Raw genomic sequence first — 382313 nt, forward strand, 5'->3', positions numbered from 1 at the left:
GCCCGGCTCCTGCCGTTCGCGCCGGGCTCTGACGGCGGGGGGTCCATCCGCATTCCCGCGGCCGCCTGCGGGCTCGTCGGGCTCAAGCCCAGCCGCGGGCGCGTGCCGGCCGCCTCCGGCATCGACAAGCTCGGCGGCCTCGCCGTCGGCGGGCCGCTCGCCCGCACGGTAGCGGATGCCGCCCTCCTGCTCGACGCAATGATCGCGCCGCGAGACGGTCACCCCGACCACCACTACGCCCTGCGCGCCCCCGGCGATGAGACACCGCTACTCGCGGCGGCGGTGCGCGGCGAGGGCCGGTTCCAGCTCGGAGTGATGACGACCTCGGCCTGGGACGACGACTACGACATCGCGATCGCCCCCGAAGCTCAGGCCGCCCTCGACCTGGCCGTCGCCGGATTCGCCGCCCTGCACCACGGGCTCGAAGAGACTGCTCTCCTGCCCGATGCGAGCTACGTGCCGGCCTTCCGCGCGATTTGGCAGGCCGGAGCTGCGACCATCCCAGCCGACACCGACGACGAGATCGCTTTGCTCGAGCCGCTGACCCAGTGGCTGCTCGCCCGCGGCCGAGCGCTCAGTGCCAGGGACCTGGCCGAGGCGCTCGCCGCGTTGACCGCGTTCGAGCGGTCGTTCATTCGTCAGCTCTCGAAATTCGATGCCGTGCTGACCCCTGCCATGGCTCTCACCCCGCGCCCGGTCGGCTGGTACGACGCGCACGACGCCGAAGCGAACTTCGCGCAGCAGGTGCAGTACACGCCATTCACGTCGATGATCAACGTGAGCGGGCTGCCGGCCATCGTGCTGCCGGTGCACCAGACAGAGAACGGCCTGCCGATGGGCGTGCAGCTCATCGGCCGGCCGGGCGGTGAGGCCACCCTGCTCGCGCTCGGTGCGCAACTGGAGCGGAGCATCCGCTGGCAGGATCGGGTGCCGCCCGAGCCGGCCTAGACCCGTTCGGCCGTTGTTGGCACGGTCTCCGACACGATCGGAAACTCTCGGGTAGTGACCGGCTTTGACGGCCACCAGAACCGGTCGTCGACCAGAAAAACCAGGGCTGGCACGAGCACGGTGCGAACGACGAGGGTGTCGAGCAGCACCCCGATGCAGACGATCACGCCGATCTGGGTGAGTGCCACGACGGGCAGCACCCCGAGCACGGCGAATACGGCCGCGATCAGGATTCCGGCGCTCGTGATCACCGCACCGGTTGACGACAGGGCCCGCACCATGCCTTCCCGGGTACCGTAGCGCCGCGCCTCTTCGCGGGCCCGGGTGGTCAGGAAGATGTTGTAGTCCACGCCGAGGGCCACGAGGAATAGAAAAGCGAACAGCACGACGTTGGTGTCGAAGGCCTTGAAGCCGAGCAGGTTCTGAAAGATCAGGTTCGAGGCGCCAAGGCTGGCGAAAAAGGTGCCGAGCACGGTGGCAATGAGCAGCACCGGCGCAACGAGCGAGCGCAGCAGCAGCGCGAGAATCAGAAAGACGACGCCCAAAATGAGCGGCAGAATGAGGGCCTGGTCGCGCTCGGCGCTGGACTTGGTGTCGAGGGCCGTGGCATCAATGCCACCGACGATCGACTGTGAAACCGCGCCAGAGGTATCCGCTAAATCGGTGCGCAATTCGGCGATCGTCGCAAAGGTGTCGTCGCTGCCCGGTTCGCTGTCGAGCGTGACGTCGATGCGGGTGAGCCCGCCGGCGTTCTCCCCAGCAACCGCCGAGGACACCCCGGTGGTCTGGAGGGCGACGGCCACGGCGTCAGCGGATGCCGCATCCGGCGCCAGCACGACCGTCTGGCTGGTCAGCCCCGCCGAGAACGACGCATCCACGATCCCCTGCGCCACGACCGACTCCGGTTTGCCGAGCAGCTGGTCGGCCTGGGACAGCCCGACCGCGGCGCCGTTCAGCCCGAAGGCGAGCGAGCCGATCGCCAGAACGGACACGATCGTGACGATTGCCGGGTGCCGCGACACGCCGCGACCGAGCCGGGTCCAGAAGCCGGTGCGCACCGGCGCTGACTCGGCCGCTGCCCGCGGAATGAACGGCCAGAACAGGCCGCGCCCGCACACCACGAGAGCGGCTGGCAGCACGAGCAGGGCGAACCCGATGGCGATGAGCACGCCGATGGCGCAGGCGATGCCGAGCGCCCGGTTGCCGGCCAGTTCGGCGAAGACCAGGGTGGCGAGACTCAGCGCGACCGTGCCGCCGCTCGCCGCGATGGCGGGACCGGCGCTCGTCACGGCGGTACGCATCGCGACATTGCGATTCTCGGTGTGCAGCAGCTCTTCACGGTAACGGGCCACAAGCAGCAGCGCATAGTTGGTGCCGGCACCGAACACGAGCACTGACAGTATGCCCGAAATGGACGCGTCGAGGACGAAACCGAGCGGTTCGGCCAGCGCGCCGGCCACCTTGCCGGCGAGGCCGTCGGCGAGCCCGACCACGGCGAGCGGCACGATCCAGAGCACGGGACTGCGGTAGGTCACGATGAGCAGCACCGCGACCACGACCACGGTCACGAGCAGCAGTCGAAAGTCGGCCCCGGCAAAGGCGTTGGTGATGTCGGCCTGAAAACCTACCGGCCCGGTGACGTAGGCGGTCAGCCCGCCCGGCAGCCCGGCCGACGCCGTCGAACGGATGTCGGTGGCCGTTTTCTCGATATCAGTCGTCGCCCCGAGGGCTTCCAGCGGCATCACACTCAGTGCCGCCCGCCCGTCGTCGCTGAACTGGGGTGTTGCAGCTCGAGGGGCGATCGACGCGGCGCCGAGGTTCTCGGCCGCGGCGGTGATCGCAGTGCGGTCAGCCATGGTCAGGTCGTCCCCGTCCCGGCTCCAGACCACGATCGCGGCGGTCTGGTCGGCGGAGGGAAACTTTGATAGCAGTTCGGTGACCTGGGCGGCCTGGCTGGTCTCGGGCAGCCCGGCGGCCGGAAAATCCTCGGATTCATTGGCTGGCAGCAGGGCGAACAACAGGCCGACGGCGATGACGGTGCCGAGTAGTACCGCCCACGCGGTGCGTTTGCCGGTGATGAGGCGGATGATCGCGAGCACAGTTCCTCCAGATCCTTAATATTCGCTATCCTAACCAGCTAAACCGGCGAGAATTGTCTTGAATTACTCAAAACAAATGCTAGGGTCGAAGCATGACGATGACCGATTCGAGCAACGACCACGCGGGCCTCCGCCAAGCCGAGGCCGAGTCATTCGAAGGCAGCATTCGCTCGGCCGGTCTCAAGGTGACCGCGCCCCGTCTAGCCGTTCTGCGAGCCCTCACCGATATGCCGCACTCCAACGCCGACGCCCTGTTCGGCGCGGTGCGCGCAGGCCTGCCAGGCACGTCGCTGCAGGCCGTCTACGGTGTGCTCGGCTCATTCACGACGGCCGGGCTCGTGCGCAGGATCGAACCGGCCGGCTCGCCCGCGCTGTTCGAACGCCGGGTCGGCGACAACCACCATCACATCGTGTGTACCCGCTGCAACGTCGTGCACGATGTGGACTGCGCCGTCGGCCACGCCCCTTGCCTCACCCCATCGGATGCGCTCGGTTTCGACGTGCGCGCCGCCGAGGTTATCTACTGGGGTCTCTGCGCACAGTGCCAGCTCGACACCGCCAGCCAGCTCGACACCGCCAGCCAGCTCGACACCGCCACACCCTAAACTTTCTCCGTCAACCTCGCGTTGCTGATCCACCCTCAAGGAGCACCATGACTATCAAGCCCACTACCGACCAGACGGGAACGCCCGTCGCCAGCGACGCGCACTCCCTCACCGCCGGCGCCGACGGCGTCACCGCATTGCACGACCGCTACCTGGTCGAGAAGCTCGCCCAGTTCAACCGCGAGCGCATTCCGGAGCGCATCGTGCACGCCAAGGGCGGCGGAGCGCACGGCGAGTTCGTCGTCACCGGCGATGTCTCAAAGTACACCCGCGCGGCCGTGTTCCAGCCGGGCACCGTTACCCCCACCCTGCAGCGTTTCTCCAGCGTCGCCGGCGAGCAGGGCAGCCCCGACACCTGGCGTGACGTGCGCGGCTTCTCAGTGAAGTTCTACACGACCGAGGGCAACTACGACATCGTCGGCAACAACACCCCGGTGTTCTTCATCCGTGATGGCATTAAGTTTCCCGACTTCATCCACTCGCAGAAGCGTCTGCCGGGCACCGGCCTGCGTGACGCGACCATGCAGTGGGACTTCTGGACCCTCTCCCCGGAGTCGGCCCACCAGGTCACCTACCTCATGGGCGACCGCGGCCTGCCGCGCTCTTGGCGTGAAATGCCCGGTTTCGGCTCGCACACCTACCAGTGGATCAACGCTGCTGGCGAGCGTTTCTGGGTGAAGTATCACTTCGAATCCAATCAGGGAAACGTCGAGATGGAAGGGGCTGAGGCCGAGCTCATCGCCGGAGCTGACGCCGACTACTACCGTCGCGACCTCTCCGACGCCATTGCCGCCGGCAACTTTCCGTCCTGGAACGTCTCCGTGCAGGTCATGCCCTACGAGCAGGGCAACACCTACCGGTTCAACCCGTTCGACGTGACCAAGGTCTGGCCGCACGCCGACTTCCCGCTCATCCCGGTCGGCACGCACACCCTCAACCGCAACCCCGAGAACTTCTTCGCCGAGATCGAGCAGTCGGCGTTCTCGCCGGCCAACTTGGTGCCCGGCATTGCGGCGAGCCCCGACAAGATGCTTATGGCGCGCATCTTCTCCTACCCCGACGCACAGCGCTACCGCGTGGGTACCAACTTCGCCCAGCTGCCGGTCAACGCGCCGCTGAGCCCGGTGAACAACTACTCGCAGGATGGCGCGCAGCGTCACCACTACAACGCGCCGAGCGAACCGAACTACGCGCCGAACTCCCTCGGCGGCCCCGTTGCCGACCCCGCAGCCGCGGGCGAGGGCTCGTGGGAGAACGACGGTTCGCTGCTGCGTGCCGCCGCGACCCTGCGCAGTGAAGACGACGACTTCGGCCAGGCCGGAACGCTGTACCGCGAGGTCTATGACGACGCGCAGAAGGCGCGTTTCCTGGACACCATCACCGGTGCCATCAGCGGAGTGACCCGGCCCGAGGTCACCGAGCGTGCCATCGGCTACTGGACCAGCGTGGACGCCGACCTCGGCGCCAAGCTGCGCGCGAACCTCGCCGTCTTCGCCGAGGCTGCAGCGCTCGACGCGGAGTACGTCGCCGCGCAGTAGCACGTCCCGCTAAAGTACCACCGCCCGGCCTGTTATCAGGCCGGGCGGTCGTGCATACAGGGGGGCCATGCCGAACTGCGGAGCAGCTCGACCACGGATGTGTATTTTCAACCGACCGGTGCGCTGGCACCATATCTACCGCTGTTCTGCACGCATCCGCTGGGGCTAGCGAATATAGCCGCCTTTTTTCAAGCCGGCCTCGATCTCATAGCGGTTTTTGAGCGGGTTGCGCCCGGCGAGCGCGTAGAGGAGCGGAAAGATCATGCCGTAGCGCTGCCACTGGCGTTTGTGCACGGCCTCGTGCTCGAGCACGTTGGCGCCGACGTTCTGGCTGGTGAGGTAGCAGCCGCCCACGCAGGAGCCGCCGCGCCCGAACGTGAACGAGGGCATGCCGCGAAAGACATACAGACCGGCTCTCTTCTCGACGCGTCCGGTGCTCCAGACCGACCCCCAGACCAGCCCGAACGCTGTCGCATAGAGATAGCCGGCCCGGCTGATCGGTGAATCAAAAAGGATGCGACGCATCCGCTATTTTTCCTCATCCGTGTCGCTGTCGGTGAACCCGGGGCGCCCGTATGCTTCGAGCAGTCGCAGCCACACTTCGCTGAGCGTCGGGTAGCTCGGCACCGCGTGCCAGAGCCGGTGGATCGGCACCTCGCCCACGATGGCGACGGTGGCCGAGTGCAGCAGTTCGGCCACGTCCTGCCCGACGAAGGTGACGCCGAGCAGCACCTCCCGGTCGAGGTCGACGATCGCCCGCGCCTTGCCCACGTAGCCGACGGCGAGCACCGACGCACCGCCCAGGTTGGCGAGGTCGTAATCGAGAATGCGGATGCGAAACCCCGCCTTCACCGCGTGCGCTGCGTTCAGCCCCACCGAGGCGACCTCCGGGTCGGTGAAGGCCACCTGCGGAACAGCAGCGTGGTCGGCGGTCGCGACGTGGGCGCCCCACGGGGCGTCATCGACCTGCACGCCGGCCGCGCGGGTCACGATCGCGTCGCCTGCTGCCCGTGCCTGGTACTTGCCCTGGTGGGTGAGGAGAGCCCGGTGATTGACGTCTCCGGTGGCGTAGAGCCAATCGCCGGCCAGTGCGGGGGAGTCGCCCTGCACGAGGAGGGTGTCGTCGACGGCGAGCCAGTCACCACCGTCGAGACCGACCACGTCGAGCCCGAGGTCATGCGTGCGCGGGGTGCGACCGATGGCCACGAGCACCTGGTCGGCCGCGACGGTGCTGCCGTCATCGAGGGTGAGGGTGACCGTGCCGTTATCGCGGCGCGCTTTCGTGGTGGACGGGCCGACGAGCACGGTCACCCCGTTTTCCTCGAGAGCTGCGGTCACGAGTTCTCCGGCGAAGGGTTCCTGCCCGCCGAGCAGGGGGCTGCGGGCGATGACGGTTACCGCAGACCCGAGCGAGGCGTAGGCGGTGGCCATTTCGGCGGCGACGACTCCGCCGCCGATCACCGCGAGGCGCTGCGGGATCTGCTGGGCACTCGTGGCGTCACGGCTGGTCCAGGGGTCGACCTCTTTCAGGCCGTCGACGTCGGGGAGCAGCGCCGCCGACCCGGTGCTGACGACGACGGCATGGGCGGCGGTGAGCACGGTCACGGTGCCGTCGGCGGCGGTCACGGTGACCTCTCTGGTGCCGGTGAGGCGGGCATGGCCGCGCACCAGGCCAATTCCGGCCGAGTCGAGCCATTTAGCCTGACCATCGTCTTTCCAGTGGCTGACGATGGAGTCGCGCTGTTTGAGCGCGGCGCGCACGTCGACGGTTCCGGTGACGGCCTCGGCGGCGCCCGGTACCCGCCGCGCCGCGGCGAGGGCTCCGCCGCTGCGCAGCAGGGCCTTCGACGGCATGCAGGCCCAGTACGAACATTCGCCGCCGACGAGGTCACTTTCGACGACGACGGTGCGCAGTCCGCCCTGCGCGGTGCGGTCGGCGACGTTCTCCCCGACAGCGCCGCCGCCGATCACGATGACGTCGTAGTTCTGACTCGACATTGAATCTCCTTGCCTCGCTGTGGTGGCGCGTTTGGAGCATCTTAGCCGGGGTCGCTGCTGTGTGGCAGAGCGGATTGCAGTGGGTCGCACCGGGAACGGGTCGTCCACTCCTCCCTTAGACATTCGGGTGTTTCGGGGTTCGGCGCAAAAGGCGTGCGCAGAACCCCGAAACACGCGAAAACTCGCAACCCGCTGACGATCAAGACCACGCGGGCCGGTCGCGCCCAGATGACCAGGGAGGTCAATGCGCTGCGTCATGTTCGGGCCGAAGAACTGACTATTCGGCTGGAACGCGCGGAACAGATCGAACTCGACGGGACGGTTTCGGGAAGCACCACGATTCGACGTCCGGGTGAATCCCGGTGGCCTGACCCTCAGATTTCCCCGAACTCATGACCACTCCGGCATCCCGCAGTCGTTGGGCACCGGGGCGGATCGATTTGGAGGGGCGCCGAAGATCCAGCGCATACGAATTGACGGTTTCGAGTTCGGCGTGCAGTATTCACCGTTCCCCTGCACCCCGCTCTCGCAGCACGGCACAACCCCTACTCGGTCGATTTGCCAGGATTTTGGCGGGATGAGCACGCCGAAACACCGATTGTGGGTCGGGTCGAAGGGCGCGGACCCGTTCGACGAAGAAGTCAGCGGCCCACGAAGACGGCGGGGGTTCGAGTGAGGAAGGACTGCATGCCGATGCGGCAGTCCTCGGTTTGCACCAGGCGGGCGAGGGCCGGCTGCAGCTCCTTTTCAGCGAATGCTGCCCCATCGCGCTGCGCCAGCCGCGCGTTGGCGAGTGTGGCCACGATGGCGAGGGGGGCCTGGGCCGCGATCCTCTCGGCGAGCTCAAGCGCGCGGTCGAATTGGGCGCCGTCAGGCACGATCTCCTGCACGAGGCCCAGGCGGTGCGCTTCGATGGCATCGAACAGGTCGCCGGTCAGGAGCCAGCGCATGGCGTTGCCCCAGCCGGCCGCACGCGGAAACCGGATCGTCGCCCCGCCGAACGGCAGAATGCCGCGGGAAACCTCGATCTGCCCGAACCGGGTCGATTCGGCGGCGACGACGATATCGCTCGCAAGCATCAGTTCGATGCCGAGGGTGAGGCAGGTGCCCTGCACGGCGATGACGACCGGTTTGCTCAGGGATACCCCATCCACTTGCCACGGGTTGATGCCGCCCTCCGGCACCATCTCGAGCCCGTTCGGGCCGAGCCGCGGACCGATGTCGGCGAGGTCGAGTCCGGCGGTGAAGTGGTCCCCGACCGCGTACACCAGGCCGACGCGCAGCTCGGGATCCCGGTCGAGCTCACCGTAAGCGAGCGCGAGCTGCTGCAGCAGCGAGAAATCGGCGGCATTGCGTTTCTCGGGCCGGTTGAACCCGATCAGCAGAATGTGTCCGCGGCGCTCGGTGAGAATGCGGGGCTGGTCGGTCATGGGGCCTCCATTGGCTGTGGTGACGGTGTGTGGAACGGTAAGCGGATGCCGCGGGGCTGGCTCAGAACTAATCATCGGCTGCGACGGGATGGCTGCGACCGCGGCTGGGTTCGTGGCGCATCCAGCCGTCAGGCCGAATGAGCGCCGCGGTGTACCCCGGGCGCCCCGTTAGCGGGTGAGCGCCCCGATGATGCGCAGGATGCTCGGCAGGTCGTCGGTCGCTGCCTCGGGCGAAGCGGGTGCGAACCCGGTGATGGTCGCGCCGGCCACGGTGAATTCGGCGCGCAGCGCGGTGATCGCGCCGCCGAGATCGGCCACGCTCAGTCCGAACGGTATCAGGTCGCTGAGGCCCTCCAGCGCCGCGGGGTCGAGCACGTCGAGGTCGATGTGCACGAACACATGACGCGCACCGGTCGCAGCAATGGCCGCGACGAGGGAGGTCGGGTCGGCCAGCTCGGAACACGACACCCTCATCAGTTTGCGGTCGTGCAACAGCACGTCCTCGGCATCGTCGACGTCGCGAATGCCGGCGAGAACGACGTTCTGCAGTGGCACGCTGCTTGCGGCGGCCAGCTCGAATTCAGCGGGCCCCTCGCCGCTGATCGCGCGGAGCACCATGCCGCAGAATCCGCCCGACGGGGAGGATTCAGGGGTGTGCAGGTCGGGGTGGGCGTCGAACCAGACGACGGCCAAATCGCCGGGATGCGTGCGTGCCGCGTGTTCGACCGCAGCGAGGGCAATGCCGCAGTCGCCGCCGATCGAGAGCGCCCAGTCGGTGGTGTCTTTTAATACCCTCGCGTGGCGCTCGCGCACCACCTGAATCGCCGAGAAGCGGTGCACCCCGGTATCGAGCGCGTCACCGGCCTCGACCGGCACGTCGACCAGGCGGGTGGCCGAGAAGGGCAGATCGCCCTGGATGGCCGCCGCCCCGTCGACGAGGCGCATCGCGCGCGGAGAAATAGAACCCTGCCACTGCGGCACTACAACGAAGGTGGGAGCCATACCTCAGTATGGCGCAGCGGCCCGGCAGGTCGGCATCCGCTTCGCCATCAGCGAATTTCCCGCGAAGCGGATACTGGGTCCCCTCACCCAATCAATTTGGTAGGCGTCATGGGTTCACAACCCTCATAGTTGTCAATCCAGTTCGACTACCCCTCGATGGCGGCGGTGTTGCTGGCTTTCAGGGCCGCGAGGCGGGCATCCACTTCGGTGAGTTCGCCGAGGTCATCGAGGCTTTCGAACTGGGCGTCGAGGCTTGACGCGGCGAGCTCCTGCGCGCCGCGCACCCGGGCTTCCTCGCGACGGATCTTGTCTTCGAAGCGGTTGACCTCGCTGGTCGGGTCCATCATGTCGATGCTCTTGACGGCGTCCATCACCTGCGCCTGCGCCTGCGCGGTCTTCGAGCGCGCGACGAGCTCGGCGCGCTTGTTGGTGAGCTGCACCAGCTTCTCTTTCATGGCGTTCAGGCCGTTCTTGAGCTGGTTGACCACAGCGGTCTGCGCCTGTATCTGCGGTTCGGCGGTCTTGGCCTCCTTCTCGGAGGTGAGCTGCCGGCCGAGTGCGACCTTGGCGAGGTTGTCGAACTTGTCGGCGTCAGCGGCGTTGCCGACCATTCGCAGTTCGTCTGCCTTGCGGCTCGCGGCGAGGGCCTTGTCGCCCCACTCCACGGCGGCTTCCTGGTCTTCGCGATAGTCGTCTTCGAGCAGGCGCAGGTTGCCGATGGTCTCGGCGATCGCGCTCTCGGCGTCGGAGATGCTGCTCGAGAAGTCCCGCACCATCTGGTCGAGCATTTTCGCGGGATCTTCCGCCGAGTCGAGGATTGCGTTGATGTTCGCTTTCGCGAGCTGGGAAATACGGCCGAAGATGGACTGCTTGGTCATTCGGATGTCCCTTCCATGAGAGTCGACCTGGCCCAGAAAATTCGCCAGGAAAGTGCGTGCATGCTCAAAGCTTAGGGTGACCGGCAGTCCCGAGTCTGGGAACCTCATAAAATCCGCGACAAGGGGACATTGCCCAGTGTTACAGGGCGGTTCGCGTGCTACACCCGCGCCGCGCACAATTGAAACAGCGCAGCAGGATCGATACCGACGGGAGCCCGGCATGAACGAAGAATTCACGAACCGCATGCTCGCCGTCGTCGAGGTCACCACGGCGCGTCCCGACCGTCCCGCCTATCACGCCAAGGTGCAGGTGCTCAATTCTCGCGTGGTCGCCGACGCCGAAACGGCCGGCTGGGTCGTCACGCGGGTCGCCGCTGCCGACGTCACGGCCGACGAATTATTGCGCATCACAGCGGATGCCGACGCCGTCGTCATCGTCGGCGGCGAAGACGTCACACCCCACTTCTACGGCGGCAGCTCAGGCTACGAGGGCGAAACGGCGCACTTTGCCACCGCCGACGAGGGCCAGATCGCCCTCGTGCAGCGAGCCTTCGCGCTCGGCACCCCGCTGCTGGGTATCTGTCGTGGCCTGCAGATCATCAATGTCGCCCTGGGCGGCACCCTCGTGCAGCACATCGACGACGGCATCCACAAGAACATCGACGTGCCGATCGACCAGATCCTCTCCACCCATGACGTCACGCTCGCTGCCGACAGCACCCTCGCGTCGAGCCTGGGTCGGGTCGACATCACGGTGCAGAGTGCCCACCACCAGATCGTCGATCGCCTCGGTGTCGGGCTCGTGCCCGCCGCCCACGCCCCCGACGGCTTGATCGAAGCCCTCGAACACGTGACCGCGCCGATCACGGGGGTGCAGTGGCACCCCGAAGCGCCCGATTCCCCCGCCGATCAGCTCGCCCTGCTCCTAGCCGGCCTGGCTGACCAGCACGCCATCCGCGCGCTCGCCGAGTCCCTCGCCGCCGCCTGACCTTCAACGCCCCTCTCGCTACCCGTCCTTTGAACAGGTCCCGGAACGCGGGTCCATGATGGAAACTGGTCCCCGGTTCATAGGGTGGGCCCGGTCGCGCAAGTGTCCCGGCCAGAACAGAAGCGGCAAGAACGGGTGACCCGTTCCCGCCGCGAATCCCGATCCGCGAATCCCGATCCTTAGAGCCGAAAAAGCCCCGGCACTTCTCGCCTGGGGGGAGGTGAGAAATATGCCGGGGCCAATCGTTGGAGTGGGGGAACTCCGTGATTAAACGTACGGGGGATGGCCTGAGAAGAGGCTGGCAAAAACCATCTGAGCCCACCCCGCTGAGCGACCAGGCTCTCCCGGTCGGTCGGTTTGTTATGAATCCGTTGCAACCTGCAACTTGCAGGCCAAGGTCGGTGCCGAGGTCGAAGACTTTCTCGTGCACCGGGACAAAGCCGACGTCGACGGGCTCGATCAGGCACGCGACGCGGGGACCCGTGCGGTCCGCGGGAGTCTCGTGAGGCCTCCGCCGTACTTCCGCAGACCCGGCTGCACGCCGTCGAAGCCCTGCGCGCTGACCGGGCTGCTCGAGGCGTTCGGCATCGAGCATCCGGTCGGGGCGTATCTCGCCTTGGCCAAGGAAGACGAGTTTCTGACCTGGCACAGCACGGTCACCGACCGGGAGTTCAACTCCTGCCGCATCGCCTGTTACCTCGAAGAGACAGGATTAACTATGTGGCTCGGTACCTGCCAGGTCTCGACCCCACGCCGTACGCTGAGTTCACCTGCCTGTTCACGAACACGCCGACGGAGGACTTCATCATCGACCGCGTTGACAACATCACCCTGGTCCCGCCGTGCTCCGGGCACGGCGCCAAGTTCGCGCTGGTGATCGGCCAGCTCGCCGCGGACCTCGCCGCCGACCTCGCAACCGGCGTCGGGTCGGAGCCGCCCCAGTCTCGGATCAAGCCGTGACGGTTCCCGCTCCGGCCACAACGCCCCGCTGTGCCGTACCCGCCGACACCGTCGCCGGGCTGCTGGCCGAGATCAGCCGGATCGGTGCCGATGCGCACCGCGGCGGCTACTCCCGGCCGGTGTTCTCGATCGCCGAATTCGATCTTCGCGCCTGGTTTCGCGCCCACGCGGCCAAACGCGGGCTCGACGTCACGACCGACCGCAATGGGGTCATTTGGGCCTGGTGGCACACGCCAAACGGTGACGCCGCGAATGCCGTCGTCACCGGCAGTCACCTCGACTCGGTCCCCGGCGGCGGAGCCTTCGACGGCCCGCTGGGAGTCGCCTCCGCGCTCGTCGCCCTGGATATTCTGCAGGCCGGCGGCTTGCGCCCAAAACGCCCGCTCGCCATCGCGGTGTTCCCAGAGGAGGAAGGGTCGCGGTTCGGTGTGGCCTGTCTCGGCACCCGGGTGCTCACCGGCGCGATCGACGTGAACCTGGCCCGCGGACTGCGCGACCAGAACGGTGACACTTTCGCCGAGGTGGCTGCGAAAAGCGGCTTCGACCCGGCCTTTCTCGGACCCGACCCGGAGGCGCTCGCCCGCATCGGCACCTTCATCGAACTGCACGTCGAGCAGGGTCGTGAGCTCATCGATCGCCACCAGCCGGTCGGCATCGGCTCGTCGGTCCTCGGCCATGGTCGCTGGCGGTTGAGTGTCACCGGCCAGGGCAACCATGCCGGCACCACCCTCATGACCGACCGGCACGACCCGATGATCGCGGCGGCGGGAATCGTTGTGGCCATCCGCGACACGGCCCGCGCCCAGCCGGGTGCCCGTGCTACCGTCGGCCGGCTCGAACCCGTGCCGGGAGGCACGAATGTGATTGCCTCGCGGGTCGACCTGTGGCTCGACGCGCGGCATCCCGATGACGCGGTGACGGCATCCGTTGTAGCGACGATTCTCGGGCAGGCACGCCTGATCGCGGCGTCCGAGGGCTGCACGGTGCAGCTCACCGAAGAGTCGGTCAGCCGCACGGTCAGCTTCGACCCGGCGCTGCGCGATCACTTGAGCCTGCTACTGCCGGATGCCCCGGTGCAAGACACCGGAGCCGGTCACGACGCGGGAATCCTCACCCAGTTCGTGCCGACCGCGATGCTGTTCGTGCGCAATCCCACCGGGGTGTCGCACTCCCCCGAGGAACACGTGGAGGACGACGACGCCGAGGCCGGGGCTCGCGCTCTCGCCCTGGTCCTGGCCGACCTGCTGGTGCCCGCCCCTGCCTGACTTCACGCGAAAGCGGGTAAACGGCTACTTCAGCGGGGCTGAAGCAATCGTTTACCCGCTCTCGACGAGTAGACAGCTGGCATCGATCGCTCGGGTTGATCGATGACATCGTGCGGTGGGGTCAGGCGGCCTTGTGTTTAACAGCGACACCGGCCGGGCTCGTGGAGTGGGCCCACGCGAGCAGATCGGCCTGCGCACGCCGCCGGCTCGCGGCAGTCTGCTTGGGGGGTACCGGAACGGTCATTCGGGAGCCGGGGCAATCCTCGGTGGAGCTGGCCAGGGAGTGATAGGTCGCGAAGCGGGTATCCGACGTGATCCACACCATTTGCTGGCATTCTGGGCACTCTGTCTGCAACATTTTCACGATTGTCCGTTCCATCGCCGACTCGGGTAATCGGTTCGATAGCTCCAATGTAGTGGGGATAGACAGGTTGATGTCCTCCCCCTTCGTGGGGACAGCAGAAAAGCCGAAACGGTGGTATTTTGCTGCGGGGTTAGCGACCCGCGGCGTACCCCTGGGCCCCGCGCGGATTGGCCGCCGCCTGCAGCAGCCCGGACTGCGGGTCGCGGGTGACCGCCGAGATGCGACCGAGCGCCCAGTCGCCGGCCCGGTTGATTCGGTGGCCGCGCCGTTCGAGTTCGGCGATGACCGCCTCGCCCAGTCGGTCTTCCACGACGGCGCCGCCGGGTTCCCAGGTGCGCGGCCAGAACGAGCCCGCAAACGAGGTGCTGTGAAAGGCCGGCGCATCGATTGCCTGCTGCGGGGTGTACCCGCCGACGATCGTTCGCAGCAGGTAGAGCAGCTGCCATTGGTCCTGCTGGTCGCCGCCGGGGGAGCCGAGCGCCGTCACCGCTTGCCCGTCCTTCAATACCAGCGTCGGGGTGAGGGTCGTGCGCGGGCGCTTGCCGCCGGTCAGGGCGGAGGGTGCGCCAGGCTCGAGCCAGGTCATCTGCAGGCGCGAACCGAGGCAGAACCCAAGCTCGGCAATGGTCGGCGATGACTGCAGCCAGCCGCCCGACGGCGTCGCCGAGACCATGTTGCCCCACCGGTCGACGACGTCGATGTGGCAGGTGTCGCCGCGCAGCTCACCGGTCGACAAGGTTTCAGGCTCCGCGTCGGCGCGAGCGGGCAGCATGACCGTCGGTTCACCGACAGCAGCGGATGCTGCCGCGCCTTGCGCGGACAGCGCCTGCGTCGTGTAGTCGGTGCGCAGCACCGGGTAATACGGGGCACGCCCGGGCACGACGCCCGGACGATATTCGTGTGAGGCCTGCTCGGTGATGAGCGCCCGCCGGATGGCCGCGTAGTCGGCCGACAATAGGTAATCCAGTGGAACGTCGGCGTCTCCGTAGTAGGCATCGCGGTCGGCAAAACTCAGCTTCTGGGCCTCGAGAATGGTGTGCGCGCCGAGCGCGGTCGACGGGTCGAGGTGTTCGTCGCTGAAACCCTCCAAAATCATCAGGGTCTGCAGCAGCGCCGGTCCCTGGCCCCAGGCGCCGGTTTTGGCGATGGCGTGGCCGCGAAAGACGACGGTCGTGGCCTCCTCGATGCTCGCTTCGAAACCGGCGAGATCGGCCAGCGTCATAACGCTGGCATGGTCGGTGCCGGAGGAATGCCGGTGCGCCGTGAGCCCGAAGTCGACGATGGCGCGGGCCACGAACCCCTCCCGCCATTCCCTTCGGACCGCGTCGATGCGCCCCTCACGGGTGGTGACGGCCGAGTCCGCGCTCGCGGCGAGCAGTCGGTCGAGGCTCCTGGCCCAGGCTGAATTGGTCACGAGGTCGCCCGCCTCGGGAAGGTGGCCGTTCGGCATCCACTGAGCCGCCGAGGTCGGCCAGTGCTCGGTAAACAACGCCGCGACCGAGCCGATCGTGGCGACGACCCGGCCCAGAACCGGATGCCCGTCGCGCGCGTACCCCAGGGCGAAGGCGAGCACCGCGGCAAGCTCCCAAGTGCCGTGATCGCGCAGCAGTACCAGCCAGGCGTCGACCGCGCCCGGTACGGCCGCGGCGAGCACGCCCGACCCGGGCACCAGGTCGAGGCCCTCTGACCGGTAGTGCTCGATGGTGGCAGCCTGCGGGGCCGGACCCTGCCCCATCAAGACGCGCGGGGCATCCGGTTCGGTCGCCGTAACGAAGACGCCGGTCATGTCGCCACCTGGCCCATTCAGGTGCGGTTCCACCACGTGCAGCACGAAGGCGCCGGCGACCGCTGCGTCGAAGGCGTTGCCGCCGCGCTCGAGTACGGCCTGGGCGCAGGCCGTTGCGAGCCAGTGCGTCGAGGCGGTCATGCCGAAGGTTCCCTGCAGGGTCGGACGGGTGGTGAAGGCGTTCGGAGCGGTATAAGTCACTCGTCCACCCTTGCACGCGACCGGCAGAAAGGTGTGGGTTGGTCGGGTCGAATCGTGCAATGATCAGGCCAAGCGACCCGCCCGCCCAGCGGGGGGCCCAAAAGCACAGCTTTGAACCGGAGACGCATCGTGAACATTGATTGGGAATTCAACGGACTGCCGTTGCACGTGCTGATCGTGCACGCGGTCGTGATTGTGGTGCCGCTCGCCGCACTGTGTACGCTGCTGACCGCATTCTGGCCGGCCGCTCGGCGGCGACTGGGTATCGTGACGCCGCTCGTAGCCCTCGCCGCGGTGGTGCTGGTGCCGCTCGCGGTGCAGGCGGGGGAGTGGCTCCAATCAAGGCTCGTCAACGTGACCCCGCTGCTCGGCGCGCACACGTCCCTCGGCACGACTCTGCTGCCGTGGGTGATCGGCCTATTCCTCCTGGCCGTGCTGCAATGGGTGTGGTACCGCTACGTTGTCGCTGAGGGCGCCCGTTTCTCCTCCGCGGTGCCGAGCCGATCAGCCCGCCTCGCGGTTCGGATCGTTCTCAATGCGATCGCTGTCGTGAGCGCGATCGGAGCGGTGGTGACGGTGGCCCTGATCGGCGAGTCGGGTTCGCGAGCGGTCTGGACCGACCTCTTCACCTCGTGAGGGTGTCGCACGGCGGGTGCGGCACCCTCACGAGATAACAACCCGGGTCAGGTGCGCGGCCTTGGCGGCTGCGGCTTCTGCACGGACAGTTCGCCGCCCACGCGTCCGCCGAACGGACGGCCGTGGTCGGCGAATTCCTCCCGAAAATAGCCCATGCGCCATGGGCCCATCTCGAGCCGCGAACCGGTGCGCAGAATCTGGCCGTTGCCGATGCTGCGGCCGTCTTCGGCAGGGCGGGAGCTGCCCGCAACCTCACCGATTGCGAACAGACGATACTCGTCGTTGTTGTCGTGGCGAATTTCGGCGTGCAGCGGCTTCAAACCGGCCAACTGCAGGTCGGCCTCGGGCGACGACCCAATCGTGGTCGTGCCCGGCAACAGGTTGAATTCCCGGGGCATCTGCCCGTTCCAGTTCTGCGACCCCACGACGAAAATGAGGCGCGGACGCCCGCTTCCCGGCGTGTAATGCGTGGTCGTGACTTTTCGGCGGTTGCGCCGGTCGAAGGTCGGTGCAATCGGGAACACGGTTGACGGCGGCAGCGGAATGACCACCGGCATGCGTGCCTGCCCGCGCAGGCGAGCCTGCACGAGCGGGCCCAGCGCGTTTCGCGACCCGAGAACAATGTGCGGCGACCGCGTCACAAGCCGTTGCGTGACGGATGCCTGCACGTCGCCCAGGCGGGCGATCAGGCCGACCGGCCCGGTGATCGACACGGTCAGTTTTCGAGCCGCAAGCTCGGCGGCCAGCGCACGCAGCGGTTCCAGGTTGAGGGCACGGCCCTGCACGAACATTTCCGGGTTACTCGTGAAGATGGTGATCTCCGTGCCCTCCGCGGTCACCGTACCCTGCATGGTGTCCCGTGCCCCGAAGGTGTCGCCGGTGGAGCCGTCAGAGGAACCGTCCGGCCGGACCGACGGTTCCTCCAACGAGAACGCCAGATCGATGTGTAGGCGAACCGGCGAGGTTGTCGTCACGCTCGCCGAAGGGCTCACTTCAACCCCTGAAGGGATCAGAGCCGAGGGACTTCTCGTCGCTCGTGGTGACCCGTAGGGTTCCGTTGAGCTTCCACACGGCGCGCGGTGCGTCTGGGCCGATGTCGCGCGGAACTTCGACGACCATGTCGATGAAGCTGTAGTTGATGGCCGCGCCCTTGCCGGTCAGGTAGGACCACATTTCCTGGCCGAGATCGGCCCAGTCCTTGATGGTGTGCTCTTCTTCGGTGGCGCCAGCTTCGACGTTTCCCAGGTAAGTCTGTCGTTCGGTCACAGTAGATTCCTCACTCGTCGCACGCAGGGGTGTTCGCGGGGTGTTCAGGACGATTCTCCCGATCGGATCGTCATCTGAGTGGATGCCGGCCGATTTACCTAGCTTAGGTACCCAGTTGCGAGCGGTAAAGGTTTTTACGTAACTGGCCCGACTGACTATTCGGCGTCGAGCTATTCGGCGTCGAGGTCGGTCTCGAGAATCTTGACGAGCGAGTCGAGAGCTTCATCGGCACCCTCGCCTTCGGCGCGCAGCACGACGGTGTCGCCGTTGGAAGCGCCGAGGCTCATGATCGAGAGGATGCTCGAGGCGTCCATGGCATCGTCGGCCGGTTCGCCGGCCATCGCAATGGTGACTTCGAGGGGCAGCTCGCCCACGGCGGCGACGAAGATTCCCGCTGGGCGGGCGTGCAGGCCGACGCGGCTGGCAATGACGGCGGTACGTTCGGGCATGGGGTCCTCCAGGGTAGACAGAGTGGGAAGTGAGTGTGGTGGTTACAAACCCAGCGTGCTGAGTATGGGCAGTTTCTCGCGAACGATGCGACGGGCATCCGTTGCTGAGTGCGCCGTCAGGGCCAGCGCAGCGAGCTGCTGCGCCTCGGCGAGCGTCACGCTGGCGAGCACCGCGGCGACGGGGGAGAGGGCCCGCGCAGTCATCGACAGCGTCGACACGCCCAGTCCGACCAGAACGACCGCGAGGGCGGGATCGGCCGCGGCCTCGCCGCAAACACCGACCGGCTTGTCGTGGCCCTCGTCACGCGACCCGGCCACGGTCAACCGAATCAACTGCAGCACGGCGGGCTGCCACGGAGTGTTGAGGGCCGCGAGTGGGCCGAGCTGGCGGTCGGCCGCCATAGCGTACTGGGTGAGATCGTTGGTGCCGAGACTCACGAAGTGCACGTGCCCAAGAATGCTCGCCGCGGTCAGCGCGGCCGAGGGAACCTCGACCATGACACCGGGCGTCTGCAGCCCGGCGGCCTGGCAGAGGCCAGCGAAGTGCTCGGCCTCCTCGGCGGTGGAGATCATCGGGGCCATCACCCAGACCTCGGCTTCGGTTCCCTCAGCCGCCAGCGCGATGGCTGCAAGCTGACGCTCGAGCACCCCAGGAGACGTTAAATCGGTGCGGTAACCGCGCACACCGAGCGCCGGGTTCGGCTCGGAGGCATCGGTCAGAAACGGCAACGGCTTGTCGGCGCCGGCGTCGAGGGTGCGCACGACGACCTTCTTGCCGGGGAAAGCGTCGAACACGCCGCGGTAGGCCTCGACCTGTTCGGCGATGGTCGGCTCGGTGTCGCGTTCCAGAAAACAGAACTCGGTTCGCAGCAAGCCGACGCCCTGCGCGCCGGCCGCGGCGGCCTTGACCGCATCCGTGGTGCCGCCGACATTGGAGAGCAGCGGAACGAGGTGGCCGTCTTTCAGTCGTCCGGTGCCATCGAACACGGCAAGCGCGGCCGTAGTGGTCTCCCAGGCCTTGGCGAGGGCGACCTCGTCGGCGCCGGGGTCGACCAGAACGGTGCCGACGGCCCCATCGACGAAGACAACGGTGCCGTCGGTGAGGCTGTCGACACCCACGGCGGCGACCACGGCCGGCAGCCCGAGGGCCCGGGCGATGATAGCCGTGTGCGATTGCGGTCCACCGCTCGAGGTGACCAGCGCGAGCACCTTCGCCGGGTCGAGGGTGGCGGTGTCGGCCGGCGCAAGGTCCTCGCCGACCAGAATGAACGGGGTGTCCGAATACGGAATTCCAGGGGCCGGAACGCCGCGCAGCTCGGCGACGATGCGCCCGCGCACATCAAGAACGTCGGTTGCTCGCTCGGCCATATAGCCGCCGAGGTTGTGCAGCATCTCGGCGACCGAGGCGGCGGCGTCCCAGATTGCTCGTTCCGCAGAGGCGCCGGTGGTGATGAGCTTGACGGCCGCTTTGATCAGCATCGGGTCGTTCGCCATCAGAGCCGTGGCCTCGAGTACCTCCCGGCCGGCGCCGGAGGCGCCGACCGAGCGAGTGGTGAGGTTGATCTGCACGGCTTTCGCAGCGGCACGCAAGGCAGTGGATGCTTCCTCCGGCGACGTTCCCTCGGCCAGACGCTCGCCCATGGCGGGTTCGCGCACGGCCTGGGGCATCAACAAAATGGGGCCGATGATGCGTCCGGGGCTGACTCCGACTCCAGCGAAGGTGCGGCCGGTTTCGGACTTGTCTGTACTGGCCTTGCCTGGGAGCGTCTGCACGATCGTCCTCATTCCTTTGATCCCCAGCGGGCGGCTGGCGTCACTGTACTGCGTGTCGTTCCGCGCGGGTATCTAGTGCTTGTCGGGTCACGCGTTCACGAGAACGGCTTCCGGGGCATCAACCGGGCGCTTCCGCACCGCGTAACGCTTGAGCCCGACGACCGCGAACGCCGATACAACAGTACCGATCACGATCGCGAGCAGGAACAGCAGGAAGTTGTCGATGGCGAAGAACACGAATACTCCACCGTGCGGCGCCTTGCTCGTGACATTCCAGGCCATCGACAGCCCGCCGGTGACGGCGGCGCCGAGCATGGCAGCCGGGATCACCCGGAAGACGTCGGCGGCGGCGAACGGAATGGCGCCTTCGGAGATGAACGAGGCACCAAGCAGCCAGGCCGCCTTGCCGTTTTCACGCTCGACCAGGCTGAACAGCTTCTTGTCGAGCACGGTGGCGAGGGCCATTGCGAGCGGCGGCACCATGCCGGCGGCCATGACCGCGGCCATGATCTGCCACGGCGCCTGGTTGGCCAGGCTTGCCGCGCCGAGGCCGGCGACGGCGAAGGCATAGGCGACCTTGTTCACCGGGCCACCGAGGTCGAAGGCCATCATGAGGCCCAGGATGACACCGAGAATCACAGCGGATGCTCCGGTCATGCCGTTCAGCCAGTCACCGAGACCCACGGTCAGCAGCGCGATGGGCCCGCCGAGAACGATGAACATCAAACCGGAGGCGACGATCGACGCGATAAGAGGAATGATTACGACGGGCATCAGGCTGCGCAGCCAACGCGGAACGTTGAGCTTGGCGAAGCTCGCGGCCACGACACCGGCGAGCAGGCCGCCGACGATACCGCCGAGGAATCCAGCACCCATGAAACCGGCGACGGAGCCGGCGACGAAGCCCGGTGCGATACCGGGACGGTCGGCGATGGCGAAGGAGATGTAGCCGGCCAGCGCAGGAACCAGGAAGCCCATCGACAGGGCACCGATCTTGAAGAAGACCGCCCCGAGATAGACACCCAACCCGCCGAGAACGTTCGCCCCACCGTCCGGCAGATTGAAGAGGCTGTTGTTCAGCACCACCTTGTCGGCTACATCCGTGATCGCGTAGCCGCCGAGCAAAAAGCCGAGGGCGATGAGCAGGCCTCCGCCGGCGACGAAGGGAATCATGTAGCTGACACCGGTGAGCAGCGCGCGCTTGAGCTTCTGGCCCAGGTGCTCGCTCTTCTCCGTAGCGTCATTCTGGTCAACGGTTCCGCTGACCCGACGGGCATTCGGGTTGAGGGCAGCCGCGAGGGCCTCCTCGATCAACCGGCCGGGTTCGTCGATGCCGCGCTTGACCGGGGCGTTGATGACGGGCTTGCCAGCGAAGCGTTCCCGGCCGCGCACGTCAACATCGACGGCGAAGATCACAGCGTCGGCCGCAGCGATGACCGCGGGGTCGAGCGGGGTGAGGCCGGCCGACCCCTGCGTCTCCACCTGGAGGTCGACTCCAACCGCTTTAGCCGCGGCAATCAGGGAGTCGGCGGCCATGTAGGTGTGCGCGATGCCGGTCGGGCAGGCGGTGACGGCGACGATTCGCTTCATGCCGGTCCGTGCTGGACCGGTGCCGGTATTGGCACTGTCACCGGCAGCGTGGGCGCGAGCGGCAACCGGTACGGGGGCAACGACGTTGTTGACGAGTTCGACGATCTGCTGCGTGTTCGATGCATCGCGCAGCGCAGCGGTGAAGTCCTTCTTCATGAGCGACCGGGCCAGCTTGGCCAAAATCTTCAGGTGCTCCTGGTCGGCACCGTCCGGTGCTGCAATGAGAAAGACCAGGTCGGCCGGGCCGTCTTTCGAGCCGAAATCGACCGGGGTCGACAGGCGCGCGAGCGCGAGCGTGGGCTCCAGCACCGCGGTGGAACGGCAATGCGGGATAGCCAGGCCACCGGGGATGCCGGTGGCGGTCTTCGCCTCACGGGCGAGGGCATCCGCGTACAGAGCCTCGATCTCGGTGGCACGACCCGACGCGACGACGAGCTCGGCCAGGTGCCGAATGACGTCCTTCGGCTCGGTACCTACATGGGTCTCCAGAGCAACGAGCTCCGGGGTAATCAGTGCACTCACTGGATATCCTCCTGTGGATATGAGACCAGGACTGGCCGGGGGACCGGTGCTGGGGCAAGGTCCGTCACGGTGACGGCGCTGGGGTTGGTTTGGTGAAGAGCGGGAACGGTGGAACCGGGCAGGGCGGCGGCGGCGGCGCCGTGGGCGGTGGCTTGGCGCAGGCAGTCTGGGGCGCTCGCTCCGGCATTGCTCTGCAGCAGGTAGCCGGCTAGGGCGGAATCGCCGGCGCCGACGGTGCTCACGGCGATCATCGGGGGAGTGGTGGCGATCCAGCTGCCTTCGGCGGTGACGAGCACGGCACCCTTCGCACCGAGGGTCGCCAGCACGGCACCGACGCCGCCCGCGATCAGAACGCGAGCCGCGTCGACGACTCGCGCGGGGTTCGCTTCGAGTGTGTCACCGTCGAAGAGTCCGCTGAGCTCGGCGAGTTCCTCACCGTTGGGCTTGAGCAGGTCGGGGCGGGCGAGCGCCGCGGCAGCGAGCGGGCCACCGGAGGAATCAACGGCGACCTTCGGTGCGTCACTGCCGAATCGGGCGCGCAACTCGCGGATGATCCGGGCATAGAAATCATCCGGCACGCCGGGTGGAACCGAGCCGGCCAGCACGAGCCAGCTCGCTCCGACCGACTGGTCCAGCACGAGGTCGACGAGGGCGTCCTGCTGAGCGAGGGTCAGTACCGGACCGGGTTCGTTAAGCTTGGTCGTGGTGCCGTCGGGTTCGGTGATCGCCACGTTGCTGCGGAGCGGCGCTGCAATCGGCAGGCCGAGATGCGGAATTCCTTGGCTGGTCAGGGCGAGAAGTACTGGATCGTCGGCGTCGCCGGGCAGGATGGCGAGGCTCGAAATGCCGCTGGCTTCGAGGGCGCGGCAGATGTTGACGCCCTTACCGCCGGGCTCGCTGTGGGCAGCCACGGCCCGCTGTACCTCTCCGCGCTCGAGCGGGCCGGCCAACTCGATGGTGCGGTCGAGGCTCGGGTTCGGGGTCAGCGTGACGATCATGCGATCACTACGTCGACGTCGGCCGCAGCGAGGGCAGCGGCGAGATGAGCGGATGGCGCAGCATCCGTTATTAAAGTATCGATCGCCGCGAGGGTGGCGAAGCAGACCAGCGTTTCCTGGTCGAGCTTGCTGGAATCGGCGAGCACGACGACGCGTCGGGCCGAGGTGACGATCGCCGATTTGACAGCCGCTTCGACCGAGTCCGGGGTGCTGAGACCGAAAGCGGTGCTGATGCCATTCGTACCGATGAAGGCGATGTCGGGGCGGAGGACCCCGAGCTGCGCGACGGTGCCGGCGCCGACGATGGCGCTGGTCAGGCCGCGTACGCGGCCACCGAGAATGTGCAGCTGGATGGTCTCGTTGCGGGAGAGTTTGCCGGCGATCGGTACCGCATTGGTGATCACGAGCAGCTGGTCACCGGTGACGGCGGGCGTCCATCCGGCCAGCCGGTCGGCGAGGCGCTCGGTGGTGCTTCCGGCGTCGAGCACGATCGAACCGGTGCGGCTCGCGGGGATCATGCGCATCGCCGCGTCGGCAATGCGTGATTTCTCGTCGAGATGCTGGGTCTGGCGTTCGTCGAGGCTCGGTTCCGACAGGCTCAGGCGGTCGATAGCTACGGCGCCGCCGTGCACGCGACGCAACTGGCGAGCGGCTTCAAGGGTGTCGAGGTCACGGCGCACGGTCTCGGCGGTGATGGCGAATCGCGTGGCGAGCTCGCTCACGGTGACCCGACCCTGGGTTGCCACGAGTGCGGCGATCAAAAGTTGACGTTCTTCGGCGAACACGAATGCCTCCTCGACGGTGAGTGATTTTGACTATTAAGTGGTTTTTATTGACTTTAGCTGTGTTTATTTTTGTTTGTCAAAATTTATGAAGATAAACAAAGAAATGCGATGAGTGGTACCCGCGAGCCCTGCCGAGCGGATGCCGCCGGTCGGCACTGTCGGTGCGCCCCGGTACCGTGAATAGCATGAAGATTCTGCACACCTCGGACTGGCACATCGGGCGCACCTTCCACACCCATTCCACGCTCGCGCACCTCGGCATCGTGCTGGATGCGCTCGTTGAACTGGTACGCGAACGCGGCGTCGACGCGGTGGTCGTGGCGGGAGACGTCTTCGACTCGGCGATGCCCTCGAAAGAGAGCTACGCGCTGCTCACCGGCACGCTGCGGCGGCTCAAAGAAGCCGGGGCAGCCGTCGTCATGACGAGCGGCAACCACGACTCGGCGACCCGTCTCGGCTTTCAGTCGGAGTGGGCGGCCCTGGCCGGCATCCACGTCGTGACCCGGCCGGAGCAATATCTCGAGCCGATTACCATCACCGACGAGTACGGTCCGGTGCATTTCTACGGCATTCCCTACCTCGAACCCGTTCTCATTCGCCACCTGCACCCTGGCGTGTCGCTCAAAACCCACGAGCAGGTGCTGAATTTCGCCATGATGCGCATTCGTGACGACCTGGCGGGCCGCGGGGGGCGCAGCGTCGTGCTCGCGCACTGCTTCGCGGCCGGAGTCGCTCCGGCCGCCGAGTCGAGTGATGTGGAGCGCGACATCACCGCTGGTGGGCTCGACGTCGTGCCGCTCGGTGTCTTCGACGGCTGCGACTACGTCGCGCTCGGCCACATTCACGGGCGGGCCACCCTCACCGAGCGGGTGCGCTACTCGGGAGCCCCCCTGCACTATTCCTTCTCCGAGGTTGGCAAGCCGCGCGGGGCCTGGCTGGTCGAACTTGATGCAGAGGGTCTCGGTGGGACTGAACACAGTAGGGCTGAGCACGGTGCGGCTGAGCACGGTGCGGCTGAACACGGTGCGGCTGAGCACGGTGCGGCTGAAGAGAGTGCCGCCGGACACCCCGCCGTCGAGTGGGTCGACCTTCCCATTCCGCGCCGTCTCACGGTGCTCACCGGCGAACTCGCCACGCTGCTCACTGATGAGACCCTCGCTCACAACGAGGGCGACTGGGTGAAGGTCGTCCTCACCGACCGGGTGCGCCCGCTCGATGCCATGCGCTCGCTGCAGACCAGATTCGCGCACTGCGTCGCGCTCGAGCATCGGCCAGCGATCACGCTCGAAGCGGGTGGCTCCACCTACGCCGAGCGCATTCGCGCGGCCACGAGTGATGCAGAGATCGTGGCGGGCTTCCTGTCGTTCGTGCGGAACGGAGTTGGGCCCAGCGAGTTTGAAAGCGCGTTGATTGCCGAGCTTCAGACCGAACAGGGTGCGCAGGAGGCGAACGCATGAAGATCAAACGACTGCGCCTGGCCGGGTTCGGACCATTCAAGAACGAACAGATTGTCGATTTCGAGCGTTTTGACGCCGACGGAATCTTTCTCATCACCGGCAAGACCGGTGCTGGTAAGTCCAGCATCCTCGATGCAATATGTTTTGCTCTCTATGACCAGGTGCCGCGTTTCAGCGACGCGGAGAAGCGTTTGCGCAGCGACTACTGCGAGCCCGATGATCCCACCTTTGTCGAACTCGACTTCAGCCTGCGCGGGCGCGACTACCGTCTGTTGCGCAGCCCGGAGTATGAGCGAGCGAAGAAGAACGGTGCCGGAACGACCACCGCAGCGCATACCGCTGCACTGTATGTGCTGCACGGCACGCACTGGCGTGGCGTCGCGGCCAAGCCCAAAGCCGTCGGCCTTGAACTGAGCGCGATTCTGCCCTTGAAGGCAGACCAGTTCCTGCAGGTGATCCTTCTCGCCCAGAACCGGTTCCAGTTCTTCTTGCTGGCCAGGACCGACGAACGACGTGCCGTGCTGCGCAGCCTGTTCGGAACCACCCGGTTCGAACAGCTGGAAACCGCGCTCGTTCAGCGCCGCAAGTCTCTCGATGAGAGCCGTGCTGCCGTGCAGCGCGATGTCGCTGAATATGCCACGGCGGCCATGCACCAGCTGCGACTTTCCGTGCCGCCGGTCGCGCCCGACCTGGGCTGGTTCCTCGATGCCTTGGCCGGCCTGAAGCGCGAGGTCGACGTCGCCGCGCGAGGCGTGGAGACCGCAGCGGCGACCCTGGCAACCGCGACCATACAACACCGAGCGGCAACCGAGACTCAGCGGCGTCAGGCCCGGCGCGCTTTTGCCGAGGCCACCCTGGCGACCCTCGACGCAGGCTCTGCCGAGGTCGAGGGAGAGCGAATTGTGCTCGGCCACGCCGTGCGGGCAGCACGGGTGTGGCCGCACATTCGCAGCAGCCGGGCCGCGACTCTCGCGTGGCAGGCGGCACTGGCCGATGAAACCTCGGCCCGGGCCGCGTGGCTGCCATTCGACGCGGCGTTCAGCGAGAAAGACGTGGGCACGGGCGGCGTCGACACGCAAGACGATGCCGAGCCGGCACTGCGTCCGATCATGGATTCCCTAGTGGGGCGGCTCGGAGCGCTCGCCGAGGTGCTCGCGGAGGAAGAGCGGCTCCCCGCCCTTGACCTCGAAATCACGGCCTTGTTCGACCTGCTCGCTGTTCAGACCGAAGACCTGACGCGTGCCGAGCAGCGACTCGACGAACTGCCCCAGCAGATCGATTTCGTTGGCGTGCAACTCGCGGCAGCGACACTCGCCGCCGCCGGTGAGAGCGACGCCGACGCGGCCGTGCGCCGGGTCGAAGCCAGGCTCGGGGCGGCTGAAGACGTGGTGTCCTCACTGGCCGAGTTGGTCGGTGCCGACCAGCAGCTGCTGGTCCGCAGTCGTGACAACGCGGCAGCCGCCGTCGACTACGAGGCGCTCGTGGCCCGGCGGATCGCCGGGCAGGCGTCTGAACTGGCCAGTTACCTCGTCGACGGTGCAGCCTGTGCGGTCTGCGGGTCCGTCGAACACCCCGACCCGGCGGCAACCCGGGGCGGGGTGATCACCGCGGCCGACCTCACCAAGGCGCGCGAGCATATGCAGGGTCGGCAGCAGCACTTGTCTGACGCCCAGCAGGCCGCGACCGCCCTGACGAACCGGCTCGCGCAGGCGCAGGCGCTGGCCGGGGAACGAAGTGTCGATGAGCTCCGCGCCGAATGCGCTGCCGCCGGTGCCCGCTTGTCGACCGCGCGCTTGGCTGCCGATCTGGTCGATGGGCTTCGGCAGGAACAAGCCAATCTCCGACAGGGCTTGTGTCTCGCTCAGGCCGCAATGGTGGCCGTGCGGGCGACACGCGATGCGGCGGCGGACACCCACAGCGTGCGGTCCGGGCAGCGCGACCTGCTCGTGGCACGCGTGGGCGCGCAGCGCGGAGCGAGCGACAGCGTCACCGACCAGGTGCGTGCCCTGCAGTACGAACTGGACTGCGCGCGGGCTTTGGACGGCGCGCTCGCCCTCAGTCGACGACGCGCCACCGCCAACGATGACGCCACCAGCCGGGTTATGGGACAAATGAGGGAAGAAGGCTTCGGCGACGAGGAGACGGCCGTCGCGGCACGCATCGACGAACGCGAGAGCATACGGTTGGAGACCGTGGTGCGGTCCTATGACGACGAATGTGCAGCAGCGCGCGCGGCAGCGGCAGATCCAGAGCTGATCGGTCTAGCGTCAGCACCGGTCGATCTTGAGCCGTCCCAGCGAAAGGTCGACGCTGCGAGCAGCGCGCGCGATGCCGCCGTGAGCGAGCACAGCTCGCTGGCCGAGCGGGCCGGCCAGCTGGCCGAACTCGTGCGCGGAGTCACGACGAGATTTGCGGCATCCGCTGACTTGCTTAGCGTGCACTCCCAGGTGCGCGAGCTGGCTGACGTCATGCAGGGCGACGAACCGAACACGAAACGGATGCGGCTGGAGACCTATGTCCTGGCCGCCCAATTAGAGGAGATCGTCGCGGCGGCCAACCTGCGCCTGCGCACGATGACGAGCGGACGGTATGCGCTCGAACACGACGACTCTCGCGTGAAGGGCGGTGCGCGCTCTGGACTGGGCCTGATGATCCGAGACGGGTTCACCGGCCGTGCGCGGGCGACGCAGTCCTTATCGGGGGGCGAGACATTCCTCGCCTCCCTGGCCCTCGCGCTCGGGCTGGCCGAAGTGGTGACCGGGCAGGCGGGCGGCATCACGCTCGATACCCTGTTCGTCGATGAGGGCTTCGGCTCGCTCGACAGCGAAACCCTCGAGACCGCCATGAGCACCCTGGACACGCTGCGTGCCGGAGGCCGCACGATCGGCCTGATCAGCCACGTCGATTCCATGAAAGAGCAGATTCCGGCCACGCTGCGTGTCTGGGTTACCGACCAGGGGTACAGCCGAATCGAGGCTGACACGGCCACTGTATGACCCCGGGCAACGGCCTCCAGCCCTGATGGAGTTGACCGCAGGCATTGCCGATCCGGGGCGACCCTGTCACCATCGGAGCGTTGCCGCAACGAAGCGAGCCGCGTCAGGGAGCCCCAATTGAAGAAGATCCTCTATATCGACCTCGACAACACCCTCGTCAATGTGCAGTCGGGAATCGACCGACTCACCAACGCCGAGTACATCCGCTACGAGAAGCGGCTCGACGAAGTACCCGGCATTTTCGCCCGGATGGAACCGATCAGTGGTGCCATCGACGCCTTTCACACCCTGGCCCAATCGTTCGATACCTACATTCTGTCGATGGCCCCGTGGGCCAACGCGAGCGCCTGGCAGCACAAGCTCGAGTGGGTGCAGGAACATCTCGGAGCGGATGTCGGCGGGCCGGCCTACAAGCGGTTGATCCTCTCGCACCACAAGCACCTCAACCGGGGTGACTTTCTCGTCGATGACGGGTCGGCTATCGGCGCTGACCGGTTCGAAGGGGAGCTGATCAAGTTTCTGACACCGTTGTTTCCAGACTGGAATACCGTGACGCGCTACCTGCTCGAGCGCGCCCAGACTGCTCCGCACCCGGAGCAAAGGCCCCGATCGCTGCACCGCCCGGCACTGCGGGGTGGGGCCGCACTGTCCCACTGACCTGTTCGTGAATTATGCAAGACAAGGTGCGAGTTTGGTGCTTGAGCGCGTGCGAGAGGGGCTGTATATTAGTAATGCCTAGACCAGTCCGATTGCCCTGCCGACCGGACTGGTCTTTCCTTGTGAGCGTGCCTATCGCACGCGCGCGCGGAATACCATAAACCATCCAAAGTTTTTGTCTAGGGGTTTACCCACATGTAAATCTGGGGTAATCTCATTTTCAGACAGGCTCGAATCGGTCCCGGTGAATCCCCCCGGACGGGTGCGCGCCGCCAGATGATTGGGCGAAGACGATGGTGGAACTGAAGAAGATGACGGAACTTAAATCGGACTTCGTTCCGATGGGTGAAGTCAGCGCCGATGAGCGCTCCCGCATGGCGTTCGGTAAAGCTGGTGTGCACCGCGACGATCGTTACGCCGTCGCCGTGAACGCCGACGGAGAGATTCTGCTGACTCCGCTCGTCTCGATCCCGCGCCGCGAGCTTCTGGTCTGGGATGATGAGGGCATCCGTGCCGCCCTGGTGCGAGGCCTCGAGCACAGCAGCAAGGAAGAAACGAGCGAGGGCGGCGACTTCACCCGGTACGCCGATGAGGAGCATGCGGCCGATGATTCGACCGCACCGGCCGAGACCCAGTCATGAGTTTTACGCTCCTCCTGACGAGAGAAGCGGCTTCGGGGCTGTCGCTCCTCGAAACGAAGCCACAGCTGGTCGGCCGTCTTAAACGAGTGCGGACCGCTCTCGGTCGCCTGCAGTTGAACCCCGATGACCCCGCGTTGCGCTCGCACAAGTACGTGTCGCTCGCCGGCAAGAAGGGTGAGGCGGTCTGGGACTCCTATATCGAGCACCGCACGCCGACAGCCGGTCGCATCTACTGGCACTACGGTCCTGGCCTCGACCGGATTACCGTCGTGATCATCACGCCGCATCCGTAGTTCTTCCCGTGCCGGCTGCTGTGCCCTAGAACGGGTGGAGCAGCCGGTGCAGAAATTGGCGGGTGCGCTCCTGCTGCGGGTTCCGTAGCAGCTGTTTCGACTCGCCGTGCTCGACGATGGTACCGCCGTCGACGAAGGCAATTTCGTGCGCGACCTCGCGGGCGAATTCCAGTTCGTGGGTGACGATGACCATACTCCAGCCCTCATCGGCGAGCTCCTTGATCAGGCGCAGTACGTCGCCCACGAGCTCCGGATCGAGAGCCGAGGTCGGCTCGTCGAACAGAAGCAACTGCGGTCGCAGCGCGAGGGCTCGCACGATGCCGACCCGCTGCTGCTGGCCGCCGGAAAGCTCGAACGGATAACTGTCCCGTTTGTCGGTCAGGCCGACCCGCTCGAGCAGGGCAAGCGCCTCGGCCGTAACCTCGGCGACCGGGCGATGCTGAACGACGACCGGTCCTTCGATCACGTTTTGCAGCACGGTCTTGTGGGGAAACAGGTTGTAATGCTGGAACACCATGGCAGACCGGTCACGCAGGGCGGCAAGCTGTTTCGCTGTGGTCTTGGCGGCAAAATCTATGGTGACCAAAACGGCCGAGTTGGGACCGCGGCCGGGCGTGTGGCCGACACTGGCGCCGCGAACAGTGGTCGACGCGGCGACCTCGATGGTGCCGCCATCAGGCAGCTCCAGCCCGTTCAGGCAGCGCAGAATAGTGGTCTTACCCGAGCCGGATGGCCCGATCAGAGCGAGCACGCGGCCGCGGCCCACGGTGAGGTCAACCGATTCCAGCACCCGGTTGCTGCCGAAACTCTTCTGCAGACCGCGCACGCGCAACAGGCCAGCGAGTGCCGCGGCATCCGCTTGGCCGGTCGTCTTGGGGGGATCAGCGGGCGACATAGCGGTCCAATCGCTTTTCAAGAAAACCCTGCCCGGTGGACAGCACCAGGCAGATGACCCAGTAGATGAGGGCTGCTTCGAGGTAGATCAGCATGAATTCCGTGCTGAATGCCGCGATCTGCTGCGCCTCACGGAACAGTTCGGTGACCAGAATCAGCGAGGCGAGGGAGGTGTCTTTGACCAGGCTGATGAACGTGTTCGACAGCGGAGGCACCGAGACCCGGGCTGCCTGCGGCAGGATGATGCGGGTGAGGGCCCGACGGTGGGACATTCCGATCATGTAGGCGGCTTCCCATTGGCCCTTGGGCACCGAGAGAATAGCGGCCCGGATGACCTCGGCCGCGTAACCGCCGACGTTGATCGAGAACGCCACGACGGCGCTCGGCCACGGCTCGATGGTCACGCCGATCGACGGCAGCCCGTAGAAGATCACGAACAGCTGCACGAGCAGTGGAGTTCCGCGCACGATCGAGATGTAACCGCGGGCGATTCCCGACAACCATCGCTTCGCTGACAACCGCATCAGGGCGAGGGCGAGAGCAAGCACGAGGCCGATCGCAAACGACGTCAGGGCAAGGGGAATCGTGCCTCGCACCGCGCCATCGAGCAACGGCCAGAGCGAGCTGAAGAACAACTCCCAATCAGGCTGGATCATCGAATCAGTGGGTTACTGGCTGACGTCTGCGCCGAAGTACTTGTCGGAGAGCTCGGCGAGCGTTCCATCTTTTCTGAGAGTCGCGAGCGCTTCGCTAACGGCGTCGGCCAGCGCGGTGCGGTCCTTCGCGAAAGCGAAGGCGCTCTCCGAGCGATCCTCGGTCTCCGCGGCAATCTTGAGACCTTCGGCACCGGTGGATTTCTGGTAATCGAGAAAGGTCAACTTGTCGTTGACCGTGGCATCCACTCGACCCTGCTCCACAAGGGTGACCGACTGGGCCCAGCCCTCCACGGCTTCGACGGTTGCGCCGCTCTCGGTGGCCAGGGTGTTCCAGTTGCTGGTGAGCGATTGCGCCGTGGTCAGGCCGTCGAGGCTCTCGAATGAAGTGATCGAGGTGTTGTCGGTCGGAACGACAATGACACCGGTGGAGTAGGTGTACGGCGTGGAGAACTCATACGCCTCGAGGCGTTTCGGAGTGATCGATACCTGGTTGGCAATGGTGTCCCAGCGGCCGGCGGTGAGGCCGGCGAAGATGGCGTCCCACTGGGTCTCTTCGAACGCGGCGTCGACGCCGAGCTCGGCGGCGACGGCGCGAGCCACCTCGACGTCGTAGCCAGTGAGTTCGCCCGAGCCGTCCTCGTGGAACGAGAACGGGCGGTAGGTGCCCTCGGTGCCGATCGTGAGGGTGCCCGAATCGAGGACGCTGCTCAGCGAGTCGTCAGTGCCGGTTACGTTATCGCCATTCGAGGCGGAGCAGCCGGTGAGGGTGAGTGCGACGACGCTGAGCAGGGCAGCCGGAATGAGTCTGAACTTCATGACAAGAATCGCCTAACGTACTAGTTGGGGCGAGCGGGTCGTGCGGGTGTTGCCCCAGAAATGTGCGGAGGCCGCAGGTAGCGACATTCCCTCCGTAACAAGGCGTTGCAACCGCATATTATTCCGGTCGCAACCGACAACGCGCTGCATGCGGGCTACGAGCGCAGGGCCAGGGTGAATGGCAACACCGCTGAGGCGCCGTGCTGGCGCAGCACCCGTGCCGCTACCGTCACGGTCCACCGGCTGTCGGCCAGATCGTCAATAAGCAGAATCGGGCGGCCAGCGAACGGGGCGAGCGTGGCGGCCAGTTGGGGGGCCACGGTGAAGCGGTCCCAGACGCTCGACAGTCGGTAGGCGCTGTTGCCGCCCGGCTCGCCGGTCGGGCCGCCGTTGGCCCAGTCCACGGCGCCGAGCCACGGCAGCCGGCCAACTTCTGACAGGGAGCTGGCCACCGAATCGATGAGAAGCGGATGCCGCCGCGACGGCATCGATATGATGGCCGCCGGTCGCTCGGCCCACCCCCACTCGGCGAGCACACGCACACAGGCGGCGAGCATTGCCGGCGGGGCGGGGGCATCCGCTGCCTGGGTGTCGAACAGGTCCCGCAGAGGGCCGCCCCAGCCGAGATCGGTCAGCCGGGCTAGCGCGCGGCCGGGTTCGGCGCGTTCGGTGAGCGGGATCTTGCCCGTGGCCGCGACGCTAAGGTTGCTCATGCCGGTGGGCCACTGAGCGCGCACGTCGATGGCGACACCGACCCGGTCGAGCGATTGCGCGGCCGTGGCCGCCGCTCCCTCGGCCACATCACTCGGGTACCAGGCGCCCCGACAGTTGTCGCAGCGGCCGCAGGCCACGGCGGTGTCGTCGTCGAGGGCGCGCTGCAGAAATTCCATGCGGCAGCCTGTGGTGCTTTCAAATTCGAGCATCGCCCGCTGCTCGCCGCGCCGGGCGGCTGCGATGCGCTCGTAACGCTCCCCGTCGTAGACCCAGGGCTGCCCGGTGGACTGCCAGCCGCCCTTGACCCGGTGCACGGCGCCGTCGACGTCGAGCACCTTGAGCAGCAACTCGAGCGGCGTGCGCCGCAGGTCCACCCTGGCCTCGAGGGCCGGGGTCGACAGGGGAGCGCCGGCTGCTTCGAGCGCGCCGATAACGGCGAGGGCCTTGGCCTGGTTGGGCATCGAGGCTGTCGCGAAATAGTGCCAGATGGCTTCGTCTTCGGCGCCGGGCAGGAGAAGCACATCGGCCGAGGCGGTGGCGCGGCCGGCTCGCCCGACCTGCTGGTAGTACGCCACTGGGGAGGACGGCGCGCCCAGGTGCAGCACGAAGCCGAGATCGGGTTTGTCGAATCCCATGCCGAGGGCGCTCGTGGCGATGAGTGCCTTGACCTGGTTGTTCTTGAGCAGCCCCTCGGATTCTTCGCGCTCGCCCGTGTCGGTCTGCCCGGTGTAGGCGCGCACCGCGTGGCCGGCCTCCCGCAGCAGCCGGGCGGTGTCTTCCGCGGCCGCCACGGTGAGGGTGTAGATGATGCCGCTGCCCGGCAGGTCGCCGAGGTGGCTGAGCAGCCAGGCCAGGCGGGCGCGCGAATCGGGCAGGCGCAGAACGCCCAGCCGCAGCGAGGATCGGGCGAGCGGGCCGCGGATAGTGACGACCTCGGCAATGCCCGGGGTGGCGGTGGCGCCCGGGAAACCGGCGGCGACCATGCCCACCTGCTCGGCGACATCCTGCACGACGCGACTGTTGGCGGTCGCCGTCGTGGCGAGCACGGGCACGCCGGCCGGCATCTGCGCGATCAGGTCGCGCAGCCGGCGATAGTCCGGGCGAAAGTCGTGGCCCCAGTCGGAGATGCAGTGGGCTTCGTCGACCACGAGAAGGCCGACCCGGGCGATCAGGGCAGGTAGCTGTTCATCGCGAAAAGATGGGTTGTTCAGTCGTTCGGGCGAGACCAGCAGCACATCGACCTCGTCGGCGTCGAGCAGGAGCCGCACGTCGGTCCACTCGTGTGCGTTCGACGAGTTGATCGATACCGCCCGCACCCCGGCGCGCGCGGCGGCCGCGACCTGGTCGCGCATCAGGGCCAGCAGCGGCGAGACCAGAATGGTCGGGCCGGCACCCTGGCGTCGCAGCAACAGGGTCGCCACAAAATACACGGCCGATTTGCCCCACCCGGTGCGCTGTACCACGAGCGCTCGGCGGCGCTGGTCGACGAGGGTTTCGATGGCCTCGTATTGTCCGTCGTGAAAGTCGGCGTCCTCCCGACCCACGAGGGTGCGCAGAATGGCCAGAGCGGATGCGCGGGTGTCGGTCATCCTTCAAGGGTGCCAGATACCGCCGACACTGCCCGCCCTTCGTTCTTCGCATGCGCGCAAAATCGCTGGGGACTCTGCATCGAGTTGCGAAGCTAGGCGGCGACCATCGTGTCGCCGAGGAGATCGGCGACGTCGTGAGGCCCCACTCGCCGTTGCCGCCAACGAGCTCCGCCTTGCAGACCACGTACCCATGCAGAAACTACGCCACCGAGAGATGCAACACCTCACAAAAATCGAGTGCTGCGACGACCGGTTGAATTCGCCGTTCCCATCAGGGCACTTCGTGGTGTCCTGATGCTGTTGTGTGCGCGGACAAGCTGTTGGGCAGCTCCGCAGTGCGTGTCGCGGGTCATCCGTCGCCCGCGAGCGGGATCGCTCAGTAGGCTCGGTGGGTGAATGTGATTCGGGAGATCGAAACGCGACTGCCGGAGCAGGCCGTTGTCGGTTTTCGCCGACTCATCGGGCAGGCTCGGGTGAATGATTCGATCCTGCTGCAGGAACGCGCAATGGCGCGCATGGTCGCTCCGGCGCAGTGGATCCTGACCCGGGTCGGGGCCGACGGCATCCGCTTAACCAAGGCCGGGCACCTGCCGCCGAGTGTCGTCATCGAGGCCTCTGCCGAGCTCGACTGGGGCTGGCCGATCAGCGTCAACCGCGAAGTGCACCTGCGTCCGCTGCAGGAACTGCGCGGGCACCTGCGCGACGTGGGACTGTTGCGGGTCAGCAAGGGGATGCTGGTGCTCACCAAAAAGGGCAGCGCACTCTCCGGGACACCCCGCAAGCTCTGGTGGCACCTGGCCCGCACCATCCACCACAGTCGTACCCCCGCCGTGAGCGACGCCACCCGCCTGCTGTTGCTGCTCGTCGCGACTCGCGGCCTGGCCCGCCGCGAGGACTATCTCACGACCCTGACGCGCGCGCTCGGTTCGCTCGGCTGGGTGCAGTCCGACGGCCAGGAGCCCACGATGGAGTCGGTCTGGCACCTCGTCGATACGAAATGGCACCTGCTCGACCGGCTCGGCGCATTCGAGCAGACCGAGGCCTGGCACGGCGACCGCGGCACGGTCACCGTCGGCGGCGCAGCCTTCGCGCGAGCCGCGCTGCAGTCCGACGCACCGAACGACGCCCCCGCCGATTCGTAGCCGCACGGCGGCATCTGCTGGCCCCGTGCGGGTGGTTGGATGGGTGAATGGATGCCTACACCGCCGATTTCTCTGCCTTTCTACAAGCGTCACCGTCGTCGTACCACGCGGCGGCGGAAGTCGCCCGGCGGCTCGACGCGGCCGGCTTCACCCGGCTGAGCGAATCGGAGAGCTGGACCGAGGCTGCCTCCAACTACGTCGTCCGCGACGGCGCCGTCATCGCGTGGTCGCAGCCGGCCGGCGCCGGGCCAACGACGCCGTTTCGAATCCTCGGCGCCCACACCGACTCCCCGGGTTTCAAACTCAAGCCGAAACCGACCATCGGTTCGCACGGCTGGCTGCAGGCCGGTGTCGAAGTGTACGGCGGCCCGCTGCTGAACTCGTGGCTCGACCGCGAGCTGGAACTGGCCGGCCGTCTGGTCACCCGGAACGGAACCGAGCACCTCGTGCGCACCGGGCCGTTCCTGCGCATTCCGCAGCTGGCCGTGCACCTCGACCGCGAGGCGAACAACGGCCTGACGCTCGACCGGCAACGTCATCTCACTCCCGTCTTCGGTGTTGGCAACGCGTCCAAGGCCGACCTGGTGGCCCACCTGGCCGGTCTGGCCGGCCTGCGGGCAGCGGATGTCGCCGGATACGACATCCTCACGGCCGACACCCAGCCGCCCACCACCTTCGGTCTCGGCCACGAGCTGTTCGCGGCCGGCCGGCTCGACAATCTCTCCTCGGTCTATGCTGGCCTGTGCGCCCTGATCCAGGTGAGCGGGCGGCCCACCGAGATCGGCCCGATCAGCGTGCTCGCCGCCTTCGATCATGAAGAACTCGGTTCGCAGTCCCGCTCCGGTGCGAGCGGCCCGCTGCTCGACGATATTCTCACCCGCATCGGCCACGGCGCGACCGGGCCCCAGCGCATGCAGGCTTACGCCGAATCCTGGTGCCTGTCCGCTGACGCCGGTCATGCCGTGCACCCGAACTATCCCGAACGCCACGATCCGGCCAACACCCCCATTCTCGGTGGCGGCCCGCTGCTCAAGATCAACGCCAACCAGCGCTACGCGACGGATGCCCACGGTGCCGCCCTTTGGGCTCGCACCTGCGCGCAGGCGAACGTCGAGTACCAGGAATTCGTTTCGAACAATACCGTTCCCTGCGGTTCGACCATCGGGCCGCTGACCGCGACCCGGCTCGGCATTCGCGTCGTCGACGTCGGCGTGCCGCTGCTGTCGATGCACTCCGCGCGGGAGCTGTGCCACGTAAACGATCCCCAGGCGCTGAGCGCGGCCGCGGCCGCCTTCTTCGCGCCGGAGGCGTAGCGGTCAGACGTGCCGTCTGAGAGCCATCGGCTCAGGTAGCCGCGTCGGCGGTGCGGGTGATGCGCGCGAGCCGCGCACGGGCGGCATCCTCTGAGGTCGAAGACGGGCCGAGCAAGGTGCGAACGATGGCGAGAACGAGCCGGGTACCCCAGATGACGGGCAGACGGGACCGTTTGAGTCCGAGCATGTCGCGATATTCGCGCGGAATCGATGCCACGGCGCCGGCGAACATTATGCGGTAGAACGGCAGCATGCCGCGACTGAGTGGCGGGTAGCGGATGAACCGCACCGCGTCGGCCACGCGGGCGTCACTTTTGAGCGTTCCGGCCCGGCGAAAAGCCTCGAGCTGAGCGGCGAGCTCCGCCGAGGAATGTGGGGCATTCTGCACCCCGATGAGTTCGCCGGCGATCGCCCATTCGCTCACGTAGCGGTCGGCGCCGCCGGGAATGGCGTCGCCCCAGAGCAGGTGGGATTGCAGAAATGCGTCGGTGAAGACAACGTGCACCCACGACAGCAGTTCGGGATCACCCGCGGCGTAGGCGCGGGCCTCGCCGCGCGCATCGAGGTAGGTTCCGGCAACGCGTTCGTGAAAGTGCGCGACCCGGCCCGACTCGCGCTCGGCCACCACCGTGTCGGCAAAGGTCACCGTGACGAGCCACTGAATCGTTCCCGACAGGCGGCCGAGGGGGTCTTCGTGATAGCGGGACCAGTCGTGCACGCCGGCCATGGCGCCCGGGTGCAGGGTCTGCATGAGCAAGGCGCGAATACCGGCGACCATGGTCGCCATGCCGCCGTGAACCGTCCAGGCAGCACTCCCCGGACCGAAGAATCCGGCATTGTCGCCGGTCTCGATCTGCTCGACCCAGTTGGGCCGTCCATCGTTTTTCCCCGAGAGCGTCACCAGGAGGTGCGAACGCCAGCTGTTCGTGAATCTGCCCATCCAAGATGGTAGCCCGACCTCGCTGAACGCCGGCCGCGAACGGCCCGGTCACGTCGACGATGACGCCGCAGCGGCGAGTTCAACTGCGACCAACTTTCGCATCGGATGACACCCGAAGTAGGCTAGTCCGGTACACAAATCCGATCCAGGGGGCGGCACTTGACCGACACAGCATTATGAGCCCGTCCACGACGGCAACCGATTCCGGCGCACCGAGCACCAACAGAAAAGTCATCGCGCTCGCCGTCGCAGGTGCTCTGGGCGGCTTTCTGTTCGGATTCGACTCCTCGGTTATTAACGGAGCCGTCAATGCGGTGCAGCAGGAATTCGGGCTGAACGCTACCCTTACCGGGTTTGCCGTGGCCTGTGCACTCCTCGGCGCCGCGGCGGGCGCCTTCTTCGGCGGCCGGTTCGCAGACCGCTACGGACGCATCCCCATGATGGTGCTCGGCGGCGTGGTGTTCCTGATCAGCTCGATCGGTTCCGGCTTCGCGTTCAGCGTCGTCGACCTGATCATCTGGCGGGTGGTCGGCGGACTCGGTATCGGTCTCGCATCCGTTGTCGCTCCGGCCTATATCGCCGAAATTTCACCGCGCCAGATGCGTGGCCGCCTCGGCTCGCTGCAGCAGCTCGCGATCACCCTCGGCATCTTCACCGCCCTGCTCTCCGACGCCGTGTTCGCTGCAAGCGCGGGCGGAGCCGGCAGCGACTTCTGGTTCGGCCTGGAGGCCTGGCGCTGGATGTTCCTGGCCGGCGCTGTGCCGGCCATCGTCTACGGCGGCATCGCATTCATCCTGCCGGAATCCCCCCGGTTCTTGATTTTGAAAGACAAGGAAGCGGATGCCCGCGCCGTCTTCACTCGGCTCTGGCCGAGCGGCGACGTCGACCGGGAGATTCGCGACATGCGTCGTTCAATTGAGGTCGACGCGCGCTCGCAGAGGTCCGGATCCTTACGCGGCAGCGCCCTCGGACTCAAGCCGATCGTCTGGGTCGGCATTATTCTGTCGGTATTCCAACAATTCGTCGGCATCAACGTGATCTTCTACTATTCGACGACCCTGTGGGAGGCGGTTGGTTTCGAGGAATCCAATTCGCTGACGATCTCGGTGATCACCTCGGTGACCAACATCTTGGTCACGCTCGTCGCGATCGCTCTGGTAGACCGCATCGGTCGACGACCTATCCTGCTGAGCGGATCTATCGGAATGACGGTGTCGCTCGCGACGATGGCGGTGGCGTTCAGCCAGTCGGTGACGGTCGGCGGGGAGCTGAGCCTGCCCGGAGCGTGGGCGCCGATCGCCCTGGTCGCGGCGAATTTATTCGTGATCTCGTTCGGTGCGTCCTGGGGACCCGTGGTCTGGGTGTTGCTTGGCGAGATGTTCCCCAACTCGATTCGAGCCAAGGCCCTCGGTCTCGCCGCAGCCGCCCAGTGGATCGCCAATTTTCTCATCACCGTCAGCTTTCCGCCGATGGCCGATGCCTCCCTGCCCATCACCTATGGCCTATACGCCGTTTTCGCCGGACTCTCCTTCTGGTTTGTGCTGCGCAAGGTGCCCGAAACGAACGGTATGTCGCTCGAGGAAGCCGACACCTTGTTGCCGCCAAAAAATTCAGCCAAAAAGGCTTCCGCAGCCGGGGCGCACATATAAGCAGGATCAGGCGATACCCACAAGCCCCCGAACGGGTTGTCGCAACGTGACGGGTTTGCGGATAACTTCACAGGACAAGATTGTGGAGTGTGACCATGCCCGAACGTGGATACGCCGTTATATGTTTGAAAACCACCGGACTGTTCCCGTATCAGCGGGACCGGGTCGTCGAGGTCGCCGTGGTGCACCTCGACGAGGGTGGTCAGATCACTGCGCGCTGGCAGACCGTTGTCAACCCGGGCAGCAACGCCGGTGACGTCGCCGACCATGGCGTCAGCACGGTCGAGCTGCTACGAGCGCCGACCTTCGAGCAGATCGCACCGCGACTGGTCGACCTGCTTCGCGGCCGAGTGTTGGTAACCCACAACGCCCAATTCGTCACCGGATTCCTGATGCGCGAGTTCGAGCTGATCGGTTACGCCCCCGGGCGTGGACTCGAGGCGGTCTGCACCATGCATCTGGCCCGCAGCTACCTGCCGGGGGCCGGCCGGCTGCTCGTCGACTGCTGCGCGGCCTACGACATCGAGATCGAGCCCGGGCCCGGTGCGCTGGTGCAGGCCGTGGCGTGTGCCAGTCTGTTGGCGGCCTATGTGCACGGTTCGCCCAGCGCTGCACCGTGGATCAGCGCTCTCGATCGCGCCGAGCGGTGCGACTGGCCGAGAATCGTGGGCGACGGCATGGCGCCGTGGGTGCAGCGTGACCCGGAGACGATAAACGACGTCCTGCCGGCGCCGAGCTTCCTGTCCAAAGCGGCCGTGAAACTTCCCGACTACACGGGCCCGGAGGAACACCTCGACTATCTCGCCCTGCTCGACCTGTGCCTGCTCGATCGTGTGCTTTCGCCTCACCAAACGCGTGAACTGCGAATTCTTGCCGAATTGAGCGGCATCTATGCGGCCGATCGTGCCGCCCTGCACCAGCGGTACTTTTACGACCTGGCGCGAATAGCCCGGTGCGACGGTTTCCTCAGCGTCTCGGATTGCGCCGACCTGATCAAGGTCGCGCAGATGCTCGACGTCGCTCCCGAGGCCATCGCCGCAGCGCTGGTTGCGCCCGCATCGGCGGTGCTCCCGCCGATCGCCTCGATCGACACGGTGCTGCTGGAACAGGGCGACATCGTCGTACTAACCGGTGACATGGCCCGAGCCCGCTCCGACTGGGGCCGGGAACTGGTCGCCCGCGGGCTCTCACTCGGCACGGCGGTCACCCTGCGCACCCGCCTGCTCGTTGCCGCCGACCCGGAGTCGTTCACCGGAAAGACCGGCAAAGCCCGCGACTACGGCATTCCCATCGTCTCCGAATTCGGCCTGCGGTCTCTCATCGGGGTGCGCTGACGTCAGATCAGGCCGCGCAGGTACTCCTCGACGGTCACACCGCGGGCCGCGGCCCGCTGGTGCACCCGCCGATGTTCGTCGGTGCTCAGCGATAGCGTCACCCGGTGCAACTCGTCTTCGCTGCGCATCACGTCAGGACCGTGCGGGTCGGTCAGGTCGTGGCGATCCTCGCCGATGTCGTCACCGAGGTCGTCGAATGAGAACAGTTCGTTGTGGGCGTAGGCACCGGCCCGCTCAGTGACCCGGTCCGTCGTTAAGGTCGGCAAGCTGTGCCCAACGGATGCGGACCCGCGAGGGGGAACCACCGGTTCCACTGCGGCTGGGCCGCCCTGAAAACCCGGTCCGGCCGGCGCGGACCGCCCGCGCTGGAACGCCTCGGCCGCACCGCGCGCGCGCGCGTCGGCGGCCTCGTTGAGCGGATGCCCGACGTGACCCTTCACCCACTCGAACCGGTACCGACGCCCGGCGATGGCCTCGTCGATCTCCTTGAGCAAGTCCAGATTCATGACAGGCTTGCCGTCGCCCTTGCGCCAGCCCTTCGCCTTCCAGCCCTTCATCCACTTGGTCACCGAATTGATCACGTACTGGCTGTCGCACAGCACGAGCAGGTCGTCGTCGAGGTGCGCGGTGGCACGGAACAGCTCCAGTACGGCCTTCAGCTCGCCCTGGTTGTTGGTCGCGTGTTTCCAGCCGCCGGCCGCCCAGCAGGAGTCGTCGACGTACCAGGCCCAGCCGGCCGGTCCGGGGTTTCCGAGGGCAGATCCGTCAGCGGCGGCGGTGATCGTCATGTGCGGGCCTTCCAAACAGCGTCCGTTCGGGCGCAGGTCGTTCCAGTCTGCCACCCCCGGCACCCGCTCACCGAACTGTCGGGCGTGAGCGCGGATTGTGTCCGTCATGTAACAGCGCCCCAACAACCCCCGAACAGCCTGTGATCATCTGGTGATCGAAAGGTAACGGCTGCCACGGTTGTCGGAAACATGCGCTGGCTAACGTCGAAGGCAGGCCAGTCGCCCTGGCTGCCTGCCGTTTCATCCCGAGGGGGACTTCGATGACAGCCGTCACCGTCGCCGCCTTCGGTGTGATGGCCGTTGGAGCGCTCCTGGTCGTGGCGGTGCTGCCGCTCGGCTACTCCAAGACCACCACCGGCGACTATTCCAGTGCCATCTACGCCTTCGCGATCGCCCACGTCGTCATGATGTGCGTCACCGCCTTCGTCTACCTGCGCCGCGGTTCGTCGGTTGCCGGCCGGGCCTTCCCGACCAACCGGGGCGGCCTGTGCAAGAAGGGCTGGACCGCCGCCGAACTGATCGTCTCGCCGGATCGCATCCTCGAACCGCTGGTGAGGCAGCCCGACGGTACCTTCGAGCCGGCCTCGTGGAGCGACGCGCTCGACCTCGTCGCTGCGAAGCTGCGCGTCACTCGCGCTGAGTTTGGCGCCGACGCGGTCGGCGTGTTCGCCGGCGTGGGACTGACCAACGAGAAGGCCTACCAGCTCGGCAAGTTCACCCGGGTGGCGCTCGGCTCGAGCCGCATCGACTACAACGGCCGGTTCTGCATGTCGAGCGCGGCGGCGGCGGGCAACCGGGCCTTCGGCCGCGACCGGCAACGGGACCTACATCCTCACCGGCCGCGGCCTCGAGCAGCACGCCGACGTCGTGCTGCCCGTCACCCAGTGGGCAGAGGAGGAAGGCACGATGACCTCGCTCGAGGGGCGGGTCCTCCGTCGCAAGCTCGCCGTCGATGCGTCAAACGACGTGCGCAGCGAGCTGTGGATCTGGCAGCAACTGGCCAGCCGGCTCGACTCGCCGTCAACGTTCAGCGCTCAGACCAGCGAGGTCGACGAACTCTGCCGGGCGTCGGAGGGCGGCCTGGCTCGGCTCGTGCCGGTCACGGCGCGGCACCGCGGCGCGCCCGCCCAGGTCGGTGGCACGCTGACCCTGATCACCGGCCGCCTGCTCGAGCACTACCAGAGCGGCACCCAGACCCGGCGGGTGTGGGAACTCTATGACGCCCAGCCAGAGGCCCGCCTGCAGCTGCACCCGGCTACCGCCGAACAGCTCGGCATCGGCGACGAAGCCTGGGTCGAAGTCAGCAACGACCGCGGCACCGTGCGGTGCCGCGCCCAGGTGAGCACCGACATCCGCTTTGACACGGTCTTTCTGCCGTTTCACTTTAGTGGCGACCAGCGCTCCAACGTGCTGACCAACGATGAGACCGATCCGATCAGCGGCATGCCCGAGTTCAAGAAGACGACCGTTCGAGTGCGTGCACTCGTGAAAGCAGGCGCCCTTGTCTGATGACAGCACCTCTGGTGCGCGTTGGCCTGAGCGTATCGTGCTGGTTGGCTACGGCCCGGTCGGTTCCCGCTTCGTCGAAGAACTGCTGCCGCTCGTGCGGCAGGGTGTAGCCACCCTCACCGTTGTCGGGGCCGAAAGCGCCGACGCCTACAACCGGGTGCTGATCGCCGAATACGCCGTCGGCAACGCCGACCGGGCCAGCCTCGAGATCACCGACACCGTCACGGCCCGTGAAGCCGGGGCACCTGTGACTCGGCGTGAGCGTCATGGCCATTCTGCGCAGCCGCCGCGCGGTGTCCCTCAGCGACGGCACCCTGCTGCCCTACGACCGGCTGGTGCTCGCCACCGGTGCCCGCGCCAACATTCCCACCCTCGATGGCGTTACCCGGGTGCGTCGCGACCGAATGATGCCCGCAGTGGATGCCGCCACCCTCGACACGAGCCGCGCCCCGCTTCCGCGCGGGGTCACCGTGCTGCGTGACCTCGACGACGCGGAACGGGTACTCGCGGCCTTAACGGCGGGCCAGAGCATCGTCGTGCTCGGCGCTTCGACCGCGCTTCGACCGCGCTGCCGACCGCGCTGCCGACCGGCGGGCCGAGCGGCCTGATCGGGCCGGGCTGGCGTCAGGCAGATTGGCTCGCCGCGCGCTTCACGGTCGACGTGCTCGGCCGAGACGCCGGCGCTGGTTTGGCCAGTACCGGTGCGGCCGTGGTCATGCTCAAGGCCGAGGGCATCGACGTGGTGTCGGTTGGTAATACCTCGGCCGATCCGTGGGATCCGGGTTCGGATGATCACGCCGCGGGCTGCGCTGTCGCTTTGCTGCGCGTGTCGCAGTGGGCCGATCCGGAACACGGCCGCTACGTGAAGATGGTCACCCGAGACGGCATCCTCGAGGGCTTCGTCTGCGTCGGCATGCTGCGCACGGCCGCCGAACTGACCCTGCTGTTCGAGCGCGGCAGTGAACTGCCCGCCGATCGCTCGGTGCTGTTGCGCTATGACGGGCCGGACTATGAGCCCTCGGCCGGCAGCGCCTTCGCCCTCGATGCCACCGTGTGCTTGTGCAACGGTGTCACCGTTGGCGCCATTGCCGATGCGACTGCGGCCGGTAGTGCCAGCGTCGCCTGTGTCGGCGCGGCGACCCGTGCGGGAACCGGATGAGGCGGCTGCAAAACGCGCATCTCGGAGGTTCTCGAGCGCTTCGCGTCGGTCGAGCCCGCCCCCCGGCTAGGCATCCGTTTCACTGGTTTTGACGAGGATGTTACAGCCCCGGTATAAGTTGAGTTTAACCCGGTTATGTCGGGCTGCGGCGGTTACAATTCTGCTCGACCGATACAATTCGAGGGAGAGTTCGTATGCTTCAAAACCTTACCGGCTGGCATTTTCTAATCATTCTCGTCGTAATTCTGCTGTTGTTCGGCGCCCCGAAGCTGCCGGGACTCGCCCGCAGTCTCGGCCAGTCCATGAAGATCTTCAAGAGTGAGATCACGCCGAACCGCACCGATGACGCAAAGTCAGGCGAAACCTGGTCGGGGGAGCCGCCGGCTGACCGGTCCGACCGCGCCGGCACCGACCCGAGCAGCGCACCACAACACCCGAGGGCCTAGGCCTTTGGTGGTCCAGGGTGTGCGAAGCGCGCCCGACAAGGGCAAGATGTCGCTGCGAGAGCACCTTCTGGAGTTGCGCAAGCGTCTCTTCCTGGCAGCGGCAGGTCTTCTGATCGGTGCGATTGCTGGCTGGCTACTGTCGAGCTACGTGTGGGACGGCCTGCGCGAGCCGATCTATGCCATTGTCCGGGCTCAAAACCGCAACGCACAGATCAACTATCCCGATATCACGAGCGCTTTCGACCTGAAACTGCGCATCTCGTTCTATGTGGGACTGATCGTCTCGAGTCCCGTGTGGCTGTACCAGATATTCGCGTTTCTGGTGCCCGGATTGTCTCGCCGAGAGAAGCAGTACACCTTCGGATTCTTCTTCTCCGCCGTGCCGTTGTTTCTGGCCGGGTGTGCGGCAGGCTGGTATGTGCTGCCCCACGTGGTCGAGCTCATGACGAGCTTCGCTCCGCAACAGGATGCTGCGCTCATCAATGCGCAGAACTATTTCGACTTCGTACTCAAACTCATGATCGCCATCGGAATCGCCTTCGTGCTTCCGGTGTTCGTCGTGCTACTGAACTTTGCCGGGGTGATCAGTGCCCGCTCCATCATCAAATCCTGGCGGGTGGCCATTTTGACCATCATCCTGTTCACGGCGATCGCCACACCGGCGGCCGATGTCGTATCGATGTTCCTGCTCGCCGTTCCCATGGTGGTGCTCTACTTCGCCGCCTACGGCATCGCCGTGCTGCACGATCGTCGGGTCGCCCGTCGGGTACCGCCGGTCGGTGTCGACGGGCTCCTGCTCTGATTTATCGCCGTGAGCGCGACCCCATCCCGGAGGGGGGGCTCAGGCTGCAGCCGCTTGACGAGCACACGATCCTTATCGTTTGCTTACGTGCTTTGTCCAGCCCTTCGAACGATTGCTTTGTGCGGGTACGTTGACGACGTCTTTTCAGACATACCCGGCACATTCATACAACGTCAGGAGAACAAGAATGTTCGATCAGGGTTTCATTACCAACGCCATCAACCGCAGCGCCGAGAATTCCTCGGACCGCCGAAACTTTCTGCGCGCCGCCGGTGTGGCCGGTTTCGGAGTGGGAGCGGCGATGCTCGCCACCGGCGGCCCCGCGCTAGCCGCGGAAGCGGCAGAGGCGCCGGCGGGCGCGCCGAGTGACGCGTCCATCTTGAACTTCGCCCTCAACCTCGAATACCTCGAGGCCGAGTTCTACCTGCGCGCGACCACCGGCAGCGGGCTGCCCGACAGCCTGACTACGGGAACGGGCACCCGCGGCGGCGTGACGGGCGGTCGCATGGTGCACTTCAAGACCGGGATCATCAAGAAGTACGCCGATGAGATCGCCGCCGACGAGAAGGCCCACGTGGCTTTTCTGCGGTCCGCACTTGGCAGCGTGGCGGTCTCTCGCCCGAAAATCAATCTCGACGCGAGTTTCACCGCTGCCGCCCAGGCGGCCGGGCTGGTCAAGCCGGGGCAGAAGTTCGACGTGTACGCCAACGAGGCGAACTTTCTGTTCGGCGCGTTCATCTTCGAAGACGTCGGTGTAACCGCATACAAGGGTGCGGCTCCGCTGATCTCGAACAAGACGTTTCTGGAGGCGGCCGCCGGGCTGCTCGCGGTCGAGGCCTACCACGCCGGGGTCATCCGCAGCACGCTCTACGCGCTCGGAATTGCACTGCCCTCGGTGTACACGACCGCGCAGGCCATATCCGACGTACGCGACTCCGTTGACGGCCGGACCGACCTCGACCAGGGCATCGGCAACGCGTCGAAGGCGAACCTGGTTCCCACCGACGCCAATGGCCTGGTCTTCAGCCGCAGTGCCGCCCAAGTGCTCAACATCACCTATCTCAATGCGGCGCCGGTACGCTCGGGCGGATTCTTCCCGGCCGGAGTGAATGGTGTCATCAACATGAGCGGCGCCAACGGCTAGCTGCACTGAGCCGACGGGATCCGGGCGCGGGTTCGGTGGCTGAGCGCATGATCCTTCATGCGCGCGGCCACCGAACCCGCTCCCAACCGGGCCGCCACCGTAGTGGCCAAACACACCGGATCGATGAACCACCTCAAGACCGAGCAGGGCGGTGCCACGGCTTCGCAAACGGCGCTGCAGTCTCGGGCGCAAGGTGTCTCGCAAACCGACGAAGCGCTCGTCGATGCACACTATGGCGGCCCGAAAGCCGGCCAGTGCCAAGTGCTGGCAGCTGAGCATCAATCTGACGGATGCTGCGCCAACCGACCGCCTGCTGCTGGCTGGCGGAATGCGAACCCACGAAATGTCGGTGACCAGGCTGATCGAGGTTTATTACGACCTTCCCGGCTGGCTGCGCGCCGCGTACCAGGGTAACTGACCTGGGTCACCCCGAGACGGACACCGAGATTTCGTGCAGCCCGGTGGCGCCGTTGGGGGCGACGTCGGCGGTGGCAGACGTCTGCACGAGACCCGCGGCATCCGTTGCCCGCACCCTGACGGTGTGCGCGCCGCGGCTCGCGTCGTCCCAGGTGTAGGCCCACTGACGCCAGGTGTCGACCGAAATGGCGTCGGCGAGGGTGGCGTCTCGCCAGGGGCCGTCGTCGACCTGCACGGCGACGGCGCTGATCCCCACCTGCTGCGACCAGGCCACGCCGGCAATGACGATCGAGCCGGCGGGCACCGAGGTTCCCTCGCGGGGCACGTCGATGCGGGAGGACAGCTTGACCGGCCCCAGCTCGGACCAGCCGCGGGGAGTCCAATAACCCTGCTCCCGGTCGAACCGGGTGAGCCTGAGTTCGACCAGCCATTTCGTGGCCGAGACATAGCCATACAGCCCGGGCACGACCATGCGCACCGGGTAGCCGTGCTCGAGCGGCAGCGGTTCACCGTTCATACCGACGGCGAGAATGGCGTTGCGGCCGTCGGTGAGCGCCTCGATCGGGGTGCCAGCAGTGAAGCCGTCCTGGCTGGTCGAGAGCACCATATCGGCGCCGCTCGTGGGCTTGGCGCGGGCCAGCAGCTCGCGAATCGGGTAGCCGAGCCAGGTGGCGTTGCCGATCAGGTCGCCGCCGACGTAATTAGAGACGCAGGCCAGGGTGGTCACGCTCTCCTCGAGCGGCAGGGCGAGCAGTTCGGCGAAGTCGATCTCGACCTCGTTCTCGACCATACCGGTGACGCGCAGCCGCCAGGTAGTCGGGTCGATGCGCGGCACGCTCAGGGCTGTGTCGATGCGGTAGAAGTCCGCGTTCGGGGTGATGAGGGGAGTCATTCCTGCCACGTCAAGGCTGGCCCCTACGGGAATGGCGGCCGCACGAACAAATGCCGCTGGCAGCGTGAACAGGGCGCGAGCGGCATCCGCTGCCCGGGTGGCTGCGGCGCTGAGCTGGCCGCCGGCAAGGGCGAGTAGGCCGATACCCGCGGCGATGCCGGTGTAAACGAGAAAGCGGCGACGGTCGGGACCAGGCGCATGTGCTGCTGGTGCTGGTGCTGGTGCTGCTGCGGGGCCGGTCGCAGGCAGCCGGGTGGTGAGAAAGGTCAGTGTGATGGCCGCGACGCCCATGGCGACGACGGCAGGCACAGCGTCGAGGGTCGAGGCGCTGGAACGGAAGAGCGCGGCGAACAGGGCGATCGCGCCGATGAGCACGACCAGCAGTCGACCGAACGGCGGACGTCGGCTTTCGAGGATGCCGGCGCCGGCGGCGGCCACGAGCAGTACGAGCACGATGGTCGCGATCAGGACGATCTTGTCCGCAGTGCCGAACAGGCTGATGACGAGGTCTTTGACGGGGGCCGGAACAATGTCGATGACGAGGGCGCCGACCGTGAGTACCGGGCTCGCGCCGGGAGCGAGCCACGCCGCGGTCGACTCGGCCAGGCCGAGGCCGGCGAGGGCGGCGGCGAGACCAGCGGCCACCGGGCGCCAGAGTGCCCGGGCAGGGCTGGGCGTGGCGACTGCAGCGGTGTCGGGAGTGACGTAGACCATTCCACCAGAGTAAATCCGACACCTGTGATTGGCACCCAGTCTTAGCCCCCGGCCGGTTTCGTCAGACATCCGTCACATCTTGCTGCTTCGGTAGTGCAGTCTTGAGTGACTATGTCTGTGCTTGAACGCCTCGAAAACGAAACCGACCCCGACGTTCTCTTCGAGGCGTTCGAAAGCTGGGCGACTGAACAGGGGCTGGCGCTTTACCCCGCCCAGGAAGAGGCGGTCATCGAGATCGTCTCGGGTGCCAACCTCATCCTCAGCACCCCGACCGGAACCGGTAAGTCCCTCGTGGCAGTCGGTGCTCACTTCGCGGCGCTCTCGGCCGGCAGACGCAGCTTCTACACCGCGCCGATCAAGGCCCTCGTGAGCGAGAAGTTCTTCTCCCTCGTCGAAACCTTCGGCGCCGAGAACGTCGGCATGATGACCGGCGACTCGAGCGTCAACGCCGACGCCCCGATCATCTGCTGCACCGCCGAGATTCTCGCCAACCTTGCGTTGCGGAACGGCGAAGACACCGAGGTCGACCTTGTCGTGATGGACGAGTTCCACTTCTACGGCGACCCGGAACGCGGCTGGGCCTGGCAGGTGCCGCTGTTGCTGCTGCCGCGGGTGCAGTTCATTCTCATGTCGGCCACGCTCGGCGACGTGAAATTCATCAGCGACGACCTCACCCGGCGAACCGGGCGGCCTACGGCGGTCGTCACCGGTGTGGAGCGCCCGGTTCCGCTCAGCTATTACTACGAGCAGACTCCGGTGCACGAAACCGTCGAAGAACTTCTGCACACCGACAAAGCGCCGGTCTATATCGTGCACTTCTCCCAGGCCGCCGCCCTCGAGCGCGCTCAGGCCCTCGCGAGCGCCAAGGTCGCCACGCGCGAACAGCGTGACGTCATCGCCGAGCTGATCGGCGAGTTTCGGTTCACGACAAGTTTCGGTAAGACGCTGTCGCGGCTCATCCGCATGGGAATCGGCGTGCACCACGCCGGCATGCTGCCGAAGTATCGCCGACTGGTCGAGCAACTCGCCCAACGCGGCTACCTGCGGGTGATCTGCGGCACCGACACCCTCGGCGTCGGTATCAATGTGCCCATTCGCACCGTGCTGTTCACCGCCCTCACCAAGTACGACGGCGTGAAAATGCGCCAGGTGAACGTGCGCGAGTTCCACCAGATCGCCGGACGGGCCGGCCGGGCCGGTTACGACACAGCGGGCACCGTGGTCATCCAGGCCCCTGAACACGAAACCGACAACCTCAAGGCCATTGAAAAGGCCGGCGACGACCCGAAGAAGAAGCGCAAAATCGTGCGCAAGAAAGCGCCGGACGGTTTCGTGTCCTGGGGCGAGCCGAGCTTTCGTCGCCTGGTCGACGCCGAGCCCGAAACCTTGTCATCGAGCATGCAGATGACCGCAGCGATGCTCATCAACGTGATCGGACGCGGCGGCGACGCCTTCGCCCACGTATACTCGCTCGTCTTCGACAACCACGAACCGTGGCGGCGCCAGCTGGTGCTGGCCCGACGTGCCCTGGGCATCTACAAGACCCTGCGCGAAGCGGGTATCGTGGAGCAGCGTTTCGACGAACTCAACGACCGAATGATCATCCGCCTGACCGTTGATCTGCAGGCGAACTTCGCGTTGAATCAGCCGCTCTCACCGTTTGCCCTGGCTGCTTTCGAACTGCTCGACCCGGAATCGCCCACCTACTCGCTCGACATGATCTCGATCCTGGAATCGACCCTCGACGACCCGCGGCCGGTGCTCATGGGGCAGCAATTCGCCGCCCGGGGTGAGGCCGTGAATGCGATGAAGCGTGAGGGCATCGAATACGACGAGCGGATGGCGCTGCTCGAGCAGATCACGCATCCCAAGCCCCTCGAAGAACTGTTGAGCTACACCTTCGATACCTACAAGGCCTCCCAGCCGTGGATCGCCGACTTCGAGCTGAGACCCAAGGCCGTCGTGCGGGACATGTACGAGCGTGCCATGTCGTTCGGCGAGTTCATCGCGTTTTACAAGCTCGCCCGCAGCGAAGGCGTGGTGCTGCGCTATCTCTCTGACGCCTATCGGGCGGCCAGGCAGACTATCCCCGACGAGGCCAAGAACGAAGACTTGCTCGACCTCATCGAGTGGCTCGGCGAACTTGTGCGCCAGGTGGACTCGAGCCTGCTCGATGAGTGGGAAGAACTGCTGCACCCCGACCTTGCCGTGCACGAGGCCGAAGCGCACGCCATTCTGCCGCCGCCCCCGCGTCGACTCAGCACAAATGTGCGCGCCTTTCGCATTCTGGTGCGCAACGAGCTGTTCCGGCGGGTGCAGCTGGCCGCGCTCGAACACTACGACGAGCTCGGCGAACTCGACCGGGAGCACGGCTATTCAGCGGATGTCTGGGCCGACGCGATGGACGGTTACTTCGCCGAGCACGATGAGCTGCTCACCGGCGGCAACGCGCGCAGTGCCGACCTGCTCATGATCGAGGAGGGTGCCGGGGAGTGGACGGTGCGCCAGATTCTCGACGACCCGGCCGGCGACCATGACTGGGGAATCAGCGCGACCGTGAACCTCGCCGACTCAGACGAGCTCGGCGCGGCGGTCGTTCGCGTCACTGGCGTCAACCGGTTGTAGCGCGCCCTTGCACGATTTCGGCAGCCACTCCGGAAACCGGCGGAGCGGCTGCCCATCGGGCGTGCTCGTTTACTGTCTATTGTCGGCTACACGCCGGGCGCGCTCAGCGGAGCCGAGGCGTCGGCGGCCCACTCGTTGAGCGAGCCGTCGTAGATTGAGACGTGCTCGTTGCCGGCGCGGACGAGCGCGAGGGCGCTCGCGGCCGCGGCGATACCACCGCCGCAGTACGTCACGAGGTGGCCCGATGATGCGACTGCCGCGACGGCTGGAGCGATTGTTGCGGTGAGCCGGTCTCCGCGTAGGAACGCATTCGTGGCCGGGTCCACGAGCGTGCCCGCCGGCAGGCTGATACTGCCGGGAATGTGCCCGGCGCGCGGCCGTGAACCGGCCGTCCCGGAGAATTCCGCTGGCGGCAGCGAGCAGACGAGGGCGGCATTTGCTTTGCCGGCAACGATCGACTCGACGAAACTCTTGTCGACCCACAGCTCGGGACGCGGCGTTGCCGTGAAGCCGCCGACGACCCGCGGGCGCACCCTGCCGGTCGCGAACGGACGTGTCTCGGCGTGCCACTTGGTGAGACCGCCGTCGAGCACGGCGACATCGTCGTAGCCGAACGCTCGGAACAGCCACCAGATGCGCGCCGCCCACTGGCCGACCACGGCGTCATAGACGACGATGGTGGTTTCGTTGTCGATACCGACGGATGCCGCAGCCGCCTCGAACAGGTCGGTGCCCGGGCGGGAGAAGTCGAATTCGCCAGCCGGGTCGGAGAAGACGTCGAAAAGGTCGGCGAACACGGCACCGGGAATGTGTCCTTTGGTGAGGTAGTCGTCATGCCCGCTCAGATAGCGCGGCCCGGCTGCGCCGGTTTCGGTCGTGGCCGGTGCCAGGGCGAACACGGTGGCGTCAAGAATAACCAGGTTGTCGGTACCGAGGTGATCGGCCAGCCATTGGGTTGAGACAACATGGCTGGAGAGAACGGGGGTGGAGACGACGGGGGTGGAGACGACGGGCGAAGACGGAACGGATGAACTCATAATTCAAGGCTAGCCGGGGCCGCCGACTGCGGGCGGAATCTGGGGTCGGTGCGAGTCATCCGGAGACACACACAGGCAGTCCAGGCAGCGCAACGCGGACAGCCCGCGTTGAAGGCTAGCGGGTGGTGGTCCAGTCCAGGTTGATGATCTGCTTGATATAGATGTTCTCGCCGAGCCCGGGCACCGAAGGATTCATTGTCAGCATCAGCTGTACCGGAACATTGAATCGTTGCGCGATGTCGAAGAAGGCGTCGCCTTCGACGACCGTGTACGTGAGCAGGGCTCCAGCACCGTCAGAGGTCGTGGTGCCCCGGGCCCCCGGGGTACTGCCGAGGTCGGCGGCCGGTCCCTGCGGCAGCGGTACCGGTTCCGCGTTGGGAACGAGGTCGGGCACCTGTGGATTTGGAATCAGCGCTGCCCCTTCGGTGGGCGACGGCGTCGGTGTGGGGGTTGGCGTAGGTGTCGGGGTGGGGGTGACTGTCGGCGTGATGGTCACGGTGACCGCCGGTGCCGGTTCGCCGGCACAGCTGGTCACCGTCACGAGGAGGAGAGCGGCAACGATGATGCCTTTCGGTCGACTTGCGAGTGTGCTGCGAATGGTTCAACCCTTCTCTGAGAGGCGCGCTGCGACCTCGTCGATGCACGCATTCAGCCAGCCTAGACCGACAGGGTGGCGCAACAACCATACGGACTACCCCCGTTCAGGGGTCTCCGGTCAGCACTCGATGACGTTCACCGCGAGCCCACCCTTGCTGGTCTCCTTATACTTCGTCATCATGTCGAGCCCGGTCTGGCGCATGGTTTCGATCACGGTGTCGAGCGAGACCAGGTGCGTTCCGTCGCCGTGCAGCGCCAGCCGGGCCGCGGACACTGCGGTCGACGAGGCGATCGCGTTGCGCTCGATGCACGGCACCTGCACGAGGCCGCCGACCGGGTCGCAGGTGAGTCCGAGATGGTGCTCCATGGCGATCTCGGCCGCATTCTCGACCTGGCGCGGAGTGCCGCCGAGCACGGCGCAAAGCGCGCCGGAGGCCATGGCGCAGGCGGCGCCCACCTCGGCCTGGCAGCCGCCCTCGGCCCCGGAGATCGACGCATTGGCCTTGACCAGGGAGCCGATCGCGACGGCCGTGAGCAGGTAGCGGCGGATGCCCGCCGCATCAGCTCCAGGGACAAAGCGCAGGTAGTAGTGGCCGACGGCGGGAATTATGCCGGCTGCCCCGTTGGTCGGGGCGGTGACGACGCGCCCGCCCGCCGCATTCTCTTCGTTCACGGCAAGCGCGAAGGCGTGCAGCCATTCGGTGGAGGTGTCGCGGTCGTGCAGGGGTAGGCCGTCATATTCCTCCAGGCGCAGGCGTACTGCAGCCGCCCGACGCTTGACCTTGAGGCCGCCCGGCAGCACGCCGGTTGTGGTGAGTCCGGCCTCCACGCAGGTGTGCATGGCGTCCCAGATAGCATCGAGTCCCGCGTCGAGCGCTGCGGCGCCGTTGATCGCCTCCTCGTTGCGTCGGGCGACCTCGCAGATCGACAGGTCGTGGGCGTCGCATAGGGCGAGCAACTGCGCGCTGGAATCGTAGGGGAGTGGCTGGGTGACGCGGGTCTGGGCGCTCGAGCGTTCGGTGCCCCGGCGGATGAACCCGCCACCGATCGAATAGAAGGTCTCCTCGAGGAGGGGGACGGCATCTGCTTCGCTGTCGGTCGCCCAAGCGGTGAGCGTGAGCGCGTTGGGGTGGCCGGGAAGCCGAATGCGAGGCTCGAAGCGCACGTCGTTCACGCTGATCGGAATGGTTTGCCCGCCGAGCAGGGTGAGGGTGTCGCCATCCGAAAGCCCAGACCAGGCGGCACGTACCTCGTCGGGGTCGCAGGTTTCCGGGCGCAGGCCGGTCAGGCCGGCAAGCACGGCATCGGGGGTACCGTGGCCGAGACCGGTCGACCCCAGAGACCCAAACAGCGAACAGCGGATGCGCGCCACCTGATTCAGACGGCCGGTCGCGGCGAGGTTTTCGGCGAACACGCGGGCAGCACGCATCGGACCCACCGTGTGGGAACTGGACGGGCCGATTCCAATGGAAAACAGGTCCAGGGCTGAGACGTACGCTGTCACGGTCTTCATCGTACGGCACCCAGACGTTGCGAGCTGTGGATCGATACGGGTTGTCAACACGGCACTTAACCCAACAACGCCCCGCACCGTAAAGTGCGAGGCATTACCCGAGCGGTTCAACCGGAGGACCCGGCGAGAACGGTGGCTAGGCGATGGTGAACGTGATGGTCGACACGTACGGGTTGATGGCGGTTGTGCCGATCGCTTTCGAGAAGTTGGAGCGGTAGGTGTTGGCCGGGACGCTCAGGTCGAAGGTCGGGGCGAGTGTGAAGGTGCCCTTGCCGAGGGTCGTCGTGTAGACGAGCGACTGGGCGACGTTGCTGATCGTGATGGCTTTGGTGCTGGGTGCCGCGTCGGAACCGACGCCGGCAATGACGGCGCCCGGGGTGATGACGAGGTTGGAGGCCGGCAGGGTGCGGGCGGTCGTGTCGATGGTGCCGGCAGCGCTGACGAAGTCGGTGGCGCTGGCCGAGAGCGACCAGGCCGTGTTGGTGCCGCGGGCGTTGGTGATCGTCCAGGTGGGCGCGGTTCCGGTGGATGCCTGGGCGTTGACGCCGTCGAGCACAACCTCGGTCATGGCGTCGGGCGCGGTCGGGTTGGCGGTGAGGTTGCCGCCGCTGATGGTTGCGTTGACGGAGTCCGTGCTGTCGGCAGCCTGGGCCGGGGATAGGGCCACACCGAGCAGGATGCCGGTGGCGACGATGATTCCGGCGGTTTTCGTGAAAGCGCGCATGATGTGTCCTCTGGGTTGGTGCTGGTGGGGCGGGCGCGCGAATAGCGTGTGCACGCAAAGTGTGGGAGAAGCGGATGTCGCAGGCTGTGAACCGAACTCGTTATCCGCTGTAAACGAGTTCCGGTGGCGATGAATCAATCCTCACACGGGGGCCGCGCGAATTGGTGGTTCGTCGCGCAGGGTTGAATCAGCGTTGGCTCAAGGTTGGCGCAATGCCCGGGATGGGGTTAATACAGGCCGCAACGAACTAAGAAATGGTGAAAGTCAGAACGGTGATGTAGGGGTTCATCGGCGAGTTTTCGATGACTCCCGAATAGTTCGACCGGAAGGCGTTTGCAGGAATCATCAGGCTGAACGTCGGGGTCAGCAGGTAGGTGCCCCGCTGCGGGCCCACGGCGGCGATCAGGGTCTGCGGGGCGTTCGACAGCGCGAGTTGGGGCGGGGTGATACCGGTTCTGGCATCAGTGTTCGGGCCCATCGTGATGGTGCCTGGCGTGATGCTCAGGTTCGCCGCTGGCAACACGCGTGCCTCGCTTTCGACCGTGCCGGCCGCGCTCGTCGGCGCGGTCGCGCTCACCGAGAGGGTCCAGGCTGCACCGGTGCCGCGCGCATCGACGATCGACCATTGACTGGACACACCGGTGGCGAACTGGGGCTCCGTGCCGAGCAGGGTCACCCTCGACAACGTCGCGCCCGCAGTCGTCGCGGTGAGGTTACCCCCCGGGGGTGCCGGACCGGTGGAATGAGCCGCGTGCGTCGTGACGGCGCCGTTGGCGGTCAGTGCGCGTCCGAGGTAGTCCACGTCGGCACCGAGAGTGATCGCGGCCAGACCCAGGATCGTGCCGGTGAAAGTGGATCCCGCCCCCAGCATGACTTCTCCGGCGACCTGCCAGTAGACCCGCGCGGCCTGCGCCCCGTTGATGAGGATGATCCGGCTGACCGCGGCGGTATTGAGGGCGGCATCCACCTGAAAGATGAAGATGGCGTTCGGGTTGCCTTGGCCGTCGAGGGTAAGCGTGGTGCTGATGTCAATCGCTGCGGCGGCTCGGTACACCCCGGAGGTGAGGGTTCGACCGGCAAGGTCGCCGTCGATCACGGTGTTCGCTGGTCGCGCCGCGGCATCCTTATACGCTGCGGCGAGGTCGGCCTGCGCGGCCGCCGCGACGGCGTCGCCGCCGTGAATGACGCCGGTGAGCACTCCCGGCGGAAACCCGGCGACCGCCGTGCCGGGGCTCACACCGATGTCCCCGTCGAAGGAGGAATATCCGGTGTTGGTGATCGACGTTGTCGCGAGGATGGCATAGCCGCTCGCGCTGCCAAGGTGCACCGCAGGTTCGGTCGTGAAGGTGTTGCCGGCGAGGGTGATGGACCCGCTGCTAGTGAGGGCGCGGCCCGTGAAGGTAGCATTGGCGCCCACGAAGATCGCAGCCTGGCCGAGGACGATGCCTGAAAACGATGATGATGCGCCGAGCTGCACCACACCGTCGACCTGCCAGAACACCCGCGACGGCTGCGCACCGTTGATGAGGCGCACACTGCTGGCGGTGCTCGTGGTGAGGGCGCCGTCGAGCTGAAAGATGAAGACGGCGTTCGGGTTGCCCTGGCCGTCGAGGGTGACCGTGGAACCAAGGGTCAGCGCGCCCGGCGCGGAATAGACACCGGCGTTGAAGATCTGGCCGGCCAGGTTGCCACTCACTGTTGCAGTGGGCGTGCGCGCGACCGCCTCGTCACTGGCGGTCTGCAGGTCGATCTGGGCCTTGGCGCTCTCCGCCGTGCCGAGGTGGGTGCTGCCGGTGACCAGGCTGGGGAGAAAACCCGACAGGCTCGTGCCGGGACTCACTCCGAGGCCGCCGCTCAGCGTGGTTCCGCCCGAATTCACAACGGATGCCCCGGCCAGCACCGAATAGCTGCCGGCGGTTCCCAGCGCCACGGGTGGTTCCGTCATGAAAATGGTGCTCGCCATGGCGATGGTGCCGTTGGACGTCAGGGCTCGGCCGATAAAGTTCGTGCCGGCTCCAATGGAGATGGCGGCGAAGCCGAGAACGGTTCCGCTGAACGCGGAGGCAGCGCCGAGCGAGACCCCGCCGACCACCTGCCAGAACACGTTTGAAGCCTGGGCGCCATTGGCGAGCACGATGCTGCTGGCCGCCGCCGTATTGAGCGCCGCGTCGATCTGAAAGATGAACACCGAGGTGGGGTCGTTCTGTGCGTCGAGGGTGAGGGTCGTGCTCACAGCAAGGGCCGCGGAGGCTTTGTAGACGCCCGCGGTGAGGGTGCGCCCGGCGAGATCGCCGGCCAGCAAACCGGTCGGCACGCGGCCGGCGGCGTCGGCGTAGGCCAGGGCGAGGTCGGCCTGGGCGGTCAGGGCGTGGTCGTCGCCCGCGTGGATACTGCCGCTGAGAATGCCGGGCGGAAATCCGGTGATCGCCGTGCCAGGGCTGGTGCCGGCGTTGCCGCTCAGGGCGCTGTTACCGGTGCCAGCAATGGCGTCGGTGGCGAGCACGGAGTAGCTGCCGGCCGTTTTGAGGTCAACCGACGCTGTGGAGGCCTGCGCCGGAGGCAGTGGTACGAGCAGGCCGGAGAGCAGCAGCAGAATCGTGAGCGCCGGGAGGGCGATGAGGTGTGTTCGGCGCCCCCCTGCGTGCAGTGGGCGACGTCGCGGTGGGTGCGTGCCGTTCATCGCCGTGGTCGACGCAGGGGAGCGTCGGCGTCTGAATCTGCGGAATCAGCAGTGGTGTTCCCGGCCTGGTCGGTCAGGTCGTCCGAAGCGGCGGGCACGGCCCTGGCGACCTGGGCGAGCGCGCGGCGGGCGCGTCCCACGAACAGGGCCGCGCGCCAGACGGCGAACGCGATCGCCAGCACGAGCAGCAGAATGATCACGATGATCCACCACGGCACGTAAATGAAGGAGGCGCTGACCTGCTGGGTACCGGCGTCGGAGACCAGCTCTGCGTCGGCGCTGCCGAGTTGGATGAACGCAGCCTGGGGCAGCGTCGCCTCGAGGTTGAGGGTGGCACCGGGGAGAATGCTCTCCGGCGCCCCGAATTGCAGCTCGGTCGTCGCGCCGATGATGCTGGTTACGCTCAGTGCCGCGGTGGGATACAGGATGGTGTTGCCGGTGTTCTGGAGGGGAAGGGTGAACGTTACCTCGTCGCCTGAGCGCTCCCAGCTCAGGGCACCGTGGCTCAGCTGGGTCGTCGCGGTACCGGCCACGGTGAGGTAGATCCGCACGCCCTGACGCTGGATTACATCCAATCGCAGTGCCGCATCGCCGCCGGACGTCGTCGTTTCACCCTGGACGGGCGGGCTCTGGATGATGATCCCGCCGGCATAGTCACCCGGCGTGGCGGTCAGGGGAACGCTCAGCCGAAACGGCACGGTGAGGTCGGAGTTGGCCGGGATGGTGATCGATTCGGCACCGAGGGTGACCCAACTGCCCACCGCCGTCTGCGCGTCGGCCTGGGCGGCAAGGGCGAAGGCACCCTGCTCGGTGCTCTGCCCGTCGACCGCGTAGTTCAGAAGCGTGACCGGGGCATCCGTGTGGTTGCTGACGATCGCGTTGGCCTCGGTTGCGGCACCGGGCGCGAGATTGATGTGAAAGAAGTCCGACTCCAATTCCGGGCGGATGCCAAGGGTTCCGTCGTCGATAGCGACCGCCGGCGCGGCAACGACGAGGGTTGCCAGCACCGGAGCCAGCACCGCGACGGCCACGAGGAGCGCGAGGCGGAGCAGCACGCGGGTGCGCGCCGGCCGAAGGTTCCACGAAGATTCGGCCGGAGCGGCGTGCGCTGGGCGACGTGCGGTGGTGGAGCGGTGTGGCATGGGGGTGGACCTTTTTGGTATCCGGTACGACCCCCGAATGAGGCGATAGCGCTATTCTCACACGGGGCTGGCGATAGTGGCGAGTGAGGGAGTCAGTATTGCCTCAAGGTTGGCGCAGGACTGCGTCAGGCGATCGTGAACGTCAGAATCGAGACGAAGGGATTCACCACGGATCCGTCGATGGCGCCTGAGAAATTGGACCGGTAGGCGTTGAGCGGAACGTTGAGGCTGAACCCGGGCGTCAGGGTGAAGGTGCCCTTGCCGAGACTGCTGGTCCAGACCAGTGCTTGCGGCAGGCCGGAGACGGTGACCGGCTCGGTCGTGGGTGCGGCATCGGCTCCCTCACTCGTGCGGGCGGTGACGATTCCGGGCGTGATGGTCAGGTTTTCGACGGCGACAGTGCGCTCGAGGGTATCGAGTGTTCCCGGTGCGCTGACGAAGTCCGTAGCGCTCACGGACAGGCTCCAGGCGGCACTGGAACCGCGAGCGTTCGTGATCGTCCACACGGCCGGGCGGCCGACCGAGGCATGGCTGGAGCGGCCGTCGAGAATGACGGGGGACATCCGAGTCGGCGCGGAGACGACCGCAGTGAGCGCTCCGCCGAGAATCGCCGAGCTCATCGTGTCGGAGGAGGTATCGGCGCTCGCCGACGGCGAGAGAACGACGCCCAGCCCGACGGCCAGTGCGATACTCGTTAATCCGATCAGACCGGGCTTAGTGCTACCTGCCACGAATATCCCCAAAGAAATGCCGACGGTTTCGGCGCGGACTGACACCTATCGGTATCGACGACCCGAATGGAAGGAGTTTTATCCTAACAACTTCACCCCGCTGTGGGCACCAATACCCGAATACCCACGAAGCAAAAAACAGGCCGCCTCCCGAGGGGAGACGGCCTGACGACTGGTGCGGGGGCCTAGTGTGTGCGGAAGCGCTGCGCCATGGGGCAGTCGAACGGGTCGCGTGCTGCCAGGCCGACCCTGTTCAGGTAGGCGATGACGATGCCGTAGCTCTCGAAGACGCCGGTCTCGGTGTACTTCACATCGTGCGACAGGCAGTACTCCTTCGCGATTTCCTGCGCCTTGCGCAGGTGCGGGCGGGCCATGTTCGGAAACAGGTGGTGCTCAATCTGGTAGTTGAGACCGCCCATGTAGGTGTCGATGAATGTGCCACCGCGAATGTTGCGGCTGGTGAGCACCTGGCGACGCAGGAAGTCGACCTTGCTTTCGGCCGGAAGCTGCGGCATCCCCTTGTGATTGGGAGCAAACGATGCGCCCATATAGACGCCGAACACGGCCATCTGCACGCCGATGAAGGCGAATGCCATGCCGAGCGGCAGAAAGTAGAAGATGACGGCGAAGTAGGCAGTGAGGCGGGTGACGAGCATGGTGATCTCGACCCAACGCTCATTGACCTTGTTCTTGCCGAACACGGTCTTGAAACCCTGGATGTGCAGGTTGATGCCTTCGAACATTAAGAGTGGAAAGAAGAAGTATCCCTGCTTGCGGGTGACGATGGCGCCCAGCCGGCTAACTTTTTTTGCGTCTTCCTCGCGGAACACGATGAAGTCGGGCTCGATGTCCGGGTCTTTTCCGATGACGTTCGGCTGGGCGTGGTGACGGCTGTGCTTGGTCATCCACCAGGCGTAGCTGATGCCGACGAAAAGGTTGGCGAGAACGCGGCCCGCGCGGTCATTGGCCTTGCCGGAGGTGAACACGGCGCGGTGTGAGGCCTCGTGGGCCAGAAAGGCGAACTGGGTGAAGATGAGTCCGAGGGCGCCGGCGATGATCAGCTGGTACCAGGTGTCACCGAGCAAAACGAAACCGGCGGCAGCTCCGAGGGTGGCGGCCACAAGAATGGAGAAGACCATCCAGTAGAAGCCGGTGCGCCGGCCGAGAAGGCCGAGATTGCGCACGGTGTGCAGGAGTGCCGAATATTCGGTTGTGGGATTCTTCGTGTCTCCACCCGGCCGGGTCCTGATGATGCGAACCGAGGGTGCGGCTAGTGCTTCCGACATGAGGCCTTAGTGGATCGGGACTTCTCAGTCCGGACATGAGCAATTACTCGTGGAGCAGATAGCCGTCAGTCTACGTTCGGGAACCCCTCCATCGTGCCCAATTCACACGCGTTTCCCAGTGATTATATGCCAAAAATGGAATGTATCTGACCGATCTATCGCCAACTTGGCATCCATATGTGGAGCTGCCAAAACGCGAACGGAGTCTGCATTCCGGTCCATACCGGGAAGAAGAATGCAGTGAGTACCAGCGCGACCCCCAGGCCGACGGCCACGCCGGCCAGGGCTCCGGAACGTGGTTGCACGTCATATTCGTGCGCCTGCGAATGTGCTGAATGCCGTCCTTCCGGCCGTGCCGGAGCGGCAATTCGCCCGAGTAGCAGCCCGATGACGAAGGTGAGGCCCAGCAGCAGGTAGGGCTCGAACGCGATCGTGTAAAACTGAAAAACCGTGCGGTTCAAATACATCAGCCACGGCAGGTAACCGGCAACCATTCCCATCAATATCAGGCCGACCCGCCACTCCCGGTATCGAGCCAGGCGATAGACGAGGTAAAACAGTGCGGCCGTCGCCGCCCACCAGATCAGAGGATTGCCGACCGAGGTGATCGCCGCGGAGCAGCTCTGAAACTGGCAGCCGAACTCGCCCCCGTTCGAACCTTGGTAGTACATGCTGGTCGGGCGGGTCATGAACAGCCAGGTCAGCGGGTTGGCCTGGTACGGATGCGGGGTGGCCAGCCCCACATGGTACGTGTACGCCGCCGCCTGGTAGTGCCAGAAACTTTGCAGGGTGTGCGGAACCCAGGCAAGCGGCCCGGTCCAGGCTGCGCCCGACCCATCGGCCCAGTCCCGGTAATATCCGCCGCGGGTGACGAACCAGCCCGTCCACGACACCAGGAAGGTCGTGACGGCCACGGGAACCAGGAGCAGGAATGTGGCCGGGGCCTGCTTGAGAATGGCGGCGCTCAGCCAGAAGGAAACGCCGTTCCGCCGCCGCGCGAGCGCGTCGACCACGACGAGGTAGAGGCCGAAGGCCGCCAGAAAATACAGGCCAGACCATTTCACGGAGCTGGTCAAGCCGAAGGCGAGGCCGGCACAGAGCAGCCAGGGGCGCCACCACAGGGTAGGGCCCCAGCCAGGATCGGTGAGGCCGACCAACCGGGTGGCGAGTCGCGCGGCGTGCCATGGCCGGTCCATCAGAACGGCGCCGAACCCGAGCAACGCGAAGAACATGACGAAGTTGTCGAGCAGGGCCACGCGGCTCATCACGATCGCGTGGCCGTCGATCGCGAGGAGAAAGCCCGCGATCAAGGCCAGCAGGCGGGACTGGAACAACCGTCGGGCCACGAGCATGATGAGCAAGACCGCGAGCACCCCGACCACGACGGTCGCCAAGCGCCAGCCCCACGGACTGCCGGGGCCGAGCAGGTTCATGCCGAGGGCGATGAGCCACTTGCCGAGCGGCGGATGCACCACGAACGAGGGTTCCATCGTGAAGATCTCGGTCTGCCCGGCCTCGAACAGTGGGTTGGCGTCGGCCGGCCAGGTGGACTCGTAGCCGTTGTTGAACAGGCTCCAGGCATCCTTCACATAGAAGGTCTCGTCGAACACGAGCGCGTGCGGCACGCCGAGGTTCCACAGACGAAGCACGGCGGCCAGCAGGACCACGGCGAGGGGGGCGCCCCAGCGAACCCATCGACAAGTTGCGAGCACTTGACCATCGTACTGAGCGTCGCGCGACCGCACTCTCCGCCCGGGCTGCGAGAATTGCAGCATGATCATCCTTGCTGCCACCCCGATCGGAAACCTGGGCGACGCCTCCCGGCGTCTGATCGAGACCCTAACGACCATCACCATCGTGGCCGCCGAGGACACCCGCGTCACCGTGCACCTGCTCAAAGCCCTCGGCATCGAGAATCGGCCCAGGCTCATCGCCCTGCATGACCACAACGAACGCGGCAAGGCTGCCGAACTGGTCGAACTGGCCCGCGAGGTGGACATCCTGGTGCTGAGCGACGCCGGTATGCCCACCGTGTCCGACCCCGGCTTTCATCTAGTGGATGCCGCGGTGGCGGCTGGCGTGCAGGTCACTGCTCTGCCCGGCCCGTCCGCCGTGCTCACCGCCCTTGCGGTCTCTGGGCTGCCGACCGACCGGTTCACCTTCGAGGGGTTCCTGCCGCGCAAGCACGGTGAGCGGGTCAAACTGCTGCGTGACCTCGCCGCCGAACGCCGCACTATGGTGTTCTTCGAATCGCCCAACCGGCTGGCTGATTCGCTCGTTGACCTGGCCGCCACACTCGGCGCTGACCGCCGCGTCGTGGTTTGCCGGGAACTGACCAAATTCTTTGAGGAGGTCAAGCGCGGCACGGCGAGCGAGCTGGCCGTGTGGGCGGCGGCCGGCGTGCGCGGCGAAATCTGCGTCGTCGTCGCCGGCGCCGAAGTGCGCGTGCTGGACCTGGCCATGGGTGTGGCGGAGGTGCTCGAGCTGGTGGCCGGCGGCATCCGCTTGAAGGAGGCTGCGGCGGACGTGTCGGCGGCCAGCGGACTGGGCAAACGCGAACTATACGAGCACGCGCTGCAGGCCAGGACCGGCGCACGGGCGCCGAAACCCGACCGTTCGGCCTTTCCCCTGGGTTGATCCTCCGACTTGATCGGCGCCACGTCGAACGTAACCGGGCCAGACCGGAAGCGCTCGCCGCATAAGATGAACGCATGTCCGCAGGCTCTTTCTACATCACCACGCCCATTTTCTACGTGAATGATGTGCCGCACATCGGTCACGCCTACACGGAGGTGGCCGCCGACGTGCTCGCACGCTGGCACCGGCAGTCGGGTGACGACGCCTGGCTGCTCACCGGCACCGATGAACACGGCCAGAAGATTCTGCGCACCGCCATCGCCAACGGCGTCACGCCGAAGGAATGGGCTGACCGCTTGGTCGAGACCGCATGGAAGCCGCTGTTGCAGACCGTCAACATCGCCAACGACGACTTCATTCGCACTACCGATGAACGCCACGAGGTCAACGCGCAGAAGTTTTTGCAGCACCTGCACGACGAGGGCCACATCTACACCGGTGAGTACGAGGGCTATTACTGCGTCGGCTGTGAGGAATACAAGCAGACCGGTGACCTCGTCGACGGCACCGGCGATTACGCCGGCCAGCTGGTTTGCGCGATCCACTCCAAACCGGTCGAGCTGCTGCACGAGAAGAACTACTTCTTCAAGATGAGCGCCTTCGCCGACCGTCTGTTGGCACTCTATGAGGAAAACCCCGATTTCGTGCAGCCGGAAGCGGCGCGCAATGAGGTCATGTCCTTCGTCAAGCGCGGCCTCAGCGACTTGTCGATCTCCCGGTCGAGCTTCGACTGGGGCATCAAGGTGCCGTGGGACGAATCGCACGTCGTCTACGTCTGGTTCGACGCGCTGCTCAACTACATCACCGCGGCCGGGTACGGCCAGAACGACGAGGAATTCGCGAGCCGCTGGCCGGCCACGCACATCGTCGGCAAGGACATTCTGCGCTTCCACGCCGTGATCTGGCCAGCCATGCTCATGGCCGCCGGCATCGAGGTGCCCAAGCAGGTCTTCGGCCACGGCTGGCTGCTGGTCGGCGGAGAGAAGATGAGCAAGTCCAAGCTCACCGGCATCGCTCCGAGCCAGATCACCGACACCTTCGGCTCCGACGCCTTTCGCTACTACTTCATGCGCGCCATCAGCTTCGGCCAGGACGGCTCGTTCAGCTGGGAAGACCTCTCGGCCCGCTATCAGTCCGAACTCGCCAACGGCTTCGGCAACCTCGCCTCCCGAGTGATCGCCATGGTCGTGCGCTACTGCGACGGCACGGTGCCGGCTGCCGGCGCGTTCACGGCCGACGACCTGGCCATCCAGGCCACCGAACGGCGGGTGACGGATGCGGCCACATCGTTCATCGCGACCCTCGCCATTCACGACGCCCTCGCGAGCGTGTGGCAGCTCGTCGACGAGCTCAACGGCTACATCACCCTGCAGGAGCCGTGGGCGCTCGCCAAGAACCCGGACAGCCGCGAACGCCTCGATACCGTGCTGCACACTGCGGTGCACGGGCTCGGCACCCTCGCCGTGCTGTTATCCCCGGTCATTCCGGTCGCGACCGGCAAGCTGTGGACCGCCCTCGGCGGTGACGGCGCCCTCGCCGACCAGCGCGTCGACCGGGCGTGGGAGTGGACCGGCGGCGCCCGGGTGAGCGCGCTCGAACCGTTGTTCCCGCGCATCGAATCGATCGTCGAGCCTTCCGATGGCTAATGACCTGTCCGGACTCGACGGCGTCGACGGCTACGGCAGCGCCATTCGCAAGCGTGAGAACACCAATGGCCGCGACCTGAGCTACCCGCCTCTGCCGGAACCGCTCACGGTGCCCGTCTACGACAACCACACCCACCTTGAAATAGCCGATGGGGAGCATCCGCTCAGCTATCGGGAACAGCTCGACCGCGCCTCGAGCGTGGGCGTGCGCGGTGTGATCCAGGTCGGCGGGGACGTCGAAACGTCACGCTGGTCGGCCGCCGCCGCGCTGATCGAGCCTCGCATGCTCGCCGCCGTCGCGATTCATCCCAACGAAGCGCCCGCGCTCGAGTCAGCCGGAACCCTCGATGACGCCCTCGCCGTGATCAACGAACTCGCCGGGCAGCCGCGCGTGGTTGCGGTCGGCGAGACCGGCCTCGATTTCTTTCGTACTCCCGAAGAAGGCCGCGCCGCCCAGTTTCGCTCCTTCGAAGCGCACATCCGCATCGCCAAGGAGCACAACCTCGCGCTGCAGATCCACGATCGCGACGCCCACGAGGCCGTCATCGAAACTCTTCTCCGGGTCGGCGCCCCGGAACGCACGGTCTTTCACTGCTTTTCCGGTGACGCTGACATGGCCAGGCTCTGCGCGGGTCGCGGCTGGTATATGTCCTTCGCCGGCAACGTCACGTTCAAGAACGCCGACAACCTGCGCGCCGCCCTGTACGCCGCCCCCCGTAATCTGCTGCTGGTCGAAACGGATGCCCCCTTCCTTACCCCGCTGCCCTACCGCGGCCGGCCCAATGCGCCGTACCTACTGCCCAACACGCTGCGCGGTATGGCCGCCCACCTCGAAACGGATGTCTCCCTGCTCTCCGCTCAAATCACCGCCAACACCGAGCTGGTCTACGGCCGCTGGGACGCCGAGCCGGTCACCGCCGCCTTCGCTGGCGCGGGCGACGACCCCCGCCCGGAGCAGACCCCCCGCGGAGGCCTGGCATGACCGACGATGCAGTTGACGCGGCCAAACCCGTCAAGACGCTCCTCGGCCCGGCCGAGATTCGCGACCTGGCCGAGATGCTCGGCGTCAACCCCACCAAGAAGCTCGGCCAGAACTTCGTCATCGATGGCAATACCGTGCGGCGCATCGTCAAGGTCGCCCGGGTCGCACCCGACGACACCGTCGTCGAGGTCGGCCCCGGCCTCGGCTCGCTCACCCTCGGCATGCTCGAAGTCGGCGCGAGCGTCGTTGCCGTCGAGATCGACGACCGCCTCGCCGAGCAGCTGCCTCTCACCGTCGAACTGATGCAGCCCGGCGCCCGGCTCACGGTCATCCGCGCCGACGCCCTGAAAATCACGGAGCTGCCCGGCGATCCCACCCGGCTCGTCGCCAACCTGCCCTATAACGTCTCGGTGCCGGTGCTGCTCTACCTGCTCGAACACTTCGCGTCGATTCGCGCCGGTGTCGTCATGGTGCAGGCCGAGGTCGGCGAACGCCTCGCCGCCCCGCCCGGAAACAAGATTTATGGCAGCCCGAGCGTGAAAGCCGCCTGGTACGGTGATTTTCGCACCGCTGGCAAGGTGAGCCGCCAGGTGTTCTGGCCGGTTCCGAACGTCGACTCGATCCTCATCGCCTTCGACCGGCGGCCCCGGCCGCTGGAATCCGACGAGCTGCGCCTCAAGACCTTCGCGCTCATCGATGCCGCTTTTCAACAGCGCCGCAAAATGCTCCGCCAGTCTTTGTCGGTCGTGCTGGGGGACTCGGCGGCGGCATCCACTGTCATGGGCGCGGCCGGCATCGACCCGACAACGCGGGGCGAACAGCTGACCGTGCACGACTTTCTCGCCATCGCGCGCGTCTGGGCGCCCGCCTAGCAGCTGCACGCTGTCCATGCGGGCCGACGGGCTGGGCTAAGTTAAAAGCATGATGATGACCGCCGGCACCACCGTCCAGCACGCGCGGGCACCCGGCAAAATCAACGTCTTTCTCAAGGTCGGTGCCGTCATGGAAGACGGCTACCACGACCTCGCGACCGCCTACCAGGCAGTCTCACTGTTCGAAGAGGTGCGGGCGACGACGGCCAGTGACTTCTCGGTCGAGTTCAGCGGCAGCATCGATACCTCCGGCCTGGCGACCGGCGGCAGTAACCTCGCCATCAAGGCGGCGCGGGCTCTCGCTCGCACGGCCGGCTATCGCGGCGGCGTACACCTCGAGATCGAGAAGAACGTGCCGATCGCCGGCGGAATGGGCGGCGGCTCCGCCGATGCGGCAGCAACTCTGCTCGCCTGCGACGCACTCTGGGGCACGAGCGCCACCAAGGACGAGCTGCTCGCCATCGCCGCCACCCTCGGCGCCGACGTGCCCTTCTCCTTCACCGGCGGCACCGCCATCGGCACCGGCCGAGGCGACCAGCTCAGCCCCGCCCTGGCCAAGGGTAAGTTCCAATGGGTGCTCGCCCTCGCCGACTTCGGCATGTCGACGCCCGGCGTGTACCAGGAACTCGACCGGCACCGCGACCGCCACGCCCAGGACATTTTTCCGGCCGAGCACCAGCCTTCCGTCGACGCTAACGTGCTGCAGGCGTTGCGGGCGGGTGACCCGCACATGCTCGCCGATGTGCTGCACAACGACCTGCAGGCCCCAGCGCTGCACCTCGCGCCCGGTCTCGGCAAAGTACTGCAACTCGGCGAACAGAACGGCGCCCTCGCCGGCATCCTCTCCGGCTCCGGCCCGACCGTGGCTTTCCTTGTAGCGGATGCCGACAGCGCGCTCGAATTGCAGGTCGCGCTCTCTGCCAGTCGCCTGAAGGTCGTGCGTGCCACCGGTCCCGTGCACGGTGCCCGAATCATCTGACCCGACCCGGCTGGTTCGTCTCCTCTGGTCAGAAATCGATCGCTCGGGCGTGCCGTAAACTTGGAGGCTATGGCACATCTTCTCGGGGCTGAGTCCCTGCACCTCGAATTTCCTACCCGCGTCATCTTTGACAGCGTCACCGCCGGCCTCAACGAAGGCGACCGCATCGGCGTCGTCGGCAAGAACGGTGACGGCAAGTCGACTCTTATGCGCCTGCTGGCCGGCCGGATGGAGCCCGACGAGGGCCGCGTCACCCGTCGGCGCGGTGTGACCATCGGTATGCTCGACCAGTCTGACGACCTGGCTTCTGGCCAGACCGTCGGTCACACCATCGTCGGGGGCATCGAAGAACACGTCTGGGCTGGCGATGCCAAGGTGCGCGACGTCATCGGCGGCCTCGTGCGTGATATTCCATGGGACGCCCTCGTCGACGACCTTTCCGGAGGCCAGCGCCGCCGGGTGGCCCTCGCCGCCGTGCTCATCGGCGACTACGACGTCATCTTTCTCGACGAGCCCACCAACCACCTTGACGTGGAGGGCATCTCCTGGCTGGCCGGTCACCTCAAAACCCGCTGGGCTGCCCAGAGCGGTGGCCTCGTGGTCGTCACCCACGACCGGTGGTTCCTCGACGAGGTCTGCAACATCACCTGGGAGGTGCACGACCGCCTGATTGAACCATTCGAGGGTGGCTACGCCGCCTATATCCTGCAGCGCGTCGAACGCGACCGCATGAGCTCCGTCGTCGAGTCCAAGCGGCAGAACTTAATGAAGAAAGAGCTGGCCTGGCTGCGCCGTGGCGCCCCGGCCCGCACTGCGAAGCCCAAGTTCCGCATCGACGCCGCCAACGTGCTCATCGAAAATGAGCCGCCGCCCCGGGATACCGTCTCGATGCAGTCGATGGCCATGCAGCGCCTCGGTAAAGACGTCGTCGATCTCATCGACATCGGCGTGAAGTTCGGCGACAAGACCGTGCTGAACGACGTGACCTGGCGCATCGCGCCGGGGGAGCGCACCGGCATCATGGGCGTCAACGGTGCCGGCAAGTCCACCCTGCTCAACCTCGTCGCTGGCACCCTGCAGCCGACGACCGGGCACGTCAAACGCGGCAAGACCATCAAGGTGGCCGTGCTCACACAGCAGCTGTTCGAACTCGACGAGATTCGCAACGACCGCGTGAGCGACGTCATCGGCCGTCAGAAGACCAGCTACATGGCCGGCGGCAAGGAAATCACGCCCGGCCAGATGCTCGAACGCATGGGTTTTCTGAGTGCCCAGCTCACCACGCAGGTCAAGGACCTCTCCGGCGGGCAGAAGCGGCGCCTGCAACTGCTGCTGATCGTGCTTGACGAACCCAACGTGCTAATCCTCGACGAGCCCACCAACGACCTCGACACCGACATGCTCGCCGCCATGGAAGATCTGCTCGACTCGTTCCCCGGCACCCTGCTCGTCGTCTCGCACGACCGGTACCTCATCGAGCGCGTCACCGACAACCAGTACGCAGTCATGGACGGCGGCTTTCGCCACCTGCCTGGCGGTGTCGACCAGTACCTCGAGGTGCGCCGCAAGGCAGTTGCTGGCCCTGCCTCCGGCTCCCCGACGGATGCCGCCGCCGCGAACAAAAAGATCCCCACCCTCGGCGGCGCTGAACTGCGCAACGCCCAGAAGGAGCTCGGTTCGATCGACCGCAAGGTGGTCAAGCTGCAGGAGCGCATTGCTCAAAAGCATGAGAAGCTCGCCGCCCACGATCAGTCCGATTTTGCCGGTCTCGGCGAACTCGGCGTGAAGCTGACCGAACTTGAAGAGACCATCGCCACGCTCGAAACGCGCTGGGTCGAACTTACTGAGCTGATCGAGGGCTAGCGTCGCAGAAGCTGTGACGTTGTGTGTCGGAGTCGGCCGCGCGTCGCAGCTTCGGCGCGTATCGTTAAGGGGTACCTGCGCAGCCGCGGTACCCAGCTCTTCGAGAGCGCAGCCCTCTGGCAAGACCGGTCGTTGTTGTGTGCCCGGGAGCGACCACACCCCAGATCGTTCGAAGGAATTATTGTGAAGAAGAAACTGCTAGCCGCCCTCGCCGTGGCACCCCTCGTCGCCCTGTTGGCTGGCTGCGCCGGAGCCGCATCCGAGGGGCCCGCCGCCGGCACCGACGGCGATGCCATCAAGATCGGCGTCGTCGGCGCCAGCGATCCGTACTGGGCCGTCTACACCGAGGCCGCCGCGGCCGAGGGCATCGAGGTCGAGATCGTCGACTTCGCGCAGTACCCGCAGGTGAACCCGGCCCTCGCCGCCGGAGAAGTCGACCTCAACCAGTTCCAGCACATCGTCTACCTGGCCGAGTACAACGAGGCGAGCGCTGAGAACCTCGCTCCGATCGGCGCCACGGCCATCTACCCAATTGCGCTGTACTCCTCTGAGTACAGCGACGTCGACGACATCGTGGCGGGCGACACCGTTGCCGTGCCCGACGACGACAGTAACCAGGCCCGCGCGCTCGTGCTGCTGCAGTCCAACGGACTCATCGAGCTGACCGACGGCGGCACGATCTATTCCAGCATCGCTGACGTCGACGAGAAGACCTCGAAGGTCAAGGTCACGGCCCTCGAGGCCTCGCTTACCGCGAGCTCGCTGCCAGACGTCGCCGCCGCGGTCATCAACAACGACTTCGCCGAGAAGGCGGGACTCAAGTTCGAGGACGCCATCGCCACTGATGATGCGACCGACCCGAAGGCCCTGCCCTACGCGAACATCTTCGTCGCACGCGACGAAGACAAGAACAACGAGACCTTTCTAAAGCTCGTCGAGATCTACCAGACCACCCAGAAAGTACAGGACGGCGTCCTCGCCGTGTCCGGCGACACCGCCGTCATGCTAACGACCCCGGTAGCTGACCTCGTTGAATCCGTGGCCGGAATCCAGGCCGAGATCCAGGCCGCAGAGTAAGCACCCACTGTAGGAATATACGCAGTACGAACAGCGCAGTCCGGGGGAGTACAAGCCCCGGACTGCGCTGTTGTGTCCGGCGGTACCCGAACGAAACGAGCGAGGCAAACGGATGGCTGTAGTCAGTCTGCGCAATGTGGGCAAGGTATACCCGCCCACGACCAAAGACGGTGCCGGCGTCACTGCCATTGACGACGTGAGTCTCGACGTCGAGGCCGGCGACATCTACGGAATCATCGGCTATTCCGGTGCCGGCAAGAGCACTCTGGTGCGGCTCGTCAACGCGCTGGAACGGTCCACCTCGGGCGAGATCTGGGTGAACGGGCAGAACATCGCCGCCCTGCGCGAGCGCGAGCTGCGCCGGGTACGCCTCGGCATCGGCATGATTTTTCAGCAGTTCAACCTGCTCGGCTCTCGCACCGTGTCCCGTAACGTGGCCTACCCGCTCGAAGTGGCCGGGTATCCCAAGGAGCAGCGCGCCGCCCGGGTGGCCGAACTGCTCGACTTCGTCGGCCTCGCCGACAAAGCCGGGTCCTTTCCCGACCAGCTCTCGGGCGGCCAGAAGCAGCGCGTGGGCATCGCCCGTGCCCTCGCCACCCAGCCGAGCATCCTGCTCGCCGACGAGGCCACGAGCGCGCTCGACCCGGAGACCACGCACGAGGTCCTCGCGTTGCTGAAACGGGTGAACGCGGAATTCGGGGTCACCATCATCGTGATCACCCACGAGATGGATGTCATCCAGACCATCGCGACCAAGGTCGCCGTCATGGACCACGGTCGGGTCATCGAGCGCGGACCAGTCTTTGACGTGTTCTCGAACCCGCAAGCCGCGGCATCCGCTCGATTCGTCGCGACCGTGGTCAAGGGGGTGCCGTCTGTGGCCGAACTCGCCGTTCTGCGCGAACGGCACGCCGGCCGCATCGTCACGCTCGCGTTTCGCGACAGCGCGGTCGACCAGGGTGCCGTCTTCGGCGAACTGGCCCGGGCAGGCATCGCCTTCGAGGTTGTCTACGGCGGCATCAACGAGATCCAGGGGCGCCCGTTCGGGCATCTCACCCTCGCCCTCACGGCCGCCGATCGGGTGATCGACACGGTGCTCGCCCACATTCGCACGCTCACGACCGTCACGGAGGTGCGCTGACATGGATGCACTCATCGACCTGCTGCCCGAATTGTGGACGGCCACCTACGAGACCCTCTACATCGTCGCGATGACCCTGTTCTTCGGCGGCCTCGGTGGCCTGCTGGTCGGCCTCGGACTCTACCTCACCCGCGCCGGTAGCATCCTTGAGAACAAGCCGCTGTTTTTCGTGCTCAACCTGCTGGTCAACTTCATTCGCCCGATTCCGTTCATCATCTTTCTCGCGGCGGCGCAACCCCTCGCTCGAATCGTCACCGGCAGCGGCATTGGCAACAACGCGATCATCTTCACGATCGCCCTCGCGGCGTCCTTCGCGATGGCCCGCATCGTGGAGCAGAACCTGCTCACCGTGACCCCCGGGGTGATCGACGCCGCGCGCAGCGTCGGCGCCGGGCCGATCCGCATCATTTTCACTGTGCTGCTGCCCGAAGCGCTCGGTCCCCTCATTTTGGGGTATACCTTCATCTTCGTGGCGCTCGTGGATATGTCGGCCGTCGCCGGGTACGTCGGCGGCGGCGGCCTGGGAAACTTCGCCCTGCTCTACGGCTACCGCCAGTTCAACCCGGTCGTCACCTGGGCGGCCGTGCTGCTGATCATCGTCTTCGTTCAGTTCGTGCAGTTCTTTGGCAACTACCTGGCTCGCAAGGCCCTGCGTCGCTAGGGCCTCAACACACACGACAGCCCCGAATGGACGTGCCTTGTTCACGCGTCGTTAATCCGCACCACACCTGCAGGTAACCCCTACCGCTCAATGTTCTGGTCTAGCCACGTGCACGCCACTTGCCACTTCGACGCGACAAGTAGGGGTTCACCCTTTTCTCCAGGAGCGCACGTGCCCGGCACCAGTCAAGTCGTGTTCTCCGCCTTTCACTCCCTGGCTGATCCCAAGCTGCACGGCTGGGCGTCCCTGCGCGGTCAGATCAAATCCGTGTCGGATTTCGCAGAGCGGGCGGCGCAACCCCGCACGAGCCCACTAGCGGCAGGGATTCGTCCCGATCTGGCGACAGTGCAGGCCGGCGTCTGGCGCCTCCTCGCGCCCAACAAACGCGAGCTCGGACGCAGCGCATCTGTGTATAGCTCCTTCAACGTCGCTCGAGGGCACGTGGTGCGCTTGCAGAGCCTGGCGGCGGAGCTGGATTCTACCCCTGTCATCGGACCAGCCCCGGGAACTCATGGTTTTTACATCACCCTCGGGGACCTGATCGTCATGACCAACGGTCGATGGTACGGCGCCGCCTCCGCGAGCAGTGAGGCGGCGGCGGCAGCAATTCTCGCGCTCGGTGCAGCCACCGTCGCCACCGGCGTGCGTTCGCCGCTGCCGGTGCGCAAGGGCGCTCACGGCGCACTGCCCGGAACCACGAAAGCTCTGTCGTGGTGACCATTCGACGTTTGGGACGGTAGACGCCGGTGACGGATGCCTCTGTCGACGGGTTGGTGTCGGGCCGATACCGCCTCGGCGACCTGCTGGGCACGGGCGGGTCGGCGTCGGTCTTCGCCGCGATCGAGATCAGTACCGGGCTGCCGGTAGCGCTGAAGATTCTGCATCCTCACCTGTCCGGGTCCACGGAGGCCAGAACGGCTTTCTTTGCCGAGGCGCGCACCGCCGCTGAACTGAAGCACCCCAATGTGATCCGCGTCCTGGACCAGGGCGAACACGCGCCCGCCGGGGGAAGCGACGAGTCGCAGGCGTGGATTGCGCTGGCGCTGGTTCCCGGCATGAGCCTGGCCGACTGGATTGAGGAGCGCGGGCCATTGGCGGTCAGCGATGCGCTGGCCGTCGCCAGGGGCGTTTTACAGGCTCTGATAGCAGCCCATGCCGTCGGGCTCATCCACCGGGACGTGTCGCCCGCCAATATAATGGTGGCGTTCCGTGCCGACGGTTCGCTGTCCGAGGATGCCGTCGTGCTGCTCGACTTCGGCCTGGCGGATGCCGCCGGGCGAACCACCGTATCGGCTAGCGTGCTGCTCGATGTCGAATCAAGCAGGGGCGGTGACCCGGAGGCGCTCGGAGTTCTCGGAACGGTGGATTACCTGTCCCCGGAACAGGCCCGAGGCGTGGCTGTCGACGCCCGCGGAGACGTCTATCAAGTCGGCGGGGTGCTCTACTTTGCGTTGACCGCACAGCCGCCGTTCGTACGGCAATCGGAGGCGGCGGTCCTGCGCGCCCACGCACAGGCCCCGCCGCCCGTACCGTCGGTGCTTCGGGCGGGCATTTGCCGCCGGCTCGACGGGATCGTGGTGAAGGCTCTGCTCAAGGACCCGGGCAGTCGTTTTCCAAGCGCTGCCAGCATGCTTTCTGCCATTGAGGCTGTCACAGCAACAGCCGGCACGTCGACAGCGACAGCCGGATCGGCGACATCGGTTATCGATGGGCCAGATTCCCGCGCCAACGCGAAAACCAGAATTTTGGCACCACAAGCTTTTCTTCAGGCTTGCGCCGACACGACCGTACCCTTGCGGCCAACCCGGCCGATGCACGCGACCGATGTGTCCCAAAGCGCCCATCCACCCCAGTCAGGGGGGCGCCGACGGCCCGTTGGCGCCGGGTTGCTCGCTGGAGTGCTGGTCACCGTGGCCATCGGTGGAGGCTGGGTTCTGGCCGCCCAGGGAGCAGCGGACTCGTCGAGAAGTATTGGCACGGCGCCTGCTGCCGTTGCCGCGGCAAGCCCAGAGCAGCAGTCCGCGACACCGATCGATGCAGCGGCATCCGTGCCGGTGCTCGTGCCTGAACTGCTGAACCTGAATTTGATGGCGGCAACTGCTGCCCTGCAGGCGGCCGGTCTGCCGTTGGGAACGCTCACCATTGAGAATTCGCCAAGCCCGGGCGATACCGTCCTGCACATCTCGCCGGCGGCAGGCACTCGCCTGCCCACAGGCCAGGTCGTCAACCTGACGGTAGCTTCGGGATTCAATGTGATCCCGGTGGTGCGGGAGCTGACCCAGGTCGACGCGACCCGAACACTTCGAGCGGCCGGATTCGCCGCCCAGGTCGCCCTGCGCACGAGCGAAACCCAGACAGCCGGATCGGTGATGGGAAGTGATCCGGGGGATGGGGTCGTGCACCGGGTTGCCGACGTGGTCACCCTGCTGCTGTCGACCGGTCCGGCGGCACCGACTCCAACCGGCACCCCGGCACCCACCATGACATCGTCGGCCACGCCGCGCCCGACAGCTACCCCCACGCCCACCGGCTCGCCCACAGCGCCGCCCGCCGCACCGCCCACAGCGCCGCCCGCCGTGGCGACTGCCGTGACCCGGCCCGCTGCCTGACGAAAACGCCTGCGCTTAGTGCCTGGTCGGCACGCAGCGGCCTGCCGGTCCGAGCAACGACGCGGCCCGCTGGCCCGAGCAACCACGCGGCCTGCCGGCCTGAGCAACGACGCGGCCTGCCCGAACAACGACAGAGTCGATGAGCGCGGGAGCGCAGCCCCAATTGGACACACTGCCGTTGCCTGTAGTTCACCTAATTGGCGCCTGCCGTATTCCCTCCCCGCAAAATATCAGCTTGGGCCACACCGGTCCAGCTGTTTCCGCCACCACTTGTCTGAGGACTCCTTGACCACGATCTACCCACCTGAGCCATCGGGCCAGGCCCCGACGTCGGCGGGCTGGACGCCGGGATTCGATGACGGCCCCCGCCGTTCCCTGACCCCCCGGCCCTCATCGTCTGACACGATTTTCAAATCCGTGGCTGTCTCAGCCGGCGCCACCACGGTGGGAATCATGCTCGCGGTGGGACTTTTCCTCGCTGTCAGGGCCAGCAGCGCTCTGCAGGTATCCGGCTTCTCGTTCCTGGTCGAGCAGCAGTGGTCACCCGAATCGCAGGTGTTCGGAATCGCCTCGATCCTGTTCGGCACGATCACCATCGCCCTCATCGCCATGTGCGTCGCCGTTCCGCTGGCCCTCGGCACGGCCCTGCTGATCTCCGAGATTGCGCAGGGGCAACTTCGCAAAACCCTCATCACGCTGGTCGACCTGATGGCCGCCGTTCCGAGCGTGGTCTTCGGCCTCTGGGGCGTCTTTTTTCTGCAGGCGAACGTGATCCCCGTGGCGTCGTGGATCTCCACCTACTTCGGCTGGATCCCCTTCTTTCAAGTAACGGATGCGTCGGGGCAAGCCCTTACCGAAGCCAGCGCGTTCACATCGTCGGCCTTCATCGCCGGAATCGTCGTGGGCCTCATGGTCGTGCCGACCCAGACGTCCGTCATGCGTGAGGCGTTTTCCCAAGCTCCGAACGGTGAGCGCGAGGCGGCTTTTGCCCTCGGTTCCACGCGCTGGGGCATGATTCAGTCCGTGGTTCTGCCCTTTGGCCGCGGCGGTATCATCGGCGGAATCATGCTCGGTCTCGGCCGTGCCCTCGGCGAGACCATCGCCGTCTACATGATTATCTCGCCCATCTTCACCATCAACTGGCAGGTGTTGAAAACAGGGAGCAACTCCGTCTCCGCGCTGATTGCCTTGCGCTACGGAGAATCCAGCGAGTTTGGATTGTCTGCACTCATGGCGGCTGGCCTCGTGCTGTTCCTGATCACCCTGATCGTCAATTTCACCGCCTCGTCCATCGTGGCCCGTTCGCGTTCCGGCGCTGACAGCGAGGGGTGACATGTCCACCGATTTGCTCAACGCGCCGGAATCGACCACAACGATTCCCTCCTCGGAGGGCATCGAGGTGGGGCCGCGTCGTCGCGTTCGCTCCGTTCGCGTCGACGACCGGTTCAATCTGCTCGGTGCCGCCGCTGCTGGCGTCGCCGTGGCCACTCTGCTGTTTGGGTGGTTCACACCGCTGTCCGGTCTTGTCGGGTGGGTCGTAGTCGCCTTCCTGACCTTTCTCATTTTCTACGCGGTGCTCGTGGCGATGAAGTCCGATCGCCAGGAAGTCAAGGACCGGGTGATGTCGGTTCTGCTTTCCAGCGCCGGTGTCATCCTCTTCGGCGCCCTGGTCTTCGTCGTCGCCTACACCCTGGTGCGCGGCCAGGAAGCGCTTCCGCACCTGAACTTCTTCACCGAGAGCATGGAACTGGCTGGCCCCCTTGACCCGCTCTCGGCCGGCGGTATTTTGCACGCCATCCTTGGCACGCTGATCCAGATCAGCATCGCTCTCACGGTCACAATCCCGCTCGGCATCGTCACAGCTCTGTTCCTGAACGAGATCGGGGGGCGCTTTGCCAAATTCGTTCGCACCATCGCCGACGCCATGACCGCGCTGCCATCGATTGTGGCCGGGCTGTTCGTCTACTCGGCCATCATCGTGCTGATCACTCACCAGCGTTCGGGATTTGCCGCGGCCATGGCCATCACTGTCATGATGCTGCCCATCGTCATTCGAGCCTCGGACATCGTCCTGCGGTTAGTCGCGGGTAACCTGCGCGAGGCGGCTTATGCACTGGGCTCCACCCGATGGCGCACTGTGTGGCATGTGGTTCTACCCACGGCCCGACCGGGGCTCGCCACGGCCGTGATTTTGGGTACAGCCCGCGGCATCGGCGAGACGTCACCGGTGCTTCTGACCTCCGGAGTCACCGCGGTGACAAATCTCAATCCGTTCTCCGGCCCGATGATTTCGTTGCCTCTGCAGGTCTTTGACTTCGTCAAGTCGCCGGAGCCGAACATGATTGCGCGCGGTTTCGGTACCGCGGCCGTTCTGATCCTTCTGGTGCTCACCCTGTTCGCGGTAGCACGGCTGATTGGTGGCCGTGGCCCGGGGGAGCTTTCCTCCGGCCAGCAGCGTCGCGTGCTGGAGGCATCCGTCCGAGATGTGCGGCGTATCACGATTGCGGCGGACCGTCGTCGCTCTCCGGTCGGAGCGCCAACTTCCGCAACGGATTCGGGTCCAGACCGTCCCGCGACACCAGAACGTCCCGCACTACCGAAAGAGGAGTCGTCATCGTGACGCGGAAAAATTTCTGGGCGCGCGCAGCCCACACGCTGACTGCGGCGTTCGTCGTGGCATTGAGTGTGGCGACCGTGGTTCCGGCCCACGCAGTCACCTATGACCCGATCACCGGATCAGGTTCGACGTGGTCGCAGAACGCCCTCGACCAGTGGCGCAAGAACGTTGCCGCCAACTACGGAATGACCGTGAACTACTCGGGAGTGGGGTCCTCGGCCGGACGTCGCGACTTCGCCGCCGGCAGTGTGGACTACGCCGTCAGTGAGATCCCCTTTCAGTCGAAGCCCGAAGACGGTTCGGCCCCTGAGGTGCCAGCCCGCGGCTTTGCGTACATGCCCATTGTTGCCGGTGGTTCGTCCTTCATGTACAACCTGAAGGTCGGTGGGGTGCGGGTATCGAACCTGCGATTGAGCGGTGAAACGATCACCAAGATCTTTACCGGGGTCATCACCAAATGGAACGACCCGATCATCGCCACCGACAATCCGGGACTAACCATGCCCGACAAGGGCATTGTGCCGGTCGTGCGCTCAGACGGCTCCGGCTCGACGGCGCAGTTCACCCTATGGATGTCGAAGCAGCACCCGAACCTGTGGAACTCTTACTGCGCATCCGTAGGGAAGGCGACCCCGTGCGGGCTCACCTCCCAGTATCCGCTCAGCGGCAATATGAAAGGTCAGAGCGGTTCCTCCGGCGTGGCCGGTTATGTCAGTCAGGACTACGGCGAAGGCGCTATCACCTACGTCGAGTATTCCTACGCCCTGGAATCGGGTTATCCGGTGGCCAAGGTCCTGAACGCCTCCGGTTATTATGTCGAACCGACCGCGCCGAGCGTAGCCGTCGCCCTGATGCAGGCTCAGATCAACACCACCCCCGGCCCCGACTACCTCACCCAGATTCTGGAGGGCGTGTATAACAACACGGACCCGCGCACCTATCCACTGTCGAGCTACTCCTACATGATCGTGCCGACCGAGGTTGTCGCCGGGGGAGTCTTCACCGCGAAGAAGGGCGCCACGCTCGGTGCCTTCGCGAGCTACATGCTGTGTGAAGGCCAGCAGCAGGCCGAAGCCCTCGGCTATTCGCCATTGCCCATGAACCTGGTATTGGCAGGATTTGACCAGATCGGCCGGATTCCGGGCGCAGCGCCCGCACCGGATCCCAACGCCTGCAACAACCCGACTTTCAAACCGGGCGATTCCCCGTCGAACAACCAGCTCGCACTGACAGCGCCACAGCCGGCTGCATGCGACAAAATTGGCGCAAACCAGTGCACCACAGGCACGGGCGGATCCCTGGCTGAGACCCCCATTTCTGGTGCGGGCACCGGTGGAACCGCGTCCAATGCCGTAGCCGGATCAGCGGATTCAGCAACCGCTGCGGCCACCGGCGCAACCGCTGGCGTGATGGCAAGCTACGACGAAAACGGAGCCCTGATCAGCGGAACCGGTGTCACAGGGTCTGCGGTGGCCTCCCCATTCACCCTGGCATCCTCCGCGTGGGGAACCGGCCAATCGACGATGCTCTTCGCCGCAGTCCTTCTCCTCGCTGCGGCACTGCTTCCACCACTGATCTGGCCTCGACTGAAGCGCACTCCGGCGGAGGTCGTAACCAAATGAGCGCGAGGGGGTACCGCCAACGCCGCCTGTTTTTGGGTAGGTCGACGGTGACTCGCGCCGGTGCTACCGGAGTGGTTGTGGGATTGATCGTCGGAATGGGGGTGTCATTGGTGTCAACGCTGCTCCCCACACCGGCCGAGGCTTCGACCTCGAGTGCGGTGACCGTTGCCGCCCGGGGTTACGACCTCGACTACGGTAATGCGCCCTTTCCCGACCTCGCGGTGACGGTGTCGAAGACCAGCGAGCTGGTCTCCCAGGGAATTTTGGTGAGTTGGACCGGAGGCAAGAAATCCGTGCGACCGCAGGGGAGCGTTGGCGGCGAGAACTTTATGCAGATCGCCCAGTGCTGGGGCGAGGACCCGCTGAATCCGGGACATCCGGACCGTACGACGTGCCAGTACGGCGCCTTCCCCAATGTCGGCCGTGACTCCAATGTCCTCGACAACGTCACGGACCCCAACGACGAGGCGTTCAACCTCAAGAGCATCGCGCCCGAGGACGAGCAGTACACGGCGAAGGGCACCGGCGGGTTAGTGCCAACGTACACTTCCATTCCGTTCCGGGCCGTGAGCGGTGAAACGGTCGCGTCCGTGGGGCCAAATGCCGCAGGCGTGCTCAAACACGATACGTCGATTGACGTGAACACGAACGAGTTCTTCACCCAGTTCACCTCCAACGAAATCAAATGGGCCGGCGCCGATGACACCGGCGCTGGTTCCGTAAAGTTCGAGGTTCAAACGTCCATGCAGTCGCCGGGTTTAGGCTGTGGCCAGCCGATTATCGTAAGCGGTCGTCCAATTGTCGGGCAGACCTGCTGGCTCGTGGTGATACCGCGCGGTACGGGCGACTCCGGAGTGAAGAGCATCACCAGGCCGGGACTTTTCTGGGATGCCTGGCAGCATCATGTCGCCGTCAAGCTGGATTTCAAACCGGTAGGCATCCGCTGTGAAATCGGTGGGGCTGAGGCCGCACTTTCTGGCAGCGAACTGATCGGCGGCGCGATCGCATCGTGGCAGCCCAACCTCTGCGCGGGTACCACGAACTCGGCCTTCGTCTTGAGCACGGGCAATGAAGCGGATGCTGCGGTCAAGGCAAGCAAAACCGTGCCCAGTCCGCTGGCGCTCACGTCCCGGCCCCTGGACGCCGACTCTTTGAACGGAGCGGCTGACCCCCTGCAGTACGCTCCCGTCGGAATTTCAGGGCTGTCCATATCGGTTGCCGTCGACCGCCGTGTCACACCCGTAGACGGCATCAAACAAGAATATAAAGACCGGGAAACGCAGGCTTTTTCCAGCCTCAAGCTCACCCCACGCCTCGTGGCGAAGCTCTTGACATCGTCCTATATTTCGTCTCTGCCACCGGGGGCTGACCTAACCCACGTGAACTACCGCAGCTTTGCCGATCAGGGGAAGAATCCGGCCAACCTCTCGCGAGATCGTGACTTCCTCGCGATAAACGATGAGGAATGGGCTTCCCAGGACCTAAATAGTACGTCGTTGGCTGACCTCCTGGTTCCCTCCGGCCGGTCAGACCTGGCCGTGGCCCTGTGGCGCTACGTTCTGAGCGATCCAGACGCCGTCGCTTTCCTGTCCGGAACACCGGATCCCTGGGGCATGATCGTGAACCCGTGGTATTCCACGAGTACAACGGTCAACCCAAGCACGGTCGGCCTGAGTCTGCCGCGAGAAAATTTTCCCAAGGCGGACCCCGTCGAGAAGGCCGGAACTACCGGGTCCAATGGGGAGGGTCCGGTGAATCTTGTGACCTGGCGTCCTTATACTTCGGACTTTGAGAATGGCGCCTACCTGACCCTCCGTGGTGACGGCCAGCTGCTCGGCGGTTGGGATACTTCCTACACCCCGCCCAAGTATGCCAAGACCGCTCGCAGCCTGGTCGGTGAACAGGGCGTTCTCGGGTTGACGACGACGGCTTCCGCCGCCCGGTATCAAAATGTCACCGCATCGCTGTTGAACCCAGCCGGCGAGTACGTCACACCGACGCAGGCGTCTCTGACCGCCGCCGCCGCGGCGATGACCCCTTCTAAGGCCCAGCCGAAGGTCTTGGAATTTGATCCGGATTCATCCGCTTCGATCGCGGCATCGAATGCGTATCCTCTGGCCATGCCGGTCTATGCAGCTCTTAACCCGTTGCAGACCGATGCCGTCCTCCGTGCCAAGTACGCCAATATGATTCGCTACGCTGTTGGTGCCGGTCAGGTTTCCGGCCCGGAGATAGGGCAACTACCCGAGGGATATGCGCCGCTGCCGGCCAGCTGGGTATCCCAGGCCCAGACCGCGGCCACCGCCATCGAGAAGGGCATCAGCCCGCTCGTGGCGCCCGTCGCGAACATCACTCCGGCAGTGATAGCGGCAGCCAGCCCGGTTCGATCAGGCTCGGTCCGAGCCGCTGAAGGAGCGTCGCCTGTGGCAGCGCCGGTTACGACGACTCCGGTGGTCACCGGGGATACCGCCGGACCTTTGCTCGGATTTGCCACTCCCCAGGATCCTCCGGCAGGACCGGCGGGTTTGGCCGTTCCCGCTGGCCTGCTTTCCGGCTTCGCGGCTGCCGGTGCCGTCCCCATGATTTCGCGCTTCCGAAGAAGACTCTGAGGCGTTGAGGCTTGACCGTTCGACCTCCACAATTTAGGTCGGATCGGTTAGGAAAAACAGACTCGATCGAGTCCGTTCCAATGTAAGAGACCGAAAGGCATCACAGTGATTTCGAAGAAGACTATTGCATTTTGCGCAACAGTCGGCGTTGTCGTTTCCGGCATCGTCATCTCCGCTCCGGCCCACGCCGAGCCCGTTTCCAACAGCTACTCGGTTGTCGGTTCCGACACCCTCGAAGACGTCGTCAACGCGCTCGCCAATGGGACGGCCATCACCGGCTCGAGCGTTCGTTCCACGGTGAATAACACCACTATTGGTTCGTTTGACGCCACTGGTTCTCCTTACATCACCACAAAATCTTCCGGAACCCGCTTTGGCCGACCCAACGGTTCCGGCGATGGCGTGAAGGCACTCAGCCGCTCGATCGACGGTGCCGCGTACACGTCCGCCACGGCCGGGAGCCCGGCCAGCGTGGTTATCACCGGCCAGGTTGACATTGCTCGCTCGTCCAGCGGTGGCACGGCCAACGCGTCTGGAGAGCTCCTTTACGTTCCGTTCGGGCGCGATGCTATCGCTTACGCCTACAAGGGTTCGGCAACCGGCATCGACACTCTGACCGCATCACAAATGAAAAGCCTCTACGAGTGCTCTGCTGGCTTCCAGATCGGTGGTGTGTCCGTCACTCCGATCATCCCGCAGGCGGGCTCGGGCACGCGCAAGGACTTCCTGAACAAGATCGGCTCCACGGAAACCCTGATGAAGACGATCAGCGAAAGCGGTTGCGTCGTCGAAGGCCAGGAGCATGACGCGACGACTCTAACGGCCGAGTCGGTCATGCCGATGGCCGTCTCCCGCTGGATTGCCATGAACACTGGTGCCAGCTACGACAAGCGAGGCGCCGGCACGCTCGGCTCTCTCGTGGCCGGCGTTGTGCCGGTTTCTGGAACCGGATCGTTGATGGTGCCCAATGCTGATTATTATGCCGACACTACCTGGGGTCGCGACACCTTTCTCGTCGTGGAAAATGCTCGGGTTGACCCGGCAAACCCCAAGTTTGACGCCGGCTTGGCCACGTTGATGGACTCCAGCGTGTCGAATGCCCTGACCAATACCAATACCTTTGCGTCGCGTGCCGGAGCGGTGAAGAAGAAGTACGGCTTCCTCGCGCCCACCGCCGGGGTAGTTGCGTACCGCGTTGCCAAGACCGCTTAATCCAGTCCCACTGAGCATCGGAAGGATAAGAAATGAAAATGAATAAGAAAATGCAAATCGCAGCAGTCGGCGTCATCTCTCTGGCCCTCGTGGCAGGCGCGACCGCGGTCGCCTCGGCCGTGGTCCAGCCGAATGGTTCTGACGCAGCGCTTTACAGTTATGACTCAAACATTGCACTCGTTACCGATCCGTCCACGGTCTTCACCTGGACCTCCGACAACTTCGGTTCCGGTAGCAAGACGAACGCCGTGGGGCCATCAACGTGCCCGACCGCAGCCGATGACGCCTACATCTTCGTAGCAACGGCCGGAAACGAACGGACGAAGGCTGCGTGGAGCGCCTACGGTGATAGCGCATTTGCACCTGGAACCAAAGACGTGATCGCCGCAACACTGACCCCCGGTGTTGCACTGACGTCGGGTAACTATGGCACGGTCAAGTCCAACGGTGGAACGTACAGCCTCGGCATCGCGTGCACGAACAACAACGGCAACACCATCGTCGGAGCCTTCTACCGCACGGCATCCATCACCGCCGGCACCGGCTCGTACACGATGAGCGCAGTGACGGAAGGCACGCCGCCGCCGCCGCCCGCCAACACCGACACGACCGGTAGCGTCGCGCTGTCGCCGCAAACCGTCGGCGCCAACGACGGAGTGCTCAGCCTGAGCGTTCCCGTTGGAGCCGCGGCTGTGTTCGCCGCGCCAACCCTGGTCAACAACAAGTCCACCACCACGGGTACTTTGGGCAACGTGACCGTCGCCGACGGTCGCAGCGTCACCCGCAAGGGGTGGGACCTGAATGCCAGCGTCACGGACTTTGTCAACGCCAGCGACAACACCAACACGATCAGCAAGGCTCAGCTCGGTCTGATCCCGAAGGTCGTGTCCTCCGAGGCGACGGGCGTTACCGTCGGTCCTGTCCAGGTCGCCGGCTCGGCAACGTACTCCTCGCTCTTCGCGTCGGGAGCAGCGGCAAACACGGTCGGCAACACGGTGCTCAACGCAGACCTCACGTTTGTGGCGCCCGCTAACAAGGCTGCGGGCACCTACGTCTCGACCCTGACCCTCACGGTCGTCTCGAAGTAACGTTTTCTCGCTAAAAGTGAGTTCCCGATACCAGGGGGAGAGGTGGCAGGGACGCCTCTTCCCTTGCTTTCACTCCTCGAAATCTGTGCAGAAAAGAGAAAGTTCCGCGTGATGATCCATCGCTATATCCGCCCTCTCGGTCTGGTTGCCACCGGCGCACTTCTCACCATCGGATTGACCGTAGGAACGGGAGCGGTGCAAGCCATGAGCGCCTCGGCAGCCGAATCCGACGGTATTGCAGGTGCCCCATCAGCCGATGGTGGGGTCGACCAATCCCGCTCGCGATACAGCTATCAAATGGATCCAGGGCAGGCGGTTTCCGATGAGTATTTAGTGCAGAACACCGGAACGACCACCCAGTCCGTCACCGTCTACGCCACCGACGCCTTCAACACTGACGACGGTGTTTTCTCCCTTTTGGACGGAGGCGTATCCCCAGTAGACGTCGGTCGCTGGGTAACGTTTGCCAGCGGCGCGGACCAGATCACCGCGACGTTGGAGCCTGGAGCGTCCAAGGTAATCCCCTTCACCGTGACGACGCCCGCTGACGCCCGTCCCGGGGACCACGCGGGCGGCATAATCGCTTCGGCATTGTCCCCATCCGGACAAATTTCGCTGGACCGACGGGTGGCCATTCGACTTTATGTTCGCGTCAAGGGTGAACTCCAGGCTGGTCTGACCATAAGTAGCATTGCTTCGTCGTACCAAGCCGAATTGAACCCGTTTTCCGGCAAGACCGAGCTCCACGTGACGCTCAATAACACCGGCAATGTGGCGCTCGGCGCTACGACCGTGTCTCGAGTGCGGGGCATCTTCGGTATCCCGGTATCCGGAACCAGCCGAGAAGAAATTCCCGAGATGTTGCCCGGCAGCACGCGCACCCTGACCATGACCGTGCGAGGTGTTGGCTCGTGGGTTTACCTCAACCCACAGGTCAACCTCGCCGCAACGATCGACACGGAAGCCATCAACCCCGGGGTTCTACCCACCGCGAGTCGAGAGACTGACCTGATCGTCGTTCCTTGGGGCGCTGTCATCATCCTGTCGCTCGCAGTCCTGATCTATTTCATCGTGCGGTTCACCCGCTCGAGAAGCGCACAACGTGCTGCTGCCTGGAACGAATACACCGAGGCCGAGGCGCGACGCCAGGCTCGGGAGGAGTGAGATGACTGTGCCCAACCAACGCTTAGCCCGTCGAGTTCGCGTCGTCGGCGCTCTCGCCCTTGTCGTTTTCTTCGGCTCGAGTACCGGAGAATCTGGCGCCTACGCATCGAACGATGACAGCGGTATCGGCATCAGCGTTCCCGTCGTCGATTCGTCGGCGGCGACAGAGCCGCAGTCCACCGTCGCCCTGCCGTTTGGGTCGTCCGCGACGAACGCGCCGGTGGTCATCACCCTCTCGGGCCTCAAGCCGTTCTCTTTCATAGAAATTTTCGTCAACTCCACACCGGTCCTGCTCGCCAGCGGTCACGCTGACGCTGCCGGATCCTTTACGGTTTCGGTGGCTCTGCCGGCCGGGCTGGAAGGTGGCAGTCATACCATTTCGGCGACCGGAATGAAGGCCGACGGAACGGCCTTTAACTCGACCATCGCGCGCTTTTCGATCACTGCCGGCGGGCTCCTCGCGCAGCCGGAAGCCACCTCTATCCCCTCCGCGACGTCCAAGGCGCCGCCAGCCAGAAGCAACACCAGTCCGACAACTGTCGTGAGCGAGGTTGCTCTGACTACTCCGGCGGCGGTCGCCGATGCGCTGGGTGAAGACCCCTTCGACTTGGGCGGTGTTTTTTACCTCAGTGGCTTGGTTGCTAGCGCAGCGCCGGTCATTGGCCCAGAGGGGGGAAATGTGACTCTCGCGTTCACGGTCAAGAATGCTACCTCCGGGCCCCTCAGCGCTGACCTTCGATACTGGCTGGAGAACGCTGCCGGAATGGGAGTCGCCCAATCCGATGACATCAGCGTGATCGAGCTGGAGGCTGGGCAAACGAAGACCCTCAGCGTTACCCTGCCCGACGTCGGTCAGTGGGGAATTCTCAACGCCCAGATGACCTTCACTCCGCCGGATACCGTGCGCGGAACCGTTCTCACGCCGGTCACCCGCGACACCCTCATCATCCTGCCTCCCTACTTTGTCATGCTTGTTGTGGGCAGCCTTGGCGCACTTTTCTTTGCTGCACGCTATGTGCTGGCATGGCAGCGGGCTCGGCGTCAGAACGCGCCAGCCTTCAGTGCGTCCAAGGTACCCGTCGAGGTCACAGCATGATGAGTGCCAAGCGCAGTCTGCCGTCGACCCGACACCTGCTACGGGCGATTCGCCCAGCGCAGGCGCGCCCGCGGATCGCGCCTCCTCGCGGCTGGAAGCCCGGTCAGGCCCTTCCACCCAAGCCGCCCCGCTGGGCAGGGCCGGCGCCGAGCCCACGGGTCGTGCTGACCGTGCGGGAACGTCGCATTCGAGGCTCCTTGACGATGATCGCCGCCCTCATCTTCGGCTTTCTGCTGCAGGTGACCGTCGTCGGACAGCTTCAGCACATGGTCGCGCAACAACAGCTCACCGACACATTTCGCCTACAGCTGGCCGAGGGAACCGCCCCGGTGAGCGAGGGCACGGTGGATAAGGTCCTGCTCGCCGATGGCGCACCGGTTGCGCTGATCGACATTCCCGCTCTGGGCGTTCGCGAGGTCATCGTGGAAGGAACAGGCTCTGCCACGACTCAGAGCGGCCCAGGTCACCGCCGCGACACGGTGCTGCCTGGTCAGGCGGGAGTGAGCGTGGTCATGGGGCGTGCGGCGGCCTACGGTGCACCCTTCGCGCGCATCCAGGAGTTGCGCCCCGGACAAAAGTTCACCGTGCTCACCGGTCAGGGAACGTCGACCTTCTCCGTCATCGGGGTGCGGTATGCCGGCGATCCGGCTCCGGCCTCGCCGCGTGCCGACCAGGGCCGTCTCATTTTGGAGACAGCTCGCGGACCGGCGTTTGTCCCGAGCGGCATTGCCAGAGTGGATGCCGAACTGGTGAGCGAAACTTATCCAGCGGGTCAGCGCCAGACCTCGTTTGCCACTCTCCGACCGGCGGAACGGGAACTAGCCGGTGATACATCCACGGTGTGGGCGCTGGTCTTTGCCCTGCAATTCTTCCTGCTGGTCGAGTTGGCTGCGGTCTGGTGCATTCCGCGGGTCGGCGCGCAGAAGACGTGGATTGTTTTCATCCCGGTGGGCGTGCTGAGTGGTCTCGTCGTCGCTGATCAGGTTGTTCGACTGCTGCCCAACCTGCTCTAATTCGCTCGGCCGCATTTGTCTTTCTTATTGTGTTATCCAATTCGTCCCGAGTCACGGGGCATTACAGAAAAGATGTGGGCATGACTCCAATGAATCGCGACGATGACCGGACCGCCATATTGCCCATACAAGAAGATACCCGTCCACGCTTGACCGGGCGGTTACACGCACCGCTGTCTCGACTGCGCGCTCGCGTACCCGGGAGTCGGCGTTCGGTGGATTCCTCAGGATCAGCAACGGGAGCCCCGGCAGCTGCGGAAGTATTTGCTTCGGAAGCGATAAGCACCCTGCCGCTGGCCACCCTCGAGGGTCGCAATGTATCGGCGTGGTTCGGCGAACGCCAGGTGCTTGACCGGGTCTCGCTCACCATGCCGGCCGGCATCATCACCTCGTTGATCGGCCCGTCAGGCTGCGGGAAATCCACTTTTCTGCGCATCCTGAACCGCATGCACGAGCTCGTGCCCTCGGCAAGCCTCGCCGGACAGGTACTCCTCGACGGTGAGGATATCTATGACGCCGAACGCAAGCTCGTTGATGCCAGGAAGAGCATCGGCATGGTGTTTCAGAAACCGAACCCGTTCCCTTCGATGTCTATCTACGACAACGTCATCGCCGGCCTGACCCTCACCGGCACGCGGGCGTCGAATGCCGAAAAAGACTTCCTCGTCGAAAGCTGCCTCACCAAGGCCGGGTTATGGAGGGAGGTGCGAGACCGACTGCGCTCACCGGGCAGTGGACTCTCGGGGGGACAGCAGCAGCGCCTGTGCATCGCTCGCTCACTCGCGGTCACCCCGCGCATTCTGCTCATGGATGAGCCGTGCTCCGCACTCGACCCCACCTCGACCCGAGTGATCGAAGAGACCATGCTCGAGCTCGCCCACGAGGTCACAATCGTCATCGTGACGCACAACATGCAGCAGGCCCAGCGGGTCTCCCAAAACTGTGCGTTCTTTCTGGCTGCCCAGGGCACGCCCGGCGGTATCGTGGAGCATGGTGCGACCGAGGCTATGTTCAATGACCCGATCGATTCCCGCACCGCCGACTATGTCAACGGTCGGTTCGGGTAGCGGCCAGCCACGCACCCGGAGTCGACGCTGAAGTCAGTCGAAGTCGAGGCTGAGCTTGCGCAGCAGGCCGGCCAGCCGTTCCTGATCGGTCACCGAAAGGGTGTCGAGCAGGTCGGCTTCGGCGTCAACCAGTCGAGTGATGGCGGCATCCACTCGGGCGAGGCCGGAAGGCGTCATGCCCACCAGGATGCCGCGACCATCGTTGGGTGCGGAGCGGCGCGTGACCAACCCGCGGTCGACGAGCCCGTCGATGCGGTTCGTCATGGTGCCACTTGAGACGAGGGTCTGCTGCAGCAGGGCTTTCGGGCTCAACTCGTAGGGGGTGCCGGCCCGGCGCAGGGCCGAGAGCACATCGAACTCCCACGACGCGAGCTCGGAGCGGGAGAACGCGGTGCGGCGGGCACGGTCGAGGTGCTTTGATAACCGGGCGACCCGGCTGAGTACCTGCAGCGGCGCAAAATCAAGATCGGGCCGTTCGCGCAGCCAGGAATCGACGATTCGGTCGACTTCATCATGGCCAGGCATTGCTCCATTATCCCGCTTACCGGGGGGTTTCTTTGCCCCGGGGCCGTCTGACCGCTGGAGCGGTGCATGCTGGCCGCCGGAATCTGGCAGACTTGACAAGTTGCTGGCCCCGGTCAGCATGGTCCGCCATAGTGTAACGGCAGCACGGCAACCTTTGGAGTTGTTCGGTCCAGGTTCGAATCCTGGTGGCGGAGCACTACTTTCTTCACCAATGCGTTAGGAATCTTGTGACAGACGCCCGCCTCGCCATCATCGTGTTGGCCGCCGGCCAGGGCACCCGCATGAAGTCCAGCCTGCCGAAACTGCTGCATCCGCTCGCCGGAATGCCGATCGTCAGCCACGTGTTGGCCACAGCGCGCGCCCTCGACGCCGCCCACGTCGTGACCGTCGTGCGGCACGAACGCGACTTGCTCGCCGCCGTCGTGGCCGACGACCTGCCGGAGAGCACGATCGTCGACCAGGACGAGATTCCCGGCACAGGGCGCGCCGTCGAACAGGCCGTCGCCGCCCTGCCCGCCGATTTCGACGGTGACGTGCTCGTCATCAACGGCGACGTGCCGCTGCTGAACGCCGCCACGCTCGCCTCCTTCATCGCCTCGCACCGCAAGGGCGCTGCGGCGGGCACCGTGCTGTCTGCCTACCCGGACGATGCGACCGGCTACGGCCGCATCATCCGCTCGGTCGAGGGCGCGTTCGACCGCATCGTGGAACAGAAAGACGCGACGGATGCGGAATTGGCCGTCACCGAGATCAACGCCGGCGTCTACCTGTTCGGGCTGGCCGCGCTGCGTGAGCAGCTCGCCGAGCTCACCACCGCCAACGCGCAGGGCGAGAAATACCTCACCGATGTGATCGAACTGTTGCGCCGAGCTGGCTCCGAGGTGAGCGCCGTTCCCGTCGCCGACGCCTGGATCGTCGCCGGCATCAACGACCGGGCCCAGCTCGGCGACACCGCCCAGAAACTCAACGCCCTGATCGTGCGCGGCTGGCAGCTGGCCGGCGTGACCGTGCAGGACCCCGCCACCACCTGGATCGACCTGAAAGCAGTGCTCGCGCCCGACGTCACTCTGTTGCCCGGCACCCAGATCGTCGGTGCCACCGTGGTGGCGACCGGCGCCATCATCGGCCCGGACACCACCCTGCGCGACTGCGAGATCGGCGAGAACGCCCGCGTCAATCGCACCGATGCGACCCTCGCGGTGATCGAGGCCGGAGCATCCGTCGGCCCGTTCTCGTACCTGCGTCCGAACACCGTGCTGGGTGCCGACGGCAAGATCGGCGCCTTCGTGGAGACTAAGAACGCTCAGATCGGAGCCGGCAGCAAGGTGCCGCACCTGAGCTATGTGGGGGACGCCACGGTCGGTATCGGGTCGAATATCGGCGCCGGAACGATCTTCGCCAACTATGACGGCGTGGCCAAACACCACTCGGCGATCGGGTCGCATGTGCGCACGGGGTCGCACAACGTGTTCGTCGCGCCGATTACAATTGGGGACGGAGCGTACACGGGGGCAGGCACGGTCGTTCGCAAAAGCGTTCCGGCCGGCGCACTGGCCATCAACGTGGCGCCACAGCGCAACATGGACGGCTGGGTCGAGACCAACCGTGCAGGCACGGCTGCTGCCACAGCAGCGTCAGCGAGCAGCAGCATCACAAAGACTGGAGAATAAGTGTCGGAAATCAAGAGCAGCGGCGACAAACGACTCGTACTGGTTTCGGGGCGCGCGCACCCGCAGCTCGCACTCGATATCGCCACGGAGCTTGGTTCAGAGCTGCTCCACACCGACGCACGTACCTTCGCCAACGGTGAACTGTATGCCCGGTTTGACGAGAGCGTGCGCGGCTCGGATGCCTTCGTCATCCAGTCGCACACCGCGCCGATCAACGAGTGGCTGATGGAACAGCTCATCATGGTGGACGCGCTCAAGCGGGCCTCGGCTAAGCGCGTCACGGTGGTCGCGCCCTTTTATCCCTATGCCCGGCAAGACAAGAAGGGTCGGGGTCGCGAGCCGATTTCAGCCCGCCTCGTCGCCGACCTGTTCAAGGTCGCCGGAGCCGATCGCATTATGTCGATCGACCTGCACGCCGCGCAGATTCAGGGCTTCTTCGACGGTCCGGTCGACCACCTGTTCGCGATGCCAGTGCTTCTGGAGCACTTCCGCGAGAAGCTCGACCCGGCCACCCTCACCGTGGTCTCACCCGACATGGGCCGCGTGCGAGTCGCCGACATCTGGAGCGACCGCCTCGGCGTGCCGCTCGCCATCATCCACAAGCGTCGCGACCCGTTGGTGCCCAACCGGGTCTCCGTGCACGAGATCGTCGGCCAGGTGAGCGGCCGTGTCTGCCTGCTCGTCGACGACATGATCGACACCGGACGCACCATCGCGCTTGCCGCCGAGGCTCTGCGCGAAGCCGGCGCCATCGGCGTCGTCGTCGCGGCCACCCACGCCGTGTTCAGCGACCCGGCGGTGGACATGTTGCAGAACCCAGCCATCAGCGCCGTCGTGGTGACCGACACGCTGCCGATCCCGCCGGAAAAGCGCTTTCCGACCCTCACCGTGCTGCCGATCGCCCCGTTGCTCGCCCGCGCCATCCACGAGGTCTTCGACGAGGGTTCGGTCACCTCCATGTTCGACGGCGCCGCGTAGCCATTGAGGTGATCAGCCCCGCGAGTGGCTGGTTAGGGAGGCGGCGGCTGCGGCCGCTGTCTCCACTCCTTCAACTGCGCCAAGAGTGGATGCTTCACTTTCGTCTCGCGATCTTCCCGCCGCCGCCTCAGCGAGCCGTGAGTTTTGATCGTTGAGCGTGAGTTTGTGGGCGATTTCGGGTTGAAACTCACGGCTCGGCGATGCGAGGTCGTCGAAACTCACGGCTTGGCGGCCATGAGAGGTTCGAGAACTCGCTAGGTGGGCGTTCCGGGGGCCAGCTGGCGCGGCGCGGAGGGAATGAGCCCGAGGGGCGTCACGAAGGTGTCGCGCTCGTTCACGTCGATGGCGTAACACTGCCATCCGAACCCGCCCGGTCCGGCGAAGTCGAACCGGGCGTCGAAGTCAGCGGCCACGGGGTAATACTGGGCTACCGCGGTTGCGCAGGCGTTCGCGGCGGTGTCGGAGGCGACGCGCATGGTCGTGAGCACGCCCGGCACGACGAGGGCGATCAGCCCGAGCACCACGACGACCCGCAGAATCGACGAAAAGTGTTTGCCGCGCAGCGGGCGATAGTTGTCGTTCGGCTCGTAGCCGGAAAGCTCGGGGTGATTGTCAGTCATGGGTGCGTACAGTCTTCCAGACCCGGGTGTGAAATGACCGGTTAACCGAAGCCGGCCGACGGCATCCGTTCTGCCCGACGTGGGTGAGCGGATGCTGCCGGCCGGCAGACGAGTGCGTTAGTGCGTGGATGCCTCGGTGGCGATTTCACTGCGGTCGCCGGACCACAGGGTGTGGAAGGTGCCGGGCATGTCGACGCGGTGGTAGGTGTGGGCTCCGAAGAAGTCGCGCTGGCCCTGCACCAGGGCAGCGGGCAGGCGCTCGCTTGCGAGCGAGTCGAAGTAGCTCAGGCTCGAACCGAAGCCGGGAACCGGGATGCCCGACAGTGCGGCGGTCGAGACCACGCGGCGCCAGGCGGCCTCACCCGAGGCGACGGCTTCGGCGAAGTACGGGTCCACGAGCAGGCTTGGGATGGACGGGTCGTTGTTGTAGGCGTCGACGATGCGGTTGAGGAACTGCGCGCGAATGATGCAGCCGCCACGCCAGATCGTGGCGATAGCGCCCTTGTCGATGTTCCAGTTGTACTTAACCGCACCAGCGATGATCGCGTCGAACCCCTGTGCGTAGGCGACGATCTTCGAGGCGTAGAGCGCCTGGCGCACGTCTTCCTGAAAGGTGTGGCCGACAACGGCGATCTCGGGGCGCGCCGTAATGGTGGCGCGTACCGGTCCACGCTGCTCTGGGTGGCTCGAGACGGCGCGAGCGAAGACAGCCTCGGCGATGCCGCCGACAGGAATACCGAGGTCGAGGGCGTTCTGCACGGTCCAGACGCCGGTTCCCTTGGAGCCGGCCTCGTCGAGCACGACGTCGATGAACGGCTCGCCGGTCTTTGCATCGACTTGGCGCAGAATTTCTGCGGTGATCTCGATCAGGTAGCTGTTGAGCTCCCCGCCGTTCCAATCGGTGAAGACGTCGGCGATGGCTTCGGGGGAGTGCCCACCGACCTTGCGCAGCAGGTCGTAGGCCTCGGCGATGAGCTGCATGTCGGCGTATTCGATGCCGTTGTGGATCATCTTGACGAAGTGGCCAGCACCGTCGGTGCCGATGTGGGTGACGCAGGGCACACCGTCGACGACGGCGGCGATGGATTCGAGAATGGGGCCGAGCGTCTTATATGCCTCGACCGAGCCGCCGGGCATGATGCTCGGGCCGTTGAGTGCGCCCTCTTCGCCGCCCGAAATACCGGCGCCTACGAAGTTGAGGCCCTTAGCGCTCTGCTCCTTCTCGCGACGGATGGTGTCGGTGAATTCGGCGTTGCCGCCGTCGACGATGATGTCACCGGGCTCGAACAGTTCCGAAAGTTGTGAGATGACGGCGTCGGTTCCGCGGCCAGCCTGCACCATGATGATGGCGGTACGCGGCTTCGTGAGCGAGGCGACGAAGTCGGCGATGTTCTCCGAGGCGACAAAACTGGCCTCGGGGTGCTCGGTCGTGAGCAGGCGGGTGCGCTCGGGGGAGCGGTTGTAGACCGCGACGGTGTTCCCCTCCCGACCGGCGAGGTTGCGGGCGAGGTTCGAGCCCATCACCGCCAGACCGACGACACCAATGTTTGCCTGTGCTGAACCGGACTCTGACACGTGTTCTCCTTCGGGGCTGTGATCAACAGACCACTGTCAAGGGTAGTCCACGAGACTGTTCGGTCCCACATTGAGGGTCAGCTGGAGCGCCACACGACGCTCAGATGGCAGATTTGCCGTACCAGACGGCGTATCTGTCCTTCAACCGACTGGCCGACGGTGCCGTCCACGACTGGTGAGCACGGCCGAACGACACGCCCGGGCTGCACGTGCGGCTCGAACTGTGTAAGCTTGCCAACGTACTTCGGCGAGGGATAGTGCCGGGCCAGACTATCGGACCGGCGGTATCCGTTATCGACGCGGCGGACGAGGCCTTGGGCTTTTCCTCACGCTGACATGCGTTCGAGTTGAATCAGTACCCCTCTTTCTCGGGCTTCGGCCCGCGAACCACGACCCGGGCCCACGCCCCGCAAGGAGAAATACCATGGCTAAAGAAGTTACCGCCGTCGACGCTGAATTGCGCGAAAGCTTTGGCAAGGGCGCGGCCCGCAAGCTGCGCGTGCTCGGCAAGATCCCCGCCGTCATCTACGGCCACGGCACCGAGCCGGTGCACGTATCGCTGCCCGCCCACCGCATCGCGCTGTTGCTGCGTCGCGCCAACATGCTCCTCGAGCTCGACATCGAGGGCACCAAGCAGCTCGTGCTGGTCAAGGACGTGCAGAAGGACCCGGTGAAGGCCATCATCGAGCACATCGACCTCGTCGTCGTGCGTAAGGGCGAAAAAGTTCAGGTTGAAGTTCAGGTGCACATGTCGGGCGAGTCCTTCGCCGGCACGATCGCCGACTTCGACACCAAGACCCTGCTGCTCGAGGTCGAAGCGACCGACATCCCCGAGAACGTCACCGTGTCGATCGAAGGCCTCGAAGATGGCGCCCAGGTTCACGCCAAAGATGTTCCGCTGCCCTCCGGCGCCGTGCTCATCTCCGACGAAGACGCCCTCGTCGTCTACATCCACACCCCGCGCGGCGAAGATGAAGAAGAGGCCGAGACCGAGGTCATCACGGCTGGAACCCCGGCCGCCACGCCCGCCGCTTAGTAGCAGCACTCATCAACTGGTTCCGTCTGGGCTTTCACCCCCGCAAACGGAGAACTCCCCTGGATACGAACCTGTGGCTCGTAGTCGGGCTCGGCAACCCCGGGCCCGACTACGCCGGCAACCGGCACAACGTCGGTCAGATGGTCGCGGCGCAGCTCGCGGACCGTCTGGCCGCAAACTTCAAGCGTCACAAAACCGCAGCCCTGGTCGCCGAAGGGCGGCTGGCGCCCGGGCAACCCAAACTGGTGCTGGCCAAGCCCACCACGTTCATGAACGTCTCCGGCGGCCCGGTCGCCGCACTGCTGCGCTTCTACTCGCTGCCCGTGTCACGGCTCATCGTTGTGCACGATGACCTGGACCTGCCCTTCGATACCCTCAAGATCAAGGTCGCCGGCGGTCACGGCGGGCACAACGGTCTGCGCGACATTATCGCCGCCACCGGCAGCAATGACTTCATCCGCATTCGCCTGGGCATCGGTCGCCCGCCCGGCCGCCAGAATGCGGCCGACTTCGTGCTGCACGACTTTGCGGCCGCGGAGCGCAACGTTCTGCCCAACCTGATAGCGGATGCCTCCGATGCGATCGAGCTGATCGCCACCGACGGCGTTGTGGCGGCCCAGCAGAAGTTTCACTCACCGTCCTGACGCCAGTTCGGCGCTGTCAGTGCCAGTGCGTAGACTCATTGAGTGATCCTTCAGGGCTTAATCGCAGCGCTCGCGCGCGCCTCCACGTTCGACAATGCCCTCGCCTATGCCAGCCGGGATGCTGATTTCTCGCTGACAGAGGGCCTGCGTGCCCCGCTTCTCGCCGCGCTGCTCGACCTGCGCCGGGACGATGCCCAGGCGCTGTTCGTCATCACCGCGACCGGGCGGGAGTCGGAGGCGCTGCGCGAGAATCTCGGCTGCTTCGCCACGAACGCCGAAATCATCGACTTTCCGGCTTGGGAAACCCTGCCGCACGAACGCCTCAGTCCGAGTGCTGAGATCGTCGGTAACCGCCTGCACGCCCTGCGCCGCATGCGTGAATGGCAGGAGGCGGACCCGGCCACGCGGCATCCGCTTATCGTCGTCGCCTCGGTGCGCGCCGCGCTGCAGCCGGTCGCCGACAACCTCACCGACTACGAACCGATCGAACTCACCGTCGGCGCGCGCGGCCACGACCTCGCGGCGATCGTGCTGCAGCTCGTCAACGTTGCCTACAACCGCGTGGACATGGTCACCCGGCGCGGCGAGTTCGCCGTGCGCGGCGGAATCCTCGACGTGTTTCCGCCGGTCGCCTCGCATCCGTTCCGGGTGGAGTTCTTCGGTGACGAGGTCGAGCAGATTCGCCTTTTCAGCGTCGCCGACCAGCGTTCCCTCCCCGAACCGATTACCTCGGTAAGCCTGCCGCCGAGCCGCGAATTGCTGCTGAGTCCTGCAGTGCGGCAGCGCGCCCGGGAGATGCAGCACGAATTTCCGACCCTGGCCGGCCTGCTCGCCAAGATCGCCGAGGGCATCCCGGTGGAGGGCATGGAGAGCCTCGCGCCGGCCTTGGTCGACCGGCTCGTGCCGGTCACCCACTACCTGCCGAGCAACGCCGCCGTCGCTGTGATCTCCCCGGAGCGGGTCGCGAGCCGCGCGATCAGCCTCGCCGAAACCAACCGGGAGTTTCTCGGCGCAGCCTGGAGCGCCGCCACCTCCGGCGCCGACGCGCCGATCGACCTTGAATCCGGCGATTTTCTCACGCTGGGGCGCCTCCGCGACAGCGTGAAGTACTCGGCACCCGGAGCGCCGGCCTCCGGCCACAGCTGGTGGACCCTGAGCACGTTCCAGGCAGCACCGACCGATGCGCCGGTACTGCCCGAACACCGTGAGATGGACGAACTTCTGACCATTCGCATCGAAGCGGATGCCGTTCCCACTTTCGCCGGCAGCGTCGACGGCGCTGTGGGTCACGTCGCCTCCCGGCTGCATGACGGCTGGGTCGTCGGCATCGTCGCCCAGGGCGCCGGCCTGGTCGAGCGGGCCGCGCAGGTGCTCGCCGAGCGCGAGCTGCCGGCGCGGGTGGTAGACGTCTGGCCGCTCAAGCCGGAACCGGGTATCGCCTACCTGCTGAAGGCATCCGTCGATCACGGTTTCGAGCTGCCGCAGAGCAAACTCGCCCTGATCAGCGAGAGCGAGTTCTACGGCCGAACAGTTGGGTACTCCGCACGCCAGATCAAGAAACTCGCGAGCCGCCGCAAGAACGTCGTCGACCCGTTGCAGCTCGTCGCCGGCGACCATGTCGTGCACCAGACGCACGGCATCGGCCGTTTTCTCGAACTCACCCAGCGGGAGGTGTCGAGCGGGGGCCGTAACCCGGTCAAGACCACCCGCGAATACCTCGTGCTGGAATACGCACCGCTGAAGCGCGGGCACGCCGGCGACCGGCTTTATGTGCCAACCGACCAGCTCGACCTTGTCACCCGGTATGTCGGTGGTGAAGCGCCGGCCCTGAGCAAAATGGGAGGTAGTGACTGGTCGAGCGCTAAGACCAAGGCGCGCAAGGCGGTACGCGACATCGCCGTGGAACTGGTCAAACTGTATTCGGCGCGCATGGCCAGCAAGGGGCACGCCTTCGGGCCGGACACCCCCTGGCAGCGCGAGCTCGAAGAGGCCTTCCCGTTTGTCGAGACGCCCGACCAGCTCACGACGATCGACGAGGTCAAGGCCGACATGGAACGGCCCATTCCGATGGACCGGCTGCTCAGTGGCGACGTCGGCTTCGGCAAGACCGAGGTCGCCATTCGCGCCGCGTTCAAGGCGGTGCAGGACGGCAAACAGGTGGCCATGCTTGTGCCGACCACGCTGCTGGTCAGCCAGCACATGGAAACGTTCAAGGAACGCTTCGCAGGGTTTCCCATTCACTTGCGCGCCCTGTCGCGGTTCCAGACCGACAAGGAGTCGCGGGAGACTATCGCCGGTATGCTCGACGGCACCGTCGACGTCGTCATCGGCACGCACCGGCTGTTGTCGACGTCAATTATCTTCAAAGACCTCGGCCTTGTCATTATCGATGAGGAGCAGCGCTTCGGCGTCGAGCACAAAGACGCCCTGAAGAAGCTCAAGACCAACGTGGACATTCTCGCAATGAGCGCGACACCCATCCCACGGTCGCTCGAGATGGCTGTCACCGGCATCCGCGAGATGTCGACCCTGGCCACCCCGCCGGAAGACCGGCACCCTATCTTGACTTTTGTGGGACCGTACTCGCAGCGGCAGGTGGCTGCGGCCATCCGTCGGGAGCTGCTGCGTGAGGGCCAGATCTTCTTCGTGCACAACCGGGTCACGAGCATCAACCGCATCGCGTCGCAGCTCGCCGAACTCGTGCCGGAAGCGCGCATCGCGATCGCGCATGGGCAGCTGCCCGAGGCGCAGCTCGAGCAGGTGGTCGGTGATTTCTGGGAGCGCAAGTTCGACATCCTGGTCTGCACGACGATCATCGAAACCGGCCTCGACATCAACAACGCCAATACCATCATCATCGACCGTGCCGACAAGTTCGGCCTGAGCCAGCTGCACCAGTTGCGCGGCCGGGTTGGGCGCGGGCGCGAGCGCGCCTACGCCTACTTTTTGTACGACGAAAACAAGCCGCTGTCGGAGACCGCGCACGACCGGCTTGCCACGATCGCGGCGAACAACGAGCTCGGTGCCGGCATGCAGGTCGCGCTCAAAGACCTGGAGATTCGTGGCGCCGGCAACCTGCTCGGCGGCGAGCAGGCCGGCCACATCGCGGGGGTCGGCTTCGATCTGTACCTGCGCATGATCGGCGAGGCCGTGAGTACCTTCCGCGGCGATGTCGCCGAGGGGCAGACCGAACTGCGGCTCGAATTGCCCGTCGACGCGCACATTCCGCACGATTTCGTCGACAGTGAACGGCTGCGCCTCGAGGCGTACCAGAAGCTTTCCAGCGCGAGCTCGCCCACCGCGACCGACGACCAAATCGACCTCGTACTCGAGGAGCTCACCGACCGCTACGGCGAACCGCCCGTGCCGGTGCAGAACCTCGTGGCCGTATCGCGGCTGCGCTGGCAGGCCCAACAGGCGAACCTCAGCGAGGTCGTCGCCATGGGGTCGAACTTGCGTGTCGCGCCGGCCGACCTGGCCGACTCGATCCAGGTGCGGCTGCAGCGGATGTATCCCGGCTCGCGTTACGTGTCCTCGACCGGGGCGCTCAGCGTGCCGATGCCTCGGCCGAACGGCGAGCCGCTCGACGACAACGCCCTGATCGAGTGGACCAAGACCCTACTGGGCGCGATCTTCCCTCCCGCCGTGCCGAGCGTGCTCCCGGCTGGCAGCTAGAACGCACGTCGCCCTCTGCTCATCTAGCGGATGCTTAGCCTTTCGATGCTTCCGGCCGGTAGACATCCGGGATGCCGTCGTTGTCGCTGTCGATGGCTTCCGCCTCGGCAATGCGACCGTAGTGGCGATTGCGGGCCCGCAGGATCACCGTGGCCAAAAGGGCGGCGAGGAGCGAACCGACCAGGATGGCTACCTTGGCATGGTCGTCGTGCGCGCTGCCCTGGCCGAAGGCAAGTTCGCTGATCAGCAGTGACACGGTGAAACCGACGCCAGCCAGCAGCGCGACACCAAACACGTCGATCCAGGCCAGGTCGGGGTCGAGCGCTGCCTTGGTGGTTTTGGTCACGACGAAGGTTGCGAGCAATACTCCGATCGGCTTGCCGATGACGAGGGCGACGACAATGCCGATCGCGACCGGGTCGGTAAGTGCCCGATGCAGTCCCTCTGCGCCGCCGAGGGTGACGCCGGCCGAGAAGAAGGCGAACACCGGAATCGCGAATCCGCTGGAGAGTGGGCGAATGCGATGTTCCAGGGTTTCGGCCAGGCCGGGCCCGGCGTCGGGCCCGCCGCCGCGCTTGCTGCGGAGCACCGGCACGGCAAAGCCGAGGAGCACGCCGGCTACGGTCGCATGAACTCCGGAACCGTGCACGAGCGCCCAGACAACGAAGCCGAGAGGCAGCAGCACCGTCCACGCTGCCCAAGCCCGCGTACCGAAGAAGTAGGAGAATTTGTGGGTCAACAGCCAGAACATCGCGAGCAGGACGAGGGCCAACAAAAGCGGCAGCACGGCGATATTGGTCGTATAGAAGAAGGCGATGATCGTGATGGCGAGCAAATCATCGACTACCGCGAGGGTGAGCAGAAAAATGCGCAGCGCCGACGGAAGTTTTGACCCGATGACGGCGAGAACGGCGACGGCGAACGCGATGTCGGTCGCTGTGGGAATTGCCCAGCCGCGCAGAGTGTCGGCGCCGGAGTCGAAGTTGATCAGTACGTAGATGAGGGCGGGGACGATCACGCCCCCGATCGCGGCGGCGACGGGCACGATGGCACGGTTCAGGCTGCGAAGGTCGCCAGCAACGAACTCGCGTTTTAGCTCGAGACCAGCCAGAAAGAAGAAAATCGCCAGGAGGCCGTCAGCCGCCCACGCGCCGAGGCTCAGTTCGAGGTGCCACGGCTCGTAGCCGATCGTGAAGTCACGCAGTGCATAATATGCCTCCGAAAATCCCGAGTTGGCCATGATCAGTGCGGCCACGGTCGCAGCGAGCAAAATCGCGCCGCCGACGGTCTCCTTGCGGAGAATGGCAGATATGCGCACAAATTCGTTGTGGCTGCCACGACGCAGAATGGTGGCGGTCGGGGGGTTGGGCAGGCGGGATGGTTCGGTCATAGAGTTCCTCTGGTCTTTCGGGCGCGCATAAGTCGTTGCCGACCAGACTTCCCGGCTCACCCCCGGCCACAATACACGACGCACGTGAGCGACCCGTGGACGGTGCGCCACCCTACGATGGAAACGACCACGGAACCGATCGAGGAGTGCCGACCATGACGAATCCACTGTTTTCCTCTGCCCCCGCGCCGGAGCCCGACCGTTCCCTCGCGGCTTCGGAGGCCCCGGCGGTCGCCACGGAGCGGGCATCCGATCGCGCCCCGGCAGCGGAAGTCCCGGCGGTCGCCACGGAGCGGCCATCCGATCGCGCCCCGGCAGCGGGGCGGTCGGCAAGCTCCCTCGACACCCTCATCGCAACGGTTGCGCGGCTGCGCGCGCCCGGCGGATGCCCGTGGGACGCCGACCAGAACCACGCCTCACTTGTGCGCCACCTGGTCGAGGAAACCCACGAACTGATCGAGGCGATCGAAGAGGGCAGCCGCGATGACCTGCTCGAGGAACTCGGCGATGTGCTCTACCAGGTGCTGTTCCACGCGGATCTGGCCGCGCACACGCCCGAGGAGAACTTCGACATCCAGGATGTCGCCGCTCGCCTCACCGAGAAAATGGTCGGTCGACACCCGCACGTGTTCGGCGACGTCACCCTCGACACGGCGGAGGAGGTCTCGGCCGCCTGGGATGGTTTCAAGGCCGAGGAGAAGCCGGGGCGCACGAGTGTTCTCGACGGCATTCCAGCTGGTATGCCGGCCCTCGCCCTCGCCGATAAGGTGTTGGGTCGGGCCGAGAAGATCGGCTTGATCGAAACGGATGCCGGCTTCCCTCTTCCGATCGAATCCGAAGCCGACCTCGGACCGTTGCTGCTGGCCATCGTGGCATCGGCCCGAGCGCAGGGCCTCGATGCCGAGCGTGCCCTGCGCGGCGCCGTGCGCGACCTGCAGGGGGAGATTCGCGGAGCCGAGTCCCGTGAGGCCCCCGATGACGATGCCTTCGACGCCGGAGTGATCGCCCTCCCCGCCTGACCTCTTTGAACCACCGCCAACTGGTGGCGCTTTAGGCTATTCGACTTCCGGCGGCGAGGTGTCGGGCGGGGGTTCGGGTGCGGCGCCAGGCCCAAGTCAGGGCTCCAGTGCCGAGCAGCAAGTGAATGACCAGGCCGATGAACCAGCTCGGTACCGCGCCGTCGTAGGTTTCCTGGGGTGTCGGGCCGTCCGCGAATTCCTGGTCGCGGTACCCCTTCGCGGCCTCATCGCATTCGTTGTATTCGGTGTACAACTCCGGGGCTGCCTGGGCGCTGCGCACGCCGACGGCGATTTGCCCGAACAGGTCGGTCGGGTAGCCGCCGTCGTCGAAGCTGCCGGGTGCGGCATCCGCTACGACCACGTAGGGATTCGCGGCGAGGACCCACCAGAAATAGTCGAATCGCGGCACGTCGTGGGTCGAGGTCTGTGCCGTGGAGCAGACGATGTCCGACTGTTTACCGGTCTGCTCATCGTAGGCCGATGACACGACCTGGTAGTTCACGCTCGTCGCCTCCTGCTGGGTCGCCGTGCCGAGCAGCGCGAACGCGATGAGCGTGCCGAGGCTGAGGGCCGCGACCACGAGGTAGGTCAGCACGATCGAGAACAGTGGCCGGGTCAGGATGCCCGACAGCCCGACCCCGACCGCCGCGATGACACCGAGTTCGGCCGCGAGTACGAGCACCGACACCGCGATGGTGCCGAGCGAGACCTGGCCGAGCACGACCGCGAAAATGAGGAACGGCAACGCCGCCGCGAGAAAGGCGAGCGCCGTGATCCAGGCTGCCAGAAACTTTCCGAGTACGAGCTGCCCGGTGCTGATGAGCGTGACCTGCGTGGTGGCGAGGGTACCGGCATCGCGGTCGCCGTTGATGGCGTTCCCCGACAGGGCCGGCGACACCAGGGTGCCGAGCAACAGTACGAAAAAAATGATCGTCGAGAACACGCCGCCGCCGCCCGACAGCCAGGCCGCGGTGGCCAGCCACAGGAGGAACGTGACGATACCCACGAGCAGCATGAATACGCCGAGCAGCACGTACCAGGACACGCCGCGTACCCGCTGGCGCAGTTCGAGGGTGACGATCAACCAGAGTCCGCTGAGGAACACGCGTGAGTCGGTCATTTCGTTGCCTCCGCATCGGGGCCGGTCGACCGGGTGAGGTCGAGAAAAGTGTGTTCGAGCTTGCCGACGGCCGGGCCGAAGTCGCACACCGGAACCCCGCTCAGCACGAGATTGTGCAGCAGGGCAGCGGCGGAGGCTTCGTTCTCGACCTGCACGAGGGTTCCGAGCTGGTCGACTCCGAGAACCTGCACGAGCGCGCCGACGACACCGGGCGCCGCCAGCGCACGCTGCAGTGCTGCCGTATCAAGAGAGCGGATGCGCCACGCCCGGGCACTCGCGCCCGCCGCGGCCACCTGCTCCGGGCTGGCCGTGCGGCCGGCTGCGAGGTACACCGCGGCATCTGCCATTTCGTCAAGCTCGGCCAGCACGTGACTGGATACCAGGATGGCGGCGCCGTCGCCGGCCAGGCGGCGCAGCAAGTGACGAAGCGAGGCGCGAGCTGCGGGGTCGAGGCCGGAAGCCGGTTCGTCGAGCAACAGCACCCCGGGGGAGTGCACGAGCGCGCGGGCGAGGCTCAAACGTTGTTTCTGACCGCGCGACAACACTCTCGACGGCCGGTCGGCGAAGTCTCCGAGGTCGGTCAGCGCGATGAGTTCGTCGGCGCGCACGGCGGCCTGCTCGCGGGTCATGCGGTACATGCGTCCGGTGGTCTGCAGGGCCGCGCGGGCGCTCAGGCTCGGCCAGGAGCCGAGGGTGTCGGGCATCCAGCCCATGACGGCGCGCACCCGTTCCGGCTCGGTGACCGGGTCATGACCATTGATGCGGATGGTACCCGTGACGGGGGTGAGCAGCGTCGCGAGCATGAGCAGCAGCGTCGTCTTACCCGAGCCGTTCGGCCCGATCAGGGCCGTGACCGACCCGGCCGGAACGGTCAGTGTCGCGTCGATCAGCGCGACGACACTGCCGAACGATCGGCTGACCCCGGTCACCGCGATGCCGCTCGGCCCGATTCCCGGCCCCACGGCCGCGTCGAATTCTGTCGTCACCGACATACTCATACCCCCAACGTGTTTCCCCGAGTCTAGGGCGCACCCTCCTCGGGGAGCTGTCGGTGCGCCGCCCCCACCGCACCTGAGAGACCACGGCACCTGAGAGACCACCGCACCTGCGAGACTGGCCCCATGGCTATTGCAGTGACCCCGCCGCGCGGCATGCGCGATTTCCTCCCCGCCGACAAGGCCATACGCGAACGTTCCCTCGGTATCATTCGCGAGAGTTTTCGGGCGCACGGCTTCGACGAGATCGAAACCCCGGTCATGGAAGATTCGGCCCGCCTGCACTCCGGACTCGGCGGCGACAACGAGAAACTTGCCTTCGCGGTACTCAAGCGAGGACTCAGTGCAGCGGATATCGCGGTGGCGGCCGCGCACGACGACCTGCTGTCCCTGGCCGACCTCGGCCTGCGGTTCGACCTGACAGTTCCGCTCGCCCGGTTCTACGCCACGCACCGCGCCGCGCTGCCGACCGTGTTCCGATCCATTCAAATTGCGCCGGTCTGGCGAGCCGAACGCCCGCAGAAGGGGCGGTACCGCCAGTTCATGCAGTGCGACATCGACATCATCGGCGAGGCCGGCGCGCTCGCCGAGATCGAACTGATCACCGCAACGGCCGCGACCCTCGATCAGCTCGGCCTCACGGGCTGCTCCATCCGCATCAACGACCGCCGTATCCTCTCCGCTTTGCTCGCCCACTGGGGCGTCACGTCAGAACTGACCGAGCGGGCGCTGATCGTGATCGACAAGCTCGACAAGATCGGTGTTGACGGCGTCGCCACCGAACTCGGCACTCTCGGCATCGATGCCCCCGACCTGGCCGCCCTGCTCACCGAGCTCGGGACCGGCGGCTGGGCCCTCGGCGACAGCGCGCCGGCCTGGCTCGACCCGGCGGCCTTCGCCGACCTGACCGCATTGCGCGCCGCCCTGCCCGGCGTCGACCTGGTCTTCGACCCCACCCTGGTGCGCGGCATGGGCTACTACACCGGCACCATCTTCGAGATCTCGCACCCCGATCTGGCTTATTCCCTCGGCGGCGGCGGGCGTTACGACGGAATGATCGGCCGGTTCCTTGGCACCGACGTACCTGCTTGCGGATTCTCGATCGGGTTTGAACGCATCGTCGACTTGCTCGAAGCGGATGCCGCATCCGCTCTAAACGCGGTCGTGCTGGTGCACGAGAAGGACGCCGATCTGGCCGGCCTGGTCGCCCTCAAGCGCGATCTCGTCGCGGGAGGCCTGCGCGTGCGCCTGGAACGCCGCACCAAGAACCTGAAGGCCCTGCTCGATCGGGCCGGCGAAGCCGGCTACGGCCGCTTCGCGTTCGTGACGGCCGACACGCAGGCGGCCGCCGATCTCGACTTCAAACCGCTCGGAGCGTGAGGCGGCCCGGCCGATTCAACGAACGGCCGACGGCTTTGGTTAGACTGAATTCGCCCTGATTACCGGGTACACCCCTACTCTTACCCCGACGTCTGCAGAGACGTTCACCCCGACAAAACAGGAGACACTTGTGGCCCTAATTGAGGCAGTAGACGCACGCGAAATTCTCGACTCCCGAGGCAACCCGACCATTGAGGTCGAAGTTCTACTCGGCGACGGAACCGTCAGCCGTGCCGCTGTGCCGTCCGGCGCGTCTACCGGTGTGTTCGAGGCCTACGAGCTGCGCGACGGCGACAAGGCGCGCTACCAGGGCAAGGGTGTTCTGAAGGCTGTCGAAGCCGTCATCGACGACCTCGGCCCGGCGGTCGAGGACATCGACGCGACCGATCAGCGCATCGTCGACCTCGTGCTCATCGAAGCCGACGGCACAGACAACAAGGAGCGCCTCGGCGCCAACGCCATCCTCGGCGTGAGCCTGGCCGTGGCCAAGGCCGCCGCGAGCTCGGCCGGCCTGCCGCTGTTCCGCTACCTCGGCGGCCCGAATGCGCACACCCTGCCGGTGCCCCTGATGAACATCATCAACGGCGGCTCGCACGCTGACAACGATGTCGACATCCAGGAATTCATGATCGTTCCGCTCGGTGCCGAATCGTTCAGCGAGGCCCTGCGCTGGGGCGTTGAGACCTACCACTCCCTCAAGGCCCTGCTGCAGTCCAAGGGACTGTCCACCGGCCTCGGTGACGAGGGCGGCTTCGCCCCCAACCTGCCCAGCAACCGGGCCGCGCTCGACCTCATCGTCGAAGCCATCAAAAACGCCGGCTACGTTCCCGGCAAGGACATCGCTCTCGCCCTCGACGTCGCCGCGAGCGAATTCTTCAAGGACGGCAGCTACAACTTCGAGGGCAAGAAGCTCTCGGCCGCCGAGATGAGCGCCTACTACGCCGAACTCGTGACCGACTACCCGCTCGTCTCGCTTGAAGACCCGCTCGAGGAAGACGACTGGGACGGTTACGTGCACCTCACCGCCGAGCTCGGCGATAAAGTACAGATCGTCGGAGACGACCTGTTCGTCACCAACCCCGTTCGACTGGCCAAGGGCCTCGAGCTCAAGGCCGCGAATTCCATCCTGGTCAAGGTCAACCAAATCGGCACCCTGACCGAGACAATGGATGCCGTCTCCCTCGCCCAGCGCGCCGGCTATACCGCTATTATCTCGCACCGATCAGGCGAAACCGAAGACACCTTCATCGCCGACCTCGCCGTCGCGACGGATGCCGGCCAGATCAAGACCGGCGCCCCGGCACGCAGTGAGCGCGTCGCCAAATACAACCAGCTGCTGCGCATCGAAGAAGAACTCGGCGAGGCCGCGGTCTACGCCGGCCGTACCGCGTTCCCCCGCTTCAGCGCGTAACCCTCGCACCACCAGCACGAACGGGCTCCCGACCAGCGATCTTTCGGTTTTCGGGGGCCCACAGCTACACTGCGTACCATTTTTGAATGGTGAAAGGAGTTGCCATGGACCACAAACGACCCGGTTCCGCCCCACGGAAATCCCCCCCGCCATCGTCGGCCCAGCGGCAGCCGGCCGTCTCACAAGCCGAGACGCCCACCGGCGGGTGGCTGCGCAGCATCCGCTTCTCAGGATTTTCCCTCGTGATGATGGTCGTTCTCGTACTTGCCGTCGTGGTACTCGCGCCCAGCCTGCGCACGTACGCCGAGCAGCGGCAGCAGATCAGCCAGCTCAGCACCACCGTCGCCGACCAGAAGGCGGAGGTCGACCAGCTCACGAGCCAGCGCGAACGCTGGAATGACCGCACCTACGTCACGACGCAGGCACGCGAACGACTCTCGTACGTGCTGCCGGGCGATATCAGTTTTCTCGTCATCAACGACCTGCCCGTCGTCGCACCGCTCGAAGCGGACGCGAGCCCGGTCAGCACCAATATTCAAAGCACCACAATTGATTGGCTGGGTTCCTTGTTCGCCTCCACCATGACCGCCGGCCTGGCTCCGCAAGCCGCAGCACCCGCGAACCCGAAAACCGTGGCCCCGTGACCCGGCCGCCGTTCGACCCGTTCACACCGGCCGACATCGAACTTGTCTCGGCTCAGCTCGGGCGCCCGGCCCGCAACGTCGTCGGCATCGCCGCCCGCTGCGTCTGCGGCGCGCCGACCGTGGTCGCCACCGCGCCTCGCCTTGCCGACGGCACCCCGTTTCCCACGCTGTACTACCTCTGCCACCCGGCGGCGACCGCAGCCATCTCCTCGCTCGAGGCCACGCAGGTCATGAACGAGTACAACGATCTGCTCGCCGCCGATGACGACGTTCGCGCTGCCTATGAGCGCGCGCACAAGAGTTTTCTGCTCGATCGCGCCCAGTTCGGCAGCGTGCCGGAGATCGCCGGCATCTCCTCCGGCGGTATGCCCGGCCGCGTGAAATGCCTGCACGCACTTGCAGCCCACTCCCTGGCCGCAGGTTCCGGCGTGAACCCGATCGGCGACTTGGCGCTCGAGCGCGCGACCTGGTCGCCCACGGTCTGCGTCTGCCTGGATTATTCCGGTGAGGCGTCCACGGACGAACCCGGGTCGGCTCCGGCGTGACTCTGACCACCCGTCGGCTCCGCACGAGCGTTGGGCTCGTGCTCGCCACCGTGCTGTTCGGCGGTACCGTCGCCGGCTCCGTCGTTCTCGACGCACCCGCCGCCCACGCTGACCAGATTCGGGACCTGCAATACTGGCTCACCGACTACGGGTTCCTCGAGGCTTGGAATACGACCAAGGGTGCCGGCGTCACCGTCGCCGTCATCGACTCGGGCGTCGACGGCACCGTTGCCGAGCTGAACGGTGCGGTGATCGGCGGAACGGATGTTTCCGGCCTCGGTTCCGCCGATGGCCAGACTCCGGTCGCCGGCGACGACGATGATGGCGAACATGGCACTCTCGTGGCGTCACTGTTGGCGGGTCGGGGCACCGGCGACGGCACGGGCCTCATCGGCGTGGCCCCTGAGGCGTCCATACTGGCCGTCTCGGTTGGGTTCGGCAGTACCCGATCCACAGTGAGCAACGATGACCAGATCGCGCAGGGCATCCGCTGGGCTGTCGACAACGGCGCCGACGTCATCAACATGTCGCTGACTCGCAACACGCTGTACTGGCCGGAGAGCTGGGACGACGCCTTTCTCTACGCCTTCGAGAACGATGTCGTCGTCGTGGCCGCGGCCGGCAACCGGGGGAGCGGCACCACCGAGGTCGGCGCGCCAGCGACGATCCCCGGCGTGCTGGCGGTCGGTGGGGTGGATCGCAATAAGACGGCGAGTTTCGACGCCTCGTCACAGGGCATCACGATTGCCGTGTCGGCGCCGAGCGAGAAACTGGTCGGCGTCATGCCCGATTCGACCTATGTGCAGTGGGACGGCACCAGTGCTGCCGCGCCGATCGTGTCCGGGCTCGTAGCCCTGGTGCGGGCCGCGTACCCCGATCTGGACGCGGCGGGCGTCATGAACCGGGTCATCGCCACCGCGAACGCGAACGGTCAGGCGGTGCCGAGCCCGATCTACGGCAATGGCTTGATCGATGCCGCCGCCGCAGTGACGCGCTATGTTGCTCCGGCGACGGATGCCACCCCCACCGAACTGCTGACGGAGTGGATCACGCTGCATCGTCGCGCCGAGATCGAGGTCGTACCCACCGAGGTGCCCGTCGCCGAAGCCCCGGCTGCCGCCCACGAAGATCCGGCGCTGCCAGCGCAGAACGCGCTCACCGCGTGGCTTCCCAACCAGCTGACCTTGACTTATATCAGCCTTCCGCTCGCCGTTCTCGTGGGGTTTGGTATCCTAGTAACGCTGTTCGGCATTGGGGCCACTCGGCACATCAAGCGAATTCGGCGCAACCCCAAAGATTTCGCACAATCATAATCCTGTAGGAGGCTTTCTCATCGTGCCCAAAATTCTCATTGTTGGTGGCGGCTACGCCGGTTTTTACACGGCGTGGAAGCTCGAGAAATGGCTGCGATCCGGCGAAGCCGAGGTCACCATTGTTGACCCGCTGCCGTACATGACGTACCAGCCCTTTCTGCCGGAGGTAGCTGCCGGGTCAATCGAACCGCGTCACGCGGTCGTGTCGCACCGTCGCCACCTCAAGAAGACCAACGTCGTCTCGGCCAAGGTCTCGTACGTAAACCACGCCGAGAAGACCGCAACCATCACCCCGCCGACCGGTGAGCCGTACGAGTTCAAGTACGACATCGTCGTGGTCACCGCCGGCGCAGTGTCGCGCACCTTCCCGATTCCGGGCGTCGCCGACCAGGCCATCGGCCTCAAGACCATCGAAGAGGCCGTCGCCATTCGCGACCGCGTGCTCACCAACTTCGACAAGGCTGCGGCCCTGCCCGCCGGCCCTGAGCGCGAGCGCCTGCTCACCTTCGTCGTGGTCGGCGGCGGCTTCGCCGGCATCGAGGTGTTCGCCGAGCTGCGCTCCTTCGCGACCTCGCTGCTCACCCTGTACCCAGAGATCAGCTTCGAAGAGACCAGCTTTCACCTGATCGAAGCCATGGGTCGCATTATGCCCGAGGTATCGCTCAAGACGAGCCTGTGGGTCATCGACAACCTGGCCGGTCGCGGTGCCCAGATTCACCTCGACACCCAGCTGACCAGCGCCGTCGACGGCAAGATCGAACTCTCCACCGGCGAGACCTTCGAGACCGACCTCATCGTCTGGACCGCCGGTGTCATGGCGAACCCGACGATCGTGCGCCACACCGACCTTCCCATCGAAGAGCGTGGTCGCCTGCAGGTTCGCGCCGACCTGCGCGTCGGAACCGAAGACGACATCATCACTGACGCCTGGAGCGCCGGTGACGTGAGCTGCGTCCCCGACCTCAGCGGCGGCGGCGTCGGCGGCAACTGCGTACCCAACGCCCAGCACGCTGTGCGCCAGGGCAAGCTGCTCGCCAAGAACCTGGTCGCGGTGCTGCGCGGCGAAGAACCCGTGCAGTACCTGCACAAGAATCTGGGCGCTGTCGCTGGACTCGGTATCGGAGTCGGCGTGTTCCAGAGCGGCAACCTCGCCATCACCGGTCTGCCGGCCTGGTTCGCCCACCGCGGTTACCACGGCCTTGCCATGCCGAGCTGGGAGCGCAAGCTGCGCGTCGTCTGGGGCTGGGTCAACAACGTGTTCCTCGGCCGCGATATCGTCTCGCTGAGCGCCACCGAGAGCCCGCGTGCCGTGTTCGAAGAGTTCGCGTCGCGTCCGAAGCCGCCGGCACCGGCCGCAGTCCCCGCGGCTCCCGCAACCAAGGCACCGTCTGCTCCGCGCGCGCCCCGTGCGCCGCGAAAGCCCGCGGTCAAGGCCGCCGCGAATGCCGCCGCTTCCGTCACTAAGGCCCCCACGGCCAAGGCCTCGGTCGCCGAAAAGGCGGCCGCTGAGGCATCCGCTTCGAAGTGAGTTCTTGGTAGGCGCTGCCGGGCGACCGTGTCGCCCGGCAGCGCGTACGCTGTAGCTGCCCGTCTTCGGGCACGCCCCCATAGCCCAATTGGCAGAGGCAGACGACTTAAAATCGTCACAGTCTGGGTTCAAGTCCCAGTGGGGGCACGACGAATATTTTCACGCTGATCTGGGTTTTAACTCGGCAACGGGTGCCTCAGGTACCCTCCATATCTACATTTTGCCCACATTTGAAATCATTCGGGCATGATCGAGGGCCACTGCAACGCTGTCCAGGTCGTCCTAGCAGAGGTCTGCATACACGTCGAGGGTCATCGCGGCCGAGGCGTGACTCGCGGGAAAGTCGGATCGACTTCCCGGACACACTTGAGGGCGACCAGCCAGCCGTCTCGAGTCGACGGCGTGCGTTGGTGGGACAGCCCGTTGCCGAACAGGATCAGGTCGGGTGTCTTATCGGCGCAGAGCGCTGCCCATCGTTCCGACAGGAACGGTGGGAACGGAACCGTGCGTGCCTCGTGCGACTTGGGTGTGCCGATGAGAATCTTGCCGCCAACCCGCATGGCGTTTTTGCGAACTGCCAGACGCCTCCGAACGAAGTTGACGTCTCGCACCCGCAATCCGGCCACCTCACCCCAGCGCAGGCCGGTGTAAGCGAGGGTCAGCACCACCGTTCCATGCGTGGCGTTACGAACACCGAGCGTGGGATGCAGGGTTATTGCTGTGCCGGCACGGAGTTGTGACATCGTTCCCATGACCTCACCTCGTGGAGTTCGCCGTGATCGGTGTCGACGAGTCGGGATTGCTGCTGACTGACATCACCCTGCACCCTGCCGCCGATAGTCAGGGTTGACCAGCGTGCCGAACGCTGGATGGCGGAAATGTCGCGAGGGGGACGGCCGTTGATCTGTGGTTAAGTCGAGTGGCTGCGTGGTCGCAGGGGGGTGCCCCTATGTTTTTGTCAAGCGGCGAGTTGGTGTTTAGTTTCGTAGAGGGTGTCGTCTCGGAGCATGGCGAAGAGAACATCACGGCGGCGTCGGGCGAGTGCGATGAGGGCTTGGTTGTGGCGTTTGCCTTGGGCGATTTTTCGGTCGTAGTAGGTGCGGGGGACGGGGTCTCGGAGTGCTGCGAAGGCGGGCAAGAACAGGGCGCGTTTGAGGATCTTGTTTCCTCGGCGGGAGGGATGTTCGCGGCGGATTGAGCTGCCGGAGCGTCGGGTCACGGGTGCGAGGCCGGCGTAGGAGGCGAGGTGGCCGGCGGTTTCGAAGTGCTTGCCGGTGACCTCGGTGAGGAGCCGGGCTGCGGTCCTGACGCCGACTCCGGGCATGCTCGTCAGGACGGGCGAAAGAGGGTGGTCGTTCACCAGCTTCTCGACCTCGACGGCGATGTCGGACCGCTGTTGGCGTAGGGCGGCGAGTTGTTCAGCCAAGCGCGGGAGGACCGTCGCTGCGGCATGGGTGCCGACGACCACGACAGTTTGTTCGCCTAGTGCCTGGGTGATTTCTTCTGCCAGGCGGCGGCCCATCCGTGGGGCCAGCTTTAGCAGCCGGGTGGCCATCCGCGTGGTGCCGGCTGTTTTCATCGCCGCGGGTGACGGGTAATGCTGGAGCAGATCTAGCATCGCTGGGTGGTCCAGGTGCGGGCCCACGACCCGCTCCGACCGTCGACGCGGCCCGGGCGGCGTTGGATGATCTGACCGAGATCTGGGGCAAGAAACACGGTGCGATCATCCGGTTATGGGAGTCGGCGTGGGAAGAGTTCACCCCGTTCCTGTCCTACGATCCCGAGATCCGCCAAGTGATCTGCTCCACAAATGCCATCGAGTCACTCAATGTCCGGTACCGGCGGGCGGTGCGTGCTCGAGGACATTTCCCCACCGAGCAAGCCGCTCTAAAATGCTTGTATCTGGTCACTCGAAGTCTCGACCCCACCGGTGAGGGCCGAGCTCGTTGGACGATGCGCTGGAAACCAGCTCTCAACGCCTTCGCCATCACCTTCCACGACCGCTGGCCGAACGCAAAATCATACTAATGAAAAACGCCGGAAACACCGTTACCGAGACACACCCGGGTGATACACATCGGAGCCAGGGATTCGTACCCAGATTCTCGTTTGCGGTCAGGATCCGATTCGATCGTGCGGGGAGGGTGAGACTTTGCTAGCCGCGGGGTTCAAGACCGAGGTGGGGTCCGCAAATAGGGCTGCGATGGAGTCCAACGGACCGTCATAATCGTCTCGGGACCGGTGGTTCTCTGCAATATTTTTTAGGGACCTACTCAAGGACACTCGCCGGGATCTGACAATTAGACGGGAACAGGAGACAAGGAATGAAAAGCTCCATAACGCGGCGGGTCCACGCGGTCGCGGGTGCACTTGTCGTACTCGGCGTGGTGTTCGCTTTCACCGCTCTTTTTTCTTATTTCATTCGCTACTCACAAGTCGATTCGCTCATCGGCAGCATTGAAAGCGACCTGTACCTCAGACTGAGTCAGATGTTCGCTGCCGAGAAGGCGCTACTGACTTTGAGTGGGATCACTTTAAGTGCGGGCATCGTGTTAGGTATCATCGGCGCTGTCACATCCCCGAGACATACCGCCGGGGTCTGAGCAATTCGATCATCACGGCACGTGTCAACTTGTCCGTCATGTCTGTCATGTCCGTCAACACTGCCCGTAGGGGGTTCCTCATACGGAAACGCGGTGAAGGCATATTTGAGTGGAGTGACTGTTTCCATCGAGCGGCGCACCACAACCGTCGAATGGGGTCACAGAAACTCGTCGACTTCTGGCGCTGCTAGCCTCGCCGTATGGAAAGTGCGGTGGCAGTCCCTGGGAATCGAGAACGTCCGCGCGCACTGTCAGCTGTTGGTCTCGGGCGCCTGCCGGGACTAATCAGTGCAAGTGTGGTCTGGGGTCTTCTCACGTCCCTCGGGCAGACCTACCTTCCAGAGCCCCTCGTTCAGTTGACAAACTGCTACTCGGGCTGGCTTATCATCGCCTATTTCGTCGGCTACCTGTCGGTCACGGGCGGCTTAGCGGCAGTCACTGGGCTTCTCTCGGTTCTCGCCGCTGATGTCGGCTTCTACACAGGAATGTGGGTGCAATTCGGGATCATCGGAAGCTGGACCGGTGACACGTACTACATGATTGGCGCTCTCATGTTCGGCCCCCTCCTCGGGCTGGCTGGGTACCTTTTCAAAACACGGTCTCGTTGGGCGACGTACGGCGTCGCTCTCATGGCTTCGCTCTTCTTCTCGGAAGCGCTCTACCGGCTCAGCAAGACTGACGTAGTGACGTCAGGATTCTCGGACGGTTGGTACGTTTTCGCAATCCTCGGCGTTGGGTTTCTACTCGCTACCCTTCCTCGTACGCGACACCAACCGCTGCCCCTACTCAGCATCATCCCGCTTACTGCATTCGCATTTGTAGGCGTTGCCTTAGTTCTACCCGTCGTTCTGTCGCTGTTTTAGACACAACCAAGGCTCAGAACGCATCCAGATTCCGGATCAAGGTTCGGCCGTCCACGGGGACCAGCCCCTACTCGATCGACCCGAGCTTCGTCGTCGAGGCGGTGCGGGCAGGCGCTCTGACACGCAATCAAGCGTCCCGTATGGGGTTCTGCGAACAGGACAAGGACGCTACCTTCCCATTTGATCCGCGTCCACAGTGCGACCATCGCAGATCTTTTGGGAATCGTGGGGGTCGAAGCGGACGCCGCAACAAACCGTCGCAGCCGGGCCATTGCGACCTGTCATAATCTGTCATGCTTCAAATACGCCCTAACTGCGAATGTTGTGATCGAGAACTCGCCGTCGACGCGGAAGACGTATGGATCTGCACCTTTGAATGCACCTGGTGTGCCGATTGCGTGAATACGTTTCCTGACCGGGCTTGCCCTAATTGTGGTGGAAACCTTGAACGTCGACCCGTGCGTCCGCCACAAGCTCTCATTAAGAATCCTGCTTCGACGACCAAGGTCACAGCAACAAACTGCGTGGAACGTATGACAGCCCACGCCTCTGTCTGAGTCGCCCGCTCACCGCGAACGTACTAGATGGTGTTTGGGCCAGCCGTGTCCCATTCAGGGTCCGGCTTAAGGGACCACGGGGCTGGACGTTTGTGAGGGTGGGCGAACCCTTCAGCAAGACTGCGGTCAGTAGGATTTATCCATGCAGCTGGGTGTGGGTACGAGAGCGTCTGTGACGTTAAAGCCTGTTCGCTATGAGTTCGCGAACCCTGCGCGCGATGAGTGGGATGACAACTGGCTGGTCATCAGTGGGGACGTATCGGCGGCTGACACGAAGTGGCATTTTGCCGTCCCGTGCCTGATGACGTTCGAAGCGAAACAAATTTCGACCTGGCTGCGCAGCGTGGCCGATGGTGGCATCCCCGTAAGCGTCATTGGAGACGCCGGGGTTGTGGCGTCGCTCGAATTTACCGAACCAAATCTTGCGTTCAGCGTTGGCAGCTATCAGGACGGGTCGATATCGGTCAGGGTGCACTTTGCGCTTGAAAGCAGGCCCGTCGGCCAGAGCTGCGATGGCCGTGATCAGTTTTGGGTCGAGGTCGCAGCGACGGCTGCAGATCTTGACTTGTCGGCGGCCGAGTGGGACAAGGCGCTCTTAGCCTTTCCGGACCGCTAAGCGTTCCCGTCGGCGGGGCCCTCGCATTCCGCCATAAGCTGTGGGAATGCGAGAAAGCACAAAGCAGCGCACGGCGCTGCGCATTCTCATTGCCGGCGTTGTCGTCCTGATCCTCGCGGGAGTTCTCGTTACCACGAGCGGCGTTCTAGCGACGTGGTTGGATCCTGAACGCGAGACGAATACTCATCTCACGCAGTGAAGAGGCCGGCTCGGCCCGAGATCGCACCCTGTTACGCTTCGACTCACGATCAACCCGCAAAACCGGGAACAAGTCGTGATATCGGTAGCCGACGAAGCCTGTCGGCGAGTTGAACGCAAAGTGTCTGGTCGAGCTCTCGCTGACCACTGGAATTTGCGCGATGCTTCAATTCAGAGACCACATGAACCGGAAGAGAAGGCATGACCGAGGAACGTGTCGTTTCCCTGCTCACCGCGGCCAGAGCACATTACGCGGTGCCTGCGGCCACGACTCTGACGGAGGTGGCGGCGTTATTAGACACATGGGGCGGTATCGAGCTGCCTTTCGAACGCTTTGCGGCGAATCTTTTCGACGAGTTCGTTGACGCGTCGCTGGCTATCTCCATGTTCACCATCCTGGATGCACCACTGCTCAAAGCCCGTGCAACTGCCGAAGAACGGCACATCTTCAGTGCAGATCCTGACGAACCCTTTGACCCGAACGAGTACGGTGCGGATCAGGCCGACTGGACGACCTACTCGCATCAGATGGAAGCCCTCCAAAGAGCCGTCATTATTCTTGAAGCTGCCCCGGCAGACCCTGCCCGTGTCGGCAATTTTCGGGTCTACGGTGCTGCGCAGTGGTTGCGAGAGAGCCTCTGGGCCGCGACAGGAATTGTGCCCCGCGATTCAGGATCGCCCGACGCGAATTCTTCCCTTTTTGGCGAAGCATTCACCTTGGCTGGACGAGACCCATTCGCTGCGGCGCCAATATAAACGCGGACAATGAGTAAGACGAGGTAGCCAGTCTGCTCGAGTGCTCACAGTGCCAGCATCCTGTTGGGAATCGTCGAGGCTCTCACATCCCCAAGGCATACCGCCGGGCACTAAGCAATTCGATCATCACAACACGTGTCAGCTCGTCCGGCATGTCCGTCCACACTGTCCGTTCGAGATTCCCCATACGGGGCCACACAATCCAACGGATCTCCGACTCACACCACTACGGTGATGGGCATGCGCCCAATGGAAACAGTTCATGCGGAACCACGGATTTCAGTCGAGTTTCCTACTTATCGCGTGAACTTCTGGCAGCGGCAGTCACCGAGGATGGGGTGGAACCTGGACGCCTATGTCCTCACTGACGTCGAAGACGTCGAGGAGGTGCTCCGATGGGTCGAGGAGCAATCGCGTGGGCGTCGTTTCGAACTGTTTGCTGAGACGGACGACGAACCGATAACTTCCTTCGAATCGCCGCGAACAACCGGGCTCATCCGCTTGCTTGGAAGTAACCCGAATGTCGGCGTGCCCGCCGAAATCGGACGGTTCGACCAGATCTAGCTCGTGGGACCAGAGGGTGCTTGACAGCATTCCTGGCTCGTAAATCCGGGGCCGTATCGATTCGGCGGCCACGATCCAAAAGCGTCCCGTGGCGGGTTCCCCAAACGGGAACGGATGAAAGTCGCCGATCGGCCGTTTGCGTGTCCCAGTCGCCGTCCGGCTTGCGGGACGCCCAAAACGGATCACCTGACAGCACCACGCCTAGGCATCTGTGTCGTCAAACGCTCATTCATTTCGGGCGAAGGTCCCAGACCGAGGCTGACGCATAATTTTCCACGTTTGTGGGGTAAATCGGATGCTGAGGAGCCTCGGCGCACGTTCGCTGAAAGTGCTGATCTTGGGTTGCAGGCTGGTAACGCTGATTTATCCACGGTGGAGAAATGCGAGGAGGACATTTCGCTCGATCTCGGGCGGTCTCGGTTAGGGCTTGGACATCGGTCAACAGCCTGTCACCGCGCACAGTGGCCTCAAGGTTCGGATTCGCTGCCGAAGGGATCGAACGGCAACAGCTTCGCTACGGAGGCGTGCGCTTACGCGCGCCGGTCAGCGTGGCTTTTCGTCGGTAGTGGGAATGACGACTACGCCAACGCCTAGGATCGTGTGGCAGTCGAATCCGGCGTTGTTCTCTTCCCGGTCGAGCTGCCAGTAGGCTCGGCCGAACCGGTCGCAAATGAGGCCGCCCACGTCGCCTGCGACCGTCGTATAGCGGATAGTGCCCTCGGCATCCGTCTCGGTTTCCCCCATCGCTCCCTTTGCCGGCCCGGTGTCGATGATCGGGTCGGGCGTTGGCGTGGGGATCGGGACTGTCGTTGGGCTCGCTGGCGGCATGGCCGGCGGAGCAGTGGTGGGGAAGGTGCAGCCTGCCAAGAGAAGGGCGCCAATCAGTGCGACCCCCGCGACGCTCAGCTGACGGAGCGACATCGTGCAGGATGAGAGGCGAGGCATAGCACTTTCGTGTCTTGAGTAGTCATCAGAATGAGCCGTGACCGCTTCGCGACCACGTACTCTCAGCTTGCCTAAGGACGCCGAGCAGCGCGAGTCGGCTGTTCGGAGGACACGGCCTCGTCGTTGCCTGAAACCGCGATGGCCTGAGCCAGTTGAACGCGCTTCAAGTGCAGGTGGGTACGTGGGGCGTTCCCCTTGTGGCACCGGCGATCCGCCTATCGAGCCGTGCTGGCGTCTGCATAACGAAGTGGCCAGACTGTTCTCATGCTCATTGATAATTGGCCGTTCGTTAAGTCCTGACTACGCAGTACGGAGCGAACCAGCCTCGGCCCTGTTCAGCTGGAGGTTCGGCTTGTGGGACGCCAAAGTTCAGGACCGAGAGCACTCTTGAGGTGCAGGCCAGTCGTTGCTCAGAATTCGTAGTTCGTGGCGAGCTCATCCGACAGCAGCACTGTGTGCGGAAGATCCCGCAGTGCCTCGGCGTCAACCGAGATTCCCCTCAGCTGTGCGGCCTCCGCATATGCTTCCCACGGAAAGGAATCGGGTTTCGCAGCGTCATCCCCCGCATCAGGTTAAGAACTTCTGCGATCACGTCGGCTGCGGAGCGTTTCCAAGAGACAGCCCCGACGTGCCCATACTTGGACGAGGCCACTCCACGATCCATGTCGAGACGAATCATCGATTCGTCAGATAGGCGCAAATACTGGGTCATCGTCATGGTCATAGTTGGCCTGACGTTTTCTGGAACCGGATCACCGAGTTCGCAAATGATGACCAGACCGGTCACCGACAGCCGGGAAATGTCGAACGGCAGGCGCTGAGCGCGCTCAATACCGACCGATCCTCGTTGCATCGGTACGTATCGACCCCGCTCATCGCTATCCGTCATGCTGGCAGCTCAGGTTCTTCGCTGTTCCCCTGAGACGCGGTTGGCGAGCCACCCTGTGACCCGTCAAGGCGACGTTAACCTGTTCCGCTCATCGTTCCCCGTTCGGGCAGCGTTGGGAGCTCATGGGATCGGCCTGAATGAGTACCGACTGCAGCGCTCGTGCTTTCGCCCCGGTCGCTACCGGTTCAGTCACCGCTCTTCTTTTTGTTTTGCACTTGCAGTCCGCCGGCAGACCAAGTCTCGATGAGGAAGAGTTCCGTCGCTCGAACCAGGTCGGAAAGTTTTGTGTAGCCCCAGTTTCGTGAGTCGAAGTCGGGCTGTTGCTTCCGCATTAGTTGGCCCACCGTGGCAAGGTTCGCCCATCCGTCCTCTCCCGATGCGGTGGTGACGCTTATCCGTAGCCCGGAGATAAGCTTCGTGTCGCCGCGCAGTTTTGGGGGCGGAACGCGCGTGATCGCCGCAGCGGCGCTCTCCGCTGCGGCCTCGTCGAGCACTTCGAGCACATCGAGGTATGTGAATCGGTCGCACGCGTTGCGGAACGCTTCGGGCGTCTTCCGCTCTCGGAACCCATAGACGATGACGCCTTCTTCGCGGATACGGGACGCGAGACGGGTGAAGTCGCTGTTGGATGACACGATGCAAAACCCGCGGAATCGACGCATGTATAGCAGGTCCATGGCGTCGATGATCAGTGCACTATCGGTCGCATTCTTGCCGACCGTGTTGGCAAATTGCTGCATCGGCTGAATCACGTGCTCGCTCGCGACGGGCTTCCAACTGCTCAAGTTCGGCTTGGTCCAATCGCCGTAAACCCGCTTGACCGACGCAGTGCCGAACCGTGCGACCTCGGCGAGGACGGCACCGATCTTTGCAGGCGGCACGTTGTCAGCGTCGACAAGGACGGCGAGGAGATCGTTCGGCTGCACCATGTGACAAGCATGGCAGTCCGCGCCCAACAATTGGTCCTGCCCGCTTGGGGTTCCCCTTGCCGCGCCGAATGGGTGGGAGGACTGCGTCTACTGGCAGACTCAGGACCGTAAAACTCTCAAGCGAATCAACCAGCTATTTACCGACGCACTGCGCGATCCGTTCGCGGGTACAGGCAAACCCGAGGCCCTCAAGCACATCCTCTCCGGCGTGTGGTCCCGTCGCATCGACGACACGAACCGCCTGGTCTATTACGTCACGGACGACCACATCATCATCCTGCAAGCCCGCGAACACTATTGACCCGAGGTCCACGCGTCCCGTAGGGAGTTCTCCATACGGGGACGGTCCAGGCGAGCCGTCTGTTAGCAGCCTTCACGCGTTCCAGATAGAAATGTGAACCGTTCGATGCGTGCGCAGGAGCAGTTTTTTGCCGGGATCGTCGCCGAACAAGAGGTAAGTGTTCGCGTGATCCTTCAGTCGTCTTGCCATCCATCTAGCCCCGAACTTCGGCCCAGACCTCGCCCACAGTTCGGCTTGAGTCCAGCCGGAGAGCGATGTCGAGACGCTTTGCTTCGAAGCGTTCTCTCTCAAGTTCAGTCGCGCCCACCGCGTCGAGGAACCGATTTCGTGGTGCCGGCTCTTCAAAATAGGCGGCGGGCCTGTCCACGAGCAGATGGACGGGGGCGTTGTCGTGGAGGGCAATCTGAGACGCCCACTCAGGGTGGACGGCAGCTGCCGCGGTCAGCACCTCTACCGACGCGAGGTGTTGCATCAGCGCCGCTTTTGCGACCGCAGGCGCAATATCCATTGCCAAGACGGATACTAGATCCGCCGGGAGATCGTACATCGCTGCGGCGAGCTGGCGTTCGTCGGGATCGGCTGATCTCGCAAGGGCAAGCAGCTCATCGGCCGTTCGCGTGGTGCTTGAGTTCCAATATGGGTCCACGGTCCCTCCAAACAGGTTAGAAGTGACGAGTGCCAAGTGCGCGCTCAGTACTCGGGAAAGTTTTACCTACGTGGGGCAGTACTTCTTCAAGCCTCGAAACAGATGGAGTTGAGTGTCCGTTATTTCCCGATCTGCTCATTTCTGACGGTATCGGCGAACTGCTCAATTTCGAGGATCATTATTATTCCATCGCAGACTAGTGTGTGCCGCAAGGGGTTCCCGTTGCCGGACCAGCTAATCCGGCAACGAGATTTCAATTGAGGGCTCCTCTCAACGGCTTGAGTCGAACTGACGTTGAATGGTGCGATAGACGGTCGACCGAGCGACGTTGAAAAGCTCCGCTAATTCCGCGCTGGAGTGTCGGCCGGCGTTGTGTACTTCGATCAAGTGTTTCTGCTGCGCCATCGACAGTTTGGGCTGCTTACCGCGAAGACGCCCTTTCGCCTTGGCCACCTGCATTCCTTCGCGCGTTCTGGCGCGGATCAGATCTGACTCGAATTCGGCGACCATCGCTAGGACGTTGAAGAGGAGACGCCCGACCGGGTCGTTCGGATCGTGCACCGCTCCGCCGATACTCAGGTTGACGTCTTTGGCCGCCAGCTTGTCAATGATGTCTTTCGCATCCCTGAGTGACCGTGCGAGTCTGTCGAGTTTGGCAACGACGAGGGTGTCTCCAGCACGGCAGGCGGCCAGCGCTTCCCGAAGCCCCGGCCTGGCCCGGTTCGTTCCGGTCAGACCATGATCGGTGTAGATGAGTGACGATCTAACGCCCAGTCGTTCCAGGGCATTTTGTTGGGCGGTGAGATCTTGTTCATCTGTGGAAACGCGTGCGTATCCAATCAATAATCCATCCATGGCGAAACCATCTCGCTCGGCTGTGAGTGAGTAAATAATCGTCGCAGTCGGGGTCCCCCTGTGAGCCGGCCGGCTGACCTCAGAACGGAGAACACGGGAACCGCGATCTGCGTCGCACATCATCTCCACCACGAACGCCTTGATCGAAAACCCCTACGGGGTGAGTATTTCGCCCAACAGAATCTTTTCACCGAAAAAAGCGATGAAATGTCCTATCACTTCACTGCTGTTCTATCTGCCGAGGAGAACCCCGTGCACGAAGATGATCGCCGGAAATGTCGCGGTGAAGGCCCAAAAGAAAGTGTCGAGGCCAATCAGCACGGCTGTTCCGAGATGGAGCATGGCCCCGGCAAAAAGCAGCGCTACCAGTACGCCAGGGGGAGCCACAAGGGCTACGGGAAAAATGATCTCCACGACGATAACTGACCATCCGACGAAGCCTCCAAGCCAAGGTCGTCTACGAAGTACGGCTGCGGCCGTGGAGTGTCCATAAGTAGCGGTGTTGAGAATGCTTTGCAGCGCTGTTCCTTGACGCCACTGTGCGTTGGATATCTTCGATATTCCCGCAGCGAAATATGCCAACAAAGCCTGCGCCGCGATGAAATACAAACCCACGGCTTGAAAAGGACTCGACGTCGGGAGCAGGAAGGTGAATGCCAAGCCCGCAAGGATGATGAACGATATTTGATTGGAGCCATCTTTGCCATAGCGAATTTGATAGGCCAAGAAAAGGCTTGATAGCAAAATGATCGTTGCGTAACTGGCGTAGAACAGGTTGCTTTGAAACGGAGTGATTAGCGCTATGGAACAGACGATTCGAGCAATCACGACAATACGTAGCCACACTGAGCCGCTGTGCCCGACCATCCATCCACGTGACGCACGCTGTGACCTAGCGAGGATCTGTCTGCTATTCCAGTCAAACAGCCCGCTCGAGCCGAATTCCTTCAAACTCAAAAGCAATTGCAAAGAACCTTGAAGAATGCCTATGCCCACGATGACGGCGGTAATTCGTGCGGCGCTTTCGATTGTCAACATGGCTTATGACACCGGGTGAGTCAGCGAATAAAAACGAACGCGTGGCACAGAAGCTCCGCTTGGACCGCGTGTTTCAACCAAAGCAAACTGGTAGAACGCCTGCGACGATAATGAACCTCCGAGTCGCTTGCGCGCAGCATCAAGCAAGATTATGTATGGCGCGGTGAACTGAAGCCGCTCTGCAGAGCAGTTGATACTGGAAAGCGCCAGCAGCTGAAACAATTCGATCATGCCCTCTCGATAGCGTTTTCGAGGGTTCCAAAGGGGAAATAGAATTCCTCTCGGGGATAAATTCAACTCCAACCATGGACTGACGCTCGTTTCATCGTCGCGACTGCGATAAACAAAGTGATAGTTACTCGCACCGGGATCTGGCGTAAAAAATGACCATTTTGGTATGAGTGTGAACCGGTCAAACCGTGTAGTTAGCCGGCTGAGCTGATTATTTTTCTGAAAAGCGATCGTCAGTAAAAACCAGACAGAGAAAACAACGATTCCAATAACGCCGAATACGGAGCTTGCAATATCAATCATCATGTGATCTTCCTCAGATCGAATCGGTCGGCGAACAGTTTGTAACGGAAGCGACTTGACGAACGAACTCGTGGCGGGATCGTTTACCGATTCTGGTAGCAGGCAGCTGTTGATGATTTGAGAATACGAAGCAGAGTTCGGGTCATTTCGATCGGGCGGCACTTGCGTCCGCTTGGTACGCCCGAAGGACCTCCAGTGTCTGTGCCGATCGGTGCTCTACAGGAACTTCTGCAAGCTCTTCGCTCATACCTTCTATGTCGCAACGGATAGCCGAACCGCCGTCCGTGACGATCCAGTCGTCATTGGGGTCGACAGGGGTGATGAGGCTGTCGAGGGTCGAGAGTTCGAGATCGGTGAGGCTGATAGCCATGTGCGTTCCGTCTTTCGGGCTCGGAGAAATCGTGTCGACGCTCTCTCACTATGAATCCAGGATGACTTGCGGCCGCTCATTATCAAGCGGGCCGGCCCACAGAAAGGCGAGCCGTATCGGTTGAACTACCTAATGTCTATTCTGAAAATCATCTTTCGTCAACTATGAAAACAAAGAGTATTACAGACATATCAGCCTGTTATGGGAAGGCCCTGCAGCGATGTGTTCTGGGGTAGCGGAGCATCAACCCGCCATCCCTGCTTGGTGCGATTGCCTCCTGACGGCCGGGAACCTTTGGCATGCCGTTCAAGGTTCCGCTTACGGACGCTTGGTGTGAGTGACTTACCGTGAGCTGCTTCAGCCGTTCTGGCGCGCGCATTGTCCGTCAGGCGGTGAGCAAGGCGAGCGGGATGACCGCCACGCCATCCTGTCGACGATACGCATGGGTACCCGTGTTGATGACGACGAGGTCGACGATGTGGTCGGGGAGCGACTTCTTCAGCCAGAGCAGGTGGCGAACGTCGCGGTCGGTGATCGCGGATTTGAGCTTGACTTCAATGCCGACAGCTTCCGCGTCTCCTCGGTGGATGATGAAATCAATCTCGTGCCGCCCGTCATGGTCGCGGAAGTGTGACACCTTCGCGTCGTTCGCTGCCGCATAGGTCTGGAGGCTGAGGGCCACGAGTGCCTCGAAGAAAGCGCCGAGGCGAGCCCGGTCGCCGGTGTTGGTCGCGGGCGCAGCGGCTGACATCAGTTTGGCCTCGTTGAGACCCAGCAGGCGTGCGGAGAGTGCCGGATCCGCGAGAAAATGCTTCGGCGCGAGGGCAGTTCGTGACAGGATTTTCTGATTGGGCGACCAGGCGTCAACTTGGTCGAGCAGGTAGAGGCTGCTCAGGACGTTCCGGTAGGTGATCGACGTCTTCTTTGTCGGTCCTGTTGGTTCACCTGGGTCGAGACTAGCGCCGATCTTCGCGAACGTGGTCGCGGAGGCAGTGGCCGAGGCATAACCCCGCAACCAGCCGCGCAGTAATTTAGGCTGGCGGATGCGGTGTCCCTGTTCGGTGAAGTCGTGCGAGATGACTCGCTCGATGTAGTCATCGAGCCACACTGAGCGGGCACGATCGGTCATCTGCCGGGGCTGTGGGAATCCCGAGGCGGTGATTTCGCGGACGTAGTCACGCAGCTCGACGTCACTGGAACCGTGGATGTCCGGGGTGTCTGCGCTGAGCAGATCGCGGACGCGGACCGTGGGCGTCGCCAGGCTACGTTCCGCGATGGAGAGGGGTCGCATCCGGAATCTGATGATGCGACCAGCTCCGGAGTGGAGGTGGGTGCCAACGGGTGCGGCACTGCCGGCCAAGATGAACCGTTCGCCGGTCGAGTCACTGTCGACGAGGCGACGAACACGGTCCCAGACCTCGGGGACATGTTGCCATTCATCGATGAGGACGGGGGTGTCTACTCGGCTCAAGTATTTCGGATCCGCACTAATCAACTCCCGCATTTCGGGGAGGTCCAAGTCGAGAATTGTCTTCGCTCGCTGCCGCCCGGTGGAGGTCTTGCCGATCGCGCGAGCCCCGTCGATAGAGATCGCCGCGAAGGAAGGGAACAACTCGTCGAGCGTCTCGTCGATGATCCGTCTCTGATACCCGTTCATTGTGATGACCTTTCCACGCACCTCGACTAGTACACCATTCTGAGCGTTTTAAAGCTACCATTTTGAGCAATATGAGTCCACCGTATTGAGCGCTCGATGAGCGCGATCGCTCCACCGTTTTCAGTGTGCCGCAAGGGGTTCCCGTTGCCGGACCAGCTAATCCGGCAACGAGATTTCAATTGAGGGCTCCTCTCAATGGCCTGAGTCGAACTGACGTTGAATGGTGCGATAGACGGTCGACCGAGCGACGTTGAAAAGCTCCGCTAATTCCGCGCTGGAGTGTCGGCCGGCGTTGTGTACTTCGATCAAGTGTTTCTGCTGCGTCATCGACAGTTTGGGCTGCTTACCGCGAAGGCGCCCTTTCGCTTTTCAATAATCCATCCATGGCGAAACCATCTCGCTCGGCTGTGAGTGAGTCAATAATCGTCGCAGTCGGGGTCCGACTTGCGGTCTGGGTCAAGCCCGTCGGATTGGTGCGAACCCGTTGGTTCTGTCGGCGTGGTGAAAGTCGCGGATCAGCTGCGCGAACAAGGCCGGTTTCTCGACCGCGAGTCCGTGGGTAGCACGGGGCAAGACCGCAAGCTCACCGTCCGGAAGCGCGCGGTACATAGCGACCGCATGCTCGAACTGTACCTCGTCATCGTCTCCGAGTATCACGAGCGTCGGCATGGTGAGGTTCGCGAGGTCGTCCACAGTCAGCACCGGTGAAACCGCGTGAAGAGCGTCGAGCTTCTCGACGACCACGGACCAATGCTCCCGCCCGTCGGGTGAGACTTCTCCATAGGAATCGCCCATGAAGTTTGGCGCCTCGCTGTCGAGCACGCCCGGCAACCATCCCTCGTGATGAAACACTGCGGCAGTGAACACCAAACTCCGAACCAGGTCCGGTCGCGCCAGCGCAACGTGAAGCGCGACGATCGCGCCGTCGCTGTAGCCAAGAAGATGCACTGGCGTGTCGACGGAGTGCTCTAGGAAGGCGACCGTATCGCCCGCCATGGCCTCAAAGGTCAACGGTCCAGGGACATCCCGAGTGCGCCCATGAGCGCGCTGATCCGGCGTGAAGCAAACGTATGTGCCGTCGAGCTCGGCGATCAGTGGGTCCAGAGCGCGCGAATCAGAACCTCCCGGATGCAGCAGCACAAACGGTTCGCCATGTCCTCGCTTATTGAACCAAAGATCAGAAGGTTGCTGCTCGTCTGTCACCATGAGGACACCGTATTCAAAACCCCGCCGCATTTCTAAGCGATTGCCGAAGTTGCGTTCCAGACCGGGTTGGTTAAGTTGTCCTCCATGACTCAAGCATCGGCATCGGCATCGGCAGCCGGCACCGGCACCGTCACAGCCGCTTCGTCCGAAGAAGGTTCCCCGTGCAAGCACGGTGCTTGCCTCCGGCCGAGAGCTTGTGGAGGCGCCTGATGGACAGCCGGGCGCACGATCGTGAAACCTCCGAACAGCAGCACCGCTTCAACGCCGACGATGATCCAGTAGCGGCCGGTGACGCCGCGGATTGCCCAACGCAGAAATAGCCATTCACCTGTTCATGAGCGTCGCGACCGTGAAAGCAACGATCACACACATTTTTCAGAAGATCGACACCACCAACCGAGTGCAGCTGGCGATAATGGTGCGCAACGCAGGACTGCTCTGATCCCCCTCAAATTCATCCTGTTCGTTGGAGGTGGTTCCCCTCCCGGGCAGCCTTTGTCCAGCGGATCTGTTGGTCGGGGTGGGTCAGGGCCAACTGCTGCTCTGCAGCGCCAACGCTCATGCCCTGCGGATGTGATTCGAGATCCGCGAGCACTTACCGTATCGGGCGCAAACAGGGATCGTGAACCCGCAAAGCACCTCCGTCTGGGAAGTGACGCTCATGAAAGCACCTTTTCCTGGGGGCCGCACGTCGAAACCCAGGTGATTGCTGTGGGAACTCGATATGTCACCTCGGCCGCTCCAGTGGAGTCGTTAGTTATCGTGCTCGGCGTTCGGTATGAGCAAAGGCATGTCGGCTGGGGGCGGCACGACCACGACCGGGCACGGCATACTGATCAGCAGGTCGTGAGCTACCGAGCCGAGTAACAGCCCAGCCATCATCCCCCGTCCGTGGGTGCCGACCACGACCATTTCAGCATGCTCAGCCGCGTCGGTTAGGACCAAAGCAGCAGATCCGTGTTCGAGGGTGTCTCGAACCATCACGGTCGGATGCTCGGCGCGGACCCGTGCGACCACTCCTGCCAGAATTTCGGCGTGTGCCATTCGTATCTCGTCATAAGGACTAGCACCGGCGCTCAACCATCCGAGAGCGAGCAGGGTGGGGATGCGCCACGCATGCACGACCGACAGTTCACGGCCGAGCCGCTCGGCTTCCCGAGCAGCGAAGTCCACCGCAAGGTGAGAGGTTTCGTCGTCATCCACGCCGACGACGACGGAACCGTTATACGGCACCCAGTCTGTGGGCACGATAACGAGGGGGCAGCTCACCCCCGCTGCGATCTGGTGGCGCAATGTTCCATAAAGGGAGCCCGCGGCCTCACGCGTACCGATAACCAGCAGATCGGCATCCGCGGCGGAAATCAACAGCTCCTGGCGCGGCGCGCCTCGTCGTACCGACGTCATCACCTGCACGGCGGGCGCGTCGCGTCTCACCCGACTCGCGGCATCCATCAACATCTGTTCGTAAGCCGGAAGAACCCGGTCCTTCGTGAGCGTCGTCGGCAATCTGGCTAGATCGATGACAGTGGTGAGTTCGAGGGATACGTGAATCGTGCGGGCACGCTCGATCACCCAGTCGAGCGCAGCGCGGCTTCCCGTGCCGCCGTTCAGCGCAAGAACAATTCTCTCGGCCATGCCGTCTCCTCTCTCCGCGATCTCATAGAGAATCAGCGTTTGGGCTATCACCGCACGTTCTTAGTGAAATGTAATTACCGAAAGAATCGAACAATTCGCGTAACCGATCTGCGGCGTCGCAAGCCGATCCGATGACAGTATCGTCACTGCGTGAACATGCGATCTCGAGGTCTGTCGCCGACGGGCTGACAAACGACCTGCCTGAACAGGCCTCCAGTGTAACGGACACGGCTCGCCAGAAGTGCGGTCGGGCCCCAGAGTCGTCGGTGGTGATTGCAGAGGATTTCCGAAAGTGATTCGGGCCCTGAGAATGACTGTGGCTCAAACGCTTTCGAGTAGCCAACGTCGCTCTGCTCAAGAATTAGCGCGCCTGCGCTGAGTGAAATTGACATCGTCGCTCCAGGATTCGCCGTTTTCCCTGGATCGGTTCTCCCAATATTCGGCGGGGCACGGTGCCGACTGATTCGCTGGGCGACCTTCGTTCTGGATAGGGGTGCGGGTAGGTTTCAGCGCAGTCGGTCGAGGTAGCGCAGAATGACGCCCTCGCGGAGCGCCCACGGCGACACCTCGAGTTCTGCAGCCCCGAACGCGGCCATCGCCGCGCCGAGCACGATGCCGCCGGCGACGATCTGGAAGGTGCGGTCGGCGGTGATGCCAGGAAGGGCCGGGCGGGCTTCTGCCGGAATGCGAGCGAGGCGGGGCACCCAGTCATCTAACTCCGTGCGGCCCAGTCGCAGCCGATTCGCGGCGCCGACGCCGTCCGACGTAGTGCCGGCCAGGCGCGCCAGCGAACGTATCGCCTTCGACGACCCGACGATGTGGTGCGGAGCCGGCAACTGCGCGAACGCGCCGACCGCATCGCGCAGAACGGATGCCGCATGCTTGCGCAGCGCAGACACCTCCTCCGGCAGCGGAGGATCGTGGTGCAAAAACCCGATCGTGCTGCGCCCGGCACCGAGCGGGAGCGACAGAGCGACGTCGGGAAACTCGCTGCCGCCGGCCGCGATCTCCAACGACCCGCCGCCGATGTCGAACAGCAGGATATTGCCGGCCGACCAGCCGTACCAACGCCGCACCGCCAGAAAAGTCAGCCGGGCCTCGTCTTCACCCGACAACACCTGCAGGGCGACACCGGTCTCTCGTGCGACCCGGTCCAGCAACTCCGGGCCGTTGGTCGCGTCGCGCAGTGCCGAGGTGGCGAACGGCAGCAGTTCATCGATATCGTGCCGCTGAGCGACATCCGCTGCGTGTTGCACGGCGGACAGGACCGCCGCGACACCCTCGTCATTGATGGCGCCCTCGGGCGTAATATAGCGCATGAGGCGCAGCACGCTCTTGTCGGCGGCCATCGGCACGGGCGGGGCGCCTTCGTGCGCGTCGACAACCAGCAGATGGACGGTATTCGAACCGACGTCAAGAACTCCTAGGCGCACATGTGAACGATACAGCCTGCAGCGAGCTACCGTTGGCTCGGTGCCACAAACCGCTGCCAGACCCACGCGCTCGCACACAGTGCGGCGAAGGTTGCGGCGGCGATCCAGAGCGCCATCCCGATGCCCTCGCTCTGCCATTGTTCGACCATCGGGGCGAGCGCCGCGAACAGAATGCCGCAGGAGACAACGGTGAGGCCGGTCCACAGCACTGGCGACCAGGCCAGAATGCGCCGCCCGCTGGTATGCCCGATGGGCACCAGAATCAGCACCGCCGAGCCGATGGCGGCGAGAACGATCGTGTTGCCCGTCTCCGCGGCAAGTGAGGTGGCGAAATCGGTCGCGGCGGGCAGCAGCGATCCGAGCGACCAGGCGAGGGCGGCGACCGCTGCGAGGGCGCTCACCCGCACGGCGGCGAGTTGGCCGCGCTGCGCGGCCGAAGGCCGCTGGGGCTGGGCACCGCCCGGGCCCGGAGTATTCGCTCTGGTGGTGAGGGTGACGCTGCCGAGCAGCCCGAACAGCAGGGCGGGGTGCACGTCGAACAGTCGGGACGCGATCGCGGCGGCCGCGATGAGCAGCAGATAGCGCGGCAGAAAAGTGACCGTTCCGCGCAGTCGCAGCACGCGTGAGCTCCACCACAGCGGCACCAGAATGCCCACAGCGTTGACCAGAACGAGCCCGATAGTCACGGCCACGAGTAGGCGCAGGTAAGCCGGCTGGTCTACGACCGGACCGGACAGCATGACGAACGTCGCGGCGGCCAACAGCGCTGCGCCACCGCGCAACCAGCGGTTGAGGCGTACCGTCGGGGCGACCTCGAATTCTTCGCGTACCCGATTTCGTCCCGCCAGCGACGGAAGCGCCCGCAGCGGTCGGCCGCCGCGCGAGCGGGAAATTGTGCCCGCGAGCAAGCGCAGGGGCACCGCAATCAAGAGCAGAGCCCCGAGGGCCAGCAGGCCGGCCTGCAACAACGGAAACGGCGAGCCATTGCCAGTCGGGCCGATGGCTGCGGCGAACCGGGTCGGGTCGTTCCACTGGCCAGGAAAAGCGGATGCCCCGGCCGCCGCTTCCGGCTCCGCCGCTTCCGCGTCGGGCGCGCTGGTACCCGGTCGCCGCGTCGGCGAAGGCTCCGCCGTCGGGGCGGGAAAGGCTGCTGCACCACGCGGCGACGACGAGGCCGCGGGGCTCGGGGTCGGCGTGACCGATGGTGTTGCCGAGGCGGACTCGGTAGGCGTCGGCGTGGTCTCCGCGACGTAGCTGACCGACAGGGGAGTGCTGCCCGGGCCGACGTTGCCGGCGATGTCCTTCTGCACGGCGATGACGGAGTATGACCCGGCGGCCACACCGCCGGCCGTGCAGCTCCAGGATCCGGCGGTCACTGAGGCCGAACAAACCGAATAAGCACCGGCGAACACCGTCACGGTGGCTCCCGTTTCCCCGGTGCCGGTGTACTGCGTACCGACGACCGGAACCTGCGCGCCGGCGCTCGGAGCCGTTAGGACCGGAGCATCCGGTTCGGTGACGTCGAACACGATGGTGACCGGCTTGCTCGAGTTCGACGATGACGGGCGGCTGAACGATGCAAGCTGGTTCGCGGTGACCTCGCGGCTGCCATTCGTGAGGGTGCCCGAGAACAGGCAGGCCCAGGCGCCGGATCCATCGACCTGACTGGTGCAGGTGTCATTGTTCGGCAGTGACGCGGTCACGGTGGCCTGGGGGTGCCCGGTTCCGCGCACCCAGCCATTGGATTCCGACGCGGTCAGGCCGCCGAGCACCGTGGGGGCACCGAGGACGGCAACGCCAATCTCATCGCTCAGCCCTGGAGTGCCGGTCACGACCACGCGCAACGTGATAGTGGGACCGTTCTGCAGGTAGACGTTGTTGCAGCTCCACGAGGTCGATGAATCGTCGACGATGCACAGTGGGTCTCCGCCGCGCGGCGACAGCAACTGGATCTCCTGGCCGGCGGCCTTCGACCCCGAAACGGTAGTGCGGTTGCTGCCGATGAATTGCCCGTTGCCGGGGGTTTCAATCTGCGGACTCGACGCGGGCGCGGTGTTCGTGTTCGGAACGGGTTCCTCGGTCGCCGAAGGAATCGATTTCGTTGCGGCAGTCGCCGAGGTCTCTTCGGCCCGGACCGTCGACAACGCGGGAGCGGTGAGGGCGATGGTGCAACCGAGCAGCAGTGCCGCGATCGCCGCCACGGTGCGGGAGCGTCGCGGGCGCGCCGATAAGCCCACTACCGCGATACGAGCCGATCCGGACACCCAACTCACCCCCTGCCCCAATTTGAGGGGCAGACAGGGGGAAAGTCAACCTCCCGCGCCCGGAATTTTGTAACAAACCGGGGGAATTCTTCACGGCGCCACCACACGTCCGTAAACGTGACACCCTTGACGCGAAGCGGATGCCCCGCGTCGCCGCCGAAAAGAGTCGCACCCTGATGAATCCCACGCCCAGATCACCCTCGGCTCGCGCCGTTGCCGCCCGCGATTGGGAACACCGTGCCGGTGAGTTCGGCGATCGCCTGCCGACCGGGTTCGAGGTGGCCGTGGCTACCTCTGCCTTTCAAATCGAAGGGGCCGCTCGTGACGGTGGCCGGGGCGACAGCGTCTGGGATGATTTCAGTCAACTATCCGGGCGCATCCGCGACGGGTCGAACGCCTCGGTCTCGGCCGATCACCTGAAAAATTATGCCGCCGACGCTGCCCTGTTGCGCGACCTCGGCGTCGACTCCTATCGGTTCTCTTTCGGCTGGACCAGGCTGCAGCCAAACGGTCGCGGGTCCCTCAACCGTAATGGACTTGCTTTCTACGATCGCTTGCTCGACGCGTTGCTGGCCGACGGCATCCGTTCGACGGCCGCGCTCTCGCACTGGGACACGCCGGCTGCCCTGCGCGGCGGCTGGCTGAACCGTGACACTGCCGGTCGCTTTGCCGACTACGCCCATGCGGTGGGGGAGGCGTTCGGTGACCGCATCGACGCCTGGGTCACCCTCAGTGAGCCGGCCACGGTCACCACGAAGGGGTACGCGCTCGGCACCCACGCGCCCGGGCGTACCCTGCTGTTCGACGCTTTGCCGACCGCGCACCATCAGCTGCTCGCGCACGGACTCGCCGTACAGGCGCTGCGCGCCGCCGACGTGCGCGGACGCATCGGCCTCGTCAACTCCCATGCCCCGGTGGAGTCCTTGACCGACCGAGACCAGGACCGCTCCTATGCCGCGCTCTACGACCTGCTGCAGAACCGCCTGTTTGCCGACCCGGTGTTGCTCGGCCACTACCCCGACCCGCTCGAACCCTTCGCCGTGGAGCTGCGCAGTCTGCTCGAGGCCGACCCCGAGGACCTCCGCACGATCAACCAGCCGCTCGACTTCTACGGTGTGGGCTACACCGAGCCCGCCCGCATCGCCGCCGGCCCGACGGTACTGAAAACCCCCGATGGCCAGCCGATCCCGGTCACGTCGTGGCCGTTCCATTTCGAGCCGTTTCGCGAACACCCGACCACCTCGACCGGCGCCGTCAACGCCCCCGAATACGTCGCCGTGGCGCTCGCCGAATTGGCCGAGCGCTACCCCGCCCTGCCGACGGTCCACTTGTCGCTGGCCGGCGGTGCCTTCTTCGACCAAGCGGATACCCGCCACTTTGTGCACGACCCCGTGCGCATCGACTACCTTGCCGAACACCTCGTCGCCGCCCTCGACGCCACCGCGCCCGGAGGCCCGGCCGCCACCGTCGATCTCGCCGGCATCACCGTCTGGTCCCTACTCGACGCGTTCGAGTGGAACGATGGCTACTCCCAGCCGACCGGCCTCGTGCACGTCGACTTCGCCGACGACCGTCGCACCCGCACTCCCAAGCAGAGCTACCGCTGGCTCCAGCACGCCCTGGCCAACCGCTAATTCGATTCCTCGGTACCTAACGCCGATAAAGTTCGCTATGCGCCGTCACCACAGCACGATTTGCGCGGCATGTCGCACACGTACCGGTGTTACGTACACGCTCGTAGACAAAAGTCTGGGAGCGCGCACACAGCCACCTGCAGTAACTTCAGAGCGTGACCGAGCAGCAGCCCTATGATGTCGTGCTGAGCTACGACCAATTCGAACTACGCAGGTACCCCGCACACCTCCTGGCCGAGGTCACCACCGATGGCCCTTTCAAGGACGCCGGCAACCGGGCCTTCCGGTACCTGTTCGCTTACATCGGCGGGGCGAATCAATCCCGCCGGGAGGTCGCGATCACGGCGCCGGTTGTGCAAACGGATGCCGCACAAAAGATCGCGATGACCGCGCCGGTGCTGCAGCAGGGCCTGGCGGATCCCTCCGGCCCGGATGCCGGTGGACGGTTCCGGGTGTCGTTCGTTCTGCCAGAGGGCTTCACTGCCGAAACCGCGCCGCAACCCACTGACCCCAACGTCCAACTGCGAACGGTGCCCGCGAGCCTGACCGGCGCACTGCGCTTCAGCGGAGGCTGGAGTCAGGCCCGGTTTGAACAGCATCTCGACGAGTTGCGCGGGGCCCTCTCCGTGGCCGGATTCCGCGTCGTGGGGGCGCCGAGATTCGCGCGATTCGATCCACCGTTCAAGCCCTGGTTTCTGCGCCGCAACGAGGTACTGCTCGACGTCCAAGAGGCCGTCTGACCATCGCTCGTCGCTCCGATGCGGCGCTTTCCACCCGCCCAGAGCTTGCTTGGAGTGTCATGAGAAGCGGGTGGGAGCCTCCGGGGTCGCGGTTAGTATGGGCAGGTACACACGGGGGGTCGTTTTGGCCAGTTCACGTCTCCGTGCCAATGTACACATCGTGCCAATTTGCAAGGAGACGCTGCCATGGAATGGCTCATCCCGGTTTTGATCGTCGTCGTACTCGTCGCCATAGTGGGTATCTACCTTTGGTCGACGTACAACTCCCTCGTGACGCTCAACGTGCGCGTCGACGAAGCGTGGAGCGACATCACGGTGATGCTGAAGCGTCGTGCCGACCTGCTGCCCAACCTGATCGAAACGGTCAAGGGCTACGCGGCACACGAGAAGAGCGTGTTTGAGAACGTGACCAAGGCGCGAGCGGAAACGCTGTCTGCGCAAGGCCCTGCCGACGCATCCGCTGCCGAGAATCACATGCAGACCGCACTCAAGAGCATCTTCGCTGTCGCCGAAGCATACCCGCAGTTGCAAGCCAGCCAGAACTACCTGCAGCTGCAGGGCGCGATTGTCGACACCGAGGACAAGATCCAGGCCGCGCGCCGGTTCTACAACGGTGGAGTACGTGAGATGAACACCAAGATCAAGGTGTTCCCGAACCACCTGTTTGCCGTCAACCTCGGTTTCACCGAACGCGAATTCTTCGAGGTGGCCGACTCCGCAGCGATTGCTGAGCCGCCCCGCGTGCAGTTCTAACGGAGCACTAGATGTACAGCGCGATCGCCAAGAACAAACGCAACACCGTCTTCATCATTATTTTCTTTCTCGCCCTGATCACCGGCCTTGGCTGGCTTGCGGGGGTGGCCTACGGCATGAACGGGTACACCGCACTTATCCTGACACTCGTCATCGCCTCGGCTTACGCGTTGTTCCAGTACTTCGCGGCGGGTCGCCAGGCCATCTCAATGAGCGGTGGAATCCGGGTCAACAGCCAGTCCGACCACCCCCGGCTGTGGCGCACGGTCGAGAATCTTTCCATCACGACCGGCACTCCGATGCCCGAGGTCTACATCATCAACGACCCGGCGCCGAACGCTTTCGCCACCGGCCGTGACCCTAAGCACGCGATCGTCGCCGCCACCACAGGCCTGCTCGACATCATGGACGACGCGGAACTCGAGGGCGTGATGGCCCACGAGATGGGCCACGTGCGCAACTACGACATTCGGCTGTCGATGATCGTGTTCGGACTGGTCGTCGCGATCGGATTCGTGTCCGACATCTTTCTGCGCATGGCGTTCTTCGGCCGCAGCAACAACAGCAACGGTAACCCCGTCGTCATGGTCTTCGGCCTCGTCGCTATGATCGTGGCTCCGCTGATCGCGACGGTCGTGCAGCTCGCGGTCTCCCGGCAGCGTGAATATCTGGCGGATGCGACGGGTGCGTTGACTACGCGCCACCCAGACGCCCTCGCATCGGCGCTGGCCAAGCTTGGCGAGTATGGCCGCCCGATGAAGAAGCAGAACACCTCGATGGCGCACCTGTGGATCGCCGACCCGCTCAAGAAGGGCGCCATGGCAAAGCTGTTCGCCACGCACCCGCCCCTTGAAGACCGCATCGAGCGTCTCACCGCGATGGGCAGCAAGTTCTGACCTGACTGACAGAGCTCGAGTCGAGGCGGCGTGGGTGACCCTTCGACGCGACGACCCACCTCAAGCAGTTCGGTGGGTGCGAGGAGCGGGTGACCCTTGGTCGTGACGCCCCCGCTTAGAGCAGTTCCGCAGCGAGTCCTGCCGCCAGGTTACCGCGGGGCGCGACGACGATTTCTGAGAGCCCCTGCCACCCAGCAGCCTCCCGCAGCACCTGTGCGAGCCGACCCGCCGCATCCGCTGGCGCGGCCGGTTCGGCCCAGGCCGCCTGCACCCGCAGCACGCCGGCCTGGCGATCGTTCTTCAGGTCGATCCGGCCGACGACCGTGTCGCCGAGCAGAATCGGCAGCGAATAATACCCGAACACCCGCTTCGGCTCCGGCGTGTAGATCTCGATGCGATAATGAAAGTCGAATAGGCGCAAGGCCCGGGCGCGTTCCCAGACCACCGGGTCGAACGGCGACAGCACCGCCTGCGCGTCCATCGTCCGGGGCAGCCGGGCATCTCGGTGCAGCCACGCGGCACCTGCCCCGCCTCGCGGCCCCCAGCCCGGTACCTCGACCGGGATGAGTTCGCCGGCCTCGACTAGCTCGCGCATCGCCACCAGGGTCGGCGCCGATTTCAGCCGAAAGTAGTCGGCGAAATCCTTCACGGTTCCGATGCCGTGTGCGCGGGCGGAGCGGCTGACCAGCTCGCGGTGGGCGGCTACTGTCGAAATCTTACGTCCGAGTAACTCGGGAGGAAATACCTGCTCGGGCAAGGCGTACACCCGTTCGAATCGATTGCGCCCAGCGCTCACCACATCGCCCCAGCGGAACAGGATTTCGAGCCCGATCTTCACGTCCGACCAGCCCCACCAGGGTCCGCTGCGCTTGTTGGCGTCGTGTTCGATCGCGCTCGCCCGCATCGGCCCATTCGCGGCGAGTTCGGCCATGAGCCAGTCGAGCATCGGCCTGTTCGCGTGAGACCAGTCGCCCGGGGTTTCGGCCGAGCGGTCACGATAGTGCTGCATGCGCCAGTAGAACAGCGGCCACACGTCGATCGGCAGAAAGGATGCCTCGTGCGCCCAGTATTCGGTGAAGCGGGCCTCCCGCCCGGTTGTGAGGCGGTCGAGCTGCGTCTTGTCGTAGGGGCCGAGCCGGCTGAAGGCTGGCATGTAGTGGCTGCGTTCGAACACATTGACCGAGTCGATCTGCAGGAGTTCGAGCCGGTGCACGAGGGCGGTCAGCTGGCGGATGCCGACGGGACTCGCCGAGCGAGCACCGAAACCCTGCGCGGCGAGCGCAATTCGTCGCGCCAATGCCGCAGAGACCGTGTCGACCATTCGACTCACTCTAGTTGGGCCGCGTTCACGTGTCGTTCAGGGACTCATGGTCTGACGGCCATGTGGCCTTTGTACTGTCGGGCGACCGGCAAGCTCCGCCCACATTCTGTTCATCCGGAACGGCTGCCATAGGAATCAGACATTCCGGGACCAACCATGAGGGAGAAATAATGTCTATTAGACGCACCCTGACGATGTCTTTGGCAGCAGCAGCGGCCCTAGCGCTCACTCTCACGGCGTGTTCCACCGCCGCTGAGGCACCCGCGTCGGGCGTGGACGCCGCGACCGCCACGAGCCTGAGCGCCTTCGGCGACCTGGCCGGTCTTGAGGAAGCAGCCATCGCGGAAGGCGCCCTCAATGTGATCGCGCTGCCGCGCGACTGGGCCAATTACGGCGCCATCCTCGATCTGTTCGCCGAGAAGTACCCCGAAATCACGATCACCGAGGCATCCCCGGATGGGTCGAGCGCCGAGGAAATTCAGGCCGCTGACAACCTCAAGGGCCAGGACACGGCGCCGGATGTCTTCGACCTCGGCCTGGCTGTTGCCCTTGCCAGTACGGACCGGTTTGCCCCGTACCAGGTCTCGACCTGGTCTGACATTCCGGACGCGCTCAAGGAAGCGTCCGGACTCTACGTCGGCGACTACGGCGGATACCTGTCGGTGGGCTACGACCCTGATGCTGTGCCGGAGCCGAAAGAACTCTCCGACCTGCTCGGCGCTGACTACAAGGGAAAAGTCGCCGTTAACGGTGACCCGACCCAAGCCGGTGCGGCGTTTGCCGCTGTCGGCCTAGCTGCCGTGCAGAGCGGCGGTACCGCCGACGATTTTCAACCTGGCATCGACTTCTTCTCCAAACTGAATGCGGCCGGCAACTTCTTGAAGGTCGACCCGACGACTGCAACGGTCGCCTCCGGTGAGACTCCGGTGGTATTCGACTGGGACTACCTGAACGTCGGGTATGGCGCTCAGCTTGAAGGCCAGCGCAACTGGAAGGTCGTGGTATTCGACGGCACCGGTTATGCGGGCTACTATAACCAGGCCATTAGCAAGGATGCGCCGCACCCGGCGGCCGCGCGGCTCTGGCAGGAATTTCTGTATGGTGATGAGGCACAGAACCTGTGGCTCGCTGGCGGCGCCCGTCCGGCGCGGGCCGAGGCTATGGCCGCGGCCGGTACCATCGAGACCGAGCTGTTCGACGCGCTGCCGCAGGCGCCGAGCGACACTGTCGTTCCGACCGAAGATCAGAGTACGGCGGCCGCCACGCTTCTCGGCGAGAAGTGGGCTGCGGCTGTCCAGTAGCATCCGTGGTCGGGCAGCAGCCTTCGGGCTGCTGCCCTTCGCGGTGTACGTGGTGTTGTTCCTGGCCGTGCCGACCCTGATAGCCATCGGAACGGGCTTTTTCGACACCACCGGCGCCTTCACTCTGGCCACGGTCGCCGCCCTCGGCGACCCGGTGGTGCTGACCACCTTCTTCAACTCCTTCTGGTTGTCGGCGTTGACGGCAGTTGTCGGCGCTGTCGTGGGAGCTCTGGTCTGCTACGCCATGCTCGGTACCCGCCCAGACGGTGCATTGCGCAGCACCATTGATTCCCTCAGCGGTGTGCTGGCCCAGTTCGGCGGGGTCATGCTCGCCTTCGCCTTCGTCGCGACCATCGGCATCCAGGGCATGGTCACCCTGTACCTGCGCGATATGTTCGGTCTGGACATTTTTGAGAACGGCGTCTGGCTGTACTCCACGACCGGCCTCATCCTGCCCTACATCTACTTTCAGGTGCCGCTCATGATCATCACCTTCATGCCCGCACTGCAAGCACTAAAGCCTCAGTGGGCCGAGGCGAACGCCACCCTCGGCGGCACCACGGCAAGTTATTGGCTGCGCATCGCCTTTCCCGTGCTTGCCCCATCCTTCCTCGGCAGCCTGCTGCTGCTCTTCGCCAACGCGTTTTCCTCCTACGCCACGGCAGCCGCGCTGGTCAGCCAGGGATCACAGATCGTGCCCCTGCAGATTCGCGCAGCTCTGACGAGCGAAACCCTTCTGGGCCGGGAAAACCTCGCCGGTGCGCTGGCCCTCGGCATGATCGTGGTGATGGCCGTCGTCATGATCGGCTATTCAGCGTTGCAATCACGGGCGGCACGGTGGCAGCAGTGACCGGCAGCTTCACGGCCAACGGAGTCGCGCACGCGCCGTCGCGTACGGTTCGCGTTACTGTTCTCAGTCTCATCGGGCTGATCTTCGCCCTGCCGATCGCGGCAATGATCGAATTCACCCTGCGCGCCGGGCTGGTCGGGGGCTACAACGTCGACCGCTGGGTGGCGCTGTTCCAGAGCGGTTTCACCGGGGTGTACCGGCCGGTTCTCGTCGCGCTCGGCAACTCCGTGGCGCTGGCCATCGGCACCGTCATCATCGTGATGCTGTTGCTCGTCCCCACGATGCTGCTCGTCCACATCCGTTTTCCCTACCTGCGCCGGGTGCTGGAATTCATCTGCATCCTGCCCATCACCATTCCGGCCATCGTGCTCGTCGTGGGGCTCGCGCCGATCTACACCGTTGTGGCCCGAATGCTGGGCAGCGGCGTCTGGACGCTTGCCTTTGCCTACGGCATCACCGTTTTGCCGTTCGCCTACCGGGCCATTCAGTCCAACCTCGACGGAGTCGACGTGAGGACTCTCACCGAGGCGGCGCGAACCCTGGGGGCGGGCTGGGGGAGCGTGCTGGTGCGGGTTCTCGTACCCAACCTGCGCCGGGGCATCCTCGCTGGAGCCTTCATCGCTGTGGCCGTCGTGCTCGGCGAATTCACCATCGCGTCCCTGCTCAACCGGGTCAACTTGCAGACCGCGCTCGTTGTGGTCAGCAAAGTCGATCCGTATACGGCTGTCATCCTGTCGCTGCTGGCCCTCGCCTTCGCTTCTATGCTGCTCCTCATCATCGGACGGCTGGGTGCACCGCGTAACCAGACGCTCCGCCGTCGCACCACCGTGAAAGGCCCCGCATGATGTCGCAGTCGCCCGTACTCCAGACCCGATCGGGAACCGTCGTTGAATTCACCGGAGTGGTGAAGGAGTTCTCCGGTCTGCGAGCCCTGGACGGCTTCAGCCTCACCCTGCACGCCGGCGAGTGCGTTGCTCTGCTCGGCCCGAGCGGAAGCGGCAAGACCACCGCATTGCGTGTCCTGGCCGGGTTGGAATCGACCGATGCCGGCAGCATAACCATCGACGGCATCGACGTGTCAGCCCTGTCGACGAGCAAACGCGACATGGGCATGGTGTTTCAGTCCTACTCGCTGTTTCCGCACCTCAGTGTCGGCGAGAACGTGGAATTCGGATTACGTATGCGAAAGATCAAGCCGGCCGAACGGCGGAGTCGGGCTTCCGCGGCCCTGGCCCTGGTCGGTCTCGGGCACCATTTCGATCGTTTTGCCCACCAGCTTTCGGGTGGCCAGCAACAGCGTGTTGCGCTCGCCCGCGCGCTCGTCACCGAACCGCGTGTGCTGCTGCTTGACGAACCACTCTCCGCGCTCGACGCAAAGGTGCGGGTGCAGTTGCGGGACGAGATTCGCCGTATTCAGACCGAGCTGGGTATCACGACGCTGTTCGTGACCCACGATCAGGATGAGGCTCTCGCAATAGCCGACCGGGTGGCGGTCATGCGTTCCGGAAACATCGAACAGGTCGGAACGCCGGAGGAACTGTATTCTCGGCCGGCCACACCCTTCATTGCCGACTTCGTCGGACTCAGTAACGGCATTGTCGGAATCGTTCGTGACGGCCACGCCGAGGTGCACGGAACACGCCTGCCCCTCATCGACCCGGCAGTGGCGGAGGGCCCGGTGCGCGTCTCGGTGCGTCCGGAGGACATCGAGTTCGCGCCCGAAGGCCTGGCGACAACCGTCGTTTCGTCGAGCTTTCTCGGCTCGCTTCGCCGCACGACGGTGCGCCTTCCCGACGGCAGTATCGTGTTCCTGCAACACGGCGTGCGCATGCACCCGAAAACGGGCGAGAGCGTGTTTCTTAAATTTACCGGGGTCCCGGTATCGACCGAGCCGCTGGAGGCAGCGAGGGTGGCGCTGCACCAGTCCTGATAGCAGTCCTAGACTGGTCCGGTGAGCGAATCAACCGGTAATCCTGGCGCGCGCGCGCGGCTACGGCTGCAGCGTCGACGTTCCGCCGCGCAAACGCGTGACGGAGTTATCGAGAGTGCTGATCAGACCGGTACCGAGCTCGTCGTGACGCCGGTCGATGTGCTGGCACCGGCGTCGAATGGCGTCGACGAGAACCTGCCGTCGGGCATCCGTTTGGCCGGTGCGTGGTCCTGGCGGTTGATTGTGATCGCCGCGGCCATTGCCATCCTAATTTTCCTGGTCATTCAGTTGCGGCTCATCGTCATTCCGCTGCTCGTCGCGGTGCTGGTGTCAGCCCTGCTCGTTCCCTTCGTCGCCTTTCTGGTGCGGCACCGCTGGCCCAAAGGCCTCGCCGTTGCCGTGGCCATGGTGGGCACGCTCGTGCTCGTCGCCGGGCTCGTCACCCTGGCGTCCACGCAAATCGCCGAAGGAACGGTTGGGCTCAGCGATCGGCTCACGACATCTTTCGATGCCTTCAAGGCATTCCTGGCCGGCTCGCCGCTGCAATTGTCCGAAAGCGAGATCAACACCTACGTGAAGCAGGCCTGGGAGGCCATCCAGAACGATAGCGCTGTGTTCATCAGCGGCGCCCTGTCGGTGGGTACCACGCTCGGACACCTGCTCACCGGGTTGTTGCTCGCCCTGTTCAGCCTGCTGTTCATTCTGATTGACGGCAAAGCGATCTGGGGCTGGATCGTGCGATTCTTTCCCCTGCGTGCCCGTGCAGCCGTCGACGGCGCCGGTATCGCCGGCTGGACCACCCTGGGCAACTTCGCCCGAGTGCAGATTCTGGTCGCGTCGATTGACGCGGTCGGCATCGGAGTTGGCGCCGCTTTGCTCGGGGTGCCGATGGCCATCCCGATTGGCATCCTGGTCTTCCTCGGCTCCTTTGTTCCCATCGTCGGGGCGGTAGCCACCGGGTCTGTTGCCATCGTCATCGCCCTGATCTTCAACAACTGGGCCGTCGCAGTCGCCATGCTCGGCGTCGTGCTGCTCGTGCAGCAGGTTGAAGGGCACGTTCTGCAGCCGCTCATCATGGGAACCGCCGTCAAGGTGCATCCGCTTGCCGTCGTGCTCGTGGTCGCCGCCGGCGCGCTGCTCGCCGGAATTCCGGGGGCACTGTTCGCCGTGCCGATCGCGGCGGTGTTGAACGCCATGACGACCTACATCGCCGGCGGCGGCTGGCGGTCGAGTCCGCCGGCGGCGGTGTCGACAATCGGATCAGCGCTGTGGCAGACCGTGCCGCAGAGCCGACCGGGTTACCGACCGACCGGAGCACCGGCCCGCACCGCACGAATGCGGCCGCAGAGCATCCGAACGACCCGGAGCGGGCCCGCTCGCAGCACACCCTCAGATTTGAGCGCACCTCGCGCCTCGCACGATGGTTCGGAGAACTAAGACATGCCAGAGACCACCCTCGCCGCACCCACCCTCGCCGAATTCGAGGCCGCGCGGGCGGTTGTCGCCCAGGTCGCCGATGTCACCCCAATGGAGAGCTCGCGGTACCTTGCTGATGTACTGGGCGCGCCGGTCTATCTCAAGTGTGAGAACCTGCAGCGCACCGGTTCGTACAAGATTCGGGGCGCCTACAACCGACTGTCCAAACTCACCGACGAGGAGAAGGCCCGCGGCGTCGTTGCGGCCTCGGCCGGCAACCACGCCCAGGGTGTGGCCTTCGCCGCCCGCGAGCTGGGCATCAAAGCCACCATCTTCATGCCGGTCGGCGTAGCCCTGCCCAAGCTGTCGGCCACGCGTGACTACGGTGCCGAGGTGATTCTGCGCGGCACGACCGTCACCGAACCGCTCCTCGCCGCGGCCGAATACGCCCGAGAGACCGGCGCGATTCTCATTCCGCCGTTTGATCACGCGGATGTTGTTACTGGGCAAGGCACCCTAGGACTGGAGATCCTCGACCAGGTTCCCGATCTAGAAACCGTCATCGTGCCCATCGGGGGCGGGGGGCTGATCTCCGGTGTCGCCAGTGCGCTCAAGCAGCGGGCCGCCCGGGACGGGCGTCACATCCGGGTTATCGGGGTGCAGGCCGAGAACGCCGCCGCCTACCCGCCGTCCCTCGAGGCCGGTGAGGCCGTGATGATCAGCATCCTGCCGACCATCGCAGACGGCATCGCCGTAGCCAAGCCCGGTCTCCTCAACTTCGAGATCGTGCGTGACACCGTCGATGAGATCGTCACCGTCACCGAAGACGACACCGCTCGTGCGCTGCTCGTGCTGCTCGAACGTGCCAAGCTCGTCGTCGAACCGGCTGGAGCCGTGGCGGTCGCCGCCATCCTGGCTGGCAAGGTCACTCCGACCGGGCCGACCGTGGCCATCCTCTCCGGTGGCAACATCGATCCGCTGCTGATGCAGCGTGTGATCAGCCACGGCCTCGCCGCGTCGGGTCGGTACCTAACCCTGCGCATCATGCTGCCGGACCGCCCCGGCCAACTGGCCCGCATCTCGGAACTGCTCGCCGAGGCCACCGCGAACGTGATCGAAGTGCTGCACACCCGGCACGGTGTCGGTTTGCGGATCAGCGAGGTCGAACTCGATGTCAGCGTTGAGACGCGGGGGCCCGAGCACCGCCAGCACGTCGTTGACACGCTGCGCGCGGCCGGCTACGACCCGCAGATTGACTAGCCGCCCGCTTTCGGGCGCCCGTGACAGGTCGGGGCGCAACTCTCGCACTTCGTGACGGTTGCCGAGCAGATGCCCGGAATTTCGGGGAACTTTTCTGCCGCGGCTGCAAAATGCAGCAGCTGTCGTGCGGGGACCTGCTGTATTGGTGGGTCAGGCGCCGGTGAACGTCTCCACGTTGGAGATGTGCACGGTGATCTCCTTGCCGTTCGGCGTGGTGTAGCTCGTCTTCGCGCCGACCTTCAGACCGATGATGGCGGCGCCGAGCGGGCTCTGCTCGCTGAACACGTCGAGGTCACTGTTTGCGCCGATCTCCCGGCTGCCGATCAGAAAACGGCTCTCGTCGCCGGCGATGGTCGCGGTGATGACGGTGCCCGGAACGACGATGCCGTTGCTCTCGGGGGCGTGGCCGACCTCGGCGGTGCGCAGCAGCACGGTGAGGGTGCGAATGCGCGCCTCCATCTTGCCCTGTTCCTCCTTCGCCGCGTGGTAGCCGGCGTTCTCCTTGAGGTCGCCCTCTTCCCGGGCCGATTCGATTTTCTTCGCGATGTCGCCCCGGCCGAAGTTGCTCAGGGACGCCAGTTCTGCTGCAAGGCGGTCGTGCGCCTCCTGAGTCAGCCAGGTGACGGTTGTGTCCGTTGTCACGAGTGATCTCCCTTATTACGCTCGAGCGCAGAAGGCCCTGAGGCCGCGCGGGTATAGTCGATGGCCCGGTGATCTGCCGAGGCGAATACGTCAGTTTAGGTCAGCCAGCACTCGTAAATCAAACCCGTGTTGCTCAGGTCGGTGGTGCGCAGAATCTCGGTGAAAGACCGGTTGTACAGCGTCGATGGCGGCAGATCGACGATCTTCCAACCGACCACGGAATAGCTCTCGTTGAGGGCCTGCACCGCGCAACTCGCCGTGCGATTCACCGGAAGTGCCACCTCGAACGTAACGCTCACCGTGTGCGCATCGATGATGGTGTGACCGATATTGCGCGCCTCGATTTGAGTGGATGCCCCGTCTAGCCCTGTCCACAGCACCCACGCTCCCAGCACCAGCACAAAAATGCCGCCAAGCCCCCACAAGATGCGACGATCCTGCACGCGGCGAGCCGGCGTGCGACCGTAGCGCGATTGGATCACGGCGCTCTCGATCGGTGCCGGGGCCGTTGAGCCGTCGGATTCGTCGAGACGGTAAGGCTCAAGGCTAGGCGGAGCGTTGGCAGGCGTGCTGTTGAAGGGCACTGGTGATTCACACTTTCACGAGAGCGATTAGGCTGGTATCTAGGTTATCTGGCCTAAGGTTATCCGGCATTCCTGAGGAGTATGGTGACGCTGCGATTGATGGCTGTGCATGCCCATCCCGACGACGAGTCGAGCAAGGGTGCCGCGACGTACGCCTTCTACCGCAGCCGCGGCGTTGAGGTGCTCATCGTGAGCTGCACCGGTGGCGAACGTGGCAGCATCCTGAACCCGGCGCTGGACGGTCACGCGATGGCCGAACGCGACATTGCCGGCCTGCGTCGCTTGGAGATGCAGGCCGCGCAGACGGCCCTCGGCGTGCAGCACCGCTGGCTCGGCTTCGAAGATTCCGGCATGAACGACGACAACACGGTGCCGCCGAACTCGTTCGCCGACATTCCGCTGGAGTATTCGGCCGAACCGCTCGTTACCCTAATTCGGGAGTTTCGCCCGCAGGTTCTGATCACCTACGACGAAAACGGCGGCTACCCGCACCCTGACCACATTCGCTGCCACGAGGTTTCCCTCGAAGCGTTTCGCGGGGCCGCTGAAGCCGATCGGTACCCGGATTCGGGCAAGCCGTGGCAAATCGACAAGCTCTACTACGACCGTGTCTTCAACCTCGAACGCATCGATGCCATGTACCTCGCGCTCAGCGTGGCGGAGCCCGATTCTCCGCTGCTCGAACCGCTTGAGGCGGCGCGGGAGCGCATGGAGAATTACCCGAAGCTGGCCACCACCCATGTGCCAGCCGGTGAATTTCTCGAGGTGCGCGACGCTGCCCTGCGCTCGCATGCGAGCCAGGTCTCACCCGACAGCGGCTTATTCTTCTGGCCCAATGACCTAGTACGTGAGGCCTGGCCCTATGAAGACTTCCAACTCGTCGAATCGAAAGTAGACACCGCAATGCCCGAATCCGATCTCTTCGCCGGAATCGAGGACGCCGAATGATCTCCTTGATCTCCGTCGTGCTCGCCGCCACCCCGACCCCGGACCCCGACTTCGACCCGAACACCGTCACCCCGGGTGTCGTCGGGTTCGTGGTCTTCTTCCTGATCGCGGTCGCCACGCTCTTGCTCTGTCTCGACGTGGTGCGGCGCATTCGTCGTACGACCTACCGTGCAGAGATCAAGGAACGACTCGACGCCGAACTGGCGGCGCGCGACGCCGACCCGAAGGCACCGCGAGACGACAAGCCGGAGTAGTCGCGCCTGGCCCGTCACGGGTAGAGCGGATGCGTCGCGATCAGCAGGATCGCCGCAAAGTGACATAGAAATGCCACAACCGTAAGGGTGTGGAAAATCTCATGGAAGCCGAACACGCCCGGAACCGGATTGGGCTTCTTCAGCCCGTAGATGATCGCGCCGACCGTGTAGCAAAGCCCGCCGACCAGAATCAGCGTCATCATGGTGGCATTCGCCTGAAAGAAGTCCACGATGAACAGCAACGCACCGTAGCCGAGCAGCAGGTACAGCGGCACGTACAACCAGCGCGGGGCGTGGATCCAGAACACCCGAAAGAGGATGCCCAGCCCGGCTCCACCCCACACCAGCCAGAGCAGGAGCGTTGCTTTCTCCGGCGGCAGTGCGAGCACCGTAATCGGCGTGTACGAACCGGCGATCAGCAGAAAGATGTTGGCGTGGTCGATGCGCTTGAGAATGATGCGGGTGCGCGGCTGCCAGTTGAAGCGGTGGTATAGCGCCGAATTGCCGAACAGCAGCACCGAGCTGAGCACGAACACGGCCGAGCTGATCGTGGCTGCCGACCCTTCGGCGAGGAGGAGCAGCACGATGCCGGCCACTATTGTCACGGGAAAAGTTCCGGCGTGAATCCAGCCGCGCCACGTCGGTTTGACGTCCTGCGGATGGGTGTCAGCCGCCTCGATCAGTGGCAGATTGGGGATATCGTGCTCGGTGGCCATGCTGCAAGGATACGACAGGGCAGCCCGCGTGCCCCGAAGCTTCAGGGAGTGGACTAGCGTAATTGTGTGCATAAACCCCAAGTCCCCCTAGCGCGCGGCCTCCTCTACAGGCTGTATCAGCGCCGATTGAGGCGCGGACTGACTCCGGAGCATTTGCCCCGCCACGTTGCCATGATCATCGACGGAAACCGGCGTTGGGCCCGGCAATTGGGCTTTCAGACGGCCGCACACGGGCACCGCGCCGGCGCGGCCAAGATGCGCGAATTTCTGGAATGGTGTGACGACCTCGGAATTTCGGTGGTCACCCTGTACCTGCTCTCCTCCGACAACCTCACCCAACGCCCCAGCGGGGAACTCGCCGATCTGATCGAGATTATCGCCGACCTCGCCGAAGAACTCTCGCACTATCGAGATTGGCGGGTGCAACAGATGGGGTCGAAGGCCGGACTGCCTCTGCCGCTCGTCGCAGCGCTCGATGCAGCGGATACCCGCACGAGCGACCGTAAAGGCCTGCACGTGAACCTCGCGGTCGGCTACGGCGGGCGTACCGAGATCACCGACGCGATGCGCAGCATCGTCGCCACCCACCACGCGCACGGCGGCTCGCTCGAAGACCTCGCGGAAACCCTTACGCCCGAACTGATCGGCCAGCACCTGTATACCGGCGGTCAGCCCGACCCCGACCTGGTTATTCGCACCTCGGGCGAGCAGCGGCTGAGCGACTTCATGCTGTGGCAGAGCGCGCACAGCGAGTTCTACTTCGTCGAAGCGCTCGGCCCCGACCTGCGGCAGATCGACTTTCTGCGTGCCCTTCGCGACTTCTCCCGTCGCCAGCGTCGGTTCGGCGGCTAGACCGCTCTCCTGGGGAGATCAGCTGGGGGGAGTATTTCCGATAACCGATTGGACCCGCTTTATGAATTCGCTCCTGAGCTTCACCGACGGTTTTCGTGACGAGCCGGGGTACCTCGACTTCGGCCGGGTGGGCCCGCTCTCGGAGGCCGTCGTGGCGGAGACCCTCGGCCAGACCGAGGTGCTCTCTCGGGCCCGGTATGGCAGTCTCGACCACCTCGACGAACAGGATGCGCGGGCCCGCACCGCGGTATCCGCTCTCACCGGTTTCACGCCGGACCAGATCGTGCTGCAGCCCAATACCAGCTCGGGCCTGATGCAGGCACTGTTCGGGTTGACCGGTGGCGTGCTGCTGTCTGCCGGGGACTTTCCGAGCGTGCCGTTCGCGGCCGTGCGGGCCGCTGAGGCCCTGCACGTGGTCACGCCGCTTTGGCTGGAGACCGTGCGAGGCCGGGTTACCCCTGGCCAGATCCGTGGTCAGCTCACCCCGGCCGTCGCTGCGGTTGCGGTGTGCCTCGTCGATTCCCGCACGGGCTACCTAACCGATCTCGACGGCATTCGCCAGGTCATTGGCGACCGGCTGCTGATCGTCGACGCTATTCAGGGCTTCGGCGTCATCGACGCCGCTTACGGGGCGGCGGATGTCGTCGCCTCCGGTGGTCAGAAATGGACGAGGGCCGGCTGGGGCACCGGCTTTCTCGCCCTGAGCGAGCGGGCGATCGACCGCCTCGTGCCGGTATATTCCGGCTACGTCGGAACCGACACCGACGACCCGTGGGACGATGTTCCCCCGCCCAGCCAGGGCGCTCGAGCCTTCCGGGTGACCAACGGGGACGCCATCGCCCAGGCCCGGTTCGCCGCAGCCCTCGAGCAGACCGCCGACGTCGGGGTGAATGTCATCCAGACCGCCATGAACGACAACGTCTCCCAAATCATCGAACTCGTCGATGAATTTGCGATCAATATCGTTTCGCCCCGCGATGCCGGGGAACGTGGTGGCATAGTGGTGCTCGAGCCGCCGGCGGAACTGCTGACCACCCTCGTCGCAAGCCTCCACAACCACGGCATCACCACGACCGCCCGCGGCACCACGGTGCGATTGAGTGTGCACGCGGCGCTCGACCCTGACACAGTCACCATGTTGAGGGGTGCCCTCGCCGCCTACGCGCTCGCCGCCGCCTACTAGCATCCCCGCGAGTGCAGACGTCGCGTCGGCCCCAACGTCAGGTGAACGACAGATTTCAGTGGGCGTGTCGGGTTTCTTTTTGCAGCCGTACGTCGTAGCGTCACATGCATCAGGTACGGCACCTGATCGAGACGGCCATATAAGTACGGCTCGAGAATTGCTTGATGGCCAGCTCGCCAATGAGATCCGCGTCTTTTGGACGCAGGGTGGGAGTGGCTGTGACCGCTAATCGAACCGACGCCAACGCGACTGACCAGGTGGAGACATCCGCTGTGCAAAGCGAGCGCACCTATGTGTTGGACACCTCGGTGCTTCTGTCAGATCCGAAAGCGATTTTCCGCTTTGCCGAGCACGCCGTTGTGTTGCCCGTGGTGGTGATCAGTGAGCTGGAGTCAAAGCGCAATGACCCAGAGATCGGCTATTTCGCCCGGCAGGCCCTGCGCAACCTTGACGAACTGAGGCTCAAGCATGAACGCCTCGACTTTCCGATCCCGGTCGGTGAGGGCGGCAGCCTGCGGGTGGAACTGAACCACTCCAACATGTCGGTGTTGCCGTCCGGCCTGCAGTTGGGCGACAACGACTCGCGCATCCTCGCCGTTGCACTCAACCTGGCCAACGACGGAATGACCGTGACCGTGGTCTCGAAAGACCTGCCGCTGCGCGTGAAGGCCGCGTCACTCGGCCTCGCTGCCGATGAATACCGGCACGAACTCGCCGTCGATTCCGGCTGGACCGGCATGGACGAAATTACCCTCAGTGCCGAGCAGATGAGCGTGCTCTATGACAAGGAGACGCTTGACTCGCGCACGGTGCAGGACATGCCGATCAACACCGGCCTGGTCATCCACTCCGATCGCGGATCAGCCCTCGGTCGGGTGACCAGCCGGGGCACGCTCAAGCTCGTGCGCGGCGACCGGGACGTCTTCGGACTGCACGGCCGGTCGGCGGAGCAACGCCTGGCGATCGACCTGCTGCTCGACCCGGAGATCGGCATCCTGTCGCTCGGCGGTCGGGCCGGAACCGGCAAGTCGGCCCTGGCCCTCTGCGCCGGCCTCGAAGCGGTGCTGGAACGTCAGCAGTATCGCAAGATCATGGTATTCCGGCCCCTGTACGCGGTCGGCGGCCAGGACCTCGGCTTTCTGCCCGGCGACCAAGGTGAGAAGATGGGGCCATGGGCGCAGGCGGTCTTCGACACCCTCGGTGCGATCGTGTCGGAGAATGTGGTTGAGGAAGTGATGGAGCGCGGCATCCTCGAGGTGCTCCCGCTCACCCATATTCGTGGTCGGTCCCTGCACGACGCCTTCGTGATCGTGGACGAAGCCCAGTCGCTCGAGCGCAACGTGCTATTGACCGTGCTGAGCCGCATCGGTCAGAACTCGCGCGTGGTGCTCACCCACGACGTCGCCCAGCGTGACAATCTGCGCGTCGGCCGCTTCGATGGCGTGGCCAGCGTGATCGAAACGTTGAAGGGGCATCCGCTGTTCGCGCACATGACCCTGACCCGTTCGGAGCGCAGCGCGATCGCGGCGCTCGTGACGGAGATGTTGGAGGGCAACGAGGTTATGTAGCTGTGCGAGGGGGGAGCGGATGTGTGCGGTCGCGCTGGTGGCGGCCTAGCAGCAGGTCATTCGCTCCTCAGCTCAACACTGGCTGGTGGGGACCGGCTCTGCGGTGCGGCATCGCGATTTGGTCACGATAGTCGCCTGCCGCCTCGGCTCGTTTCCGAGGCCGAGGCGGCAAATGCGGTTTGTGGTGCTAACTACTTCTTCTGCGGGGGACGCGTCATGCTCAGCACGTCGAGGGCAGTGTCGAGCTCGATGAGCGTGAGGTCACCGCGCTCGATGTGGCCGAGCGCGATGACGGCCTCCCGCACGGTGAGGCCCTCGGCGACGGCCTTCTTGGCCACCTTGGCGGCGGCTTCGTAACCAATGACACGGTTGAGCGGGGTGACGATGGACGGCGACATCTCGGCCAGCGCCCGAGCGTGCTCGAGGTTGGCGACGAGGCCGTCGACGGTCTTGTCGGCGAGTACACGGGTCGCGTTGGTCAGCAGGCGGATCGACTCGAGCAGGGCAGTTCCCATGACGGGGATGCCGACGTTGAGCTCGAACGAGCCAGAGGCACCTGACCAGGCGATCGTGGCATCGTTGCCGATGACACGCGAGCACACCATGAGCACGGCCTCCGGAATGACCGGGTTGACTTTGCCGGGCATGATCGACGAGCCGGGCTGCAGGTCGGGAATGTTGAGTTCACCGAACCCGGTGTTGGGGCCAGAGCCCATCCAGCGCAGGTCGTTGCAGATCTTGGTCAGGGAGACGGCGATGGTACGTAGGGCACCGGACGCGTCGACGAGACCGTCGCGATTGGCCTGAGCCTCGAAGTGATCGCGCGCTTCGGTGATCGGCAGTTCGGTTTCGGCCACGAGCAGTTCGATGACGAGCTGCGGAAAGCCGTACGGGGTGTTGATGCCGGTGCCGACCGCGGTGCCGCCGAGCGGAACCTCAGCGACGCGGGGGAGTGCCGTGCGGATGCGCTCGATGCCGAGGCGCATCTGACGCGCGTAGCCGCCGAATTCCTGGCCCAGGGTGACCGGGGTGGCGTCCATGAGATGGGTGCGACCGGCTTTGACGGCGTCTTTCCAGAGTTCTGCCTTGGCCTCGAAGGAAACGGCCAGGTGGTCGAGCGAAGGGATGAGCTCGTCGATCAGGGCGCTCGTGACGGCGATGTGCACGGAGGTGGGGAACACGTCGTTCGAGGACTGGCTTGCGTTGACGTGGTCGTTCGGGTGTACCGAGCGGCCAAGGGCGCGGGTTGCGAGGGTCGCGATGACCTCGTTCATATTCATGTTCGACGATGTTCCGCTGCCGGTCTGGTAGACGTCGATGGGGAATTGGTCGTCGAACTGGCCGGTGATGACCTCGTCGGCGGCCGCGGCGATCGCGTTGGCTACATCCTGGTCGAGCATGCCGAGCTGAGCGTTGGCAAGGGCAGCGGACTTCTTGATGCGGGCCAGCGCCGCGATCTGCGCGGACTCAAGCACGGATCCCGAGATCGGGAAATTCTCCACTGCTCGCTGCGTCTGGGCACCGTAGAGTGCGTCCGTCGGAACGCGGACCTCACCCATCGTGTCGTGTTCGATTCGGTAGCCGGCATTTGCGGAGGTATCCACCACTGTGTGCGTTCCCTTTCGGTGCTGTTTGAGAGTCGTGCTGTGCGCAACGGGTGCGCAATCACTGCCTGGCGGGTCTAAATGACACCCACCACGATGCTGAGGTCGGCGTGCCCTTCGCGAAGAACGTAGTTCGCGCCGACGATAGCCAATGTACCTTCTGCGATGGCCGCGCTGATCAACTCGGACTGCTCGAGCAGCTCGGTGACCGTGTCCTTGAGATGTTCCCGGCCGACGTCGCCGGCATCGACCTGCGTCGGATTCACGAAAGCGGATGACGCCTGCCCGCTCGCTCGACGCACCGCCGGTACGATCTTCTCGATTAGGTGCGCGATGTGGGCCGGCAGAGCCGGGGCATCCTCTGATTGAGAATCGATGGCGGCGCGCACCGCACCACACTCGTCGTGTCCGAGCACGAGGATCAGCGGAACGTGCAGTACGGCGACCGCATATTCGAGCGAGCCGAGCACGGATTCCGAGATGACCTGGCCGGCATTGCGCACGACGAACAGATCGCCGAGGCCCTGGTCGAAGATGATCTCGGCGGCGAGACGGGAGTCGCTGCAGCCGAACAGCGCGGCGTGCGGGAACTGCTGGCTGACGAGCTCGGCCCGTCGATCGACGTCCTGCCGATGCCTTGGAGTGCCGGCGACGAACCGCACGTTTCCCTCGCGCAGTTCGTTCCAGGCCTTGGCCGGAGACGGGAGAGCCGTCGACGTCCGGTTCATGCGGCTGCGTTCTGCGCCACGTTGGCGGCCAACGCGGTGGCGAGGGTCTCGAAATCGCCGGTGGGTGCCGTGCCGATCAGCACGTAGGTGCTGGGACCGGCGGTAGTCACGAGGGCATAGTCGAAATTGCCGCGATCGGCGGCTGGTGCACTGTTGCGGTACACGTCCCAGGTCACGCCGGCGATGCTGACGGTGTCGACGACGGGCGAGTCGGGCAGTTTCTGGGCGAGCCAGGTGGGGTTGGCATCGAAGGCCTGGTTGAAGCCGATGTACTGGTTGTCGGGCGTGAGCAGCCCGATGTACCAGGACGGTACCTGGCCGTTGGTGCCGGCCTGCCACTCGGCGTCGTTGGCGCTCCAGCCGCTGGGCAGCTCGGGGCTGGCGAGGGGGTGATCAACGACCGGCTGCAGCTGGGCGGCAATGCTCGCGTAGTCGACGTCGCGATTGATCGGGTTGTCGTTGCGCGGCACCAGCAGCACGAGCACGAGCACGGCGCCCACCGTCACGAGCAGCGAGAGCACGAGGTTGTTCACGGTCTTGTGCGACCGGTATTTGCGCGAATTCTCGGCGAGGCGATCGGCGGTTTCCTGCGGAGTCTCCGGCCGACCCAGCTCGGCGACGACGCGCGGGGGCCTGGGTACGCGACTCATTTGGCGGACGTACCGTCTGCGCCGTCTGCAGCAGCGGGAGCCGTTGCGGCCAGACGAGCGGCATCGAGTCGGGCCTTGGCGCCGATCAGCCATTCTTCGCAGCGCCGGGCGAGGGCTTCGCCGCGTTCCCACAGCGAGAGCGATTGCTCCAGGGTGCTCGAACCCTGCTCGAGCTCGTTCACCACGCGAATGAGCTCATCACGGGCCTGTTCGTAACTGAGTTCACTGATAGCGGTTGCAGGCGAGGTCATGGTATCCAGTCTAATTATTTCGACACGCTCGTGGGCGCGGCGGCGATCGCGGCCACGGGCACCGTTCCGCTGGCCAGGGTGAGCAGCAGTTCGGTGCCGGCCGGAGCGTCGCCCGCGCGGCGCAGCACGTGCCCGTCGGACAGTTGAGCGATCGCATAACCACGATCGAGGGTGCCCTGGGGCGACAGGGCGCGCAGCTGGGAGCGCAGTTCCAGCACGGCGGCCCCGGCGCGCTCCACGATGCGCCCGGTCAGTTCGACACCCCGCGCAACGTAACGAGTGAGGTCTTCGCTGCGGGAATCGATGATCCACCGCGGGTCGACGAGCACGGGTCGGCTGCGGAGCTGCGAGATGCGGTCGATTTCCGACGAGAGGATGCCGGTGAGTCGGCTGCTGAGACGCGCTCGGGCCTGCTGCACCCGGTTCAGTTCGTCGCTGACGTCGGGGACGACGCGCTTGGCCGCATCGGTCGGGGTGGACGCCCGCAGGTCGGCCACTTCGTCGAGCAACGGGCGGTCGGCCTCGTGCCCGATCGCGCTGACCAGCGGCGTCAGGCAGGCGGCAGCGGCGCGCACGAGGCCCTCATCGCTGAAAGTGAGTAGGTTTTGAAAGTCGCCGCCGCCACGCGCGACGATGATGACGTCGACTTCCGGGTCGGCATCGAGCCTTTGGATCGCGCTCGTGACCTCGCGGACGGCGCGATCACCCTGCACGGCGGCGTGCGCGATGCGAAAGTTCACGGCGGGCCAACGCAGTTGCGCGTTGCGAATGACGTCTTTCTCGGCGTCGGAATCTTTTCCGGTCACGAGACCGATGCAGTGCGGCAGAAACGGCAAGCGCTTCTTGCGGGAAACGTCGAACAGGCCCTCACTCGCGAGCTGTTTGCGTAGTCGTTCGAGCCGTTCGAGCAGGTCTCCGAGCCCGACGTGGCGCATTTCGAAGGCCTGCATGGTGAGGGTGCCGCCCTTGACCCAGAAATTGGGTTTGACCAGGGCGACGACGCGGTCGCCCGCCTTGAAATCGGCGGTGAGCTTGGCGCGCACCGACGACCAGATCGTGAAGCTCACGGTGGCGTCTTCGGAGAGGTCTTTGAGCTTGCCGTAGACGTTGCCGCCGCTCGCGCCCCACTGGGTGATCTCGCCTTCGACCCAGACCATGCCGAGTCGTTCGATATAGCCGCGTATCTTATTGGAGAGCAGGGCGACCGGCCATGGTGTTTCGACGGTGGCGGGGGCATCCGTCATGCAGTGGTCCTTGGCGGTGCGCTGGCGTGGGGCACAGGCGGGTCCTCCCAGAGTTCTTCGGTCGTGCGTGCGTAGACTGAGGCGGTGAACACCAGCATGCACGCCCAAAGTAAGCCGACCGCTATCGGCCTGGGTATGCCGCGCATTCCCAGTGCTCGCAACAGGCTCAAGGATACCCCGGTCGTCGGACATAAGCGGGTGCTACTCGCCGCCCCGCGCGGTTACTGTGCCGGAGTCGACCGGGCGGTCATCGCCGTCGAGAAGGCCTTGGAGCACTACGGTGCGCCGGTCTATGTGCGTAAGCAGATCGTGCACAACATCCACGTGGTGTCCGAACTTGAGAATCTCGGCGCCGTCTTCGTCGATGAGGTCGACGAGGTGCCGCACGGCGCGCACATCGTCTTCAGCGCCCACGGCGTCTCCCCGGCCGTCGTGAACGCTGCCGCCGAACGCGGTTTGCAGGCTATCGACGCGACCTGCCCGCTCGTGACTAAGGTCCACCGCGAAGCCGTACGATTCGCCCGCGACGATTTTCAGATTCTGCTGATCGGCCACGAAGGCCACGAAGAAGTAGAGGGTACCGCCGGTGAGGCCCCCGAGCACACCACACTCGTCGGCAGTCCCGACGAAGCCGACACGGTCGTCGTGCGCGACCCCGACCGTGTGGTCTGGCTCTCCCAGACCACGTTGAGCGTCGACGAGACCATGGAGACCGTGCGTCGGCTGCGGGCGCGTTTCCCGAACCTGCAGGATCCGCCGAGTGATGACATCTGCTACGCCACCCAGAACCGTCAGGTGGCCATCAAGAAGGTAGCCCGCGATTCCGACCTGGTGATCGTGGTCGGTTCTGCCAACTCGTCCAACTCGGTGCGCCTGGTGGAGGTCGCGCTGGAATACGGCGCGAAGGCGGCCTACCGCGTTGACTTCGCGAGCGAGGTCAAACAGGAGTGGCTCGACAACGCGACGACCGTCGGGGTCACGAGCGGGGCATCCGTTCCCGAAGAACTCGTCGACGAACTGCTCGAGGCACTCGCCGACGCCGGATACAGCGACGTGGAGCAGGTCAAGACCGCAGAAGAAGACCTCATCTTCTCGTTGCCCAAGGAGCTGCGCAAGGACCTCGCCGGCGAAACGGATGCCCGTGCTTTCGGTGGCCGCGCAGCCCCGGCCGAGTAACCAACTCGGCCGCAGCGGCTACTGGCGGCTGAGGAACTCGATCAGTGTCGGGTCGCCGAGCATGGCCGCCAGCATGAAAGCGAACAGCGCTACCGTCGACACGGCGCCGCCGATCAGCGGCACGTAGAACGCGCGGCGGCGCCGCAGCAGCAGTCGCACGGACACCGCGGTGGTGGCCAGCCAGACGAAGACCACAGCGATAGCCCCGACCGAGGTCAGCGGGGCTATACCGGCTGTCGGCGTATAGGTTCCCAGCCCCTGCTGGGTGTAGATCAGCTGCATGGCGTCGGGAAGTGCGCCGAGTGAAAACGCGCCGTACAGGGTCGCCAGAAGTCCAAAAGCCAGCAGTCCGATGGTCAACGGCCGGTCCCAGCGTGGCGCGGTGCGCCTGGCCGGCTGGGAGGCTTCCCCCTGCTGGTAAGGCTGACCCGGCTGGTACGGTACCGGCGGAACGAGCGGTTCGTTCGCTCGTGGCGGCGCCCCCGCCCCGACGGTGGGGGAGGGAGCCGGGTCGACCCGGTCTTCGTCCTGCTGCGGTTGCCAAGTCCAGCCCTCAGGGGCGAGTTCGCCGTACTGCGGGCGTGGGCGTGGGTCTTTCGCGGGGAATGGAACGGAGTCCGGGTTCTCTGACATTGCTCTAACTGTTTGAGTGCCCGGCGGAGCCGAGCTGGCGGGTGGAATCGACGACGCGCGCGGCCATGGCCGTCTCGGCCACTTTGCCCCAGGCGCGCGGGTCATAGACCTTCTTATTGCCGACTTCGCCGTCGACCTTGATCACGCTGTCGTAGTTCTTCAGCATGTAGTCGGCGATGGAGCGGGTGAAGGCGTACTGGGTGTCGGTGTCGATGTTCATCTTGACGACGCCATTGGCGACGGCTTCAGCGATTTCGGCATCCGTTGAGCCGGAACCACCGTGGAAGACCAGGTCGAGGGGCAGCGCGGCGAGCCCGAACTTGGCGGAGAGGCCGGTCTGGATGTCCTTGAGCAGTTCCGGGCGCAGCTTCACGTTGCCGGGCTTGTACACGCCGTGCACGTTGCCGAAGGTGAGCGCGGCCATGTAGCGGCCCTGCTCGCCGAGGCCGAGGGCTTCGACCATTCTGATCGCGTCATCGAGGGTCGTGTACAGGTTCTCGTTCACGTCGGCCTGAACCCCGTCTTCCTCGCCACCGACGGCACCGATCTCAACTTCGAGAATGGCGTTGATCGCGCCGGTTCGCTTCAGGATGTCGGTGGCAATCTCGAGGTTCTTGTCGAGCGCGATGGCCGAACCGTCCCACATGTGCGACTGGAAGATGGGGTGGCCGCCATCGGCCACCGCCGACTCCGAGGCTTCGATGAGCGGAATGACGAAATCACCCAGTGCGCCCTCTGGACAGTGATCGGTGTGCAGCGCCACGGTGATCGGATAGTTGTCGGCGACCGAATGCGCGAAGCGAGCGAAGGCGAGTGCACCGGAGGCCCGGTTCTTCACGGTGTGGCCGGCGAAGTAGTCGGCACCACCGGTGGTGACCTGGATGATGCCGTCGGATCCGGCTTCGGTGAGGCCCTGGAGAACGGCGTTGATGCTCTGCGACGATGACACGTTGAACGCCGGGTAGGCGAACCCGCCTGTCTTAGCTTTGTCGAGCATGGCGGCGTACTGGTCGGGGGTTGCGATGGGCATTGCTTCTCCTCGAAAGTTTGCGGGGGTTTGTCCCGAGTCTAGCCAAGCCGGCCTCGGTGCGGTCGGTCGCGATAAGGTGACTCGGGCGGACAATCCGCGCGACCCGCCGCGCATCCGTCGTATTCGAAGTCGAACTTATGTCCGGGAGGACCTTTTGAACAGCACCGAGACCGCCACTCTGTTTCAACACCCCGACCGTAACCTCGCCATGGAGCTCGTGCGTGCCACCGAGGCCGCCGCGATCCGCGCCGTGCCCTTCATCGGCCGCGGCGACAAGAACGCCGCCGACAAGGCAGCTGTTGACGCCATGCGCGCCTTCCTCGGCACCGTCAACTTCGACGGGCTCATCGTCATCGGCGAGGGCGAAAAAGACGAAGCGCCCATGCTGTTCAACGGCGAGCACGTCGGCAACGGGCGCGGCCCCGCCTGCGACATCGCCGTCGACCCCATCGACGGAACGAGCCTCACTGCTGCCGGCCGCCAAAACGCCGTTTCCGTCATCGCGGTCTCGGACCGCGGCACTATGCTCGACGCCTCGTCGATCTTCTACATGGACAAGATCGTCACGGGTGCGGCCGGTCGCGGTGTCGTCAGCCTCGACCAGTCCATTGCCGACAACATCCGTGAACTGGCGCAGGCTATGAAGAAGCCGGTCGGGGAGATGACCATCGCCGTCCTCGACCGCCCCCGACATGCCGGCCTGATCGACGCTATTCGCGGCGCCGGCGCCGGAACCCGCCTCATGCTTGACGGCGACGTGGCCGGCGGAATCAACGCCGCCCGTTACGAGACCCGCATCGATATGTGCGTCGGCATCGGCGGCAGCCCGGAAGGCATCACCACGGCCTGCGCCCTCAAAGCGCTCGGCGGCTACATGCAGGGACGGCTCGCCCCGAAGGACGACGCCGAACGTGCCCGTGGCGTCGCGGCCGGCCTCGACATCGACAAGCTGCTCGAGATCGATGACATGGTCAGCGGTGACAACACCTTCTTCGTAGCCACCGGAGTCACCGACGGCGGGCTCGTCGACGGCGTGCGTCGCAGGGGCCCGATGATCCGGACGGAGAGTATCGTCCTGCGCTCGCGTTCGGGCACGGCCCGTCGCGTCATCGCCGAACACCTTGCCGAAAAGTGGCTGTAAGCGCTCAGTCAGACTTACAGCCTGACCGGAAACTGCACGCCCGGGTCTGTTCCTTCAGGCTCGTGGTGTGCCGTTTCTGTCTTCGGGGGCCGTGCGTCACACGCGAAGCTCGGAATCAGAATCGTCGAGATCAGCGAGACGCAGTTTGACGGTACTGTGCTTCGCCTCGTTCAATTTGGCACCATCCAGTTCTACGGGTAGGTCGAGCGTGTCGACTTGCGCTGCCGGTGCCTCCAGCTCGGGCGCGGTCAGCTTGCGTGGGGAATCGTGGATGATGGCCGGTTCGGTGAGCAGCCCGATCTTGGTCTGGTCGATCCCCGGAAACTGCCGAGCGGTCACCAGCACCCGCGACTCCAGCGAGTTGGCGAACTTGTTGTAGCTGTCCACCGTGCGCTCGAGTGCCTTGCGCAGCGACTCGGCATGGCCGCTCAAAGCACCAAGCCGCTGGTATAGGGAATTGCCCAGGTCGAACAGTTTTTGCGCCTCGTCGGTGACCGCCTGCTGCTGCCAGGTGAAGGCAACCGTTTTCAGCACCGCCCACAGGTTTACCGGTGATGCCAGGGCCACCCGTTTGCTGAACGAGTAGTCGAGAATCGACGGGTCTGCTTCGAGCGCTGCCGACAACAGCGACTCGCTCGGAATGAACGCGATCACGAATTCCGGGCTGGCATCGAAGCCTTCCCAGTAGGTCTTCTTGGCCAGGGAGTCGATGTGGGCGCGCACGGCCTTCACATGCTTGTCGATCAGTATCTTGCGCCGGGCACCCTCCTCGCCGGTGGCCGTGAAGGCGATGGTGCTTGCCTCGATGTAGTGCTCGAGCGGAACCTTGGCGTCGATCGCGATCGACTTGTTGCCGGGCAGGCGCACGACCATGTCCGGCCGGCCGAGGCCGGCATCTGTCGAGATGTTGGTCTGGGTGTTGAAGTCCACGTACTGGGCGAGGCCGGCCGCTTCGACCACGCGCCGCAGCTGCGTTTCACCCCAAACTCCTCGGGTGCTGTTGGAGCGCAGTGCGCTCGCGAGGGACTCGGTGGTCACCCGCAGCTGCTGGTCCGAAATCTGCGCCTGCTTGAGTTGCTCCGAGAGCGAACCGTACTGTGCGCTGCGCTGTAATTCAAGCTCGGTGACCTTCTCCTGCATAGTGCGCAGGGTCTCCCGCACCGGGCTGAGAGCCTCCAGTACGAGGTGTTCGCGCTTCTCCCGCTCGGACTGCAGCTGCTGGTCGGAACGTTGCCGCTCGACGGTCTCACGTGCCGTGGCACGGTCGTGGTCGATCTGAGCGCTGAGGCCGTCGACGGTGGCCAGCGCGGCAGAGAGCTCACTTTGCAGGGCTGCGCGAACGCTCGCCTCGCTCGCCCGGACCTCGACGAGAGTCACCTGGTGGCGTGCCTCGACCACAGCGGGGTCGGTGGCCCCGGCGGCCGGGGTTCCGGCGCGGCGACGTTGCAGCAACACGATAGTCACCAGGGCGCCCAGGGCGGCACCGATGACGAGACCAACGATCAAACTCAGTAGTGGATCCATGGTTTGAGTCTGCCAGAGCCCACCGACATTGGCTAAATGACACTCGGACCGGCCTAAATGCTGCGATGCGTCACACTAGGTGAGCGCCATCGGCCCGTGCGTCGACGCGTGCTCCTGGGTGGCGACCGGTCCGATTACTCCGACCTTGACCCGGGTCACGTGGGCGAGCTGCTCGAGCGTGTCGACCTCGTGGCGTTTGGCCGCGTGAATCATTATGGCCGCGCACGCCTCGGCGTCGGCGAGCGCATTGTGGTGCGAGAAGTCCTCAAAACCGGCCGCCATGGCAGCGACCGGCAGCCGATACGACTCCAGGTGGTAGGTGCGGCGGGCAACCTGCAGGCTGCAGACATAGCGAAAATCTGGAACCGGCTGACCGGTCACGAGCGACGCCGTCTTGACCACGCCGAGATCGAAACCGGCATTGTGGGCGACCAGATAGTCGTCACCGACGAAGGCGACCAGCTGTGGAAGCTGCCTGGCCCAGGTGGCGGCACCCACGACATCCGCTGCGGTGATGCCGTGAATGCGGGTGTTCCATTCGGAGAACGCATCGTGGCCGGGCGGCGGCTGGATAAGCCAATAGGCCGAATCGACGACCACGCCGTCATGCACTTTCACCATCCCGACCGAGCACGCCGAGGCGCCCGAGGAGTTGGCGGTTTCGAAGTCGATCGCGGTGAAATTCAGCACGCCTTATAGTCTCACGGGCCGCTGACACGGGCCGACGACACGGCCCGCAGCGGCGTGGCCGGTAGAATGGACTCTCGTGGCTCTTACAATCGCAATCGTCGGACTCCCCAACGTGGGCAAGTCCACCCTGTTCAACGCCCTGACCAAGAACAACGTGCTCGCGGCGAACTACCCGTTCGCGACGATCGAACCCAATGTCGGAATCGTGAACCTTCCCGATTCGCGCCTGGCCGACCTGGCAACCATCTACGGCAGCAAGGCCCTGCTGCCGGCGCCGGTGTCGTTCGTCGACATCGCCGGCATCGTCAAGGGCGCGAGTGAGGGGGAGGGGCTCGGCAACAAGTTCCTCGCCAACATCCGCGAAGCGGATGCCATCGCTCAGGTCATTCGCGGATTCGCCGACCCCGACGTGGTGCACGTCGACGGTAAGGTCAACCCGGCCGGCGACATGGAGACGATCAATACCGAGCTGATCCTCGCCGACCTGCAGACCCTCGAGAAGGCCGTGCTGCGCTTCGAGAAAGAGGTCAAGGGGCGCAAGCTGCCCGCCATCGTTCTGGAGACCGCTCTCAAGGCGCAGGCTGTCCTCGACGGTGGCCAGCCGCTTTCCTCCGCCACGCTCGATATCGAGCCGATCCGTGAGCTCGGCCTGCTGACCGCGAAGCCGTTCATCTACGTCTTCAACGTCGACGAGGCCGTGCTGCAGGATCAGGCGAGGCTCGACACCCTCGCCGCGCTCGTCGCTCCGGCGAACGCCGTTTTCCTTGACGCCAAGCTCGAGAGCGAACTGAGCGAACTCGACGCCGAGGACGCCGCCGAGATGCTCGCCTCGACCGGCCAAGCCGAGAGCGGCCTCGACCAGCTCGCCCGCATCGGCTTCGACACCCTGGGGCTGCAGACCTATCTCACGGCCGGTCCGAAAGAGTGCCGCGCCTGGACTATCCACAAGGGCTGGACCGCCCCGCAGGCCGCCGGAGTCATTCATACCGACTTCCAGAAGGGGTTCATCAAGGCCGAGATCTTCTCCTTCGAAGACCTCATGGCCGCCGGTTCGATCGCCGAGGCCCGCTCCAAGGGCAAAGCCCGCATCGAGGGCAAGGAATACGTCATGCAGGACGGCGACGTGGTCGAATTTAGGTTTAACGTCTAATCAGGCCGGCCAAGGCCGCTTCTTGCAGGTCGAGGAGGTCCGCCAGAGCCTTTTCTGATGGTCGAGGAGGCCCGCGAGGGCCGTCTCGAGCGCGGTGTCCGTCGGTGTGCCGCCTCGCCGCATCAACGAGGTCGTGCACGGCCAGCGTCGAATCACCGCGAACACGGCTCTCCGCCTGGCCAGGTACTTCGGCACCTCGGCGCAATTCTGGTTGACGTTGCAGGACCGGCATGACCGCGATATTGCCGAGGATCGCATGGCTGAGCAGATTGCGGCAATCACTCCGCGCCGCCCGCGGGACAAAGACCCTTCTTTCGAGGCACGGCGAACCTGGTGGGCGGAGAGCGGACTAGCATTCGGTTATGCTCACGGTCGACTCGCTCAGGAACCTCCTCGCAACGGGCCGTTCGGGTGACCTTGCGGCCCGACTCGCTTCCGTTGAGCCGTACGAGCGCCGCGCGGCGTGCAAGCCCCTGGTTGGTCAGGCCAAGGCCATCCTGTGCGCGAGTTCAGCATCGACGGTGACTTCGTGGCTTCGCGATCTGCGAGCAGACTATTCCGGGGGGTACGCGCAATTCGTTGACGCCTGGACAGGGCCATTGGAACTAGGGCACTGGGATGCGGCGACCACCGTCCTGCTGGCCTCCAAAGTGCCCGCTCAGGCCGCGAAAGTCTGGCCGATACCAGAGGACCGTTCGTTTGCGCAGTGGGTGTACCCGGCCTTGTTCCCCAACGACCTCATCGCGTTCGTCGATCAATGGTCTTCGGATTTCGCAGCGAATCCCAAGAACTGGGACCGTAACCGGGGTCGGGCCGTGATGTATGAGTGGATTGAAGAAGGTCTCGTCGAGGCACCACATCATGATGGAGCTGTCTTGATGCTGATCAGCGGTTGGGCTGACAGGCCGGGGAAGCCGCTTTTGTACTGGCTGCTTGCGAGACCGAAAGTCACCAGGGTGCTCTTCGCTCGTCTCTTCACGACGCGTGGCATCAAAGGTGCTTCTTTGAGGCAGAGCGACCGGAGTGATGTCACCGATCCACTTCGAACAGTGGTCGTGCCCGGGCTCGTGGAGGCTGGAGTGTGGAGTCGGAGCTTCGTCGTTCAAGGCGTCGAGTCAGCCTTGAGAAGTGATCTGCCCGCCTACCAGCGCCGCTGGTTCGTTCAGCTCGGTGCAGACCTGGGTCTGCCGGCGGCGGGGACGACCGCACTCGCTCGCTCACCCGGTTCAGGGGTTGTTCTGTAACGTAACGTGGTGGAGTTCCGCTTCAACGTGTAGAGGGCATGCCTTTGGCGGCAAGAACGATACGGTCGGGGTGCCGATTCTGATCGGTGGTGCCGCATCCCCTCTAAACGACGTGGTACGTGTCAGAGTGAAGACGGGTCGGCGTGGTCGGGCCGGGATCGAGTCGGTTCAAACGCAGAGCGGAGTTCCCGTCGGGTAGCGGCGTTCATCGGCCGCGGCCGTGACCGCGCCAAGGTGGCGGACCTGCTCGCGGAAATCCGCGTGGTGACGTTGACCGGTTCGGGTGGTTACGGAAAGACGCGGCTGGCAATGGTGGTCAGCGGGGGATGTAGCGGCACGCTTTACCGCCGGGTCCGTTGGGTCGATCGGCAGACGGTGAGCGAACCCAACCGGGTGGCGCCGGCCGTCGCTGAGGCCGTGGGCGTTCGCTCCGGCTCGCTGGTTGCTTCAGCGGAGGCGGCGCGGCTGTTCGAGATGCAGTCCCCGCCCCCGGCGACCCTGCTGCACCGCTCGGCGCGATCTCGGTGCCGGTAATGGTGCTTCGGGGATCGGAGTCCAAACCTATCTTCCCCATCAGCGCACAGCACGTGGTTGACCACGTTCCGAACGCACTACTCTAGGAGATTCCCGGCGCCGGGCACGCGGCCCCGCTCACGCACCCCGAGGCACTTACAGAGGCGCTCCTCGGGTTCTTCGCGCGAACCCGGACGGACGCGTAATTCAGGGAGCCCAAAACTTGGCCCTGCCGGGCCGGGTGCGGGTGAGCGTAGGTAATAAGTCGAGTGAACACCGATCCCAGCAAGGTCCAGCCCCAGACATGGATGCTGATCAAGCCACCGGCGGTTCAGATCCGGGTCGCGGGGCCAGCCTCACCCCCTGACTTACACGGTTCAGGCGGCCAAACGCGGGGAGGTGCGACTTGCGGCGTCTCAGGTTGATTGACCCTGATGCCACATGGTTCTCTGGCGCCACCTCTGGGTTCGTGACCTAAACGCTGTGGATGTGCGTCTGCAGGCGGTGTCACCGATCGATGCGCACCACCGAGTAGGGAGTGTCGGGCGCCGGGGGAGTGCCGAAGCGGGCGTTCGGCAGGTAGAGCCCGTCACCAAACCTCGCGATCGTCGTGGGCACCTGGAAGTCGGGGTCCGTGTACCGGTCGATGAGTTCGCCGCTGATCCCGGCTGCATCGAGGCGGATAACGGCGACGGTGTTCAACTGATTCTGCACGACATACAGGATGCGCCCGGCGACGAGCAGCCCGTCACCGTTGGGGAGCAGGACCCCACCCAGATCAACGACCGATGCGACGCCGGTCTCGGGGTCGACGTGGAACAGAATGCCCGTGGAGGACTGGATGACCAAGAGCGCTTGATGGTTGGGGGTCTCCGCGATGCCGTTCGCGTTGAAGCCCGGCTGCTGCATCCAGCTGCCCGACAGGGGGACGACTTTGATCGCATCCGTCCTAGGGAGCGCGCCGCCCGGTCCGAGGGGGAGCTTATAGAGCTGCGCTTGCTGGCTGTCGGTGAACCATGCGGCGTCGCGAGTCATAACGACGTCGTTCACGAACGTTGGCGTATCGGTGAGGGCGTAGCTCTGCAGGAGGTCGCCCGTGGCGGCATCAACGACCCGCGCCTCGCCGGTGGGCCCGCCCGCAATGAAAAGCCGACCGCGGTTGTCGATCTTCAAGCCGACCGACGGAGTGCCCGGGCCCTCGAGGGTCCTGATCTCCTCGCCGGTGCGCACGTCGAAGACGTAGACGTCGCCGTCGGCGAGTGAGCCGACGTAGGCAGTGCCGCGCGGGCCGATCGCGATTCCCTCGGGCTGGAATCCGTCGGGAAGCGCGATAACATCCTCGAAATGACCGGGCCGTGGCTGCGGTGCGGCGTGGACTGCGGGTATCCCTGAAACAAGGAAGAGAGCACCCAATGCGGCGGCGGACAGTTTACGTGCGACGATGCGACTGATCATGGCGGTTACAATAGTCCGGCTCGGGCGCTGCCAATAGGCCTGATTGGCCTCGGGCGAAAATCACCGGGCCGGTCGCGGTTGTGGCGTCGTGAGCGTGTGCCATCGCTGGATCCACGGTCGACTTGCGCGTGCCGGGCAACCGGCTTGAGCGGCTCAAAGGTGAGCGAGCCGGCCAACACAGCATCAGGGTCAACGACCAGTCGCGGATCTGCTCCGTGTGGACCGACGCTGGCCCAGAGAAGGTAAAGGTCATTGACTATCACTGACAAGAGAGACAAGCTCGCGCCGATTCACCCAGGCGAGGTCCTCAACGAGCACTTCATTGAGGCGCTCGGCATCACCCAGAACAAGCTTTCTGTATCGATTCGTGTTCCGCCGCGACGGATCAACGAGATCGTCCTTGGAAAGCGCGGTATCTCGGCCGATACCGCCCTGCGCTTGGCCAAGTACTTCGGAACATCAGCGCAGTTCTGGCTCAATCTGCAGTCGCAGTTCGACCTCGATGTCGCTGAAGGACCGTGCGGCAGAAGAAATCAACGCCACCACCCCGCTCCGCGTCGCCTGACCCTCCTGTCGCATTACCCTGCAGCAGCACAATCCCTCGCGCACGCCATAAATTTGGGGGTGACATGCTTTAGGCACCGGCGAGATTTCGATGTCTGTAAACGACTGAATCCCGTGGAGTTCAGATTCAACGATTAGAGTGAACCCTTTCGAGTTGATCATCACAGCAGCATCAATTGAAGGAGACCATCGTGCCTGTCATCGCCATCATCGGAGCCGGACCGGGACTCGGAGCAGCAGTTGCGCGAAGGTTCGGGAGCGAAGGCTATTCAATTGCTCTGATCGCCAGGAACCAGTCGAAACTAGACGCGCTGGCTGCCGAGCTCACCGCTGCCGGCTTCACCGCGAGTGCTTACGCTGCGGATGTCCGCACGCCGGCGTCGCTCGAAGCTGCCCTTGCGAACGCCGCGGCAGAGCTCGGGCCCATTACCGCGCTGCAATATAGCCCGCTTCCGTCACGCGACTACCTGAAGCCGGTGCTTGAGATGACGCCCGAGCTGGCGTTAGAGGCACTGCAGTTCTCGGCCCTCGGGCTCATCCACGCGGTGCGAGCAGTGCTTCCGGCGATGCGGCAGGCAGGTAGCGGCAGCATCATCATGATCAACGGCGGAACCTCGGTCAAGGCCCGCGCCGGCTACGCCGGCACATCGGTCGCTTTCCCGGCTGAGAGCGCCTACGGCGAGATGCTCCACGAGGCCCTCGGGGATGAGGGTATCCGTGTCAACCAACTGGTGATTCCCGGCGGCATCCCGCAGCTTCAGCTTGCCAACGGCATCGACGGGGTCGCCGATCGCATCTGGGACCTCCACACCGTGGCCGGTCCGTTCCGCACCATGCTCATCCCGCTTGAGGACGGTCGGGAGTAGGGCGGAGGCTGCCCTCGTTCTCAATTGGACTGTAGGGCGAGAGCACAGTCATATATTTGACGTTGATCGGTGGGGAAACATGGTGGAGTTCCGCTTCAACGTTTAGGCGTAGGATTCGCCCGCACGTCGTGACGACGATACGCCGTCACGACAACACGTGTCACGACAACATCATCAATTGGAGGAACCCACTGTGGCTGTTATCGCCATTATCGGAGCCGGACCGGGTCTCGGAGCGGCAGTTGCGCGAAAGTTTGGGCGCGAAGGCTTTTCGATCGCCCTGATTTCGAGGAATAAGTCGAAGCTTGACGCACTGGCCGCGGAGCTCCAGACTGCCGGCCTGACCGCGATTGGTTACGCGGCCGACGTGCTCGTGCCGGCGTCCCTTCAGGACGCTCTTGCACGTGCCGCCGCCGAGCTGGGACCCATCACTGCGCTGCAGTACAGCCCGCTTCCGTCGCGTGATTACCTGAAGCCGGTGCTCGACCTGACCCCGAAGTTGGCGCTGGAGGCATTGCAGTTCTCGGCTCTCGGACTCATTCACGCGGTGCGCACGGTGCTGCCGGGAATGCGTCAGGCAGGGCGCGGCAGCATCATCCTGATCAACGGCGGCACCTCCGTGAAGGCACGCGCCGGCTTCGCCGGCACCTCGATCGCGTTCCCCGCCGAGAGCGCCTACGGCGAGATGCTCCACGATGCACTCGAAGATGAGGGAATCCGTGTCAGTCAACTCGTGATCCCCGGCGGCATCCCCCAACTTCAGCTGCCCAATGGCATCGACGATGTCGCCGCTCGAGTGTGGGACCTTCACGCCGGTACGGGGCCGTTTCGCACGATGCTCATCCCGCTCGAGGACGGCAAGGAAGCCTCTGACTAGGACGCCTCGGGGGACTGATGTAGACCAACGAGCTACCCGGCTCGGTCTGTGCTTGACACCGATGCTCAGTAGACGGGCAAGGTGCACGAGATGTCGATGAGTGACGAAATCCGGTGGAGTTCCGCTTCAGCGCTTAGCCACTGCATCGAAGAGGGTTCTGTGGCTTTCGTGAATGAACAGCCCCTTCACCTTCAACGGACTGTCGTCACGGTGCCAGTGCCACAATGAGCCAATGACAACCTTGCACCTCACCGGCGATGCCGCCGCCGACACACTCCTCAGCGAGAACCCGTTCGCCCTGCTCGTTGGCATGCTGCTCGACCAGCAGATCGCCATGGAAATAGCTTTCGCCGGCCCGGCCAAGATTCGTGACCGCATCGGGGTGCTTGACCCGGCAACGATCGCCGCCTACGAGGCCGACGCCTTCGCCCTGGTGTTCCGCCAGTCGCCGGCCGTGCACCGGTTTCCGGGTTCGATGGCCAAACGCGTGCAGGAGATTGCCGCGGTCATCGTCAATAACTGGAACGGCGACACGGCCTCGATCTGGACTGCCGACAACCCCGACGGCGCCGACATCATAGGTCGGCTCAAGGCCCTGCCCGGGTTCGGCGAGCAGAAAGCGAAGATCTTCCTTGCGCTCCTCGGCAAGCGGCTCGGGGTTGACGCGGCCGGCTGGCGCGAAGCATCCGCTCCCTACGGCGAAGAAGGCGCGTACCGTTCGGTAGCCGACATCGTCGACCCCGAGTCGTTGACCCGGGTGCGCGCGACCAAGCGGGCCGCAAAGGCGGCAGCGAAGTCGTAGTCTCGCGTGATGGTGTCTTCGAGTCGAAAGAAAAGCTGCGACCTGCCGCGCGGTTTGACACGGGGTTCTCTGAATGAACGTTGCGCATGGGGAATTAGTTCCGGTGCACCCAAAAGAGTTGACCACCTGTTGAGCTTCGTTGGCCCGCGGAAGGAAGCCTGCAGCGACTGGCCGACGGGAGCGTCATAACCGGCATCCGCCCAACTGTGTTCCTCGGTGATCACCTCGATCGGGGAATGGAGCGGATGCCGGCCGTCGACGAGAGCGCCTGCTCGGCCTCGGTGTCCACCTTCGGAAGATGATCTGCGGAGACTTCTCGGACGCCGCGGTGAACGTCGGGGCGAACATGCGGCACGGTCCGCACCAGCCGGCCCAGAAGTCGACGAGCACGATGGCATTGTCGCTGATGGTCGCGTCGAAGGTTTTCTCGATGATATCGATGGTGGCCGTGCAATGACTTTATACCCATGGGGGTGTATTGCGCAGGCGGTCAGGAGTGCGTGGCACGCAGCCGCAACACCGACCACACGACCACAACCGCGACAAGCGCCATGGCCGCGAGGCCGAGCCCGGAGTATCCGGCCCAGGCCAGAATCGGCCCGGCGATCGCTCCGCCGAGCGCTCCGGCCGCGTTCATCGACAGGTCGGAGAAGCCCTGCAACGAGGAGCGATCCTCAATGTCAACGGCCTCAGACACCAGTGCCGAACCCGCCACAACGGATGCCGACCAGCCCAGTCCGAGAAAGATCAGGCTCACCGTCATCGTGCCCTGCGACCCATCGCTGAGCCAGGCGACAGTGAGCGCGACCAGCAGCATCGCCTGCCCGCCGAGAATGACCGGCAGGCGGCCGAGGCGGTCGGAGAGAGCGCCGAACATGGGGGAGAGGGCGTACATGCCGGCCACGTGCAGGCTGATGGTTAGCCCCACGATCGTGAGGGTCGCGCCGTGGTCGCGCAGGTGCACGGGTGCCATGGACATCAGGGCGACCATGGTCATGTGGCTGAGCGCGATGGCGACCACGGCATGCCGGGCCGCCGCGTTGCCGCGCAGAATAGCCAAGCCCCCGGTGGCCCGGCGGATGCCCGTGCTCACCGTGCGTGCCGCCAACGCGGTCAGCAGGGGGTCGGGTCTCAGCCCGAGCGCGTAGACGAACGCGGCAGCGACCGTGGCGGCAAGCGAGAACGCGAACGCCCCGGTCATCGGCGGCAATCCGAGGGCGGCGCCGAGCGCTTCGCCCGGTCCGAACAGGTTGGGGCCGAGCACGGCGCCGATCGTCGTGGACCAGACCACGATAGACAGGTCCCGGGCGCGAAAGCGCGAGGTGGCGAGATCGGTTGCAGCGAAGCGGGCCTGCAGGTTGGTCGCCGAGCCGGCACCGAGCAGCATCAGCGCGATCAGCAGCAGGGCGAAATTATCGATCGATACCGAGACGATAGCCAGCACGGCGCCCGCGCCGGCCGCGAGCGAACCGGTCGCGAGCGACACGCGACGCCCGCGCGCCTGCGCCAGGCGTGCGAGCGGAACGGCCACGACTGCGGCCCCGAGGGTGCTCATTGTCGCGGCCATGCCCGACCAGGCGCTCGACCCCGACAGCTCGGCGGCGAGCAGTGCGCCGAGGGACAGGGTCGCTCCCATGCCGATGCCACCCAGAATCTGGCCGGTGATGAGTACCCGCACGACGCGCTTCTGCAAATCGGAGTGCGCACTGGGTGGTGCTGCGGCTTCGACGCGTGTCGTGTCCTTGTTCACAATCATCCCCCTTGGTTGCAGCCCTGATGGGCCAGCGCCTCGACCGGTGGCGAGCGCCTGAAAACACTCTAGCGAGCCGTGTACGCTCACGAACTTGCCTCTCTGTTGACATACCCCATAGGGTATTAAGGATTGAGGCACCAAACCGTACCAGCCACCGAAGGCAGCTCATGAAGAAGACCCTCGCCGCCTTGACCGACGCCCACGGAATATCGGACGCCGCGGCATCCACTGGCCTGGCCATCGTCGTCGCCCCGTAACCACACCCAGAAGTCGCCCCGTCAATGAGACTATGGAGTAATGACCGGAACACTCGTGGCCAGGGGCCTGGCCGGCGGCTACGCACACCGCACCCTCTTTGAATCGCTCGACCTCACGGTCGCCCCCGGCGACGTCATCGGCGTGGTCGGTGCCAACGGCGCGGGCAAATCCACCCTGTTGAACCTGCTGGCCGGACTGGGCGAACCGCAGGCCGGCACGATCACGCTCAACCCAGCGGATACCTTCGTCGGCGCGCTCCCGCAGGAGCACGAACGCGTTCCGGGGGAAACCATCGCCGGCTACATCGCCCGCCGCACCGGCTGTGCCGAAGCGACCCGCGAAATGGATGCCGCGGCATCCGCTCTCGGAGACACCCAGCCACGTGTCGATAAAATCGACCCGGCCGACACCTACTCGACCGCGCTCGAGCGCTGGCTGGCCAGCGGAGCCGCCGACCTCGATGAACGGCTGCCGATGGTTCTCGCCGACCTCGGTCTAGCCCTCGGCGAGAATCTCACCGCCGACAGCCTCATGACGGCGCTCTCCGGCGGGCAGGCCGCCCGCGTCGGGCTCGCCGCCCTGATGCTCTCCCGCTTCGATATCGTGCTGCTCGATGAACCCACGAACGACCTCGACCTCGACGGACTCGAACGCCTCGAAGCCTTCGTCACTGGCTTGCGCGGCGGCGTTGTGCTGGTCAGCCACGACCGCGAATTCCTCGCCCACTGCGTCACCCGGGTGCTCGAACTCGACCTCGCGCAGGGCGCAAACCGGGTGTTCGGCGGCGGCTACGACTCCTACCTTGAGGAACGTGAAACGGCCCGGAGGCACAACCGGGAGAACTACGACGAATTCGCCGCGAAGAAGGCCGATCTTGTCGGACGGGCCAGAACCCAGCGCGAGTGGTCGAGCCAGGGTGTGCGCAACGCCATCAAGAAGGCGCCGGACAACGACAAGATCCGGCGCAAGGCCTCGGTCGAGTCGAGCGAGAAGCAGGCGCAGAAGGTGCGCCAGATGGAGAGTCGCATTGCCCGTCTCGACGAAGTCGAGGAACCCCGCAAGGAGTGGCAGCTCGAGTTCACCATCGGTTCAGCCCCGCGCTCGAGCGCGGTCGTGGCCACCCTGAACAACGCCGAGTTTTGGCAGGGCGACTTCGTGCTCGGCCCCGTCTCGCTGCAGGTCAACGGCGGTGAACGCATCGGCATTACCGGCCCTAATGGTGCCGGTAAATCCACCCTGCTGCGCGCCCTGCTCGGCCACCAACAAGCGGATGCCGGCAGCGCCCACCTCGGCCCCAGCGTCGCGATCGGCGAAATCGACCAGGCCCGGGCGCTTCTGGTCGGGGCGCGGCCCCTCGCCGCGAGTTTTGATGTTCTCGTGCCCGAACTCTCGCCCGCAGAGGTGCGCACGCTGCTGGCCAAGTTCGGGCTGAAAGCCGACCATGTGAACCGCCCGGCCGACGAGCTGTCGCCGGGGGAGCGCACGCGGGCCGGACTGGCCCTGCTGCAAGCGCGTGGTGTGAACCTTCTGGTGCTCGACGAACCCACCAACCACCTCGACCTCGCCGCCATCGAACAGCTCGAACAGGCGCTCGACAGCTATGAAGGCACGCTACTGCTGGTCACCCACGACCGGCGCATGCTCACCAACGTGCGCACCGACCGGCATTGGAACGTCGATGCGGGCCGGGTTTTCGAGATCTGACGGTCACGCAGCAAGACCCAGCGGGGTACGCCAAACGCCGGCCCGACGCGTGAGCAGCGGATCGAGGGCATCGGCAGGCCGAGCGCGAGCAAGGCCAGCAAGGTGAGAGCCAGACCAGAAAACACCATTGTTTCGATGGGAACGTGGCGGAGCCGGGCCGTTGCTCGGGGTACGAGCCGGCTGCGACAGATAAATAAATCAGCAGGTGAATAACTGCTCATAATCGCGACCCTTCGCCATGGATTTGGAGTAAGTTTCCTCATGTACCGAGCCGAGTTACCCAGTTATTCGTTCTAACTCCTGTACCGTCAGCGATTCTCTCGAGCATCAGAGGCTATTTTGATACCTGATTCCCTAACCCAAGTGCAGTACGACACCATCTATAACGTTTTCTCCCTCGTGATTGCTTCGCAGCTTTTCACCTCTATCTTTCTGGTCATCAGCCTGCCACGCGTGATGCCGCGATATCGTCAGGCATTGACTGTCGCGGCGATCGTTTGTGGTATCGCGGCATATCACTACTTCCGCATTTTCAATTCCTTCACCGAAGCATTCGTGACCGAAGCTGTCGGCGGCCGCGGTGATTATGTTCAGATCGCGGGAGCGTCGTTCAACGAGGGATACCGCTACGTCGACTGGCTGCTCACGGTTCCGCTGCTCCTCCTTGAACTCGTGGCCGTTCTGGCCCTGGCCCGCAAGGTGCAGAGCAGCCTGCTCAAGCGACTCATTCCTGCCGCTGCCCTCATGATCGCTCTGGGCTACCCCGGCGAAATGGCGTCGGACAACCTCACCCGCGGTATCTTCGGTCTGCTCTCCTCGATTCCCTTCGCGTACATCCTCTACGTGCTCTTCGTTGAACTGACCAGGTCGCTCGACCGCCAACCCGCCACCGTGCGCAAGACCATCAGCTTGTTGCGACTGCTCCTGTTGGCAACGTGGGGCGTCTACCCGATTGCCTACCTGCTGCCCGGACTGGGTATCGACGGATCCGACGCATGGGTCGGCCTCCAAATCGGCTACTCTGTGGCAGACATCCTGGCCAAGTGCCTGTATGGCTTGATCATCTTCCGGATCGGGCGGATGAAGTCCTTCTCGGATGATCAGGCCTTTGCCGATGTCGAACTTTCTCTGGAGGAGGCGACAAGCCTCAAGCAGCCTATCGTTCAGAATCGGCATAAATAGTCGGCGAAACCTTCGCTATGAACGGGGCCTGCCAGACCGATATTCGGTCGTGCAGTCCCCGTTTTGTTTGATCAACCAGCGAGTTGGGAAGGCGACGCCACATCGATCGTTCCAGATCAGCGCGATTGGCGCTTCTTGCCGAGCTTCGGCTGGCCTTTCACCGCGGGGGCGCGGCCCTTCCCCTTGTTGGCTTTGGCTTTGCCGCCGCCGGAACCGCCGCCAGTCTGTGCACCGTGCCCGGTTGCCTGAGCCAGCTCTCGGCGTGCGTCATCGAGGAAGGCGACCCCGATCTCAGTGAGGGTCGTGCTCTCGGCGGCCCGGTCGAACAGGGCGTAGCCGAGTTCGGCCTCGACTCGCTTCACCGATGTGCTGATGGTGTCGCGGGAGACACCGACTACCCCGGCAGCGCGGGCGAAATCGGGTGCCTCAGCGGCGGCGACAAAGTGTGTCAGCAAGGTGATGTCCACGAACGGCCTCTCGTTTGTTGCGCGGGTTGCAAGCCGCCTGTCTAGGCTACGCGTCGAAAACATCCGAGACCTCCGCTGTACCCGCCGAATTTCCCGCCGCGAACACGCGCCGGGGCTTGGCCGGACGCCATCGACGTGGTTCGCTGGGGGTATGACGACCCTGCCGATGTTCCCCCTGGGATCCGTGCTCTTTCCCTACATGCCGCTGCAACTGCGTGTGTTCGAGGAACGCTATCTGATCATGCTGGCCCGGGTACTCGATTCCGAGCCCGCCGAATTCGGCGTCGTCCTCATCGAACGCGGCCAGGAGGTCGGCGGCGGCGAACGTCGTTTCAGCATCGGCACCGTCGCGCGGGTCACCCAGCTCGACGCCCCGGAGGGCTACCTCGGCTTGGTCGTTCAGGGCGAGCGCAGAATCGAGGTGACCGAGTGGATGCCGGAGGACCCGCACCCGCTCGCCACCGTTCGGGAGCTGCCCGACCTGGAGTGGGACGATGCGCTGCTGCCGAGACGAGAACAGGCCGAACACCTCGTGCGCCGCACCCTCTCGCTCGCGAGCGAGTTCGCCGATCAAGAGTGGTCGCCCGATGTGGAACTCTCCCACGACCCGACCGCCGCCGCCTGGCAGCTCGCCGCGATCGCCCCGGTCGGCCCGCTCGATCAGATCGCGCTCCTGCGCTCCGACACCATGGCAGCACTACTCGACAACATCATCGAGCTCACCGAGGCGGCGGCCGAATCCCTGTCCTGGTGACCGCTGCCCGCGGAAGCGGTATTTAATGGTTTGTGTGGAACACTTGCCAGTCTCCGACGCGATCGTCGGGCCCGACGGCCTCGCCCGCCCGCGCTGGGCCTCGGTCGATCCGATGTTGCGCGACTATTACGACACCGAATGGGGCGTTCCGGTTCGGGACGAACACGCCCTATTCGAGCGCATCAGCCTCGAAGCCTTCCAGTCCGGACTGTCCTGGGCCATCATCCTGCGCAAGCGTCCAGGGTTTCGCGCGGCGTTCGCCGACTTCGACCCCGACCGGGTCGCCGCCTTCGCCGAGGACGACGTGGCCCGCCTGCTGAACGACGAGAAGATCGTGCGCAACCGTCTCAAGGTGCGCGCCACGATCACCAACGCGCAGGCGACCGTTGCGCTGCGTGAGCGCGGCGGACTGGTCGACTTCGTCTGGTCGTTCCAGCCCGACGACACTCCCCGGCCGCGAACGCAGGCCGACGTGCCGACGAGCTCCGCGGCATCCGTTGCCCTGTCGAAAGCGCTGAAGCAGGTCGGCTTCGTCTTCGTCGGTCCGACCACTATGTTCGCGCTGATGGAGGCGATCGGCATGATCGATACGCACTTGCTTGACAGTCATCGTCGCGGCAGCAGCGGGGTGTGGGGCTAGGCTGGCACCACGTCATAACTGAATATTGGGCCATATGGACGATGCGGGAGAGTTCGGCGCGAAAGCGTGCGAACACCGAAGGAGCAATCCTCCCCGACAATCTCTCAGGTACTCGTACCGCATCGAACTGGCCACTCTGAAAAGTAGATTGGACGCGCTTTGCGTGTTTCACGGTCTCGCCCACGGTGAAAATCAGCGCACGCGCTGGTGAAGCTCTCAGGCACGAGCGACAGAGGGGGAGTTCCCACGAGGCTCAACCGAGCCCCGCATACACGCGGCCGTCCTGTTCGGCCCTGTCACCCGGAGAACTCATGACCTCGGCCGACTCCAACACCCCCGCAGCCGCGCCCGCCGCCGGCATCGAGCGTTTCTCGCCCCTGCACCAGGCCCACGTCGACGCCGGTGCAAGTTTCACCGACTTCGCGGGTTGGCAGATGCCGGTGCGCTACTCGAGCGATCTGGCCGAGCACCACGCCGTGCGCAACCAGGCCGGCCTGTTCGATCTGTCGCACATGGCCGAGATCCTGGTCGACGGCCCGGATGCTGCCACCTACCTCGACTACGCGCTCGCCGGCAAACTCTCGGTCATCGAGCTCTGGCAGGCTAAGTACAGCCTGTTGCTCGCCGAGAACGGCGGCATCATCGATGACCTTGTCGTCTACCGCCTCGATGAAACCAGGTTCCTGGTCGTCGCCAACGCCGGCAACCGATTCGCCGCTTTCGACGCGCTGCTCGCGCGTGCTGTCGACTTCGACGTAGCCGTTCTCGACCAGAGCGACGACTACGCGCTCATCGCCGTGCAAGGCCCGAACGCCCTCGCCATCCTCGACGCCACCGCGGGCGTCACCGACCTGGGCGCCGACCTGCACTTCATGAAGTATTACCGAATCACGGATGGCTCCTTCCGCGGCCACCCCCTGCTCGTCGCCCGCACAGGGTACACCGGCGAAGACGGCTTCGAGCTCTACCTTGCGGCCGACCAGGCCCGCGAACTCTGGCACGCCCTGTTGAGCGCCGGCGCCGACCAAGGTCTGGTTCTGGCCGGGCTGGCCAGTCGCGACACCCTCCGCCTCGAAGCCGGCATGCCGCTCTACGGTCACGAGCTCACCCTCACGACCTTCCCGGCTCAGGCCGGACTCGGCAAGGTGGTCAACCTCAAGAAGGAGAACGACTTCGTCGGCCGGGCCGCGAGCGAAGCCGGGCCGGAGGCGGGGGCATCCGTCTTGGTGGGCCTGATCGCCGCCGGCAAACGGGCCGGGCGGGCCGAGTATGCGATCTTCCGCAGCCTCGATGCCGAGGCGCCCGACGGCGTGATCACGAGCGGCGCCCTTTCGCCGACCCTCGGCTACCCGATCGCCATGGCCTATGTCACCCCCGACCTCGCCCGCCTCGGCACCGAGGTGTACGTCGACGTGCGCGGCACCCGCCTTCCGGCGACCGTCACGTCACTCCCCTTCTATAAGCGCGTCGAATAGCCCCTCTAGAATCCGTGCAACCTGCGAAAGGCAACACCATGACAGACACATCAACACTCCACTACACCGCCGAGCATGAGTGGGTTTTGGTCGAGGGTTCTATCGCGACCGTCGGAATCACCGCCTACGCCGCTGAAAAGCTCGGCGACGTCGTCTTCGTCGAACTGCCCGAGGTCGGCAGCACCATCGCCGGTGGCACGGTCGTCGGCGAAATCGAGTCGACCAAGTCGGTCGGGGAACTATTCGCGCCGGTCAACGGCACCGTCACGGCCACAAACGACCAGGTGGTCGAGAGCCCGGAACTCGTCAACAGCGACCCGTTCGGCGCGGGCTGGCTGATCAAGGTCGAGTTCGAGACCCTTCCCACCCTGCTGACGTTTACTGAGTATTCCGCCCTGATCGGGGAGTAACGTACAACATGACGCAGGCCTTTTCCCAGCGCCACATCGGTACCGATGTCGACGCCCAGTCCCACATGCTCGAGACGCTCGGCTACGACTCGGTGGACGACCTCGTCTCCGCCGCTATGCCGGCGTCGATCCACGCCGACCTGTTTCGGCAGGACGCAGGCAGTGCCCTACCGCCCGCCGCGACCGAGAACGAGGCCGTCGCCGAACTGCGCGCCCTCGCCGGGCGCAACACTGTCAAACGATCGATGATCGGCCTCGGCTACTACGACACGTTCACGCCCGCCGTGATCAAGCGCAACGTGTTCGAGAACCCCAGCTGGTACACCGCTTACACCCCTTACCAGCCCGAGATCTCCCAGGGCCGGCTCGAAGCGCTCATAAATTTTCAGACCATGATCGCCGACCTCACCGGGCTGACGACGGCCAACGCGTCGATGCTCGACGAATCCACCGCGGTGGTCGAGGGTATGCTGCTTGCCCTGCGCGCCTCCAAATCCGGCTCGCGACGGTTCATCGTCGACACGGATGCCTTCCCCCAGACCCACGCGCTGCTCACCAATCGCGCCGCCGCGCTCGGCATCGAACTGGCGCAGGTGGCTTTGACCGAGCAGAGCACGGCCGAAGACCTCGGCGACTATTTCGGTGTCTTCGTGCAGTACCCCGCTGCCTCCGGACGCATCTGGAACCCGCAGGTCGTCATCGACCTCGCGCACGAGAACAAGGCCCTCGTTATCGTGGCCGCCGACCTGCTCGCCCTCACCCTGCTGAAGTCGCCCGGCGACCTCGGCGCCGATGTCGCCGTCGGCACCACCCAGCGCTTCGGCGTGCCGATGGGCTTCGGCGGACCGCACGCCGGCTACATGGCCGTGCGTAAGGGCCTCGAACGCCAGCTGCCCGGCCGCCTGGTCGGCGTGAGCGTCGACGCCACCGGTCACCCGGCCTACCGCCTCGCCCTGCAGGTGCGTGAGCAGCACATTCGCCGCGACAAGGCCACTTCGAACATCTGTACCGCCCAGGTGCTGCTCGCCGTGATGGCCGGTATGTACGCGGTCTACCACGGGCCGCAAGGCCTGAAGGCGATCGCCGAACGGGTGCACGAGCGGGCCGGGGCCCTGGTCGCTGCGCTGCGCGCCATTGACGTCGGCGTGCTCACCGACACCTTCTTCGACACGTTCCAGATCAATGTGCCGGCGGGCGCCGCCGAGGTCGTGGCGAAGGCAGCCGAAAGCGGCTACAACCTGCACCAGGTCGATGCGAACACCATCAGCGTTTCGGTCGACGAGACCACAACGCTCGCCGACCTTTCATACGTTGTCGGAGCGTTCGGCGGCCGCGACGCCTTCGGCCACGTCGACTTCGATGCCGTGCAGCACGGGCTGCCGGGCGATCTCGATCGCACGAGCGAGTACCTCACCCACCCGGTGTTCAACACGCACCGCTCTGAGACCAGCATGATGCGCTACCTCAAGCGCCTCGCCGATTACGACTACGCGCTCGACCGCGGCATGATCCCGCTCGGCTCCTGCACCATGAAGCTCAACGCCGCGAGCGAGATGGAGGCCGTCAGCTGGCCCGAATTCGCCGGGATCCACCCCTTCGCGCCCACAGCGGATGTCGAGGGTTACCTGCACCTGGTGCGCCAGCTCGAAACCTGGCTATCCGACGTCACCGGATACGACTCCGTGTCGCTGCAGCCCAACGCCGGCAGCCAGGGCGAACTTGCCGGCCTGCTCGCCATCCGCGGGTACCACCAGTCCAACGGTGCGATCGACCGCACGGTCTGCCTGATCCCGTCGAGCGCGCACGGCACCAACGCGGCATCCGCTGTCCTTGCCGGTATGCGCGTTGTCGTCGTGGCCTGCGATGACCTCGGAAACGTCGACCTCGCCGACCTGCACGCCAAGATCGCCGAGCACGCCCACACCCTCGCCGCGCTCATGATCACCTACCCGTCCACCCACGGTGTCTACGAGCACGAGGTCGCCACCATCTGTGCGGACGTGCACGCGGCCGGGGGCCAGGTGTACGTCGACGGCGCCAATCTCAACGCGCTGCTCGGATTCGCCCGCTATGGTGACTTCGGCGGCGACGTCTCGCACCTGAACCTGCACAAGACCTTCTGCATCCCGCACGGCGGGGGAGGCCCGGGCGTTGGCCCGGTCGCGGCCAAAGCTCACCTCGCACCGTTCCTGCCTGGGCATCCTCTCGCCCAGAGCGACGAGCACTACCTGCTGGGCAGTGGGGGAGCCACCGCGAACGTCGTGCACGCCGGCGGGCCGGTCTCGGCGGCGCCGTACGGCAGCCCGAGCATCCTGCCCATCTCGTGGGCCTACGTGCGCATGATGGGAATCGACGGCCTCAAGCAGGCCACCGGCGCCGCCGTGCTCGCCGCTAACTACGTGGCCAAACGCCTCGAGAACAGCTATCCGCTGCTCTACTCGGGCGAAAACGGCCTGGTCGCGCACGAGTGCATCCTTGACCTGCGCCCGCTCACTGCGGCCACCGGTGTGAGCGTCGATGACGTGGCCAAACGCCTTGTCGACTACGGCTTCCATTCACCGACCATGAGCTTTCCGGTGGCCGGCACGCTCATGGTCGAGCCCACAGAGAGCGAAGACCTCGGCGAAATCGACCGTTTCGTCGACGCCATGATCGCGATCAAGGCCGAAGCGGATGCCGTCGCCGCCGGCCGCTGGCCCGCCGACGACAATCCGCTGCACAACGCCCCGCACACGGCGCAATCGGTGATCGAGGGGGAGTGGGAGCATCCATACGATCGGACGACCGCCGTGTATCCGGTCCCTACGCTCGTGCGAAACAAATACTGGCCGCCGGTGCGGCGCATCGACAACGCTTACGGTGACCGCAATCTGGTCTGCGCCTGCCCGCCGCCCGAGGCGTTCGAGTAGGAGCTAGCTAGCCGGGGCGAGCAGCCCCGGCCACCAGGCCAGCGCGAGTGGGTAGCCGACGAACGAGAGAATATCGAGCAGCCAGTGGGTCACCACGAGCGGCATGGTGCGCCCCCAGCGGGAATAGCACCAGCCGAACACGACGCCCATGGCCACGTTGCCGAAGAACGGCCCGACGCCCTGATACAGGTGATAGCTGCCGCGCAGCGCGGCCGAGCTCAGAATGATCGTCCAGGTCGACCAACCCAGTTCCCGTAGCCGCGTGAACAGATAGCCGACCACGATGAGCTCCTCGACCAGCGCCGCCTTGAGAGCCGCGAACACGAGGATCGGAATTGTCCACGAGAAGCTGTCGAGCGGCGACGGTACGACGGCCACGGTGAAGCCGAATGCCCGCCCGGCCAGGTATAGCGCAAGCCCCGGAACACCGATCACAAGCAGCAGTCCGAATCCGCCGAGCAGGTCTCGCCCGGGGCAGGTCAGGTCGAAGCCGAGACGGGTGAACGGGCTCTGCCCGGGCCGCCACAGTAGAAACAGCACCAGCGCCACCGCTGCGAGCCCGAACGCGATCCCGAGGAACTGATAGGTGAAGTCGAGCCACTCCCGCGGCGACTGCGACCCGTTGAGGGTCGCTGACTGGTCGGCGAGGGGGGTCTTATCGGTCAACCTGGCCACGATCGACACGATGGAATACACCGCCGACGCCCCGAGTGACAGCGCGAGCACGATACCGATCTCCCAGTACAGCCGCGTGCGGTGCAGCCCCGAAAGACGCGAAACGGATGCTGTGGCCATGGTTCTATCCTGCCACCCCATCACAGGGAGGCCCCCGTGACCCGGTTTGACGGGGCATCACCCCCTCGAGATTGTCTCGCAACAATCGTGCGCGCTTTGGTACCGTGACGTTCAGGAGTTGCCGACTGTATTGCGCCTTTGTAACCATTTGTGTCGCAATACCCAATTTGGGGCGACTCAAACTAGGGTCGCAACAACCCTCTGATCGTGAGTGGTGATTTCTGCGGCCTCGATCGACGGCGAGCTCACGCAGGAGTTGCTCGCGGCGTTCCCCGGAGGAAATTTCGAGTTCGGACGGTAGGCGGCGGTCTGCGCGATGACGACCCGACCGGATCGATCCCGGGCGGACCTGCATCTTTTTGGGCGCCGTATCGGCCTGATCGTTGCCCTGCCGTCCCGCTTAATCGACGAAATCTCTCTCGTAAACCTATGAATCTTGGCGTGACACTCATATACGCGCAGGTTTCGTGCAAAAAGTCTAACTTTGACGAAGATGAATGGTTCCTTTTCATAACAGTTCACGTATTTGCTTGTCACCGCTGTTGATTTCTCTCTAGGGTCGTAGCTAACCACGATCGACCCGCGGCCTCGAGCCGTGCGCCGGCGCTCACTTCGCCCAGGAGGAATCTTGTCTATCAGAGGAAAACTGTTTAGGAAAAGCCTGAGTGGGGTCGCCGTTCTCGGCGTCGCCGCCCTCGCCTTGACCGCTTGCACCACGACCGGAAGCACCGATACCAACACGGATACTGCCGGTGGCGGCGGCACGGTGACAGTCGCAATCGTCAACGACTTCACGTCGTTCAATAACCAGACCCCCCAGTCAAACCTCGACACCAACGGCATCATCGGTTACCTCATGGGCAACTACGGTTCCGCTTTCTCATACGTCGACAACGAATTCAACCTCGTGCACGAGGAGGAGTTCGGCACCTTCGAGAAAACCAGCGATGATCCACAGACCGTCACCTACACGCTCAACCCCGACAACAAGTGGTCTGACGGAGAGCCAGTGACGGCCGATGACATGCTGCTGTCCTGGGCTACGCAATCCGGCTTCTTCAACAGCTCGACCACTGACCCGGACAGCGGTGAGGTGGTGACCGGTACGCAGTACTTCGACCTCGCTGCGAGCACCGCCGGACTCGACACGACGGCGCTGCCGACGATCAGCGACGATAACCTATCGATGACCCTGGTCTATGGAACGCCCTACGTGGACTGGGAGATCATCAACCCAATCGGGCAGCCGGCGCACATCGTCGCCAAAAAAGCCGGACTCGGCTCGGCAGCCGACCTGACCGAACTGATCATGGGCCTGCCCAAGGGAGACCCGGCCAGCCCGGCCGAAGCGGACCCCACATTCAAGGCGGCCGCCGACTTCGTGAACACGGGCTATGACGTGACCGCGTTCCCGACCGACCCCGACCTGCTCGTCTCGAGTGGACCTATGGTTCCGACCGGGTGGACGCCCGGACAGTCCTTCACCATGGAGCCTAATAAGTTCTATGTCGCTGGGATGAAGCCCAAAATCGACAAGCTGATCCTGCGCGTCATCCCCGACGCGAACGCCGAGGTCACCGCGCTGCAGAACGGCGAGGTTGACATCATGTATCCGCAGGCATCGGCTGACACTCTTACAGCGCTCGAGAACACCGGCGCCGACGTACTGACCGGCGACCAGCTCTCTTACGACCATGTCGACCTCAACTTCGGCTCCGAGGTCTTCGCCGATCTGAGCGTTCGTCAGGCCTTCCTGAAGACCATCCCGCGCCAGCAAATCCTTGACTCCCTCATCACGCCCATCAACCCCGACGCCGAGGTGCTGAACTCGCAGATCTGGGTTCCGGCCAACGAGCCGTACAGCGATTCCGTCTCCAATAACGGCTCGAGCGACTACGCCGAGGTAGACATCGAGGGTGCCAAGACGCTTCTCGCCGGCGCGACGCCGACGGTGAGCATTCTGTACAACTCCAACAACCCGAACAGGGTCGATACCTTCCAGGCCATTCAGGAGTCGGCCAGCCAGGCCGGGTTCAATATCGTCGACAAGGGGTCACCCGACTGGAGTTCGCTGCTGTCCGGTGGCGACTATGAAGCGTCGATCTTCGGTTGGATCAGCCCCGGCGTTGGTTCGGCCGGCATCTCGCAGATCTTCTCGACCGATGGCGGCGGTAACTACAGCCGCTACACAGGAACGAACGATGATGCGCTCCTGACCCAGATAACGCTCGATCCGGATGAACTCATCGCGATTGAGAAGCGGATGGACAAGCAGATGTTCGCGGATGCCTATGGCCTGCCGCTGTTCCAGCTGCCCGGCGTGTTCGGCGTCTCCAAGCGCGTCAGCGGTGTGGAGTACATGGGTAACCAGACCGGTCCGTTCTGGAACTTCTGGGAATGGTCTGTCAACGAGTAGATAGCTCGATCGCGCCGTTGGGCTTCTGAGTTCGCTCAGGAGCCCAACTCTCGGATCTGGCGGCATCCGTTCCAGGGCGCGTTCGCGCCAGTCCAGAAGTACGAACAACCCCCATAGTGAGGTAGCCCCGGCATGGTGAGCTTTATCCTGAGACGCATTCTCGTCTCCATCCTCATCCTGATCGCCGCATCGTTTCTGATGTACGTCATGGTCGGCTACTCCGCGCAGCCGCTCCAGGACCTCGAGAGCAGCAACTCGCCCAACAAACAGCAGCTCATCGACGCGCGAGTGGCACGACTCGACCTCGACGTGCCTCCGCCCTTGCGCTGGGTACTGTGGCTTGGCGGCGTCGCCAAGTGTGCGATTCCCTTTGCCAACGCTTGCGATCTTGGGTCGACCATTTCGAATGCCCAGGTCGTCGATATTCTCCCCAACGCTCTCGCCGCGACAGTGCAGCTGGTCACCTTCGCGCTCGTTCTCGCCATTCTTCTTGGTGTCACGATCGGTATCATCACTGCATTGCGCCAGTACAGCGGCCTCGACAACACGGTCACTTTCGTGAGCTTCTTTCTCTTCTCGTTGCCCGCGTTTCTCGTGGCGGTGCTCCTCAAAGAATTCATCGCCATCGGGTTCAACGATTTTCTCCGCGATCCCGTCATCGGCGGCACCGCCTTGGTCGTCATTGGTGTCATCATCGGGGCTATCTGGCAGTCTTTGCTCGGTGGGGACCGTCGTCGCCGACTCGTCGTTTTTCTCGTGTCGGGGCTCGCTACATCCGGGGTACTGCTCCTAATGAGCGCGACCGGATGGTTTGAGAATCCTGGTTTGGGTCCGATCCCCGTCATCCTGCTGGTCGCGGCAATCGCCGCCGGTGCGGCGACCCTGCTGGCCGGACTGCGCAACCGCCGGGCACTGATCACCGCCGGTATAAACGCTGCGCTAGCCATCGCAGCATATTTTTCCTTGCAGCCGCTATTCGACGTTTCAAGTGCAGGAACGCTTTTCATTCTGGCGCTCGCCACGATCGGGGTTGGACTGGTTAGTGGTTTTCTGGCTGGCGGCTACGATCGCGGCCAGAACATGCGGGTCGGTCTCGTCACCGCCCTGTTCTCCGGCGCGGTCGTGCTTCTTGACCGGTTCATGCAATCCTGGGGTGACCTCCTGACCGCGACCAACGGGCGCCCGATCGCCACAGTGGGATCCAAGACCCCGGGAGTGTCCGGCGACGTGTGGCTCACCGGACTCGATACGTTCGCGCACCTCACGCTGCCAATCGTTGCCTTGCTGCTGATCTCTTTCGCCGGGTACACCCGGTACTCCCGCGCCGGAATGCTCGAAGTGCTCAGCCTCGACTTCATTCGCACTGCCCGCGCCAAGGGGCTTCCGGAACGCACGGTGATCGTGCGGCACGCGTTCCGCAACATGCTGATTCCGCTGACGACCCTCGTCGCCTTCGATGTCGGCGCGCTGCTCGGTGGCGCAATCATCACAGAAAAGATCTTCGCCATTCCCGGAATGGGGAGCCTGTTCAATTCGGGACTAGAGCGGGGTGACCTGAACCCGGTCATGGGCTATTTTCTTATCGTCGCCGCTATGGCCATCACCTTCAATTTTCTGGCCGACATGGCCTACGCCGGGCTAGACCCCAGAGTGAGGATTCGCTAAATGTCCACACCAATTGGTCTAGGACCGACGCCACCCGAAGTCCCCGCTGACGAACTCGCTGCGGCAAATTCGTTACCCGAGAGTCAGGGTCGCCTGATCTGGCGCCGCTTCGTCGGCAATAGGGTGGCCGTGGCGTCGATTATCGTGCTTTTGGCCATCATCCTGTTCTCCTTCTCCGCCATCGGCATCGGCCCTATTCCAGGCTGGTGGAGGTTCGGGTTCAAGGAACTCAACCCGCAAGTCAACGGTGGCGACCCGACCCTGTCCCTGCTGCCGCAGTTTCTCGGCGGCGACGGTGTTTCGCTGGGCGAGCATCCGTTCGGCCAGGACCGCATCGGCAAGGACTACTTCGCCATGACCATGCGGGGCATCCAGAATTCCGCGCTCGTCATGGTTGTGCTCGGCCTCATTGCAACGGTAGTGGGTGTGGTGGTCGGGGCGATCGCCGGCTACTACCGCGGCACCGTCGACGCCATTCTCATGCGCGTCACCGACGTCTTCATCGTGATTCCCGCCCTTGTCATCGGCTCCGTCGTCGGCCACTGGTTCGGCAGCCTCGGCGCACCGGTGCTCGCGATCATGCTCGGCTTCTTCTCCTGGATGGGCATCGCCCGGCTGGTGCGCGGCGAATTCCTCTCCCTGCGCGAACGGGAGTTCGTCGAAGCTGCCCGCGTTGCCGGCGCCTCCGACATGCGCATCATCTTCAAGCACATCCTGCCCAACGCCATGGGTGTCGTCATCGTGTCGGCGACGCTCATCATGGCCTCGGCCATCCTGCTCGAGACGGCGCTGAGCTATCTCGGCTACGGCATCCGCTCTCCCGACGTGTCGCTCGGGCTGCTGATCAGCTCGAACCAGTCGGCCTTCCAGACCCGACCGTGGCTGTTCTGGTGGCCCGGCGCGTTCATCGTGTCGCTCGCGCTGTTGGTGAACTTCGTCGGTGACGGCCTGCGCGACGCTTTTGACCCGCGGCACCGCCGGTTCAAGCTCAGTAAAATGCGCGAAACCCCGCCCGAACCGGAGCTGGAGCCGAAGCCGTGACGCCGTGCAGCCTAAGAGAGCAGAATGGTCACAACGGATGCCGCAGCGCCCGCCGCCAGCGCCCCCGCGCGACCCCAGGCCCACACGATCGATACCGGAGTCTGGGCGGCGAGGCCGCCGTTTACCCGGCCGCTGCGCTGCAGGGCGTCCCAGCGTGCGCGCACCAGTTGCGCCGCCTCTCCGGACTCACTTCCCGGCAGGTCTCCGGGTCGGGGTGCTCCGGTGAGGTAGGGCACCGGGTCGGTGGTCTTGCGACGTCCGGCGCTGGTCAGGCTGCGGCCGGGTGCAGGGGCGCAGTACACCGCGAACTTGCGTCCGGGCGTATAGAGGGTGAGCGCGAACTTGGTGTCAACGTGCACGAGCGCCGCCCACGGCACCACGATGGTGCGCAGCGGATTGCGAATGGTCACGGCCGTATCGCTCACGCGCAAGTCGGGCCGCCAGAGCATTTCCCAGACGAACAGTATGACGAACAGGGCCGGAACGACCAACCAGCGATTGGATGCGGTCGGCAGCAGGAACAGGCTCAGCGCGCTGAGCGCAGCCACCGTGGCGAACAGGGCGGCGATAATGCGGTTGAACCGCGAGTAGAAGACATTCGGGTCGGCAGCGACGGGCATTCAGCCATCGTGCCAGACTCCGGCCTCAGAAACCGCACGATCGAGGGAAGCAGGATTTCATGACCGACCAGGTGACGAACACATTCTCCGGCCCCGTGCTTCAGGTGACCGACCTGACCGTGCACTTCGGCGTGGACAACGTCTGGGTGCCAGCCGCGCTCAATCTGGGCTACTCGATCGAGCGTGGCAAGGTGCTCGCCATCGTCGGCGAGTCCGGCTCGGGCAAGAGCGCCAGTTCGATGGCCATTCTCGACCTGCTCCCCGAGAACAGTCGCGTCTCCGGCAGCGTCAAGCTCAGCGGTCGGGAACTCATGGGACTGAAGCCCGCGCAGATGCACAGAGTGCGCGGCGGCCAGGTCGCCATGATCTTTCAGGAGCCGATGACTGCCCTCAACCCGGTGTACACGATCGGATTCCAGATCATTGAAACCCTGCGCGCTCACTTCGGTATGTCGCCGTCGCAGGCGAGGGCACGTGCCCTGGAACTGCTCGATATGGTCGAACTCCCAGATCCCCTGAAAGCATTCAACTCCTATCCGCACCAACTGTCTGGAGGACAACGCCAGCGCGCCATGATCGCCCAGTCCATCTCCTGCGACCCGCAACTGCTCATCGCCGACGAACCCACAACCGCCCTCGATGTGACGGTGCAGGCCGAGATCCTTGACCTGCTGCGCAGCCTGCGCGACCGACTCGATAGTGCCATTTTGCTGATCACGCACGACATGGGTGTCGTTGCCGACCTCGCCGATGACATCGCCGTCATGCGACGGGGCGTCATCGTGGAACGCGGCACGGTCGATCAGATTTTCAACAAACCCAGTCACCCGTACACCATCGCCCTGCTCCAGGCGGTCCCGCACCTCGGCCAGCGCGGCGATGAAGCGATCGATATGACCGCGGCGCTGGCCATCGGTACCGACATCGTGGTCGACGCCGTACTTGCCGCTCGCATCGAGGTCAACGAGCGGCTGGCGAATGAGGCGGCTACTGCAGCCCGGCGTGACAGCCGCGAGGTGGTCGTCAAGTTCGACGATGTCGTCATCGAATACCCTAAACACGGTCGAGTCGCGGCTTTTCGCGCCGTCGATCAGGTCAACCTGTTCGTACGCCAAGGCGAGGTGCTCGGGCTTGTGGGAGAGTCGGGTTCCGGCAAAACCACCCTCGGTCGCGCCGCCATCGCCCTGCTGCCGATCACCGAGGGCACGCTGCACGTGGCCGGTCATGACATTTCGAAAGCCAGCCGTGACGAGATTCACCGGCTCCACAAGAGTGTCGGCATCGTCTTTCAAGATCCATCGTCTTCGCTCAACCCCCGGATGCCCATCGGCGACAGCATCGGCGAACCGCTCAAGCTCGCCAAGGGCTTGAAGGGGGCGGGGCTTAGCGCCGAGGTGGAGCGGCTGCTCGACAGCGTCGAGCTGCCGCGCGCCTACCGCAGCCGCTTTCCACACGAACTGTCCGGCGGGCAGAAGCAGCGCGTCGGCATCGCCCGCGCGCTCTCGCTCGAGCCGAAAGTGCTCATCGCCGATGAACCGACCAGCGCGCTCGACGTGTCGGTGCAGGCTCGGGTGCTTCAGCTGATCCAGTCGCTGCAGAGGCAGATGAACTTCGCCTGCCTGTTCATCACTCACGACCTCGCCGTCATCGACGTGCTCGCCGATCGTATTGCCGTGATGCACCACGGCCGCATAGTCGAAACCGGCACGCGGGATGAGATATTGCGCTACCCGAAAGACCCATACACCCAACGTCTGCTCGCAGCCGTGCCGATCCCCGACCCGACCGAACAGCGGGCACGCCGCGAACTGCGCCGCGAGTTGCTGGCCGCCGGAAACGATGTTTAGCCGAGTACGGCCCACCGGACCGGTCGAAATCATACGGTAGGATAGTACTTTGGGTCACATTATGACCCCCGGTATCCATTCTTCGTCGCGCGCGAGACTCTGCGGCACTCATTCTTCGTAAGGATCTATTTTTATGGCGATTGCTACACGCAATAACCTCCGAAATGTTGCAATCGTTGCTCACGTTGACCACGGTAAGACGACGCTGGTCGACGCGATGCTCAAGCAGACCGACTCCTTCGCGGACCACTCCCACGTTGAAGAGCGTGCGATGGACTCGAACGAACTCGAGCGCGAAAAGGGCATCACGATTCTCGCCAAGAACACGGCGGTCTCGTACAAGGGCGTCCACGCGACTGAGGGTCCCATCACCATCAACGTGATCGACACCCCGGGCCACGCTGACTTCGGCGGCGAGGTCGAACGCGGATTGTCCATGGTCGACGGCGTCGTCCTCCTCGTCGACGCATCCGAGGGCCCGCTGCCGCAGACCCGTTTCGTGCTCCGTAAGGCGCTCGAAGCCAAACTGCCCGTCATCCTCCTCGTCAACAAGACCGACCGTCCCGACGCGCGCATCGATGAGGTCGTGGCCGAAAGCCAGGACCTCCTCATCGGCCTCGCGAGCGACATGGCCGACGACTTCCCCGACCTCGACCTCGACGCCGTCCTCGACGTGCCCGTCGTCTATGCGTCGGGCCGCAACGGCGCCGCCAGCTGGAACAAGCCCGAAGATGGCACCCTGCCCGACAACGACGACCTCGAGCCGCTGTTCGATGCGATCCTCAAGCACATTCCGGCACCGACCTACGATGACACGCACCCGCTTCAGGCCCACGTCACAAACCTCGATGCCTCGCCGTTCCTTGGCCGCCTCGCACTGCTGCGAATCTTCCAGGGCACCATCAAGAAGGGCCAGACCGTGGCCTGGGTGCAGCAGGACGGCACCGTCAGCAACGTGAAGATCACCGAGCTGCTCATCACCAAGGCGCTGGACCGCTACCCCACTGAAAGCGCCGGCCCCGGCGACATCGTGGCAGTGGCCGGTATCGAGAACATCACCATCGGTGAGACCCTCGCCGACCCCGACGACGTACGCCCGTTGCCGACCATCACGGTCGACGATCCGGCCATTTCGATGACCATCGGCACGAACACCTCACCGCTCATGGGTAAGGTCAAAGGCCACAAGCTCACCGCCCGCATGGTCAAGGACCGGCTCGACCGCGAACTCGTCGGTAACGTCTCGCTCAAGGTCGTCGACATCGGACGCCCGGACGCCTGGGAGGTGCAGGGCCGTGGAGAACTGGCCCTCGCCATCCTGGTCGAGCAGATGCGTCGCGAAGGATTCGAACTTACCGTCGGCAAGCCGCAGGTAGTGGTGAAGCGCGTCGACGGCAAGGTCCACGAGCCGTTCGAACACCTCACCATCGATGCACCCGAAGAATACCTCGGCGCCATCACACAGCTGCTCGCCGCCCGCAAGGGTCGCATGGAGAACATGGCCAACCACGGCACCGGCTGGGTTCGCATGGAATTCATCGTCCCGTCGCGCGGCCTGATCGGCTTCCGCACGCAGTTCCTCACGGACACGCGCGGTACCGGTATCGCCAACGCAATTTTGCACGGTTACGAGCCCTGGGCCGGAACGATCAACACCCGCACGAACGGTTCCATTGTGGCCGACCGTTCCGGCGCGGTTACTCCGTTCGCGATCATCAACCTGCAGGAGCGCATGTCGTTCTTCGTGCAGCCGACCTCCGAGGTCTACGAAGGCATGGTCATCGGCGAGAACTCGCGCGCCGACGACATGGACGTGAACATCACCAAGGAAAAGAAACTGACCAACATGCGTCAGTCCAGCTCCGACACGTTCGAGTCGATGACGCCGCCCAAGCAGCTCTCGCTCGAGCAGTGCCTTGAATTCGCTCGTGAAGATGAGTGCGTCGAGGTCACCCCGGCCGCCGTGCGTATTCGCAAGGTGGAGCTCACCGCCGCCGCTCGCTCGCGCCAGGTTTCGCGCGTGAAGAAGATGGACGCAAACTAACCCGCACCTGCTTCCCTGGAACCCTCGCAGCATCTGCTGCGGGGGTTTCCCGCGTTAAGCATCGAAGACCCGTGAGTTTGTACCATCCAGCCGTGAGTATGCGTTCGACATAAACCTATCAACGCCTTGAAGCTCACGGCCCGGCGAACGGATATGTCCCACCGTGTGTCACGCGAAGAGGGGCGCGCCCACGTAGCTTCCTTCAGCAGTGCCGGCCGGAACGGCGAACAGGGCGCTTCCGACGTGCCGAATGTACTCGTTGAGGGCATCGTGCCTGGCCAGGTTCAGCTGCACCGCGGTGAACTGGGCCGGCGACCGCTGAAAGCTGATGAAGAACAGCCCGGCCTCGAGCCGCCCCAGGTCGTCATTACCATCGACGAAGTTGTAGCCGCGACGCAGCAGCTTCATGCCCTGGTTCTGGCTCGGATGCGCGAGCCGCACATGCGCGGCGGCACCGATGAGCGGCTGGTCCTCCCGCCCGGCGAGCGTGAAGTCGGGCTCGCTGAACTCGGTGCCGCCGGAGAGCGGCGCGCCAGCGCCCTTGGTGCGGCCGAACACCGCCTCCTGCTCGCGCAGGATCGTGCGATCCCAGGTCTCAATGGTCATGCGGATGCGCCGCGCCACCAGGTAGGATCCACCGGCCAGCCAGGCCGGCCCGTCGGCCGCAGCCACCCAGACCTGGTCGGTTACCACCCCGGGCTCCTCCGCCTTGATGTTGGACGTGCCGTCCTTGAACCCGAACAGGTTGCGCGGAGTGGACTGAGTCGTTGACGTCGATGAGGTGCGCCCGAACCCGAGCTGGGACCAGCGCAGGGCGGCTCGACCGAACGCGATGCGGGACAGGTTGCGAATCGCGTGCACGGCCACTTGGGGGTCGTTCGAGCAGGCTTGGATGCACAGGTCACCGTCGCTGCGCCCGTCATCGAGGTCGTCGCCGGGAAAATGCGGGAGCGGCGTCAGATCGGCCGGTCGGCGGCCGATGATGCCGAAGCGATCGACACCATCCGCTGTCTCAAACAGGGTCGGGCCGAACCCGAACGTGATCGTGAGACCCGCCGTGGGTAGCCCCTGGGCCTCACCGGTGTCCTCGGGCGGCGCGTCGTAGGGCCCGTTGACGGCGCCATACTCGCCGATATCCTGCCCGGCGGCCATCGCGGCGGCCGCGACCGTCCAGTCCTGCAGCAGCTCGATCAGCTGGGCGCGCGTGGTGCCGGCGGAGACGTCGAAGGCGGCAAAGTGCAAGCGATCCTGTGCTGGCGTGACGATGCCGGCCTGGTGGCTGCCATAGAACGGGTAGACCGCCGAAGCGGATGCCTCTTCCGATCCCGCCGCCAGCGCAGTTCTGTCCCCGGCTACACCGAGCCCGATCCCGGCGACGCTGGCCCCGGCGAGTCCGAGTAGCCCGCGCCGCGACAGTCTGTGTGCTGGCGCTGCCGGAGCTGCGGAGGCGGGGTTGGAGGGCCCCGCGCTCGACGCGGCGCCGGATTCGGCCTTCTTACCGCGCGTGCTGGTGTTTTTTAGGCTGCGCCTCACAGTACGAGCGCGGCGGTGAGCCCATTCAGCGGCTCGCCGACGGCGTTGACCTGATCCGCGAGGGCGCGTATCTCAGCGGGAGTGAGGTCGGTGTAGAGCTTGAACCCGTCGCCGACGCGCTGGGCGTCGAGCAGCGTTTGCAGGGAGGCGAATTCGGTGTCGAGTGAAGTGGCCAGCTCGGCATGCGTTTTCAGTAGGATCGGACGAACCCCGTCGTAGAGCACCTTGGCTCCGTCGACGTTGGCCTGAAAGTCCCAGAGGTCGGTGTGCGACCAGGTCTCTTCCTCCCCGGTGACCTTGCCCGTGGCGACTTCGTCGAGCAGGCCGATCGCGCCATTGGTGCGCTGCGACAGGGTGAACGTCAGTCCCTCCACCTTGTCTTGCAGGGTCGCGGTGTCGGCGACCAGCTGCCGGGTGAGCGCCGCTCGCTTCTCCGCGCTGTAGGCCTCGAAGCCGGATTCAGCGTCCTGTGGCCAGAGGTCCTTCTCGATCGCGTGCCAGCCGGTCCAGTTCTGGCCCTCTTCGAGGTCGGCCTCGCGCAGGTCGAGCTTCGGGTCGAGGTCTCCGAAGGATTCCGCGATGGTCTCCACCCGCTCCCAGTGCACCCGAGTCGAGGCGTACAGGCTGCGGGCCGTGTCGTCGTCCCTACTTTCATAGGCGGCGGCGAAAGAGTCGGTGCCGGTGACGAGCTGGTCGATCTGATCACTGACGTACGAGGAGTAGCTGGTGTTGGCGGTGTCGATCTGGGCTGCAAGGTCGACGTCCATGGTGGCGGCGGCATCCGTTTTGGTGGCGGTGAATTCGGCCTTGCCGACGCCGTCACCGGTCATGCCCGGTTTGCAGGCGGTGAAGTAGCTGCCGGCGTCGAGCTGCACCACGAGGTCGCGGCTGAGCCCCGGACCGATGTTCTCCGCCTCCCCGACGATGCGCAGGCCGTCGTCGGCGAGCAGGTAGAACTCGGTCACCTGATCACCGGAATTGGTGACCGTGAAACGGATGCTGCCGGCCGGCGCTTCATTCGCAGATATCGCGCAATCCGCCGCGCTGCTGTCTACGGTGATCGCCGTGTGCGAGGCAGCTTGGTTGTTTGCGACGCAGCCGCTGAGCAGGCTAACGCCGAGAACACCGACGCCGAGCAGGCGGGCATAACGCAACACACGAGGCATGAAGATCCTTTTTCAGAGAAACGAGAAATTAGTGCGCGGCAACCGGCACGGACATCGGCGTCCGGGGTGCGGCCTCAACCGGGCGGGAGCTGGTGCGACCGCGGCGGCTCTTGCTGATGAAGAGGGTCAGGGTGGGCACGGCATAGGCCAGCCAGACGAACATCTCCAGCCAGGTGGTGGCGGGGGAGAAATTCAGGGTGCCCTTGAGCAGCGTGCCGTACCAGCTGTCCGGCGGCACGGCAGCGCTCACGTTGAAGGCGAGAGCGTGCAGGCCCGGCAGGAAGCCGGCTTCCTGCAGGTCGTGCACGCCGTAGGAGAGTACGCCCGCAGCGACGATGATGAGAATCGCGCCGGTATAGGTGAAGAACTTCGACAGGTTGATCTTGAGCATGCCCGCGTAAATCAGTGCGCCGAGGCCGATCGCCGTCGCGATGCCGAGGGCCGCACCGATCAGCGGCATGGTCGTTGCACCGGTGGCCTGCACGGCGGCCCAGATGAACAGGGCGGTCTCGATGCCCTCACGGCCGACCGCGAGAAAGGCGACGAGAACGAGGCCGAGGCCGGTGCCGACGAGGTGCTTGTCGATGTTGCCCTGCAGGTGACCCTTGAGGTCGCGTGCGGTGCGCAGCATCCAGAACACCATCCAGGTCACCAGGCCGGTCGCGACAATTGAGAGTACGCCTCCGATGGTCTCCTGTGCGGTGAACGACAGCCCGTAGGTACCGTAGGTGAGCAAAGCGCCGATGCCGAGAGCGAGAAGCACGGCCAGGCCCACGCCGATCCAGATGCGCGGCAGCACGTCACGACGGTTGATTTTAACGAGGTAAGCGATGAGGATCGTCACGATCAACGCGGCCTCAAGGCCTTCGCGCAGGCCGATCAGGTAGTTTGCGAGCACAGGTTTCCTTGAATGGTTCGGGCGATAGTTTCGGGTGAAAAAATTTGGTAAGGCTATCCTTACCGAAATCGACTCTAGTCGGAACGACGCGAGCGTGTCTAGTTATGGTTTGATTCGGGCACAGGTATTACCCAGCAAGATGAATTGCCAGCAGAGCAGAAACGGTGCGTACGCCCATGGTCATGTCCGGCAGCGGTGAGCGAATCCTGTTTCTGCACGCCCGTCCCGGCGACGAATCCGCACTGACCGGCGGCACCATTGCCCGGTTGCGCGCCGACGGGTCGCGAGTCGTCGTGCTCTATGCCGAGGTCGTCAGCGAAGCGGATGCCGCGGCCACGTCCGCGGCCCTGGCCCTACTCGGGGCGCGCAGCTGGCAGCTCCTGCCGCAAGGCTCCCGGCCGGAACTCGCCACGGCCCTTATCGCGGCCATCGAAGAATTGGACGCAACCGCCGTCGTCGTCGGCGCCGTCGATGAGGGTGTGCGGGGCGCCGTGACAGCTGCCGCGCACGAGGCCGGCCTGCCCGTTTTTCTGGCCCGCACGGTGCGTCAAGCTCCCGGACAGCGCCTCGTGGCAATCGATATCGGCGATCACCTCGCCCAGAAGCTGCGCGCGCTTGGGCGTTTTCCCGAGCGCTGGCGCCTCACGGAGCGCACTCGCACCCTCGCCGACGGCACCACTGACCTGATCACCGACACCGAAACGTTCCTGCGAGCGGATGCGCCGCGCCCGGCGCCGCTAGCCTCCGCGCCCGCCCGCCCAACGCTGGCGAATCGGTCGCTGGCCGGCTTGGGGGGCCTGCTGCTGGGCATCCTCTTTGGTGTGTTGGGAACCATTGCGCACCAGGTCACCCTGACGCTGTTCGGCGTGGCGCTGCCGATCGGCCTGACGATCGCGTTCGTTGGCATCGGTGCCCTGCTACTCGGACTGCGCCTCGTCGTCGGGGACCGGTACGTCGTCGGCCTGGCCGCCGCTGGGCTGCTCCTGACCATTTTCGTATTGTCGCTCCGTGGCTCCGGGGGGTCGGTGCTCGTGCCGGCCGGCTTGCCCGGAACCCTGTGGACCGTGGTTCCGGCTCTCATCGCGGCGTTCGTGCTGGCGTGGCCGAAACTGCCGCCGCCCCGACGCTCCGGCTTAAGGACTGATGGGGCGTAGAATCAGGAGTCAGCTCTTGAAGGGAATCCCCACCTGTGACGTATGTGATTGCTCTGCCGTGCGTCGATGTGAAAGATCGTGCTTGCATCGACGAATGCCCGGTGGACTGCATTTATGAGGGCGAACGCTCCCTCTATATCCACCCGGACGAGTGCGTCGACTGTGGAGCCTGCGAACCGGTCTGCCCGGTCGAGGCCATCTACTACGAAGACGACCTGCCCGAACAGTGGGCCGACTACTACAAAGCCAACGTCGAATTCTTCGACGACCTCGGCTCACCCGGCGGCGCAGCCAAGGTCGGCGTCCTCGCTAAGGACCACCCCGTCATCTCGGCACTGCCACCGCAGGCTGCGCACTAAGCGGCTTTGGTGCTGAAGCCGCTCCCGGACTACCCCTGGGACCAGATGGTCCCTTTTGCCACGCAGGCCCGGCAGCACGAAGGTGGAATCATCGACCTGTCGATCGGTTCACCGGTCGATGCCACGCCCGACATAGTCCAGCAGGCGCTGCGCGCGGCAGCGGATGCCCACGCCTACCCGCAAACCGTCGGTACGCCAGCCCTGCAGCAGGCGATCATCGACTGGTATGACCGGCGCCGCCGCGTCACGGGCCTAGAGCCGAAGAATGTGCTGCCCACGATCGGCTCCAAGGAACTGGTCGCGTTCATGCCGTTCATGCTTGGCCTCGGTGCGGGCGACACGATCGTGCACCCGCGAGCTGCGTACCCGACCTACGCGATCGGGGCCGCAATTGCCGGTGCCACGCCCCTGGCGTCTGATGATCCGGCCGAGTGGCCCCAATCGACCAGGCTGATCTGGCTCAACAGTCCCGGCAACCCGGATGGTCGGGTGCTGTCGGTTGAAGAGTTACGCGCGGCTGTGGCCCGCGCCCGGGAACTCGACGCCGTCATCGTCAGCGACGAATGCTACGCCGAACTCGGCTGGGACGCCCCGTGGAACGCCGACCCGATCCCGAGCATTCTCGACCCTCGCGTCATCGAGGGAGACCGGCGCAACATCGTGGCGATCTACTCGCTCAGCAAGCAGTCCAGTATGGCTGGTTATCGTGCGGCCTTCGCTGCTGGCTGCAGCGGCGTGCTCGGGCGTCTGCTGACCGTGCGCAAGCACGCCGGGCTCATGCTTCCGGCTCCGCTGCAGGCGGCGATGATCGCCGCTCTCGGAGACGATGAGCACGTCTCCGTGCAGAAAGAGCGCTACCGCGCCCGCCGTGCCGTGCTGCGGACAGCGCTAGAGCACGCCGGTTTTCGCATCGATCGGAGCGAGGCCGGGCTGTATCTCTGGGCAACGGAGGGACGGCCGGCGTGGGAATCCATCGAACGGCTCGCCGCCGTCGGGATCCTGGCCGGTCCCGGCCCGTTCTACGGCGATGGCTACCCGCAGCACGTGCGCTTTTCTCTCACCGCGACCGACGAGCGCATTGCTGCCGCCGCGATGCGATTGCGTCTCTTTCCCGAGTAGGAGACACTAGCTGTGGACTACCGCCAACGAACCGCCCGAAGTCTTAGCTGATGCAACAGTAGGCGGTCTGGCCGATTAGGCTGTAGTCGCGACAGAGTCAACCGCGGCAGTTACAGAGCTGGTCAACTCAGCGACGCGTCACCACATTTCATCCGGCAGTGATACCCGAGGAGGCTCCGTGACCGACGTCGCGCAGCACACAGCATCCGGCGAACCGATGAGTGCTGACCCCAACAAGGTCACCCTCACTTTTCCCGGCGGGAGCGCAGAGTTCCCGATCTTGACCAGTGTGGACGGCGTGTCGAGCATCGACATCTCCACCCTGGCCAAGAAGACCGGCCTCACCACGCTGGACTACGGTTTCGTGAACACGGCGGCGACCCGCTCCGCGATCACCTACATTGACGGCGACGCCGGCATCCTGCGCTATCGCGGGTATCCGATTGAGCAGATCGCCCAGAACTCGAACTTTCTCGAGACAGCCTGGCTACTTATCTACGGTGAGTTGCCCAGCGCAAACGAACTCGCAAACTTTGACGATCGCATCCGTCACCACACTCTGTTGCACGAAGACATGCGCCGGTTCTTCGATTCACTGCCGCACAAGGCACACCCGATGAGCGTGCTAGCCTCGGGCGTTTCGGCCCTGTCGACGTTCTACCAGGACTCGCTCGACCCGAAGGACCCGGAGCAGGTCGAGATTTCGACCATTCGGTTGCTGGCCAAGCTGCCGGTCATGGCCGCCTACGCGCACAAGAAGAGCGTCGGCCAGGCTTTTCTCTACCCCGACAACTCCCTGAGTTTCGTGGACAACTTTCTCAAGCTCAACTTCGGCAACATGGCCGAGCCGTACGAGGTCAATCCGGTCGTTAGCAAGGCGCTCGAACGCCTACTCATGCTGCACGAGGACCACGAGCAGAACGCCTCCACCTCTACCGTGCGCCTGGTCGGCTCGACCGAGGCCAACCTGTTCGCATCGGTATCGTCCGGCATCAATGCGCTGTTCGGCCCGCTGCACGGCGGTGCCAACGAGGCCGTGCTGTCGATGCTCGGCGAGATCCAGGCCTCCGGTCAGGGCGTCGAAAAGTACGTCGAACGCGTGAAGAACAAAGAGCAGGGCGTGAAGCTTATGGGCTTCGGCCACCGGGTCTACAAGAACTACGACCCGCGTGCCACCCTGGTCAAGGAGAGCGCCCACGAGGTGCTCGCCGCTCTCGGCGTGCAGGACGACCTGCTCGACATCGCGCAGGAACTCGAGCACATCGCGCTCAACGACGACTACTTCAAGGAGCGTCGCCTGTACCCCAACGTCGACTTTTACACCGGCGTCATCTACAAGGCAATGGGCTTCCCGACTCGCATGTTCACCGTGCTGTTCGCGATCGGCCGCCTGCCCGGCTGGGTCGCGCACTGGCGTGAGATGAACGAGGATCCGGCCACCAAGATCGGCCGTCCGCAGCAGCTGTACGTGGGGTCCCCCGCCCGCGACTACCCGCTCCGCTAGTTGGCTTCCAATCTCGGCGCGCCGTCGGGAATGCAACGGGATCGGCGCATCGTTGTGGGGTAGGAGCGTCCCGCCCAACAATCGTCAGCCTTGACCTTCTTAGTCCGGCGCCGTCACAGTCAGCAGCCGGGGCCGCGCGGGTTTGCGTTGCAGTCTTCGGCGACGAGGACGGTGGATTCTCGTGCTGTGACGACGGTGATTGGGGTGGAGGGTACTGTGACGGTTCCTTCGACGGGTCGCCAGCCTTGATCGCCGAAGCTGTAGTCGGCGTGGTAGTCGACGGTGAGAACGACCGTGAAGGTGCCTTTCTCGACGTAGGTGTGGCTGGTGGGGGTGGTGGTGAATTCGGCGAGGCTGAGGTTGTCCCAGCTGGCTCCGCCGGCTGTGGTTGTGGTTGTGGTGCCGTCGCCGTAGTTCCAGTGGTAGCCGATGGGGGTGAACATGACTTGTGCGGGTTGGCCGAGCAGTAGTCCTTCGCCGAGTTGTGCGGAGGGTCCCGCCCAGAAATTTGCAGCGAGTCCGACGATGGCCCAGCCGCCTGGTTCCATGCTGGTGGGGGCAGGGTGGGCGGGGAAGTCCTGCAGGTCGGAGACGCGCACGATGGTGTCGGGGGAGCAAACGGTGCAGGGAACTGCTGCTGTGGGGTTGCGGGAGAAGGGCAGGAAGGAGCCGTTGCCGCAGGGGATTGTCTCGATGCCGGGTTTCGCCGGGTCACCGTTGGCGCATACTCGCGGTGGTGCCGCGGCGACCGTCCCACCGCGTCCTCGCCGTGGGTGACTCGAGGTCCCCGTGCCGCTGGAGCCCGAAGTGCTATCCGCTGTCAGCTCGACGCTTCCACCGTTTGCAATACCGCCAGTTTTGGGACCATCCGGGCAAACTCCCACCTTCTTCTGGGAAAAGGTGCAGTCCTTAAGATCCGCGTGGGAGGGCGTTGAAGGCGCAAGGGTGAGCGCCATCGCTGCCAGGGCTGAGATTACGAGCAGAAGTTTGAACCTGACCATATTGGGGACTCCGAAATCAGCAGTTGTCGGGAATTCTTGTCGGGCGTAACGAAGACAACGATCATCGGCGAGCGGGGCTCGTCGTTTTTGATCACAGAGTCACCAGCGTCGTTGACCGTGTCGGAGGAGCTGAGGTCTAGGCAGAGATAGGTGCGTATCTCCCAGGTGGAATCTGGTAAAGCTCGTGATGACTGAATGGTCATCGAATCAAACAGGGTGACCCCGGTAAAGGACCAGCCCTTCTCCTCCATCAGCTTGCCCACTTGTGCTGCGCCGTCGTGTTCCGTTCCTGTCGTGAGGGATAAGTATTCCTCCCAAGAATCAGAATCCGTTGCACCGGCAGAATCGCCGAGGGAGAGGTATTTCGTATAGGCGGCCTTGGCGGCGGCCAGGGCCTCGTCGTTCGAGGCGAAGACCGGGGGAGTCTCGGTCGGCGCGGCCGTTGCCGTGGGGACCGGCACTGCCGTGTTGCTGGGCGTGGGAGCGGGAGCGGCGGAGCAGCCGCTCAGTGTGCCGACTGCGAGCAATAGCAAAAAAGCAGTGAGCACAACTCTGTACTCGCGACGGCGACGCGGCGGAATTCGCATGCGGTCACCATAGACCGAATGGACACAATCGCATTTAATCTTTCCACAGGCTGGTGTTCCGGCCGGGATCAGGCTAGGCCCTCACTCCGATTCAGCCTACGAGGTGGGCTCGAGGGTCAGCGTGTTGCTCGCGTCATCGTTGATAGCGGCCGGGGTGAACAGCCACGGGCGCGTCTCGTGGTCTCGCCATAGCGGTGCCTGGTCGGTGTAGTTGGTGTGGAAAGCGTGACCGGATGCCCCGGAGAGATTGATCCAGGTGGAGTCATCAAAGTTGTCCAGGCTGATGACCTGCCGCATCGACGGCACCCAATCCACCTGATAGCCCTGGGTGGCGTCCCAGCCGACAGCGTTCACAACGGCTGAACCTCCGGCGAGCTCGTAGGGGCCGCGGTTAAAAAGCCACTCCAATGGGGCGATCCCCGATTCGCCGAACGTCGCGTTCGTGAGCTCGAGCGTATGGATGCGGCCCCACTCCCAGTCCGTTGGGTTCGAGCCCATCAGGTCGGCGGCCTCAGCCGAGGCGTCCGTCATGACCCGGCGCAGCATGCTCTCCTGCCCGACGGTGCCGTAGATCGGATTCGTCCACCACGGAGAGTCAGGCTGATCGAGCAGGCTCGTGACCACGAAGAACGCCCGGTCGCCGCCAGTGAGGTGGGCACCTTTATCAACCTTGCCGGTAAACATATCCTGCAATAGCGTGCGCCAGATCACGTTGAAGTAGGCGGCCGCCGCGCTGTCGGCTTCGACCTGGTAGTCCCAGCCGTCGAACAGCTTCTGCGCCTCGGCAGCGTCACCGGTGAGTCGAACCTGCTGTAGCCGGGGTATCAGTGCCGCAGCGATGGCACTGTAATTGTCGCCCTGGATGTCGCCCATGAGCTCTGCGGTGAGCGGAGTGCCGGCTGCGATCAGCTCTTGCAGGCGTACCGTGATCTGGTTGGCCCGGTAGCCGAGATCCCAGTCTGCGGTCAGGAGGTAGGGGTAACTCGGGTCGGCGGCCGCGTTGTTCGCCGTGACGATGTATCCGCTCGGTGGATTGAAGGTGCTTGGTAGCGCGTCAAAGGGAATGTACCCGGTCCACCCGTATTGGCTGGTCCAGCCCGGCGCTGGCAGGGTACCGTTGCCGCTGGCCCGGATGGGGATGCGACCCGGTGCCTGGTAGCCGATATTGCCGTCGACGTCGGCGTAACTCAGGTTCTGTGCCGGCACCTCGAACAGGGCAGCGGCCGCCCGAAAGCTGGTCCAATCTGTCGCCTGATTGAGTGCAAAGATAGCGGATGCCGTTTGCCCCGGCGTCAGCGCGGTCCACTGCAACGACAGCTCGTAGGTTGTCTTGTCGGCGCCCGCTTCGGCGAGCGGGGCCGGAGGCAGCCCGGCATCCTCCGGATAGTCGCTCGCGATTTGCGAATAGGTGGTGCCCTCGAAACCGCTCAGCAGCGGGCCGTGTTCGGTCGCGCGGATCTCGATCTTTACGTCGTCGCCACCGGCCACCGAGATCTTCTCGTCGCGCAGCATCAACGGTTTTGCTACGCCGTCAAATTCGTAGTTGTCTCCGGTTACCTTCTCAACAAAGAGGTCGGCAACGTCGGGGCCGAGGTTGGTGAACCCCCAGGCGATGCGCTCGGTGTGCCCGATGATGATGCCGGGCATGCCCGAGAAACTGTACCCGGCGACATCGAACGGGCAGTCGGCGCTGATCGACTGGCAGCGCAGCCCCACTTGATACCAGACCGAGGGCAGCACTGGTCCGAGGTGCGGGTCGTTGGCCAGCAGCGGCATTCCGGTGTCGGTGAGGGAGCCGGAGACCACCCAGGAGTTCGAGCCGATTTCCCCGCCGGCCGGCCCGAGCAGCTCCGGAATCGAGGTGAGCGCGGCGCGCAACTCGGTGAGGGCGCCCGCGTACGCGTCGATGGAAACGGAATCAGCCCAGGCCGCGCCGCCCGGGGGGTCGGTGCTGGAGCTGATTCCAGCGCCGGCGGACGGTCCAACGGTCGGCTCGTCGGCGGGCGCCCCGGCCGACGGCACGGTCACGGCCTGGTTGCCGGTGATGGTGGGGTGCCCGCCGGACGGATAGTCCGGGTGCAGTTGGTTCACCTCCACGGGCGTGAGCGTCGTTGCCAGCAGGGCCCGGTCGATCTCATCGTCGAGGTTGGAACGCAGGTCCCAGGCCATCGCCTTGAGCCAGGCCACTGAGTCGGCCGGGGTCCACGGTTCCACCTCGTACCCGGGGTTCTGCAGGCCCAACACGGCATACTCGAGCGACAGATCCGCCCCGTCATGCGTGTCGAGGTAAGCGTTCACTCCGGTGGCATAGGACTGGTAGTAGCCGAGCGTCACCGGGTCGAGCAGCGCCACCTCCTGTTCAGCGACGGCTCGCCAGCCGAGCGTGCGCACGAAGGTGTCGGTTCCGACCTGGCTTTCTCCGAACAGCTCCGACAATCGGCCGCTCGTGACGTGGCGGCGAAAGTCCATCTCCCAGAACCGGTCCTGGGCATGCACGTAGCCCTCGGCCAGAAACAGGTCGGCCGCGGTCTTCGCCGTGATCTCCGGAATTCCGGCGTCGTCACGAACGACCGTGACCTGGTCGGTCAGTCCCGCGATTTCGACTGTGCCCGCGAGCGTCGGGAACGACCGCGTGACCGTGTAGACCCCAAGTCCGGCCGTGACCACGACCAGGCTGACCACGACCCCAAGCGCAATGAGCACACGTCGAACGCGGCGGTGCCTCTCGCTGCGCGGTGCGTCGGTGCCCACATCACTCCCTCGTGAATCGTGCGATCCCCAGCAAGCGGATGCCGTTACCCGGATGCTAGCGGAACCCTCCGACATCCGCTGTGCCGGTGTTACGCGTGCAGCGCCGCGTTCAGCGTGATTCCGGTGCCGCTGCGGGCGAGTACCTCCACGGCTCCCGAGATGGAATTGCGGCGAAACAGCAGGTTCGGCACGCCGGAGAGCTCGACCGCTTTCACCGTGGGCCGGGCACCGTTCGCGGCGACCGGTTCACCGACGAGAACAACCTTGGTACCGGCGGTGACGTAGAGCCCGGCCTCGACGACGCTGTCGTCGCCGATCGCGATGCCGACACCGGAGTTGGCGCCGAGCAGGGCCCGGACTCCGATCGAAATGCGCTGCGTCCCACCACCAGACAGGGTGCCCATAATGGAGGCCCCGCCACCGATATCGGCCCCGTCACCGACCACGACACCCTGAGAGATACGGCCCTCGACCATGGAGGATCCGAGGGTTCCGGCGTTGTAGTTAACGAAACCCTCGTGCATCACGGTGGTGCCGGGGGCGAGGTGGGCGCCGAGCCGCACGCGGGAGGCATCCGCTATTCGCACGCCGGCCGGCACGACGTAGTCGAGCAACGGCGGGAACTTGTCGACGCCGCTGGCCTGGATGCCGGCGCGCTGCAGGGCCGGGCGTAGCCGGGCGAAGTCGGCTGGCAGCATCGGACCGGCATTGGTCCAGACCACGGTCGGGAGGTGAGCGAAGATGCCGTCGAGGTTGATGCTGTTCGGCAGAACGAGCAGGTGGGAGAGCAGGTGTAGCCGCAGGTAGGCGTCCGAGGTGCTCGCCGGCGCCGCGTCGAGCGTGATCTCGACCGTGACCGCTTCGAGGCGCACCGCGCGGCGGGCATCGTCGCCGGCCGCTTCGCTCAGTTCGGCCGGAACGATCCAGCGATCGCGGCCGGTCGGCAGGGAACCGAGTGCCGGAGTCGGAAACCAGGTGTCGAGCACGGTACCGTCGGCGGCGATGGTCGCGAGACCGTACCCCCAGGCCCGGGTCGGTGTGGCAGCAGCAGGAGTGTTTTCGAAAACAACGGAGGGCATACCTCTAGATTAGTAGTGTGACTTCTTCGATTCCGGCCTTCTCACCCTCACGAAACTCACCGTGCTCGACCTGACGGCGACGTCGATCGCACTGACCAGGCAGATCTGCGACCTGGAGTCGGTCTCGGGCGATGAGACCGCCCTCGCCGACGCGATCGTCGCAGCCCTCGACGGTTTCGACCACCTCGAGATCATTCGTGACGGTGACACCGTCGTCGCCCGCACCAACCTCGGCCGCGCCCAGCGGGTCGTCATCGCCGGCCACATCGACACCGTGCCGCTCAACGACAACCTGCCGACCCGTTACGAGACGATCGACGGCATCGAGTATCTCTGGGGCCGCGGCACCGTCGATATGAAGGCTGGGGTGGCCGTGCAGCTCAAGCTCGCCGCCGAACTGAGCGACCCCGGGGTCGACGTCACCTGGATGTGGTACGACCACGAAGAGGTATCCGACGACCTCAACGGCCTCGGCCGCCTCGCCCGCAATCGTCCCGACCTGTTCGCGGGTGACTTCGCCATTCTCGGCGAACCGACCAGGAGCCAGATCGAGGGCGGCTGCAACGGCAACCTGCGCGTGGAAATCCGCACGTTCGGCCTGCGCTCGCACTCAGCCCGCAGCTGGGTCGGCGAGAACGCCATCCATAAGGCTGCGCCGATCCTGAATATTCTGGCCGCATATCAGGCCCGAGAGGTTGAGGTCGAGGGCCTCGTCTACCGCGAAGGCCTCAACGCGGTCGGAATCACCGGCGGCGTCGCCGGCAACATCATTCCCGACGAGTGCATGGTGCACGTCAACTACCGCTTTGCCCCGAGCCGCAGCGGCGATGAAGCCGTCGCCCACCTGCGCGAACTGTTCGCCGGCTACGACCTCACCGTCGTCGATCGGGCCGAGGGCGCCCGGCCGGGCCTCGACGCCCCACTCGCCCGCGAATTCCTGAACGCCGTCGGCGGCGTTGCCACCCCCAAGTACGGCTGGACCGACGTCGCCCGGTTCTCGGCCCTCGGCGTTCCGGCCGTCAATTACGGCCCCGGCGACCCGCTCAAGGCGCACGCCGACGACGAACGCGTGGCCGTGGCCGAGATCACGGCTTGCGAGAACGGCCTGCGCGCCTGGCTGAGCGCATCCGTTCGCTGACGCAGCCCGGAATGGCCGCACAGCATGATTGAGCGGATGCTCCGCCCACCCCGGTCGCCCGCGCGGCGGCTGCCGGCCGCATGGCACGCCCGCTATCGGATGACCCCGTGGTGGGGCAGGGTGTTCGTGGTCTGGGGGCTGTCGCGCCTGGTCACAACGAGTCTCGTGCTCGTGCTCGCGAGCGTGCAGGGGCCGAACGCGTGGACCGGCGCGAGCCCGAAATACACCGATTTCGCGACCATGTGGGATGGCCGGTGGTACAACATCGTCGCGATGGGCGGCTACCCGAGCGTGCTTCCGATCACGGACACCGGGCAGGTGGGCGAGAGCGCCTGGGCGTTCATGCCGGGGTTCCCGGCGGTGGCGCGTTTGCTGATGGAACTGACGAATTTTCCGTGGGCCCCGGTGGCTGTGTTCGTGTCGGTCAGCTTCAGCCTCGGCACCGCGCTGTTGTTCTACCGCCTAATGGCACGGGTGCAATCCCCAGCCACGGCATTGTTTGCGGTCGTGCTGTTCTGTGTCGCCCCGCTGTCGCCGATTCTGCAATTTGCCTACGCCGAATCGATGTACCTGTTCTTTCTGACCCTCGCGCTCTACCTGCTGCTCGAACGCCGCTATTGGCTGCTGTTCCCGGTGATTGCGGTGATGGCGCTGACCCGGCCGAGCGGGCTCGCCTTCGCCCTCGCGCTCGGCCTGCACGTGATCTACCGTTTCGTCACGCGTTCCCGCGACCCGTTTGCGCATCGCGAGCGGATGCTGGCGGCATCCGTTGCCGTATTCAGCGCGCTGATGGGGCTGGCCTGGCCGATTACCGCCGGGGTGGTCACCGGCGACCTGATGGCGTACACCGACACAGAGCTGGCCTGGCGGGCGCCGTACATCGGTTACGTGGAGCTGGTTCCGTTCACCGCCTGGTTTCAGAGTGGCGTCTGGTGGCTGGGCAGCCCGTGGGGCATTATCGTGGTCATCGCCCTCATCCTGGCCTTCGTCGTGCTGCTGTTCACGCCGGTCGTGCGGGGGATCGGTGTGGACCTGCGACTGTGGGTGGCCAGTTACGGCCTCTACCTGCTTGCCGTGTTCTTTCCGCAGTCGAGCACGTTTCGCCTGCTCATGCCCATGTTTCCCCTATTGGGCGCTGCCGCGCTGCCGCGCGGCCGGGTCTACCGGGTGTCCATCGTGCTGCTCTTCGTGGCCGGCCAGTGGGGCTGGTTGCTGGTCTGCTGGGGCGTGGACGGGTACGATTGGACTCCGCCGTAACGGGTGCTTTCCGACCCCGAACCCGACCCGAGTTTACGTCTAGGGCCGAGATAGTCGATAATGGTGATACAAAGACGAATGGAAGGGGAGTTCATGGCGGCCATGAAACCACGTACCGGAGACGGTCCAATGGAGGCTGTAAAAGAGGGGCGCCTGATCATCGTGCGTGTACCGCTCGAAGGTGGGGGTCGGCTCGTTGTCTCAGTCAACGATGCCGAGGCCAAAGAACTTCACGATGCACTTGCCGGGGTTGTCGCTGCGGCGAAGTAATCCCGTGCTGGCGTAGCCGCAAGTTACAAAGAATAACGGCCGTGCAGGTGACTGCGCGGCCGTTCTTCATATGTCGAGCGTTTTAGGCGCGCAGCTTGGTGATCTGCAGCAGCCCGTCGCCGACGGGGGACAGAGCGCTGATCACGGCGCTCGACGCGGCGATCTCGGTTAGCAGCGTGCGGAACCCGGTCGCGACATCGTCACGCTGGGCGGGGTCGGCGACCCGGCCGCGCCAGAGGGCATGCGCGACGAGCACGGTTCCACCCGGGCGAGCCAGGCGCAGCCCGTGTTCGACATATTCGATGACCGACTGCGGGTCGGCATCGATGAACACGATGTCGTACGAATTCTCATTCATGCGCGGCAGCACCTCTCCGGCCTTGCCGGTGATCAGGCGCACCCGGTTGGCCGGAATTTTCGCTTCGGTGAAGTTCGCCTTCGCGTGCTGCAGATGATCGACCTCGGAGTCGATCGAGGTGAGCGTTGCGCCGGGCGCCCCGGTCAGTAGCCAGATGCCCGACACTCCGGCCCCGGTGCCGACCTCGAGGATGCTGCGTGCCCCCGTGGCCGCGGCCAGTACGGCCGATTGCGCCCCGACGGATGGGGCAATCGCGTCGATCCCCAGCTCGAGGGATTGCTGGCGCGCTCGCGCGATCGCTTCGGACTCGACGACACAGTCGTCGGAGAATTTCCAGTTCAGTTCAATGTCAGACACAAATAACTCCAGTAGATGATTAGGTCAAGACTAGGGCCGTGGCGAGTGTGGTCTGTGGATGCCTCGCCGGGCAGTTACTCTAAGGACATGTTTGGGCTGACTTTCGAGAAGATTCTCCTGATCGGGATCATCGCTGTCTTCTTGCTCGGCCCCGACAAGTTACCGCACTATGCCGCCCAACTCGCTCGCCTGGTGCGCCAGTTACGCGACATGGCCAACGGTGCCAAAGATCGCATGCGCGACGAAATGGGCCCGGAGTTCGACGATCTGGACTGGAAAAAACTGGACCCGCGCCAGTATGACCCGCGTCGCATCATCCGGGAAGCCCTCGCTGACGAGGACCCGTTCAAGGACCAGTCTGCGGCGATCTCTCGGGCCGAACCCAACCCCGACGGTGCCTACTTGAAACGCAAACGTGCCCGGGAGGCGGCCCTGGCCGCGCTCGAGCCGGCCCCGTTCGATTCTGAGGCCACCTAAAGCCCGTTCGCAAAGGAGTCTCGATGTCCAAAAGCCCGCCGCGGGTTGTGCGCGTCAAAAAAAAGGTTTACGAGGCTGAACTGGCCCGCCTGCAGGCCGAACTGGTCACCATGCAGCAGTGGGTGAAGGCATCCGGTGCCCGCGTCGTGGTGATCTTCGAGGGCCGCGATGCCGCCGGCAAAGGATCGGCGATAAAACGCATCACCGAGTACCTCAACCCGCGGGTCGCCCGCATCGTGGCCCTGCCGACGCCGACCGAGCGCCAGCGCGGCCAGTGGTATTTTCAGCGCTACATCGAGCACCTGCCGTCGACCGGTGAGATGGTAGTGATGGATCGATCTTGGTACAACCGGGCCGGCGTTGAACGGGTCATGGGGTACTGCACGTCCGACGAGTACCGCCGGTTTCTGCATCAGGCGCCTCTTTTCGAGCGGATGCTGGTCGAAGACGGAATCCTGCTGGTCAAGTACTGGTTCTCGGTGTCCGACCTGGAGCAGGAACGCCGGTTTCGTTCACGGTTGAACGACCCGATGCGACGGTGGAAGCTCTCCGAAACGGACGTGCTGTCGATCACCAAGTGGGTCGACTATTCCAAGGCGAAAGACGAAATGTTCGTGCACACCGACATCGCCGAAGCCCCCTGGTGGGTGGTGGAGAGCGAAGACAAGCGGGCGAGCAGACTGAACGTGATCAGTCATCTGCTCTCGCTCGTGCCCTATGAGAAGACCGACCCGCCCAAGGTGCACATTCCACCGCGCCCGCCGGCCTCCGACTATGAGCGGCCCCCGCGTGAGGAGAACCACCAGGTTCCCGACCACGCGGCGACGCTGGCCAAACCCATGGAATAGGCCTGCGCACCGGCTTCAGCGGGGCGTGAGACCGAGGCTGAGGCCGGCGAGGCCCCGTGCGCGCGTTTTCATGCTGCGGGCGAGCGCCAGGATGGCGCGGGCGGCCGGGTCATCCGGCGCGCCGAGCACGACCGGCAATCCCGCATCCCCGCCGGTGCGCAACAACAGGCTCAACGGAACCTGCGCGAGGACCGGTACCGCCGTGGTCTGCCCGACGGAGAGACGCCGGGCGACCTCGGCGCCGCCGCCCGATCCGAACAGCTCGAGCAGGCTGCCGTCGGCCTGCACCATCGCCGACATGTTCTCGATAACGCCGAACACGCTCTGCCCGGTCTGGCGTGCGACGATTCCGCTGCGCTCGGCCACATCGGCCGCCGCCGCCTGCGGGGTAGTCACGACGATGACCTCGGCGTGCGGCAGCAGCTGGCCGACCGTGATGGCCACGTCGCCGGTTCCCGGCGGCAGGTCGAGCAGCAGCACGTCCAGGTCGCCGAAATAGACGTCGGTGAGGAACTGTTTGATGGTGCGGTGCAACATCGGGCCGCGCCAGGCGACGGCGGCCGACGCATCGTCGATGAACATGCCGATGGAGATGACCTTCACGTCGTGCGCGATCGGCGGCAGGATCATGTCGCCGACCTGGGTCGGTTTGACTGCGAGCCCGTCGTGCACGAGGCCGAGCAGTCCGGGAATGCTGAAGCCGTGCACGTCGGCGTCGACGATGCCCACCCGCAGACCCTCACCGGCCAGTGCAACCGCGAGGTTGGCGGTGACGGTGGACTTGCCCACACCGCCCTTGCCGCTCGTGATCGCGTAGACCCGGGTGAGCGACTCCGGGCCGAACTGCACGCTGCGTTCCACCTGGCCGCCGCGCAGCTTCTCGGTGAGCGCGGTGCGTTGCTCGCGCGTCATGACGGCGACCTCGACGCTCGCGCGGCCCGCCCCAGCCTCCGACTCGGCGGCGGCGAGAACATCGCTTTCGATCCGAGCAGCGGCCGGACAACCGGCAATAGTCAAGCGGATGCCGACGGTCACCAGCCCTTCATCGCTCACTGTCACCCCCGACACCATGTCGAGCTCGGTGATGGGCTTGCGAATTTCCGGGTCGGTCACTTTGGCTAAAGCGGTCAGAACGCGCGAGCGGATGCTGTCGGGGGCAGAATTCATGCGGTGGGGCGGCTTTCCTTGGTGCTGGTAGTAGTTTCGTCCGCTGGGTGACTGCGCTCGTCTAAATGCTCAAGCAACGTGCGCAATTCCGCGCGAATGAAATCCTTTGACGCCATGTCCCTGATCGCGATGCGCAGTGCCACCACTTCTCTGGCGAGGTACTCGGTGTCGGCGAGGGTGCGTTCGGCACGCTGCCGATCCTGTTCGAACTGCACCCGATCCCGATCGTCCTGCCGGTTCTGCGCGAGCAGGATCATCGGCGCGGCATAGGAGGCCTGCATCGAGAGCACGAGGGTCAGCGCGATGAAGCCGAGCGCAACGGAGTCAAAGCGCCACGCCACCGGTGCCAGGGTGTTCCAGGAGATCCAGGAGACTGCGAACAGGGTGAGGCCGAGCAAAAACCACGGGGTTCCCATACCGCGCGCGATCGCCTCGGTGAACCGGCCGAACCGGTCACGGCTGTGGCCGGTACGCCCGAGACCCACAAGGTTGCTTGAGCGCAGGCCCTTCGGCGCATCGAGGCGCAGGTCGACGCGGTTATTGCGGGCCACGAGTTGTCCTTTGCGCTCCGGGCAGCGGGATGCTACCGGTTGTCAGCTCGCTGCGGGCCGCAGCACGGCGACGCACGTCATCGTTGCCGTCGTGGCTGCGCCAGTCGTCGGGGAGCAGGTAATCGAGCACGTCATCAATCGTTACCACCCCGACAAGTCGGTAATTCTCGTCGACGACGGGTACCGAGACGAGGTCGTAGCTCGCCAGGATGCGACTGACCTCGGCGGCCGAGGTATCGGCGGTCACCGGGTCTAGTCCGGCATCGAGCAGCGTGCCGAGCCGTTCGTGGGGCGGGTAGCGCAGCATCCGCTGAAAATGCACCATGCCCAGAAAGCGGCCGGTGGGCGCTTCGTAGGGTGGGAGGGTGACGCAGATCGCCGCGCCGAGCGCCGGCGCCAGGTCGTGACGACGGATGCGGGCGAGCCCCTCGGCGACGGTGGCGTCGGCCGAAACGATGATCGGCTCGGTCGTCATGAGTCCGCCAGCAGTGTCGGGGGCGTAGGAGAGCAGAAAACGCACGTCTTCGGCCTCTTCGGGCTCCATCAGGTCGAGCAGCTGCTCACCGCGCTCCTCGGGCAGCTGGGCAATGAGGTCAGCCGCGTCGTCCGGCTGCATCTGATCGAGCACGTCGGCGGCGCGGGCGTCGCCGAGGCTGGTCAGTATGCCGACCTGGTCGCTTTCGGGCATCTCCTCGAGCACATCTGCGAGGCGATCATCGGGCAGTTCACCGGCCACCTCGAACATGCGCTCACGGGGCAGGTCGAGCAGGGTGTTGGCGAGGTCGGCCGGTTTCAGGTCGGAATAGGTAGCGATGAGGTGCTCGGCGGACTGCGCCTGGCCCTTGGTCTCTTTCTCGTGCACTTCGGCCCAGGTTGTGAAAGTCGTGACGCCCTTGACGAAGGGGGAGGGACTGGACTTGGGCCGGCGCACGAACAGCTGGCTGATCGCCCAGTCGGCCTCGGTGCCTTCCTTGATCGCTACGTCCTCGATCGTGGCCTCACCAGAGCTGTCGTTGAAGACCACCTTGCGGCCGAGCAATTCGGCGATGACGCGCACTTCACCGCCGCGCTGTTCATAGCGGCGCACGTTGATCAGGCCGGTCGTGATGATCTGGCCGCTGCCGATGCTGGTGACCCGGTTGATCGACACGAAGACGCGTCGTTTGCCCGGAATCTCCACGATCAGGCCGACGACGCTGGGCGGGTCGTTTTTTCGATAGACCACGAGAACATCGCGCACCTTGCCCACGCGGTCGCCCGCGGGGTCGAAAACGGTGCACCCGGCCAGTCGGGCAACGAAAACTCTTGTGGCATTCACAATATAAATGTAGGCCACTGGCCTGCCAATGGTGGCCCGCCCCGAACGGTTCGTCATTTCGCCGCATGGTCAGGTCGGCGTGGAAGAATGGCGTAATGAGCAACCAGAGCCTTTTCTCCCGACGCCGCCCGGTGCTGCCCCCCGTGTTGCCGCGCGGGGAGGTGCTCGCCACCTACAACAGCTATGCCGACGCGCAGGCCGCTGTTGACACGCTCGCGAAGGCCGATTTTCCGGTGAAACAGCTCTCGATCGTGGGCAACGACCTCAAGAGTGTTGAGCGGGTGACCGGCAAACTCACCTACGGCCGGGTCGCACTCGCGGGGGCAGCATCCGGTGCCTGGCTCGGAATCTTCTTCGGAATCCTGTTCTTCCTGTTCTCACCGACCGGTTCGAGCCTGCCGTTCGTCTTTGCCGCCCTGATCATGGGTGCCGGGTTCGGCATGCTTCTCGGCATCGCAAGCTATGCCATCAACCGACGTCGGCGTGATTTCACCTCGACCATGCAGGTGATCGCGACCAGCTACCAGGTCGTCGTCGACCCCGAGCTGGTCCACCGAGCACGGAATCTGCTCGGCGGCAGCACTGAGCCGGAGCCTCCCATTTTTCCCGTCTCCCCGGAATAATTACGCGAAAGCGCGAGGAGTACCCGATTGATACCTTTAAACGGGCACTTTTCACGCTCTCGGGACCTGCGTCAGCGCTGCGTCGCCGCTATCCACGCCTCGACCTCGGTGGCGGTGCGGGGGATCGCCGCTGAGAGGTTCTCGGCACCCGTTTGCGTCACCAGGATGTCGTCTTCGATGCGCACGCCGATGCCGCGAAATTCGACGGGGACTGTGAGGTCGTCGGGCTGAAAGTACAGGCCCGGCTCGATCGTGAAGACCATGCCAGGTTCGAGCACACCGTCCATGTACATGTCCCGGCGCGCCTGAGCGCAGTCGTGCACGTCGATGCCGAGGTGGTGGCTGGTGCCGTGCACCATGTAACGGCGGTGCTGCCCGTTCTCCGGCTGCAAGGCCTCCTCGGCGGTGACTGGGAGCATGCCCCACTCAGCGGTGCGCCGGGCGATGACGGCCATCGCGGCGGCGTGCACGTCGCGAAACACAGCGCCGGGGCGCACGACGGCGAGGGCGGCATCCGCGGCTTCCCGCACCGTTTCGTAGACCAAGCGCTGCACCTCGCCGTAGACGCCGTTGACCGGCAGGGTGCGGGTGATGTCGGCGGTGTAGTAGCTGTCAAGCTCAACGCCGGCATCGATGAGGATGAGGTCGCCGGGGGCGACGACACCGTCGTTGCGGGTCCAGTGCAGGATGCAGGCGTGCGGGCCGGAGGCGGCGATGGTGTCGTAGCCGACCGTGTTGCCGTCGCTCCGGGCGCGGGTGTTGAACACGCCCTCGACCAGGCGTTCGCCGCGGGCGTGCACGCTCGAACGGGGCAGGTCAGCGATGACATCGTCGAATCCGCGCGCGGTAGCCGCGACGGCGAGGCGCATCTGCGCGATCTCCCAGGCGTCCTTCACGAGGCGCAGCTCGGAGAGGTCGCGAGCCAGCACCGCGTCGGGCTCGTGCGCGGCGTTGATCTCAATGCTAAACGGGGAGTCGGTGGCGCGGTTGTCAAGCACGCGTTCGGCGGCGAAGCGCAGGCGGGCCTCGTCGACCCGCTCGGTGAACGTCGGGTCGGCTTCCCGCAGCACGAGGGTTTCGCTGTCGACGGCCTGAAGTACGGCAGTGAGCTCGGCGATGCCGCGCACGTCGAGGGCGAGGTCGCTCGCGACCTGGGCCACCGAGGGGCGCGGACCGATCCAAAACTCGCCGATGTCGGGGTTGGCGTAGAACTCGTCGGAATCGCGGCCGGCACGTTCTTGAAAGTACAGGGTCGCGACGTGGCCACCGGCGGAAGTCGGTTCGAGCACGAGCACTGCACCGGGTTCACTGTCGCTGCCCCAGCCGGTGAGGTGGGCGAAAGCGGAGTGCGCGCGGAAGGCGTAGTCGGTGTCGTTGGAGCGTTGCTTCAACCGCCCGGCTGGAATGATCAGGCGTTGTCCCGGGTACTGAGCGGAGATCCGGGCGCGGCGCGCGGCTGCGAAGGGCGCCTGCTCACGGGCGGGTGGCAGCACGTCGGTGCGTTCGGCCCAGCCACTCGCGATGAACGATTTGAAGCCGGTTGATCCGGGTGTTGTCGAACGGTTCTCGTTCGAGCGCGCAGCCGGAAGAAATGCGGAAGCAGTGGTATCAGCCATTTCCCCATTCTCGCACCGCACTCTGGACAGCGCCCGATCTCGCTGGTGCAGATGCTGCGACGAGCGGATGCGCCGATCAGCGTCGTTCCGGTACTACGAGGCCGGTGTCAGCGTAGCCACGATTGGACGGTGGTCGCTGCCGGCGTCATCGAGGGGCTCGATCACCTGCAGCACGGTCACCTTCCAATTGCGGGTGGCCATGACGTGGTCGATCGGACTGCCGAGCAGCGCGGGGATGCTCGTGGGCCAGGTTCCGACGGAGGCCGCACCGGCCGACAGGGCGGAATCCGCGCAGTTGCCCAGAACAGTGCCAGCGCCACCGCCGGCCCGGCCAGCCATATGGTCCAGGGTCGAGTTAAAGTCGCCGGCCATGATCACGTTCTCGCCCTGGCACTGGGTGGCGAGCCAGTCGAGGTCGCTGCGCCAGTTCGACATCTCATACTGGATCGGGGCGACCGCGTGCACGGCCACAATCGTCGGGCCGGTGCCGTCCGCCGGTTTGGCCACGACGGTCGGTAGCACGTTGGTGTTGCCGGGAGGGCCGGACCCCGCTGCGTTGCTCACGACGTAGTCGCCGAGGTCGGGGCTGATCAGCAGGGTCGTGGAACGAGCCTTCGACACCAGGTCGAACGCGAGCGTGTGTACCCACATCGGGCGGCCGGCGTCGCGCATGGCTTCGGCGATCAGGATCCCCGTCTCCTCTGTGGTCTCTGGCAGGGTCACGACGTCGGCGTTCTGGGCCACCGCCTGCGCGGCGATGACGGTCGCACCCGGCGCGTCGCCGAGCGTGTTCCAGCTGAGTACCGTCACGGAACCGGCATCCACTTCGCTGTTCGGCGCGGTATTGACCCGTGCGCTGACGCCGCGGGAGGCGAGAATACCGACGTTGGCCACAGCGAACAGAACGAGCAGCACCATGGCCATGCCGAGGGTGCGGCGCAACGGGCGGATGAACCTCAGCAGCCCGAGCAGGACGAGCCCGACGACCGCGCCGATCACGGCGATCGCGCGGAACGAGACCAGGTGGGCGACCACCCAGGTGTTCTGCAGGCCGAAGCCCTGCGGCCAGGTCAGAACCAGCAGAAAAACGGCGCCGCCGAGGACGATCAGTGCGCGGAGGAGTCGGGAGAACATTGTTCTGCACCCTAGATCACTATTCTGGGGAATTTCCAGCGCCACGAGAGGCACTGGCCGGGTATGGGCGGCCAACTAGCATAGGATCATGGCAGTCGCGCGGCAATTTCAGGGTCCCATAGATCTGCACGCGCACTCGAGCGTGTCGGACGGCACCGAGACGCCGGCGGAGCTCGTTCGGGCCGCGGCCGCTTCCGGCCTCGGCACGATCGCCCTGACCGACCACGACTCGACGGCCGGCTGGGCAGAGGCATCCGCTGCCGCGCACGCCGAACGGCTCACACTTATTCCCGGAATGGAATTTAGTACGCGGGTGCAGTATGCCAGTGTGCACCTTTTGGCATATCTCTTCGACCCGGCCGACGCGGCGCTCCTGGCCGAGATAACGCGCGTTCGTGCTGCCAGGCTGAGCCGGGCTGAGCAGATGGTGGCCCGCATCGGAGCGGACTATGACCTCAGCTGGGATGACGTTCTCGCTCAAACCACTCCCGATGCCACTGTCGGCCGGCCGCATATCGCGGATGCCCTCGTCGCGCGTGGTTACGCTCTCAATCGCAGCGCCGCCTTCGCCGATATTCTGCACTGGAAGGCCGGCTACTTTCAGCCGCATTATGCCCCCGACCCACTGCGGGCGATTCAACTCGTGCGGGCCGCCGGGGGAGTGCCGGTCATCGCCCATCCCGCTACGCGCGGTATTGGCGACGTCGTCTCGGAATCCCGGCTGAAGACTATGGTCGAGGCTGGACTGTTCGGGCTCGAATTGAGGCACCGGGAGAACAAGCCGGAACCCACCGCGCGCCTCACCATACTCGCCGCAAAGTTCGGCCTGGTCGTGACCGGTTCGAGCGACTACCACGGCACCGGCAAACCCAACCGGCTCGGCGAGAACACCACCAATCCCGAGGTGCTCGAGCGCATCATCGCCGAGGGCCGCGGCTCCACGCCCGTCTACGGCTGATCTTTTATCAGCGGATGCCACAGCGCCGGCCGCAAACACGAGCGCCCGGCCCGAGGCTACCGCAGCCGAATCGGCGGGCAGCCCGGGGGTGCCGGGCGCGGGTGGGCGTGATCAGTACTTAGATGGTGCTCCCGGTCTGCGGGGAACGACGACGGGTGCGGCTGCGGCGCAACGGAGCGTTGTTACCGTCATGGTGCTCGGCTCCGCCACCATCGTGCGTGCCGGCAGCGGGGGTCGCGGCCGGGGCATCCGGGTTGGTGCTGGATCCGACGCGGGTGCGTGACCGGGTGGGTCGGCCCACATCGTCGCCACCGGTGGCCAGCGGGCTCGTCGCCGCGCGATCGGCGTTGCGCGTGGTGTCGCCACGGCCAGATCCACGTCCACCCTCGGAGCGGCCGCCTTCGGAACGACCCGAGCGGGCCGCGCCGGACCGACCGGAGTCGGAACGGCTTCCCGCGCCCGCCGATCGTGCCCCGCCGGAACGGCCGGCGCCGCCGGTGCGTGCGTCACCGGCGGCGACATCTTTCACCGGGGTCGCCCGCAGGCGGCCCTTGGAGCCCGCCGGAATGTTCAGGTCGGTGTACAGGTGCGGCGACGAGGAATAGGTCTCCATCGGCTCCGGCTGGCCGAATTCCAGTGCCTTGTTGATGAGCGACCACTTGTGTAGGTCGTCCCAGTCCACGAAGGTCACGGCGATGCCGGTCTTGCCGGCACGGCCGGTGCGGCCGACGCGATGCAGGTAGGCCTTCTCGTCTTCAGGAATGGTGTGGTTTATCACGTGGGTGACGTCTTCGACATCGATGCCGCGAGCAGCGACATCCGTTGCGATCAGGATTTCCTTTTTGCCGCTCTTGAAACTGGCCATGGCTCGTTCGCGCTGTTCCTGGTTCAGGTCGCCGTGCACGGCGGTGGCGTTGAAGCCGCGGTCGCCGAGCTCTTCGACGAGCTTCGCGGCGGCGCGCTTGGTACGGGTGAAGATGATGGTTTTGCCGCGGCCCTCAGCCATGAGGATGCGGCCGATGACCTCGTCCTTGTCCATGTTGTGGGCGCGGTAGACGAGGTGCTCGATGTTGGCCTGCATGAGGCCTTCGTCGGGGTCGGTCGCGCGAATGTGGATCGGGCGGTTCATGAAGCGGCGGGCCAGGGCCACGATCGGTCCGGGCATCGTCGCCGAGAACAGCATGGTGTGGCGGGTCGACGGGGTCTGCGCGAACAGCTTCTCGATGTCGGACAGAAAACCGAGGTCGAGCATCTTGTCGGCTTCGTCGAGCACCATCTCACGCACGTTGGCGAGGGACAGCAGGCGCTGGCTGGCGAGGTCGAGCAGGCGGCCCGGGGTGCCGACGACAATCTGCGCGCCGGCCTTGAGCTGCTCGATCTGGCCCTCATAGGCCTTACCGCCGTAGATCGAGACGATCTTGGTGCTGCGTCCCGCCGCGGCAAGTTCGAGGTCTTCGGAGACCTGCACGCACAGTTCGCGGGTCGGAACGACGATGAGCGCCTGCACCCCGGACTCGGGGTCGAGTCCGAGACGCTGGATGACTGGAAGGCCGAAGCCGAAGGTCTTGCCGGTGCCGGTTTTGGCCTGGCCGATGATGTCCTGACCGGCCAGCGCGAGGGGAATGGTCTGGGTCTGGATGGGGAACGGTTCGAGGATGCCCTTGGCAGCAAGGGAATCGACCATGTCCTGGTCAATATTGAGTTCGGAGAAAGTCACGAATGTATGCCTGTCATTAACTGGAAGCGAAGTGCGCCCGTTTTTGCGTCTCGGGCAGCGGTCGCCGATCCTTGTCGGCGACGTAATTCCACCTTACTGCCCCGTCTGGACAGCGGCCACAGGCGCGCTGTCCTAAGCTAGGCCCGTGGTCACGTGGTTAGGTCGGCGCCCGCAGCGCAATGAGGCTCCCCGGCTTTCCGCCCGCGGGGCGCTCCAGCCAACGGAAAAAGTGGACATCAGTTCGCTGGCACCGGACGTGCAACATTTTCTCGGCCAGGCCGCTTACAGCGAGTTGGGCGAATTCGAAGCGCTGGCCCGTGCCGTAGCCACCGCGCCGAACCTCGCCGTGAAGGAAGGACTCAGCTCCGCTGCCGGGCGAGCGCTCAGCAAGCATCACGGCCTGATCACCGAAATTCGTCGCCGCGACCATGATCCAGCCACCGAGATGGCTCCCTTCGTCACGGGGCTCGATGAGTTTCGCAGCAAGACCAGCGGTGCCGATTGGCACGAACTGCTCCTGAGCTGCTACCTCGCCGGCGGGTTGCTCGACGATTTCTTCATCCGGCTCTCCGACGGCCTGCCGCGCGACATCGGCCCGAGGGTGGCGCAGTTGCTCGGCGAGGATTCCGGTACCGACGTGCTCGTGCACGAACTGCAGACCGCGATCGAAAACGATACGGCGCTCGGCTCACGCCTGGCCATGTGGGGTCGCAGGCTCGTCGGCGATACCTTGCTCGTGGCCCGGTCGGCCATGCCAGCCGCCTGCTCCGCTGCTGCCGCCGAAGCACGCATCGAACCGGTCTTCACCGAGCTCATCGCCGCGCACACCCGCCGTATGGACGGCCTCGGCCTCACCGCCTAGCTGCCAACCAGGCTCCAACAACTACGCGGTGTCGGGCGAGCCGGTTTTGGCGAGGCGCTGCAGCATCCGCTGGTCGGCGTGGATGCGTCGGCGGCTGATCGTGATATTCAGCACGACGGATGCCGCGGCGGCCGTCCCGAGGGACACCCACCAGATCCACCCGCCGGCCCAATTCCAGCCGAGCCAGGTCAGCGCGACCCACACAGCGGAAGCCGTAACCGTTGCGATCGCCGGCACCAATACCGAGCCCTGCGTCGACCGACCGGGCAGAAAATAGCGCGCGCCGAGACCGATGATCGCACCGAACAGCGCGACGAACAGAAGCTCCATGTGCTTTAGGCGACGAAACCGACGCGGCGCGATTCTTCGCTGCCGAGTTCGACATAGGCGAGGCCCACGGTCGGAACGATGTAGACGCGACCCTTGCTGTCGCTGAGCTTCAGATAGCCGGTCTGACCGGAGAGGGCCGCCGCAACGGTCTCCTCGATCTCGGTCGCTGGCTGCGAAGTCTCAAAACCGATTTCCCGGGGAGAGTTGAAAATACCAATGCGAATATCCACAGATTTGCCTTTCGTAGCCGTGCGATCAGAGTACGACAGAACGCGCCGCGGCCCTGACAGAGTTCACTGTCGGCGCAACCCGATACCGTTGAATTGTGATCAACCACCACCCCGATGCCGCCCAGCAGGCCGTTCTCGACCTCCCCGACGGGGTGAGTGTTGCGGTGATCGGCGCGCCCGGTTCCGGCAAGACGACGACGCTCGTCGAACTCGTGGCCGACCGGGTGCTGAACCGGGGGTATTCGCCGGGCGAGGTGCTCGTGCTGGTGCCGACCCGTGCCGGGGCGACCGCCCTGCGTGACCGCATCGCGCTGCGCCTCGGAGTGCCGACGAACGGGCCCCTCGCTCGCAGTGCCAACTCGGTGGCCTTTCAGATTGTGCGTTCCACGGTCACCCAGGCTGGTGGGCCGCCGCCGACCCTGCTGACCGGCGGCGAGCAGGACCAGATCATCTCCGAACTGCTGCAGGGTCACCTCGACGACGATGGCGGTCCGGTTTGGCCGGCCACCCTCGGCCCCGACGTGCGCCGCCTACGCGGTTTTCGTACCGAACTGCGCGATCTCATGATGCGCGCCGTCGAATACGGCGTGACCCCGAACCAGCTCGAACGTTTCGCACTGGGACGACCCGAGTGGGTTGCGGCAGCCGAATTCATACGCGGTTACGAAGAGGCCAAAGACCAGGCCCGCCCCGGCCAATACGACTCCACCGAACTGGCCCGTTATGCCGCCGCCATCGTTGCCGGTGCACCGGCCGGGGCGGCCGGAACCGCGCAGCTCGGCACTCTCGCCGGCCTGCGCCTGATCGTGCTCGACGACGCCCAGGAGGTCACCCAGGCGACGCTGACCCTGCTGGCCCAGTTCCAGGCGCGCGGAGTGGCGATCATCGCCGTCGGCGACCCGGACATCAGCACCGGTACGTTCCACGGTGCGCATCCGGATGCTCTCGGTCGCCTCGGCTCGTACCTGGCGGTGAATCTCGGAGCCGACCTGGCCGCGCCGATCGTGCTGCGGACGGTCTACCGGCATGGTGCGGGCATCCGCTCGACTATTGCGCAGATCACCAGCCGGATCGGCGCTGCGGCGGCGGGAACCCAGCGTGCGGCGGTCAGTATCGAATCAGCCGATGCCGTCCGCCATCCTGACCTGCCCGACAATACCGACCTGCCGGGGGAGAAAGGCCTGCCCGAGCCTTCGGTGCACACCGTCGTGGCGACCAGCCCGGCCGACCAGCTCGCGGTGATCGCGCGGTTGCTGCGCGAACGCCATGTGATGAACGCAACGCCATGGTCGCGAATGGCCGTGATCGTGCGCACCGGATCGCTCGTGCCGTCGATCTCCAAGGGGCTCGCCGCCCTCGAGGTACCGACCCAGGTGTCGACCGCGAGCACCGCGCTGCGCGATGAGTACGCGGTGAAGGCCTTCATCCTCGCCCTCGAGGTGACCCTTGGCCGCAAACCGCTCAACGCCGAGGTGGCGATCGAGTTGCTGCGCGGCCCGCTCGGCGGGCTCGACCCGATCACTGTGCGCCGGTTGCGCGCCGCGCTGCGCCAACAAGAGCTGAGCCAGCAAGAGCTGAGCCAGCAAGAGCTGAGCCAGCAAGAGCTGAGCCAGCAAGAGCTGGCCGCTGACGTCCCCACTCCGCGCAGCGCCGACGATTTGCTCGTCGCCGCCCTGCAGAACCCCGAACTGCTCGCCGGCATCGATAACCGCACCGCCCGGCGCGCGGCCGGCTGCGGCGAGAGCCTGCGCCAGGCCGCTGTCGAATACCAGGCCGGAGCCACCATCGAAGAGTTGCTCTGGGGCCTGTGGCAGCGCAGCGGCCTCGACCGGGAGTGGAAGGAACAGTCCACCGGCACCGGAATCGTCGCCGACGAAGCCAACCACAACCTCGACGCCGTCGTCGCGCTGTTCTCGGCCGCGCAACGTTACGTCGAACGCACCCCGTCGGCCCCGCCGGTGTTGTTCCTGGAACACCTCGTCGACACCGATGTGCCCGAAGACACCCTTGCGCCGCGGGCCCTCGGCGCGGCCGTGACCGTCTCCACCCCGAGCGGCACCATCGGGAGCGATTTCGACGTCGTGGTGCTCGCCGGTGTGCAGGCCAATGTCTGGCCCGACCTTCGCATCCGTGGCTCCCTGCTCGGCGCTGGCGACCTCGCCCTGGTCGCTTCCGGTCACGACGCTTCCGGCACCGACGCCCGCACCGCGGTGCTCCACGACGAACTGCGCATGTTCGCCCAGGCAGCCAGCCGCGCCACGACCGAACTGCTCGTCACCGCCGTCAGCAATGAAGAGAACGAACCGTCCGCGTTTTTGCGGTTGCTGCCGAAGCCCGAGCCCGAGCGCGATATCGATGACCTCGCGCGGTACCCCCTGTCGCTGCGCGGCCTGGCCGGGCGGCTGCGGCGCGACCTGACCCGCGCCATCCGCGCGTCGACCCGCACCGATTCCGAGTCCAGTTCGCGGGCAGCGGATGCCGCCGCCACGCTGGCCCGCCTGGCCCGCGACAACGTGCCCGGCGCCGCGCCCGACGACTGGTACGGTTTGGCCGATCCGAGTACCGTGCGCCCACTCAACGACCCGGAGGCCGGCGACCAGCCGGTGCGCGTCTCGCCGTCGCGCATGGCTGCGTTCGAGACCTGCCCGCTGCATTGGCTGATCGGCCAGGTTGGGGGCGGTAGCTCGAACACCGCCGCGAACCTCGGCACGATCATTCATAAGGTCATGGAAGACTGCGTCGACCGTCGGCCGGAAGCGCTCTGGCAGGCGGTGGAGGCCCGCTGGAACGAACTGGATTTCGACGCCGACTGGCAATCGCGCGTGCAGAAAGTCGCCGCGCGGGCGCTCACCGACCGCCTCGCCTCCTACCTTCTCGATTTCGAGCACGGCGGCGGCGAGCTGTTGAGCGCCGAGGGCAGGTTTGAGCTCGAGGTGAGTGGCGCCGTGCTCTCGGGCACGATCGACCGGGTGGAGCGCCAATCCGACGGGCGGGCGGTGATCGTCGACCTGAAAACCGGCAAGGGCGACGCGACGAGTGACAGCGGCGTCGCTGAGCATCCGCAACTCGGCGCCTACCAGCTGGCGTTCCAGGAGGGGGGGATCGACGGCGTCTCGGGGGACATGGCTCTCGCAGGTGCCCGCCTGGTCATCGTCTCCTCCGGTACGGTCAAGCAGAACTACCGCAATCCCACCCAGCCTGCGTTCACCCCCGAACAGCTCGACGCGTTTCGCACCAGGGTCGGCCGGGACGCCGCCGGCATGGGCGGCGCCACCTTTATCGCCGAGATCACCTCGCACTGCCTCGACCCGCGCAGCCACGGGTCCTGCCGAATCCACGTCATCAAGCAGGTCAGCTCATGAGTATCGTCACTACTGCCACTCGGGTTTCTGCCCTCGACATCGCCGCGCGGCTCGAATTGCCTCCGCCCACGGTCGAACAGCAGGCCGTGATCGAGGCTCCGCTCACGCCCACCCTCGTCGTCGCCGGTGCCGGCAGCGGCAAGACCGAGACCATGGCCAACCGGGTGCTCTGGCTGCTCGCCAACGGTCACGCCCGCCCCGACCAGATTCTCGGACTAACCTTTACCCGCAAGGCCGCCGGCGAACTGAGCGACCGCATCAACAAGCGCATCACCGACCTCGATGCGGCCGGCCTCATGCCGCCGACGGCCGACGACGCCACGACCGCAGCAGGTTCCGACCTCTTCAACACCCCGAGCGTCTCCACCTACAACTCCTTCGCGAGCAGGCTGTTCACCGAGAATGCCCTGCTGCTCGGCCGGGAACCGGAGTCGGTGCTGCTGAGCGAGACGAGCGCCTGGCTGCTCGCCCGGCGCGTCGTCATCGACCACGGCGACGGTCGGCTGGTGCCGTTCGGCAAAAGCCTCGACCTCGTCACCGACGCCGTGCTGCAGCTCAGCCGCACCCTCGCCGAGAACCCGCCGGCCTGGCTGGGCGGCACGCCGGGTTCCCCGCACGACCTCACCGGCCTAACCGGAAGCTTCGCCTACCTGGCCGATGTACCCTACGGCAACCCGCGCAAGAAGAAGCCGTACGACTCGGTATTGGATTCCCTCGCCGCAGTCGCACCGCTGCCGGTGCTCGCCGAGCTCGCCGCCCGGTACAGCAGCGAGAAACGCCGGCTCGGCCTCATCGAATTCTCCGACCAGGTGGCGCTGGCGCTGCAGGTCTGCCAGAAGGTCGACGCGGTGGTCGGCCGCTACCGCGACTCGTACCGCGTCGTGCTCCTCGACGAATACCAGGACACCTCGGTCTTGCAGACCGAGCTGCTGCACACTCTGTTTCGCGACCACCCGGTCATGGCCGTCGGCGATCCCCACCAGTCCATTTACGGATGGCGCGGTGCCAGTTCCGCAAACCTCCTCGGCTTCGCCAGCGACTTCAACACCAGCGACTTCAACACCAGCGATCTGAGCCCCCCAGCCCCAGCCCAGACCATGTCGTTGTCGTTTACCTGGCGCAACCCCGCCAGCGTCCTCGATGCTGCGAACGCCCTCGTCGCCCCGTTGAGCGAGGCGCTGCGCGCCAAACCGGGCGGCATACAGGTTGAAACCCTCAAGGTTCCAGCACAAACCCGAACCGGCGCGGTCGATGCGCTCATGGCGCAGACCATCGCCGAGGAGGCCGGCGCGGTCGCTGACTGGTTCGCCGCCCGGCTGGTTGGTGAGCGAACCGGCGCCTTGCTGTTTCGGGCACGCCGCGAGATGGACTACTTCGCCGAGGTGCTGCGGGCGCACGGCGTGCGCGCCCACGTGCTCGGCCTCGGCGGGTTGCTGTCGACGCCGGAGGTCTCCGACGTCGTGAGCGTGCTCCGCGTGGTGCACGATCCCGCCGCCGGTAGCGAACTCGTGCGCCTTCTCAGCGGAGCCCGTTACCGGGTCGGCCCGCGCGACCTCCAGGCGCTCGCGGGCGTCGCCAGTTGGCTGGCCGGGCACGACTGGGCACAGAAATCCATCTCGGCCGACCTGCGGGGCAAGCTGCGGGCATCCGTCGCCGGTGATGAGGGCAGTTCCCTCGTAGACGCGCTCGATTTTCTCGGAACGGCGCCTGATTCCCACGGCCAGTTCGCCGGATTCAGCGAGCTTGGTCGTGCCCGGCTGCAGTCGGCCGGCCGGCAGCTCGCGTGGCTGCGTTCCCGGGCCGGCCTGCCGCTGCTCGACTTCGTGCGCCTGATCGAGCAGGAATTTAGGCTCGACATCGAACTGACCGCGAACGAGGCCAATGATCTCGGCCTCGCCAACCTGTATTCCTTCCACGACACGATCGCCGCGTTTCTCGACAGCGACGAGCAGGGTAGCCTGGCTAGCTTCCTGCGCTGGCTCAAGCGGGCGGAGCTGCAGGACGACCTCGGCCCGCGCGCCGAACGGTCCGAACAGGGCACGGTGCAGCTGCTCACAATCCACGGAGCCAAGGGCCTCGAATGGGATTTCGTCGCCATTCCCAACCTCGAGGAGAAGAGCCTGCCCGCGGCTTCCCGCGATACCAGTGGCTGGCTGCGTTTCGGCGAATTGCCCTATGGCTTTCGCGGCGACCGCTCCGAGCTGCCCGAGCTCGAGATTCTCGGCCACGACACCCAACTCGACTACGACGCGGCCTTCCAGACCTTCAAGGCCCAATTGGCGACGCGGCACGACGACGAAGAACGTCGCCTCATCTACGTGGCCACCACCCGCGCCAAACACGAACTGCTGCTGACCGGCTCGTTCTGGGGCCCCGGCCTGACCGTGCGAAAGCCCAGCCGCTACCTCATCGAACTCGCCGAGGCCGGGCTGATAGCCGCGGTGCCCGACACGAGCACCGACGTCGACAAACCCGAGTCCGCCGATGACGGCACCGAATTGTGGCCGTTCGACCCCCTCGGCACTCGTCGCACGCTGGTGGAAGCCGCCGCGACTCGGGTGCGAAAAAGCGAAGCGGATGCCCCGACCCGCTGGTCCCACGCGGTCACGCTGCTGCTCGAGGAGCGGGCCCTGCGCGGGGCGGGCGGCGGTGCCGCCCCCGTTCCCACCCGCATCCCGGCCTCCCGGTTCAAGGACTACGTCGACGACCCGGCGGGTGTCGCCGCCGAACTTCGGCGCCCCATGCCGCAGCGCCCCTACCGGGCAACCCGGTTGGGCACCTTATTCCACTCCTGGGTGGAGCGCCGTGCCGGCGGAACCACCGGCACCGACAGCGTCGACGCCGGCCTCAATGAACTGGACTTCGGCGATGACGACGGGTACGGCGGCGGGACCGGCACACTGGGGGACCTCGCCGTGCCGGAGCAGGAACAGTTCGCGGTGCTCCAGGCCACCTTCGAACGCTCAGAGTGGGCCGACCGCCGGCCGGTCGACGTCGAGATTGAAATTCACCACGTGCTCGGCGGCCAGGTTTTCGTCTGCAAGCTCGACGCGGTCTATCGCACCGAAACCGGGTACCAGGTGGTCGACTGGAAGACCGGGCGGGCACCCAGGAATGCCGCCGACCTCGAACTCAAGCAAACCCAACTTGCGCTATACCGGCTGGCTTACGCCCGCTTCAAGGGGATCGATCCGGACATTGTCGATGCCGTGTTCTATTTCGTCGCCGACGACACCGTCATCGCCCCTGACCGGCTCTACTCGGAGGCTGACCTGCTCGCTGCCTGGTTTGGAGCGATGACGCCGGTACGTGAAGCATCGGACTCGGACTCGGACTCGGAGTCGACATCGGGTTCGGGCTCGGAATCGATAGTGAGCCCGGAGAAGTTGTAACTGTCGGTGTGCATCGCCGCGTGCTGGTCGTAATCGCGGGCGGCGCGCGGCATGTGGTCGAGCATGTTCTCCACGTCGCCGACTGTCATGATCGGTCCGGTTTCGGGGGAGAGCGGCTGTTGGGTATGGCTGTGCACAGTGTCGACGAGGCCATCGAGCATGGCAACCGCGTCATCGACGATGGACTGGTCGTGGCTGCTGACACCGTGCAGCAACCAGCGGGCCAGTTCCAGCTCGGCGTAGAGCATGGCGCGCTGAGTGATGTGGGTGTCGCTGCCCTGGCGGGCGGTCGCGTAGGAGTCGAGGGCTAGTTCGGCGGCGTCCCCGCGAGCGGCGAGCAGCCAGTGCAGGTCCCTGGCGGGGTCACCGACGGCGAGGCCCGACCAGCCGAGAATCCCCGACACGGCGTCGTCGGTGATCAGAATGGAATCGGCCGACATCGACCCGTGCACCACGGCCGGTACGAACTGCCAGAGGGCCTCGTCATCGGTCGCCTGCTCCCAACGCCGCAGCAGCGCGGCCGGCAGATAGCCGGTGTTGGCGGCACGGTCGATCAGGTCGATCACGTCTTTGCGGCACTGTTCGGCGCTCTGCTGAATCAGCCCGGCGGTGCCAATGAAGGCATTCGGCAGCGAGTGGATCGCGGCGATGGCCCGCCCGATCGACCCGGCGACGCCCTCGTGCCCGGTGAGGGCATCCGCATCGAAGCTGTCACCGGCGAGCAGCTCGTAGACGACCGCGCGCGTGCCCTGAATCGGTGTCTGGCCGACATATTCCGGAACGTCGAACGGCAGCCGGCTGCGATTGCCGATGGTGAGCGCGCGTAGGGCGACGAGGTCGGCGGACTGCTCGGTCTCGGCCGACTGGCTCGTAGGAACACGAATGATCAGTGCCCGCCCGGCTTTGTCGATGACGAGCGCCGAGTCGAACAATCCGTGCGCGCCGGCACTGTGCTTACGGGCGTAGGCCACGTCGAGCCCCGGAACAGCGGAGGTGGCTAACGCGGCTAGAGTGAGTTGAGTTCTGGCCATGCCTACTAGGTTAGATCGACTTCCGGTCTGGCGGTTATTCGCCACGCCTCCACAACACGTTCTCGCAGAGCTCGGAGATAAACCATGTCGTTCACATTCACGACGAGGTTGCCGCTGTCTCGCCACGCGGTCGACCGTGATCACCTGAGCCGCAGCGTTCCCGGCCTGTTCGATCAGCTCTGGGCGGATGCCGCCACCCGCGTACTGCCCGTCTGGCACGGCAGAATGCTGCTCGCGCCGCACGATCCCCGCGCCGGGGTGCGCCTGGCGCTGCTGCCGCCGACGAGCGTGCAGAACGTCGGCCCGCGCGTCTACCTCGGCCGTTCGCTTTCGGTCGACCTGCCAGAACCGGCCGGCACCCGCATCGTCACGGTGCAGCTCGATGACGATGCCGCCGCCCGTCTCGAACCTGATGAAGACCGCTGGGTAAGCCTGCGAACGGTCGCGACCGCGCTCGGCGACCGGGACGCGGGCCTGTTCACCGAGGCCCTCGGCGTACTCAACTGGCACGCCTCGCACGCGCACTGCCCGCGCTGCGGTGCCGCCACCGCGGTCGAAGAGGGCGGCTGGGTGCGCCGCTGCCCCGTCGACAACAGCCAGGTGTTTCCGCGCACCGATCCCGCCGTGATCGTGCTCATCACCGACGCCGAAGACCGTATCCTGCTCGGCTCGAACGCCATGTGGGAGAACAACCGCTACTCGCTGCTCGCCGGATTCGTGGAACCCGGTGAAGCGCTCGAATCGGCCGTGATCCGCGAAATGTTCGAAGAATCCGGTCTCCGGGTCACGGACCCGGCCTATGTCGGCTCGCAGCCGTGGCCGTTCCCGGCTTCGGTCATGTGTGGTTTCACGGCCCGGCTCGCCGACGACCAGCACGCCCGTGATCTCCAGCCCGACGGCGCAGAGATATTGGCATTGCGCTGGTTCAGCCGGCAGGAATTGCACGACGCCGGCGAGTGGATGCTGCTGCCCGGCCCGTCCTCGATCGCGCACGCCATGATCGAACGCTGGCTCGGCGCCCCGCTGCCGGCCGCACCCGAGTTGATCCGGCCGTGACGGTGCCCGTCGCTGTCACGACCGACTCGCTGCTGAACGGCCTCGACGAGCAGCAACGCCGTGCCGCTGAAGCGCTCATCGGACCGGTCTGCATGCTCGCCGGCGCCGGAACCGGCAAGACCCGCGCCATCACCCACCGCATCGCGCTCGGTGTGCTGACCGGCGCCTACGCCCCCAACCGGGTCATGGCGCTCACCTTCACGAGCCGCTCAGCCGCCGAACTGCGCGGTCGCTTGCGCCAGCTCGGTGCCGGGGGAGTGGCCGCCCGCACCTTCCACGCCGCCGCATTGTCGCAGCTGAACTACTTCTGGCCGCACGTCGTCGGCGGGCAGGCGCCCCGCATCCTCGACGGCAAGGGCCGCATCCTCGGGCACGCCGCCGAGGCGCTGCACCTCAAGATCGACACGGCAACCCTGCGCGACCTTGCCGCCGAGGTGGAATGGCGCAAGACCAGCGGCCTGAGCATTGAGCAGTACGCGGCCGGCATCTCCCGCCGCAGCCTGCCCGGCCGGCTCGACGTCGACCAGGTCGTAGCCCTGCAACAGACCTACGAAAAGCTCAAGGACGAACGAAAGCAGATCGACTTCGAAGACGTACTGCTCGCGATGGCCGGCATGATCGAAGCCGAACCATCGGTGGCCCTGCAGGTGCGCGAGCAGTACCGCTTCTTCGTCGTCGACGAATACCAGGACGTCTCCCCGCTTCAGCACGACCTGCTCGCGCTCTGGCTCGGCGACCGGCGCGACCTCTGCGTCGTCGGCGACGCCAGCCAGACCATCTATTCCTTCGCCGGCGCCCGCAGCGACTACCTGCTCGACTTTCCCAAGCAGTATGAAGACGCCACGATCGTGCGACTCGAGCAGAACTACCGGTCGACCGCGCCGATCGTCGCCACCGCCAACCAGCTCATGCGCGGTCGTTCCGGCGCTCTGACGCTGCACGCCGCGCAATCCGACACCGGCCCCGACCCGACGGTGCGCGGTTATGCCTCCGATATGGCCGAGGCTCGCGGCGTCGCCGAACAGATTCTGCAGCTCATCGATACCGGCACGAAACCCGAGGACGTGGCCGTACTGTTCCGGGTCAACGTGCAGGCGGCGCTGCTGGAAACAGCCTTGACGGAGGTGGGGGTGAGCTACCAGATTCGGGGGGCCAGACGGTTCTTCGACCTGCCCGAGGTGAAGCAGGCGGTGATGAGCCTGCGCGCGGCATCCGTTTCAATCATCGGGGAACCGCTGTTCAAATCGGTCAGCGACGTGCTGCGTTCCCTCGGCTGGAGCCAGACCGCGCCGGAGACGCGCGGCGCGGTGCAGGCGAGATGGGAATCGCTCAACGCCCTGATGGGCCTGGTCGACCAGGCGGCTCCTGGCACGACTTTTCGGCAGTTCACTGACGAACTGATGGAACGCCAGGCCGGTCAGCACGAACCCACGGTGTCGGCGGTGACGCTTGCTACCATGCACTCGGCCAAGGGCCTCGAATGGGACGTCGTGTTCGTGGTTGGCCTGAGCGAGGGCCTGGTGCCGATCAGTTACGCGAGCACCTTCGAGCAGATCGACGAGGAACGCAGGCTGCTCTACGTCGGCATCACCCGGGCCCGAAAACGACTCGCGCTGAGCTGGTCGTCGTCGGGTATGCAGGCTCGCGGAGCCCGGGAACGGTCGCGGTTTCTGCAAGAGCTTGGCAGCCGCACCGCTCGTGCAGCCGGTGCGCGGATCGCGTAACCGCGCCAGTCACGGCGTCCAGGCGCAGCGACCGAGCGAACACCGCGGACCTGCCGGTCTCCAGGCGATCCTGCACGAGCCCGGCGACCCGGACGGCAACCTCAAAGCTCAGCCGGGCGGTTTCACTCGGGGCCTGCCGCGACGCCAGCTGGCAGGCCATGGCCGGCCAGGCCGGATCGTCATCGACGTGGGCGAGTTCAAGACAGGTCAGGCAGGGGCCGAGGCCCGGTTCGACAAGCGGCCCCACCCGCACGGCGCTGTCGCTGAAGATCACCGGAAGGTGCGGAATGTCTCGGCGCAGCCAGTGCCCGTGACGTTCAGGGGAGAAGACGTACTGGCCGATCAGCACGGCGAGCTCAGGTTCCTGCTTCGGTGGCGGCTCCCCGATGCCGAGGTTGGCGAGCAGGGTGCGCACCCGAAGTGCCGTCGGTCCGACGCCGTCCACGAGTACCGTGCGAGGCAATGGGGTGACCGGTGGCTCCGCATCGTCGGCAACGTACAGCAGCGCCGGTTCGAGCAAATCGAGCAGGTGCGTCACTTCGGCAGCGGATGCCCCGGCGAGCGTTCCCAGCAGCATCGCGCCCGATCGATGAACCCCCACCGCGAGGGCTGACAGCACGGCCTCGTGGGCGACCGTCAACCCGCCGATGGTCACGATGGCCTGGTCGATGCCAAGCTGTACGGAATTCGGGGTTCGCCACACCAGCGGGTATCGAGGATTCAGTCGAAGGGCCATGCCGACATGATGACGCATCCGTCGCGAGCGCAGTCGGTTTTCCACAGGCCAGTTTGTGCGAAATAAGAGGGTGCGGGCGCGCTCACACCGAGTAGTAGGATTCGGCGTTCACGCGACCCGCACCTGGTCGAGTGACCGCTAGTAGCGGATGACCACGCGACCGTCGATCTTGCCGTGCTTCATCTCGTCGAGTATCTCGTTGACCTCGTCGATGCGGCGTTCGGAGACCGTGGGGTGGATCTGGCCGCGAGCGTAGAACTGCAGGGCTTCTTCCATGTCCTGGCGGGTTCCCACGATGGAGCCGCGAATGGTGAGGCCTTTGAGTACGATATCGAAGATCGGCGCGGGAAAGTCTCCCGGCGGCAGCCCGTTGAAGACGATGGTCCCGCCGCGGCGGGTCATACCGATGGCCTGACCGAAGGCTGCCGGGTGTACCGCGGTCACGAGCACGCCGTGCGCACCGCCCGTGGCTTTCTGAATGGCGGCGACAGGGTCTTCGTCGCGGGCGTTGACGACAAGCTCAGCGCCATGCTTGCGAGCGAGGGCGAGTTTGTCGTCGGCGATGTCGACGGCCGCAACGCGCAGCCCCATCGCCTTGGCATACTGCACGGCGATATGACCGAGGCCGCCAATGCCGGAGATGACGACCCACTGTCCGGGGCGCGCCTCGGTCATCTTGAGGCCCTTGTACACGGTGACGCCGGCGCATAGCACCGGGGCGATCTCGATTGGGTCGGCGCCGTGTGGAATGCGCACGGCGAAGCGGGCGTCGACGAGCATGTACTGCCCGAACGAACCGTCGACGCTGTAACCGCCGTTCTGCTGCGCTTCGCACAGGGTCTCCCAGCCGGTGCGGCAGTACTGGCAACTGCCGCAGGCGCTCCAGAGCCAGGCGTTGCCGACCAGATCGCCGATGGAGAGGTCGTCGACGCCCGCACCGAGGGCGACGATCTCGCCGACGCCCTCGTGGCCGGGAATGAACGGCGGACTCGGCTTGACCGGCCAGTCACCCAGGGAGGCGTGCAGGTCGGTGTGGCATACGCCGCTGCTGATCAGTTTCACCAACGCCTGGCCGGGTCCCGGCGTTGGCACGGCAACCTCATCAATGGCCAGATCTCGGCCAAACTCGTGCACGACGGCCGCGCGCATGGTTGTCGGCACCCGGGTGGATGCGCTCGTAGTGCTCTCGGTTGTTGTCATTGCCAAACTCCTTCGTTTGGGACATTTCGTCCGTTGAACGACGGTAGATCAGCAAAGGTTGCGGCACGTTGCGACCCCGGTTGCGGGGTAGAAAGGTGCCTTACTCCTCGTGTGGGCGTTCGGCTCCGTCGTCACGCAGCAGATCTTCGAGTGCCTGGTCGACGTCGTCGAGCAGCTCTGGTTCCCCGCGAGCCACGCTGGTCAGCCGGGCAATCAACCGCTGGGGATCGTCGATGTCCACCGATGTCGGCAGCAGGTCGGGGTGCGACCAGAGCGCGTCTCGTGCTTCGTTACCCACGGCATCCGTCACGGCCTGCCACATTGCGGCGGCCTCGCGCAGACGCCGTGGGCGCAATTCGAGGCCGACGAGCGTCGCGAAAGCGGATTCGGCCGGGCCGCCGGAGGCCCGACGACGTTTGACCGTCTCGGAGATGGCATCCGCTTTGGGCAGTCGGATCGTCGCGCGAGCGGTGACCACGTCGACCCAACCCTCGACCAAGGCGAGCATCGTTTCCAGCCTGGACAGGGCCGAGACCTGGGATTCGGACTTCTGTTGAATGAGCGAACCGTCGACCATGGCCTGGCGCAGGTCTTCCGGGTTGGACGGGTCGAAACTGCCGGCCAGTTCTTCAAGTCGGCTGGAGTCGATGCTGATGCCACGCGCGTAGGCGGTGACCGCACTGGTCAGGTGCAGGCGCAACCAGCGGGCGTGCCGGAACAGTCGGGCGTGGGCGATCTCGCGTACGGCGAGGTAGATCTGCACCTGGTCGGCGGGCACGTCGAGGCCCGCGCCGAAATCGGCGACGTTCTGGGGAAGGAGAGCGGCCTGCTGCTCGCCGAGCAGCGGAATGCCGACGTCGCCGCCGCTGACGACCTCGCTGGCGAGCTGGCCGACGACCTGGCCGAGCTGCATCGCGAACAGGGTGCCGCCGATGCTGCGCACGAGCTGGCTTGCGTTGGCCACCATGCCCTGCATCTCTTCGGGAACCTGCTCAGCGAAGACGCGGGTGAGCGAGTCGGAGATGCTCGTGGCAACTGGTTCGGCAAGCTGGGTCCAGAGCGGCATTGTGGCGGTGACCCACTCGCGGCGCGTCATGAGCCGCGGTTCAACGGTAAGTTCGGCCACGGTGATGACGTCATCGAGCCAGAGGGCTGCAATGTTGAAAGCCTGGCGCAGCTGGGTCTGCTGCTCATCGGTCGCAGTGAGCTGGCCGGTCGCCGCTCTCTGCTGACCCTGGGTGAGTGCAATCTGCCAGTCCACGCCGGTGCCCTGCGTGTTGAGGGCGCTCTGCAGCTGTTGCATGAGCGCGGCTACGCTCGCCGGGTCATTGGGTAGGCCCGCAGCACCAGCGAGCTGGCTCGGGTCGATGCCGCTCTTGCCGCTCAGGATGTCGCGCAGCATGTCGCGGAATTCGTCACTGGGGTTGTTATCGCCGGGCTCGCCCGGGTCTTGATCTTTCGGGGGTAGGGAGTCGTCGGCCACTTCAGGCCCCTCTCAGTTGCATGCTCCTACGCTAGTGCGAGTAGCCCGCTCTGGACTGGGAAACGTCCTAGGCTGAAGGGCTTGCTGTGCGCCCGTCGCGAACACGGCCCGCTCAGCCGGCACAAACCAACATGGAAGGAGCACGGTGGCTCTCTTCACCGATGACTCACCGGAACGCCGCGGTGCACGCCGTCGTCGCCCCTCGATCGGCTGGACAGCGCTGCTGATCGCCTTGGTCGCCGGCGTGATCCTCGGCATCATGCCGGCCCCATACGTCATCGAGAAGCCCGGCCCGGTCTACAACACCCTCGGCTCCACCATCGACGCCGACGACGTTGAAACTGCACTCATCACCATCCCCGATGAGACGGTCTACCCGACCGGGGGGGCGCTGGACCTGCTCACTGTGTCGCTGCTTGGCAACCGGGAGAACCGCCCGAGCTGGCTCGCCGTCGCCGGAGCGTGGCTGGACCCGAGCGAGGCCGTGCTGCCGATCGACCAGGTCTTCCCCGCGAATGTCAGCACCGAGCAACGAGAGGCGCGCAGCAGCGCCGACATGATCAATTCCCAACAGGATGCCATCGCGGCTGCACTCACGCATCTCGGCTACGACTATCCCACGACGGTCTCGGTGGTCAGCCTGCCAGATGGGTCGCCGGCCGAGGGCGCAATAGAGCCCGAGGACCAGATCTCCGCGGTGAACGGTACGCCGGTGGCCAACGTCGCCGAACTGCGTGCAGCACTGCAGGCCAACGGCGCCGAGACGGCGGCGAGCCTCGATATTGTGCGCGGCGGCGTCGCCCAGACCGTCGAGGTCACCCCGATCGATAACGACGGCACGGTCGTGGCCGGCGTCAACGTGTCGGTCACATATGACTTTCCCATCGAGGTGCAGATCCAGCTCGACAAGGTCGGCGGTCCGAGTGCCGGCCTGATGTTCGCGCTCGGCATCATCGACAAGCTCACACCGGGAGAGCTTCAGGGCGGCGAAAATGTGGCCGGCACCGGGACGATCGACCAGTCCGGTGCGGTCGGACCGATCGGCGGCATCCAGCAGAAGCTGTACGGCGCCCTCGAGAACGGCGCGAGCTGGTTTCTGGCTCCCACTGAGAACTGCGACGAGGTGACCGGCAACATCCCCGACGGCCTGACCGTGTTCTCCGTCGCCACCCTCGATGAGGCCCTCACCGCCCTCGACGCCATCAAGACCGGCGCCGACACGAGCGACCTGCCGAGTTGCCCGGCCGGGTAGCCGGCGCAAGGTTTGCAGTGATGACTCTCTCAGGGGCGCCTAAGTAAGATAGAGGTCGACCCTGATCACAGAGTTAGTGATCACCCTGTACCCAATGACTGAGCGCAAGAGGCCAATACGTGAGTTCATCAGCAGCCGACAACGCCCCACGGCGCAGCCGAGCCCCGCTAGCAATCACCGCAGCGATTATCGCGGGGTTGGTGATCCTGTTTTTTATCTTCGCGGGACTGTACACCGATGTGCTGTGGTTCGACCAACTCGGGTTCCTCAACGTGTTGACCACCCAGTGGATCGCCGGTACCGTGCTCTTTCTTATCGGGTTCGTCGCCATGGCCGTGCCGGTCTGGGTAAGTATTCAGCTCGCCTACCGCCTGCGCCCGGTCTACGCGAAGCTCAACTCGCAGCTTGATCGCTACCAGCAGGTCATCGAGCCACTGCGCCGCCTTGCGATGTACGGCATCCCCGCCCTGCTGGGACTGTTCGCCGGTGTCGCTGCCGCCACCCGTTGGCAGACCGTGCTCATGTGGCTCAACCGCACCGAGACCGGACGCGTTGACCCGCAGTTCAACTTCGACATCTCCTTCTACCTGATGGACCTGCCGTTTTACCAGGCCGTGCTCGCCTTCGCATCCGCTGTCGTACTCATCGCAGCGCTCGTCGCGGTTGCGACCAGCTACCTTTACGGTTCCATCCGGGTGTCCGGCCGTGAGGTGCTCATCTCCAAGGCTGCCCGCGTGCAAATCGCCGTCACCGCGGCCCTGTACCTGCTGCTGCAGGCCGTGAGCATCTGGTTCGACCAGTACTCCACCCTGACCAACCAGGGATCGCTCATCACCGGCGCCGGCTACACCGACGTGAACGCCACCATCCCAGGCCGCGCTATTCTTGCCGGCATCGCCGCCGTCGTCGCCCTGCTCTTTGTTCTCACGGCCATCATCGGCCGCTGGCGCCTGCCGGTCATCGGCACCGCGCTGCTGATCGTGTCGAGCCTGCTGCTCGGTTCGCTCTACCCGTGGGTCGTCGAGCGCTTCCAGGTGGAGCCGAACGCGAAAGCACTCGAAGCCGACTACATCGAGCGGAATATCGACCTCACCCGGGATGCCTACGACGTGGCCGACATCGAGGAGATTCCGTACAACGCGAAGACCACCGCCGAGCCGGGTGCCCTGCGCGCCGACGCCGCAACGACAGCGAACATTCGTATTCTCGACCCGTCCTTGGTCAGCGACTCGTTCCGCCAGCTCGAGCAGTTCCGTCAGTACTACCAGTTCCCCGACAACCTGAACGTCGACCGGTACATGATCGATGGAGTGTCCCAGGACACCGTCGTCGCCGTACGTGACCTCAATATCGATGGTCTGAACACCGGTAACACCTGGGTCAACTCGAAGACCGTGTACACCCACGGCTACGGAGTGGTCGCCGCCTACGGCAACCAGCGCTCCGTCGACGGCCAGCCGGTGTTCCTCGAATCGGGCATCCCCACGAGCGGTGCTCTCGGCGACTTCGAACCGCGCATCTACTTCGGCGAGACCTCGCCGGAATACTCCATCGTCGGTGACGAAGACGGCGCCAACCCGATCGAACTCGACTATCCGTCAGGCGCGGAGGGTGCCGGCCAGACCTACACGACGTTCTCCGGCGACGGCGGACCCAAACTCGACAGTGCATTCAAGAAACTCATCTATGCGCTGAAGTTCCAGTCCGAGCAGATCTTCCTCGCCTCCTCGGTCAACGACCAGTCGGAGATTCTCTACGATCGTGACCCGGTCACCCGCGTGCAGAAAGTGGCGCCATACCTGACGCTCGATTCCGATGCCTACCCCTCCGTTGTAGACAATCGGGTCGTGTGGATCATTGACGGGTACACGACCTCGGCGAACTACCCGTACTCGACGCCGGTGAGCCTGAGTGAGGCCATCGCCGACACGCAGACACCGCCGCAGCCCTACGCGCTCGACAGCATCAACTACATGCGCAACTCGGTCAAAGCCACCGTCGATGCCTACAGCGGCGAGGTCACCCTCTACGCCTGGGACGACAAGGAACCGCTCCTGCAGACTTGGCAGAAGATCTTCCCCTCGACGCTCAAGCCCATGAGCGACATGAGCGGCGACCTGATGAGCCACGTGCGCTACCCGGCCGACATGTTCAAGGTGCAGCGCGCCATTCTCGGTCAGTACCACGTGACCGACCCCGGTTCGTTCTACTCCAAGGACGACGCCTGGATCTCACCCAACGACCCTGACTCCCCGCCGACCAACCCCACCCTGCAGCCTCCGTACTACCTCACCATGCAGGTGCCTGGATCGGACAAGCCGTCGTTCTCGCTGTACTCGACCTTCCAGCCGGAAGCGACCGGTGAATCCAGTCGTAACGTCCTCTACGGCTACCTCGCCGTGGATGCCGACGCTGGAGCGGAAGACGGGGTGCGCGCCGATGGTTATGGTCAGTTGAGACTGCTCAACCTGCCGAAGGACGGAACCGTTCCCGGCCCCGGCCAGGTGCAGAACGTCTTCAACGCCGACCCGACCGTCTCCACGGAGCTCAACCTGCTGCGGCAGGGTTCCTCGACCGTGCTCAACGGCAACTTGCTGACCCTGCCGGTCGGTGGCGGACTGCTCTACGTGCAGCCGGTCTACGTGAAGTCCACTGGTGAGACCAGCTATCCGCTGCTTCAGAAGGTGCTCGTGGCTTTCGGTGACCAGATCGCATTCGAGGATACCCTCGACGGGGCCCTCGACGTGTTGTTCGGCGGCGATTCGGGTGCCACGGCCGGTGATACCGGCGTGCCCGACGACGCTACGACGAACAACGGCGGCGCTGCGCCGACCGATCCGGCGACGGGTGGCGCGGAGGTGCCGACCGGCTCGACCGGCGACGCCGCAACGGATGCCCAGCTCAAGGCGCTGCTCGCCGTGGCCAAGACCGCGCTCGCTGAGAAGGCAGCCGCATTGTCCGCCGGTAACTTCGCCGACTATGGCACGGCAGACGCCAAGCTGGAAGAGACGATCGCGAGCATGCTCGCCCTGCTCGGCGAATAGTCTCACCGCCCGATCGATTGCAGGCCCTCACCCGTCTTGGGTGGGGGCTTGCGGTCGTTGGGCCTGATGGTGTTGGATGCCAAAAGGAGCGCAATTCTCTCGGAGGATTTGCGATACCGACCCGAAGTGGTCGGCCGTGCTTTCAGGGTGTGCTAAATTTGTACTTGTAGCGCGGGGTGGAGCAGTTCGGTAGCTCGCTGGGCTCATAACCCAGAGGTCGTAGGTTCAAATCCTGCCCCCGCAACAAATGCCCCCGGAACCCTTGGTTCCGGGGGCTTTTTCGTGCCCGAATTCAGTCAGGCAACGAGAAGCCGATCAGGCATTCGCCTCGCTCACCTCGTGCAAGCCGTCGTGGCACATGTGCACCGCCACGGTGCGCGGCGTCGCGTCGACGCCGAGACGGAGAACAAAGTGAGGGCTCACCCGGGGGAACCGAGTCTGCCGGACGAATCGCTCTTCACGAAATTTGCAATGCAGGAGATCATTGAGCGTGCGCCCGGGAATAACCTGACGGTTGAGGACACTTAAACCGCCGTTCGCATCGCGAGGCTGCATCTTGCGGTGTCGCTCGTATCTTGCCGTTTCGTGGTCGACGAGCAGGATAACCGACGTTCACTTGACCAAATCGCTGTCGTTGCGCACGACAAATGAGTTCGTCAATTTAATGAGTCCGAACAATCGGTCACGGTCATGGGCCGACAAGACAGTGAAAACGCGCTGTACTTCGCCACCGTCCTTCGGCGGTGCTAAGGGAAGTTGCGACGAATTGAGCCAGTAGGACCGCACGGTGGGACGCTCTGGCAGCGATCGAAAAAACCCTGGCTTCTAGCTGATTCGGTCGGCGGCGACAGGGTTTCTACTCGGAGATCGAATTGCCCGCAGCGATGCCGGTCGGGAGAATTGGGAAATAGAGGCGCTCGCCGATCTATTTCAGGCAGGGGTTTTATCGTTTGAGCGTTGCACCGGCGGCGAGGTCTATCCTTGGCGGGATGACGGGTGCACAATAACTTCGTGGAAGCCAAGTCCCCGGCCGAAGACGAACTGGACGCGTTGCGTCGGCGGGCCTACAGCCGCGACGCCGACATCGGTGCGGATCCGCGCGCGCGGGCCCGGCTCGCGGACTTGGAGCGCCAACATGCGATCCGCGAATACGACGCATCCGCGGTTCCTCGCACCGCACCCCCGATCGGACCCGCGACCGAGGTCGTCAACCCGCCGATCGTCGACACGGCCCAGGGCGCGTCCGCGGCCTCCGACGCCGGAGGGTGGGCGGAAAAGCGGATAGCGCAGACACCTGCAGAGCCCGCACCGAGCGTGAGTGCTCTTGGGCGAATGAGACGGGCGCTGCCGTGGGCGCTCGCGGCGGCTGCCGGGGTGGTAGCGACCGCCTTCGGCGCAATGTACGTCAATGCGGTGACCGAACCGCTAGTGGAGGCCCGGCTCGTCGCGCTCGATGAACCCCTCCCCGGCAACGTCCCACCCGCTTTGGGGGAGGAAGATCTCGTATTCTTGGGCACCCCGGACCCGGTCTTCGTCTCGCACGGCCGCTACGGTCCCCTGGACGTGTGGAGCACGACCGCGCCTCACAACTGGCAGTGCCTGGCGGTCATGTTCAATTCGAGCGTGTGGGGCTTCAACTGCACAGTGTCTGACTTGGACACTGTTGCAGACGTGACGGTCGACGAAAGCTTGTTGCCCTCGAATGGCCCGGGTGGCCCCATTCCGGATTGGTCGAGCGTCCGATTCGTCCTGCACGATGACGTCGTCGACGTGTATACCGGGCGCAACGCGAACCCGGACGCCTGACCCGGCCAGATAACTGGGGCCGTGGGCGCGACACAGGCGTCGCCCCTCCCGGGCGAATCAAGCCGAGCTGAGGCGACGCGCACCGTTGCAACGGGCGGGCAAGCTTCTGATCAAACCATCAGAGTGGACCGGGTCGGCGTTGGCATCCCCTTGAACCGACAGATCCGGGGAGGCATCCCGCCGAAGCGAGAGTTAAGCGATTCACGAGTCACGATCAAGAAGGAGCACCGGCCGTCTCTGCCAGCCAACCCCCGGTCAGCCAATCAAAGAAATACAGCCATTCAGATCTTGCACCGCACTCCTCACTCGATCTCTATGCCAGTGAACAGCGGGCCGACACCCTTCGGGTGAGATCGAGCTCTGTTCCACATAGGCTATGTTCCACGTCCTGTAGAACGCCCAATTTCCTGGACTGGACCCATTGTTCGAGTCGCTTTCTGGACCTGAGCCATGATGCGCCGGGGGTTTTCCTTGTCCGCTGGCAGCTCGACATCGAGTCTTCGTTGGACCACTTGGGCCTGTGACTGTCGCCGGGGCAGCGAATCGAACTAATTGGTCGGATCGTGCCTCAACCTGATTCCTGATCACTCGGCAAAACTCGGCGCGATAGCGTCCCCAACGAGGTCGAGCTGGCTCGAGGGATCACAAAGAGTGAGGTAAACTAAAGGCCCCAACACAGGTAGCTGGGTCGAAAGACTACGATCTGACTAGGGTTTTTTGAAGAATGACCGTTACTAAGTGGTCAGCGTCGCGGGGTGGAGCAGTTCGGTAGCTCGCTGGGCTCATAACCCAGAGGTCGTAGGTTCAAATCCTGCTCCCGCAACAAAAGCCCCCGGAACCCTTGGTCCCGGGGGATTTTTCGTGCCCGAATTCAGTCAGGCAACGAGGAGCCGATCAGGAATTTGTCTCGCTCACCTCGCCGGCGCCCTAGGGAATGACCGGTGCTACGAACTCGAAGGTTCGACCAAGCAGCCAGACCAGGAGTAACACCACCGGCAAGTGAAAAATGAACTGCAGGAACGTGAATCCCACGAGGTCGCGTGCCTTGAGTCCGAGCACGGCCAGAAGGGGCAGCATGAAAAACGGGTTGATCAGGTTTGGAAGCGCCTCGGCCACGTTGTAGACCTGAACCGTCCAGCCCAGATTCATCTGAACATCTGTCGCCGATTGCATCACGTACGGGGCTTCTACCAGCCATTTGCCGCCACCCGAGGGAATGAAAAGGCCAAGGATGACCGTGTAGAGGGCAATGATGACCGTGAAGCCGCCGCCACCGCCCACACTGGTGAAAAATTCGGCCAGGTGCCCAGAGACGGTCATGCCACCGTTGCCGACCGCTCGGGTCAGAATGGCAGCCATCGCAGCATAGAGCGGGAACTGCACCAAGATGCCCGCCGTGGCTGGTACAGCCTTGGACACGGCTTGCAGAAACTTGCGCGGGGTCCCGTGGAGAAGCAGTCCAAGCATCAGGAAAACGAGGAGGTAGCCGTTCAGGCTGCTGACCACGGACAGGATCGGACTCGTCAGAAACTGGGAAATCAGCCAGCCCAGGGTCATCAGCGCGGCCACGATAGGCAGGATGCGGCTGTACTCGAGCCATTCGCCGGGACGTGTGCGCGCTGCCGCCGGCTCCGGCTCGTCGTTGAGGTCAACGCCAAGATCCTGGGCGGTTCGGATGGCATCGCCGCGCGGGGCCGAATAGTGTGCGATCAAGACTGTCAGGGCAATGATTATTGCGCACATGGTGAGCGACTGCCATGTGAAAATCGTCGTGCCGAAGTCGAGAACACCGGTGACCTGCAGGAGCGCCGGCGGCAGGGATGTTGCTGTTGCCTGCAACTGTGCAGCGGATGACGACATGCCCAGCGCCCACACTGCTCCGAGTCCCATGAACGCCGCGGCGCCGAGCGCCCGGTAGTCCACACGCAGATCGATTCGGCGGGCGATGGCTCGTGCCAACAGGCCGCCGAAGACCAGGCTCAGGCCCCAATTGACAAAGGAGACGGACATGGACAGGAACGCCACAAAGCTCACCGCCGTTGCAGCAGACTGGGGTACCGCCGCGAGCGTGTCGATCAGCCGAGCGACAGGGCGTGAGGTGGCCACGACGTATCCGGTCAGGACGACCATCGCCATTTGCAGGGTGAACGCCGTCAAATCCCAAAAGCCATTGCCGAAGGCATCCACGATCGTTTGGGGGCTCGAACCGTTGGCGAGGGCGGCGAGGGCCACGAGGAGAACGCCAACCAGTGCGAAGATGTAGGCGTCCGGAAACCACTTCTCCGTCCAGCCGGCGAGAGACTGGGCAACACGCGCCAGCCCCTTCTCGGTGCGAATTTCTGGGGCGGTAGCCGTCACGGTGGATCTCTCTTCTTTGAGTCGAGTGTTTACGCGCAATGGCGCAATTGAATGATGGCCTTACCACAACGGGGGTGGACAGCCATTTGCAGGCTAGGCGCGGCGCGATGGGCATGTCAATGTGGTCAAATTCCCTGGCACAGCAGGAAGCCAGGAGAGGTGATGACCTGCGCGGATTGACTCAAAAACTTATTGTCAATATGTCATGACATTAAGCGCAAAGGGCGCTACTGTGGAGGAACGGCGACAAGCCGACCACTCCTAGTACAGAAAGTTGTACATCGACGTATGACGACTTCACCGCGAACCCCCCACGATGTGCTGACCATAGGCCGCGTCGGCGTTGATATTTATCCGTTGCAGGATGGTGTCGGCCTCGAAGACGTGTCAACGTTCGGTAAGTATCTCGGTGGCAGCGCGACCAACGTTGCCGTCGCCGCCGCACGCCACGGATTGAACTCGGCGGTCATCACCCGCACCGGCAACGACCCCTTCGGCAACTACGTGCATCAGGAGCTCGTGCGCTTGGGCGTCAGCGACGAATTCGTCTCAGGGGTTGCCAACCTCAACACCCCCGTCGTGTTCTGCGAGATCTTTCCGCCCGACGACTTTCCCCTGTACTTCTATCGAGCGCCCAAAGCGCCCGACCTGGTCATCCATGCCGACGAGCTCGACCTGACCGCCATCGCGAACGCCCGCATCTACTGGGCGACCGTGACCGGACTGAGTGAAGAGCCCAGCAGATCCGCCCACTTCGCGGCCTGGCAAGCACGCGGTCGCCGTCCGTTGACCATTCTCGACCTCGACTACCGCCCCATGTTTTGGGTGTCGCCCGAGGAGGCGAGTGCCCAGGTGGCACTCGCCCTTGGCCAGGTCACGGTTGCCGTCGGCAACAGAGAGGAATGCGACATCGCCGTCGGCGAGACCGAACCATCACGAGCCGCCGACGCCCTGCTGGAACGAGGCATCGAACTGGCCATCGTCAAGCAGGGTCCGAAGGGCGTGCTGGCGAAGACCCGTACCGAAACCGTCGAGGTGCCCCCATACTTCGTCGACGTCGTGAACGGGCTCGGCGCCGGTGACAGCTTCGGCGGTGCCCTCTGCTACGGATTATTGCAGGATTGGCCGCTGCGTCGCATCCTGCAGTTTGCGAACGTGGCCGGCGCCCTTGTGGCCAGCCGGCGCGAATGCTCGACGGCGATGCCCACCACCAGCGAGGTCGAGCACATTCTGACCGGAATAAGCGCATGACCAGGCTTGACTTCGATGCGCTGCGTGATGCCCGCGCGACCCACCCGGAACGCATCGGTGAAATACTTGCCGGACGCACCCGCCGAGAGCTGATCCGCGGTGACGGCCGACTCTTCATCGTCGCGGCCGACCACCGCGCCCGCGGGGCACTCGGTGTTCGCAACGACGCCACCGCCATGGCCAACCGCTATGACCTGCTCGAAGGCCTCGCGACCGCGCTCACCCGCCCGGGCGTGGACGGCGTCCTGGGTACCCCCGACATCATCGACGACCTGGCGCTGCTCGGACTGCTCGACGATAAAATCGTGGTCGGGTCCATGAACCGCGGCGGACTGTGGGGATCCTCGTTTGAGATGGACGATCGCTACACGGCCTTCGACGTCGACCGGATCAAACGTGACCGACTGGACTTCGCTAAAAACCTCTTGCGGATCAACCTCGAAGATGCTGGATCGCTAGCCACCCTCGAGGCGACCGCGCTGGCCGTGAGCGAGGCCGCTGCGGCCGGACTCCCGATCATGCTGGAACCGTTCATGAGTATCTGGGCCGACGGGCGGGTCAAGAATGATCTGAGCACGGATGCCGTGATCCTGTCGATTGCCATCGCCGAAGGCCTCGGTAACTCCAGCGCCTACTCCTGGCTGAAACTGCCGGTCGTAGCCGACATGGAGCGCGTTATGGCCGCCACCACCCTGCCCACCCTCCTCCTCGGCGGTGACCCGGTCGGCGATCAAACCAAAACGTTTGAATCCTGGGGCAACGCCCTCGAACTGCCCGGAGTGCGCGGGCTCGTTGTGGGGCGCAGCCTGCTCTACCCGAGCGACGGCAATGTTGAGGCGGCCATCGACCGGGCCGCCGCACTCGTGCACGGCGCCTGAAACTCTCATCCACTCTGCTCAGAAAGAAGACCACTATGCCCGCATCAGTAACTGAATCAACCCTCGTCGCGCACTGGATCGACGGAAAGGAACAGGCGGGAAACTCCGGTCGCACCGCGCCGGTCTACGACCCCGCACTCGGCACGGTCAGCAAAAACGTGTCGCTCGCCGACCAGGGCGAGATCGCTGCCGCCATTGCGAGCGCCAAGGCCGCCTTCCCCGCCTGGCGCGACCTGTCAATCGCCAAGCGCCAACAGATCCTGTTCAGTTTTCGCGAACTGCTGAACGCCCGCAAGGGGGAAATGGCCGAGATCATCACAAGCGAGCACGGCAAGGTGCTCTCCGACGCTCTTGGTGAGATCTCCCGCGGCCAGGAAGTCGTGGAATTCGCCTGCGGCATCCCACACCTGCTCAAGGGTGACTACTCCGAAAACGTCTCTACCGGCGTCGACGTGTACTCCACCCGCCAGGCCCTCGGGGTCGTCGCCGTGATCAGCCCGTTCAACTTTCCGGCCATGGTTCCGATGTGGTTCTTCCCGCTCGCCCTCGCGGCCGGCAACACCGTCATCCTGAAGCCCAGCGAGAAAGACCCGAGTGCTGCGCTCTGGATGGCCAGGCTGCTCCAGGAAGCCGGCCTCCCCGACGGCGTGTTCACGGTACTGCAGGGCGACAAGGAATCCGTCGATGGTCTGCTCGAGCACCCCGATGTGAAAGCCATCTCCTTCGTGGGATCAACCCCGATCGCCCAGTACGTCTACGAGACCGGGACCCGCCACGGCAAGCGCATTCAGGCCCTCGGCGGAGCCAAGAACCACATGCTCGTGCTGCCCGACGCCGACCTCGACCTCGTCGCCGACTCCGCCATCAACGCCGGCTTCGGAAGCGCGGGCGAGCGCTGCATGGCCATCAGCGTCATCGTCGCGGTCGAACCCGTCGCAGACGTGCTGATCGAGAAGATCGTCACCCGCATGAACACCCTCACTGTGGGCGACGGCCGTCGGTCCTGCGACATGGGCCCGCTGGTCACCGAGGTGCACCGCGACAAGGTTGCGAGCTACATCGAGATCGCCGCACAAGACGGAGCTTCCATCGTCGTCGACGGTCGCGGTGTCGAGGTCGACGGCGACCCGAACGGATTCTGGCTCGGACCCACCCTCATCGACGCCCTGCCGGTGACCTCGAAGGCATACACCGAGGAGATCTTCGGACCGGTACTGTCGGTTGTACGGGTGGCGAGCTACGAAGCGGGAGTCGACCTGATCAATTCCGGCGTCTTCGGCAACGGGACCGCCATCTTCACCAATGACGGCGGCGCGGCCCGACGTTTTCAGAATGAGATCGAGGTGGGAATGATCGGCATCAACGTTCCGATTCCGGTGCCCGTGTCGTACTTCTCCTTCGGCGGCTGGAAGAACTCGCTGTTCGGTGACACCAAAGCGCACGGAGTCGAAGGGGTGCACTTCTTCACCCGCGGCAAGGCCATCACCAGCCGCTGGCTCGACCCGAGCCACGGCGGCATCAACCTCGGCTTCCCGCAGAACGCCTGATCATGACAACGTCAACCGCTGACTGGTTTTATGCCCGCGGCACGCTTGAGCGTGACGGCTGGGAAACCGTCGTCGACCAGACCATCAGCGGATGGCGTTACACCGGAATCCGCGTCGCCGCCCTGGGCGATGGGGACTCCGTGTCGCTCGCAGCGGAAGCGATCGAACGCATCGTGGTTCCCCTGGCCGGGGCGTTCACGGTGCGTTACACGCTCCCGGGGGAGACCGAGGCGCGCGTGCAGGCGCTCGCGGGGCGCGCATCCGTTTTTCACGGACCCACCGACACGCTCTACCTGCCCACCGGTACCGCGCTGTCGATCGACGGCGCCGGCCGGGTGGCGGTCGCCGAAGCGCCGACCGATCAGGCGCTTCCCGTGGCCTATATTCCCAAAGCGGATGTCCCGATCGAGTTGCGCGGAGCGGGTCGCTCCAGCCGGCAGGTGCACAACTTCGGCACTCCGGCCAGCCTCGCAGCTGACCGGTTGATCGTGTGTGAGGTGATCACCCCGGCCGAGAACTGGTCGAGTTACCCGCCGCACAAGCACGACGAATTTACGCCCGGTGTTGAGTCGAAGCTTGAGGAGATCTACTACTTCGAGAGCAACGTCACCCGCGGCCAGACCGCGCCGGACACGGCGGACCCGTTCGGCCTCATGCGCACGTACTCCTCCGAGGCCGGAGACATCGACATCATGGCTGAGGTGCACACCGGCGACGTCGCCCTCGTGCCCTTCGGCTGGCACGGCCCCTGCGTCGCAGCGCCTGGCTACGACCTCTACTACCTCAATGTCATGGCCGGGCCGGATCCCGACCGCTCGTGGCGCATCAGCGATGATCCGGCTCACGGCTGGATTCGGGACACCTGGGTGGGCCAGGAATTCGATTCCCGGCTTCCTTACACGTCATAGTCTTCACCGGCAGCACCCCGAAAGGACACAACGCAGTGACTACTCGTCGCATGACAGTCAGCCAGGCACTCATCGAGTTTTTGGCCCACCAGTACACCGTGGACGGCGACGTGCGTGAGCGCACGATCGTGGGGACCTTCGGCATCTTCGGCCACGGAAACGTCGCCGGCATCGGCCAGGCCCTCAAACAACTTTCCGTCGAGGACCCGACGCTGATGCCGTATCACCAGGCCCGGAACGAGCAGGGAATGGTACACGAATCCATCGCCTACTCGCGCATGACGCGTCGCCGATCCACCTTCGCCTGCGCGGCATCCGTCGGCCCCGGCGCCACGAACATGCTGACCGGCGCAGCGGTCGCGACGACCAACCGACTTCCTGTGCTGTTGTTGCCGTCCGACACCTTCGCCACCCGAGTGTCCGACCCGGTATTGCAGCAGCTCGAGCTTCCGCACGATGCGAGCATGAGCGTCAACGACGCCTTCAAGCCACTCTCGCGCTTCTTCGACCGAGTCAACCGACCCGAGCAGCTGTTCTCGGCCGCGCTCGGCGCCCTTCGGGTGCTGACCGACCCGGTCGAGACCGGGGCCGTCACGATTTCGCTTCCGGAGGACGTGCAGGCCGAACTCGTCGAGGTTCCGATGGAATTCCTCGCCGACCGTGAATGGCACATCCGTCGCCCGCGACCCGACCGTGGCATCATCGCCGAGGTCGCCCGGGCCATTTCCCGTGCCCAGCGCCCCATGATCGTTGCCGGCGGCGGCGTGATCTACTCCGACGCCAGCGCGGCACTGCGCGAATTCGCCGGAGCCACCGGCATCCCGGTCGGCATGTCCCAGGCCGGCGTTGGATCGCTCAGCTGGGACCACCCGCAGAACCTCGGCTCGGTCGGCGCCACCGGCACCACCGCCGCGAATCGCGCTGCGGCCCAGGCCGACCTGATTATCGGCATCGGCACGCGCTACAGCGACTTCACCGCCGCGAGCCGCACGGCCTTTCAGCACCCCGACGTGCGCTTCATCAACATCAATATTGCGTCCTTCGACGCGTTCAAGCATGGCAGCGCCCTGCCCGTCGTAGCGGATGCCCGCGAGTCGCTGCTCGAGCTCGCCCAGGCGCTTGGGGGCTTCCACGTCTCGGCCGACTTCGAGTCGGACTACACCCGGGAGAAGGCCAGCTGGGATGCCGCCGTCGACGAGTCCTTCGTCGACCGCCGGCTGTCGTTGCCCAGCCAGGCCGAGATCATCGGCGCCGTGCAGCAGGCCTCCGACCCCCGCGATGTGGTGGTCTGTGCCGCCGGGTCGCTTCCGGGCGACCTGCACAAGCTCTGGCGGGTGCGCGACGACCTCGGCTACCACGTCGAATACGCCTTCTCCTGCATGGGCTACGAGATCGCCGGCGGCATCGGGGTCGCCCGGGCCGACACGACCCGCGACTCCATCGTCATGGTCGGCGACGGCTCCTACCTCATGATGCACTCCGAGATTGTCTCGGCCGTGGCCGAGGGCATCAAATTTATCATCGTGTTGATCCAGAACCACGGCTACGCGTCGATCGGTCACCTCAGCGAGGACGTCGGTTCACAGCGTTACGGAACGCTCTATCGCTACCAGGACAAAGCGGGCAACAACTTCGAGCAGGGCGAGATTCTGCCGATCGACCTCGCCGCCAACGCCGCCAGCTACGGCCTCGACGTCATCTCGATCGAACCGAGTCCCAACGCGATTGCCGACCTGTCGGCCGCCATGAGGACGGCCAAGGCGTCGACCCGCGCCACTATGATCCACATCAACAACGACCCCCGGCTCTATGCACCCGATGGCGAAGGGTGGTGGGACGTGCCCGTCGCCGCCGTCTCCACCCTGCCGAGCACGCAGCGGGCCCGCACCGCGTACCTCGCCCAACAGTCCCGCCAGAGGCCGCTCCTCGGCCACGGCGCCCTCGAAAGGAACAACTAGTCATGTCGGAATCGAAGATTCGCATCGGCACCGCGCCCGACTCGTGGGGCGTGTGGTTTCCGAACGACCCGAACCAAATTCCGTGGGAACGCTTTCTCGACGAGGTGCAGGCTGCCGGCTACCACTGGCTGGAACTCGGCCCCTTCGGTTATCTCCCGACCGATGCGGCGCAGCTCGCCGATGAGCTGGCAAAGAGAGACCTGAAACTGTCGGCCGGAACCGTCTTCACCGGTTTTCACAAGGGTGAGGAGCAGTGGAAGCGGGCCTGGGACCAGGCGCTCGACGTTGCCGGGCTCGTCTCCCAGCTGGGCGTGGAACACCTCGTTGTGATCCCAGACCTGTGGCGTTCCGATGCTACGGCCGAGGTGCTCGAATCGCGAAACCTCGACAACGCGGAGTGGAAGAAGCTCGCCGCCGGCCACGACAAGCTCGGCCAGGCCCTTCTTGAAGAGTATGGAATCAAGCAGCAGTTCCACTCGCACGCGGACAGCCATGTTGGCACTTACCGCGAGGTCGAGCGCTTCCTGCAGGAGACCGACCAGGCTTTCACCAACCTCTGCCTGGACACGGGACACTTCGCGTACTACCTGGGTGACAACGTCAAGCTCATGACGGCCTACCCCGACCGCATCGGCTACCTGCACCTCAAGCAGGTCGAACCCAACATTCTGGCCGATGTGCTGAAAAACGACATGCCGTTCGTTGAGGCCGTTGCGCTGGGCGTCATGACGGAGCCAGGTTTCGAGGGGGTGCCGGAGCTCGCGCCGATCATCGAAAAGGCTGCCGAAATCAACCCGGACATGTTCGCCATCATCGAGCAGGACATGTACGGCTGCGCCATCGACTTTCCGTTCCCGATCGCCCAGCGCACCCGTGAGCACATCTTCAGCTGCACTCAGGCTGCACGCATCCGCTAAACCTGCTTTATTCAGTCTCTTTCCCTCATCTTTCTAAGGAACAACCATGTCTGAACTCAACATTGCCGTTGTCGGTGCCGGCCTCATGGGCGCTGACCACGTCATCCGCATCACCGAACGCATCGCCGGTGCCCGCGTCAGCGCAATCGTCGAACCCGATGCGGGGCGAGCGCACGCCGCCCTCGAGCACGCTCCAGGCGCCGTGCACTTCACTTCGGTGGAGGATGCTGTCGCGGCCGGCGTCGTGGACGCGGTACTGATCGCCACGCCCGGCCAGTTCCATGAGCCCGTTCTCTTTCCGGCCATCGATGCGGGAATCCCGATCCTGTGCGAGAAGCCCCTGACTCCGACTCCTGAGGCGTCGCTGCGCATCCTGGCGGCCGAGCAGAAGGCGGGCAAGAAGCTCATCCAGGTCGGGTTCATGCGTCGATTCGACGCGGAGTACATTCAGCTGCGCGAGCTGATCGCGTCTGGTTCGGCGGGCGAGCTGCTCGCCCTGAACTGCGCCCACCGCAACGGCACGGTGCCCGACTCCTACACGAACACCATGCTCATCGAAGACTCCGTCGTGCACGAGATCGACGTGGTGCGCTACCTCACCGACTCGCACATCGTCGCCATCGAAGTCAAGCACGGCAAGCGCAACACGCTCTCGCCCGACCACCTCAACGAGCCGATCTTCGTGCTGCTCTACACCGAGAGCGGTGTGCTGGCCAACGTCGAGATGAACGTCAGCGTGCAGTTCGGCTACCAGGTCAAGACCGAGGCCGTCTTCCAGAAGGGAATCGCCGAGATCGGCCGCACGGCTGGCCTGACCCTGTGGCAGGACGGCCGCTACGGCGGAGTCGAGAACGCGAGCTTCAAGACTCGATTCGCGGCCGCCTACGACAGCCAGATCCAGCGCTGGGTGAACGCCACCAAGCGTGGCGAGATCGACGGACCGAACGCGTGGGACGGCTACCTCGCCTCCGCGGCCTGCGCGGCCGGCGTAACCGCCCTGACGACGGGCGAGCGCGTCGACGTCGTCTACACCGAGCGCCCCGCCTTCTACAACTAGCCTTCACCTACTCGCGCACTCGAAAGGCCACCGTGAAGATCGCACTCGACCCCACCCCGTTCCACCACTCCCACTCGTTGCTCGAGTTTCCCCGCCTGGCTGCGGACCTCGGCTACGAGTGGCTCCAACTAACGCCACACGCCGATTTCATTCCGTTCTTCAATCACCCGAAGGCCGACGATGACCTCGTGCAGGCGTTCAAGAGGGCCTGCACGGATGCCGGGGTGGGCGTCGCATCCGTCCTGCCGGTTTTGCGGTGGTCGGGGCCGGACGAGGACGCGCGGGAGGCGGCGGTGCGGTATTGGAAGCGCGCGATCCAGATCACGGTGGAGCTCGGAGTCGACACCATGAACACTGAGTTCAGCGGCCGGCCAGAGCTCGCGGAGCAATCGGAACGGGCTTTCTACCGGTCGATGGAGGAGCTCGTTCCCATCATCGAGGGCGAGGGAATCCGGGTGCTGATCGACCCGCACCCCGACGACTTCGTCGAAGACGGCCTCGCAGCGCTGCGGGTGATTCGCGGCGTCAATTCGAAGAACGTCGGGTTTGTCTTCGTGGCTTCACACACCTTCCACTACGGTAACAACCCACTCGAGATCATGCGCGCGGCCGGCGACAGGCTCGGTCTGGTGCATGTCTCGGACACCATGGATCACACGGCGTCGCACGGCCTGCGCTACATCACCAACCCGCCCGGCAATGCCGTGCGGGTGCACCAGCACCTGAAAATGGGTGACGGTGACGTGAACTGGCCCGAGTTCTTCGGCGGGCTCAGGGAGATCGGATTTCTCGACCGCTCCGACACAGTGATGGTCTCAAGCGTCTTCGCCGAAGACGAGACCGCCGCCGAGACCGCCATCTACCAGCGCGAGCTGATGTTGGATTCAATCGCCTGAATTTACGGTCGGTCCAGGAAAATACATCAAGGTTGGATACCTCAATCAAGAAATGGATGCACCATGATCGCTTGGGCACGGTATCCCTATGACGAAACTCGAGTGCTCGTTACCGGCGGTGGGTCGGGGATCGGGCGTGCAATCGCACGGGCGTTTCTCGAGCAGGGCGCACGTGTAGCCGTCTCGGGTCGCCACGCGGATACGCTGCGAGAGACGGTGAAGGATTTCCTCTCCGGCTCTTCCCTGGTCATCGTGGGTGACATGGCGGTGCGCGCCGATGTCGAAAACGCTGTGGAGGCCGTCACTGCGGCTTGGGGCGGAATCGATGCCGTGATCGCCAACGCCGGTGTGTCCGAGCCCGGCACCATTGACGAACTCACGGATGAGTCGTGGCAGAGAATGCGGTCGATCAACGTCGACGGAATGATCCACCTGGCGCGAGCCGCTGTGCCGGCGCTGCGCCAGTCACGCGGATCGTTTACGGCCATCTCGTCGATCGCAGGCATGGGTGGTGACTGGCGGCAGGTGGGTTACAACGCAACGAAAGGCGCGGTGAACGCCTTCGTTCAGAGCCTTGCCCTCGACGTTGGTCGTGACGGGGTGCGGGTCAACGCCATCGCGCCGGCTTTCACCACCACTCAGCAGACACAGGAGCGGCTGGATGACTCCGCCTTCTGGTTGGCGCTGCGTGACCGTCTGGCGCTTGATCGTCCCGCCACGCCGAACGACATCGCCCGGGCGGCCCTGTTTCTGGCAAGCCCTGACGCCGCGTATGTTACGGGTGTCGTTTTACCCGTCGACGGCGGTACAACGGCGTCGAGCGGAACCCCGCGCCCTCCCGCTGCCTGATCCTGCGCATTCGATAGGACATAGGCAGGCCACGGTCAAGAGTTTATCCGCGGGCCGCATATCTCCGGATACGGAGCGGCGTCCAGCGCACTCGTGGCCCCGGCCGGCCGGCCGGAGCAACGTCAACGCCTTATCTGTATGCAAAAGACAACCGAAAGGACAGTTCTGGTGTTGCTATCAATACATATTCGCGCTGTTGCGCCTCGAGATTCTTCATCATCGACACGTGGGTGTTCTAACCTCTGTTTCACCCCAGCGTGCTTGATCACGCTGGTGCCGGACATTATCGCGAAGGAGTGTCATGACTGAAATCCCTCAACTTCGAGCCTCGGGGACGGGATGTTTTCATCTCGCATCCACGCCCTCCGAAGTCACTGCTGAGTTGCCGGGGCCACTGGAGACAATACCTGTCCCTGTGCCAGGAACGAAGGAGACGGTCGACAAGCCAGGGGATACTCGTCCCGTGGATCTCACGATTGACTACGACCCTCTGTCCTATGCTGTGTACGACTATCCATACGACACCTACAGGCGATTGCGGGATTCCGCCCCCGTGTATTTCAACGTGGACCGAGAACTTTACGTCGTTTCCCGATATGACGATGTGCGTGCGGGCTTGGCCAACGATGCCCAGCTGGTCAATTGCCTCGGCAACGATATCGATGGAACGCATGACTCCTATGGGGCCGGGATGCTCGTCGCCGAAGACCCTCCCCGTCACACGAACTTGCGGGCAGCCATCCGCCGCACGTTCGCTGCCCGCGAGATTCTGGCCAAAGAGCACGGCGTTCGCATCTTCGCGCGAAGCCTTCTTGCAGACATGCATGCCAAAGGCGGCGGGGATTTCGCGAGCGATTTCGCTTTGCCCATGTCCATCGGGATGGGCATCTCTTTGCTCGGTTCGCCGCCCGAGGACAACACAGCGTTCGTGGAACACCTGTGGCGTGCAATGGAACGCACGGTGGGCAAATACGGCATCCCGGATGACGCGGCGGTAGCCAATGGCGAGACCGAAGAGCTTCTTGCCCGCCGTTTCGCCGAGCGCCGAGCCGCGATCGCGGCCGGCGCGGCCACAACCGGCTCTGATGCGTATACGCAGATCTTATTGGCATCCCAGAAGGGGAAGGTGTTGGAAGCTGAGCAGGACGGACTGGCCCATCTCATTCTCTCCGCTGCTAGCGACGCTCCAGCGGCCTTGCTCACCAATATTATTTATGTGCTGGATAAATTCCCACGTATCCAAGGACACCTGCGCATGAACCCGGAGTTGATCACCGCGTTCGTGGAGGAAACTTTGCGGTACGAAACACCGGGCCAGAATGTATCGCGTCAGACGACGGAGCAGATCGTGATCGCCGGAGTCATCATCCCCGCCGATTCCCGGGTGATGTTTCTGCAAGGGTCCGCGAACAGGGACGAACGCGTTTATCAAGACCCCGATGTTTTCGACATCAGTCGGGAGTTCACGCCGAAGAACCGCATCATGTCCTTTGGTGAAGGTATCCACGCGTGTATGGGTGCCCCGTTCGCGCGTATGGCCGCAAGGATAATGGTCGAGGAACTTGTGAAAGGACCCGACGTTCGTGTCGTCGGCACGCCTGAACGGTGGGTGAAGCAATTGGTGCGCGGATTTTCCGTTCTCCCCGTCGAGTTTGCCGATCCTGGCAGCGGTGTCGCCCACCAGCATTTCACCCTAGGAATTGAAAGGTAGGTTCAATGCAATATCGATCTTTTGGTAGGACTGGATGGGACGTCAGCGAGATCTCGTTTGGTGCGTGGCAGATTGGCGGGCAATGGGGACAGGTCGACGACGAAGAGTCAATTGAGACGCTGCTCGCGGCATACGCGCAGGGCATCAACTTTGTCGATACAGCCGAGTTTTATGGAGCCGGTCACAGCGAAGAAGTCATCGGTGAATCGCTGCGTCGTTGGGATGGCAAACGTATTTATGTCGCCACCAAAATTCAGCCCACTCGTTGGCCGGACGCGGACGAAAACAACCCACAAATGCGCGGCCGCTACCCCGACTGGTATCTGCGGAACGGCGTCGAGCGCGCGTTGACCCGGCTCGGTGTTGAACGACTTGATCTTCTTCAACTCCACTGCTGGGTTACCGATGGACTCAACACGCTGGATTGGCTGGAAACCCTTAATGCGCTTCGGCTCGAGGGCAAGGTAGACAAAATCGGGGTTTCGATTCGGGACTACCGCCCCGATGAAGGGGTCGATCTTGCAAATCTCGGTCTAGTCGACTCCATCCAGGTCATTTTCAACCTGTTCGAGCAACGTCCGGTCACCACTTTGTTCCCAGCCGGAGCGCGAACGAAGACCGCATTCATAGACCGAGTCGCCTTCGACTCGGGCTCCCTCAGCGGTCAGTGGACTCCCTCCACCTACGACTCGTGGGAGGTTGGCTCGCAGCAGCATGAGATGTTTCGCGGTGAACGGTTCACCGAAACTCTGGAACGCGTCGAAGCGTTGAAAGCGATCTGCGCCCCGTATTACTCCACTCTGGCGGAAGCTGCAATGCGATACGCCCTAAGTTCGCCAGAGGTCTCAACCGTCATCGCGGGAATGAGCACTCGGAGAAACGTCGAGCGAAACGCTGCGTACTCCGACGGTCAGCCGTTTCCCACGGCACTACTCGACCAGCTTACGGAGCACAACTGGCCCAGAAACTACTACAAATGAGCGACGCGAAGCCTCGACAAGTTCAAATCGAATTTCTTTCCCCCGCCGAACTCGACGCAGCTTTGGCTGTTTCGCCCATCGTGTATCTGCCGCTGGGGACGATTGAGTTTCATAGTTCGCATCTGCCGGTCGGCCTTGACGCTCTAACCGCCCACGGGCTGTGCATCGATTCCGCGCGACGGACCGGCGGCTTGGTCCTCCCGCCTCTGTACCAAGGCACCGGGGGAGGGCATGCCGATTATCCGTGGACGATAATGATGCCCACAGCGACGGCAATCCGGTCTAACGTGCAGCAGACCCTGCAGCGGTTAAGTGATTTCGGAGTTCGGAAAACGGTCTTATTTACCGGTCATTTTCCTGGCGAACAGCTCGATCTCATCGACGAGCTGGCCGCCGAGTGGAACACCAACGGAACCAAGACGATGCGGGTTTTGGCGACCGGTGTCAACCGGTGCACCGAGGCACCCCTCGCTCCCGACCATGCGGGGGTATTCGAAACCACTCTGATGCACTCGTTTTGGCCCGAGTTGGTACATCTCGAGCGGCTACCGCCTGCGGACACGAATCCGGCCGTAGACCCGGGTGATGACGACCAAGGTCATCATAGACATGACTCCACCCATCCGTTGTGGGGAATTTTTGGCCCAGACCCGCGCCGTCTAGACCTATCAGGCAGCGGTATCCTACGCGAGTTTCTTGTTGGGTGGCTCAGCCGGCTGGCCGCAGAAGAGGTGGTTTGATCGGTGCAGCACGCGCAATGAACCATGGCTGGATTCGATGTTGAGCACGATTCCCCTTTGAGTGCGCGGGGTCAAGTTCACAGACACTTGCGCCAACACATCGACAGCGGAGAATTCGCCGCTGGCGACTGTATCCCCACCGAGCTGACGCTCAGTGCGCCGTACGCCTCTAGTCGTGTAACGATTCGCCGGGCTATTGGAGCCCTTATCGAGGAGGGAAATGTGCGTTCTCGTCGCGGGTCAGGCACGTTTGTCACCGATAATGCGCTGGCCTTGGTGTGTGAGTTTGACCTAGCCAGCCCGTGGAAAAAAACAATTACTTATTGAGTGCCACGATGCACGTTCCCACGAAATCCCGGCAGCCGACGACGCGCCCGTTTCGAGCGCCGTGGCGTCCGCATGCGGTCAAAAAATCCCGTTGATGCGTCTTCACTCTTCCCTCACGGTACATACCGTCAACGCTGTGCCTATCGGGATTACCGAGGCGTGGCGCACCGAGCAATGGGGGCGCACAGCTTGCACCGCCGACCGTCGAGATGATCAGGCACCGTTAGTGGCCGGATGTTTCGCTGAAGTTGGTTTTGTCACGTCGTTCCAGGCGCACCAATTGCAGTCACACGTCGATATTCCCTCGTCGTCGTCGCACGTACACATTTCGCTCTCTCTGGCGTGATAGCAGAGTAGGCACGGACCACCTGGCTGGGAAGCCGTGTCAGACTCGCGTATATCCGCCGCCTCGTGGCCAGCCAGATGGACGTGGCCGACCGTTTCACAGCCGTCGAGCCAATACCAAAGTGACCTTAAGTCATCGGCGTCGGCGGTCGTTACCAGCTGCGTTGCAGCCCAAACCTGCATCGCTACGTATCAGAGCGTCAATCGAGATGTGCTCCCGAAAGGCAAATGAACTGCCGCGGGCTTTTCGGCGGCTAGTGTCCATGCACGCCTCGACCATGTGTAGCGGGTCTGCGCTATCGATTCAATTGGGTACTGGCACGTGCTAGTAAATGATGCTATATTGACCTGACAAAGTTCGAATCGGCCCACAACTGCAAGGGAGCAGCAGCCATGAGTGCACCAGTGGGCAATGCGAGCGCTCCCGCCGCACACTCCATCGCGATTGTAGGCAGCGGTCCGGCGGGCTGCTACGTCGCGCATTTCTTACGCAAACGCTGGCCCACCTGCGAAATTGTGATTTTCGAACGGCTGGAACTGCCCTACGGGCTCGTGCGGTACGGAGTGGCACCGGACCACGTCGGCACGAAGGCTGTGGCACGGCAGTTCGACCGTCTCTTTGAACAGGGCGGCGTGCGCTTTGTCGGTGGCTTCGAGATCGGCGCTCAGTTTAGCGTTGACCAGTTGCGCGCAGCATTCACCGTCGTCGTGCTCGCGACCGGTCTCTCGGCGGATCGGGCCCTCGACATTCCCGGCCCGGCGGCGAACGGGCCTTCGGTAAATACCGCCCTGGCCGGAATCTACGGTTCGGGGCGGCTCACTCGACTGATCAACGGCCACCCCGACGAGAACGTCGAGGGTATTGTGATCGGCACGAGAGTGGCGATCATCGGGCAGGGCAACGTTGCGATCGACCTGGTGCGCATGCTCCTGATGTCGGCGGATGAGTTGCGCGGTCACGGGGTGGCTCAGGACGTCGTCGACGCCTTGGCGGCCGATCCGGTGTGCCACATCGATGTCGTCGGTCGATCCTGCCTGAACCGGGCAAAATTCGATTCCGCCATGATTCGCGAGTTGGCCAAGATTCCCGACGTGCGCTTTATGGTCGACCCGGATGAACTGCCTGAAGCGGATTCGGATTCGGATTCGGGGGACGCCGGCAAACGGGAGGCCGTAGTCAGCCTCATCAAAGCTGACTCTTACTCTGATTCCGGCCGCACCGTACGATTTCACTTCGGCTGGGTGCCGGAAGGAATCGACGGCACCGACTCGGTTGAGGGCGTGTTGCTCCGCAGCACGGACGGGAGCCGACCGAGCGTGCGGCTAACGGCGAACTCCGTGCTCACGGCCATCGGCTTTCTCGAATCAGTGGATGCTCCGCTGCGCCGCCACCTGTACGAATCCGTCGATACCGACCTCGAAATCGGGCGGCTGGCAGCCGGACTGTACTGCGTCGGCTGGCTCCGTCGCGGGCCGCAGGGCACGATCCCCGCAAACCGTACCGACGCGAAGATGGTCGCCGACGCCATCGGTGGCGCCGCCGACGCCGGCGAATTTCCCTCAGGTAAGCCCGGATTCGCTGGACTGCCCGTATTGACCTCCACCTCGAGAATGGAACGTTCATGAGCACAACCGTCATCCTCTACGGAACCGAATCCGGCAATGCCGAATTGGTCGCCGAGGACCTGGCTGCCGAGCTGGAGGGAGACCGGGAGGTTTCCGTCTACGACATGTCAGATTTCGACGTCGCCGACTTCAGTACCGACGACTTCTACCTCGTCGTCTGCTCTACGCACGGCGACGGGGAACTCCCCGGTGGCGCCAAGCCCCTCTTCGAGGCGCTCAACAGGGAGCACCCGGACCTGTCGGGCATCCGTTATGCCATGTTCGGGCTCGGCAACAGCACCTACGAGACCTACAGCCAGGGCAGCGAGATCATCGACTGTCGATTTACCGCACTCGGGGCCGAGCGGGTGGGCGTCTATGGCCGTCACGACGCTTGTGATGGATCGCTCCCGAACGACGGCGCGGTTGAATGGGCTCGCGGTCTTCTCGCGCTGGTCTAGGTGCGCTGGCCGGGTCCGTTGGGCAACTGACTACCGCGAGGGAACAGCTGTGCTGCCGCGAACGACCAGCCGGGCGCTCGTGAAAACCTCGGTGCCCATCGACCCACTGTCGGTGATCCGGCCGATGGCCGCGCCCATAGCAGCCTCGCCGACCTCTTTGGGGTCCTGACGCACCGTCGTGAGGTTCATGAACGACAAGCGCGCGACGCGACTATCATCGAAACCGGTGATCGAGACATCCGCTGGAATTCGAACCCCCGCGGCCGTGAGGGTGTGGCTGAGGCCGAGGGCGGCCTGATCGTTACTGCAGACGATGGCGGTCGGGAGTATCGCGCGGGCAAGTAGGATGCGCGCAGCGGTCGCCCCGCATTCTTCGGTGTAATCTCCCCGAACTTCGAGAATCTGCTCGGTGAGGGCGAGCCGCTGCACAGCCGAACGATAGCCGGAAAGCCGCAAGGCGCCATCCAGCATGTCCATGCCGTGTACGTAGACGACGTCAGTATGGCCGAGGCCGGCCAGGTGTACCACGACGGATTCGATTCCGCTATCGCCCTGCGAGCGAACGAAGTCGAATTCACTGTCGGGGATGCCCCGGCCGATGACGACAATGGGAATCTGCCCGGCAACGCGACGCAGCAACTCCGGTGACGATCTTGGAGCGATCAGGATGAGCGCTTCGCATCGATGGCCGACGATCTCGGTGATCGCCTCGCTTTCTTCCCTGCTCGGTGTCAGCGCGCTGACCACGAGCCGATAGCCGGATTCATGGGCGACAGCATAGAGCCACTCGATGATTTCGACCGGGGCCGAGTGGGCGGGATCGAAGATGACCCCGATGTATTTGGTCGAACCGGCGCGCAAGGCGCGGGCCGCCGTGTTCGGGCTGTAGCCCAGAACGCGAGCGGCCTCCAAAATCTTCTCGCGGGTATCGGCGCCGACACCCGCAGCATTCCGAAACACGAGCCCCACGAGCTGGCGAGACACGCCGACCCGTTCAGCGACATCGGCCATCGTCGGGGGTCGCGTGCCTTCGCGCGGCGATGTTGCGGATGACGTGTCGATCATGGTGGGTCCCTTCGGAGCAAATTTCATCGTATCGCCGTAGTCGTCTTGCGGAGTTTCCGCCCACTCCACCGTCCCGTTTGTCACCGTTTGATAACGGATGACCAACTCGGTAAATTCAGGACTTGTGCTGCTCGAGTTAATTACGTAAGAATGTCCTAACAAAGAATCTGTCGTCATCCGGTCCCCCGCTATCGCCAGTTTTTTGCAGTGCAGCTGCCCTTCACCCCGGCAGGACAGCACAAATCACACTCCGTTCTTTTGAAAGGGACACAACGACGTGAAACTCACTCTCTCCACCAAACGCGGCCTCGTCGCCGTGGCTGTCGCGAGCACGGCCATGCTCGGCCTGGCCGCCTGCACCGGAACCGAGACGACCTCGGTTTCCTCCAGTGCTTCCGGTCTTGAGTCGGGCTTTGGCGCCCGCGCCGAGAACCGCGAGGCCTACTTCATCACCTACTACAACCCGGCATCGGACGCCTTCTGGGCTCAGATTCTCGCCGGCGCAGAGGATGCTGCCAAGCTGGGTAACCTCAGCCTCACCCACCAGACCGCTGACGCCGACCCGGCAACAATGGTGACCCTGGTCCAGACCGCAATCGCCACAAACCCGGCCGTGATCTTCATGCCGTTCAACGAGGGTGAAGCCTGGGTCGACGTCGCCTGCCAGGCTCACGATGCAGGCATCACCGTTATCTCCTATAACGTTCCTGCCCCCGACACTGCTGGCGAGTGCGTCTCCGGATTCGTCGGCCAGGACTTCTACGAGGTCGGCGGTATCGTCGGCCAGGCGCTCCTCGACTCCGGCAAGGTTGAGCCCGGCGACAAGGTGCTCATCACGGCAGAAGAGCCCGACCAGCCCTATGCGCTCCAGCGCGGTGGCGGAGCCTTCGATGTGCTCGACCAGGCTGGCATCGGAGTCCTTCCGCAGGACCAGTGGCTCCGAGTGGGCGGCGACGATGCCGGCGCGCTCGACGCACTGACTTCGTGGCTCGTCGCCAACCCCGACGTCAAGGCTGTCATCCCCGTCGGTGGCACACCGCACCGCAACCTGCCCGCCGCTCTCGAGGCCGCTGGCCTCAGTGACGTTGCGATCATCGGTTTCGACACGGCTCCCCAGATCGTGCAAGGGCTGAAGGACGGCGTCATTCTCGCCACCGCAGACCAGCAAGGCTACGTTCAGGGCTTCCAGTCCACCATGCAGGGTGTGCTTTCACTGGACTTCGGTTTCTCGCCGGCGAACATCAACTCCGGCGGTCTCGGTCTGATCACCGAGGAAACCGTCGCCAACATTGAAGCGAAGGACCTCCAAGGCATTCGCTGGTAGCTGGCTGCTGCTGCACGGTTGTTGTTCACCTCGGTGACCGGGGCCGATCGTCTCCTCGATGATTGGCCCCGGCCCACTCCTCACTTAGAAAGTCCCCGGCACCTTCATCTCAAGTGCTCAAAGGAAAGAAGCCATGTCAGACACCCCCCCCGGCCGTAGAGGCCCCATCCTCGAAGTGCCGCTTCCGACCGAAGCGATCTCGGTCAGGCGCAAACCGGCCGGTGAGCCCGAATCGTTCTTCGGCCGAATGAACTACAACCTGCAGTTCATTCGCGGTCGCGGCGCTCTCGAGATCAGCATCGTTCTGGTCGTGCTGCTCGCCGGCTACGTCATCGCGAGCCTGATCTCGCCTACCGGCTTCGCCTTTCTCAACCCCAACAACCTGTCGGGCGTGATCTCGCAGAGTGTGCCGGTGCTGGCAATCCTGGGTCTCGCCGCCGGCATCCTGATGATTTCCGGGGAGTTCGATCTCTCCCTCGGTGCGAATATCACCCTCAGCGCCATCGTGTTCATCAAGACTTCGGAAGCTGCCGGATTGTGGCTCGGCATCGCCGCCGGTATCGGCACCGGTGTCGCCGTCGCGCTCATCAACGGCATCATCGTCGTCTACACCAAGATCCCCTCCTTCATCGCCACCCTGGGCATGAGCTTTTTCTGGATGGGGGCGGGCATTTTCATCAACGGCACGTCACCCGCCGCGCTGACCACATCGCGCGAGGGCACCATGGAGTACCTGTTCGCGCACAACTTCGGTTCGTTCCGGTCCCAGCTGGTGTGGCTGCTCATCATCGGTGTTCTGGCCTGGTTCTTCATGCACCGGCACAAACTCGGCAACCACATCTTCGCCGTCGGCGGTAACCCTGCCGCAGCCGAGGCCATCTCCATCAAGACCAAGCGCGTCAAGCTCATGTCCTTCGCCATCTTCGGCGGGCTGGTCGGGTTCGCAGCCATCCTGATTGCGGTGCGTACCTCGTCCATCCAGCCCGGGGGCACAGCGACCGAGGACTTCACGCTCTTCGCAATCGCCGCCGCTGTCGTCGGTGGCACCTCCCTGACGGGCGGTCGCGGCAGCGTCATCGGGATCATCGTCGGCGCTGCGTTGATCGAGCTCATCCGCAACGGATTGCTGCTGGCCAAAGCACCCGGCTTCTACATCACCCTGTTCGTCGGCGTCACCATCGTTATCGCGGCGATCTTCAACAAGCTCATGGAAGGGAAAGCGCGATGAGCGAGGCACTGCTTCGAATCGAAGGCGTATCCAAGAAATACGGCCCGAACACCGTCCTCAACGACGTGTCGTTTGAAATCGGTGAGGGCGAGGTCGTCGGCCTTCTCGGCGACAACGGTGCCGGAAAATCCACCCTGGTCAAGATCATGTCTGGTGTGGTGGATTCGACCGCCGGCGACTTCTACTGGGACGGCCAGAAGATCGACAAGATGAACCGAAACGTCACTGAACGGTTGGGCGTTGAAACCATCTTCCAGGATTCCGCTCTCGTGCCCCAGATGACGATCACCCGCAATATCTTCATGGGCCGTGAGGTCACCAACCGGTTCGGCTTCATGAAGATGAAGGAAATGGATGCCGTCGCGGCCGATGTTCTCGACAGCGTCGTGACCATTGAGGGAATCAAGAGCCCGAAGCAACTCGTGAGTTCGCTATCGGGTGGGCAGGCCCAGGCCGTAGCCATCGCTCGCGCGGTGCACTTCAAGCGCAGCCTGCTCATTCTGGACGAGCCGACGTCGGCGCTGGCGGTGCGTGCCACCGAGGCTCTGCTTGGTTACCTCACGCAGTTGAAGGGCGAGGGAGTGAGCTCCGTGCTCGTCACCCACAACCTGCACCACGCCTTCCAGGTCTGCGACCGTCACATCGTGATGAATCACGGAAAAAAGATCATGGATGCCCGCCGCGAAGACACGAGCGTCGAGGAACTGACCGCTGCCGTCGTCGAGGGCGCCGTCGGTCTGGCGCGATTCCGTGCGGGAACTTTCTAACGGACTCACTTGAATGCGGCCCCTGCGGAGACGTCGGGGCCGCAATCGATTTTGCGGCACAAAAATTCGAACGCTCTCCGGCACTTCCAAATACATCTTGGAGAAAAACTTGAAACTCGGCGTCTACACAGCCATCCTGCACGATCGCGACCTGCCGGCGGCGCTCGATGCCCTGGTCGAACTGGGCCTGAACGGTGCCGAGATAAACTCCGGCGGATTCCTTCCGCCGCGGCATCTGCCGATCGACGCCGTCATGGCCAGTGAGAGCGCCAGGGACGATTACCTTGGGCTGTTCGACGAACGCGGCATCAAGCTCACCGCGTTGAACTGCAACGGCAACCCGTTGCACCCGGATCCCGAGGTTGGCCTGATTCAGGGGCAGGACGTCTTCACCTCAATCGCCGTCGCACAGCGACTCGGGGTGAAACGTGTTATCACAATGTCGGGGCTGCCCGCCGCCCACGCCGGGGGACTGCGCCCTTCGTGGGCGGTGAACCCGTGGAACAGCGTCGACATGGACACGCTCGACTACCAGTGGCAGGAAGTCGTGATTCCGTATTGGCGCCGCGTAAACGAGTTCGCCGCGGCGCACGACGTCAAGGTGGCCATTGAAATGCACCCGCAGAATGTCGTCTTCAATCCCTCCACGCTGGTGCGCCTGGTCGACGCCATCGATGCGACCCACGTGGGGGCCGAAATGGACCCGTCACACTTGTTCTGGCAACAGATCGATCCGATCAAAGCCATGGAATACCTCGGTGAGCTCGTCTACTGCGCTGCCGCCAAAGACATCCGAATCAACGAGGCCGTCGCGATCCACGGCGTGCTCGACGACCGGTTCCGTCGGGTACCCGCAGCGGAGCATCCGCTGTCTCTCGGCGGTAAATACACGCTGTGCGAGTGGCCGCAGGACTCAGCCTGGGATTTCGTGGCCGTCGGCCTGGGTCACGACCAGGATTTTTGGAATCGATTCGTCGCGACGCTCGATCGGATCGCTCCCGAAGCCGACCTGGCCATCGAACACGAAGATGCGTCCCTGGGCCGGCTCGAGGGGCTGCGGGTCGCGGTCGACACGCTCAGCATCGCCCTCGCCGCCGCGGAGCATCCGTTCAGAGGGTGATGATGCAGTTTCGCTCGGCGCTGAGGAACGCCGCGTCCAGGACCTCCAGCGTGCGAACGCCTTCACTGGCTGGCACAGGTTCGGGACCGTCGCCTCGGGCGGCCCGCGCGAAATCCCTGTAGAAGTCGGCGTAATTGCCTTGTTGGGACGGAATCGTCCTGGTCTCGTTCGCGGTAGCGAGGGTGCCCCAATATTCGCGGGCATCAATTCCCCACGTTTCGGGCGAGTCGGCGGGACGGTGGCCGGCGAAGAGAGCCTGTGCCTGCACATCCGTTCCCGATGACACGTAGCTGCCCTCGCTCCCGTAGGCCCGAAACTCTCGCGTCGTTACGTGATTGAGCTTGCTCGACGAGACCGTTGACGTTACTCCGGATGAGTGCGTGAGTGTCACGACGAAGCCGCAGTCGGTGACGTCGCCGAATCGGTCGGTCAGATCCAGGGCTGCGTGGACGTGCGTGGCGGGGCCTAGCAGCCATAACATCTGGTCGATCAGGTGGCTGCCGACGTCTCGAAGTAGGCCCCCGGTGGGACCGGTCTCCATGGTGGCCGGATCGTCCAGGTCCATCAGTGAATGCACGCGCCAGACCTCACCGAGTCGACCCGAGGCGAGGACAGATGCGAGGGTGAGGATATCGGAGTCGCGGCGGCGGTTGTGGTACACGTTTAGCATGACACCGGCGCGTTCGGCGGCCTTGGCTAGTTCGCGCCCGCCGACCGCGTTCGGCGCGAACGGTTTGTCGGCGACGATGCTCACGCCGGCTTCGATCGCTTCCAGAACCAGGGCGCGGCGGGTTGTCGGCGGCGTTGTAATGGTCACGGCGTCAACTCCAGCCGCAAGCATGGCGGTGAGACTGGGGAAGATTGGTACGCCGGGCAGGTCCGATTCGACTGCGGCACGGGTGGCGGCCGACCGGGCAACGACGCCGACGAGGTCGACGCCCTCTGCGGCCTGAATGAAGGGCGCGTGAAAGTGTTTTCCGCCCGTGCCATATCCGACGATTCCGATGCGCATGGTGGATCCTGTTCTGTTGCTATTTTCTCAGCAGTGAGGACTAAGCAAATTGTTATAACAATATAACATGGCTCCCATGCGGATCCATCTCGAGTCTGTGATGTGGATCGCGTACGGTATTTTCACGCTCGACAGTCCACAATGGATGCAACGAAGGTTGCTGATATGAAAAAGAACAAAATCTGGGTCGCCGCGCTCATCGCTATGCCCTTGGCCGTGGCAGGATGCACGGCCACCACAGGAGACACGACGACCGCCGCATCCGCTGAGATTGTCATTGCTATGGTCACCCACGGCTCTCCGGGCGACACCTTCTGGGACGTCGTCAAGAGCGGTGCTGAGCAGGCTGGCACCGATCTGGGCGTAACCGTCACATACCAGGGCGATGGCGACCCGGTCAAGCAGAGCCAGCTGATCGACGCGGCCATCGCCGCGAAGCCGGACGGTCTCATCGTCTCGATGGCCAACCCCGACGGTGTCAAGAACGCGGTTGAAAAGGCCGTCGCCGCCGGAATCCCGGTGATCACGATCAACTCCGGCCTCGACCAGTCCAAGGAATTCGGTGCACAGACCCACATCGGTCAGAGTGAGTTCATCGCCGGCCAGGGCGCGGGGGAGCAGCTCGCCGAAGGCGGCGTCAGCAACGTCATCTGCGTCATTCATGAGGCCGGCAACACCGGGCTGGAAGAACGTTGCAATGGGGCAGCTGACACCCTCGGCGGCACGGTCACGAACGTTCAAGTCGACGTCGCGAACGTCGCGGACGCTCAGAACACCATCAAGAGCAGCCTTCTGGCCGACGCGTCCATCGATGGCGTGCTCACCTTGAATCCGGGCATCGCCGTTGCGGCCAGCCAGGCGATCGAAGAAGCCGCCAGCACGGCACAACTGGCGACCTTCGATGTATCCTCCGACGTCACCCAGCTCATCCTCGACGACAAGATCCTGTTTGCCGTAGATCAGCAGCCCTACTCCCAGGGCTACCTCCCCGTGACCTTCCTCACCCTGCAGGCGCGCAACGGCGACGTTGTCGGCGGCGGTCTGCCGGTCTACTCCGGCCCCGGCTTCGTCACCAAGGACAACGCAGATCAGGTCGCGAAGTTCGCGAAGAATGGAACGCGATGACCCTCACCGCACCTGCGGTGATCGATGAACGGATCAAGCCCACCGGTCTGATCCAAACGCTGCTGCGCCGACCCGAGGTCGGCGCAGCAGTTGCCGCCCTCGCCATTTTCATCTTTTTCTCAGTCTCCACTCAGGCGTTTCTGACGCCGGCGGGTGTGGCCACCTGGCTCTACTCCGCGTCGTTGTTCGGTATTATGGCCGTCGCGGTCGCCCTGCTCATGATCGGCGGAGAGTTCGACCTCTCCGCTGGGGCAATGGTCGGTACGACGGGACTGATCGTTGGGATCATCACGACCGAGTGGGGCGTTAATATCTGGCTCGCCCTCGTTATCGCCCTCGCTATTGCCTTGGCCATCGGTGCGGCAAACGCTTTCGTGGTGATGAAGACGGGTCTGCCGAGCTTCATCGTGACGCTCGCCACGTTTTTCATTCTGCAGGGGGTGAACCTCGCCGTCACGAAGATCATCACCGGCACCGTGTCAATCCAGGGCATGAGCGCCGTGCCCGGCTTCGACGCCGTCAAGGTGTTCTTCGGCTCCTCGTTCAGCCTGTTCGGCATGGACATGAAGATCTCCATCGTCTGGTGGCTCGCTATTACAGCTCTCGCCACCTGGATTCTGCTGCGTACCCGCTCGGGAAACTGGATCTTCGCGGTCGGTGGACAGGTCACCAGCTCCCGCCAGGTCGGCGTGCCGGTGATGAAGGTCAAAATGGGCCTGTTCATGACCACGGCCGGTGCCGGCTGGCTGGTCGGAATGCTGCAGCTCTTCGATGTATCGACCGTGCAGGCCACCACCGGAATCGGCCAGGAGTTCATCTACATCATCTGCGCCGTGGTCGGCGGCTGCCTGCTGACCGGAGGCTATGGGTCGGCCATCGGTGCGGCGCTCGGTGCCCTGATCTACGGCATGACCCTGCAGGGCATCGTGTTCGCCCAGTGGGACAACAACTGGCTCAAGGCCTTCCTCGGCGGGATGCTGCTGCTCGCCGTGCTCGTCAACCTCTATGTACGCCGCCAGGCAGGAGTCCGCTCATGACGCACGCAGAGGCATCCGCTGTCCCGCCCATTCTTGAAGTTCGAGACATCGGAAAAACTTACGGCTCCATTTTGGCGCTGCAGGGTGTGTCAGCCTCGGTCGGGGTCGGTGAGGTCCTCTGCGTGCTGGGGGATAACGGTGCCGGCAAGTCGACCTTCATCAAGATTCTGTCCGGGGCACACGTGCACACCCAGGGAAAGCTTCTCGCCTACGGGGTCGAGCGCACCTTCGGTAGCCCGCGTGAGGCCCTGGATTTGGGGATTGCGACGGTCTACCAGGATCTCGCCGTGGTTCCACTGATGCCGGTCTGGCGCAACTTCTTTCTGGGATCGGAGGTGACCCGCGGGTTTGGTCCGTTCAGCCAGTTGGACGTCAAGGGCATGCGCCGGATCACCAAGGAAGAACTAGCCAGGATGGGCATCGACCTGCGTGATGTCGACCAGCCGATCGGAACCCTGTCGGGCGGTGAACGCCAGTCGGTGGCCATCGCGCGAGCCGTGTACTTCGGCGCCAAGGTCGTCATCCTCGACGAGCCGACCTCGGCCCTGGGCGTCAAGCAGGCCGGTGCGGTGCTCAAGTACATCGCGCAGGCCCGGGATCGCGGTCTCGGTGTGGTGTTCATCACGCATAACCCGCACCACGCGTATCCCGTCGGCGATCGGTTTCTGCTGCTCAAGCGTGGCACCAGCCTCGGCGACTTCAAGAAGAGCGAGATCACTATCGAGGAGATGACCAAGCTCATGGCTGGCGCAGCAGAACTCGACGCGCTGGCGCACGAGCTCGCTCGCCCCTAGCTCGCCTCACAAAGAAGTCTGGCCGTCTGACCCTTTGGGGGGTTCAGGCGGCCAGACCTGTTCGTGCTATTTCTCCACCAGGGTCACTTCGAAAGAGTAGAGGTCTGGCCGGTAGCAGTGCTGGCCGAACTCGACCGCGCGACCGGAATTGTCGAAGGCGGTGCGATCCATCGTGAGCAGGGCGGAGTTCTTTTCAATCTCCAGCAGGGCGGATTCTTCGTTGGTGGACTTGCGGGCACCGATGTGCTGGCGGGCCACGCGCATCGTCACGCCGCGCGAACGCAGCACCTGGTACAGGCCGTGCGCCACGAGATCGTTGGATTCGATGCCGATGAATTCCCCGGGCAGCCAGTTCTCCATGACGGCGACCGGCACGTCATCGGCCAGTCGCACCCGGCGCAGGTGCAGCGTGGGACTACCCTCCTCGACTCCAAGGCGCTCGGATATTCTCGCATCCGCTGGCTGCGATTCGAGGGTCAGCAGATGGGTGGAGGGCACTTTGTGCGTGTTCGTGAGGTCGTCATAGAGGCTCGTCAGTTCGACCTTGCGGGTCACCTGGCCGTGCACGACCTGCGTGCCGATGCCGCGACGACGCACGAGAAGACCCTTGTCGACGATTTCCTGGATGGCGCGGCGCACGGTCGGGCGGCTGAGTCCCAGCCGCTGACCGAGGGCGACTTCGTTTTCGAGACGTGACCCGGCGGGTAGTTCGCCGCTGAGGATGGCCTTCTCGATGCGCTGGGAGACCTGAAAATACAGGGGAATGGGGCCGGATCGTTCCAGATCCATGAACAGACCCATGGGAAAGGCTTTTTCTTCCTGCACGCTCATGTGACCCCTTCGCTGACAAACCAATAACTTTGGCTAATTGTCATGACAATATCAGGTCATGCTGACGGGCGTCAGTATTTCAGGCACCCAGCCGGGCCACCGCGGCGACGGCGACACGAACGGATGCCGCCGCCTCGGCCGCCTCTGCCGCCGTCGTACCAACGCCCAGCGTGAACCGCACCGCCGTCTGAGCTATGTCGGCCGAAAGACCCATCGCCGTGAGCACGTGCGAAGGCTCGCTGCTTCCAGCCGCGCAGGCGGACCCACTCGAGCAGACGATGCCACGCTGTTCGAGTTCGAGCAGCACAGCCTCGCCGCTCGTGCCCGGAAACACGAATGACGCGGTACCCGGCAGGCGTTCGGTGGCGTGGCCGGTGAGGCGGGCCGACGGCGTCTGGTGCAGCACGGTCTCAATGAACTCATCGCGGAGGGCGCTCGTGCGGTTCGCGGAGGCGGCGCGCTCCCCGACGGCCAGGCGCAGGGCAACGGCCAGGGCGACCGCCCCGGCGACGTTCTCGGTGCCGCTGCGTTTGCCGCGCTCCTGGCCGCCACCGTGCAGCAGCGGTTCGATCGGCAGGCGCCCGCGCAGAAACACCGCTCCGATGCCGGGGGGAGCGCCGAGCTTGTGTCCGGACAGACTGAGGGCATCCACGCCGAGCCTCGTGACATCGAGGTCGAGCCAGCCGCCGGCCTGCACCGCGTCGGTGTGGAACGACACGCCGGCCGCGTGGGCAGTTAGGGCGAGCTCGGCGAGGGGCTGCACCGTGCCGACCTCATTGTTGGCGTAGTGCACCGAGACGAGGGTCGTGTCGGTGCGGAGCGCGCGGGCCAGTCCGGCGGGGTCGACGCGGCCGGCGGCATCCACTGGCAGCAGGGTGATGTCGAAACCGTGCAGCCGGCGCAGGTAGTCGCAGGATTCGAGTACGGCCTCGTGCTCGATCGCCGTGGTGATCAGGTGGCGGCCGCGCGGGGCCCCGAGGGCGATCCCCTTGATCGCAAGGTTGTCGCTCTCGGTGCCGCCGCTGGTGAACACGATTTCGCCGGGGCGGCAGCCAAGCGATCGGGCCACACTGGTGCGCGCCTCCAGCAGCGCGGCAGCCGCGCCCTCACCGACCACGTGGTGGCTCGACGGGTTGCCGAAACTGCCGGCCAGGTGCGGCCACAGAGCTTCAAGCGCCTCGCGACGCACCGGGGTCGTCGCGGCATTGTCGAGGTAGATCATGGGTTAGAGCGTGAACCCGGCCGGCGTGTTCACCCGAATGGCGATGTCGAGGCCGAGGTCGAGGGAGTGCACGCTGTGCGTGAGCGCCCCGACCGAGATGACGTCGACACCGGATGCCGCAATCTCGCTCACCGTCGCGAGTGACACTCCGCCGCTCGCCTCGACGATCGCCCGGCCGGCGACCTGCTGCACGCCCTTGAGCAGATCTTCCGGGCTGAAATTGTCGAGCATGATCGTGTCGATGCCGGCGGCGAGGACGTCCTCGATCTGGTCGAGGCGATCGACCTCCACCTCGAAGTGTGTGGTGTGCGAGAGCCTCGCGCGCACCATTCTCAGCGCTTCGGTGAGGCCGAGCGGTCCGGCAGCGAGCACGGCAAGGTGGTTGTCCTTGGCCATGACGGTGTCGGAAAGGCTGAACCGATGATTGTGGCCGCCGCCGTCGCGCACGGCCGCTCGCTCCATGGCGCGCAGGCCGGGAGTCGTTTTGCGGGTGTCGACGATGCGGGCCGTGGTGCCGGCCGTTTCGGCGACGTACCGGGCTGTCAGGGTGGCGATTCCGCTCATCCGCTGCACGAAGTTGAGGCCTATGCGCTCTGCCTGCAAGATGCCGCGGGCCGGGCCGGTCACCTCGGCGAGCGTGGCGCCGGTGTCGAAGTGGTCGCCGTCGGCGACGAACTGGCGTATCTCGATGCGCGGGTCGGTGAGGGCGAAGGCGGCGGCGAACACGGCGCCGCCGCTGAAGACGCCGGGTTCGCGCGCTTCGAGCCTGGCCGTCGCGACGGCGTCTTCGGGAATGAGTACCGCCGAGGTGAGGTCGCCCCATGGAGCGTCCTCATCGAGGGCGGCCTGCACGACGACGGTGATGGAGTGGTTGGTCAGCATGCGATGGCCTCCTGGGCCGGAACGAGTTCGAGTGATTGCGAGCGGGACCAGGCCAGTTCGGGTCGGGTGTCGGGGAAGTCTGAGCGGTAGTGTGCGCCGCGAGACTCTTCGCGGGCCAGGGCGGCGGCCACGAGCAGCCGGGCGAGGCCCAGCAGGTTGCGGTCTTCGAGGGCGGTGACCGAGGTGCTGTTGGCGGGTGGTGCGGACCAGTCGTCGAGGGCTGCGGCTGCGGTGCTCAGCCCGGTGCCGGAGCGGTGCACGCCGGCGAAGTCCCAGAGCAGTTGCTGCAGGGTAGAACGATCGACCCCGCCGAAATCGGCTGACGGTGCTGTGATGGCGGTCTCGTGGGGCAGGCCCTGGATCGAGCTGGCGGCTAGCGGATGGGAACGGTTTTCGGGTTGGGTTGCGTGCAGGATGTGGGGGGTGGGCGTGGTGGGTGTGCGCAGTGGCCACGGCTGGCCAAGCGCGCGAACGGCGCGGTCGGCGAACACTGCAGCCTCGAGCAACGAGTTGGAGGCGAGTCGGTTGGCACCGTGGGCTCCGGTGCGGGCGACCTCGCCGACGGCGAACAGACCGGGCAGGCTGGTACGGGCCCAGGCATCCGTTTCGACGCCGCCCATCCAGTAGTGCGCGGCCGGCGCCACCGGTATGGCAGAGACCGCCCAGTCGAGTCCGGCCGCCCGGCAAGCGGCCGTGATGGTGGGGAACCGGGTTTGGAGCAGCTCGCGCCCGAGCGCGGTCGCGTCGAGAAGCACGGGGGCGCCGTTTTGCCGTTCCATCTGGCGGGCGATGGCACGGGCCACGACGTCGCGCGGCGCGAGTTCAGCGTCGGGGTGCGCGGCGAGCATGAACCGCTCGCCGAGTGCACTGCGCAGCACGGCGCCTTCGCCCCGCACCGCCTCCGACACGAGCGGGGTGCCGGGTACCGCGAGGGCGGTCGGGTGAAACTGGTAGAACTCCAGATCGGCGACGGATACCCCGGCTCGATACGCTGCCGCTACTCCGTCTCCGGTCGCGACCGAGGGATTGGTGGTGTGCGTGTACAGGGCGCCGGCACCGCCGGTGGCGAGGATGACGGCGTCGGCGTTGATGTCCTGCTGCACACCGTGGGCCTCGAGCACGCGGGCACCGCGCACCACGCCCTCGTCAACCAGCAGGTCGACGAGCATGGTGTGCTCTCGCACGTCGATGGCGGTACGACCTCGCACGGTCGCCACGAGGGCCGCTTCGACCGCGGCCCCGGTCGCGTCGCCGCCGGCGTGCACGACCCGCGAACGGGAATGGGCAGCTTCGAGCCCGCGGGCTACGCCGGAATCGTCGCGATCGAAGTCCACGCCGAAGCGGATGAGGTCGCGCACCCGCGCCGGACCTTCCTCGCAGAGCACTCGAACGGCGGCCGGGTCGCACAGTCCGGCGCCGGCGCGCAGGGTGTCGAGCACGTGGGCGTCGACGGAGTCGTCGCGAAACAGGGCGGCGGCGATGCCGCCCTGCGCGTAGCGGGTGTTACTCTCGGGCAGCACCGACTTGGTGACGAGCACGACCAGGTGGCCGGCATCCGCTGCCCGCACCGCGGCCAGCAAACCGCCGAGGCCGCTGCCGATGACGAGAACCGACGACATATCAGGCGCCGACCAGCACATCATCGATTGGCACAGCGGATGCCGGCGGCCGGGCCGCCAGCATCCGCTCGAGGGCGACGCGGGCATGCCCGGCCACCTCGGCCGACACCGTGATCTGGTTGAGCACCTCACCCGGGGCTTCGCCGCCGCCGAGGAGAGCTTCGAGCACCCAGGCCAGGTAGCCGGCGTGGATGCGGTACATGGTCGAGCAGGGGCAGATCACCGGGTCGAGGCAGAAGATCTCGTGCTCGGGGTGCTGGGCGGCGAGCCGGTTGACGAGGTTGATCTCGGTGCCGATGGCGAAGGTCGTTCCCGCGGGCGCGGCGGCGATGGCCTTGGCGATGAAGTCGGTCGACCCGGCCGAGTCGGCGGCGTCGACGACCGCCATGGGGCATTCCGGGTGCACGATGACCCGCACCCCGGGATGTTCGGCACGGGCGGCGTCGATCTGCGGCACGGTGAAGCGGCGGTGCACGCTGCAGAAGCCGTGCCACAACACGACTCGGGCGGCGTCGAGTTCGGCGGCCGTGTTGCCGCCGAGCGGTTTGGTCGGGTTCCACATCGGCATGGCATCGAGCGGTACACCCATGGCCTTGGCGGTGTTGCGGCCGAGGTGTTGGTCGGGAAAGAACAATACCCGCTGGCCGCGTTCGAAGGCCCACTCGAGAACCGTCTGGGCGTTCGACGAGGTGCAGACGATGCCGCCGTGCTCGCCGCAAAAGCCCTTGAGCGCGGCGGAGGAATTCATGTAGGTGACCGGAATCACCGGAACCCGGCCGGAGGCATCCGCTTCGGTGCCGTAGAGCGCTTCGAGCTGCTCCCAGCACTCGGTGACCGAGTCGATGTCGGCCATGTCCGCCATTGAGCAGCCGGCAGCGAGGTTCGGCAAAATCACGGCCTGCTCCGGGCCGGAGAGCAGGTCGGCGGTTTCGGCCATGAAGTGCACGCCGCAGAACACGATCGCAGCCGCGTCGGGGCGACTCTGGGTGGCCTGGGCGAGCTGAAAGCTGTCGCCGACGAAATCGGCGTGCCTCAGCACCTCATCGCGCTGGTAGAAGTGGCCGAGAATGACCACCGAGTCGCCGAGCACATTCTTGGCTTCGACGATGCGGGCGCTGAGCTCTTCCGGCGAGGCGGTACGGTAGCGCTCCGGCAGCGCGCCCTGGCGGGGCGACCCGGCCGGAATCACGTCGCCCATCGACGCCCCGGGGCCGTACCCGGGAGTGCCGGCGTCGAATTTCCACGGCGACGTCGCCAGGTCGGGGCTGCACGTGCTTCCGGCGGCTTTGCCGGTACCGATGAGACGAATGGTGGTCTCGACCGAGGGAATCATCATGGTCGTACTCCTTGACAGTGAAGGGAAAAGAGGGGGTTAGAACGTCTGTTCCGGTGGGTCGTGCTCGCTTGCCCGTTCCTCGTACCGGTAGAGCCGGGCGGGCCGATGCCGGGCCCCGGCCACGTGCTGGTCGGTGCTGATCACGCTGCCCGACGCCTCGATCGACCGGCGAAAATTGGCGGGGTCGAGTGCCTTCTGCAACACGGCCTCGTGCACCTCGCGCAGCTGGGCGAGGGTGAAGGTGTCACCGAGAAAAGCGTGCGCGATACGCGCATATTCCACCTTGGTGCGCAGCCGCCAGAGGGCGTATTCCACAATTCGGTTATGGTCGAAGGCGAGCGGCGGCAGTGAATCGGCGGCGAACCAACGCACGTTCTCACCAACGGATGCCCGCTCCGCAACCTCCGAACGCACCAGTGCCCAGTACACGACGGAGACCACCCGCAGCCCGGGGGAGCGGTCGATATCGCCGAAGGTGTAGAGCTGCTCCAGGTAGCGCGGGGATAAGTCGGTCGTCTCGCGCAGGGTGCGGGCGGCGGCCGCGGCGAGTTCCTCGTCGGCCGGCAGCCAGCCGCCGGGCAGCGCCCAGAGCCCGAGGTGCGGATCGCGGGTGCGCCGCACGAGCGGCAGCCACAGGGTCTTGAGCCCGGACTCGTCATCGGGTCGCAGGGCGAAGATCACGGTCGATACCGCGAGGGTCGCCTGAGCGTTGCCGCATTCGAGCGGGCTGTGATCGGTTAAATGATGGTCCAGCACGGGGATCCAGTCGTAAAGGTCAAGGTGACTTTAACTGCTGGCTCCATCATATAGTCAAAATGACTCAAACCCCGTTTGTGATGAAAACCGATTAAGCCTCGCGCGCGGCAGCGGCCGCAGCGCGGGCGCCGGCCCTGCTGATGCCCATGCCGGTGACACCCCACAATGTCACCCGGGCCATCGCTTCGACGGCGATGCGCGGACTCATCTTGGACGACCCACGTACCCGCTCGACAAAGGTGATCGGCACTTCGACGACACGTAGGTCGGCGCGCACGGCGTGCAGCAGCATCTCAATCTGGAAGCAATAACCCAGGCTGTCCACGCTCGAGAGGTCCATGCGCTCAAGGGCACGAGCCGAATAGACCCGGTAACCCCCGGTGGCATCCCGTTGCGGCAGCCGAAGCAGCAGGCGGGAGTACAGGGATCCGCCGCGCGACAGAGCTCGGCGATGCCAGGGCCAATTCTCGATGGCCCCACCGGGCACCCAGCGTGATCCCATCACTACGTCGGCCGTTTCGGCGGCAGCCAGCAGACTTGCGAGTTGCTCTGGCAGGTGAGATCCATCGGCATCAAGCTGCACCAGTTGGGTGTAGCCGCGACTCAGGCCCCAGCCGAAGCCGTCGAGGTACGCCGCTCCGAGGCCGGTCTTCTCGGTGCGGTGCAGCACGTGAACGTTCGAATCCTGGGCCGCAATGCTATCGGCGAGCGGGCCGGTGCCGTCGGGGGAAGCGTCATCGACGACCAGAACGTGTGCCTCGGGCACACTCGAGCGCAGCCGATCCACGATCGAGGCGATGTTTTCGGCCTCGTTGTAGGTCGGAACGAGTACCAGGGTGGTCGGCAGGGAATTGGTGGGCACGGGGTTACCTCGTCATTTCAATGATGCGGGTGCGATTCACCAGGGTCGACTCGGCGACGTGGAATCCCTGGAGCGTGAGCGTCTGGACATCCGTTCCTCGGCGCGAATCCCCACTTCCGGAGTATTGCAACAGCCATATACGGTCGAGCTCGGTGATTGCTGGCGCCACATGGGCCAGCGGTGTGACTTCGTCCCAGAGCCACCCCGTTTTCGCATAGGACCGGGTAAGCGTTACGTCGTGCAGGCCAAGAAACGCGTCGGGATACACGTGCATGGCCAGCCGCGGCACCCGCGAGGGCCGCACGGTCTGGTCGAAGACAACGCCGTCGCCGGGCGCCGCCCTGGCCGCGATCACGTCGGCGACCTGGCGCCAGTCGCTTCCTTCGTTCTTGCCGAAGTCACCGCGCTGCACGGCGTACGCCGGCACGATTACGGCGACGAGCGCCACGACGCTCGCTGCCCGCAGCCAGTTGTTGGCGAGCGCCGCCACGCCCACGGCGATCACTACGCCCACCGCAGGGGCGCACAGCGAGAGGTAGCGCAACGAATACATCGGGGTGACCAGCTGCGTGCCGACCAGCAGGATCGCGCTCGGCACCACCATCCAGGCCAGAAAAATGTTGAGTGCAGCCCGCCCGGGCAGGCCCCCTGTTTGATGCGTCCCCGAGGGGCGCAGGAACACCGCGAGAACTGCCACGATGATGAGAGACCAGGCCATGATCGCCACCGGAATGGTGTCGAACCATTGCATCACGGCCGCCTCGGTGACCAGAACTGTCGGCCGTCGGCCGATGAACGCGATCTGTTCACGCTGCGAGGTTCCGGCCAGAATGATCGGTGCCGTCAGTAACAGGCCGAGTGCGCTCGCGCCCAGCCAGGCGACGACGCTGCGCCCGAGCGGATGCCGGTGTGCCACTACAACCACCACCGCGTGTACCGGCAGCAGCAGTGCCAAAAACAGGAAGACATACATTCCGAGGGCGAGCAGCAGGGAGTACCCCAGCCAGAGAGTGACCTGTCGGCAGCGGGAGGCGGTGCCGCTGCGGAGCGCGCACACGAGCAACACGGTGAGCCAGACTGCGATGGCGGTTGCGATGGCGGTGGATCGTGCCTCGGCGCCCATGTAGGTGACCCGGGGAATCACGGCAAAGATCAAACCGCCGCCGATGGCCACGCGGGAGCCCATGAAGAACCGCGCCAAAACGACGGTCCCGGCAGCAGCGACGCCGATCGCGATCGCGCTCGGCAACCGGGTGGAGAGTTCGGAGGTGCCGAACAGATCGATCCAGCCGTGCAGAAACAGGTAATACAAGCCGTGCACGGCATCGATGTTGTCGAGCAGTGCGAACAGCGAGGGGAACGATCGTTCGGCCGACATGATGCTCACCGCTTCATCGCCCCAGTACGACGGCTGCCAGGACCACGCGAACGATACGAAGAACGCTACGAGGCCGACCAGTCCGGCCGACCGCCTCGGCGTCAGGCCCCGCAAACGGCGCCTCCCCTTCAGGAGGGGGGCCGCGAGGCGCGGAGCGATAACGACGGACACATATTAAGCCTACCCAGCAATGGTTAACGGGAGCATTTGAAACCCCTGGAGTTACCTGCAAACAGCAATCCGATCGCAGATCGGTTTCGCCGTCGGAGGTCAGCTAGGCTTTCGCCATGAATCATGCCGTGAAACTCGACGAGACCAGCGCGGTCGGCGTTGCGGTGGCCCAGTTCGCCCCGACAGCCGATCGGGCGCGCAATCGCGCCGTGCTCCGGCAACTAGCCACCACGGCCGCCGCACGCGGAGCCCACCTTGTGGTCTTTCCCGAGTACTCGGCGTTCTTCGAGCCGAACCTCGGTGCATCGTTCGTGGCCGCAGCCGAAGCTCTCGACGGAGAATTCGTGACGGCGCTCGCCGGGCTCGCCGTTGAACTCGGCGTCCACATTGTGGCCGGCATGATCGAAACATGCGAGGACCCCACCCGATTCTCGAATACCCTCGTCGCCGTCGACCCGACCGGTCGCCTCGTGGCGTCTTATCGCAAGCTGCACCTGTACGACGCCTTCGGCGACCGTGAATCCGAGTGGGTGCTGCCCGGCACCGTGACCGACCCCGAAACCTTCGATGTCGGCGGCCTGCGGGTGGGGCTGCAGACCTGCTACGACATCCGCTTTCCCGAAGTAACCCGCCGGCTCGTCGACGCCGGAGCCACCCTCGTGCTCGTGCCGGCCGAATGGGTACGCGGTCCGCTCAAGGAACAGCACTGGCGCACCCTGCTGACCGCCCGTGCCTTGGAAAACACCGTATTCGTGGCCGCCGCCGATCAAACGCCGCCGGTCGGCGTCGGTGCCAGCATGATTATCGATCCGATGGGGGTCGCCGTCGCGAGCCTCGGCGAGGTAGCGGATGTCGCAATCGCATTCCTGGCACCGGCTCGCGTCGCCGCGGTGCGCGCGATCAACCCGACCCTCGCACTGCGGCGCTTCACCGTCATACCGCGCTGATCCGAGTGGACGTCGGATCGTTTGAGCTTGAAGGGGTCGGCGTGCGAAGCGACTAGCGCTCGGTGACGCTCGCCTTGGTCGCGCGGGTCTGCGCGGCCGCCCGGATGCCAATGGCCGGTTCAGCCTTGGGCGGCAGGTTCGCGTCAACGGCCGCGCTCTCCTCTGCGGTGACGACGAGACCCTGCGAGCTGTTGGCCGAGCGGGTGAGTTGCGCGACCCAGTTCGGGTTGATGGTCGGCGCGTGGCCGCCGGCGAACTTGAAATACAGGGGAATGGCCGGGTGCAGCCAAGCAGAGCTTCGACCGTCTCCGACGATGGCGGCATCACGCCAGGACAGCAGAAAGCTTTCGCCCCGACGTAGCTTTTGAATGATCACGAGCTGTAGGTGGGCCAACATTCGGTCATCGAATTCCACGACGACACGATCGTACGTGAGAGAACCCATGAAAATCGCCTTCGTTCGGTCGTCCTGCGGGCAGCGATCACTGGCGAACAGGAACATTGGAGCCGGAACGGATGAGAGCGAAACGCGCACTTTTGGCCTGGAACCGGATACCTTCTTTAACTGTCCTCTATTTGGGGGACAAATACAAGGAATTCAGCAAGTATCCAGCGGGCATGCAGCTGAAAAAATCGGCAGCGGTCCCGCAAATTCGAGCCTGATCAGCACTTCCAGAGGGCGTTCGATCTGACTGAAGTGTCCGGCCCCACGAATGGTGCTGATCCGACAGGTCGGGATGGCCGCGAGCAATCGCTCGTCGTCGTCGGCCGTGACGAACGCGTCGTCGTCACCGTGCACCGATCGCACCGGGCATCGAATCCGTGCCCACTGCGTGGCCGCATCGTAAGCTCCGGCTCGTGCGGCGGCCAGAGCGAAACTCGCCGGGCGCACTTCGGCACCGAGCCCGGCGACCACGGAATCGTCGATGGCTGTGGGTCGGCTGAACAATGGGGCCACTAGGGCACGCAACAGGCCGAGGCCGGCGACGGCCCGCACGAGGGCTCGGCCTAGCGGGCCGGCGAGCCGCAGCATCCGCATGGTCAGGAGCAGCGCTGTGAACGCGGGCAATGTCGAGAACTGGCGAACAGGATGACGAACGCTGTCAATAATCGAGAACGACGTGGCCGAGACCAAGCCGACGGACTCCGTGGCGCGCGTCTCACTCGCCGCCAGCTGCAGGGCGATGAACCCGCCCATCGAATGACCCACGACGTTCCAGCGTTCGTAGCCGAGGGAACGGGCCAGATCGGCAACCAGCTCGGCCAACGATTCAACGCCGAGTACCGACTCGTCGGCGGGCGCAGGCGAGTCGCCCCACCCTGGAAGGTCGGGAATGATGAGGTCCGTCAGCTCGCGGGCGGTGGCGTCGGAGGCCTGCAGCAGTGGGGTCCAGGTCGTCCAGGACCCGGCGGCGCCGTGCACCAGGATCGTCGCGGTGTCGCTGTCGGTGCGGCGACCGTGGCGCACCCGCAACGTTCCGCCTTTCAGGCGCATGGTGCTGGTGGTCAGGCCGAAGTGGCGGGCGTCAGCGTCCAGCCCGAACGGACTGTAGCCCAGCGCGGTCGCGGGCGGCGCGGGCTTGGGACGGGGTGGACTGGGTTTGGGAGAGTCCACAGCCTTGATAGCTGCCGCCGAGCCGTTGGGGAACGAACGGTTCGGGATCGAGCCGTTTCGGACCGCCGGTCTGGACGTCAGGATGCTCATACTTGTAGTTCGGTGCCGAGGGCAAACCGGATTGCCCGACTGGACAGCCCGACCGCACCCCTGAGCCCAGCATTAAACGTGCAGTTAATTGGCAGGAGGGAATATCGCGCGGTTCGTGCCCGTTGTCGCCTGCGGAGGGCCGGAAGTCCGTGTCGCCTTCCCTCCAGAACGCGTCCGGTCGGACTGACCGGCTGAATTTTGAGAAAGAAGTGTCCGTGAAACTGTTTTCCCCGCTGAACCTAGGCGATCTCGAGCTCCCCAATCGTCTCGTGATGGCGCCGCTGACCCGCATCCGCTCCGGCCAGTCCGGCGTTCCGGGTGAGCTGGTAGCCCTGCATTACACGCAGCGCGCGTCGCTCGGCCTGATCGTGAGCGAGGGTACCTACCCGAGCCATGCCGGCCAGGGCTTTCCAGGCCAGCCCGGTCTCGTCGAACCCGAGCAGTTGGCCGGCTGGAAAGCCGTCACCGACTCGGTGCACGCCGCCGGCGGTCGCATCGTCGCGCAGGTCATGCACGCCGGTCGCGTCACCCACGAGGCCACGAACGGCGGCTTCCCGGTTGTCGCGCCGAGCGCGATCGCCATCGACGGCACCACGCGCACCTACGACGGCAAGCAGGATTATCCAGTGCCGCACGCGCTGACCGGAGAGGAACTGCCCGGCATCATCGCCGAGTTCGTGCTCGCCTCCCAGAACGCCATCGCCGCCGGATTCGACGGCGTTGAGCTGCACGCCGCCAATGGCTATTTGCTGCACGAGTTCCTGTCGCCGGCGTCCAACGTGCGCGACGATGCCTTCGGCGGATCGCCGGCGAACCGCGCCCGGTTCGTCATCGACGTGGTGACTGCGGTCGCCGCCGCCGTCGGCGCCGACAAGGTTGGCCTGCGAATCTCACCCGAACACAACATCCAGGACGCGTTTGAAACGGATGCCGACGACCTCGCGGCGACCTATGGTGCCCTCGTCGATGGCCTCGCCCCGCTCGGACTGGCCTACCTGAGCGTGCTCCACGCCGATCCGCGCAGCGGCTTAATACAAGACCTGCGCACCCGGTTCGGTGGAGTCTTCCTCGTCAACACTGGATTCGGCGCCATCACCGCCCGGGACGAAGCCCTCGGTTTGGTACGGGACGACGTCGCCGACGCTGTTGTCGTCGGTCGCGCCGCCATCGCGAACCCCGACCTGGTACGTCGGTGGCGGGAAAACCTGCCGGAGAACGAGCCAAACCCGCTCACCTACTATGCCGACGGCGCCCTCGGCTACACCGACTACCCGGCCCTGGCGTCCTAACCACTCCCGCGTAGCTTAGCGGGAAGTCAAGGCCGCCAGTCGGGCCGAGGCCTGTTCCAGCAGCTCGACCTTCTTGCAGTAGGCGAACCGCACGAGCGGCGCATATTCGGCCCGATGTGCGGGGGAGCAGAACGCCGCTATCGGTACGGCGACCACGCCGGCCAACTCGGGCAGTCGGCGACAGAGCTCGGCGCCGTCGGTGAAGCCGAGCCGCGTTGCATCCGCCACGATGAAATACGAGCCCTGCGGCACGCTGATCGCGAAGCCGGCCATGCGCAGTCCCGCCGCCAGTACGTCCCGTTTGTGTTTGAGCTCGGCGGCAATGCCGGCGAAGAACGCATCGGGCAGGGTGAGCCCGACGGCGATGGCCGGCTGGAACGGTGCCGCAGTCACGTAGGTGAGAAACTGCTTGACAGCGAGAATGGCCGTGACGATCGCGGCCGGGGCGCTGAGCCAGCCGACCTTCCAGCCGGTGAGGCTGAACGTCTTTCCGCCCGAAGAGATGGTGACCGTGCGCTCCCACGCTCCCGGCAGGGTCGCGATGGGAACGTGCGGCGCCCCGAAGGTGAGGTGCTCATACACCTCGTCGGTGACGATGATCGCGTCGTGACGGTGCGCGAGTTCCACGATCAGTTCGAGGGTGGCCCGGGGAAAGACTGCTCCGGTGGGGTTGTGCGGATCGTTCACGAGGATCAGCCGGGTGCGGTCGGTGACGGCGGCGCGCAGCGCGTCAAGGTCGGGCTGAAAGTCGGGGGCACGCAGGGGAACGGTGCGATGGATGCCGCCGCCCAGCCCGATGAGTCCGCCGTAGGCATCGTAGAACGGCTCAAACGTGACGACCTCGTCGCCCGGTTCGATCAACGCCAAAATCGTGGCAGCGAGGGCCTCGGTCGCCCCGGCAGTGACGAGGATCTCGCTGCCCGGGTCAACGATCAGGCCATAGAAGCGTTGCTGGTGCCGGGCGATCGCATCGAGCAATGCCGGCTGGCCGCGGCCCGGCGGGTACTGGTTCGCCCCGACGCTGATCGCCTGGCGGGCCGCCTCGAGCACCAGGGTTGGCCCGTCTTCATCCGGAAACCCCTGCCCGAGGTTGATGGCATTGGTGCGCAGGGCGAGCGCACTCATCTCCGCGAATATACTCGCCGCAACGCTTCCGTCCGCGGCGAGGAGGCCAGCGCCGCGGGCTGTGCGTCGCCAGGCGCCGGACAACGTCATCGAGATGCCGGTCACGGCCGGCCGTGCCTGTAATGGGTCCTGCATACGTTCCAAGCTATCGCCTCGGCAAGGTTTCGGCTCGATCATTGAATGCTCTCAGTGTGTACATACCGAACGTACAGGTTTGGGCGCAAAGCTTACAACGCTTGGAAGGAGCACCCGATGACCGACAACACCAAAAATTCCGGCACCACCCCTGATTCGGCTGATGATGCCGCCGCCTTCGCCGTGAATGAATCCGGCGAGGCAACCCCACCCACATCCCCGGCTATCCCGCCGGCCGCACCAACGGCTCCGCCCGCATCGCCCGCACAGCCGGTCGATGCTCACCCGGTCGATGCTCGCCCGGTCGAGGCCACACCGGTCGTGAACGCACCGGCAATGCCGTCAGCATCAGCTGAAGACCAGGTGCAGCCCGACCAGGAACAGACCGCCGCCTACCCAACGGATGCCTTCGGTCGCCCGATCGAGACCCCCACAGCCTCGACGTCCGCTTACGCTCCGAGTGTCGCGCCGCAGGCCTATGCCACCGCGAACACGTACCCCCCCACCGATTCGTCCATGACGGATGCCTACCCCGGGCAGCCCTTCGCCACCGCCAAGCCCAAGGAACCCGGTCGGCGCAAGGGCAGCGTGGCACTGATCGCGGCGCTTGCCATCGGCGCTCTGGTTGGCGGATCATCCGGCGCCGGTATCACCGCGCTCATGATGAGCAACCAGAACAACGGGGTGCCGGTCAGTGAATCCGCAGGCCCGAGCAACGTAGTGGTCAACGACAGCACGAGCGTCAATCAGATCACCGCCGTCGCCGCCAAGGCGTCGCCGAGCGTCGTGACCATCGACGTCACCAATGGTGCGTCCGGCGGTACCGGCTCCGGGGTCATCCTCACTGAAGACGGTTACGTACTCACCAACACCCACGTCGTCACCCTCGACGGCGCGGCGTCGGACGTGACGATCGAGGTCAAGAGCAATGACGGCAAGCTGCACACCGCCACTCTCGTCGGAACGGACCCCATATCCGACCTCGCCGTGATCAAACTGACGGATGCCAGCGGCCTCACCCCGATCACCTGGGGTGACTCTTCCGAGCTTAACGTCGGCGACAGCGCCATCGCCATCGGTGCCCCCCTTGGCCTCTCTGGCACGGTCACCGACGGCATCGTCAGCGCCCTCAACCGCAGCATCACCGTCGCGAGCTCGGCCGCCCCCAGCTCGCCCGACGAGACAATGCCCGACCAGGGGGAAAGCCGGAATCCGTTCTTCTTCGACTTCCCCGACCAGAACGGTGAACAATCCCAGGGTTCCCAGTCGGCCACGGACAGCATCGCACTCCCGGTGATCCAGACGGATGCCGCCATCAACCCGGGCAACTCCGGTGGAGCCCTGCTCAACGGCAGCGGCGAACTCATCGGCATCAACGTCGCCATCGCCAGCGCCGGCACCACGACGGCATCGTCAGCGGCGGGCAGCATCGGCGTTGGTTTCTCCATCCCGTCGAACTTTGCCCAGCGCATCTCCGATGAGATTATCGCCAACGGAACGGCGACCCACGGCCTGCTCGGGGCGAGAGTCAAGGACGCCTCAAGTTCGACCAGCAGCACGGTGGGCGCCCTCATCGACGTGGTCAGCTCGGGTGGCGCGGCCGGGAAGGCCGGTCTGGCCGAGGGAGACGTGGTCACCAACTTTAACGGTGCTCCGATCACGGACGCGATCGACCTCACCGCCCAGGTACGGGTGCTCCCGGCTGGCGGGACCGCCGACCTCACCTACGTGCGGGACGGCAAGTCCTTTACCGTTTCCGTCACGGTCGGTGAGCTCACCAGCTAACCGCTCGTTCCTTCTTCGCTCCGTTCGCGTAATCGCGCCGCTGGCACTCCAGCGGCGCGATTGTGCGTCTGGCGCCCGGGCACTGGGGCATTTGGAGGGCTGGTAGGCTCGAGCGTCCTACCCAAATAACCGGAAGGCTGGCCAGCCAGGTGCACCAACGTGGTATCGGACTTCTTCCCGGAGTGTCGTATGTGATGCCCGTGCTCAATGAGGCGACGCACGTACGAGCCGCCGTCGAGAGCCTGCTGGCTCAGGACTACGAGGGAGCCTTCGAGGTCACCCTCGCGCTCGGACCGAGCATCGACGGCACGACCGAACTGGTCGAAGAAATGGCCGCCGTCGACACACGCATCCGCGTGGTGCCCAATGACGTCGGCTCGACCCCGGCCGGCCTGAACATTGCCATTCGCGCCTCGCAGTATGCGGTGGTCATTCGCGTGGACGCCCACTCGGTGTTACCCCCCGACTATGCGCGCATCGCGGTCGAGACGCTCGAGCGCACCGGCGCCGACAACGTCGGTGGCATCATGGATGCCCGCGGCATCAGCGCGTTCGAGCGGGCTGTCGCCCGCGCCTACGGCACCCGCATCGGGCTTGGCGGCACGCCGCACCATGTCGGTGGCGCGGAAGGTGCCGCCGAAACCGTGTACCTCGGCTGTTTTCGCACCGAGGGCATCCTGGGCGTCGGACTGTTCGACGAGGGCGTCAAACGCGGCCAGGACTGGGATTTGAACCGTCGCCTCCGCGAAGCCGGCGGACTGGTCTGGTTCACCCCCCAGCTACGCGTGCTCTATCGCCCAAGATCGACCCTGGCCCAATTGGCGCGGCAGATGCTCTCGACCGGGCTCTGGCGCGGTGAGCTGGCGCGGCGCTATCCGGCGGCCAACGGCATCCGCTACTTTGTGCCGCCTGCCATGGTGCTCGGTGTCGCTGTGGGGCTGATCCTCGGGATCGGCGGGCTCGTGCAGGCCGCGCTCGGTGCTGCGCCGTGGCTGATGCTCGGCCTGGTCGTTCCCGCGGGGTACCTGCTCATCGTCGCGGCCGCCACCATCGCGGTGGCCCGGCCGGATGGATTTCGTGCGTCCCTGCACTTTCTCGTAGTCTTGCCCTGCATTCACTTCTGCTGGGGAATCGGGTTCGTACTCGGCTATCTCAAGCTCACTAGTAACATCACGGCACACACGGGAAGGTGAGCAGATGACCAGTTCGCCCCATATCTCGCCCAACAGGCCGGCCCGACCGGAGTCCATCGCCCAGCTGCGGGCAGTGGCGCAGCCCCCCGAGGTGCGTCTCCGCGCCAATGCCGAGCATTGGACGGCGAGCCTGTACTTGCGCGATCTGTCGCCGTACCTCACCTGGCTGCTGCTGAGGACCCGCATCTCGGCCAACGGCGTGACCGCTCTCATGATCCTGGCCGGCTGGTCGACCGCCGCCGCCCTGCTGATCCCTGGGATCTGGGGCGCCCTGCTCGCTCTCGCCCTCAGTCAGGTGCAGATGCTCGTCGACTGCTGTGACGGGGAGGTGGCGCGGTGGCGCGGCACGTCCTCGCCCGCCGGGGTGTTCCTCGACAAGGTCGGGCACTATTCCACCGAGTCGCTCATTCCCATCGCCCTGGGCATTCGGGCGGCGGCCTACCCGTTCGAGTCGCCTGAGGATTTTTTGTGGACCAGCCTGGCGCTGCTGCTCGCCCTTATCATCGTGCTGAATAAGGCGCTCAACGACATGGTGCACGTCGCGCGGGCCAACGCTGGCCTGACGAAGCTCGCCGACACCCACGGCGAGAAGACACCGACCTCGAGCGTGATCGCCCGGGTGCGTCGGCTCGCCCGGTTCGTGCCCTTCCACCGGCTGTACCACTCGGTGGAACTGACCATGGTCATTTTCGCCGCGGCCGTCGTCGGGCTGGTCTTCGGACAGCCGGTCGTGGACCGGGCCGTGCTGGTCATTCTGGTACCGCTCGCGTTCCTGTCGCTCATCGGCCACTTCGTGGCCATCATGGCGTCCAAGCGTGTCCGTTCCTAGGGCAGAAGCCGGCACTCCAACGGTTGGCGTCGTGGTGCTCACCCAGGGCACCCGGCCGGAAGATCTCGATCGGGGCATCCGCTCGGTGCTGGCCCAGAAGGACGTGACGCTCGACGTGATCTGCGTCGGCAACGGCTGGCAGCCGACCGGCCTGCCCACCGGTGTGCAGCCGCTCGCGCTGCCGACCAACCTGGGCATTCCGGCCGGCCGCAACCGCGGGGTGTCGCTCGTCAGCGGAGAATACCTGTTCTTCCTCGACGACGACGCGAGCATTCCTGACCCGTACTTTCTCCGCGATGCCATTGCACACCTGCGCGCCGACCCGAGCATTGGGCTGCTCCAGCCGCGGGTCGAGGACCCGACCGGGGTTGAATCTCCCCGGCGGTGGATTCCTCGCATCCGTAAGGGTGAGGCGACCGCGCCCGGACCGGTGTTCTCGGTCTGGGAGGGTGCAGTGTTGCTCCGGCGCGACGTTTTCGATGCGACCGGCGGATGGGCCGAACCGTTCTTCTACGCCCACGAAGGCATCGAACTGGCCTGGCGGGTCTGGGACCAGGGCCGGGTCGCGTGGTATGCCGGCGATCTCGTCGCCAACCATCCGGTGATCTCGCCCACCCGGCACGCCGACTATTATCGGCTGAACGCTCGCAACCGGGTCTGGTTGGCCCGGCGCAACCTGCCAGCCCTGTTCGTGCCGCTGTACGTGGGCTCCTGGACAGCGATCCAGGTATTGCGCTGGACCCTGAATGACCGGCAGGCCCTGCGCGCTTGGTTCGGCGGCTGGCGCGAAGGTTGGCGCAGCGACCCGGGGCCGCGGCATCCGCTGCGAGCGCGCACGGTCTGGCGCATGACCCGCGCGGGGCGTCCGCCGATCATCTGACGAAAGGTAGTCTTATTCGGTGGTAATTCGGAAAGACGTCAAACGTGCAGTCAAACTGATCAGAGATGTCGTGGCTTCCCGCAAAGCCCAACACGCGCTGCGTGGTCCGCTGAATTCGCGGGAACTGCGCACGGACAACCACTTCAAAATCGCCGTCTATTTTGCCGACGGACCGGTCAACATGTACCAGATGCGTCAGTGGTACCAGCCGCTCGCCACACTCGCCAAGACCTGGCCGGTACTGGTGCTCAGCCGTACCGGCGGTGGAACCCTCAAACTCATGGACGAGTCGCCGATCCCGGTCGCCTACGCGCGCACTGTACCCCAGTTGGAGCAGATCGTCGCCGAGCAGGACATCCGCATCGTGTTCTACGTCAACCAGAACCCGCGCAATTTCCAGATGATGCGTTATGGGCGCTGCTGGCACGTTTTCATCAACCACGGTGAGAGCGACAAGATGTACATGATCACCAACCAGTTCAAGGCCTACGACTACTCGTTCGTCGCCGGGGACGCCGCACTGGCCCGACTTGGTCGGGTGCTCTGGGACTATGACTTCGACAAGCGTGCCATAAAGATCGGGCGCCCCCAAGCCGACTATTTCAGCGGTGAATTGCCCTACCTGCCCGATGAACGCCAGGTCGTGCTCTACGCGCCCACCTGGGAGGGAGACCGCGCCGCCGCCGCCTACGGGTCCGTCGCAACCCACGGCGTCGCGCTCGTCACGGCCCTACTCGCCACCGGCACCCATCGTGTCATCTACCGGCCGCACCCGCGCAGCGGCGTCGTCGACCATCTTTACGGTGCCGCCAATAAGGCCATCATCGCTGCCATCACGGCGGCGAACGCCCGCGATGTGCGCGCGCAGCATGTCTACGACTCCGGCCCCGACCTCGGCTGGCAACTCGCCGCAGCGGATGTCGCCATCGTCGACATCTCCGCCATGGTCTACGACCGACTCGCCACCGGAAAACCGCTCATCGTCACCCGACCGGTGAACCCGACGGCCGTGATCGACACGAGCGGTTACCTCTCCGACTGCGAGTGGCTGCCGGCCGACCAGGCTTACGATATCGCGGCGAACGTCGAACGACTCATCCACGATGGCGCCGCGGTCGAACGACTGCAGGGCTGGGTCCAGCGCTACTTCGGCGACACAACCCCCGGTGTCGCGACGGAACGCCTGCACGCGGCCGTGCAACATCTGATGGACGAGTGGGACAGGTTCGCGGCCGTGCACGCCACGGACATTCCGGTTGTGCCCGATCCCGCGACGCTTCCGCCGACCCCGCTATAGCGCCTGGTCGGGCATGGGCGGGGGAATGGCCCGGAGGAACCTACCCCGGCGCTTTTCCCGCACGGGTTTTTCGCGAACGGTGATCTCTCGCACGCGCGGTTGCAGATCCGGCTGGAACCCGGTGGGCGCCGGGCCGAAGGCGAGGCGTGACGCCTGCATGACCTTGTTGCCCAGAATGTGGTTTCCCGCCCCGCCGATCACCGCTCCGATGCCGAACGGCAGGGCTTTGCCGAGCAGGCTGGCGCTGCCGCGTGTCGCGAACTGGCGCAGAAAAGCACTCTTGAGTCGGTCCGTGAGCGGGCCGAGAATCGCCCGGGGGAGGCTGTTGGTAATCAGCTCGCCCCAGTAGGCGGTGCGGACTGTTCCCGAGCCGGTGACCTGGCCGGCGAGCTGCCGAACCAGGTCGCTTCCCTCACGGCCCAGCATCATGGTCATGACGAGGGCGCGGGCGCGATCCGGGTCCTCAACGGCGATCCCGTGCACCTCACTCACCGATTGGGTGAACAGGGCCGTCGTTTCCAGAAAACCAGCGGTCTCCACGCCCGACAGCGCGAGCGTGATTCCGGTTCCGACGCCGGGGATGACCGCGGTGGCGCCGACGGCGGCGCCACCGGTGGTGACCGCGACGAGGTAGCGCTTTTCCAGGATGCGCACGATCTGTTCGGGGGAGGCATAGGGATTGCGCCGCCGGATGCTGCGAATGTGCGCGAGCACGACCGGGCGGTGAATGGCCAGAATCCGATCGAAGCCCTTGACGAACCCCGTCGGTAATGTGCCCCCCTGCGGGGTGCCGCCGGTGGACGACAGCATCGGTGGGTTCTTTCTCGCCATTGCTCGCCTTCCTCGCGCCCGTCTACAAATACTACCTTTCGCGAAATGTCCACCCGCTAGTCAAGACTGACCCGTGCCGCTACAACTGAGGAATGCTTGCGCCTAAGTCAGAAGCGTCCCGACTGCTCGGCCTCCGCCTGCGGGAGCGCCGCCTGGCACTCGCGCTCAATCAAGAGGACGTCGCGTTGCGCGCCGGGCTCAACGTGTCCAATTACGCTCGCATCGACCGGGGCTGCGGCAACCCGACGATGTATACGCTCATTCGAGTTGCGGCCGTGCTGCAACTGGAATTCAGCGAGCTCGTCGCCGGTCTGGCGGTCGAGCAGCTTCCACCCACCCGCGACGCCTACCTCGCGATCGAATTTCGACGACCTCAAGACGATCCGGCTGCCTGACGTCGGCTAGGTTCCGGCCGCCGGTTTCACGCCGTAGTCGGCGTTGTACCGGGCGAGCACGTCGGTGATCGGCCCGTCGAGGACCAGGTCGCCCTTGTCGAGATACAGACCCCGGTTGCAGAAGCGGCGCAGGTCCCGCTCGTTGTGGGAGACGATGAACAGCGTGCGACCGCCGGCCAGGAGTTCCTCGATGCGGCGATAGCATTTCTCCCGAAAAGCCTTGTCACCCACGGCCAGCACCTCGTCGACCAGCAGGATCGGTTCTTCCAGCCGGGAGATCACGGCGAAGGCGATCCGCACCTTCATCCCGCTGGACAAATGCTTGTACGGAGTGTCGATGAAATCGGCGATCTCAGCGAACTCGATGATCTCGTCAAAGCGTGCGGTGATCTGCTTGCGCGTCATGCCGTGCAGACCCGCTGTCAGATAGACGTTGTCGCGCACGCTCAGGTCGTCGACGAACCCGCCCGTGATCTCGATCAGCGGCGCGACCCCCTCAGCGACGTGCACCGATCCCTCGTCGGGTAGCACGACACCGGTGACGAGCTTGAGCAGGGTGGACTTACCCTGGCCGTTGCGTCCCACGACACCGATGGCCTCGCCCGGTTGCACGGTGAAGGTCACGTGTTGCAGTGCCCAGAACTCGCCTGGGCGGCTGCGCCTCGTGCTCGCACCAAACAGGTCCTTGAAGTTGCGACGCCCACGCCGGTTCCTGCGAAAACGGATGCCGACATCCCGCAGCGAGATCACCGGTGCCGGGGGCGCAGGTGTCACCGGGGTAGCTTTCACCGAGGCCATCAGATCTCCTTCAAAACGGCACGCTCGGTGCGGCGAAAGACCAGCAGTCCGAACCCGAGGAAGGTGAGGGACATGACCGCGCTGATGATGACGGCAAACCAGTCGAGTTGCTCGGGAAAGAAGGCCGCCCGGTAGAGACTGAAAATGCCGCTCAGCGGATTGAAAGCCGCCCAGAAGTGAAGTTCGGGCGGCAGGTCGGCGGTGCCGTAGATGATGGGAGAGGCATAGAACAGAAAACGAAGGATCAGTTTCACGGCCCGCTCCAGGTCTCGGAAGAACACCACGAGCGGGGCGACGAGCAGTCCGACGCCTGCTGTAAGCATGGTCTGGATCACAATGGCGAGGGGAAAGAACAACGCGTCGATGTGGAGTTCGGCGCCGTACATAATCGCAAACAACACCAGCACCGGGATGGATGCAAGAAACTCGATGCCCTTGGACAACACCAGGCGGTTCACCCAGATCGTGCGGGGTATCCGCGTCGAACGGATGAGCTTGGCCTCGCGCAGAAAAGCCCGGGTGCAGTCGGAGACTGCGCCGTTAAACCACATCCACGGCAGCAGGGCCGCGAGAAGGAACACGATGTAGGGGGCATTGCCGACGCTGCGGTCGAAGACCTGGGTGAAAACGAACCAGTAGATTCCGGCCATGACGAGCGGGTCGAGAATAGACCAGAAATAGCCGAGCACCGAGGTGGAGTAGCGCACCCGCAGGTCACGCTGCGTCAGCAACCACAAGGAATGCCGATACCGGGCGATCGGCGTGCGCTGTTCGGGGCGCACCTGGGCGTAACTAATCACGCCGTCTATCGTATGGGAGCGCGGCAACGTTCCGCGCAAGCGAGGCAGATGACAAACCCCCCACGCCGTGGCGAAGGGGGTTTGGATCGGTCAGGTTCGTATATCGGTCAGACGAACAGGTTGGCGCGCTCGAGGTCTTCGGCGAAGTCCACCTCGACGGCGTAAAAGTCGGAGATATTGACCGGCTCCACCAGCATGCGGTTCTGTGCGATGGCGAGCTCGATGCCGCGTTCGAAGTAGTCCTGGTCGGCCACCTTGCTCAGCTGGCGCATGAGCGTCGCTTTGTCGGCGCTCGACACGTAGTTGATGCCGACTGCTTCGCCGAGGCCGCCCTTGACCGTCTTCGAGAGTTCCTTGATGTAGCCCTCGGCACTCGTCGTGTACTTGACCTCTTCATCGGACACCTTGTCGGTGTTCACGGTGACGAAGGACTGGTCGCGCGCCATCATTGCCGCAGCGCGGTCGAGGATGGCCGGGTCGAAGACCACGTCGCCGTTCATCCAGAGCACACCCCCGGGCCTCGAAGCCTGCAGAGCACGCAGCAGGCTCTTCGAAGTGTTGGTCTGGTCGTACTCTTCGTTGTAGACGAAGGATGCCTGGGGGAACGCTTCGATGATGTGCTCGAGCTTGTATCCGACGACAATCGTGACCTTGGCAGCTTTGCCGAAGGCGTGCGCGATGTTGTCGAACTGCTGCTGCATGATCGTGCGGCCGTCGCTCAATTCGGTGAGCGGCTTCGGTAGCGATCGTCCGAGACGGCTGCCCATACCAGCGGCCAGGATGACCACTTGCGTTTTGACTGCTCGTGTTTTGGCTGCATGCGTCGTCACGATAATCTCCTCAAGAATGGTTGGGGCTAGCCCTGAAAACCCCATCAGTACTGAAGAGTTTGCCGAGGATTCACCCACATGTTCACGTAAAGACACACCGTTATGTCATTCTCACCATAACCTGTTGGGCAGTTCCGAGGGAAGAATCGGTTTAGCACGTGTCCATTTCGTGACCCGGCACAGAGTGTACTCACAGGTGGAAGTCGGTGCTCCGAGCTCGTCCGCGCCCCTCGGGCAGCGGTCCTTGATAGGTTAGCGGAGTGACTTTTGTGCCGCCCAACCCCGAACCCGACGACGACTTTGTCGCGGACCGTGCCGCCGAATCGGAAGCAGTGGTCGCCGCCAAGCCACCAGTTAGCAAGCCTGCCGTTCGTCAGCCCGCGGTGCGTAAACCGGCCGCACGTAAGCCAGCGGTACCCAAGCCAGCTGTGCGGTCGAAGACCGCGCCAACGTCAGCAGCGACCAAGGCGACCGTGGTGACTCCGGCCACGGCGAAACCGACCACTGAAGCCGAAAATGCGAAGCCGGCCGCGGAAGCCGGAGCCACCAAACCAGCAGCCGATCGCAAGCCAGCCGATCGCAAGCCGACCGTGCGCAAGCCGACCGTGCGCAAGCCGACCGTGCGCAAGCCGACAACTGCACGAATTCCTCCCGTACCTGCGCCTTCCGTTACCCCCAAGTCCAAGGCCAGGACCACAGCAAAGACACTGGCCGACAACGCCTCCGACGAGACGACGCGTCCATATGCGACCCGCGATGCGCTGGTGACAACCGCGATGAATGAGAGGATCGCGCCCTCGCTGGACCCGATTGACAAGCCGGTTTCCCAAGCGCGGACTGTCCCTACTGCAGTAGCCGGGCCGGTGACGCAAGCGGCAGCGGATGCGGCGCAGGACGTGCCCACGCCAGTTGCGCTGGCACCGGTCGCACTGGCACCGGTTGCGCTGGCACCGGTCGCACTGGCACCGATTGTCATTGAGGCCCGCGGCCTGGTCAAGCGGTTCGGCCACAACGTCGCGGTCTCGAATCTGGACCTGACGGTCCGAGCCGGGTCGTTCTACGGCATCGTCGGACCTAACGGTGCCGGAAAAACCACAACCCTGTCGATGATCACCGGGCTGCTGCGCCCGACTGCCGGAACCGCCCTGGTGCACGGCATCGACGTCTGGGTCAGGCCGAACGAGGCCAAGCGGGTGATAGGCGTTCTGCCCGACCGACTTCGACTCTTCGATCGCCTGACCGGCGCACAGCTCCTCTACTATGCGGGCACGCTCCGCGGACTCGACAACGACACAGCGCGCAGCCGATCGGCTGACCTCGCCGCAGCGTTTGGCCTCGAGGATGCCCTCAATCGTCTCGTCGCCGACTACTCCGCCGGAATGACGAAGAAAATCGCCCTGGCCTGCGCGATGATTCATTCCCCGCGCGTGCTCGTGCTCGACGAGCCATTGGAGTCGGTCGACCCGGTTTCAGCGGTCAACGTCACCGAGATCCTGCAGAAGTATGTGGCTGCCGGGGGGACAGTGGTGCTGTCCAGCCACGGCATGGACCTGATTCAGCGAGTGTGCGATCACGTCGCCATCATCGTGCAGGGCCGTGTTCTGGCAGCGGGCACCATCGATGATGTCCGCGGGCAGAAATCGCTCGAAGACCGGTTCGTCGAGCTCGCCGGTGGGCGCAAGGTCGCGGAGGGCATGGAATGGTTGCACAATTTTTCGGACTAAAACTCCGGTTGCTCGCCAATTTGTTTCGTCGCAGTCCCTGGCAGGTCGTCGGCCTCGTCGTTGGTCTGCTCTACGGCCTGGGCGTTGCCGTCGCACTGCTCATTGCCCTGATCAGCCTGCGCTTCGTCGGTGAGCCCGTCTTCATTCGGGACGTGCTCACGGTAGCCGGATCCATCGTGGTACTCGGCTTTTCGGTCATCCCGATCGTGGTCGGTATGGACGACAGCATGGACCCCCGCAAGTTTGCCTTCCTGGGCATTCCTAACCGGTCCCTCTCGCTCGGCCTGGCTGGTTCGGCGTTGATCGGAGTTCCGGCGTTGACGCTGACGATTGTGCTGCTCGGCACCGTTTTCACTTGGTCGCGCGGCATCGGACAGACGCTACTCGCCCTGATCTCGGCCGGGCTGATCCTCGTCACCTGCATCCTGCTGTCTCGGGTGAGCGCATCCCTCGCCGCATTTCTCCTGTCGACGAGGCGTTCCCGCGAATTCACCGGGCTGATCGGCGTCGTACTTTTGGTGTTGATCTCCCCACTCGTCGTCGTGCTGCTCAGCACGGACTGGGGCCGTCATGGCCGCACCCTGCTGGGTACCCTCGCCGCGATTCTTGGATGGACGCCGCTCGGCGCAGCGTGGGCCGTTCCGGGAGATGCCTCCACCGGCGCGTGGGGTGCGGCGATACTCAAGCTGCTCATTGCGGCGGTGTCGGCCTACGCCCTCTGGCTGATCTGGCAAGTTGTCGTGGCCCGCATGCTGGTCTCGCCCGGCCGGGAGGCCGCAGCGAAGCAGTATTCGGGGCTGGGCTGGTTCGACCGGCTGCCGCACGGCTCCGTCGGAGCGATCGCCGCCCGCACCTTCACCTACTGGGCACGTGACTCCCGATACTGGGTGTCGTTGATCATGATTCCGATCGTGCCGATCATCGCGGTCCTGCCCCTGAGCATCGCCGGCGTGCCGCTGCACTACCTCGCGCTGCTACCGGTACCACTCATGTGTATTTTTCTCGGCTGGACAATGCACAACGACGTCGCCTACGACAGCACCGCGATCTGGCTGCACGTAGCGTCGGGAACACGTGGCGTGGCCGATCGCATCGGCCGCCTCATTCCTGCGGTCTTCATGGGCATTCCTCTCATCGGAATCGGCTCTGCCATCAGCATTTCCTTTTACGGAGACTGGTCGGTGCTGCCGTCAATGCTGGGCGTGAGCACGTGCATCTTCTTGGCCGGTTTAGGGTTCTCGAGCTACACATCCACCCGGTTTCCCTACCCGGTGACTAAACCCGGTGACAGTCCTTTCGCTCAGCCGCAGGCCTCCGACACAGCCTCGGCACTCGTGCAGTCGCTCACCTTCACGGGATCGATCATCGTGGCGTCGCCCGCGCTTATCTTTGCCTATCTGGGAATCTTCACGGACCCGTCCTGGCATCTGCGCGCCCTCGGCGCCGGGCTCGGGCTCGGTCTGGTGGCCGTGGTGGTGGGGATCTGGGTCGGCTCACGCGCTTTCGACCGGCGCGGACCGGAAATGATCGCTTCCGCCCAGCGCGCCTGACCGGACGGGGGCACAGTGCCTAGACTGGCTTCATGACTGAATTTCGTGCAAGCATTGCAGAACCCGGACACCCCGGCGGCGGAACGTCCACGCTTGACCGTGAACTCGAAGAACTTCTGAATCAGGAGCAAATCGAGCCCGGCGACCACGAACGGTTTTCGCACTACGTGCCCAAGGCCAAGATTCTCGAGTCGGCCATTTCGGGCAAGCCGGTCAAGGCCCTCTGCGGCAAGAAATGGCTGCCGGGCCGCGACCCGGAGAAGTTTCCAGTGTGCCCGACCTGCAAAGCAATCTTCGAGAAAATGAAGGCCGCTTAGTCGGCTATCGGTACGTTGTGGGGATAACGGCCTCGCCGCGCCCCAACCGGAACGCCTCGATCGGCAGCTCTTGCATCACGGATGCGTTGTGCGCGCGTGCGCGCAGCGTTCCGGCCGGTCCCAGAAAACGTGCGTCGACGGTGCCGTCGATGATCAACGGAACCAGCAGCGCGCGTTCCAGACCACTACGGGAATCGTGTTGGCCTTCGGTGCCGGGGCCCTCGCCCAGCAGAATGATCTCTTCCTGGGCGGTACCGATGGCATCTACTCGGCGCAGGGCGTTTTTGCGGCCACCGATGGAGAGTTTCGCGGTCGACGTCTTGGCGACAGAAATCCAGTCGTCGCCATGGCCTTTGTGGGCGACGAGCTTGTAGACCAGGCCCGCTGCGGGTTCGCCCGACCCTGTGACGACCGAGGTTCCGACGCCGAAAGCGTCCACCGGGCTGGCCGACAAGGCCGCAATGGCGAACTCGTCGAGGTCGCTCGTCACGGTGATCTTCGTGTTGACCGCGCCGAGGCTGTCGAGCTGGGCCCGAGCCGCAGCAACGACGGTGGGCAGATCACCCGAATCGATGCGAATCGAGCCGAGTTCCGGCCCCGCGATCCTGACCGCCAAGGCGATGCCCGCGGGAACGTCGTAGGTGTCCACGAGCAGTGTTGTCGCCGCACCGAAGGCATCCACTTGCGCCTGGAACGCTTCTTCTTCGCTGTCGTGCAGCAAAATAAACGAGTGGGCGGCGGTTCCCATGGTGGGCAGACCCCACTGGCGGCCGGCCTCGAGGTTGCTCGTCGACGCGAAGCCGGCAATGAACGCGGCGCGAGCAGCGGCGACGGCTGAGTGCTCGTTGGTGCGGCGTGATCCCATCTCGGCGATTGGTCGGCCGAGGCTCACCGAGACCATGCGGGCGGCGGCGCTCGCAACCGAGATGTCGTAGTTGAGCACGCTGAGAATGAGCGTTTCCAGAATGACGCCCTCGGCGAAAGTGCTTTCGACCAGAAGCAGGGGTGACCCGGGAAAGTACGCTTCGCCTTCCTGATATCCCCAGACATTGCCGTTGAAGGAGTAGTCGGCAAGGTAGTCGAGGGTTGGAGTGCGCACGACCGAGTTCTCGGCGAGCCAGGTCAGTTCCTCGGTCTCGAAGCGAAATTGGCGGATTAGCTCGAGCAGGCGGCCGGTACCGGCGACGACGCCATAGCGCCGGCCGGTGGGCAGCCGCCGAGCGAAGGCCTCGAACATGCAGTCGCGATCGGCGGTACCGCTCTGGATGGCGGCGTCCACCATCGTGAGCTCATACCGGTCGGTGCGCAGTGCTGGTGTGCGGGCCGCGGGGCCGCGGGGTGCGGGCACGGAGAAAGCGGGGGACAGGGTCACCCGGCACAGCTTATCCGCTTGGTCCGGCTAGGCTTGGTCTCCGTGACGGATGCACCGATTGGTATTTTTGATTCCGGAGTGGGCGGCCTGACCGTCGCCCGGGCGATCAAGGACCAGCTACCCAACGAATCCATCCTCTACATCGGTGACACGGCCCACTCGCCGTACGGGCCGAAGAAGATCGCCGACGTGCGGGGTTTCGCCCTCGATGTGCTCGACGATCTCGTGGCGCAAGACGTGAAAATGCTCGTCATCGCGTGCAACACGGCGTCAGCGGCGATGCTGCGGGACGCCCGGGAACGCTACAGCGTGCCCGTGATTGAAGTGATTCAGCCAGCCGTGCGGCGCGCCGTATCAACGACCCGCAACCAGCGTGTGGGAGTCATCGGCACCCTCGGAACCGTTACCTCTCGCGCCTACAACGATGCCTTCGCGGCGGCGCCCCAGATCACCCTGATCAGCCAGGCCTGTCCACGTTTCGTCGAGTTCGTCGAGGCCGGCATCACGACCGGCGCCGAGGTGCTCGCCGTCGCTGAGGAATACCTTGCACCGCTGCGGGCAGCCGATATCGACACCCTCGTGCTCGGCTGTACCCACTATCCCTTTCTGCGTGGCGCCATCTCGTACGTGATGGGAGAAGGCGTCACCCTGGTCTCGAGCGACACCGAAACCGCCAACGACGTCTACCGGGTGCTCGTGAGCCAGGGCCTGGAACGCGCCCGAACAAGCCCGCCCAGCTACCGCTACGAAGCCACCGGCGACAGCGCCGAAGATTTTCTGGCCCTCGCCCATCGCCTGATCGGACCAGAGATCAGCAGCGTCGACCTGATTGCGACCGGCACGCTCAACCTGAGCGAGCTGACACCATCGGCTTCGCGCATGCCCACCCTTTCCTCGCTGAACACGAACCACTAGGAGTACACCGTGACCGAGACCCTGCGCGCCGACGGGCGCACCAACGATGAACTGCGGCCGATCACCATAGAGCGTGGCTGGAGCGACCAGGCCGAAGGGTCGGCGTTGATCTCCTACGGCCGCACCAAGGTGCTCTGCACGGCGTCGTTCACCAACGGAGTTCCGCGCTGGATGAGCGGTAAGGGCAAGGGCTGGGTGACCGCCGAATATTCGATGCTGCCGCGTTCGACCAACAGCCGCATGGACCGCGAATCGGTCAAAGGCAAGATCGGCGGCCGCACCCACGAGATCAGCCGCCTGGTCGGGCGCAGCCTGCGCGCGGTCGTCGACATGAAGGCGCTCGGCGAGAACACCCTCGTGCTCGACTGCGACGTGCTGCAGGCCGATGGCGGAACCCGCACCGCGGCGATCACCGGCGCCTACGTGGCCCTCGCCGATGCCCTCGAGTGGGGTCGCAGCAAGAAGTTCATCTCTCAGAAGGCGCAGCCGCTGCTCGACAGCGTCTCGGCCGTGTCGGTCGGAATCATCAGCGGTGTCCCCATGCTCGACCTCGCCTACACTGAAGACGTGCATGCCGACACCGACATGAATGTCGTCGTCACCGGCCGCGGCAAGTTTGTGGAGGTGCAGGGCACGGCCGAAGCAGCACCGTTCGACCGCAGCGAACTCGACACGCTGCTCGACCTCGCCCTGAAGGGCGCCGTCACCCTGACCGAATTCCAGACCAGCGCACTGACCGAAGCACGGGAGCGCTGAGCGTGCAGATCGTTCTCGCCACGCACAACGCCCACAAGGTCGAGGAATTGCGGCGCATCTTGGCCCCGCAGCTGCCGGGTATCGACGTGCTCGCCTACGACGGCCCGGAACCCGTCGAGGACGGCATCAGCTTTACCGAAAATGCTTTGATCAAGGCGCGTGCCGCTGCGGCCCATACCGGCATGCCAGCGATCGCCGACGACTCGGGCATCTGCGTTGACATTCTCGGTGGGGCACCCGGCATCTTCTCGGCGCGCTGGTCGGGGCCGGCCAGGGACGCCGACGAGAACCTGCGCCTGCTGCTCTGGCAGGTCAGCGATGTTCCCGAGCAGCACCGCGACGCCCACTTCACCTGTGTCGCGGCTGTGGCCCTGCCCGACGGCACCGAGCGCGCCGTGATCGGCGAATGGCCTGGGCAGCTTCTCTTTGAACCGGCCGGCGCGAACGGTTTCGGGTACGACCCGATCTTTCTGCCCGAGGGCTACGCGATCTCGGCCGCCGAGCTCTCGGCCCACGTCAAGAACCAGGTCAGTCACCGGGCGATCGCGTTCGATGCACTAGTGCCGGTGTTGCGCGATCTGCTTGGTAACTGATTCACTGCCGCCGCGCTGGGCGGCTAGCGGGTGGCCCGCCGCAGCCCTAATCTTGAGCCATGGGCCACGAGCACGCGCAGGGCACCGGATCAAACCATAGGCGATTGTCGATCACCATCGGCATCGTCGCCGCGGTGTTGCTGCTCGAAGTGGTCGGAGCCTGGCTCACCGGCTCGCTCGCCCTGCTCGCCGATGCCGGACACATGCTCTCCGATCTGCTCGGGCTGATCGTGGCGTTGACCGCGACCGTGGTGGCGGCGCGCCCGGCTACCGACCGGGCCACCTTCGGCTTTCAGCGCGCCGAGGTGTTCGGTGCCCTCATCAACGGCTTGATTCTCATTGTCATGGCGAGTGTGGTCTCGGTCGCAGCGATCATTCGGTTGATCAACCCGAGCGACGTCGAGGTACTCGGAACCCCGATGCTCGTCGTCGCCGTTATCGGACTGGCCGCCAACCTGGTCGCGATGGTTCTACTCCGCCCCGCCGCTGCCGGGTCGATCAACATGCGCGGCGCGTACCTCGAGGTGCTCGGCGATGCGTTGGGATCGGTGGCCGTCATCGTGGCCGCCATCATCATTCTCAGCACCGGTTTTGCCCAAGCGGATGCCGTCGCCTCGCTCGTCATTGCCGGTACGATCGTGCCTCGCGCCTACTGTCTGCTGCGTGATGTCGTGCGGGTTTTCAGCCAGTCCACCCCGGCCGACACCGACGTGAGCGAGATTCGGCGTCACCTGTTCGGTACGGCCGGTGTCGTAGCCGTGCACGACCTGCACGTGTGGGCTATGACGAGCGGGGCTCACGTGTTCACCGCGCACATCGTCGTCGAGCCGGCCGTCCTCGCTGCCGGCACCGACGCCCTCCTCGACGAGCTGTCGGGGTGCCTCGCCGTGCACTTCGACGTGGCGCACTCGACCTTTCAGCTGGAACCGGCCGAGCACGCGGAACACGAGGACCAACAGCACCGCTGAGTATTTCGAGGCGCTGAACGGATCAAACCTCGTGACGACCGTCGTGGTTGGTCTGGAACGTCTCCGGGTCGAGCAGGTGGCCGCCCGTCGCGGTGGTGGGAAGGGCGCGTACTCGACGAGCTTTGACGACGGACTGCACGTAGTGGTACACCGTGGGAATGAGGGTGACGACGACCGCACCGATCAGGATCAGGTCGATGTACGTGGTGACGAAATCGGCCACCGGCGGAATGTACCCGAGAAAGTACCCGGCGAAGGTCAGTCCAGCTCCCCAGATCAGGGCGCCGATCAGGTTGTACAGGGTGTACTTCCGGTAGTCCATGTGGCCGACGCCCGCGGCCACCGGTGCGAAGGTGCGCACGATCGGTACGAACCGGGCCACGATGACAGCCACGCCGCCGAAGCGTACGAAGAACGCATTGGTACGGTCGACGTTCTTGATGCTGAACAGGCCGGACTCCTTGCGCTCGAAGACTCGCGGACCGAACTTATGCCCGATGAGATAGCCGACCTCACCGCCCAGGAAAGCGGCAAAGCCAATCGCCAGGGCGACCCACCAGATATCGATCTGGATGACGCCCGCGGCGGGGAAGGCGAGCAGACCGGTGATGATCAGGAGGGTGTCGCCGGGCAGGAGAAAACCCACGAGCAGCCCGGTCTCGGCAAAGACGATGGCGCAGACCACGAGCAGTGCCCACGGGCCGGCCGATTCAATGATCTGGGTCGGGTCGAGCCAGGGAATCAAGGCGGTGTGAATCACGTGGAAAGCTCCTGTTGGCGTGCGGGCAGACGATCGGGTTGCGACGGCGGGTGCCGAGACACAGGATATCGCCTAATCGTGGAAAAGTGCCGGTCGTCGCGCCCCCGAAGCTGGGGTACTCAGGGGGTTGGGGCGGTGCGGGTGATTGCTGGCGGCGGCATCCGCTCTGCGCTGGGCGCGGTCGATGCGCCAGGTGCGACACCCGACGACGACCGAGGCCGTGATGAGCACGCCCGCGATGATGTAGGCCGCACTCTTGACGCCCGGGATTGTTGCTGCGTAGTAGCCGGTGAGGGTGAGCCCGACCCCCCAGGACAGCGCGCCGAGCAGGTTGCTCGAGAGGAACTTGAAGTAGTTCATGCGGCCTACGCCAGCGACGACGGGAACGAACACCCGGGCCCACGGCATGAATCGGGCTATGACCACCGACCACCAGCCGAATTTGCTGTAGAACGATTCGGTTTTAACGATTGCGGCCTGGGTGCGCCGGCCGCCGTGCCGTTCCAGGTAGCCGCGTCCATAGTGACGTCCGAGCAGAAAACCCACCTGGTCGCCAAGGAAGGCCGCGATGCCGGTGCCGATCACCAGGATCATAATGTTGATATTGCCCGTGGAGGCGGCCACGAGGCCGGAGCCGAACAGGAGCGAGTCACCGGTGATGAAGGGAATGAACACGCCCAGAAAGAGCGCCGTTCCAGCGAAGACCAGGCCCCAAATGAGCAAATAAAACAAAACGGCGCCCGTGTGCGAGAGAACGTCGTTCAACATGTTGTCGAGTGCTGAAACCTGGACCATGTGCGGGAGAGGGGACTTGAACCCCCACGCTCGAAAGCACAGGAACCTAAATCCTGCGTGTCTGCCAATTCCACCACTCCCGCCGGTGTGTACCCAGTCTAGATGGCCAGCTGCGCGGCTGGGTGTAGGTGACTGGGTCTAGTCGGCTGGGTCTGGTCGGTTGGGTCTGGTTGGCTAGGTCTGGTTGGCTGGGGATGCGTCGACGGCGTCGTCGCCGAGGAGTGCCGCTGTGAACGACTCCATCTGGGCGCGGAGTGCCCCGACAAGCGCCGCTACCGCCGGCAGCCGCAAGGACTCGCTACGCACGACCATCCAGTACGGCAGCCGCTCCTGAAACTCCTCGGGCAGCAGGCGCAGCAGATCTGCGTGCTGATCCGCCATGAAACATGGCAGAAAGCCGATTCCGGCGCCGGCCCGCGTACCCTCCACGTGCACGAACACGTTGGTGGAACTGAGCGACTCCCGCATCTGCGGCACCAAACGTCGCGGGGCGTCGAGGTCGTCGACCTGCAGCATAGAATCCACGAAATAGACCAGCGGATGCTCCGTCAGTTCGGCAATGGTGGTCGGTGTGCCGTGCGACTGCAGGTAACGGCGAGAGGCGTACATGCCGAGGTTGTAGTAACCGAGCAGAATCGACTCTGCCCGGTGTACCTGCGGCTCTCCCACTACGACTTCGATATCCAGTCCGGAACGGTGCTGCAGTGCGCGCCGGGTGACGGTGACGATTTCGACCCGCAAGAGCGGATGCCGCCGCTGCAGGGCTGCCACGGCCGGGGCAGCAATGTAGGCGCTGAAGCCGTCAGTCGCCGACATACGCACGACGCCGGAGAGCTTCTGGGCTTCAGCGTCGGAGCCGCGAAGCAGACTGACGGCGGATTCCACCCCCTCCGCCGCGGTCCTGGCGCGTTGGCCGAGCTCGGTCAGCTCCCAGCCGCCCGGGGCGCGGGCCAGCAGCCGCCCGTCGAGGGCCTTTTCGAGGGCGGCGATTCGCCGGGACACGGTGGTGTGGTTGAGCCCCAGGCTTTCCGCTGCGGTCGTGAATCGGCCGGTGCGGGCGACGGCCAGAAAGATGAGGAGATCATCGGGAGTGGGCGCGGTACCGGCCAACGGAAAGGTCATATCTGCAATTGTGCACACGCGCTCTGTTTTTTTGGTTCTTGTTGCCCGCCAGCCGTGCGTGAATACTCAGTCAGGTCGTGCTTTTGTTGAGCGACGGATCACTTTCCGCACATCTCTCAGGCCAGGTACGTGTCATCGACGACACAAAGGAGACAGACAATGAGTGTCAACCAACGCGTTGGAGCTGCCAGTTCCGGTAAAACCACTCGCCCGACCGGCAGCGAATCCGAAAAATCCGGCCTCAAGAAGATCGTCGCCGCCTCCATGGTCGGAACGGTCGTAGAGTGGTACGAATTCTTCTTGTACGCCACCGCCGCGAGTCTGGTCTTCGGCACGGTTTTCTTTCCAAACGCCGGCAGCGAACTCGACGGCATCATCGCTGCCTTCCTCACCTACGCGGTGGGATTCATCGCCCGACCCCTCGGTGGCATCGTCTTCGGCCAGATCGGTGACAAACTCGGGCGCAAGCACACCCTGCAGGTGACGATCATCATGGTCGGTGTCGCCACCTTCCTCATGGGCTGCCTGCCCGGCTTCGACACCATCGGCTACTGGGCGCCCGCCTTGCTCGTGGCCCTCCGCTTCATTCAGGGTTTCGCGGTCGGTGGTGAATGGGGCGGCGCCGTTCTGCTCGTCGCCGAGCACAGCCCGAACGCGTCGCGTGGATTCTGGTCGAGCTGGCCACAGGCCGCCGTTCCGGTGGGGAACCTGCTCGCCACCCTCGTGCTTTTGACCATGACGTGGGTACTGCCGCCCGAGCAGTTCCTGAGCTGGGGTTGGCGGGTCGCGTTCTGGCTCTCCGCGGTCATTGTCGTGATCGGCTATTACATCCGCACCCACGTCAGTGAAGCCCCGATCTTCCTCGAGGCCCGCGCCCAGGTCGAGGCCGAGAAGACCGTCAACTACGGCGTGCTCGAGGTCGTGAAGAAGTACCCCAAAGGAATTCTCGGAGCCATGGGCCTGCGTTTCGCCGAAAATATTTTGTACTACATCATTGTGAGTTTCTCGATCGTCTACCTGAAGACGGTGCACGAGTATGACACCGGCCAGCTGCTGATCGCCCTGCTCATCGCCCACGTCGTGCACTTCATCGTGATCCCACAGGTCGGCCGGCTGTCCGACCGTCTTGGCCGTAAGCCCGTCTACTTGGCCGGTGCCGTGCTCGGTGCCAGCTGGGCGTTCTTCGCCTTCCCCATGTTCGACACCCTGAACCCTGTGCTCATTATTCTCGCCGTCACGGTCGGGCTCTGCTTCCACGCCCTGATGTACGCTGGTCAGCCCGCGATCATGAGCGAAATGTTCCCGACCCGCATGCGCTACTCGGGTGTATCGCTCGGCTACCAGGTCACGTCGATCCTGGCCGGGTCGATGGCCCCGATCATCGCCGCCGCACTGCTGCAGCAGTACAACACCTGGATTCCCGTCGCGATCTACATCATGATCGCCTGCGCCATCACGGTTGTCGCGGTGGTCACCCTGAAGGAGACCAAGGGAACGTCGCTGCGCGAGGTCGACGCCGTGGACGCTCGCAAGCACGGGCTGGAGCCCGTGGGTACCGGCAACTGACCCGGCTCGAGCAACCCGGATCGCACGAGGCGGGGTGCCGATGGCACCCCGCCTTTCGCCGACCTGCCCCGCAGCAATCGCGCAACCGAAGGAACACCATGACTGATCTCACCGACGCCGCCAGCGTCAACACCGTATCTGCCAGCACCACGCCGGTCCGAACCGCCGAGCAGTCCCTCGCCGGGCGTCGCGCCCTCGTCACCGGCGGTGCGAGCGGCATCGGCGCCGCCGTTGTTCGGGCGCTCGCCACCCGCGGCGCGCACGTCGTCATCGCCGACGTTGACACCCTGGGCGCTACCGCCCTGGCCGAGGAAGTCGGCGGGTCGATCTGGGCTGTCAACCTGATGGACACCGACGCCCTGACCGACGACACGCTCGCCACCGCTCTTGGCGGCGTCGACATCCTGGTCAATAACGCCGGAATCCAGCGAATCAATCCGATCCAGGACTTCAAGCCGGCCGACTTTCACAACATTCTCACCCTCATGCTCGAGGCGCCGTTCCTGCTGATCCGGGCGGTACTGCCGCAGATGTACGCCGCGAACTTCGGGCGCATCATCAACGTGTCGTCGGTGCACGGCATTCGCGCCTCGCCGTTCAAGAGCGCCTACGTATCGGCCAAGCACGGGCTCGAAGGCCTGTCCAAGGTCACAGCCCTCGAGGGCGGCGCGCATGGGGTCACGAGCAACTGTGTTGCTCCCGGCTATGTGCGCACGCCCCTGGTCGAGAAGCAGATCACCGATCAGGCACTCGTCCACGGAATTCCGGAATCAGAGGTGCTCAGCCAGATCATGCTCACCGAGAGTGCGATCAAACGACTGGTCGAACCGGAAGAGGTCGGCTCGCTCGTGGCCTGGCTCGCCTCAAACGATGCTGCGATGGTCACTGGGGCGAGCTACACGATGGACGGCGGCTGGTCGGCCCGCTGATCCCGGAGCCGGGCGGCCACGCCGGGAGGTGACGGATCATCGCAACGGATGCCCCGGCATCCGCTGCCACCATTGTTTCTCTTGGGTTTTTTTGCTGTTCAAGGGACCAAAAAACAAGCCCTGTGAGTAGATCCGACGAAGATTTGTAAATGAGGCCATCATGCGGGGATGACCGAAGCCGTTCGTATCATCACAGACCAGGTACGCCAGCGAGTGCGCCGCGAGGGCGTCGACCTCGCGGCCAACAACGCGTTGGTCGAGCAGTACGTGCGCGAAGAACTGAGACGCTACAGCGAGCGGGCGCTCGGCGGGAGTGCTCCGATGATCGCCGACGAGCACCAGGCCGCCCGCGAGGTCGTGGCCGCGCTCACCGGTTTCGGCGTTCTGCAGCCGTTTCTCGACGACCCTGAGATCGAAGAAATCTGGATCAACGGCCCGGCCCGGGTGTTCGTAGCTCGAGACGGGGTGCCCGAGCTGACCACGCTGCTGCTCGGCGAACAAGACGTACGTGATCTGGTCGAGCGGATGTTGCAGGCTTCCGGTCGCCGGGTCGACCTGTCATCGCCCTTCGTCGACGCCTCGCTGCCCGACGGTTCCCGGCTGCACGTGGTGATTCCCGACATCACGCGCAAGCACTGGGCGGTGAATGTTCGCAAGTTTACCCGGCGAATCCGCGACCTGAACCAGCTCGTCGGCCTCGGCGCGCTCACCCAGCAGGCGGCCGATTTTCTGCGGATCTGCGTGCTCGGCGGTCAGAACATTCTGGTCTCGGGTGCCACTCAAACCGGCAAGACCACGATGCTGAACGCCCTGCTCTCGTCGACGCGGCCGGGTGAACGCATCGTGACGGTAGAGGAGACGTTCGAACTCGACCTGTCGGCCCGCGACGTGGTTGCGATGCAGTGCCGGCAGCCGAGCCTCGAGGGCACGGGGGAGATCACCCTGCGCCGGCTGATCAAAGAGTCCCTGCGCATGCGGCCCGACCGGCTCGTGGTCGGCGAGGTGCGCGAGGCGGAAAGTCTCGACCTTCTCATCGCCCTGAACAGCGGGCTGCCCGGCATGTGCTCGATTCACGCCAACAGTGCCAGGGATGCGCTCGCGAAGCTCTCGACGCTGCCGCTGCTGGCCGGACGCAATATCGATTCGTCGTTCGTGCTGCCAACGGTGGCGGGCTGTATCGACATCGTGGTTCACTGCGAGATCGATCGGCACGGCCGCCGGCGCGTCACCGAGATAATCGCACCGAGCGGGCAGCTTTCGGGCTCCACCATCGAGGCGAGCCCTCTGTTCCTGTCCCCGCATGGCTTTCTCGAACCGACCGGCTCGCACCCCACCAAGCTCGCCAAGTTTCGTGCGGCCGGCGTCGATCCGGTGCCGGTGCTGCGGCAGGGGGCCGCATGACTCTCGTGCTGGGGTGCCTGCTCGGAAGCGGGCTGGTGCTGGTGCTGGCACCGTTCCTCTGGCCGGCGAATTCCGCAGCCAAGCGTTCCGGAGTGGGAGAGCGGATGCGGATGCGCCTGGTTCAGGGCGGGCTCGCAGCGGTACCCGCGCCGGCGTTTCTGGCACTGTCGGCGATCGTGGGGGTGGCATCCGCTGCCCTCGTGCACGGGATATTCGCGGTTCTCGCGCTCAGTGCCGTTGCCGGGCTGGCCGGGCTGTTGCTGCCGTGGCTGATCGTGTCGTGGCGGGCGGCGGCGCGGCGTCGGGCTAATCGCACGGTCTGGCCCGACGTCGTCGATCACCTGGTGTCGGCGCTGCGTTCCGGGCTGGCGTTGCCCGACAGCGTGAGCAGCCTCGCCCAGGCCGGACCAGTCGCGACCCGTACTGCGTTCGCTAAGTTCGAGCGCGAATACCGGGCCACCGGCAACTTCAGCTACTGCGTAGACGAGCTCAAGTGTTCCCTCGCCGATCCGGTCGCCGATCGCATCCTGGAGACCCTGCGCATGGCGAGGGAGGTCGGCGGCAGCGACCTCACGGTCGTGCTGCGCAGCCTCGCGGCCTGGCTGCGACAGGATGCCGCGGTACGGCTCGAAGTGGAAGCCCGCCAGTCGTGGGTCGTGAATGCGGCCCGCCTGGGCGTCGCGGCGCCGTGGATTATTCTGGTTCTACTCGCCTCGCGACCTGAAGCGGCCATCGCCTACAACTCGCCGGGCGGCGTCATCGTGATCGCGAGTGGCCTCACGCTGTCGATCATCGCGTATCGCGTCATGATCGCCCTCGGTCGCCTTCCGGACGAACGCCGGTGGTTCTCGTGAACTCGTGCGGCCGATGAACGCCGCGCTGGGCTGGGCTGTTCTGTGCGGGAGCGGCCTCGGCGTCGGGCTGTGGTCGCTCGTGAGCCTGACTCCGCGGCTGAGCCGGCCCCGCCTGATCGACCGGGTGGCACCGTACGTCCTCGATATTTCCCCGGAAGCGCGCCGCATCATGGCCCGGCGTACGGTGAACCCGATTCCTGTTCTGGGCTGCCTGTTTGCGCCGCTGTTCGGAGTGCTCACCCGGGGGTTGTCGAGCCTTCTCGGTGGCAGTGACACCGTTGCGCGGCGCCTGCACCAGTCCGGATCGGTGCAGACGGTCCTGGAGTTTCGCTCGGTGCAGCTCGTCTGGGTATTGCTGGCCTTCGCTACCGCAACCGTGATCACCATTGTGGCCCTGCCCGAGCTTCTGTTGCCCGCCCGACTTTCGCTGCCGTTCGTGGCCGCGGTCGGCGGCGCCATGCTGCGGGATTGGCTGCTCCGGCGGGCCGCGGCCGCGCGGCTGGCGCGCATGCGCAGCGAGCTACCGACCATTCTCGAATTCCTCACCCTCTCGCTGTCGGCCGGGGAGGGCATCCTGGATTCGATCAGGCGCGTGTCGCGCACGAGTTCGGGGGAGTTGTCGCGGGAATTTGCCGGGGTGGTCGCTGAGGTACACACCGGGGTTCCGATCGGAACAGCATTGCAATCACTGTCGCGGAGCATCCAGTTGCCGGAGCTGACCCGGTTCGTCGACCAGGTCACCGGCGCACTGGACCGCGGGTCGCCGCTTGCCGAGGTGCTTCGGGCGCAAGCGCAGGATTCCCGCGACCAGACCAAGCGCACGCTGCTCGAGCTGGCCGGCAAGAAAGAAGTCGCGATGCTGGTGCCGCTGGTTTTTTTGATTCTTCCGATGACCGTTCTATTCGCTGTCTTCCCCGGGCTCGTTGTGCTCCAGGCCGGGTTTTGACGTTCCACCGAACCATCCACCCACAAGAAAAGAGAATGACATGACCCGAATCATGCTCCGCTTCAACCGCCTGCTCCGCGATGAACGGGGAGACGTGCCTGGCTGGGTGCTGATCACTCTGATGACGGCAGGTTTGGTTCTGATCATCTGGGGACTCGCCGGCCCAGCTCTCAGCGGGGTGTTCCAGCAGGCCATGGACCGCGTCAGCAGTTTCTGACCGGGCGGCATGTACCAGCCCTGTAAGCGGATGCGCCGCCTCGCCTGGCTGCGCCCTCACCGGCTCAGCGGCGAGGTGGGCTCCGTCGTTGCTGAATTCGTCATGGTGGTGTCGTTGTTGACCTTTCTGACGCTCATGGTCATGCAACTTGCTCTCGCCCTGCACATTCGCAACACCGTGCTCGACGCCGCTGCCGAGGGGGCACGTTATGCCTCACTCGCGGACAGCAACTTGCCCGCGGGGGCCCAGCGCACGCGCGACCTGATCACGGCGGCCATCGGAGCGACCTTTGCCAGCGATGTCGTGGCGCAGCACGGAGTGAGTGCCGGATATCCCACCGTCGAAGTGCGGGTGATCGCACCGCTGCCTCTCATGGGATTGCTCGGCGCCCCGCGCGGATTGGAGGTGGTCGCTCATGCTGCCGTCGAAACGCTGGAGTAGCCGTTCCGACTCGGGCTCGGCGTCGCTCGAATTCATCACGGCGGGCATGATCCTGCTGGTTCCCTTGGTCTACCTGGTCCTGGCGCTGTCGGCCTTGCAGGGTGGTGCGCTCGCCGTAGAGGGCGCCGCCCGGCAGGCGGCCCGGGTCTACGTGCAGTCTCCCGACGAAGCCACCGCCACCGCGCGGGCCCGCCGGGCAGTGGCGTTCGCGCTCGAGGACTACGGCCTCGACCCCGGTGATGCCGAGGTACAGATCGAGTGCGCTGGTGGTGCGAGTCGGTGCCTGACCCGCCAGGGCCTCGTCACGGTCACGGTTCGCATCGGCATCGCACTGCCGCTGGTTCCCGACCTGCTCGCCCTGAACCAGAGCGCGAGTGTGCCGATGACGGCGGCGTCGACGCAGATCGTGTCCCGGTTTGGCGGCCTCGGATGAACCGGCGCCCGCCGCACCCATCGAACGAGGACGGATCCACCCTGCTGCTCATTATTCTTTACGGCTTTCTGGCGCTGAGCCTCGTGCTCGTGGCACTGTCTGCCACCTCGCTCTATCTCGAAAACAAGCGGCTGCTGAGCCTGGCCGATGGGGCCTCGCTCGCCGGGTCCGAGGCCTTCACCCTGGGTGCGGTGCAGGTGGGCGTCGCCGGCCCACGCCCCCAACTGCGCTCGGATGACGTGTCGGCAGCAGTCGATGAGTACCTGCGCCTCGTCCCGCACGCATCATTCGAGGCGCTGTCGGTGACGAGCGCGGCTTCCGCTGACGGGCAGAGCGCGTCGGTGACGCTGCGCTCGTGGTGGCGCCCACCCGTACTGACCCTCGTGGTGCCAGACGGTGTGCCGCTCGAGGTGACGGTGGTATCCAGGGCGGTGTTCCACTAGCCCGCTCCCGCGAGAGGGGAAGGGAGAAAGTCGCACTGGTAAACCCAGAATAAAAGCGTACTATGCACACTTACGTAGTCGACAGAAAAGCCTCCTACCTCGTAGGGGGCTTCAGGTTTTTTGTACCGCAGTCGACAAGTTCCAGCCCCGGACCCCCGGTTGGGAGTGCCGGCGATCCCAATCGTCGTTCATCCGGGCTGGTCGCCGCCGGTTGACGTGGCCCAGGATGGCGGCTGAGAACCACCGAGATCGGCTGTGAAATCATGGATGCATTACTGGACAATCAGATTGTCGAGCAGCTCGACTTCGAGTCTCTTTTGCCCTGCGAGGGCGTGCATCATGATCGCGGATTAAGCGGTCACGATCCGGCCGAATCGGGCGGGTTCATGGTGATATCACCGTGCTGCGGTCCTAAGGTTATCCAGTGCTCCTCACGGGTTGACGCCATGCGCGTCTCCGGCGTGCTCTATTGCGGCGCCTGCCAGCACGAGCACCTGACAAGCGAATACCAGTTCGTTCCGCTGCAGCTGTAGGCGACCGCGCGCGAACGCATTCTCAGAGCGGATGCCGCGGGCGGTACTGTCGAGGGGTGCCCTGACGGCGCCGACAGGAGCAGTGTGCGTACCCAGCGGGAGAAACTGAGCGGTGCGGGAGCTCAGATCGCGACCGAGGTCAGCATCAATTTCGGGTCGTCATTGGCCGGGCTGCTCATTCCGGTCGTCGGCTCACCCATTGTCGTTGCGGCCCGCCAGATTGTCATGGTCATCGTCGTGCTGCCGTTCGCCCGGCCCCGAATAAAAAACCTGACCTGGGCTCGAATCTGGCCGCCGCTGGCGCTCGGTGTCGTGCTCGCTGTCATGAACCTCAGCTTTTACCAGGCTGTGACCATGCTCGGACTTGGCGTCGCCGCGACGATCGAATTTCTTGGGCCTTTTGCCCTCGCCCTCGTCACCAGCCGCCGCATCCTGGACTTCGTCTGCGCCGCGGCTGCCGCCGGGGGAGTCTTCCTCCTGACCTGGTCGGACGGAGAGCTCGACCTGCTCGGCATCGTGCTCGCTCTGACCGCGGCGGCCGCCTGGTTTTGCTACATCGTGCTGACTCGCCGGGTGGCGACGGAGTTCGCCGGCCTCGAAGGTATCTCGATCGCGAGCCTCGTCAGCCTCGTCATCGTGGTTCCGATCGCGCTGTTCACTCTGGACGTCTCCGCCTTCACCTGGGGCGTGGTCGGGTTGCTCCTGCTCGTCGGCGTCGTCTCCTCGGCCTTTCCGTACACGCTCGATACCTACATTCTGCGTCGGATCAGCCCTCGGCTGTACGCGATAATCACGAGTTTCGGCCCGGTGATCGCGGCCGGTTTCGGTGCACTCGTGCTCGGCGAAACGTTCACCCTGCTGCAGCAGATCGCCATCGTCGTCGTGTGCGTCGCCGCCGGAGCGGCGATCGCAACCCAGCGCGATCGACCGACCTCCGACCTCGAACTGACCGCGACCGCGATTCCGTAGGGCGGGCCGGCCTGCACGGCCGGTTACAGGCATCCGCTCGTCGACCGGCACTCATCGATGCGGCTACTCGAGTGCAGGCCGAGGTGCGCGGCGGGCAGCGGAGCGAGCGTAAGCCCAAGAACTCGCGACAGAATTTCTGCCCGCGAAGAAATTGCAGGAGGTATGCGCGGGGAGGAGGGGAAACAGGGGGAGGCACCCCGGGCAATTAATCCAGGCTGCGGGGGCGGTGGGGAGCGAAGCGGGGAATATAGCGGCCGAGCAGCACGGCGCCGAACAGGCCGAAGCCCCCGATGATGCCGCTCGCGATCGACAGGGAGGCGAGCGCGGTGATGCCGGCCACGGCGAGCGGCGCGGTGGCGCTGCCGAAATCGGCGGTGAACCGCCATGCCCCGAGGAACGGTGCCGGACACCGCTGCGGAGCGAGGTCGGCGCCGAGCGTCATGAGCAGGCCGCTGCCGATGCCGTTGGCCAGGGAGAGGAACATCGCGACACCGATGAACCAGCCAACGTTGCTCGGCAGATCGTGCGTGAACGCGAGCGCGAGGTGGCCGAGTCCGAGGCCGATCATCGAGGGCACTGCGCTCCAGATGCGGCCGAAGCGGTCCATGATCTGGCCGCTGAAATAGAACAATACGAAGTCGATGCCGCCGGCGATGCCGATGATGAGGGCCGTATCAGGCGCGCTCACCCCGATGCTGACCGCCCAGAGCGGCAACATGACCGTGCGGCTGGCCCGCATCGCGCCTACGAGCGCTGCGCCGGCGCCGAGCCGTACGAGCACGCTGCGATGGGCGCGGATGGTCTGGAACAGGCCGTCAGCGGCGGTGGGCACGGCGGGAGTCGCCGGTCCGGCATCCGATGTCGGTGCAATCTTGGACACGGCCGGAGCCGTGAAGTCGCGGGTGGGATCGGGCAGAATCACCAGCATCGTGACGGCGAGCACGCAGCAGACGATGAACACCCAGAACGCCGCCTGGGTGCTGCCGGTGAGGTGGATGAGCGCGGCGGACAGGAACGGGCCCACGAACCAGCCGGCCCGAAAAACTCCGCCGAGGGTCGACAGTGCGCGGGCTCGATAGACGAGCGGAACGTAGCTCGTCATGAAGGCGTGCCGGGCGAGGGCGAAAACGGCGGTGGCGATGCCGATCAGAAAGATTCCAACGCCGAGCACGAGCGGGTTGGGCGCCATCAGACAGATGATTACGGCGCCGATAGTGACCAGGGAGGCCCAGATCATCGAATTTCGTTCGCCGATGCGGGCTACGATCCAGCCGCTCGGAATATCGCCGACCAGTTCGCCGAACATGATCATGGCGGCGATCACCCCGGCGATGGCGAGGGTGGCGCCGAGGTCGTTGGCGACCAGCGGAATGAGCGGAATGATCGCGCCCTCGCCGATCGAGAACAGCAGGGTGGGCAGAAAAGCCGTCAGGGCGATGGATCGCAGGTTGAGGGGTCGCTGCGTATTGCTCATCAGAATCGATGCTACGCCAGCCCGGTAGGCTGGTCAGAACATGATTGACTTGGATTTCTCAGTACAGATCGCCGCGCTGCGGACCACGTTCGGCGACATCCGCTCGGTGATCGACGTCGATCGACTGCGCGCGGACATCGACGACCTCAGCGGCGAGGCCGGAATGCCCGACTTGTGGGACGACACTGAGCACGCCCAGAAGGTGACGAGCGACCTCAGTCACCGACAGTCGCAACTGGCGCGCATCGAGAGCATCACGACCCGGCTCGACGACCTCGAGACGCTCGTGGAGATGGCGAACGACGGCCAGGGCGACCAGGAACTCGCCGATGAGGCAGCGCACGAGCTCACCAGCCTGCAGAAACTGCTCGGCGAGCTCGAGGTGCAGACCCTGCTCAATGGTGAATTCGACGAACGCAACGCCGTTATCACGATTCGCGCCGGCGCCGGGGGAGTCGATGCCGCGGACTTCGCCGAGATGCTGCTGCGCATGTACCTGCGGTACGCGGAGCAGCACAACTGGCGCACGAGCGTCCTCGACATCAGTTATGCCGAGGAAGCCGGTATCAAGAGCGCGACCTTCGAGGTCGACGCAGCATACGCCTTCGGCACGCTCAGCGTCGAGGCCGGCACGCACCGCCTGGTGCGGATGAGCCCGTTCAACTCGGCCGGAAAACGCCAGACCTCCTTCGCCGCGGTCGAGGTGGTGCCGCTGATCGAACAGACGGAGTCGATCGAGGTGCCCGACGGTGATATTCGCGTCGACGTGTTCCGCTCGAGCGGCCCCGGCGGCCAGTCGGTCAACACCACCGACTCCGCCGTGCGGATCACCCACCTGCCCACCGGCACCGTGGTGAGCTGTCAGAACGAGAAGAGCCAGATCCAGAACCGGGCTGCCGCCATGCGCGTGCTGCAGTCCCGCCTGCTGGTGCTCGAGCGCGAGAAGGAAGCCGCGACCAAGAAGGAACTCGCCGGCAACATCACGGCGAGCTGGGGAGACCAGATGCGCAGCTACGTGCTCGCGCCGTATCAAATGGTCAAGGACCTGCGCACCGAGTACGAGGTCAACAACCCCAGCAACGTGTTCGACGGCGACCTTGACGGATTCATCTCGGCCGGCATCCGCTGGCGCAAGAAGGCACCCGAAGACTAAAGGCTTGCTGGGGCTTGGGCCCCGCGGGTATGTCGCTGTAGGGAAAACGGCTTCGGTTGCCTAGGCTCTAAGAGCTATGATCCGTTTTGATCACATAACCAAGAAGTACCCCGGCACCTCTCGGCCGGCACTGAACTCGATCGACGTCGAGATTCTGCGAGGCGAATTCGTCTTTCTGGTCGGCGCCTCCGGATCGGGCAAATCGAGCTGCCTGCGGCTCGTGCTCAAGGAGGAAAAGCCAACCAGCGGCAGCATTCACGTGTTGGGCCAGGACCTGCGGTCGATCTCGAACCGCAAGGTGCCCTACTTTCGCCGCAACATGGGCGTGGTCTTTCAGGACTTCCGCCTGCTGCCGAACAAGACCGTGTTCGACAACGTGGCGTTCAGCCTGCAGGTCATCGGTAAGAGCCGCGGCTTCATCCAGGAAGCCGTGCCCGACACACTCAAGATGGTCGGTCTCGCTGAAAAAGCACAGCGTCTGCCGCACGAACTCTCGGGTGGTGAGCAGCAGCGCGTGGCCATCGCCCGCGCCATCGTGAACAAGCCGCAGATTCTGCTGGCCGACGAGCCCACCGGAAACCTCGACCCCACCACGAGCGCTGAGATCATGTCGCTGCTGGCTAGCATCAACGCCGGTGGGACCACCGTGATCATGGCCACCCACGAGGCCGGAATCGTCGACAAGATGCAGCGCCGCGTGATCGAACTGGTCCACGGCGAGATCGTGCGTGACGAGCGGCAGGGCGGCTACGCGACCGCCTCCATTCCCACCATCCTTCCCACTGCCACTGCCACTGCCACTGCCACTGCCGCAGCCCCAGCGGATTCCCCCGCCAGCGACCCGGCGTCCGTCGCGCCGGTCTACGCCCGGCCCGCAGTGGCGTCCGAGCCCGAACCGGCACTGACGCACCCCTCGGCTCCGGTTCCGGAGACCTCCGTGTCGCTGCATCAGGCCGCGGCCGCCGCGGTCGCTGCTGCAGCCGCCGAGCCGGTCGCCACACCGGATGTCAGACGGGATACCGTGAAGCCGGCCCCGGTCGCCGGCGCGCCGAGCCCGGTACCGATTCCGGTGCCGAACCCGGTGCCAGCCGATGCCGCCCCGGCCGCCCCGGTGTCGCCGATGACGCGCCCGGTGCTGCTGGTCGCCGCCCACGACGACCCTGAGCAGCTCACGCTCGCCGAGAAACTCGGCCTGCGAGCGCCCGGAGAGAAACCCGACCAAACGGGCGAGCAGAACGTGGGACCGACCCGATGAGGCTCGGACTGGTGCTATCCGAAGCTGCGAACGGCCTGCGGCGGAACGCCTCGATGGTCGTCTCCGTCGTGCTCGTGACCTTCATCTCGCTCACCTTCGTCGGCGCCGCCGTACTCATGCAGATGCAAATCGGCCAGATGAAGAACTTCTGGTACGACAAGGCTCAGGTCGGCATCTACATGTGTTCCGATATATCGCCGGGTGAGACGTGCACCGGCGGTGACGCCTCGCCGGAGCAGATTGCCGCCGTTGAGGCCCAACTCAAGTCGCCGACACTCGCGTCGTTCATCGACAACTACTACTTCGAGACGCACGAGCAGGCCTTCGAGAACTTCAAGAAGCAGTTCGCAGGCAACCCGGTGGCCGACTATGTTACCGCCGACCAGCTCAACCAGACCTTCTGGGTCAACCTCAAGGATCCGTCCCAGTCCGCGGTGTTGGTGGAGAGTCTGTCGGGGGTCGCCGGCGTTGAAAACGTCGCCGACCAGCGCAAATACCTCGACCAGATCTTTTCCGTGCTCAATGTGGCGAGCTACACCGCCATCGGAATCGCCGGACTGATGCTGATCGCGGCGGCGCTGCTGATTGCCACGACCATCCGGTTGTCGGCCTTCTCGAGGCGCCGGGAACTCGGCATCATGCGCCTGGTGGGCGCGAGTAACCGGTTCATCCAGACGCCGTTCATCCTGGAGGGGGTGTTCGCAGCTCTCCTCGGTTCGCTGCTGGCCGGCGGCGCGGTCGTGGCGCTCGTCTACTTCTTCGTGCAGGGCTACCTCGGGGCGAGACTCACCGGATTCGCCCTGGTCGGTATGGACGATGCGCTCGTCGTGGTGCCCATCCTGCTGGTGGTCGGTGCGGTGCTCGCCGCGTTCTCGGCGAACTTCGCGATCACCCGCTACCTCAAGGTCTAATCATCGAGCGGATGCCGGCGGCCGGTTGGCCGTGCCGTTCGACTGCCGGCACCCGCTAGACTGGTGGGCTGTCTGCCGGACCGGCCGACGGCATCCGCTTGAAAAGTAGGAATAGAGGTGAACACATGCCCAGGGAACGTGGCGAAAAGGTCGTGGCGACCAACCGCAAGGCCCGACATGACTACCTCATCAGTGACACCTACGAGGCTGGCATGGTCTTGAGTGGTACCGAGGTCAAGTCTTTGCGAGCCGGACGAGCGACCCTGGTCGACGGCTACGCCTTCATTGAGGGCGGTGAGGCCTGGCTCGATGCGGTGCACATTCCGGAGTATTCCGGTGGATCGTGGACAAACCACCCGCCGCGTCGCAAGCGTAAGCTCCTCCTGCACAAGAAGGAGATCGTGAAGATCAGCCACAAGACCAAAGAGGGCGGCTACACCCTTATTCCGCTGCGCATTTATTTCGCGGACGGCCGGGCCAAGGTGGAGATCGCCGTGGCCAAGGGTAAGAAGGAGTACGACAAGCGCCAGACTCTGCGGGAACGCACCGACAAGCGCGAATCGGACCGTGCGATGTCGGCGCAGCGCCACCTCGGCGACTAGCCAGGCACATTTGTTCGTTGTAGGATAGAGGGCTGCACCGAAAACGGTTCAGCTTGGTAACTCAACAGCGTGTGACACGAATCCATTGCTTGCGCTTTCACTGTATGGAGCGCGCGATGTGTATGGGGATGATCGGTTTCGACACTGTTTGCGCAATTGTGAGAAGCGGGTCGAGGATGCAGGGTTATCTCGTAAACGATCTCTGCAAAACAATAAGTGCCAATTCAAAGCGCACTGACTTCGCTCTCGCTGCCTAAGCGAAAGCACTAAAGAAGTCCGCCAGACCGGGAATGCTCTCTACCCGGATCCTGACGCCATTTAGAGAGATTGCTTCTACATTGAGCCACGGGGTGTAGAGGGACTTAAACGAAGGCTGGGCCTGTCGGAGTAGATGCCAGCGGCAAATTCCGGGGCCGAGAAAGCGATTTCACTGGATACACCCGTAGAAGGCATATGACCACAGCAGTGGACCGGGGTTCAATTCCCCGCATCTCCACCATCGGTTCTGTCACACGCTGTTTTGTTGCTCCTCATCAGGCCGCCCGCTGGGCGGCCTGATTTGGTTTAAAGCTCGCTCAGCGCAGGCGCAGGCCGACCGCGGTGCGGATAGGGTCGCGCTGGCCGCCGGAGTGCACGATGTCGTTGCCATCGATACGGAGCTGGCTGGCGTGGCAGCGGAGGGCAGCCACGACGGTGCCGCGCTGGGAATCGAGGTCGAACCATTCCGCAGCCGCTGCGGGCCTGTCGAGAATCTCGGCGTAGGGGATCGCGAGCGCTCGGCTGGCGGCGAGGGCGGCGTCGTGCACGCGCACGTGGTCGGGATGGCCGTAACCGCCGGTGGCGTCGTAGCTGATGACGAGGTCAGGTCGCCCGTGTTGCAGAACCGCGACGAGATCGTCGGTGACCTCGGTGAGCGGCGCACGAGCGAGGGCATCCGCTTCGGAATCGGCGGCCGGACCTGCCAGGCCGGGGCGGATCCACTCCATGCCGGAGTCGCGGTAGCGGCGTTCGGGCAGCCCGGGCGTGCGTGCCGGTGCCTCGCCGAGCCAGAAGCCCTCATTGACGCCGAGTGTGAGGGCGGCGCGCTCGAGTTCGCGTTCGCGCTCCTCGGCCAGGGCGGGGGTTCCGGCGAGCGAGTGGAGCGGCCCAGCGACGACGTCTCCGCGTTCCCCTCGGGTGGCAGTGACCAGGCTGATGCGGATGCCGCGGCTCGCGAGATGGGCGATGAGGCCGCCGGTGCTGATGGTCTCGTCGTCGGGATGCGCGTGCACGAACAGCACCGAGGCGACGGAGTCGAGCAGGCTCATACCTCGATCAACTTCTGGCCGTTGGGGGCTGCCTGATCGGTCGGCGGGGCGGGGTTGACAAGGTCGTCGTGGTGGATGGCATCGACCAGGGTGTGCAGCGGCACTCCGCTGCCGCCCCACTGCAGCGAGATAATCTCGGCGGCGATCGACACGGCGGTCTCCTCGGGAGTGCGCGAGCCGAGGTCCAAACCGATCGGGCTGCGCAGCCGTGCGAGCTCCGCGTCGGTCACACCGACAGCGCGCAGGCGCTCCAGACGGTCGGCATGGGTGCGCCGGGAACCCATTGCGCCGATGTAGGCCACGGGCGGGCCATGCAGGGCGGCTTCGAGCAGGGGAACGTCGAATTTGGGGTCGTGAGTGAGCACGCAGATGACCGTGCGTGGGTCGATGAGCCCTCCGACGATCTGCTCGCGCAGGTAGCGGTCGGGCCAGCTCACCACGATCTCGTCGACACCGGGAAACCTGGCGGCGGTCGCGAAGACGCCGCGCGCGTCGCAGACCGTGACCCGGTAGCCGAGAAAGGAGCCGAGCCGAGCCAGAGCGGTGGCGAAGTCGATCGCCCCGAAGACCAACAGTCGCGGCCGGGGCGCGTAGCTCGCGAAGAACAGCCGCATCCCCTCACCGCGCCGTTCCCCGTCGGGGCCGTAGGTGAGGGTCGTGTTGCGGCCGGCGGCGAGCAAGCCCCGGGTGTCATCGCCGATGGCATGGTTGGCACGGTCCGAGCCCAGGTCGCCTTCGAATCCGTTCGGCCGCACCACTAGGTGGCGGCCGAGCCAGGCGGCATCCGGGTGCTCGATCACCGTGGCGACCCCCACCGGCCGGCCGGCATCGACGTCTTTGTGCACACCCTCGAGCAGGGCGAAGGTGGCCCGGGAGACGGGCTCGACGAAGACATCGAGGATACCGCCGCAGGTGAGCCCGACGGCGAAGGCATCGTCGTCGCTGATTCCGTAGCGCACAAGTACGGGCACGCCGTCTTGGGCTACCTGGGTGGCGAGTTCGTAGACGGCGCCCTCGACGCAGCCGCCCGAGACCGAGCCGGCCACGGTGCCGTCGGCGCTGACCAGCATCGAAGCGCCGGGCGGGCGCGGCGCGGACTGGAAGGTGCGCACGACCGTGGCGAGTCCGGCCGTGGCACCGTTCTGCCAGCCGGTGAGGAGGGCGTCCAGGACTTCACGCATGTCGGTATCCCATCGGTCGTGGGTCAGCGGCCGGACGCGCGCCGACCAATTCGGTATGCGATGAACGCTACCGTGGCCAGCAGCCCCAGAAGTTTCACCGGGTCGGCTAGCTGGTCGGTGATGACGCCCTTGACGAGGCTCATCGCGTCGAGACTTGGCGCGGCGGCTGGTGTCGACCGGTGCGGCGTGGCTCGGTGCCCGCCCGACGGCGCGACGCCGGGAGGCACCGGGCGCGGCGGCAGTCCTCGCCGCGGCGCGGCATCCGCCTGGACGTTGGGCAGCGTGTCTGCGGCGGGGGCGTTTCCGGGCGGAACGTCACTCAGGTCGGCGACGGCCCGCGGGGCGGCCTGGGCGAGAGTTTCGGGGTCGTCGACGTGCTCGCCGACCGGCGCAGCGGCATCCGTTTCGGCGCCTAAATCGGCTGCGTCACCGCTCTCGATCAAACCCTGCAGGTTGCCGGCGAACAGGGCCATCATCTGCTCGGTAACGCTGCTGATGACGCCCTTGCCCATGGCGGCCGCCTTGCCCGACAGCGACAGGTCGGCGCTGACCGTGCCCTGGGTGACTCCGTCGGCTTCGACCAGTACGAGCGTGACCGTGGCCTGGGCAGTGCCCTGCCCGCGGGTCTCCTGCGCCTTGCCGGAGAAGACGGCGCGATGCCCCGCGGCGTCGCGTTCGTCGACGTTCATCTGGCCGCGGTACTGCATAGTCACCGGGCCGAGCTTGACCTTCATTCCGACCTGGTAGTTGTCGTCGGAGAGCTTGTTCAGAATCTGCGCGCCCGGCACACAGCCGGCAACGCGTTCGAAGTCCATCAGGGTGTTCCAGACCGTGTCGACGGGGGCGATGACGGTGAAGGTACTGTCGAGTTGCATCAGGGTGTCCTCTGCTGGATGGTTACGGATGGTCGAGCGGATGCCGCCGGGTCGCCGCGAATCGCGGCCGCCACCTCGAGGAGGGCCGCGTAACTGTGGCCACTGACGAACGCGTCGCAGTAGGGCAGGGCGGCGGCCATGCCGCCGACCAAAGGCTCGTAGTCGGCGGCGGCTTTGCGCGGATTCACCCAGACGATGCGGTGCGCGAGTCGGCGCAAACGCGCCATCTGGGCGTCGACGTCGGCCGGGTCGTCCTGCGCCCAGCCGTCGGAGAACAGCACGATCACCGCTCCGCGAGCTAGCCCGCGCCGCCCGAAGTCGTCGATGAACCGACGGATGCTCGCGGCCAGCCGGGTACCGCCGGCCCAGTCGGTCGCGGTGGTGGATGCCTGCGCGAGCGCCTGATCCGGGTCGCGTATGGCCAGCTGGCGGGTCAGTCGGGTGAGGCGCGTCGAGAAGACGAAGGCTTCGGCTTGGGCGCCGGACGCCGCGCCCTGCAACAGCGTGAGGAACACCCGGGTATAGGGCTCCATCGAGCCGGACACATCGCAGAGCAGCACGAGGCGGCGCGGTTTCGGGCGGCGACGGGCATAGTGCAGGGTGATCGGGTCGCCGCCGGTGCGCTGCGCGGCCCGCACGGTGCGCGCCACATCGAGCCGGTCGCGACTGTGCCGCGACGGATGCGTGCGGCGGCTAAGCCGGCTCGGCGTCGCCAGCACGATGCGGGCGACGAGCCGGCGTAGGCGGGCCAGCTCGTCGGGGTCGAGGTTCGCGAACGCTATCTCGTGCAGATGCTCATCACCCGAGGCTAAGGCGAGGATCGCGTCACGCTCGGGGCCGTCGTTCTCGCTGTCGGCAGAGTCGGTGCCGGGCAGCGGGGCCGGGGGCCGATCCGGCTGCGGTTCTGGCGCGCCGGCTGGACGGTTGGTCGGTGGGGTGGACTTCGTGCGCGTCTCGGAGCCGATCGCGGGGGGAGCGGTCGGGTCACCGCGATTCTCGGCCGGGTCGAGCCGACCGTCGAACACGGCGCTGAACACCGCGTCGAAGAGGGCGAGGTGCTGTTGCCGGGAGACGAACACGACGCGGCAGGCCCAGTACAGGGCGGCCCGTTCGGTCGGCGGGACCAGCCGCAGCGCCTCGGCCAGCCGCGCTGCGTGGTCGGGCGACACCGGCAGGCCGGCCCGGTGCAGGGCCGTGCCGAGACCGGCGGCGAGGGCGGCCGTTTCGATCGGTGGATGAAGACCGCGGTCAGCCATGCGTGGCCTCCGCCACCCAGGCACCGCCGCGGGCGGCAGCGAGATCCAGGTCGTCCCGGTTCTTCAGCACGGAACCCCACGTCTGCTCGACGGCCCGACCGCTCAGCCGCTCGATGCCGAGCACGGAAAGCGCGCTCACCCAATCGATGGCCTCAGCAATCCCCGGCGGCTTAACGAGGTCGAGCGAGCGCAGGCGGGTGATCGCCGCCGCAGCCTCGGTCGCAATGGCCTGCGAGCTGCCCGGCACCCGGCGACGCACGATCTGCGCGATCCGCTCCGGCCCCGGGTAGTCGATCCAGTGATACAGGCAGCGCCGGGTGAGGGCATCGTGCAGGTCGCGGGTGCGATTGCTCGTGAGAATCACGATCGGCGGATGCTCCGCCGTGACGGTTCCCAGCTCGGGAATGGTGACCGCCGCTTCGGCAAGCAGCTCGAAGGTGAAGGCTTCGAACTCGGCGTCGGCCCGGTCGATCTCGTCGAGCAGCAGCACCGCCGGCCGCGGGCCGGCGTGCTCGATCGCCTGTAACAGCGGGCGACGCAGCAGATAGTCCCGGCCGAACAACTCCGTTTCGGCCAGCGAGACCCCGCGCGCTTCGGCTAGGCGAATGCCGAGCAGCTGCCGTGGGTAGTTCCACTCGTAGAGCGCTTCCCCGGCGCTGATTCCCTCATAGCACTGCAGCCGAAAGAGCTCGGTATCGAGCAGCCGGGCGAGGGCCTTGGCGATCTCGGTCTTGCCGACCCCCGGTTCGCCCTCGAGCAGAAGCGGCTGCCGCATGCGCACGGCCAAAAACACGGCGGTCGCGAGGCCCTCATCGGCGAGGTAATCTTCGGCATCGAGGGCCCGCTGAAGCGCGCCGACGGACGGTACCAGTTCGGGCACGGTCACCATCGTCGGCCCAGCGACCGGCCAGCCGGGCCCCTAGCGCGCGGTCGCATACTGATCCGGATGCGTGAGAAAGGCCCTGCGGCAGCCCGCCGAGCAAAAATACACGCTCGTCCCGTCGTACTCCACCTGCAACGATGTGGGCAGCGCGGCCACCGTCATGCCGCAGACCGGGTCGAGCGCGGCCGCTTCGGCCGCTGCCTCGGTTGCCACCTCGCGCTCCTCCGCAGCCACTTTCGTGACGAGCGGATGCCCGCGCCCGGCCCGCTCCTGCACCAGCTGCGCAAAAATCGACACCGCGATCTCCCCGGGCGTGCGGGCGCCGAGGTCGAGGCCCGCCGGGCTGAACACCCGCGCGCGCTGCTCGGGCGACACGTCGAGCGAGGCGAGCACGGCAGCGCCGCGCTTCGGGCTTGCCACGAGCGCGACATAGGGCACCCCGGCGGCCAGGGCTGCGAGCATGGCCGGCGCTTCGTCACGCCCGTGCGACGCGACGATCAGGGCGGCGTCACCGGTCTGCGGGATGGCGGAGGCGCCATCCGCCTGCACGAGGACGAAGCCGACGAGCGGGGCCAGGGCGGCGAGCGCATCGGCATCGGGGGTCGAGCCGACGACGACCAGCCGCGGCAGCGGAATGCGCGGCTCAAGAAAGATCTCGATCGCCCCGCCGCTCACACAGGGGTTGGATACCTCGACCGCACCGTCCTCCACCGTGCTCGACGGCACGCCGGCGACGACCTTGAGCAGCAGCGGCTGCCGGCTTTCCAGTACCTGCAGGCTGTATAGGCGAACGGATGCCTCCACGCACGTTCCCCCGACGAATCCTTCGATCTCGCCGGTCGCCCGCACGAGCGCCGTGTCGCCGGCGTGCGCGCTCGTGGGGCGCTGGGCGCGCACCACGGTCGCGTGCACGAACGGTTCGCGGCTCTCGGTGAGCTCTTGTGCGCGGGTCGAGTGGGCGACTTGCATGCTACACCGGCGGTCTCGTGCGGCCCTGCATAGCCTCCCACACCCGGGCGGGGGTGCAGGGCATATCCATGTGCACGACGCCGAACGGGGCGAGGGCATCGACGACGGCATTGACGACGGCCGGCGGTGAGCCGACCGTGGCCGACTCGCCAACGCCCTTCGCCCCGATCGGGTGGTGGGGCGACGGGGTCACGGTGAAGCCGGTCTCCCAGTCGGGCACCTCCATGGCGGTGGGGATGAGGTAGTCCATGAATGAGCCGCCGAGGCAGTTGCCCTCCGCGTCGAACTCGATGATCTCCATGAGGGCCATGCCGACACCGTCGGTGAGGCCACCATGAATCTGCCCCTCGATGATCATCGGATTGATGCGGGTGCCGCAGTCGTCGACGGCGATGAAGCGGCGCACCTTGACATGGCCGGTGCCCGGGTCGACGTCGACGACGCAGATATAGGCACCGAATGGAAAGGTGAGGTTGGGTGGATCGTAGGTGACCTCGGCGTCGAGATTGCCGTCGATACCCTCGGGCAGGGCGACCGTACCGTGGGCGCCCATCGCGATCTCGGCCATGGTCTTGCCCACGCTCGGATCGCCCTTGACGAACCAGCGGCCCTTCTCCCACTCGAGGTCTTCCGGCCGGGTCTCGAGCATGGCCGCGGCGATGAACCGAGCCTTCTCCCGCACCTTGCGGGCGACGAGTGCCACGGCGGCACCACTGACCGGAGTAGACCGGCTGCCATAAGTGCCGAGGCCGAACGGCGTCTGGTCTGTGTCGCCGTGCACGACGTCGATGTCCTCCGGCGGGATGCCGATCTCCTCCGCCACGATCTGCGCGAACGTCGTCTCGTGACCCTGACCCTGGCTCTGCACCGAGATGCGCACGACGGCTTTGCCGGTGGGGTGGATGCGCAGTTCGGCGCCGTCCGCCATGCCGAGACCGAGAATGTCCATGTCCTTGCGCGGGCCGGCGCCGACCGTTTCGGTGAAGAACGAGATGCCGATGCCCATGAGTTCGCCGCGTTCGCGTTTCTCCTTCTGTTCGCGGCGCAGCTCGTCGTAGCCGGCCATCTTCATCGACAGCCGCATGGTGGGTTCGTAGTCGCCGGAGTCGTATTCCCAGCCGGTCTTGTTGGCGTAGGGGAACTGCTCCTTCTTGATGAAATTTCTCAGCCGCAGCTCGGCTGGATCCATGTCGAGCTTGCGGGCCAGGATGTCGACCATCCGCTCCACCAGATAGACCGCCTCGGTGACCCGAAAGGAACAGGCATAGGCCACCCCGCCCGGGGCCTTGTTGGTGTACACGCCGGTGACGGTGCAGTGCGCTGCGGCGAGGTCGTAGCTGCCGGTGAAGATGTGAAAGAACCCGGCCGGATACTTGGTGGGCTGGGCGGTGGCGTTGAACGCGCCGTGGTCGGCGAGTACGTTGGTGCGCAGGGCCAGGATCTTGCCGTCCTTGGTTGCCGCGATCTCGCCCTGCATGATGTAGTCGCGGGCGAACGAGGTGCTCATGAGGTTCTCGGAGCGGTCCTCGACCCATTTCACCGGTTTGCCGGTGACGATGGAGCCGACGACGGCGAGGATATAGCCCGGGTAGATTCCGACCTTGTTACCGAACCCGCCGCCGATGTCGGGAGAGACCACCCGAATCTTGTGCTCGGGAATGCCGGAGACCATCGCGAACAGTGTGCGGTGGGCGTGTGGCGCCTGCGTCGTCTCGTACAGGGTGAGACGGCCGTCGATGGGGTCGAAGTCGGCGACGGCACCGCAGGTTTCCATCGGCGCCGGGTGCACGCGCGGGTAGACGATCTCCTGTTTCACCACGACGTCGGCGCTCGCGAAGACTGCATCCGTTTCGGCTTTGTTGCCGGCTTCCCAATCGAAGATGTGGTTGTCCGTGCGGCCTTCGAGATCGTCGCGAATGACAGGAGCGCCCGGGTCCATCGCCTTGCGGGCGTCGACGACCGGCGGCAATACGTCGTACTCGACCTCGATCAGTTCGAGGGCGTCGCGGGCGGCGTAGCGGTCTTCAGCGACGACGAACGCGACCTCCTGGCCCTGAAAACGTACCTTGTCGGTGACGAGTACGGCTTGCACGTCCATCGAGAGTGTCGGGGCCCAGGCCAGTCCGAGGGCCTGCAGATCGCTGCCGGTGATCACGGCAAGCACCTTGGGGTGGGCGAGCGCCTCGGTGGTGTCGATCGAGACCAGCCGGGCGTGGGCGACGGGAGCGCGCAGGATGGCGCCGTGCAGCATGCCGGGCAGCACGATGTCGTCGATGTAGTGGCCCTTGCCGCGCACGAAGCGCGGGTCTTCCTTGCGCTGCATGCGGCCGTGGCCGATGGGCCGATCGTGGTCGCCGGCGGCCGGGTTCGACGGACGGTCCTCGAGGATGGTCATGCGTGGACCTCTTTTTCCGTAGTCTGTGCGGCTGCACCGGCGGGATGCTCGGCGGCCCACTGGATTGACCGCACGATGGTCGCGTAGCCGGTGCAGCGGCAGATTTGCCCGGAGATGGCCTCGCGTATCTCGAGAGGTTCAGGATGCGGGTTGTGGTCGAGCAGGGCGCGGGCGGTGAGCATCATGCCGGGGGTGCAGAAACCGCATTGCAGGCCGTGTTCCTCCATGAAGCCCTGCTGCACCGGGTCGAGGGTGGCGCCGTTGGCGAGTCCCTCCACGGTTGTGATCGTGTGCCCGTCGGCCATGGCGGCGAGAACGGTGCAGGATTTCACCGGCTGGCCGTCCATCAGCACGACGCAGGTGCCGCAGTTGGTGGTGTCGCAGCCCCAGTGTGTTCCGGTGAGCCGCAGGTCGTCGCGGATGAAGTGCACGAGCAGCACGCGCGGTTCGATTTCGCGGGTGACGTCGGTGCCGTTGATGGTCATGCTGATCTGCATCGGGTTCAACTCCTAAATCGTGATGTCGGAAACGGATGCCGCGGCGCGGCTGCACGAGACCCGGAGCACACGGCGGGTCAGTTCGTCGGCGAGGTGCCGCTTGTAATCGATCGGTCCGCGTTGGTCGGCGAGGGGGTCGCAGGCGAGTGACGCCAGACGCCCGGCTTCGATGAAGAGCGTTTCAGCGGGTGCCTGGCCGACGAGTATCGCTTCGACCTCGGTCACGTTGTGGTCGAGTCCGACCGCGGTGAGACCGACGGCCACCTGGCTGATAGTGCCGTCGCCCGCGAGCGTCACGCTCGCGCCGGCCGCGGCGACAGCCCAGTCTCCGACGCGCCGTTCGACCTTTTCGTAGGCGCTGCCGGAGCCGGCCCGAATGGGAACGCGAACCTCAATGAGCAGTTCGTTCTGGGCGACGGCGGTCTCGTACGGGCCGCGGTGGAACTCGGCCATGGACAGCATTCGCTCACCGGCCGGCCCGCGCACGACGGCCACCGCTTCGAGAACGTGGCACACCGTGGAGAGGTCTTCGGCCGGGTCGGCCTGGCAGAGCGAGCCGCCGATGGTGCCGCGGTTGCGCACGATCGGGTCGGCGATGACGCGTTCGGCGTCACAGATGATGGGGAACAGGCGCCGAACGTCGTCGGATTCGAGCAGGGTCGTGTGCCGGGTCATGGCGCCGATGCGCATCACCGGTCCATCGACCAGCAGATAGTCCAGCTCGAACAGGTCGTTGATGTCGATGAGCCAGTCGGGCCGGGCGAGGCGCAGCTTCATCATGGGAAGCAGGCTGTGACCGCCGGCGACCACCCGGGATTCGGCCCCGTGGCGATCAAGCAGGGCGAGGGCATTGTCAACCGAACTGGCACGAACGTAATCGAACGGAGCCGGAATCTGCACGGGCTTCTCCTCACGAAAGAAGGTTCCACGGCACCGCGCATCGTCGCGCGACACTGTCGTGCCACAGCTTGCTCCCCGCTCCCGCGGCTGTCAACATCGACCTAAGCGAAAGGTTATGAGCGTATGCCCTCGCTATTTATTTCGCGAGACGCACGAACCAGTCAGGCACCAAGATGGGGCCGGAGAGGAAGGAATGGCTGCCAAGTGGCTGCGAAGGTGGGTGCCGGGAATCGATACGGCGCTCGGTTACCGGCGCGCCTGGCTACTCCCCGATCTGCGGGCGGGCGTCGTGCTTACCGCTCTCCTCATACCGGTCGGCATCGGCTACGCCGAGGTGGCGGGGCTTCCGCCGGCATCGGGCCTATACGCCACGATCATCCCCCTGGCTGCCTATGCCGTCTTCGGACCGTCGCGCATCCTCGTGCTCGGCCCCGATTCGGCACTGGCACCGATCATCGCGGCCGCGATCGTGCCTCTCGCTCTCGGCGATGATGCGCGCGCAGTCGGTCTCGCCGGGCTCCTGGCCATCATGGTCGGATTGATTCTCGCGCTTGGTGGCATTCTGCGCCTCGGGTTCGTGACCGACCTGCTCTCCAAACCTATCCGCGTTGGCTACCTCAACGCTCTCGCCGTGTTGGTCATCGTTTCGCAGCTGCCCACCCTTTTCGGTTTCTCCAGCACAGCGGGCTCGGCGCTTCGCGACGCGATCGGGATATTCGTCGGAATTGCCGGGGGTCAGGTCAACCTGACCGCGACGCTTTTCGGCCTTGGCTCGCTGGCCGTTATTGTCGTCCTCTCATGGCGCAAAACCCGGATTCCGGGCGTGCTCGCGGCGGTCGTACTCGCGACAGCGGTGACCGCGGTCTTCGGGCTGCAGGATGCCCTGCCCGTCGTCGGTGCGCTTCCCCGGGGCCTCCCCGCACCCGCGCTCGGCGGTTTGCAGTGGGCAGATGCGGCGGGTTTGGTGGCTCCGGCGCTGGGCATCGCGCTCATCGCCTTCGCCGACACCGCTGTGCTCTCGCGATCGTTTGCGGCCCGCCGGGGTGAGAATGTCAACGGCAGCCAGGAAATGAGGGCGATTGGTGCGTCGAACATCGCGAGCGGACTGCTCGGTGGATTCCCCGTCTCGGCGTCGTCCTCGCGCACCCCCGTCGCCGAGAAGGCGGGGGCTCGCTCCCAGCTCACCGGAGTTGTTGGCGCCGCCCTCGTTTTGGCCTTCATGCTGTTCGCGCCCGGTCTCACGGATTTCCTGCCCTCGGCGGCGATCGCCGCGGTCGTCATCGTCGCCGCTGCCGGGCTCGTCGACGTGAAAGGGTTTATCGCCCTGGTGCGCATGAACAGGGTCGACGCGATGCTCTCGCTCGCGGCCTTTCTCGGGGTGCTGGTGGTCGGCGTGATCGAGGGTATCGTCGTGGCAATCATTCTCTCGCTCGGCGCATTCGTCAGCCAGGCCTGGCAACCGTACCGGGCCGAACTTGGCCGGATCCGCGGTCTTCGCGGCTACCACGACCTGTCGCGGCATCCCGAGGGCGAACGACTACCCGGCATCGTCATCGTTCGCTTCGACGCGCCGCTCTTCTTCGCTAACGGGGGGATCTTCGACGACTATGTGCGGGCCACGGTCGCGGCTGCCGGTAGCGGGGTACACACGGTCATCCTCGCGGCGGAGCCCATTACTGACATCGACACGACCGCCGCAGAGGAACTGCTCGAACTCGACGATTTTCTGGCTTCCCGCGGCATCACGCTCGTCTTTGCCGAGATGAAAGGCCCGGTGAAAGACCACTTGCGTGACTACGGATTGAGCGAGCGGTTTCCTCCCGAGCGGTTCGCGGGCACTGTCGGAGAGGCTGTCGATGAGGCCACCGGAACGCTGCGCGGCGACCTCGACGGCACCCAGTGGGACACGGACGCCTGACGAGGCCGGCCTGACCGGCACCGCGTATCGTTGCGCGACATCGTTGTGGGCCGCAGCTTGCTCCACGCTCCCGTGGCTGTCACTATCGACCTAAGCGAAAGGTTATGAGCTGTGACAATGACGCTGAACCAGCTGAGGGCCTTTGCCCTCGTGGCCCGACTCGGGTCGCTGCGTGCCGCTGCGGCCGTGCTCGGAATTAGCGAACCGGCGGTATCGTCGTCGCTCGCCGCGCTTCGTCTCGACCTCGGGGACGCCCTGGTCAGGCGGTCGGGGTCGGGGATCGCCTTGACGGCCGGCGGTCGGGCACTCGCCGATCACGCCCAGGAGATCGTCGGCTTGGCCGAACAGGTGCGCTGGGAAGTGTCGCACGCTGCGGAGTCCGCGGCGAGCCTGCGCGTGGTCGCCACCGCGGGCTTCGCCGAACACGCGGCCGGCCGGCTGCTCGACGCGTTCACCCGCCGGATGCCTGTCCATTCCGGCGGCATCGACGTGGTCGTCGAGTCTGCCGATGACGTGGGGTCGCTGTTGCAGGACCACGCCTACGACGTGGCGCTCGGCTCCCGACCGCCGCAGGCGACGCAGCTCGAAGTCGTGCCATTCCTGCGCTACCAGCGGGTGCTGGTGGCCGCGCCGGGGCATCCGCTTGGCCGGCGGCGGCAGCAGCCGTTGCCGCTCGCCGCCCTGCTGGGGGAGCCGTGGTTCACCGGTCCGGCCGGGGTCGAAGAATTCACGGCCGAGAGCGGCTGGCTGGCAGCAGCATTTCTTGCCTCCGCGCTCGGTGTTCCGGATATCGTGCCGCTGAGCAGCGAAACGGATGCCCTCGCCGCGGCTCGCGCCGGCGAGGGGATCACGCTCGCGTTCATGCACATCGTGCGGGCCGAGGTCACGGCCGGGTCTCTCGTGGTGTTGCCGGTGCTGAACACGCCGATCGCCGGGCTGTGGTGCGCGAGCGCCCTCGATCACGGACGGGCGTCGACCGCCGCGCGAACGCTGCAACGCTTCGTCACGACCGCCGAGGCGACCGCGGCCATGCTCGCCCCGGGTGGATCACGCGGCGTCGCCCGGCGCGGCTCCAAGGTGCACGTGGCGCTCTGGAGCTGAACTGTCAGGGGCGGTGCGACCAGGCTTTCCAGAACAGAGCCTCGGCATCCGCTGCCTTCTGTTGCTCAAGGGCGTGCAGGCGGCCGTAGCTGAAGGTGTTCTCACCGCGCAGGTAGGCGTCGACCCCGCCACGGCGCAGCAGGCGATCGCAGGCGATCACGCTGTCGTGCTGGTCTCCCAGAACGGTCTGCAGTTTCTGAGCGAATCGGCTCACCCGCGCTGCGCGCTTCGGGTTGAGCGGATGCGCCGTCTCGGCCGCGTAGCGCAGCCGTTTGGCGCGCTTGCGCACCTCGTGCAGGGCGAGGTCGCGTTCCGGCCCCGGCACGGTCTTCACGGCGCGGCGTACGGCGCGGCGCAGCTTCTTCCACTCCTTTGCGACCAGGTCGGGTACCACCACGCGGGCGTCCTGACCGGCCGTGGCCGTGAACGGTGGCGTGGCGACGAGGGCGTCGAGGGCGTCGAGCAGCCGAAAGTAGCGGTGGGTCTCGAGGGCGGCGACGAGCGTTCGCGCGGCGGTGTCGGCATCCGTTTCGGAGCGGGTCCTCAGGCGGTCGCGGATGGGGCCAAGAAGCAGAGCCGGGGCCTCGCGGTCGAGCAGGCCGGTGAGGCGCCGTTGCAGCACCTCTTCGTCGCGGGAGCCGCCGAGCATGGCGGAGAGCCAGCCGAGTTCGGTGCGGAGGTGTTGCACGGCAGTCGGGACGACGAGGGATTCATACGTGGCTAGCATCGAGCGCAGCCGGCGGGTGGCGACGCGCATAGCGTGCACGGAGCCGGGCGTGTGCTGGCGAATTTCCGGGTCCCGCGTGCGAATGACGCTGATTTGCTCGCCCAGGCTGGCCAGCAGGACGTTACCGGCCGGTGCTGTGGGCGTTGGGCGCTGCCGATTCTGTGGCGGCCCCACCGGGAATCGGTCGCCGAGGGCGCGCGCCAGTTTCGACGCGTGCCGAGACACGAGGATGCCGGCGTCTGCGAGCACGGCCTGCCCCGCGTCGAGCAGGTCCTCCGGTGCGTCGACGAGCTCGATCTCCCATTCGCGCCAGGCCGCGGAGACCGGTCCGTGAACGAGCCGTTCGGCCTGCACCCGGTCGTCGCAGAGTACGGCGAGGGTTTTGCCGCCCGTGCCGATCAGAGCGTGCACGGAGCGGGTGGTGGTGAGGCGTGCCACGGTAACGAGCGGGGAGTCGCGCACGTAGACCCGCACGAGTTGCGCGAGCGACTCGGGTACGGCATCCCCTTCGCTGTGTCCTGACCCACCCTGAACGTGCCGGCCGAGGGGCGCGTGAATCTCGCGGCGACGGCCGGCGACTTCGGGCAGTTTGAGGTGCCACCCGGCGTCGTCGCCGCCGGTCCGTCGGCGCAGCGTGATGTGCGCTGCGCTGAGTACGAGATCGTTCGTGTCGAAGTAGACGGCCTCGAGGTCGTGAACCACCGGCTCGGCGATGGCCTGCACGCCGGGCAGGTCGATCAACCGAGGCAGCACGGCCAGCTCGTCGACGTCAAACTTGCGTTCTATCTCGATACCACCGTTAGCGTCCACGGTTCAAACCTAGCGTGGGCGCGCCACGTTGAGTCATGGGTGCGTCAGGCGTTGGCGAGCCAGAGGTCGGGACCGAAGATCTCATAGTGGATGCGATCGGCCGGCACGCCGGACTTCAGCGCCTGGGAGCGCAGGCTGCGCATGAACGGGAGGGGACCGCAGAGATACACCGAGGCATCCTCCGGGATCGTCACGTTCGCCAACGACATGAAGCCCTCGTGGTGGCCTTCGCTCGGTATCTCCAGCCAGAGCTCGAGTTCGGCCGCCTCCAGCAGGGCGACGTCCTCGTTCATCTGGTCGCGCAGCGCCCAACGCTCGAGGTTGCTCTCGGCGTGCAGCACGAGCACCTCACGCTTCGAGCCGGTGTCGACCAGGGAACGCAGGATGGAGGCGCTGGGCGTGCAACCGATTCCGGCCGAGGCGAGGATCAGCGGGCCGGTGCCCGCATCGAGCGTGATATCACCGCACGGTACGGAGAGGATGAGCGTGTCGCCGACCTGCACGTCGCGGTGCAGCACGGGGGAGACCTCGCCATCGGCGTCGAGTTTGGTAGTGAAGACTCGGGTCGTGGTCGTGCCGGCCGAGAGGGAGTACTGACGCACCTGGCGGATACCGTCGGGCATGGTGGCGGTGACGCTGACGTACTGGCCAGGCAGGGCCGGCGTCACGGGGGTGTCGTCGGCCGGTTCGAGGGTGAACGTGACGGCGTCGGTTCCGGCCGCTTCCTTCTTCACGACGATCCAGGGGGCGAGCGGCTTGTCGCTGGCCAGCCCGGCGTAGAGGCCCTTCTCCATTTTGATCAGGGCGTGAGCCATCAGCCAGTAGACCTCGGTCCAGGCGGCGGCGATCTCGGCCGTGATGACATCGCTGAGTTCGTCGGCGATGCCCTCGAAGAGGTATTTGTAGACGATGTCGTACTGCTCGGGTTGAATGTCGAGGGAGATGTGCTTGTGGGCGATGCGGGAGAGCATGGCCTCCGGCGTGGTGTCGGGGTTCTGCACCAGGTGGGTCGCGAAGACGGCGATGCTGCCGGCGAGGGCCTGCTGCTGCGAGCCGTTCCTCTGGTTCGAGCGGCTGAACAACCCATCGAACAATTCGGGGTGAGCGGTGAGCATGCGGTTGTAGAAGTTCTTCGCGATCTGCGGCATCCGCTCACCGACCAGCGGCAGGGTGGCTTCGATGAGTGGGAGGGACTGGGGCGAAAGCATGAATACTCCTTCAGTGTGACCGACTCCCGTTTGTGGGCGTCTTCTACAAAAGTAGCATTTGATATACCAATTAAACGGATGCTTTCTACAAGTCGTAGAAAGAAGGGACTTTAGTCCTAGCGCACCAATCCCAGTTCCACGAGGATCGGTCCATTCGGCTTTCCGTGCGGGAGGCCGGCGATGACGAGGTCATCTAGCTCGCGGTAGAAGGCTTCCCTGGCCCGGCGCAGGCTGCTGCGGAGGCCGCATCCGCTCAATAACGGGCAGGGACCGTTGGGCGACTCGCACGCGGCGAGGTCGGTGCGCGTGTCGAGCTGGCGTAGGAGTGCCCCCACGGTGACTTCGCGCCCGAGCGGGCTGATGCGCACGCCGCCGCTCCGCCCCCGAATGGCCTCGACCAGGCCGAGCTCGCGCAGGCGCAACAGCGCCTTGCTCACGTGGTTGTAGGGGGTGCCGACCTCGGCGGCGACCACTCGCGAGGTGAAGGTCACGCCGTGCGGTGCCGCGCACAGCAGCATGACGATCCGCAGGCACACGTCGGAAAAAGCGTTGATCCTCATGGCTCAACTGTAATTGCGCCCGTCGCCTGCGCCGAGATGAGAGAGAATGGGGCAAGTGAACACTGAGTCGGAGACACTTTTTGAGGTAATCCGCTTCGTGGACCTGGCTGGCGTGCTCGCCAACGCCATTCTCGGCGGAGTCGCCGCGCGCACGGCCCGCCTCGACATTGTCGGCTTCGTGGTGCTTGCCATCATGAGTGGGCTCGGCGGCGGCATGATCCGCGACACCCTGCTTCAGCAGGGCAGCCCGGCGGCACTGCTCGACCCGGCTTATCTGATTATTGCCATCCTCGGCGGTGTCATCGCCTTCTTCGTGACGTTCAACGGTCGCTGGACCCGTCGCGTCCTGTTATTGCTTGACGCGTTCGCCGTGGGGTGCTGGGCGGCGGTGGGGGTGCAGAAGGCGCTCGATGCCGGTCTCGGTTGGCTGCCCGCCATTTTGCTCGGCATGATCACCGCGGTCGGCGGCGGTATGGTGCGCGACATCATGCTGCTCAAGGTGCCGACGATCTTCGGCGGCAATACGCTCTACGCCACGAGCGCCCTGCTCGCGAGCATCGAGATGGTGATCCTGAGCCAGCTCGGATTCGTGGCGGTCGGCACCGGCGTGGCCATTCTCAGCGGCGCTGCGCTGTCGCTGCTGGCCAAACGTTACGGCTGGGTTCTGCCGACCGGGTACGCGTTGCGCATTCCGAAGCCGATTCTGCTGCTGAACCCCCGGGCTTGGCGCCAGCGCCGGCTCGATGCGCGCAACGCTCACAACGGCAACTTTCCCGACGACCCGGGTGCCTCCGTCTGACCGTTATGGCGTCCCAGCGGATGCCTGGCCCGGGTTCAGCACAGCAAGCGTCGCCGCGTGCAGCAGCCCGTTCGTGGCCAGGGCGCTGCCGTGCCAGGGGCCGGGCCTGCCGTCGACCGAGGTGAACGTTCCGCCGGCTTCCTGCACGATCGGTGCGAGGGCGGCCATGTCGTAGGGCTGCAGGTCGAATTCGCCGGCCACGTCGAGGTGGCCCTCGGCGAGCAGCATGTATGACCACATATCGCCGTAGGCGCGGGTGCGCCAGACCTGGCGGGAGAGCGTCACGAGCTCGTCGAGGTGTCCAGCCGCATCCCACTGCTGCAGGCTGCCGTAGCTGATGGATGCCTCGGCGAGGGTCTCGATTCCAGATACGCGAAGGCGGGTGGGGGAGTCGCGGAGGCGGGCGGCATCCGCTGCGCTGGTCTCTGCAGTGCTCGTGTCGATCGACCAGGCGCCGCTGCCGGCCGCGGCCCACCAGCGTTTGCCGAGTGCGGGGGCGCTGACCACGCCGAGTACCGGCACGCCGTCGATGGCGAGGGAGATGAGGGTGGCCCAGATCGGGATGCCGCGGAGGAACCCCGCGGTGCCGTCGATCGGGTCGATGATCCACTGGCGGGTGGTCGACCCGGCAGTGCCGAACTCTTCGCCGAGAATGCCGTCGTCGGGGCGGTGTTCGGCGAGCAGGCCGCGGATGGCACGCTCGACGGCCTGGTCGGCATCCGTCACCGGTGTGCGGTCGGGTTTGGTCGTCACGACTAGGTCGAGCGCGGTGAAGCGAGCGCGGGAGATAGCGTCGGCGGCATCGGCGAGGGCGAGGCCAAGCAAAAGGTCGTCGGAGAGGGCGTGGATTGGCGATTCGGTCACCTTCCCAAGGATAGTAATTTCGAGGACGGATGCCGGTCATTGCCCCTTTCCGGCCTCGATTGGCATCGAGCCCGCCCGGGGTGTTAGGGTTACACGTTGCCGCGGGTCGTTCCGCTGCCTCACATGCACCTCTAGCTCAATTGGCAGAGCAACTGACTCTTAATCAGTGGGTTCCCGGTTCAAGTCCGGGGGGGTGCACCACCAAACCCCGCCGTCACTGTCATGCACAGTGTCGGCGGGGTTTTCTCGTTCGTGCGAAGCTATCGACCAGTGTCGACGACAACGACACCAACGACGACAAGGCGCAGAACCCCGCCGGGGTTCGCGATAGACCGGTACGTTCCGGCTGAACCTGCGGCATTCCACACCCGTCTCCGGGCAGAAAATTCACCTCGATAGACTGTGGCAGACATGCTCTCCGGCCGCAGCGACGCGAAAAAGGTCTCTATGCCCCGCACTGATTCGATCGACACCCCTCCGATGAGAGCGAGGCGGCGTCCATGAGCAGCGCCGACGCATCCGTTGTCGCCGAAGGCGAGGTGCTGCTGCAGCGGGACGGACAGCTGGCCCGCATCGTTCTCAACCGGCCCAAGGCCCTGAACGCGCTGACTCACGACATGATCCGCTCGATAGCCGCAGCGCTCACCGAGTGGGCCGATGACGATGAGGTTGAGACCGTGCTGCTCACCGGAAGCGGCGACCGTGCCCTGTGCGCCGGCGGCGACATCGTCTCGATCTACCGCGACGCCGACGCCGACCCCGACGAAAACGCCCGATTCTGGGCCGACGAGTACACGCTCAACGCGCAGATCAAGCGCTACCCCAAACCATTCGTCGCCCTGATGGACCGCATCGTGCTCGGCGGGGGAGTCGGCCTTTCCGGCCACGCCTCCCACCGCGTCGTGACCGAACGCACCAAACTCGGCATGCCAGAGACCACCATCGGCTTCGTGCCCGACGTCGGTGGGACTTACCTGTACTCGCGCACCCCGGGGGAGCTCGGCACCCACCTCGCCCTCACCGCCGCGACCATGACCGGCGCCGACGCGATCGCGCTCGGCCTCGCCGACAGTTTCGTCGAATCGACGCAACTCGATTCGCTCGTCGACGCCCTCAACCGGATGCCCGCTGCCGCGGCAATCACGCAGCACACCTCGCCGCCGCCGCCGGCTCCGCTGCTGGCCGAGCGAGTCTGGATCGACGAGTGCTATTTCGGCAACGACTTGCCCGCAATCATCGAGCGACTGCAGCGGTCGTCCATCCAGGCAGCGCAGGAGGCGGCCACCGCCATTTCGGCCAAGTCGCCGACCGCCGTCACGGTCACCCTCGAGTCTCTTCGCCGCGCACGCGCGCGGGACGGCCTCGAAGACGTACTCGAGCAGGAGTATCGGGTGTCCCTGCGCATGGTGGCCGGCCACGACGTGGTCGAGGGCATTCGCGCCCAGGTCATCGACAAGGACCGCAACCCGTCCTGGCAGCCGAGCACCCTCGCCGAGGTGAGTGACGCCGACGTGCAGGCGCACTTCGCACCGCTGGGAGAGCGCGAGCTGCGCCTGCCGCGGGCAAACACCACAGACCACCACCACGACACCGAACGAGAGGTCACCGCGTGAGCGACACCAGCCGGACCGATACCGCCGACACCTACGACAACATCCTGCTGGAACGCCATGCCCGGGTCGGCGTCATTACCCTCAACCGCCCGAAGGCTCTCAACGCCCTCAACTTTGCCACCATGCGGGATGTCGTCGATGCCGCCACCCGGCTCGATGACGACCCCGCGATCGGTGCGATCGTTATCACCGGCTCGGAGCGGGCCTTCGCGGCCGGCGCCGACATCAAGGAGATGTCGACGATGAGCTACATGGACATGTACCTCAAAGACTGGTTCGCCGGCTGGGACCGCCTGGCCGGCGTACGCACCCCGGTGATCGCCGCGGTCTCCGGCCACGCCCTCGGCGGCGGCTGCGAACTGGCTCTGATCTGTGATTTCATTCTCGCTTCCGACACCGCCACCTTCGGCCAGCCCGAGATCAGGCTTGGCGTCATTCCCGGCATGGGCGGATCCCAGCGCCTCACCCGCGCCATTGGTAAAGCCAAAGCGATGGAGATGATCCTCACCGGCCGCACCATCGGCGCCGTCGAAGCCGAACGAGCCGGCCTGGTCGCCCGCATCGTGCCCGCCGCCGACTTGCTCGCGGACGCCCTCGCGACCGCGACGGATATCGCGGCGAAATCGGCGCCGATCGCCATGCTCGCCAAGGAGGTCGTGAATGCCGCGTACGAGTCGATGCTGAGCGGCGGCATCCACTTGGAACGTCGCCTGTTTCACTCGGTTTTCGCCACCGACGACCAGAGCGAGGGCATGGCCGCCTTCATCGAGAAGCGGCCCGCGGTCTTCACGAACCGCTAGCGCCCGCGCTTCCAGCTGTACTCGTTCTCCGGACGCCCCGGCGTGCCGTAACGCGGCGCGCGCAGCACGAGTCCGGTGTCGGCAAGATACTCCAGGTAGCGGCGGGCGGTCACCCGAGACAGCCCGAGTGGCGCCATCAGCTCGCTGGCCGACACCGGCGCTATCTGCGCCTGCAGGTAGGCGACCACCGGGGTCAGGGTCGAATCGGCGAGGCCCTTCGGCCGGGGGATGTCGGTCGGCGCGCGCAAGCGCGCGAAGGCATGGTCGACCGCTGACTGGGTGACGATGGATGCCTGCCCGTTCAGTTCTGCACGAAAGTCCCGGTAACTGGTCAATTTCGTGGCGAACGTCGAATAGGTGAACGGTTTGATCAGGTACTGCACGACGCCGGCCGCGATCGCCCCGCGCACATTGTCGAGGTCGCGCACCGCGGTGATTGCGATGATATCCGTGGCCAGCCCTGCCGCGCGGATGCGCCGGCTCACGTCGAGCCCGTGGCTGTCTGGCAGGTTCATATCCATCAGCACGAGGTCGATCGGAGTGCCGGCCGAGGCGGCGGCCGAGACCCTGCGAAACGCATCCTGCCCGGTGCTGGCCATGCCGACGAGTTCGAACCCCACCAGGCGACCGACGTAAACGGCGTGCGCTTCGGCCGCGAGTGGTTCGTCTTCGACGACGAGCACACGGATGGGCGCCAGCGCGGTGTCAGTCATACTCGACCGCCGCTCTGGCCACGTCCGGACTGGGCGCGTCCGGACTGGGTGCGACCGGACTGGTGACGGCTGGGATCGCCACCGTGAAGACGGCACCCTCGCGGCGTCCGATGGTGAGCGTGCCGCCAAGCCGCATCACGGCCTGGCGAACTAGAGCCAGACCGAGGCCGTGGCCGCCGATGGAACGGCCCGGCACCGAGCCGACTGTATCGTGAGCGCCGGCGTCCTTCGTGCTGAATCCTAGCCGCCATACGTCATCGACGACATCGGGCGCTATGCCAGCGCCGCTGTCGGCAACCTCGATCACAACGGCCCGTTCGCTCGATGACACCGTGATGGACACCCGGCGCGGGTCTTCGCCCGCCGCTGCCGCATCGAGCGCGTTGTCCACCAGATTGCCGAGCACCGTCACCAGGTCTTGAATCGATAGTCCGGACTGCGCAAGTGTGCCGGACGCTGTGACGGTCAAGGCGATCCCCAGTTCATTGGCCTGTGCCGATTTGCCCATGATCAGGGCACTGATCACCGGTTCGTCGACCGACCCGACCATCTCGTCGGCGAGCCGCTGGCTCAGTTCCAGGTCTTTGGTGGCGAATTCGAGGGCTTGATCGGTGCGACCGAGTTCCATGAGCGACACGATCGTGTGCAGCCGGTTGGAATGCTCGTGTGTCTGCGCCCGCAGTGCGTCGGAAAGGGTGCGCATCGACTGCAGCTCACTGCCAAGGTTCTGCAGATCAGTGTGGTCGCGAATCGTGGCCACAAACCCCATCGACGTCGGCTTGGCGCCTCGCATCGGCGTAGACGACGCGACGGCTGGCTCCTGACTGACCACGAGCACCCGTGTGTCGGTGACGTGAATCTCGTCATGCGCCGTGCGGCCGCTGCGGAGCAATTCGCCGAGGCCCGGCGGCAGGCTCAACGTGGTCAGGGTCAAGGGTCGCTCGTCGCTGCCCGCTGCCGGGCTCGGCGGAATCCCCAGCAGGGCGGCCGCCTGATCGTTGTAGAGCACGAGGTCTCCGTGCGGATCGACGAGTACGAGACCCTCCCGCACCGAGTGCAGCACCGAGTCGTAGTAGACAAACAGTTGCGCGAGGCGTTCTGGCCCCCAGCCGAGCGTTACCCGGCGCAGGTAGCGACCGAGCAGCCAGGTGACTGCGGAACCCGACGCGAGCAGCCCGAGCGCCAGCCCCAGAACCGAGGGCAGCCGCGCGTTCAGAGCGATCGTGATGTTGCTCGTCGTGGTGCCCACCGCGACGAGCGCACGCACCGTACCGTCGGCATCCGTTGCCGGCACTACGGCACGAACGGATGGCCCGAGCGTTCCCGTGCTGATTTCGGTGAAGGCCGTTCCGGACCGGGCCGGTTCGATCGCGCCGATGTAGTCTCGGCCGATTTCGTCAGCATTCGGGTGGGTCCAGCGGGTGCGGTCCGGGGCCATGATCGTGATGAAATCGAGCCCGGCATCGGCGCTCACCTGAAGCGCGTAAGGCTGCAGGGACATGCTCGGGTCGGCGGATGCGCTCGCCGCGAGAACCAGAGGGCTGTCCGCGATGGCGGTGGCAACCGCAAGCATACGAGCGCTCGTCTCGTCGTAGGCACGATCTCGCGCATCGACGAAGAAGGCCGTTCCCACGAAGACCGTGAGCACGACGATGAACAGTGCGTGCGCGAGAAAGAGGCGTCTTGCGATGCTCCATTCCCTGCGCACTGAGTGCCTCTCTTCAAAACACGGACTGGTGAACAATATGACCGCAACAGTGACCTCACGAGCCGTATCAACGATGGTGGAGAAACTTGCAGCAGCCGGAGCCCGTGGGCCCCGATAAGCCTAGACAAAGGAGTCTGCCATGGCATCGATGCCATCACCCCGCACCAAACTTAACAAATTTGGCAAACCCAAGAAGAGAATCGATTCATCGCACTACCTCTACATGGCCGTCATCGTCGCGGTCATCCTGGGTATCGTGGTCGGATTGGTCTGGGGCGGGCCGGAAGGTTTCGCGGTTTCCCTTAAGCCGCTCGGTGACCTGTTCATCGCCCTGATCAAAATGATGATCGCCCCGATCATCTTCTGCACGATCATTCTCGGCATCGGCTCGATCGCCAAGGCGGCAACAGTCGGCAAGATCGGTGGGCTGGCCCTCGGCTACTTTCTGCTCATGTCGACATTCGCGCTCGGCATCGGCCTGGTCGTTGGCAACATGATCCACCCGGGTGAGGGCATCAACCTCTCGGATGCCACCTTCGAGTCAACCGAATCGGCCGATACCAAGTCCTTCCTGCTCGGGATCGTACCAACCACGATGTTCTCGTCTCTGACCAGCGGAAACATTCTGCAGACCCTGCTGGTTGCCCTCATCGCCGGCTTCGCCCTGCAGAGGATGGGCCCAGCTGGCAAGCCTATTCTTGAGGGCCTCGCGCACGTGCAGGCACTGGTTTTCCGCATTTTGATTATGGTCATGTGGCTTGCCCCGATCGGCGCTTTCGGTGCGATCGCCGCCGTCGTCGGTGCAACCGGCATCCAGGCCGTGATCAGCCTGTTCACTCTCATGGCCGCTTTCTACATCACCTGCATCATTTTTATCGTGGTCATCCTTGGCGGCCTGCTCAAACTCGTTACCGGTGTGAACCTTTTCAAGCTCATGCGCTACCTCGGTCGCGAGTACCTGTTGATCGTGTCGACCTCGTCGTCTGAAGCCGCGCTTCCTCGACTGATCGCGAAGATGGAACACCTCGGCGTATCCAAGCCGGTCGTCGGTGTCACCGTGCCCACCGGCTACTCGTTCAACCTCGATGGCACCGCGATCTACCTCACCATGGCTTCGCTGTTCATCGCCAACGCGCTCGGCCAGCCCCTCGCCCTGGGCGAGCAGATCGGCCTGCTCGTCTTCATGATCATCGCGAGCAAGGGTGCCGCCGGCGTTTCCGGAGCTGGACTCGCCACCCTCGCTGCGGGCCTGCAGGCTCACGCCCCGCAGCTCGTCGGTGGTGTCGGTTTCATCGTCGGCATTGACCGATTCATGTCCGAAGCCCGCGCGCTGACCAACTTCACCGGCAATGCGGTCGCGACCGTCATGATCGGCTCTTGGACCAAGGAACTCGACCGGGTGCAGGTTGATCGCGTGCTCGACAAGCTCGACCCGTTCGACGAGCGCACCATGCTCACCCACGGCCACGTGAGTACTTCTGACAGCCAGCGTAGTGCCGAAAAGGCCGCGCAGTCCGAGGTCCTGGAGCGCGCGCACGCAAACTAGCAGACCAGAAAATAGCGGGTACTAGACTCGCGCTACGGGTGTCGTCCGGAGGAAACCTCCCGGGCGGCACCCTTTTCTTGTGCCCATTTCGGCGGGCCGAAAAGAGGGTGTGTTAGGCTTCCTGATGGTCTTACAACCTTCACCAGGACGCGCAAGCGTAGCCACCATTTGAGATGGAACGGCCGCATTCGTATGGTGAGACGCCGACGGACGCGATCCCATGATTGCTCCAAGCCCACGCTGATTCAGTTCTGCTGATTGTCGCGTGCGGGCCGCTCGGCGCCTACCCGTCCGACAAGAGAGCACACTGCTTCGTAGACCGTGAAATCGGCTGCGGGGGCGTGCACCGGAGAACGCGTGACCGAGAGTAATCCTCTTCAAGAAACCATTGCCGTCAAGGCAGATCACCTCTACAAAGCATTCGGGCGTCGACCACACGAGATCGTCAAGAAGCTCAAGGCGGGCAAGAGCCGCGCCGATATCTCATCTCTCGGAGTCGCCGCCGTCATCGACGCCTCCTTTGAGGTCAAAAAAGGGGAGATCTTCGTCGTCATGGGCCTGTCCGGCTCGGGCAAATCGACTCTCATCCGTATGCTCAACGGATTGTGGGACACCACGTCGGGCACCGTGACCGTCGGCGGCACCGACATCACCGGCGTCTCCGCCAAGGAACTGCGCGACATACGCCGCAAGAGCATCTCCATGGTGTTTCAGCACTTCGCCCTGCTGCCGCACCGCACGGTAATCGACAATGTCGCCTACGGCCTCGAGATTCAGGGCATGGGCCGCGCCGAACGCCTCGCGAAAGCGCAGACCATCATCGATCTGGTCGGCCTTGCCGGCTGGGCCGATAATCTGCCATCCGAGTTGTCGGGCGGAATGCAACAGCGAGTCGGCCTCGGCCGTGCCCTCGCCGCCGACACCGACGTGCTGCTCATGGACGAAGCCTTCTCGGCCCTCGACCCGCTGATTCGCCGCGAGATGCAAGAGCAGCTCATCGAGCTGCAGGCCGCACTCGGCAAGACCATCATCTTCATCACCCACGACCTCAACGAGGCCATGTTCCTCGGCGACCGCATCGCCGTCATGCGTGATGGCCGTATCGTGCAGATCGGCACCCCCGAAGAGATCCTCACCGACCCGGCCAACGACTACGTGGCCCAGTTTGTGCAGGACGTCGACCGGGCGCGGGTGCTCACCGCAGTGAGCGTAATGGAACCGGTTCGTTCGGTCATCACCAAAACTGCCGGTCCGCGCGCCGCGCTGCACACGATGCGCGACCTGCAGACATCTGTCACTTTTGTGCTCAACCGGGACCGCAGCTTCGCTGGGATCGTGCGTGACCGCGACGTGCTCAAGCTCGTCAAAGCTGGCGAGACCGACCTGCGCGGCATCATTCGGGATGACGCAACCTCCGTGTCGCCAGAAACCGCGCTGGTCGATCTGGTCGAACCCTCGGTGGAGAGTGAACTGCCCATCGCCGTCGTCGACGAGAAAAACCGCCTGCTCGGCGTGATCCCGCGGGTGACCCTGCTGGCCGCCATCGGCAACGTCAGTACCAACACCGGCGCTCTGCCCATTGTCATGCCGCCGGCCACGATCTCGGTCAGCCAGATCACCGAGATTCTCGGAGAAACCGCCGACGATACGCAGATCGATGCCGCAGGAGTGCACGCATGAACGACTTTCGCATTCCCATCGGCTCATGGGTCGAGTCCTTCGTCGAATTCATTACCGACACCTTCGGGTTCATCTTCGACCTCGTTCGCGCTGGTTTCGACGGCGCCTACGAGGCCGTCGAATTTTTGCTCGGAGCACCGCCATTCTGGGCGATCATGCTCGTGTTGGGCGTCCTCGCTCTCGGCATCCGTGGCTGGAAGTTCGCCGTGGGCACCGTTGTCGGAATGGTCGTCATTCTCGGAGTCGACCAGTGGGATAACGCAATGGACACCCTCGCCCTCGTGCTCGTCGCGAGCGTGTTGGCCATTGTGATCAGCGTTCCGCTCGGCATCCTGGCGGCCAAGTCGACGCTCGCATCGAACATCATTCGCCCGGTGCTCGACTTCATGCAGACCATGCCGGCGTTCGTCTACCTCATCCCGGCGCTCATTCTGTTTCGGATCGGCGTGGTACCCGGAATCGTCGCGACGATCATCTTCGCTATGGCCCCCGGAGTGCGCCTGACCGAGCTCGGCATCCGCAGCGTCGACAAGGAAGTTGTCGAGGCCGGACAAGCCTTCGGTGCTTCCCCGTGGCGCATTCTGCGTCAGATTCAGCTGCCCCTCGCCACCCCGACCATCATGGCCGGCATCAACCAGGTCATCATGCTCTCGCTTTCCATGGTCGTGATCTCCGGCTTGGTCGGAGCAGGCGGACTCGGAGCGCAGGTCATCGCGAGCCTCAACCGAATCGACATCGCGCTCGGCTTCGAAGCCGGCCTGGCCGTGGTGATCCTCGCGATCTTCCTCGACCGCATCACGGCGTCGCTCGGCAGTTCCGATTCGGGGGGCTTCTTCGGCAGTATCCGTCGCGTTCTGCGGTCGCGCCGGGTGACGGATGCCGTGGCGTTCGCTCCCGACACGAATCCGGCTCCGGCTCCTCAGCGTGCACGCGTCTGACGCGAGCCCAACAGATCTACGGCTGCATCCGCATCCGTTCACAGTATGGCTCCCGCCGTATGCACCACGAGTCAACCCCAGTCACCTACAGCAGGTGGCACGAAAGGAAGACCTATGAAACACCGTTCTAAATCCATCCTTGCCCTTGGGGCAGTCAGTATGCTCGCCCTCGCCGGCTGCGCTGCATCGGAAGAGGCCGAAACCGTCGGCAACGGCAACAATGACAAAAAGGACATGTCGATCGCCGTCTTCAACGGCTGGGACGAAGGTATCGCGGCTTCCCACCTGTGGAAGGCCATCCTCGATGACAAGGGCTACAACGTCGAGCTCGAATACGCCGACGTCGCGCCGGTCTACCTCGGCTTATCCGAGGGCGATTATGACCTCAGCATGGACGTCTGGCTGCCGGTGACCCACGCCGAGTACCTGGACGAGTACGGCGACAAGATCGTCGACCTCGGAGCCTGGAACGACGAGTCTCGCAACGCCATCGCGGTCAACGCTGATGCCCCGATCGACTCGCTGGAAGAACTCGCTGCGAACGCGGATCTGTTCGGCAACCGTATCGTGGGCATCGAGCCCGGCGCTGGCCTGACCCTCGCCACGACCGACAACGTCATTCCCGGCTACGGCCTCGAAGGAATGGAATACCTGACCTCGTCGACGGCGGCCATGCTCGTTGAACTGCAGACGGCCACTGAGAACGGCGAAAACATCGTCGTGACCCTATGGGAGCCGCACTGGGCCTATGGTGTGTTCCCGCTCAAGAACCTCGAGGACCCGCAGGGTGCCCTCGGTGGTGTCGAGAGCATCCACTCCTACGCCAAGAGTGACTTTAAAACGGAGTTCCCGACGGCTGCCGGCTGGGTTGAGAATTTCGAGATGGACCTTGACATGCTCTACTCGCTCGAGAACGCCATGTTCGTCGACTACGACGGGCAGGACTTCGAGCCGATCGTCGCCCAGTGGATCGAAGACAACCAGGAGTACGTGGACGGCCTCACCAGCTAGCTACGGATTCTGCACGAAGAATGGCCCGCGTCCTCGGACGCGGGCCATTTTCTTGAATCTGCGTGCTACGGGGCTTCGAGGTCGCGCAGCTGCTGCAGCCAGGCGTCGAAAAGATCGCCGTCGAAGTCGTCGACGGTTTTCAGCTTGTACTCGCTCATCTCGGCCGATCCGCTGGCATTGAGCTTGCCCGAATCATCGGTGATGGCCTGTCCCCGCCAGAACAACACGGTCACGAAGGTGGGGTACGCCTTGAAACCGGCGACCGGAAGGCCGTCGTCAAGCCAGACCGGATGTCCGTGCCACAGTTCCGTCGACGTCTCCGGCAGGCCCAGGTCGAACGTGTCGCGGAGTAGGGTGACGACGCTCGCGCGCGGCTCGGTCAAGGCCGCAACATACTCCTCGATGGTCGTGGGCTTGACTGCGGATGGTACGACGGTGGGTGCGAGTATGGATGTCAGGTGAATAGCCTCTTTCGTGGTGAAATTGTCGCCCGGCGCGGTGTCGAGCGAAGTGATTCCTTCTTCCACACTCTCACGCCGTTTCCACTCGCGGCTGGGCAGACACTCAGGAACCGGCCAGCGGCAGGCACAAAAAAACGAACACCGCCCACCGATGTGAAAGTCGGCGGGCGGTGTTCGGCTGAGATGGTTACGCCGCCGGGGTTACGTCGGTGGCGACGATGTCGACGACGAAGACGAGCGTGTCAGTGCCGGTGATTCCGGCACTGGTGTTGCCGGTCTCACCGTAGCCCTCAGCTGGCGGGAGCACAGCGAGCACCTGGGATCCGACGGTCTGGCCGACCAGCGCGGCCCCAAAGCCTGGAACAACCTGGCTGGTGACGAAGGTCACCGGCCCGGCGGCGGTCCAGGAAGAGTCGAAGGTTTTGCCGCTGCCCCAGATGACTCCGGTGTATTCAACGGAGACGGTGTCGCCGTCGGCAACCACAGCGCCGTCACCGAGCTTCAACGTGGCGATCTGCAATTCGGTCGGAGCGTCGGCATCCGGGATGGTGATGGTTGGGGTGCCGTCGTCGGCGAGCTCCACGGCAGGCAGGCCGTCGACGAGGGGCTGGTCCTTGCCGTCGGCGCGGTCAGCAAGGTTGGTCACGGAGATGACGTCGATGACGAACACGACAGAATCGCCGGCGGCGATTCCGATCTCGGCAGCGCCTTCGGTGCCGAAGGCGTCGTCGGCCGGACTGACGGTGACGATACGGTCGCCCTCAACGGAGCAGTTGACCGCCCGGACCAGGCCAGGCAGGAACGTTTCGCCCACCGTTATGACCTCGCCGGTGCCAGCCGTCGGGTAGGTCGTCTCCTGAACGACCTCGCCGGTGGTTCCGTTGTAGACCGAGAGGGAGGTCTCAACAAGCGAACCCGCCGAAGCCTCCGTGGAACCGGTTCCCTCGATGGCGACGCTGCGCTGTGTTTCGGCGGGCTCCAGCGGCTCGGCGATTTTAACGGTCGGCACTGTGCCGAAATCGCCGGTCACGTCGACTCCATCCGACACATCACCGGGTGCGGTGCACTCGCTGTAGGCAGCGTCTGGGACGGAAGCCAGATCCGTTGCTTTTGGCGTGTCGCTGCTGCCGCACGCGCTGAGGGCGAGCGTGAGGCCCACGATGGTGAGCAGGGCAGGAATTTTCGACACGGGGCCTCTTTCGAGATTTTAGGTGCGGGCACTTAAATACCGGGATGGCACGAATGGCCAAGTCCCTACTCTGCCACGCCTCGCCTCTGAACCGGCTGAGTGGATGCCGCGTGGCTGATTGTCAGCGCGCCGTCCGGGAGTCCGCTCAGTCGTCGAGGCCGCGGGCGATCAGGGCTTCGCCGAGGGCATCCGCCGCGTAGAGCGAGCGTACGACTACCGGAACAGCGATGGACTGGAGCGAGCCCTGGGTTCCGCGGGCGGTTCGGGCCTCGATCACCTCGCGCACGATATCGGCGACCAATGGAATGCATCGAATGGTGAGGGCGACGAGCAGCCCCACCCGGTCGGCGTCGATGAACCGACGGAACGGGTGTAGCAGCGTCTGGAATGCTTCGAGCACCGCGGTGACCGTCGTGGTCATCGTGAACAGTGCGGCGAGGGCCACTGCCACGATCAGGCGGCCGGCCATGAGGGCGGCGATGGTCCAGCCGGAGAGTAGACCCTGGATCGGTACTGCCACGAGCAAAACGAGCAGAATGGGCGCGACCTGGGCAGCGGCCGCCCGGACCGGAACCCGGGCCATGAGGAACAAGAGCCCGACGCTGGCCGCGGCGCCGCCGATGACCAGAGGGTCGGGCGAGGTTCCGATCAGCAGAACGCAAAGCGAGAGCAGGAACAGCTTGAGCAGCGTCGGTGCCCGGTGGACGACCGAGGTGCCGGGGCTATAGAGGCCGATCACGCGTGGCCGGTCATGCGAGCAACAGGGTGCGGTAGGCCGCCAGGGTTTTGGCTGGCGCGCCGTCGGCGACGACCGTGCCCTCGTCGATCACGATCACGCGGTCGAATTCTTCGACCAGGTGCAGGTGGTGGGTGACGACGATGACCTGCTGAGGCAGTGTTTGCAGCAGGTCGCCGATGCGACGAGCGTTGCGGGCGTCGAGCAGCGTGGTTGGTTCGTCGGCGACGATGGTCGCCGGCTGCGCCACCAGCACGGCGGCGAGGGCTAGCAGTTGCTTCTGCCCACCGGAGAGGCGGTGCGCCGGATGCTCGGCGTGCTCGCTCAGCCCGAACTGTTCGAGGGCGGCCGCCGTGCGTTCAGCGACTTCGGCGGGGGAGAGGCCGCGACGGCGCAGGGTGAACGCAACATCCTCCTGCACGGTCGGCATCACGATCTGGTTGTCGGGATTGGTGAAGATGAACCCCACTTTGCGGCGCACGTCGCGGGCATGGCGGGCTACGTTCTGACCGTCGACCAGCACGGTGCCGGTCGACGGCGTCACGAGCCCGTTGATCATGCGCACGAGGGTGGACTTGCCCGAACCGTTCGCGCCGACGATCCCGATGCGGTGCTCGGTCAGGTTGAGGTTCACGTCGTGCAGCACCGAACGGTCACCGAAGTGTTGCCCGACCTGCTCGAAGCGGATGTTACTCACGCACGACGCTTCAATGGCCGCGCGATCAGGCCGGGGTAGGCCTTGTGTACCTGGCGAGCGACGAGCACGGTCACGACGACCTTGATCAGGTCACCGGGGATGAACGCCACGTTCAGCCCAAGCGTGGTCCAGAGCGGCAGGCCGAGGTTGAGGGCCATGACGGGGATGCCGACGAGGTACACGGCCGCGATGCCGCCGAGAACGGTGGCGCCGAGCGCCGGCCAGAACGGGTACTTCGGCAGCAGGCGAGCCGTGAGGTAGCCGGTGACGAAGGCTCCGAGCAACCAGCCATAAAGGTAGCCCGCTGCGGGGCTCACGGTGAACACCCCGATACCGCCACGCGCACCGGCGAGCAGGGGCAGGCCCACGGCCGTCAGCACGAGAAAGAGGAGGACGGCGAGCGATCCCTTGCGTGGGCCGAGGATCGCCCCGGCGAACATCACGCCGAGCGACTGCAGGGTGATCGGCACCGGACCGATGTTCAGCGGCCCAGCCAGTCCGAGTGCGGCGATGAGGGCCGCGAAAATGGCGATCTGGGCAAGATCACGGGCGGGGAGAATGCGTCGAGTTGGGGTGCTCGAACGAACGTTATCGGTCATGATTCCAAATCTAGAATTCAGTGCCCACCCGCCGCCGAAGAATACCTACAACAAAACACCACGAACTGTGGAGGTCGTGTTTTCTTGAGTAATCAGACCGGCGACGATCGCATCCGCTGCCCGCACCAGCGCCAGGTGCGAGAGCGCCTGCGGGGTGTTGCCCATCTGGTGCCCGCCGGTCACGTCGTACTCCTCGGAGAGCAGCCCGACATCGTTCACGAAGCCGACCAGGGTGTTCATGAGCGCGGTGGCGTCCTTGAGTCGCCCCGACCGGGCGTACTGCTCGACCAGCCAGAACGAGCAGGCCAGAAACGGATGCTCACCCGGAGGCAAGCCGTCCACCGCGGCTACCGTTCGGTACCGCAGCAGCAGGCCCGAGTGCAGGAGGTCGGCCTCGATCGCGGCCACGGTGCCGAGCATGCGCGAATCGGTGGGGGCGCAGAAGCCGACCTGTGGGAGGACGAGGAGGGAGGCATCCACTGCGGTGCTGCCGTAATACTGCACGTAGCAGTTTCGTTCCTTGTCGAAACCGCGGGTTTCGATGTCGGCGCGCACCTCGTCGCGCAGGGCTTTCCACCGCTCGAGCGGGCCATCGAGGCCGCATTCCACAATGCCGCGCACGGCGCGGTCGAATGCCGCCCACACCATGACGCGGGAGTGGGTGAATTCGCGGGCCTGGCCGCGTACCTCCCAGATACCCTGATCGCTGCGTCGCCAGTTCTTTTCAAGAAAGCTCATCAGGGCACGCTGCAGCGGCCAGGAGAACTCGGTTTCGCGCACCCCGGCCGCCCGCGCGGCGTGCAAGGCCACCATGACCTCGCCGATGACGTCGGACTGAAACTGGTCGACCGCGCCGTTGCCGACGCGCACAGGGGAGGCTCCGTTGTAGCCGGGCAGGCTGGTCAGCTCACGCTCAGGCAGGTAGCGTTCGCCGGAGAGTCCGTACATGATCTGCACGTCGGCAGGGTCGCCGGCAATGGCGCGCAGCAACCAGTCCCGCCAGTCGTTCGCCTCCACCTCGTAGCCATGGCTGAGCAGTACTTCGAGCGTGAGCGAGGCATCACGCAGCCAGACGTAGCGGTAATCCCAGTTGCGGGTGCCGCCGGTCTGTTCGGGCAGTGAGGTCGTCGCCGCGGCGACGATTCCGCCGGTTTTCTCGTGGGTCAGCGCGCGCAGCACGAGCAGAGAACGCACGACCTCAGCGCGCAGCGGCCCCTCGTGGCTGCAACTCGACGCCCAGTTCCGCCACCAGGCGCAGGTCGAGGCGAGAGCCGCGTCGATGTCGACGGCCGGTGGGATCTCCAGCTCCGAGGGGTACCAGGTCAGCTGCGCGTCCATCGTTTCCCCGGCGACCACATCGAAGTGGGACACATGACGGTGGTCTGAGGCGCGCAGCTCCGGTCCGCGTACTACGATGGCGTCGGGTCCGGCAATGGCGACGAGGCCGCGCATCGACTCACCCTTCAGCTGGCGAACCCACGGCATGGTGGAGCCGTAGCCGAAGCGAATGCGCAGGTCTTGGGTCATGTGCACGCTGCCGCTGATACCGCGCACGCGCCGCACCAGATCGGCGCGGTGGCCACCGTGCGGCATGAAGTCGAGAACCTCGACCTGACCGGTGCTGGTGGTCCAGATGGTCGACAGAACAAAGGTGTCGCCCTCGTAGCTGCGCGTGGCGATGGCGTGTGCTTCGGCCGGGGCGAGCAGCCAGCGGCCGTGGTTCTCATCGCCGAGCAGCGCGCCGAACAGTGAGGCGGAGTCGTAGCGCGGCAGACACAGCCAATCGATGCTGCCATCCCGGCCGACGAGCGCCGCCGAGTGGCAGTCGCTGATGAGTGCGTAGTCCTCGATGGGGAGTGCCATCAAGCCATACTGGCAGAAGTGCCCGAATCAGGCGACGAAACGGGCCGATGCGAGCGTTGCGGACGCTTTCTCGATCCAAGCAGCGGATGCTGCAGCCACGTCGTCAGCGCTGGCGTCGGCCTCGTCGAGCGGTGTTAGGGCAATTGCGGCCGGTTCGCTCCAGGTCGTGATCGGCGCGGGGGTCCAGGACAGCGCCGTCGGCTCACCGCGGCTCTCGCCGCGCAGCACGGTTTGCTCCGTCGTGATGGCGTCGGTCAGCTCGGACGCGATCGCCCGGGCCTTCAACTCGTGGAAGATCACTTCGGTGTCGTCGGCTGTGCGCGCAACGAGGGTCCAGGCGCCGTGCTCGCCGACCAGGGCGTTGAGCCGGTCATGTAGCAGCTCGAAAATTCGTTCGTCACGCAGCACTGGAACGGGGGCGACACTCAGCGCAGCACTCGCGGCCAAACGTCGGCGTCGACGACCAAACATGACAAGCCCCTTCGCGTAGAAAACGAGCAACCGAGATCAGCCGCAATATCTATTTTCAGTGATGAGTCGTTGAGTCGCCGGGGGGACACGCCGCCGGCTCCGCTAATTCAGAGCGGAATTCAGCTCTCGACTTGACGTTTATTCGCGTCTTCGATGACCGTGCCGATGGCGACGGCGGCGCTCAGGCCCCAGCCGAGCCAGAGCATCACCAGGCGCCAATCCCGCGGACCGTGCCGCGTGGCCTGTACGGTGTTCCATCCTCCGGCGACGACGCCGATCATTGCACTGCTGAACACGAATTTGCGCATGTGAACCTCCGGAATCAGGTTACCCGGCACGGGCGCGACCGCGCCAAAGCCGGCAACCGTCTTTTGCTGGGAAGAACCCGTGAGCAGACAAGCGTGCCACGTGGAGCGCAAGTCGTGCCCCGAGCGGGTGCGGGCGCGACTGGTAACCTCGATAGGGCAACACAGGTGCGCGCCTTGGGTGCGCCCGGAACGGATGATCCATTACAACTTCAGCCGAACCCACACGGTCCCAGATCGACCCGCACCCCGTCGAGCCCGCTGATGCCCCCGCCGGAACGTACACTTTCGTCGTCGTCTCCAACCGGCTGCCGGTAGATTACGAAGAAGCAGAGGACGGCGCCGTCATCTGGCGCACCTCGCCCGGCGGGCTGGTCACTGCGCTCGAGCCCCTCATGCGGTCCTCTCACGGAGCCTGGGTCGGCTGGCCGGGTGTCGCCGACCGCGATTTCGAACCGTTTAAAAATGACGGCATCTCGCTCGTGCCGGTGAGGCTCAATAAAGCCGATATCGAGGACTATTACGAGGGGTTCTCCAACGACACCCTCTGGCCGCTGTACCACGACGTTATCGCCCCGCCGAGCTATCACCGCGAGACGTGGGAAGCGTATATGGCCGTCAACCGCCGATTCGCCACGGCGGCCGCCGCGGTCGCTGCCCCGGGTGCAACGGTCTGGGTGCACGATTACCAGCTGCAGCTCGTGCCGCGCATGCTGCGCGAATCCCGCCCCGACCTCGTCATCGGTTTCTTCAATCACATTCCTTTTCCACCATATGGAATCTATGCGCAGCTGCCCTGGCGCAAACAAATTCTCCACGGGCTGCTCGGCGCCGACGTCATCGGCTTCCAGCGGATTGCAGATGCCGGTAACTTCTCCCAAGCAGTACGTCGCCTTTACGGCTATCCCACCCGCGGCGTCGTCATCGACGTGCCGACTGGTGAGAACGGCCAGAATGGCCAGAACGGTGAATCCCGCCGCGTCATCGCCAAACACTTTCCCATCTCGATCGACTCGGCCGGCTACGAAGACCTTGCCAGGCGCCCCGACATTCAAGCCAGGGCTCGCCAAATTCGCGAAGACCTTGGCAACCCCAAAACCCTGATGCTCGGAGTAGACCGGCTCGACTACACCAAGGGCATCGGCCACCGCATCAAGGCCTTTGGCGAGCTGCTCGCCGACGGTCGGTTGAGCGTCGAAGACGTCACCCTGGTGCAGGTCGCCAGCCCATCACGCGAACGCGTCAGCACCTATATGGCCCTGCGCGACGAGATCGAACTCGCCGTCGGCCGACTCAACGGCGATTTCTCGACCATCAGTCACACCGCCATCAGCTACCACCACCACAGCTATCCGCGCGAAGAAATGGTCGCGATGTACCTCGCCGCCGACGTCATGCTCGTCACCGCGTTACGCGACGGTATGAACCTCGTCGCCAAAGAGTACGTGGCGGCGCGCTTCGACGTTGACGGGGTGCTCGTATTGAGCGAGTTCGCCGGTGCCGCCGACGAGCTCAAACAGGCGATACTAATCAATCCGCACGACATTGACGGCACCAAGGACGCCATCGTGCGGGCGGTCGAGATGCCTAAACGAGAGCGCGCGCGGCGTATGCGGTCGCTGCGACGCAAGGTCGCCGAAAACGATGTCGCCGCTTGGTCGGCTTCTTTCCTGAGAGCGCTCACCGGCGGAGCCGCCGTACCCGCCGGAATCCCCGACGACCTCGACCTGGCTCTGCAGAGCATTGCCAGCGTCGATAACCTGCTTATCGCCCTCGACTTCGACGGCACCCTGGCGCCCCACGTCGACCATCCCGAAGACGCCCGTGCCATCGCCGGCAACCGAGAAGCAGTGCAGGCCCTGCTTGACTTGGCGGGCGTGCGTGTCGCCCTCGTCTCCGGACGCGCCCTGGTGAGCCTGCAACACGTCGCCCAGCCGCAGAGTTCGGTACTGCTGACCGGCTCGCACGGTATCGAGGTGCAGCTGGACACCCCCGAGATCGAGCTCAACCTGCTTTCCACCGAACTCGAGCAACTCGATACCCTCGCCCGGGTGCTCGAGCGCATCTCCGGCTCGATCGCCGGCACCACAATTGAGCGCAAGCCCGCCGGTCTAGCCCTGCACACTCGCCTCGCAACCGAGGAAGACGGCGAGAAGGCCGAACGTCAGGCGCGTGAGCAACTGGGGGATCAGCTGCCCGGGCTAACCATTCGAGAAGGCAAGAACGTGCTCGAGTTCTCGGTGCGATCGAGCACCAAGGGCGACGCCCTCGTGAAGCTGCGCGAATACACCGGCGCCGACCGCGTGTTCTACGCCGGCGACGACGTAACCGACGAGGATGCCTTCGCGGCACTGCACGACGACGACGTCGGGCTCAAAATCGGACAGGGTGCCACTCTCGCCGGTTACCGGGTGCGCAGCCCGCACGAGGTCACCCAGGTCCTGGTGCGCATTGCCGCACTGAGGGCGGGGCAGGCGACCTGACCTGGTCGCTCTGACCCTCTACCTGAATCGCAGGTGCCTGTCGAGGTTCTAGACTCGAAGGCATGTCTGAGATCGATGTGAAGCCCCGTAGCCGCGACGTCACCGATGGGATCGAGGCCACCACCTCTCGGGGTATGCTCCGTGCCGTCGGAATGGGCGACGCCGACTGGGAAAAGCCCCAGATCGGCATTGCAAGCTCATGGAACGAGATCACGCCGTGCAACCTGTCGCTTGACCGCCTGGCTCAGGCCGCCAAGGAGGGCGTGCATTCCGGCGGCGGGTACCCCTTGCAGTTCGGCACCATCTCCGTCTCCGATGGCATCTCGATGGGTCACGAGGGCATGCACTTCTCCCTCGTCTCCCGTGAGGTCATTGCCGACTCGGTCGAGGTCGTCATGCAGGCCGAGCGCCTCGACGGCAGCGTGCTGCTGGCCGGCTGCGACAAATCACTGCCCGGCATGCTCATGGCCGCCGCCCGCCTCGACCTCGCGAGCGTCTTCCTCTACGCCGGGTCGATCGCGCCGGGCTGGGTCAAGCTCTCCGACGGCACGGAAAAAGACATCACCATCATCGACTCCTTCGAAGCTGTCGGCGCGGTCAAGGCCGGCCGTATGAGCGTCGAAGATGCCAAGCGCATCGAGTGCGCGTTCGCACCCGGCGAGGGTGCCTGCGGTGGCATGTACACCGCCAACACCATGGCCAGCGTCGCGGAAGCACTCGGAATGAGCCTGCCCGGCTCCGCGAGCCCCGCATCCGCCGATCGTCGCCGCGACTATTTCGCCCGCCGCTCCGGGGAAGCGGTCGTCAACATGCTGCGCCTCGGCATCACCGCCCGCGACATTCTCACCCGCAAAGCCTTCGAGAACGCGATCGCCGTGGCCATGGCCTTCGGCGGGTCGACGAACGTGGTGCTGCATCTGCTGGCGATCGCCCGCGAGGCCGAGGTCGAGCTGACCCTCGACGACTTCAACCGCATCGGTGACCAGGTTCCGCACATCGGCGACCTCAAGCCCTTCGGTAAGTACGTCATGAACGACGTCGACCGTCAGGGCGGCGTTCCCACCGTCATGCGCGCGCTGCTCGAAGCTGGCCTCATCCACGGCGACACGCTCACCGTGACGGGCAAGACCGTGGCGGAGAACCTCGCCGAGATCGACCCGCCGGCCCTCGACGGTGAGGTGCTGCGCACCCTCGACAACCCCATTCACAAGAGTGGTGGTATCACCATCCTCAAGGGCACGTTCGCTCCCGAGGGCGCCGTGGTGAAGACGGCCGGCTTCGACGCCGCCGTGTTCGAAGGACCGGCCCGGGTGTTCGAACGGGAACGCGCGGCGATGGACGCCCTGACCGAGGGCAAGATCTACAAGGGTGACGTCGTCATCATCCGCTATGAAGGCCCCAAGGGCGGGCCGGGAATGCGCGAAATGCTTTCGATCACCGCCGCCATCAAGGGCGCTGGGCTCGGCTCCGATGTACTACTATTAACGGACGGTCGATTCTCAGGCGGCACAACCGGACTGTGTATCGGCCACATAGCACCCGAAGCGGTGGACGCAGGTCCAATTGCTTTCGTGCGCGATGGGGATCTGATACGGGTCGATATCGCAGCTCGCACGCTTGACCTACTGGTCGCACCGGCAGAGCTGGCTGCCCGCCGAGATGGCTGGGCGCCCCTTCCCCCGCGCTACACCCGTGGCGTACTCGCGAAGTACTCAAAGCTCGTGCACTCCGCCGCCGAAGGCGCCATTACCGGCTAACGGCGTGTGCTGGTTAGCCCGTGTACCCGTGAGGGCACCCGGTTCGATGTCGAAATGACCAATTTCGAAGTAGGGATTCAACGACCATGACCACGGAAACCTCTCCCGTGCCCTCGGCTCCCGCCTCAGCGGAGCCGGAGATGCTCACCGGCTCGGGTGCGATCATTCGCACCCTCGAGCTGCTCGGCGTCACCGACGTCTTCGGCATCCCCGGCGGCGCCGTCATCCCGCTCTACGACGAGCTCATGACGCAGACCAAGATTCGTCACATCCTGGTGCGGCACGAACAGGGCGCCGGCCACGCGGCCGAGGGTTATGCTTCCGCCACGGGTCGCGTTGGCGTCGCCATCGCAACGAGCGGTCCGGGCGCCACCAACCTCGTCACCGCCATAGCGGATGCCTACATGGACTCGGTTCCGCTGCTCGCGATCACCGGCCAGGTGTTCTCAACCTCGATGGGGACGGACGCCTTCCAGGAGGCCGACATTATCGGTATCACGATGCCGATCACGAAGCACTCCTTCCTTGCCCGCCGCGCCGAAGAGATTCCCGCGGCGATCGCTTCGGCGTATCACATCGCGTCGACCGGCCGCCCCGGTCCGGTGCTCGTGGACATCACCAAGGACGCGCAGCAGAACCTGGCACCGTTCATCTGGCCGCCCAAGCTCGACCTGCCCGGCTACCGGCCAATCGTCAAGGCGCACGGCAAGCAGGTGCAGGCGGCAGCGCAGCTGCTGCTCAACGCCAAGAAGCCCGTACTGTACGTGGGTGGCGGAGTCATCCGCGCGCACGCATCCGCTGAACTGATCGTGCTCGCCGAGGCGACCGGTGCGCCCGTTGTGACCACCCTCATGGCCAGAGGTGCGTTTCCCGACTCGCACCCGCAGCACCTCGGCATGCCGGGCATGCACGGCACGGTTCCGGCCGTTCTCGCGCTGCAAGAGAGCGACCTCATCATTTCGTTCGGAGCACGCTTCGACGACCGGGTGACCGGAAAGATCAGCGAATTCGCTCCCAACGCGAAGGTCGTGCACGTTGACGTCGATCCGGCCGAGATCTCCAAGATCCGCTTCGCCGACGTACCCATCGTCGGTGATGCCAAGGACGTCATTGCCGACCTGACGCTGGCCTGGGCCGAAGTAACCCAGGATGCCGCACCCGACACTGCAGAGTGGTGGACCTACCTGCACGGCTTGAAGGAGGAGTTCCCGCTCGGATTCACCGAGCCCACCGACGGTTTGCTGGCCCCCCAGTACGTGATCCAGCGCATCGGCGAGCTCACCGGTCCTGAGGCGGTCTACGCGGCCGGCGTCGGGCAGCACCAGATGTGGGCCGCGCAGTACATCAAGTACGAACGGCCCAACTCCTGGCTCAACTCCGGCGGCGCTGGCACCATGGGCTATTCCATCCCCGCCGCGATGGGCGCCAAGGTCGCCGAACCAGACCGGGTGGTCTGGTCGATCGACGGTGACGGCTGTTTCCAGATGACCAATCAAGAACTCGCCACCTGCACGATCAACAAGATCCCGATCAAGGTCGCGATCATCAACAACTCCTCACTCGGCATGGTGCGCCAGTGGCAGTCGTTGTTCTACGACGGACGTCACTCCTTCACCGACCTCAACACCGGCCACGGCACCGCCATGGTGCCCGACTTCGTCAAAATGGCGGATGCTTATGGCGCGCTCGGAATTCGAGTCACCAGCAAGGACCAGGTTGATGACGCCATCAAGCTGGCCCTCGCCACCAATGACCGGCCGGTCGTGATCGACTTCATCGTGAGCCCCGGCGCCATGGTCTGGCCGATGGTTCCGCAGGGAGTCAGCAACAGTTTTGTTCAGTACGCCAAGGACCACGCACCGACCTGGGGAGACGAGTAACCGTGACGAGCCACGTTCTGAGTCTGCTCGTCGAGGACAAGCCCGGCCTGCTCACGCGCGTCGCCGGCCTGTTCGCGCGTCGCGGCTTCAACATTGAAAGCCTCGCTGTGGGCCACAGCGAGATCCCCGGTCTGTCCCGCATCACGATTATGGTCGACGTCGAAGACGTGCCGCTCGAGCAGGTGACCAAGCAGCTCAATAAGCTGATCAACGTCATCAAGATCGTCGAGCTCGACGTGGCCCAGTCGGTGCAGCGCGAACACCTGCTGATCAAGGTCAAGGTCGACAACACGACGCGGTCGCAGGTACTCGAAGCGGTCAACCTGTTCCGCGCCCGCGTCGTCGACGTGGCCACGGACGCCGTCGTGATCGAGGTCACCGGCGACAGCGGTAAGACCCAGGCGCTGCTGCGGGTGCTCGAACCGTTCGGCATTCGCGAGCTCGCCCAGTCGGGCCTGCTCGCCATCGGCCGCGGCTCCAAATCCATCACCGAACGAGTCTTCAAGAACTAACGTTCTTCAGCTTTTTCTAACAATCAATTCACGAGGAGAGAAACACATTGTCTGAGATTTTCTACGACAAAGACGCCGACCTGACGATCATTGCGGGCAAGAAGGTGGCCGTCATCGGCTACGGCTCGCAGGGTCACGCCCACGCGCAGAACCTGCGCGACTCCGGCGTTGAGGTCAAGATCGGCCTGAAGGACGGCTCAAAGAGCAAGGCCAAGGCCGAAGAAGCCGGCTTCACCGTTCTGTCCACAGCGGATGCCGCGGCCTGGGCCGACGTCATCGTCATCCTCGCTCCCGACCAGGTGCAGCGTCACCTATATAAAGATGACGTGCTGCCAAACCTTAGCGCCGGCAAGGCGCTGGTCTTCGGCCACGGCTTCAACATCCGGTTCGGGTACATCACCGCTCCTGACGGCGTCGACGTCGTCATGGTTGCCCCCAAGGGACCCGGCCACACCGTGCGCCGTGAATTCGAAGCCGGTCGCGGTGTTCCCGTGATTGTCGCGGTCGAGAAGGACGCGACGGGCAACGCCTGGCCGCTCACCCTCAGCTACGCCAAGGCGATCGGTGGCCTGCGTGCCGCCGGCATCAAGACCACCTTCACCGAAGAGACCGAAACCGACCTGTTCGGCGAGCAGGCCGTGCTCTGCGGTGGTACCTCACAGCTGATCCAGTACGGTTTCGAGGTTCTCACCGAAGCCGGCTACCAGCCGCAGGTCGCCTACTTCGAGGTTCTGCACGAGCTCAAGCTCATCGTCGACCTCATGTGGGAAGGCGGCATCGCGAAGCAGCGTTGGAGCGTCTCCGACACCGCCGAGTACGGCGACTACGTCTCCGGCCCGCGCGTCATCGATCCGAGCGTCAAGGAGAACATGAAGGCCGTTCTCGCCGACATCCAGAGCGGCGCGTTCGCCGAGCGTTTCATCGCCGACCAGGACAATGGCGGCGTGGAGTTCCTCGCCCTGCGCAAGAAGGGCGAAGACCACCCGATCGAGGCCACCGGCCGCAGCCTGCGCAAGCTGTTCGCGTGGAACGCGTCGACCGACGACGACTACACCGACGGCTCTGTCTCGCGCTAGGCATTCGCTGAACCGATTCGCATGACCGAAGGGGCCCTCGTTCGCGAGGGTCCCTTCGTGCGTTTTTTGAAGGCGGGTGAGTATGGCAGCGCATATTACGAACACACGCCGTTGGCGGCAGCGCAGCGCGACGGCAGCCATGGTCGGAGTCGTACTCTACGTACTCGTCGACGTGGTGCTGCAGTTTCTGCCACCGCACTACAGCCCGATCAGTGACGCCGAGAGCAACCTCGCCGTCGGTCCTTACGGCTGGGTGATGAATGTGAACTTTGTCGGCCGCGCAGTGTTCTGCGTCGCCGCCGTCGTGGCGATCGCCCTGACGGCACACACGCTGGTGTCCGGGCGCCGGGACCGCCTGCTCGGCTTCGGCCTTGTGCTTCTGCTGGTCGGCGGAGCCAGCTCGGCGGTGCTCGCGTTCTTTCCGGCCGATGTCAGCGCCGCGCACACGAGTGCGCTGCAGACCTCGACCACGGTCGGCGTCATCCACCTCGCTGTGGCATCCTTCGGCTTTGTCGCGGCTCTCTTTGCGATCCTGCTGCTGACGATCTGGCTGTGGATTCGGCACGTTCTGCCGCGCGTGCGGCCGTGGGCGACCGCGTTCGCCGCGCTCACCCTGCTCGGGCTGCTCCTGGTCGTCGCAGCGAGCGCGTTGGCGCCGGGCGTTGTCGGCCTCGCCGAACGCGCCGCCCTGGCGGGAATCCTGGGGTGGACTTTTTCGGTGAATGCCGGCATTCGCCGTCTGACGTAGACTCCGAGTCTGCCCCAAACCGGTAGAGTCGAGCAATGCACTGGTGTGACCACCGGTTCATCTGGTCCTGTGCACCGACGCACAGCTTTGCCGTGGGCTATCCCTCAAACGGATGCCTGTGGGGCCGCCCGCTCCACTCGCGTAAGGCCGGCACCATGACCTCAGGCAGAAATCTTGACGATTCGAATTTGGTAGCACCCGTCGAACTCGAGGATGGCAAACCCCCCAGGTGGAAAATCGTTGGCCCCGGCCTCGTCGTGGCAGCCACCGGCGTCGGAGCGGCCGACATGGTCGCCACCCTCGTGGCCGGCTCGCGCTACGGCTACGCGCTGCTCTGGGCGGTCATCCTCGGCGTGATCCTCAAGATCGTGCTGGTCGAGGGCGCCGGTCGATACACCCTCGCCACCGGCAAGACCATCTTCGAGGGCTGGCGTTCCCTCGGCAAGTGGACCACCTGGTACTTCGGCCCGTACATCATGCTGTGGGGCTTCGTCTACGGCGCCACCGCCATGTCGTCGGCTGCCCTGCCGCTTGCGGCACTGTTCCCGGTCTTTCCGCTGCCGGTGTGGGCGGTTTTGATGGGCCTTGCCGGGCTCACCATGGTCTGGTTCGGGCGCTACGCCATATTTGAGAAGATTACCGCGGCGCTTGTGGGCATCATGTTCATCACGGTCGTCGGACTCGCCGTCATCGCCGCGCCCGACCTGCCCGCAATGCTGCAGGGACTCGTACCGATCATTCCCGAAGGCGGCGTGCTCTACACGCTCGCCCTGGCCGGCGGGGTCGGCGGCACCATCACTCTCGCCGCTTACGGCTACTGGCTGCGCGAAAAGGGCTGGTCAACGCCGCGCTGGATGAAGGTGATGCGCATCGACAACCGCATGGCCTACGTCATGACGGGAATCTTCGTCATCGCCATGCTCATCGTCGGCGCCGAAGTGGTCGGTGCCGCCGGAATCACCCTGAGCGCGGGCGACAAGGGTCTGCTCGACCTCTCCACGGTGCTCAACGAGAAGTACGGCGTCGTCGTCGGAACCGGCTTTCTGGTGGGGTTCTGGGCGGCATCCTTCTCGTCGATCATCGGCGTCTGGAACGGCGTGAGCCTCATGTTCGCCGATTTCTGGGGCAACATGCGCGGCAAGAAGTCAGGCCACCCCGACACCATGGTCGGCGGCAAGTACTTCAAGTTCTACCTGTTGTGGCTCACCTTCCCGCCGATGATCCTGTTCCTGCTCGGTTCGCCGATCGGGCTCATCCTCGCCTACGGCGTGCTCGGCTCGCTGTTCATGCCGTTTCTCGCGATGACCCTGCTCGGTCTGCTGAACGGCAAGCGCATTCCTCCAAAATGGCGCAACCGGTGGTTCACCAACATCGCTTTGAGCATTTGTGCCCTGCTTTTCATCATCCTGGGCGTGCAGCAGCTGATCACGGCCGTCAAGCCGCTGTTCGGCTAGCTGCGCGGCGGCTGGGCCGGATACTCTATAAAAATGAACCCGAGACGCGACGACGATGCACTGAATTGGGCCGGTGACGACGACCCGACGCTGCACGAGGGGAGCGCCGATCGGGCGAGGCCCGCACCAGACGGCTTGTCAGAGGGATGGACTACTCCGCAGGTTTCAGCGAACCATCCGGTTGCAACCGACAGCACAACGGATGCCGACACGCCCGCTCCCGAGACCGCCCAGCCCTCCAACCCGGCAGCGAGCTCGGCCGCCCTGGTCGGCATGGGCATCCTCGCCGGCATGTACCTGCTCTACTCGATCGGCTGGTTCATCGGCGTGGCCCGCGTCTCGACCCCGTCTATAGCCGTCAGCCCGGCTGACCCGGTCGCCGGGTTCATGACGTCCCTGGGCGGGTGGCTCGCGGTAGCGGCACCAGTGGTCTGGTTCGGATCGACTTTCTGGCTCACGATGAGCCGGCCGCGCGCGCGGTGGGTCTTTCTGCTGCTCGGCGTCGTCGTATTGATTCCGTTTCCCTTTCTCGTCGGAACGGGGCAGCCGCTGTGAGCGAGATCGAGCTGACCGCTGTGCAGCCCCGCCAGCGTCCGCGCTGGCTTCTGCTGGCCATCGCCCTGTTTATCGGGCTGTTCTATGCCTACGACGTTTGGGAAGCCGTCGGCAACCTGGTCGGGCTGAACCTGCAGGCCCAGTCCCTCGATACGCAGCTGAGCGGCTTCGGCTGGGCCGTGCTCATTTTCGGCGTGCTCCTGCCGGTGCTGGTCTACGCCCTGGCCTTCTGGATCGGACGCAACCGGGCCTTCGGACTGCAGGCCCTGACCCTGTTCGTCGGGCTCTGCGCGGTGGCTGCCGTCTCGCTCGACATCACCGCGGTCTTCAGCCTGGCCAGACTGATCGTCTAGAGCACCGACACCACGACCAGGGCCATCAGCACCACCTGGGCGATGAGCCGGGGGACGAAGGGGATCGCCACCCGCCCGAACCGTTTCGGATGCTGCGCGGCATAGGCGTTGGCCGGAAACACCGCTGCCAGAAACACCACGAGCGCCGCGGCCGCCGAAACCATGGTCGGTGGAAGGAGCAGTCCGAGCCCGCCGGCCACCTCACACACCCCGGTGAAGAGCACGAGGTTGACCGGGCTGGCCAGGCCGCTCCGGCGCAGGCGCGGCGGAATCATCGCAGCCATCGTGCGTTGCACCGACGGCAGAAAATGGGTGAGACCGGCGCCGATGAAGACCAGTGCCAGAAGCACCCGCAGTGCCAATTGGAGTCCGTCGACTACGTCGTTGCTCATTGGTCTATTGTGCAGCCGGTAGGGTGGAAACCGAGTAGCGCCCTTTTTCGCGCCGCCGACACATGCAATCTAAGGATCCGATTTTATTGTCGAAGCCCGTCGTCCTGATCGCCGAAGAACTTTCCCCCGCCACCGTCGATGCCCTTGGCCCCGACTTTGACATTCACCACGTCGACGGCACGGATCGCTCTGCGCTGTTCGCCGAGCTTGCCACCGCGCAGGCCGTCTTGGTGCGGTCCGCCACGAAAATGGATGCCGAAGCCATTAAGGCTGCGCCCCACCTGAAGGTCATCGCCCGCGCCGGCGTCGGCCTCGACAACGTGGACATCAAGGCGGCGACCGCGGCCGGCGTCATGGTCGTCAACGCTCCCACCTCCAACATCATCTCGGCCGCCGAGCTGACCGTTGGGCACATCCTGAGCCTGGCCCGTCACATTCCTGCCGCCTCCGGTGCCCTCGCCGATGGGCAGTGGAAGCGCTCCAAGTACACCGGCGTCGAGCTCTACGAAAAGACCATCGGCATCATCGGCCTCGGCCGGATCGGTGCGCTCATCACCGCCCGCCTGCAGGCCTTCGGCACCAACGTCATCGCCTACGACCCCTACATCACCTCGGCACGCGCCCAGCAGCTCGGCGTGACCCCGGTCACCCTCGACGAACTGCTCGCGCAGTCCGACTTCGTCACGATCCACATGCCGAAGACGCCGGAGACCACCGGCATGATCGGTGCCGCCCAACTCAAGCTGATGAAGCCGACCGCGTTCGTCGTTAACGTCGCCCGCGGCGGACTCATCGACGAAGATGCGCTGCACGAAGCCCTCCTCGCCGGCACCATCGCCGGCGCCGGCCTGGACGTGTTCGTGAGCGAACCGCCCACCGGTTCGCCGTTGCTCGGCCTCGACAACATCATCACGACCCCGCACCTCGGCGCGTCGACCGACGAAGCCCAGGAAAAGGCTGGCGTCTCCGTCGCTAAGTCCGTGCGCCTCGCGCTCTCCGGCGAGCTCGTTCCCGACGCGGTGAACGTGGCCGGCGGAGTCATCGATCCCTACGTGCGCCCCGGCATTCCGCTGGTCGAGAAGCTCGGCCAGGTGTTCTCCGGCCTCGCCGCGCACAGCCCGCTCACGAGCGTGGACGTCGAGGTGCGCGGTGAACTCGTCGAGTACGACGTGAGCGTGCTCAAGCTCGCCGCGCTCAAGGGCATCTTCACCAACGTCGTGAGCGAGACCGTCTCCTACGTCAACGCGCCCCTGTTGGCCGAGCAGCGCGGCGTCACCGTGCGCATGCTCACCGACGCTGAATCGCCCGAGTACCGCAACGTCATCACCCTGCGGGGCGCCCTCGCCGACGGGTCGCAGGTCTCTGTCTCCGGTACCCTCACCGGCACCAAGCAGATCGAGAAGATCGTCGAGATCAACGGCTACGACGTCGAGGTTCCGTTTGCCAAGAACCTTATTGTCATGCTCTACGCCGATCGCCCCGGAATCGTCGCCATCTATGGCCGCGAATTTGGCGACGCCAAGATTAACATTGCGGGCATGCAGATCGCCCGCGACGTGGCTGGCGGCAAGGCGCTCAGTGTTCTGACCGTCGACTCCGAGGTTCCGGTCGGGCTGCTCGTTGCCGTGCGCACCGCGATCGACGCCGAGATCATGGTGGAGATCGACCTCACCGATTAAGGCTCTGCAGAACGGATGCGAGTGGGCGCCTGCCCTGCAGGCGCCCACTTTTCCGTCCCCGCCTCAGCGCGGCAGCAACCGGCCGATCACGGCGATCAACCGGGTCATGGCCTCATCGTCGTGAAGCTGCGGCGCTTGCTCGTGCCCGGCGAGCGACGAGTTGACGAAGAGCCCGTCACTGATCAGCATGATCGCCTGGGCTGTGTGCGGATCGTGCACCGCGTCTTCGATCACCGAGAGCCAGCGTCGACGAATATCGGTGAGCACCTGCATGGCGCGTGGATCCCGGCCCTGGGCGAGCCGGGAACCGGCGATGTAGGCGCGATCGAGCGGGCTGCCAGTGTGCACCGAGGTGCGAATGAGGTAGTCGACCGGTCCGGCGGTGGCGGTGCGGATGTTCTCCGCGTCTTCGACTGCAAGCGTATCGAGGCGGGCGAGCAGGCCGTCGATCAGGGCGTCCTTCGATGCGAAGTGGTAGAGCAGACCGCCCTTAGATACAGCGGCGGCCGCCGCGACGGCATCGAGGGTGGCCGACCGTTCCCCGCCCTCGACTAGCAACTCCTCGAAGGCGTCGAGCAGCCGATCCCGGGTAGAAGCGGATGGCGCGGCGGCATTTTTCGGCATAGAGGTCATGGTAACGAACACGCAGACTGTCGATCAGACACGAGGAGCGGACTAGACAACTATACCGTCCAGCCGGTACAGTCAATTCTGTTCCTCCGCAAATAGCAGTCGAAAAAAACCCAGAAAGTGAACGAGATCGTGTCTGCCCCCGCTGCCCCCACCGATTCCACCAACCTGACCCTTGGTGCTGAGCAGCCAGGCGCGGCATCCGCTCGGCCGGTACGGCATGACCGTCGACGCTGGTGGGCGCTGGCCGTGCTGATGCTGCCGGTACTGCTCGTGTCGATCGACAACACGGTGCTCAACTTTGCGCTGCCGGCGATCTCGACGGCGACCCTGCCGACCGGCGTACAGCTGCTCTGGATGGTTGACATCTACCCGCTCGTGCTCGCCGGCCTGCTCGTGGCCATGGGTAGCCTCGGCGACCGCATCGGCCGCCGCCGCCTGCTGCTCATCGGCTCTACCGGGTTCGGCGTGGTATCGGTCTTCGCGGCGTTCTCCCCGAGCATCGAGGGACTCATCATCGCCCGGGCGGCCCTCGGATTCTTCGGTGCGATGCTGATGCCGTCGACCCTGTCCCTGCTGCGCTCCACCTTCGTGGACCGCGATCAGCGCCGCCTTGCCATCGCGATCTGGGCCACCGGATTCGCGGCCGGCAGCGCCCTCGGGCCGGTCGTCGGCGGCATCCTGCTCGAGCATTTCGCCTGGGGCTCGGTCTTTCTGCTTGCGGTACCGGTTCTGCTGCCGCTGCTCGTGCTCGCACCGATCCTGGTCACCGAGTCGCGCGACCCGAACCCCGGCCGCATCGACGTTCTCAGCATCGTCCTCTCGTTGGGCACCATGCTTCCGATCGTCTACGGCATTAAGAGTATCGCCGAGCACGGAGTGACCTGGCTCACCCTGGCCCCGATCGCGTTCGGCCTGGCTCTAGGGGTGTGGTTTGTGCGCCGGCAGCTGCGGGTGCCGAATCCTATGCTCGACATGGGCCTGTTTCGGCGCGGCGCGTTCAGTGGCGCCGTCGGTGTCAACCTGCTCAGCGTGACAGCGCTCGTCGGGTGCCTGTTCTTCATCTCGCAGCACCTGCAACTCGTGCTTGGACTCTCACCGCTGTCGGCCGGACTCGTGCTCGTGCCCGGCCTGGCCGCGATGATCGTGGCCGGACTGCTGATCGTGCCGATCGCCCGTCGAGTGCGGCCGTCGCGAGTGGTGCCCGTGGCGCTGCTGGTGTCGGTAGCCGGGTTCGCGTCGATCGCGTTGCGCGGCGGCCAGATCGATGCCTTCTCCATCGGCGTGGCCTTCGTGCTGCTCGGAATTGGAATCGGTGCGGCCGAGACCGTGTCGAACGAGTTGATCGTGGCGACCGCGCCGGCAGATAAGGCGGGGGCGGCATCCGCTGTGTCAGAAACGGCCTACGAATTGGGGGCGGTCTTGGGAACGGCCGTTCTCGGCACGATTCTTACGGTGTCGTATCGCGCAGCCGTGCTGCTGCCCGACGGTTTGAGCGCGCCCGAACGGGCCGCCGCCGGCGAAACGCTCGGCGGCGCCGTAGCCGTGGCCGGGCAACTGCCCACCGGGGTAGCGCAGGAGCTGCTCGATTCGGCCCGGCACGCCTTCGACAGTGGTGTCGGTCTTACCGCCTGGATCGGCGTTGCGCTCGTGCTCGGGGCGGCCGTGGTTGCGCTGGTCGCGCTGCGCCGGGCCCGCTAGCTACAGGTCGTCGATCGAGTTCTCGCGGCGCGTGACCTGCTCGCCGTGCGCCGGGTCGGCGATGGTGCGGGTCGTGCTCACGCTGTTGCGGCGTCGCGTCATTAGCACGATTCCGAGGATCGTCACGAGTGCGCCGGCTGCGAGCAGAATGTAGCCGACGAGCTGCAGGTCCACCCCGGTCACGCTGATGTCGAGGGCCCACACCAGAATGGCGCCGATGACTAGCAGAAAGATTCCCAGTCCGATACTCATGATGTCCTTCTTTCCGTTGGTGGTGCGCTAGTGACCAGCCTAGGCAGTTCGGTGACAAAGGTAAGGTTTGACTATACGCAATTCAGGTGTTCGTTGACTGGTTCGGAGCCGCATGTCTCGTACTATCAAACTCGCTGTCATTCCCGGAGACGGGATTGGACCGGAAGTTGTCGCCGAGGCCGTGAAGGTGCTCGACGCCGTCACCGCCCGCGACGAGGTCACGATCGAGACGAGCACGTTTCAGCTCGGCGCAGCGAGGTTCCTTCAGACCGGTGATGTACTCACCGATGCCGACCTCGCGTCGATCCAGCAGCACGACGCCATTCTGCTCGGCGCCGTCGGCGGCGTTCCGGGCGATCCGCGCTTGAAAGACGCGAATATCGAGCGTGGGCTGCTGCTCGGCCTGCGCTTCGCCCTCGACCACTACGTCAATCTTCGGCCGTGCACCATCTACCCGGGAGTGACGAGCCCGCTCGCCGCTCCCGGCATGGTCGACTTCGTCGTCGTGCGGGAGGGAACGGAGGGCCCCTACGTCGGCAACGGCGGCGCGATCCGCCGCGGTACCCCGCAGGAGGTCGCTAACGAGGTCTCGGTGAACACCGCGTACGGGGTGGAACGCGTCGTGCGGCACGCTTTCGAGGTGGCACAGGGGCGCGAACGCAAGCGCCTCACCCTCGTGCACAAGACCAACGTGCTCGTTTTCGCTGGAAGCTTGTGGCAGCGCATCGTGAACGCGGTGGCCGCCGAATACCCCCAGGTCGCGGTGGATTATCTGCACGTCGACGCGGCGACTATCTTCTTCGTCACGAATCCGAGTAGATTCGACGTGATCGTCACCGATAACCTTTTTGGCGATATCCTCACCGACCTTGCAGCGGCAATCAGCGGCGGCATCGGCCTTGCGGCCTCCGGCAATATCAACCCGACGGGTCGCTTTCCCAGCATGTTCGAGCCGGTACACGGCTCGGCCCCCGATATCGCCGGCCAGCAACTCGCCGACCCGACCGCGGCCATCCTCTCGGTGGCGCTGTTGCTCGACCACCTCGGGCTGACGGATGCCGCGGCTCGCGTCAACGAGGCCGTGGCCGACGACCTGGCGCGACGCACCACAACCGTGCGGCGCAGCACTGCCGAGGTGGGGGACGCCATCGTGACACTTCTGACAGACAAGGTACTCAAATGAGCGAGACAGCAATCTTTCCACTGGGCTTTGCACTCACGCCGTCGACCAACGCGCGCGCCGGGGCCGAACGCGATGAGATCCTCGCCGATCCGGGCTTCGGCAAGCACTTCACCGACCACATGGTCACGATCGACTGGTCGGTCGAAGCCGGCTGGCACGACGCCCGCGTCACTCCGTACGGCCCGCTGCTGCTCGACCCCGCCTCCTCGGTGCTGCACTACGGCCAGGAGATCTTCGAGGGACTCAAGGCCTACCGGCATGCCGACAGCTCCATCTGGACTTTTCGTCCCGAGAAGAACGCGCAGCGCCTGCAGCGCTCAGCTCACCGCCTCGCACTGCCGGAACTCTCGGTTGCAGACTTCATCGAGTCGATCAGGCAGATGATCGCCATCGACGGCGACTGGGTGCCCACCGCGCCCGAGACCAGCCTCTACCTGCGCCCGTTCATGATCGCCAACGAGAGCTTTCTCGGCGTGCGCGCCGCCCACAAGGTGAGCTTCTACGTGATCGCCAGCCCGGCCGGCGCCTACTTCGCCGACGGCGTCGCCCCGGTGAAAATCTGGCTGTCGACCGAGTACTCCCGCGCCGGCCGCGGCGGCACCGGCGCAGCCAAATGCGGCGGCAACTACGCTGCGTCGCTGCTGCCCCAGATGGAGGCCTACGAGAACGGCTGTGCCCAGGTGCTCTTTCTCGACGGTGAAACCGGCAGGCACATCGACGAGTTGGGCGGCATGAACGTGTTCTTCGTGCACGGCACCGACACGCTCGTCACGCCGCGCCTCACCGGATCCATCCTCGAGGGCGTCACCCGCGACAGCATCATGCAGCTCGCCCGCGACCGCGGTATGACTGTGGAAGAGCGCGACGTAACGCTGGAGGAGTGGCGTGAGGGGGTCGCGTCCGGTGCCATCACCGAGGTCTTCGCCTGCGGAACCGCTGCCGTCGTCACCCCGATCGGCCAGCTCAAGGCACGCGACTTCACGATCGGCGAAGCGGATGCCCCCGCCGGCGCGATCACGCTGTCGCTGCGTCAGGAGCTCACCGACATTCAGTACGGACGCCTGCCCGACCGTCATGGCTGGCTCACCCGCCTAGACTGAAGCTTTTGGCCTTGACGGGCGGGAATGGGACACGTGAAGATCGCACGCTACAGCTACCAGGGCGCCATCGCGTTCGGCATCGTTGACGAGGACGAGCTGGTCGTGCTCGCAAGCGACCCGATGTTCACCGGATTCGACACGACCGGCGACCGGGTGGCGCTGGCCGACGTGAAGCTGCTCGCGCCGGTGATCCCGCGCTCGAAAATCGTCGCAGTGATGTCCGACCAGGAATTCGTGCTTCGGCCGAACACCGTCGTCGTTGGCCCCGGCGACGTCATCGTGCTGCCGGCCGCCTCTGACCGGGTCGAGATCGATGGCCAACTGGCGATCATCATCGGCAAGATTGCCAAAAACGTTTCGGCGGCGGGTGCCCTCAGCCGCGTCTTTGGCTACACCGTCGCGACGGTCGTCACCGCGGCCGACCTCGCTTCGGCCACGCGGGCCGGTGCCTTTGACACGTTTCTGCCGCTCGGACCCGTCATTGAGACGGAGTTCGACGAGGCGGCCACAGCGCTGCGCGGGCTCATCAACGACGAGGAATTTCAGGCGGTCTCGCTCGCCGACGACGACCGCACGACCGAGGAGACTGTTTCGGCCCTCGTCGCGTTCGCCTCGAGCGTGTTCACCCTGCTGCCCGGAGATGTGATCCTGGCCGGACCGATGGACACGCCGGCGGATATCGTCGATGGCGATACGGTCTCGATAACGATCGCAGGCATCGGAGCACTCGTGAACCCCGTGGTGCGCCCGGACTGAGGCTGTGAGCCCCGGGCGCACCTTATGACCCTGAGCCAGCTTTACAAACTGGCCCCACGGATGGGGCCCGGGCCCCGACCGGGGAGTCAGGGACGCAGGGCGGCCAGGGCCAGGGCCACGTCTTCTTCGTCATTGAACAGGTGGAAGGCGACGCGGGCCCGGCCGGCCCGGCCCGAGGCGGTTAGGCCGGCGGCGGTGAGGCGGGCCAGGTCTCGACCATCGGCATCCGGCCAGCTGATGATGGCCTGGCCGACTCGGGGCAGGTCGAGGCCGTCGCACAGGGCGTCGCCGAGGGCTACGTTATGGTCGCGCACTTCGGCCAGATCGAGGCTGCGAAACAGGTCGATGGCCGGCTCGGCCCCGACCCAGGCGGGCCAGGCCGGCGACACGTCGAACCGGCGGGCGTCGGTGGCGAGCGCCATCGCCGGGCCGTAGCAGGACGCCCACACGTCGTCTCCCGCGTACCAGCCGGCATTCACCGGGTGCAGATTCGCCGCGAATGTGCTGTTGATTGTGAAAAAGGCAACACCTCGCGGGGCGCCGAGCCACTTATAGCTGTGACAGATGGTCGCGTCAAAAGCGGATGCGTCGACCGGCATCCACCCGGCTGCCTGGGTTGTGTCACACAGGGTGAACGTGCCTGTTTTTCGTGCGGCGATACGGATGGCATCGATGTCAGCCAGTTTGCCGGTGGCGGACTGCACGAGGGAGAACGCCACGAGCCAGGTCTTCTCGTTCAGGCTCGCGGCCAGATCGGCCAGTTGCACCTGCCGCACGGTCACGCCGCGGTGTGCCTGAGCCAGAAAGGGGAACACCATGGAGCTGAAGTCGCCGCGTGGCAGCACGACCTCGGCGCCGTCGGGAACGCTCGCGGCCACCATTCCGGCCAGGACCGACGTCTGTGAGCCGATCGCCACCCGGTCGGGCGTGACGCAAACGAGATCGGCGTATCCGGCGCGCACGCGCTCTACTACGTCGCAGTACCGCGCGGCGCAGGCCTCGCCCCGCGCCCAGGCCTCAGTGTCGGCGTGCATGGCGTTGATCGTGGCGATCGTCGGCAGCCCGAGCGTACACGCGGCGAGGTAGCCGCGACCAGCGGTGTAGAGGGCGCCCGCTTCGGCGAGGGTCACGGAGTTGGTGCTTTTTGCTGCGGTGGTCATAACCCCAGTCTGGCCACGAGGCATTCATGCAACAACCGCCAGCATTCGATGCAAAACATAAGCCAACGTTATGATTGCTCTATGATCCATGTCCCCGGACAGAGTCCCGACCTCGACGCCCACGCCCTCCGCGTTGTGCGGGCGGTACACGAAACCGGCTCCATCACGGCCGCTGCGGCCGCCCTCGGCTACAGCCAGCCGGCCGTGAGCCAGCAGCTCAAACGGCTTGAGCAGCGGCTCGGGCTCGCAGTGTTCGAACGGGTCGGCCGTGGAGTGCGACTGACCGAGGCCGGCCTCGTATTGGCGCGGCACGCCGTGACCGTGGCCACCGCGCTCGATGCCGCAGCGGGGGAGATCGCCGAACTGCACGGGCTGCGCGCCGGGCTGGTACGTCTCGTGGCGTTCCCGTCGGCATCCGCGACCCTCGTACCGAGCCTGTTGGCGCGCATGAAAGAGCGACCTGGCCGGATCTCGATCACCTATCTGGAGGCCGAACCACCCGAGGCCGTCGCCGCCGTGCGCGAGAACCGCGCCGACCTGGCCATCACGTTCAGCTACCCGGGGGACCGGGTGGATCCGCACAGGGAGAGTGCCCAGGGGCTGCGGGTGGCAACCCTGCGCCGAGACGAGATGATGCTCGTACTGCCGGTCGGGCATCCGCTTGCCCGCGCGGGAACCGGCGGTGCGCCTGGCCTGAGTGAGGAAAGCATCGCCCTTCACCCCGGCGCCATCGATCTGGGCGACCTCGCCGACGAGAACTGGGTGGCCGGCTGCCCGCGCTGCCGTGGCCATCTCCTGGACCTCTGCGATCGCCGCGGATTCGCCCCGCGCATCTCCTATGAGACCGACAATGTTGCCGCCGTATTCGGCCTGGTCGAGGCCGGAATCGGCGTCGCGCTGCTTCCGGCCCTTGCAATCGAGTCGGTCGGCGCCCGCCCGGGCGTGTCGATTCGGTCCACAGCCGGCCGTGACCATCGCACCCTGCACGCGGTGACTGCCGCCGGTGCCGAGCGCGTGCCCGCGCTGGCCGCCGCGCTTCGCGCACTCGTTGCGATCTCGCTGCCCGGGCCGATTCTTCGAACGCGGGCCTAGCCTGGAAACTGGGCCTCGCGTTCCGGGCCTGGGTGCGGAACGCGAGGCAGCGGGACTCGCCCAACTAGAATCATGAGTAATGTCTGACACCACTGCACACCCGTTTTCCACCGCCACCGGATCCGACGTTCGCGTGCGGTTCTGCCCCTCGCCGACCGGTACGCCCCACGTTGGCCTCATCCGCACCGCCATGTTCAACTGGGCCTACGCCCGGCACACCGGCGGCAAGATGATCTTCCGCATCGAAGACACCGACGCAGCCCGAGACAGCGAAGAGAGCTTCCTGCAGCTCGTCGAGGCCATGCGCTGGCTGAAACTGGACTGGGACGAAGGCGTCGACGTCGGCGGACCCCAGGCACCGTATCGCCAGTCCGAGCGCTACGACATCTACCGCGGCGTCATTGAGCAGCTCAAGACCAGCGGCCACATCTACGAGAGCTTCGTCACCGGCGAAGAGATCGAGGCCCGCAACCGCGATCTCGGCCGCGACCCAAAGATGGGTTACGACAACTTCGAGCGGGACCTCACCGAGGGGCAGAAGGCCGCCTACCGCGCCGAGGGCCGCTCCCCGGCGTTGCGCCTGCGGGTGCCAGACACCGAGCTCTCCTTCGACGACCTCGTGCGCGGCGAGATCACCTTCCCCGCCGGTTCATTCAGCGACTTTGTGGTGGTGCGCCCGAACGGGCATCCGCTCTACCCCTTCGTCAACCCGGTCGACGACGCGCTCATGGGCGTCACCCATGTGCTGCGCGGCGAGGACCTGCTCTCGTCGACCCCGCGCCAGATCGCGCTGTACCACGCGCTCATCGACATCGGCGTGACCACCTTCGTACCGCGCTTCGGCCACTTGCCCTATGTCATGGGCGACAAGAACAAGAAGCTCTCCAAACGCGACGCCGAGGCGAACCTGTTCCTGCACCGCGACCACGGATTTATCCCCGAGGGCCTGCTCAATTACCTTGCCCTGCTCGGCTGGTCGCTTTCCCACGACCGCGACGTGTTCACGATCGACGAGTTCACGGCTGCGTTCGACGTTGTCAACGTCAACCCGAACCCGGCCCGGTTCGACCTCAAGAAGGCCGAGTCGATCAATGGTGACCAGATCCGCCAGCTCGAGGTAGCCGACTTCGCCGCCCGCCTGATTCCCTACCTGGTGGCCGCCGGCGTGCTCAGCGACACCCCGAGCGCGGCCGACCTGGCCCTGCTCGCCCAGGGCGCACCGCTCATTCAGGAGCGGATCGCTCTGCTCGGCGAAGCGCCCGCCATGCTCGGTTTTCTGTTTGTGACCGGCGCCGACCTGATTCTCGAAGCGGATGCGCTCGCCTCGCTCCCACAGAACGCCGCCGACATTCTCGGCGCTTCCCGCACCGCGCTCGAAAGCATTCCTTCAGCGGAATGGAACACCGACCGGGTGCACACGCTGCTAGCCGAGACCCTCATCGAGGGGCTGGGCCTCAAGCCGCGCGTCGCCTTCGGACCGCTGCGCGTCGCGTTGTCGGGCCGAAGGATCTCGCCGCCGCTGTTCGAGTCCATGGAAATTCTGGGACAGGCCGAAACCCTTGGTCGCCTCGATCGGGCCCTCGCGGTCGTGACGGTCGACTGACCGCGGGGCCGGTGGGGGCTTCGACTCGCCGGGGGACGCCTCGGTTTGGCCTCTCCGGCCCGAGTGGGCTAGGCTTCTACTCGGCCCGATCTTCGGATTAGGCATTGGGGTATGGTGTAATTGGCAACACGGATGATTCTGGTTCATTTGTTCTTGGTTCGAGTCCAGGTACCCCAGCACTAAAAGGCGCAGGATTCCGCGGCGAAATCAATTATCGCCCACCCTGTCGAACAGGCCCAAAACGGGCTCTGTGACCAGAAACAGACCAATAACCCCCTTCTGTAGTGGGTTAGGCGCTTGGCTGCCCGGGCAAATACGGGCTCGTCGCGGCATAGTCGGGCTGCTCACGGCTTCAGCCGTGCACCTGTTGTGCATGGACGCGACAACGCAAATCACTCCGACGTTTCTCACCCAGCGCGAGCTTTCCGAGCTGCTGCGAATGCCCGAGCGCACGCTCGAGGACTGGCGCCTGATGCAGACCGGGCCGCCCTATATCAAGCTCGGCCGGCTCGTGCGGTACGACGTGCAGGACGTGCTCACCTGGGTGCGTGAGCACCGACATGGTTAGACCCCAGATCCTCGCCGGCGAGTTGGGCAGTATCGTCATCGACGTGCTGCCGAGCGGGCGATACCGAGCTCGCGCATCCACTCGTGACGACAGTGGTCGCCTTCACCGCATTGGGGTCACCGCCAGAACCGAAGACGAGGCACGGGCCGAAGTTCACCGACAGGCCAGGGCTATGGCGACGGGTGGTGCCGGAGCGCTCTCGCCGTCGAGCACGATCGCCGACGCGATAGAACTTTGGCTGTCGCAAGTACTCACCCGAGCCAAGGCGGGCAGCCTGTCGTACTCGACCTACGAATCGTATGAGACGACAGCTCGTGTGATCATCGTGCCGCGGTGCGGGGGAGTGCGGCTCGAGCACCTCACCGTCGGTCGCTGCGATCGCATCCTCCAGCGAATTTTGGAGGAAGAAACGATCTCGAAAGCACGTCGAGCGCGTGCAGTGCTTAGTCTCGTGTGTGGATATGCCGTGCGCGACGATGCTCTGGTGCAGAACCCCGTACGCGACGTACAACGCCTGCCGATGTCACCGCGCAAGGAATCCGCCCTCACGCCCGCGCAAATCACTGCCATTCGCGGGCGCATGCAGGTGTGGCGGCTTACACGCGACGACGGACCGCGCCCCAACTACCGTGCACTGATCGACGGCATGGACATCATGATCGGCACTTCACTGCGCGTCGGTGAGTGCATCGGTCTGCGCCGCTGTGATGTGGACATGACGACCCTGCCGCCGACGCTCCTTGTGAACGGCACGATCGTGAGTACTAAGGCGCAGGGGACGCACCGAAAGAATTCTCCCAAGCGCTCTCGGCAACGGCGAAGTATTGCCTTGCCGTCGATGGCCGCGGCGGCGGTGCGGCGCCGCCTGGCGCTTGCCGAGGCGGATCCGGAGGCGTTCCTGTTTCCCACCAAGACCGGCCGGTCGTTGAGCGTTAGCAACTACGAGCGGCTGCTGCGCGCATTTGTTGAGGATGAACGGTTTAATCTGGTGGAGCTGCGCGTCGACGTCGCCGAGTACACCACGCACATCTACCGGCGTACGGCCGCGACCCTGATCGAGCGGGCGGCAGGGATCACATTGGCCTCTCGACTTCTCGGCCACGCCAACGAGCAGACCACGCGCAACAGCTACGTAGTCACGGCCGACGTGGTCGACCCGGTGACGGCCGAGATCCTCGATGAGGTGCTTGGTGCCTGAATATACAGAGGAGCTCCTGCGATCGATGATGCGGATGCGCGAGAGAGGTTTAGGGCGCCGCAGAAGTGTCGATGCGGGCGACGGGTGAATCTCCCACGCCGAGGGAGCTTTGAACAGGCACCTGGATCGTCGTTGGGGTAGCAATACCGGTCGCCGAACTCCGTCGTCTGTGCTGACAGGCCGAAGTTGAACGTCAGTATCAATTTGTTCGCGCGCGCTCGAAATCGATATACAGGCAACAAAGCCTGAGCCGATGAGACGTCTCATGACCGGTCGGTTATGAGGCGTCTCGCCAGCGAGTCCCGAGCTTTCCGGAGATCGATGGAATCACAGGGCTGGGGAGTCTCACAACCATGTATCGAATCCAGGGGTTATGTTTTTGAATCAAATCAAGGGTTGCGAGACTGCGAGATCATGAATGAACTCGTGCTGAGCTCGTGCCCGTGTTGCGGGCAGGGTATGCGCGACAAGTTTGCTCAGGAGTCGGCGCGTTCCACTTATGGCGGGCCGCGTACTGGGCCCCCCTTTCCTGGCGCTTGGAGTTTTTTGGGAACGCGCAGAAATCAGCGTCAGCGCACTGATCGTTGATGTCACGATGGTTCGTGCGATTCTTCGTCCAGTGGGCTCTACCTCTAGCGGCGAGTTTGGACGCAGGCTGTGCAATCCAGTTGTCAACTTAGGGTGTACCCCAACTAGGCGTCAGGTGCAAGTTTTCCGTGCCGTCCGGATAGAGTCTGATCCGAAATGATTGACAGCCCTCATCGCCAGGTCTCAAAATTCAACCTGACACACCAGGCGGGAGATCCCCGTGACGGGTCAACGAGTCGGATACGTGCGAATCAGCACCCTCGACCAGAACACCGTCCGCCAGCTTGACGGAGTCGACACGATTAAAACATGGGCAGACGCCGACCAGGACCAGGCGACAGCGCGCAGTATCATAAGCCCATGAGATCAAGTCGTTCGTCCGACAAATCGGCCAACATTTGGGGAATCCTCGCAGGGTCTGCAATCATTATTTCCGGCGCTATCTGGGGTTTCTTTCCTATTAGTGGGGACTGTGGTGCGCCATTCATCCCAGCCGAATCTTCCAACTTCTTTACTGCTGGTTCGTGCTCTACGGAGGCCGTCGGCCCGCGAGTTGGCGCGATTGTCGCGATAGTGGTTGGTCTTATCGTTCTCATCGCGGCGATTCATTATTTCCTCCAACTCGCTGATGTCGATGTGGATCCAGCTTCGGAGAGAGACGCAAAGCCAACCATGATTGAGAGAGATTCGCTGACTTCTGAGCTGTCAGAGCTCGCACGTCTGCGCGCATCGGGCGCGCTTGACGATGACGAATATCGCATAGCGAAGGCACGCGCGCTGGGTACCAACCGCGGAGAGTAGGTTAGTGCGACCTGCTAAATTGCTCCAGACGGCCGATAGAACGCCGCCAAAGGGCGCTAGTTACACCCATATCCATCGCGCAAGACGAATCGTGTTTGGTCTGCGAGACGCAGAATAAATGACTGGTTGCGTGACAAATTCTGTCTTCATCGAAGGTACGATCGTGTTGTCACGAAAGCGAACGTATAAATGATTTCAGATTGTCGTCAACCTTTGCTGACGCTTTCCCGGATCGGTGGTCCGGGTGCCGAGCTGTAAAGAGCTTGAATCTTTCTCGCCGTTCTCTCTCGCAGCCCTAGCGTTGTGAGGCACTTTGGTTATGAGACGATCGGCGGCCCTGCTTGAGGGAGGGCAGCTAACGCCATCCCCTACTGGGAACGTCTTACGGACACTCATTTGTGGATGCAACAGCATCTGTTTCTTAGGTGAGCCGGTTGCTCACTCGGCATGAATCTTCGCTTCGAGGCGCAGACCGATTGTGCCCAAACGTTGAACGCACCGCGACATCGCGCACGTTGTTTTAGCATGACACGTGTGGATTTCGGACGTTTGTCTTTTATGGTGTGACCGGGACCCACTCGCTGCCGCCACGAATCATGACCCCGTTGTGAAGTTCCATGTCACCGGGCTCAGACGGTTGCCCGCCACGTCCCGAACGCCGCTCGTGATGGTGGCTGTGTATTGGGTGTTGGCCAACAGCGTGCTGGACGGGTTGAGTGTGGCCACCCTCGTCGTGGCGTTGTAGCTCACGACGGCCGCTGTAGCGGTGCCGGAGACCGTCTGCTTAATGGTCATGACCGTGGTCGAGGCCGCGGTGGTTGGCAGGCCGGTGACCGCTTCGCTGAAGGTGGCGGTCACGTTCGCGGTCCGGCTGACACCGGTGGCTACCGATGCCGGGCTTTTCGAGGTGATCGTCGGACGTGGCCCGGTGATGAAACTCCAACTCTGGGCCGCAGCAAGCGCGCCACCGCTTGCGCTCTTGATTCCGGACGTCACGGACGCCGTGTAGGTGCGGTCGGCGAGTAGTGGACCGGCCGGGGTGAAGGTGGCCACGCGGGTCGTGGAGTTGTAGGTGACCGCGCCGGCGACAGCCGTGGTGCCCTGTTTGACGGTGAAGGTGCTTGTGCTCACTCCGGAAACAGGTTCACTGAAATTGACCGTGATCGGAGTGCGCGCTGTCGACGTTCCGAGGGCGACTCCGGTGGATGTCGAGGTGGGATTGGTCGAGACCACGGTCGGGACGGATGTAACGTTGCCCGTCGTGAAACTCCACGTCTTGACGGTGAGCGGGTTCCCGGCGGTGTCGGCGATACCTCCGGTGAGGGTGGCGGTGTAGGTCGTCGCCCCCAGTAGTGCGCTCGAGGGTGTCAACGTTGCAACGCGTGTGGTCGCGTTGTAGGTCACGGCACCAGCGATGCTGGTCGAGCCGCGTTGGAGCGTGAAGGTGGTGGAACTCAGGCCTGTCACGCTTTCGCTGAACGCTGCCGTCACGGGTGTGGGAGCGGTATTTGTGCCCGGGGCCACTCCGGTGGCTCCCGCAGCGGGGCTGACGGTGGTCACCGTCGGTTGGGGCCCCGTCGTGAACGTCCACACTCGGTCGGCCAGTACGTTTCCGGCAGCGTCCTTGATTCTGGTCAGGGTCGCGGTGTAGCTCGTGTCGAGAGCGAGCTGCTCGGACGGGTCAAGCGTCGCTGTGCGCGTGGTCGGGTCATACATGACACCGGCCGCCACCGGAGTCGTACCCTGCCGCAATGTGAAGGTGCTGCTGTTGAGGCCGGTGATCGCTTCGCTGAATATCGCCGACACATCCGTCGACTGTGCGACTGCCCGCGCGGCACTTTCCGGCGTTGAACTCAGCACCGTCGGTGCCGGACCGGTGGTGAACACCCAGGATTTCGTCGACATGAGGTTTCCGGCGGCATCCTTGATGCCGAACACGCTGGCCGTGAAGGGGCGGTCGGCGGGCAGCGTTGAGGTCGGGTTGAACCGCGCCGTCCGAGTGGCCGCGTCGTAGGAGACGGCACCGGCTACCGATGTCGTCCCCTGACGCAGGGTGAAGTTCGCTGCGGTGAAGGAGACGATTGGTTCGCTCAGGACTGCTGAGACATCACCGGTCTGGCTCGCGCCAGTGGCACCGGATGCGGGACTGGTCGCGGTCACGACAGGAGCCGGGCCAGTGATGAAGGACCAGGTCTTGGTCACCATCGTGTTGCCTGACGGGTCCTTCAGCCCGGCGATGGTTGCTGTGTAGGTTCGATCGGGCAGCAGACTCGCCGCAGGATCGAAGGTCAGCGCCTCTCCCACCAACGTGACCGATCCTGCGACTGTCGTCGTTCCCTGCTTCAGCACGAAAGACGTTGCGGTCAAGCCGATAACGCCTTCGCTAAATGTCGCGCGAACATTCCCGTCGAGGGTGGCGCCGCTTGAACCGCTGACGGGGATCACTGTCCTCACTGTCGGCGCTGTCGTGTCTGCGACATAGCTCGTCTCAGCGCTACGGCCCGACGCCGGTCCGGCCCCGATAGCGTTGATCGCCGCCACATCGAATGAGTAAGCCGTGCCGTCGATGAGCCCCGTGACGACAGCTGTTCTCGCAGTGGCCGGGGCAGTCTGGGTCTTGATCAATCCACCTGCCGTATACGTCCTCACCCGATACCCAGTGATCGGAGATGCGCCGTCAGCGTAGGGCAGACTCCACAACACCGTGGCGGATTGACTGGCCATGACCGTAGACGGGGTGGACATCTGACCCGGCACCGACGCGGGAACGAGCGCCGTGGGAGCGCTGGTCAAAGTCGTCGGAATGCGGGTTGCGTTCGACCCAGTGACTGAAACCGTCAAGCGCGTGCCGGCGTCCAGAGTCCCGACGACGTGAGTGGCCGTTGTGGCGTCCCAATATTCATCGATTGGGACACCGTCCCGCATCCACTGGTAGGAGAGATATGCATACTCCTCCCACGTTCCCGGAATCGCGGTAAGCGTTCTACCGACGGCGGGAACACCCTCAATCTCCGGTTCCGTTCCTTGCACAGCGGGCGTGGGAAGGCTGAGAGATTGATTAGCGGAAACTGAGCTGGACGACCACGTTTCGTTTTCGGAGAGCTTGATCGTCAGGTCGCCAACTCCGTCGATCCAGTAGTCCTCGTTTCCGGGCGATGGCGGAGACGGCGCCATGGGAAGTGTCACCCGCGCGGTGGAACCGTCTGACGAGATGCTGGGTGACAGCGAGAACCAATCTCCGCCTTCAACGCTCGTTTGCAGCAATGCATCTGCCTGCGGGTTGGTCCAACGCCCTTCTGGGCCGCTGAGCCAAAAGCCAGCAGGAGCCTCAATCGAGATCGTGTCACCCCATTGCGCATCCACAGTTCCGGGAAACGCAGGGTCGGCATATGAGAACTTCGCGTCGTACGGATCGCCACCGGTGCTGCTCGTGGCATTGTCCTCGGTCAACTCGATGCGCGCGTCAACTGGTCCCGTCGCCGCAATCGCCAAGTCGGCGACGAAGTTTGTCTCAGTCACGGTCTCACTGTTATCGTGTGGACACTTGCTGCGAAAACCCCAGAACTTCAACTCAAATTGGCCTTGTGTCGGCTGTCCAGGAGTGAAGAGCTCCGCCCCGATGGGCACCACGAAGCTCTGAGCTCCCGCAGGCACGTCCTCCTCGAAACTGCTGGTGCTGCCATTCGGCCCCGTCAGCGTCCACGACAATGAATGACCGATGTCCCACAGCATCGGCGGCAGCACCACTTCCAAGTTCCGAGTGGCGGGCGAGATGCTCAAGCCTGACGCCAGCGAGTACTCAGCGTCGACCCTCAGCACGCATCGTTCGCCGAGATCCACATTCACGGTGGCGGCAGAAGCTGGTTGCGCAGCCCCCAACGGAAGCATGATTCCCACCAACAGGGCAGCCACAAACACAGCAGTGGCGCGGAAGAAGCGTGAAACTGACGGCACGTCGGGGGTTGACATGAGGGTCCTCTCGGAGTCGGCGTGGCCACAACGCAAGTCCTCGGGAAGCACTCCCACGCAGTTCGCGATTAGTGTATGACCCCCAAATGGGGGAGTCAAGTGCCTTTTACCCGATCTTTCAACCCAACTTTCGCCGGTCCAGCCGCAAGGCAAAGCCACGGCTCATCCCTGCGATTTCCAATCGGCACCTCGGCCTCTCGCCTCGACCGAGGCGTCCGTAATGTGGTGAGTGCCTCACGTTGACTCTTCACACAACTCATGACCGTGATGTGGTGAGTGCCTCACGTTGCCTCCCCACACAACTCACGACCGTAAGCCGGACGGCTAGCGGACACTCCGATCTAAAGCTTGCCTCAGAGGCTGTTAACTTCGGCCCCTGCCACGCGTTGGTCCAGGAGGTCGAGCGCTGCGCATGCATCCGCCACGCTGAACGAGTTGTTTTCCCCGGTTCGCGACACGAACTGCTCGCGAAAGCAAATGGTGAGCATATAGGGAAACCAGAATCGACTCCGTCGGGTTACGTCACTTCTGCCGCAACCTACCGATCACTGTCTGCAAGCTTGGCCCCAGACTCATGGACCGATTGGTTCTTTCCATACTCCCCATATCTCACTATGGCCTTGCCCCCGTTGAGTGGACACCTCACAAGAGAGAATGTTCACATGGGAAAGACACGCAGGGAGTTCACTCCTGAGTACAAAAACGAGGCCGTGAAGCTGGTGATCGACACGGGCAGGGCGGTCGCGACTGTGGCCCGCGACCTCGGTATCAACGAAGCATCGCTGGGCCGGTAGGTCAGCGCTTTCAAGGCCCGAAATGACACCGGCGAGACCGGAGTCACCGAGTCGGAACGGGCCGACCTCCTCCGGTTGCGGAAAGAGAACGCGGACCTGAAACTTGATCGGGCGTTTCTAAAAAAGCGTCTATCTTCTTCGCCCAGGAAGCGTCGGATACGAGCGCAAAGCGTTCAAACTGATACTGGTGGAGAAGATCAATTTCACGATCACCCGCATGGTTCGCCTGCTTGAGGTGTCCCGATCGGGCTACTCCGTCTGGCTCGACCGGAAGCTCTCGGACCGCATGATTCGGCGGGACGGCATCGAGCAGAAAGTGGCGTGGTTTAACGGCGACTCCGACGAGGTTTACGGTTCTCCGAGAATCCTCGCCGACCTCCGTGCTGACGGGGAAACCATCTNGCCGACCTCCGTGCTGACGGGGAAACCATCTCCCGCAAGACCGGCGCCAAGATCATGCAACGCCTCGGTTTGGTGGGTATCTGCCCGAAGAAGTGGAAGACCACCGCGATCGTTGACCACGCCGACGCTTACCCCATCGACGCGGTCAAACGGAAATGGGACACCGGGGCACTGAACCAGGTCGGGGTCGGTGACATCACCTATCTGAGGACTT

At 64.9% G+C, this 382313-nt stretch carries 339 protein-coding genes, 7 tRNA genes, 1 other RNA gene, 9 pseudogenes and 1 riboswitch; of the genes and pseudogenes, 213 read left to right on the top strand and 143 right to left on the bottom strand.

Features of this window, described 5'->3' with window-relative positions; all coding sequences use genetic code 11:
• Nucleotides 1–948: amidase (locus E3T47_RS01525; protein WP_134553900.1), on the top strand; the 948-nt coding region annotated here is incomplete at its 5' end.
• Here the strand turns inward: E3T47_RS01525 and E3T47_RS01530 are convergent.
• Nucleotides 945–3047 (bottom strand): MMPL family transporter, encoded by a 2103-nt coding sequence (locus E3T47_RS01530; protein WP_134553901.1) that lies wholly within the window; start codon nt 3045–3047, stop codon nt 945–947. The genes E3T47_RS01525 and E3T47_RS01530 overlap by 4 nt on opposite strands.
• 98 nt (nt 3048–3145) lie before the next feature.
• Here E3T47_RS01530 and E3T47_RS01535 point away from each other — a divergent pair, with 98 nt between their 5' ends.
• Entirely contained in the window at nt 3146–3652 is a 507-nt protein-coding gene (locus E3T47_RS01535) for a Fur family transcriptional regulator (RefSeq protein ID WP_241981876.1), read from the top strand.
• A 47-nt stretch (nt 3653–3699) separates the two neighbouring features.
• Nucleotides 3700–5190: a catalase gene (locus E3T47_RS01540; protein ID WP_134553903.1), complete on the top strand. Its 1491-nt coding sequence runs from the start codon at nt 3700–3702 to the stop codon at nt 5188–5190.
• Between the two features lie 165 nt (nt 5191–5355).
• On the opposite strand, the gene E3T47_RS01545 is transcribed toward E3T47_RS01540, so the two are convergent.
• The 5 genes from E3T47_RS01545 to E3T47_RS01565 form a co-directional block, all read right to left on the bottom strand.
• Nucleotides 5356–5715: a Fe-S oxidoreductase gene (locus E3T47_RS01545; RefSeq protein WP_134553904.1), complete on the bottom strand. Its 360-nt coding sequence runs from the start codon at nt 5713–5715 to the stop codon at nt 5356–5358.
• A 3-nt stretch (nt 5716–5718) separates the two neighbouring features.
• Nucleotides 5719–7188, bottom strand: a complete 1470-nt coding sequence (locus E3T47_RS01550; RefSeq protein ID WP_134553905.1) for a dihydrolipoyl dehydrogenase family protein — start codon at nt 7186–7188, stop codon at nt 5719–5721.
• A gap of 641 nt (nt 7189–7829) precedes the next feature.
• A complete protein-coding gene (locus tag E3T47_RS01555) occupies nt 7830–8618 on the bottom strand; it encodes a crotonase/enoyl-CoA hydratase family protein (RefSeq protein WP_134553906.1) in 789 nt (262 codons plus the stop codon).
• A gap of 168 nt (nt 8619–8786) precedes the next feature.
• The gene (locus E3T47_RS01560; RefSeq protein ID WP_134553907.1) at nt 8787–9620 is read right to left on the bottom strand and encodes an arginase family protein; all 834 of its coding nucleotides are present in this window, start codon (nt 9618–9620) and stop codon (nt 8787–8789) included.
• A 146-nt stretch (nt 9621–9766) separates the two neighbouring features.
• Nucleotides 9767–10498, bottom strand: a complete 732-nt coding sequence (locus E3T47_RS01565; protein ID WP_134553908.1) for a PspA/IM30 family protein — start codon at nt 10496–10498, stop codon at nt 9767–9769.
• A gap of 220 nt (nt 10499–10718) precedes the next feature.
• Here E3T47_RS01565 and E3T47_RS01570 point away from each other — a divergent pair, with 220 nt between their 5' ends.
• The 3 genes from E3T47_RS01570 to E3T47_RS01580 all read left to right on the top strand — a co-directional run bounded on the left by E3T47_RS01570 (nt 10719) and on the right by E3T47_RS01580 (nt 13711).
• Entirely contained in the window at nt 10719–11486 is a 768-nt protein-coding gene (locus tag E3T47_RS01570; RefSeq protein ID WP_134553909.1) for a gamma-glutamyl-gamma-aminobutyrate hydrolase family protein, read from the top strand.
• Between the two features lie 720 nt (nt 11487–12206).
• A complete protein-coding gene (locus E3T47_RS01575; RefSeq protein WP_241981846.1) occupies nt 12207–12446 on the top strand; it encodes a hypothetical protein in 240 nt (79 codons plus the stop codon).
• Complete coding sequence (locus tag E3T47_RS01580) at nt 12443–13711, top strand: allantoate amidohydrolase (protein ID WP_134553910.1); 1269 nt, start codon at nt 12443–12445, stop codon at nt 13709–13711. The genes E3T47_RS01575 and E3T47_RS01580 overlap by 4 nt, the downstream gene beginning before the upstream one ends.
• Nucleotides 13712–13832: 121 nt before the next feature.
• Here E3T47_RS01580 and E3T47_RS01585 read toward each other — a convergent pair whose 3' ends face one another.
• Together E3T47_RS01585 and E3T47_RS01590 are read right to left on the bottom strand one after the other, a co-directional pair.
• On the bottom strand, nt 13833–14036 hold the full coding sequence (locus E3T47_RS01585) for a hypothetical protein (protein WP_134553911.1): 204 nt from the start codon (nt 14034–14036) through the stop codon (nt 13833–13835).
• Between the two features lie 169 nt (nt 14037–14205).
• Entirely contained in the window at nt 14206–16062 is a 1857-nt protein-coding gene (locus E3T47_RS01590) for a gamma-glutamyltransferase family protein (RefSeq protein WP_134553912.1), read from the bottom strand.
• A 129-nt stretch (nt 16063–16191) separates the two neighbouring features.
• On the opposite strand from E3T47_RS01590, the gene E3T47_RS01595 reads away from it, so the two are divergent.
• On the top strand, nt 16192–16698 hold the full coding sequence (locus tag E3T47_RS01595; RefSeq protein ID WP_241981847.1) for a DUF2231 domain-containing protein: 507 nt from the start codon (nt 16192–16194) through the stop codon (nt 16696–16698).
• Between the two features lie 47 nt (nt 16699–16745).
• Here the strand turns inward: E3T47_RS01595 and E3T47_RS01600 are convergent, their stop codons facing one another.
• The 7 genes from E3T47_RS01600 to E3T47_RS01630 form a co-directional block, all read right to left on the bottom strand.
• The gene (locus E3T47_RS01600; RefSeq protein ID WP_241981848.1) at nt 16746–17690 is read right to left on the bottom strand and encodes an FHA domain-containing protein; all 945 of its coding nucleotides are present in this window, start codon (nt 17688–17690) and stop codon (nt 16746–16748) included.
• 1 nt (nt 17691) lies between these two features.
• Nucleotides 17692–17943: a hypothetical protein gene (locus tag E3T47_RS01605; RefSeq protein WP_134554214.1), complete on the bottom strand. Its 252-nt coding sequence runs from the start codon at nt 17941–17943 to the stop codon at nt 17692–17694.
• Between the two features lie 191 nt (nt 17944–18134).
• Nucleotides 18135–18413 carry an HPr family phosphocarrier protein gene (locus E3T47_RS01610; protein ID WP_134553913.1) on the bottom strand — a complete coding sequence of 93 codons (279 nt, stop codon included), beginning with the start codon at nt 18411–18413 and terminating at the stop codon, nt 18135–18137.
• Nucleotides 18414–18455: 42 nt separating this feature from the next.
• The gene (gene ptsP, locus E3T47_RS01615) at nt 18456–20198 is read right to left on the bottom strand and encodes a phosphoenolpyruvate--protein phosphotransferase (protein WP_134553914.1); all 1743 of its coding nucleotides are present in this window, start codon (nt 20196–20198) and stop codon (nt 18456–18458) included.
• Nucleotides 20199–20273: 75 nt separating this feature from the next.
• Complete coding sequence (locus E3T47_RS01620; protein WP_134553915.1) at nt 20274–22298, bottom strand: PTS fructose transporter subunit IIABC; 2025 nt, start codon at nt 22296–22298, stop codon at nt 20274–20276.
• Nucleotides 22295–23296, bottom strand: coding sequence for a 1-phosphofructokinase family hexose kinase (locus E3T47_RS01625; protein ID WP_134553916.1), 1002 nt, complete (start codon nt 23294–23296; stop codon nt 22295–22297). The genes E3T47_RS01620 and E3T47_RS01625 overlap by 4 nt, the downstream gene beginning before the upstream one ends.
• A complete protein-coding gene (locus tag E3T47_RS01630; protein ID WP_134553917.1) occupies nt 23293–24081 on the bottom strand; it encodes a DeoR/GlpR family DNA-binding transcription regulator in 789 nt (262 codons plus the stop codon). Before E3T47_RS01630 ends, E3T47_RS01625 begins: the two co-directional genes overlap by 4 nt.
• Nucleotides 24082–24266: 185 nt before the next feature.
• Here E3T47_RS01630 and E3T47_RS16085 point away from each other — a divergent pair, with 185 nt between their 5' ends.
• The 5 genes from E3T47_RS16085 (at nt 24267) to E3T47_RS01655 (ending at nt 30125) form a co-directional block, all read left to right on the top strand.
• Entirely contained in the window at nt 24267–25538 is a 1272-nt protein-coding gene (locus E3T47_RS16085; RefSeq protein WP_181445805.1) for an exonuclease SbcCD subunit D, read from the top strand.
• Nucleotides 25535–28534, top strand: coding sequence for an AAA family ATPase (locus tag E3T47_RS01640; protein ID WP_134553918.1), 3000 nt, complete (start codon nt 25535–25537; stop codon nt 28532–28534). Before E3T47_RS16085 ends, E3T47_RS01640 begins: the two co-directional genes overlap by 4 nt.
• A gap of 117 nt (nt 28535–28651) precedes the next feature.
• Nucleotides 28652–29191 carry a 5' nucleotidase, NT5C type gene (locus E3T47_RS01645; RefSeq protein WP_134553919.1) on the top strand — a complete coding sequence of 180 codons (540 nt, stop codon included), beginning with the start codon at nt 28652–28654 and terminating at the stop codon, nt 29189–29191.
• 293 nt (nt 29192–29484) lie between these two features.
• The gene (locus tag E3T47_RS01650; RefSeq protein ID WP_241981850.1) at nt 29485–29832 is read left to right on the top strand and encodes a hypothetical protein; all 348 of its coding nucleotides are present in this window, start codon (nt 29485–29487) and stop codon (nt 29830–29832) included.
• On the top strand, nt 29829–30125 hold the full coding sequence (locus E3T47_RS01655; RefSeq protein WP_134553920.1) for a hypothetical protein: 297 nt from the start codon (nt 29829–29831) through the stop codon (nt 30123–30125). Before E3T47_RS01650 ends, E3T47_RS01655 begins: the two co-directional genes overlap by 4 nt.
• A 25-nt stretch (nt 30126–30150) precedes the next feature.
• On the opposite strand, the gene E3T47_RS01660 is transcribed toward E3T47_RS01655, so the two are convergent.
• From E3T47_RS01660 to E3T47_RS01675, 4 genes are all read right to left on the bottom strand, one after another.
• Nucleotides 30151–31020 carry an amino acid ABC transporter ATP-binding protein gene (locus E3T47_RS01660; RefSeq protein ID WP_134553921.1) on the bottom strand — a complete coding sequence of 290 codons (870 nt, stop codon included), beginning with the start codon at nt 31018–31020 and terminating at the stop codon, nt 30151–30153.
• Complete coding sequence (locus tag E3T47_RS01665) at nt 31007–31675, bottom strand: amino acid ABC transporter permease (protein WP_134553922.1); 669 nt, start codon at nt 31673–31675, stop codon at nt 31007–31009. Before E3T47_RS01665 ends, E3T47_RS01660 begins: the two co-directional genes overlap by 14 nt.
• Before the next feature lie 12 nt (nt 31676–31687).
• Nucleotides 31688–32491: an amino acid ABC transporter substrate-binding protein gene (locus E3T47_RS01670; protein ID WP_134553923.1), complete on the bottom strand. Its 804-nt coding sequence runs from the start codon at nt 32489–32491 to the stop codon at nt 31688–31690.
• Between the two features lie 155 nt (nt 32492–32646).
• A complete protein-coding gene (locus E3T47_RS01675) occupies nt 32647–34794 on the bottom strand; it encodes a RecQ family ATP-dependent DNA helicase (protein WP_134553924.1) in 2148 nt (715 codons plus the stop codon).
• Between the two features lie 392 nt (nt 34795–35186).
• Between E3T47_RS01675 and E3T47_RS01680 the strand changes: the two genes are divergently transcribed.
• Nucleotides 35187–35936: a hypothetical protein gene (locus E3T47_RS01680; RefSeq protein ID WP_134553925.1), complete on the top strand. Its 750-nt coding sequence runs from the start codon at nt 35187–35189 to the stop codon at nt 35934–35936.
• A 47-nt stretch (nt 35937–35983) separates the two neighbouring features.
• Nucleotides 35984–37249, top strand: coding sequence for a M18 family aminopeptidase (locus E3T47_RS01685; RefSeq protein ID WP_134553926.1), 1266 nt, complete (start codon nt 35984–35986; stop codon nt 37247–37249).
• Between the two features lie 31 nt (nt 37250–37280).
• On the opposite strand, the gene E3T47_RS01690 is transcribed toward E3T47_RS01685, so the two are convergent.
• Complete coding sequence (locus tag E3T47_RS01690; protein ID WP_134553927.1) at nt 37281–38189, bottom strand: oxygenase MpaB family protein; 909 nt, start codon at nt 38187–38189, stop codon at nt 37281–37283.
• Between the two features lie 176 nt (nt 38190–38365).
• Between E3T47_RS01690 and E3T47_RS01695 the strand changes: the two genes are divergently transcribed.
• Nucleotides 38366–39838 (top strand): sugar porter family MFS transporter, encoded by a 1473-nt coding sequence (locus E3T47_RS01695; protein ID WP_134553928.1) that lies wholly within the window; start codon nt 38366–38368, stop codon nt 39836–39838.
• 95 nt (nt 39839–39933) lie between these two features.
• Complete coding sequence (locus E3T47_RS01700) at nt 39934–41172, top strand: exonuclease domain-containing protein (protein WP_134553929.1); 1239 nt, start codon at nt 39934–39936, stop codon at nt 41170–41172.
• 2 nt (nt 41173–41174) lie between these two features.
• Here E3T47_RS01700 and E3T47_RS01705 read toward each other — a convergent pair whose 3' ends face one another.
• Nucleotides 41175–41960 (bottom strand): RNase H family protein, encoded by a 786-nt coding sequence (locus E3T47_RS01705; RefSeq protein WP_134554217.1) that lies wholly within the window; start codon nt 41958–41960, stop codon nt 41175–41177.
• Between the two features lie 449 nt (nt 41961–42409).
• On the opposite strand from E3T47_RS01705, the pseudogene E3T47_RS16640 reads away from it, so the two are divergent.
• From E3T47_RS16640 to E3T47_RS01735, 8 genes and pseudogenes are all read left to right on the top strand, one after another.
• A pseudogene (locus tag E3T47_RS16640) lies at nt 42410–42775 on the top strand (molybdopterin oxidoreductase family protein); the annotation flags it as partial.
• Nucleotides 42776–42866: 91 nt separating this feature from the next.
• Nucleotides 42867–43469, top strand: coding sequence for a molybdopterin oxidoreductase family protein (locus E3T47_RS16645; RefSeq protein ID WP_338419361.1), 603 nt, complete (start codon nt 42867–42869; stop codon nt 43467–43469).
• 266 nt (nt 43470–43735) lie between these two features.
• Nucleotides 43736–44077: an FAD-dependent oxidoreductase gene (locus tag E3T47_RS16650; RefSeq protein WP_338419362.1), complete on the top strand. Its 342-nt coding sequence runs from the start codon at nt 43736–43738 to the stop codon at nt 44075–44077.
• Nucleotides 44078–44130: 53 nt separating this feature from the next.
• Nucleotides 44131–44628 (top strand): (2Fe-2S)-binding protein, encoded by a 498-nt coding sequence (locus tag E3T47_RS16655; RefSeq protein WP_338419363.1) that lies wholly within the window; start codon nt 44131–44133, stop codon nt 44626–44628.
• Between the two features lie 194 nt (nt 44629–44822).
• Nucleotides 44823–45074, top strand: coding sequence for a twin-arginine translocase TatA/TatE family subunit (gene tatA / locus E3T47_RS01720; RefSeq protein WP_134553930.1), 252 nt, complete (start codon nt 44823–44825; stop codon nt 45072–45074).
• Nucleotides 45075–45120: 46 nt separating this feature from the next.
• Nucleotides 45121–45876 carry a twin-arginine translocase subunit TatC gene (tatC, locus tag E3T47_RS01725; protein ID WP_134553931.1) on the top strand — a complete coding sequence of 252 codons (756 nt, stop codon included), beginning with the start codon at nt 45121–45123 and terminating at the stop codon, nt 45874–45876.
• Between the two features lie 187 nt (nt 45877–46063).
• Nucleotides 46064–47020, top strand: a complete 957-nt coding sequence (locus E3T47_RS01730; protein ID WP_134553932.1) for a ferritin-like domain-containing protein — start codon at nt 46064–46066, stop codon at nt 47018–47020.
• Nucleotides 47021–47213: 193 nt separating this feature from the next.
• A complete protein-coding gene (locus tag E3T47_RS01735; RefSeq protein ID WP_134553933.1) occupies nt 47214–47438 on the top strand; it encodes a hypothetical protein in 225 nt (74 codons plus the stop codon).
• A 6-nt stretch (nt 47439–47444) separates the two neighbouring features.
• Here E3T47_RS01735 and E3T47_RS01740 read toward each other — a convergent pair whose 3' ends face one another.
• Nucleotides 47445–49043 carry a molybdopterin-dependent oxidoreductase gene (locus E3T47_RS01740; RefSeq protein ID WP_134553934.1) on the bottom strand — a complete coding sequence of 533 codons (1599 nt, stop codon included), beginning with the start codon at nt 49041–49043 and terminating at the stop codon, nt 47445–47447.
• A gap of 111 nt (nt 49044–49154) precedes the next feature.
• Between E3T47_RS01740 and E3T47_RS01745 the strand changes: the two genes are divergently transcribed.
• Nucleotides 49155–51668 (top strand): DEAD/DEAH box helicase, encoded by a 2514-nt coding sequence (locus E3T47_RS01745; protein WP_134553935.1) that lies wholly within the window; start codon nt 49155–49157, stop codon nt 51666–51668.
• Between the two features lie 86 nt (nt 51669–51754).
• On the opposite strand, the gene E3T47_RS01750 is transcribed toward E3T47_RS01745, so the two are convergent.
• The 9 genes from E3T47_RS01750 to E3T47_RS01790 form a co-directional block, all read right to left on the bottom strand.
• Nucleotides 51755–52705: a sulfurtransferase gene (locus tag E3T47_RS01750; RefSeq protein ID WP_134553936.1), complete on the bottom strand. Its 951-nt coding sequence runs from the start codon at nt 52703–52705 to the stop codon at nt 51755–51757.
• Between the two features lie 115 nt (nt 52706–52820).
• Nucleotides 52821–53246, bottom strand: coding sequence for a LysM peptidoglycan-binding domain-containing protein (locus tag E3T47_RS01755; RefSeq protein WP_134553937.1), 426 nt, complete (start codon nt 53244–53246; stop codon nt 52821–52823).
• A 174-nt stretch (nt 53247–53420) separates the two neighbouring features.
• Nucleotides 53421–54806, bottom strand: coding sequence for an L-serine ammonia-lyase (locus tag E3T47_RS01760; protein ID WP_134554219.1), 1386 nt, complete (start codon nt 54804–54806; stop codon nt 53421–53423).
• 145 nt (nt 54807–54951) lie between these two features.
• A complete protein-coding gene (locus E3T47_RS01765) occupies nt 54952–55539 on the bottom strand; it encodes a WxL domain-containing protein (protein ID WP_134553938.1) in 588 nt (195 codons plus the stop codon).
• 247 nt (nt 55540–55786) lie between these two features.
• A complete protein-coding gene (locus E3T47_RS01770) occupies nt 55787–58219 on the bottom strand; it encodes an ice-binding family protein (protein WP_134553939.1) in 2433 nt (810 codons plus the stop codon).
• Entirely contained in the window at nt 58216–59361 is a 1146-nt protein-coding gene (locus tag E3T47_RS01775) for a WxL protein peptidoglycan domain-containing protein (RefSeq protein WP_134553940.1), read from the bottom strand. The genes E3T47_RS01770 and E3T47_RS01775 overlap by 4 nt, the downstream gene beginning before the upstream one ends.
• A gap of 125 nt (nt 59362–59486) precedes the next feature.
• Entirely contained in the window at nt 59487–60092 is a 606-nt protein-coding gene (locus tag E3T47_RS01780; protein WP_134553941.1) for a WxL domain-containing protein, read from the bottom strand.
• 185 nt (nt 60093–60277) lie between these two features.
• Nucleotides 60278–61378 (bottom strand): fatty acid desaturase family protein, encoded by a 1101-nt coding sequence (locus tag E3T47_RS01785; RefSeq protein ID WP_134553942.1) that lies wholly within the window; start codon nt 61376–61378, stop codon nt 60278–60280.
• A 155-nt stretch (nt 61379–61533) separates the two neighbouring features.
• Entirely contained in the window at nt 61534–63090 is a 1557-nt protein-coding gene (locus tag E3T47_RS01790) for a dolichyl-phosphate-mannose--protein mannosyltransferase (RefSeq protein WP_241981851.1), read from the bottom strand.
• 61 nt (nt 63091–63151) lie between these two features.
• On the opposite strand from E3T47_RS01790, the gene rsmI reads away from it, so the two are divergent.
• The 21 genes from rsmI to E3T47_RS01895 all read left to right on the top strand — a co-directional run bounded on the left by rsmI (nt 63152) and on the right by E3T47_RS01895 (nt 89333).
• The gene (rsmI, locus tag E3T47_RS01795; protein ID WP_134553944.1) at nt 63152–64015 is read left to right on the top strand and encodes a 16S rRNA (cytidine(1402)-2'-O)-methyltransferase; all 864 of its coding nucleotides are present in this window, start codon (nt 63152–63154) and stop codon (nt 64013–64015) included.
• A 74-nt stretch (nt 64016–64089) separates the two neighbouring features.
• A complete protein-coding gene (gene metG, locus E3T47_RS01800) occupies nt 64090–65661 on the top strand; it encodes a methionine--tRNA ligase (protein WP_134553945.1) in 1572 nt (523 codons plus the stop codon).
• Nucleotides 65654–66643 carry a TatD family hydrolase gene (locus E3T47_RS01805; protein WP_134553946.1) on the top strand — a complete coding sequence of 330 codons (990 nt, stop codon included), beginning with the start codon at nt 65654–65656 and terminating at the stop codon, nt 66641–66643. The genes metG and E3T47_RS01805 overlap by 8 nt, the downstream gene beginning before the upstream one ends.
• Nucleotides 66640–67515 (top strand): 16S rRNA (adenine(1518)-N(6)/adenine(1519)-N(6))-dimethyltransferase RsmA, encoded by an 876-nt coding sequence (gene rsmA, locus E3T47_RS01810; protein WP_134553947.1) that lies wholly within the window; start codon nt 66640–66642, stop codon nt 67513–67515. The genes E3T47_RS01805 and rsmA overlap by 4 nt, the downstream gene beginning before the upstream one ends.
• A gap of 52 nt (nt 67516–67567) precedes the next feature.
• Nucleotides 67568–68494, top strand: coding sequence for a 4-(cytidine 5'-diphospho)-2-C-methyl-D-erythritol kinase (locus E3T47_RS01815; RefSeq protein ID WP_134554221.1), 927 nt, complete (start codon nt 67568–67570; stop codon nt 68492–68494).
• Between the two features lie 69 nt (nt 68495–68563).
• On the top strand, nt 68564–70357 hold the full coding sequence (locus tag E3T47_RS01820; RefSeq protein WP_134553948.1) for an ABC-F family ATP-binding cassette domain-containing protein: 1794 nt from the start codon (nt 68564–68566) through the stop codon (nt 70355–70357).
• 183 nt (nt 70358–70540) lie between these two features.
• A complete protein-coding gene (locus tag E3T47_RS01825; RefSeq protein WP_134553949.1) occupies nt 70541–71434 on the top strand; it encodes a MetQ/NlpA family ABC transporter substrate-binding protein in 894 nt (297 codons plus the stop codon).
• Between the two features lie 112 nt (nt 71435–71546).
• Nucleotides 71547–72575, top strand: coding sequence for a methionine ABC transporter ATP-binding protein (locus E3T47_RS01830; RefSeq protein WP_134553950.1), 1029 nt, complete (start codon nt 71547–71549; stop codon nt 72573–72575).
• A gap of 1 nt (nt 72576) precedes the next feature.
• Nucleotides 72577–73236 (top strand): methionine ABC transporter permease, encoded by a 660-nt coding sequence (locus tag E3T47_RS01835; protein ID WP_134553951.1) that lies wholly within the window; start codon nt 72577–72579, stop codon nt 73234–73236.
• A gap of 171 nt (nt 73237–73407) precedes the next feature.
• Nucleotides 73408–73953: a hypothetical protein gene (locus tag E3T47_RS01840; RefSeq protein ID WP_134553952.1), complete on the top strand. Its 546-nt coding sequence runs from the start codon at nt 73408–73410 to the stop codon at nt 73951–73953.
• A gap of 29 nt (nt 73954–73982) precedes the next feature.
• Complete coding sequence (locus E3T47_RS01845) at nt 73983–75845, top strand: protein kinase domain-containing protein (protein ID WP_134553953.1); 1863 nt, start codon at nt 73983–73985, stop codon at nt 75843–75845.
• A gap of 285 nt (nt 75846–76130) precedes the next feature.
• On the top strand, nt 76131–77177 hold the full coding sequence (gene pstC, locus E3T47_RS01850) for a phosphate ABC transporter permease subunit PstC (protein WP_277871793.1): 1047 nt from the start codon (nt 76131–76133) through the stop codon (nt 77175–77177).
• 1 nt (nt 77178) lies between these two features.
• The gene (gene pstA / locus E3T47_RS01855) at nt 77179–78465 is read left to right on the top strand and encodes a phosphate ABC transporter permease PstA (RefSeq protein WP_134553955.1); all 1287 of its coding nucleotides are present in this window, start codon (nt 77179–77181) and stop codon (nt 78463–78465) included.
• Nucleotides 78462–80084 (top strand): phosphate ABC transporter substrate-binding protein PstS, encoded by a 1623-nt coding sequence (pstS, locus tag E3T47_RS01860; protein WP_241981853.1) that lies wholly within the window; start codon nt 78462–78464, stop codon nt 80082–80084. The genes pstA and pstS overlap by 4 nt, the downstream gene beginning before the upstream one ends.
• A gap of 77 nt (nt 80085–80161) precedes the next feature.
• Nucleotides 80162–82693 (top strand): hypothetical protein, encoded by a 2532-nt coding sequence (locus tag E3T47_RS01865; protein ID WP_134553956.1) that lies wholly within the window; start codon nt 80162–80164, stop codon nt 82691–82693.
• A 105-nt stretch (nt 82694–82798) separates the two neighbouring features.
• Nucleotides 82799–83905 (top strand): hypothetical protein, encoded by a 1107-nt coding sequence (locus E3T47_RS01870; protein ID WP_134553957.1) that lies wholly within the window; start codon nt 82799–82801, stop codon nt 83903–83905.
• 50 nt (nt 83906–83955) lie between these two features.
• The gene (locus tag E3T47_RS01875; protein ID WP_166805578.1) at nt 83956–84993 is read left to right on the top strand and encodes a hypothetical protein; all 1038 of its coding nucleotides are present in this window, start codon (nt 83956–83958) and stop codon (nt 84991–84993) included.
• A gap of 42 nt (nt 84994–85035) precedes the next feature.
• A complete protein-coding gene (locus E3T47_RS01880; RefSeq protein ID WP_206751323.1) occupies nt 85036–86157 on the top strand; it encodes a WxL protein peptidoglycan domain-containing protein in 1122 nt (373 codons plus the stop codon).
• Between the two features lies 1 nt (nt 86158).
• Complete coding sequence (locus E3T47_RS01885) at nt 86159–87253, top strand: hypothetical protein (RefSeq protein ID WP_134553960.1); 1095 nt, start codon at nt 86159–86161, stop codon at nt 87251–87253.
• Nucleotides 87250–88266: a sortase gene (locus tag E3T47_RS01890; protein WP_241981854.1), complete on the top strand. Its 1017-nt coding sequence runs from the start codon at nt 87250–87252 to the stop codon at nt 88264–88266. Before E3T47_RS01885 ends, E3T47_RS01890 begins: the two co-directional genes overlap by 4 nt.
• A 293-nt stretch (nt 88267–88559) precedes the next feature.
• Nucleotides 88560–89333, top strand: a complete 774-nt coding sequence (locus E3T47_RS01895) for a phosphate ABC transporter ATP-binding protein (RefSeq protein ID WP_241981877.1) — start codon at nt 88560–88562, stop codon at nt 89331–89333.
• 33 nt (nt 89334–89366) lie between these two features.
• Here E3T47_RS01895 and E3T47_RS01900 read toward each other — a convergent pair whose 3' ends face one another.
• Nucleotides 89367–89858 (bottom strand): MarR family winged helix-turn-helix transcriptional regulator, encoded by a 492-nt coding sequence (locus E3T47_RS01900; RefSeq protein WP_134553961.1) that lies wholly within the window; start codon nt 89856–89858, stop codon nt 89367–89369.
• 122 nt (nt 89859–89980) lie between these two features.
• On the opposite strand from E3T47_RS01900, the gene E3T47_RS01905 reads away from it, so the two are divergent.
• The 3 genes from E3T47_RS01905 to E3T47_RS01915 all read left to right on the top strand — a co-directional run bounded on the left by E3T47_RS01905 (nt 89981) and on the right by E3T47_RS01915 (nt 92506).
• A tRNA-Gln gene (locus tag E3T47_RS01905) sits at nt 89981–90052 on the top strand.
• Nucleotides 90053–90085: 33 nt separating this feature from the next.
• Nucleotides 90086–91528, top strand: a complete 1443-nt coding sequence (gene glmU, locus E3T47_RS01910) for a bifunctional UDP-N-acetylglucosamine diphosphorylase/glucosamine-1-phosphate N-acetyltransferase GlmU (RefSeq protein ID WP_134553962.1) — start codon at nt 90086–90088, stop codon at nt 91526–91528.
• Nucleotides 91529–92506, top strand: coding sequence for a ribose-phosphate diphosphokinase (locus tag E3T47_RS01915; protein WP_134553963.1), 978 nt, complete (start codon nt 91529–91531; stop codon nt 92504–92506).
• 254 nt (nt 92507–92760) lie between these two features.
• Here the strand turns inward: E3T47_RS01915 and E3T47_RS01920 are convergent, their stop codons facing one another.
• Nucleotides 92761–93126 carry a hypothetical protein gene (locus tag E3T47_RS01920; RefSeq protein ID WP_134553964.1) on the bottom strand — a complete coding sequence of 122 codons (366 nt, stop codon included), beginning with the start codon at nt 93124–93126 and terminating at the stop codon, nt 92761–92763.
• Nucleotides 93127–93243: 117 nt separating this feature from the next.
• Nucleotides 93244–94701: an NADP-dependent phosphogluconate dehydrogenase gene (gene gndA / locus E3T47_RS01925; RefSeq protein ID WP_134553965.1), complete on the bottom strand. Its 1458-nt coding sequence runs from the start codon at nt 94699–94701 to the stop codon at nt 93244–93246.
• 424 nt (nt 94702–95125) lie between these two features.
• Here gndA and E3T47_RS01930 point away from each other — a divergent pair, with 424 nt between their 5' ends.
• Genes E3T47_RS01930 through mfd form a run of 3 tightly spaced genes read left to right on the top strand, consistent with a single transcriptional unit; the run spans nt 95126 to nt 100056 of the window.
• Nucleotides 95126–95737: a 50S ribosomal protein L25/general stress protein Ctc gene (locus tag E3T47_RS01930; RefSeq protein WP_134553966.1), complete on the top strand. Its 612-nt coding sequence runs from the start codon at nt 95126–95128 to the stop codon at nt 95735–95737.
• Between the two features lie 59 nt (nt 95738–95796).
• The gene (gene pth, locus E3T47_RS01935; protein WP_134553967.1) at nt 95797–96381 is read left to right on the top strand and encodes an aminoacyl-tRNA hydrolase; all 585 of its coding nucleotides are present in this window, start codon (nt 95797–95799) and stop codon (nt 96379–96381) included.
• A gap of 42 nt (nt 96382–96423) precedes the next feature.
• Nucleotides 96424–100056 (top strand): transcription-repair coupling factor, encoded by a 3633-nt coding sequence (gene mfd / locus E3T47_RS01940; protein ID WP_134553968.1) that lies wholly within the window; start codon nt 96424–96426, stop codon nt 100054–100056.
• Nucleotides 100057–100090: 34 nt separating this feature from the next.
• Here mfd and nhaA read toward each other — a convergent pair whose 3' ends face one another.
• The gene (gene nhaA, locus E3T47_RS01945) at nt 100091–101446 is read right to left on the bottom strand and encodes a Na+/H+ antiporter NhaA (RefSeq protein ID WP_134553969.1); all 1356 of its coding nucleotides are present in this window, start codon (nt 101444–101446) and stop codon (nt 100091–100093) included.
• Between the two features lie 155 nt (nt 101447–101601).
• Between nhaA and E3T47_RS01950 the strand changes: the two genes are divergently transcribed.
• Nucleotides 101602–102465, top strand: a complete 864-nt coding sequence (locus E3T47_RS01950) for a nucleoside triphosphate pyrophosphohydrolase (protein WP_134553970.1) — start codon at nt 101602–101604, stop codon at nt 102463–102465.
• A gap of 31 nt (nt 102466–102496) precedes the next feature.
• On the opposite strand, the gene E3T47_RS01955 is transcribed toward E3T47_RS01950, so the two are convergent.
• The gene (locus E3T47_RS01955) at nt 102497–103585 is read right to left on the bottom strand and encodes an ABC transporter permease (RefSeq protein WP_241981855.1); all 1089 of its coding nucleotides are present in this window, start codon (nt 103583–103585) and stop codon (nt 102497–102499) included.
• Entirely contained in the window at nt 103582–104577 is a 996-nt protein-coding gene (locus E3T47_RS01960; protein WP_174844626.1) for an ABC transporter ATP-binding protein, read from the bottom strand. Before E3T47_RS01960 ends, E3T47_RS01955 begins: the two co-directional genes overlap by 4 nt.
• A 129-nt stretch (nt 104578–104706) precedes the next feature.
• On the opposite strand from E3T47_RS01960, the gene hisS reads away from it, so the two are divergent.
• From hisS to E3T47_RS01995, 7 genes are all read left to right on the top strand, one after another.
• A complete protein-coding gene (gene hisS, locus E3T47_RS01965) occupies nt 104707–105960 on the top strand; it encodes a histidine--tRNA ligase (protein ID WP_134553971.1) in 1254 nt (417 codons plus the stop codon).
• A gap of 130 nt (nt 105961–106090) precedes the next feature.
• A complete protein-coding gene (eno, locus tag E3T47_RS01970) occupies nt 106091–107371 on the top strand; it encodes a phosphopyruvate hydratase (protein ID WP_134553972.1) in 1281 nt (426 codons plus the stop codon).
• A gap of 104 nt (nt 107372–107475) precedes the next feature.
• On the top strand, nt 107476–108015 hold the full coding sequence (locus E3T47_RS01975) for an FtsB family cell division protein (protein WP_134553973.1): 540 nt from the start codon (nt 107476–107478) through the stop codon (nt 108013–108015).
• Entirely contained in the window at nt 108012–108560 is a 549-nt protein-coding gene (locus tag E3T47_RS01980) for a DUF501 domain-containing protein (protein ID WP_134553974.1), read from the top strand. The genes E3T47_RS01975 and E3T47_RS01980 overlap by 4 nt, the downstream gene beginning before the upstream one ends.
• Nucleotides 108557–109873 carry a S8 family serine peptidase gene (locus tag E3T47_RS01985; RefSeq protein WP_338419364.1) on the top strand — a complete coding sequence of 439 codons (1317 nt, stop codon included), beginning with the start codon at nt 108557–108559 and terminating at the stop codon, nt 109871–109873. The genes E3T47_RS01980 and E3T47_RS01985 overlap by 4 nt, the downstream gene beginning before the upstream one ends.
• Nucleotides 109874–109895: 22 nt before the next feature.
• The gene (locus E3T47_RS01990) at nt 109896–111401 is read left to right on the top strand and encodes an NAD(P)/FAD-dependent oxidoreductase (RefSeq protein ID WP_134553975.1); all 1506 of its coding nucleotides are present in this window, start codon (nt 109896–109898) and stop codon (nt 111399–111401) included.
• A gap of 73 nt (nt 111402–111474) precedes the next feature.
• A tRNA-Leu gene (locus E3T47_RS01995) sits at nt 111475–111548 on the top strand.
• A gap of 164 nt (nt 111549–111712) precedes the next feature.
• Here the strand turns inward: E3T47_RS01995 and E3T47_RS02000 are convergent.
• Together E3T47_RS02000 and E3T47_RS02005 are read right to left on the bottom strand one after the other, a co-directional pair.
• On the bottom strand, nt 111713–112153 hold the full coding sequence (locus tag E3T47_RS02000) for a site-specific integrase (protein ID WP_134553976.1): 441 nt from the start codon (nt 112151–112153) through the stop codon (nt 111713–111715).
• A gap of 206 nt (nt 112154–112359) precedes the next feature.
• Nucleotides 112360–113055, bottom strand: a pseudogene (locus E3T47_RS02005) (transposase); the annotation flags it as partial.
• Between E3T47_RS02005 and E3T47_RS02010 the strand changes: the two are divergent.
• From E3T47_RS02010 to E3T47_RS02040, 8 genes and pseudogenes are all read left to right on the top strand, one after another.
• Nucleotides 113052–113429, top strand: a pseudogene (locus E3T47_RS02010) (transposase); the annotation flags it as partial. The pseudogenes E3T47_RS02005 and E3T47_RS02010 sit on opposite strands and share 4 nt — an antisense overlap.
• Before the next feature lie 296 nt (nt 113430–113725).
• Nucleotides 113726–114004: a hypothetical protein gene (locus E3T47_RS02015; RefSeq protein ID WP_134553977.1), complete on the top strand. Its 279-nt coding sequence runs from the start codon at nt 113726–113728 to the stop codon at nt 114002–114004.
• Between the two features lie 200 nt (nt 114005–114204).
• Entirely contained in the window at nt 114205–114867 is a 663-nt protein-coding gene (locus E3T47_RS02020) for a DUF6518 family protein (RefSeq protein ID WP_338419365.1), read from the top strand.
• A gap of 293 nt (nt 114868–115160) precedes the next feature.
• Nucleotides 115161–115424 (top strand): DUF1272 domain-containing protein, encoded by a 264-nt coding sequence (locus tag E3T47_RS02025; RefSeq protein ID WP_134553979.1) that lies wholly within the window; start codon nt 115161–115163, stop codon nt 115422–115424.
• A 142-nt stretch (nt 115425–115566) separates the two neighbouring features.
• Nucleotides 115567–116040 carry a WapI family immunity protein gene (locus E3T47_RS02030; RefSeq protein ID WP_134553980.1) on the top strand — a complete coding sequence of 158 codons (474 nt, stop codon included), beginning with the start codon at nt 115567–115569 and terminating at the stop codon, nt 116038–116040.
• Nucleotides 116041–116086: 46 nt separating this feature from the next.
• Nucleotides 116087–116239: a hypothetical protein gene (locus E3T47_RS15745; RefSeq protein ID WP_166805580.1), complete on the top strand. Its 153-nt coding sequence runs from the start codon at nt 116087–116089 to the stop codon at nt 116237–116239.
• Between the two features lie 200 nt (nt 116240–116439).
• On the top strand, nt 116440–116994 hold the full coding sequence (locus E3T47_RS02035; protein ID WP_134553981.1) for a hypothetical protein: 555 nt from the start codon (nt 116440–116442) through the stop codon (nt 116992–116994).
• 333 nt (nt 116995–117327) lie between these two features.
• Nucleotides 117328–117558 carry a hypothetical protein gene (locus E3T47_RS02040; protein WP_241981857.1) on the top strand — a complete coding sequence of 77 codons (231 nt, stop codon included), beginning with the start codon at nt 117328–117330 and terminating at the stop codon, nt 117556–117558.
• Nucleotides 117559–118101: 543 nt separating this feature from the next.
• Here the strand turns inward: E3T47_RS02040 and E3T47_RS02045 are convergent.
• The 3 genes from E3T47_RS02045 to E3T47_RS02055 form a co-directional block, all read right to left on the bottom strand.
• Nucleotides 118102–118503, bottom strand: a complete 402-nt coding sequence (locus E3T47_RS02045) for a hypothetical protein (protein WP_134553983.1) — start codon at nt 118501–118503, stop codon at nt 118102–118104.
• A gap of 499 nt (nt 118504–119002) precedes the next feature.
• Nucleotides 119003–119392 (bottom strand): hypothetical protein, encoded by a 390-nt coding sequence (locus E3T47_RS02050; protein WP_134553984.1) that lies wholly within the window; start codon nt 119390–119392, stop codon nt 119003–119005.
• A gap of 185 nt (nt 119393–119577) precedes the next feature.
• Nucleotides 119578–120321: an NYN domain-containing protein gene (locus tag E3T47_RS02055; protein ID WP_134554234.1), complete on the bottom strand. Its 744-nt coding sequence runs from the start codon at nt 120319–120321 to the stop codon at nt 119578–119580.
• 76 nt (nt 120322–120397) lie between these two features.
• Between E3T47_RS02055 and E3T47_RS02060 the strand changes: the two are divergent.
• Nucleotides 120398–120622 (top strand): annotated as a pseudogene (locus tag E3T47_RS02060) (Txe/YoeB family addiction module toxin); the annotation flags it as partial.
• Nucleotides 120623–120815: 193 nt separating this feature from the next.
• On the opposite strand, the gene E3T47_RS02065 reads toward E3T47_RS02060, so the two are convergent.
• The 8 genes and pseudogenes from E3T47_RS02065 to E3T47_RS02100 form a co-directional block, all read right to left on the bottom strand.
• A complete protein-coding gene (locus E3T47_RS02065; RefSeq protein WP_134553985.1) occupies nt 120816–121268 on the bottom strand; it encodes a hypothetical protein in 453 nt (150 codons plus the stop codon).
• A 270-nt stretch (nt 121269–121538) separates the two neighbouring features.
• Nucleotides 121539–122123, bottom strand: a complete 585-nt coding sequence (locus tag E3T47_RS02070) for a recombinase family protein (protein ID WP_134553986.1) — start codon at nt 122121–122123, stop codon at nt 121539–121541.
• Between the two features lie 231 nt (nt 122124–122354).
• Nucleotides 122355–123161 carry a hypothetical protein gene (locus tag E3T47_RS02075; RefSeq protein WP_134553987.1) on the bottom strand — a complete coding sequence of 269 codons (807 nt, stop codon included), beginning with the start codon at nt 123159–123161 and terminating at the stop codon, nt 122355–122357.
• A gap of 3 nt (nt 123162–123164) precedes the next feature.
• The gene (locus tag E3T47_RS02080) at nt 123165–123698 is read right to left on the bottom strand and encodes a hypothetical protein (RefSeq protein WP_134553988.1); all 534 of its coding nucleotides are present in this window, start codon (nt 123696–123698) and stop codon (nt 123165–123167) included.
• 139 nt (nt 123699–123837) lie between these two features.
• Entirely contained in the window at nt 123838–124065 is a 228-nt protein-coding gene (locus E3T47_RS02085; RefSeq protein WP_104191475.1) for a hypothetical protein, read from the bottom strand.
• A 385-nt stretch (nt 124066–124450) separates the two neighbouring features.
• Complete coding sequence (locus E3T47_RS02090; RefSeq protein WP_198416566.1) at nt 124451–125722, bottom strand: ATP-binding protein; 1272 nt, start codon at nt 125720–125722, stop codon at nt 124451–124453.
• A 192-nt stretch (nt 125723–125914) separates the two neighbouring features.
• Nucleotides 125915–126058: pseudogene (locus E3T47_RS02095) on the bottom strand (helix-turn-helix domain-containing protein); the annotation flags it as partial.
• Between the two features lie 120 nt (nt 126059–126178).
• Nucleotides 126179–126928, bottom strand: coding sequence for an alpha/beta fold hydrolase (locus E3T47_RS02100; protein ID WP_134553990.1), 750 nt, complete (start codon nt 126926–126928; stop codon nt 126179–126181).
• Nucleotides 126929–127229: 301 nt separating this feature from the next.
• On the opposite strand from E3T47_RS02100, the gene E3T47_RS02105 reads away from it, so the two are divergent.
• On the top strand, nt 127230–127370 hold the full coding sequence (locus E3T47_RS02105; RefSeq protein WP_277871794.1) for a LuxR C-terminal-related transcriptional regulator: 141 nt from the start codon (nt 127230–127232) through the stop codon (nt 127368–127370).
• 311 nt (nt 127371–127681) lie between these two features.
• Here E3T47_RS02105 and E3T47_RS02110 read toward each other — a convergent pair whose 3' ends face one another.
• The 3 genes from E3T47_RS02110 to E3T47_RS02120 all read right to left on the bottom strand — a co-directional run bounded on the left by E3T47_RS02110 (nt 127682) and on the right by E3T47_RS02120 (nt 132260).
• Nucleotides 127682–128563 (bottom strand): universal stress protein, encoded by an 882-nt coding sequence (locus E3T47_RS02110; RefSeq protein WP_134553992.1) that lies wholly within the window; start codon nt 128561–128563, stop codon nt 127682–127684.
• Between the two features lie 506 nt (nt 128564–129069).
• Nucleotides 129070–129996 carry a Ppx/GppA phosphatase family protein gene (locus E3T47_RS02115; protein ID WP_134553993.1) on the bottom strand — a complete coding sequence of 309 codons (927 nt, stop codon included), beginning with the start codon at nt 129994–129996 and terminating at the stop codon, nt 129070–129072.
• 26 nt (nt 129997–130022) lie between these two features.
• Nucleotides 130023–132260, bottom strand: coding sequence for a hypothetical protein (locus tag E3T47_RS02120; protein WP_166805581.1), 2238 nt, complete (start codon nt 132258–132260; stop codon nt 130023–130025).
• Between the two features lie 176 nt (nt 132261–132436).
• Between E3T47_RS02120 and E3T47_RS02125 the strand changes: the two genes are divergently transcribed.
• The 4 genes from E3T47_RS02125 (at nt 132437) to E3T47_RS02140 (ending at nt 136283) form a co-directional block, all read left to right on the top strand.
• Complete coding sequence (locus E3T47_RS02125; protein ID WP_134553995.1) at nt 132437–133894, top strand: glycoside hydrolase family 1 protein; 1458 nt, start codon at nt 132437–132439, stop codon at nt 133892–133894.
• A gap of 155 nt (nt 133895–134049) precedes the next feature.
• The gene (locus tag E3T47_RS02130) at nt 134050–134634 is read left to right on the top strand and encodes an SOUL family heme-binding protein (RefSeq protein ID WP_134553996.1); all 585 of its coding nucleotides are present in this window, start codon (nt 134050–134052) and stop codon (nt 134632–134634) included.
• Between the two features lie 186 nt (nt 134635–134820).
• Entirely contained in the window at nt 134821–135387 is a 567-nt protein-coding gene (locus E3T47_RS02135; RefSeq protein ID WP_134553997.1) for a LemA family protein, read from the top strand.
• A gap of 11 nt (nt 135388–135398) precedes the next feature.
• On the top strand, nt 135399–136283 hold the full coding sequence (locus tag E3T47_RS02140; protein ID WP_134553998.1) for a M48 family metalloprotease: 885 nt from the start codon (nt 135399–135401) through the stop codon (nt 136281–136283).
• A 115-nt stretch (nt 136284–136398) separates the two neighbouring features.
• Here E3T47_RS02140 and E3T47_RS02145 read toward each other — a convergent pair whose 3' ends face one another.
• Nucleotides 136399–137604 carry a winged helix-turn-helix domain-containing protein gene (locus E3T47_RS02145; protein WP_134553999.1) on the bottom strand — a complete coding sequence of 402 codons (1206 nt, stop codon included), beginning with the start codon at nt 137602–137604 and terminating at the stop codon, nt 136399–136401.
• A gap of 170 nt (nt 137605–137774) precedes the next feature.
• Between E3T47_RS02145 and E3T47_RS02150 the strand changes: the two genes are divergently transcribed.
• From E3T47_RS02150 to ilvA, 6 genes are read left to right on the top strand one after another with little or no spacing between them, the layout of a single operon-like run.
• A complete protein-coding gene (locus tag E3T47_RS02150) occupies nt 137775–138905 on the top strand; it encodes an ABC transporter substrate-binding protein (RefSeq protein ID WP_134554000.1) in 1131 nt (376 codons plus the stop codon).
• Between the two features lie 52 nt (nt 138906–138957).
• Nucleotides 138958–139755 (top strand): ABC transporter permease, encoded by a 798-nt coding sequence (locus tag E3T47_RS02155; RefSeq protein ID WP_422386463.1) that lies wholly within the window; start codon nt 138958–138960, stop codon nt 139753–139755.
• Complete coding sequence (locus tag E3T47_RS02160; RefSeq protein ID WP_241981858.1) at nt 139752–140600, top strand: ABC transporter permease; 849 nt, start codon at nt 139752–139754, stop codon at nt 140598–140600. Before E3T47_RS02155 ends, E3T47_RS02160 begins: the two co-directional genes overlap by 4 nt.
• Nucleotides 140600–141685, top strand: a complete 1086-nt coding sequence (locus E3T47_RS02165) for an ABC transporter ATP-binding protein (RefSeq protein WP_422386464.1) — start codon at nt 140600–140602, stop codon at nt 141683–141685. Before E3T47_RS02160 ends, E3T47_RS02165 begins: the two co-directional genes overlap by 1 nt.
• Before the next feature lie 21 nt (nt 141686–141706).
• Nucleotides 141707–143122: an AI-2E family transporter gene (locus tag E3T47_RS02170; RefSeq protein WP_241981859.1), complete on the top strand. Its 1416-nt coding sequence runs from the start codon at nt 141707–141709 to the stop codon at nt 143120–143122.
• Between the two features lie 3 nt (nt 143123–143125).
• Complete coding sequence (ilvA, locus tag E3T47_RS02175) at nt 143126–144361, top strand: threonine ammonia-lyase (protein ID WP_134554002.1); 1236 nt, start codon at nt 143126–143128, stop codon at nt 144359–144361.
• Between the two features lie 150 nt (nt 144362–144511).
• Here the strand turns inward: ilvA and greA are convergent, their stop codons facing one another.
• Together greA and E3T47_RS02185 are read right to left on the bottom strand one after the other, a co-directional pair.
• The gene (gene greA / locus E3T47_RS02180) at nt 144512–145003 is read right to left on the bottom strand and encodes a transcription elongation factor GreA (RefSeq protein WP_134554003.1); all 492 of its coding nucleotides are present in this window, start codon (nt 145001–145003) and stop codon (nt 144512–144514) included.
• Nucleotides 145004–145098: 95 nt separating this feature from the next.
• Entirely contained in the window at nt 145099–145485 is a 387-nt protein-coding gene (locus E3T47_RS02185; RefSeq protein WP_166805582.1) for a DUF4307 domain-containing protein, read from the bottom strand.
• Nucleotides 145486–145668: 183 nt separating this feature from the next.
• Between E3T47_RS02185 and mca the strand changes: the two genes are divergently transcribed.
• On the top strand, nt 145669–146535 hold the full coding sequence (mca, locus tag E3T47_RS02190; protein ID WP_241981860.1) for a mycothiol conjugate amidase Mca: 867 nt from the start codon (nt 145669–145671) through the stop codon (nt 146533–146535).
• Nucleotides 146532–146789: a hypothetical protein gene (locus E3T47_RS02195; RefSeq protein WP_134554005.1), complete on the top strand. Its 258-nt coding sequence runs from the start codon at nt 146532–146534 to the stop codon at nt 146787–146789. Before mca ends, E3T47_RS02195 begins: the two co-directional genes overlap by 4 nt.
• Nucleotides 146790–146803: 14 nt before the next feature.
• Here E3T47_RS02195 and trhA read toward each other — a convergent pair whose 3' ends face one another.
• Nucleotides 146804–147505, bottom strand: a complete 702-nt coding sequence (gene trhA, locus E3T47_RS02200; RefSeq protein ID WP_134554006.1) for a PAQR family membrane homeostasis protein TrhA — start codon at nt 147503–147505, stop codon at nt 146804–146806.
• 66 nt (nt 147506–147571) lie between these two features.
• Between trhA and E3T47_RS02205 the strand changes: the two genes are divergently transcribed.
• The 3 genes from E3T47_RS02205 to E3T47_RS02215 all read left to right on the top strand — a co-directional run bounded on the left by E3T47_RS02205 (nt 147572) and on the right by E3T47_RS02215 (nt 151108).
• Nucleotides 147572–148357 (top strand): isoprenyl transferase, encoded by a 786-nt coding sequence (locus E3T47_RS02205; protein WP_134554007.1) that lies wholly within the window; start codon nt 147572–147574, stop codon nt 148355–148357.
• Nucleotides 148358–148418: 61 nt separating this feature from the next.
• Nucleotides 148419–149540 carry an aminotransferase class V-fold PLP-dependent enzyme gene (locus tag E3T47_RS02210; protein WP_134554008.1) on the top strand — a complete coding sequence of 374 codons (1122 nt, stop codon included), beginning with the start codon at nt 148419–148421 and terminating at the stop codon, nt 149538–149540.
• Nucleotides 149541–149797: 257 nt separating this feature from the next.
• Entirely contained in the window at nt 149798–151108 is a 1311-nt protein-coding gene (locus E3T47_RS02215) for a PhoH family protein (protein WP_241981880.1), read from the top strand.
• Between the two features lie 191 nt (nt 151109–151299).
• Here the strand turns inward: E3T47_RS02215 and E3T47_RS02220 are convergent, their stop codons facing one another.
• The 5 genes from E3T47_RS02220 to xseA all read right to left on the bottom strand — a co-directional run bounded on the left by E3T47_RS02220 (nt 151300) and on the right by xseA (nt 155585).
• On the bottom strand, nt 151300–152715 hold the full coding sequence (locus tag E3T47_RS02220) for a class II fumarate hydratase (protein WP_134554009.1): 1416 nt from the start codon (nt 152713–152715) through the stop codon (nt 151300–151302).
• 74 nt (nt 152716–152789) lie between these two features.
• Nucleotides 152790–153440, bottom strand: a complete 651-nt coding sequence (locus tag E3T47_RS02225) for a carbonic anhydrase (protein ID WP_134554010.1) — start codon at nt 153438–153440, stop codon at nt 152790–152792.
• On the bottom strand, nt 153437–154090 hold the full coding sequence (locus tag E3T47_RS02230) for a DUF4245 domain-containing protein (RefSeq protein ID WP_166805583.1): 654 nt from the start codon (nt 154088–154090) through the stop codon (nt 153437–153439). Before E3T47_RS02230 ends, E3T47_RS02225 begins: the two co-directional genes overlap by 4 nt.
• A complete protein-coding gene (locus tag E3T47_RS02235; protein ID WP_134554012.1) occupies nt 154087–154341 on the bottom strand; it encodes an exodeoxyribonuclease VII small subunit in 255 nt (84 codons plus the stop codon). Before E3T47_RS02235 ends, E3T47_RS02230 begins: the two co-directional genes overlap by 4 nt.
• Nucleotides 154342–154355: 14 nt before the next feature.
• Entirely contained in the window at nt 154356–155585 is a 1230-nt protein-coding gene (gene xseA / locus E3T47_RS02240; protein WP_134554013.1) for an exodeoxyribonuclease VII large subunit, read from the bottom strand.
• Nucleotides 155586–155720: 135 nt separating this feature from the next.
• Here xseA and E3T47_RS02245 point away from each other — a divergent pair, with 135 nt between their 5' ends.
• Nucleotides 155721–156761: a 4-hydroxy-3-methylbut-2-enyl diphosphate reductase gene (locus E3T47_RS02245; RefSeq protein ID WP_134554248.1), complete on the top strand. Its 1041-nt coding sequence runs from the start codon at nt 155721–155723 to the stop codon at nt 156759–156761.
• A gap of 18 nt (nt 156762–156779) precedes the next feature.
• Here E3T47_RS02245 and E3T47_RS02250 read toward each other — a convergent pair whose 3' ends face one another.
• Nucleotides 156780–157394 (bottom strand): DUF6264 family protein, encoded by a 615-nt coding sequence (locus E3T47_RS02250; protein ID WP_134554014.1) that lies wholly within the window; start codon nt 157392–157394, stop codon nt 156780–156782.
• Between the two features lie 4 nt (nt 157395–157398).
• A complete protein-coding gene (fbaA, locus tag E3T47_RS02255) occupies nt 157399–158424 on the bottom strand; it encodes a class II fructose-bisphosphate aldolase (protein ID WP_134554015.1) in 1026 nt (341 codons plus the stop codon).
• A 208-nt stretch (nt 158425–158632) separates the two neighbouring features.
• Between fbaA and glpX the strand changes: the two genes are divergently transcribed.
• Nucleotides 158633–159565 carry a class II fructose-bisphosphatase gene (gene glpX, locus E3T47_RS02260; protein ID WP_134554250.1) on the top strand — a complete coding sequence of 311 codons (933 nt, stop codon included), beginning with the start codon at nt 158633–158635 and terminating at the stop codon, nt 159563–159565.
• Nucleotides 159566–159661: 96 nt separating this feature from the next.
• Here glpX and E3T47_RS02265 read toward each other — a convergent pair whose 3' ends face one another.
• Both E3T47_RS02265 and E3T47_RS02270 read right to left on the bottom strand, forming a co-directional pair.
• Complete coding sequence (locus E3T47_RS02265) at nt 159662–161089, bottom strand: DNA recombination protein RmuC (RefSeq protein ID WP_134554016.1); 1428 nt, start codon at nt 161087–161089, stop codon at nt 159662–159664.
• A gap of 75 nt (nt 161090–161164) precedes the next feature.
• Nucleotides 161165–161779, bottom strand: coding sequence for an exonuclease domain-containing protein (locus E3T47_RS02270; protein WP_134554017.1), 615 nt, complete (start codon nt 161777–161779; stop codon nt 161165–161167).
• A gap of 76 nt (nt 161780–161855) precedes the next feature.
• Between E3T47_RS02270 and ychF the strand changes: the two genes are divergently transcribed.
• The 4 genes and pseudogenes from ychF (at nt 161856) to E3T47_RS02290 (ending at nt 164707) form a co-directional block, all read left to right on the top strand.
• A complete protein-coding gene (ychF, locus tag E3T47_RS02275) occupies nt 161856–162929 on the top strand; it encodes a redox-regulated ATPase YchF (protein ID WP_134554018.1) in 1074 nt (357 codons plus the stop codon).
• Between the two features lie 94 nt (nt 162930–163023).
• Nucleotides 163024–163215 (top strand): annotated as a pseudogene (locus E3T47_RS16215) (HigA family addiction module antitoxin); the annotation flags it as partial.
• Between the two features lie 76 nt (nt 163216–163291).
• Nucleotides 163292–164173 (top strand): hypothetical protein, encoded by an 882-nt coding sequence (locus E3T47_RS02285; RefSeq protein ID WP_134554020.1) that lies wholly within the window; start codon nt 163292–163294, stop codon nt 164171–164173.
• A 234-nt stretch (nt 164174–164407) separates the two neighbouring features.
• Nucleotides 164408–164707: a hypothetical protein gene (locus E3T47_RS02290; RefSeq protein WP_134554021.1), complete on the top strand. Its 300-nt coding sequence runs from the start codon at nt 164408–164410 to the stop codon at nt 164705–164707.
• Nucleotides 164708–165193: 486 nt separating this feature from the next.
• Here the strand turns inward: E3T47_RS02290 and E3T47_RS02295 are convergent, their stop codons facing one another.
• Nucleotides 165194–166141: an SMP-30/gluconolactonase/LRE family protein gene (locus tag E3T47_RS02295; RefSeq protein ID WP_134554022.1), complete on the bottom strand. Its 948-nt coding sequence runs from the start codon at nt 166139–166141 to the stop codon at nt 165194–165196.
• Nucleotides 166142–166269: 128 nt separating this feature from the next.
• Between E3T47_RS02295 and E3T47_RS02300 the strand changes: the two genes are divergently transcribed.
• The 5 genes and pseudogenes from E3T47_RS02300 to E3T47_RS02320 all read left to right on the top strand — a co-directional run bounded on the left by E3T47_RS02300 (nt 166270) and on the right by E3T47_RS02320 (nt 169250).
• Nucleotides 166270–166407, top strand: a complete 138-nt coding sequence (locus tag E3T47_RS02300) for a type II toxin-antitoxin system RelE/ParE family toxin (protein WP_277871795.1) — start codon at nt 166270–166272, stop codon at nt 166405–166407.
• Nucleotides 166394–166706, top strand: a pseudogene (locus E3T47_RS02305) (HigA family addiction module antitoxin). Before E3T47_RS02300 ends, E3T47_RS02305 begins: the two are co-directional and overlap by 14 nt.
• Nucleotides 166707–166896: 190 nt before the next feature.
• Nucleotides 166897–167571: an SDR family NAD(P)-dependent oxidoreductase gene (locus tag E3T47_RS02310; protein WP_134554024.1), complete on the top strand. Its 675-nt coding sequence runs from the start codon at nt 166897–166899 to the stop codon at nt 167569–167571.
• Nucleotides 167572–167764: 193 nt separating this feature from the next.
• Complete coding sequence (locus E3T47_RS02315) at nt 167765–168448, top strand: SDR family NAD(P)-dependent oxidoreductase (RefSeq protein ID WP_134554025.1); 684 nt, start codon at nt 167765–167767, stop codon at nt 168446–168448.
• A 232-nt stretch (nt 168449–168680) separates the two neighbouring features.
• Nucleotides 168681–169250, top strand: a complete 570-nt coding sequence (locus tag E3T47_RS02320) for an HhH-GPD-type base excision DNA repair protein (protein ID WP_134554026.1) — start codon at nt 168681–168683, stop codon at nt 169248–169250.
• Nucleotides 169251–169482: 232 nt separating this feature from the next.
• Here the strand turns inward: E3T47_RS02320 and E3T47_RS02325 are convergent.
• Nucleotides 169483–169691: pseudogene (locus E3T47_RS02325) on the bottom strand (thioredoxin family protein); the annotation flags it as partial.
• 49 nt (nt 169692–169740) lie between these two features.
• The gene (locus E3T47_RS02330; RefSeq protein WP_134554027.1) at nt 169741–171006 is read right to left on the bottom strand and encodes an MFS transporter; all 1266 of its coding nucleotides are present in this window, start codon (nt 171004–171006) and stop codon (nt 169741–169743) included.
• Between the two features lie 294 nt (nt 171007–171300).
• Here E3T47_RS02330 and E3T47_RS02335 point away from each other — a divergent pair, with 294 nt between their 5' ends.
• Together E3T47_RS02335 and E3T47_RS02340 are read left to right on the top strand one after the other, a co-directional pair.
• On the top strand, nt 171301–172965 hold the full coding sequence (locus E3T47_RS02335; protein ID WP_134554028.1) for an ABC-F family ATP-binding cassette domain-containing protein: 1665 nt from the start codon (nt 171301–171303) through the stop codon (nt 172963–172965).
• Between the two features lie 363 nt (nt 172966–173328).
• Nucleotides 173329–174147 carry a bacteriorhodopsin-like gene (locus E3T47_RS02340; RefSeq protein ID WP_241981861.1) on the top strand — a complete coding sequence of 273 codons (819 nt, stop codon included), beginning with the start codon at nt 173329–173331 and terminating at the stop codon, nt 174145–174147.
• Nucleotides 174148–174263: 116 nt separating this feature from the next.
• On the opposite strand, the gene E3T47_RS02345 is transcribed toward E3T47_RS02340, so the two are convergent.
• The gene (locus E3T47_RS02345; protein ID WP_134554030.1) at nt 174264–174614 is read right to left on the bottom strand and encodes a LysR family transcriptional regulator; all 351 of its coding nucleotides are present in this window, start codon (nt 174612–174614) and stop codon (nt 174264–174266) included.
• Between the two features lie 151 nt (nt 174615–174765).
• Between E3T47_RS02345 and E3T47_RS02350 the strand changes: the two genes are divergently transcribed.
• The 5 genes from E3T47_RS02350 (at nt 174766) to gcvP (ending at nt 180802) form a co-directional block, all read left to right on the top strand.
• On the top strand, nt 174766–175368 hold the full coding sequence (locus E3T47_RS02350; protein ID WP_134554031.1) for an LON peptidase substrate-binding domain-containing protein: 603 nt from the start codon (nt 174766–174768) through the stop codon (nt 175366–175368).
• 34 nt (nt 175369–175402) lie between these two features.
• Entirely contained in the window at nt 175403–176008 is a 606-nt protein-coding gene (locus E3T47_RS02355; protein ID WP_277871796.1) for a DNA-3-methyladenine glycosylase I, read from the top strand.
• A gap of 34 nt (nt 176009–176042) precedes the next feature.
• Nucleotides 176043–176138, top strand: a riboswitch (glycine riboswitch).
• A gap of 181 nt (nt 176139–176319) precedes the next feature.
• A complete protein-coding gene (gene gcvT, locus E3T47_RS02360) occupies nt 176320–177483 on the top strand; it encodes a glycine cleavage system aminomethyltransferase GcvT (RefSeq protein WP_134554033.1) in 1164 nt (387 codons plus the stop codon).
• 38 nt (nt 177484–177521) lie between these two features.
• Nucleotides 177522–177893, top strand: a complete 372-nt coding sequence (gene gcvH / locus E3T47_RS02365; RefSeq protein ID WP_134554034.1) for a glycine cleavage system protein GcvH — start codon at nt 177522–177524, stop codon at nt 177891–177893.
• 8 nt (nt 177894–177901) lie between these two features.
• Nucleotides 177902–180802 carry an aminomethyl-transferring glycine dehydrogenase gene (gene gcvP / locus E3T47_RS02370; protein WP_134554035.1) on the top strand — a complete coding sequence of 967 codons (2901 nt, stop codon included), beginning with the start codon at nt 177902–177904 and terminating at the stop codon, nt 180800–180802.
• 3 nt (nt 180803–180805) lie between these two features.
• On the opposite strand, the gene E3T47_RS02375 is transcribed toward gcvP, so the two are convergent.
• Nucleotides 180806–181597, bottom strand: coding sequence for a CPBP family intramembrane glutamic endopeptidase (locus tag E3T47_RS02375; protein WP_134554036.1), 792 nt, complete (start codon nt 181595–181597; stop codon nt 180806–180808).
• 628 nt (nt 181598–182225) lie between these two features.
• Between E3T47_RS02375 and E3T47_RS02380 the strand changes: the two genes are divergently transcribed.
• The 3 genes from E3T47_RS02380 to E3T47_RS02390 all read left to right on the top strand — a co-directional run bounded on the left by E3T47_RS02380 (nt 182226) and on the right by E3T47_RS02390 (nt 186719).
• A complete protein-coding gene (locus E3T47_RS02380) occupies nt 182226–184013 on the top strand; it encodes an ABC transporter family substrate-binding protein (protein WP_134554037.1) in 1788 nt (595 codons plus the stop codon).
• A gap of 132 nt (nt 184014–184145) precedes the next feature.
• Complete coding sequence (locus tag E3T47_RS02385; protein WP_134554038.1) at nt 184146–185678, top strand: ABC transporter permease; 1533 nt, start codon at nt 184146–184148, stop codon at nt 185676–185678.
• On the top strand, nt 185679–186719 hold the full coding sequence (locus tag E3T47_RS02390; protein WP_134554039.1) for an ABC transporter permease: 1041 nt from the start codon (nt 185679–185681) through the stop codon (nt 186717–186719).
• An 11-nt stretch (nt 186720–186730) separates the two neighbouring features.
• Here E3T47_RS02390 and E3T47_RS02395 read toward each other — a convergent pair whose 3' ends face one another.
• Nucleotides 186731–187339: a PH domain-containing protein gene (locus E3T47_RS02395; protein ID WP_134554040.1), complete on the bottom strand. Its 609-nt coding sequence runs from the start codon at nt 187337–187339 to the stop codon at nt 186731–186733.
• A gap of 59 nt (nt 187340–187398) precedes the next feature.
• On the opposite strand from E3T47_RS02395, the gene E3T47_RS02400 reads away from it, so the two are divergent.
• Together E3T47_RS02400 and typA are read left to right on the top strand one after the other, a co-directional pair.
• Nucleotides 187399–189186, top strand: a complete 1788-nt coding sequence (locus E3T47_RS02400) for a dipeptide ABC transporter ATP-binding protein (protein ID WP_134554041.1) — start codon at nt 187399–187401, stop codon at nt 189184–189186.
• Between the two features lie 133 nt (nt 189187–189319).
• Nucleotides 189320–191230 (top strand): translational GTPase TypA, encoded by a 1911-nt coding sequence (gene typA, locus E3T47_RS02405; RefSeq protein WP_134554042.1) that lies wholly within the window; start codon nt 189320–189322, stop codon nt 191228–191230.
• A gap of 168 nt (nt 191231–191398) precedes the next feature.
• On the opposite strand, the gene efeB is transcribed toward typA, so the two are convergent.
• The 3 genes from efeB to efeU are packed head-to-tail and all read right to left on the bottom strand — an operon-like array spanning nt 191399 to nt 194827.
• Complete coding sequence (gene efeB, locus E3T47_RS02410; RefSeq protein WP_174844623.1) at nt 191399–192763, bottom strand: iron uptake transporter deferrochelatase/peroxidase subunit; 1365 nt, start codon at nt 192761–192763, stop codon at nt 191399–191401.
• The gene (efeO, locus tag E3T47_RS02415; protein ID WP_134554043.1) at nt 192760–193929 is read right to left on the bottom strand and encodes an iron uptake system protein EfeO; all 1170 of its coding nucleotides are present in this window, start codon (nt 193927–193929) and stop codon (nt 192760–192762) included. Before efeO ends, efeB begins: the two co-directional genes overlap by 4 nt.
• Before the next feature lie 28 nt (nt 193930–193957).
• A complete protein-coding gene (efeU, locus tag E3T47_RS02420) occupies nt 193958–194827 on the bottom strand; it encodes an iron uptake transporter permease EfeU (protein ID WP_134554044.1) in 870 nt (289 codons plus the stop codon).
• A 164-nt stretch (nt 194828–194991) separates the two neighbouring features.
• Between efeU and E3T47_RS02425 the strand changes: the two genes are divergently transcribed.
• The 4 genes from E3T47_RS02425 to E3T47_RS02440 all read left to right on the top strand — a co-directional run bounded on the left by E3T47_RS02425 (nt 194992) and on the right by E3T47_RS02440 (nt 198963).
• Nucleotides 194992–195981 carry a PIG-L deacetylase family protein gene (locus E3T47_RS02425; RefSeq protein WP_134554045.1) on the top strand — a complete coding sequence of 330 codons (990 nt, stop codon included), beginning with the start codon at nt 194992–194994 and terminating at the stop codon, nt 195979–195981.
• A 35-nt stretch (nt 195982–196016) separates the two neighbouring features.
• Nucleotides 196017–196340, top strand: a complete 324-nt coding sequence (gene fdxA / locus E3T47_RS02430; RefSeq protein ID WP_134554046.1) for a ferredoxin — start codon at nt 196017–196019, stop codon at nt 196338–196340.
• Between the two features lie 6 nt (nt 196341–196346).
• Nucleotides 196347–197459 carry a succinyldiaminopimelate transaminase gene (dapC, locus tag E3T47_RS02435; protein WP_134554047.1) on the top strand — a complete coding sequence of 371 codons (1113 nt, stop codon included), beginning with the start codon at nt 196347–196349 and terminating at the stop codon, nt 197457–197459.
• 217 nt (nt 197460–197676) lie between these two features.
• On the top strand, nt 197677–198963 hold the full coding sequence (locus E3T47_RS02440; protein WP_134554254.1) for a citrate synthase: 1287 nt from the start codon (nt 197677–197679) through the stop codon (nt 198961–198963).
• A 119-nt stretch (nt 198964–199082) separates the two neighbouring features.
• On the opposite strand, the gene E3T47_RS02445 is transcribed toward E3T47_RS02440, so the two are convergent.
• The 4 genes from E3T47_RS02445 to dapD form a co-directional block, all read right to left on the bottom strand.
• A complete protein-coding gene (locus E3T47_RS02445; RefSeq protein ID WP_134554048.1) occupies nt 199083–199562 on the bottom strand; it encodes a hypothetical protein in 480 nt (159 codons plus the stop codon).
• 374 nt (nt 199563–199936) lie between these two features.
• Entirely contained in the window at nt 199937–200551 is a 615-nt protein-coding gene (locus tag E3T47_RS02450) for a hypothetical protein (RefSeq protein ID WP_134554049.1), read from the bottom strand.
• A gap of 96 nt (nt 200552–200647) precedes the next feature.
• Nucleotides 200648–203302 (bottom strand): penicillin acylase family protein, encoded by a 2655-nt coding sequence (locus E3T47_RS02455; RefSeq protein WP_241981862.1) that lies wholly within the window; start codon nt 203300–203302, stop codon nt 200648–200650.
• Between the two features lie 89 nt (nt 203303–203391).
• Nucleotides 203392–204381 (bottom strand): 2,3,4,5-tetrahydropyridine-2,6-dicarboxylate N-succinyltransferase, encoded by a 990-nt coding sequence (dapD, locus tag E3T47_RS02460; RefSeq protein WP_134554051.1) that lies wholly within the window; start codon nt 204379–204381, stop codon nt 203392–203394.
• A 61-nt stretch (nt 204382–204442) separates the two neighbouring features.
• Here dapD and dapE point away from each other — a divergent pair, with 61 nt between their 5' ends.
• From dapE to E3T47_RS02475, 3 genes are all read left to right on the top strand, one after another.
• Nucleotides 204443–205519, top strand: coding sequence for a succinyl-diaminopimelate desuccinylase (gene dapE, locus E3T47_RS02465; RefSeq protein ID WP_134554052.1), 1077 nt, complete (start codon nt 204443–204445; stop codon nt 205517–205519).
• Between the two features lie 36 nt (nt 205520–205555).
• Nucleotides 205556–206776, top strand: a complete 1221-nt coding sequence (locus E3T47_RS02470; RefSeq protein WP_241981863.1) for a hypothetical protein — start codon at nt 205556–205558, stop codon at nt 206774–206776.
• Between the two features lie 93 nt (nt 206777–206869).
• Nucleotides 206870–207046 (top strand): DUF3117 domain-containing protein, encoded by a 177-nt coding sequence (locus E3T47_RS02475; protein WP_092108645.1) that lies wholly within the window; start codon nt 206870–206872, stop codon nt 207044–207046.
• A gap of 82 nt (nt 207047–207128) precedes the next feature.
• On the opposite strand, the gene E3T47_RS02480 is transcribed toward E3T47_RS02475, so the two are convergent.
• On the bottom strand, nt 207129–207761 hold the full coding sequence (locus tag E3T47_RS02480) for an O-methyltransferase (RefSeq protein ID WP_134554053.1): 633 nt from the start codon (nt 207759–207761) through the stop codon (nt 207129–207131).
• Nucleotides 207762–207848: 87 nt separating this feature from the next.
• On the opposite strand from E3T47_RS02480, the gene E3T47_RS02485 reads away from it, so the two are divergent.
• Together E3T47_RS02485 and ppk2 are read left to right on the top strand one after the other, a co-directional pair.
• Nucleotides 207849–208238: a sec-independent translocase gene (locus E3T47_RS02485; RefSeq protein WP_134554054.1), complete on the top strand. Its 390-nt coding sequence runs from the start codon at nt 207849–207851 to the stop codon at nt 208236–208238.
• Between the two features lie 23 nt (nt 208239–208261).
• A complete protein-coding gene (gene ppk2, locus E3T47_RS02490; protein ID WP_134554055.1) occupies nt 208262–209086 on the top strand; it encodes a polyphosphate kinase 2 in 825 nt (274 codons plus the stop codon).
• A gap of 15 nt (nt 209087–209101) precedes the next feature.
• Here ppk2 and E3T47_RS02495 read toward each other — a convergent pair whose 3' ends face one another.
• Genes E3T47_RS02495 through E3T47_RS02505 form a run of 3 tightly spaced genes read right to left on the bottom strand, consistent with a single transcriptional unit; the run spans nt 209102 to nt 212122 of the window.
• Nucleotides 209102–210253 (bottom strand): P-loop NTPase, encoded by a 1152-nt coding sequence (locus E3T47_RS02495; protein WP_134554056.1) that lies wholly within the window; start codon nt 210251–210253, stop codon nt 209102–209104.
• A complete protein-coding gene (locus E3T47_RS02500) occupies nt 210250–210804 on the bottom strand; it encodes a DUF1003 domain-containing protein (RefSeq protein ID WP_134554057.1) in 555 nt (184 codons plus the stop codon). The genes E3T47_RS02495 and E3T47_RS02500 overlap by 4 nt, the downstream gene beginning before the upstream one ends.
• Nucleotides 210791–212122: a magnesium transporter MgtE N-terminal domain-containing protein gene (locus E3T47_RS02505; protein ID WP_134554058.1), complete on the bottom strand. Its 1332-nt coding sequence runs from the start codon at nt 212120–212122 to the stop codon at nt 210791–210793. The genes E3T47_RS02500 and E3T47_RS02505 overlap by 14 nt, the downstream gene beginning before the upstream one ends.
• Nucleotides 212123–212217: 95 nt before the next feature.
• Between E3T47_RS02505 and E3T47_RS02510 the strand changes: the two genes are divergently transcribed.
• Entirely contained in the window at nt 212218–212745 is a 528-nt protein-coding gene (locus E3T47_RS02510) for a YflT domain-containing protein (protein ID WP_134554059.1), read from the top strand.
• Between the two features lie 71 nt (nt 212746–212816).
• Here E3T47_RS02510 and E3T47_RS02515 read toward each other — a convergent pair whose 3' ends face one another.
• Together E3T47_RS02515 and E3T47_RS02520 are read right to left on the bottom strand one after the other, a co-directional pair.
• On the bottom strand, nt 212817–214361 hold the full coding sequence (locus E3T47_RS02515) for an aminopeptidase P family protein (RefSeq protein ID WP_134554060.1): 1545 nt from the start codon (nt 214359–214361) through the stop codon (nt 212817–212819).
• 93 nt (nt 214362–214454) lie between these two features.
• Nucleotides 214455–215495, bottom strand: coding sequence for an endonuclease/exonuclease/phosphatase family protein (locus E3T47_RS02520; protein ID WP_134554061.1), 1041 nt, complete (start codon nt 215493–215495; stop codon nt 214455–214457).
• A gap of 88 nt (nt 215496–215583) precedes the next feature.
• On the opposite strand from E3T47_RS02520, the gene E3T47_RS02525 reads away from it, so the two are divergent.
• Entirely contained in the window at nt 215584–216453 is an 870-nt protein-coding gene (locus tag E3T47_RS02525; protein WP_134554062.1) for a PHP domain-containing protein, read from the top strand.
• A gap of 118 nt (nt 216454–216571) precedes the next feature.
• Here the strand turns inward: E3T47_RS02525 and E3T47_RS02530 are convergent, their stop codons facing one another.
• Nucleotides 216572–218170: a DEAD/DEAH box helicase gene (locus tag E3T47_RS02530; RefSeq protein WP_134554063.1), complete on the bottom strand. Its 1599-nt coding sequence runs from the start codon at nt 218168–218170 to the stop codon at nt 216572–216574.
• Nucleotides 218171–218399: 229 nt separating this feature from the next.
• Between E3T47_RS02530 and E3T47_RS02535 the strand changes: the two genes are divergently transcribed.
• Nucleotides 218400–219032, top strand: a complete 633-nt coding sequence (locus E3T47_RS02535; RefSeq protein WP_134554257.1) for a ferritin-like fold-containing protein — start codon at nt 218400–218402, stop codon at nt 219030–219032.
• 21 nt (nt 219033–219053) lie between these two features.
• Here the strand turns inward: E3T47_RS02535 and E3T47_RS02540 are convergent, their stop codons facing one another.
• A complete protein-coding gene (locus E3T47_RS02540) occupies nt 219054–219362 on the bottom strand; it encodes a hypothetical protein (RefSeq protein WP_134554064.1) in 309 nt (102 codons plus the stop codon).
• Between the two features lie 5 nt (nt 219363–219367).
• Nucleotides 219368–219592: a DUF3107 domain-containing protein gene (locus E3T47_RS02545; protein ID WP_092108379.1), complete on the bottom strand. Its 225-nt coding sequence runs from the start codon at nt 219590–219592 to the stop codon at nt 219368–219370.
• 95 nt (nt 219593–219687) lie between these two features.
• On the opposite strand from E3T47_RS02545, the gene E3T47_RS02550 reads away from it, so the two are divergent.
• Together E3T47_RS02550 and E3T47_RS02555 are read left to right on the top strand one after the other, a co-directional pair.
• Nucleotides 219688–222954, top strand: a complete 3267-nt coding sequence (locus tag E3T47_RS02550) for an ATP-dependent helicase (protein WP_241981864.1) — start codon at nt 219688–219690, stop codon at nt 222952–222954.
• Nucleotides 222951–226346 (top strand): ATP-dependent DNA helicase, encoded by a 3396-nt coding sequence (locus tag E3T47_RS02555; RefSeq protein WP_134554066.1) that lies wholly within the window; start codon nt 222951–222953, stop codon nt 226344–226346. The genes E3T47_RS02550 and E3T47_RS02555 overlap by 4 nt, the downstream gene beginning before the upstream one ends.
• Before the next feature lie 293 nt (nt 226347–226639).
• Here the strand turns inward: E3T47_RS02555 and E3T47_RS16870 are convergent.
• A pseudogene (locus tag E3T47_RS16870) lies at nt 226640–227377 on the bottom strand (phosphotransferase); the annotation flags it as partial.
• Nucleotides 227378–227461: 84 nt separating this feature from the next.
• On the opposite strand from E3T47_RS16870, the gene nudC reads away from it, so the two are divergent.
• Both nudC and E3T47_RS02570 read left to right on the top strand, forming a co-directional pair.
• Nucleotides 227462–228433, top strand: coding sequence for an NAD(+) diphosphatase (gene nudC, locus E3T47_RS02565; protein ID WP_134554068.1), 972 nt, complete (start codon nt 227462–227464; stop codon nt 228431–228433).
• Nucleotides 228430–230157: an ATP-dependent helicase gene (locus E3T47_RS02570; protein ID WP_241981865.1), complete on the top strand. Its 1728-nt coding sequence runs from the start codon at nt 228430–228432 to the stop codon at nt 230155–230157. The genes nudC and E3T47_RS02570 overlap by 4 nt, the downstream gene beginning before the upstream one ends.
• An 874-nt stretch (nt 230158–231031) precedes the next feature.
• Here E3T47_RS02570 and adhP read toward each other — a convergent pair.
• Nucleotides 231032–232042: an alcohol dehydrogenase AdhP gene (gene adhP / locus E3T47_RS02575; protein ID WP_134554259.1), complete on the bottom strand. Its 1011-nt coding sequence runs from the start codon at nt 232040–232042 to the stop codon at nt 231032–231034.
• A gap of 151 nt (nt 232043–232193) precedes the next feature.
• Nucleotides 232194–233495, bottom strand: coding sequence for a zinc-dependent metalloprotease (locus tag E3T47_RS02580; RefSeq protein WP_134554261.1), 1302 nt, complete (start codon nt 233493–233495; stop codon nt 232194–232196).
• Between the two features lie 226 nt (nt 233496–233721).
• Between E3T47_RS02580 and E3T47_RS02585 the strand changes: the two genes are divergently transcribed.
• The 5 genes from E3T47_RS02585 (at nt 233722) to E3T47_RS02605 (ending at nt 240501) form a co-directional block, all read left to right on the top strand.
• Nucleotides 233722–234828, top strand: a complete 1107-nt coding sequence (locus E3T47_RS02585; RefSeq protein ID WP_134554069.1) for a YlbL family protein — start codon at nt 233722–233724, stop codon at nt 234826–234828.
• Between the two features lie 119 nt (nt 234829–234947).
• Complete coding sequence (locus E3T47_RS02590; protein ID WP_174844624.1) at nt 234948–237872, top strand: UPF0182 family membrane protein; 2925 nt, start codon at nt 234948–234950, stop codon at nt 237870–237872.
• Between the two features lie 170 nt (nt 237873–238042).
• Nucleotides 238043–238116: transfer RNA gene (locus E3T47_RS02595), tRNA-Met, on the top strand.
• Nucleotides 238117–238883: 767 nt separating this feature from the next.
• Nucleotides 238884–239678 carry a hypothetical protein gene (locus E3T47_RS02600; protein ID WP_134554070.1) on the top strand — a complete coding sequence of 265 codons (795 nt, stop codon included), beginning with the start codon at nt 238884–238886 and terminating at the stop codon, nt 239676–239678.
• Nucleotides 239679–240427: 749 nt separating this feature from the next.
• Nucleotides 240428–240501: transfer RNA gene (locus E3T47_RS02605), tRNA-Met, on the top strand.
• A gap of 104 nt (nt 240502–240605) precedes the next feature.
• On the opposite strand, the gene E3T47_RS02610 is transcribed toward E3T47_RS02605, so the two are convergent.
• Nucleotides 240606–242036, bottom strand: coding sequence for a short-chain fatty acid transporter (locus E3T47_RS02610; RefSeq protein ID WP_134554071.1), 1431 nt, complete (start codon nt 242034–242036; stop codon nt 240606–240608).
• A 288-nt stretch (nt 242037–242324) separates the two neighbouring features.
• Here E3T47_RS02610 and iolC point away from each other — a divergent pair, with 288 nt between their 5' ends.
• The 15 genes from iolC to E3T47_RS02685 all read left to right on the top strand — a co-directional run bounded on the left by iolC (nt 242325) and on the right by E3T47_RS02685 (nt 258466).
• Nucleotides 242325–243287: a 5-dehydro-2-deoxygluconokinase gene (gene iolC, locus E3T47_RS02615; RefSeq protein ID WP_134554072.1), complete on the top strand. Its 963-nt coding sequence runs from the start codon at nt 242325–242327 to the stop codon at nt 243285–243287.
• A complete protein-coding gene (locus E3T47_RS02620; protein ID WP_134554073.1) occupies nt 243284–244165 on the top strand; it encodes a Cgl0159 family (beta/alpha)8-fold protein in 882 nt (293 codons plus the stop codon). The genes iolC and E3T47_RS02620 overlap by 4 nt, the downstream gene beginning before the upstream one ends.
• A gap of 35 nt (nt 244166–244200) precedes the next feature.
• Nucleotides 244201–245712, top strand: coding sequence for a CoA-acylating methylmalonate-semialdehyde dehydrogenase (locus E3T47_RS02625; RefSeq protein WP_134554074.1), 1512 nt, complete (start codon nt 244201–244203; stop codon nt 245710–245712).
• A gap of 2 nt (nt 245713–245714) precedes the next feature.
• Nucleotides 245715–246620 (top strand): 5-deoxy-glucuronate isomerase, encoded by a 906-nt coding sequence (gene iolB / locus E3T47_RS02630; RefSeq protein WP_134554075.1) that lies wholly within the window; start codon nt 245715–245717, stop codon nt 246618–246620.
• 50 nt (nt 246621–246670) lie between these two features.
• Nucleotides 246671–248578 carry a 3D-(3,5/4)-trihydroxycyclohexane-1,2-dione acylhydrolase (decyclizing) gene (gene iolD / locus E3T47_RS02635; protein ID WP_134554076.1) on the top strand — a complete coding sequence of 636 codons (1908 nt, stop codon included), beginning with the start codon at nt 246671–246673 and terminating at the stop codon, nt 248576–248578.
• Between the two features lie 2 nt (nt 248579–248580).
• On the top strand, nt 248581–249495 hold the full coding sequence (locus E3T47_RS02640; RefSeq protein ID WP_134554077.1) for a sugar phosphate isomerase/epimerase family protein: 915 nt from the start codon (nt 248581–248583) through the stop codon (nt 249493–249495).
• A gap of 46 nt (nt 249496–249541) precedes the next feature.
• Nucleotides 249542–250552, top strand: coding sequence for a Gfo/Idh/MocA family protein (locus tag E3T47_RS02645; RefSeq protein ID WP_134554078.1), 1011 nt, complete (start codon nt 249542–249544; stop codon nt 250550–250552).
• Nucleotides 250553–250584: 32 nt separating this feature from the next.
• The gene (locus tag E3T47_RS02650; protein WP_134554079.1) at nt 250585–251448 is read left to right on the top strand and encodes a sugar phosphate isomerase/epimerase family protein; all 864 of its coding nucleotides are present in this window, start codon (nt 250585–250587) and stop codon (nt 251446–251448) included.
• Between the two features lie 63 nt (nt 251449–251511).
• Nucleotides 251512–252297, top strand: a complete 786-nt coding sequence (locus tag E3T47_RS02655; protein WP_134554080.1) for an SDR family NAD(P)-dependent oxidoreductase — start codon at nt 251512–251514, stop codon at nt 252295–252297.
• Nucleotides 252298–252760: 463 nt separating this feature from the next.
• Complete coding sequence (locus E3T47_RS02660) at nt 252761–254008, top strand: cytochrome P450 (protein WP_166805584.1); 1248 nt, start codon at nt 252761–252763, stop codon at nt 254006–254008.
• A 5-nt stretch (nt 254009–254013) separates the two neighbouring features.
• Nucleotides 254014–254988, top strand: coding sequence for an aldo/keto reductase (locus tag E3T47_RS02665; RefSeq protein ID WP_134554082.1), 975 nt, complete (start codon nt 254014–254016; stop codon nt 254986–254988).
• Entirely contained in the window at nt 254985–255728 is a 744-nt protein-coding gene (locus tag E3T47_RS02670) for a creatininase family protein (RefSeq protein ID WP_134554083.1), read from the top strand. Before E3T47_RS02665 ends, E3T47_RS02670 begins: the two co-directional genes overlap by 4 nt.
• 24 nt (nt 255729–255752) lie before the next feature.
• The gene (locus tag E3T47_RS16720; protein WP_134554084.1) at nt 255753–256055 is read left to right on the top strand and encodes a GntR family transcriptional regulator; all 303 of its coding nucleotides are present in this window, start codon (nt 255753–255755) and stop codon (nt 256053–256055) included.
• A 738-nt stretch (nt 256056–256793) separates the two neighbouring features.
• Nucleotides 256794–258026 (top strand): FAD-dependent oxidoreductase, encoded by a 1233-nt coding sequence (locus E3T47_RS02680; RefSeq protein ID WP_134554085.1) that lies wholly within the window; start codon nt 256794–256796, stop codon nt 258024–258026.
• Nucleotides 258023–258466: a flavodoxin domain-containing protein gene (locus tag E3T47_RS02685; RefSeq protein WP_134554086.1), complete on the top strand. Its 444-nt coding sequence runs from the start codon at nt 258023–258025 to the stop codon at nt 258464–258466. The genes E3T47_RS02680 and E3T47_RS02685 overlap by 4 nt, the downstream gene beginning before the upstream one ends.
• Nucleotides 258467–258496: 30 nt before the next feature.
• On the opposite strand, the gene E3T47_RS02690 is transcribed toward E3T47_RS02685, so the two are convergent.
• A complete protein-coding gene (locus E3T47_RS02690; protein ID WP_166805585.1) occupies nt 258497–259558 on the bottom strand; it encodes a LacI family DNA-binding transcriptional regulator in 1062 nt (353 codons plus the stop codon).
• A 250-nt stretch (nt 259559–259808) separates the two neighbouring features.
• On the opposite strand from E3T47_RS02690, the gene E3T47_RS02695 reads away from it, so the two are divergent.
• From E3T47_RS02695 to E3T47_RS02710, 4 genes are all read left to right on the top strand, one after another.
• On the top strand, nt 259809–260855 hold the full coding sequence (locus tag E3T47_RS02695; RefSeq protein ID WP_134554088.1) for a substrate-binding domain-containing protein: 1047 nt from the start codon (nt 259809–259811) through the stop codon (nt 260853–260855).
• A 133-nt stretch (nt 260856–260988) separates the two neighbouring features.
• Nucleotides 260989–262083 (top strand): ABC transporter permease, encoded by a 1095-nt coding sequence (locus E3T47_RS02700; RefSeq protein ID WP_134554089.1) that lies wholly within the window; start codon nt 260989–260991, stop codon nt 262081–262083.
• Nucleotides 262080–262850, top strand: a complete 771-nt coding sequence (locus E3T47_RS02705) for an ATP-binding cassette domain-containing protein (RefSeq protein WP_134554090.1) — start codon at nt 262080–262082, stop codon at nt 262848–262850. Before E3T47_RS02700 ends, E3T47_RS02705 begins: the two co-directional genes overlap by 4 nt.
• 97 nt (nt 262851–262947) lie before the next feature.
• On the top strand, nt 262948–263970 hold the full coding sequence (locus E3T47_RS02710) for a sugar phosphate isomerase/epimerase family protein (protein ID WP_338419366.1): 1023 nt from the start codon (nt 262948–262950) through the stop codon (nt 263968–263970).
• On the opposite strand, the gene E3T47_RS02715 is transcribed toward E3T47_RS02710, so the two are convergent.
• Nucleotides 263960–264982: a Gfo/Idh/MocA family oxidoreductase gene (locus E3T47_RS02715; RefSeq protein ID WP_134554091.1), complete on the bottom strand. Its 1023-nt coding sequence runs from the start codon at nt 264980–264982 to the stop codon at nt 263960–263962. The genes E3T47_RS02710 and E3T47_RS02715 overlap by 11 nt on opposite strands.
• Nucleotides 264983–265147: 165 nt before the next feature.
• Here E3T47_RS02715 and E3T47_RS02720 point away from each other — a divergent pair, with 165 nt between their 5' ends.
• Genes E3T47_RS02720 through E3T47_RS02730 form a run of 3 tightly spaced genes read left to right on the top strand, consistent with a single transcriptional unit; the run spans nt 265148 to nt 267938 of the window.
• Nucleotides 265148–266107: a sugar ABC transporter substrate-binding protein gene (locus tag E3T47_RS02720; protein ID WP_134554092.1), complete on the top strand. Its 960-nt coding sequence runs from the start codon at nt 265148–265150 to the stop codon at nt 266105–266107.
• Complete coding sequence (locus E3T47_RS02725) at nt 266104–267144, top strand: ABC transporter permease (RefSeq protein WP_134554093.1); 1041 nt, start codon at nt 266104–266106, stop codon at nt 267142–267144. The genes E3T47_RS02720 and E3T47_RS02725 overlap by 4 nt, the downstream gene beginning before the upstream one ends.
• A complete protein-coding gene (locus E3T47_RS02730; protein ID WP_134554094.1) occupies nt 267141–267938 on the top strand; it encodes an ATP-binding cassette domain-containing protein in 798 nt (265 codons plus the stop codon). The genes E3T47_RS02725 and E3T47_RS02730 overlap by 4 nt, the downstream gene beginning before the upstream one ends.
• 66 nt (nt 267939–268004) lie before the next feature.
• On the opposite strand, the gene E3T47_RS02735 is transcribed toward E3T47_RS02730, so the two are convergent.
• The 8 genes from E3T47_RS02735 to E3T47_RS02770 all read right to left on the bottom strand — a co-directional run bounded on the left by E3T47_RS02735 (nt 268005) and on the right by E3T47_RS02770 (nt 276995).
• On the bottom strand, nt 268005–268769 hold the full coding sequence (locus tag E3T47_RS02735; RefSeq protein ID WP_134554095.1) for a GntR family transcriptional regulator: 765 nt from the start codon (nt 268767–268769) through the stop codon (nt 268005–268007).
• A gap of 79 nt (nt 268770–268848) precedes the next feature.
• Nucleotides 268849–269991, bottom strand: coding sequence for a cysteine desulfurase family protein (locus tag E3T47_RS02740; RefSeq protein ID WP_134554096.1), 1143 nt, complete (start codon nt 269989–269991; stop codon nt 268849–268851).
• Nucleotides 269992–269994: 3 nt separating this feature from the next.
• A complete protein-coding gene (nadC, locus tag E3T47_RS02745; protein WP_134554097.1) occupies nt 269995–270873 on the bottom strand; it encodes a carboxylating nicotinate-nucleotide diphosphorylase in 879 nt (292 codons plus the stop codon).
• Nucleotides 270867–272492: an L-aspartate oxidase gene (gene nadB, locus E3T47_RS02750; RefSeq protein WP_134554098.1), complete on the bottom strand. Its 1626-nt coding sequence runs from the start codon at nt 272490–272492 to the stop codon at nt 270867–270869. The genes nadC and nadB overlap by 7 nt, the downstream gene beginning before the upstream one ends.
• A gap of 1 nt (nt 272493) precedes the next feature.
• Nucleotides 272494–273828, bottom strand: a complete 1335-nt coding sequence (gene nadA, locus E3T47_RS02755; RefSeq protein ID WP_134554099.1) for a quinolinate synthase NadA — start codon at nt 273826–273828, stop codon at nt 272494–272496.
• Nucleotides 273829–273864: 36 nt separating this feature from the next.
• Nucleotides 273865–274584 (bottom strand): NUDIX hydrolase, encoded by a 720-nt coding sequence (locus tag E3T47_RS02760; protein WP_241981866.1) that lies wholly within the window; start codon nt 274582–274584, stop codon nt 273865–273867.
• Nucleotides 274585–274675: 91 nt separating this feature from the next.
• Nucleotides 274676–275446, bottom strand: coding sequence for a polyprenol monophosphomannose synthase (locus E3T47_RS02765; RefSeq protein WP_241981867.1), 771 nt, complete (start codon nt 275444–275446; stop codon nt 274676–274678).
• A gap of 4 nt (nt 275447–275450) precedes the next feature.
• Nucleotides 275451–276995, bottom strand: coding sequence for a glycosyltransferase family 39 protein (locus tag E3T47_RS02770; RefSeq protein WP_134554100.1), 1545 nt, complete (start codon nt 276993–276995; stop codon nt 275451–275453).
• Between the two features lie 116 nt (nt 276996–277111).
• Between E3T47_RS02770 and E3T47_RS02775 the strand changes: the two genes are divergently transcribed.
• A complete protein-coding gene (locus tag E3T47_RS02775) occupies nt 277112–277942 on the top strand; it encodes a carbon-nitrogen hydrolase family protein (protein ID WP_134554101.1) in 831 nt (276 codons plus the stop codon).
• A 52-nt stretch (nt 277943–277994) separates the two neighbouring features.
• Here E3T47_RS02775 and E3T47_RS02780 read toward each other — a convergent pair whose 3' ends face one another.
• Nucleotides 277995–278387 (bottom strand): DUF7882 family protein, encoded by a 393-nt coding sequence (locus E3T47_RS02780; RefSeq protein ID WP_241981868.1) that lies wholly within the window; start codon nt 278385–278387, stop codon nt 277995–277997.
• A gap of 153 nt (nt 278388–278540) precedes the next feature.
• Nucleotides 278541–279647 carry an alpha/beta fold hydrolase gene (locus E3T47_RS02785; RefSeq protein ID WP_134554102.1) on the bottom strand — a complete coding sequence of 369 codons (1107 nt, stop codon included), beginning with the start codon at nt 279645–279647 and terminating at the stop codon, nt 278541–278543.
• 215 nt (nt 279648–279862) lie between these two features.
• Between E3T47_RS02785 and E3T47_RS02790 the strand changes: the two genes are divergently transcribed.
• Nucleotides 279863–280936 (top strand): alkene reductase, encoded by a 1074-nt coding sequence (locus tag E3T47_RS02790; RefSeq protein WP_134554103.1) that lies wholly within the window; start codon nt 279863–279865, stop codon nt 280934–280936.
• 15 nt (nt 280937–280951) lie between these two features.
• Here E3T47_RS02790 and E3T47_RS02795 read toward each other — a convergent pair whose 3' ends face one another.
• Nucleotides 280952–282151, bottom strand: a complete 1200-nt coding sequence (locus E3T47_RS02795; RefSeq protein WP_134554270.1) for an aminotransferase class I/II-fold pyridoxal phosphate-dependent enzyme — start codon at nt 282149–282151, stop codon at nt 280952–280954.
• Nucleotides 282152–282313: 162 nt separating this feature from the next.
• Here E3T47_RS02795 and E3T47_RS02800 point away from each other — a divergent pair, with 162 nt between their 5' ends.
• The 5 genes from E3T47_RS02800 (at nt 282314) to E3T47_RS02820 (ending at nt 288180) form a co-directional block, all read left to right on the top strand.
• Entirely contained in the window at nt 282314–283981 is a 1668-nt protein-coding gene (locus E3T47_RS02800; protein WP_241981869.1) for a S1C family serine protease, read from the top strand.
• A 149-nt stretch (nt 283982–284130) separates the two neighbouring features.
• Nucleotides 284131–285174: a glycosyltransferase family 2 protein gene (locus E3T47_RS02805; protein ID WP_277871797.1), complete on the top strand. Its 1044-nt coding sequence runs from the start codon at nt 284131–284133 to the stop codon at nt 285172–285174.
• 4 nt (nt 285175–285178) lie between these two features.
• The gene (locus E3T47_RS02810) at nt 285179–286003 is read left to right on the top strand and encodes a CDP-alcohol phosphatidyltransferase family protein (RefSeq protein ID WP_134554104.1); all 825 of its coding nucleotides are present in this window, start codon (nt 285179–285181) and stop codon (nt 286001–286003) included.
• The gene (locus E3T47_RS02815; protein ID WP_134554105.1) at nt 285990–286883 is read left to right on the top strand and encodes a glycosyltransferase family 2 protein; all 894 of its coding nucleotides are present in this window, start codon (nt 285990–285992) and stop codon (nt 286881–286883) included. The genes E3T47_RS02810 and E3T47_RS02815 overlap by 14 nt, the downstream gene beginning before the upstream one ends.
• Before the next feature lie 70 nt (nt 286884–286953).
• Nucleotides 286954–288180, top strand: a complete 1227-nt coding sequence (locus E3T47_RS02820) for a CDP-glycerol glycerophosphotransferase family protein (RefSeq protein ID WP_422386461.1) — start codon at nt 286954–286956, stop codon at nt 288178–288180.
• Here E3T47_RS02820 and E3T47_RS02825 read toward each other — a convergent pair.
• A complete protein-coding gene (locus E3T47_RS02825; RefSeq protein WP_241981870.1) occupies nt 288175–288990 on the bottom strand; it encodes a hypothetical protein in 816 nt (271 codons plus the stop codon). The two genes, E3T47_RS02820 and E3T47_RS02825, sit on opposite strands and share 6 nt — an antisense overlap.
• Before the next feature lie 113 nt (nt 288991–289103).
• On the opposite strand from E3T47_RS02825, the gene E3T47_RS02830 reads away from it, so the two are divergent.
• On the top strand, nt 289104–289406 hold the full coding sequence (locus E3T47_RS02830) for a helix-turn-helix domain-containing protein (RefSeq protein WP_134554107.1): 303 nt from the start codon (nt 289104–289106) through the stop codon (nt 289404–289406).
• A gap of 6 nt (nt 289407–289412) precedes the next feature.
• Here E3T47_RS02830 and E3T47_RS02835 read toward each other — a convergent pair whose 3' ends face one another.
• From E3T47_RS02835 to E3T47_RS02845, 3 genes are all read right to left on the bottom strand, one after another.
• The gene (locus tag E3T47_RS02835) at nt 289413–290204 is read right to left on the bottom strand and encodes an ABC transporter ATP-binding protein (RefSeq protein ID WP_134554108.1); all 792 of its coding nucleotides are present in this window, start codon (nt 290202–290204) and stop codon (nt 289413–289415) included.
• A complete protein-coding gene (locus E3T47_RS02840) occupies nt 290204–291004 on the bottom strand; it encodes an ABC transporter permease (RefSeq protein ID WP_241981871.1) in 801 nt (266 codons plus the stop codon). The genes E3T47_RS02835 and E3T47_RS02840 overlap by 1 nt, the downstream gene beginning before the upstream one ends.
• A 107-nt stretch (nt 291005–291111) precedes the next feature.
• Entirely contained in the window at nt 291112–291834 is a 723-nt protein-coding gene (locus E3T47_RS02845; protein WP_277871798.1) for a phosphocholine cytidylyltransferase family protein, read from the bottom strand.
• Between the two features lie 260 nt (nt 291835–292094).
• On the opposite strand from E3T47_RS02845, the gene E3T47_RS16725 reads away from it, so the two are divergent.
• Genes E3T47_RS16725 through E3T47_RS02860 form a run of 3 tightly spaced genes read left to right on the top strand, consistent with a single transcriptional unit; the run spans nt 292095 to nt 295425 of the window.
• On the top strand, nt 292095–293558 hold the full coding sequence (locus tag E3T47_RS16725) for an ATP-binding cassette domain-containing protein (RefSeq protein WP_422386462.1): 1464 nt from the start codon (nt 292095–292097) through the stop codon (nt 293556–293558).
• Nucleotides 293534–295108 carry a GumC domain-containing protein gene (locus tag E3T47_RS02855; protein ID WP_134554110.1) on the top strand — a complete coding sequence of 525 codons (1575 nt, stop codon included), beginning with the start codon at nt 293534–293536 and terminating at the stop codon, nt 295106–295108. Before E3T47_RS16725 ends, E3T47_RS02855 begins: the two co-directional genes overlap by 25 nt.
• A 32-nt stretch (nt 295109–295140) precedes the next feature.
• Entirely contained in the window at nt 295141–295425 is a 285-nt protein-coding gene (locus E3T47_RS02860; RefSeq protein WP_134554111.1) for a DUF3039 domain-containing protein, read from the top strand.
• Nucleotides 295426–295429: 4 nt separating this feature from the next.
• Here E3T47_RS02860 and E3T47_RS02865 read toward each other — a convergent pair whose 3' ends face one another.
• Nucleotides 295430–296797, bottom strand: a complete 1368-nt coding sequence (locus tag E3T47_RS02865) for a nicotinate phosphoribosyltransferase (protein ID WP_166805586.1) — start codon at nt 296795–296797, stop codon at nt 295430–295432.
• Between the two features lie 42 nt (nt 296798–296839).
• Between E3T47_RS02865 and murI the strand changes: the two genes are divergently transcribed.
• The 4 genes from murI to E3T47_RS02885 are packed head-to-tail and all read left to right on the top strand — an operon-like array spanning nt 296840 to nt 300029.
• Nucleotides 296840–297712 (top strand): glutamate racemase, encoded by an 873-nt coding sequence (gene murI / locus E3T47_RS02870; RefSeq protein ID WP_134554112.1) that lies wholly within the window; start codon nt 296840–296842, stop codon nt 297710–297712.
• Nucleotides 297713–297721: 9 nt separating this feature from the next.
• Nucleotides 297722–298468: a ribonuclease PH gene (gene rph, locus E3T47_RS02875; protein ID WP_134554113.1), complete on the top strand. Its 747-nt coding sequence runs from the start codon at nt 297722–297724 to the stop codon at nt 298466–298468.
• The gene (gene rdgB / locus E3T47_RS02880) at nt 298465–299061 is read left to right on the top strand and encodes an RdgB/HAM1 family non-canonical purine NTP pyrophosphatase (protein ID WP_134554114.1); all 597 of its coding nucleotides are present in this window, start codon (nt 298465–298467) and stop codon (nt 299059–299061) included. Before rph ends, rdgB begins: the two co-directional genes overlap by 4 nt.
• 59 nt (nt 299062–299120) lie before the next feature.
• The gene (locus E3T47_RS02885) at nt 299121–300029 is read left to right on the top strand and encodes a cation diffusion facilitator family transporter (protein ID WP_134554115.1); all 909 of its coding nucleotides are present in this window, start codon (nt 299121–299123) and stop codon (nt 300027–300029) included.
• Nucleotides 300030–300051: 22 nt separating this feature from the next.
• Here the strand turns inward: E3T47_RS02885 and E3T47_RS02890 are convergent, their stop codons facing one another.
• The 4 genes from E3T47_RS02890 to E3T47_RS02905 form a co-directional block, all read right to left on the bottom strand.
• Complete coding sequence (locus E3T47_RS02890) at nt 300052–300789, bottom strand: DedA family protein (protein ID WP_134554116.1); 738 nt, start codon at nt 300787–300789, stop codon at nt 300052–300054.
• 72 nt (nt 300790–300861) lie between these two features.
• Nucleotides 300862–301584, bottom strand: coding sequence for a DedA family protein (locus tag E3T47_RS02895; RefSeq protein WP_134554117.1), 723 nt, complete (start codon nt 301582–301584; stop codon nt 300862–300864).
• Nucleotide 301585: 1 nt separating this feature from the next.
• Nucleotides 301586–301667 (bottom strand) — tRNA-Leu (locus tag E3T47_RS02900).
• Nucleotides 301668–301758: 91 nt separating this feature from the next.
• Nucleotides 301759–302706 carry a LysR family transcriptional regulator gene (locus E3T47_RS02905; protein ID WP_134554118.1) on the bottom strand — a complete coding sequence of 316 codons (948 nt, stop codon included), beginning with the start codon at nt 302704–302706 and terminating at the stop codon, nt 301759–301761.
• A gap of 159 nt (nt 302707–302865) precedes the next feature.
• Here E3T47_RS02905 and E3T47_RS02910 point away from each other — a divergent pair, with 159 nt between their 5' ends.
• The 11 genes from E3T47_RS02910 (at nt 302866) to E3T47_RS02955 (ending at nt 311438) form a co-directional block, all read left to right on the top strand.
• Nucleotides 302866–304272: an MFS transporter gene (locus tag E3T47_RS02910; RefSeq protein ID WP_134554119.1), complete on the top strand. Its 1407-nt coding sequence runs from the start codon at nt 302866–302868 to the stop codon at nt 304270–304272.
• A 98-nt stretch (nt 304273–304370) separates the two neighbouring features.
• On the top strand, nt 304371–305201 hold the full coding sequence (locus tag E3T47_RS02915; RefSeq protein WP_134554120.1) for a 3-hydroxybutyrate dehydrogenase: 831 nt from the start codon (nt 304371–304373) through the stop codon (nt 305199–305201).
• 168 nt (nt 305202–305369) lie between these two features.
• On the top strand, nt 305370–306602 hold the full coding sequence (locus E3T47_RS02920) for a TadA family conjugal transfer-associated ATPase (protein WP_134554121.1): 1233 nt from the start codon (nt 305370–305372) through the stop codon (nt 306600–306602).
• Nucleotides 306599–307456: a type II secretion system F family protein gene (locus tag E3T47_RS02925; protein WP_134554122.1), complete on the top strand. Its 858-nt coding sequence runs from the start codon at nt 306599–306601 to the stop codon at nt 307454–307456. The genes E3T47_RS02920 and E3T47_RS02925 overlap by 4 nt, the downstream gene beginning before the upstream one ends.
• A 13-nt stretch (nt 307457–307469) precedes the next feature.
• Nucleotides 307470–308402 (top strand): type II secretion system F family protein, encoded by a 933-nt coding sequence (locus E3T47_RS02930; protein ID WP_134554281.1) that lies wholly within the window; start codon nt 307470–307472, stop codon nt 308400–308402.
• A gap of 40 nt (nt 308403–308442) precedes the next feature.
• A complete protein-coding gene (locus tag E3T47_RS15750; RefSeq protein WP_166805587.1) occupies nt 308443–308619 on the top strand; it encodes a hypothetical protein in 177 nt (58 codons plus the stop codon).
• A 9-nt stretch (nt 308620–308628) separates the two neighbouring features.
• Nucleotides 308629–309060 (top strand): TadE family protein, encoded by a 432-nt coding sequence (locus E3T47_RS02935; protein WP_241981872.1) that lies wholly within the window; start codon nt 308629–308631, stop codon nt 309058–309060.
• A complete protein-coding gene (locus E3T47_RS02940; RefSeq protein ID WP_134554123.1) occupies nt 309035–309493 on the top strand; it encodes a hypothetical protein in 459 nt (152 codons plus the stop codon). Before E3T47_RS02935 ends, E3T47_RS02940 begins: the two co-directional genes overlap by 26 nt.
• A complete protein-coding gene (locus E3T47_RS02945) occupies nt 309490–309936 on the top strand; it encodes a hypothetical protein (protein WP_134554124.1) in 447 nt (148 codons plus the stop codon). The genes E3T47_RS02940 and E3T47_RS02945 overlap by 4 nt, the downstream gene beginning before the upstream one ends.
• Nucleotides 309937–310199: 263 nt before the next feature.
• Nucleotides 310200–310469, top strand: coding sequence for a hypothetical protein (locus E3T47_RS02950; RefSeq protein WP_134554125.1), 270 nt, complete (start codon nt 310200–310202; stop codon nt 310467–310469).
• An 84-nt stretch (nt 310470–310553) separates the two neighbouring features.
• Nucleotides 310554–311438 carry an EamA family transporter gene (locus E3T47_RS02955; RefSeq protein ID WP_134554126.1) on the top strand — a complete coding sequence of 295 codons (885 nt, stop codon included), beginning with the start codon at nt 310554–310556 and terminating at the stop codon, nt 311436–311438.
• Between the two features lie 205 nt (nt 311439–311643).
• Here E3T47_RS02955 and E3T47_RS02960 read toward each other — a convergent pair whose 3' ends face one another.
• Complete coding sequence (locus E3T47_RS02960) at nt 311644–312912, bottom strand: MFS transporter (RefSeq protein WP_134554127.1); 1269 nt, start codon at nt 312910–312912, stop codon at nt 311644–311646.
• 40 nt (nt 312913–312952) lie between these two features.
• Here E3T47_RS02960 and prfB point away from each other — a divergent pair, with 40 nt between their 5' ends.
• From prfB to ssrA, 5 genes are all read left to right on the top strand, one after another.
• A complete protein-coding gene (gene prfB / locus E3T47_RS02965; protein WP_134554128.1) occupies nt 312953–314065 on the top strand; it encodes a peptide chain release factor 2 in 1113 nt (370 codons plus the stop codon).
• Nucleotides 314066–314141: 76 nt separating this feature from the next.
• Nucleotides 314142–315320: a cell division ATP-binding protein FtsE gene (gene ftsE, locus E3T47_RS02970; protein ID WP_134554129.1), complete on the top strand. Its 1179-nt coding sequence runs from the start codon at nt 314142–314144 to the stop codon at nt 315318–315320.
• On the top strand, nt 315317–316231 hold the full coding sequence (ftsX, locus tag E3T47_RS02975; protein WP_134554130.1) for a permease-like cell division protein FtsX: 915 nt from the start codon (nt 315317–315319) through the stop codon (nt 316229–316231). The genes ftsE and ftsX overlap by 4 nt, the downstream gene beginning before the upstream one ends.
• 125 nt (nt 316232–316356) lie before the next feature.
• On the top strand, nt 316357–316833 hold the full coding sequence (gene smpB / locus E3T47_RS02980) for an SsrA-binding protein SmpB (RefSeq protein WP_092108491.1): 477 nt from the start codon (nt 316357–316359) through the stop codon (nt 316831–316833).
• A 124-nt stretch (nt 316834–316957) separates the two neighbouring features.
• Nucleotides 316958–317332, top strand: a transfer-messenger RNA (tmRNA) gene (gene ssrA, locus E3T47_RS02985).
• A gap of 76 nt (nt 317333–317408) precedes the next feature.
• Here ssrA and E3T47_RS02990 read toward each other — a convergent pair.
• The 9 genes from E3T47_RS02990 to E3T47_RS03030 are packed head-to-tail and all read right to left on the bottom strand — an operon-like array spanning nt 317409 to nt 327096.
• Nucleotides 317409–318140: a PIG-L family deacetylase gene (locus E3T47_RS02990; RefSeq protein ID WP_134554131.1), complete on the bottom strand. Its 732-nt coding sequence runs from the start codon at nt 318138–318140 to the stop codon at nt 317409–317411.
• A complete protein-coding gene (locus tag E3T47_RS02995) occupies nt 318137–319321 on the bottom strand; it encodes an XdhC family protein (RefSeq protein ID WP_134554132.1) in 1185 nt (394 codons plus the stop codon). Before E3T47_RS02995 ends, E3T47_RS02990 begins: the two co-directional genes overlap by 4 nt.
• 23 nt (nt 319322–319344) lie before the next feature.
• Nucleotides 319345–320196 carry an SRPBCC family protein gene (locus E3T47_RS03000; protein ID WP_134554133.1) on the bottom strand — a complete coding sequence of 284 codons (852 nt, stop codon included), beginning with the start codon at nt 320194–320196 and terminating at the stop codon, nt 319345–319347.
• Nucleotides 320196–321452, bottom strand: coding sequence for a vWA domain-containing protein (locus E3T47_RS03005; protein ID WP_134554134.1), 1257 nt, complete (start codon nt 321450–321452; stop codon nt 320196–320198). The genes E3T47_RS03000 and E3T47_RS03005 overlap by 1 nt, the downstream gene beginning before the upstream one ends.
• On the bottom strand, nt 321445–322341 hold the full coding sequence (locus E3T47_RS03010; protein ID WP_134554135.1) for an AAA family ATPase: 897 nt from the start codon (nt 322339–322341) through the stop codon (nt 321445–321447). Before E3T47_RS03010 ends, E3T47_RS03005 begins: the two co-directional genes overlap by 8 nt.
• 30 nt (nt 322342–322371) lie before the next feature.
• Nucleotides 322372–323304: an XdhC family protein gene (locus tag E3T47_RS03015; protein WP_134554136.1), complete on the bottom strand. Its 933-nt coding sequence runs from the start codon at nt 323302–323304 to the stop codon at nt 322372–322374.
• Between the two features lies 1 nt (nt 323305).
• Complete coding sequence (locus E3T47_RS03020; protein ID WP_134554137.1) at nt 323306–325699, bottom strand: aerobic carbon-monoxide dehydrogenase large subunit; 2394 nt, start codon at nt 325697–325699, stop codon at nt 323306–323308.
• Entirely contained in the window at nt 325696–326196 is a 501-nt protein-coding gene (locus E3T47_RS03025) for a (2Fe-2S)-binding protein (protein WP_134554138.1), read from the bottom strand. Before E3T47_RS03025 ends, E3T47_RS03020 begins: the two co-directional genes overlap by 4 nt.
• A gap of 12 nt (nt 326197–326208) precedes the next feature.
• Nucleotides 326209–327096: an FAD binding domain-containing protein gene (locus E3T47_RS03030; protein ID WP_134554139.1), complete on the bottom strand. Its 888-nt coding sequence runs from the start codon at nt 327094–327096 to the stop codon at nt 326209–326211.
• Between the two features lie 193 nt (nt 327097–327289).
• On the opposite strand from E3T47_RS03030, the gene E3T47_RS03035 reads away from it, so the two are divergent.
• Complete coding sequence (locus E3T47_RS03035; protein ID WP_134554140.1) at nt 327290–329014, top strand: SulP family inorganic anion transporter; 1725 nt, start codon at nt 327290–327292, stop codon at nt 329012–329014.
• A gap of 117 nt (nt 329015–329131) precedes the next feature.
• A complete protein-coding gene (locus tag E3T47_RS03040) occupies nt 329132–330115 on the top strand; it encodes a LysR family transcriptional regulator (protein WP_134554284.1) in 984 nt (327 codons plus the stop codon).
• Between the two features lie 4 nt (nt 330116–330119).
• Here E3T47_RS03040 and E3T47_RS03045 read toward each other — a convergent pair whose 3' ends face one another.
• From E3T47_RS03045 to E3T47_RS03055, 3 genes are all read right to left on the bottom strand, one after another.
• The gene (locus E3T47_RS03045; protein ID WP_134554141.1) at nt 330120–331652 is read right to left on the bottom strand and encodes a CYTH and CHAD domain-containing protein; all 1533 of its coding nucleotides are present in this window, start codon (nt 331650–331652) and stop codon (nt 330120–330122) included.
• A gap of 44 nt (nt 331653–331696) precedes the next feature.
• Entirely contained in the window at nt 331697–332860 is a 1164-nt protein-coding gene (locus E3T47_RS03050) for a globin domain-containing protein (RefSeq protein ID WP_134554142.1), read from the bottom strand.
• 116 nt (nt 332861–332976) lie between these two features.
• Nucleotides 332977–333420 carry an RrF2 family transcriptional regulator gene (locus E3T47_RS03055; RefSeq protein WP_134554143.1) on the bottom strand — a complete coding sequence of 148 codons (444 nt, stop codon included), beginning with the start codon at nt 333418–333420 and terminating at the stop codon, nt 332977–332979.
• A gap of 55 nt (nt 333421–333475) precedes the next feature.
• Between E3T47_RS03055 and E3T47_RS03060 the strand changes: the two genes are divergently transcribed.
• Complete coding sequence (locus E3T47_RS03060) at nt 333476–334219, top strand: trimeric intracellular cation channel family protein (protein WP_241981874.1); 744 nt, start codon at nt 333476–333478, stop codon at nt 334217–334219.
• 3 nt (nt 334220–334222) lie between these two features.
• On the opposite strand, the gene E3T47_RS03065 is transcribed toward E3T47_RS03060, so the two are convergent.
• The gene (locus E3T47_RS03065) at nt 334223–335083 is read right to left on the bottom strand and encodes an inositol monophosphatase family protein (RefSeq protein ID WP_134554145.1); all 861 of its coding nucleotides are present in this window, start codon (nt 335081–335083) and stop codon (nt 334223–334225) included.
• A gap of 125 nt (nt 335084–335208) precedes the next feature.
• On the opposite strand from E3T47_RS03065, the gene E3T47_RS03070 reads away from it, so the two are divergent.
• The 3 genes from E3T47_RS03070 (at nt 335209) to E3T47_RS03080 (ending at nt 337496) form a co-directional block, all read left to right on the top strand.
• A tRNA-Lys gene (locus tag E3T47_RS03070) sits at nt 335209–335284 on the top strand.
• Nucleotides 335285–335583: 299 nt separating this feature from the next.
• On the top strand, nt 335584–336696 hold the full coding sequence (locus E3T47_RS03075) for an enoyl-CoA hydratase/isomerase family protein (protein ID WP_134554146.1): 1113 nt from the start codon (nt 335584–335586) through the stop codon (nt 336694–336696).
• Complete coding sequence (locus E3T47_RS03080) at nt 336693–337496, top strand: enoyl-CoA hydratase (RefSeq protein ID WP_134554147.1); 804 nt, start codon at nt 336693–336695, stop codon at nt 337494–337496. The genes E3T47_RS03075 and E3T47_RS03080 overlap by 4 nt, the downstream gene beginning before the upstream one ends.
• Here E3T47_RS03080 and E3T47_RS03085 read toward each other — a convergent pair.
• Together E3T47_RS03085 and E3T47_RS03090 are read right to left on the bottom strand one after the other, a co-directional pair.
• The gene (locus E3T47_RS03085; RefSeq protein WP_134554285.1) at nt 337493–338194 is read right to left on the bottom strand and encodes a response regulator; all 702 of its coding nucleotides are present in this window, start codon (nt 338192–338194) and stop codon (nt 337493–337495) included. The two genes, E3T47_RS03080 and E3T47_RS03085, sit on opposite strands and share 4 nt — an antisense overlap.
• A 7-nt stretch (nt 338195–338201) precedes the next feature.
• On the bottom strand, nt 338202–339917 hold the full coding sequence (locus tag E3T47_RS03090; RefSeq protein ID WP_134554148.1) for a sensor histidine kinase: 1716 nt from the start codon (nt 339915–339917) through the stop codon (nt 338202–338204).
• 148 nt (nt 339918–340065) lie between these two features.
• On the opposite strand from E3T47_RS03090, the gene E3T47_RS03095 reads away from it, so the two are divergent.
• The 4 genes from E3T47_RS03095 (at nt 340066) to E3T47_RS03110 (ending at nt 345092) form a co-directional block, all read left to right on the top strand.
• Nucleotides 340066–341463: a cation:dicarboxylate symporter family transporter gene (locus E3T47_RS03095; RefSeq protein ID WP_134554287.1), complete on the top strand. Its 1398-nt coding sequence runs from the start codon at nt 340066–340068 to the stop codon at nt 341461–341463.
• Nucleotides 341464–341820: 357 nt separating this feature from the next.
• Nucleotides 341821–343143 carry a quaternary amine ABC transporter ATP-binding protein gene (locus E3T47_RS03100; RefSeq protein WP_134554149.1) on the top strand — a complete coding sequence of 441 codons (1323 nt, stop codon included), beginning with the start codon at nt 341821–341823 and terminating at the stop codon, nt 343141–343143.
• A complete protein-coding gene (locus E3T47_RS03105) occupies nt 343140–344081 on the top strand; it encodes an ABC transporter permease (RefSeq protein WP_134554150.1) in 942 nt (313 codons plus the stop codon). Before E3T47_RS03100 ends, E3T47_RS03105 begins: the two co-directional genes overlap by 4 nt.
• 114 nt (nt 344082–344195) lie before the next feature.
• Nucleotides 344196–345092, top strand: coding sequence for a glycine betaine ABC transporter substrate-binding protein (locus E3T47_RS03110; RefSeq protein WP_134554151.1), 897 nt, complete (start codon nt 344196–344198; stop codon nt 345090–345092).
• Nucleotides 345093–345157: 65 nt separating this feature from the next.
• Here the strand turns inward: E3T47_RS03110 and E3T47_RS03115 are convergent, their stop codons facing one another.
• From E3T47_RS03115 to E3T47_RS03150, 8 genes are all read right to left on the bottom strand, one after another.
• Nucleotides 345158–345619, bottom strand: coding sequence for a DUF1801 domain-containing protein (locus E3T47_RS03115; protein WP_166805589.1), 462 nt, complete (start codon nt 345617–345619; stop codon nt 345158–345160).
• 121 nt (nt 345620–345740) lie between these two features.
• The gene (locus E3T47_RS03120) at nt 345741–346742 is read right to left on the bottom strand and encodes an FKBP-type peptidyl-prolyl cis-trans isomerase (RefSeq protein ID WP_134554153.1); all 1002 of its coding nucleotides are present in this window, start codon (nt 346740–346742) and stop codon (nt 345741–345743) included.
• A gap of 145 nt (nt 346743–346887) precedes the next feature.
• Nucleotides 346888–347481, bottom strand: a complete 594-nt coding sequence (locus E3T47_RS03125; RefSeq protein WP_134554154.1) for a CbiQ family ECF transporter T component — start codon at nt 347479–347481, stop codon at nt 346888–346890.
• A gap of 10 nt (nt 347482–347491) precedes the next feature.
• Nucleotides 347492–348175: an energy-coupling factor ABC transporter ATP-binding protein gene (locus tag E3T47_RS03130; protein WP_134554155.1), complete on the bottom strand. Its 684-nt coding sequence runs from the start codon at nt 348173–348175 to the stop codon at nt 347492–347494.
• The gene (locus E3T47_RS03135) at nt 348172–348774 is read right to left on the bottom strand and encodes a biotin transporter BioY (protein ID WP_134554157.1); all 603 of its coding nucleotides are present in this window, start codon (nt 348772–348774) and stop codon (nt 348172–348174) included. Before E3T47_RS03135 ends, E3T47_RS03130 begins: the two co-directional genes overlap by 4 nt.
• Before the next feature lie 45 nt (nt 348775–348819).
• On the bottom strand, nt 348820–350637 hold the full coding sequence (locus E3T47_RS03140; RefSeq protein ID WP_134554159.1) for a glycoside hydrolase family 15 protein: 1818 nt from the start codon (nt 350635–350637) through the stop codon (nt 348820–348822).
• 27 nt (nt 350638–350664) lie between these two features.
• Nucleotides 350665–351108, bottom strand: coding sequence for a hypothetical protein (locus E3T47_RS03145; RefSeq protein WP_134554161.1), 444 nt, complete (start codon nt 351106–351108; stop codon nt 350665–350667).
• Between the two features lie 119 nt (nt 351109–351227).
• Nucleotides 351228–351416 carry a hypothetical protein gene (locus E3T47_RS03150; protein WP_134554163.1) on the bottom strand — a complete coding sequence of 63 codons (189 nt, stop codon included), beginning with the start codon at nt 351414–351416 and terminating at the stop codon, nt 351228–351230.
• A gap of 233 nt (nt 351417–351649) precedes the next feature.
• Between E3T47_RS03150 and E3T47_RS03155 the strand changes: the two genes are divergently transcribed.
• The 9 genes from E3T47_RS03155 (at nt 351650) to E3T47_RS03195 (ending at nt 362231) form a co-directional block, all read left to right on the top strand.
• On the top strand, nt 351650–353896 hold the full coding sequence (locus E3T47_RS03155; protein ID WP_241981888.1) for a bifunctional alpha,alpha-trehalose-phosphate synthase (UDP-forming)/trehalose-phosphatase: 2247 nt from the start codon (nt 351650–351652) through the stop codon (nt 353894–353896).
• Nucleotides 353897–353958: 62 nt separating this feature from the next.
• A complete protein-coding gene (gene ilvD / locus E3T47_RS03160; protein ID WP_134554167.1) occupies nt 353959–355653 on the top strand; it encodes a dihydroxy-acid dehydratase in 1695 nt (564 codons plus the stop codon).
• An 86-nt stretch (nt 355654–355739) separates the two neighbouring features.
• Complete coding sequence (locus E3T47_RS03165) at nt 355740–357533, top strand: acetolactate synthase large subunit (RefSeq protein ID WP_134554169.1); 1794 nt, start codon at nt 355740–355742, stop codon at nt 357531–357533.
• A gap of 2 nt (nt 357534–357535) precedes the next feature.
• Entirely contained in the window at nt 357536–358045 is a 510-nt protein-coding gene (ilvN, locus tag E3T47_RS03170) for an acetolactate synthase small subunit (protein ID WP_134554171.1), read from the top strand.
• A gap of 47 nt (nt 358046–358092) precedes the next feature.
• Nucleotides 358093–359121 carry a ketol-acid reductoisomerase gene (ilvC, locus tag E3T47_RS03175; RefSeq protein ID WP_134554173.1) on the top strand — a complete coding sequence of 343 codons (1029 nt, stop codon included), beginning with the start codon at nt 358093–358095 and terminating at the stop codon, nt 359119–359121.
• Between the two features lie 82 nt (nt 359122–359203).
• Nucleotides 359204–359869, top strand: coding sequence for a DUF998 domain-containing protein (locus tag E3T47_RS03180; RefSeq protein ID WP_134554175.1), 666 nt, complete (start codon nt 359204–359206; stop codon nt 359867–359869).
• Between the two features lie 155 nt (nt 359870–360024).
• On the top strand, nt 360025–361323 hold the full coding sequence (locus E3T47_RS03185; RefSeq protein ID WP_134554176.1) for an Nramp family divalent metal transporter: 1299 nt from the start codon (nt 360025–360027) through the stop codon (nt 361321–361323).
• A gap of 33 nt (nt 361324–361356) precedes the next feature.
• The gene (locus E3T47_RS03190) at nt 361357–361878 is read left to right on the top strand and encodes a DNA polymerase III subunit gamma/tau (protein ID WP_134554178.1); all 522 of its coding nucleotides are present in this window, start codon (nt 361357–361359) and stop codon (nt 361876–361878) included.
• Nucleotides 361875–362231: a hypothetical protein gene (locus tag E3T47_RS03195; RefSeq protein ID WP_134554180.1), complete on the top strand. Its 357-nt coding sequence runs from the start codon at nt 361875–361877 to the stop codon at nt 362229–362231. Before E3T47_RS03190 ends, E3T47_RS03195 begins: the two co-directional genes overlap by 4 nt.
• Here the strand turns inward: E3T47_RS03195 and E3T47_RS03200 are convergent.
• The gene (locus tag E3T47_RS03200; protein WP_134554182.1) at nt 362228–362623 is read right to left on the bottom strand and encodes a DoxX family membrane protein; all 396 of its coding nucleotides are present in this window, start codon (nt 362621–362623) and stop codon (nt 362228–362230) included. The genes E3T47_RS03195 and E3T47_RS03200 overlap by 4 nt on opposite strands.
• Before the next feature lie 86 nt (nt 362624–362709).
• On the opposite strand from E3T47_RS03200, the gene serA reads away from it, so the two are divergent.
• The gene (gene serA, locus E3T47_RS03205; protein WP_134554184.1) at nt 362710–364302 is read left to right on the top strand and encodes a phosphoglycerate dehydrogenase; all 1593 of its coding nucleotides are present in this window, start codon (nt 362710–362712) and stop codon (nt 364300–364302) included.
• A 63-nt stretch (nt 364303–364365) separates the two neighbouring features.
• Here serA and E3T47_RS16510 read toward each other — a convergent pair whose 3' ends face one another.
• On the bottom strand, nt 364366–364926 hold the full coding sequence (locus E3T47_RS16510) for a TetR/AcrR family transcriptional regulator (protein ID WP_134554186.1): 561 nt from the start codon (nt 364924–364926) through the stop codon (nt 364366–364368).
• Nucleotides 364927–365100: 174 nt separating this feature from the next.
• On the opposite strand from E3T47_RS16510, the gene E3T47_RS03215 reads away from it, so the two are divergent.
• Nucleotides 365101–366633: an MFS transporter gene (locus E3T47_RS03215; RefSeq protein WP_241981892.1), complete on the top strand. Its 1533-nt coding sequence runs from the start codon at nt 365101–365103 to the stop codon at nt 366631–366633.
• Here the strand turns inward: E3T47_RS03215 and E3T47_RS03220 are convergent, their stop codons facing one another.
• A complete protein-coding gene (locus E3T47_RS03220) occupies nt 366634–366885 on the bottom strand; it encodes a DUF6458 family protein (RefSeq protein WP_134554187.1) in 252 nt (83 codons plus the stop codon).
• A gap of 112 nt (nt 366886–366997) precedes the next feature.
• Between E3T47_RS03220 and E3T47_RS03225 the strand changes: the two genes are divergently transcribed.
• From E3T47_RS03225 to E3T47_RS03235, 3 genes are read left to right on the top strand one after another with little or no spacing between them, the layout of a single operon-like run.
• A complete protein-coding gene (locus tag E3T47_RS03225) occupies nt 366998–368068 on the top strand; it encodes a 3-isopropylmalate dehydrogenase (RefSeq protein ID WP_134554189.1) in 1071 nt (356 codons plus the stop codon).
• On the top strand, nt 368065–369168 hold the full coding sequence (locus E3T47_RS03230; protein ID WP_134554191.1) for a branched-chain amino acid aminotransferase: 1104 nt from the start codon (nt 368065–368067) through the stop codon (nt 369166–369168). The genes E3T47_RS03225 and E3T47_RS03230 overlap by 4 nt, the downstream gene beginning before the upstream one ends.
• Before the next feature lie 33 nt (nt 369169–369201).
• Nucleotides 369202–369924: a fumarylacetoacetate hydrolase family protein gene (locus E3T47_RS03235; RefSeq protein WP_134554193.1), complete on the top strand. Its 723-nt coding sequence runs from the start codon at nt 369202–369204 to the stop codon at nt 369922–369924.
• An 86-nt stretch (nt 369925–370010) separates the two neighbouring features.
• On the opposite strand, the gene E3T47_RS03240 is transcribed toward E3T47_RS03235, so the two are convergent.
• On the bottom strand, nt 370011–371084 hold the full coding sequence (locus tag E3T47_RS03240; protein ID WP_134554195.1) for an aminotransferase class V-fold PLP-dependent enzyme: 1074 nt from the start codon (nt 371082–371084) through the stop codon (nt 370011–370013).
• An 81-nt stretch (nt 371085–371165) separates the two neighbouring features.
• On the opposite strand from E3T47_RS03240, the gene E3T47_RS03245 reads away from it, so the two are divergent.
• The 6 genes from E3T47_RS03245 to E3T47_RS03275 all read left to right on the top strand — a co-directional run bounded on the left by E3T47_RS03245 (nt 371166) and on the right by E3T47_RS03275 (nt 376934).
• Nucleotides 371166–372176 carry a LysR family transcriptional regulator gene (locus tag E3T47_RS03245; RefSeq protein ID WP_241981875.1) on the top strand — a complete coding sequence of 337 codons (1011 nt, stop codon included), beginning with the start codon at nt 371166–371168 and terminating at the stop codon, nt 372174–372176.
• A gap of 79 nt (nt 372177–372255) precedes the next feature.
• Nucleotides 372256–373779, top strand: coding sequence for a glutamate--tRNA ligase (gene gltX, locus E3T47_RS03250; RefSeq protein WP_134554199.1), 1524 nt, complete (start codon nt 372256–372258; stop codon nt 373777–373779).
• A gap of 105 nt (nt 373780–373884) precedes the next feature.
• Nucleotides 373885–373956 (top strand) — tRNA-Gln (locus E3T47_RS03255).
• 196 nt (nt 373957–374152) lie between these two features.
• The gene (locus E3T47_RS03260) at nt 374153–374347 is read left to right on the top strand and encodes a helix-turn-helix transcriptional regulator (protein ID WP_134554200.1); all 195 of its coding nucleotides are present in this window, start codon (nt 374153–374155) and stop codon (nt 374345–374347) included.
• Nucleotides 374340–375545 carry a tyrosine-type recombinase/integrase gene (locus E3T47_RS03265; protein ID WP_134554202.1) on the top strand — a complete coding sequence of 402 codons (1206 nt, stop codon included), beginning with the start codon at nt 374340–374342 and terminating at the stop codon, nt 375543–375545. The genes E3T47_RS03260 and E3T47_RS03265 overlap by 8 nt, the downstream gene beginning before the upstream one ends.
• 948 nt (nt 375546–376493) lie before the next feature.
• A complete protein-coding gene (locus tag E3T47_RS03275; protein ID WP_134554204.1) occupies nt 376494–376934 on the top strand; it encodes an SHOCT domain-containing protein in 441 nt (146 codons plus the stop codon).
• Nucleotides 376935–377528: 594 nt separating this feature from the next.
• On the opposite strand, the gene E3T47_RS03280 is transcribed toward E3T47_RS03275, so the two are convergent.
• A complete protein-coding gene (locus tag E3T47_RS03280; RefSeq protein WP_166805590.1) occupies nt 377529–380453 on the bottom strand; it encodes an Ig-like domain-containing protein in 2925 nt (974 codons plus the stop codon).
• A 1112-nt stretch (nt 380454–381565) separates the two neighbouring features.
• On the opposite strand from E3T47_RS03280, the gene E3T47_RS03285 reads away from it, so the two are divergent.
• The gene (locus tag E3T47_RS03285; protein ID WP_166805591.1) at nt 381566–381697 is read left to right on the top strand and encodes a transposase; all 132 of its coding nucleotides are present in this window, start codon (nt 381566–381568) and stop codon (nt 381695–381697) included.
• Nucleotides 381698–382313 lie beyond the last annotated feature (616 nt).

Origin of the sequence: Cryobacterium ruanii, from assembly GCF_004404055.1 — a bacterium.
GTDB lineage: Bacteria > Actinomycetota > Actinomycetes > Actinomycetales > Microbacteriaceae > Cryobacterium > Cryobacterium ruanii.

Bases quoted from the DNA above. Each gene is read 5' to 3' on its own strand.
- E3T47_RS01535 (WP_241981876.1), top strand. From the start codon at position 3,146: ATGACCGATTCGAGCAACGACCACGCGGGCCTCCGCCAAGCCGAGGCC.
- E3T47_RS01540 (WP_134553903.1), top strand. From the start codon at position 3,700: ATGACTATCAAGCCCACTACCGACCAGACGGGAACGCCCGTCGCCAGC.
- E3T47_RS01545 (WP_134553904.1), bottom strand. From the start codon at position 5,715: ATGCGTCGCATCCTTTTTGATTCACCGATCAGCCGGGCCGGCTATCTC.
- E3T47_RS01550 (WP_134553905.1), bottom strand. From the start codon at position 7,188: ATGTCGAGTCAGAACTACGACGTCATCGTGATCGGCGGCGGCGCTGTC.
- E3T47_RS01555 (WP_134553906.1), bottom strand. From the start codon at position 8,618: ATGACCGACCAGCCCCGCATTCTCACCGAGCGCCGCGGACACATTCTG.
- E3T47_RS01560 (WP_134553907.1), bottom strand. From the start codon at position 9,620: ATGGCTCCCACCTTCGTTGTAGTGCCGCAGTGGCAGGGTTCTATTTCT.
- E3T47_RS01565 (WP_134553908.1), bottom strand. From the start codon at position 10,498: ATGACCAAGCAGTCCATCTTCGGCCGTATTTCCCAGCTCGCGAAAGCG.
- E3T47_RS01570 (WP_134553909.1), top strand. From the start codon at position 10,719: ATGAACGAAGAATTCACGAACCGCATGCTCGCCGTCGTCGAGGTCACC.
- E3T47_RS01585 (WP_134553911.1), bottom strand. From the start codon at position 14,036: ATGGTGTGGATCACGTCGGATACCCGCTTCGCGACCTATCACTCCCTG.
- E3T47_RS01610 (WP_134553913.1), bottom strand. From the start codon at position 18,413: ATGCCCGAACGTACCGCCGTCATTGCCAGCCGCGTCGGCCTGCACGCC.
- ptsP (WP_134553914.1), bottom strand. From the start codon at position 20,198: ATGAGGACGATCGTGCAGACGCTCCCAGGCAAGGCCAGTACAGACAAG.
- E3T47_RS01625 (WP_134553916.1), bottom strand. From the start codon at position 23,296: ATGATCGTCACGCTGACCCCGAACCCGAGCCTCGACCGCACCATCGAG.
- E3T47_RS16085 (WP_181445805.1), top strand. From the start codon at position 24,267: ATGAAGATTCTGCACACCTCGGACTGGCACATCGGGCGCACCTTCCAC.
- E3T47_RS01640 (WP_134553918.1), top strand. From the start codon at position 25,535: ATGAAGATCAAACGACTGCGCCTGGCCGGGTTCGGACCATTCAAGAAC.
- E3T47_RS01650 (WP_241981850.1), top strand. From the start codon at position 29,485: ATGGTGGAACTGAAGAAGATGACGGAACTTAAATCGGACTTCGTTCCG.
- E3T47_RS01655 (WP_134553920.1), top strand. From the start codon at position 29,829: ATGAGTTTTACGCTCCTCCTGACGAGAGAAGCGGCTTCGGGGCTGTCG.
- E3T47_RS01660 (WP_134553921.1), bottom strand. From the start codon at position 31,020: ATGTCGCCCGCTGATCCCCCCAAGACGACCGGCCAAGCGGATGCCGCG.
- E3T47_RS01665 (WP_134553922.1), bottom strand. From the start codon at position 31,675: ATGATCCAGCCTGATTGGGAGTTGTTCTTCAGCTCGCTCTGGCCGTTG.
- E3T47_RS01670 (WP_134553923.1), bottom strand. From the start codon at position 32,491: ATGAAGTTCAGACTCATTCCGGCTGCCCTGCTCAGCGTCGTCGCACTC.
- E3T47_RS01675 (WP_134553924.1), bottom strand. From the start codon at position 34,794: ATGACCGACACCCGCGCATCCGCTCTGGCCATTCTGCGCACCCTCGTG.
- E3T47_RS01685 (WP_134553926.1), top strand. From the start codon at position 35,984: ATGGATGCCTACACCGCCGATTTCTCTGCCTTTCTACAAGCGTCACCG.
- E3T47_RS01690 (WP_134553927.1), bottom strand. From the start codon at position 38,189: ATGGGCAGATTCACGAACAGCTGGCGTTCGCACCTCCTGGTGACGCTC.
- E3T47_RS01695 (WP_134553928.1), top strand. From the start codon at position 38,366: ATGAGCCCGTCCACGACGGCAACCGATTCCGGCGCACCGAGCACCAAC.
- E3T47_RS01700 (WP_134553929.1), top strand. From the start codon at position 39,934: ATGCCCGAACGTGGATACGCCGTTATATGTTTGAAAACCACCGGACTG.
- E3T47_RS01705 (WP_134554217.1), bottom strand. From the start codon at position 41,960: ATGACGATCACCGCCGCCGCTGACGGATCTGCCCTCGGAAACCCCGGA.
- E3T47_RS16645 (WP_338419361.1), top strand. From the start codon at position 42,867: ATGACCTCGCTCGAGGGGCGGGTCCTCCGTCGCAAGCTCGCCGTCGAT.
- E3T47_RS16650 (WP_338419362.1), top strand. From the start codon at position 43,736: ATGGCCATTCTGCGCAGCCGCCGCGCGGTGTCCCTCAGCGACGGCACC.
- tatA (WP_134553930.1), top strand. From the start codon at position 44,823: ATGCTTCAAAACCTTACCGGCTGGCATTTTCTAATCATTCTCGTCGTA.
- tatC (WP_134553931.1), top strand. From the start codon at position 45,121: ATGTCGCTGCGAGAGCACCTTCTGGAGTTGCGCAAGCGTCTCTTCCTG.
- E3T47_RS01730 (WP_134553932.1), top strand. From the start codon at position 46,064: ATGTTCGATCAGGGTTTCATTACCAACGCCATCAACCGCAGCGCCGAG.
- E3T47_RS01740 (WP_134553934.1), bottom strand. From the start codon at position 49,043: ATGGTCTACGTCACTCCCGACACCGCTGCAGTCGCCACGCCCAGCCCT.
- E3T47_RS01745 (WP_134553935.1), top strand. From the start codon at position 49,155: ATGTCTGTGCTTGAACGCCTCGAAAACGAAACCGACCCCGACGTTCTC.
- E3T47_RS01750 (WP_134553936.1), bottom strand. From the start codon at position 52,705: ATGAGTTCATCCGTTCCGTCTTCGCCCGTCGTCTCCACCCCCGTCGTC.
- E3T47_RS01765 (WP_134553938.1), bottom strand. From the start codon at position 55,539: ATGCGCGCTTTCACGAAAACCGCCGGAATCATCGTCGCCACCGGCATC.
- E3T47_RS01770 (WP_134553939.1), bottom strand. From the start codon at position 58,219: ATGAACGGCACGCACCCACCGCGACGTCGCCCACTGCACGCAGGGGGG.
- E3T47_RS01775 (WP_134553940.1), bottom strand. From the start codon at position 59,361: ATGCCACACCGCTCCACCACCGCACGTCGCCCAGCGCACGCCGCTCCG.
- E3T47_RS01785 (WP_134553942.1), bottom strand. From the start codon at position 61,378: ATGTCGGAAGCACTAGCCGCACCCTCGGTTCGCATCATCAGGACCCGG.
- rsmI (WP_134553944.1), top strand. From the start codon at position 63,152: ATGATCATCCTTGCTGCCACCCCGATCGGAAACCTGGGCGACGCCTCC.
- metG (WP_134553945.1), top strand. From the start codon at position 64,090: ATGTCCGCAGGCTCTTTCTACATCACCACGCCCATTTTCTACGTGAAT.
- E3T47_RS01805 (WP_134553946.1), top strand. From the start codon at position 65,654: ATGGCTAATGACCTGTCCGGACTCGACGGCGTCGACGGCTACGGCAGC.
- rsmA (WP_134553947.1), top strand. From the start codon at position 66,640: ATGACCGACGATGCAGTTGACGCGGCCAAACCCGTCAAGACGCTCCTC.
- E3T47_RS01815 (WP_134554221.1), top strand. From the start codon at position 67,568: ATGATGACCGCCGGCACCACCGTCCAGCACGCGCGGGCACCCGGCAAA.
- E3T47_RS01820 (WP_134553948.1), top strand. From the start codon at position 68,564: ATGGCACATCTTCTCGGGGCTGAGTCCCTGCACCTCGAATTTCCTACC.
- E3T47_RS01830 (WP_134553950.1), top strand. From the start codon at position 71,547: ATGGCTGTAGTCAGTCTGCGCAATGTGGGCAAGGTATACCCGCCCACG.
- E3T47_RS01835 (WP_134553951.1), top strand. From the start codon at position 72,577: ATGGATGCACTCATCGACCTGCTGCCCGAATTGTGGACGGCCACCTAC.
- pstA (WP_134553955.1), top strand. From the start codon at position 77,179: ATGTCCACCGATTTGCTCAACGCGCCGGAATCGACCACAACGATTCCC.
- E3T47_RS01875 (WP_166805578.1), top strand. From the start codon at position 83,956: ATGCAAATCGCAGCAGTCGGCGTCATCTCTCTGGCCCTCGTGGCAGGC.
- E3T47_RS01885 (WP_134553960.1), top strand. From the start codon at position 86,159: ATGACTGTGCCCAACCAACGCTTAGCCCGTCGAGTTCGCGTCGTCGGC.
- E3T47_RS01890 (WP_241981854.1), top strand. From the start codon at position 87,250: ATGATGAGTGCCAAGCGCAGTCTGCCGTCGACCCGACACCTGCTACGG.
- E3T47_RS01900 (WP_134553961.1), bottom strand. From the start codon at position 89,858: ATGCCTGGCCATGATGAAGTCGACCGAATCGTCGATTCCTGGCTGCGC.
- E3T47_RS01920 (WP_134553964.1), bottom strand. From the start codon at position 93,126: ATGACTGACAATCACCCCGAGCTTTCCGGCTACGAGCCGAACGACAAC.
- E3T47_RS01930 (WP_134553966.1), top strand. From the start codon at position 95,126: ATGGCTAAAGAAGTTACCGCCGTCGACGCTGAATTGCGCGAAAGCTTT.
- nhaA (WP_134553969.1), bottom strand. From the start codon at position 101,446: ATGACCGAACCATCCCGCCTGCCCAACCCCCCGACCGCCACCATTCTG.
- E3T47_RS01950 (WP_134553970.1), top strand. From the start codon at position 101,602: ATGACGAATCCACTGTTTTCCTCTGCCCCCGCGCCGGAGCCCGACCGT.
- E3T47_RS01955 (WP_241981855.1), bottom strand. From the start codon at position 103,585: ATGACCGACTCACGCGTGTTCCTCAGCGGACTCTGGTTGATCGTCACC.
- E3T47_RS01960 (WP_174844626.1), bottom strand. From the start codon at position 104,577: ATGTCGGTGACGACAGAATTCGACGCGGCCGTGGGGCCGGGAATCGGG.
- hisS (WP_134553971.1), top strand. From the start codon at position 104,707: ATGGCTATTGCAGTGACCCCGCCGCGCGGCATGCGCGATTTCCTCCCC.
- E3T47_RS01975 (WP_134553973.1), top strand. From the start codon at position 107,476: ATGGACCACAAACGACCCGGTTCCGCCCCACGGAAATCCCCCCCGCCA.
- E3T47_RS02000 (WP_134553976.1), bottom strand. From the start codon at position 112,153: ATGGGAACGATGTCACAACTCCGTGCCGGCACAGCAATAACCCTGCAT.
- E3T47_RS02015 (WP_134553977.1), top strand. From the start codon at position 113,726: ATGAAAAGCTCCATAACGCGGCGGGTCCACGCGGTCGCGGGTGCACTT.
- E3T47_RS02020 (WP_338419365.1), top strand. From the start codon at position 114,205: ATGGAAAGTGCGGTGGCAGTCCCTGGGAATCGAGAACGTCCGCGCGCA.
- E3T47_RS02025 (WP_134553979.1), top strand. From the start codon at position 115,161: ATGCTTCAAATACGCCCTAACTGCGAATGTTGTGATCGAGAACTCGCC.
- E3T47_RS02030 (WP_134553980.1), top strand. From the start codon at position 115,567: ATGCAGCTGGGTGTGGGTACGAGAGCGTCTGTGACGTTAAAGCCTGTT.
- E3T47_RS15745 (WP_166805580.1), top strand. From the start codon at position 116,087: ATGCGAGAAAGCACAAAGCAGCGCACGGCGCTGCGCATTCTCATTGCC.
- E3T47_RS02035 (WP_134553981.1), top strand. From the start codon at position 116,440: ATGACCGAGGAACGTGTCGTTTCCCTGCTCACCGCGGCCAGAGCACAT.
- E3T47_RS02040 (WP_241981857.1), top strand. From the start codon at position 117,328: ATGGGGTGGAACCTGGACGCCTATGTCCTCACTGACGTCGAAGACGTC.
- E3T47_RS02045 (WP_134553983.1), bottom strand. From the start codon at position 118,503: ATGCCTCGCCTCTCATCCTGCACGATGTCGCTCCGTCAGCTGAGCGTC.
- E3T47_RS02050 (WP_134553984.1), bottom strand. From the start codon at position 119,392: ATGACGGATAGCGATGAGCGGGGTCGATACGTACCGATGCAACGAGGA.
- E3T47_RS02055 (WP_134554234.1), bottom strand. From the start codon at position 120,321: ATGGTGCAGCCGAACGATCTCCTCGCCGTCCTTGTCGACGCTGACAAC.
- E3T47_RS02070 (WP_134553986.1), bottom strand. From the start codon at position 122,123: ATGGATGGATTATTGATTGGATACGCACGCGTTTCCACAGATGAACAA.
- E3T47_RS02075 (WP_134553987.1), bottom strand. From the start codon at position 123,161: ATGTTGACAATCGAAAGCGCCGCACGAATTACCGCCGTCATCGTGGGC.
- E3T47_RS02080 (WP_134553988.1), bottom strand. From the start codon at position 123,698: ATGATGATTGATATTGCAAGCTCCGTATTCGGCGTTATTGGAATCGTT.
- E3T47_RS02085 (WP_104191475.1), bottom strand. From the start codon at position 124,065: ATGGCTATCAGCCTCACCGATCTCGAACTCTCGACCCTCGACAGCCTC.
- E3T47_RS02090 (WP_198416566.1), bottom strand. From the start codon at position 125,722: ATGAACGGGTATCAGAGACGGATCATCGACGAGACGCTCGACGAGTTG.
- E3T47_RS02100 (WP_134553990.1), bottom strand. From the start codon at position 126,928: ATGGTGACAGACGAGCAGCAACCTTCTGATCTTTGGTTCAATAAGCGA.
- E3T47_RS02110 (WP_134553992.1), bottom strand. From the start codon at position 128,563: ATGGCCGAGAGAATTGTTCTTGCGCTGAACGGCGGCACGGGAAGCCGC.
- E3T47_RS02125 (WP_134553995.1), top strand. From the start codon at position 132,437: ATGAATCCCACGCCCAGATCACCCTCGGCTCGCGCCGTTGCCGCCCGC.
- E3T47_RS02135 (WP_134553997.1), top strand. From the start codon at position 134,821: ATGGAATGGCTCATCCCGGTTTTGATCGTCGTCGTACTCGTCGCCATA.
- E3T47_RS02140 (WP_134553998.1), top strand. From the start codon at position 135,399: ATGTACAGCGCGATCGCCAAGAACAAACGCAACACCGTCTTCATCATT.
- E3T47_RS02145 (WP_134553999.1), bottom strand. From the start codon at position 137,604: ATGGTCGACACGGTCTCTGCGGCATTGGCGCGACGAATTGCGCTCGCC.
- E3T47_RS02150 (WP_134554000.1), top strand. From the start codon at position 137,775: ATGTCTATTAGACGCACCCTGACGATGTCTTTGGCAGCAGCAGCGGCC.
- E3T47_RS02165 (WP_422386464.1), top strand. From the start codon at position 140,600: ATGTCGCAGTCGCCCGTACTCCAGACCCGATCGGGAACCGTCGTTGAA.
- ilvA (WP_134554002.1), top strand. From the start codon at position 143,126: ATGCCAGAGACCACCCTCGCCGCACCCACCCTCGCCGAATTCGAGGCC.
- mca (WP_241981860.1), top strand. From the start codon at position 145,669: ATGGTGACGCTGCGATTGATGGCTGTGCATGCCCATCCCGACGACGAG.
- E3T47_RS02195 (WP_134554005.1), top strand. From the start codon at position 146,532: ATGATCTCCTTGATCTCCGTCGTGCTCGCCGCCACCCCGACCCCGGAC.
- trhA (WP_134554006.1), bottom strand. From the start codon at position 147,505: ATGGCCACCGAGCACGATATCCCCAATCTGCCACTGATCGAGGCGGCT.
- E3T47_RS02210 (WP_134554008.1), top strand. From the start codon at position 148,419: ATGAATTCGCTCCTGAGCTTCACCGACGGTTTTCGTGACGAGCCGGGG.
- E3T47_RS02225 (WP_134554010.1), bottom strand. From the start codon at position 153,440: ATGAACCGGACGTCGACGGCTCTCCCGTCTCCGGCCAAGGCCTGGAAC.
- E3T47_RS02230 (WP_166805583.1), bottom strand. From the start codon at position 154,090: ATGAGTCGCGTACCCAGGCCCCCGCGCGTCGTCGCCGAGCTGGGTCGG.
- E3T47_RS02235 (WP_134554012.1), bottom strand. From the start codon at position 154,341: ATGACCTCGCCTGCAACCGCTATCAGTGAACTCAGTTACGAACAGGCC.
- xseA (WP_134554013.1), bottom strand. From the start codon at position 155,585: ATGACGGATGCCCCCGCCACCGTCGAAACACCATGGCCGGTCGCCCTG.
- E3T47_RS02245 (WP_134554248.1), top strand. From the start codon at position 155,721: ATGCCGCGCATTCCCAGTGCTCGCAACAGGCTCAAGGATACCCCGGTC.
- E3T47_RS02250 (WP_134554014.1), bottom strand. From the start codon at position 157,394: ATGTCAGAGAACCCGGACTCCGTTCCATTCCCCGCGAAAGACCCACGC.
- fbaA (WP_134554015.1), bottom strand. From the start codon at position 158,424: ATGCCCATCGCAACCCCCGACCAGTACGCCGCCATGCTCGACAAAGCT.
- glpX (WP_134554250.1), top strand. From the start codon at position 158,633: ATGGAGCTCGTGCGTGCCACCGAGGCCGCCGCGATCCGCGCCGTGCCC.
- E3T47_RS02265 (WP_134554016.1), bottom strand. From the start codon at position 161,089: ATGGATCCACTACTGAGTTTGATCGTTGGTCTCGTCATCGGTGCCGCC.
- E3T47_RS02285 (WP_134554020.1), top strand. From the start codon at position 163,292: ATGCTCACGGTCGACTCGCTCAGGAACCTCCTCGCAACGGGCCGTTCG.
- E3T47_RS02295 (WP_134554022.1), bottom strand. From the start codon at position 166,141: ATGATCAGTCGCATCGTCGCACGTAAACTGTCCGCCGCCGCATTGGGT.
- E3T47_RS02320 (WP_134554026.1), top strand. From the start codon at position 168,681: ATGACAACCTTGCACCTCACCGGCGATGCCGCCGCCGACACACTCCTC.
- E3T47_RS02330 (WP_134554027.1), bottom strand. From the start codon at position 171,006: ATGATTGTGAACAAGGACACGACACGCGTCGAAGCCGCAGCACCACCC.
- E3T47_RS02335 (WP_134554028.1), top strand. From the start codon at position 171,301: ATGACCGGAACACTCGTGGCCAGGGGCCTGGCCGGCGGCTACGCACAC.
- E3T47_RS02350 (WP_134554031.1), top strand. From the start codon at position 174,766: ATGACGACCCTGCCGATGTTCCCCCTGGGATCCGTGCTCTTTCCCTAC.
- gcvT (WP_134554033.1), top strand. From the start codon at position 176,320: ATGACCTCGGCCGACTCCAACACCCCCGCAGCCGCGCCCGCCGCCGGC.
- gcvH (WP_134554034.1), top strand. From the start codon at position 177,522: ATGACAGACACATCAACACTCCACTACACCGCCGAGCATGAGTGGGTT.
- gcvP (WP_134554035.1), top strand. From the start codon at position 177,902: ATGACGCAGGCCTTTTCCCAGCGCCACATCGGTACCGATGTCGACGCC.
- E3T47_RS02375 (WP_134554036.1), bottom strand. From the start codon at position 181,597: ATGGCCACAGCATCCGTTTCGCGTCTTTCGGGGCTGCACCGCACGCGG.
- E3T47_RS02385 (WP_134554038.1), top strand. From the start codon at position 184,146: ATGGTGAGCTTTATCCTGAGACGCATTCTCGTCTCCATCCTCATCCTG.
- E3T47_RS02390 (WP_134554039.1), top strand. From the start codon at position 185,679: ATGTCCACACCAATTGGTCTAGGACCGACGCCACCCGAAGTCCCCGCT.
- E3T47_RS02395 (WP_134554040.1), bottom strand. From the start codon at position 187,339: ATGCCCGTCGCTGCCGACCCGAATGTCTTCTACTCGCGGTTCAACCGC.
- E3T47_RS02400 (WP_134554041.1), top strand. From the start codon at position 187,399: ATGACCGACCAGGTGACGAACACATTCTCCGGCCCCGTGCTTCAGGTG.
- typA (WP_134554042.1), top strand. From the start codon at position 189,320: ATGGCGATTGCTACACGCAATAACCTCCGAAATGTTGCAATCGTTGCT.
- efeO (WP_134554043.1), bottom strand. From the start codon at position 193,929: ATGCCTCGTGTGTTGCGTTATGCCCGCCTGCTCGGCGTCGGTGTTCTC.
- E3T47_RS02440 (WP_134554254.1), top strand. From the start codon at position 197,677: ATGAGTGCTGACCCCAACAAGGTCACCCTCACTTTTCCCGGCGGGAGC.
- E3T47_RS02450 (WP_134554049.1), bottom strand. From the start codon at position 200,551: ATGCGAATTCCGCCGCGTCGCCGTCGCGAGTACAGAGTTGTGCTCACT.
- dapD (WP_134554051.1), bottom strand. From the start codon at position 204,381: ATGCCCTCCGTTGTTTTCGAAAACACTCCTGCTGCTGCCACACCGACC.
- E3T47_RS02470 (WP_241981863.1), top strand. From the start codon at position 205,556: ATGCTCCGCCCACCCCGGTCGCCCGCGCGGCGGCTGCCGGCCGCATGG.
- E3T47_RS02475 (WP_092108645.1), top strand. From the start codon at position 206,870: ATGGCGGCCATGAAACCACGTACCGGAGACGGTCCAATGGAGGCTGTA.
- E3T47_RS02485 (WP_134554054.1), top strand. From the start codon at position 207,849: ATGTTTGGGCTGACTTTCGAGAAGATTCTCCTGATCGGGATCATCGCT.
- ppk2 (WP_134554055.1), top strand. From the start codon at position 208,262: ATGTCCAAAAGCCCGCCGCGGGTTGTGCGCGTCAAAAAAAAGGTTTAC.
- E3T47_RS02495 (WP_134554056.1), bottom strand. From the start codon at position 210,253: ATGAATTCTGCCCCCGACAGCATCCGCTCGCGCGTTCTGACCGCTTTA.
- E3T47_RS02510 (WP_134554059.1), top strand. From the start codon at position 212,218: ATGAGCAACCAGAGCCTTTTCTCCCGACGCCGCCCGGTGCTGCCCCCC.
- E3T47_RS02515 (WP_134554060.1), bottom strand. From the start codon at position 214,361: ATGGCTGATACCACTGCTTCCGCATTTCTTCCGGCTGCGCGCTCGAAC.
- E3T47_RS02520 (WP_134554061.1), bottom strand. From the start codon at position 215,495: ATGTTCTCCCGACTCCTCCGCGCACTGATCGTCCTCGGCGGCGCCGTT.
- E3T47_RS02525 (WP_134554062.1), top strand. From the start codon at position 215,584: ATGGCAGTCGCGCGGCAATTTCAGGGTCCCATAGATCTGCACGCGCAC.
- E3T47_RS02540 (WP_134554064.1), bottom strand. From the start codon at position 219,362: ATGGAGCTTCTGTTCGTCGCGCTGTTCGGTGCGATCATCGGTCTCGGC.
- E3T47_RS02555 (WP_134554066.1), top strand. From the start codon at position 222,951: ATGAGTATCGTCACTACTGCCACTCGGGTTTCTGCCCTCGACATCGCC.
- nudC (WP_134554068.1), top strand. From the start codon at position 227,462: ATGTCGTTCACATTCACGACGAGGTTGCCGCTGTCTCGCCACGCGGTC.
- adhP (WP_134554259.1), bottom strand. From the start codon at position 232,042: ATGCGCGCGGCCGTCGTGCACGAGTTTGGCCGAGATCTGGCCATTGAT.
- E3T47_RS02580 (WP_134554261.1), bottom strand. From the start codon at position 233,495: ATGCTGCGCGACATCCTGAGCGGCAAGAGCGGCATCGACCCGAGCCAG.
- iolC (WP_134554072.1), top strand. From the start codon at position 242,325: ATGACGACTTCACCGCGAACCCCCCACGATGTGCTGACCATAGGCCGC.
- E3T47_RS02620 (WP_134554073.1), top strand. From the start codon at position 243,284: ATGACCAGGCTTGACTTCGATGCGCTGCGTGATGCCCGCGCGACCCAC.
- E3T47_RS02625 (WP_134554074.1), top strand. From the start codon at position 244,201: ATGCCCGCATCAGTAACTGAATCAACCCTCGTCGCGCACTGGATCGAC.
- iolB (WP_134554075.1), top strand. From the start codon at position 245,715: ATGACAACGTCAACCGCTGACTGGTTTTATGCCCGCGGCACGCTTGAG.
- iolD (WP_134554076.1), top strand. From the start codon at position 246,671: ATGACAGTCAGCCAGGCACTCATCGAGTTTTTGGCCCACCAGTACACC.
- E3T47_RS02640 (WP_134554077.1), top strand. From the start codon at position 248,581: ATGTCGGAATCGAAGATTCGCATCGGCACCGCGCCCGACTCGTGGGGC.
- E3T47_RS02645 (WP_134554078.1), top strand. From the start codon at position 249,542: ATGTCTGAACTCAACATTGCCGTTGTCGGTGCCGGCCTCATGGGCGCT.
- E3T47_RS02655 (WP_134554080.1), top strand. From the start codon at position 251,512: ATGATCGCTTGGGCACGGTATCCCTATGACGAAACTCGAGTGCTCGTT.
- E3T47_RS02665 (WP_134554082.1), top strand. From the start codon at position 254,014: ATGCAATATCGATCTTTTGGTAGGACTGGATGGGACGTCAGCGAGATC.
- E3T47_RS02670 (WP_134554083.1), top strand. From the start codon at position 254,985: ATGAGCGACGCGAAGCCTCGACAAGTTCAAATCGAATTTCTTTCCCCC.
- E3T47_RS16720 (WP_134554084.1), top strand. From the start codon at position 255,753: ATGGCTGGATTCGATGTTGAGCACGATTCCCCTTTGAGTGCGCGGGGT.
- E3T47_RS02680 (WP_134554085.1), top strand. From the start codon at position 256,794: ATGAGTGCACCAGTGGGCAATGCGAGCGCTCCCGCCGCACACTCCATC.
- E3T47_RS02685 (WP_134554086.1), top strand. From the start codon at position 258,023: ATGAGCACAACCGTCATCCTCTACGGAACCGAATCCGGCAATGCCGAA.
- E3T47_RS02690 (WP_166805585.1), bottom strand. From the start codon at position 259,558: ATGAAATTTGCTCCGAAGGGACCCACCATGATCGACACGTCATCCGCA.
- E3T47_RS02700 (WP_134554089.1), top strand. From the start codon at position 260,989: ATGTCAGACACCCCCCCCGGCCGTAGAGGCCCCATCCTCGAAGTGCCG.
- E3T47_RS02705 (WP_134554090.1), top strand. From the start codon at position 262,080: ATGAGCGAGGCACTGCTTCGAATCGAAGGCGTATCCAAGAAATACGGC.
- E3T47_RS02715 (WP_134554091.1), bottom strand. From the start codon at position 264,982: ATGCGCATCGGAATCGTCGGATATGGCACGGGCGGAAAACACTTTCAC.
- E3T47_RS02720 (WP_134554092.1), top strand. From the start codon at position 265,148: ATGAAAAAGAACAAAATCTGGGTCGCCGCGCTCATCGCTATGCCCTTG.
- E3T47_RS02725 (WP_134554093.1), top strand. From the start codon at position 266,104: ATGACCCTCACCGCACCTGCGGTGATCGATGAACGGATCAAGCCCACC.
- E3T47_RS02730 (WP_134554094.1), top strand. From the start codon at position 267,141: ATGACGCACGCAGAGGCATCCGCTGTCCCGCCCATTCTTGAAGTTCGA.
- E3T47_RS02735 (WP_134554095.1), bottom strand. From the start codon at position 268,769: ATGAGCGTGCAGGAAGAAAAAGCCTTTCCCATGGGTCTGTTCATGGAT.
- E3T47_RS02740 (WP_134554096.1), bottom strand. From the start codon at position 269,991: ATGATCTACCTCGACAATGCCGCGACGACCCCGGTGCGTCGCGAGGCG.
- nadC (WP_134554097.1), bottom strand. From the start codon at position 270,873: ATGCTGACCAACCACTCCATCACCGTCGTCGTGCAGGCCGCCCTCGAT.
- nadB (WP_134554098.1), bottom strand. From the start codon at position 272,492: ATGTCGTCGGTTCTCGTCATCGGCAGCGGCCTCGGCGGTTTGCTGGCC.
- nadA (WP_134554099.1), bottom strand. From the start codon at position 273,828: ATGATGATTCCCTCGGTCGAGACCACCATTCGTCTCATCGGTACCGGC.
- E3T47_RS02775 (WP_134554101.1), top strand. From the start codon at position 277,112: ATGAATCATGCCGTGAAACTCGACGAGACCAGCGCGGTCGGCGTTGCG.
- E3T47_RS02780 (WP_241981868.1), bottom strand. From the start codon at position 278,387: ATGGGTTCTCTCACGTACGATCGTGTCGTCGTGGAATTCGATGACCGA.
- E3T47_RS02785 (WP_134554102.1), bottom strand. From the start codon at position 279,647: ATGAGCATCCTGACGTCCAGACCGGCGGTCCGAAACGGCTCGATCCCG.
- E3T47_RS02795 (WP_134554270.1), bottom strand. From the start codon at position 282,151: ATGACGTTGTCCGGCGCCTGGCGACGCACAGCCCGCGGCGCTGGCCTC.
- E3T47_RS02800 (WP_241981869.1), top strand. From the start codon at position 282,314: ATGACCGACAACACCAAAAATTCCGGCACCACCCCTGATTCGGCTGAT.
- E3T47_RS02810 (WP_134554104.1), top strand. From the start codon at position 285,179: ATGACCAGTTCGCCCCATATCTCGCCCAACAGGCCGGCCCGACCGGAG.
- E3T47_RS02825 (WP_241981870.1), bottom strand. From the start codon at position 288,990: ATGCTGTCGTCCACCGGCGGCACCCCGCAGGGGGGCACATTACCGACG.
- E3T47_RS02830 (WP_134554107.1), top strand. From the start codon at position 289,104: ATGCTTGCGCCTAAGTCAGAAGCGTCCCGACTGCTCGGCCTCCGCCTG.
- E3T47_RS02835 (WP_134554108.1), bottom strand. From the start codon at position 290,204: ATGGCCTCGGTGAAAGCTACCCCGGTGACACCTGCGCCCCCGGCACCG.
- E3T47_RS02855 (WP_134554110.1), top strand. From the start codon at position 293,534: ATGGTTGCACAATTTTTCGGACTAAAACTCCGGTTGCTCGCCAATTTG.
- E3T47_RS02860 (WP_134554111.1), top strand. From the start codon at position 295,141: ATGACTGAATTTCGTGCAAGCATTGCAGAACCCGGACACCCCGGCGGC.
- E3T47_RS02885 (WP_134554115.1), top strand. From the start codon at position 299,121: ATGGGCCACGAGCACGCGCAGGGCACCGGATCAAACCATAGGCGATTG.
- E3T47_RS02895 (WP_134554117.1), bottom strand. From the start codon at position 301,584: ATGGTCCAGGTTTCAGCACTCGACAACATGTTGAACGACGTTCTCTCG.
- E3T47_RS02905 (WP_134554118.1), bottom strand. From the start codon at position 302,706: ATGACCTTTCCGTTGGCCGGTACCGCGCCCACTCCCGATGATCTCCTC.
- E3T47_RS02910 (WP_134554119.1), top strand. From the start codon at position 302,866: ATGAGTGTCAACCAACGCGTTGGAGCTGCCAGTTCCGGTAAAACCACT.
- E3T47_RS02915 (WP_134554120.1), top strand. From the start codon at position 304,371: ATGACTGATCTCACCGACGCCGCCAGCGTCAACACCGTATCTGCCAGC.
- E3T47_RS02920 (WP_134554121.1), top strand. From the start codon at position 305,370: ATGACCGAAGCCGTTCGTATCATCACAGACCAGGTACGCCAGCGAGTG.
- E3T47_RS02925 (WP_134554122.1), top strand. From the start codon at position 306,599: ATGACTCTCGTGCTGGGGTGCCTGCTCGGAAGCGGGCTGGTGCTGGTG.
- E3T47_RS02930 (WP_134554281.1), top strand. From the start codon at position 307,470: ATGAACGCCGCGCTGGGCTGGGCTGTTCTGTGCGGGAGCGGCCTCGGC.
- E3T47_RS15750 (WP_166805587.1), top strand. From the start codon at position 308,443: ATGACCCGAATCATGCTCCGCTTCAACCGCCTGCTCCGCGATGAACGG.
- E3T47_RS02935 (WP_241981872.1), top strand. From the start codon at position 308,629: ATGTACCAGCCCTGTAAGCGGATGCGCCGCCTCGCCTGGCTGCGCCCT.
- E3T47_RS02940 (WP_134554123.1), top strand. From the start codon at position 309,035: ATGCTGCCGTCGAAACGCTGGAGTAGCCGTTCCGACTCGGGCTCGGCG.
- E3T47_RS02945 (WP_134554124.1), top strand. From the start codon at position 309,490: ATGAACCGGCGCCCGCCGCACCCATCGAACGAGGACGGATCCACCCTG.
- E3T47_RS02950 (WP_134554125.1), top strand. From the start codon at position 310,200: ATGGATGCATTACTGGACAATCAGATTGTCGAGCAGCTCGACTTCGAG.
- E3T47_RS02960 (WP_134554127.1), bottom strand. From the start codon at position 312,912: ATGAGCAATACGCAGCGACCCCTCAACCTGCGATCCATCGCCCTGACG.
- prfB (WP_134554128.1), top strand. From the start codon at position 312,953: ATGATTGACTTGGATTTCTCAGTACAGATCGCCGCGCTGCGGACCACG.
- ftsE (WP_134554129.1), top strand. From the start codon at position 314,142: ATGATCCGTTTTGATCACATAACCAAGAAGTACCCCGGCACCTCTCGG.
- ftsX (WP_134554130.1), top strand. From the start codon at position 315,317: ATGAGGCTCGGACTGGTGCTATCCGAAGCTGCGAACGGCCTGCGGCGG.
- smpB (WP_092108491.1), top strand. From the start codon at position 316,357: ATGCCCAGGGAACGTGGCGAAAAGGTCGTGGCGACCAACCGCAAGGCC.
- E3T47_RS02990 (WP_134554131.1), bottom strand. From the start codon at position 318,140: ATGAGCCTGCTCGACTCCGTCGCCTCGGTGCTGTTCGTGCACGCGCAT.
- E3T47_RS02995 (WP_134554132.1), bottom strand. From the start codon at position 319,321: ATGCGTGAAGTCCTGGACGCCCTCCTCACCGGCTGGCAGAACGGTGCC.
- E3T47_RS03000 (WP_134554133.1), bottom strand. From the start codon at position 320,196: ATGCAACTCGACAGTACCTTCACCGTCATCGCCCCCGTCGACACGGTC.
- E3T47_RS03005 (WP_134554134.1), bottom strand. From the start codon at position 321,452: ATGGCTGACCGCGGTCTTCATCCACCGATCGAAACGGCCGCCCTCGCC.
- E3T47_RS03010 (WP_134554135.1), bottom strand. From the start codon at position 322,341: ATGGTGACCGTGCCCGAACTGGTACCGTCCGTCGGCGCGCTTCAGCGG.
- E3T47_RS03015 (WP_134554136.1), bottom strand. From the start codon at position 323,304: ATGCAAGTCGCCCACTCGACCCGCGCACAAGAGCTCACCGAGAGCCGC.
- E3T47_RS03020 (WP_134554137.1), bottom strand. From the start codon at position 325,699: ATGACCATCCTCGAGGACCGTCCGTCGAACCCGGCCGCCGGCGACCAC.
- E3T47_RS03025 (WP_134554138.1), bottom strand. From the start codon at position 326,196: ATGCAGATCAGCATGACCATCAACGGCACCGACGTCACCCGCGAAATC.
- E3T47_RS03035 (WP_134554140.1), top strand. From the start codon at position 327,290: ATGGCTGCCAAGTGGCTGCGAAGGTGGGTGCCGGGAATCGATACGGCG.
- E3T47_RS03040 (WP_134554284.1), top strand. From the start codon at position 329,132: ATGACGCTGAACCAGCTGAGGGCCTTTGCCCTCGTGGCCCGACTCGGG.
- E3T47_RS03050 (WP_134554142.1), bottom strand. From the start codon at position 332,860: ATGCTTTCGCCCCAGTCCCTCCCACTCATCGAAGCCACCCTGCCGCTG.
- E3T47_RS03055 (WP_134554143.1), bottom strand. From the start codon at position 333,420: ATGAGGATCAACGCTTTTTCCGACGTGTGCCTGCGGATCGTCATGCTG.
- E3T47_RS03075 (WP_134554146.1), top strand. From the start codon at position 335,584: ATGAGCAGCGCCGACGCATCCGTTGTCGCCGAAGGCGAGGTGCTGCTG.
- E3T47_RS03095 (WP_134554287.1), top strand. From the start codon at position 340,066: ATGCCATCACCCCGCACCAAACTTAACAAATTTGGCAAACCCAAGAAG.
- E3T47_RS03105 (WP_134554150.1), top strand. From the start codon at position 343,140: ATGAACGACTTTCGCATTCCCATCGGCTCATGGGTCGAGTCCTTCGTC.
- E3T47_RS03110 (WP_134554151.1), top strand. From the start codon at position 344,196: ATGAAACACCGTTCTAAATCCATCCTTGCCCTTGGGGCAGTCAGTATG.
- E3T47_RS03135 (WP_134554157.1), bottom strand. From the start codon at position 348,774: ATGACCGATAACGTTCGTTCGAGCACCCCAACTCGACGCATTCTCCCC.
- E3T47_RS03140 (WP_134554159.1), bottom strand. From the start codon at position 350,637: ATGGCACTCCCCATCGAGGACTACGCACTCATCAGCGACTGCCACTCG.
- E3T47_RS03145 (WP_134554161.1), bottom strand. From the start codon at position 351,108: ATGTTTGGTCGTCGACGCCGACGTTTGGCCGCGAGTGCTGCGCTGAGT.
- E3T47_RS03150 (WP_134554163.1), bottom strand. From the start codon at position 351,416: ATGCGCAAATTCGTGTTCAGCAGTGCAATGATCGGCGTCGTCGCCGGA.
- ilvD (WP_134554167.1), top strand. From the start codon at position 353,959: ATGTCTGAGATCGATGTGAAGCCCCGTAGCCGCGACGTCACCGATGGG.
- E3T47_RS03165 (WP_134554169.1), top strand. From the start codon at position 355,740: ATGACCACGGAAACCTCTCCCGTGCCCTCGGCTCCCGCCTCAGCGGAG.
- E3T47_RS03180 (WP_134554175.1), top strand. From the start codon at position 359,204: ATGGCAGCGCATATTACGAACACACGCCGTTGGCGGCAGCGCAGCGCG.
- E3T47_RS03185 (WP_134554176.1), top strand. From the start codon at position 360,025: ATGACCTCAGGCAGAAATCTTGACGATTCGAATTTGGTAGCACCCGTC.
- E3T47_RS03190 (WP_134554178.1), top strand. From the start codon at position 361,357: ATGAACCCGAGACGCGACGACGATGCACTGAATTGGGCCGGTGACGAC.
- E3T47_RS03200 (WP_134554182.1), bottom strand. From the start codon at position 362,623: ATGAGCAACGACGTAGTCGACGGACTCCAATTGGCACTGCGGGTGCTT.
- E3T47_RS16510 (WP_134554186.1), bottom strand. From the start codon at position 364,926: ATGCCGAAAAATGCCGCCGCGCCATCCGCTTCTACCCGGGATCGGCTG.
- E3T47_RS03220 (WP_134554187.1), bottom strand. From the start codon at position 366,885: ATGAGTATCGGACTGGGAATCTTTCTGCTAGTCATCGGCGCCATTCTG.
- E3T47_RS03225 (WP_134554189.1), top strand. From the start codon at position 366,998: ATGTCTCGTACTATCAAACTCGCTGTCATTCCCGGAGACGGGATTGGA.
- E3T47_RS03230 (WP_134554191.1), top strand. From the start codon at position 368,065: ATGAGCGAGACAGCAATCTTTCCACTGGGCTTTGCACTCACGCCGTCG.
- E3T47_RS03240 (WP_134554195.1), bottom strand. From the start codon at position 371,084: ATGACCACCGCAGCAAAAAGCACCAACTCCGTGACCCTCGCCGAAGCG.
- E3T47_RS03245 (WP_241981875.1), top strand. From the start codon at position 371,166: ATGATCCATGTCCCCGGACAGAGTCCCGACCTCGACGCCCACGCCCTC.
- gltX (WP_134554199.1), top strand. From the start codon at position 372,256: ATGTCTGACACCACTGCACACCCGTTTTCCACCGCCACCGGATCCGAC.
- E3T47_RS03260 (WP_134554200.1), top strand. From the start codon at position 374,153: ATGGACGCGACAACGCAAATCACTCCGACGTTTCTCACCCAGCGCGAG.
- E3T47_RS03265 (WP_134554202.1), top strand. From the start codon at position 374,340: ATGGTTAGACCCCAGATCCTCGCCGGCGAGTTGGGCAGTATCGTCATC.
- E3T47_RS03275 (WP_134554204.1), top strand. From the start codon at position 376,494: ATGAGATCAAGTCGTTCGTCCGACAAATCGGCCAACATTTGGGGAATC.
- E3T47_RS03285 (WP_166805591.1), top strand. From the start codon at position 381,566: ATGGGAAAGACACGCAGGGAGTTCACTCCTGAGTACAAAAACGAGGCC.